The organism is Saccharothrix saharensis (genome assembly GCF_006716745.1).
Lineage (GTDB): Bacteria > Actinomycetota > Actinomycetes > Mycobacteriales > Pseudonocardiaceae > Actinosynnema > Actinosynnema saharense.
In genome coordinates this window covers 2182595-2643967 of record NZ_VFPP01000001.1, presented here as the reverse complement: position 1 = coordinate 2643967, position 461373 = coordinate 2182595, and the positions used below count along the sequence as shown (strand labels likewise).

At 72.6% G+C, this 461373-nt stretch carries 431 protein-coding genes, 6 pseudogenes and 1 riboswitch (2 of these 438 only partly in view); of the genes and pseudogenes, 261 read left to right on the top strand and 176 right to left on the bottom strand.

Annotated features, from left to right (window positions below):
* A protein-coding gene (locus FHX81_RS10780; RefSeq protein ID WP_141977462.1) for a glycoside hydrolase family 6 protein crosses the window boundary here: on the bottom strand, positions 1–342 show its start. It extends 1041 nt beyond the left edge of the window; only the first 342 of its 1383 coding nucleotides appear in the window; the start codon lies at positions 340–342; its stop codon lies off the left edge, out of view.
* A 241-nt stretch (positions 343–583) separates the two neighbouring features.
* A complete protein-coding gene (locus tag FHX81_RS10775) occupies positions 584–2026 on the bottom strand; it encodes a phosphatase PAP2 family protein (protein WP_141977460.1) in 1443 nt (480 codons plus the stop codon).
* A 1006-nt stretch (positions 2027–3032) separates the two neighbouring features.
* Here FHX81_RS10775 and FHX81_RS10770 point away from each other — a divergent pair.
* From FHX81_RS10770 to FHX81_RS10670, 21 genes are all read left to right on the top strand, one after another.
* The gene (locus FHX81_RS10770; protein WP_141977458.1) at positions 3033–3392 is read left to right on the top strand and encodes a CU044_2847 family protein; all 360 of its coding nucleotides are present in this window, start codon (positions 3033–3035) and stop codon (positions 3390–3392) included.
* Between the two features lie 76 nt (positions 3393–3468).
* Positions 3469–3948 carry a DUF2975 domain-containing protein gene (locus tag FHX81_RS10765; protein WP_141977455.1) on the top strand — a complete coding sequence of 160 codons (480 nt, stop codon included), beginning with the start codon at positions 3469–3471 and terminating at the stop codon, positions 3946–3948.
* Positions 3948–4184 (top strand): helix-turn-helix domain-containing protein, encoded by a 237-nt coding sequence (locus FHX81_RS10760; RefSeq protein WP_141977452.1) that lies wholly within the window; start codon positions 3948–3950, stop codon positions 4182–4184. The genes FHX81_RS10765 and FHX81_RS10760 overlap by 1 nt, the downstream gene beginning before the upstream one ends.
* Complete coding sequence (locus FHX81_RS10755) at positions 4181–5107, top strand: ABC transporter ATP-binding protein (RefSeq protein WP_141977450.1); 927 nt, start codon at positions 4181–4183, stop codon at positions 5105–5107. Before FHX81_RS10760 ends, FHX81_RS10755 begins: the two co-directional genes overlap by 4 nt.
* Positions 5104–5361 (top strand): hypothetical protein, encoded by a 258-nt coding sequence (locus tag FHX81_RS10750; RefSeq protein ID WP_141977448.1) that lies wholly within the window; start codon positions 5104–5106, stop codon positions 5359–5361. Before FHX81_RS10755 ends, FHX81_RS10750 begins: the two co-directional genes overlap by 4 nt.
* 26 nt (positions 5362–5387) lie before the next feature.
* Positions 5388–5873 (top strand): hypothetical protein, encoded by a 486-nt coding sequence (locus tag FHX81_RS10745; protein ID WP_141977446.1) that lies wholly within the window; start codon positions 5388–5390, stop codon positions 5871–5873.
* A gap of 488 nt (positions 5874–6361) precedes the next feature.
* Positions 6362–7189, top strand: a complete 828-nt coding sequence (locus FHX81_RS10740; RefSeq protein ID WP_141977444.1) for an isocitrate lyase/PEP mutase family protein — start codon at positions 6362–6364, stop codon at positions 7187–7189.
* Between the two features lie 134 nt (positions 7190–7323).
* Positions 7324–8547: an MFS transporter gene (locus FHX81_RS10735; RefSeq protein ID WP_170232003.1), complete on the top strand. Its 1224-nt coding sequence runs from the start codon at positions 7324–7326 to the stop codon at positions 8545–8547.
* 284 nt (positions 8548–8831) lie between these two features.
* Positions 8832–10178: an NB-ARC domain-containing protein gene (locus FHX81_RS40420; protein ID WP_211363456.1), complete on the top strand. Its 1347-nt coding sequence runs from the start codon at positions 8832–8834 to the stop codon at positions 10176–10178.
* A 186-nt stretch (positions 10179–10364) separates the two neighbouring features.
* The gene (locus FHX81_RS10725; RefSeq protein ID WP_141977439.1) at positions 10365–11642 is read left to right on the top strand and encodes a lysine N(6)-hydroxylase/L-ornithine N(5)-oxygenase family protein; all 1278 of its coding nucleotides are present in this window, start codon (positions 10365–10367) and stop codon (positions 11640–11642) included.
* Positions 11639–12010 (top strand): cupin domain-containing protein, encoded by a 372-nt coding sequence (locus tag FHX81_RS10720; protein ID WP_342787187.1) that lies wholly within the window; start codon positions 11639–11641, stop codon positions 12008–12010. Before FHX81_RS10725 ends, FHX81_RS10720 begins: the two co-directional genes overlap by 4 nt.
* Entirely contained in the window at positions 12007–13548 is a 1542-nt protein-coding gene (locus tag FHX81_RS10715; RefSeq protein ID WP_141977437.1) for a class I tRNA ligase family protein, read from the top strand. Before FHX81_RS10720 ends, FHX81_RS10715 begins: the two co-directional genes overlap by 4 nt.
* Position 13549: 1 nt before the next feature.
* A complete protein-coding gene (locus FHX81_RS10710; RefSeq protein WP_141977435.1) occupies positions 13550–14581 on the top strand; it encodes an FAD-dependent oxidoreductase in 1032 nt (343 codons plus the stop codon).
* Positions 14578–15900, top strand: a complete 1323-nt coding sequence (locus FHX81_RS10705; RefSeq protein ID WP_141977432.1) for an ATP-grasp domain-containing protein — start codon at positions 14578–14580, stop codon at positions 15898–15900. The genes FHX81_RS10710 and FHX81_RS10705 overlap by 4 nt, the downstream gene beginning before the upstream one ends.
* A complete protein-coding gene (locus FHX81_RS10700; RefSeq protein ID WP_141977430.1) occupies positions 15897–16223 on the top strand; it encodes an avidin-fold protein in 327 nt (108 codons plus the stop codon). The genes FHX81_RS10705 and FHX81_RS10700 overlap by 4 nt, the downstream gene beginning before the upstream one ends.
* 1 nt (position 16224) lies before the next feature.
* Positions 16225–17589 carry an FAD-binding oxidoreductase gene (locus FHX81_RS10695; protein ID WP_141977428.1) on the top strand — a complete coding sequence of 455 codons (1365 nt, stop codon included), beginning with the start codon at positions 16225–16227 and terminating at the stop codon, positions 17587–17589.
* A gap of 33 nt (positions 17590–17622) precedes the next feature.
* Positions 17623–18111, top strand: a complete 489-nt coding sequence (locus FHX81_RS10690; protein WP_211363455.1) for a flavin reductase family protein — start codon at positions 17623–17625, stop codon at positions 18109–18111.
* A gap of 5 nt (positions 18112–18116) precedes the next feature.
* A complete protein-coding gene (locus tag FHX81_RS10685; protein WP_141977424.1) occupies positions 18117–19268 on the top strand; it encodes an acyl-CoA dehydrogenase family protein in 1152 nt (383 codons plus the stop codon).
* Between the two features lie 31 nt (positions 19269–19299).
* Positions 19300–20550: an ATP-grasp domain-containing protein gene (locus tag FHX81_RS10680; protein ID WP_141977422.1), complete on the top strand. Its 1251-nt coding sequence runs from the start codon at positions 19300–19302 to the stop codon at positions 20548–20550.
* Between the two features lie 5 nt (positions 20551–20555).
* Entirely contained in the window at positions 20556–21050 is a 495-nt protein-coding gene (locus FHX81_RS10675; protein ID WP_211363454.1) for a methylated-DNA--[protein]-cysteine S-methyltransferase, read from the top strand.
* A 92-nt stretch (positions 21051–21142) separates the two neighbouring features.
* On the top strand, positions 21143–21532 hold the full coding sequence (locus FHX81_RS10670) for a YcxB family protein (RefSeq protein ID WP_141977418.1): 390 nt from the start codon (positions 21143–21145) through the stop codon (positions 21530–21532).
* Between the two features lie 49 nt (positions 21533–21581).
* Here FHX81_RS10670 and FHX81_RS10665 read toward each other — a convergent pair whose 3' ends face one another.
* The 9 genes from FHX81_RS10665 to FHX81_RS10625 all read right to left on the bottom strand — a co-directional run bounded on the left by FHX81_RS10665 (position 21582) and on the right by FHX81_RS10625 (position 31647).
* Positions 21582–22775, bottom strand: a complete 1194-nt coding sequence (locus FHX81_RS10665; RefSeq protein WP_425473881.1) for an IS701 family transposase — start codon at positions 22773–22775, stop codon at positions 21582–21584.
* Positions 22776–22856: 81 nt separating this feature from the next.
* Positions 22857–23165 carry an STAS domain-containing protein gene (locus tag FHX81_RS10660; RefSeq protein ID WP_141977414.1) on the bottom strand — a complete coding sequence of 103 codons (309 nt, stop codon included), beginning with the start codon at positions 23163–23165 and terminating at the stop codon, positions 22857–22859.
* Positions 23166–25229 carry a glycogen debranching protein gene (locus FHX81_RS10655; protein WP_141977412.1) on the bottom strand — a complete coding sequence of 688 codons (2064 nt, stop codon included), beginning with the start codon at positions 25227–25229 and terminating at the stop codon, positions 23166–23168.
* Positions 25226–27055, bottom strand: a complete 1830-nt coding sequence (locus FHX81_RS10650; RefSeq protein ID WP_141977410.1) for an AGE family epimerase/isomerase — start codon at positions 27053–27055, stop codon at positions 25226–25228. Before FHX81_RS10650 ends, FHX81_RS10655 begins: the two co-directional genes overlap by 4 nt.
* On the bottom strand, positions 27052–27660 hold the full coding sequence (locus FHX81_RS10645) for a DJ-1/PfpI family protein (RefSeq protein ID WP_141977408.1): 609 nt from the start codon (positions 27658–27660) through the stop codon (positions 27052–27054). The genes FHX81_RS10650 and FHX81_RS10645 overlap by 4 nt, the downstream gene beginning before the upstream one ends.
* 147 nt (positions 27661–27807) lie before the next feature.
* On the bottom strand, positions 27808–28581 hold the full coding sequence (locus FHX81_RS10640; RefSeq protein WP_141977406.1) for a hypothetical protein: 774 nt from the start codon (positions 28579–28581) through the stop codon (positions 27808–27810).
* Positions 28578–30188 (bottom strand): thiamine pyrophosphate-binding protein, encoded by a 1611-nt coding sequence (locus tag FHX81_RS10635; protein WP_141977404.1) that lies wholly within the window; start codon positions 30186–30188, stop codon positions 28578–28580. Before FHX81_RS10635 ends, FHX81_RS10640 begins: the two co-directional genes overlap by 4 nt.
* A gap of 72 nt (positions 30189–30260) precedes the next feature.
* The gene (locus FHX81_RS10630; protein ID WP_141977402.1) at positions 30261–31088 is read right to left on the bottom strand and encodes a type 1 glutamine amidotransferase domain-containing protein; all 828 of its coding nucleotides are present in this window, start codon (positions 31086–31088) and stop codon (positions 30261–30263) included.
* Positions 31089–31116: 28 nt separating this feature from the next.
* Positions 31117–31647 (bottom strand): nuclear transport factor 2 family protein, encoded by a 531-nt coding sequence (locus tag FHX81_RS10625; RefSeq protein ID WP_211363453.1) that lies wholly within the window; start codon positions 31645–31647, stop codon positions 31117–31119.
* A 281-nt stretch (positions 31648–31928) separates the two neighbouring features.
* Between FHX81_RS10625 and FHX81_RS10620 the strand changes: the two genes are divergently transcribed.
* Entirely contained in the window at positions 31929–33422 is a 1494-nt protein-coding gene (locus FHX81_RS10620) for an MFS transporter (protein ID WP_141977400.1), read from the top strand.
* A 115-nt stretch (positions 33423–33537) separates the two neighbouring features.
* On the opposite strand, the gene FHX81_RS10615 is transcribed toward FHX81_RS10620, so the two are convergent.
* Positions 33538–34368, bottom strand: a complete 831-nt coding sequence (locus FHX81_RS10615) for a helix-turn-helix transcriptional regulator (RefSeq protein ID WP_141977397.1) — start codon at positions 34366–34368, stop codon at positions 33538–33540.
* A gap of 123 nt (positions 34369–34491) precedes the next feature.
* Here FHX81_RS10615 and FHX81_RS10610 point away from each other — a divergent pair, with 123 nt between their 5' ends.
* The 9 genes from FHX81_RS10610 to glgB all read left to right on the top strand — a co-directional run bounded on the left by FHX81_RS10610 (position 34492) and on the right by glgB (position 44503).
* A complete protein-coding gene (locus FHX81_RS10610) occupies positions 34492–35385 on the top strand; it encodes a TIGR03619 family F420-dependent LLM class oxidoreductase (protein WP_141977395.1) in 894 nt (297 codons plus the stop codon).
* A gap of 117 nt (positions 35386–35502) precedes the next feature.
* Complete coding sequence (locus FHX81_RS10605; RefSeq protein WP_170232001.1) at positions 35503–35934, top strand: ester cyclase; 432 nt, start codon at positions 35503–35505, stop codon at positions 35932–35934.
* Positions 35931–36248 carry a putative quinol monooxygenase gene (locus FHX81_RS10600; RefSeq protein WP_141977391.1) on the top strand — a complete coding sequence of 106 codons (318 nt, stop codon included), beginning with the start codon at positions 35931–35933 and terminating at the stop codon, positions 36246–36248. The genes FHX81_RS10605 and FHX81_RS10600 overlap by 4 nt, the downstream gene beginning before the upstream one ends.
* 39 nt (positions 36249–36287) lie before the next feature.
* Positions 36288–37091 (top strand): SDR family NAD(P)-dependent oxidoreductase, encoded by an 804-nt coding sequence (locus tag FHX81_RS10595; RefSeq protein WP_141977389.1) that lies wholly within the window; start codon positions 36288–36290, stop codon positions 37089–37091.
* Between the two features lie 45 nt (positions 37092–37136).
* On the top strand, positions 37137–37550 hold the full coding sequence (locus FHX81_RS10590) for a VOC family protein (protein WP_141977387.1): 414 nt from the start codon (positions 37137–37139) through the stop codon (positions 37548–37550).
* Positions 37551–37738: 188 nt separating this feature from the next.
* On the top strand, positions 37739–39706 hold the full coding sequence (locus FHX81_RS10585; RefSeq protein WP_281291727.1) for a maltotransferase domain-containing protein: 1968 nt from the start codon (positions 37739–37741) through the stop codon (positions 39704–39706).
* Positions 39706–41430 carry a maltose alpha-D-glucosyltransferase gene (gene treS / locus FHX81_RS10580; RefSeq protein ID WP_141977385.1) on the top strand — a complete coding sequence of 575 codons (1725 nt, stop codon included), beginning with the start codon at positions 39706–39708 and terminating at the stop codon, positions 41428–41430. The genes FHX81_RS10585 and treS overlap by 1 nt, the downstream gene beginning before the upstream one ends.
* Positions 41427–42737 carry a maltokinase N-terminal cap-like domain-containing protein gene (locus FHX81_RS41930; protein WP_246107751.1) on the top strand — a complete coding sequence of 437 codons (1311 nt, stop codon included), beginning with the start codon at positions 41427–41429 and terminating at the stop codon, positions 42735–42737. The genes treS and FHX81_RS41930 overlap by 4 nt, the downstream gene beginning before the upstream one ends.
* Positions 42734–44503 (top strand): 1,4-alpha-glucan branching protein GlgB, encoded by a 1770-nt coding sequence (gene glgB / locus FHX81_RS10575; protein WP_246107750.1) that lies wholly within the window; start codon positions 42734–42736, stop codon positions 44501–44503. The genes FHX81_RS41930 and glgB overlap by 4 nt, the downstream gene beginning before the upstream one ends.
* 57 nt (positions 44504–44560) lie before the next feature.
* On the opposite strand, the gene FHX81_RS10570 is transcribed toward glgB, so the two are convergent.
* Positions 44561–46006 (bottom strand): MFS transporter, encoded by a 1446-nt coding sequence (locus tag FHX81_RS10570; RefSeq protein ID WP_170232000.1) that lies wholly within the window; start codon positions 46004–46006, stop codon positions 44561–44563.
* 461 nt (positions 46007–46467) lie between these two features.
* Here FHX81_RS10570 and FHX81_RS10565 point away from each other — a divergent pair, with 461 nt between their 5' ends.
* The gene (locus tag FHX81_RS10565; RefSeq protein WP_246107749.1) at positions 46468–47514 is read left to right on the top strand and encodes a sugar ABC transporter substrate-binding protein; all 1047 of its coding nucleotides are present in this window, start codon (positions 46468–46470) and stop codon (positions 47512–47514) included.
* 45 nt (positions 47515–47559) lie between these two features.
* Here the strand turns inward: FHX81_RS10565 and FHX81_RS42590 are convergent, their stop codons facing one another.
* From FHX81_RS42590 to FHX81_RS10540, 5 genes are all read right to left on the bottom strand, one after another.
* The gene (locus FHX81_RS42590) at positions 47560–48513 is read right to left on the bottom strand and encodes a glycoside hydrolase family 11 protein (RefSeq protein WP_281291726.1); all 954 of its coding nucleotides are present in this window, start codon (positions 48511–48513) and stop codon (positions 47560–47562) included.
* Between the two features lie 174 nt (positions 48514–48687).
* The gene (locus FHX81_RS10555; RefSeq protein ID WP_141977376.1) at positions 48688–50775 is read right to left on the bottom strand and encodes a CotH kinase family protein; all 2088 of its coding nucleotides are present in this window, start codon (positions 50773–50775) and stop codon (positions 48688–48690) included.
* A complete protein-coding gene (locus tag FHX81_RS10550; protein WP_141977374.1) occupies positions 50766–51602 on the bottom strand; it encodes a polyphosphate polymerase domain-containing protein in 837 nt (278 codons plus the stop codon). Before FHX81_RS10550 ends, FHX81_RS10555 begins: the two co-directional genes overlap by 10 nt.
* Positions 51599–52201: a DUF4956 domain-containing protein gene (locus FHX81_RS10545; RefSeq protein WP_141977372.1), complete on the bottom strand. Its 603-nt coding sequence runs from the start codon at positions 52199–52201 to the stop codon at positions 51599–51601. Before FHX81_RS10545 ends, FHX81_RS10550 begins: the two co-directional genes overlap by 4 nt.
* Positions 52202–52567: 366 nt before the next feature.
* Positions 52568–53134 carry a TetR/AcrR family transcriptional regulator gene (locus FHX81_RS10540; protein ID WP_141977369.1) on the bottom strand — a complete coding sequence of 189 codons (567 nt, stop codon included), beginning with the start codon at positions 53132–53134 and terminating at the stop codon, positions 52568–52570.
* Between the two features lie 78 nt (positions 53135–53212).
* Between FHX81_RS10540 and FHX81_RS10535 the strand changes: the two genes are divergently transcribed.
* The 8 genes from FHX81_RS10535 (at position 53213) to FHX81_RS10500 (ending at position 62192) form a co-directional block, all read left to right on the top strand.
* On the top strand, positions 53213–53707 hold the full coding sequence (locus FHX81_RS10535; protein WP_141977367.1) for an FBP domain-containing protein: 495 nt from the start codon (positions 53213–53215) through the stop codon (positions 53705–53707).
* A gap of 547 nt (positions 53708–54254) precedes the next feature.
* Positions 54255–55703, top strand: coding sequence for a DHA2 family efflux MFS transporter permease subunit (locus tag FHX81_RS10530; RefSeq protein WP_141977365.1), 1449 nt, complete (start codon positions 54255–54257; stop codon positions 55701–55703).
* 215 nt (positions 55704–55918) lie between these two features.
* Complete coding sequence (locus FHX81_RS10525; RefSeq protein ID WP_141977363.1) at positions 55919–57493, top strand: right-handed parallel beta-helix repeat-containing protein; 1575 nt, start codon at positions 55919–55921, stop codon at positions 57491–57493.
* A 147-nt stretch (positions 57494–57640) separates the two neighbouring features.
* The gene (locus FHX81_RS10520; RefSeq protein ID WP_170231999.1) at positions 57641–58033 is read left to right on the top strand and encodes a GntR family transcriptional regulator; all 393 of its coding nucleotides are present in this window, start codon (positions 57641–57643) and stop codon (positions 58031–58033) included.
* Positions 58030–58911 carry an ABC transporter ATP-binding protein gene (locus tag FHX81_RS10515; RefSeq protein ID WP_141977359.1) on the top strand — a complete coding sequence of 294 codons (882 nt, stop codon included), beginning with the start codon at positions 58030–58032 and terminating at the stop codon, positions 58909–58911. The genes FHX81_RS10520 and FHX81_RS10515 overlap by 4 nt, the downstream gene beginning before the upstream one ends.
* The gene (locus FHX81_RS10510; RefSeq protein ID WP_141977357.1) at positions 58908–59891 is read left to right on the top strand and encodes an ABC transporter permease subunit; all 984 of its coding nucleotides are present in this window, start codon (positions 58908–58910) and stop codon (positions 59889–59891) included. The genes FHX81_RS10515 and FHX81_RS10510 overlap by 4 nt, the downstream gene beginning before the upstream one ends.
* Before the next feature lie 22 nt (positions 59892–59913).
* Entirely contained in the window at positions 59914–61032 is a 1119-nt protein-coding gene (locus FHX81_RS10505; RefSeq protein ID WP_141977355.1) for an alpha/beta hydrolase family protein, read from the top strand.
* A 23-nt stretch (positions 61033–61055) separates the two neighbouring features.
* Complete coding sequence (locus FHX81_RS10500) at positions 61056–62192, top strand: alpha/beta hydrolase family protein (protein ID WP_141977353.1); 1137 nt, start codon at positions 61056–61058, stop codon at positions 62190–62192.
* On the opposite strand, the gene FHX81_RS10495 is transcribed toward FHX81_RS10500, so the two are convergent.
* Positions 62156–62833: a GntR family transcriptional regulator gene (locus FHX81_RS10495; protein WP_246107748.1), complete on the bottom strand. Its 678-nt coding sequence runs from the start codon at positions 62831–62833 to the stop codon at positions 62156–62158. The genes FHX81_RS10500 and FHX81_RS10495 overlap by 37 nt on opposite strands.
* Before the next feature lie 46 nt (positions 62834–62879).
* Here FHX81_RS10495 and FHX81_RS10490 point away from each other — a divergent pair, with 46 nt between their 5' ends.
* Genes FHX81_RS10490 through FHX81_RS10480 form a run of 3 tightly spaced genes read left to right on the top strand, consistent with a single transcriptional unit; the run spans position 62880 to position 64936 of the window.
* Complete coding sequence (locus tag FHX81_RS10490; protein ID WP_141977349.1) at positions 62880–63296, top strand: VOC family protein; 417 nt, start codon at positions 62880–62882, stop codon at positions 63294–63296.
* Entirely contained in the window at positions 63293–63970 is a 678-nt protein-coding gene (locus FHX81_RS10485; RefSeq protein WP_141977347.1) for an SDR family NAD(P)-dependent oxidoreductase, read from the top strand. Before FHX81_RS10490 ends, FHX81_RS10485 begins: the two co-directional genes overlap by 4 nt.
* Positions 63971–63979: 9 nt before the next feature.
* Positions 63980–64936: an LLM class flavin-dependent oxidoreductase gene (locus FHX81_RS10480; protein ID WP_246107747.1), complete on the top strand. Its 957-nt coding sequence runs from the start codon at positions 63980–63982 to the stop codon at positions 64934–64936.
* 9 nt (positions 64937–64945) lie between these two features.
* On the opposite strand, the gene FHX81_RS41925 is transcribed toward FHX81_RS10480, so the two are convergent.
* Both FHX81_RS41925 and FHX81_RS41920 read right to left on the bottom strand, forming a co-directional pair.
* Entirely contained in the window at positions 64946–65476 is a 531-nt protein-coding gene (locus FHX81_RS41925; protein WP_246107746.1) for an MmyB family transcriptional regulator, read from the bottom strand.
* Positions 65477–65576: 100 nt separating this feature from the next.
* Positions 65577–65762: pseudogene (locus FHX81_RS41920) on the bottom strand (helix-turn-helix domain-containing protein); the annotation flags it as partial.
* Positions 65763–65793: 31 nt separating this feature from the next.
* On the opposite strand from FHX81_RS41920, the gene FHX81_RS10470 reads away from it, so the two are divergent.
* Positions 65794–66816, top strand: a complete 1023-nt coding sequence (locus FHX81_RS10470; protein WP_246107745.1) for an aldo/keto reductase — start codon at positions 65794–65796, stop codon at positions 66814–66816.
* A 3-nt stretch (positions 66817–66819) separates the two neighbouring features.
* Here the strand turns inward: FHX81_RS10470 and FHX81_RS10465 are convergent, their stop codons facing one another.
* Positions 66820–67407 (bottom strand): TetR/AcrR family transcriptional regulator, encoded by a 588-nt coding sequence (locus FHX81_RS10465; protein WP_141977345.1) that lies wholly within the window; start codon positions 67405–67407, stop codon positions 66820–66822.
* A gap of 111 nt (positions 67408–67518) precedes the next feature.
* On the opposite strand from FHX81_RS10465, the gene FHX81_RS10460 reads away from it, so the two are divergent.
* The 8 genes from FHX81_RS10460 to FHX81_RS10425 all read left to right on the top strand — a co-directional run bounded on the left by FHX81_RS10460 (position 67519) and on the right by FHX81_RS10425 (position 75826).
* A complete protein-coding gene (locus tag FHX81_RS10460; RefSeq protein WP_342787186.1) occupies positions 67519–68310 on the top strand; it encodes a class I SAM-dependent methyltransferase in 792 nt (263 codons plus the stop codon).
* 653 nt (positions 68311–68963) lie between these two features.
* The gene (locus FHX81_RS10455) at positions 68964–70262 is read left to right on the top strand and encodes a sensor histidine kinase (protein ID WP_141977343.1); all 1299 of its coding nucleotides are present in this window, start codon (positions 68964–68966) and stop codon (positions 70260–70262) included.
* A complete protein-coding gene (locus FHX81_RS10450) occupies positions 70259–70930 on the top strand; it encodes a response regulator (RefSeq protein ID WP_141977341.1) in 672 nt (223 codons plus the stop codon). Before FHX81_RS10455 ends, FHX81_RS10450 begins: the two co-directional genes overlap by 4 nt.
* Positions 70931–71015: 85 nt before the next feature.
* The gene (locus FHX81_RS10445) at positions 71016–71900 is read left to right on the top strand and encodes an ABC transporter ATP-binding protein (RefSeq protein ID WP_141977339.1); all 885 of its coding nucleotides are present in this window, start codon (positions 71016–71018) and stop codon (positions 71898–71900) included.
* Positions 71900–73009: an ABC transporter permease gene (locus FHX81_RS10440; RefSeq protein WP_141977337.1), complete on the top strand. Its 1110-nt coding sequence runs from the start codon at positions 71900–71902 to the stop codon at positions 73007–73009. Before FHX81_RS10445 ends, FHX81_RS10440 begins: the two co-directional genes overlap by 1 nt.
* A gap of 132 nt (positions 73010–73141) precedes the next feature.
* Positions 73142–73648, top strand: coding sequence for a SigE family RNA polymerase sigma factor (locus tag FHX81_RS10435; RefSeq protein WP_141977335.1), 507 nt, complete (start codon positions 73142–73144; stop codon positions 73646–73648).
* A complete protein-coding gene (locus FHX81_RS10430) occupies positions 73645–74886 on the top strand; it encodes a hypothetical protein (RefSeq protein ID WP_141977333.1) in 1242 nt (413 codons plus the stop codon). The genes FHX81_RS10435 and FHX81_RS10430 overlap by 4 nt, the downstream gene beginning before the upstream one ends.
* 106 nt (positions 74887–74992) lie before the next feature.
* Entirely contained in the window at positions 74993–75826 is an 834-nt protein-coding gene (locus tag FHX81_RS10425) for an SDR family oxidoreductase (RefSeq protein WP_141977331.1), read from the top strand.
* 18 nt (positions 75827–75844) lie between these two features.
* On the opposite strand, the gene FHX81_RS10420 is transcribed toward FHX81_RS10425, so the two are convergent.
* The 12 genes from FHX81_RS10420 to FHX81_RS10365 all read right to left on the bottom strand — a co-directional run bounded on the left by FHX81_RS10420 (position 75845) and on the right by FHX81_RS10365 (position 88039).
* Complete coding sequence (locus FHX81_RS10420) at positions 75845–76396, bottom strand: GNAT family N-acetyltransferase (protein ID WP_141977329.1); 552 nt, start codon at positions 76394–76396, stop codon at positions 75845–75847.
* Complete coding sequence (locus FHX81_RS10415; RefSeq protein WP_246107744.1) at positions 76393–77865, bottom strand: ABC transporter ATP-binding protein; 1473 nt, start codon at positions 77863–77865, stop codon at positions 76393–76395. The genes FHX81_RS10420 and FHX81_RS10415 overlap by 4 nt, the downstream gene beginning before the upstream one ends.
* Positions 77862–78632 (bottom strand): ABC transporter permease, encoded by a 771-nt coding sequence (locus FHX81_RS10410; RefSeq protein ID WP_246107743.1) that lies wholly within the window; start codon positions 78630–78632, stop codon positions 77862–77864. The genes FHX81_RS10415 and FHX81_RS10410 overlap by 4 nt, the downstream gene beginning before the upstream one ends.
* A complete protein-coding gene (locus tag FHX81_RS10405; RefSeq protein WP_141977327.1) occupies positions 78629–79573 on the bottom strand; it encodes an ABC transporter permease in 945 nt (314 codons plus the stop codon). The genes FHX81_RS10410 and FHX81_RS10405 overlap by 4 nt, the downstream gene beginning before the upstream one ends.
* Entirely contained in the window at positions 79570–81105 is a 1536-nt protein-coding gene (locus FHX81_RS10400; protein WP_141977324.1) for an ABC transporter substrate-binding protein, read from the bottom strand. Before FHX81_RS10400 ends, FHX81_RS10405 begins: the two co-directional genes overlap by 4 nt.
* A 10-nt stretch (positions 81106–81115) precedes the next feature.
* Entirely contained in the window at positions 81116–81910 is a 795-nt protein-coding gene (locus FHX81_RS10395; protein ID WP_141977322.1) for a class I SAM-dependent methyltransferase, read from the bottom strand.
* Complete coding sequence (locus FHX81_RS10390) at positions 81907–83088, bottom strand: MFS transporter (RefSeq protein WP_141977320.1); 1182 nt, start codon at positions 83086–83088, stop codon at positions 81907–81909. Before FHX81_RS10390 ends, FHX81_RS10395 begins: the two co-directional genes overlap by 4 nt.
* Positions 83085–84086 (bottom strand): dipeptide epimerase, encoded by a 1002-nt coding sequence (locus tag FHX81_RS10385; protein ID WP_246107742.1) that lies wholly within the window; start codon positions 84084–84086, stop codon positions 83085–83087. Before FHX81_RS10385 ends, FHX81_RS10390 begins: the two co-directional genes overlap by 4 nt.
* Positions 84083–85156 (bottom strand): PLP-dependent cysteine synthase family protein, encoded by a 1074-nt coding sequence (locus tag FHX81_RS10380; RefSeq protein WP_425473810.1) that lies wholly within the window; start codon positions 85154–85156, stop codon positions 84083–84085. The genes FHX81_RS10385 and FHX81_RS10380 overlap by 4 nt, the downstream gene beginning before the upstream one ends.
* The gene (locus FHX81_RS10375; protein ID WP_246107741.1) at positions 85153–85995 is read right to left on the bottom strand and encodes a Rossmann-like domain-containing protein; all 843 of its coding nucleotides are present in this window, start codon (positions 85993–85995) and stop codon (positions 85153–85155) included. Before FHX81_RS10375 ends, FHX81_RS10380 begins: the two co-directional genes overlap by 4 nt.
* A gap of 112 nt (positions 85996–86107) precedes the next feature.
* Positions 86108–87364 (bottom strand): ATP-grasp domain-containing protein, encoded by a 1257-nt coding sequence (locus tag FHX81_RS10370; RefSeq protein ID WP_141977318.1) that lies wholly within the window; start codon positions 87362–87364, stop codon positions 86108–86110.
* Between the two features lie 144 nt (positions 87365–87508).
* Positions 87509–88039 carry a CGNR zinc finger domain-containing protein gene (locus FHX81_RS10365; RefSeq protein ID WP_141977316.1) on the bottom strand — a complete coding sequence of 177 codons (531 nt, stop codon included), beginning with the start codon at positions 88037–88039 and terminating at the stop codon, positions 87509–87511.
* A 39-nt stretch (positions 88040–88078) separates the two neighbouring features.
* Between FHX81_RS10365 and FHX81_RS10360 the strand changes: the two genes are divergently transcribed.
* Positions 88079–89056, top strand: coding sequence for an EamA family transporter (locus FHX81_RS10360; protein WP_141977314.1), 978 nt, complete (start codon positions 88079–88081; stop codon positions 89054–89056).
* On the opposite strand, the gene FHX81_RS10355 is transcribed toward FHX81_RS10360, so the two are convergent.
* From FHX81_RS10355 to FHX81_RS10340, 4 genes are all read right to left on the bottom strand, one after another.
* Entirely contained in the window at positions 89053–90342 is a 1290-nt protein-coding gene (locus FHX81_RS10355) for an acyl-CoA dehydrogenase family protein (protein ID WP_246107740.1), read from the bottom strand. The two genes, FHX81_RS10360 and FHX81_RS10355, sit on opposite strands and share 4 nt — an antisense overlap.
* 550 nt (positions 90343–90892) lie before the next feature.
* On the bottom strand, positions 90893–91861 hold the full coding sequence (locus tag FHX81_RS10350; protein WP_141977310.1) for a hypothetical protein: 969 nt from the start codon (positions 91859–91861) through the stop codon (positions 90893–90895).
* A gap of 175 nt (positions 91862–92036) precedes the next feature.
* A complete protein-coding gene (locus FHX81_RS10345; protein WP_141977308.1) occupies positions 92037–92408 on the bottom strand; it encodes an RNA-binding S4 domain-containing protein in 372 nt (123 codons plus the stop codon).
* A 27-nt stretch (positions 92409–92435) separates the two neighbouring features.
* Complete coding sequence (locus tag FHX81_RS10340) at positions 92436–93788, bottom strand: alpha/beta fold hydrolase (protein WP_141977306.1); 1353 nt, start codon at positions 93786–93788, stop codon at positions 92436–92438.
* Between the two features lie 90 nt (positions 93789–93878).
* Between FHX81_RS10340 and FHX81_RS10335 the strand changes: the two genes are divergently transcribed.
* The gene (locus FHX81_RS10335; RefSeq protein WP_141977304.1) at positions 93879–94940 is read left to right on the top strand and encodes a sensor histidine kinase; all 1062 of its coding nucleotides are present in this window, start codon (positions 93879–93881) and stop codon (positions 94938–94940) included.
* A complete protein-coding gene (locus tag FHX81_RS10330) occupies positions 94937–95569 on the top strand; it encodes a response regulator (protein ID WP_141977302.1) in 633 nt (210 codons plus the stop codon). The genes FHX81_RS10335 and FHX81_RS10330 overlap by 4 nt, the downstream gene beginning before the upstream one ends.
* Positions 95570–95602: 33 nt before the next feature.
* Here FHX81_RS10330 and FHX81_RS10325 read toward each other — a convergent pair whose 3' ends face one another.
* Entirely contained in the window at positions 95603–96793 is a 1191-nt protein-coding gene (locus tag FHX81_RS10325; protein WP_141977300.1) for a serine hydrolase domain-containing protein, read from the bottom strand.
* 135 nt (positions 96794–96928) lie between these two features.
* Here FHX81_RS10325 and FHX81_RS10320 point away from each other — a divergent pair, with 135 nt between their 5' ends.
* Both FHX81_RS10320 and FHX81_RS10315 read left to right on the top strand, forming a co-directional pair.
* The gene (locus tag FHX81_RS10320; RefSeq protein WP_170231998.1) at positions 96929–98035 is read left to right on the top strand and encodes a sensor histidine kinase; all 1107 of its coding nucleotides are present in this window, start codon (positions 96929–96931) and stop codon (positions 98033–98035) included.
* Complete coding sequence (locus FHX81_RS10315; RefSeq protein WP_141977298.1) at positions 98032–98715, top strand: response regulator; 684 nt, start codon at positions 98032–98034, stop codon at positions 98713–98715. The genes FHX81_RS10320 and FHX81_RS10315 overlap by 4 nt, the downstream gene beginning before the upstream one ends.
* Here the strand turns inward: FHX81_RS10315 and FHX81_RS10310 are convergent, their stop codons facing one another.
* Positions 98716–99831: a glycosyltransferase gene (locus FHX81_RS10310; protein WP_141977295.1), complete on the bottom strand. Its 1116-nt coding sequence runs from the start codon at positions 99829–99831 to the stop codon at positions 98716–98718.
* Positions 99832–99946: 115 nt separating this feature from the next.
* On the opposite strand from FHX81_RS10310, the gene FHX81_RS10305 reads away from it, so the two are divergent.
* Positions 99947–100321 carry a hypothetical protein gene (locus FHX81_RS10305; protein WP_141977293.1) on the top strand — a complete coding sequence of 125 codons (375 nt, stop codon included), beginning with the start codon at positions 99947–99949 and terminating at the stop codon, positions 100319–100321.
* Here FHX81_RS10305 and FHX81_RS10300 read toward each other — a convergent pair.
* From FHX81_RS10300 to FHX81_RS10290, 3 genes are read right to left on the bottom strand one after another with little or no spacing between them, the layout of a single operon-like run.
* Entirely contained in the window at positions 100318–101058 is a 741-nt protein-coding gene (locus FHX81_RS10300) for an ABC transporter permease subunit (RefSeq protein WP_141977291.1), read from the bottom strand. The genes FHX81_RS10305 and FHX81_RS10300 overlap by 4 nt on opposite strands.
* Positions 101055–102557 (bottom strand): ABC transporter permease subunit, encoded by a 1503-nt coding sequence (locus FHX81_RS10295; RefSeq protein ID WP_141977289.1) that lies wholly within the window; start codon positions 102555–102557, stop codon positions 101055–101057. The genes FHX81_RS10300 and FHX81_RS10295 overlap by 4 nt, the downstream gene beginning before the upstream one ends.
* Complete coding sequence (locus tag FHX81_RS10290; RefSeq protein WP_141977287.1) at positions 102554–103477, bottom strand: ABC transporter ATP-binding protein; 924 nt, start codon at positions 103475–103477, stop codon at positions 102554–102556. Before FHX81_RS10290 ends, FHX81_RS10295 begins: the two co-directional genes overlap by 4 nt.
* A 158-nt stretch (positions 103478–103635) precedes the next feature.
* Here FHX81_RS10290 and FHX81_RS10285 point away from each other — a divergent pair, with 158 nt between their 5' ends.
* A complete protein-coding gene (locus FHX81_RS10285; protein ID WP_211363452.1) occupies positions 103636–104775 on the top strand; it encodes a sensor histidine kinase in 1140 nt (379 codons plus the stop codon).
* The gene (locus tag FHX81_RS10280) at positions 104772–105437 is read left to right on the top strand and encodes a response regulator (protein ID WP_141977283.1); all 666 of its coding nucleotides are present in this window, start codon (positions 104772–104774) and stop codon (positions 105435–105437) included. The genes FHX81_RS10285 and FHX81_RS10280 overlap by 4 nt, the downstream gene beginning before the upstream one ends.
* 4 nt (positions 105438–105441) lie before the next feature.
* Here FHX81_RS10280 and FHX81_RS10275 read toward each other — a convergent pair whose 3' ends face one another.
* The 3 genes from FHX81_RS10275 to FHX81_RS10260 form a co-directional block, all read right to left on the bottom strand.
* Complete coding sequence (locus FHX81_RS10275) at positions 105442–106848, bottom strand: sensor histidine kinase (RefSeq protein ID WP_246107739.1); 1407 nt, start codon at positions 106846–106848, stop codon at positions 105442–105444.
* Positions 106845–107531 carry a response regulator transcription factor gene (locus FHX81_RS10270; protein WP_141977281.1) on the bottom strand — a complete coding sequence of 229 codons (687 nt, stop codon included), beginning with the start codon at positions 107529–107531 and terminating at the stop codon, positions 106845–106847. Before FHX81_RS10270 ends, FHX81_RS10275 begins: the two co-directional genes overlap by 4 nt.
* A gap of 576 nt (positions 107532–108107) precedes the next feature.
* Positions 108108–109148, bottom strand: coding sequence for a LacI family DNA-binding transcriptional regulator (locus tag FHX81_RS10260; RefSeq protein WP_141977279.1), 1041 nt, complete (start codon positions 109146–109148; stop codon positions 108108–108110).
* Positions 109149–109529: 381 nt separating this feature from the next.
* On the opposite strand from FHX81_RS10260, the gene FHX81_RS10255 reads away from it, so the two are divergent.
* Genes FHX81_RS10255 through arfA form a run of 4 tightly spaced genes read left to right on the top strand, consistent with a single transcriptional unit; the run spans position 109530 to position 114208 of the window.
* On the top strand, positions 109530–110840 hold the full coding sequence (locus FHX81_RS10255) for an ABC transporter substrate-binding protein (RefSeq protein ID WP_141977277.1): 1311 nt from the start codon (positions 109530–109532) through the stop codon (positions 110838–110840).
* 56 nt (positions 110841–110896) lie between these two features.
* A complete protein-coding gene (locus tag FHX81_RS10250; RefSeq protein ID WP_246107738.1) occupies positions 110897–111859 on the top strand; it encodes a carbohydrate ABC transporter permease in 963 nt (320 codons plus the stop codon).
* A complete protein-coding gene (locus FHX81_RS10245; RefSeq protein WP_141977275.1) occupies positions 111856–112695 on the top strand; it encodes a carbohydrate ABC transporter permease in 840 nt (279 codons plus the stop codon). The genes FHX81_RS10250 and FHX81_RS10245 overlap by 4 nt, the downstream gene beginning before the upstream one ends.
* 7 nt (positions 112696–112702) lie before the next feature.
* On the top strand, positions 112703–114208 hold the full coding sequence (gene arfA / locus FHX81_RS10240) for an arabinosylfuranosidase ArfA (RefSeq protein WP_141977273.1): 1506 nt from the start codon (positions 112703–112705) through the stop codon (positions 114206–114208).
* Here the strand turns inward: arfA and FHX81_RS10235 are convergent.
* Entirely contained in the window at positions 114192–116300 is a 2109-nt protein-coding gene (locus FHX81_RS10235; protein WP_141977271.1) for an MMPL family transporter, read from the bottom strand. The genes arfA and FHX81_RS10235 overlap by 17 nt on opposite strands.
* 112 nt (positions 116301–116412) lie before the next feature.
* Here FHX81_RS10235 and FHX81_RS10230 point away from each other — a divergent pair, with 112 nt between their 5' ends.
* The 5 genes from FHX81_RS10230 to FHX81_RS10210 all read left to right on the top strand — a co-directional run bounded on the left by FHX81_RS10230 (position 116413) and on the right by FHX81_RS10210 (position 120841).
* Positions 116413–117114 carry a response regulator transcription factor gene (locus FHX81_RS10230; RefSeq protein ID WP_281291724.1) on the top strand — a complete coding sequence of 234 codons (702 nt, stop codon included), beginning with the start codon at positions 116413–116415 and terminating at the stop codon, positions 117112–117114.
* The gene (locus FHX81_RS10225) at positions 117114–118508 is read left to right on the top strand and encodes a sensor histidine kinase (RefSeq protein WP_141977267.1); all 1395 of its coding nucleotides are present in this window, start codon (positions 117114–117116) and stop codon (positions 118506–118508) included. The genes FHX81_RS10230 and FHX81_RS10225 overlap by 1 nt, the downstream gene beginning before the upstream one ends.
* A gap of 76 nt (positions 118509–118584) precedes the next feature.
* Positions 118585–118980 carry a GntR family transcriptional regulator gene (locus FHX81_RS10220; RefSeq protein WP_141977265.1) on the top strand — a complete coding sequence of 132 codons (396 nt, stop codon included), beginning with the start codon at positions 118585–118587 and terminating at the stop codon, positions 118978–118980.
* Positions 118977–119867 carry an ABC transporter ATP-binding protein gene (locus FHX81_RS10215; RefSeq protein ID WP_141977263.1) on the top strand — a complete coding sequence of 297 codons (891 nt, stop codon included), beginning with the start codon at positions 118977–118979 and terminating at the stop codon, positions 119865–119867. The genes FHX81_RS10220 and FHX81_RS10215 overlap by 4 nt, the downstream gene beginning before the upstream one ends.
* Positions 119864–120841, top strand: coding sequence for an ABC transporter permease subunit (locus FHX81_RS10210; RefSeq protein ID WP_141977261.1), 978 nt, complete (start codon positions 119864–119866; stop codon positions 120839–120841). The genes FHX81_RS10215 and FHX81_RS10210 overlap by 4 nt, the downstream gene beginning before the upstream one ends.
* A gap of 99 nt (positions 120842–120940) precedes the next feature.
* Here the strand turns inward: FHX81_RS10210 and FHX81_RS10205 are convergent, their stop codons facing one another.
* The 3 genes from FHX81_RS10205 to FHX81_RS10195 all read right to left on the bottom strand — a co-directional run bounded on the left by FHX81_RS10205 (position 120941) and on the right by FHX81_RS10195 (position 124316).
* A complete protein-coding gene (locus FHX81_RS10205) occupies positions 120941–123328 on the bottom strand; it encodes an ATP-binding cassette domain-containing protein (protein ID WP_425473880.1) in 2388 nt (795 codons plus the stop codon).
* A 122-nt stretch (positions 123329–123450) separates the two neighbouring features.
* Complete coding sequence (locus FHX81_RS10200; RefSeq protein WP_141977257.1) at positions 123451–123861, bottom strand: VOC family protein; 411 nt, start codon at positions 123859–123861, stop codon at positions 123451–123453.
* 5 nt (positions 123862–123866) lie between these two features.
* Positions 123867–124316, bottom strand: coding sequence for a helix-turn-helix transcriptional regulator (locus FHX81_RS10195; protein WP_141977255.1), 450 nt, complete (start codon positions 124314–124316; stop codon positions 123867–123869).
* A 70-nt stretch (positions 124317–124386) separates the two neighbouring features.
* On the opposite strand from FHX81_RS10195, the gene FHX81_RS40415 reads away from it, so the two are divergent.
* A complete protein-coding gene (locus FHX81_RS40415) occupies positions 124387–124911 on the top strand; it encodes a hypothetical protein (RefSeq protein ID WP_170231851.1) in 525 nt (174 codons plus the stop codon).
* Between the two features lie 30 nt (positions 124912–124941).
* Here the strand turns inward: FHX81_RS40415 and FHX81_RS10190 are convergent, their stop codons facing one another.
* Positions 124942–126006, bottom strand: coding sequence for a sigma-70 family RNA polymerase sigma factor (locus tag FHX81_RS10190; protein WP_246107737.1), 1065 nt, complete (start codon positions 126004–126006; stop codon positions 124942–124944).
* 77 nt (positions 126007–126083) lie between these two features.
* On the opposite strand from FHX81_RS10190, the gene FHX81_RS10185 reads away from it, so the two are divergent.
* Complete coding sequence (locus FHX81_RS10185) at positions 126084–126914, top strand: alpha/beta fold hydrolase (RefSeq protein WP_141977251.1); 831 nt, start codon at positions 126084–126086, stop codon at positions 126912–126914.
* On the opposite strand, the gene FHX81_RS10180 is transcribed toward FHX81_RS10185, so the two are convergent.
* Both FHX81_RS10180 and FHX81_RS10175 read right to left on the bottom strand, forming a co-directional pair.
* Positions 126911–127432 carry an RICIN domain-containing protein gene (locus tag FHX81_RS10180; protein WP_170231996.1) on the bottom strand — a complete coding sequence of 174 codons (522 nt, stop codon included), beginning with the start codon at positions 127430–127432 and terminating at the stop codon, positions 126911–126913. The genes FHX81_RS10185 and FHX81_RS10180 overlap by 4 nt on opposite strands.
* A 94-nt stretch (positions 127433–127526) precedes the next feature.
* Positions 127527–128726, bottom strand: a complete 1200-nt coding sequence (locus FHX81_RS10175) for an MFS transporter (protein ID WP_141977247.1) — start codon at positions 128724–128726, stop codon at positions 127527–127529.
* A 178-nt stretch (positions 128727–128904) separates the two neighbouring features.
* Here FHX81_RS10175 and FHX81_RS10170 point away from each other — a divergent pair, with 178 nt between their 5' ends.
* The gene (locus FHX81_RS10170; protein ID WP_141977245.1) at positions 128905–129627 is read left to right on the top strand and encodes a HEAT repeat domain-containing protein; all 723 of its coding nucleotides are present in this window, start codon (positions 128905–128907) and stop codon (positions 129625–129627) included.
* 34 nt (positions 129628–129661) lie between these two features.
* Here FHX81_RS10170 and FHX81_RS10165 read toward each other — a convergent pair whose 3' ends face one another.
* The 7 genes from FHX81_RS10165 to FHX81_RS10135 form a co-directional block, all read right to left on the bottom strand.
* Positions 129662–130051: a pyridoxamine 5'-phosphate oxidase family protein gene (locus tag FHX81_RS10165; RefSeq protein ID WP_141977243.1), complete on the bottom strand. Its 390-nt coding sequence runs from the start codon at positions 130049–130051 to the stop codon at positions 129662–129664.
* A 30-nt stretch (positions 130052–130081) separates the two neighbouring features.
* Positions 130082–131503: an MFS transporter gene (locus FHX81_RS10160; RefSeq protein ID WP_141977241.1), complete on the bottom strand. Its 1422-nt coding sequence runs from the start codon at positions 131501–131503 to the stop codon at positions 130082–130084.
* Positions 131504–131576: 73 nt separating this feature from the next.
* A complete protein-coding gene (locus FHX81_RS10155) occupies positions 131577–132065 on the bottom strand; it encodes a MarR family winged helix-turn-helix transcriptional regulator (RefSeq protein ID WP_141977239.1) in 489 nt (162 codons plus the stop codon).
* Between the two features lie 51 nt (positions 132066–132116).
* Positions 132117–133460: a glycoside hydrolase family 6 protein gene (locus FHX81_RS10150; RefSeq protein ID WP_141977237.1), complete on the bottom strand. Its 1344-nt coding sequence runs from the start codon at positions 133458–133460 to the stop codon at positions 132117–132119.
* 97 nt (positions 133461–133557) lie between these two features.
* A complete protein-coding gene (locus FHX81_RS10145) occupies positions 133558–134208 on the bottom strand; it encodes a response regulator transcription factor (RefSeq protein WP_141977235.1) in 651 nt (216 codons plus the stop codon).
* Positions 134193–135353: a hypothetical protein gene (locus FHX81_RS10140; RefSeq protein ID WP_246107736.1), complete on the bottom strand. Its 1161-nt coding sequence runs from the start codon at positions 135351–135353 to the stop codon at positions 134193–134195. The genes FHX81_RS10145 and FHX81_RS10140 overlap by 16 nt, the downstream gene beginning before the upstream one ends.
* Entirely contained in the window at positions 135346–136410 is a 1065-nt protein-coding gene (locus FHX81_RS10135; protein ID WP_141977233.1) for a sensor histidine kinase, read from the bottom strand. The genes FHX81_RS10140 and FHX81_RS10135 overlap by 8 nt, the downstream gene beginning before the upstream one ends.
* 162 nt (positions 136411–136572) lie before the next feature.
* Here FHX81_RS10135 and FHX81_RS40410 point away from each other — a divergent pair, with 162 nt between their 5' ends.
* The 6 genes from FHX81_RS40410 (at position 136573) to FHX81_RS10115 (ending at position 140369) form a co-directional block, all read left to right on the top strand.
* Positions 136573–136728 carry a hypothetical protein gene (locus tag FHX81_RS40410; RefSeq protein WP_170231995.1) on the top strand — a complete coding sequence of 52 codons (156 nt, stop codon included), beginning with the start codon at positions 136573–136575 and terminating at the stop codon, positions 136726–136728.
* A 150-nt stretch (positions 136729–136878) separates the two neighbouring features.
* Positions 136879–137097 (top strand): hypothetical protein, encoded by a 219-nt coding sequence (locus FHX81_RS10130; protein WP_141977231.1) that lies wholly within the window; start codon positions 136879–136881, stop codon positions 137095–137097.
* The gene (locus FHX81_RS40405; RefSeq protein ID WP_170231994.1) at positions 137097–137249 is read left to right on the top strand and encodes a hypothetical protein; all 153 of its coding nucleotides are present in this window, start codon (positions 137097–137099) and stop codon (positions 137247–137249) included. Before FHX81_RS10130 ends, FHX81_RS40405 begins: the two co-directional genes overlap by 1 nt.
* Before the next feature lie 77 nt (positions 137250–137326).
* Entirely contained in the window at positions 137327–138733 is a 1407-nt protein-coding gene (locus FHX81_RS10125; RefSeq protein WP_141977229.1) for a serine hydrolase domain-containing protein, read from the top strand.
* A 26-nt stretch (positions 138734–138759) separates the two neighbouring features.
* Positions 138760–139716, top strand: a complete 957-nt coding sequence (locus tag FHX81_RS10120; protein WP_141977227.1) for a sensor histidine kinase — start codon at positions 138760–138762, stop codon at positions 139714–139716.
* A complete protein-coding gene (locus tag FHX81_RS10115) occupies positions 139713–140369 on the top strand; it encodes a response regulator (RefSeq protein WP_141977225.1) in 657 nt (218 codons plus the stop codon). Before FHX81_RS10120 ends, FHX81_RS10115 begins: the two co-directional genes overlap by 4 nt.
* Here the strand turns inward: FHX81_RS10115 and FHX81_RS10110 are convergent.
* On the bottom strand, positions 140339–141055 hold the full coding sequence (locus FHX81_RS10110) for a MerR family transcriptional regulator (RefSeq protein WP_246107735.1): 717 nt from the start codon (positions 141053–141055) through the stop codon (positions 140339–140341). The two genes, FHX81_RS10115 and FHX81_RS10110, sit on opposite strands and share 31 nt — an antisense overlap.
* 104 nt (positions 141056–141159) lie before the next feature.
* Between FHX81_RS10110 and FHX81_RS10105 the strand changes: the two genes are divergently transcribed.
* Both FHX81_RS10105 and FHX81_RS10100 read left to right on the top strand, forming a co-directional pair.
* Entirely contained in the window at positions 141160–142050 is an 891-nt protein-coding gene (locus FHX81_RS10105) for an ABC transporter ATP-binding protein (RefSeq protein WP_141977223.1), read from the top strand.
* Entirely contained in the window at positions 142047–142898 is an 852-nt protein-coding gene (locus tag FHX81_RS10100) for an ABC transporter permease (RefSeq protein WP_246107734.1), read from the top strand. Before FHX81_RS10105 ends, FHX81_RS10100 begins: the two co-directional genes overlap by 4 nt.
* A 22-nt stretch (positions 142899–142920) precedes the next feature.
* On the opposite strand, the gene FHX81_RS10095 is transcribed toward FHX81_RS10100, so the two are convergent.
* Positions 142921–143880 (bottom strand): hypothetical protein, encoded by a 960-nt coding sequence (locus FHX81_RS10095; protein ID WP_141977221.1) that lies wholly within the window; start codon positions 143878–143880, stop codon positions 142921–142923.
* A gap of 73 nt (positions 143881–143953) precedes the next feature.
* Entirely contained in the window at positions 143954–144589 is a 636-nt protein-coding gene (locus FHX81_RS10090) for a hypothetical protein (protein ID WP_141977219.1), read from the bottom strand.
* Positions 144590–144606: 17 nt separating this feature from the next.
* Between FHX81_RS10090 and FHX81_RS10085 the strand changes: the two genes are divergently transcribed.
* From FHX81_RS10085 to FHX81_RS10060, 5 genes are all read left to right on the top strand, one after another.
* The gene (locus tag FHX81_RS10085; protein WP_141977217.1) at positions 144607–144798 is read left to right on the top strand and encodes a hypothetical protein; all 192 of its coding nucleotides are present in this window, start codon (positions 144607–144609) and stop codon (positions 144796–144798) included.
* A 61-nt stretch (positions 144799–144859) separates the two neighbouring features.
* Positions 144860–146350: an amidase gene (locus FHX81_RS10080; protein WP_141977215.1), complete on the top strand. Its 1491-nt coding sequence runs from the start codon at positions 144860–144862 to the stop codon at positions 146348–146350.
* Positions 146351–146384: 34 nt separating this feature from the next.
* The gene (locus FHX81_RS10075; protein ID WP_141977213.1) at positions 146385–147245 is read left to right on the top strand and encodes an NAD(P)-dependent oxidoreductase; all 861 of its coding nucleotides are present in this window, start codon (positions 146385–146387) and stop codon (positions 147243–147245) included.
* 155 nt (positions 147246–147400) lie between these two features.
* Positions 147401–147922, top strand: a complete 522-nt coding sequence (locus FHX81_RS42585; protein ID WP_170231850.1) for a hypothetical protein — start codon at positions 147401–147403, stop codon at positions 147920–147922.
* A 108-nt stretch (positions 147923–148030) separates the two neighbouring features.
* The gene (locus FHX81_RS10060; RefSeq protein WP_141977209.1) at positions 148031–148387 is read left to right on the top strand and encodes a DUF6292 family protein; all 357 of its coding nucleotides are present in this window, start codon (positions 148031–148033) and stop codon (positions 148385–148387) included.
* Here the strand turns inward: FHX81_RS10060 and FHX81_RS10055 are convergent.
* Positions 148374–148934: a hypothetical protein gene (locus tag FHX81_RS10055; RefSeq protein WP_141977207.1), complete on the bottom strand. Its 561-nt coding sequence runs from the start codon at positions 148932–148934 to the stop codon at positions 148374–148376. The genes FHX81_RS10060 and FHX81_RS10055 overlap by 14 nt on opposite strands.
* A 5-nt stretch (positions 148935–148939) precedes the next feature.
* Entirely contained in the window at positions 148940–150100 is a 1161-nt protein-coding gene (locus tag FHX81_RS10050; RefSeq protein ID WP_141977205.1) for an L-histidine N(alpha)-methyltransferase, read from the bottom strand.
* 154 nt (positions 150101–150254) lie between these two features.
* Here FHX81_RS10050 and FHX81_RS10045 point away from each other — a divergent pair, with 154 nt between their 5' ends.
* On the top strand, positions 150255–153170 hold the full coding sequence (locus tag FHX81_RS10045) for an AfsR/SARP family transcriptional regulator (protein ID WP_170231993.1): 2916 nt from the start codon (positions 150255–150257) through the stop codon (positions 153168–153170).
* Positions 153171–153300: 130 nt separating this feature from the next.
* Here the strand turns inward: FHX81_RS10045 and FHX81_RS10040 are convergent, their stop codons facing one another.
* Positions 153301–153480, bottom strand: coding sequence for a hypothetical protein (locus FHX81_RS10040; RefSeq protein ID WP_141977201.1), 180 nt, complete (start codon positions 153478–153480; stop codon positions 153301–153303).
* 406 nt (positions 153481–153886) lie between these two features.
* On the opposite strand from FHX81_RS10040, the gene FHX81_RS10035 reads away from it, so the two are divergent.
* From FHX81_RS10035 to FHX81_RS10020, 4 genes are all read left to right on the top strand, one after another.
* The gene (locus tag FHX81_RS10035; RefSeq protein WP_141977199.1) at positions 153887–154894 is read left to right on the top strand and encodes a GDSL-type esterase/lipase family protein; all 1008 of its coding nucleotides are present in this window, start codon (positions 153887–153889) and stop codon (positions 154892–154894) included.
* A gap of 140 nt (positions 154895–155034) precedes the next feature.
* Positions 155035–156024, top strand: a complete 990-nt coding sequence (locus FHX81_RS10030; RefSeq protein WP_246107733.1) for an efflux RND transporter periplasmic adaptor subunit — start codon at positions 155035–155037, stop codon at positions 156022–156024.
* 29 nt (positions 156025–156053) lie between these two features.
* The gene (locus FHX81_RS10025) at positions 156054–156758 is read left to right on the top strand and encodes an ABC transporter ATP-binding protein (protein ID WP_141983857.1); all 705 of its coding nucleotides are present in this window, start codon (positions 156054–156056) and stop codon (positions 156756–156758) included.
* Positions 156755–158065, top strand: a complete 1311-nt coding sequence (locus FHX81_RS10020) for an ABC transporter permease (protein WP_246107732.1) — start codon at positions 156755–156757, stop codon at positions 158063–158065. The genes FHX81_RS10025 and FHX81_RS10020 overlap by 4 nt, the downstream gene beginning before the upstream one ends.
* Positions 158066–158069: 4 nt before the next feature.
* On the opposite strand, the gene FHX81_RS40400 is transcribed toward FHX81_RS10020, so the two are convergent.
* Complete coding sequence (locus tag FHX81_RS40400; RefSeq protein ID WP_170231992.1) at positions 158070–158597, bottom strand: DUF4232 domain-containing protein; 528 nt, start codon at positions 158595–158597, stop codon at positions 158070–158072.
* A gap of 460 nt (positions 158598–159057) precedes the next feature.
* Here FHX81_RS40400 and FHX81_RS10010 point away from each other — a divergent pair, with 460 nt between their 5' ends.
* A complete protein-coding gene (locus FHX81_RS10010) occupies positions 159058–159870 on the top strand; it encodes a nitroreductase/quinone reductase family protein (protein WP_141977195.1) in 813 nt (270 codons plus the stop codon).
* A 244-nt stretch (positions 159871–160114) separates the two neighbouring features.
* On the opposite strand, the gene FHX81_RS10005 is transcribed toward FHX81_RS10010, so the two are convergent.
* A complete protein-coding gene (locus FHX81_RS10005; protein ID WP_141977193.1) occupies positions 160115–160687 on the bottom strand; it encodes a TetR/AcrR family transcriptional regulator in 573 nt (190 codons plus the stop codon).
* Between the two features lie 206 nt (positions 160688–160893).
* On the opposite strand from FHX81_RS10005, the pseudogene FHX81_RS10000 reads away from it, so the two are divergent.
* The 12 genes and pseudogenes from FHX81_RS10000 to FHX81_RS41230 form a co-directional block, all read left to right on the top strand.
* Positions 160894–161694, top strand: a pseudogene (locus tag FHX81_RS10000) (S1 family peptidase); the annotation flags it as partial.
* A 27-nt stretch (positions 161695–161721) separates the two neighbouring features.
* Positions 161722–162060 (top strand): proprotein convertase P-domain-containing protein, encoded by a 339-nt coding sequence (locus FHX81_RS42825; RefSeq protein WP_342787262.1) that lies wholly within the window; start codon positions 161722–161724, stop codon positions 162058–162060.
* 325 nt (positions 162061–162385) lie between these two features.
* Positions 162386–165469 carry a fibronectin type III domain-containing protein gene (locus FHX81_RS09995; RefSeq protein ID WP_246107730.1) on the top strand — a complete coding sequence of 1028 codons (3084 nt, stop codon included), beginning with the start codon at positions 162386–162388 and terminating at the stop codon, positions 165467–165469.
* Between the two features lie 100 nt (positions 165470–165569).
* Positions 165570–166868, top strand: coding sequence for an FAD-dependent oxidoreductase (locus FHX81_RS09990; RefSeq protein WP_141977191.1), 1299 nt, complete (start codon positions 165570–165572; stop codon positions 166866–166868).
* 37 nt (positions 166869–166905) lie between these two features.
* Positions 166906–168438, top strand: a complete 1533-nt coding sequence (locus tag FHX81_RS09985) for a sensor histidine kinase (protein WP_141977189.1) — start codon at positions 166906–166908, stop codon at positions 168436–168438.
* Positions 168426–169067: a response regulator transcription factor gene (locus FHX81_RS09980; protein WP_141977187.1), complete on the top strand. Its 642-nt coding sequence runs from the start codon at positions 168426–168428 to the stop codon at positions 169065–169067. The genes FHX81_RS09985 and FHX81_RS09980 overlap by 13 nt, the downstream gene beginning before the upstream one ends.
* Positions 169068–169144: 77 nt before the next feature.
* On the top strand, positions 169145–170209 hold the full coding sequence (locus FHX81_RS09975) for a hypothetical protein (protein ID WP_141977185.1): 1065 nt from the start codon (positions 169145–169147) through the stop codon (positions 170207–170209).
* Positions 170206–171027: a hypothetical protein gene (locus tag FHX81_RS09970; protein WP_141977183.1), complete on the top strand. Its 822-nt coding sequence runs from the start codon at positions 170206–170208 to the stop codon at positions 171025–171027. Before FHX81_RS09975 ends, FHX81_RS09970 begins: the two co-directional genes overlap by 4 nt.
* Positions 171024–171353 (top strand): hypothetical protein, encoded by a 330-nt coding sequence (locus FHX81_RS09965; RefSeq protein WP_141977181.1) that lies wholly within the window; start codon positions 171024–171026, stop codon positions 171351–171353. The genes FHX81_RS09970 and FHX81_RS09965 overlap by 4 nt, the downstream gene beginning before the upstream one ends.
* Complete coding sequence (locus FHX81_RS09960; protein ID WP_141977179.1) at positions 171350–172441, top strand: hypothetical protein; 1092 nt, start codon at positions 171350–171352, stop codon at positions 172439–172441. The genes FHX81_RS09965 and FHX81_RS09960 overlap by 4 nt, the downstream gene beginning before the upstream one ends.
* 269 nt (positions 172442–172710) lie before the next feature.
* Positions 172711–173469, top strand: a complete 759-nt coding sequence (locus FHX81_RS09955) for a bestrophin-like domain (protein WP_141977177.1) — start codon at positions 172711–172713, stop codon at positions 173467–173469.
* The gene (locus FHX81_RS41230; RefSeq protein ID WP_211363450.1) at positions 173466–174647 is read left to right on the top strand and encodes a DUF6923 family protein; all 1182 of its coding nucleotides are present in this window, start codon (positions 173466–173468) and stop codon (positions 174645–174647) included. The genes FHX81_RS09955 and FHX81_RS41230 overlap by 4 nt, the downstream gene beginning before the upstream one ends.
* Positions 174648–174657: 10 nt before the next feature.
* Here FHX81_RS41230 and urtE read toward each other — a convergent pair whose 3' ends face one another.
* The 5 genes from urtE to urtA are packed head-to-tail and all read right to left on the bottom strand — an operon-like array spanning position 174658 to position 179258.
* A complete protein-coding gene (urtE, locus tag FHX81_RS09945; RefSeq protein ID WP_141983853.1) occupies positions 174658–175353 on the bottom strand; it encodes an urea ABC transporter ATP-binding subunit UrtE in 696 nt (231 codons plus the stop codon).
* Positions 175353–176102 (bottom strand): urea ABC transporter ATP-binding protein UrtD, encoded by a 750-nt coding sequence (urtD, locus tag FHX81_RS09940; protein WP_141977175.1) that lies wholly within the window; start codon positions 176100–176102, stop codon positions 175353–175355. The genes urtE and urtD overlap by 1 nt, the downstream gene beginning before the upstream one ends.
* Positions 176099–177139: an urea ABC transporter permease subunit UrtC gene (gene urtC / locus FHX81_RS09935; protein WP_141977173.1), complete on the bottom strand. Its 1041-nt coding sequence runs from the start codon at positions 177137–177139 to the stop codon at positions 176099–176101. The genes urtD and urtC overlap by 4 nt, the downstream gene beginning before the upstream one ends.
* Positions 177136–178011, bottom strand: a complete 876-nt coding sequence (gene urtB, locus FHX81_RS09930) for an urea ABC transporter permease subunit UrtB (RefSeq protein ID WP_141977171.1) — start codon at positions 178009–178011, stop codon at positions 177136–177138. The genes urtC and urtB overlap by 4 nt, the downstream gene beginning before the upstream one ends.
* The gene (gene urtA, locus FHX81_RS09925) at positions 178011–179258 is read right to left on the bottom strand and encodes an urea ABC transporter substrate-binding protein (RefSeq protein ID WP_211363449.1); all 1248 of its coding nucleotides are present in this window, start codon (positions 179256–179258) and stop codon (positions 178011–178013) included. Before urtA ends, urtB begins: the two co-directional genes overlap by 1 nt.
* A gap of 259 nt (positions 179259–179517) precedes the next feature.
* Here urtA and FHX81_RS09920 point away from each other — a divergent pair, with 259 nt between their 5' ends.
* From FHX81_RS09920 to FHX81_RS09910, 3 genes are read left to right on the top strand one after another with little or no spacing between them, the layout of a single operon-like run.
* A complete protein-coding gene (locus FHX81_RS09920) occupies positions 179518–180660 on the top strand; it encodes a DUF418 domain-containing protein (RefSeq protein WP_141977169.1) in 1143 nt (380 codons plus the stop codon).
* Positions 180657–181550: a LysR family transcriptional regulator gene (locus FHX81_RS09915; RefSeq protein ID WP_211363448.1), complete on the top strand. Its 894-nt coding sequence runs from the start codon at positions 180657–180659 to the stop codon at positions 181548–181550. The genes FHX81_RS09920 and FHX81_RS09915 overlap by 4 nt, the downstream gene beginning before the upstream one ends.
* Before the next feature lie 53 nt (positions 181551–181603).
* Positions 181604–182458: a maleylpyruvate isomerase N-terminal domain-containing protein gene (locus tag FHX81_RS09910; protein WP_141977167.1), complete on the top strand. Its 855-nt coding sequence runs from the start codon at positions 181604–181606 to the stop codon at positions 182456–182458.
* Positions 182459–182517: 59 nt separating this feature from the next.
* Here the strand turns inward: FHX81_RS09910 and FHX81_RS09905 are convergent, their stop codons facing one another.
* The 4 genes from FHX81_RS09905 to FHX81_RS09890 all read right to left on the bottom strand — a co-directional run bounded on the left by FHX81_RS09905 (position 182518) and on the right by FHX81_RS09890 (position 189664).
* A complete protein-coding gene (locus FHX81_RS09905) occupies positions 182518–184722 on the bottom strand; it encodes a discoidin domain-containing protein (protein ID WP_141977165.1) in 2205 nt (734 codons plus the stop codon).
* Positions 184723–184845: 123 nt separating this feature from the next.
* The gene (locus tag FHX81_RS09900; protein ID WP_141977163.1) at positions 184846–185889 is read right to left on the bottom strand and encodes a LacI family DNA-binding transcriptional regulator; all 1044 of its coding nucleotides are present in this window, start codon (positions 185887–185889) and stop codon (positions 184846–184848) included.
* Positions 185890–185893: 4 nt separating this feature from the next.
* The gene (locus FHX81_RS09895; protein ID WP_141977161.1) at positions 185894–188287 is read right to left on the bottom strand and encodes a glycoside hydrolase family 3 C-terminal domain-containing protein; all 2394 of its coding nucleotides are present in this window, start codon (positions 188285–188287) and stop codon (positions 185894–185896) included.
* Positions 188288–188437: 150 nt separating this feature from the next.
* Complete coding sequence (locus FHX81_RS09890; RefSeq protein ID WP_141977159.1) at positions 188438–189664, bottom strand: ROK family transcriptional regulator; 1227 nt, start codon at positions 189662–189664, stop codon at positions 188438–188440.
* A gap of 186 nt (positions 189665–189850) precedes the next feature.
* Between FHX81_RS09890 and FHX81_RS09885 the strand changes: the two genes are divergently transcribed.
* The 6 genes from FHX81_RS09885 to FHX81_RS09860 are packed head-to-tail and all read left to right on the top strand — an operon-like array spanning position 189851 to position 197022.
* Complete coding sequence (locus tag FHX81_RS09885; protein ID WP_141977157.1) at positions 189851–191509, top strand: ABC transporter substrate-binding protein; 1659 nt, start codon at positions 189851–189853, stop codon at positions 191507–191509.
* Complete coding sequence (locus FHX81_RS09880) at positions 191506–192600, top strand: ABC transporter ATP-binding protein (protein ID WP_141977155.1); 1095 nt, start codon at positions 191506–191508, stop codon at positions 192598–192600. The genes FHX81_RS09885 and FHX81_RS09880 overlap by 4 nt, the downstream gene beginning before the upstream one ends.
* On the top strand, positions 192597–193577 hold the full coding sequence (locus FHX81_RS09875) for an ABC transporter permease (RefSeq protein ID WP_141977153.1): 981 nt from the start codon (positions 192597–192599) through the stop codon (positions 193575–193577). Before FHX81_RS09880 ends, FHX81_RS09875 begins: the two co-directional genes overlap by 4 nt.
* Before the next feature lie 3 nt (positions 193578–193580).
* Positions 193581–194573 (top strand): ABC transporter permease, encoded by a 993-nt coding sequence (locus FHX81_RS09870; RefSeq protein WP_141977151.1) that lies wholly within the window; start codon positions 193581–193583, stop codon positions 194571–194573.
* Entirely contained in the window at positions 194570–195580 is a 1011-nt protein-coding gene (locus FHX81_RS09865; protein ID WP_141977149.1) for an ABC transporter ATP-binding protein, read from the top strand. The genes FHX81_RS09870 and FHX81_RS09865 overlap by 4 nt, the downstream gene beginning before the upstream one ends.
* 41 nt (positions 195581–195621) lie before the next feature.
* The gene (locus FHX81_RS09860) at positions 195622–197022 is read left to right on the top strand and encodes a GH1 family beta-glucosidase (protein WP_141977147.1); all 1401 of its coding nucleotides are present in this window, start codon (positions 195622–195624) and stop codon (positions 197020–197022) included.
* A 256-nt stretch (positions 197023–197278) separates the two neighbouring features.
* Here FHX81_RS09860 and FHX81_RS09855 read toward each other — a convergent pair whose 3' ends face one another.
* Positions 197279–199414, bottom strand: a complete 2136-nt coding sequence (locus FHX81_RS09855) for a discoidin domain-containing protein (RefSeq protein ID WP_141977145.1) — start codon at positions 199412–199414, stop codon at positions 197279–197281.
* 189 nt (positions 199415–199603) lie between these two features.
* Between FHX81_RS09855 and FHX81_RS09850 the strand changes: the two genes are divergently transcribed.
* Both FHX81_RS09850 and FHX81_RS09845 read left to right on the top strand, forming a co-directional pair.
* Positions 199604–200518 (top strand): DUF1996 domain-containing protein, encoded by a 915-nt coding sequence (locus FHX81_RS09850; RefSeq protein ID WP_246107729.1) that lies wholly within the window; start codon positions 199604–199606, stop codon positions 200516–200518.
* Positions 200515–201051, top strand: a complete 537-nt coding sequence (locus tag FHX81_RS09845) for a DUF305 domain-containing protein (RefSeq protein ID WP_141977140.1) — start codon at positions 200515–200517, stop codon at positions 201049–201051. The genes FHX81_RS09850 and FHX81_RS09845 overlap by 4 nt, the downstream gene beginning before the upstream one ends.
* 140 nt (positions 201052–201191) lie before the next feature.
* Here the strand turns inward: FHX81_RS09845 and FHX81_RS09840 are convergent, their stop codons facing one another.
* Positions 201192–201851: an HAD family hydrolase gene (locus tag FHX81_RS09840; protein ID WP_141977138.1), complete on the bottom strand. Its 660-nt coding sequence runs from the start codon at positions 201849–201851 to the stop codon at positions 201192–201194.
* Positions 201852–201935: 84 nt separating this feature from the next.
* Between FHX81_RS09840 and FHX81_RS09835 the strand changes: the two genes are divergently transcribed.
* From FHX81_RS09835 to FHX81_RS09820, 4 genes are all read left to right on the top strand, one after another.
* A complete protein-coding gene (locus tag FHX81_RS09835) occupies positions 201936–202688 on the top strand; it encodes a DUF427 domain-containing protein (protein WP_141977136.1) in 753 nt (250 codons plus the stop codon).
* 137 nt (positions 202689–202825) lie between these two features.
* Positions 202826–203368: a uracil-DNA glycosylase gene (locus tag FHX81_RS09830; RefSeq protein ID WP_170231990.1), complete on the top strand. Its 543-nt coding sequence runs from the start codon at positions 202826–202828 to the stop codon at positions 203366–203368.
* A gap of 106 nt (positions 203369–203474) precedes the next feature.
* Entirely contained in the window at positions 203475–203693 is a 219-nt protein-coding gene (locus FHX81_RS09825; protein WP_141977132.1) for a hypothetical protein, read from the top strand.
* Positions 203694–203734: 41 nt separating this feature from the next.
* Positions 203735–204208, top strand: a complete 474-nt coding sequence (locus FHX81_RS09820; protein WP_141977130.1) for a TspO/MBR family protein — start codon at positions 203735–203737, stop codon at positions 204206–204208.
* On the opposite strand, the gene FHX81_RS09815 is transcribed toward FHX81_RS09820, so the two are convergent.
* Positions 204195–205154, bottom strand: a complete 960-nt coding sequence (locus tag FHX81_RS09815) for a helix-turn-helix transcriptional regulator (RefSeq protein WP_141977128.1) — start codon at positions 205152–205154, stop codon at positions 204195–204197. The genes FHX81_RS09820 and FHX81_RS09815 overlap by 14 nt on opposite strands.
* A 38-nt stretch (positions 205155–205192) precedes the next feature.
* Positions 205193–206245 carry an ATP-dependent DNA ligase gene (locus tag FHX81_RS09810; RefSeq protein ID WP_211363447.1) on the bottom strand — a complete coding sequence of 351 codons (1053 nt, stop codon included), beginning with the start codon at positions 206243–206245 and terminating at the stop codon, positions 205193–205195.
* 116 nt (positions 206246–206361) lie between these two features.
* Between FHX81_RS09810 and FHX81_RS09805 the strand changes: the two genes are divergently transcribed.
* Entirely contained in the window at positions 206362–206862 is a 501-nt protein-coding gene (locus FHX81_RS09805; RefSeq protein WP_141977125.1) for a DinB family protein, read from the top strand.
* A gap of 38 nt (positions 206863–206900) precedes the next feature.
* On the opposite strand, the gene FHX81_RS09800 is transcribed toward FHX81_RS09805, so the two are convergent.
* Both FHX81_RS09800 and FHX81_RS09795 read right to left on the bottom strand, forming a co-directional pair.
* A complete protein-coding gene (locus FHX81_RS09800; protein WP_425473809.1) occupies positions 206901–207365 on the bottom strand; it encodes a cupin domain-containing protein in 465 nt (154 codons plus the stop codon).
* The gene (locus FHX81_RS09795; protein ID WP_141977123.1) at positions 207362–208885 is read right to left on the bottom strand and encodes a GGDEF domain-containing protein; all 1524 of its coding nucleotides are present in this window, start codon (positions 208883–208885) and stop codon (positions 207362–207364) included. Before FHX81_RS09795 ends, FHX81_RS09800 begins: the two co-directional genes overlap by 4 nt.
* A 180-nt stretch (positions 208886–209065) precedes the next feature.
* Between FHX81_RS09795 and ruvC the strand changes: the two are divergent.
* The 9 genes and pseudogenes from ruvC to FHX81_RS40395 form a co-directional block, all read left to right on the top strand.
* Positions 209066–209632 (top strand): annotated as a pseudogene (gene ruvC / locus FHX81_RS09790) (crossover junction endodeoxyribonuclease RuvC); the annotation flags it as partial.
* Between the two features lie 272 nt (positions 209633–209904).
* Positions 209905–210495 carry a Holliday junction branch migration protein RuvA gene (gene ruvA / locus FHX81_RS09785; RefSeq protein WP_141977121.1) on the top strand — a complete coding sequence of 197 codons (591 nt, stop codon included), beginning with the start codon at positions 209905–209907 and terminating at the stop codon, positions 210493–210495.
* Positions 210492–211544: a Holliday junction branch migration DNA helicase RuvB gene (gene ruvB / locus FHX81_RS09780; RefSeq protein ID WP_141977118.1), complete on the top strand. Its 1053-nt coding sequence runs from the start codon at positions 210492–210494 to the stop codon at positions 211542–211544. Before ruvA ends, ruvB begins: the two co-directional genes overlap by 4 nt.
* Positions 211545–211641: 97 nt before the next feature.
* On the top strand, positions 211642–212007 hold the full coding sequence (gene yajC / locus FHX81_RS09775; RefSeq protein WP_141977116.1) for a preprotein translocase subunit YajC: 366 nt from the start codon (positions 211642–211644) through the stop codon (positions 212005–212007).
* Positions 212008–212146: 139 nt separating this feature from the next.
* Positions 212147–213994 carry a protein translocase subunit SecD gene (gene secD / locus FHX81_RS09770; protein WP_141977114.1) on the top strand — a complete coding sequence of 616 codons (1848 nt, stop codon included), beginning with the start codon at positions 212147–212149 and terminating at the stop codon, positions 213992–213994.
* 1 nt (position 213995) lies between these two features.
* Positions 213996–215183, top strand: a complete 1188-nt coding sequence (gene secF, locus FHX81_RS09765; RefSeq protein ID WP_141977112.1) for a protein translocase subunit SecF — start codon at positions 213996–213998, stop codon at positions 215181–215183.
* Positions 215180–215698, top strand: a complete 519-nt coding sequence (locus tag FHX81_RS09760; RefSeq protein WP_170231989.1) for an adenine phosphoribosyltransferase — start codon at positions 215180–215182, stop codon at positions 215696–215698. The genes secF and FHX81_RS09760 overlap by 4 nt, the downstream gene beginning before the upstream one ends.
* 247 nt (positions 215699–215945) lie before the next feature.
* Positions 215946–218246 carry a RelA/SpoT family protein gene (locus tag FHX81_RS09755; protein WP_141977110.1) on the top strand — a complete coding sequence of 767 codons (2301 nt, stop codon included), beginning with the start codon at positions 215946–215948 and terminating at the stop codon, positions 218244–218246.
* Positions 218247–218560: 314 nt separating this feature from the next.
* On the top strand, positions 218561–218722 hold the full coding sequence (locus FHX81_RS40395) for a hypothetical protein (RefSeq protein WP_170231988.1): 162 nt from the start codon (positions 218561–218563) through the stop codon (positions 218720–218722).
* Between the two features lie 139 nt (positions 218723–218861).
* Here FHX81_RS40395 and FHX81_RS09750 read toward each other — a convergent pair whose 3' ends face one another.
* Positions 218862–219725: a peptidylprolyl isomerase gene (locus FHX81_RS09750; protein WP_141977108.1), complete on the bottom strand. Its 864-nt coding sequence runs from the start codon at positions 219723–219725 to the stop codon at positions 218862–218864.
* A 145-nt stretch (positions 219726–219870) separates the two neighbouring features.
* Here FHX81_RS09750 and FHX81_RS09745 point away from each other — a divergent pair, with 145 nt between their 5' ends.
* From FHX81_RS09745 to FHX81_RS09735, 3 genes are read left to right on the top strand one after another with little or no spacing between them, the layout of a single operon-like run.
* Positions 219871–220572, top strand: coding sequence for an MBL fold metallo-hydrolase (locus FHX81_RS09745; RefSeq protein WP_141977106.1), 702 nt, complete (start codon positions 219871–219873; stop codon positions 220570–220572).
* Positions 220573–220576: 4 nt separating this feature from the next.
* Positions 220577–221839: a histidine--tRNA ligase gene (hisS, locus tag FHX81_RS09740; protein WP_141977104.1), complete on the top strand. Its 1263-nt coding sequence runs from the start codon at positions 220577–220579 to the stop codon at positions 221837–221839.
* Positions 221836–222465, top strand: a complete 630-nt coding sequence (locus FHX81_RS09735; protein ID WP_141977102.1) for a hypothetical protein — start codon at positions 221836–221838, stop codon at positions 222463–222465. The genes hisS and FHX81_RS09735 overlap by 4 nt, the downstream gene beginning before the upstream one ends.
* Positions 222466–222751: 286 nt before the next feature.
* Here FHX81_RS09735 and FHX81_RS09730 read toward each other — a convergent pair whose 3' ends face one another.
* Positions 222752–223615, bottom strand: coding sequence for a spermidine synthase (locus FHX81_RS09730; RefSeq protein ID WP_211363446.1), 864 nt, complete (start codon positions 223613–223615; stop codon positions 222752–222754).
* A gap of 25 nt (positions 223616–223640) precedes the next feature.
* Positions 223641–224066 (bottom strand): hypothetical protein, encoded by a 426-nt coding sequence (locus tag FHX81_RS09725; RefSeq protein ID WP_141977100.1) that lies wholly within the window; start codon positions 224064–224066, stop codon positions 223641–223643.
* A 181-nt stretch (positions 224067–224247) separates the two neighbouring features.
* On the opposite strand from FHX81_RS09725, the gene FHX81_RS09720 reads away from it, so the two are divergent.
* On the top strand, positions 224248–224610 hold the full coding sequence (locus FHX81_RS09720; RefSeq protein WP_053717467.1) for a DUF1304 domain-containing protein: 363 nt from the start codon (positions 224248–224250) through the stop codon (positions 224608–224610).
* Here FHX81_RS09720 and FHX81_RS09715 read toward each other — a convergent pair.
* Entirely contained in the window at positions 224537–225973 is a 1437-nt protein-coding gene (locus FHX81_RS09715) for a YibE/F family protein (protein WP_246107728.1), read from the bottom strand. The genes FHX81_RS09720 and FHX81_RS09715 overlap by 74 nt on opposite strands.
* Positions 225974–226146: 173 nt before the next feature.
* On the opposite strand from FHX81_RS09715, the gene FHX81_RS09710 reads away from it, so the two are divergent.
* Positions 226147–226773, top strand: coding sequence for a nitroreductase family protein (locus tag FHX81_RS09710; protein ID WP_141983846.1), 627 nt, complete (start codon positions 226147–226149; stop codon positions 226771–226773).
* Here the strand turns inward: FHX81_RS09710 and FHX81_RS09705 are convergent.
* Together FHX81_RS09705 and pnuC are read right to left on the bottom strand one after the other, a co-directional pair.
* The gene (locus tag FHX81_RS09705) at positions 226744–227865 is read right to left on the bottom strand and encodes an AAA family ATPase (protein ID WP_141977096.1); all 1122 of its coding nucleotides are present in this window, start codon (positions 227863–227865) and stop codon (positions 226744–226746) included. The genes FHX81_RS09710 and FHX81_RS09705 overlap by 30 nt on opposite strands.
* Positions 227862–228512 (bottom strand): nicotinamide riboside transporter PnuC, encoded by a 651-nt coding sequence (gene pnuC, locus FHX81_RS09700; RefSeq protein ID WP_211363445.1) that lies wholly within the window; start codon positions 228510–228512, stop codon positions 227862–227864. The genes FHX81_RS09705 and pnuC overlap by 4 nt, the downstream gene beginning before the upstream one ends.
* Positions 228513–228558: 46 nt before the next feature.
* On the opposite strand from pnuC, the gene FHX81_RS09695 reads away from it, so the two are divergent.
* Positions 228559–230463 carry an intein-containing Rv2578c family radical SAM protein gene (locus FHX81_RS09695; RefSeq protein ID WP_211363444.1) on the top strand — a complete coding sequence of 635 codons (1905 nt, stop codon included), beginning with the start codon at positions 228559–228561 and terminating at the stop codon, positions 230461–230463.
* 60 nt (positions 230464–230523) lie between these two features.
* Here the strand turns inward: FHX81_RS09695 and FHX81_RS09690 are convergent, their stop codons facing one another.
* Entirely contained in the window at positions 230524–231900 is a 1377-nt protein-coding gene (locus FHX81_RS09690) for an FAD-binding oxidoreductase (RefSeq protein ID WP_141977090.1), read from the bottom strand.
* Positions 231901–232009: 109 nt separating this feature from the next.
* Here FHX81_RS09690 and FHX81_RS09685 point away from each other — a divergent pair, with 109 nt between their 5' ends.
* The 8 genes and pseudogenes from FHX81_RS09685 to FHX81_RS09650 all read left to right on the top strand — a co-directional run bounded on the left by FHX81_RS09685 (position 232010) and on the right by FHX81_RS09650 (position 241174).
* Positions 232010–232411: a nuclear transport factor 2 family protein gene (locus FHX81_RS09685; protein WP_141977088.1), complete on the top strand. Its 402-nt coding sequence runs from the start codon at positions 232010–232012 to the stop codon at positions 232409–232411.
* Positions 232412–232482: 71 nt separating this feature from the next.
* Positions 232483–233082, top strand: a complete 600-nt coding sequence (locus FHX81_RS09680) for a TetR/AcrR family transcriptional regulator (RefSeq protein WP_141977086.1) — start codon at positions 232483–232485, stop codon at positions 233080–233082.
* Entirely contained in the window at positions 233079–233828 is a 750-nt protein-coding gene (locus FHX81_RS09675) for a TIGR03084 family metal-binding protein (RefSeq protein WP_141977084.1), read from the top strand. Before FHX81_RS09680 ends, FHX81_RS09675 begins: the two co-directional genes overlap by 4 nt.
* Before the next feature lie 56 nt (positions 233829–233884).
* A pseudogene (locus FHX81_RS09670) lies at positions 233885–235398 on the top strand (acyclic terpene utilization AtuA family protein).
* Entirely contained in the window at positions 235395–236549 is a 1155-nt protein-coding gene (locus FHX81_RS09665; RefSeq protein ID WP_141977082.1) for an acyl-CoA dehydrogenase family protein, read from the top strand. Before FHX81_RS09670 ends, FHX81_RS09665 begins: the two are co-directional and overlap by 4 nt.
* Positions 236546–238141, top strand: coding sequence for an acyl-CoA carboxylase subunit beta (locus FHX81_RS09660; RefSeq protein ID WP_141977080.1), 1596 nt, complete (start codon positions 236546–236548; stop codon positions 238139–238141). The genes FHX81_RS09665 and FHX81_RS09660 overlap by 4 nt, the downstream gene beginning before the upstream one ends.
* A 7-nt stretch (positions 238142–238148) precedes the next feature.
* Positions 238149–240014, top strand: coding sequence for an acetyl/propionyl/methylcrotonyl-CoA carboxylase subunit alpha (locus FHX81_RS09655; protein ID WP_141977079.1), 1866 nt, complete (start codon positions 238149–238151; stop codon positions 240012–240014).
* A gap of 2 nt (positions 240015–240016) precedes the next feature.
* The gene (locus FHX81_RS09650; RefSeq protein WP_141983845.1) at positions 240017–241174 is read left to right on the top strand and encodes an acyl-CoA dehydrogenase family protein; all 1158 of its coding nucleotides are present in this window, start codon (positions 240017–240019) and stop codon (positions 241172–241174) included.
* A 1-nt stretch (position 241175) separates the two neighbouring features.
* Here the strand turns inward: FHX81_RS09650 and FHX81_RS09645 are convergent, their stop codons facing one another.
* Positions 241176–242138: a hypothetical protein gene (locus FHX81_RS09645; protein WP_141977077.1), complete on the bottom strand. Its 963-nt coding sequence runs from the start codon at positions 242136–242138 to the stop codon at positions 241176–241178.
* Positions 242139–242907: 769 nt separating this feature from the next.
* Here FHX81_RS09645 and FHX81_RS09640 point away from each other — a divergent pair.
* Both FHX81_RS09640 and FHX81_RS09635 read left to right on the top strand, forming a co-directional pair.
* Entirely contained in the window at positions 242908–244047 is a 1140-nt protein-coding gene (locus FHX81_RS09640) for a S8 family peptidase (protein ID WP_141977075.1), read from the top strand.
* Positions 244048–244077: 30 nt separating this feature from the next.
* On the top strand, positions 244078–245202 hold the full coding sequence (locus tag FHX81_RS09635) for a S8 family peptidase (protein ID WP_141977073.1): 1125 nt from the start codon (positions 244078–244080) through the stop codon (positions 245200–245202).
* A 1-nt stretch (position 245203) separates the two neighbouring features.
* On the opposite strand, the gene FHX81_RS09630 is transcribed toward FHX81_RS09635, so the two are convergent.
* Entirely contained in the window at positions 245204–245671 is a 468-nt protein-coding gene (locus FHX81_RS09630; protein WP_141977071.1) for a GNAT family N-acetyltransferase, read from the bottom strand.
* Positions 245672–245906: 235 nt separating this feature from the next.
* Here FHX81_RS09630 and FHX81_RS09625 point away from each other — a divergent pair, with 235 nt between their 5' ends.
* Positions 245907–247094 carry a S8 family peptidase gene (locus tag FHX81_RS09625; protein ID WP_141977069.1) on the top strand — a complete coding sequence of 396 codons (1188 nt, stop codon included), beginning with the start codon at positions 245907–245909 and terminating at the stop codon, positions 247092–247094.
* 179 nt (positions 247095–247273) lie between these two features.
* Here FHX81_RS09625 and FHX81_RS09620 read toward each other — a convergent pair whose 3' ends face one another.
* Genes FHX81_RS09620 through dprE1 form a run of 6 tightly spaced genes read right to left on the bottom strand, consistent with a single transcriptional unit; the run spans position 247274 to position 252445 of the window.
* Positions 247274–248182: a decaprenyl-phosphate phosphoribosyltransferase gene (locus tag FHX81_RS09620; protein WP_141977067.1), complete on the bottom strand. Its 909-nt coding sequence runs from the start codon at positions 248180–248182 to the stop codon at positions 247274–247276.
* A complete protein-coding gene (locus FHX81_RS09615) occupies positions 248179–248682 on the bottom strand; it encodes a phosphatase PAP2 family protein (protein WP_141977065.1) in 504 nt (167 codons plus the stop codon). Before FHX81_RS09615 ends, FHX81_RS09620 begins: the two co-directional genes overlap by 4 nt.
* A 49-nt stretch (positions 248683–248731) precedes the next feature.
* Positions 248732–248914, bottom strand: a complete 183-nt coding sequence (locus tag FHX81_RS41910) for a hypothetical protein (RefSeq protein WP_246107726.1) — start codon at positions 248912–248914, stop codon at positions 248732–248734.
* Positions 248911–250353, bottom strand: coding sequence for a hypothetical protein (locus tag FHX81_RS09610; protein WP_246107725.1), 1443 nt, complete (start codon positions 250351–250353; stop codon positions 248911–248913). The genes FHX81_RS41910 and FHX81_RS09610 overlap by 4 nt, the downstream gene beginning before the upstream one ends.
* Positions 250350–251105: a decaprenylphospho-beta-D-erythro-pentofuranosid-2-ulose 2-reductase gene (gene dprE2 / locus FHX81_RS09605; protein WP_141977063.1), complete on the bottom strand. Its 756-nt coding sequence runs from the start codon at positions 251103–251105 to the stop codon at positions 250350–250352. The genes FHX81_RS09610 and dprE2 overlap by 4 nt, the downstream gene beginning before the upstream one ends.
* Complete coding sequence (gene dprE1 / locus FHX81_RS09600) at positions 251102–252445, bottom strand: decaprenylphosphoryl-beta-D-ribose oxidase (protein WP_141977060.1); 1344 nt, start codon at positions 252443–252445, stop codon at positions 251102–251104. The genes dprE2 and dprE1 overlap by 4 nt, the downstream gene beginning before the upstream one ends.
* Before the next feature lie 49 nt (positions 252446–252494).
* Between dprE1 and FHX81_RS09595 the strand changes: the two genes are divergently transcribed.
* From FHX81_RS09595 to FHX81_RS09575, 5 genes are all read left to right on the top strand, one after another.
* A complete protein-coding gene (locus tag FHX81_RS09595; protein ID WP_246107724.1) occupies positions 252495–252926 on the top strand; it encodes a GtrA family protein in 432 nt (143 codons plus the stop codon).
* A 66-nt stretch (positions 252927–252992) separates the two neighbouring features.
* A complete protein-coding gene (aspS, locus tag FHX81_RS09590) occupies positions 252993–254774 on the top strand; it encodes an aspartate--tRNA ligase (RefSeq protein ID WP_141977056.1) in 1782 nt (593 codons plus the stop codon).
* 22 nt (positions 254775–254796) lie between these two features.
* Complete coding sequence (locus tag FHX81_RS09585; RefSeq protein WP_141977054.1) at positions 254797–255738, top strand: DUF389 domain-containing protein; 942 nt, start codon at positions 254797–254799, stop codon at positions 255736–255738.
* A gap of 112 nt (positions 255739–255850) precedes the next feature.
* Complete coding sequence (locus FHX81_RS09580; protein WP_141977052.1) at positions 255851–257050, top strand: hypothetical protein; 1200 nt, start codon at positions 255851–255853, stop codon at positions 257048–257050.
* 204 nt (positions 257051–257254) lie between these two features.
* A complete protein-coding gene (locus tag FHX81_RS09575) occupies positions 257255–258091 on the top strand; it encodes an SGNH/GDSL hydrolase family protein (protein WP_246107723.1) in 837 nt (278 codons plus the stop codon).
* On the opposite strand, the gene FHX81_RS09570 is transcribed toward FHX81_RS09575, so the two are convergent.
* The 5 genes from FHX81_RS09570 to FHX81_RS09550 form a co-directional block, all read right to left on the bottom strand.
* Positions 258076–259872, bottom strand: coding sequence for an ArnT family glycosyltransferase (locus tag FHX81_RS09570; protein WP_141977047.1), 1797 nt, complete (start codon positions 259870–259872; stop codon positions 258076–258078). The two genes, FHX81_RS09575 and FHX81_RS09570, sit on opposite strands and share 16 nt — an antisense overlap.
* Positions 259873–259901: 29 nt before the next feature.
* Positions 259902–261110 (bottom strand): bifunctional glycosyltransferase family 2/GtrA family protein, encoded by a 1209-nt coding sequence (locus FHX81_RS09565; RefSeq protein WP_246107722.1) that lies wholly within the window; start codon positions 261108–261110, stop codon positions 259902–259904.
* Positions 261111–261148: 38 nt separating this feature from the next.
* Entirely contained in the window at positions 261149–262939 is a 1791-nt protein-coding gene (locus FHX81_RS09560) for an ArnT family glycosyltransferase (RefSeq protein WP_141977043.1), read from the bottom strand.
* An 83-nt stretch (positions 262940–263022) separates the two neighbouring features.
* Positions 263023–264483, bottom strand: coding sequence for a sensor histidine kinase (locus tag FHX81_RS09555; RefSeq protein ID WP_141977041.1), 1461 nt, complete (start codon positions 264481–264483; stop codon positions 263023–263025).
* Positions 264461–265201: a response regulator transcription factor gene (locus FHX81_RS09550; protein ID WP_141977039.1), complete on the bottom strand. Its 741-nt coding sequence runs from the start codon at positions 265199–265201 to the stop codon at positions 264461–264463. Before FHX81_RS09550 ends, FHX81_RS09555 begins: the two co-directional genes overlap by 23 nt.
* Before the next feature lie 148 nt (positions 265202–265349).
* On the opposite strand from FHX81_RS09550, the gene FHX81_RS09545 reads away from it, so the two are divergent.
* From FHX81_RS09545 to mug, 4 genes are all read left to right on the top strand, one after another.
* Complete coding sequence (locus FHX81_RS09545) at positions 265350–265922, top strand: DUF5666 domain-containing protein (protein ID WP_141977037.1); 573 nt, start codon at positions 265350–265352, stop codon at positions 265920–265922.
* 10 nt (positions 265923–265932) lie between these two features.
* On the top strand, positions 265933–266586 hold the full coding sequence (locus FHX81_RS09540; protein WP_141977035.1) for a copper resistance CopC family protein: 654 nt from the start codon (positions 265933–265935) through the stop codon (positions 266584–266586).
* Positions 266587–266770: 184 nt separating this feature from the next.
* On the top strand, positions 266771–267205 hold the full coding sequence (locus FHX81_RS09535) for a 5'-nucleotidase C-terminal domain-containing protein (protein WP_246107721.1): 435 nt from the start codon (positions 266771–266773) through the stop codon (positions 267203–267205).
* Positions 267202–267708, top strand: coding sequence for a G/U mismatch-specific DNA glycosylase (gene mug / locus FHX81_RS09530; protein WP_246107720.1), 507 nt, complete (start codon positions 267202–267204; stop codon positions 267706–267708). Before FHX81_RS09535 ends, mug begins: the two co-directional genes overlap by 4 nt.
* A 27-nt stretch (positions 267709–267735) precedes the next feature.
* Here the strand turns inward: mug and FHX81_RS09525 are convergent, their stop codons facing one another.
* The gene (locus tag FHX81_RS09525; RefSeq protein WP_141977032.1) at positions 267736–268242 is read right to left on the bottom strand and encodes a DUF742 domain-containing protein; all 507 of its coding nucleotides are present in this window, start codon (positions 268240–268242) and stop codon (positions 267736–267738) included.
* Positions 268243–268545: 303 nt separating this feature from the next.
* On the opposite strand from FHX81_RS09525, the gene FHX81_RS09520 reads away from it, so the two are divergent.
* Positions 268546–268767: an RNA-binding S4 domain-containing protein gene (locus FHX81_RS09520; RefSeq protein ID WP_141977030.1), complete on the top strand. Its 222-nt coding sequence runs from the start codon at positions 268546–268548 to the stop codon at positions 268765–268767.
* A gap of 188 nt (positions 268768–268955) precedes the next feature.
* Positions 268956–269717, top strand: coding sequence for a hypothetical protein (locus tag FHX81_RS09515; RefSeq protein WP_141977028.1), 762 nt, complete (start codon positions 268956–268958; stop codon positions 269715–269717).
* Here FHX81_RS09515 and FHX81_RS09510 read toward each other — a convergent pair whose 3' ends face one another.
* On the bottom strand, positions 269718–270245 hold the full coding sequence (locus FHX81_RS09510; protein WP_141977026.1) for a glycine zipper family protein: 528 nt from the start codon (positions 270243–270245) through the stop codon (positions 269718–269720).
* A gap of 573 nt (positions 270246–270818) precedes the next feature.
* Here FHX81_RS09510 and FHX81_RS09505 point away from each other — a divergent pair.
* From FHX81_RS09505 to FHX81_RS09470, 8 genes are all read left to right on the top strand, one after another.
* Positions 270819–272300: a sugar transferase gene (locus FHX81_RS09505; protein WP_141977023.1), complete on the top strand. Its 1482-nt coding sequence runs from the start codon at positions 270819–270821 to the stop codon at positions 272298–272300.
* Positions 272301–272313: 13 nt separating this feature from the next.
* The gene (locus FHX81_RS09500; RefSeq protein ID WP_141977021.1) at positions 272314–273369 is read left to right on the top strand and encodes a Gfo/Idh/MocA family protein; all 1056 of its coding nucleotides are present in this window, start codon (positions 272314–272316) and stop codon (positions 273367–273369) included.
* 26 nt (positions 273370–273395) lie between these two features.
* A complete protein-coding gene (locus FHX81_RS09495; protein WP_141977019.1) occupies positions 273396–274388 on the top strand; it encodes an NAD-dependent epimerase/dehydratase family protein in 993 nt (330 codons plus the stop codon).
* The gene (locus FHX81_RS09490) at positions 274385–275542 is read left to right on the top strand and encodes a DegT/DnrJ/EryC1/StrS family aminotransferase (RefSeq protein WP_246107718.1); all 1158 of its coding nucleotides are present in this window, start codon (positions 274385–274387) and stop codon (positions 275540–275542) included. Before FHX81_RS09495 ends, FHX81_RS09490 begins: the two co-directional genes overlap by 4 nt.
* Positions 275543–275707: 165 nt before the next feature.
* Positions 275708–280558 (top strand): DUF4082 domain-containing protein, encoded by a 4851-nt coding sequence (locus FHX81_RS09485; RefSeq protein WP_141977017.1) that lies wholly within the window; start codon positions 275708–275710, stop codon positions 280556–280558.
* A complete protein-coding gene (locus FHX81_RS09480; RefSeq protein ID WP_141977015.1) occupies positions 280555–281208 on the top strand; it encodes a NeuD/PglB/VioB family sugar acetyltransferase in 654 nt (217 codons plus the stop codon). The genes FHX81_RS09485 and FHX81_RS09480 overlap by 4 nt, the downstream gene beginning before the upstream one ends.
* On the top strand, positions 281205–282299 hold the full coding sequence (locus tag FHX81_RS09475) for a DegT/DnrJ/EryC1/StrS family aminotransferase (RefSeq protein WP_141977013.1): 1095 nt from the start codon (positions 281205–281207) through the stop codon (positions 282297–282299). The genes FHX81_RS09480 and FHX81_RS09475 overlap by 4 nt, the downstream gene beginning before the upstream one ends.
* Complete coding sequence (locus FHX81_RS09470) at positions 282296–282838, top strand: acyltransferase (protein WP_141977011.1); 543 nt, start codon at positions 282296–282298, stop codon at positions 282836–282838. Before FHX81_RS09475 ends, FHX81_RS09470 begins: the two co-directional genes overlap by 4 nt.
* Before the next feature lie 109 nt (positions 282839–282947).
* Here FHX81_RS09470 and FHX81_RS09465 read toward each other — a convergent pair whose 3' ends face one another.
* Both FHX81_RS09465 and FHX81_RS41225 read right to left on the bottom strand, forming a co-directional pair.
* Positions 282948–284276, bottom strand: a complete 1329-nt coding sequence (locus tag FHX81_RS09465) for an O-antigen ligase family protein (RefSeq protein ID WP_246108239.1) — start codon at positions 284274–284276, stop codon at positions 282948–282950.
* Between the two features lie 2 nt (positions 284277–284278).
* A complete protein-coding gene (locus FHX81_RS41225; RefSeq protein ID WP_211363441.1) occupies positions 284279–285184 on the bottom strand; it encodes a hypothetical protein in 906 nt (301 codons plus the stop codon).
* Between the two features lie 93 nt (positions 285185–285277).
* On the opposite strand from FHX81_RS41225, the gene FHX81_RS09455 reads away from it, so the two are divergent.
* Positions 285278–286237: a TolB family protein gene (locus FHX81_RS09455; protein ID WP_141977007.1), complete on the top strand. Its 960-nt coding sequence runs from the start codon at positions 285278–285280 to the stop codon at positions 286235–286237.
* Between the two features lie 169 nt (positions 286238–286406).
* Entirely contained in the window at positions 286407–287492 is a 1086-nt protein-coding gene (locus tag FHX81_RS09450; protein WP_141977005.1) for an acyltransferase family protein, read from the top strand.
* Here FHX81_RS09450 and FHX81_RS09445 read toward each other — a convergent pair.
* From FHX81_RS09445 to FHX81_RS09435, 3 genes are read right to left on the bottom strand one after another with little or no spacing between them, the layout of a single operon-like run.
* On the bottom strand, positions 287470–288687 hold the full coding sequence (locus FHX81_RS09445; RefSeq protein ID WP_170231987.1) for a rhamnosyltransferase WsaF family glycosyltransferase: 1218 nt from the start codon (positions 288685–288687) through the stop codon (positions 287470–287472). The genes FHX81_RS09450 and FHX81_RS09445 overlap by 23 nt on opposite strands.
* Complete coding sequence (locus tag FHX81_RS09440; protein WP_246107717.1) at positions 288684–290153, bottom strand: lipopolysaccharide biosynthesis protein; 1470 nt, start codon at positions 290151–290153, stop codon at positions 288684–288686. Before FHX81_RS09440 ends, FHX81_RS09445 begins: the two co-directional genes overlap by 4 nt.
* The gene (locus tag FHX81_RS09435) at positions 290138–291187 is read right to left on the bottom strand and encodes a glycosyltransferase (protein WP_141977003.1); all 1050 of its coding nucleotides are present in this window, start codon (positions 291185–291187) and stop codon (positions 290138–290140) included. Before FHX81_RS09435 ends, FHX81_RS09440 begins: the two co-directional genes overlap by 16 nt.
* 93 nt (positions 291188–291280) lie before the next feature.
* Between FHX81_RS09435 and FHX81_RS09430 the strand changes: the two genes are divergently transcribed.
* The 3 genes from FHX81_RS09430 (at position 291281) to FHX81_RS09420 (ending at position 294763) form a co-directional block, all read left to right on the top strand.
* Positions 291281–292129: a glycosyltransferase gene (locus FHX81_RS09430; RefSeq protein WP_246107716.1), complete on the top strand. Its 849-nt coding sequence runs from the start codon at positions 291281–291283 to the stop codon at positions 292127–292129.
* Positions 292126–293376 (top strand): hypothetical protein, encoded by a 1251-nt coding sequence (locus tag FHX81_RS09425; RefSeq protein WP_141976999.1) that lies wholly within the window; start codon positions 292126–292128, stop codon positions 293374–293376. Before FHX81_RS09430 ends, FHX81_RS09425 begins: the two co-directional genes overlap by 4 nt.
* 67 nt (positions 293377–293443) lie before the next feature.
* The gene (locus FHX81_RS09420) at positions 293444–294763 is read left to right on the top strand and encodes a cytochrome D1 domain-containing protein (RefSeq protein ID WP_246107715.1); all 1320 of its coding nucleotides are present in this window, start codon (positions 293444–293446) and stop codon (positions 294761–294763) included.
* A 65-nt stretch (positions 294764–294828) separates the two neighbouring features.
* Here the strand turns inward: FHX81_RS09420 and FHX81_RS09415 are convergent, their stop codons facing one another.
* Positions 294829–296040, bottom strand: a complete 1212-nt coding sequence (locus FHX81_RS09415) for an MFS transporter (protein WP_141976997.1) — start codon at positions 296038–296040, stop codon at positions 294829–294831.
* Between the two features lie 86 nt (positions 296041–296126).
* Here FHX81_RS09415 and FHX81_RS09410 point away from each other — a divergent pair, with 86 nt between their 5' ends.
* From FHX81_RS09410 to FHX81_RS09400, 3 genes are all read left to right on the top strand, one after another.
* The gene (locus FHX81_RS09410) at positions 296127–296936 is read left to right on the top strand and encodes a WecB/TagA/CpsF family glycosyltransferase (RefSeq protein ID WP_141976995.1); all 810 of its coding nucleotides are present in this window, start codon (positions 296127–296129) and stop codon (positions 296934–296936) included.
* A 2-nt stretch (positions 296937–296938) separates the two neighbouring features.
* Positions 296939–298981 (top strand): glycosyltransferase, encoded by a 2043-nt coding sequence (locus FHX81_RS09405; protein WP_141976993.1) that lies wholly within the window; start codon positions 296939–296941, stop codon positions 298979–298981.
* Between the two features lie 207 nt (positions 298982–299188).
* Positions 299189–300718, top strand: a complete 1530-nt coding sequence (locus FHX81_RS09400) for a serine/threonine-protein kinase (protein ID WP_141976991.1) — start codon at positions 299189–299191, stop codon at positions 300716–300718.
* Between the two features lie 15 nt (positions 300719–300733).
* On the opposite strand, the gene FHX81_RS09395 is transcribed toward FHX81_RS09400, so the two are convergent.
* The gene (locus tag FHX81_RS09395) at positions 300734–301519 is read right to left on the bottom strand and encodes an enoyl-CoA hydratase/isomerase family protein (RefSeq protein ID WP_141976989.1); all 786 of its coding nucleotides are present in this window, start codon (positions 301517–301519) and stop codon (positions 300734–300736) included.
* A gap of 76 nt (positions 301520–301595) precedes the next feature.
* On the opposite strand from FHX81_RS09395, the gene FHX81_RS09390 reads away from it, so the two are divergent.
* Together FHX81_RS09390 and FHX81_RS09385 are read left to right on the top strand one after the other, a co-directional pair.
* Entirely contained in the window at positions 301596–302063 is a 468-nt protein-coding gene (locus FHX81_RS09390; protein WP_141976987.1) for a GNAT family N-acetyltransferase, read from the top strand.
* A gap of 98 nt (positions 302064–302161) precedes the next feature.
* Entirely contained in the window at positions 302162–302710 is a 549-nt protein-coding gene (locus tag FHX81_RS09385; RefSeq protein WP_053715935.1) for a LuxR C-terminal-related transcriptional regulator, read from the top strand.
* A 69-nt stretch (positions 302711–302779) separates the two neighbouring features.
* Here the strand turns inward: FHX81_RS09385 and FHX81_RS09380 are convergent, their stop codons facing one another.
* A complete protein-coding gene (locus FHX81_RS09380; RefSeq protein WP_141976985.1) occupies positions 302780–305587 on the bottom strand; it encodes an ATP-binding protein in 2808 nt (935 codons plus the stop codon).
* 249 nt (positions 305588–305836) lie between these two features.
* Here FHX81_RS09380 and FHX81_RS09375 point away from each other — a divergent pair, with 249 nt between their 5' ends.
* Together FHX81_RS09375 and FHX81_RS09370 are read left to right on the top strand one after the other, a co-directional pair.
* The gene (locus FHX81_RS09375; protein WP_141976982.1) at positions 305837–307057 is read left to right on the top strand and encodes an ABC transporter substrate-binding protein; all 1221 of its coding nucleotides are present in this window, start codon (positions 305837–305839) and stop codon (positions 307055–307057) included.
* A 46-nt stretch (positions 307058–307103) separates the two neighbouring features.
* Complete coding sequence (locus FHX81_RS09370) at positions 307104–307544, top strand: SRPBCC family protein (RefSeq protein ID WP_141976980.1); 441 nt, start codon at positions 307104–307106, stop codon at positions 307542–307544.
* Between the two features lie 120 nt (positions 307545–307664).
* On the opposite strand, the gene FHX81_RS09365 is transcribed toward FHX81_RS09370, so the two are convergent.
* The 5 genes from FHX81_RS09365 to FHX81_RS09345 form a co-directional block, all read right to left on the bottom strand.
* On the bottom strand, positions 307665–309290 hold the full coding sequence (locus FHX81_RS09365; RefSeq protein WP_141976978.1) for a phytoene desaturase family protein: 1626 nt from the start codon (positions 309288–309290) through the stop codon (positions 307665–307667).
* Entirely contained in the window at positions 309287–310312 is a 1026-nt protein-coding gene (locus FHX81_RS09360) for an NAD-dependent epimerase/dehydratase family protein (protein ID WP_141976976.1), read from the bottom strand. Before FHX81_RS09360 ends, FHX81_RS09365 begins: the two co-directional genes overlap by 4 nt.
* Before the next feature lie 15 nt (positions 310313–310327).
* Positions 310328–312643, bottom strand: coding sequence for a Tex family protein (locus FHX81_RS09355; protein WP_141976974.1), 2316 nt, complete (start codon positions 312641–312643; stop codon positions 310328–310330).
* Positions 312644–312743: 100 nt separating this feature from the next.
* Positions 312744–313523, bottom strand: a complete 780-nt coding sequence (locus FHX81_RS09350) for a hypothetical protein (RefSeq protein ID WP_141976972.1) — start codon at positions 313521–313523, stop codon at positions 312744–312746.
* 21 nt (positions 313524–313544) lie between these two features.
* Entirely contained in the window at positions 313545–314642 is a 1098-nt protein-coding gene (locus FHX81_RS09345) for a PA2928 family protein (protein ID WP_141976970.1), read from the bottom strand.
* Between the two features lie 120 nt (positions 314643–314762).
* On the opposite strand from FHX81_RS09345, the gene FHX81_RS09340 reads away from it, so the two are divergent.
* The 8 genes from FHX81_RS09340 to FHX81_RS09305 all read left to right on the top strand — a co-directional run bounded on the left by FHX81_RS09340 (position 314763) and on the right by FHX81_RS09305 (position 324155).
* A complete protein-coding gene (locus tag FHX81_RS09340) occupies positions 314763–316010 on the top strand; it encodes a hypothetical protein (protein WP_211363440.1) in 1248 nt (415 codons plus the stop codon).
* On the top strand, positions 316007–317014 hold the full coding sequence (locus tag FHX81_RS09335; RefSeq protein WP_141976968.1) for a hypothetical protein: 1008 nt from the start codon (positions 316007–316009) through the stop codon (positions 317012–317014). The genes FHX81_RS09340 and FHX81_RS09335 overlap by 4 nt, the downstream gene beginning before the upstream one ends.
* Positions 317011–319095: a hypothetical protein gene (locus FHX81_RS09330; RefSeq protein WP_141976966.1), complete on the top strand. Its 2085-nt coding sequence runs from the start codon at positions 317011–317013 to the stop codon at positions 319093–319095. The genes FHX81_RS09335 and FHX81_RS09330 overlap by 4 nt, the downstream gene beginning before the upstream one ends.
* Positions 319092–320294: a CHAT domain-containing protein gene (locus FHX81_RS09325; RefSeq protein WP_211363439.1), complete on the top strand. Its 1203-nt coding sequence runs from the start codon at positions 319092–319094 to the stop codon at positions 320292–320294. Before FHX81_RS09330 ends, FHX81_RS09325 begins: the two co-directional genes overlap by 4 nt.
* Before the next feature lie 26 nt (positions 320295–320320).
* Positions 320321–320785, top strand: coding sequence for a hypothetical protein (locus FHX81_RS09320; RefSeq protein ID WP_141976962.1), 465 nt, complete (start codon positions 320321–320323; stop codon positions 320783–320785).
* Between the two features lie 246 nt (positions 320786–321031).
* Positions 321032–322255: a cytochrome P450 gene (locus FHX81_RS09315; protein WP_211363438.1), complete on the top strand. Its 1224-nt coding sequence runs from the start codon at positions 321032–321034 to the stop codon at positions 322253–322255.
* Positions 322256–322263: 8 nt separating this feature from the next.
* Positions 322264–323331, top strand: a complete 1068-nt coding sequence (locus FHX81_RS09310; protein ID WP_141976960.1) for a type III polyketide synthase — start codon at positions 322264–322266, stop codon at positions 323329–323331.
* A gap of 23 nt (positions 323332–323354) precedes the next feature.
* Positions 323355–324155, top strand: a complete 801-nt coding sequence (locus FHX81_RS09305; RefSeq protein WP_141976958.1) for an LLM class flavin-dependent oxidoreductase — start codon at positions 323355–323357, stop codon at positions 324153–324155.
* On the opposite strand, the gene FHX81_RS09300 is transcribed toward FHX81_RS09305, so the two are convergent.
* Entirely contained in the window at positions 324152–324685 is a 534-nt protein-coding gene (locus FHX81_RS09300) for an AAA family ATPase (protein ID WP_141976956.1), read from the bottom strand. The genes FHX81_RS09305 and FHX81_RS09300 overlap by 4 nt on opposite strands.
* 14 nt (positions 324686–324699) lie before the next feature.
* Between FHX81_RS09300 and FHX81_RS09295 the strand changes: the two genes are divergently transcribed.
* Genes FHX81_RS09295 through FHX81_RS09285 form a run of 3 tightly spaced genes read left to right on the top strand, consistent with a single transcriptional unit; the run spans position 324700 to position 327246 of the window.
* Positions 324700–325602 carry a patatin-like phospholipase family protein gene (locus tag FHX81_RS09295; protein ID WP_246107714.1) on the top strand — a complete coding sequence of 301 codons (903 nt, stop codon included), beginning with the start codon at positions 324700–324702 and terminating at the stop codon, positions 325600–325602.
* A 5-nt stretch (positions 325603–325607) separates the two neighbouring features.
* A complete protein-coding gene (locus tag FHX81_RS09290; RefSeq protein WP_141976954.1) occupies positions 325608–326504 on the top strand; it encodes an alpha/beta fold hydrolase in 897 nt (298 codons plus the stop codon).
* 4 nt (positions 326505–326508) lie between these two features.
* Positions 326509–327246, top strand: a complete 738-nt coding sequence (locus FHX81_RS09285; protein ID WP_141976952.1) for an aminoglycoside adenylyltransferase domain-containing protein — start codon at positions 326509–326511, stop codon at positions 327244–327246.
* Here FHX81_RS09285 and FHX81_RS09280 read toward each other — a convergent pair.
* Both FHX81_RS09280 and FHX81_RS09275 read right to left on the bottom strand, forming a co-directional pair.
* Positions 327236–327409 (bottom strand): DUF397 domain-containing protein, encoded by a 174-nt coding sequence (locus FHX81_RS09280; RefSeq protein WP_141976950.1) that lies wholly within the window; start codon positions 327407–327409, stop codon positions 327236–327238. The two genes, FHX81_RS09285 and FHX81_RS09280, sit on opposite strands and share 11 nt — an antisense overlap.
* Positions 327406–328266 (bottom strand): helix-turn-helix domain-containing protein, encoded by an 861-nt coding sequence (locus FHX81_RS09275; RefSeq protein WP_246107713.1) that lies wholly within the window; start codon positions 328264–328266, stop codon positions 327406–327408. The genes FHX81_RS09280 and FHX81_RS09275 overlap by 4 nt, the downstream gene beginning before the upstream one ends.
* A gap of 86 nt (positions 328267–328352) precedes the next feature.
* On the opposite strand from FHX81_RS09275, the gene FHX81_RS09270 reads away from it, so the two are divergent.
* Positions 328353–328574, top strand: coding sequence for a hypothetical protein (locus FHX81_RS09270; RefSeq protein WP_141976946.1), 222 nt, complete (start codon positions 328353–328355; stop codon positions 328572–328574).
* On the opposite strand, the gene FHX81_RS09265 is transcribed toward FHX81_RS09270, so the two are convergent.
* Positions 328555–329943: a WS/DGAT/MGAT family O-acyltransferase gene (locus FHX81_RS09265; protein ID WP_141976944.1), complete on the bottom strand. Its 1389-nt coding sequence runs from the start codon at positions 329941–329943 to the stop codon at positions 328555–328557. The genes FHX81_RS09270 and FHX81_RS09265 overlap by 20 nt on opposite strands.
* 145 nt (positions 329944–330088) lie before the next feature.
* Between FHX81_RS09265 and FHX81_RS09260 the strand changes: the two genes are divergently transcribed.
* The 7 genes and pseudogenes from FHX81_RS09260 (at position 330089) to FHX81_RS40390 (ending at position 335831) form a co-directional block, all read left to right on the top strand.
* Positions 330089–330982, top strand: coding sequence for an esterase/lipase family protein (locus tag FHX81_RS09260; RefSeq protein WP_211363437.1), 894 nt, complete (start codon positions 330089–330091; stop codon positions 330980–330982).
* A 54-nt stretch (positions 330983–331036) separates the two neighbouring features.
* A pseudogene (locus FHX81_RS09255) lies at positions 331037–332131 on the top strand (LLM class flavin-dependent oxidoreductase); the annotation flags it as partial.
* A gap of 4 nt (positions 332132–332135) precedes the next feature.
* Positions 332136–332609: a GNAT family N-acetyltransferase gene (locus tag FHX81_RS09250; protein WP_141976940.1), complete on the top strand. Its 474-nt coding sequence runs from the start codon at positions 332136–332138 to the stop codon at positions 332607–332609.
* A 3-nt stretch (positions 332610–332612) separates the two neighbouring features.
* A complete protein-coding gene (locus FHX81_RS09245; RefSeq protein ID WP_141976938.1) occupies positions 332613–333533 on the top strand; it encodes an ABC transporter substrate-binding protein in 921 nt (306 codons plus the stop codon).
* 191 nt (positions 333534–333724) lie between these two features.
* Positions 333725–334657 carry a hypothetical protein gene (locus tag FHX81_RS09240; RefSeq protein WP_141976936.1) on the top strand — a complete coding sequence of 311 codons (933 nt, stop codon included), beginning with the start codon at positions 333725–333727 and terminating at the stop codon, positions 334655–334657.
* Positions 334658–334874: 217 nt separating this feature from the next.
* Entirely contained in the window at positions 334875–335636 is a 762-nt protein-coding gene (locus tag FHX81_RS09235; RefSeq protein WP_141976934.1) for an enoyl-CoA hydratase/isomerase family protein, read from the top strand.
* A gap of 27 nt (positions 335637–335663) precedes the next feature.
* A complete protein-coding gene (locus FHX81_RS40390) occupies positions 335664–335831 on the top strand; it encodes a hypothetical protein (protein ID WP_170231986.1) in 168 nt (55 codons plus the stop codon).
* A 12-nt stretch (positions 335832–335843) separates the two neighbouring features.
* Here FHX81_RS40390 and FHX81_RS09230 read toward each other — a convergent pair whose 3' ends face one another.
* Genes FHX81_RS09230 through FHX81_RS09220 form a run of 3 tightly spaced genes read right to left on the bottom strand, consistent with a single transcriptional unit; the run spans position 335844 to position 337173 of the window.
* A complete protein-coding gene (locus tag FHX81_RS09230; RefSeq protein WP_387492082.1) occupies positions 335844–336131 on the bottom strand; it encodes a DUF4235 domain-containing protein in 288 nt (95 codons plus the stop codon).
* The gene (locus FHX81_RS41220) at positions 336128–336724 is read right to left on the bottom strand and encodes a DUF3618 domain-containing protein (RefSeq protein WP_211363436.1); all 597 of its coding nucleotides are present in this window, start codon (positions 336722–336724) and stop codon (positions 336128–336130) included. Before FHX81_RS41220 ends, FHX81_RS09230 begins: the two co-directional genes overlap by 4 nt.
* Positions 336721–337173, bottom strand: a complete 453-nt coding sequence (locus FHX81_RS09220; RefSeq protein ID WP_141976932.1) for a phage holin family protein — start codon at positions 337171–337173, stop codon at positions 336721–336723. Before FHX81_RS09220 ends, FHX81_RS41220 begins: the two co-directional genes overlap by 4 nt.
* A gap of 83 nt (positions 337174–337256) precedes the next feature.
* Between FHX81_RS09220 and FHX81_RS09215 the strand changes: the two genes are divergently transcribed.
* The gene (locus FHX81_RS09215) at positions 337257–338186 is read left to right on the top strand and encodes a YihY/virulence factor BrkB family protein (RefSeq protein WP_141976930.1); all 930 of its coding nucleotides are present in this window, start codon (positions 337257–337259) and stop codon (positions 338184–338186) included.
* Positions 338187–338229: 43 nt separating this feature from the next.
* Here FHX81_RS09215 and trxA read toward each other — a convergent pair whose 3' ends face one another.
* Entirely contained in the window at positions 338230–338592 is a 363-nt protein-coding gene (gene trxA / locus FHX81_RS09210) for a thioredoxin (protein WP_141976928.1), read from the bottom strand.
* A 184-nt stretch (positions 338593–338776) separates the two neighbouring features.
* Here trxA and FHX81_RS09205 point away from each other — a divergent pair, with 184 nt between their 5' ends.
* Genes FHX81_RS09205 through FHX81_RS09190 form a run of 4 tightly spaced genes read left to right on the top strand, consistent with a single transcriptional unit; the run spans position 338777 to position 342934 of the window.
* Positions 338777–339658 carry an ABC transporter substrate-binding protein gene (locus tag FHX81_RS09205; protein WP_141983835.1) on the top strand — a complete coding sequence of 294 codons (882 nt, stop codon included), beginning with the start codon at positions 338777–338779 and terminating at the stop codon, positions 339656–339658.
* The gene (locus tag FHX81_RS09200) at positions 339648–340472 is read left to right on the top strand and encodes an amino acid ABC transporter permease (RefSeq protein ID WP_141976926.1); all 825 of its coding nucleotides are present in this window, start codon (positions 339648–339650) and stop codon (positions 340470–340472) included. Before FHX81_RS09205 ends, FHX81_RS09200 begins: the two co-directional genes overlap by 11 nt.
* The gene (locus FHX81_RS09195) at positions 340469–341227 is read left to right on the top strand and encodes an amino acid ABC transporter ATP-binding protein (RefSeq protein WP_141976924.1); all 759 of its coding nucleotides are present in this window, start codon (positions 340469–340471) and stop codon (positions 341225–341227) included. Before FHX81_RS09200 ends, FHX81_RS09195 begins: the two co-directional genes overlap by 4 nt.
* A 6-nt stretch (positions 341228–341233) precedes the next feature.
* On the top strand, positions 341234–342934 hold the full coding sequence (locus FHX81_RS09190; protein ID WP_141983834.1) for an aminotransferase class V-fold PLP-dependent enzyme: 1701 nt from the start codon (positions 341234–341236) through the stop codon (positions 342932–342934).
* Here FHX81_RS09190 and srmL read toward each other — a convergent pair.
* Complete coding sequence (gene srmL, locus FHX81_RS09185; protein WP_141976922.1) at positions 342910–343953, bottom strand: PheS-related mystery ligase SrmL; 1044 nt, start codon at positions 343951–343953, stop codon at positions 342910–342912. The genes FHX81_RS09190 and srmL overlap by 25 nt on opposite strands.
* A gap of 181 nt (positions 343954–344134) precedes the next feature.
* Here srmL and FHX81_RS09180 point away from each other — a divergent pair, with 181 nt between their 5' ends.
* Genes FHX81_RS09180 through cobM form a run of 3 tightly spaced genes read left to right on the top strand, consistent with a single transcriptional unit; the run spans position 344135 to position 346406 of the window.
* Positions 344135–344521: a pyridoxamine 5'-phosphate oxidase family protein gene (locus tag FHX81_RS09180; protein ID WP_141976920.1), complete on the top strand. Its 387-nt coding sequence runs from the start codon at positions 344135–344137 to the stop codon at positions 344519–344521.
* Positions 344518–345666, top strand: a complete 1149-nt coding sequence (gene cbiE / locus FHX81_RS09175) for a precorrin-6y C5,15-methyltransferase (decarboxylating) subunit CbiE (RefSeq protein WP_141976918.1) — start codon at positions 344518–344520, stop codon at positions 345664–345666. Before FHX81_RS09180 ends, cbiE begins: the two co-directional genes overlap by 4 nt.
* Positions 345663–346406: a precorrin-4 C(11)-methyltransferase gene (gene cobM / locus FHX81_RS09170; protein WP_141976916.1), complete on the top strand. Its 744-nt coding sequence runs from the start codon at positions 345663–345665 to the stop codon at positions 346404–346406. Before cbiE ends, cobM begins: the two co-directional genes overlap by 4 nt.
* A gap of 5 nt (positions 346407–346411) precedes the next feature.
* On the opposite strand, the gene FHX81_RS09165 is transcribed toward cobM, so the two are convergent.
* Positions 346412–347470 carry a cobalt-precorrin-5B (C(1))-methyltransferase gene (locus FHX81_RS09165; protein ID WP_141976914.1) on the bottom strand — a complete coding sequence of 353 codons (1059 nt, stop codon included), beginning with the start codon at positions 347468–347470 and terminating at the stop codon, positions 346412–346414.
* A 20-nt stretch (positions 347471–347490) separates the two neighbouring features.
* Here FHX81_RS09165 and FHX81_RS09160 point away from each other — a divergent pair, with 20 nt between their 5' ends.
* Complete coding sequence (locus FHX81_RS09160; RefSeq protein ID WP_211363435.1) at positions 347491–348198, top strand: cobalt-precorrin-6A reductase; 708 nt, start codon at positions 347491–347493, stop codon at positions 348196–348198.
* Here the strand turns inward: FHX81_RS09160 and cobJ are convergent.
* The 3 genes from cobJ to FHX81_RS09145 are packed head-to-tail and all read right to left on the bottom strand — an operon-like array spanning position 348173 to position 351260.
* Positions 348173–349630: a precorrin-3B C(17)-methyltransferase gene (gene cobJ, locus FHX81_RS09155; RefSeq protein ID WP_141976912.1), complete on the bottom strand. Its 1458-nt coding sequence runs from the start codon at positions 349628–349630 to the stop codon at positions 348173–348175. The genes FHX81_RS09160 and cobJ overlap by 26 nt on opposite strands.
* Entirely contained in the window at positions 349627–350253 is a 627-nt protein-coding gene (locus FHX81_RS09150) for a precorrin-8X methylmutase (RefSeq protein ID WP_141976910.1), read from the bottom strand. Before FHX81_RS09150 ends, cobJ begins: the two co-directional genes overlap by 4 nt.
* Positions 350250–351260, bottom strand: coding sequence for a hypothetical protein (locus FHX81_RS09145; RefSeq protein ID WP_141976908.1), 1011 nt, complete (start codon positions 351258–351260; stop codon positions 350250–350252). Before FHX81_RS09145 ends, FHX81_RS09150 begins: the two co-directional genes overlap by 4 nt.
* Positions 351261–351271: 11 nt before the next feature.
* Positions 351272–351399: riboswitch (cobalamin riboswitch) on the top strand.
* Positions 351400–351433: 34 nt separating this feature from the next.
* Between FHX81_RS09145 and cobN the strand changes: the two genes are divergently transcribed.
* The 7 genes from cobN to FHX81_RS09110 all read left to right on the top strand — a co-directional run bounded on the left by cobN (position 351434) and on the right by FHX81_RS09110 (position 364657).
* Positions 351434–355000: a cobaltochelatase subunit CobN gene (gene cobN / locus FHX81_RS09140; RefSeq protein ID WP_141976906.1), complete on the top strand. Its 3567-nt coding sequence runs from the start codon at positions 351434–351436 to the stop codon at positions 354998–355000.
* Between the two features lie 557 nt (positions 355001–355557).
* Positions 355558–356844 carry an ABC transporter substrate-binding protein gene (locus tag FHX81_RS09135; protein ID WP_141976904.1) on the top strand — a complete coding sequence of 429 codons (1287 nt, stop codon included), beginning with the start codon at positions 355558–355560 and terminating at the stop codon, positions 356842–356844.
* Entirely contained in the window at positions 356844–357848 is a 1005-nt protein-coding gene (locus tag FHX81_RS09130; RefSeq protein WP_141976902.1) for a carbohydrate ABC transporter permease, read from the top strand. Before FHX81_RS09135 ends, FHX81_RS09130 begins: the two co-directional genes overlap by 1 nt.
* On the top strand, positions 357848–358747 hold the full coding sequence (locus FHX81_RS09125) for a carbohydrate ABC transporter permease (protein WP_141976900.1): 900 nt from the start codon (positions 357848–357850) through the stop codon (positions 358745–358747). Before FHX81_RS09130 ends, FHX81_RS09125 begins: the two co-directional genes overlap by 1 nt.
* Positions 358748–358749: 2 nt before the next feature.
* The gene (locus FHX81_RS09120) at positions 358750–360174 is read left to right on the top strand and encodes a glycoside hydrolase family 1 protein (protein ID WP_246107710.1); all 1425 of its coding nucleotides are present in this window, start codon (positions 358750–358752) and stop codon (positions 360172–360174) included.
* Positions 360171–361202, top strand: coding sequence for a LacI family DNA-binding transcriptional regulator (locus FHX81_RS09115; protein WP_141976898.1), 1032 nt, complete (start codon positions 360171–360173; stop codon positions 361200–361202). Before FHX81_RS09120 ends, FHX81_RS09115 begins: the two co-directional genes overlap by 4 nt.
* A gap of 755 nt (positions 361203–361957) precedes the next feature.
* Positions 361958–364657 carry a cellulose binding domain-containing protein gene (locus FHX81_RS09110; protein ID WP_141976896.1) on the top strand — a complete coding sequence of 900 codons (2700 nt, stop codon included), beginning with the start codon at positions 361958–361960 and terminating at the stop codon, positions 364655–364657.
* Positions 364658–364664: 7 nt separating this feature from the next.
* Here the strand turns inward: FHX81_RS09110 and FHX81_RS09105 are convergent, their stop codons facing one another.
* The 3 genes from FHX81_RS09105 to FHX81_RS09095 form a co-directional block, all read right to left on the bottom strand.
* Positions 364665–365063, bottom strand: coding sequence for a LapA family protein (locus tag FHX81_RS09105; protein WP_425473808.1), 399 nt, complete (start codon positions 365061–365063; stop codon positions 364665–364667).
* A 36-nt stretch (positions 365064–365099) separates the two neighbouring features.
* The gene (locus FHX81_RS09100) at positions 365100–367766 is read right to left on the bottom strand and encodes an nSTAND1 domain-containing NTPase (protein ID WP_246107709.1); all 2667 of its coding nucleotides are present in this window, start codon (positions 367764–367766) and stop codon (positions 365100–365102) included.
* A 245-nt stretch (positions 367767–368011) separates the two neighbouring features.
* A complete protein-coding gene (locus FHX81_RS09095) occupies positions 368012–368248 on the bottom strand; it encodes a hypothetical protein (protein WP_141976892.1) in 237 nt (78 codons plus the stop codon).
* Positions 368249–368494: 246 nt separating this feature from the next.
* On the opposite strand from FHX81_RS09095, the gene FHX81_RS09090 reads away from it, so the two are divergent.
* On the top strand, positions 368495–369025 hold the full coding sequence (locus FHX81_RS09090; RefSeq protein ID WP_141976890.1) for an AAA family ATPase: 531 nt from the start codon (positions 368495–368497) through the stop codon (positions 369023–369025).
* A gap of 86 nt (positions 369026–369111) precedes the next feature.
* Here the strand turns inward: FHX81_RS09090 and FHX81_RS09085 are convergent, their stop codons facing one another.
* Positions 369112–370290 (bottom strand): ROK family transcriptional regulator, encoded by a 1179-nt coding sequence (locus tag FHX81_RS09085; protein ID WP_141976888.1) that lies wholly within the window; start codon positions 370288–370290, stop codon positions 369112–369114.
* A 61-nt stretch (positions 370291–370351) separates the two neighbouring features.
* On the opposite strand from FHX81_RS09085, the gene xylA reads away from it, so the two are divergent.
* Both xylA and FHX81_RS09075 read left to right on the top strand, forming a co-directional pair.
* Positions 370352–371488: a xylose isomerase gene (xylA, locus tag FHX81_RS09080; protein ID WP_211363434.1), complete on the top strand. Its 1137-nt coding sequence runs from the start codon at positions 370352–370354 to the stop codon at positions 371486–371488.
* Positions 371488–372867: a xylulokinase gene (locus FHX81_RS09075; RefSeq protein ID WP_141976884.1), complete on the top strand. Its 1380-nt coding sequence runs from the start codon at positions 371488–371490 to the stop codon at positions 372865–372867. Before xylA ends, FHX81_RS09075 begins: the two co-directional genes overlap by 1 nt.
* Positions 372868–372917: 50 nt before the next feature.
* Here the strand turns inward: FHX81_RS09075 and FHX81_RS09070 are convergent, their stop codons facing one another.
* Both FHX81_RS09070 and FHX81_RS09065 read right to left on the bottom strand, forming a co-directional pair.
* The gene (locus FHX81_RS09070) at positions 372918–373814 is read right to left on the bottom strand and encodes an aminoglycoside phosphotransferase family protein (RefSeq protein ID WP_246107708.1); all 897 of its coding nucleotides are present in this window, start codon (positions 373812–373814) and stop codon (positions 372918–372920) included.
* A 227-nt stretch (positions 373815–374041) separates the two neighbouring features.
* Positions 374042–374830 carry a ZIP family metal transporter gene (locus FHX81_RS09065; protein WP_141983830.1) on the bottom strand — a complete coding sequence of 263 codons (789 nt, stop codon included), beginning with the start codon at positions 374828–374830 and terminating at the stop codon, positions 374042–374044.
* Between FHX81_RS09065 and FHX81_RS09060 the strand changes: the two genes are divergently transcribed.
* Positions 374829–375836, top strand: coding sequence for an NAD-dependent epimerase/dehydratase family protein (locus FHX81_RS09060; protein WP_141976880.1), 1008 nt, complete (start codon positions 374829–374831; stop codon positions 375834–375836). The two genes, FHX81_RS09065 and FHX81_RS09060, sit on opposite strands and share 2 nt — an antisense overlap.
* A 6-nt stretch (positions 375837–375842) precedes the next feature.
* Here FHX81_RS09060 and FHX81_RS09055 read toward each other — a convergent pair whose 3' ends face one another.
* A complete protein-coding gene (locus FHX81_RS09055; protein WP_141976878.1) occupies positions 375843–376088 on the bottom strand; it encodes a DUF6480 family protein in 246 nt (81 codons plus the stop codon).
* Positions 376089–376164: 76 nt separating this feature from the next.
* On the opposite strand from FHX81_RS09055, the gene FHX81_RS09050 reads away from it, so the two are divergent.
* From FHX81_RS09050 to FHX81_RS09035, 4 genes are read left to right on the top strand one after another with little or no spacing between them, the layout of a single operon-like run.
* Positions 376165–376737, top strand: a complete 573-nt coding sequence (locus FHX81_RS09050; protein ID WP_141976876.1) for a nucleotidyltransferase family protein — start codon at positions 376165–376167, stop codon at positions 376735–376737.
* Positions 376734–376982 carry a BON domain-containing protein gene (locus tag FHX81_RS09045; RefSeq protein ID WP_073895388.1) on the top strand — a complete coding sequence of 83 codons (249 nt, stop codon included), beginning with the start codon at positions 376734–376736 and terminating at the stop codon, positions 376980–376982. The genes FHX81_RS09050 and FHX81_RS09045 overlap by 4 nt, the downstream gene beginning before the upstream one ends.
* Positions 376979–377707: a metallophosphoesterase family protein gene (locus FHX81_RS09040; protein ID WP_211363433.1), complete on the top strand. Its 729-nt coding sequence runs from the start codon at positions 376979–376981 to the stop codon at positions 377705–377707. The genes FHX81_RS09045 and FHX81_RS09040 overlap by 4 nt, the downstream gene beginning before the upstream one ends.
* A gap of 4 nt (positions 377708–377711) precedes the next feature.
* Positions 377712–378233: a hypothetical protein gene (locus tag FHX81_RS09035; RefSeq protein WP_141976874.1), complete on the top strand. Its 522-nt coding sequence runs from the start codon at positions 377712–377714 to the stop codon at positions 378231–378233.
* A 277-nt stretch (positions 378234–378510) separates the two neighbouring features.
* Here the strand turns inward: FHX81_RS09035 and FHX81_RS09030 are convergent, their stop codons facing one another.
* Entirely contained in the window at positions 378511–379029 is a 519-nt protein-coding gene (locus FHX81_RS09030; protein WP_141976872.1) for an SRPBCC family protein, read from the bottom strand.
* 150 nt (positions 379030–379179) lie between these two features.
* Here FHX81_RS09030 and FHX81_RS09025 point away from each other — a divergent pair, with 150 nt between their 5' ends.
* The 10 genes from FHX81_RS09025 (at position 379180) to helR (ending at position 389336) form a co-directional block, all read left to right on the top strand.
* Entirely contained in the window at positions 379180–379695 is a 516-nt protein-coding gene (locus tag FHX81_RS09025) for a D-glycero-alpha-D-manno-heptose-1,7-bisphosphate 7-phosphatase (protein WP_170231985.1), read from the top strand.
* Positions 379692–380684 (top strand): glycosyltransferase family 9 protein, encoded by a 993-nt coding sequence (locus FHX81_RS09020; RefSeq protein WP_141976870.1) that lies wholly within the window; start codon positions 379692–379694, stop codon positions 380682–380684. Before FHX81_RS09025 ends, FHX81_RS09020 begins: the two co-directional genes overlap by 4 nt.
* Positions 380681–381568: a glycosyltransferase gene (locus FHX81_RS09015; RefSeq protein WP_141976868.1), complete on the top strand. Its 888-nt coding sequence runs from the start codon at positions 380681–380683 to the stop codon at positions 381566–381568. Before FHX81_RS09020 ends, FHX81_RS09015 begins: the two co-directional genes overlap by 4 nt.
* Complete coding sequence (locus tag FHX81_RS09010; RefSeq protein ID WP_141976866.1) at positions 381565–382770, top strand: glycosyltransferase; 1206 nt, start codon at positions 381565–381567, stop codon at positions 382768–382770. The genes FHX81_RS09015 and FHX81_RS09010 overlap by 4 nt, the downstream gene beginning before the upstream one ends.
* A complete protein-coding gene (locus FHX81_RS09005; RefSeq protein ID WP_141976864.1) occupies positions 382767–383342 on the top strand; it encodes a D-sedoheptulose-7-phosphate isomerase in 576 nt (191 codons plus the stop codon). Before FHX81_RS09010 ends, FHX81_RS09005 begins: the two co-directional genes overlap by 4 nt.
* Positions 383339–384625, top strand: coding sequence for a D-glycero-beta-D-manno-heptose 1-phosphate adenylyltransferase (gene rfaE2 / locus FHX81_RS09000; protein ID WP_141976862.1), 1287 nt, complete (start codon positions 383339–383341; stop codon positions 384623–384625). The genes FHX81_RS09005 and rfaE2 overlap by 4 nt, the downstream gene beginning before the upstream one ends.
* Complete coding sequence (locus tag FHX81_RS08995; RefSeq protein ID WP_141976860.1) at positions 384625–385305, top strand: SDR family oxidoreductase; 681 nt, start codon at positions 384625–384627, stop codon at positions 385303–385305. The genes rfaE2 and FHX81_RS08995 overlap by 1 nt, the downstream gene beginning before the upstream one ends.
* Positions 385296–386474 (top strand): cytochrome P450, encoded by a 1179-nt coding sequence (locus tag FHX81_RS08990; RefSeq protein ID WP_141976858.1) that lies wholly within the window; start codon positions 385296–385298, stop codon positions 386472–386474. The genes FHX81_RS08995 and FHX81_RS08990 overlap by 10 nt, the downstream gene beginning before the upstream one ends.
* A 29-nt stretch (positions 386475–386503) precedes the next feature.
* A complete protein-coding gene (locus FHX81_RS08985; RefSeq protein WP_141976855.1) occupies positions 386504–387004 on the top strand; it encodes a DUF6328 family protein in 501 nt (166 codons plus the stop codon).
* 148 nt (positions 387005–387152) lie between these two features.
* Positions 387153–389336 (top strand): RNA polymerase recycling motor ATPase HelR, encoded by a 2184-nt coding sequence (helR, locus tag FHX81_RS08980; RefSeq protein ID WP_211363777.1) that lies wholly within the window; start codon positions 387153–387155, stop codon positions 389334–389336.
* Between the two features lie 46 nt (positions 389337–389382).
* Here helR and FHX81_RS08975 read toward each other — a convergent pair whose 3' ends face one another.
* The 3 genes from FHX81_RS08975 to FHX81_RS08965 form a co-directional block, all read right to left on the bottom strand.
* Positions 389383–390057: a DUF6766 family protein gene (locus FHX81_RS08975; RefSeq protein WP_141976853.1), complete on the bottom strand. Its 675-nt coding sequence runs from the start codon at positions 390055–390057 to the stop codon at positions 389383–389385.
* Between the two features lie 82 nt (positions 390058–390139).
* Complete coding sequence (locus FHX81_RS08970; RefSeq protein ID WP_141976851.1) at positions 390140–390508, bottom strand: hypothetical protein; 369 nt, start codon at positions 390506–390508, stop codon at positions 390140–390142.
* 17 nt (positions 390509–390525) lie between these two features.
* Positions 390526–391698: a zinc-dependent alcohol dehydrogenase gene (locus tag FHX81_RS08965; protein WP_141976849.1), complete on the bottom strand. Its 1173-nt coding sequence runs from the start codon at positions 391696–391698 to the stop codon at positions 390526–390528.
* Positions 391699–391782: 84 nt separating this feature from the next.
* Between FHX81_RS08965 and FHX81_RS08960 the strand changes: the two genes are divergently transcribed.
* Positions 391783–392604 carry an SDR family oxidoreductase gene (locus tag FHX81_RS08960; protein ID WP_141976847.1) on the top strand — a complete coding sequence of 274 codons (822 nt, stop codon included), beginning with the start codon at positions 391783–391785 and terminating at the stop codon, positions 392602–392604.
* A gap of 50 nt (positions 392605–392654) precedes the next feature.
* Here FHX81_RS08960 and FHX81_RS08955 read toward each other — a convergent pair whose 3' ends face one another.
* On the bottom strand, positions 392655–393050 hold the full coding sequence (locus FHX81_RS08955; RefSeq protein WP_141976845.1) for a ChaB family protein: 396 nt from the start codon (positions 393048–393050) through the stop codon (positions 392655–392657).
* Positions 393051–393120: 70 nt separating this feature from the next.
* Between FHX81_RS08955 and FHX81_RS08950 the strand changes: the two genes are divergently transcribed.
* Entirely contained in the window at positions 393121–394512 is a 1392-nt protein-coding gene (locus FHX81_RS08950) for an aldehyde dehydrogenase family protein (protein WP_425473879.1), read from the top strand.
* On the opposite strand, the gene FHX81_RS08945 is transcribed toward FHX81_RS08950, so the two are convergent.
* Positions 394470–395072: a response regulator transcription factor gene (locus FHX81_RS08945; RefSeq protein ID WP_141976841.1), complete on the bottom strand. Its 603-nt coding sequence runs from the start codon at positions 395070–395072 to the stop codon at positions 394470–394472. The genes FHX81_RS08950 and FHX81_RS08945 overlap by 43 nt on opposite strands.
* The gene (locus FHX81_RS08940) at positions 395069–396226 is read right to left on the bottom strand and encodes a sensor histidine kinase (RefSeq protein WP_141976839.1); all 1158 of its coding nucleotides are present in this window, start codon (positions 396224–396226) and stop codon (positions 395069–395071) included. Before FHX81_RS08940 ends, FHX81_RS08945 begins: the two co-directional genes overlap by 4 nt.
* 109 nt (positions 396227–396335) lie before the next feature.
* On the opposite strand from FHX81_RS08940, the gene FHX81_RS08935 reads away from it, so the two are divergent.
* Positions 396336–397250 carry an ABC transporter ATP-binding protein gene (locus tag FHX81_RS08935; RefSeq protein WP_141976837.1) on the top strand — a complete coding sequence of 305 codons (915 nt, stop codon included), beginning with the start codon at positions 396336–396338 and terminating at the stop codon, positions 397248–397250.
* Entirely contained in the window at positions 397247–397951 is a 705-nt protein-coding gene (locus FHX81_RS08930) for an ABC transporter permease (RefSeq protein ID WP_141976835.1), read from the top strand. Before FHX81_RS08935 ends, FHX81_RS08930 begins: the two co-directional genes overlap by 4 nt.
* Before the next feature lie 3 nt (positions 397952–397954).
* Here the strand turns inward: FHX81_RS08930 and FHX81_RS08925 are convergent, their stop codons facing one another.
* The 6 genes from FHX81_RS08925 to FHX81_RS08900 form a co-directional block, all read right to left on the bottom strand.
* Positions 397955–398428: a VOC family protein gene (locus FHX81_RS08925; RefSeq protein WP_141976833.1), complete on the bottom strand. Its 474-nt coding sequence runs from the start codon at positions 398426–398428 to the stop codon at positions 397955–397957.
* A gap of 76 nt (positions 398429–398504) precedes the next feature.
* Entirely contained in the window at positions 398505–399788 is a 1284-nt protein-coding gene (locus tag FHX81_RS08920) for a UDP-glucose dehydrogenase family protein (RefSeq protein ID WP_141976831.1), read from the bottom strand.
* On the bottom strand, positions 399746–400636 hold the full coding sequence (locus FHX81_RS08915; protein ID WP_141976829.1) for a glycosyltransferase family 9 protein: 891 nt from the start codon (positions 400634–400636) through the stop codon (positions 399746–399748). The genes FHX81_RS08920 and FHX81_RS08915 overlap by 43 nt, the downstream gene beginning before the upstream one ends.
* Positions 400633–401724 (bottom strand): glycosyltransferase family 2 protein, encoded by a 1092-nt coding sequence (locus FHX81_RS08910; RefSeq protein ID WP_141976827.1) that lies wholly within the window; start codon positions 401722–401724, stop codon positions 400633–400635. Before FHX81_RS08910 ends, FHX81_RS08915 begins: the two co-directional genes overlap by 4 nt.
* The gene (locus FHX81_RS08905) at positions 401721–403337 is read right to left on the bottom strand and encodes a carbamoyltransferase family protein (protein WP_141976825.1); all 1617 of its coding nucleotides are present in this window, start codon (positions 403335–403337) and stop codon (positions 401721–401723) included. Before FHX81_RS08905 ends, FHX81_RS08910 begins: the two co-directional genes overlap by 4 nt.
* Before the next feature lie 80 nt (positions 403338–403417).
* Complete coding sequence (locus tag FHX81_RS08900; RefSeq protein WP_141976823.1) at positions 403418–404344, bottom strand: NAD-dependent epimerase/dehydratase family protein; 927 nt, start codon at positions 404342–404344, stop codon at positions 403418–403420.
* A 57-nt stretch (positions 404345–404401) separates the two neighbouring features.
* Between FHX81_RS08900 and FHX81_RS08895 the strand changes: the two genes are divergently transcribed.
* Complete coding sequence (locus tag FHX81_RS08895) at positions 404402–405253, top strand: glycosyltransferase family 2 protein (protein ID WP_425473878.1); 852 nt, start codon at positions 404402–404404, stop codon at positions 405251–405253.
* A 6-nt stretch (positions 405254–405259) separates the two neighbouring features.
* Here FHX81_RS08895 and FHX81_RS08890 read toward each other — a convergent pair whose 3' ends face one another.
* Complete coding sequence (locus FHX81_RS08890; RefSeq protein ID WP_141976819.1) at positions 405260–405760, bottom strand: winged helix-turn-helix domain-containing protein; 501 nt, start codon at positions 405758–405760, stop codon at positions 405260–405262.
* Positions 405761–405842: 82 nt separating this feature from the next.
* Between FHX81_RS08890 and FHX81_RS08885 the strand changes: the two genes are divergently transcribed.
* The gene (locus FHX81_RS08885; RefSeq protein ID WP_141976817.1) at positions 405843–406658 is read left to right on the top strand and encodes an aldo/keto reductase; all 816 of its coding nucleotides are present in this window, start codon (positions 405843–405845) and stop codon (positions 406656–406658) included.
* A 42-nt stretch (positions 406659–406700) separates the two neighbouring features.
* On the opposite strand, the gene FHX81_RS08880 is transcribed toward FHX81_RS08885, so the two are convergent.
* Complete coding sequence (locus FHX81_RS08880) at positions 406701–407210, bottom strand: DUF2087 domain-containing protein (RefSeq protein WP_141976815.1); 510 nt, start codon at positions 407208–407210, stop codon at positions 406701–406703.
* A gap of 62 nt (positions 407211–407272) precedes the next feature.
* On the opposite strand from FHX81_RS08880, the gene FHX81_RS08875 reads away from it, so the two are divergent.
* Complete coding sequence (locus FHX81_RS08875; protein WP_246107707.1) at positions 407273–408070, top strand: hypothetical protein; 798 nt, start codon at positions 407273–407275, stop codon at positions 408068–408070.
* A gap of 396 nt (positions 408071–408466) precedes the next feature.
* Here the strand turns inward: FHX81_RS08875 and FHX81_RS08870 are convergent, their stop codons facing one another.
* The 4 genes from FHX81_RS08870 to FHX81_RS08860 form a co-directional block, all read right to left on the bottom strand.
* Positions 408467–409564, bottom strand: a complete 1098-nt coding sequence (locus tag FHX81_RS08870) for an extracellular solute-binding protein (RefSeq protein WP_170231984.1) — start codon at positions 409562–409564, stop codon at positions 408467–408469.
* A gap of 210 nt (positions 409565–409774) precedes the next feature.
* A complete protein-coding gene (locus FHX81_RS40385; RefSeq protein ID WP_170231983.1) occupies positions 409775–409927 on the bottom strand; it encodes a hypothetical protein in 153 nt (50 codons plus the stop codon).
* 436 nt (positions 409928–410363) lie between these two features.
* Positions 410364–412745: a glycoside hydrolase family 65 protein gene (locus FHX81_RS08865; protein WP_141983825.1), complete on the bottom strand. Its 2382-nt coding sequence runs from the start codon at positions 412743–412745 to the stop codon at positions 410364–410366.
* A gap of 23 nt (positions 412746–412768) precedes the next feature.
* On the bottom strand, positions 412769–413485 hold the full coding sequence (locus tag FHX81_RS08860) for an HAD family hydrolase (protein ID WP_141976811.1): 717 nt from the start codon (positions 413483–413485) through the stop codon (positions 412769–412771).
* 70 nt (positions 413486–413555) lie between these two features.
* On the opposite strand from FHX81_RS08860, the gene FHX81_RS08855 reads away from it, so the two are divergent.
* Positions 413556–414863 (top strand): NAD(P)/FAD-dependent oxidoreductase, encoded by a 1308-nt coding sequence (locus FHX81_RS08855; protein ID WP_141976809.1) that lies wholly within the window; start codon positions 413556–413558, stop codon positions 414861–414863.
* 4 nt (positions 414864–414867) lie between these two features.
* Here the strand turns inward: FHX81_RS08855 and FHX81_RS08850 are convergent, their stop codons facing one another.
* Complete coding sequence (locus FHX81_RS08850) at positions 414868–415188, bottom strand: DUF3140 domain-containing protein (protein ID WP_141976807.1); 321 nt, start codon at positions 415186–415188, stop codon at positions 414868–414870.
* 105 nt (positions 415189–415293) lie between these two features.
* Here FHX81_RS08850 and FHX81_RS08845 point away from each other — a divergent pair, with 105 nt between their 5' ends.
* On the top strand, positions 415294–415668 hold the full coding sequence (locus FHX81_RS08845) for a hypothetical protein (RefSeq protein ID WP_141976805.1): 375 nt from the start codon (positions 415294–415296) through the stop codon (positions 415666–415668).
* Positions 415665–415805 carry a hypothetical protein gene (locus FHX81_RS40380; RefSeq protein WP_170231982.1) on the top strand — a complete coding sequence of 47 codons (141 nt, stop codon included), beginning with the start codon at positions 415665–415667 and terminating at the stop codon, positions 415803–415805. Before FHX81_RS08845 ends, FHX81_RS40380 begins: the two co-directional genes overlap by 4 nt.
* A gap of 171 nt (positions 415806–415976) precedes the next feature.
* Here FHX81_RS40380 and FHX81_RS08840 read toward each other — a convergent pair whose 3' ends face one another.
* Both FHX81_RS08840 and FHX81_RS08835 read right to left on the bottom strand, forming a co-directional pair.
* Positions 415977–416594, bottom strand: coding sequence for an SRPBCC domain-containing protein (locus tag FHX81_RS08840; protein ID WP_141976803.1), 618 nt, complete (start codon positions 416592–416594; stop codon positions 415977–415979).
* Positions 416591–416935 carry an ArsR/SmtB family transcription factor gene (locus tag FHX81_RS08835; protein ID WP_141976801.1) on the bottom strand — a complete coding sequence of 115 codons (345 nt, stop codon included), beginning with the start codon at positions 416933–416935 and terminating at the stop codon, positions 416591–416593. The genes FHX81_RS08840 and FHX81_RS08835 overlap by 4 nt, the downstream gene beginning before the upstream one ends.
* A gap of 116 nt (positions 416936–417051) precedes the next feature.
* Between FHX81_RS08835 and FHX81_RS08830 the strand changes: the two genes are divergently transcribed.
* The 3 genes from FHX81_RS08830 to FHX81_RS08820 all read left to right on the top strand — a co-directional run bounded on the left by FHX81_RS08830 (position 417052) and on the right by FHX81_RS08820 (position 419718).
* Positions 417052–417699, top strand: coding sequence for a hypothetical protein (locus FHX81_RS08830; protein WP_141976799.1), 648 nt, complete (start codon positions 417052–417054; stop codon positions 417697–417699).
* A gap of 200 nt (positions 417700–417899) precedes the next feature.
* Positions 417900–418823, top strand: coding sequence for a sunset domain-containing protein (locus FHX81_RS40375; protein ID WP_170231981.1), 924 nt, complete (start codon positions 417900–417902; stop codon positions 418821–418823).
* Positions 418824–418908: 85 nt separating this feature from the next.
* Positions 418909–419718, top strand: a complete 810-nt coding sequence (locus tag FHX81_RS08820) for an ATP-binding protein (protein WP_141976797.1) — start codon at positions 418909–418911, stop codon at positions 419716–419718.
* Here the strand turns inward: FHX81_RS08820 and FHX81_RS08815 are convergent.
* The 5 genes from FHX81_RS08815 to FHX81_RS08795 form a co-directional block, all read right to left on the bottom strand.
* Complete coding sequence (locus tag FHX81_RS08815) at positions 419684–420031, bottom strand: STAS domain-containing protein (protein ID WP_141976795.1); 348 nt, start codon at positions 420029–420031, stop codon at positions 419684–419686. The two genes, FHX81_RS08820 and FHX81_RS08815, sit on opposite strands and share 35 nt — an antisense overlap.
* Before the next feature lie 82 nt (positions 420032–420113).
* Positions 420114–420659 carry a hemerythrin domain-containing protein gene (locus tag FHX81_RS08810; RefSeq protein WP_141976793.1) on the bottom strand — a complete coding sequence of 182 codons (546 nt, stop codon included), beginning with the start codon at positions 420657–420659 and terminating at the stop codon, positions 420114–420116.
* A gap of 45 nt (positions 420660–420704) precedes the next feature.
* Positions 420705–421697 carry a C40 family peptidase gene (locus tag FHX81_RS08805; RefSeq protein ID WP_141976791.1) on the bottom strand — a complete coding sequence of 331 codons (993 nt, stop codon included), beginning with the start codon at positions 421695–421697 and terminating at the stop codon, positions 420705–420707.
* A 123-nt stretch (positions 421698–421820) separates the two neighbouring features.
* On the bottom strand, positions 421821–422183 hold the full coding sequence (locus FHX81_RS08800; RefSeq protein ID WP_141976789.1) for a DUF397 domain-containing protein: 363 nt from the start codon (positions 422181–422183) through the stop codon (positions 421821–421823).
* The gene (locus FHX81_RS08795; protein WP_141976787.1) at positions 422183–423058 is read right to left on the bottom strand and encodes a helix-turn-helix domain-containing protein; all 876 of its coding nucleotides are present in this window, start codon (positions 423056–423058) and stop codon (positions 422183–422185) included. The genes FHX81_RS08800 and FHX81_RS08795 overlap by 1 nt, the downstream gene beginning before the upstream one ends.
* Positions 423059–423160: 102 nt before the next feature.
* On the opposite strand from FHX81_RS08795, the gene FHX81_RS08790 reads away from it, so the two are divergent.
* Positions 423161–423733, top strand: coding sequence for a Scr1 family TA system antitoxin-like transcriptional regulator (locus FHX81_RS08790; protein ID WP_170231980.1), 573 nt, complete (start codon positions 423161–423163; stop codon positions 423731–423733).
* On the opposite strand, the gene FHX81_RS08785 is transcribed toward FHX81_RS08790, so the two are convergent.
* The gene (locus FHX81_RS08785; protein ID WP_246107706.1) at positions 423710–424627 is read right to left on the bottom strand and encodes a PfkB family carbohydrate kinase; all 918 of its coding nucleotides are present in this window, start codon (positions 424625–424627) and stop codon (positions 423710–423712) included. The two genes, FHX81_RS08790 and FHX81_RS08785, sit on opposite strands and share 24 nt — an antisense overlap.
* A 213-nt stretch (positions 424628–424840) precedes the next feature.
* Between FHX81_RS08785 and FHX81_RS08780 the strand changes: the two genes are divergently transcribed.
* Positions 424841–426031 (top strand): lytic polysaccharide monooxygenase, encoded by a 1191-nt coding sequence (locus FHX81_RS08780; RefSeq protein WP_246107705.1) that lies wholly within the window; start codon positions 424841–424843, stop codon positions 426029–426031.
* Positions 426031–426594, top strand: a complete 564-nt coding sequence (locus FHX81_RS08775) for a hypothetical protein (protein ID WP_141976781.1) — start codon at positions 426031–426033, stop codon at positions 426592–426594. The genes FHX81_RS08780 and FHX81_RS08775 overlap by 1 nt, the downstream gene beginning before the upstream one ends.
* Before the next feature lie 10 nt (positions 426595–426604).
* Here the strand turns inward: FHX81_RS08775 and FHX81_RS08770 are convergent, their stop codons facing one another.
* From FHX81_RS08770 to FHX81_RS08750, 5 genes are all read right to left on the bottom strand, one after another.
* Positions 426605–427648, bottom strand: coding sequence for a LacI family DNA-binding transcriptional regulator (locus FHX81_RS08770; protein WP_141976779.1), 1044 nt, complete (start codon positions 427646–427648; stop codon positions 426605–426607).
* 377 nt (positions 427649–428025) lie between these two features.
* Complete coding sequence (locus FHX81_RS08765; RefSeq protein ID WP_141976777.1) at positions 428026–429054, bottom strand: endo-1,4-beta-xylanase; 1029 nt, start codon at positions 429052–429054, stop codon at positions 428026–428028.
* A gap of 27 nt (positions 429055–429081) precedes the next feature.
* A complete protein-coding gene (locus FHX81_RS41905) occupies positions 429082–429900 on the bottom strand; it encodes a carbohydrate ABC transporter permease (RefSeq protein WP_141976775.1) in 819 nt (272 codons plus the stop codon).
* Entirely contained in the window at positions 429897–430751 is an 855-nt protein-coding gene (locus FHX81_RS41900) for a carbohydrate ABC transporter permease (protein WP_141976773.1), read from the bottom strand. Before FHX81_RS41900 ends, FHX81_RS41905 begins: the two co-directional genes overlap by 4 nt.
* Positions 430751–431995, bottom strand: a complete 1245-nt coding sequence (locus tag FHX81_RS08750; protein ID WP_211363432.1) for an extracellular solute-binding protein — start codon at positions 431993–431995, stop codon at positions 430751–430753. The genes FHX81_RS41900 and FHX81_RS08750 overlap by 1 nt, the downstream gene beginning before the upstream one ends.
* Before the next feature lie 244 nt (positions 431996–432239).
* Here FHX81_RS08750 and FHX81_RS08745 point away from each other — a divergent pair, with 244 nt between their 5' ends.
* From FHX81_RS08745 to FHX81_RS08735, 3 genes are read left to right on the top strand one after another with little or no spacing between them, the layout of a single operon-like run.
* The gene (locus FHX81_RS08745) at positions 432240–433229 is read left to right on the top strand and encodes a LacI family DNA-binding transcriptional regulator (RefSeq protein ID WP_053716050.1); all 990 of its coding nucleotides are present in this window, start codon (positions 432240–432242) and stop codon (positions 433227–433229) included.
* The gene (locus FHX81_RS08740; RefSeq protein WP_141976769.1) at positions 433223–435529 is read left to right on the top strand and encodes a beta-xylosidase/alpha-l-arabinosidase; all 2307 of its coding nucleotides are present in this window, start codon (positions 433223–433225) and stop codon (positions 435527–435529) included. Before FHX81_RS08745 ends, FHX81_RS08740 begins: the two co-directional genes overlap by 7 nt.
* Before the next feature lie 34 nt (positions 435530–435563).
* On the top strand, positions 435564–438602 hold the full coding sequence (locus FHX81_RS08735; RefSeq protein ID WP_141976767.1) for a glycosyl hydrolase 115 family protein: 3039 nt from the start codon (positions 435564–435566) through the stop codon (positions 438600–438602).
* Positions 438603–438659: 57 nt separating this feature from the next.
* Here the strand turns inward: FHX81_RS08735 and FHX81_RS08730 are convergent, their stop codons facing one another.
* Entirely contained in the window at positions 438660–439628 is a 969-nt protein-coding gene (locus tag FHX81_RS08730; protein ID WP_141976765.1) for an acetylxylan esterase, read from the bottom strand.
* 104 nt (positions 439629–439732) lie between these two features.
* Here FHX81_RS08730 and FHX81_RS08725 point away from each other — a divergent pair, with 104 nt between their 5' ends.
* From FHX81_RS08725 to FHX81_RS08660, 13 genes and pseudogenes are all read left to right on the top strand, one after another.
* On the top strand, positions 439733–440752 hold the full coding sequence (locus FHX81_RS08725) for a LacI family DNA-binding transcriptional regulator (protein WP_141976763.1): 1020 nt from the start codon (positions 439733–439735) through the stop codon (positions 440750–440752).
* A gap of 520 nt (positions 440753–441272) precedes the next feature.
* Entirely contained in the window at positions 441273–442889 is a 1617-nt protein-coding gene (locus FHX81_RS08715) for a cellulase family glycosylhydrolase (protein WP_141976761.1), read from the top strand.
* A gap of 9 nt (positions 442890–442898) precedes the next feature.
* A complete protein-coding gene (locus FHX81_RS08710; protein WP_141976759.1) occupies positions 442899–443987 on the top strand; it encodes a cellulose binding domain-containing protein in 1089 nt (362 codons plus the stop codon).
* 151 nt (positions 443988–444138) lie between these two features.
* Entirely contained in the window at positions 444139–444543 is a 405-nt protein-coding gene (locus FHX81_RS08705) for a YciI family protein (protein WP_141976757.1), read from the top strand.
* Positions 444540–445766: an RNA polymerase sigma factor gene (locus FHX81_RS08700; RefSeq protein ID WP_141976755.1), complete on the top strand. Its 1227-nt coding sequence runs from the start codon at positions 444540–444542 to the stop codon at positions 445764–445766. The genes FHX81_RS08705 and FHX81_RS08700 overlap by 4 nt, the downstream gene beginning before the upstream one ends.
* Complete coding sequence (locus tag FHX81_RS08695) at positions 445763–446158, top strand: DnaJ family domain-containing protein (protein ID WP_141976753.1); 396 nt, start codon at positions 445763–445765, stop codon at positions 446156–446158. The genes FHX81_RS08700 and FHX81_RS08695 overlap by 4 nt, the downstream gene beginning before the upstream one ends.
* 81 nt (positions 446159–446239) lie before the next feature.
* Positions 446240–447265 (top strand): annotated as a pseudogene (locus FHX81_RS08690) (NsdA family TPR-like regulatory protein); the annotation flags it as partial.
* Positions 447266–447689: 424 nt separating this feature from the next.
* Positions 447690–449681, top strand: coding sequence for a pectinesterase family protein (locus tag FHX81_RS41895; protein ID WP_246107704.1), 1992 nt, complete (start codon positions 447690–447692; stop codon positions 449679–449681).
* On the top strand, positions 449678–450553 hold the full coding sequence (locus FHX81_RS08680) for a carbohydrate ABC transporter permease (RefSeq protein ID WP_141976749.1): 876 nt from the start codon (positions 449678–449680) through the stop codon (positions 450551–450553). Before FHX81_RS41895 ends, FHX81_RS08680 begins: the two co-directional genes overlap by 4 nt.
* On the top strand, positions 450550–451440 hold the full coding sequence (locus FHX81_RS08675) for a carbohydrate ABC transporter permease (protein WP_141976746.1): 891 nt from the start codon (positions 450550–450552) through the stop codon (positions 451438–451440). Before FHX81_RS08680 ends, FHX81_RS08675 begins: the two co-directional genes overlap by 4 nt.
* An 8-nt stretch (positions 451441–451448) precedes the next feature.
* The gene (locus FHX81_RS08670) at positions 451449–452735 is read left to right on the top strand and encodes an ABC transporter substrate-binding protein (RefSeq protein ID WP_141976744.1); all 1287 of its coding nucleotides are present in this window, start codon (positions 451449–451451) and stop codon (positions 452733–452735) included.
* Complete coding sequence (locus FHX81_RS08665; protein ID WP_211363431.1) at positions 452732–453883, top strand: enolase C-terminal domain-like protein; 1152 nt, start codon at positions 452732–452734, stop codon at positions 453881–453883. Before FHX81_RS08670 ends, FHX81_RS08665 begins: the two co-directional genes overlap by 4 nt.
* An 83-nt stretch (positions 453884–453966) precedes the next feature.
* A complete protein-coding gene (locus FHX81_RS08660) occupies positions 453967–454905 on the top strand; it encodes a pectate lyase family protein (RefSeq protein WP_141976740.1) in 939 nt (312 codons plus the stop codon).
* 165 nt (positions 454906–455070) lie between these two features.
* On the opposite strand, the gene FHX81_RS08655 is transcribed toward FHX81_RS08660, so the two are convergent.
* The 4 genes from FHX81_RS08655 to FHX81_RS08640 all read right to left on the bottom strand — a co-directional run.
* On the bottom strand, positions 455071–455883 hold the full coding sequence (locus tag FHX81_RS08655) for a sulfite exporter TauE/SafE family protein (RefSeq protein WP_141976738.1): 813 nt from the start codon (positions 455881–455883) through the stop codon (positions 455071–455073).
* Positions 455880–457220, bottom strand: coding sequence for an MBL fold metallo-hydrolase (locus FHX81_RS08650; RefSeq protein WP_141976736.1), 1341 nt, complete (start codon positions 457218–457220; stop codon positions 455880–455882). Before FHX81_RS08650 ends, FHX81_RS08655 begins: the two co-directional genes overlap by 4 nt.
* Positions 457221–457318: 98 nt before the next feature.
* A complete protein-coding gene (locus FHX81_RS08645; RefSeq protein ID WP_141976734.1) occupies positions 457319–458056 on the bottom strand; it encodes a GntR family transcriptional regulator in 738 nt (245 codons plus the stop codon).
* A 234-nt stretch (positions 458057–458290) separates the two neighbouring features.
* Positions 458291–461373, bottom strand: the 3' portion of a protein-coding gene (locus FHX81_RS08640; RefSeq protein WP_141976732.1) for a galactose-binding domain-containing protein. It continues 748 nt past the right edge of the window; only the last 3083 of its 3831 coding nucleotides appear in the window; its start codon lies off the right edge, out of view; the stop codon is at positions 458291–458293.

The window sequence follows — 461373 nt, the reverse complement described above, 5'->3', positions numbered from 1 at the left end:
GGTCCGCCCGGCCGCCTGGCTCAGCGCGTTGTCCAGGTGCGAGCGCAGGCCGCGGGCGCCGTTCACGCCGTTGATCGCGGCGATCCGGTCCAGCCAGACGAACGTCGGCTGGTTCGCGATGGCGGACCCGCCGTCGGCGCGCGCCTTCGCCGACCAGTCCGGGTTCACGTACACCGACGCGCCCGCGTACGGGTTGTCCACGCGCGCGGCCGCGGTCACGTCCGCGGTGGCCGGGCCCGTGCCCAGCGCCATGGCCGCGGCGAACGCGAACGCCGCCGTCGCCGCGAGTCCGCGACGCGGCCCCCGCCTCCCGCTCCGGCCTGGTGATGACTTCAGTGGCATCTTCGGCTCCCTCGTCGAGATCGATGTCCAAGCGATCTGCTGCAAGCGGCGACGGTATTCCGGGAACGTTTCCAGAAAACGGACCGTAGCAGGGGAACGAGGGTCCGTGAAGAGTTTTCACGGCCAATGGACCTCGGTAGGGGTTATTCCAGACCAGGCGGAACCCGAAGTCGAACAATCACGTTGACGCATTCGACGGTGATTCGATGTCGAATAACCGTCGAATACTCGCTGAACCGGTTCAGCGCGTCGTGTGGGAGCGCGTCGGTGCCGCGGATCGGGCGGCGCCGACGCCGAGCGTGGTCACGGCCACGGCGGTGATCCAGGGCAGGGCCAGCAGGAGGCTGCCGAGCAGGTCGGTGGGGTAGTGGACGCCCGAGTAGAGGCGTTGCCCGGCCACCACCACCGGCACGGCCAGCGCGAGCACCGCCACCGGCCACCGCCACCACTGCCCTGTCCCGCGCACGACCAGGACGGCCACCGCCGTGGCGAGCACCAGCGACGCGGCGACGTGCCCGGACGGGAAGCTGGACGTGGGCGGCAGGTCGGCGGGCAGCTTGGCCGCCGGCCGGGCGCGGTCGATGATGGCGGTGGTGAGCAGGAACAGCGTGACCTCGCCCAGCATCCCCAGCGCGACGAACAGCACCGGACGCCACGAGCGCGTCCGCGCCAGGGCCAGCACGCAGACGACCACCGCGGCCCCGATCACCGGCCCCGTACCGCTGAAGGCCTCCACCCGGTCCATCGCCACGTCCCACGCCGGGACGCGCCGTTGCGCGAACCACTCGACCACGGCGCGGTCCCAGGCCGCGGGCACGTCCGGTCCGGCGGCGGTCAGCCACGAGCCCAGCGCGAACAACACGCCGAGCAGCAGGCCCCAGACGACGAGCAGGCGGGCCGCCAGGAACCGGAAGTCGTCCGGCACGTGGACCCGCCGCCCGGACACGGGCCGCAGGTCGGCCGCGGCTTCCGGTGCCAGGCCCCGGGTCAGCGGCACCTCCGGCATGCCCTCGTCCCGACGCCACCGCCGGAACACCTCGCTGGTCAGGGCGAGCCACAGCAGGCCGAGCAGGAAGCCGCCGAGCACGTCGGTGGCGTAGTGCACGCCCAGCGCCACCCGCGTGAAGGCCACCGCCGGCACGATCACGACCACCAGCGCGGTCATCGCGCGCCGCGCCCGCCGCACGGAGGCGAACACCAGCAGCAGCACGCCGTAGGTGACGGTCGCGCCCAACGTGTGGCCGCTGGGGAAGCTCCAGCCCGACGCGGTGGCCACCTCGACGTCCACCAGCGGCCGCAACCGCTCGACCAGCTCCTTCACCACCACGCCGAGCAACCCGCCGCCGAGCGCGGTGACGACCACGTGCGCCGCCACCCACGGCCGCTTGCGCAGCAGCAACCACGCCACCGCCAGGGCGGCCACCGCGGTGAGCGTCGCGGTGTCACCGAGCCGCGTGAGCCCGCGCAGCACCGCGACCACCACGTCCGAGCCCGCGGCCCACCGCGTCAACCCGGCCGAGATCGCCCGGTCGGCCTCGCGCACCGGCGCCCACCCGGACCACACGACGGCCATGACCACCGCGAACGCCACCCCGGCGGCGGTGGCGGCGGCCCACGACACGGCACTGCGCACCGCGAACCGCTCGACGACCACGACCTGCCGCGCATCACGTGTCGCAATCACCAGGGTGGTGTGCCCAATCCGATCACCGGGCAACCCTGCCCGGCCGGCCGCACCCGCCAAGCAGGGGTGGCCGCGCAACGGCGTGGGTCCGGGTACCAGTTGGTGGTGGTGGGATCGCCCCGGCGGTTGGAGCCGGGTCTACGGCGGCGCGGTGGCCACCGGGTGGGTGGAGATCCACCACGAGCCGGGCTACCTGATCACCGTCGACGTGGTGCGGCGGCGTCGCCGGAGTCGGCGAAGTCCACGCGGCTGGGGGCTGCGACAGCTACGGCAGGCTGCAACTGGCGTTGCCCACCGCACCGGCACCGGTGTCACGTTCCGTCAACGCCGCCCGGGTGTCCACAAAGGCCCGTGCCGGCGGTCGGCGCGTCGTGACCACGAACTCCGCCGGGCACGTGGCGCAGTGGGACCTGCGGGACCGGGGAGCGGCGCGAGGCGCGGCGGCTGCCGTGGTCCGGCCGGGTCACCGACCTGTGGCTGGGGCCGTGCGGGCGTGGCGCGGTGCTGAGGGAGGAAGTGGTGGACGGGCCCGACGAGACGGTGTGGTGGTGGCGCTGCCCGCCGTCCACCCCGCCGGGCCGCCGACCCTGCGGGAGGTCACCACGCGCACCCCGGGGCGGCGGCGGTCGCGTTGGACCGGCGGGTGTTCGCGGTGACGACCTCCACATCGGACAGTGCGCCCGAGGTCGTCGTGCGGGACACCCGAACGGGTGTGGTCACCACGCGCGTCGGCGGGTTCTCCCCGGAACGGGCACGCGGCCGGGTCGGGCTCGACGGCCCGGGCGCACCCTGCTGCTCGCCTGGTCCGACGACTTCGACACCGCCGCCACCGCCGCCCGGGAGCTGGTGGGCGAGTGGCACCGTACGGCCGGAGACCGGGGAGCGGCCGGTCGTGCGGCCTCCGGGTACGGGCGAGATCATGGTCCGGCTGTGCGCGGTGCCGGCCGATCCGACACCGACGAGGCGGTCCGGAACCGGTGCCGCCGGATGCCTACCAGGGGGACGTGTGCCCGAGCTGATCAGCTTTTCCCTGCCCGACGACGACGTGGTGCTGGTCGAGGTGGAGGCCGACGGGCCGGAGATCTCGCCGGTCTCGCGCGGCGGCGACGTGATCCGGTCCGCCGCGACCTCCCTCGACGACGCGCTGCGGCACGTGCGCAAGGCCGCGTCGACCGCGTTGGCGAACTTCCGCGAGATGGACGTGCGACCGGACGAGGTGCAGGTGGAGTTCGGCGTGAAGCTCACCGCGCAGGCCGGCGCGGTGATCGCCAAGACCGGCGTGGAGGGGCACCTGAAGGTCAAGCTGACGTGGACGCGCGACCTGACGCCCGTGCGCGAGGAGGAGGTGGAAGGGTCGGCGGACTAGCCGGTCGGACAGTGGTGATGTTGTGAAACGACAACTACCGATTGACTTTCGATAGGTAACACGCGAGACTCGATGCATGGTCACAACGCATCGAGCGGTAGCCGCGCTCCGGGTGTTCCTCGTGCTGATGTTCGGCGTCCTGCTGCTGTTCCAGGTCATGTCGCTGCCGGGGCAGTTCCGGCACATGGCCCAGGAGTCGCCTGACATGGCGTACCTGCGGTGGCCGCTGACCGCCGTGACGGTGTTCTGGGTGCTGTGCGTGCAGGTGGTGATCGTGGCCATCTGGAAGCTGCTGACGCTGGTCAAGAAGGACCGCATCTTCAGCGAGGCGTCCCTGAAGTGGGTGGACGCGATCGTGTGGGCCATCGCCGCCGGGTGGGTGGTCTACCAGGTCGTCTTCCTGTTCGTCGGCTTCAACGCCGACGACCCCGGCGTGCCGCTGGTGATGTTCCTGCTGTCCATCGGCATCACCGTGGTGGGCCTGCTCATGGTGGTGATGCGCGCGTTGCTGCGCCAGGCCACCACGCTGCGCGCCGACATGGAGTCGGTGATCTGATGCCGATCATCGTGCGCATCGACGTCGAGCTGGCCAAGCGCAAGATGAGCGTCGGCGAGTTCGCCGAACGGGTCGGGCTCACGCCGTCGAACGTGGCGGTGCTGAAGAACGGCCGGGCGAAGGCGGTGCGGTTCAGCACCCTGGAGGCCATGTGCCGGGTGCTCGAGTGCCAGCCCGGCGACCTGCTCGAATGGGTGGACGACGACAACGCCCACGGCGACGAGGTGGGCACGTGATCGAGGTGCGCGGGCTGACCAGGCGCTACGGCGACGTGCTCGCGGTCGACGAGCTGAGCTTCACCGTCGAACCCGGCAAGGTCACCGGGTTCCTCGGGCCGAACGGCGCGGGCAAGTCCACCACCATGCGGGTGGTGCTGGGCCTCGACCGGCCCACGTCGGGCACGGCCCTGGTGAACGGGCGGCGGTACGCGGCGTTCGCCGAACCGCTGCGCGAGGTCGGGGCGCTGCTGGACCCCGGTGCGGTGCACCCCGGCCGCACCGGGCGCGGCCACCTGCGGGTGGCCGCCCGGGCGAACGGAATCCCCCGCCGACGGGTGGAGGAGGTGATCGAGCGGGTCGGGCTCGGCCGCGCGTCGCGCCGCCGGATCAAGGGCTACTCGCTCGGCATGCGGCAGCGCCTCGGCATCGCGACGGCGCTGATCGGCGACCCCGGCGTGCTGGTGTTCGACGAGCCGATCAACGGGCTCGACCTCGACGGCGTCCGGTGGATCCGCGGGCTGCTGCGCCAACTCGCCGACGAGGGCCGCACCGTGCTGATCTCCAGCCACCTGCTCGGGGAGGTGGAGCAGGTCGCCGACCGGTTGGTCGTCATCGGCCGCGGCCGGCTGATCGCCGACGCCACGACGGAGCGGATCATGAGCGGCCTGGGGCACGTCCAGGTGCGGGTGCGCAGTCCCCGGTCGGACGTCCTGCTCACCGGGCTGCGGGAACGCGGGTTCGAGGTGGAGCGGGTCGACGCGGGTGAGCTGCTGGTCGACGGCGGTGCCGCCGAGGAGGTCGGCGCGCTCGCCCACGCCCTGGACGTCCCGTTGCAGCACCTCTCCGAGGTGCGCCAGTCGCTCGAGGACGCCTACTTGGAGCTGACGAGCGGCAGCGTCGAGTACCAGGGCCACGAGCTCGCGACGGAGGGGGCGCGATGACGGTCCGGGAGGTCTCGGTCGGACGGGTGTTCGCCCGCGCGTGCGCCGCGGAGTGGACGCGGCTGTGGACGGTGAAGGCGACGTGGTGGTTCCTCGCCGCGGGTGCGGTGACGGTGGTCGGCATCGCCACCATCGCCGGCCTGGAGGCGGCGGCGTCCCCCGATCCGACGCCGGGGCGGTCGGCTTGGGCGGCGGCGTCCGTGACGGCGTTGCCGGGCCAGTTCGCGCTGCTGGCGCTCGCGCTGAGCGCCTGACGTCGGACTACGCGACCGGCGGGATCGTGCCGAGCCTGCAGTGGACGCCACGGCGCGCGGTGCTGTTCCTGTCCCGAGCGGTGGTGGCGGTGGTCGTGGCCACGGTGCTCGGCGTGCTGCTGTCGTCGGCGGCCGCGGTCGCGTCGTTCGTGACGGCGCGGCCGTTGTTGAGCATGGCCGGCGGCCTGGACGTGCTGCCCGACGTCGCGCTGGTCTTCGCCGCCGGGTCGGCGTTCGCGCTGGGGCTGGGTTTCGTGCTGCGCAACACCGCGGGCACGCTGGTCGCGGTGTTCCTGCTGATGCTCGTCCTGCCGCTGGTGCTGCCGAACTTCGGCAACGAGTGGCTGACCGCGCTCGCCCGGCTGCTGCCCGGCTCCGGCGCGGCGTTCCTGCTGATCGGCCAGGTGCCGGGGATGACGTGGACGTCCTCGGTGGTGACGCTGCTGTGCTGGGCCGCCGGCGCCCTGCTGCTCGGTTGGCTGCGCCTGTCCCGCGACGACGCCAACCGGTGAGGAAGGCGACCCGGGGCGCGTGACGACGCCGAGCGCGTCGGCGTCGGTCGGTGGCGAGGTTCGCGGCCACCTGCCGGACCTCGCCCGGCGCGGTTCCGCCCTGCTGCCGCGGGGAGCGGGCCGGCCGGTCGACGTCGCGCCGGTGGTAGTCGGCGGAGGCCGGGTTGGCGTCGCAGACGACGCGGACACCCGGCCTCCGCGCCGTGCTCGTCGGCCAGCCGCGGGTCGCCGCAGGTCAGGTGGACCGAGGCGTCCTCCGTCGTACCGGACCTGCGCCGGGCTCCGGTCGTCGCCCAGCTCCGCGTGGTTCCCGCCGCTCACCACGGCCGCCGTCGCGGACGTCCGGATCACGGGCGTGCGCCCACCCGGCACTGTCGGCCGCGGGCGTCAACCCGTTACAGGGCTTGGAAGTCCACCTCGACCGTCGCCTGGCGCTGTTACGATGCGCCGCCCCACCCAGTCGCGGTCATCGGAAAGGTGACATCTCCATGCACAGCAACAAGCCCAAGGCGGACTTACTGCGCGGCCTCCACGCGGACGGGGTGCTGGTGCTCCCGAACGCCTGGGACGCGGGCAGCGCCGCCATGATCGCCCGCGCCGGGGCGAAGGCCGTCGCCACCACCAGCGGCGGCGTGTCGTGGGCGCTCGGGCGGCCCGACGGGCAGAGCCTGTCCCGCGACGAGATGGTCGAGCAGGTGCGCCTGATCGCCGCCGCCGTGGACGTGCCCGTGACCGCCGACGTCGAGGGCGGCTACGGCCACGCCCCTGAGGACGTCGCGGCGACCGTCGAGGCCGTGATCGGCGCGGGCGCCGTCGGCGTGAACATCGAGGACTCCAAGGGTTTCGGGGTGCCGCTGTTCACCGCCGAGGAGCAGGCCGCGCGCCTGCGGGCGGCGCGGGAGGCGGCGCAGCGGGCCGGGCTGCCCGAACTGGTGGTCAACATCCGCACCGACGTGTTCCTCTTCCAGGTCGGCGAGCCCGAGGGTCGGCTGGACGACGTGCTGGCCCGTGCGGCGGTCTACGCCGAAGCGGGCGCCGATGTGCTGTTCGTGCCCGGCCTGGTCGACCTGGACGTGCTGAAGACGCTGGTCGAGGCCTCGCCGCTGCCGGTCAACGTGATGGCGGGCCCCGGCGCGCCGACCGTGGCCGAGTTCGAGGCCGTCGGCGTCCGGCGGGTCAGCCTCGGCACCGCGGTCACCCAGGCCGCGTACTCCGTCGCGCACCGCGCCACCGAGGAGGCCCTGACCAAGGGCACCTACACCGAGCTCGACGGCGCGCTGGACTTCGGCGCCGTCAACGGTGTGTTCGCGCGCTGACCGCGATTGATCGCCAGCTCAGATCAACCCTGTCGGACAACGGCCGACTCGGGTGGACTGGGCCCGTCGGGACGCCGCCACGGCGTCCCGACGGATGACGAGGCGTCAATTCGGACGGCGGACGGGGAATCGCAGTGACCACGAAGGAAGCGGGTGCACCGGGCGGCGTCTTCGCGAGCGTCCGCGCCACGCCCAAGCCGGTCCGCTACCTGCTCGGTGGCGTGCTGATCAACCAGCTGGGCGCGTTCGCGCAGACGTTCCTGGTGCTGTACCTGACCGTGCGCCACTTCTCCATCGGCCAGGCCGGTGTCGCGCTCACGTGCTACAGCGCGGGCGCGGTGCTCGGCACGCTGCTCGGCGGGGAACTGGTGCACCGGCTCGGGCCGCGCGCCACGATCGTCGGCGCCATGACGGCGTCGGCGGCGGTGCTGGCGGTCATGCCGACGCTCAGCACGCCGGGCCTGTTCGGCGGGCTGCTGGTCGCCATCGGCGCGGCGGGCCTGGCCACCCAGTGCTACCGGCCCGCGGCGGCCGTGCTGCTCAGCGAGCTGATGCCGGCCGAGCACCGGGTCATGGCGTTCTCCATGATGCGCATCGCGCTCAACGGCGGCGCGGCCCTCGCGCCGCTCATCGCGGCCGGCCTGATCCTGCTCGACTGGGACCTGCTGTTCTACTTCGACGCGGTGTCGGCGCTGGCCTACGCGGTCGTGGCGCGGCTGACGCTGCCCGCCACCGACGCGCCGCGCGACGACGAGGACGAAGCCGAGTCGGGCGAGCAGAAGCGGTCGGCGTACGCGGTGATGCTGCGCGACGGCCGGTACCTGGCGTTCCTCGCCTCGGTGCTGCTCGGCACGCTCATCTACGTGCAGTACGTGGTCGCGCTGCCGTTGAAGATCACCAGCGAGGGTCACCCGGCGGCGCTCTACAGCATCGTGCTCACCACGGCGTCGATCATCCTGGTCGTGTCCGAGCTGAAGATCACCTCGTACGTGAAGAACTGGGTGCCGTGGGCGGCGGGCGCGGTCGGCACGGCGGTGATGGGCCTGGGCGCGGCCGGCTACGGGCTCGGCTCGCACGCGGTCGTGATCGTGGTCAGCACGGCGGTGTTCGTGCTCGGCGTGATGATCAGCGGGCCCACGATGTTCGCGCACCCGGCGAAGTTCCCCGCCTCGGTGCGCGGCCGGTACGTCGGCACGCACCAGGCCACGTTCGGCCTCGGCTCGGCGCTCGGACCGACGCTCGGCGTGCTGGCCTGGGGCGCGTTCGGCAACGGCGTGTGGCTGCTGTGCGGTGCGCTCGGGCTCCTCGGCGGCTGGTTCGCCATGGTGGGCATGCGGGAGAACAAGACCACCGTGTGACCATCCCCGCACCGACGACCGGCCCGGCAGGCGACGCCCTGCCGGGCCGGTCGTCGTTCGGCGCGAGGCTCTTTTCCGGGCATTTTCCGGGTCGCCGATAATACGGACGCAACGCGCCGCGCACGTGTCGCGACGTTCGGTCACAAATACGTCCCCGGCTAAACGTTACGGACCCTCGGTTTGCCGTCATATTCAAATCCTATGGTCCTCCGATCGGCGGTAGCGGGGAGTCGGCCCCTTATTCATGCTTGGCCCGCACATGGAGAGAAAGGGATCCGCTGGGGATGGGTAGACCGGAAAAACCTGTCGACGTCTCGTCCGGCGCGGTCGCGACCTTCGCGAGCGAATTGAGACGACTGCGCGCTCGGGCGGGCAACCCCACGTACCGGGACATGGGCCGGGCGGCCCTGTACTCCTCGTCGGTGCTGTCCAGCGCGGCCAGCGGCCACCGGATGCCGACGTTGCAGGTGACGCTGGCGTTCGTGGCCGCGTGCGGTGGCGACCGGGAGCAGTGGCGGCGGCGGTGGCTGGAGGTCTCCAGCGGGCTGGACCCCGAGGCGGGCGGCACGTCGAGCCGCCCGGAACCGGTCGCCGCGCGCTCGTGCTTCCCGCGCCCGGCGCAGCTGCCGATGAGGCCGCGCGGTTTCGTCGGCCGGACCGGGGAACTGCGCCTGCTCGCCACCGACCCGGCCACCCCGGTGGTGATCAGCGGGCCGGCCGGCGTCGGCAAGACCGACCTGGCGCTGCACCACGCCCACCAGCTGGCCGCCGCCGCGGTGGACGGCCGGCTCTACGTCGACCTCGGGCCGCTGGAGCCGGGCGAGCGCGGTGCGCGGACCGTGCTGGAGGGGTTCCTGCGCGCGCTCGGCGTGCCCGTCGAGCACCTGCCCGACACCGTCGACCAGCAGGCGTGCCTGTACCGGTCGTTGATCGCCGAACGCCGGCTCGTCGTGCTGCTGGACAACGTCCGCGACGAGCGGCAGGTCCGGCCGCTGCTGGTGGAGAGCCCGCACAGCCGCACGATCATCGTCGGCCGGACGCCGCTGCTCGGCCTGCGCGACGTGCGCAGGCTGCGGTTGGCCGTGCCGCCGCGGGTGGAGGCCATCGCCATGCTGTCGGGCGCCGTGCCGGACCCGGTCGCGGCCGAGCCGCAGGACTGCGACCGGCTGGCCCGGCTGTGCGGCGACCTGCCGCTCGCGCTGGACATCGCCGCGCGCAGGCTCGCGGCGAGGCCGGACGTCCCGGTCAGCCGGGTGCTGGCGCGGCTGACCGAGCCGGGCGCGCTGCTGGACTGGCTGCGCGTCGGCGACCTGTCGGTCCGGGACTCCTACCAGTCCACCTACCTCGGGCTCGGCGAAGCGGCCAAGGCGGTGCTGCACCAGGTGGCGCACCAGCCCGTGGACGAGCCCGTGCTGCTCGGCGCGTTCACCGACGACGAGCCGGTGTACGAGCTGGCGGACGCGGGCCTGCTGCGCGGCGCGGGCAGACCGGGCGCGTACCGGCTCGACCCGCTGGCCCGCGCGTTCGTGCTCGACCTGCGCGGCACCGGCCACGCGGTGCGCCGCCCGGCCCGCCAGGAATTGATTGTCACGGCCGGCCGGCACTACCGATCAACCGTCCCGTCGGCTTGACTGTAGTCGTGCCGGACGCTTGACGGAATTCATCCGGGAGTTCGCGGGAATGTGTTCCCGCGAACCGGGGCTTTAATTCTTCCCCACTGGGAACCGACGAACCAACGAATCAGGCCGCGCACCGGTGTGCGCAGCCGGCACTGGCACGCGCACAGTTTCGGCCGAACACGAAGATCGGGGTGGGATGTGACAGACCAAGAGGTGGACGTGCTGGCGATCGGTGCCGGCCCGGCGAACCTGGCCCTCGCGGCGGCCATCGAGGAGTCGGGGGTGCCCGGCCTCGCCGAGAACACGCTGCTGCTGGAGCAGCACCCGGACATCAAGTGGCAGCGCAACCTGCTGCTGCCGTGGGCGCGCAGCCAGGTCTCGTTCCTCAAGGACCTGGTGACCCTGCGCAACCCGCGCAGCCGGTTCTCCTTCCTGAACTTCCTGCACACCACCGGCCGGTTGGACGAGTTCGTCAACCTGAGCACGTTCAACCCGTACCGGTGGGAGCTGTCGGAGTACATGCAGTGGGTCGCGAACTCCCTCGAGCAGGTGGGAGTCCGCTACGGCGCGCGGGGCGAGCGCATCGACCCGTGGCGCGGCGACGACGGCTCGATCCGGGGCTGGGTCGTGACGCTGGCGGGCGGCGACACCGTGCGCTCCCGCGACCTCGTCGTCGGCATCGGCCGCGACCCGCGCGTGCCGGAGGTGTTCGGCGAGCTGCCCGCGGACCGGGTCATCCACAGCACCCAGTACTGCACGCGGGTCGCGCAGCTCGACGCCGACAAGCCGCTGCGGGCCGTGGTGATCGGCGGTGCGCAGAGCGCGGCCGAGATGTTCATGGCGCTGCACCACGACCTGCCCAAGTGCGAGCCGACGATCGTGCTGCGCTCGATCGGCTTCCAGAACTACCAGACCAGCAAGTTCGTCAACGAGCTGTTCTTCCCGTCCTTCGTGGACGAGTTCTACGACTGCGCGCCGGAAGTGCGCGCGCAGATCCTCGACGAGGTGCACCTGACCAACTACGCGGGTCTCGCGCCGCCGTTCCTGGACGAGACGTACTCGATGCTCTACCAGCAGAAGATGCTGGGCAAGCCGCGCTCGACCGTCCGCTCGATGACGGAGGTCGTGCGGGCGAGGGTCGAGCACGACGAGGTGGTCCTGGACGTGCGCGACCGCAAGAGCGGCAAGGTCGAGCCGCTGCACTGCGACGTCGTGCTGCTCGGCACCGGCTACGAGCCGCGGATGCCGAAGCTGGTGCGCGACCTGGTCGCCCGCACGGGCGTCGAGGACGTCGCGGTCAGCCGCCGCTACCGGGTCGACCTGGGCGAGTCCGCCTGGGGCGCGCTGTACCTGCAGGGCGTCAACGAGGAGACGCACGGCATCGCCGACTCGCTGATCAGCGTGCTCGCGCACCGGTCCGGCGACATCGTCGGCGACCTGCTCGACCGGCGCGCGGTGGAGGTGGCGGGGGCATGATCGAGATCCGCAGGCTGGACCGGGAGAACCTGACCCGCGCCTACGGCCTGGACTCCGAGCGGTTGCTGCCGTGGGACGTGCTCAACGCGCCGTTCGAGGGCGCCTGGTGCGTCGTGCGGCCGGGCGACGTGTCCACCGCGCACTCCCACCACGAGTACGAGATCTTCATCGCGATGAAGGGCCGCGCCACGCTGGTCGTCGAGGACGAGCGGCGCGAGCTGGTCGAGGGCGACATCGCGCACCTGATCCCGGGCACGACCCACCAGGTGCTCAACGAGCACGACGCCGACTTCGAGTACTACGCGATCTGGTGGGACACCGACATGTCCGCGGCCTTCGTGGCCCGCCACGAGGAGAAGAAGCGGTGACCGGCCGCGTGGTGGTGGTGTCGCCCGCGCCCACGGCCAACGGCGACCTCCACCTCGGCCACCTGGCCGGTCCGTTCCTCGCCGCCGACGTGCACACCCGCTACGCCCGCGCGGTGGGCCGCGACGCGGTGTTCGGCACGGGCGCGCAGGACACGCCCACCTACGTCGTGACCACGGCGCACCGGCTCGGGCTCGGGCCGCGCGAGCTGGCCGAGCGGTCGGCCGCCGAGATCGAGGCGACCCTGGCGGCGGTGGGCGTCGACGTCGACGGGTTCACCGGGTTCGACAGCCGGTTCACCAAGTGGGTCGAGGGCTTCATGGAGCAGCTGCACGCCACCGGGCGCCTGCGGCTGCGGACGGTGAAGCTGCCGTACCTGTCCCGCACCGGCGAGTTCCTGGTGGACGGGTACGTGCGCGGCGGGTGCCCGCTGTGCCTGGCCGACGGGTGCGCCGGGCTGTGCGAGAGCTGCGGTCACCCGGTGGCGCCGGGCGACCTGGTCAACCCGCGCGCCACGCTGCGCCCCGAGGAGCCGGTGGAGCTGCGCGAGGCCGACGTCCTCGTGCTGCCGCTGGAGGAGTTCCGGCCGCGGCTGCGGGAGCACTTCGCCCGGCACGCCGACTCGATGCGCCCGCACATGGCGCAGCTCGTCGAGGAGCTGCTGTCCCGGCCGCTGCCCGACTTCCCGATCACGCACCCGGTCTCGTGGGGCATCCCGGCCCCGTTCGCCGAGACGCCGGGGCAGGTGATCAACCCGAACGCCGAGACGCAGGCGTGGAGCATGCACTGCGCCGCGCTGGCGGCCGAGGCGCGGGGCGTGTCGCTCGGCGCGGAGGACGAGCTGTGGAAGGCGGGCGCGGGCTCGGAGGTGGTGTACTTCCTCGGGTTCGACAACACGTTCCCGTTCGCCGTCGCGGGCCTGGCCATGCTGATGGCGCACGGCGACCGCTACGCGCTGCCCCACCGGTTCGTCACCAACGAGTTCTACGAGCTGGAGAACGAGAAGTTCTCCACCAGCCGGGGCCACGTGGTGCAGGGCCGGGACCTGGCCGGGCGGGTGCCGCGCGACCTGATCCGGTTCCACCTGGCCACGACCAGCCCGGAGCACCAGCGCACCAATTACACCCACGACGGGTTGGAGACCATCACCCGAACCCGGCTCGTGGAGCCGTGGAACGCGGTGGTGGACAAGGCGCGGCGGTGGGTCGGCCAAGGGCCGCTGCCGGTGTCGGACCGGTCCCGGTCGGTCGCGGCACGGGTGGTGGCGCGCTTCGCGGCGGCCTACGAGCTGCGCCACTTCAGCCTCAGCCGCGCGGCCGAGCTGGTGGCCGAGCAGCTGGGCCGGCTGTCGCGGTGGGAGGTCGCCGAGGCCGACGCGGGCGACTTCTGGCACGAGCTGGACGTGTTCCTGCGCTGCGCCGCGCCGATCCTGGTGGACCTGGCGGCGCAGGCGTTGCCGGACACGGACATCCCGGCCGTGCCGTCGACCACCGAGATCACGCCCCGGGCGCTGCCGAGGCTGTCGGCCGGGGTGGTCTGAGATGGGTCGGCACGTGGTCGTCGTGGGCGCGGGCGTCACCGGGCTGCTCACCGCGGTCCGGTGCGCGCGCGCCGGGCTGCGCGTCACCGTGCTCGACTCCGGCCCCGTGCCGAACCCGGCCGCCACGTCGCACGACGAGCACCGGGCGATCCGCGCGCTCGACCCGGGTGACGTGGCCGCCACCCGTGCCTCGGCGGTGCTGCACCGGCGGTGGCTGGAGCTGGAGTCGTTGCTGGGCAAGCGGTTCTACCGGCGCGTCGGCGTGGTCACCGGGTGGCCCGCCGACGCGGTGGGCGCGGCGCTGGAGGTCGCGGCGGAGGCCGGCGTGCCGGTCTCCGCGGTGGCCCCGGAGAAGTACCCGCACCTGCGCTTCCCCGCCGGGTCCGCCGGGCTGCTGGAGGTCGACGCCGGCGTGCTGCTGGCCGACCGCGTGCTCGACGCCGCCGTGCGGTGGCTGCGCGAGCAGCCGCTGGTGGTGCTGCGACCGGGGTGCGCGGTGCGGGAGGTCGACGTGGACGCGGCCGCCGTGGTGACCGCCGACGGGCTGACCGTGCGGGGCGACGCGGTGGTCGTGGCCGCCGGGCCGTGGTCGGGCGGGTTGGTGGACGTGCCGACGGTGCTGCACCGGCAGGTCACCGTCTACCTGCGGCCACCTGACGACCTGGCGCACTGGTGGGAGGGCGCGCCGAGTGCCGGTCGCATCGGGGACGACGGTCGGGCGTGGCTGTGGCCGCCCGGTGACGGGACGCAGCTCAAGATCAGTTCCGCGACCCTGTGCCGCGAGGTGGAGGCGGTGGGGGAGGACGCGGAGGCGTGGACCGGCCGGTTGGCGCTGTCGTCGGTGCTGGCCGACTGGGAGCGCTACACCGTCACCGGGAGCAGGACGTGCCACTACGCGGTCGACCCGGTGACCGGCGGTGGTGAAGTGGTCCGGATCGGACCGTCAACGTGGGCACGCGCGGCCAGCGGCGGGGACGGGTTCCGCACCGCGCCCGTCGTCGCCGAGCGGATCGCCGAGGAGGTAGGGACATGAGCGGTATCGTCGGCGGAGCCGACAATCGGACGACCGACGCCGTGCTGGTGATCGGCAGCGGGTTGAAGCTGTACCGCGAGTACCTGGTGAGTTCGATCGCGGGCCGGGCGCGGGATGCCGGGCTGGACCTGGTGCTGGTCAACAACATCCAGCCGACCTGGCAGCGGGCGTACTTCGACGAGATCTCCGTGATCAACCTGTTCGACCACGAGCTGCTGGCCGAGACCGCCCGCGAGGTCGCGTCACGGCGGCGCATCGTCGGCGTGATGTGCTGGGACGAGCCGTTCGTCATGCCGTCGGCGCACATCGCCGCCGAGTTCGGCGTGCCGGGGCTGAGCGTGTCCGGTGTGGACGGTTGCCGGGACAAGTACCACACGCGGTCCCTGCTCACCGCCGCCGGCCTGCCGCAGCCAGGCTGTGAGATGACCGCGACGGTGGAGGAGGCCCGTGCCGCCGCCGCGCGCATCGGTTACCCGGTCGTGGTGAAGCCGCGGGCGTTGGGCGCGAGCATGGGCGTGGTGCTCGCCGCCGACGAGAGCGAGCTGGACGCGGCGTTCCGGGTCGCCTCGGACGCCAGCCTGATCGGCGACGAGCCCTACCGCGGCGGCGCGATCGTGGAGGGCTACGCCGACGGCCCGGAGATCAGCGTGGACGGCGCGCTGCACAAGGGCGAGTACCAGCCGCTGTTCCTGGCCCGCAAGCAGACCGGCATGCCGCCGTACTTCGAGGAGGTCGGCCACGTCGTGGACGCGGACGACCCGCTGCTGCGCGACGAAGAGCTGATGGACACGCTGGCGCGGGCGCACCGCGTGCTCGGCGTCGAGGACGGCATCACGCACGCCGAGGTGCGGCTGACCGACCGCGGCCCGGTGATCATCGAGATCAACGGCAGGCTCGGCGGCGACCTGATCCCGTTCCTCGGCAAGACCGCCACCGGCATCGACCCCGGCGAGGTGCTGTTCGACGTCGCCACCGGCCGGCGGCCCGAGGTGGCCGCGACGAAGCGCTCGGTGGCGGGCATCCGCTTCGGCTACCCCGACCACGACTGCGTGGTGCGGTCGGTGACCGTGCCCGCCGAGGCGCCCGGCCTGGTCACCGCCGCGCCGATGGTCGACCCCGGCGCGAGCCTGCGGCTGCCCCCCGGCGGCTACATCGCGCGCCACTCGTTCGTGGTGTGCGCGGCCGACGACGCCGACACCTGCCGCGACCGGCTCGTGGCGGCGCAGGCGCTGGTCGAGCTGGACGCCGAGCGGATCGACCCGCTGCCACCCGGCGCGACCCTGGAAATGCCCACCGGACTCCTGGACGTGGACGAATGACGATCAACTACGACGGGCGGCGGTTCCGCAAGGCGGGCGGCGGCGACGGCACCGAGGCCCGCTACCACCAGGACGGCGACCTGGTGTGGGCCGACTTCACCGGCGGCAAGGTGCGCCGCGGCACGGTCACCGGCACGTGCGGCCCGGACGGCACGATCCGGCTGGCCTACACGATGGTGCTGATCACCGGCGAGGTCATCGCGGGCCACACGGTCAACGTGCCGCGCCAGGAGCCCGACGGCCGCCTGGTGCTGCGCGAGGAGTGGCAGCGCTACGGCGAGCACGCCGCGACCGGCGTCTCCTACCTCGAGGAGGTGCGCTGACGTGGGCGGATCGGTCGACTTCTCGAAGCTCGCGAACCTCGTCGACGGCTACGTGCGGCTGCCGGGCGACCCCGGCTTCGACGCCGCGAGCCGCCCGTTCAACAAGCGGTACGCCGACGTCCGCCCGTCCGCCGTGCTGTCCGTGGCCAGTGCGGACGACGTGGGCAAGGCGATCGTGTGGGCGCGCGGCAACGACGTGCCGATCGTGGCGCGGGGCGGCGGGCACAGCTACGCGGGCAACTCGGTGAACACCGGCCTGGTGCTGGACCTGCGCGGGCTGGACCAGGTGCGGGTGGACCGGTCCAGCGAGCTGGTGACGGTCGGCGGCGGCACCCGGATGTCCACCCTGTACGCCGGGCTGGAGCCGTACGACCTGGCTTTCCCGGCGGGCAACGCGGACGACGTGGCCATCGGTGGGCTGGTGCTGGGCGGCGGTGTCGCGGCCGTGTCCCGGTCGTTCGGCCTGACCTGCGACTCGCTGGTGGAGACCGACGTGGTGCTGGCCGACGGCACCACGGTCACGTGCAACGAGACCAGCAACGCCGACCTGTTCTGGGCGTGCCGGGGCGGTGGCGGCGGCAACTTCGGCGTCAACACCTCGTTCACCTTCCAGGCGCGGCCGGTGCTGGCCAGCTCCACGTGCCTGCTGCTGTGGCACCGCAAGCACGCACGGGAAGTGCTGGCGTGCATGCAGGAGATCATGGACCGCGCGCCGGACGAGTTCGCGGCCCGCATCGGCATCGCGCGCGCCGCCGACGAGGAGGCCGTCGTCTCGGTCGTCGGTTGGCACCTCGGCCCGGCCGAGGAGCTGCGCGAGATGCTGCGGCCCGCGCTGGCGGTCGCCGAGCCGTTCCGGGTCGACATCGCCGACCGGACGTACTGGGAGGCCAAGGACTACCTGCACCACAACACCGAGGGCGGCGCGTTCGCCGTGCGCACCCGGTCCACGTCCAAGCCGCTGCCGGACGCGGGCGTGGCCACGATGATCGACGCGGTGGACGCGTGGCCGGGCAGCGGCAACGCCGACGGCGCGGGGGTCGCCCTGTTCACGTGGGGCGGCGCGATCAACCGCGTGCCGGTGACCGAGACCGCGTTCCCGCACCGCGACGTGCTGTTCCTGATCTCGATGGACACCTCCTGGCACGTCGAGGACGGCCCGGCCGTGGCGCGGGCCAACCTCGACTGGCTCACCGCGCTGCACGAGCGGATGGGGGAGTTCGCCGCGGACTCGGCGTACGTCAACTTCACCGACCCCGACCTGGGCGACTGGCAGTCGGCCTACCACGGGCCGAACTACGCCCGCTTGGCCGAGGTGAAGCGCCGCTACGACCCCGACCGCGTCTTCCGCTTCCCCCAGGCGATCTAGGAGCCACCGGTGCCACCAGACCTGCGCGGAGCCATGCGGAACCTCGCGACCGGCGTGTGCATCGCGACCACCTACGTCGACCACGGCGACCGGCGGGACCACGACGCGGTGACGGTCAACTCGGTCACCTCCGTCTCCCTCGACCCGCCGTTGGTCTCCCTCTGCCTCAAGCTGGAATCCCGCTTCCTGGCCGACCTGCTGACCACGAAGAAGTGGGCGCTGTCCATCCTGGACGGCTCGGCCGCCGCCGCGGCCCGGCTCTGCTCGGGCGACCGGGCGAGCCGGGTCGGCGCCCTGTCGTCGCTGCCCGCGTCACCGGGGCGGCACACCGGCGCGCTCGTGCTGGACGCGCCGAGCTGGTTGGAGTGCGAGCTGTGGGACTCCTTCCAGCTCGGCGACCACACGATGGTCGTCGGCGAGGTGGTGGCCGCCGCGGCGGGCGACCCCCGCGTGCCCCTGCTCTACCTGCGCGGTCGCTACCGCACGTTGGACGACACCGACCCACCGAACGGCGAGGAGTGAGCACCATGACCGTGCCCGAGACCGGCGAGCAGATCCTCGCCGCCGCCCAGGAGCTGGCCCCTTGGCTGCGCGAGCGGTCCGAGGAGATCGAACGCCTGCGCCGCCTGCCCGAGGACGTCGTGGCGCGGCTGCGCGCCGCGGGCGTGTTCCGGATGGGCTTCGGCCGCGACTGGGGCGGCCCCGAGATGACCTCCGAGCAGCAGACGCGGGTGGTGGAGGAGCTGGCCTACGGCGACGCGTCCGCCGGGTGGTGCGCCATGATCGGCATGGACACCGGCCTGTACGCCCGGTTCCTGGAGCCGGCTGCGGCCAAGGAGATGTTCCCGAGCATCGACATGGTCACCGCCGGGCTGCTGTTCCCGACCGGCCGGGCGGAGATCGTGCCGGGCGGCTACCGGCTGACCGGCCGCTGGCAGTTCGGCAGCGGCATCACGCACGCCGACTGGGTCGTGTCCGGCGCGATGCTGTTCCGCGACGGCGAGCCCGACGGCGTGCCGCAGAACTCGATGCTGATGATGGTGCCGCGCGAGCAGGTCGAGGTCGTCGACACCTGGCACACCACCGGGCTGGCGGGCAGCGGCAGCTGCGACTACACGATCACCGACGTGTTCGTGCCCGCCGAGCACACCCTGCTGTTCAGCGAGGTGCACGGGCCCGCCGGCCCGCTGGCCCAGGCCGAGGTGCACATGCGCAACATGCCGGGCGTGCCGCTCGGCGTGGCCCGCGCCGCCCTCGACTTCGCCCGGGACACCGCCGCCGGCAAGGGTTGGGCGGACAACTACCGCACCCAGGTGACGCTCGCCGAGTGCGAGGCCGACTTCACCGCCACCCGCGCCGGCGTGTACGAGAGCCTGCGCCGGCAGTGGGACGTGCTGTCGGCGGGTGGCACGCTGGACGACCTCTCACCGCGCGAGCGGGCCGCGCTCCCGCTGTCCCGGCTGCACGCGTTCCGCACCGCCCGGTCGATCGTCACCAGGCTGTACGACCTGATGCAGACCGCGTCGATCTACCGACCTTCGCCGCTTGACAGGTGGCTGCGCGACACCACGACCATGTGCCAGCACATCGTGGCGCAGGACCGCATCCTGCAGACCGCGGGCGCCCACCTGCTCGGCGGCGCGCCCGCCTTCCCGCTCGCGCTCGGCATCACCCGCTAGCCCCGACCCGACCGACCTGCGAGAGGACACCATGACCGCGCGACCGGTGATCATCGTCGGCTTCCTGGCCCCGCTGCCCACCCGCACCGAGTTCGAGGACGGCTCGATGGTCCTCGTGGACGAGCCCGACGTCATCCGCAAGCGGGACATCGCGGCGAAGATGGCGGGCGCGGCCTCGCTGCGCGAGCTGGTGCCGTGGGAGTACCAGCTGCCCGGCGCGGCCGACGAGTTCTACAACACCCACCCCGACCTGGACCCGGCCTACGTGGTGCCGCTGGTGGAGTACGCCACGCCGTTCGCCGCCCGGCTCGCCGAGCGCTACGGCCTGCCCGGGGCGACCAGCGGCGCGGCCGAGCTGCTGCGCGACAAGGAGCTGCTGCGGCGCGTCACCCGGGCCGCGGGCGTCGACAACCCGGTGTCCACGGCCGTGGACACGCCGGACGAGGTGCGCGCGTTCATGGCCGCCCACCCCGGCCCGGTCGTGCTCAAGCCCGCGAACCGGCAGGCCTCGCTGGGCACGAAGGTGCTGCACGACCCGGCCGAGGTCGACCAGGCGTGGCAGGAGTGCCTGGCCGGGCAGGACGAGGGCATCCTCGTGCCCGACCGGGAGATCCCGCTGCGGATGCTGGTCGAGACGTTCGTCCGCGGCGAGGAGTACAGCGTGGAGATGCTGGTGCGCGACGGCGTGCCGCTGTTCACCAACATCACCGGCAAGACGCTGTTCCCCGGGCCGCGCCCGATCGAGCTGGGCCACCTCGTGCCCGCGGACCTGCCCGAGGACACGGCCGCGCTGCTCGCCGACCGCACCGCGGCCGTGCTGCGGGCGGTCGGGTTCGGCACCGGCGTCGTGCACTGCGAGTGGATCCTCGCCGACGGCACGCCGCACCTGGTCGAGTGCGCCGGCCGGTTCCCCGGCGACGGCATCACGTGGCTGATCGACGAGGCCTACGGGTTCCCGCTGGCCGAGCGCTACTACTCGATCATGCGCGGCGAGGAGCACCCCGCGCTGCCCGCCAGGGCCGAACGGGCGGCGTCCGTGCGCTTCCTGCGGGCCGAGCCCGGCGAGGTCGTGTCGGTCGAGGGCCTGGAGGAGGTCAAGGCCATGCCCGGCGTGCTCGCCGCGTCGGTGATGGCCGCGCCGGGCGAGGCCGTGCGGGAACTGCGCAGCTCGTGGGACCGGGCCGGGTCGGTCACGGTCGTCGCGGACACCCCGGCCGAGGCGCTGGCGCTCGCGGAGAAGGCGGCCGACGCGATCCGCATCGAGGTGCGCGCGGCAGAATGACGCGCATGCCAACCCCAGTCGCCGTGCACACGGTGATCGACAGCCCGGTCGGTGAGATCACGCTCGTCGCCCGCGACGGCGTGCTCGCCGGCCTCTACATGCACGAACACCGCCACCGGCCCGCGCTGGAGACCTTCGGCGAGCGCGACGCGGCCCCGTTCGACGAGGTCGTCGCCCAGCTCGAGGAGTACTTCGCGGGCAAGCGGACGGAGTTCGAGCTGCCGCTGTCGATGGCGGGCACCCCGTTCCAGCGGACCGTGTGGGACGCGCTCAAGGAGATCCCGCACGGTGAGACGGTGTCCTACGGCGAGCTGGCGGCCCGGATCGGCCGGCCCACCGCGTCCCGCGCGGTCGGGCTGGCCAACGGCAAGAACCCGATCAGCATCATCGTGCCGTGCCACCGGGTGGTCGGCTCGACCGGCAGCCTGACCGGGTACGGCGGTGGCATCGAGCGCAAGCGCATGCTGCTCGGCTTCGAGCGCGGCGACCTGCTCTGGTGAGGGTGGCGGGCGTTCCGCCACCCTCGTCGGCGTGGGCGGACCGGAATCCGCGCGCGGGGTTCTCGATAGACGTTCCTTATGACGAGCAGCGCATGCGGCGATCGCTCATGGTCGCCCTCGGCGTGGTGCTGATGTTCCCGAGCGGGTCCACGACCACGTCGGTCGCCGTGCTCGTCCTGGTCCTGGTCCTGGTCCACGCCCTGGCCGTGGAGCCGTTCCCGGCGTGGCAGAGCATGCGCGCGCAGAACCCGGCCGTCCGGCAGGACTGGCGGCTCACCGCCGACGGGGCGGGCTTCACCATGGAGGCCGCGGCGTACGACCAGCGGATCGCCTGGTCGACGGTCCAGCGCGTCGAGGAGGAGCCCGACGCGGGGCACCTCGTGCCGGGCAGGAACCAGGCACTGGCCGTCGCCAAGGACCTCACGACCGAAGAGCGGCGCAGGGCGTTCGTCGCCGTCCTCGGCCGGCGGGTGTCCGACTGAGCCGGGGGTGGCCCGCCGCCGGCTGCGGCGGGCCACCCCCGGTTCGGTGTCACGAAGTGGCGTTCTCCGACGACAGGTAGTCGGCGTCGTCGGTGTTCGCGCCCGTCAGCAGCGCGTACGCGTGGGCCACCGACACCATCGTCATGTGGTGGTGCCACCCCTGGTAGCTGCGGCCCTCGAAGTCGTGCAGGCCGTAGGGGTCGCGCGCCGCGTTCGCGTCCGCCCGGTCCTTCCGGGTGATCAGGTCGAACAGCTCCGGCACCGGCCGGTCCACCAGGTTGGTGATCCAGTACCGCGTCGGGGCCGTGCTGCCCAGCGGGCGCTCGGCGACCAGCCGCACCGGTGAGCCCGGCCGCCGCTCGGTGTCGACCAGCCGCGCCGACGCCGCGCGGACCTGCACGCGCCCGGCACCGTGCCCGGGCAGCCCCGGCCAGACCCGGTGCGAGGACGGGTGGTCCCGCCAACCCCGCAGGATCTCCGACGGGCTCAGCGCCCGCCGCCCGACCCGCTGGTCCGCCTGCCTGGTCGGCATCACCGCACGCAGGTGCGGCTCCGCCAAGATGCGTTCGTCGCCTTTGACGCCGATCACGTACCCCAGTCCGCGATCGGTCAGGTCGTCCAGCAGCCGGTGCGCGTTCGGCACGTCCGTGGCGTCGAACACCACGGGCGCGGTCGGCACCCGCAGCGTGATCAGCTCGTCGAGCATCCCCAGCATGTGCTCGCGCTCGCAGATCCCGCCCTCGTGCTCCGGGATTCGGGTCCGACGACGCCGCTCCGCGTCCTCGGTCCACCGCCTCGACAGCAGCAGCCGCCAGTTGACCGGCACCGCGGTCTCCCCGACGTCCAGTTGCAGGCTCAACCCCAGTTGACAGTTGACCAGGCGTCCCGCGTCACGCACGAACCGGCGCTCGACACCCACCGAGTGGTCGCCGCGCTTGTGGATGACCGCGTACCCGAGCAACCAAGCCCGCACCGGCAACCGCTCCGCGAGGTACAGCGCCAGCGCCTCGCGCACCGGCTGCCAGTCCCACGGGCTCTGGTTGACGAACTGCTGCAGCGACTGGACGGCCGAGCCGCCACCCGCCAGCTCGGCGATCTTGCTGATGGACTTGCGCCCGGCCGCGTTGACCAGGCCGGACAGGTAGATCTCGGCCCAACGCCGCTGGTCCGCGCGCGGCATGGACTGGAACATCCGGTGCGCGAAGGCTCGCACACCGCCAGCTAAATGCGTCTGCAACTCCACCAGGAACTCCCCCAAGTGTCTTGTCCTTGGCCCTGTGTCTCGCAAGCCCCGTGCTGCCACGGCGCTTCGGGCTCCAGATGACTAGCTCGCCAGAGTCGCGGTGCCTCCCAACCCGCCCAGCGCCAACGCCGCCACCACCGACAGCCGGGCGCCGACGACGATGACCTCGGCGCCCGCCGGCAGCCGCTGCTGGGCGTAGACCAGGGCGCGGACGGCGCCCGGCGACAGACCGGTCACCTCGCGCAGTTCGATGACCAGGCGGCGCACCTGCCGGCCGCCGAGCTCGTCGAGCAGGTCGCGCAGACGGGGCAGCGCCTCGTCGTCCACTTCGCCTGCCAGGTGGATGGTGGTGGACCGGCCGTGCGACCCCGCGTAGACCGACGTGCTCATCTAACCCTCCTCGTTGGACGGTGTGTGCGCCCACAGCACGGCCGCGGACCGCGCGGGGAGGCGCAGGACGTGGCCGTCGCGCAGCGTCGTCGCGGCGTCGAGCGGCCGGGCGAATCCGGTGTTGGCGAAGACGCGCCACGTGCTGTCGGCGGGTGGCTGGGGGAGTGCCACTTCCTTGTCCTCGGAACCGGAGTTCGCGGCCACGACCACAGTATCCAAACGATCCGACAATCCCCGCCCCCGCGGATTCGGATCATGCATCATCGCGATCACCAGGTGCGAGCCCGGTGACCAGTCGGGTTGCCACGGCTGTTCACCGTGCCAGCTCACCGGTGGGTAGCCGCCGTCCGGAGTGGATTCGCCGTGCGGGTGTTCGGCACGCCGCAGCACCGGGTGCTCCCGGCGGAACCGGAGGCAGGCCCGGGTGAACTCGACGAGGTCCCGGTTGCGGTCCACCAGTGACCAGTCCAGCCAGGTCACCGGGTCGTCGTGCGGGTAGGCGTTGTTGTTGCCGCCCTGCGACCGGCCGAACTCGTCGCCGGCCAGCAACATCGGCACGCCGCAGCTGGTGAGCAGCAGCAACAGCGCGTTGCGCTGCTGCCGCGCCCTGGTCGCGAGCACCTCCGGGTCGTCGGTCGGCCCTTCCGCGCCGCCGTTCCACGAGATGTTGTGGTTCTCCCCGTCGCGGCCGTCCTCGCCGTTGAGGCGGTTGTGCTTGTGGTCGTAGGACGACCAGTCGGCCAGCGTGAACCCGTCGTGGCACGTGACGAAGTTGACCGACGCGGTGGCGCCACGTCCGTTGTAGAGGTCGGGTGACCCGACGAGCCGGGTCGCGACGTCGCCGGTGGTTCCCTCGCGCCCCACCAGGAACGCCCGCAGCGCGTCGCGGTAGCGGCCGTTCCACTCCATCCATCGGCCGTAGTGCGGGAACGCGCCGACCTGGTATAGGCCCCCCGCGTCCCACGCCTCCGCGATCAGCCGGGTGCCGGCCAGCACGGGATCCGCGGCCAGCGCCGCCACGAGCGGCGGGTCGGCCAGCGGCGCGCCGTCACGGCCCCGGGTGAGCACCGAGGCGAGGTCGAAGCGGAAGCCGTCCACGTGGTACTCGTGCACCCAGTGGCGCAGGCTGCGCACGACCCAGTCCCGCACCAGCGGGTGGTTGGCGTTGAGCGTGTTGCCCGCGCCGCTGAAGTTGTGGTGCCTGCCCGCCTCGTCCAGCAGGTAGTAGGACGACTCGTCCAGGCCGCGCAGCGACAGCGTGGGCCCGCGGTGGTCCCCTTCGGAGGTGTGGTTGAACACCACGTCCAGGACCACCTCGATGCCCGCCGCGTGCAGCCGCTTCACCAGTTCCTTCAGCTCCACGTCGGGGCGTTCGCCGTGGGCGTAGTTCGCCTTGGGCGCGAAGACGCCGACCGGGCTGTAGCCCCACGTGTTGAGCAGCGGCACGCCCGTCTCCGGGTGCACGTGGACGTTGTCGGTCTCGTCGAACTCGAAGACCGGCATCAGCTCCACGCAGTTCACGCCGAGCCACCGCAGGTACGGGATCTTCTCGGCCAACCCGGCGAACGTGCCGGGTGCCGCCACACCGGAGGTGTCGGACCGGGTGAAGCCCCGCACGTGCAGCTCGTACACCACCAGGTCCTCGGTGGGCACGCGCGGCGGACGGTCGTCGCCCCAGTCGAAGTCGCCGGTGGCGATCCGGGACCGGTAGGCGGGCCGGCTGCCCCACTCGCCCGCGCCGGCCAGCAGCCGGGCGTCCGGGTCGAGCAGGACCGGACCGCGCTCGCCGGCCCGCTCGACCCGGAACCCGTAGTCGGCGTCGGCCGGGTCCAGGCCCAGCACGTGGGTGGTGAACACCTCGCCGACCCGGTGCTCCGGCGGGAACTCCAGTTCGGTCAGCACCGAACCATCGGCCCGGTCCATGAGCACCAGCCACATGCGGTCGGCCCGCGCCGCGGCGACCGCGAAGTTCACGCCCTCGGCCGTCGGGGTCGCCCCGAACGGGGTGGGGCTGCCCGGCGCGAGCCGGAGCCCGGCCAGGCGGCCCGTCGCCGTCACGGTCACCGCTCGTCCTCTCCCAGGGGTCGCAGGCGCACCTGGACCGTCCGCCGGGACGTGCCCCCCGGCAGCTTCACCGTCATCTTCTCCGCGTCGAAGTCCCGGTAAGGGCTCCCGTCGACGAGCACCCGGTCCAGCACGACCCGCCCGCGCGGCAGCGCGTCCGGCGCGACCCGCAGCACCCCGCCGGGGAACGCCGCGTCCGGGTCCGGCGAGAACCACAGGTCCAGCGGTTCGCCGTGCCAGAGCAGTCTGTTGTAGACGGTCGCGAGGTAGCACAGCTCGGCCGAGTGGTACATGCTCATGGAGTGGTTGCCCTTGAGGCGTTCCAGGCCCGCCAGGTAGGGCGATCCGGCGGCCTGCACGGCGAAGTACACCGCGCCGTCGTCGTGGTCGAGGAAGAACGCGTTGTAGAACGCCTCCGCCTCGGCCGCGTGCTTGAGGTACTCGGCGTCGCCGGTGGCACCCGCCAGGACCAGGTAGGCCAGGATCGCCTGCTCCTGCTGCCACCACGCCTTGCGGTCGTGCCAGACGAACGCGTGCCGCCCGTCGCGCGCCTGCCGCTCCAGGACGTCGTACCAGCCGCCGCGGCGCGGGTCGCGGCCCACGCCGGGCATGGTGGCGGCGAGCCGCGCGGCCGTGCGCGTGTACTCGTTCTTGGGCCGCAACGAGTTCATCCGGGTGAGGTTCCACGCGATCTTGAGGTTGTGCCCGACCACCGCGCGGTCCTGCTGCCAGCCCCACGTCTTGTCCGGCGTCCAGTCCGCGTGGAACCGCTCGCGCACGAACGGGCTCGCGTCCGGGCCCCGGTCCGGGAAGTGGGTCACGATCATGTCGAAGGTGTGCTCCAGCATCCGCAGGTAGCGCTGCTCGCCGGTGGCCAGGTACAGGTTGAACAGGTAGGCCGGGGCGTGGTCGCCGACGGAGTTCCAGTTCTTGCGGGACCTGTTGCGCCCCAGCGACTCGGCGTGCGGGCTGAGCGTGAGCGGGTCGATGTGCGAGAAGTAGCCGCCCAGGCGCGGGTCGGCGTAGTGCCGCTCGAACAGCCGGACCGTCGCCTCGATGTCGTCGCGCAGCCACGGCGTGCCGGTGAGCCGGTAGGTCTGCACCAGGCCGGCCAGCGCGTAGATCTGCTCGTAGGCCGGGATGGTGAGCTCGTCGTCGCTGAACTCCGAGGCGAACAGCTTGCGCTGCCTGCCGCCGTCGACCTCCAGGCCGTGGTACCAGTACACCAGGCGGCCGACGTCGGTCTCGTCGACGAAGCGCAGGTTGTCCCGCAGGTACTCCGAGCCGCGCTCGGCGACCTCCAGGTGCGCCTCGTCGCCGGTCAGCATGTACGCGGTGGCCATGCCGTAGACCAGGCGGGAGATCGTGTCGGTCTCCTGCACGTGCGAGTCGGTCTTGTCGCCGCCGAGCCGCAGCACCGTGCGGTAGTCGGCGAAGTCCACCGGGCCCGTGCCGAACTGCGCGCGGCGGTAGAACCTGGCCAGCGACCGGACCTGGTCGACCCACCAGTCCGGCCGGTCGAACACCGCGCGGCCCGCGTCGTCGGCGACCAGCCAGATGCGATCGGCCTGCTGGCGGCGCGGGTTCGGGTAGATCGGGCCGAAGCTGAACACCATCGCGCCGGGCTTGAGCAGCTCGTCGAGCCGGCCGGTGACGTCCCGGTAGGGCTCCCCGAGGTTGCGCACGAGCTGGGCCGCGGTCTCCGACGTGCGGTGCACGACCTCGCGGTCGCCGCCGAACGTGGTCAGCACCAGCCGGTCGCCCGACGACTCGACGACGTAGCCGCCGTAGAGGTCGGAGTAGGTGCGTTCGGGTGCCGTGGTCACGCCGCCACCAGCCTGGCGGACAGCTGGTCGATGACCGTGCGGGCGAGCAGGTGGCAGTGCTCGACGGTGCGGGTGCTGATCAGGTCGCGGTCCACCGCCACGTCGGTGTCGGAGTAGACCGCACCCATGTTGCGCACGTCGCTGACCAGGTTGTTGTGGCAGGTGACCGTGCGGCCGGCCATGACCTCCGGCGCGGCGGACATCAGCCACAGGCCGTGGCAGGAGAACACCTTCAGCAGCCGGGGGATGCGGAACGCCCGGCGCATCACCTGCACCGCGGGCGCGACGCCACCGGGCCGTTCGCTGTAGCGCAGCCGGTCCGACACCATGCCGGAGGGCACGATGAGGGCGTGCAGGCCGTTCAGCTCGTGGTAGTCCAGGGCTTCCAGGTCGCCGTCCACCTTGATCTCGCCGCCGAGCTCGCGGCCGGTGAAGGTCAGCGACTCGTTGCCCCACAGGCGGGTGTACAGCTTGACCTCGGCGCCCGCCTCGGCGAACCGCAGGCGGTAGTAGGCGATCTCCGCCTCCACGAAGTCGCTCTCCATCAGGATGCCGATGCGCAGCCCGGCGAGCGGCCCGGGGAGGACGGGGGCGTTCAGGTCCATGGGGTTCTCCATCTGCGTGGTCCGAAGTGGACTGCCGCCTCGTCGCGGCACGGGAGGTGGCGGGCGGCTGTGCCGCCGCCCGCCACCGCGTGACACACCGGGCGCCCGCGGAAGTGCCGCGTCGCCGCCGGTGGGTGGGGAGGTGGATCAGCTCGCGACGAGCTCGTCGCGGGGGTCGCGGGCATCGCCGCCACCGGGCCGCTGCCCCGCGGCGCGCGTGGGTCCTGCGGTGCCCGCCGGTGCCGCGGGTTCTGCGGTGCCCGCCGGTCCTGCGGTGCCCGCCGGCTGGGAGGTCCCGCCCGGCCGCCCGCCCTCCCCGCTCGCGACCGCCCGTGGCTGGTCCGAGCCGGTGACGGGGGCCGGGGTCGACGCCGCCGCGGTGATCGGGTCGGGCCGGGTGCCCGGCACCCACGCCGTCCCGTCGCCGGTTCCGACGACCTGCCGCAGCCGGTCGAGGCGGTCGGCGTCACCGAGCGGGGGAGGGGAGCCCGGCAGCGGTTGGGCGGCCGTGGTCACCAGGGTGCGGATGCGTGGCACGCCGTCCTGGAGCACCACCAGCCACTGCTCGGTGAGCAGGCAGCCCGTCCAGCGGCTGCGCGGGGCGGGGCGCTGCCAGCGCCGCGACTCCCACATCAGCGTCACGGTCACCTCGGCGTGCAGCGGCGACACCAGGTCGACCTCGACCGACAGCACGTCCCGCCGCTGGTCGAAGCACGAGTCGCTCAGCTCCCGGTACCACGACGCGAACTGCTCGCCGTCCCGCACCGTCGCGCCCGGCAAGCGCAGCAGCAACCCCGACCGCACCAGGCGACCCCGCAGCTCGGCCACGTCGGCGTGCCGAGCCAGCCCGCCGTGCCACTCCCGCACCAGCGACTCGACCTCGGCCCGCGCCAGCCGACCGCGGACCGCCGGGGCGCTCACTCGATCACCAGGTCGATCAGGAACGGACCGCGGTGGCTCAGCATCTCGGCCACCGCGCCGTCCACCTCGCGCAACCGGCTCACCCGGCGACCGGGCACGCCCAGCGACGCGGCCAGCTGCGTGAACCCGATGGCGGGCTTGGTCAGGTCGAACGCGCCGGGCCGCTCGTGCGGCTCGATGCCCTGCTCCCGCCAGTACTGGTCGATGTTGTGGTCGAGCAACCGGTACCGGCCGTTGTTGCAGATCACGAACTTGGCGTCGATGTCGTACCGGGCGGCCGTCCACAGCGCCTGGATCGTGTACATGCTGCCGCCGTCGCCGGTGAACGCGATCACCGGCTGGTCCGGCCGCGCCAGCTTCGCGCCCAGCGCACCGGGGATGCCGATCCCCAGCGAACCGCCGCGCGTCTGGAAGAACCGGCCCGGTTCGCGCGCCGGCAGGTGCCGACCCAGCGGCTCGCCCGCCGTCAGCGCCTCGTCGAACAGGATCAGGTCGTTCGGCGCCTGCTGCGCCAGCCGCTCGGTGAACAGCTCCAGCACGCTCGGCGGGCCCGAGGGCGCGGTGGCCCGCGCGACCGGACGGGCGGCCGGCGCGGCGGCGGCCCCGCCCTGGTGCCCCAGCTCCACGGCCAGCGCGGCGAGCGTGAGCTTCGGGTCGGCCACGACACCGATCTCCACCGGGTGGTTCTTGGCGATCTCGTAGGCGTCCAGGTCGATGTGGACGATCCGGGCGTCCCGCGAGAACGGGTTGCTCAACGTCGGGAACACCTCGGGGAACACGTACGTGCCCACGATGAGCACGCGGTCCGCGTCACCGACGATGCGCGCGCTGTCCGCGCCGAACATGTGGCCCACGTTGCCCGCGTACGACGGGTCGGCCGCGTCGATGTTCACCTCGGAGGAGTTCACCCCGTACACCCGCGCGCCCAGCAACTGCGCCACGGTGGCCAGCTCGCGCTGCGCGCCGCTGGTCGCCACCCCGTCGCCCATGAGCACCAGCGGGCGCTTGCCGCCGGACAGCACCGACGCCATCCGCGCCACCAGCGCCGGTTCCGGCAGGACCCGCGTGGACGGCACCACGGTCGGCAGCGCCGGCTCGTCGGTGACGGCGTCGAGCACGTCCGCGGGCAGCGCCACGAACACCGGGCCGCGCGGCGGCGTCATGGCGATCTTCACCGCCCGGCGCAGCACCCGCAGCACCGACTCCGGGTCGGTGACCCGGGTGGCGTACTTCGTCACCGGCTCGGCCATGGCCACCAGGTCGACGGCCATCTGCGCGTCCATCGCGTCGTAGCGCACCCCGGCGTCACCCGCGATCACGACCAGCGGCGAACCTCCCCGCTTCGCCTGGTACAGCATGCCGACCGCGTTGCCCAGGCCGACGCCCGTGTGCAACTGCACCAGACCCGGCTGCTGCGAGGCGCGGGCGTACCCGTCGGCCATCGCCACGGCCACGCTCTCCTGCAACGCCAGCACGTAGGACATGTCGGTCTGCCCCATGGCGTCGAGCAGACCCTGCTCGACGGTGCCCGGGTTGCCGAACATGTGCTTGATGCCGTCGGCCGCGAACTGCTCGAAGATCGCGACCCGTCCCGGTCGTTTGGTCATGTGCTTCGTTCCACCTTCCCCAGTGTGGTGGCGGACGCGGCGCGGACCGGCGCCGCGTCCGCCCGTGACGCCCTACCAGCCGTAGCGGCGCAGGCCGTTCTCCAGCGTCTGCACCAGCAGCTCACCGGACAGCGCGGAGTCCGGAGTGGACCGCGCGGTGACGAACGGGTAGTCCACGATCACCGACAGCTCCTTGCCCACGTTGCCGTGGAAGCCGCCGAAGGCACCGGTCGCGTCGCGCAGGATGTACTCCAGCGGGAACGGGGGCGGGCCCATGTTGAAGTCGACGCCGAGGAAGCCGGTGCCGTCCTTGTAGTCGTACTCCTTCGGGTGACCCGTGACGTGCTTGCCGTAGATGATGCTCTGGCGGGACTCCCAGTCGCGGGCGAAGGCCAGCACGGTGACGCCGTAGCACTCGGCGAGGATCGGCTTGTCCGCGGCGTGGAAGCCGAGGACGACCTCGTGCAGGCGCTCGTTGTTCACCATGTCGACCAGCGGGCCGGAGCCGCCGACGAGCACCAGCGCGTCGTAGGCCGCGACCAGGTCGTCCACCGCGGGCTGCAGGGTGCGGTGGTAGGCCTCCAGCTCGCGCAGGTGGTTGATCGAGCTGTTGTAGGGCCGCTCGGGGATGAGGTCGGCCAGGCTGAGCGGGTTGTCCAGCCGGTCGGACTCGTCCAGCGCGCGGACCGCGCGGGCCATCTCCGGCGTGGTCACCGTGCGGCCGAGCGGCGGGTCGATGTAGTCGGCGTCCATGCTCGGCGGCAGCGCGTGGGCGCGCTTGCCGGTCGGGGTGACGAAGGTGACCTGGTAGCCGCGGGCGTCGAACGCCTCCAGCGGACCGACCAGCTCCTCCCCCCAGTAGCCGTACTCGGACAGCACCACGAGAACTCGTCGGGTCACTTCTCTACTCCCTGGTTGTGAGGGTTGTTCAGAGCTCGGCGGAGCCGGGCATCGGGTGCAGGGCGTCCACCACGTACCGGCGGATGCGCAGCCGGCCCGCCTCGTCGCGCACGACCTGCCACGTCTGGTCGGCGTCGAAGCCGAGCCACTGGCTCGTCGCCGCCGGCGGGTTCCAGATTCGCGCCTGCCAATTCACGCGCACCTTCACGTCGGCCACGTCGCCGCGAATGGACGACGTCACCTCGGTGACTTCGTGCACCTCGTCGAAAAAGCGGTTGACGACCGTCCGGTACCAACCCAGGAATTCTTCGGTCGACCGGAGCGTGCCTTCCGGGAAAGTCATCTCCGGATTGGTGTCGACCAGATATCCGAGCACCTCGTCCTCGGTCGCGTGCTCGTCCAGGGCGCGGTACCAATCGCCGACGAATCGGCTGATCAGATCATTGTCGAGGGTTGCTGCCACTGATTTCTCCCGTGTGCCCGTGTCGGTGGCGGACGGACCGTGATGACCGTCACCCGCTGTGACATCTTTGGTGTCGTGATTGACGACATGAGTCAATCCGTGCCACTGGATCGGTGCAAGCCACGCGGTGCAACTGGGTGGACTTGACGGAATTGCGCGAGTCGGTTGTTTCACGCGTGGGCAACACGCAGTTTTTGTGTCCGCCGTCAATGTGCTGGTGATGAGCCCGGGACGCGCCGGTGGCCGGGGCGCGGACCGTCCGGGCCGGCGTTGCCTGGTAGTCCTGCTACTAGGAAAGACCCTGGTCTGGCTACCCGGCTTCGGGGTGAGCACAGTGGTCGCATCGGCGTAACGCCGGCGATATCAAGGAGCCGACTTTGTCTCACATTGCCGACCAGACGGCTGCAGGGCCGCCCACGGGCACCGCCGCGTCGGATGCGGCGACCACGGCCAGTGCGAACACGACCGCGGCGGGCCGGCGGCCGAATGCCGGCCTCGTTCTGCTGTTGTTGTGCCTGGCCGAGTTCATGATCGCCCTGGACTTCTCCATCACCAACGTGGCGCTGCCGGTCATCCAGGCCGAGTTGCAGTTCACCACCTCCGGCCTGCAATGGGTCATCAGCGCCTACGCCATCACCTTCGGTGGTTTCCTGATGCTCGGCGGCCGGATCTCCGACCTCTACGGGCGGCGCCGGCTGTTCATCATCGGCCTCGTGGCCTTCGCGCTGGTCTCCCTGGTGGCGGGCATCGCGCAGGACGACGTGCAGCTCGTGCTGCTGCGCGGTGCGCAGGGCCTGGCGGCGGCGGTGGTCGCGCCCGCGGCGCTGTCGCTGCTGACCACGTCGTTCCCCGAGGGTCCGGAGCGCAACCGCGCGCTGGGCGTCTACGGCGCGGTGCTGTCGTTCGGGTTCGTGTCGGGCGTGGTGCTCGGCGGCATCCTCACCGACGTGCTGAACTGGCGGTGGGTGTTCTTCGTCAACGTGCCGATCGGCCTGGGTGCGGCGCTGCTCGCGCCCAAGCTGATCAAGGAGAGCCGCGGCCTGGAGAGCAACCGCAAGCTCGACGTGCCCGGCGCGGTCACCATCACCGGATCGGTGATCAGCATGGTGTACGCGCTGTCCACGATCACCCAGGGCGGCTTCGGCTGGCTGGTCTCGCTGGTGGTGTCGATCGTGCTGTTCGCCGCGTTCCTGGTGATCGAGCAGCGCAGCCCGCACCCGCTGATCCCGCTCAAGGTCGTCGCGCAGCGCGTGCTGCTGACCGCGAACCTGATCAACGTGCTGCTGATCGGCTCGTTCGTCGGCATCGCCTACATCCTCACCCTGTACCTCCAGGGCATCGAGGGCTTCACGCCGCTGCAGACCGGCTTGACGTTCGCGGTGCTCGGCGCGACCGCGGTGGTGGCCGGCATGTCGGCGGGCAAGGTGTCCGGCAAGCTCGGCAGCACGGCCACGCTGGTCGGCGGCCTGCTGATGCAGGCGGTCGGCACGGTGGCGCTGGCGATCCTGCCCGCGACCGGCGCGATCTGGTGGATCCTCGTCGGCATGGCGGTGATCGGGTTCGGGCACGTGTCCGCGGTCGTCATCGTCAGCATCTCGGCCACGTCCGGTGTGCCGGACCACCAGCAGGGCCTCGCGGGTGGTCTGCTGAACACCTCGCAGCAGCTCGGCGCGGCGCTGGGCGCGGCGGCGTTCGCCGCGATCGCCGTCGGCGTCACCGGCGGGCTGCTCGCCGAGGGCACGCCGCTGGAGCAGGCGGACCCGGCGTCGCTGGTGGCGGGCTTCCGCTACGCGCTCATCGTGGCGGTGGTGGTGTCCGTGGTCGCGTCGGTGATCGGCGTGACGCTGACCCGCAAGCGCGCCGCCGCCTGATTGGACCGCGATGGCGTCCTGGTCCTGCCGAACCCCCGCGGGCGGACCTGGACGGGTGGTGGGTGCCGTCTCCCCCGGGCACCCACCGCCCCGCGTCCGACGGGCGGGGAGCGGATCAGCCGGAGCGGTCGAGGAGGGTTGCGATGCGGGCCGAGTCGACCGGGCCGACCGGGGTCTGGAGCACGACCGTCAGCGTCGGGTGCTCGACCAGCCGCAAGTGCAGCAGGTCGAGGTCGATGCGGCCGACCCCGGGGTGGTCGAGGCGGTTGACCTCCACGTCGAACTCGGCCACCGGGTAGGAGTCCCAGCGCTTGCCGAACTCCGGGCTCACCTCGCGCAGCCGGTTCGCGATCTCGGCGTACCGGTGGTCGCCGCTGCTGCGCCCGGCCGCCGCGCGGAACTGGCCGAGCACGCTGCCCGCCGCCGACTCCCAGTCGACCAGCAGCGACCGCACGAGCGGATCGGTGAAGATCAGCCACAGCAGGTTGCGCTCGGCCGGCTCGACCGTGCCCGGGTCCAGCCACAGCAGCGCCTGCGCCCGGTTCCACGCCAGGATGTCCAGCCGCTGGTCGAACACGTACGCGGGGTTCGGCATCAGGTTGTCCAGCACCCGCTGCACGAGCGCGGGCAGCTCGCCGTCGGGCGAGCGCGGCTCGGCCGCCCGCAGCCCGGCCAGCTCGAAGATGTGGTCGCGGTCGTCGTCGTCCAGCCGCAACGCCGTCGCCAGCGCCTCGATGACCTGCCGGGACGACGGGATGTCGCGGCCCTGCTCCAGCCACGTGTACCAGGTCAGGCCGACGCCGGACAGCTGCGCGACCTCCTCGCGGCGCAGGCCGGGGGTGCGTCGCCGACCCGCGACGGGCGCCAGGCCGACGTCCTGCGGCTTGAGCCGTTCCCGGCGGGCGCGCAGGAACGCGCCCAGCTCACGCTTTCGGTGGTCCGTCATCGGGGTTCTCCGCGGTCAGGCCCGGCCGGTGGCGCACCGGGCCGGGTGGAACGCGGCCATCGTATTCGGGCGCGGCGGCCGCACGGCCTGCTCAACGCACTCTTCCCAGCATAGGAGATCGTCGTGACGCTGTTCCGGACCGCCGACGCGCCGCCCGCGGTGGGGTTGTTCGCGTTGAACATGGCACCGACCGTGGGGCCCGCCGAACTCGCCGGGATCGCGTCGTTGGCGGAGGAACTGGGCTACGAATCGTTGTGGGTGGGGGAACACCCGGCGCTGCCCGACCCGCCCGGCACGGCCAGCCCGTTCCCGGCGGACCTGGAACTGGTCGACCCGATCGTGCACCTGTCGTACCTCGCCGGTGTGACGAGCCGGATCAAGCTGGGCACCGGCATTGTGATCCTGCCCCTACGTAATCCCGTAGTGCTGGCCAAGCAGCTCGCGTCGCTGGACGTGCTGTCCGGCGGTCGGCTGATGTTCGGCTACGGCGTGGGATACATCGAGCCGACGTTCCGGGCGGTCGGTGTGCCGTTCGAGCGCAGGCTCGCCCGCGCTCTGGAACACGTTTCCGCGATGCGTTCCCTCTGGCACGACGAGAAACCGGGGTTCCACGGCGAGTTCGTCGATTTCGACCACATCGCCGCACACCCGCGACCGGTCCAGGCGGACCTGCCCGTCATCACCGGCGGGCACGCGCCGGCCGCATTGCGCGGCGCGGTCACGCATTCGCACGGGTGGTACGGCTTCGGCCTCCCCCCGGCCACCGTCGCGTGGATGAAGGAGAGCCTCCAGCGCGAAGCCGACGTCCACGGCCGGCCGGCCGACCTCGGGCCCCTGGGAGTCACCGTCACACCGCCGCGCGGCGCCCTCCGCCCCCAGGTGGTGGGCGAGTACCGGAAGGTCGGCGCGGAGCGCCTCGTGCTCTTCCCGCCCGACGGCATCGACCTCGCCGGGCTCACCGACTACGTGCGCGCGCACGCGCCCGGGAAGATCGGTGCGACTCCGTTCACCGGGTGAGCGGATCCACGACGTCTGAGCGCAGTTGCCACAGTGGACCCGGGCTGATTGTCCACCCCGACCCCACCGGCCAGGCTGGGTGGCGGCAGGAGTCCACTCGGCACCGGAGGAGATCCCGTGACCACAACAGATCCGCTGCGGATCCAGGAGCAGCACGTGCTGGCCATCCGCACGCTCAACGACGTCGTCAACGAGCGCCGCTACGACGACATGGACGAGCTGTTCGCGCCCGGCTTCGTCGACAACAACCCGGCGTGGAGCGTCCGCGACGTCGCCGAGCTCAAGAAGCTGCTCGCCGAGGCGCACGCGGCGATGGCGTTCACCTCGCACCACGACCTGATCTACCCGGCCGGTGACGACAAGGTCGTCATCCACATCACCTTCACCGGGCGGTTCGTCAAGGACTTCCTGGGCCAGCGCGCCACCGGTGAGCCGATCACCTGGACCAGCATCGAGGTCTTCCGCTTCGAGCACGGCCGCATCGCCGAGCGCTGGGTCCAGGCCGACACCGCGGGCCTCCTGCGCCAGCTCGGGGTGCCGCTGCCGTGACCACGTCCGTGAAGGGGATCACCATGCCCGCGTTCCTGCTGCACATCACCGTCAAGCCCCAGCACCAGGGCGAGGCCCTGCGCACGCTCGCCGAGATCCAGCGGCTGTCCCTGCAGGACGAGGGCTGCGTGGACTTCACCTGGCTGCGCCACGAGGATGACGTGAACAAGTTCACGCTCTTCGAGCGCTGGGAGAGCCGGCAGCACCTCGACGACCACCTCGCCAAGATCATCCCGGTGTGGGAGGAGTTCGCGCCGTGCCTGGAGGGCGACCCCGTCTCCCAGAGCGTGCGCGCGGTCACCGAGCTGGCCTGACCGGCGACCGGTCGTGAGTCGAACCGAAGGAGAACACCGTTGAAGGACCGCACTTTCCTGGTCACCGGCGCCACGGACGGCCTCGGGCTGGACCTGGCGAAGCGGCTCGCCGCGACCGGGGCGACCGTGCTGATCCACGGCCGTGACGCGCAACGCCTGGCGAACGCGGCACGGGACGTGGGCGGTGCCGTGCGGACCTACCTGGCGGACTTCGCCGACTTCGACCAGGTGCGGGCTATGGCCGCACGTCTCGCGGACGACGGCGTGCGGCTCGACGTGCTGATCAACAACGCCGGGATGGGCGCGGGCCGCCGCGACGACCGGCGCCTGGAGAGCAAGGGGGGACACGAACTCCGGTTCGCCGTGAACCACCTCGCCCCGTTCCTGCTCACCAGGCTGCTGCTCCCGCTGCTGTCACCCGCCGCGCGGATCGTCACCGTCGCGTCGGCCGGGCAGTCCCCGATCGACTTCGACGACGTGATGCTGCACCGGGGCTACGAGCCGCTGCGCGCCTATCGGCAGAGCAAACTGGCCCAGATCGCGACCTGCTTCGAGCTGGCCGAGCGGCTCGACCCGGCGCAGGCAACCGTGAACAGCCTGCACCCGGCGTCCTTGATGGGCACCAAGATGGTCTACGAGACCTTCGGCTACACCATGAGCACCGTGGCGGAGGGCTCCGAGGCGACGCTGCGCTTCGCGCTCTCCGACGACCTCGCCGGGATCACCGGGCGCTACTACGACGGCGTCCGCGAAGCCCGTGCCCACGCGCAGTGCTACGACCCGTCCGCGCGACAGCGGCTGTGGCGGCTCAGCAGCGAGCTGGTCGGCCTGCCCGCGGACTGACGGGCGAACGGGTCGCCGACTGCCGAAACACCGAAAGGCGAACCCATGAAGTGGTCCCACGTCGCGCTCAACTGCCGCGACCTCGCCGCGACCGAGGAATTCTACACGCGCTGGTTCGGTTTCAAGCGCGCCCGGTTCTTCGACCTCGGCGACACGTCCATCGTCTTCCTGAAGTCGGGGGAGGTGTACCTGGAGCTGTTCGGCGGCGCCGCGGTGGACGCGGCCGGCGCGCCCACGCTGGTGGAGCGCGACGGCCCCGACCACGTCGGCACGGTCCGCCACCTGGCGTTCCAGGTCGACGACGTCGACGCCCTGCTCCGGCAGATGGGCGACGACGCGCAGGTCAACCTGGGTCCGATCGACTTCGACAGCTTCATCCCGGGGTGGCGCAGCGCGTGGCTGACCGACCCCGACGGGGTCGTGGTCGAGGTGAGCCAGGGCTACCGCGACGAACTGTAGGAAAAACGTACGAGACCCGGTTGCCGACGTTGTCGGCAGCCGGGTCTCGTGCATTTCTTCCGATACTACGTCGAATTTTCGCAGTGGTTACCGAATGATGGATCAAGGGGTTGAGCGGGTTCATTCTCGGATGGGTGGGCGGCGGTAACGGAATTGCCCACGGCGGAGGGATCCGAGAGGTGGACCTGATGATGGATGACGCGACGGTGGGGAGACTCGTCGTGGACGACGTCTCCCCGGCGGTGTCGTCGGGAGCGCGGCCGGCCAAGGCCGTGGTCGGGCAGCACGTGCCGGTGCGGGCGGCGGTGTGGCGCGAGGGCCACGACGCGGTCGGGGCGACGGTGCGCTGGCGCGGCCCGGACGGCGCCTGGCAGAGCACCCGGATGCGGGTGGAGGACGCGGGCGCGGACCGCTGGTCGGCGGTGATCGTGCCGGACGCGGTGGGAGAGTGGGAGTTCCGGGTCGACGCGTGGTCGGACCCGTGGTCGACCTGGCTGCACGCCATCCGCGCCAAGACCGGCGCGGGGCAGGGCGCGACCGAACTGGCCAACGACCTGGAGCTCGGCGCCCGGCTGCTGGACCGCGCGTCGTCGGCCGACGACACGAACGGCGTGCTGCTGCGCGACGCGGCGGTCCGGCTGCGCTCGGGGGCGTTGCCGCTGGCCGACCGGCTGGCCGCGGCGCTGGACGAGGCCGTGCTCACCGAGATGCACGAGCACCCGGTGCGCGACCTGGTCACGGAGGGCGTACCGCACCGGCTGTGGGTGGACCGGCCGAAGGCCGCGTTCGGCTCCTGGTACGAGTTCTTCCCCCGCTCCACGGGCGGCGTGGACGAGCGGGGCCGGCCGGTGCACGGCACGTTCCGCACCGCGACGGCCGAGCTGGACCGGGTCGCCGCAATGGGCTTCGACGTCGTGTACCTGCCGCCGATCCACCCGATCGGCGAGGTCAACCGCAAGGGCAGGGACAACACGCTGGTCGCGCTGGAGGGCGACGTCGGCTCGCCGTGGGCGATCGGCTCCGTCCACGGCGGGCATGACGCCATCCACCCGGAGCTGGGCTCGTTCGCCGACTTCGACGCGTTCGTGGCGCGGGCCGCGGAGCTGGGCATCGAGGTGGCGCTGGACCTGGCGTTGCAGTGCGCGCCCGACCACCCGTGGGTCGGTCAGCACCCGGACTGGTTCACCCGCCTGCCCGACGGCACGGTGGCGTTCGCGGAGAACCCGCCCAAGAAGTACCAGGACATCTACCCGCTGAACTTCGACGACGACCCCAAGGGCCTGTACGCGGAGGTCCTGCGCGTGGTGCACCTGTGGATCGACCACGGGGTGCGGATCTTCCGGGTCGACAACCCGCACACCAAGCCGCCGGACTTCTGGGCGTGGCTGATCGAGGAGGTGCACCGGGACCGGCCCGACGTGCTGTTCCTGGCCGAGGCGTTCACCCGGCCCGCGCGCCTGTACGGTCTGGCGCGCCTGGGCTTCACCCAGTCCTACACCTACTTCACGTGGCGCACGGACAAGGCGGAGCTGGAGGGCTTCGGCGCGGAGCTCGCCGCGCACGCGCACGAGGCCAGGCCGAACCTGTTCGTGAACACGCCCGACATCCTGCCGAAGCACCTGCAGGACAACGGCCCGGCGATGTTTGCCATCCGCGCCGCCCTGGCCGCCCTGCTGTCGCCGACGTGGGGCGTGTACTCCGGGTTCGAGCTGTACGAGAACGAGGCCGTCGCGCCCGGCAGCGAGGAGTACCGGCACTCCGAGAAGTACGAGCTGCGACCCCGCGACTTCGCGGGCGCGCGGGCCAGGGGCGACTCCCTGGAACCGTGGCTGACGCTGCTCAACCGCGTCCGCCGCGCCCACCCGGCGCTGTGGTCGCTCGACGGCCTGGCGTTCCACGCCGTCGACAACCCCGCGCTCGTCGCGTTCTCCAAGCGCGACCCCGCGACCGGCGACACCGTGCTGGCCGTGGTGACCCTCGACCCCGACCGACCGCAGGAGGGCACGTTGACCACCGACCTGGACGCCTTGGGCGTGCCGTCCGCGTTCACCGCGCACGACGAGGTGACCGGCCAGACCTGGCAGTGGGGCGCGAACAACTACGTCCGGCTCGACCCGGCCCGCGCGGTCGCGCACGTCGTGGCGGTGAGGGCCTGATGCCGCGCCGTCTGCTGCCCAGCGGCGAGTCGCCGCGCGTAGCCACGCCCATCGGCGTGGAGCCGGAGTGGTACAAGTCGGCGATCTTCTACGAGGTGCTCGTCCGCGCGTTCAGCGACAGCAACGGCGACGGCTCGGGCGACCTGCGCGGCCTGGCCGACCACCTGGACTACCTCCAGTGGCTCGGCGTGGACTGCCTGTGGCTGCCGCCGTTCTACGACTCGCCGTTGCGCGACGGCGGCTACGACATCCGCGACTTCCGGGCGCTGCTGGCCGAGTTCGGCACCGTGGAGGACTTCGTGCACCTGCTGGACGAGGCGCACAAGCGGGGCATCCGGGTGATCACCGACCTGGTGCTCAACCACACGTCCGACTCGCACCACTGGTTCCAGGAGTCGCGTCGCGATCCCGACGGGCCGTACGGCGACTTCTACGTGTGGAGCGACGACGACTCGAAGTACGCCGACGCCCGCATCATCTTCGTGGACACGGAGACGTCGAACTGGACCTACGACCCGGTGCGCGGCCAGTTCTACTGGCACCGGTTCTTCAGCCACCAGCCCGACCTGAACTACGACAACCCGGCCGTGCAGGAGGCGATGCTGGACGTCCTGCGGTTCTGGCTGGACCTGGGCATCGACGGGTTCCGGCTGGACGCGGTGCCGTACCTGTTCGAGCGCGAGGGCACCAACGGCGAGAACCTGCCGGAGACGCACGAGTTCCTGCGGCTGTGCCGCAAGGTCGTGGACGACGAGTACCCGGGCCGGGTGCTGCTGGCCGAGGCCAACCAGTGGCCCGCCGACGTGGTGGACTACTTCGGTGACCCCAGCGTGGGCGGCGACGAGTGCCACATGGCGTTCCACTTCCCGCTGATGCCGCGCATCTTCATGGCCGTGCGCCAGGAGTCGCGCGTGCCGATCTCGGAAGTCCTCGCGGCCACGCCCGAGATCCCGGCCGGCGCGCAGTGGGGCATCTTCCTGCGCAACCACGACGAGCTGACGCTGGAGATGGTCACGGACGAGGAACGTGACTACATGTACTCCCAGTACGCCAAGGACCCCCGGATGAAGGCCAACATCGGCATCCGGCGACGCCTGGCCCCGCTGCTGGACAACGACCGCAACCAGCAGGAGCTGTTCACCGCGATGCTGCTGTCGCTGCCCGGCTCGCCCGTCCTCTACTACGGCGACGAGATCGGCATGGGCGACAACATCTGGCTCGGCGACCGCGACGGCGTGCGCACGCCGATGCAGTGGACGCCCGACCGCAACGGCGGGTTCAGCGGGGGCGACCCGGGCCGGCTCTACCTGCCGGTCATCGCGGACCCGGTCTACGGCTACCAGAGCCTGAACGTCGAGGCGCAGATCGACAGCCCCGGCTCGCTGCTGCGCTGGACCAAGCGGATGATCGACGTCCGCCGCCGGCACCGGGCGTTCGGCCTGGGCGGGTTCCGCGAGCTGCCCTCGGGCAACGCGGCCGTGATGACCTACCTGCGCGAGCACTGCGCCGAGGACGGCCGGCTGGACATCGTGCTGTGCGTGAACAACCTGTCCCGCCACCCGCAGGCGGTCGAGCTGGACCTGCGGGAGTTCCAGGGGCACGAGCTGACCGAGCTGACCGGCGGCGTGGAGTTCCCGGTGATCGGCGCCGCGCCGTACCAGGTCACGCTGCCCGGCCACGGGTTCTACTGGTTCGCCATCCAGATGGAGGTGCCTTCGCGATGACCACTGCCATCACCGGTGTGCCCGGGCTGCAGGAGTGGCTGCCCCGGCAGCGGTGGTTCCCCGCCGACGACGCGGACGAGGTGACCGTGCAGCGGGTGGAGCCGTTCGCGGCCGGGCCGGTGCGCGGCGTGATCGCCGTCGTGGCGACCGCCCACGGCCGGTTCCACGTCCCCGTGGGCGTCCGCGCGGACCTGCCCGCGGGGTTGGCGGACGCCGTGATCGGCACCGCGGCCGGGGAGGTGCACTACGACGCGCTCGCCGACCCGGAGCTGGTCACGCGGCTGTACGACCTGGTGGCGCAGGCCGGGACGACGGGCGCGGTGGCGTTCCGGCCCGAGCTGGGCGTGGACCTGCCCGAACGCGCGGGCGAGGTGCGGCCGATGGGCGTGGAGCAGTCCAACACCTCGCTGGTGGTCGGCGGGCACAGCGTGCTCAAGGTGTTCCGGCGGGTGTGGCCGGGGGAGAACCCCGACCTCGCGCTGCACCGCGTGCTGCGGGACAGCCTGTACGTGCCGCGGCTGCTCGGCTCGATCACCCTGGACGGCACGGACACGCTCGGCCTGGTCGAGTCCTACGTGGACGGTGGGATCGAGGGCTGGGAGGCGGCACGCGCCGACCTGGGCCACACCCTCACCGGCACGCCCCGCGAGCTGGACCTGGTGGGCGAGCTGGGTCGGCTGGGCGTCGCCGTCGCGGCCGTGCACGCCGACCTGGGCCGGGCGCTGGGCTCCGCGCCCGCGGACCACGAGGCGCTGGCGGACCGGTTCCTGACCCGGCTGGCCGAGACGCTGGAGGTCGCACCGACGGTGCGGCCGTACGCGGCGGCGCTGCGGGCGTGCCTGGGCGACCGGGTCCGAACCGCGGCCGTCGGCGAGGTGCAGCGCGTCCACGGTGACCTGCACCTGGGCCAGGTGCTGCGCAGCAACGGCCGCTGGGTGCTGCTGGACTTCGAGGGCGAGCCGTCCGCGCCGCTCGCCGAGCGGGCCCGGCCCGACTCGCCGCTGCGGGACGTGGCCGGGATGCTGCGGTCGCTGGACTACGTGGCCGGGCACCACCGGCTGACCGCCACGTACTGGTCGGTGGAGGACGAGCGGCGCAGCCGGCACTGGGTGCACGACGCGCAGCGCGCGTTCCTGGCCGGGTACGCCAGCGAGTCCGGCGTGGACCTGGCGGCCGCGGCCACCGTGCTGCGGGCCTACCAGCTGGACAAGGCGCTGTACGAGGTGCGGTACGAGGCGGCGAACCGGCCCGACTGGCTGCCGGTGCCGCTGCGGGCCGTGCGCGAGCTGGTCGGCGGGTCGTCGTGACCGCCGTCGTCACGCCCGCGCTGGCCGACCTGGACCGCCACCTGATCGCCGAGGGGCGGCACGAGCGGCTGTGGGAGGTGTTGGGGGCGCACGTCGTCGACGACGGCGTGCGCTTCGCCCTCTGGGCTCCCGGCGCGCGTGCGGTGCGGGTGTGCGGCGAGTGGGGTGAGGCGGACCTGGTGCGCGATCCGCTGATCCCCGTGTGGCAGGCCGTGGTGCCGGAGGCCGGGGAAGGGCACCGCTACCGGTTCCGCATCCTGTGCGAGGACGACGTGTGGCGGGACAAGGCCGACCCGATGGCGTTCCGCACCACGCCGCCGCCCGCGGTCGAGTCCGTGGTGACGCGGTCGCGGCACGCGTGGTCCGACGGCGCGTGGTGGCACCGGCCGGACCGGATCAGCGTGTACGAGGTGCACCTGGGGTCCTGGCGAGCGGGACTCGGCTACCGCGAAGCCGCCGAACGGCTCGCCGACCACGTGGCCGGGCTCGGCTTCACGCACGTGGAGCTGCTGCCGCTGGCCGAGCACCCGTACGGCGGCTCCTGGGGCTACCAGGTGACCTCCTACTACGCCCCGACCGCGCGGTACGGGAGCCCGGACGACCTGCGCCACCTGGTGGACGTCCTGCACCGCCGGGGCATCGGCGTGATCCTCGACTGGGTGCCCGCGCACTTCCCGAAGGACGACTGGGCGTTGGGGCGGCTGACCGGCGTGCCGGTGTACGAGCACCCCGACCCGCGGCGCGGTGAGCACCCGGACTGGGGCACGTACGTGTTCGACTTCGGTCGGCCCGAGGTCCGCAACTTCCTGCTGGCCAACGCGTTGTACTGGCTGGAGGAGTTCCACGTGGACGGTCTGCGGGTGGACGCGGTGTCGTCCATGCTGTACCGCGACTACTCGCGCGGGCCGGGTGAGTGGGAGCCCAACGAGCACGGCGGCAACGAGAACCTGGAGGCGCTGGCGTTCCTGCGGGAGCTGACCGCGACCGCGGGGCGCCTGCACCCGGACGCGCTGCTGATCGCCGAGGAGTCCACCACCTGGCCGGGCGTCACGGCGGCCGGCGGGCTGGGTTTCGACCGCAAGTGGAACCTCGGCTGGATGCACGACACGCTGACGTACTTCCGCGACGGCGACTACGAGCGGCTGAAGCTGCCCGCGGAGTACGCGTGGAGCGAGCGGTACCTGCTGCCCCTGTCGCACGACGAGGTGGTGCACGGCAAGGGCTCGCTGATCGCCAAGACCGGCGGCGCGGCGGGGCTGCGCGTGCTGCTCGCGCACATGTGGGCGCACCCGGGCGGTCAGGTGCTGTTCATGGGCGGTGAGATCGGCCAGCCGCACGAGTGGGCCGACCACCGCGAGCTGGCGTGGGACCTGCTGGACGATCCCGTGCACGCGGGCGTGGCGCGGCTGGTCGCGGCGCTGAACCGGGTGCAGGCGGCGCATCCGGCGCTGTACCGGGCGGACGACCGGCCGGACGGGTTCGAGTGGCTGGTGGACGACGACCCGTCGCGTGCCGTCGTGGCGTTCACGCGGCGTGCGCCCGGTGCGCCCGACGTGGTCTGCGTGGCGAACTTCGGCGGGCCGCGGGCCGGTTTCCGGTTGCCGCTGCCGTCGTCCGGGGTGTGGCGGGTCCTGCTGCACACCGAGGACGTCGAGTTCGGCGGTGACGGTGCGCCGGAGGCGGTCGTGGCGGTGCCGGAGGACGGCCGGGCGGTGGCGGAACTGGCGCTGCCCGCGAGGGCGGCGGTCTGGCTCACCCGCTGCTGAGCACGCGAGAAGGCTCGTAGGACGGTCGGGTCCTACGAGCCTTTTCCCGTGCCCGGGTCAGTTCACCCGGCGGCGGTCGGCGAGGGCGGCGAACAGGCCCGCCGCGACGGCCAGGAGACCGCACAGCAGCAACGAGAACCGGTAGCCCGACAGCAGCGCCGCCGCCGGCGCGTCGGCCACGGAGACGCCCGCCGGCAGCTCACCGGCCGTGCGGCTGACCGCGATGGCGGCGAACAACGCGACGCCGAGCGCCGATCCGAGCTGCTGCGAGGTGTTGAACAGACCGCCCGCGAGCCCCTGCCGGTCGTCGGGCACGCCCGCCGTCGCGGAGATGATGATCATCACGACGGCGGTGATGTTGCCGAACCCCACCAGGGCCGTGCCGACGAGCACCGCGACCAGCCCCGCCGCGCCGGACGGCAGCGCGGCCATCGCCAGCGACCCGGCCGCCTGGGCGGCCACGCCGAGGACCATCGTGGCGCGCGAGCCGATCTTCGCCGCGATCCTCCCGGCGGTGAACCCGGCGAGCATGGCGGTCAGGCCGAGCACGGAGAACGTCAGGCCGGTGCGCAGCGGCGTGTACCGCTCGATCACCTGGAGGTACAGCGTGACGATGTAGGTGGAGCCGACGAACGCCCCGATCAGCGCCAGGTTCGTCACGTTGGCCACCACCAGCGCCCGCAGCTTGAAGATCCGCAGCGGCACCAACGGGTGCGGCGCCTTGTTCTCGATGAACACGAACGCCACCAGCAGCACGGCGGACAACGCGAACGCGCCCAACGTCGTCGCACCCAGCCAGCCGTGGGTGTGCGCCACGGACAGGCCGTAGACCAGGCTGATCAACGCCACGGTGACGGTGATCGCGCCGGGCATGTCCAGCTTGACCCGGTTCGCGGGCCGCGCCACCTCGGAGATGAACACGACCGCGGCGACACCCGTGATCACGCCGATCGGCACGTTGATGAAGAACACCCACCGCCAGTTCAGCAGGTCGGTCAGCACACCGCCCGCGATGACACCGCACACGAAACCCAGCGACAGCACCGCACCCCACACACCGAGCGCGCGGTTGCGGGCCGGACCCTCGGGGAAGGAGGTCGTCAGCAGCGCCAGCGCGGCCGGTGCCACGAACGCGGCCGCGAGCCCCTGGACGCCGCGCAACACGACCAGTTGCACGGCGTCCTGCGCGAACCCGGCGAGCAGCGAGGCGATGCCGAACACCAGCAACCCGATGATGAACAGCCGCCGCTGCCCGTGCAGGTCCGCGACCCGGCCGCCGAGCAGCAGGCACCCGCCGAACGTCAGGGCGTACGCGCTGACCACCCACTGGAGGTCGTTGACGGAGAAGCCGAGGTCGGTCTGGATCGTCGGCAGGGCGACGTTGGTGATGGAGAAGTCGAGGACGATCATGAACTGCGCGGCGCACAACAACAGCAGGACGAGCCCGCCGCGCGAGCCACCGGCGACCGGTTGCCCGGCCCGCGTTTCAGCTGTACTGGACAACGTCGAACTCCCTAGGACGGTGTGGATTGCCGATTGCGCCTCCACTGTCCTCAAGGGAGGGGAACCGATCCAGGGCAAGGCGCGTTCGGGCCGGAAATGCGCGCGGCTCTCGGGAGTTAACGTATTGGCGGGACCGGGAACGCGGTGGCGCTGACGTGGGGTGACGGCGACCGACCGGACCCGGAGGTCGTCATCGGCGACCAGGACGGTCGCCGCGCGGTGCACCAGCGGGTCGGGGTCCGCGAGCAGGTCGAGCAGCCGCGGCCGGGCCGCGTCGGCCGACCCCCGTCCGGAGAACTCCGCACGACCACCGCAGAAGTGCGGGCTGGTCCCGGCCGACGCCCGCTGTACCGCACACATCCAGGATGTCCGGTCCGGGCGGGAAGAGGGAACGCGGCGTGGGCTGAGGTTCCCGGCCCGATGGCCGCGACAGCGAACGAGCCGGACGCCGGCGTGGCCCGATGCCGCCGGTCGAGCGCGGTGGCGCGGCGGGCCACCACGCGAGCGCGGCGTCCGACGGATCGGTCGTGCAGACGGGCCGGGACGCGGTCGTCACCGTGGAGCACCACGTCCACCCCAGGGCACGACCGGCGTGGGGCGCGGTTCCGGCACTCCTGCTCGCCGGCGGTGCGGTGGTGGCCGGCGTCGCGCACGTGATCCGCGGTGGCGTGCCGACCCGGGCGGTGCCCGCCTGTTCGATGCCCCTCGTGGCAGCGGTCGTCGCCGCCCCGCTGCTCATCCAGGCGCGGCGGCGGAAGGGGCGCGCGAGGCAGGTCTTCCTCGTCACCTCGGCGTTCGAGCAGGGGTACCGGGTCGCCGGTTTCGCGCAGCGCATGCACGGCGTGCTCGACCGCAATGGCCTCGACCTCGTGCTCAAGGGTCCCGGAACGCGACTACGACGCCTCGGCGCAGGCGTACCACCTGCGTCGCATCCTCGCCGCGAAGCACGGCTACGTCGGCGGGTTCGTCGTCGCGACCGAGATGCCCAGGCCGCGGGGGACTGGCTCGTCACGCACTTGCGGCGCCAGGGCGAGCGCCGACCGCACGTGCTGATCGTGGCCGGCCAGGAGTACGGCGAGCGCCAACGGTGCTGTGCGGACGTCCTGCGGGCGGCCTTGCCCGACGTGTCGATCACGGTCGACGACCGCTGCGCTTTCCACCGGTCGCGCGCCGATGACGCGGTGCGGGCGCACGTCCGCCTGCTCGACCACCGCAAGGTCAGGCTGGACGCGATCTTCTGCACCGACGACGAGATGGCCCTGGGCGCGGTCGACGCGTTGCGGGCGGTCGGTTCGCCGTTCACCGCGGACACGGTGGTGGTCGGGGTCGACGGGATCGTCGAAGCGCGGAACCTGGTCGACGACGGCACGAGCCCGTTGCGCGCCACGGTGGTGCAGGACTCCCACCGGATCGCGGAGAGCGCGGTGCACGTGCTGGAGAGGCTGCGGGACGGACGGCGCACGGCGAAGCGCACCATCCCGCAACCGGAGCTGTACCACGTGCAGTGAGCGGCCGGCGGCACGGCGGGGGGACCGCCGTGCCGCCGGCCTTGATCAGCTCGCGGCGCAGGAGACGGAGGGCCAGGTCCAGTTGCCGTTGGCCTGGATCGTCACGCCCCAGTTGTTGCCGCTGCCGTTCGGCCTCGCGGTCAGGGTCTGGGCGTTCGGGTAGCTCGCGCTGATGTTCCAGGTCGACAGGACCTTCGCGGGCGACGGGACGTTCATCGTCACGGTCCAGTTGGTCGAGCCGCTGACCGAGACGTTGAGGTTGTACCGGTCGCCCCACTTCTCGCCCGCGGACAGGGTGGCGGTGCAGCCGCCGGTGCCCGGGTTGCCCGGGTTGCCGCCCGGGACGCCGTCCACGGTGATGTTGGAGCTGCCGCTGCTCTGGTAACCCTCGGTCGCCATGATCATGTAGTAGTGGCTGCCGAGGTTCATCCCGTTGCGGGCCCACGCGTCGAAGTGGTTGCCCGACGTGATGCTGCCGCCGGTCTTCTTCGACTGCCGGACGCTCCAGTACTGGTCGAAGGTCCGCGTCCCGTCGATCGACGGCGCATTCGTCCGCGTCGTCTTGTAGATGTCGTAAGTGCCACCGTCGGTGGTGACCGTGCCCTTGTACTGGCCGGTGGGCCGGTACGTGCCCCAGTTGTCGACGATGTAGTACTCGACGAGCGGGTTGCGGGTCCAGCCGTAAAGGGTCAGGTAGGCGTTGCCGGACGGGTTGAAGCTGCCCGAGTAGTTCACCGTCCGCCGCCCGCCGGTGGCCCAACCCTTGCCGGCGACGAAGTTGCCGGTGTTGCGCCACGACGTGCTGTAGTTGCCGCCGGACCCGAGCTCCATCGAGACGGTGCCCTGGCTGTCGGTCCAGAACGAGTAGAAGTAGCCGTTGTTGGTGCCCTCCTGGTTGGTGGTCACCGCCGCCTGGGCGTTCGACGTCACTATTGCCATGAGCAGGAAAGTGATCGCCGTGAGCGGGATCAACCTCCCGCCTCTGATCTTGACGGACATCAGCGGAATTCCTTTCAGCGGCATTGCTGAGCGACGTCGAATAGCATCGAGTCGGGTGCTCGCGCGGTCAACAGTTTGCGAAACTATCCGGTAGGGCCGCGGGCGGAATGCGAATTCACGACCGGGTGCCCGGCGCCGGGAGTGGCGCCGGGCACCCGGTCTTCGTCGGACGGGTCAGCTCGCGGTGCAGGTGAGCACCGGTGTGCCGGGCGTCCCGGTGGACGACCCGAGGAACCCGAACGTCGTGCTGAGCCCCGCGCCCACCGAGCCGTTGTGCGCGGCGTTGCGGGCGGTGACCGTCGAACCCTGGCTGGTCACGGTCGCGTTCCACGCCTGGCTGACCGCCTCACCGCCGGTGTAGGTCCACGAGACGGTCCAGTTGCTGATCGCCGACGTGCCCGCGGTGACGCGGACCTCGCCCTGGAAGCCGCCCTGCCACCGGTTGACCACCGTGTACGTCGCCGAGCACCGGGCACCGCCCGGTTGCGTGGTCGTGGTGGTGGTAGACGTCGTGGTCGTCGTGGTGGTGGAGGTCGTCGTGGACGTCGGAGTGGTCGAACCGCCCCAACCCGACGTCGAGTCCAGCCACTGGATGCGGCGCTGCATCCAGTCCCGCATCGCCTGCACCTGCCCCTGCCACGTGGGCGCGGTCGGGGTGCGGAAGAAACCGACGGTCGCCGAGCTGAGGTTCGGCCAGCGCTGGAAGTTGCGCTGCGCGGCGTTGGTCAGCGGCCGGGACAGGCCGTCGATCCGGCTCTGCAGCGCGGAATCCGACAGCGGACCGCGGCGCAGTGCCTGCCAGCGCACCTTGACCTGGTTGACGAACGCCGGGTCGCGCAGGAGCTGGGTGTGCCAGTCGTTGGCCTGCGGCTGCCGGGTTTGCAGGTACTGCCAGCCCGAGACCTGGTCGTTCTGGAAGAACCCGCCCACGCCGAACGTGAGGTCGAAGTCCCACAGCGGACCGGCGAAGATCTTGCTGTCCCGGTCCTTGTGGAAGTGGGCGCTGCGCAGGTAGGCGTCCATGCCGCGGCTGAGCTCGTTGATGATCATGTGGTCGATGAACGACGGCACGTCGAGGTACTTCTGGTACCCGGTGGCCGGGTCGGCAAAGTTCGGTGCCCGCAGCACGTCGTTGAACTCCTGGATGTGCCCGCGCAACCAGTCCCGCTGCTGCGCGTTCAACGGGTCGGGGTCGACCACTTCCAGGTAGTTCCAGCACGTGCCGGTCGGCCCGGTGCACGGCAGCGTCGGTTCCTCGGCCGCCATCCACTCGAACTTGAAGATGTAGCCGCCCTGGATCTTGGGCAGGGTGGTGTCGTCCTCGTCCAGGCCCTTGAGGTCGAGCCGGTTCTTCGAGTTCTTGATCGTCTCGACCACCATGTAGACGCCCATGTAGTCACCGGCGCCCACCGGGGTGGAGTCGGTGTTGAGGTAGAACTCCACGAACTTGTAGCGCGGCGCCTTGAGACCCATCTCGCGGCCGAGGTCGTAGATGAACGCCTCGCGGATCAGCGCCTTGTCGGTGAACGGTCCGCGCAGCACCCAGTCGGAGTCGGCGGGCATGCCCAGCACCGGGTAGTCGGCGTCGTCGTTGGTGTTGTCCCAGAACTCCAGCCGGTACGGCGTCTTCTCGAACGAGGCCGACGACTGGCCGCGCAGCTTGAACCCGGCGCGGGTGGCGACCGCGGGTGTCGCCGCCAACGACGTCGTGCCGCCCGCCTGCGGCTCGAAGATCATGGTGGCGCCGTCGAAGTACTCGCGCTGCGGCTTGCCCGCGCCGTAGGAGTCGATCGCGACCACCGGCAGGTCGTGCGCCGTCAGCGATGCCTCGCGAGCGACGTACATGGCGGTGCCGGGCCGGCCGGACGCCGCGTTGCCGACGAACGCCTGGGCCCGCACCTGCGTGGTGCGGGTGAGCTGCACCGGCGAGCCCTGGTAGAGCGTCGACTGCGCGGTGGGTAGCTGCCCGTTGGTGGTGTAGCGGATCTGGGCGCCGGCGATCGCGGTGGTCAGCGACACCGACACCTGGCCCTGGAACGTGCCGCTGGGCACGGAGAACGTGATGTCGCCGACCAGGTCGTCGGCCGCGGCCGCGGCGGCGATGGCGTCGGCGGCGGCCGTGCTGCCCGCCACGTCGGGGCGGTCGGGCTCGGCACCCGCCGACAGCGGGATGAGCAGTCCGGTGAGGAGCAGGGCGGCGACCGCGAGCCCCTTGGACCGGTGTGTTGCCGCGGCGCCGTTGCTGCGGGGGGTCACACGCACGATGTCTCCTGTTCGGGTCGGTGGGACAGGGTGGTCGGTACCGGGTCCACCGACGGCGTGGCCCCGCGGAAGTGGCGGCGCAACGTCCGCCGCCACGGCGCGTCGGGCAGGTCGAGGCGCAGCGCGGCGAGACCCGTGGCGTACTTGGAGATCCGGGCCGGGCGCACACCCCGTTGCCAGAGCATGCGGTCGACCGGTGACGCGGCAGACGCGGTCTTGGTCTCGATCACGGCCAAGCCGGACAGCCGCAACGCGGAGCCGCCGTGCCGCCAGGAGAGCGCGGTGTCGACGGTGACCCGGCTCGCGGATTCCGGCAGCAGCAACGTGGTCCGCTGGTACCCGGTGACCAGGACCGGTTCGAACGAGCCGTCGGCTTCGGGCGCGATGGACTCGCGCGCGAGCGCCGCCTCGACGAAGTGCCGCCCCGGCCGCACGGTGTCGCAGTCGGCCGGGTGGTAGGGCAGCCGGTGCTTGGTGATGCTGCCCCGCGCCCCGCTGATCTTGACCTCCAGCCAGCACTCGGCGGTGTCCAGGTAGGTGCGGGTGCGCACCTTGAACCGGCGACGCCGGCGGTAGGCCGCGGAGTGGTAGCTGACCAACCGCGGGGTGTCGAAGTAGACGGACTCGTAGCGGAACGTGCGCGCGCCGTCGATGTCGAGCACCCGCGCGTGGGGCGCGACCTGCTCCAACAGGTGCGGCAGCGCGTCGGCCGGCACGACGTACTTGCGGTCGACCCTGGTCTGCAGCGCGGCCCGCTCGACCAGCTCGGCCAGCCCGACCGGGGCCATCCGCGCCACCGCGGGCACGAACGTCGTCGTCGCGGTCATCGGCGCGCCCCGGAGTGCGCGGGCGCGGTGGGCGCGGCGGTGCGGGCGCGTCCGGTCAACGAGTACCGGACGTCGACGATCGTCGTCTCGTTCACCATGTCCAACCGCTGCACGGTGACCGAGTGCACCCTGGCGTTGAGCAGCTGTTCCAGGTGCGCCACGAGCGCGACGTGGTCGGGTATGGCCGAGTCGAGCACGAGGACCTGGTGCCGGTAGTGGCGGAACAGCTTCTTGTTGTCGCCCAGGAACATCACCACGACGATGAGCCCCATCAGGCCGCCGTTGAGCCACAGCGAGGACGTGCTCAGCGCGCCGAGCAGGCCCAGGGCCAGCGCGGAGAAGTAGTACGCGACCTCGTGCTGGTCGAGTTCCGTCGAGCGCAGGCGGATGATCGACAGCACGCCGAACAACGCCATGCCCAGCCCGATGCCCGCGCCGGTGTTGCTGGTGCTCAACGCGCTCGCGACGGCGAGCACGCCGATGTTGACGCCGAGGTAGGCGACGACCAGGTCGCGGCGGCGGTGCCGCGGGAAGTAGAGCCCGAAGACGAGCAGCACCACCGCGCAGATGTCGATCGCGAACAGGACGAGTTGTGACATCTCGTTCGTTCCTCCCACAGGTGCGTGCCGAGGGGGTCGGCTGGGCACCGCCCGCTTCTTGGCGGGGGTCTGCAGGACGGTCGCCGAAACTTTCGAATATTCAGATAAACTTTCGGGAACTGATTCGAAACGATAGGGGGCGGCGCGGTGTCACGTCAATGAACTGCCGGTGTACCAACTCGTCTCACATGATGGATAGTTGGCTGGTGGACGCCATTCGGCCGTCTTTCTTGCCGCCGTACGGCCGGATGTCCGGTCGGTACGTGCGGTAATCCGGCCATCGCGAAACGTATCGAAACTTTCGACACGACGGTGGGTCGTGGATCATCCACCGTGGAGCCTTCCCGGCTTCACCGGCGGCGGGGTTCACCCCGGCCAGTGGCCGAGCAGGTGGTGCAGGGCGTCGAGGGTCTTGGTCCAGGACGCCTCGGTGTCACGCGGGTGGTGCCCGAACCCGCCCGACGCTTCGAGGGTCGTGAAGCCGTGGAACGTGCTGTGCAGCAGGCGCACGGCGTCGGTCTCGTCCGGCTCGGGCAGGTGGTAGCCGCGCAGGATGGCCCGGGTCATCTCGGAGTGCCGGTCCGCCCGGCTGGTGGCCGCGACCTCCGGCGTCAGGTCGATCCGCATCGCGGCGTACCGGCCGGGGTGGGTCCTGGCGTAGTCGCGGTAGGCGTTGGCGAAGGCGATCAGCGCGTCCCGGCCCGCGCGACCGGCCAGCGCGGAGGCGGCCCGGTCCGCGAGCTCGCGCAACGCCAGCACGGCCACCCGCTCCCGGAGGTCCTGTGCGTTGCGCAGGTGGGAGTACAGGCTCGCGTCCTTGACGCCGAAGCGGCGGGCGAGCGCCGAGACGGTCAGGTTGTCGAAGCCGACCTCGTCCGCCAGTTCCGCCGCCGCCTGCACCAGGCGTTCGACGGTGAGCCCCGCACGCGCCATGCCGTCCCCTTTCCTAGGGGGTCTAGGCTAATGCATAACCATTTGTCCTTGGTACCTACCTGACGTAGCTTGAGCGTCATGGAACCCGTGACCGAGCGCGAGATCCGCGCGTCGTTCGTGAACTGCAGCAAGGGCGAGGCCAAGCGCCTGCCCGTGCCGGGTGACCTGGCCGACCGACCGTGGGACGACCTGGACTTCCTCGGCTGGCGGGATCCCGCCGCCCCGCAGCGCGCCTACCTCGTGGCCCCGTCGGACGACGGCCTGGTGGGCGTGGCCCTGCGCCTGGCCTCACCCGCCGCGGGCCGGCCGAGGCGCAACATGTGCTCGCTGTGCCTGACCACCCACCCGGGCGACGGCGTCACCCTGATGACGGCGCGCAAGGCGGGCCGCGGCGGCCAGCAGGGCAACTCCGTGGGCGTCTACATCTGCGCCGACCTGGCGTGCTCGCTCTACCTGCGCGGCAAGAAGGACGCCGGACCGGGCGGCCGCCTGCACGAGTCGCTCACCGTGGACGAGAAGGCCGCCCGCACCGGGGTGAAGGTCGCGGGGTTCCTCGCCGGAATAGTCGGGTGAGCAGTCCTCGCGCCCGTGGCGGCGACCGGGTCGATGGTGTGCTCGGCCGATTCCCGCGCGCCCGCGAGAACCGGCTGTTCGCTCCCGCGGTCCGCTGCGCCACGACGAGGCGTCGACCAGGGGTGGTTCCGGATCGCCCACGTCGACGACGGGCTCCGCCAGGACGGGACGGCGGAGCGATGGGGCTTCACACCGTCGGTTCACCGAGGAAGCAGCGGAGCGGTTCTTCGGCCTCTTGCGCGGCCCCGGCGCGACGGCCCTGGTCGAACGAGCCGACGCGGCATCGGCGCGTCGAGGACCTCGTGCCTCGTGACCAGGTCGACGACGCGGTCCTGCCGTGCGGTGGGGACAGGCCGCACCACCGCCACCGCCGGCTGGTCGCGGAGTGCTTCGCGCAGCGGTGGGTGACGTGGTGGTCGAGCACCCGGGCCGAGTTCGCCGACGGGAAAAGGTGAGGTGGCGTCGGCACCCGCGGAGGTAGGGTTGGAGTGTTCGGGGCGCCGTCGCCTCTTCGCCGCGCCCGTCTTTTCCTCTGGGGGATCCACGCATGACTTCCGCTGGTGTGTCCGACGCCGTGACGTCGCCGCCCGCGCTCACCCGCGCCGACCGCGCCGTGATCGGCGTGCTGCTCGTGGCCACGTTCGTGGTCATCCTGAACGAGACCATCATGGGCGTCGCACTGCCCGTGCTGCTCACCGAACTCCAGGTGACCGCCGCCGTGGGCCAGTGGCTCACCGCGGGCTTCCTGCTCACCATGTCGGTGGTCATCCCGATCACCGGCTACCTCATCCAGCGCGTGTCGACGCGCGTGCTCTACGGCGTGGCGATGGGCCTGTTCAGCGCGGGCACCCTGCTGGCCGCGCTGGCGCCGGGCTTCCCGGTGCTCATGGCCGCGCGCGTGGTGCAGGCCAGCGGCACGGCGATCATGCTGCCGCTGCTGATGACGACCGTCATGACGCTCGTGCCGCCCGCCCGCCGCGGCGCGGTGATGGGCAACATCTCGATCGTCATCTCCGTCGCGCCGGCCATCGGGCCGACGGTGTCGGGCGTGCTGCTGGACGTGTTCAGCTGGCGCGCGATGTTCTGGGTCGTGCTGCCGATCTCGGTGACGACGCTGGTGCTCGGCCTGCGCTGGGTGACCCGCATCGGCGAGGCGAGCAGCGCGCCGATCGACCCGCTGTCGGTCCTGCTGTCGGTGTTCGGCTTCGGCGGCCTGGTCTACGGCCTGTCGAGCATCGGGCACAGCGGCGGCGGGTCGTCGGCCACGCTGTGGGCGTCGCTGGCGGTGGGCGTGCTCGGCATCGTCGCGTTCGTCCTGCGCCAGGTGCGGTTGCAGCGCGACGAACGGGCCCTGCTGGACCTGCGCACGTTCGCCTTCCGGACGTTCACGCTCGCCAGTGCCCTGATGATGGTGATGATGGGCCTGCTGCTCGGCGTGGTCACGATCCTGCCGATCTACATGCAGAACGTGCTGGACCTCGACCCGCTGGCCACCGGTTTGCTGCTGCTGCCCGGCGGCCTGCTGATGGGTCTGCTGTCGCCGTTCGTCGGCCGGCTCTACGACCGGGTGGGGCCGCGCGTCCTGCTCATCGTCGGCACGGTCGCCACCAGCGGTTCGCTGTGGTTCGCCACGACGTTCGACGCCAGCACGTCCGCCACGTACGTGCTGGTGTTCCACCTCGTGCTCAGCCTGGGCTTGGCGTTCTCGTTCACGCCGCTGTTCTCCTCGGGCCTGGGCGCGCTGCCCGCTCGCCTGTACTCCCACGGCAGCGCGATCTTCAGCACGACCCAGCAGCTCGCCGCCGCGGCGGGCGTGGCGCTGCTGGTCAGCGTGATGAGCGCGCGGGCCGCCGAGCTGGCCACCGCCGGTGGGCCGGGCGTCGGCGCGGAGATGGGCGGCATGCACGCGGCGCTGGTGCTGGCGGCGATCCTGTCGCTGGTCGCGGTCGCCGGTTCTTTCGCGGTCAAGGCGGGCAAGGCGGAGTCGCCGCACTAGTCGCACCGACCGCGCTGTCGGGGGCGGGCACGGGACATTCGTCCCCGTGCCCGCCCTTTTTGTTCACGATTGTGAAACCGCGGAATTCGGCAGTCGAATCATTGCGCCTTTCCAAACGTGTGCGTTAGCGTGCCCGAGATCGCTCCCTGATCGTGTTTGTGCAGTTCAGAAGCGTGAACACGGGCTCGCTGCCGCGTCACACCGAGGGAGGAACAATGAGGTTGAAACCCTGTGCCGCCGCCGTGGTGATCGCAGTCGCGGTCCTCGGCGCACCGGGCGGGACGGCGACCGCCGCGACCACGCACCACGAAGCCGAATCCGCGCCCGCCGTGTGCGCGGGTTCCCTCGACTCGAACTGGTCCGGTTACTCCGGCACGGGGTTCTGCAACGCGGACAACGCCATCGGTGCCGGCGCGCAGTTCACCGTCGCCGCGCCGGCGGCCGGCGCCGCGACCGTGGTGATCAGGTTCGCCAACGGCGGCACGGCCGCCCGCCCCGCCGACCTCGTCGTCAACGGCGCCACCGTGCGATCGGTCTCGTTCGAAGCCACGGGCGCGTGGTCGACGTGGGTCTCGAAGACCGTCTCCCTGACCGTGCCGGCGGGTTCCGGCACGATCCGGCTGAGCCCCACCACCTCGGCCGGCCTGCCGAACGTCGACTACCTGGACTTCACCCAGGACGGCACACCGCCGCCCGCCGACGCGCTGTACGTGGCGGTCAACGGCGACGACGGCAACCCCGGCACCCCGGCCGCGCCGCTGCGCACCATCCAGCGCGGCGTCGACCTGGCCCAGCCCGGCTACACGATCCACGTGCGCGGCGGCACGTACGCGCCCACCACCAACATCCAGTTGCTCAAGAACGGCACCGCGAGCCGGCCCATCACCCTGCGCAACTACGGCAACGAGCGCGTGGTCGTCGACGGCGAGAACATGCCGCACACGCCGGGCGCGGTCGGCTCCAGCATCCCGCGCGCGGAACGCGGCGCGATCCACATCGAGGGCGACCACTGGCGGTTGATCGGCCTGGAGGTCGTGCACGGCCCTTACGGGGTGTTCGGCCTGGACGTCAACAACACCGTCTTCGACCGGCTCGTCACGCGTGACAACTACGAGTCCGGCCTGCACCTCCAAGGCGCGTCGAGCGACAACCGGATCCTCGACCTCGACGCCCACGGCAACCGCGACCCGCGCAAGAACGGTGAGAGCGCCGACGGCCTGGCCATCAAGGAGGGGTCCGGCACCGGCAACGTCGTGCGCGGCGCGCGGCTGTGGCACAACTCCGACGACGGCCTGGACTACTGGATGTTCTCCTCGCCGATCCTCACCGAGAACAGCCTGGCCTGGGGCAACGGCTTCAACCGCTGGAACCTGCCCGACTTCACCGGTGACGGCAACGGGCTGAAGCTGGGCGGCAACGGCGTCGCCGCCGACCACACCGTGCGCAACACGATGACGTGGGACAACGCGGCCGGCGGTGTCGTGGACAACAACAACCCCGGCCGCCACCGGATCGAGCGCAGCACCGCGTGGGACAACCCGAAGACCGGCTTCCAGTTCGACCGGTCGAGCAGCGCGCTCACCAAGAACCTGTCGGTCGCCAACGGCACGAACGCCTCGCTGGGCTCGACCTCCACCGGCAGCGGCAACTCGTGGAACCTCGGTGGCACGTGGTCGTTCACGAGCACGAACCCGGCCACCCTCACGGGCCCGCGCAACGCCGACGGCTCGATCCCGTCCTCGGACTTCCTGCGCCCGGGCAACGGCGCGGACGTGGGCGCCCGCTTCTGACGCACCACCGACCGAACGGCGGGGCCGGGGCGAACGCCCCGGCCCCGCCGTTCCGGTGCGGACCGCCCGACCGCCGTGAGCACGCCCGCTCGACACCAACCTCCTATCTGCCTATAGTGCTAGGTAGCTAGATAAATGGAGGTAGTCGTGATCGAGTTCCACCTGGACGGCAAGTCGGGGCTCTCGCCCTACCAGCAGCTGGTCCGGCAGGTGCGGCACGCGTTGCGGCTCGGCCTGCTGCACGAGGGTGACCAGCTGCCGAAGGTGAAGGACGTGGTGGCCGACCTCGCCATCAACCCGAACACGGTGCTCAAGGCCTACCGCGAGCTCGAGCACGACGGCCTGGTCGCGGCCCGTCCCGGCGTGGGCACGTTCGTGACCGCCACGCTCTCCGGCACGTCGCTCGCCGCGCTGGCGCCCCTGCGCCAGGACCTGCGGCGCTGGCTGGCCAAGGCCCGGCGCGCGGGCCTGGACGAGGAGAGCATCGAGGCGTTGTTCCTCACCACCTTTCGCTCCGCGTCCAGAGAGGACATAGCGTGACCGTGCTCAAGGCCCGCGGGTTGGGCAGGAAGTACCAGCGCCACTGGGCGTTGACCGGCTGCGAGCTGGACATCCCGGCCGGGCACGTCACCGGGCTGGTCGGGCCGAACGGCGCGGGCAAGTCCACGTTGCTGCGCCTCGCCGCGGGCATGCTGGAACCCTCCAGCGGGACGATCGAGGTGTGCGGCGGCGTGCCCGGCAGCGGCCCGGCCCAGTTGGCGAAGGTCGGGTTCGTCGCGCAGAACACCCCCGTCTACACGAACCTGACCGTGGCGGAGCACCTGCGCCTGGGCGCGCGGCTCAACCCCGGCTGGGACGACAAGCTGGCCCACGACCGGATCGCCCGGATCGGCCTCGACCCCGGGCTGGCCGCGGGCAGGTTGTCCGGCGGCCAGCGCGCCCAGCTCGCGCTCACGCTCGGCATCGCGAAACGGCCCGAGCTGCTGCTGCTGGACGAGCCGGTGGCCTCGCTCGACCCGCTGGCCCGGCGGGAGTTCCTGCAGGACCTGATGGAGGCCGTGGCCGAGCACGGCGTGAGCGTGGTGATGTCGTCGCACCTGGTCGCCGACCTGGAACGCGTCTGCGACCACCTCGTCGTGCTGGTGGACGCGCGGGTCCGGGTCACCGGCGAGGTCGAGGAGCTGCTGGCCACGCACCGCAGGCTGACCGGCCCGCGGCGCGACGTCGACACCCTGCCCGCGGACCAGCGCGTCGTCTCGGCGCGCCACACCGACCGCCAGAGCACCGTGCTGGTGCGCACCGACGGGCCGATCCTCGACCCGGCGTGGGACGTCGGCGAGGTCGACCTGGAAGACCTGATCCTGGCCTACATGGCGAACCCGCACGTCGGTCGCCCGTCCCTGGGGGTGGTCCGATGACCTGGCTGGCGTGGCGGCAAGTGCGCTTCCCGCTCCTGTCGGTCTACGCGGCGCTCGCGTCGGCCGCGCTGGTGCTCGTGCTCACCCGGCCCGAGGGTGGCGCCTTCGACGACGTGGAGTTCCTGTACTCGGCGAGCATGCTCGCGGTGTACGGCGTGCCCGCCGTCCTCGGCGTGTTCTGGGGCGTGCCGATGATCACCCGCGAACTGGAGACCGGCACGCACAACCTGGTGTGGAACCAGAGCATCACGCGCACCCGGTGGCTCGCGGTCAAGCTCGGTCTCGGCGTGCCGGCCGCCGCGGTCGCGGCCGGGCTGCTGGGCCTGGTCGTCACCTGGTGGGCCGGCCCCGTCGATGCGCCGGCCGGCGACGGTGCGTACGACTCGCGCATCACGCCGGTCGTGTTCGCCGTGCGCGGGATCGTGCCGTTCGGGTACGCCGCGTTCGCGTTCGTCCTCGGTGTCGCGGTCGCGATCCTGGTTCGCCGCACCGTGGTGGCGATGGCGGTGACGCTGGTGGTGTTCGCGGCCGTGCAGGTGGCGGTCCCGTTCGCGGCGCGCCCGTACCTGCTGCCGCCGACGGAGGAGACCACCCCGATCACCGCGCACACCATCGCCGGCGTCCGGGCGGAGCCGGGACCGGACGGCGACGTGCCCGAGACGCTGCGCGTGTTGGAACCCGACGGCGCGTGGGTGCTGGCCAACGAGACCCTGGACCCGAACGGCGCGGTGGTCCACCGGCTGCCCCCCTCGGTGGGCGGCTGCCTGCCGCGCGTGCCGGTCGGCGACATCGACGAGGGTGTCCTCGACCGGATGCGCGAGTGCTTCGCCCGGCTGTCCGAGCTGGGCTACCGCCAGCACCTGGCCTATCACCCGGCGAGCCGGTTCTGGCCCCTGCAGTGGCTCGAACTGGCGCTGTACCTGGCGCTGTCCGCGCTGCTGGCGTGGTTCTGCTTCCGCCGGCTGCGCCACCTGTCCTGACCTCTCACGAGAAGAGAAACCCATGCGCGGTCTCGCGGTCGTCACCGCACTGTCCCTCGCGCTGTCCGCCACACCGGCGTTCGCGGACACGACGCCCTACTTACCCGCGCCTACCGGCAACCGGCCGGTGGGCACCACCTCGCTGCACCTGGAGGACACCTCCCGACCCGACCCGTGGGTGCCCTCGACGCACCGCGAGCTGATGGTCTCGCTGTTCTACCCGGCCGCCACGGCGCGCGGCCCGAGGTCCCGGTACGTCACGCCGACCGAGTCGGCGCTCATGCTGGAGGACGCGGGCCTCACCGACCTGCCACCGGACCTGTTGAGCACGACCCGGACCAACGCCGTGGTCGACGCCCCGCCCGCGCCCGGTCGCCGGCACCGCGCACCGCTGGTCGTGCTGTCGCCCGGGTTCATCAACGGTCGCGCCACGCTCACCGCGCTGGCCGAGGACTTGGCCGGCCGCGGCTACGTCGTGGCGGTGGTGGACCACACCCACGAGAACGTCGCCACCACGTTCCCCGACGGGCGGGTCACCACCTGCGCGGCGTGCGAGGTGGACCACCTGGACGGGTTCTGGGAGAAGCTCGGCGCGGGCCGCGCGGCCGACGTGTCGTTCGTGCTCGACCAGCTGACCGGCCCGCTGCGGCACCGGCGCGGCGCGAACCTGGTGGACCCGGCGCGCATCGCCATGGCCGGGCACTCGGCGGGCGGCGCGAGCGCGATCCTGGCCATGCTCGCCGACGACCGCATCCGGGCGGGCATCGACCTCGACGGCAGCACGCACGTCCCGATCCCCGCCGAGGGGTTGTCCCGGCCGTTCCTGTTCGTGGGCAACAAGGACCTCTACGTCCCCGGCAGCCTCGGCCCGTACCGCGGGTGGGAGCGGGACTGGCCCCGGTTGACCGGCTGGAAGCGCTGGCTCGTGGTGGCGGGCACCCGGCACGCGTCGTTCACCGACCTCGGCCCGCTGGCCGACCAGCTCGGCGTCGACATCGGCACGGACATCGACGCGAACCGCGCCCTCGCCATCACCCGCACGTACACCGCCGCGTTCTTCGACCTGCACCTGCGTGGCACGCCGCAACCGCTGCTGGCCGGGCCGTCGGCGGACCACCCGGAAGTGACCTTCGTCGGCTGACGGCCGACTCGAGGAGAAGACCCATGCGCAGCAGCCTCACGTTCCTCATCGCACTGAGCCTCGTCCTGTCCGCCACACCCGCGCACGCGGCCGGGCCGGAACCGGACGCGACGCCCTCCCTGCCCGCGCCGACCGGCCGCCACCCCGTGGGCACGACCTCGCTGCACCTCACGGACACCACGCGCCCGGACCCGTGGGTGCCCGGGGTGCGCCGGGAGCTGATGGTCTCGCTGTTCTACCCGGCCGCGTCGGCGCGCGGTCCGAAGAAGCAGTACATGACGCCGACCGAGTCCCGGGCGGTGCTGGAGGACGGCGGCCTCACCACCGTGCCGCCCGACGTGCTGAGCACCGTGCGCACCAACGCCGTGGTGGACGCCCGGCCGGTCGGTCGGCGGCACGGCCTGCCGCTGGTCGTGCTGTCCCCGGGCTACAAGCGGCCCCGCGCCACGCTCACCGCGCTGGCCGAGGACCTGGCGAGCCACGGTTACGTGGTCGCGGTGGTGGACCACACCCACGAGAACGTCGCCACCACGTTCCCGGACGGGCGGGTCGCGCCCTGCGCCTCCTGCGGGCTCTTCCACGACCCGGCGTTCTGGCAGAAGCTGGGCGAAGGTCGCGCGGTGGACGTGTCGTTCGTGCTGGACCAGCTGTCCGGGCCGCTGCGCGACCACCGCGGCGCGAACCTGGTCGACGCCGCGCGGATCGCCGTGGGCGGCCACTCCGTCGGCGGGGCGAGCAGCCTGGAGGCGGCGCGCGCCGACGCCCGCATCCGGGCCGCCATCGACGTGGACGGCGTCCTGTCCACTCCGGTCCCGCCGGGCGGGATGGCGCAGCCGGTCATGCTCCTGGGTCGGCAGAACAACTTCGCGCCCGGCGCTCCGAGCGTCAAGAGCTGGGCGGACGCCTGGCCGTTGCTGACCGGGTGGAAGCGCTGGCTGGTGGTGGCGGGCATGGAGCACCCGTCGTTCACCGACATCGGCGTGATCGGGCCGCAGCTGGGCCTGGACTTCGGCGAGGTGCCCGGCGAGCGCGGCGCGGCGATCACCCGCGCCTACGTGCGGGCGTTCTTCGACCGGCACCTGCGCGGCGAGCCGCAGCCCCTGCTGGACGGCCCGTCGGCGAGTTACCCGGAGGTGTCGCGGGTCGAGCCGTCGAGTTGAGCGAGCAGCACCCGCTTCGCCGAGTGGACGTGCTCCTCGGCGAAGCGGGTGACCTCGGCGGCGTCACCGGCGTCGAGGAGGCGGACGATCTCGCGGTGCTCGTCCACCACGACCGCGCGGTAGTCGTGGTGGCCGAGCCGGATGCGGGTGAGCTGGAACAGGTGCACCTGCGACCGCACGGCGTGCCACGCCTCCAGCAGCCGCCGGTTGCCCGCGGCCCGGTAGATCGCGTCGTGGAACTCGATGTCCAGCGCCAGCAGCTCGTCGCTGGGCGCACCCGCGGCCAGCCGCCGGGCCATCCCGTCCACCAGACCGCCGAGGACGTCCAGGTCGACCCGGCCGATGGCGCCGCGGCCGGCCAGCCCCTCCAGCGCGGCCCGGACCGAGTAGACCTCCTCGGCGTCCCGCGCGGTCAGGTCGATCACCTTCGTGCCGCGGTGCCAGGCGCTGCGGACCAGCCCTTCCCGCTCCAGCACGGCCAGGCCTTCGCGCACCGAGCCGCGGCTGACGTCCAGCGACGCGGCCAGCTCGACCTCGCGCAGCGGGGAGCCGGGCGGGAAGACGCCGCCGAGGATCGCTTCCCGGATCAGGTCGGCGGCGGTGTCCGCGAGACCCCGCCGGTCGGCCTTGCGCAACTCCATGATGTCGAATGTTGACATTAGCGGGGGTGGTGGTCAAGGTGGAGGCATGAGACCCGGTTTCCACCTCGCCGTCCCCGTCGACGACCTGGCCGAGGCCCGCGCGTTCTACGGCGGCGTGCTCAACCTCGAAGAGGGGCGTTCGGCCGAGAAGTGGGTGGACTGGAACTTCTACGGCCACCAGTTCGTCACGCACGTCGTGCCCGGACCCCGGGGCGACTCCGGCCGCAACCCGGTGGACGGCCACGACGTGCCCGTGCCGCACTTCGGCCTGATCCTGCCGATCCCCGAGTTCCACGCGCTGGCCGATCGGCTGCGCGCGGCCGGGACCGAGTTCGTGATCGAGCCGTACCTGCGGTTCGCGGGCGAGCCGGGCGAGCAGTGGACCATGTTCTTCCGCGACCCGGCGGGCAACGCGCTGGAGTTCAAGGCGTTCGCCGACGAGTCGCAGGTGTTCGCCAAGTGAGCAGGGGAGTGCTGGTCACGGGTGGCAGCCGAGGCATCGGCGCGGCGATCGTCGACGCCTTCCGCGACCTCGGTGACCGGGTGGTCGGACTGTCCTCCTCGGACGTCGACCTGGCCGACCCGGAGGCGATCGAGCAGGTGGTCTCCTCGACCGCCGACGCGCTCGGCGGCATCGACGTGCTGGTCAACAACGCGGGCCTGGTCGAACTCGGCTCGGTGGACCTGCCGTACGCGCAGTGGCAGGCGTTGTGGCGGCGCACGTTCGCGGTCAACGTCTTCGGCGCGGCGGACATGTCCTACTGCGTGGCCCGGCACATGATCGCGCGCGGCACCCGCGGTCGGATCGTCAACGTCGGCTCGCGCGGCGCGTTCCGGGGCGAGCCGAACATGCCCGCGTACGGCGCGAGCAAGGCGGCGCTGCACTCCCTGGGCCAGTCGCTGGCGGTCGCCCTGGCACCGCACGGCATCGCGGTCGCGTCGGTGGCGCCCGGGTTCGTGGGCACGGACCGGGTGGCCGACATGGTGACCGACGAGGTGCGCGCGCAGAGCCCGTTCGGGCGGGTGGCGAAGCCGGACGAGATCGCCGCCGCCGTCGTCTACCTCGCCTCGCCGGCGGCCGAGTGGGCGTCCGGCGCCGTGCTCGACCTCAACGGCGCTTCGTACCTGCGGACCTAGGGAGTCGTCGTGAGTCGTGCCGGATCGATCGGGGTGATGCTGCCCCGCGACCTCGCGCCGTCCCGGGTGCTGCCGTTCGCGCGGCGCGCCGACGAGCTCGGGTTCGACGAGCTGTGGGTGGTGGAGGACCTCGGGTACCGGGGCGGGGTCGGCCAGGCCGCGGCGGTGCTGGCGGCGACCGGGCGCATCCGGGTCGGCATCGGGTTGCTGCCGGTCGGCGCGCGCAACGCCGCGTTCGCCGCGATGGAGGCCGCGACCCTGGCCCAGCTGTTCCCCGGCCGGACCGACATCGGCATCGGGCACGGCATGCCCGACTGGATGCGGTCGGTGGGCCAGTGGCCCGCCAGCCCGTTGACCCTGCTGGAGGAGTACCTGGACGCGGTGACCGCGTTGCTGCGCGGTGAGCCGGTCGAGCCGGGCGAGTACGTCCGACTGGCCGGGGTGCGCCTGGAGGCCGCGTGCGTGCCGGACACCCCGCCGCCCGTGCTGGCGGGGGTGCGCGGCCCGCGCTCGCTCGCGGTGTCGGGCCGGGTGGCGGACGGCACGATCCTGGCCGAGCCGACCACGCCGGAGTACGCGCGGGCCGCGTTGGCGCACATCGACGCCCGCCGGCCGCACCGCCTCGTCGGCTACAACGTGGCCGCCGTCCACTCCGACGCGTCGGTGGCCGTGGACGCCGTGCGAGCCGGTCTGGAGTGGATCGGCGAGCCGGACTGGGCACCGCACCTCGCCCCGCTGCCGTTCGCCGCGGAGTTCGCGGCGCTGCGTCGGGAGTGCGGCAGCCGGGAGGAGTTCGTGCGCCGACTGCCGGAGGAGTGGGTCCGGCAGCTCGCGGTGACCGGCACGGCGCCGGACGCCCGGGCCCGGCTGGCCGAGCTGTTCGCGGCCGGGGTGGACAGCGTGGTGCTGATCCCGGTCGGCCCGGACCCGTCGGCGGCGCTGGAACAACTGGCCGCGGTCCTCTGACCGGGGGCGCTAGGACGTGGCGGCGTAGGCGCGGACCTCCAGCGCCCGCGCCGTCGCCGCGTCCGCGGGCAGGTAGGCGACGAGGCGGTGGTCCTCGTCGCCCGGCACGGTCAGGCTCTCGTGGGCCAGGCGCAGCTCACCCGCCTCCGGGTGCCGCCAGCGCTCCACACCCGTCCCGCCCGGTACCGACCCGGCGGTGAAGCGGCGGCCGAAGTCCGCGCCCACGGTGATCGACAGCTCCTCGGCGAGCACCGCGGCACCACCGTCGCCCAGGTCCGCGGCGGCCCGCAGCGCGGCCGCGCGTTCGTCGGCCACGCGCTCCCACTCCGGGAACGTCGTGCGCGCCCTCGCGTCACCGAACGCGTGCCGCGCGAGGTTGGGCCGCGTGACGTCGAGCAGACCCGACGGCGCGGCCAGCCACCGGAACCCGGCGGTCAAGGCGTGCAGGTCGCCCCGCGCGTCCGCGACGAACGCCGGGGTGGGCTCCAACCGGTCCAGCAACGCCGGCACGGTCGGCCGCACCGGCCGCGGCTCGACCACCGCCGCACACGCACCACCCCCCCGCCTTCACCAAGCGGTGCAGGTGCACGCGCTCGTGCGACGACAACCGCAACGCGTCCGCCAACGCGCCGACGACCTGCGCCGAAGGATGGCGGTCGCGCCCGCGTTCCAACCGGGTCAGGTACTCGACGCTCACCCCCGCCAACGCCGCCGGCTCGGCGCGGCGCAGACCCGGCGTGCGGCGGCGCGGACCGGTCGGGAGGCCGACCCCGGCCGGCGTGATCGCTTCCCGGCGCGCCCGCAGGAACCCGCCCAACGCGTTCATGGTCGCCGAGTCCAGGCGGAGGGGGGACCCCGTGAGGGCCTCCCTCCGGCCGGGCCGCCGCCGCAGGCTGTGCGACATGACCATGAAGTACCGGCTCTTCGGCCAGACCGGGTTGCGCGTGTCGGAACCGCTGCTGGGCACCATGACCTTCGACGACCCCGCCGAGGCGAGCCGCATCGTGGACGCCTACGCGGACGCGGGCGGCAACGTGCTCGACACCGCGTCCGCCTACGGCGACGGTGAAGAACTGCTCGGCGAGATCGTGCGGCGGCGCGACCGGTTCGTCATCGGCACCAAGTACACGCTGTCGCGCGACGCCGTCGACCCGAACGCCTCGGGCAACCACCGCAAGACCCTGGTGTCCTCATTGGACCGCAGCCTGCGCCGGCTGCGCACCGATTACGTCGACGTGTACTGGGTGCACATCTGGGACCGGCACACGCCGGTCGAGGAGACCATGCGCGCGCTGGACGACGCCGTGCGCGCCGGAAAGGTGCTCTACACCGGCATCTCCGACGCGCCGGCCTGGGTCGTGGCGCGCGCGAACACCCTCGCGCAGTGGCGCGACTGGACCCCGTTCGCCGGTCTCCAGGTGCCCTGCAACCTGCTGAACCGGGACGTCGAGCGGGAACTGCTGCCGATGGCCGAGGCGTTGGGCCTGAGCGTGACGGCGTGGGCGCCGTTGGCGGCGGGCAAGCTGTCCGGGTCGTCCAGCCCGCGGCGGGTGGACCCGGCAACCCTGACCGACACCGAACGCGCGGCCGCCCGTGCCGTCCGGGAAGTGGCGGACGAGCTGGGGGTCCGGCCCGCGCAGGTGGCGCTGGCGTGGACGCGCGCCAAGTCCCGCGCCGTGCTGCCGTTGGTCGGGGTGAGCAGCGTGGACCAGCTCCACGAGAACCTCGGGGCGCTCGACGTGACGCTGCCCGACGACGCCGTGCGCCGGCTGGAGGCGGCCGTGGACTTCCGGCTCGGGTTCCCCGGCGACTTCATCGCCGAGTGCGAGCCGTCCCCGTTCGTGTTCGGCGACACGGCCACCAGGGTCGAGCCGCGCTGACGCTCAGGGCGCCAGCGCACCGGCGACGACCGCCGTGACGGCCCGGTGCACGGCCTCGCGATCCGGTCGTGCGCCGCGGTCGGCGAACAGCAGGTGCGCGGTGCCGATCAGGGTCGGTGCGAGCGCGTCGACCACGGCGTCGGGCGCGAGCCGGCCGAGGTCGCGTTCGGCTGCGAGGTAGGCGGCGATCATGATGACCGCCTCGGTCAGCACCGGGACGCCGGCGGGCCACGTCTCGCGCAGCCGGGCGCGCAGCTCGTCGCGGAACGTCACCAGGGCGACGATCGCCACGGCGACCGACCCGAACAGGGCGATCAGCGCGTCGGTGAGGTTGTCGGCGACCGAGCCGGCACCCGCGGCGTCGAGCAGGGCGGCGGCTTGGGCGTCCATCCGGTTGACGCGGTCGAGCACGAACTCGGCCAGGAACGCGTCGAAGTCCGCGAAGTGGCGGTGCAGCACACCCTTGGCAACACCGGCTTCCGCGGTGACCGCCCGGCTGGTCAACGCGCTGGGGCCGTGCCGCAGCAGGATGCGGTCGGCGGCGTCGAACAGCTGCTCTCGCACGTCACGGATGGTCACTCCCGTCGGCACGGCTCTCCTCGCCCTCCTGCTCTCGACTCTGGCTCTGCCGCTCAGGTCCCCGCCTCGTCCCGTTCGTCTCTCCGGTTGACGAGTGGGCACGTGCCCACTCATAGTGGGCACGTGCCCACTTTACCGTCCGAACCGCACCGAGCCCGCACCATGGCCGAATCGTTCGGCACCGACCCCGCCCGCTACGACCGCTCCCGCCCTTCCTACCCGGACGCCATGGTGAGCGCGATCGTCGCCGCCACCCCCGGGCCGGACGTGGTCGACGTCGGCGCGGGCACCGGCATCGCGACCCGGCTGTTCCGGGCGGCCGGGTGCCGCGTCCTCGGCGTCGAGGTCGATCCCCGGATGGCCGACTGGGCGCGGGGGTGCGGCTTGGACGTCGAGGTCGCCGCATTCGAGTCGTGGGACCCCGCCGGCCGGGTCTTCGACGCCGTGGTGTCGGGCCAGAGCTGGCACTGGGTCGACCCGGTCGCCGGTGCCGCCAAAGCGGCGGCCGTCCTGCGACCCGGCGGCCGGCTGGCCGCGTTCTGGAACGTCAGCCAACCACCACCCGACCTGGCCGAAGCCTTCGCAGAGGTCTACCGACGCGTCGCCCCGAACCCACTCGCCCCCCGCGCCTTCGCCGCGACCGGCCACTCACCGCTGACCGACAGGGCGATCGACGGCATCCGGCGTGCCGGGGGCTTCGACGAGCCGGAGGAGTGGCTGTTCGACTGGAACCGCACCTACACCCGCGACGAGTGGCTGGACCAACTGCCGACCTCCGGCGCCCACACCCTCGTGCCGCCGGAGGAGCTGGGCGGCCTGCTGGCCGACATCGGCGCGATCGTGGACGCGGCAGGCGGCAGCTTCGTGATGCGCTACACGGCCGTGGTGATCACCGCCGCCCGAACCGCCACCTGATTCCCCACCCGCCACCCCGACTCCTCCGCTGCGACACGGCCATGGCCCGGCGATGGACAGCCCTACCCGCAGCGGCCCGACCACGACCCGACCACGGCCCGGGGATGGACAGCCCGGCCCGCTACGGCCGGCGGTGCTCCGACCCCGACCGAGCCGATGCACCGCAGCCCGACAGCGGCGGCTCGACGCCGAACGGGCCAATCCGCCACAGGCCGGTGCCGGCGGCCTCACACCGGACGGGCCAACCCGCCGCAGACCGCGGCGCGGCCCGACGCCAGGCGGGCCGATCCACCGTGGGGCGGGTCGCTGCGGGACGGCGTTGGTCCGGCGATGGGCAGCCGGTCATCCGGGGGTGCCGGGGCGGGTCGGGGGCAGGGGTGGTTGCTCGGGTCTCCTCTTCGTTCCAACCGACGTTTCACAGGTCGGATAACGGCGTTTCCGAAGAAGGGTTGTGCCAGGTTCACCTGATCGTGGAGCCAGTGCTCAACGTCGAACCTGGTCAACGTACTGGCAGGTGGAGGTTGTGGCCAGTCGACGAAACGTCGAGCGCCGGCCGCGAGGAGGGGCCGACAGCCGGCGAACCGCGCCGTCACAACCGGGTCGCGGGTGGTCCGACGCCGACTGGAACGGGGAGTCGGGTTACGTTTCCCGGCATGACGGACGAACCCTCGCGCGAGCCCGACTGGGCGCAGTGGCGGCGTCCCGGGCCCGGCCCGGCCGGGTGGCGCGACGACGTCTGGCTGGCGCTCGCCGCACCGGCGGGCGCCGCGGTGGTGACCGTGCTGATCAACAGCATGGGCGCGAGCCCCTGGGACGACGGGCCGCCGTTGGCCGAGCAGCTCGCCTGGGGCGCGGCCCTGACGCTGCCCCTCGTGGCACGGCGGCGCTACCCCCTCACCGTGATGTTCGTCCTCGGCGCGCTGCTCATCGTCGTGCAGACGCGACAGGTCGCGGACAACCTTGTGCCCTCCGTCGCGTTGTTCCTGGCCATCTTCAGCGCCGGCGCGTGGGGGCAGGACCGGGCGCGGGCGCGGTGGGGGCGGGTCGCGGTGGTCGTGGCGATGTTCGGGTGGCTCGGGTTCGGGCTGGTGAAGTTCTTGCTGGAGCCCGCGCCGCCGTTCGAGGGCGCGGCCGGGCCGCTCGATCCCGTGCTCGCGACCGTCCTGTACGGCATCGGGTTCAACGTGCTGTTCTTCCTGTCCGCGTACTTCTTCGGCGACATGGCGTGGGTGTCGGCGCGGCGGCAGGCCGAGTTGGAGCACCGGGCCGAGCAGTTGCGCCGGTCCCAGGAGCAGAACACGCGGGGCGCGATCGTCGCCGAACGCGTGCGGATCGCCCGCGACCTGCACGACGTCGTGGCGCACCACGTGTCGGTCATGGGCGTGCAGGCGGGCGCGGCGCGGCGGGTGCTCGACCGCGACCCCGGCCTGGCTCGGGAGGCGTTGAAGACCGTCGAGGAGACCGCGCGGACGGCCATCGGCGAGTTGCGGGGCCTGCTCGGCGTGCTGCGGGCCGACCAGGAGACCGACCGGGAGACCGACCGGAAGCACCCGCCCACCACGGGCGAGACGTCGTCGCCGGGGCTGGACCAGTTGCCCGAGCTGGCCGAGCAGGCCCGGTCGGCCGGGCTCGACGTGGCGCACGGCGTGTACGGGGAACCGCGGCCGGTGCCGGAGGGCGTGGCGTTGTCGGTGTACCGGATCGTGCAGGAGTCGTTGACGAACGTGGTGAAGCACGCCGACGCGCGCAAGGCCGACGTGCGCGTGCGGTTCCTGGAGAACTCGCTGGAGGTCGAGGTGGCCGACGACGGCCGGGGGCGCGGCGGCACGCCGACCGGGGCGGGGTTCGGCCTGGTCGGCATGCGGGAACGGGTCGCGGTGCACGGTGGCGAGCTGGAAGCCGGACCCCGCCGTGACGCCGGGTACCGGGTCCGTGCGAGGTTCCCCGCATGACGGCTCCCCTGCGCGTGGTGCTCGCCGACGACCAGGACCTGGTCCGGGCGGGCTTCCGGGTCATCCTCGGCACGGAGGACGACATCGAGGTGGTCGGCGAGGCCCGGGACGGCGTCGAGGCCGTGGCCGTGGTCGGCCGGCTCCAGCCGGACGTGGTGCTGATGGACGTGCAGATGCCGGGTGTGGACGGGCTGGAGGCCACCCGGCGCATCCTCGGCCCGGACGGCGCGGGCCACCCGATCAAGGTGGTCATCCTGACCACGTTCGACCGCGAGGACTACCTGTTCGAGGCGTTGCGGGCGGGCGCGAGCGGTTTCCTGCTCAAGAACGCCTCGCCGGAGGACCTGGTCGACTCGGTGCGGGTCGTCGCACGGGGTGACGCGCTGCTGTCGCCCGAGGTCACCCGCCGCGTCATCGCTCGGTTCACCGCGCCTTCCCCGGCCACGCCCGCGCGCCGGCCGCCGGAGCTCACCGACCGCGAGTTCGAAGTGCTGGTCCACCTCGCCCGCGGCGCGAGCAACGCCGAGATCGCGGCCGCGCTGTACCTGGGCGAGACCACGGTGAAGACGCACGTGTCGCGCATCCTGGCCAAGCTGGACCTGCGCGACCGCACGCACGCCGTCGTGTTCGCCTACGAGCACGGGATCGTGGAGCCGGGCCGGGCGTGACGCGCGGGGTCCTCCGCGAGGAGGACCCCCGGAGTCGATCTCGGGCCGGACGTGCGGCAGGCCGCGGCGACCTAGCGTTGTGGCCATGTTGACAGTCACGTCGGTCAGCCGGAGCTTCGGCGACCACCGGGTCCTGGACGGGGTGTCGTTCGAGGTCCGGCCCGGCCGCATGACCGGGTTCCTGGGCGCGAACGGGTCCGGCAAGACCACCACCATGCGCATCGTCCTCGGCGTCCTGGCCGCGCACGGCGGCACGGTCGCCTGGCACGGCTCGCCGGTGACCGGCGCGGTGCGGCAGCGGTTCGGGTACATGCCCGAGGAGCGCGGCCTGTACCCGAAGATGGGCGTGGCCGAGCAGATCGCCTGGCTCGGCCGGCTGCACGGCCTGGACGCCGCCGCCGCGCGCCGCAACACCGAACGCCTGCTCGACCAGCTCGAACTGGGCCACCGGGCCGAGGACAAGCTCGAGGAGCTGTCGCTGGGCAACCAGCAGCGCGCGCAGGTCGCCGCCGCGCTGGTGCACGACCCCGTGATGCTGATCCTGGACGAGCCGTTCTCCGGGCTGGACCCGATCGCGGTCGAGACGGTGCTGGGCGTGCTGCGGGAGCGGGCCGCGAACGGCGTGCCCGTGCTGTTCTCCAGCCACCAGCTGTCGGTCGTGGAACGGCTGTGCGACGACGTGGTGATCATCTCCGGCGGGCGGGTCACGGCCGCCGGCGCGCGGGACGAGCTGCGCGCCCGGTACGGCACGACCCGGTTCGAGCTGGTCGTGGCGTCCGACGCGGGCTGGGTGCGGGACGTGCCGGGCGTGCGGGTGGTCGACGTCGACGGGCCGCGCGTGGTGTTCGAGCCCGACGGCGTCGCCGACGTGGACCAGGTGGTCCTGGAGGCCGCGTTGCGCCGCGGTCCGGTGCGCGGCTTCACGCCCGTGGTGCCCACGCTCGACGAGATCTTCATGGAGGCGATCTGATGACCGGCGTGACGGAGCAGGACGGCGCGGCTCGGGGTTTCGCGGCGGCCACCCGGTTGGTCGCCGAACGCGAGGTGCGGACGTTCCTGCGCGCGAAGGGTTTCTGGATCGGCCTCGCGGTGATCGTGGTGGGGTTGTTCGCGATGTCGATCCTGCCGAACGTCCTCGGCGGCGGTGAGACCAAGGTGGCCGCGGTCGGCGCGCGGGCCGCCGACGTGCTGACCGGCAGCGGTCTGGAGGTCCGCGAGGTCGCCGACGTGGCCGCGGCGGAGGCGTTGATCCGGTCGGAGGAGGTCGAGGCGGCGGTCGTGCCGGACACCGCCGGTGATTCGGCCACCGGTGTGCGCGTGGTCGCGCTGGCCGACCCGCCGACCGACGTCCTGGCCGCGCTGCGCACCGCGCCGCCGGTCGACCTGCTCGACCCGGCCGAGGTGGGGCAGGGCCAGCGGCAGTTGGCGATCATGGTGTTCGCGCTGGTGTTCCTCATCGTGGGGATGAGCGGGACGGCGATCGCGCAGAGCACGGTCACCGAGAAGCAGACCCGGATCGTGGAGATCCTGGTGTCGACGATCCCGGTGCGCGCCCTGCTCGCGGGCAAGATCGCGGGGCACTCCCTGCTGACGATCGGCCAGGTGGTGGTGATCGCGGTGGCCGCGCCGGTGGCGTTGCGGCTGGGCGGTCACCAGGAGCTGTTGGCGCTGGTCGCGCCCGCGCTGGGCTGGTTCGTGCCGTTCCTGGTGCTGGGGTTCGTGCTGCTGGCGTCGATGTGGGCGGTGGCCGGGTCGTTGGTCAGCAGGCAGGAGGACCTGGGTTCGAGCATGGGCCTGGTGATGATCCTGGTGATGGGTCCGTACTTCGGCGTGATGTTCTTCTCCGACAACGCCGCCGTGCTCACCGTGCTGTCGTTCCTGCCGTTCTCGTCGGCGATCGCGATGCCGGTGCGGCTGTTCGCCGGCGACGCGGCGGTGTGGGAGCCGCTGCTGGCGCTGGGGCTGCTGGCCGGGACGGTGGTGCTGATCGTGCTGCTGGCGAGCCGGCTGTACTCGGGGTCGCTGCTGCACACCGGCGGGAAGCTCAAGCTGGCCAAGGCCTGGGCCCGGGAGGAGTAGGCCGCTCGGTCGGGACCGAGGGGGCAGGGCCCGTGCGCTCGGGGGCGCACGGGCCCTTCGTCACGCAAAGTTACGGGCAACGGGACCCGGGCCGCCGCCGTATAGGGGGTGACCGAGTGGAGGAGGTGTCACGTGCACGATCGGGACCGCGAGTTCCGGGCGTACTTCGAGGCACGGGCGGGCGTCGTGCGGCGGACCGCGTTCTTGTTGTGCGGTGACTGGCACCGGGCCGAGGACTTGGCGCAGACCGCGCTGGCCAAGGTCTACGTGCATTGGGGGCGGCTGGACCGGGACGGGCGAGTCGACGCGTACGTGCGCAAGGTGCTGGTGCGCGCCGTGATCGACGAGTCGCGGTGGCGGGGACGGCGGCCGGAGACGGTGGTCGAGTCCTTGCCCGAGCCGGCCGAGGTGTCGACCGGGGTCGAGGAGGCCATGGACGTGCGGCGCGCGTTGGCCGCGCTGCCGCCCCGGCAGCGCGCCGCGGTCGTCCTGCGGTACTGGGAGGACCTGCCGGTCGCCGAGACGGCGGCGGCGCTGGGGTGCAGCGAGGGAACGGTGAAGAGCCAGGTGTCCAAGGGGCTGGACACCCTGCGGCGTGCGTTGGCGACCCGGCGGACCGTGCTGTGGGAGGGCGCGTGAGTGACGAGGTGCGGGACATGATCCGGTCGGCGCTGGCGGACGAGCCCGCGTCGGGCCTGGAGTTCGAGCGCGTCGTGCGGGACGGGCGCAAGCGGCGGGCCCGGCGGAGGTTCGGCGTGCTGACCGCCACCGCGACGGGGGTCGTCGCGGTGGTCGCGGTCACGGTGAGCGGCGCGTTCACGCCGACGTCGGCGCCGGCCGCGGACGCCCTCTCGACCACGCCCACGACGAGCGCGACGTCGTCCGCGGCACCGACGCCGCAGGGTTGCGCGGCATCGCGGATGACGGGTGGTTTCCCCGATCTGCCGCGTGGCTCCGCGACGCCGGAGGAGCTGGCCGAGTCCGGTCGGCTCACCGAGGCGTTCGGGCGGTTCGCGCTGCCCCTGCCGGCGGGGGTGGAGGCGACGCCGTTGCGGTTGTGCGCCATCGACGAGAGCTGGGGCGGCGACTTCCGCCTCACCGGCGACCGGGTGGCGATCGTCTACGTGCGGCCGCTCGGCGGGCAGCCGCCGGGTGAGTGCGTGCGGTTCACGCCGGAGACGCAGTGCTCGGTCCGGGCGCTGCCCGACGGCTCCACGGCGCGCCTCACGGTCGAGCCGACGGGGGACACGACCCTGGTCACCGCCGACGTGTGGCGCTCCGACGGCACGTACGTCAGCGTCATGGAGACCGGGGGCATGGGCTCGAAGAACCGGGTCTTCGACGACGACGGGCTGCTCGCCATCGCCACCGCGCCGCAGCTGCGGGTGCGGTGGACGGGTCGCCCGGTGCCGGCGGCCCCGTCGGACCGCCGTGCGGCCGAGCTCGACCGGGTGCTGGCCGGTGTCCTGCCGGCCGGCGTCGAGGTCGAGCCGACCCCGGCCGGCGAGGCGTTGGACTTCCGCGTCCGGCAGGGCGGCTACCGCGCCGTCGCCAACCTGGCCGACGCGGCGGGCCGCGGCTGGGTGATGGTGACCGTGGACGAGCCGAACGGCGGCGAGGTGGACTGCGGCGGCCGCCCGGACTGCCGGCTGGTCGGGTTGTCGAACGGCCGCCAGGGCGCGTTGGACACGCTGACCACCGGCGGCCTCACCAGGCTCTCACTGCACGCGAAGGCGGCCGACGGCAGCCGGATCGGCGTTCACACCGCCAACGGCGCCGACGACGGCACCGGGCCCGACCGCCCGACCCGGCCGAGCCCGCTCCTGACCGAGGCGGACCTCATCCGGATCGCGGAACTGCCGGACCTGCACTGGTGACGGCGGTGCGGGCGCGCTGGGGCCGGCGCGCCCGCACGCGGTCGAATGGCCGACCGCGAGCCGGGGGTGGGAGACTCGGCGCGACCAGCCGAGAGGACCACGCCGCATGCCGTCGCTCGCCGTCACCGGCGCCACCGGGAACATCGGTGGCCGCGTCGCCCGCCGCCTCGCCGACGCCGGGCACGCCCCACTGCTCCTCGTCCGGGACCCGTCGCGGGCGCCGGACCTGCCCGACGCGACCGTGGCGCGAGCCGCGTTCGCCGACCGCGACGCCGTTCGCCGCGCCCTGGAGGGCATCCCGGTCGTCCTCATGGTCTCGGCGGCCGAGTCGGTGGACCGCGTCGACCAGCACCGGGCCTTCGTCGACGCCGCGGCGGACGCCGGGGTGTCCCACCTCGTCTACACCTCGTTCGCCGGGGCCGCCGCGGACGCCACGTTCACGCTCGCGCGCGACCACCACGCCACCGAGCAGCACATCCGCGCGAGCGGAATGGCGTTCACGTTCCTGCGGGACAACCTCTACGCCGACTTCCTGCCCGGCATGGTCGGGGACGACGACGTGCTGCGCGGTCCCGCCGGCGACGGGCGGGCGGCCGTCGTGGCGCAGGACGACATCGCCGACGCCGCCACCGCCGTGCTCACCGATCCGGGGCCGCACGCGGGCCGCACGTACGACCTCACCGGGCCGCAAGCGCTGACGTTGCGCGACATCGCGGCCGTGCTGTCGGACGCCACCGGCCGCACGATCACCTACCACCCGGAGACGGTGGAGGAGGCCTACCGCTCCCGCGCGAAGTACGGCGCGCCGGACTGGCAGCTCGACGCCTGGGTCTCCACCTACACCGCCATCGCCCGCGGCGAGCTGGACGGGGTGAGCGACGCGGTGCCCGCGCTCACCGGGCGCCCGGCCACGTCGTTGGCGGACCTGCTCCGCCGGTGAGGTGGCCGGGCGCGGTGCTCAGCGCGGCAGCGGGATCTCGAAGTGGACGGTCTGGAAGGTAATCGGGTCGCCGTCACGGGCGTCGTGCACCTCCTCCGCCACGGACCGCCAGAACGGCTCGGCCCCGGCGATCCGGGTGTCGGTGTGCAGGTACAGCCGTTCGTAACCCGGCGTCGCGGCGACGAATCCGGTGGCCATCCCGACCAGCGCCCGCGCCAACCCGGCCCGGCGGTGGTCCGGCCGCACGTACACCCGGAACAACTGCGCCGTCACGCCGTCGGGGTACCGGGCGGCCAGCCAGGCGGGGTGCGGCGGGCTGGCGGGCGCGGTGGCGCGCACGCCGGTGGTGGCCACCACCTCGTCGCCCTTGACCGCGACGAACAACGCGTGCCGCTCGGGACGCAGGTAGGCGCCTTCGAGGTCGACCACGTCCCGGTGCCACTCGGGCCGGTAACCGTAGCCGAACTCCTGGTAGAACGTGTCCAGCATGACGCTGCGGGCACCGTCCAGATCGGACTCGCGCGCGCGGCGGACCTCGTACGGCCCCACTTCGCGGTGGTAGGGGGTCATGTCTTCTTCTCCTCTGTTCCTTCCATCGAGCGGCCCAGCAGGCCGATGGTGACCGGGTGGGTGGGGGAGCCCAGGACGTCGCCCGCCGGGCCGTGCTCGACGACGCGCCCCTGGTGCAGCACGGCGACGCGGTCGGCCAGCCGGGCGACGACGGCCAGGTCGTGGCTGATCAGCACCACGGTGCAGGTCAGCGCGGCGAGCTGGTCGAGCAGGCTCGCCTGGGTCAGGGTGTCCAGCCCGGCCGTGATCTCGTCGCACACCAGCACGTCGGGCCGGGCCAGCAGGGCGCGCACCAGCGCGGCGCGTTGCAGCTCGCCGCCGGACAGCGCGGCGGGCCGGCGGGTCGCGGTCGCCTCGTCCAGCCCCACGGCCGCCAGCTCCGCCAACGCCGCCGCACGCGCGTCGGTGACGCCGCCGAGCCGCACGGCGGTACGGCTGACCTGGTCGAGCACGGTGCGGTAGGCGTCGAACGACGCGCGGGGGTCCTGGAACACGTACTGCACCGCGGCCAGCTCGGACCGGGACCGGCGGCGCAACGACCGCGGCAGCGGGCGGCCGTCGAGCAGCACGTCGCCGGTGAACCCGGCGTGCAGCCCGGCGACGCACCGGGCGAGCGTGGTCTTGCCGCTCCCGGACCGGCCCACGACGGCCAGGCACTCGCCCGCGCCCACCCGCACGTCCACGTCGTGCAGCACGGTCGTGGCGCGGTGCCGCGCGGTCAGCGCCCGCGTCTCCAGCCGGGGTGCGACGGCCGGGCGCCCGTCGGGCACGGTGACCCGGGGCTGTGCCGCGACCAGCGCGGCGGTGTAGTCCGACCGCGGCCGGTCGAGCACGTCGGCCACCGGGCCCGCCTCCACGACCCGACCCGACCGCAGCACCACGACCTCGTCGGCCAACGCGCGCACCACGTCCAGGTCGTGCGTGAGCAGCACCAGCGCCACGCCCTGCGCCACGACCGACGCCAGCTCGTCCACCACCTCGGCCCGGGTGATCGGGTCCTGCCCGGTGGTCGGCTCGTCGGCGACCAGCACGGCCGGGTCGCCCACCAGGGCCTGCGCCAGCACCACCCGCTGCTGCTGACCGCCGGACAGCTCGTGCGGGTACCGGCGCAGCAGCTCCACCGGCACGCGGGCCCGGCGCAGCGCGGTCGTGATCAGCGCGTCGCGGTCGCCGGGGTGCAGCGCGGCGATCTCCCGGAACACGCCGCCGAGCCGCCGCACCGGGTTCAGCGCCGCCGACGGCTGCTGCGGCACGAACCCGACCCGGCCGGTCACGGTGACCCGCCCGCTCACCGACACGCCCGGCGCGTGCTCGCCGAGCAGCGCGAGCCCCGTGGTGGTCTTGCCGCTGCCGGACGCGCCGACCAGCGCGACCACCTGCCCGGCGGCCAACGCGAAGCTGACGCCGTCGACCAGCGCGTGCGTCCCGGCGACCGCGCGCAGGTCCTCGACGTGCACCACGGTCGTCACGTCCGCGCCTCCGCCCGCAACGCCCGGTCGAACACCAGGTTCAGCCCCACCGACAACGCGACGATCAGCAGCGCGGGCACCACCACCGCCCACGGCTGGAGGAACAGCCCCACCCGGTTGCGGTCGACCATGACGGCCCAGTCGGCGGCGTCCGGCGCGACGCCGACGCCGAGGAAGCTGGCCGACGCGACCAGGTACAGCGCGCCGGTCAGCCGCACGCCCGAGTCGGCGGCCAGCGTCCGCAGCATCGACCGTCCCGTGTAGACGACCGACGTCCGCCACCACGTCTCGCCCTGCAACCGCATCGCCTCCAGCGCCGGACGTCCGGCGATCTCCAGCGCGGCGGCCCGCGAGATCCGCGCCACGTCGGGGAAGTTGACCAGCGCCACCACGCCGACGAGCACCGGCAGCCCGGGCCCGGCGATGGCCGCCACCAGGATCAGCACCAGCAGCGACGGCACGGCCAGGAGCAGGTCCAGCGGCCGCATCAGCACCTCGTCCACGACCCGCAGGCGGGTCATCGCGGCGACCACGCCCCACGGCACGCCCGCCGAGTACGACACCACCGTGGCCAGCACCGCGACCAGCACCACGGTCTGCCCGCCCGCGAGCACCTGGTGCCACACGTCCCGGCCGACGAAGTCGGTGCCCAGCGACGAGTTCGCCACGAACGGCGCGCCGCGCGTCAGCTCGTCCGGCACGAACAGCGGCCCCAGCAGCGCCAGTGCCAGCGGCACCAGCACGAGCAGCCAGCCGACGCCCCTCACGCGATCGCCACCGATCGCGGGGCGAGCCGGAACACCAGCAGGTCGGCGACCAGGTTCACCACGACCGTGGTCACCGCGAACACCACCGCCAGCCCCTGCACCACCGGCAGGTCGCGACCCGCGACGGCGTCCACCAGGATCGTGCCCAGGCCGGGGATGACGAACACCGCCTCGACCACGATCACGCCGCCCAGCAGCCAGTCGGTGGTCCGCGCCACCTGCTGCACGGCGGGCGCCAGCGCGGTCGGCAGCGCGTGCGCGAACCGGACCCGCGTCACGCCGATGCCGAGCCGCCGCGCGTGCCGGACGTGGTCCGACGCCAGCGCGTCGATCATCCCGGCGCGGACCAGCCTGCTGATCGAGCACAGCGGCCGCGCCACCAGCACCACCAGCGGCAGCACCAGCACGGCAGGCTGCCCGAGCAGGTCCGCGCCCACCGCCGTGGGCGGCAGCCACCGCAACTGCACCCCGAACAGCGCGATCAGCACCACGGCCAGCGCGAACTCCGGGATGGAGTGCAGGCCCACGGTGACCGTCGTGACGGCCCGGTCCAGCGGCCCGCCCTCGCGCAACGCCGCCAGCACGCCCAGCAGCACCGACAACGGGATCAGCAGCACCAGGGCGAGCGCCGCCAGCACCAGCGTGGGCCCCAGCCCGTCGTGCAGGAACTCGACCACCGGCCGACCGGAGATCAGCGACACGCCGAAGTCACCGCGCGCCAACCCCGCGACCCAGTCGCCGAACCGCTCCAGCGGTGGCCGGTCCAGCCCCATCGCGACCCGGATCTGCTCGATCCGCTTCGGGTCCGGGTTGTCTCCCGCCAGCGCCACCGCCGCGTCCCCGGGCAGCGCCTGCACCAGCAGGAACACCACCGTGACGACGGCGAGCACCTGGACCAGGCCCAGGGCCAGCCGTCGGGCGGCGTACCGGCGCAGGCTCACCCCAACCACACCTTGTCGAACCGCGCCCAGTCCAGCGTGTTCGCGGGCGCGGTGGAGATGCCGCCGACGTTCGGGGCCGCGCCCACGATCCAGTCCGCGAAGCCCCACATCAGGTAGCCGCCCTCGGCGTGCAGGGAGCGCTGCATCTCCCGGTACACCTCATCGCGCCGCCCGGCGTCCACGGTGGACACGGCCCGGTCGTACAGGGCGTCGAACTCCGGCCGGGCCCACTTGGTCACGTTGGTGCCCGAACCGCTGAGCAGCCGTTGCGCGACGTGGGTCTCGATCGGCATCGCGCCGGACCGGAAGCTCGACAGCGAGCCGTTCTTGAGCGTGTCGGACCAGTAGCTGTCCTTGTTGCCGGTGACCACCTCGATGGTCAGTCCCGAGCCCTTGACCTGGTCGGCGAACACCGTCGCGGCCTCGACCATGCCCGCCGCGGCGGTGGAGGTGTCCAGCTTGACCGTCAGGCCTTCCGCGCCCGCCCGGCGGATCAGGAACTTCGCCCTGTCCAGGTCGCGGGTGCGCTGCGGGATGTCGTCGGCGTAGTGCTGGTAGCCCTTGCCGAACAGGTCGTTGCCCACCTGCCCGCTGCCCGCGAGCACCGACTCGACCAGCTGCGGCCGGTCGGCCAGCAGGAACAACGCCTCGCGCAGGTCCCGGTTGTCGAACGGCGGCCGGTCCAGCTTCATCGCGAACGCCTGCACGGCGCTGTTGGGCGCGCGGTGGATCGCCATCCGGCCGCCGGCCTCGTGGCCGCGCGCGGTGGTCGGCGTGAGGTCGTGCGCGTACTCGACCTGGCCGCCGAGCAGCGCGTTGGTCCGCGCCGACTCCTCGTTGGCGATCACGAACTCCAGCTCGTCCAGGTGCGGCGCCCCCTCCCAGTACTCGCCGTGCCGCTTGAGCAGCACCGACTTGCCGGGTTCGAACGACACGAAGCGGAACGGGCCGGAGCCGACCGGGCTGGTGAAGTCCTCGGTGCCCGCGGGCACGACGTACGCGCCGAACGCGGCCAGCACGTTCGGGAACTCCACGAACGGCCGCTGCAGCGCGAACTCCACCGTCCGCTCGTCCACCGCGCGGCTGTTCGCCAGGTCGATCACGGCGAGGCTGGACTTGGCCCGGAACGCGCGGTTCGGGTCGAGGATGCGGGCGTAGCTGGCCAGCACGTCCTCCGCGCGCACGGGCCGGCCGTCGTGGAACGTCGCCTGCCGCAGGGTGATGCGCCAGCGGGTCAGGGTGGCGTCGGGTTCCCACTTCTCGGCGAGTCTGGGCTGGGCGGAGACGTCCGGGCCGAGGTCGGCGAGCTTGTCGTACAGCGCCTTGGACCGGGCGGCCTCCACGAACAGGTTGGCCAGGTGCGGGTCCAGCACCTCCTTGGCCCCGCCGCCCGCGAACGCGGCGCGCAGCCGTCCGCCGTCGCGGGGGGCGGACGCGGCGGAGGTCGGGGTCTGCGTGCCGCAGCCGGTGAGGGCGGCGATCGAGAGGCCGGCGGTGAGGCCGAGGAAACCGCGGCGGTTGAGGGGGTGCATGGTGTTCCTTTCAGGGGCGCAGGCGCGCGACGAGGTGCAGGCGGTCTCCGGACAGGGCCTCGCTCAACCCGGCGTCGGCCGTCCACGGCTCGTCCGGTGCCCAGGGGGGTTCGGTGCGCGGCCCCGGCGAGTCGAACAGGGCGAGCACGTCGAACCCGGCGTGGTCGAGGAAGTGCCGCAGTTCCTGCGGGAACAGCAGCCGCCACGCCGAGCGCTGCACGAGCGGCTGCGCGCCGGGCCACCACCACTCGCGCCGGCGGCGCAGCAGTTGGGCCGCGTGGTCGATCCAGAGCCTGGTGTGCGAGGTGTAGGACACGCCTTCCCAGACGACCGTGCGGGTGCGGACGCCGTCGAGGAGCTCGGTGCTGCCGAGGAAGAACGCGCCGTTGCGCATCTCCGCCACCAGCAGTCCACCGGGTTCGAGGTGTGCGCGGCAGCGGTCGAGGAACGCGGTGAGGTCGGCGTTCGTGTGGCAGTACAGCAGCGCGCTGTCCAGGCACGTGATCACGTCGAAGCGGCGGCCGAGGTCGAACGTCCGCATGTCGCCGAGCACGAACCCGACCGCGGGGTGGTGCGCGCGGGCGTGCCGGACCATCCGCTCGGAGCTGTCCAGGCCGACCACGTCGTACCCGAGGCTCGCCAGGTGACCGGCGTCGCGGCCGGTGCCGCAGCCGACGTCCAGCAGGGCCCGGCCCCCGCCGAACCGCGTCACGACGTCGTGCGTGAAGCGGGCGGCGACGTGGTCCGGGTCGGGGAACTGCTGCTCGTACAGGCCGGGGTTGTCGGTCAGCAGGTTCTCGCTCATGTGGCCACCTCTCGGTTCACGGTCAGCACGCCACGCCGGTGCAGCCAGGCCACGGCCGCCGCGCAGCCGAGCCCGACCGCCACGCACAGCAGCGACGCGGCCGGGGCCGACCGGCCGAACACCCAGCCGATCGCCGCGTTCCCCAGCGCCGCGGCGAGGCCGGAGGCCAGGTAGAACACGCCGAAGTAGGTGCCGGCCAACCCGGCGCGGCCGAACGCGGGGATCAACTCGTAGACGAACGGCTGCGAGATCATCACGCCGAGCGACAGCAGCAGCGTCGCGACGAGCACCGGCGCGATGCCGCCGAGCGACCCCAGGTGGCTCACCGCCGTGGCGACGAAACCCAGCCCCATCACCGCGGTGCCGAGCGCGATGGCCCGCCCGCGCGCGAACCGTTCCAGCGCCCGGGTCACGCGCACCTGGAACAGCAGGGTCGCGGCGGTCGACACCAGGAACACCGCGGCGACCGCGAACGACGACCCGCTCAGCCGTCGCGCCTCCAGCGGCAGCACCAGGTAGAGCTGGTTCTGCAACACGAACACGCCCGTCAACGCGCCGGTGAACGCCAGGAACCGCCGGTCGGTCAGGCACTCGCGCCAGTCGTCCAGCACCGTGCCCCGGTGCGGCGCCACCGGCCGGTCGGGCAGCACCGCGGCCTGCGCGACCGTGAGCGCGGCGAAGATGCCGGCCGCGACCAGCGCCGCGAGCCGGAAGTCCCACAGCAGCAGCAGGCCGCCCAGCAGCGGCCCGGCCAGCGCGCCCGCCTGCCCGTAGGCGTTGAACAGCGCGAACGCGCCGGCCCGGTCCTCGGACTCCTCGGCGATGTAGGCGCGCACGGCCGGGTTGAACAACGCGCCCGCCAGCCCGCTGAGGACGGACGCGGCCAGCAGGACCGCCACCGACTCGCCCGCCGCGAACAGGCCGAACCCGACGGCCCGGACCGCGCAGCCCGCGATGATGACCCGGCGCGGCCCGAGCCGGTCGGACGCCGTGCCGCCGAACAGGAACAGCCCCTGCTGGCTCAACGTCCGCACGCCCAGGACCGCGCCGATGGTCGCCACGGACAGCCCCAGGTCGCCCAGGTGCGTGGCCAGGTAGGGGATGAGCAGGTAGAAGCCGGTGTTCACGCCGAACTGGTTGACCAGCAGCAGGCGCACCGACAGCGGGAAGCGCCTCATCGGGCCACCACGCCGAGCCCCGGCACGCCGGTCAGCCGCAGCGTGCCGTCCTCGCCGCCGATGCCCGTCCACGGGTCGTCGGCCAGCAGCAGGTGGCCGTCCAGGTCGACCCACCGCGCGTGACCGGTGAGGTGCACGGCGGGCGCGATGCCCAACGAGCTGGCCACCAGGCAGCCCAGCATCACGTCCAGGCCGCACGCCCGCGCGACGTCGACGACCTCGCGCGCCGCGGTGAGGCCGCCGCACTTGGCCAGCTTGACGTTCACCCCGTCGACCAGGTCCGCCAGCGCCCGCACGTCGGCGACCGTGGCGGCGTCCTCGTCCGCGATCAACGGCACCGGGCACCGCTCGCGCAGCCACGCCAGCTCGTCCCACCGACCCGGCGGGATCGGCTGCTCCAAGGCGTCGACACCGGTGAGCCGGTCGACCACCCGCACGGCCCGCTCGGCGGTCCAGCCGCCGTTGGGGTCGAGGACGAGCCGGGCGTCGGGCGCGGCGGCCCGGACCGCTTCGACCCGGGCCACGTCGTCCTCCGCGCCGACCTTGACCTTCAGCACGCGGAACCCGCGCGCGGCCAACGCGGCGGCTTCGGTGGCCGCGTCGCGCACCGAGCCGATGCCGATCGTGTACGCCGTCGGCACGTCCGTCCACTGCGGAATGCCCAGGGCCGCGTGCACCGGCACGCCCGCGCGCAGCGCTTCGAGGTCGTGCAGCGCGGCGTCCACGGCGGCGAGCACGCCCGGCGGCAGCTCGGGCAGGAGTGCCCGCAGCTCGCCCGGATCCGCGCAGGAGGCGACCACGGGCGCGAGGTCGTGCAGCAGCCCGGTGATCCGCTCCACGTCCAGCCCGTAGTACTGGCTGGTCACGACCTCGCCGTGGCCGCGGACCCCGTCGGCCTCCAGGACCACGCGCACCGCGTCCCGCCGCGCCATCACCGACCGCGAGATCCGCAGCGGCGACCGCAGGTGCAGCCCGTACACCGTCCAGTCGAGCTTCACGCCGGCACCCCGACGGCCTCGGGCGCGTGCACCGTGCGGCACCGGGCCCAGCTGGTGACCTCGACCTCGGCGGTGTCGGCGATCTCCACCGGTCGGTCCTCGGGCGTGCCCAACAGCCCCCGCGAGCGGCAGAAGTCGTCGTCGAAGATCGTGCCGAGGTAGCGGTGCGGGCCGTCGGGGAAGATCGTCACGACGGTCGCGCCCGGTTCGACGCGCGCCACCCACGACGACACCAGGGCCACCGCGCCGGTGCTCCAGCCGCCGGTGACGAAGCAGTCCCGCGCCAGCCGGCGGCACGCGTCCACCACCTCCACCGGGCCGAGCCAGTGCACCTCGTCGAACAGCTCGTAGGCGACGTTGCGCGGGTGGATGCTGCTGCCCAGCCCGCGCATGACCCGGGGGCGGGCGGGCTGGCCGAAGATGGTCGAGCCGACCGTGTCCACGCCGATGAGCCGCACGTCCGGCCAGTGCCGGCGCAGCGCCGTCACGACACCGGTGCTGTGCCCGCCCGTGCCGACGCTGCACACCAGCACGTCGGCGTGGTCGAGCTGGGCGGCCAGCTCACGGGCCAGCCCCGCGTACCCGGCGGGGTTGTCGGGGTTGTTGTACTGGTCGGGCCAGTACGCGCCGGGCAGCCCGCGCAGCAGGGCGTGCAGCCGGTCCAGCCTGGCCTGCTGCCAGCCGCCGGTCGGGTGCGGCCGGTCCACGACCTCCAGCCGCGCGCCGTGCGCCCGCAGCAACGCGCGCATCGACGGCTCCAGCTCGTGGTCGACCACCAGGACCACCGGGTGGCCCAGCGCCTGGCCCGCGAACGCCAGGCCGAGGCCGAGCGTGCCGCTGGTCGACTCCACGACGACCGCGCCGGGGCGCAGCTCGCCGCGTTCCCGCGCGGCCACCAGCATGGCGACCGCCGATCGGGCCTTCATCCCGCCCGCGCCCAGGCACTCCAGCTTCGCCCAGAACCCGCCGTGCCGGTGCGGCAGCGGCGTGTCGATGCGGGCGACCGGGGTGTTGCCGAGCAGGTCGAACAGGTGGGGGTTGCGGACGCCCACTCGGGACAGCGCGGTCACCGGGCCCGTCCGGTGGGGGAGGCTCGGTAGAGGTGCAACGTGGTCGGGCCGCCGTGCAGCCAGAAGAACGGGAACGGCTCGGCCGACACCGCCGTGACACCCGACCCGAGGAACCACGGCACGATCGCGCTCGCGGTCTGGGCGAACACCACCAGCGGCCGGTCGGCCGCGACGGACGTGCGCAGCAGCGGCTCGAAGCTGCCGTTGCCGACCGTCATGCCGGAGGCCAGCACCAGGTCACAGTCGGCGACGGCGGCGAGCGCGTCGGTCACGATCGGCTCGCCCCACTCGGTGCGCCCGCCCTTGAGGTCGCACGGCACGTAGCGCAGGCCGCGGTCGCGCAGGTGGTGCAGCAGCGAGTTCACCACCCCGACGACCAGCACCCGCTGCCCCGGCCGGGCGTCCAGCAGGTCGACCACGGCCGACGCGCGGGCCATCGACTTGGCCAGCGAGTCGCCCGCGCCGATCACGACGTGCCGCGCGGCGGAGAGGTGGTGCGGGTGCGCGTGCATCAGGTACGCGTCCAGCACGGCGGTCCGGATGGCGGGGTCGGGGTGGCCGAGCAGGTCCGCGGCGCTCTCGCCGACGCAGTCGGTCACGCTCGCGTCGTCCGCGCCGTCGGGTTCGACCGCGCACGAGCCGACCGCGTCGCCGATGCGGACGCTGATCACCGTGTTGCGGTACGCCCGCCCCCGCGACACGTGCCGCGCGCCCTGCCTCGTGGTGAAGGCGACGCTGACCTCCGCCTCGGCCGGGTCGGGCCCCATGGCTCCGGCGCGGGCGAGCGCGATGAGCTCCGTGACGCCGGACAGGGGGCGTCGGTCGGCTTGCGCGGTCACGCGCCACCTCCGGCGTGGCGGAGGTGCGGCGTGCGAGCGGGTCGGTTCGGTGGTGCGACAGGTCCCACGTGGTGCGCGTCCGGCGGGGCGGCGGGTCGGTCCGGTCGCGCGGTCACGCGACGGGCTCCGCGTAGCGCACGTCCAGCGCGCCGACGACCCGCTCGGCGCGGGTGCGCGCGTCACCGTCCGGCGACGTCACCATGACGTGCCCGAGGTAGCTGTTGTTGCTGGTCGGCTCGCCGGCGCGGTGGCCCGCGGGCTTGGCGGCCCAGTCGACCACCTCCGGGTCGGCGGCCAAGGCCTCGACGCCGTCGATCCCGGCCACCACACCGGCGCGCGGCGGCAGCAGGAACGAGATGGCGGCACTGCCCACACCCGTCTCCCGGGCGCGCAGGTCCGGCTGACGGCCCACGGCGAGGTCGGCGAACACCGAAGGCAGGTCGATCCCGGTCACCCGGCGGACCAGCTCGGTGATCCGGTTGCCCGCCGGGCGCGGGTTGACCTCGATCAGGCGGGGGCCGTCGGCGGTCAGCTTGACCTCGGTGTGCGCGACGGCGTGGTCCAGGCCCAGCGCTTCGATCGCGCTCACGGCGGTGTCCACGGCCGCGCCGCGGTCGGCATCGCTCAACGCCGCCGGGAACATGTGGCCGCTCTCCACGAACCACGGCCGCCCGGCCAGGCTCTTGTCGGTCACCCCGATCACGTAGGTCGTCCCGGCCGCCGTCACCGTCTCGACGCTCACCTCGGGGCCGACGAGCAGCTCCTCCAGCAGCACGGTCGGCACCCGCTCCTGGCCGCGCGCGTTGACCGGGAACGCTTCCAGCGCCTGGTACGCCTCGCGCAGCGCGGCCTCGTCGCGCACCTCCCGCACGTGCATCCCCGCGCACAGGTCGACCGGCTTGACCACCAGCGGGTAACCCAGCTCGGCGGCGGCCTTCGCGGTGGCGGGCCAGTCCCGGGTCAGCGCGAACCGGGGACCGGGCACGCCCGCCGCCGAGGTGGTCGTGCGCGTGAGGTCCTTGCGGTAGGCGCGTTCGACGGCCAGCGGGTCCGGTCCGGGCAGGCCGAGGTGGGCGGCGACGGCGGCGACCGTGGACAGGTAGTAGTCGCACGAGGAGATCACGCCGTCGAACGCCAGCACGCCGTGCAACCGCTCCGCGTAGGACAGCAGCGCGGGCACGTCGTTGGTCTCCGCGGTGAGCACGTTGTCCGCCGCCAGCAACGGGTGCGGGTGCGCGGGCGCGGCGCGCAGGTAGTGCCGCAGGTCCCGGGTGAGGAAGGTGAACCGGTGGCCGGACTCGTGGATCGCCCGTGGCAGCAACGAACTCATCGCGCCCACCCAGCTCTCGATCATCAACAAGTGCGCCACGCGTGCTCCTCCGAAGGGGCGTCGGACCGGGGACTGAGGGAATGGTAATCATTATCAGTCCGGCCGCGTGGCCGCCATCCGGGTGATGTGGCTCACCGGGGTCGACTGGCGCTCCCTTCGTCGGCGGTCGTCGGGTGAGGGGGTTCAGCCCTTGCGGGCGCGGTAGGCCGCGACGGCGATCCGGTTGCCGCACGCCGTGCTGCAGTAGCGGCGCGAGCGGTTGCGGGACAGGTCGAGCACGAGCCCGCCGCACGTGTCGTCCGCGCACACCGACAGGCGGCTCAGCTCGTCGGCGCGGATCACGTCGACCATCGCCATCGCGGTCTCCACCTCGATCCGGTCGGCGAGCGGCGCGGCGGGGTCGGTGGCGTGCAGGTGGTAGTCGAACCCGTCGTGCCGCACGAGTTGCGGCACCGCCCGGTGCCGGGCCAGCACGTCGTTCACCAGCGCCACGGCGGTGTCGCGGTCGCTGGTCAGCAGCCGGCGCAGCGGGGCGCGCAGCGCTCGGACGGCCGCCAGCTCGGCCTCGTCGCGGGTGTGCGAGCCGGTGTAGCCGTGCTCGGCGAAGAACGCGTCGAGCCGGTCCGGGTCGGTCATCGTGTCCGGCTCTTCGGCCGAGTTCACCAGGGCGACCGCGGCGATCAGCGACGCCGTCGTGTCATGGGTGAAAACCATGTTGACAGATTACCGACCCGGTCCATAGCGTCATGGGTCATGGCGACAATGACACATGACACGCAGGTGGGCGGGCGGGTGCGGGCCGGGTTGGGCTTCGCACTGCTGTCGGCGTCGTCCTTCGGGTTGTCCGGACCGCTGGCGCGCGGGCTGATGGACGCGGGCTGGTCGTCGGCGGCCGCGGTGGCGGCCCGGGTGCTGTTGGCCGCCGCCGTGCTGACGCCGATCGCGGCCGTCGCGCTGCGCGGCCGGTGGTCCCTGCTGCGCCGGACCGCGCCGTTGATCACGGCCTACGGGCTGGTCGCGGTCGCGGGCTGCCAGCTCGCCTTCTTCAACGCCGTGGCGCACATGGAGGTCGGGGTCGCCCTGCTGGTCGAGTACACCGCGCCGGTGGCCGTGGTCGGCTGGCTGTGGCTGCGGCACGGTCAGCGACCGACCCGGCTGACCGCGCTCGGCGGCGTGCTGGGCCTGCTCGGGTTGCTGCTGGTGCTCGACGTGGTGTCCGGTGCGCGGGTCAGCGCCGTCGGCGTGCTGTGGGCGTTGGCCGCGATGGTGGGCGCGGCGGTGTACTTCGTGCTCAACGCGCGGGACGCGGACGGGCTGCCGGGCGTGGTGCTGGCCGCGGGTGGGCTGCTGGTGGGCGGCGTCGTGCTGGTGCTCGCGGGCGCGGTCGGGATCGTCGGGTTCTCGGTGTCGGCGGAGCCGGTCGCGTTCGACGGGTTCACCGTGGCGTGGTGGCCGCCGCTGCTCGCGCTGGGCGTGGTGACGGCGGCCCTGGCGTACGTCGCCGGCATCGCCGCGACCAGGCGGCTGGGCTCGCGGCTGGCGTCGTTCGTGGCGTTGACCGAGGTCGTGATGGCGCTGGTGTTCGCGTGGCTGCTCCTCGGCGAAGCACCCGGTCCCGTCCAACTGGCCGGCGGCGCGTCGATCCTCGGCGGCGTGGTGGCGGTGAAGCTGGGTGAGCCGCGCGGTGGCCGGGCCCCCCGGTCGGCGGAGGGCCCGGCGTCGACGCGTTAGCGGGCCGCCGCGACCGCGGGTTCGCCGAGCGGCAGGTTCGCCGGCTCGCCCGCCACGAGCGTGACCCGATCGAGGGCGACGCTGCTCGCGCGCAGCTTGTCGGCCAGCCGCGCCGACCACTGGTCCTGGTAGGTGCCCAGAGCCACCTCGGCCAGTCGCAGCCGCTGGATGTCCGACGTGCCGGCGGGGGAGTAGATGTGGTTCGCGTCGCGCAGCAGGCGCTCGACCGTGCGGCCGGGGTCGAGCCCGTACGCGGCGTGGATCTCCATCGCCGTGCGTGCCGAGTCCAAAGAGGACTCGACGTTGAGCAGCTTGGCGCTGATCAGGTCCGCGTCGCACGGCGCGCCCTGGTCGAGCTGGTGCGCGGCGTAGTAGGCGGCCAGGCGCGCGGTCATGAGCTGGGACTGCATCTGCCCCAGCTTCTGCTTCACGGTGGGCAGCTCGGCCAGCGGCTTGCCGTACCGCCGGTGGGCGCGGGCGAACTCGACGGTCTGCTCCACGATCGCGCGGTGGATGCCGAGCGACACCGCGGTCAGGTTGGGGCGCCCGTACAGGACGCTGGACGAGTACGCGACGGCGAGGCCGTCCCCCTCGGCGCCCAGCAGGTTCGCCGCGGGCACCCGGCAGTCCTCGAAGACCAGCTCGCCGAAGCTGAAGCCGTGCAGGCCCATGGCGGGCCGGTGCGGCGCGAGCGAGAAGCCCGGCGCGGTCGACTCCACCAGGAACGCGGACAGCCCACCGGAACCGGGCCCGGTGCGGACCACCACCCCGTGCAGGTCGCCGACGTGGCTGTTGCCCACGAACACCTTGCGCCCGTTGAGCACGTACTCGTCGCCGACCCGTTCCGCCGTGCTGGACATGCCGAGCACGTGCCCGCCCGCGTCCGGCTCGGTCACCGCGATGGTCGGCAGGCACCGGCCGTCGCCGACCCGGGGCAACCAGTGCCGCTTCTGCTCCTCGTTGCCGAAGTGCACGATCTTCGCGACACCGAGCTGGGACGCCTGCACCATCGCGCCCATCGCGCCGCTGACGCGGGACAGCTCCTCGATGATGATGGTCTTGGCCAGGTGGCCCAGGCCCAGGCCGCCGTACTCCGGGTCGACGGTGACGCCGAGCCAGCCCTGGCGCGCGATCAGTCGGGACAGCTCGGTGTGGACGGCCTTGGACTCCTCCATGCCCGCCACCGCGGGCGCGACCTCCGCCTCGGCGAACGCGCGCACCTCGGCGCGCAACCGCTCGTGCTGCGGCGTGGTGAAGTAACCGGTCGTTCGGGACGCGAGGCTCACTGGACATTCCCCCATGGATTTTGTGCCCGCCGGTTTTTCGGCAGCGCGAACTCCCCGGTGCGTTGCGCGCCGTGCCCGATTTCGGGCTCATCACACACTCGGTCGAGTGGGTCGGCAATACCGGTGTACCAGGTCGCTTCGGGCTTCCGCCAATAGTGGTCCGAATGGCCGGTAATGCGAGTGCCCGGTGTCGTTCCCGATCGCCACGGCCGGTGATCGAGACAGTGTTACAGTTATATTACTCCAGGTCACAGCCTTAGTTGCGAAAGCGGGTGCAGGCCTGCGGAATTATCGGACGCGAGTCGGTGCTAGGCGGAATATGTTCGCCTACGATGGTTACCGTGGGTGACAGTTCGCTGTCCGATATGTCGCCTGTCGGGGGGTTCTGAATGGTTGGGCGAATGCATTGCAACGTCCGGCGGCATCATGAGGTTCGCTCATGTGGAATGGGTGTTTCGTTGTTGCGGACAAGTGGCACGAGTAGTACTCGGGTGGAATTGGCGCGGGCGGCGCGGTGCCCCGGACGCGGTGAGGTCGATCGCGGCGCGGATCATCGGGCGTGGCGGGAGAGCAGTGCGGCGCGTTCGGCTCGGACCCGGGCGACCCGCGCCGCCTGGTCGGGGTGGCCGGCCAGCACGCGTTCGGCGTGCGCGAACTCGCGCCACGCCTCCGCGTCCGCCTCGTCGGAGCCGAGGGCGGCCAAGCCGATCCCGCGCCACAACCGCAACACCCCCACCACCGGCGCGCCCGGTGCCCGGGGCTCGATCACGGCCAACTGCCGGTCCACGCAAGGCAGGGCGTCGTTCGCACCCTCCCGCGACAACGCCGCCTCGCACCACCGGTCCACCGCGTCGGCCGTCACCACCGCGGCAGGCGCGTGCCTCAGCAACAGATCGATGCTGCGCGCCAGGTGCACCTCCGCCTCCCCCGCCCGGCCGAGGTCGTCCAACGCCTGCCGCAGGACGTGGTGGCCGACCCCGGCGGCGAACCCGCCCGGCTCGATCCGCTCCGCCACCTCGACCGCCTCGCGAGCGGCACGCTCGGCGGCACGCACCTCGCCGCGCGACCGGAGCGTGCGCGACAGCTCGGTGAGCGTCCCGACCACCGCCTCACCGGTCCGGTCCGCCTGCCGTTGGATCGCCAACGCGGCGGTGAACGCCCGGAGCGCGTCGTCCACCGCCCCCGTGTCCCGCAACGCGCACGCGCGACAACAAAGCACCGTGGCGTGCAGCGCGCTGTTCGGCTCGACCAGCTCGAGAGCGTTCGCCAACGTCTCCAGCGCGCGGTGGGCGTTGCCGAGTTCCACGTCCACCCGGCCGTGACCGGCCAACGCGTGCGCGAGCAGCGTGGCGACCTCACGGTCACCGGGATCGAGGCCGTCCAGCTCGTACGCGGCTACCGCGTACAGGTCGGCGGCCTCCGGCAACCGTCCCGCCAGCACCGCCGAGTCGCCCTCCCGCAGCCGCCAGCGGGCCAGTCCGACCCGCCCGTTGCGCTCGTCCCGCTGCTTGCGCGCCACCGCACCTCCCGACCGCACCGCGGCTGTGCGGGCCGCTCACGCGAGAACGCCGTCCTTTCCTTGATCGGTTGGACTCCATCCCCCGTTAGGAGGACATCGCTCGGTTCACCCGAACGGAACAAGGGTCAGGTGGGCCATCCAGGGGTGCACGGGACCGCCACCCGGACCCGTGCGCTCAGAACTGCCCGCCGCGGAACTTGTCGAGCACCCGCCGTTCCCGCTTGGTGGGCCGGCCCGCGCCGCGTTCCCGCCGGGCGACCGGCGCGGGGGCCTCGGTCGGCGGTGGCGGCGGCGGGGTCCGGTCGAGGAAGCAGCCGACCGCGTCCGCCGCGCCGACGCGTTTCTGGATCACCCGGACGACTTCCACGATCCGGGTTGTGTCACCCACTCGTGCACGCACTTCGTCACCAGGGGACACCGACGTGGCGGGCTTGGCCGGCTTGTCGTTGACGCGCACGTGCCCGCCCCGGCACGCCGCCGCCGCGTCGGATCGGGTCTTGGTCAGCCGGACCGCCCACAGCCAGCGGTCCACACGGGTGGACTCCACGCCGTACATCATGGCCTGTCGGCGCGGTCACGGGCACGAGGCGTCGGCGGGTGGCAGCCGCCGTTCGGTGACGTACGCGCTCACGTGCTCGACCACGCACGCGTTCATCATGCCCGCGAACAGGTTGTGACCGGGCCCGTCGTGGAAGATCGTGCGGCTGCCCGGCACCTGGTCCGTCACCCGCTTCGTGGCCGCGTGGTCCTGCCAGGTGCCCGCACCCAGGAACGGCGGCAGCGCCACCGGCAGCGGCGCGGGCGGGTTGGCCGTCCGCGTCGGCCAACCCGTGCACGTCAGCGGCAGGTGCCAGGCCAGGGGGAACGACGCGCCGGTGTTCGGCGCGATCCGCCGCAGCCGCTCGACGGTGCGCGTGACCCGCGGGAAGTCCGCGTGCGGGAAGTCCAGGCACTCCTTCACACCGCCGCCGGGCAGCCCGGGGTTCGGGTCACGGCCCGCCGCGGGTGCGAAACCGGACGCGTCGCCCGCCTCGGCCGCCGCGATGGCCCGCACGACTTCCTCCCACTGCGCCGGGCGCCGGAGCTTGCCGAACGCGAGCGCCTGCAACTGCGTGCCGTCGTAGGCGGTGTTCGCGGTGAGGGCCGGGACCGGTTCGGCGTCGGCGCGGGCGACCAACGCCTGCCAGCGCCGCTCGACGTCCGCCCCGGCCCAGTCCAGGAACCGCCGGACGAACGCCTCGTTGTCCCGGGCGATGGCGTCGAGTTCCCGTTCCCAGTCACGGGTGCTGTGGTTCCCCGTGCCGTCGACGTAGACCGTGCGCACCCGGTGCGGGTACCGCCGCGCGTAGGCCTGCGCGATCACACCGCCGTACGAGGTGCCGATGAAGTTCACCCGCCGCTCGCCCAGCGCGACCCGGATGGCCTCGACGTCACGGGCGTCGCTGCCGGAGTCCATGCGGTCGAACAGCTCGGGGTCGGTGGCCCGGCACCGCTCGCCGCGCTCGCGGTTGGCCGCGACGAGCCGGTCGAACCCGGCCTGGTCGGCGGGGAAGCGGGGCGTGCGCAGCAACGACCAGTCGCACGCCAGCGCGGGGCGGCTCAGGCCGGGGTAGCCGCGCGGGTCCCACGTGACGACGTCCATCGACTCGCGGACCCGGTCGAAGACCTGCGGCCGGGACCGCAGGATCGCGATCTGATCGCCTTGCGGCCCGCCGAAGTTGACCAGCACCGAGCCCCGGCGCGGGCCGGTCGCGGGCAGGCGGGCCAGCGTCAGCGTGATGGTCCGGGACGAGGTCACGGGCACGGGCAGGTCGGCGCACTCGGCGACCGCGCCGGCACCGGGGCACGGCTGCCAGTCGAGCGCCCGGTGCGGCTGGTGGGCGTGTGGCGGCACGACGAGCAGCAGTGGGAGCAGGAGTTTGATCACCCGACCCACGCTAGGGAGTCGCGGTGGCCGGGCGCTGTTCGCGATCGTCGCTCGGGCTGTCCACCAAAGTGGATGGCTAGGGTGGCGACCATGGCGAGGACTGCGCTGCTGCTCGCGGTGGTGGTGGCCGACACCGGGTCGGCGTGGCTGAGCGGCGTGGGGGGACTGGGGGTCGTGGCCGCGGTGACGGCGGCGGTCCTGGCCCTGGCCGCGCGCCGGCCGCTCGTGGCGTTCCCGGCGGCGGTGGGGATGGCGTTGGTGACGGGCGGTTCGCTGGCGCTGCTGGCGTGCACGAGCTTCCAGACCGGACGACGCGTGGGATCCCGTCGTGAGCTGGCCTGGGTCGCCGCCGCCGCGGTCACCTACCCGGTGTTGTCGCTCGTCCTGACGCCACGGCTCGGGACCGACCCGTGGCCCACGCTGGCCCGGGTGGCGCTGCTGGTGGCGTTGCCGCTGGCCGCCGGGGTGCACTCCACCCGGCAGGCCGAGCTGGCGCGGACGGGGGAACGGCTGCGCATCGCGGTGGACATGCACGACTCGCTCGGCCGGTGGCTCAGCCTGGTGTCGGTGCAGGCCGCGGCCCTGGAGGTGGCACCGCTGCCGGCGGACCAACGCCCGGCGGCCCGCGACCTCGCCCACGCCGCCCGCACCGCCGTGGACGAGCTGCACGCCGTCGTGGCCGCCCTGCGCGACGAGCCGGGCTTGGCCGGGGTGGACGGGCTGGTGGCCGACTTCCGCCGGGCCGGTGTCGCGGTGACGGTCGAGCGGTCGGGCGAGGTCAGGCCGATCACGCGGGACGCGGGCCACGCCGCCTACCGGGTCGTGCAGGAAGGCCTGACCAACGCCGCGCGGCACGCACCCGGCCGCCCGGTCGTCGTGTCGCTGGCCTGGCAGCCCGACGCACTGCTGGTCGGCGTGACCAACCCGACCGACCCGACCGCGCCGACCGGTGCGGCGAAGCCGGCCCCACCGACCGGTGTGGCCGACGCGAGCGGCGCGGGGGTGCGGACCGCCGGTGGAACCGGGTTGACCGGGCTGGCCGAACGGGTTCGGGCGGCCGGCGGGCTGCTGCGCGTGCGCGCGGAGGCGGACGGGTTCCGGGTGGTCGCGATGCTGCCGGTCGCGGTGGACCGGGTGGGGGCCGCCGCGTGATCAAGGTGTTGATCGCCGACGACGAACCGCTGATCACCGCGGGCATCCGGGCGGTGCTGGGATCGGTGGACGACCTCGACGTGGTCGCGGTGGCCGCGGACGGGCGGGAAGCCGTGGACGCCGCCCGTCGCCACCGCGTGGACGTGGCGTTGCTCGACCTCGCCATGCCGGTGCTGGACGGCCTGGCCGCCGCAGCCGCGATGAGCGGACCCCGGGTGGTGGTGCTGACCGCGTTCGGCGACGAGGTGAACGTGCGCCGGGCGATGCGGCAGGGTGTCGACGGGTTCGTGCTGAAGAACTGCGCGCCGGACGAGCTGATCCGGGCCGTTCGGGCGGTGCACGCCGGTGAGGCGTACCTGTCGCCCGCCGTGGCGCGGCACGTGCTCGGGATGGTCGCGGTCCGCGACGGGCGTCACGAGGACGCCGCACGCCGGCTGGCCGCGCTCACACCCCGCGAGTCCGACATCGTCGCCCTGCTTGCCGAAGGGCTGTCGAACGCCGAGGTGGGCCGCCGCGTGCACCTGAGCGAGGCCACCATCAAGACGTACGTGAGCCGCGCCCTGGCCAAGCTGGGCTGCCGCAACCGGGTCGAGGCGGCCCTGCTGGTCCGGGACGCGGCCGGGCGGTAGGGCGCCACCGGGACGCCCTACCGCCGCGGAAGATCACCGCACGCCGCAGAGCGCGTGCTCGACCAGGTCCGCGGTGACCTCCCGGACCGGCTTGGGCGCGCCGGGCTCGGGCACCATCGAGTCGGTGTTGATCGACACCATCACGCTGCGCTTGCCGTCCGGCGTCACGCCGTTGCGGGTCCGGAAACCCGGGATGTCGCCGCCGTGCGACCAGTAGCCGCCGCACGAGCTGGGGATGAACATGATCCCCAGGCCGTACTCGGCGCCCGGCCAGCCGCCGTCCAGGTCGGGCGCGCGCACCGTCTTCGTCATCTCGGCGAGCTGCGCCGGCCGCAGCACCTTGCCGCCGAACAGCGCCTTGAGGAACTTGTTGCCGTCCTCGGTGGTGCTGATCATGTCACCGGCCGCCCCGCCCCACGACGGGTTGTACTGCGTCACGTCGAGCGCCCGGCCGTACCGCGGGTCGTTCGGGTCGGCCTCCAGGCCCTTCTCCGGGAACCGCTCGTAGGCCGTGGCATGGGGACGCGGCAGGAACGGCGACGTGCCGGGCAGGGTGGTGTCGCGCAGGCCCAGGGGGCGCACGATGCGGGCGCGCACCTCGTGCTGCCAGGTGTTGCCGGTGACGCGTTCGATGATCATCCCGGCCAGGATGTAGCCGGTGTTGGAGTAGCGCCACTGCTCGTTCGGCGCGAAGTCGGGCTTCTCCCGCATCGCCAGCGCCACGAGCTGCTCCGGCTGGTAGGTCCGGTACCGGACGTTCGGGAACTCCCGCTCCAGGAACAGCTCCGGCATCTTGCCGACGTAGTTGTAGAGGCCGCCGGTGTGCTGCAACAGGTTCCGCACGGTGATCTTCGAACCGTCGTTGCCGTTGCCCGCGACGACACCGGGCAGCCACTCCTCGACGGTGTCCTCGAGGGACAGCCGGCCCTCGCCGACCAGTTGCAGCACGGTCGCGGCGACGAACGTCTTGGTGTAGCTGCCGATGCGGAACTTCGCCTGCCACGGCACGGGGGTCCGCCGGTCCACGTCGCCGTAACCGCTGCGCACCCGCACGTCGCCGCGTGGTGTGTCCACTTCGACCAGCACACCCGGTGCACCCTGCACGAGCAACGCGTCGGCGTGCCGCTGGAGGGTCCTGGTGTCGGTGCGGTGCTCGGCGTGGGCCGTGCCCGCCGTGGTCAGGGTCAGCGCCGCGATCACCACGGCCGCAGGAAGTCGTTTCATGTCACCGAACCGTAGGCACGCGCGGTGCTCGCGTCGTCGCCCTGTGATGGCATCCCGTCCTACCCCCGTGGGGGTAGCGCGGAATCCGCCCGCGGGGTGGCGACGGCGGACGGGTCGCGCCACTACCTTGGGCTGGTGCTGGCGACACTCAAGCCGATCCGGTTGGACCTGCTGCTCGCGGCGGTGCTGACCACGTTGACCGTGGCGACCGCGGTGGACCAGAGCGGTGCGCACAACTGGGCGGCGCACGTGCTGGCCGCGCTCACCGTCGTGCCGATCGCCCTGCGCCAGCTCGCGCCCGTGCTCACGATGGCGGTCATGCTGGGCGCGCTGGCGGCCTACAGCCTGCTGGAGTTCGGCGGCCTGCCCAGCGGGGGCGTCGGCGTGCTGATCGGCATGTTCACCGTGGCCACCCTGCGGACCCGGCTGGTGGCCGCGGTCGTGTTCGGGGTGACGACGGTGGTCGTGGTCCTGGCGTTCCTGCGGGTCGCCGTGGGCGCGTGGTCGGAGGTGGCGCAGTCGGTGGTGGTCGTGGTCGGCGCGTGGATGCTCGGTGAGGGCACGCGGCGGTGGGCGCACCGGGCCGAGCGGCTGGCCGAGCAGGCCGCGCGGGCGGTCGCGGACGAGCGGGTGCGCATCGCGCGGGAGCTGCACGACATCGTCGCCCACCACATGTCGGTGATCTCGTTGCAGGCCGGCGTGGCGCAGTACGTGCTGGACACCGACCTGGCGACGGCGCGCCGGGCGATCACCACGGTCGGCGACACGAGCCGCGAGGCGTTGACCGAGATGCGGCGCCTGCTGGACGTGCTGCGGGTGGACCCGGACGACGACTACCGGCCGCAACCCGGCCTGTCGGCGCTGGACGGGCTGGTCGAACGGGCCCGCGGCGCGGGGCTGCCGGTCGACGTGGTGGTCACCGGCGTAACGCGCGAGCTCCAGCCGGGGCCGGACCTGTGCGCGTACCGGGTGGTGCAGGAGTCGTTGACCAACGTGCTCAAGCACGCCGGGCCGGCGCGGGCGCGGATCGACGTGGACTACGGGGAGCAGACCCTGGTGGTCAAGGTGACCGACGACGGCCGGGCGGCGCGGCCGGGCGACCCGGACCACCAGGCGCACGGCATCCGCGGCATGCGTGAGCGCGCCGAGCTGTACGGGGGCGTGCTCACCGCCGGACCGACCGCCGGCGGCGGGTTCGGCGTGGTGCTGCGGCTGCCGATGGGCGAGGTGGCGGCGAGGTGACCATCCGCGTGCTCGTGGCCGACGACCAGGCGCTCATCCGCGCGGGCCTGGTCGCCCTGTTCACCGCCGCGCCGGGCTTCGAGGTGGTGGGCGAGGCCGCCGACGGTGAGCAGGCCGTGGCGGCGGCGGCGCGGACCTCGCCCGACGTGATCCTGATGGACATCCGGATGCCCGTGCTGGACGGCATCGGGGCCACCCGCGAGATCCTCGCCGCGCACCGGGACGAGCCGCCCCGGATCATCGTGCTGACCACGTTCGACCTGCCCGAGTACGTCTACACCGCGCTGGGCGAGGGCGCGTCCGGGTTCCTGGTCAAGGACACCCCGCCGGACCGGATCATCTCCGCCGTCCGCACCATCCACGCGGGGGACATCCTGGTCGCGCCGCACATCACGCACCGGCTGATCGAGACCTACGCCCAGCACCACCGGGCCACCGCCGTCGGCGCGCCGCAGCTCGCGGCGCTGACCGCGCGGGAGACCGAGGTGCTGCGCCTGGTCGGCAACGGGCTGACCAACGGCCAGATCGCCCAACGCCTGGTGCTCAGCGAGGCGACGGTGAAGACGCACGTCAAGCGCACCATGGGCAAGCTCGGCCTGTCCAGCCGCGCGCAGGCCGTCGTGGTCGCCTACGAGACCGGCCTGATCGTGCCGACGGCCCACCGCGAGCGCGACGGGTAGTCAGGTCGCGAGTCGCTCCAGCAGCGGCACGGCCCGCGCGGGCTCGGGCAGGTCAAGCATCTCCGCCCGCAGGCGGAGGGCCGCCCGCCGGTACGCGGGGTCCGCCAGCACCTCCGCCACCGCCGTGCGCACGTCGTGCGGCGTGGCGGCGACGGGGTCCAGCTCCCGGCCCACGCCCAGCCGCACGCACTGCTCGGCGTTCTGCGGCTGGTCCGCGCCCAGCGGCAGCAGCACGGTCGGCAACCCGTGCGCCAACGCGCCGATGACGCTGCCCGACCCGCCGTGCGAGACCACCAGGTCGCAGTGCGGCAGCACGGCGTCCTGCGGCACGAAGCGCTCGACGCGCACACCGGGCCGTTGCGGGCCCAACGTCGCCGGGTCGACGTGCTTGCCGACGGTCGCGACCACGTCCACCGGCAGGTCGCCCAGCCCGGCCAGCACGCGGGAGAACAGGTCGCCCGACTCGGTGTTGAACTCCGTGCCGAGGGTGAAGTAGACGGTCGGCCGGTCGGACCGGCCCACCGGCCCGACCGGCGGCCGGACCGGGAACGCCGTGTTCGGCAGCGGGTGCGCCGGGTCGCGGAAGCTCGGCGGGAACGGCGAGATCACCAGGTGCCGGCGCAGCATCACCAGGTCGGGGTCGGGCGGCAGGCCGAGGTCGGCGCGCAGCTCGCCCAGCGCCTCACCGACCACCTCGGGCCGCACGAACGAGCCGGAGGCGATCACCTGCGCGTTGGCGTGGGGCAGACCGAGCTTCTCGGCCGCGAGCACGCTGCCGAAGTCGACTTCCTCGCACACCACCACGTCCGGTCGCCACCGCGTGAACAGGTCCAGGTACAGCGGCACCCGCCCGGCCGCGCCGCGCCGCGCGAAACCGTCCCGCAGCTCCTGGGCGTCACGCTCGCGGTCGGGCACGAGCAACGGCCCGACCTGCGCGCGCTCGGCGCCTCCCGCACCCACCGCGACCGCCGTGAACCCGGCCGCCTCGACCGCCTCGTGCCGATCCGGCGCCGCCGCGACCGCCACGGTGTGCCCGGCCGCGACCACGGCCGACGCGAGCGGCACCAGAGGCCGGAAGTGGCCGATCCCGCCGATGAAGGTGAACAGCACGCGCATCGGGCCAGCCTATAGATCACCCACCGGCCGCACGCCGTGTTCGGTCAGGTCCCGGACAGGGGGGTGATCACGCCCCGGAGACCGGATCGGGGTGCCCGGCGCTAGCATCCGCCCCGTGGACAAGATTCGGGCCGGGTGCTGGTCGGTGGTCGCGCTCGTGGTCGCGCAGACGCTCGCCACGCTGCTGTCCGGCGACCTGGCCGAGATGCGGGTCGTCGGCGTGCTCTTCAACGCCGCCGCCGCGTTCTCCACCTACCTGGTGCTGCGCCGGCCCGACCGCAACCGCTGGCCCCTGGTCGCCTGGTCGGCCGGGTTCTTCGGCTGGCACGTGACCGGCCTGCTCACCCTCGCCGGCGTGGCGACCACCGGCCTGGACGCGGTGTTCACGGTCGGGAGCGACCCGCGGCTCTCGATCCTCTACCAGGTGGTGCTGACGACCCTCGCGGGGTTCGCCGTGCACCTGCTGCTGCCCAGGCCGAAGAAGCCCTAGGCGTCACGCAGCCGCAGCAGCACGCCGCCGACCAGCAGCGCACCCGCCGCCCACAGGCCCAGCACGCCCAGCCCCGCCCACGGGCTGATCGACAGCGCGTCGAGGTTCGTGGTGGCCTGCACCGCGAGCCCCGCCGTCATCGGGCTGATCCGCTGCAACCGGCGGACCCAGTCGGGGTCGGACACCACCGCGGCCACGACCGGGAACAGGTACAGCAGGCCCAGCACCAGCCCGATGGCCGCCGCCGCGTCCCGCACCGCGGTGGCCACGCCGACGCTCAGCAGCCCGACCAGCACCAGGTAGAGCACCGAGCCGACGGCCGCGCGCACCACCACCCCGTCGACCGGCGCGTCGGCGACGTCCGCCAGGAGCACCCGCCCGACCGGCACCGCCACCAGCACCGCCACCGCGCCCGCCGCCAGCACCAGCGCGCCGACCACGGCCGCCTTCGCCGCCAGCACGGTGGACCGGCGCGGCAGCGCGGCCAGCGTCACCCGGATCATCCCCGTGCCGTACTCGCCGCCGACCGCGAGCACGGCCAGCACGGCGACCACGGCCTGCCCGAACACGACCCCGGTCAGGCTCGTCTTCACCGGGTCGCCGCACCCGGTGCCGGCGCACGCGGCCGACGCCGCGACCCCCGCCGCCGCGGTCAGCAGCACCACGGCGGCCAGCAGCCACGCCGTGCCCGCCACCGTGCGCAGCTTCGTCCACTCGACGTGCAGCGCCTCCTTCACGCGTCCCTCCGCCGCAGCACGAGGACCGCCACGCCCAGCGCGACCGCCGTGTACCCGCAGAGCACCGCGAAACCGCCCGCCGGGCTCAACGGGAAGTAGCCGTCGGCGGGCGCGTAGGCGGCCGTGACCTGGTGGTACTCCGGCAGGCTCTGCTGCACCGCGAACGCGGCCGCCGGCGTGACCCGCAGCAGCCAGTCCGACGGTCCGACCGGCAGCACGGACGCGATCGCCAGGACGTACGGCAGCACGATCGCCACGATCACCGCCGCCACCGCGCCCGCGCTGCGCCGCAGCACCGTGCCGACCGCCAGGCTGAACACCGCCGCCACCGCCAGCAGCGCCGCCGTGCCGACGAGCACCCGCAGCTCGGTCGCGGTCGGCACGGGGAACGCGTAGAACCCCTTGCCCGCCTCGACCGCCCGCACCAGCGGTGTCGCGACCAGGGCGGCGGCCAGCCCGGTGACGAACGTGACCGCGCCGATCACCACCGCCTTCGCCGCCAGCACCCGGCCGCGGCGCGGGCTCGCGGCGAGGCTGGTGCGGATCAGCCCCCGCCGGTACTCCGACGTCATGAACGTCGCCGCCACCACGATGACCGCGATCAACCCGGCGAACGCGCCCACCAGCCGGCCCTCGACGGTCCGGCCCAGGCCGCCGCGCCCGGCCACCACCGGCGCGATGTCGCCGGACCCGCGGACCGTGACGCCGTCGGAGGTCTCCTCGAACCCGGACCCGGCGCCACCGCCCCGTCCACCGAGGTCGCCGACGACGGCACCGGCCCACGTCCGGTCCGGCCACGAGCCCTGGAGGTCGATCCGGTCGAACTCGGCCGTCGCCGACGTCGGGAAGCTGGTGCCGCTCGCGCCGGCGAACGACTCGGTGATCACCTCGTGGTGCGGCGAGGACGCGAACAACCCGGCCCGCACGGTCGCCGGCAGCCCCGGCAGGCGCACCGCGCCGACCAGGTGCCAGGTCACGCCGTCCGGTGACTCGTGGCCGGTGATCGTGTCGCCCGACCGGGTCAGGCGCAGCCACGTCGGCGTCGCGCGCAGCGTGCCCGCCACGTCACCGGTGAAGTTGTGCTGCAACCGCACGCCGTGCCCGCCGGTCAGCGTCAACGCCGCGTACGGCGATCCCGGCGCGGTGCTCTCCTTGACGATGATCCCGCCCTTGGTCCACGGCCGCGTGTCCGGCTGACCGTCCAAAGAGGACACCGCCGCCAACGACGTCACGCGGGCGGTGATGCTGCCGTCACCGGTGAACGCCCGGTGCGCGAACGAGAAGTTGTCCACCACCGGCTCGCCGTCCGGCCCGAGCGGCGGCGTCGCGCCCGCGCACGGCTCGCCGCCCGGTCCACTGCACGAGAAGTTGCTCGCCGCCGCCGCGAACAACCCCATCAGCACGATCACCAGCGCCGCCGCGACCAGGCCGAGCACCCAGCCGCGCACGGTGCGCAGCTTCGTCCACTCGGCCCGCAGCGCCTGCCCGAACCCGCTCACCGCACCCCCTCGGCCGCGTGGAACTCGACCGCGTCGCGGGTCAGCTCCATGTAGGCCTCTTCGAGGGACGCGCGGTGCGCCGACACCTCCGAGAACGGCACCGCGCCCTCGCCCAGCAGCGCCACCACCCGCTCACCGGACAGCCCCGACACGGTGAGCGCGTCCGCCCCGGTGACCGCGACCGTCGCGCCCGCCCGTGCCAGCGCGGTCGTCGCCTCGGCGCGGGCGGTGGTGCGCACCGTGACCCGCGCACCGGACGCCGCCTCGATCAGCTCGGCCACCCCGACGTCGGCGATGACCTTGCCCCGCCCGACGATCACCACGTGCTCGGCGGTGTCCTGGAGCTCGCTCATCAGGTGGCTGGACACCAGCACCGCCCGGCCCTCGGCGGCCAGCGACCGCAGGAAACCGCGCACCCACCGGATGCCCTCGGGGTCCATGCCGTTGACCGGTTCGTCCAGCACGAGCACCGGCGGGTCGCCGAGCAGCGCCGCCGCGATGCCCAGCCGCTGCCGCATGCCCAGCGAGTAGCCGCCCGCCCGGCGCCGGATCGCCGACGTCAGGCCGACCCGTTCGGCGACCTCGTCCACCCGCCGCGCGCCCAGGCCCTGGGAGTGCGCCAGCCACAGCAGGTGGTTGCGGCCGGTGCGGCTCGGTTGCAGGGCCGCCGCGTCCAGCAGCGACCCGACCTGCCGCAACGGGTGCCGCAGGCTCCGGTAGGGCCGGCCGCCGACCAGCGCGTGCCCCTCGTCGACCGAGTCCAGGCCCAGGATCACCCGCATCGTGGTGGACTTCCCGGCGCCGTTCGGGCCGACGAAGCCGGTGACCCGGCCCGGTGCGACGGTGAACGTCATCCCGTCCAGGGCCACGGTCCGCCCGTACCGCTTGCGCAGCCCGGAGACTTCGATGGTTGCTTCCATGCCGGGAAGGCTAGGCAGCGGCGACCGCCGCGGTCGTCACGCCGGAGAGCCGTCCACGCCGTGGCTGACGTGGGGGAGGGGCATCCCCCTTGGGAGGGACGCCGGTGTCACCACCTGCGGTGACGCCGCCGCGCGGATCGGCGGACACAATGATCGGCGTGAGCGAAGAGGGGTGGGTGCGGCGGGTTGCCGACGACCCGCACGTGCCCGTGCCGGCCGTGGTGCTGCTGGGCGCGGGCGCGGTGGGCGAGGCCGTCGTGCGGGGCATGGCCGGTGGCGCCGACCCCCAGCTCGTCCTCGTGCTCGGGCTGCTCGCCCTGGCGACCACCGCGCCGTCCGCGTTCCTGCGCCGGACGCCCGCGGCCGTCGCCGTGTCGGCCGCGGGCGTGTTGTCGCTCGGGCTGTTCCACGACCTCACCGCGGCGGGGCTGGTCGCGCAGGTGCTCGTGCTGTACCGGCTGGGGCGGTCGGGTGGCCAGGTCCTGGCGACGTGCCTGGCCGCGCCGTACGTGCTGCTCGCGCTCGGGCGCGGCGGGGACGCCGTGACGGTGCTGGCGGCGTCACTGGCGTTGCCGGCGGCGTGGGTCGGGATCGCCCGGTGGGCGCGCGCTGAGGCGGTGGTGCACCGGGCGGCGCGCCAGGCCGTGGCCGAGAGCCTGGTGGAGCACACGGCCCGCGGCGAGCGGGCCCGGATCGCCCGCGAGCTGCACGACGTGGTGGCGCACCACATCTCGATGATCGCGGTGCAGGCGGAGACGGCGCGGCTGACCACCCCCGGCATGCCCGCCGCGGGCGCGCAGCGGCTGTCCGAGATCGGCGACACCGCGCGGGCCGGCCTGACCGAGATGCGGCGACTGCTGGGCGTGCTGCGGTCCGACGCGCCGGAAGAGGTCGCCCAACGGCGGCCCCAACCGGGGTTGGCGCAGCTCAACGACCTGCTGGACGAGGTGCGCGGCACGTCCGGCGCGGGCGTGCGGCTCATCGTCTCCGGCACGCCGTCCGGGCTGGCCCCCGGCGTCGAGCTGGCCGCGTACCGGATCGTCCAGGAAGCGCTCACCAACGTGCGGCGGCACGCGCCCGGCGCGGCCGTGGACGTGGAGCTGCACTACACCGAGGAGGCGTTGCGGGTGCGCATCAGGGACAACGGGCCCGGACCGGCCGCCGCGGCGCCCGGCGGGCACGGGCTGACCGGCATGCGGGAACGGGCGGCGGCCGTCGGCGGGCGGGTGCGCACGGGTCCGGCGGCGGTCGGTGGTTTCCTGGTCGAGGCGAGCCTCCCGGCACGGGCGGCCGGGTGAGCACCGTCCGGATCGTGGTCGCCGACGACCACCAGGTGATCCGCGCCGGGTACGCCGCGCTGCTCGACACGCAGCCCGACTTCACCGTCGTCGGCACGGCGTCCGACGGCGACGAGGCGGTGCGGGCGTGCCGCGAGCTGTCGCCCGACGTGGTGCTCATGGACGTGCGGATGCCGGGCGTGGACGGCATCGAGGCGACCCGGCGGCTGGGTGGCCCGGACGGGCCGCGGGTGCTGATCCTGACGACGTTCGACCTGGACGAGTACGTCTACGACGCGTTGCGCGCGGGCGCCGGCGGCTTCCTGCTCAAGGACGTGACGGCCGAGCGGCTGTTCGACGCGGTGCGGGTCGTCGCGGCCGGCGAGGCGTTGCTGGCGCCGACCGTCACCCGCCGCCTGATCGGCGAGTTCGCCCGCCTGCGCCCCGAACCGACCACGCCCGCACCGGCCCTGTCCACCCTCACGCCGCGTGAGACGCAGGTGTTGCGGCTGATCGCCGAGGGCCTGTCGAACACGGAGGTGGCGGCCCGGCTCGTGGTCACCGAGGAGACGGTGAAGACGCACGTGAGCCGGGTGCTGAACAAGCTCGGCCTGCGCGACCGCACCCAGGCCGTGGTCGCGGCCTACGAGTCGGGCCTGGTGGTGCCGGGCTCGCGCGGCTAGCCCGTCAGTCCGGCAGGACGGGCAGCGTCGCGGTCAGGCGAGCGCCGTCGTGCTCCGGCGCGTCGGACACGACGAGCTCGCCGCTGTGCAGTTCGGCGATCCGCCGCGCGATGGGCAGGCCGAGGCCGGTGCCGCCGGTGTCCCGGGTGCGGGCGTCGTCCAGGCGCGTGAAGCGCTCGAACACGCGCTCGCGGTCCTCCAGCGGGATGCCCGGCCCGTCGTCCACGACGTCCAGCCACGCGACGCCGCCGGTCGCGGCCAACCGGACACCCACCCGGCCGGTGGCGTGGCGCTCGGCGTTGTCCAGCAGGTTGTCGAGCAGGCGCGCCAGGAGCGCACGGCTGCCGCGCACGGGGACCGGCCCCTCGTCGACCTCGGTCACCAGGAGGTGGTCGCCGCGGCGGCGTGCGGTGTGCGAGCGCACCAGCTCGGCCAGGTCGACCACGTCGTTCGAGACCGTGCCCGGGGCGTGGTCGAGCCGGGCCAGCAGCAGCAGGTCGCCCGCCAGTTGTTGCAGCCGGTAGGTGTCCTGGAGCGCGCCGTCCACCACGGCGGGCCAGTCGGTCAGGTCCGGGTGGGCGTGGGCGATCTCCAGCTCGGCGCGCAGCGCGGCGATGGGGCCCCGCAGCTCGTGCGACGCGTCGGCGACGAACCGCCGGTTCTCCTCCACCGCGGCCTGCAACCGGTCCAGCGTGGCGTTCACCGTGCCGGCCAGGCGGGCGATCTCGTTGCGCGTGGCGGGCACGGGCACGCGCCGGGACAGGTCGTGCCCGGTGATGTCGGCGACCTCCCGCCGGATGGCCTCCACCGGCCGCAGCACCCGGCCGGTGGCGAACCACACCACGACCGCGGACAGGACGGTGAGCAGCAGGGCTCCGCCGACCAGGCCCAGCACCCGGCGGTTGAGCGCCGCCTGCGCCGCGACGAGACCGTCCCGCAGCGGCGCGGCGAGGCTCGCCACAGGTCGGCCCGGACTGGTCTCCCCGGTGTCGAGCACCTGCCGGGTGGTGATGGCGAGCGGATCGGTGAACGGCCACAGCGACAGCTCCGGCACGTACGCGACCGAGTTGTAGCGCGCCTCCAGGAACACGACCCGGTCGGCGTCGGACAGGCCCGGGACGGCGTGGTCCCCGATCGGCCGCGACGTGATCGCGACCTCGTGCTCCCCGCCCGCGCACTCCTCGCCCAGCGACGTCGTGCCGGAGGTCCGGCGGGTCGCCGCGCCGCCCGCGTCGGTGGACAGCGAGCCGGCGAGGCAGATGACGGTGAGCCTGGTCGGCGCGGTCTCGAACCGCATCGCCTGGTCCCGCAGGAACACGCCGGCCACGGCGGCGATCCCGAGCAGCGGCACGGCGATCACCGCCGTGGCCACCGCCGTCACCGCGACCCGCAACGACCGCCGCCCGCTCACGCGCGCACCTCGCCGTCACCGCGCACGCGGTACCCGACGCCGCGCACGGTCGTGATGGTGCCGCGCCCGAACGGCGCGTCGACCTTGCGCCGCAGGGCGGACACGTAGACCTCGACCAGGTTCGGGTCCGGGTCCTGCGCCGAGCCCCACACGCCCTCGATGACCTCGGCCTTGGTGACCACCCGGTCGCGGTGGCGCACCAGGAACTCCAGCACGGCGAACTCCTTGGGGGTCAACGGGATCGGCACGTCACGGCGGCGGCACACCCGCAGCGCCGGGTCCAGTTCGAGGTCTCCAGCGCGCAGCACCGCCGGCCGCGCCACGCCGCCGCGGCGGACGAGCGCGCGCAACCGGGCCACCAGGACCAGGTAGGAGAACGGCTTGGTCAGGTAGTCGTCCGCGCCCGTGTCCAGCCCCTCGGCCTCGTCCAGCTCGCCGTCCTTGGCCGTGAGCATGAGGATCGGCGTCCACACCCCGGCCGCGCGCAACCGCTCGCACACGCGGAACCCGTTGAGGGACGGCAGCATCACGTCGAGCACGACCACGTCGTAGGAGTGCCGGGTGGCCCGCCGCAGCCCGTCACCGCCGTCGTGCTCGACGTCCACCGCGAACCCCTCGGCGGTGAGGCCGCGGCGGAGCAGTTCGGCCAATCGCCGGTCGTCCTCGACCACCAGAACCCGCATGGGCACAACTATGCCGTGACGCCGTGCGGTGTCGCCTGAAGTCGGCTTCAGGTTCCTTCAGGCCGTTTTCAGGCGTGGGATCACCGGTCCGGAACGCGTCGTCCCCGGTCCGGGCCGCCGCGTACGCGGTCAGCCGGGGTGCGTCCGGGCGGGAGCCGGTGTCCCACGGCCCGCCGACCTCGGCCGATCCGAACACCGCGGACGGGCGCGACACGCTCACCTGCACCCGGTCGGTGGCGATCCGACCCGTCTCCAGGCCGTACCGCGCCGCACCGGTGACGATGCCGTTCGTCGGCGGTCAGGAAGCAGTGGAAGCGCCGGTTCGCCGCCGTGCCGATCCGCGGTCGCCCGGTGCCGGGTCGACGCCTCGGCCGGCCGGTCCTCGTCGAGCCGAGCGCCCAGAGAAGTGCCTGGAGCAACAGAACGGCACAGGATGCTGCCCGCCGTCACCGACGGGTGGCCAGCCGTTGGGAAAGCGCTTGCTTCTCCCATCCGGCGTCCTGAGCGTTGAACTCGGGGTACCTGAGCGTTCGACTCTCGGGACCTGAGCGTTCGACTCTCGGGTGAGTCGAACGGTCAGGGGTGGTTGGAGGTGGGGGTGTGGCGGCCCAGGGTGCTTCGGCGGGCGATCAGGCGGTGGCCGGCGCGGACTTCGACGCCCGGTAGCGGCTCGGTGCTGCCGATGCGCGCGAGCAGGCGTTCCACCGCCGTGGTCGCTATGGTCACCTTGTCCGGCGAGATGGTGCTGATCGTCGGGTTGGAGTAGCGGCCGTCCTCGATGTCGTCGTACCCGACGATCGCGATGTCCTCCGGCACGCGCAGCCCGCGGTCCAGCACCTCGTGCAACGCGCCGAGCGCGACCAGGTCGCTGTAGCAGAACACCGCGTCCGGCGGGTCGTCCCGGTCCAGCAGCAGCCGCATCGCGCCCGACCCGTCGGCCCGGTTGAACCGCGGCGTGCTGATGATCAACGACTCGTCCACCGGCAATCCGGCTTCGGCGTGCGCCCGCCGGTAGCCCAACGTGCGCAGCTGCGCCGCCTCGCCGGTCGGGTACGGCTGGTCGCCGATCGCCGCGATCCGCCGCCGCCCCAGGCCGATCAGGTGCGCGGTCGCCTCCCGGGACGCCGCCACGTCGTCGATCCCGACGTGGTCGAAGGTCCCGTTCGACGACCGCTCCCCGAGCACCACCAGCGGCAACGTGGGGTCGCCGTCGTCCAGGTCCTCCTGCGCGAGCCCGAGCGGGCTGAAGATCATGCCGTCGAACAGCAGCGCCCGCGCGCCGCGCCGGATCAGCTCCCGCTCGTGCGCCGGGTCGCCGTCGGTCTGGTCGATCAGCACGTTGTAACCGCGTTCCCGCGCCCTCGGGATGATCGCCTGGAGCAGCTCGGCGAAGTACGGCGTGTCCAGGTACGGCACGACCACCGCGATCTGCCCGGACCGGCCGTTGGCCAGGTTGCGGGCCAGCACGTTGGGCCGGTAGCCCAGTTCCCGGATCGCCCGCTCCACCTTCTCGCGGGTCCGCTCGGTGACCCTGGCGTAGCCGTTGACCACGTTCGAGACCGTCCGCGCGGACACGCCCGCGAGCTCGGCTACGTCACGCAGCGTGGCGTCGCGCATCGTTCTCCTCCGTCGGACCGGCGCGGCGGCCCCACCGCTACAGCGCTGCAAAGGAGTGTGCACGCAGGTCCGCGCGGCGACAAGTCCCGTCCGGAGGGCACGCGCAGCCGTCTCAAATATCGTTTCAATTAAATCCACATGAGGTCTTGCAGCGCGGCAAAACCCCGTCCATAGTGCTTTGCAGCGCAGCAAGACCGGTGCCACGGCGGCAGACCCGGCGGGGTCCCCAGGACCCGTCGGCCGTGGTGCGACACCCGGACCCGGCCTCCAGGGCGCCTGTTCGTGCCTCGCGGGGTCGCCCCTCACCTCGTCCGTCTCGTTCACGCACCGTGATCGCGGTCGCGCATGCCCGGACGCATGCCGCGACGGAAAGGCGCACTCATGCTCGGCACCACCTGGTTGGCGAAGCTCCGAGGAGGGCTCGCCGCCTGCGGCCTGCTCGCCGTGGCCGCGTGCGGCGGCGCGGGCGACGACGACGGGCCCGTGACGGTGTCCGTCTGGGCCTGGTACCCGGAGTTCAAGGGGGTGGTCGAGGCGTTCAACGCCTCGCACCCCGACATCAAGGTCGAGTGGACCAACGCCGGCACCGGAGCGGACCACTACGCCAAGCTCAAGACCGCGATCACCGCGGGCAAGGGCGCGCCGGACGTGGCGATGGTGGAGTTCCAGCAGATCCCCACCTTCGTCATCCTCGACGCGCTGGCGGACATGGGCGAGCACGGCGCCAACGAGGACGAGGGCCTCTACGCCGAGTGGGCATGGGAGCAGGCCACCGATGGTGACAAGGTCTACGCGATCCCGGTCGACGGCGGCCCGATGGCCTTCATGTACCGCAAGGACCTGTTCGACCAGCACGGCATCCCGGTGCCGGCCACGTGGGCCGAGTACGCCGAGGCGGCCGTGAAGATCAAGGCCGTCGACCCGAACGCGCACATCGCGAGCTTCGGCAGCGACGGCGGCTGGCTCAACGGCCTGATGTGGCAGTCCGGCTGCCGCCCGTACGGCTACTCGCACACCACCGCCAAGGACCAGGTGAAGATCGACCTGACCGCGCCGGAGTGCAAGCGCGTGGTCGACCTGCACGGCGACCTGGTCGACAAGGGCCTCATGGCCAAGGACCCCTTCTTCACCGCCGACGCCACCGCCGCGCTGGACTCGGGCAAGTACTGGACGTGGGCGGCGGCCGGCTGGACCCCCGGCTACCTGGCGGGCTCGTTGAAGAACACCGCGGGCAAGTGGGCGGTCGCGCCGATGCCGCAGTGGACCGCGGGCGCCGACGAGCAGGGCGACTGGGGCGGCTCCACGTTCACCGTGACCAAGCAGGCCAAGAACCCGAAGGCGGCGACCACCGTGGCGCGGGAGCTGTTCGGCAGGTCCGCGGCGGCCTGGGACATCGGCTTGGACAAGGCGTTCCTCTACCCGCTGGTCAAGGACGTCGCGGCGGACCCGGCGTTCACCGGCAAGGCCTACGACTTCTTCAACGGCCAGAAGGTCAACGAGATCTTCGTGCCGGTGTCGGAGAAGCTCGGTGACTTCCAGTTCACGCCGTTCCAGGACTTCGTCTACGGCGAGCTGAACGACCGCAGCGCCGAGGCGCTGTCGGGCAGCCGGTCGTGGGACACGGTGCTGGAGGAGACGCAGAAGAACGTGGTGGCGTACGCGGAGCAGCAGGGCTTCAAGGTCAGCCGGTAGCCCACCGGCGGCCCGCTCCGGCGGGCCGCCGCCCACGTCCAGTCAGGAGGTCCACCGTGACGCGATCCCTGCCGATCACGGCGCCCGAGGCGGACGACCCGCCGACCCCGCCGGTCGAGTCGCGCGCGCGTCGGCGGGCGCGCCGGGTCACCGCGCGTCCCGTGGCGGGGATGCTGTTCGTCCTGCCGTTCTTCCTCGTCGTCGTCACGTTCCTGGTCGTGCCGCTCGGGTACGCGTTCTGGCTCAGCCTGTCCAGCAAGAGCCTGGCGCTGGGCACGCGGTTCAGCGGCCTGGACAACTACGTGCGCGCGTTCACCGACCCGGTGCTCCTGGACGGCTTGCTGCGGGTCGTCCTCTTCGGACTCGTGCAGATCCCGATCATGCTCGGCATCGCGTTGGCGGGCGCGCTCGTGCTCGACGCGGTGACGACGAAGTTCGCCATGGCGTTCCGGCTCATCGCGTTCATGCCCTACGCCGTGCCCGCCGTCGTCGGCGCGCTCATGTGGGGCTTCCTCTACAGCCGCACGTTCGGCCCGTTCGCCGACCTGCCCACGCTCGTGGGCGGCGACCCGATCGACTTCTTCAGCGTGTCGTTGCTGCTGGTGTCGCTGGGCAACATCGTGACGTGGGCGTGGACCGGCTACAACATGATCATCCTGTACTCGGCGTTGCAGGGCGTGCCGCGGGAGGTGCACGAGGCCGCGGTGATCGACGGCGCCACGCCGGTGCAGGTCGCGCTGCGGGTCAAGGTGCCCGCGATCAAGCAGGCGATCTCGCTGGCCGCGATCTTCACCGTCATCGGCACCATGCAGTTCTTCACCGAGCCGCAGATCATGGCCCGGTTCGCGCCGCAGATCTCGGCCGGCTACACGCCGAACCTCTACGCGTACAACCAGGCGTTCGCGTACTCGGACTTCCACTACTCCGCCGCGGTCTCCTTCGCGCTCGGCTTCCTGGTGTTCGTGGTGGCCTACGCGTTCGTGTTCGTCAACAACCGCAGGCGGGGGAAGCGCGCATGAAGGTGAAGACCCGGCTCCCGCACCTGTTCATGGGCGCGGGCATCCTGTACTTCCTGGTGCCGCTGCTGTGGGTCGTCATCGCGGCCACCAAGAGCCAGCCCGACCTGCTCGACAGCCCGGCGCTGTGGTTCGCCGAGTTCAACCTCTTCGAGAACGTCGGGCTGCTGTTCCGCGAGGACGACGGCGTCTACGGCCGGTGGCTGGTCAACACCGCCCTGTACTCGGGGCTGAGCGCGGTCGGCGCGACGGCGCTCGCCGCCGCCGCGGGCTACGGCCTGGCGCGGTTCCAGTTCCTGGGCAAGCGGTTGTTCGAGACGGCGCTGCTGGGCATGATCATGGTGCCGGCCACCGCGCTGGTGCTGCCGACCTACCTGATCCTGTCGGAGGTGGAGCTGGTCGACACGATGTGGGCGGTGATCCTGCCGTCGCTGCTGAGCCCGTTCGGCGCGTACCTGATCCGGGTGTACGTGGACGAGAGCGTGCCGGTCGAACTGCTCGACGCCGCCCGCATCGACCGGGCGGGTGAGCTGCGCATCTTCTGGCAGATCGTGGTGCCGATGATGAGACCCGCCATCGTCACCGTCTTCCTGTTCACCCTGGTCGCGACCTGGAACAACTACTTCCTGCCGCTGGTGATGCTCAGCGACGCCGACCTCTACCCGCTCACCGTGGGCCTGACCACCTGGTTCAACACCGCCCAGCAGGAGGCAGGCACCCGCATGCTGTTCAACCTCGTGGTGACCGGCTCACTGCTGGCCATAGTCCCGCTCATCGTCGCCTTCGTCCTGCTGCAGCGCTTCTGGCGCAGCGGTGCGGCGGCAGGCGCCCTGAAGTAGGAGCACCGTGCTCAACGCATCCCTTGCCCTCAACCCCGACTACGTCATCGCGCCCGTGCGACGCCGGCTCTTCGGGTCGTTCGTCGAGCACATGGGCCGCTGCGTCTACACCGGCATCTACGAACCCGGGCACCCGACCGCCGACGAGGACGGGTTCCGCGGCGACGTGCTGGAGCTGACCCGTGAACTGGGGGTCGAGCTGGTCCGCTACCCCGGCGGGAACTTCGTCTCCGGTTACCGCTGGGAGGACGGCATCGGTCCGGTCTCGCAGCGGCCGGTGCGGCGCGAGCTCGCCTGGCACAGCCTGGAGACCAACGAGGTCGGCGTCGACGAGTTCGTCCGCTGGGCACGCAAGGCCGACGTCGAGGTGATGTACGCGGTCAACCTCGGCACGCGCGGTGTCGCCGAGGCGCTCGACGTGCACGAGTACATGAACCACGAAGGCGGCACGCACCTGTCGGACCTGCGCCGCGCCAACGGCTCGGAGGAGCCGCACGGCGTCAAGCTGTGGTGCCTGGGCAACGAGCTGGACGGCCCGTGGCAGCTCGGCCACAAGACCGCGCACGAGTACGGCCGGCTGGCCGCCGAGACCGCCCGCGCGCTGCGCCAGGCGGAGCCGGACCTGGAGCTGGTGGCCTGCGGCAGCTCCGGCTCGTCCATGCCGACGTTCGGCGAGTGGGAGTCCACCGTCCTGGAGCTGGCGTACGACGAGGTGGACCACATCTCGCTGCACGCCTACTACGAGGTCATCGACGGCGACGTGGACAGCTTCCTCGCCTCCGCCACGGACATGGACCACTTCATCGACAGCGTGGTGGCCACCGCGGACGCGGTCGGCGCGAAGCTGAAGAGCAGCAAGAAGATCAACCTGTCGTTCGACGAGTGGAACGTCTGGTACATGAAGCGGTTCCAGGCGGAGCGGCGCACCGAGTGGGAGGTCGCGCCGCGGGTCATCGAGGACCAGTACGACGTGACCGACGCCGTCGTGGTCGGCAACCTGCTGATCTCGTTGCTGCGCCACAGCGACCGGGTCGCGGTGGCGTGCCAGGCGCAGCTGGTCAACGTGATCGCGCCGATCCGCAGCGAGCCGGGCGGCTCGGCGTGGCGGCAGACGACCTTCCACCCCTTCGCGTTGACGTCGCGGCTGGCGCGAGGTCGGGTGCTGCGCGTGGAGACGTCCTCGCCGACCTACGAGACGAAGCGCTTCGGCGCCGTCCCGGTGGTCGACGCGGTCGCCACGCACGACGAGGAGTCCGGCGACACGGTGGTGTTCGTGGTCAACCGGCACCGCGCGGAGCCGGTCGACCTGCGCGTGGGCCTGGCCGCGTTCGGCGACGTCGAGGTGGCCGAGGCGTGGCTGGTGCACGACCCGGACGGCTCGGCGACGAACACCGAGGCCGACCCGGACCGGGTCGTGCCCCGGCCGCAGGAGGCGACCATCGCGGACGGCGAGCTGCACGCCGTCCTGCCGCCCGTGTCGTGGACCGCCGTGCGGCTCAGCCCTCGTTCGTGAGCCCGCGGGTGGGCGGCACGCGCAGCAGGCGTGCCGCCCACCCGGGCAGCCACCAGTTCCACCGGCCCATCACCGCGACCGCGGCGGGCACCAGCACCGACCTGATCAGGGTGGCGTCGAGCAGGATGCCGAGCGCGACGCCGGAGGCGAAGATCGCCACGTCGAGCTCGCCGCCCGCGGCCATCGAGGCGAACGAGCAGAACAGGATCAGCGCCGCCGCCGTGACCAGCCCGCCGGTGCGGCCGATCCCGCGCACGACCGCCTCCCGCGGGTCACCGGTCCGGTCGTGCTCCTCGCGCATCCGGGCGATGATGAACACCTCGTAGTCCATCGACAGCCCGTAGAGGAACGCGAAGATCGTCACCGGGACGAACGTGCCGATCGCGCCGTCGGGCCGGATGCCGAGCAGCGCCTCGGTGCCCCAGCCCCACTGCCACACCACCACCATCGCGCCGAGCACCGCGCCCAGCGACAGCAGGTTGAGCAGGATCGCCTTGAGCGGCAGCAGCAGCGAGCGGAACGCCCGGGCCAGCATCACGAACGTGACGGCGGCGAGCAGCGCGAGCATCCACGGGAACGCCGAGTACGTCACGTCGACGTAGTCCAGCTGCTGGGCCGCGTTCCCGCCGACGAGCACCCCGTCGGGCACCGCGGCGCGGACCTGCCGGATCAGCCGCTCACCGGCGTCCGACCCGCCTTCGGGCACGGGCAGCACGGTCACCAGCGCGGACCCGTCCACCCGCCACCGGGCGTCGTCGGGCGCGGTCACGGCGTGCACGCCCGGCAGCGCGGCGACCTCCGCCGCGACCCGCGCGGCGTCCCGACCCGGCGGCACGTACACGTCGAACGACGTGAGCACACCGGACGGCACGCCGGCCTCCCGCAGCGCCACCAGCCCGTCGTGCCCGCTGCCGGACCGCGCCAGGTCGTCGGTCACCGGCACGCTGAGGTTGAGGCCGAGGGCGATGACCGACAGGCCGACCAGCGCACCGGCGGACAGCAGCAGCGCGGGCACCCGGTGCCGCACCACGAGCCGGGCCCACGCCGTCCACCGCCGTTCCGGTCGCGGGGGCTTGGCCGACGCGCGGGCCAGCAGGACCGGCAGCACGGTGAGCGACACGAGCGCGCTCGCGAGCGTGACCACCATGCCGCCGACGCCGAGGCTGCGCAGCAACGGGACCGGCAGCACGACCATGGTCACCAGGCCGATGGCGACCGCACCGCCGCTGAACACGATCGCGTGCCCCGCGGTGGCCATCGCCCGGTGCACGGCCTCCTCGCCGTCACCGCCCCGCGCCCGCTCCTCGCGCCAGCGGGACACCAGGATCAACGCGTAGTCCACCGCGATGCCGATGCCGAACAGCGGCAGCATGATCACCGTCGTCTCGTGCACCTCGATGAACGCGCTCGCCACCAGCAGGCCGATGAACGACACGGGCACCGCGACGAACGCGGTCAGCAGCGGCACGAGCGCCAGCACCGAGCGGAACACCCACACCAGCACGGCGATCGCCCCGACGACGGTGATCACCAGCTTGAGCGGCACGTCCAGGCCGCCGGTGTCGGCGCCGGTGGCCAGCGGGTCGAGGCCGGTCACGTGCAGCACCGCGCCGGTGGGCAGGTGGGGGCGCATGGCCTCGGCGACGGCCGAGCCGAGGTCGGAGCCCTCGCCGAGCGCGCTGCCGGGCAGACCACCCTGCTCCACCCGGGGCCCGTGGACGAGGCCGAACGTGGTGCGGCCGTCGTGCCCGACGAACGCCGGGTCGCCGGTGTCGGCGTAGGACACCACCCTGGCGTCGTCGGTGATCGCGCCGAACGCCCCGGCCAGCGCCTCCCGCACGCCCGGTGACGTCACCGTCACGCCGTCCGGCAGCGTGACCACCGGCACGAACGGCCGTTCGTAGCCGCCGGTGCCGTAGGTCTGCATGATCTGCCGGTTGGCCTCGTAGGCGGGCAGGCCGGGGTAGTCGTTGCGCTCGGAGGCGTTCGGCAGCACCAGGGCGAGCGCGCCACCCCCGGCCAGCATCAGCACGAGGGTCAACGCGCCGACGAGCCGTCGGTGGCCGAGCACGAATCGGGACAGCTTCTCCATGGCCACCAGCGCACCAGCCCGATCTTCCGCCGCCGTGCGAGCGCGCTTGGAGTTCTCTGTGAAAGCGGCGGATCGCGCCGCCGGCGGTGGGTCGCCGGGTGAGACTGTCCCGGTGACACCACCCCTGCGGATCCTCGTGGTCGACGACGAGGCATACCTGGCGGAACTGGTCGCCATGGCGTTGCGCTACGAGGGCTTCGAGACGGCCACCGCGGCGAGCCGTGCGGAGGCCCGGACCCGGACGGCCGCGTTCGAGCCCGACCTGCTGGTGCTGGACGTGGTGCTGCCCGACGGTTCGGGCGTCGACTTCTGCCGCGAGCTGCGCCGGGCGGGCCACCGGGCGCCGGTCGTCTTCCTCACCGCCCGCGACGCCACCGAGGACAAGATCACCGGGCTGACCGCGGGCGGCGACGACTACGTCACCAAGCCGTTCAGCATCGAGGAGCTGGTCGTGCGGGTGCGCGCGGTGCTGCGCCGGTCCCACCCGGACACCCGGGGCGCCGAGCGCCTCGGGTTCGCCGACCTGGAGATCGACGAGGACGCGCACACCGTGCGCCGCCACGGCGAGGCGATCGACCTCACGCCGACCGAGTTCAAGCTGCTGCGCTACCTCGTGGCCAACGCGGGCCGGGTGCGGTCCAAGCGCCAGATCCTGGACCACGTGTGGGAGTACGACTTCGGCGGCAACGACTCGGTCGTCCAGACCTACATCTCCTACCTGCGCCGCAAGGTCGACGCGTTCGAGCCGCCGTTGATCCACACCGTCCCGCGCGTGGGCTACGTCGTGCGGCTGCCCGAGGCCCGGCGCGCCTGATGTCGCTGCGGACCAGGTTGGTGCTCACGGTCGTGGGCCTGCTCGCCCTGTGCCTCGCGGTGTCGGTCGGCGCGATCTTCGGCGCGTTGCAGGACTGGACCGGTGACCAGCACGACGACGTGCTCACCGCCGTGGGGCAGGACTTCCGGCGCGAGCTGCGCGCGGGCGGCGGCACGCCGTCGGACGGCGTGGTCGACCGGGTGTGGCGCTCGGCCGCCGCACGGGGTGACGTGCCGTCGTTCTTCCAGGTCCGCGGGCCGGACGGCCGGGTGCGGCAGACGACGGCGTTCGGCGCGACGCCCGCGCTGCCGGACCCGTTGACGGACGACCTGTGGCCCGCGGAGGTGACGGAGGCGAACCCGGACGGCGGGCGGTTCGCCGACGTCGGCGACTGGCTGGTGCGGACCTCGCGGGTGGCCGAACGCGGTGACGTGCTCGTGGTGGGGATGCCGGTCGCGAAGTCGGCCGAACTGCTGGACCGGGTGCGCAACGTCGCCGTGACCTCGGGGCTCGTGGCGCTGGCCGCCGTCGCGCTGCTGTCACTGCGGGCGGTGCGGCGCGCGTTGCGCCCGTTGGAGGGGATCTCGGCGACCGCGGCGGCCATCGGGTCGGGCGACCTGACCCGGCGCGTGGAAGGGGCGGGCGCCCGCACGGAGGTCGGGCGGCTGGGGGACGCGCTGAACGCGATGCTGGGCCAACTGGAGTCGGCGTTCCGGCAGCGCGAGGCGTCCGAGGACCGGTTGCGCCGGTTCGTCGCGGACGCGTCGCACGAGCTGCGCACTCCGATCGCCACCATCCGCGGCTACGCGGAGCTGTTCCGGCGCGGAGCCGCCGGCCGGCCGGAGGACTTGGGGACGGCGCTGCGGCGGATCGAGTCGGAGGCCGAGCGGATGGGCTCGCTGGTCGACGAGCTGTTGCTGCTGGCGCGCCTGGACCAGGGTCGACCCCTGATCCGTGAGCCGGTCGAGCTGACCGACCTGGCGGCCGACGCGGTCGCGGACGCGTTGACCGCTCAGCCGGCGCACCCCGTGGAGCTGGACTACGACGGGCCGGTGACGGTCACCGGTGACGCCGACCGGTTGCGGCAGGTCCTGGGCAACCTGTTGGCGAACGTCGCCCGGCACACGCCGGTCGGAACGAGGACGCGGGTACGCATCCGGGCCGAGGGCGGCTTCGCCGTGCTGGAGGTCTCCGACGACGGGCCGGGATTGTCGGACGAGGACCGTGGTCGGGTGTTCGAGCGGTTCCACCGGTCGGCCGGCGCGCGTGGTGGTGGTGCGGGGCTGGGGCTGTCGATCGTGGCCGCGGTCGCGGAGGCACACGGGGGACGGGCCGAGGTGGGGGATACGCCCGGAGGCGGGGCGACGTTCGTCGTGACGTTGCCCGTGGGATGACCCGTGCCCCGATGTCGGCAGTTGACCGGTCGTTTACTGCTTTACTATGGTACTAGAAAAGCAGTAAGGGGTATCCGTGTTCGTCTTCAGGCTCGACACCCACTCCGGCGTGCCGCCGTACCTGCAACTCGTCCACCAGGTCCGCCAAGCGGTGCTGCTGGGCTTCCTCCACCCCGGTGACCGGCTCCCGCTCATCCGCGAGGTGGTCGAGGAGCTGGCGATCAACCCGAACACCGTCGCCAAGGCGTACCGGCAGATGGAGCAGGAGAACCTGGTCACCGGTCGGCCCGGGCAGGGTACGTTCGTCAACGAGCAGCAGTCGGCCGTGATGCCGGCCTCGACGTACACCTCGCTGCGCCGCGGCCTGGCGACCTGGCTGCGCCGGGCCTACGCGGCCGGCCTCGACGAGCAGGCGGTCAACGCGCTCCTCGCGTCCGTCCACCAGCAGATCCGCAACGAGGGCGTGGCGTGAACGCGACCGGGCTCGCGCTGCGCACCGACGGTCTGGGCAAGCGGTACCGGAAGGGCTGGGCGCTGCGCGACTGCACCCTCGCCCTGCCGACGGGTGGCGTGATCGCCCTGGTCGGCCCGAACGGCGCGGGCAAGACCACGCTGCTGCGCCTCGTCGTCGGGTTGCTGGCACCGAGCACCGGCACCGTCGAAGTCCTCGGCCACGACGTCACCGCCAGCACCCCGCGAACCCTGTCCCGGATCGGGTTCCTGGCCCAGGACCACCCGCTGTACAAGCGCTTCACCGTCGCCGAGATGCTCCGCTTCGGCCGGGCCTGCAACCTGCGGTTCGACCAGGCGCTGGCCGAGCGCCGGCTGGCGAAGCTGGGCATCCCGCTCGACCGCAGGGCCGGCACGCTCTCCGGCGGGCAGCAGGCGCAGGTCGCCCTGGCCCTGGCCTTGGCGAAGCGGCCGGACCTGCTCGTCCTCGACGAACCGGTGGCCAGCCTCGACCCCCTGGCCCGGCACGAGTTCCTCCAGGTCCTCATGGGAGCGGTGGCCGAAGGCGGGGTGACCGTCCTGTTCTCCTCCCACGTCGTGCACGAGCTGGAGCGCGTCTGCGACCACCTGATCGTGCTCAACCAGGGCCGGGTCACGCTCGCCGGCGACATCGACACCCTCCTCACCGAGCACCGGCTGCTCGTCGGCCCGCGCACGGCCACCGACCTGGACCGGTCCGGCACCGTCGTGGAGGCCGTCCACAGCGACCGGCACACGACCCTGCTGGTGCGCGACGGCGCGCTCCCGACCGCGCCGAACTGGCAGGCCGAGCCGGTCGCGCTGGAGGACCTGGTGCTGGCGTACCTGCGCCGGCCGTCCGACCCGGACACGTCGGAGGGGGCGGCATGACCTGGTTGATCTGGCGCCAGCACCGGACCGAGGTCTGCGTCCTCGGCCTGCTGGTCGGCATGTTCGGCGCCGCCCTGCTCGTGCTCGGGGCGCAGGCCCACGACCTGTTCCCCGGCGGTCCCGCCCGGTGCGCGGGCGAGGCCGGTTTCACCGACGTCTGCACGGCCTCCTTCCGCAGGCTGGACGAGCAGTACGGCTTCGTCGAGAACCTCCTCGCGGCCTTCTACCTGGTCCCCGTCGTCATCGGCGCGTTCCTCGGCGCGCCACTGCTGGCACGCGAACTGGAAGAGGGCACCTGGCAGCTCGCCTGGACCCAAGCCGTGCCGCGCATGCGCTGGCTGGCGGCCAAGCTCGCCGCACTGGCCGGCGTCACCGTCGCACTCACCGGAGCCTTCACCGCCGTCCTCACCTGGTTCCGCCAACCGTTCGACGCGTGGGAAGGCCGATTCCAGTACGACGCCTTCGACCTGCAGGGACTCGTTCCCCCTGCCTACGCGCTGTTCGCGTTCGCCACGGCCACCGCCGCCGGAGCGCTCCTGCGCCGCAGCCTGCCCGCCTTCGGCGTCGCGTTCGGCGCGTTCCTCGCCACCCGCATGCCGGTGGCACTACTGGCCCGCCCCTCCTACGCCACACCGCTCACCACCACGGAACCGATCCCGGTCGCCGACCCGACGGACCGGGCGGACCACCACGCCGCGCCCACCTTCGCCGACTGGACGATCGACCACGGCTACGCCGACACCACCGGGCACAGGCTGAGCTCGACCGAGTACTACGACCTGGAAGCCGCCGCCAACCAAGCCGGCACCAACGTCAACCAGTTCCTGCGCGCACAGGGCATCCAGCAGTTCAAGGTCTACCACCCAGCCGACCGCTTCTGGACGTTCCAGTTCATCGAGGCGACCCTGTTCCTCGCCGCCGCCGCAGCCTTGATCGCCGTCGTGGTGTGGCGGGTACGCCGCCGCCTGCTCTAGCCGCCGGCACGAAACCCGCCACCCACTCGACGGCAGCCGACAACGGACCGGGTCGTCATCCTGCTGGTCCGCCCGTCCGGCGAGGACGCTCTTGATCTTTCACCCGACATACGCCGCCAAGTGCTCACCGGTCAACGTCGCCTTCTTGGTGACCAGCTCACCCGGCGTGCCCTCGAAAACGACCCGCCCACCATCATGACCCGGTCCCGGACCCAGGTCGATGATCCAATCCGCGTGCGCCATGACCGCCTGGTGGTGCTCGATCACGATGACCGACTTGCCCGCGTCGACCAACCGGTCCAGCAGCCCCAGCAACTGCTCCACATCAGCCAGGTGCAACCCCGTCGTCGGCTCGTCCAGGATGTAGACCCCGCCCTGCTCGGCCATCTGCGTGGCCAACTTCAACCGCTGCCGCTCACCACCGGACAACGTGGTCAGCGGCTGCCCCAGCGTCAGGTAACCCAACCCGACGTCGGCCAACCGGTCGAGGATCTTGTGCGCGGCGGGCGTGCGTGCCTCGCCCTCGGCGAAGAACGCCTCCGCCTCCACCACGGACATGGCGAGCACCTCCGCGATGTCCTTGCCACCCAGCGCGTACTCCAGCACCGCCGCCTGGAAACGCTTGCCCTCGCAGTCCTCGCAAGTGGACTCGACGGTCGCCATCACACCCAGCTCGGTGTAGATGACGCCCGCACCGTTGCAGGTCGGGCAAGCGCCCTCGGAGTTCGAGCTGAACAGCGCGGGCTTCACGCCGTTGGCCTTGGCGAACGCCTTCCGGATCGGCTCGAGCAGCCCGGTGTAGGTCGCCGGGTTGCTGCGTCGCGAACCCCGGATCGCACCCTGGTCGATGACCACCACGCCGTCGCGCCCGGCGACCGAGCCGTGGATCAACGAGCTCTTGCCGGACCCCGCCACGCCGGTGACGGCGCACAGCACGCCGAGCGGGATGTCCACGTCGACGTCACGCAGGTTGTGGGTGTTCGCGCCGCGCACCTCCAGCGCGCCCGACGGCGTGCGCACCGACGGCTTCACCGCCGCCCGGTCGTCCAGGTGCCGACCGGTCAGCGTGTCGGCGGCGCGCAGCTCGTCGACCGTGCCCTCGAACACCACCTCACCACCGCCCGTGCCGGCCTTGGGGCCGAGGTCCACGACGTGGTCGGCGATCGCGATCACCTCGGGCTTGTGCTCGACCACCAGCACGGTGTTGCCCTTGTCCCGCAACTGGAGCAGCAGGGCGTTCATCCGGTCGATGTCGTGCGGGTGCAGGCCGATGGTGGGCTCGTCGAACACGTACGTCACGTCGGTGAGCGACGACCCCAGGTGGCGGATCAGCTTGGTGCGCTGCGCCTCACCGCCCGACAGCGTCCCCGAGGGCCGGTCGAGCGAGAGGTAGCCGAGCCCGATGTCCACGAAGGAGTCGAGCGTCCGCCCCAGGTTCGCCAGCAGCGGCGCGACCGACGGCTCGTCGAGACCCCGGACCCACTCGGCGAGGTCGCTGATCTGCATCGCGCACACGTCCGCGATGTTGCTGCCCCTGATCTTGGACGACAGGGCTTCCTTGGCCAGCCGCGTGCCGCCGCAGTCAGGGCACGTCGTGAACGTCACCGCCCGTTCCACGAACGCGCGGATGTGCGGCTGGAGGGAGTCGACGTCCTTGGACAGGTAGGACTTCTGGATCGACGGGATCAGGCCCGAGTAGGTCAGGTTGATGCCCTCGATCTTGATCTTCGTGGGCTCCTTGTGGAGCAGGTCGTGCAGCTCCCGCTTGGTGTACTTGCGGATCGGCTTGTCCGGGTCGAAGAAGCCGCAGCCGCGGAAGATGCGGCCGTACCAGCCGTCCATGCTGTAGCCGGGGATGGTGAGCGCGCCCTCGTTGAGCGACTTGCCGTCGTCGTACAGCGCGGTGAGGTCGATGTCGTTGACCGAACCCATGCCCTCGCAGCGCGGGCACATGCCGCCGAGCCGGGTGAACGTCGCCTTCTCGGCCTTGGTCTTGCCCCCGCGCTCCACCGTGATCGCGCCGCTGGCCTTCACCGACGGCACGTTGAACGAGTACGCGTTGGGCGGGCCGATGTGCGGGCTGCCCAACCGGCTGAACAGGATGCGCAGCATCGCGTTGGTGTCGGTGACGGTGCCGACCGTGGAACGGGGGTTCGCGCCCAGCCGCTCCTGGTCGACGATGATCGCCGTGGTCAGCCCTTCGAGCACGTCGACCTCGGGGCGCGCCAGGCTCGGCATGAAACCCTGCACGAACGCGCTGTAGGTCTCGTTGATCATCCGCTGCGACTCGGCGGCGATCGTGCCGAACACCAGCGAGCTCTTGCCCGAGCCGGACACGCCGGTGAACACGGTCAGCCGGCGCTTCGGGATCTCGACGCTGACGTCCTTGAGGTTGTTCACGCGCGCGCCCTGCACGCGGATGAGGTCGTGGCTGTCGGCGAGGTGCGGCTCGGGCGACGGCGCGTTCTTCCTCGTGGCCATGCTTATCGTGTCTCCATCTGCTCGTGCGGCACGCGTTCTCGGTAGCGGTGGTGGGGCCGCCCCGCCCTCACGGGCGTCGGAGCGGGGCGGCGCCGTCCGTTGTGGACGCTGCGGACGTCGTGGACGGCTCAGCGCAGCTGCTGGATGCGGACCAGGTTGCCCGCCGGGTCGCGGAAGGCGCAGTCGCGCACGCCGTAGGGGTGCTCGGTCGGCTCCTGCACCACGTCCGCGCCCGTGGCCTGGAGCTTGTCGAACGTGGCGTCGAGGTCCTTCGCGCCGAGGTTGATGGCGGCGTAGGTGCCCTTGGCCATCATCTCGGTGATGGTGCGGCGCTCCTCGTCGGTGACGCCCGGGTCGGCCGCGGGCGGGTGCAGCACGACGGAGGTGTCGGGCTGGCCGACGGGACCGACCGTGATCCACCGCATGCCCTCGTAGCCGACGTCGTTGCGGACCTCGAAGCCGAGCGCGTCGCGGTAGAAGGCCAGCGCGGCCTCCGGGTCGTCCTGCGGGAGGAAGGTCTGGTGAATGGTGATGTCCATGGCGATCACGCTAGGTGCGGCCCGGCCGGGGGCGCTTCTCGATTCCTGACCGGTCTGGTGACCTGCTTGGCCACGCACGCCGGCATGCCCGCGGTCGCGGCCGACGGGTCCTGCCGGTAGGTGCTGGGCGGCACGCCGACCAGCTCCGTGAAGCGGGTGCTGAAGGTGCCCAGCGACGAGCAGCCGACCTCGAAGCAGACCTCCGTGACGCTGAGGTCGCCCCGGCGCAGCAGCGCCATCGCGCGTTCGATGCGCCGCGTCATCAGGTAGGAGTACGGCGACTCACCGTAAGCGAGTCGGAACTGCCGGCTGAGGTGCCCGGCCGACATGTTCACGCCCCGGGCGAGCGCTTCGACGTCCAGCGGTTGCGCGTACTCGCGGTCGATCCGGTCGCGGACGCGGCGCAACCGGGCGAGGTCGCCCAGGCGGTGAGCCTGCGCAGGTCTGCTGGTCACCTGGCCGATGGTGCCACATGGCGGGACACCGGGCAGGCGATCGACCCACTTCCCCGGCACGCTCCCGCGCGTGATCACGCGGGAGCTGCTGGTGCTCGGTGGCGGCGCCGAGGTGGGCAAGTCGAACGTCGGGTGGGAGGTCTCCCCCGTGCTCCGGGCGCGGGGGACGGCGCACTGCCCGGTGGAGGGCGACTACCTCGACCGGGTCCACCCGGCGCCCGCCGACGACCCGCACCGCACGGGCATCACCGAGCGCAACCTGGCCTCGGTGTGGGCGAACTACGCCGCCCTGGGTCAGCACCGGCTCGTCTGCACCAACACGGTCAGCGTGCGGCAGGAGCCGATGATCCGCCGCGCCACGGGTCCCGGGGCCGTCCGCTCCGCGCTCGTGCGGCTCACCGCGTCGGAGGCGACCACCCGCGAGCGCCTGGCCCGCCGCGAGATCGGCTCTCAGCTCGCGCCGCACGTCGAGCGCAGCCTCGCGATGGCCCGCCGGCTCGACGCGGACGCCCCTCCCGGGACCGTGCGCATCGCGACCGACGGCAGCTCCGTCGAGGACATCGCGCACGAGGTGGTGCCCGTCGCCGGCCGGTAGTGGTTGGTGCGTGCCGCCAACGCGTGCCGGTCAGGGCAGCGAGGCGGGCAGCCCGAACGCCGGGAAGTGGGCGGCGTCCACGAAGGACGTCACCGCGCTGATCCGCCCGTCCCGCACCGTCAGCACGTCGATCGACCACGCCAGGTGCGCTCCCGCGGCCTCGTCCCACAGGTAGCCGGCGACGGCGGGCTGACCGTTGGCGCTCGTGGCGAGGTGCCGCCACGGCGGGCACGACGTCAGCGGCACGCGCACGGCGAAGTCGGTGACCGCCTCGATGCCGCGGTACCAGTGCGGCAGCGGCGGCATCGACCACGTGACGTCCTCGGTGAGCAGCGCGACCAGGGTGTCGGCGTCGCCGCGTTCCAACGCGGTGGCGTAGTCGGCCACGACCTGCCGCAGGCGGGCGTCGCCGATCAGCCGCAGCGCCTGCTGCTGGGTGCGGTCGGGCACCTTCTCGGCGACCACCCGGCGGGCGCGGGCCAGCGCGGAGTTCACCGACGTGGCGGAGGTGTCCATCATGGCCGCGATCTCGGCCACCGAGAACCCCAGCACCTCGAACAGCAGCAACGCGGCCCGCTGGTTGCCGGGCAGGTGCTGGAGCGCCGCGACGAAGGCCAGCTCGACCGCCTCGCGCTGCGCGTAGCGCCCCGCCGGCCCACCGCTGCCCGGTCCGCCGCCCGACCCGTCGACCAGGCCCGCGTCGGGGTACGGCCCGAGCCACGCCACATCCGTCACGGGCGCGTCGTCGATCACCGCCCGCGCGCTGGCGGGCCCCAGGTCGACCGGCAGCGCCCGCCGCCCTCGGCTCCGCACCGCGTCCAGGCACGTGCGGGTGGCCACTGTGTACAGCCAGGACCGCAGTGAGCTGCGCCCCTCGAAGCGCCCCAGCCCGCGCCACGCCCGCAGCAACGCGTCCTGGAGCGCGTCGTCGGCGTCGTGCGTGGAGCCGAGCATGCGGTAGCAGTGGGCGTGCAGTTCCCGGCGTAGCGGTTCGACCAGCCGGCTGAACGCCTCGCCGTCACCCTCACGCGCCCGCGCCAGCTCGGCGTCCTCGCCGGACCCCGCGAGAGACCTCGCCGAAAAAACCTCGCCCACGAGCGACGATTCTGCCTCACCGGCGGAGTCACTACCGGCGAACGAGCACTTCACCGCCAGTCCCAGGAGCATGCACGATGACCGAGACCTCCATCACCCCCACCACCGCCACCCTGCGGGTGCCCGACGCGCTGCTGCACTACGAGCTGCGCGGCCGCGGCCCGCTCGTCGTGCTGGTCGCCGCGCCGATGGACGCCCGGTCGTTCGAGCCGCTGGCCGACCTTCTCGCCGCCGACCACACCGTGCTGACCACGGACCCGCGCGGCATCCGCCGCAGCGAGGTGGACGACCCCGACCGGGACGCGACGCCGGAGCTGCGCGCCGACGACCTGGCCCGGTTGATCCGGCACGTGGACGCGGGCCCGGCGGCCGTGCTGGGTTCCAGCGGCGGTGCGGTCAGCGTGCTGGCGCTGGCTCAGGCACACCCGGAGTTGGCGCACACCGTGATCGCGCACGAGCCGCCGCTGGACCAGCTCGTGCCCGACCGGGAGGACCTGCTGCGCCGGACCGACGAGATGATCGCCACCTACCGGTCCGGCGACGCTGTGGGCGCGTGGCGGCAGTTCATGGCCATCGCGAACATCCACATGCCCGACGAGGTCGTCGAGCACATGTTCGGCGGTGAGCGCGACCCGCGGGACGTCGCCGACGAGCGGTTCCAGTACGAGCACATGCTGCGGCCGACCGTCGAGTGGGTGCCCGACCTGGACGCGTTGCGGTCGGCGTCGAGCCGGATCGTGGTCGGCATCGGCGAGGACTCGGGCGGCGAGCTGTGCGAGCGCACGTCCATCGCGCTGGCCGAGGGGCTGGGCATCGAGCCGACCCGGTTCCCCGGCGGTCACATCGGGTTCGCCGAGGACCCGGCCCGGTTCGCGGTCCGGCTGCGCGAGGTGCTGGGCGCCGCCTAGACCTCGTCCACCTCGACCGACGTCCACCGCTGGGTGAGGTCGTCCTCGTCGCACGGCGCCTCGACCAACCGGGCGCCGGGCGCGAGGTCGACCGCGGTGATGCACGTGTCGCGCTCCACGTTCTGGAAGCGCCAGGTCTCGAAGTGCTCGTCCGCCGCGACGTAGTACCAGGTCTGCCGGTCGCCGTTGTCGCAGTTGGCCTGGATGACGGGGTTGTTCGGCACCGTGTAGGGCATCGCGAACCGCAGGCACTTGCCGGTGCCGAGGTTCTCCAGGGTCGTGATGTCGTTCTCGCCGAGCGCCCACCGCTGTTCGGGAACGCCGCTGATCCGGGCCAGCTCGGCCTGCTCCCCCTCCTCGGACGAGTCGCCCCGGATGCCCAGGGCGAGGTCGCGCGCGTGCGCGGCCACCACGTAGGAGTCGATCGACAGCCTGGGCGTCGCGATGGCCGACGGTGCGGCGGTGGCGGTCAGGAGCACCCAGGCGAGCGTGAGGGCGGTGGCGCGGAGTGGACGCACGGGGGATACCTCCGTTGAGAGCAATCGGAGGTACAGCGTGCGACGGTTCGACTACGGTGGGCAATAACACGATGTGGTGCTCCGCGGTGCTGGTTCAGGCGGGCGCGCGGCGGCGCTCGACCAGCACCGACAGGGCGGCCACCGCCAGTCCGGCCAGGCTCAGCGCCACGCCGACCCACGCCGTGGACGTGTAGCCCCAGCCCGCGCCGATCGCCAGGCCGCCCAGCCACGCGCCCGCGCCGTTGGCGATGTTCAACGCGGAGTGGTTGGACGAGGAGGCGAGCGACGGCGCGTCGGGGGAGGCGTCCATCAGCCGCACCTGCAACGCCGAGGCCAGCACCTGCGACACCAGACCGATCAGGAACACCGTGCCGAACGCCATCACCGCCGAGGTCGCGGTCAGCGCGAACGCCACGAGCACGACCGTCACCGCGATCAGCGCGCCGAACACCGTGCCCATGACCGAGCGGTCCACGAACCGGCCGCCGACCGTGGCGCCGAGCGTCATGCCGAGCCCGAACACCGCGAGCACCCACGGCACGGCGGACGCCGACAGCGCGGTGACCTCGGTGGTGATGGGGGAGATGTAGGAGTAGACGGCGAACATGCCACCGAACCCGATCATGCCGGTGAGCAGCGCGAACCACACCTGCGGGCGGCGGAACGCGCTCAGCTCGGCGGCCACGCTCGCGTCCGTCGACGCCGGGACGCGCGGCAGCCACCGGGCCACCGCCAACGCCGTCACGACCTCGATCACGGCCACCGCGAGGTAGGCCACCCGCCACCCGATCTGCTGCCCGGCGGCGGTGGCGACGGGCACGCCGACCAGGTTCGCCACGGTCAGCCCGACCATGATCCGGGCGACCGCCGTGCCCCGTCGTTCCGGCGGCACGAGCGTGGTCGCCACCACGGCCGCGATGCCGAAGAACGCGCCGTGCGGCAATCCGGCCACGAACCGCGAGGTCATCAGCAGGGCGGTGTTCGGCGCGAGGGCGGACAGCCCGTTGCCGACCGCCAACGCGATCGTGAGGCCGATCAGCAGCCCCTTGCGCGGCAACTTCGCGGCCAGCCCGGCGATGAGCGGCGCGCCGACCACCACGCCGAGCGCGTACAGGCTGATCGCGTGGCCCGCGGTGGGGATGGAGATGTCGAACGTGGCCGCCATCTGCGGCAGCAAACCCATGGTGGCGAACTCGGTCGTCCCGATGCCGAAACCACCCAGCGCCAGGGCCGCCATGGCGGCCCCGCCGTTCCTGCCCCGACGAGTCACCGCGGACTCGACCGTCGCCGTCATGCGTCGCTCCTGTCACCTGTCCCGAGTCGACGGTGACCACGCGACGTAGATTGCTTAGCCAACGTAACTACTTTACCGGCCTGCGCCGACCTCTCCGGACCGGAACCGCGTGCCTCTCCTCACAGCTCGCACGGAAGACGCTGGTGGGCGTGCTGCCCGGCACGGCAGACTCCGCGATGTGACCTCCGGGATCGACCGCCTCATCCGGCGCCTGAACGACGATTCGACCGAGGTGTGCGAGGACGCGAAGTGCGCGCTGATGTCGATGGGGCCGGAGGTGATCGCGCCGCTCGCGGCGGCCGTCGGATCGCTGGACCCGGTCGCCCAGCTGTGCGCCATCGAGGTCTTCGACCACTTCGACGACGCCGCCGCCGTACCCGCGTTGATCGGTCTGCTCGGCAGCCCGGACCACACCGTCCGAACATGGTCGATGGAGTCGGTCGCCGCGCTGGGCGCGCACGAGGCGCTGCCGGCGTTGCGAGCCGCGCACCGCGGGCTGCGCGCCGCCGGTGAGCCGCCGGACTCGGGGGAAGCCGTCGCGTTGCGCCTCGCGCTGACGAAGCTCGGAGCCCGGCAGGAGGTCCTGCCGCCCTTGACGGCCTCGTTGCGGACGACGGCAGGCGATCGAGGGCTGTCCTGGCCGTCCGAGCGGCTGGCGGACGTCGTGCACGACCTGGCCGACCACGACCAGGCGGTGCTGGGCTTCACGCTCTGGCTGGTCTTCCGCGGCCGGGGCACCCGGATCCAGCACGAGCGCCACGGCCGGCCCCTGGACGTGGACCGGCCGTGGCGGCAGGTGGTCGAGGACGCGCGGGCGACCGCGCTGGTCGAGGCCGCCTCCGTCGAGCCGCGACCGGACTTGTTCGCGACCGTGGAGTGGATCGGTCGGGGCGACGTGTGAACGCCGCCCCGACCCGACCCGCCGGTCACCTCGCTCAGCCGTCGGCCTTCGGGATGTCCAGCGCCGTGCCGTAGAGGCGGGTCGCGGGGAACGTGATGGTCAGCCGGCGGTCCGGCTCGTCCCCGTCCGACACCTCCACCAGCTCCGCGTCACCCTCCACCGCGGCGAACGACCACACGTCCGGCCCGCTCACGTGCAGCGCCACCCTCGGGTCGGCCCGGATCCGGCGGGCTTTCAACCGATCTGCCGTGGTGGACACGCGGATCACCCGTTCCTTCGCGTCCCACTGGTACAGCACGGTGGACAGGTGCGGGTGGCCGCTGCGCTTCACCGTGGCCAGCACGCCGAACCGCTGCCCGCCGATCAGGTCCACCAGCTCGGCGTCGGTCAGGGTGCGGGGCGCGGGGCCTGCGTTGACGGTCATGTCGTTTCTCCTCCGGGGGAAGTGGTCGGCTCAGGAACGCTTGCGCAGCACGATCAACGTGACCGCGAACGCGGCGGCGAGCAGCGAGGCGGCGACGGTGAACGCCACGTGGTACCCGGCGGTCAGGGCGACCGGCTCGGCCACGCCCGCGGCCAGCTCCTCCTCGGTCCGGGAGGCGGCCAGCGTCGACAGCACGGCCACGCCCACGGCCATGCCGACCTGTTGGGTGGTGTTGAACAGGCCGGACACCAGGCCCGCGTCGTCCGGCTTCGCGCCGGACATGCCCAGCGACGCCAGCGCGGGCAGCACCAGCCCGCCGCCCGCGATCAGCAGCATGACCGGCAGCAGGTCGGTGACGTAGTCGGCGTCCACCGGGACCAGGGTCAGCTTCACCATCGCGCCCGCCAGCAGGGTCAACCCGACCAGCAGCACCGCGCGTTCACCGAACCGGGTGTTCAGCCGCGCCGAGACGAACAGCGACACGCCGCCGATCGCGACCGCCGCCGGCAGCATCGCGAGGCCGGTGGCCAGCGCGCCGTAGGCCAGCACCCGCTGCATGAACAGCGCGACGATGACCTGGAACGCGAACATCGCGGACAACGTGAGGATTTGCACCAGGTTCGCGCCGGCCACGGTGCGGGACCGCAGGAGCCGCAGCGGCATCAACGGGGTCCGCGCCTTGGCCTGCCGCACGGTGAACGCCGCCAGCAGCGCGACCGACAGCGCGCCGAGCCCGAGCGTGTGCGCCGCCGTCCAGTCGTACTGCTCGACCTCGACCACCGTGTAGATGCCGAGCATGAGCCCGCTCGTCACCAGCGCCGCCCCGAGCACGTCGGCACCGGCGGACAGGCCCGCTCCCCGGTCGGTCGGCAGCACGCGGAGCGCCGGCAGCACGGTGGCCACGCCGATCGGCAGGTTGATGAAGAAGATCCAGTGCCAGCTCAGCGCGTCGGTCAGCACGCCGCCGAGCACCTGCCCGATGGACGCGCCCGCCGCGCCGGTGAAGCTGAACACGCCGATCGCCTTGGCGCGCTCGGCCGGGTCGGTGAACAGCGTGACCAGGATGCCGAGCACGACGGCCGACGCCATCGCGCTGCCCGCGCCTTGCAGGAACCGGGCCGCGATGAGCAGTCCCGGCGTGCCGGCCACGCCCGCCAGCAGCGACGCGCCGGTGAACACGGCGTTCCCGGCCAGGAACATCGCCTTGCGGCCGACCAGGTCGCCGAGCCGGCCCGCGAGCAGCAGCAGACCGCCGAACGCGATCAGGTAGGCGTTGACGGTCCAGCTCAGCCCGGCGGCGGTGAAGCCGAGGTCGGCCTGGATGGCGGGCATGGCGACGGTGACGACGCTGCCGTCGAGGATGGTCATCAGCGTCGCGGCGGACAGCACGACGAGCGCGGACCAGCGGTTCGCGCGGGGTGTGCCGAGCGGTGCGTCGAGCGTGGACGACATCGGTCTCTCCTGTTCCGGCGGGGACAGGAGGAACCGTAGCGGATAGTTTTTTTGCAGACAATCTCTCTCGGTCTTAACGCGTGCTCTCCCGGGCGCGGCGGGCCGTCTGCGGTGCCGCGACCGGAGTGGACAGGTGCCCGGTGACCAGCAGGTTCAACGCGTGCAGCAAGGCTTCCCGATCTTTCGCGGGCAGCGACTCCAGGGCTGCCCGGTGCACCCCGTCGACGATCGCCTGGCTCCGGTGGGCGAGCTGTGCGCCCTTCTCGGTGACCGCGATGATCCGGGCCCGCCGGTCGGTGCCGGACGGTCGCCGCTCGGCGAGCCCCGCCTTCTCCAGCGCGTCGACGGTCACCACCATCGTGGTCTTGTCCATGTCGCCGATCTCGGCCAGCTGGATCTGCGTGCGCTCCTCCTGCAGGGCGTGCACCAGCACGCAGTGCATGCGCGCGGTCAGGCCGATCTCGGCCAGCGCCGCCGCCATGCGCGTGCGCAGCACGTGGCCCGCGTGGTCGAGGAGGAACGACAGGTCGGATTCGGTGCGAGCTGGGGCCATGGCGGACATGGCCCCAGTCTAGCTACCGGGACATCAGTGGATTATCCGCAAGAAATCGAATTACCCGACGGGCGGGTGCGCGTTGCGCAGCAGCTCCTGGAACTGCGCCGAGTGCCACTGCCCGGCTGGCGGCGCGTTCCGCCACGCCCCGGTCGGGTCCGGGCTCGCGTCCGGGCGGCCGGTGTAGTCCGGGTCGCACTCGCGGTTGAAGTTCTCGTCCCCGATCGGCAGCGGGATGCTCGCGCCGTCGGACTCGCCCGGCGGCTTCAGCCACACGTACGCGTCGAAGTTCGGTCGCGGCGCGGCGACCGGCCGCTCGCCCAGTCCCGTGCCGGTCTGGTTGCACCAGTTGTGGATCCGTGCCCGGCGGTCGATCCGGCTCGTGTCGACGTAGGTGTCCACGGTCGTCTCGTAACCCGGCTTGGTCGGCCGGTTCGGGCCGCCCCACCCGTTGCGCGAGGTGTCCACCAGCACGCCCACCCGCGGGTCGAAGCCCGCCGCGACCGCCTCGGCCCGGAAGAACTCCGCGAAGGACAGCTCGTCCAGGAACGGGTTCCAGTCCACCCACCTCGTCTGCCGGATGTGCTGGCCGTTGATCACGGTCTTGGCGATGAACTCCTCGCGCAGCGCCGAGTAGTTGCCGGTGTTGGTGATGAACCCGTGCACGTTGGCGAGCCTGCTGCCGCCCGAGCGCGCCGCCTTCGCCAGCAGCTCCAACGTCGGCTTGCGGTTGTCGTCCCAGCCGATCCGGCCGTGGTGGCCGATGTCGAGGTAGCTGTAGACGTTCGGGATCGTGCCGAGCCTGGCCAGCGCGTACCCGATGCCCTCGGTGTAGGAACCGGCCGCCTTCACCTGCTCGCAGCTCATCGTGGCGTCCGGGCGCGGCAGCACGTGCGTGGTCAGGAACGGCAGGGAGTTGGGCTCCACCACCGCCACGATCCGCAACCGCGCGTACCTCGGGTCGGCCAGGGTCGAGGCGATCGGGTCGACGAACTCCTGCTTGTAGCGGGGCAGCTCGCCGAAACCCAGCTCCCCGTTGGTGGACAACCACCCGCAGTCGCGGCCGGGCAGGTTCCACAGGGCGAGCTGGACCAGGTTCGCGCCCTGGCGCAGGGCTTCGTCCAGGTGGGCGCGCAGCCCCATCTTCCCGTTCGCGCCCGTGACGGACGCGATCCGGTCGAGCCACACGCCGGTCGGCTGCCCGGCGACGGCCGCGCCGCCCGGTTCGGCGGCGGCCCGCGCGGACCACTCGGGGTTGACGTAGGGACGCGCGCCGACGTACGGGTTGTCCAGGCGCGGCGACCAGTGCGGCGACGTGCTCGCCCCGGCCGGGGTGACGACCGCGAGCCCGGCGGCGCACGCGACCGCCGTCAGCACGTGGCCGACGCGTAGGAGAGACCTCATGGACTGGCTACCTCCGGTGATCACAACGATGTGAGGGAGGCGGTGTGCCCCCACCGTACCGTGATCGCCCGGCGACCGGCCGTGACCGCTTCGGTCGCTACAGGTCGTCCACGCCGATCAGCCCGTCCTGGATCGCCCGCGCCACCAGCGCCGCCTTCGTCGGCGCCTCCCGACCGATCAGCGCGTACTTCACCCGGATCCGCTCCAGGTGCGAGTTCACCGTGCTCAGCGAGATGCCCAGCCGCTGCGCCACGAACTCCTTGGACTCGGACTGGAACCACTCGACCAGCACCTCGACCTCCCGCGCCGACAACGCGGGCCGGTGGTCTGACCGGTCGCCCGCCAGCGCGCCCGCCAGCGACGGCGGCGTGTAGGGCCTGCCCTCCGCCGCCGCACGGGTCGCCTGCACCAGGTGCTCCGCGCCCTCCGCCTTGGTCAGGTAGCACAAGGCGCCCAGCTCCAGGCACTGCAACGCGATGTCGTCGTCGGCTCGCATCGAGTACACGACCACCCGCCGGCCCGCCTCGACCAGCCGACGCAGGTCGCCCAGCACCGGCGTCGGCCCGCCCAGGTGCAGGTCGAGGATCACCACGTCGGCCGTCGCGCCCTCGCCCAGCCACGCCGAGCGCACGTCCTCACCGCTGGCCACGACCCGGATCGGCGGCGTGCCGGAGGACAGCCAGTAGGCGACGCCCGCGCGCACCGCCGGGTGGTCGTCCACCACCACCGCGCTCAGCTCGTCCGCCATCGGGCCTCCATCCGCGTGTGCCGACCGTACGTGCCGCATTCGACCTCGACCCGCCCCCTGGCGGTTCCCACCTCGACGCCGGCGTCCGCGACCACCGCCACCCGCACCTCGCCCCCGGTGCGCAGCAGGCTCACCCGCGCCCGTTCCCGCGCCGCCGACAACGCCTCCGCCAGCGGTCCGGTCAACTCGCGCCGCACGTCGGTCGGCACCGGCACCGGCGCGCCGCTGACCGCCAGCGACACCGCCACCCCGCGCCGTTCCGCGACGTGCACGCACGCCGTCACCTCGTGCACCAGCGGGTCGGGCACGTCGTCGTTCTCCGCGAACAGGCGGCGCAGCTGGGTGGCGGCGAGCGCGCACCGCTGCCTGGTGTCGTCGGCCCGCGGGTCCAGCACGCCGTCGGCGAGGTCCGCGAGCAGCGGCAGGGTCGCGCCGAGCTGCCCGGCGAACCCGGTGCGCAGGTCCTGGTCCCACTGCTCGGCCAGCGCGGCCCGGGTCGCGGCGCGTTCGCGCTCGGCGGCGACCTCGACGGCCTGCGCCGCGTTGCGCAGCATGAACCGGGTCATGAGCAGCGCGCCGAGCTGGAGGCTGGTCACGCTGAGCACGACCACGCCCGCGTTGCCGATCTCGCCGCGGTCCGGCGTGCCCGCGAGCAGCCACTGCCCGACGCCGAGCACGACGTGCGCGGTCAGCGCGGCGAGCAGCGCGGGGACGCGGTCCAGCAGCAACAGCAGCAGGGACCACCCGACCTGACCCCACAGCCAGTGCGTCGGCCCGAAGTGCGCGTGGGTCGGCAGCACCGCGGTGGCCACGGCGGACGCCGTCAGCATCGTCACCAGGCCGCCGACGACCACCGGCGTCGGCAGGGGCTTGCGGCGCACGACCCAGAACGCGCACACCAGCGTGACCAGGACGGACGCGGCGAGCGAGTACCGCGCGGCCAGGTGGTGCGGGTGGGCGAGCAGGCTGCCGAAGCCGAGGCTGACCTGGAGGACGGCCGTGACGCCGAGCAGGATCAGCCGCACGCCGGCGAACACGTGTCGCTGCGCCTCGCGGCTGTCGTCGGAGGTGTGGTCGCCCGCGCTGTCGCGCCAGGCGATCAACGGGGTGGCCCACGGCCGTGCCCGGGTCGCGTGCTCAGTCACCGGGCCACTCCAGCCGCACCGTCGTCCGGCCGGGCCGGGACGTCACCTCGGCCCGCCCGCCGACCGCCGCCATCCGCTCCACCACCGAGCCGCGCAGACCCCGCCGGTGGTCCGAGACCGCGCCGACGTCGAACCCGGGCCCCGCGTCCGTCACCTCCACCTCGACGCCACGCCCGGCCGCCCGCACCCGCAGCCGCGCCGCACCCGTGCCCGCGTGCCGCTCGACGTTCGTCAACGCCTCCCGCACGGCCCGCACCAGCGCCAACGCCACCGAGGCCGGCAGCAGCACGCTCTCCCACCGCGCGTCCACCTCCAGCGGACTGCGCTCCACCACCGCCCGCAACGACGAGCCGATGTCCACCGCGCTGTCCCGCGGCACCCCGGACGACCCGGTGAGCAGGTCCAGGTCGCGCCGGGCGTATCCCGCGACCTCGGCCGGATCGGCCTCCCGCCCGTTCACCGCCACCACCAGGAACGTCGCCGACGCCGTGTCGTGCAGCAGCGCCAGGTACTCGCGCTCCCGCCTGCGCCGCTCCAACGCCACCGCCTCGAGCCGCTCCATCGCCGCCCGCCGCGTCCGCAACTCGTCCACCCGCCGCGACGACCGCTGCAACAACAACAAGGCCAATCGCGCCAGCACGCACTCCACCAGCACCCGCAACACCACCGCGCCGTCCCACCACACGGCGGTCAGGTAGACGGCCAGCAGTGCCGCCGTGGTCGGCACGGTGACCTTCGGGCCCCACTCCCACTGCAACGTGATCGCGGTCGTGGTGAGCACGTTGAGCGTCCAGGCGTCCGTCGCCCCGAGCTGCTCGTGCGCCGCGCACAACGCCACCACGCGGACGATCGACAGCACGAACGCGACCTTGGGTGAGGTGAAGTCCGCCACCACCCCGATCAGCACGAGCCCGCACAGCCCCAGGCCCAGCGGCAGGGCGTCGGTGGGCACGGAGAGCAGGCCGAACACGCTGATCAGCGTCACCCCGACCCCGCGAACCGGCCCGGCGAACCGCGCGAAGGCGGTCAGGAGTTCGGTCTCGACCTGACCCGGCATGCGGCGAACCCTAGCCGCCCCGCCCACCGGCCCGCTCCGGCCGCGGTCCGGGGTGGACGGCGGGTGACGTGCCGGGAAACGCTCTCGCGCACGGGTCGGGCCGGGCGGTGGTCGGTGGAAGTCGTTCGCGCCCGGCCGTGGCGGAGCCCTGCCGCGCGGTGGGTGACCGATCTCGGTGCGCAGTCGTTCGACCGGGTGGCCGCCGACGATGACCGGGCGGTGCCGTTCTTCGCCACGTTCGGCGCGCGGCTGGTCGGTTGGGCCGCGCCGGAGGCCGGTGCGCGGGTGCTGGACCTCGGGGCGGGACGGGCGCGGTGACCGCCGCCCTCGTCAACGCGGGCTGCTCGGTGGTGGCGGGTGACGTGTCGGTCGCCATGCTGGACGGGCTCCGCGAAGCGCACCGGGTGGACCTGGCCGACGCCTCGTTCGACGCCGTGCCGTTCGCCGAAGTGGGCCGCGTGCTCCGGCGTGTTCGGCTCCTCCGTGCCCGGCCCCAGCGCCGACGGCGGGTGGTGGGCGGCGTACGGGCGCGTCGTGGACGAGTCCACCCGCCGCATCCGGGACGTCACCGAGCACGAGCCGGTGACCTGGGCGGCACGCGCCGAGCGGGCGGGGTCGCGGCACGTCGCGCGGACCGCGACCGCGGTGTCGTCCCCGGTCGACGGGCCCGAGGCGCACCGGACGTGATGTCGCACGGCAACCGCCGGCTGCACGACGCGCTGCCCCCGGCGGACCGGACGGCGTTCCGCGACCGCGTGCCGCGCAGCCTCCGCGACGACCACCCGACCGGTGGGACCACGGTGATCGCGGGCGCCGGGTTCCACCGGTTGGTCAGGTGACCCCTGTCTTTCGTCAGGGGTGGTCCCGGACCGTGGCCCGATGCCCGCGCAGGGCCGCCGTTCCTACCGTCGGCACCATGAAAGCCACGCTGATCGGCATCACGGCCCTCGCCGCGACGCTCCTGTCCCCGACCGCCCACGCCGCCCCGTCCACGATCGACGACTTCCTGGCCGAAGTCATGCACGACACCGGCATGCCGGGCGTGTCGGTGGTCGTGACGCAAGGCGACCGCCTCGTCCACGCCGCCGGGTACGGCGAGGACTCCGAGGGCGCGCCCATCACGGCCGACACGCCGATGCGGATCGCCTCGGTCAGCAAGTCGTTCACCGCGATGGCCGTGATGACCCTGGTGGAGGACGGTCGGATCGCCCTGGACGAGCCGGTGGCCGACCAACTGCCCGGCTTCACGATGGCCGACCCCCGGTTCACCGGCGTGACGGTCCGCCACCTGCTGAACCAGACGTCCGGCTTCTCCGACACCACGATCGACGTGACCGCCCTGGAGACCTCGACCTCCCTCACCGAGTACACCACCAAGCTCGCCGGCGACTCGCTCGCCGCCGACCCCGGCACGCGCCACGAGTACTGCAACGTCAACTACGACCTGGCCGCACGACTGGTCGAGGTGGCGAGCGGGCGGACGTTCGGCGAGTACCTGGAGCAGCACGTGTTCGGACCGCTGGGCATGTCGCGCAGCGCGGTGTCGGCGGACGAGGTCCGGCCGGCCGACGGCTACAACTCGGTGTTCGGCGCGTGGCTGAGCCGCGCCGAACTGCCCGGCTTCCTCGACTCCAGCGGCGGTGGCGGGGTCATCACCACGGCGGCCGACATGGGCAAGTGGTTGATCAGCCAGACCGGCCACGGTCCGCGGTTGGTGTCACCGGACGGCCTGCGCGCCATGCACAGCAAGTCCACTGTGGACGATTACGCCATGGGCTGGATCCCGGACGTCGGACCGGGCGGCGTCGAGCAGCTCGTGCACCCCGGCAACCTGTTCACCTACTCGGCCGTGCAGGCGATCGTGCCCGGCACCGGGCACGGGTTCGCGGTGCTGGCCAACAGCGCGTCGTTGCGGGACGACACCTACGACATCCTCAACGGCCTGATCGCCTTGAGCCAGGGGCGCGCCCCCGGGCCCGTCGGCGGCGGGCGGCAGGTGTTCGAGCTGGTGCTCGGCCTGATCGCGGTGGCGGCCGCCGGGGCGGGCGTGCTCGGCGTGACGAGGTCGGCCACGTGGGCACGACGTCGCGCGGGCACGCCGAGGTGGCGGGCGGCGCTGCGGTGCGTGCCGCTGCTGCTGCCGGCGGTGCTCCTGGCGGCCTACCCCGACCTGGTGTCGTTCCTGGTGAACGGCCGCACGGTGACGTGGGCGCAGCTCACGTACTTCGCCCTGCCGCTGACCATCACCGTGGTCGTCACGGCGGTCGCGGGCCTGGCGACGGTGACCGCCCGGCTGCTCCGCTCGCGCGCGACGGTCCACTGAGGATGCCGGTCGGTAATCTCCGCACCATGCGCAACGCCACGCTCCTCGCGGCCCTCGCGCTCGCGGGTCTGCTGAACGGGGTGGCCACCGACGCGCTGCCCGCGTGGCGGCAACTGCTGTACCCGGTGTTGGCCGTGCTGCTCCACCTGCACGGCAGGCACCTGCCGGTGCACCGCGGCGGCCTGGTCGTGGGTGCGGTGGCGGTGGTCGGGGTGGGCATCGCGGCGTGGCGGATCTGGGAAGGCGTCGGCGCGTTCGCGAGCCTCGGCCTGTCCGTCGTGCTGCCGTGGCTCGCCGGCCGGTTCCGGCGGCAGCAGGCCGAGCTGATCACCGTGGGGCGGGAGCGGATTGTGCAGTTGGAACGGGCGCAGGAGCTGGTCGCCGAACGCGCCCGCCTGCGGGAGCGGACCCGCATCGCGGCCGACATGCACGACTCGCTCGGCCACGAGCTGGCGTTGATCGCGCTGCGGGCGGGCGCGTTGGAGCTGACCGCCGAGACCGAGTCGACCCGCGCGGCGGCGGCCGGTCTGCGCGCCTCGGCGGTGACCGCCACCGACCGGCTGCGGCGCACGGTGGGCGTCCTGCGGGAGGGGCCCACGACGCTCGAACCGCCCGACGAGACGGTGGAGGCGTTGGTGGCACGGGCGGCGCAGGCGGGCCTGCCGGTGGTGCTGACCCGGACCGGCGACCCGGCCGAGCTGCCGTCGTTGACGGACCGGGCCGTGCACCGGGTCGTGCAGGAGGCGTTGACGAACGCCGCGCGGCACGCGCCCGGCGCGCCCGTGACCGTGGAGGTCGCCGGGATGGAGGACGTGGTGGTGACCGTGACCAACCCGGTCGACCGGGAACCCGCCGGCGACGGCGGCAGTGGGCTGGAGGGGTTGGCGGAACGGGTCCGGCTGCTCGGTGGCACGCTGCGGTCGGGCGTGGTCGACGGCCGGTTCACCGTGACGGCCCGGCTGCCCCGGGGAGGTGGGGCGTGATCCGCGTGCTGCTCGCCGACGACGAGGCGATGGTCCGCGCCGGCGTGAAGGCGATCCTGGACACCGACCCGGGCATCGACGTGGTCGCCGAGGCCGTCGACGGGCGGGAAGCGGTCGAGCTGGCCCGCGTCCACCGGCCCGACGTGGCGCTGCTCGACATCCGCATGCCCCGCCTGGACGGCCTGGCCGCCGCCGCCGAGCTCCGGCGGGCCGCACCGGACGTCGCGGTCGTGATGCTGACGACGTTCGACGAGGACGAGTACGTGGCGCGGGCGTTGGGTGAAGGGGCGAACGGCTTCCTGCTCAAGGCCGCGGACCCCCGGGAACTCCTGATCGGCGTGCGCGCGGTGGCCGACGGCGCGGCCTACCTGTCACCCAGGATCGCCCTCCGCGTGGTGGCCGACCTGCGCGGCGGTCGGCTCACCCGCCACGACGACGCCCGCCACCGGGTCGCCGCCCTCACCGGACGGGAGCGCGAGGTGCTGGCGCTGGTCGGGGAGGGGCTGTCCAACCAGGAGATCGCCCGCCGCCTGACCCTGGTCGAGGGCACGGTGAAGGCGCACGTCAGCGCGATCCTGCACCGCCTCGACGTGGCCAACCGGGTCCAGGCCGCGATCGTGGCCTACGAAGCCGGGCTGACCACGGCCAGGTAGCCGTCCAGGGCGGCGGCCGCGGTCAGCATCGCCCTGGCCCGCCGGCCCAGTTCGGCCTCCCGCGCGGTGATCGCGGCCCGCAACGCGTCCGCGCCGCCCGAGCTGCGGAACTCGTCCATGATCGGCTTGATCGCGGGCAGCGGGTAGCGGCTCTGCCGCAGCGTCGCCACCAGGCGGGCGTCGCGCAGGTCGGTCGGGCCGAACCGGCGGTGCCCGTCGGTGTCGCGCCCGGGCAGCAGCAGGCCGGCCGACTCCCACACCCGCAACGCCGACGGCCGCACACCCAGCCGCGCCGCGACCTCGCCGACCCGCAACCCGGTCCGCGGCACGGTGTCCGGCGGGTGCCCGGCCACCGCCTCCAGCGCCACCGCCTCCAACGCCTCGGCTGTCGCCCGCAGCGCCAGCCGCTGCTCGTGCGCCGCCGCGTGCAGGGCGTCGAGCCGGGCCAGTGCCGGGTCGGGCGCGCCCGCGTGGATCGAGCGCATGATGGCCTTGGCGGCGTCCCACCCGTAGCCGCGACCCAGCGCCCGGTACGTCGTCACCGCCTGCCGGTGCCGCTCGTCGAACACCCGGTACCCGGCCGCCGAGCGTTCGGCGGGTGGCAGCACGCCGTCGGCGAGGTAGTTGCGCACCTGCTGGGCCGAGATGCCCGCGGCGCGGGCCAGATCCACCGGGCGAAGCCCCACGCCGACCGCCCTCACGTTCAACGGGAATTTGAAGGTTGCGGCCGAGGTTCCCGGGGGAACTCGGCACAACCTTAAACAGGGTACTTCAACGATACGGTTGAAGCATGAAAACCAGCGACAACCAGCGGGAATCGCCGGTCGTGCACACGCGGGACCTGCGCATGCGCTACGGCTCCACCGACGTGCTGAAGGGGGTGGACCTGACCGTCGGACCGGGCGAGGTGGTCGCGCTGCTCGGGCCCAACGGCGCGGGCAAGACCACGACCATCGAGATCCTGGAGGGCTTCCGCAAGCGGTCGGGCGGGGAGGTGAGCGTGCTGGGTGTGGACCCCGACCGCGGTGACGAGGCGTGGCGGGCCCGCTTGGGCGTGGTGCTCCAGTCGTGGCGCGACCACGGCCGGTGGCGGGTGCGGGAGTTGCTGTCCTACCTCACCCTGTTCTACGAGCCCTACCGCGAGCGGGTGTTCGACCCGGACGAGCTGATCGGGCTGGTCGGCCTCACCGACCACGCCGACAAGAGGGTCGGCGCGCTGTCCGGCGGGCAGCGGCGGCGGTTGGACGTCGCGGTCGGCCTGATCGGGCACCCCGACCTGCTGTTCCTGGACGAGCCGACGGTCGGCTTCGACCCCGAGGCGCGACGGGGGTTCCACGAGGTGGTGGGCCGCCTGACCGGCACCGCCATCCTGCTCACCACCCACGACCTGACCGAGGCGGAGAAGCTGGCCGACCGCATCGTCATCCTGGTGTCCGGGCGCGTGGTCGCCGACGGCACCGCCGCCGAGCTGGCCGACCGCATCGCCGGCGAGGCCGAGGTCCGCTACCGGCTGGACGGGGTGGAGCACGTGCTGTCGACTGCCGACTCCACCTCGTACGTGCGGGAGCTGTTCGCCGAGCACGGCGAGGCGGTGGACGACCTCGAAGTGCGGCGCGCGAGCCTGGAAGAGGTGTACCTGGCGCTGGTGCGCGACTCCGAGCACGTGGCGGTGAGCGCGTGAACGGCCGTGCGGTGGCGGTCCGCGCCGGGGTGCGGCGCGGCCGGATCGAGTTCGGGCACACCATGACGAACGCGGGCGAGCTGATGGGCTGGCTGTGGCTGCCCGTGGTGGCGCTGATCGTGATGTACGCGTTCGGCGACGGCGCGATACCCGGCGTCGACTTCCCGCTCGGCGCGCAGGCCGTGCCCGGCATCCTCGCCATGAACGCCGTGTTCACCGGGTTGGTGGGGCTCGCGATGACGCTGACCATGGACCGCGAGGACGGCACGCTCCTGCGGGCGAAGGCGACGCCGAACGGGGTGCCGGCCTACGTGGTCGGCAAGGTGCTGGGCAAGGCGGCGATGGCGGTGGCCGTGGTCCTGCTCGTCCTCGTCCCCGCGATGCTGCTGTTCGACGGCCTGCGGCCGGGCCGCGTGTCCACGTGGGTGACGTTGGTGTGGGTGCTCGGGCTCGGCCTGCTCGCGGTGCTGCCGATCGGGGCGATCCTGGGCGCGGTGTTCGGCAACACCCAGAGCCTCGGGTTCGTCACCCTCCTGCTCATGGCGCTGGTGGCGGTGTCGGGCGTGTTCTACCCGATCACCGCGCTGCCGGAGTGGTCGCAGTGGGTCGGCCAGGCGTTCCCGTTGTACTGGATGGGGCTCGGCCTGAGGTCCGCGCTGCTGCCGGACGCGGTGGCGGCGGCCGAGATCGGTGGGTCGTGGCGGCACGGGGAGACGGTGCTCGTGCTGGGTGTCTGGGCGGTGGTGGGGTTCGCCCTGGCATCGGTGGTGCTGCGCCGCATGGCGCGGCGCGAGTCGGGGTCGTCGGTCGCGGCCCGGCGTGAACAGGTGGCGCAGCGCTTCGACTGACGGTCGCCGAGGGCGGTCGTGGTCAGTCGAACAACGTCGGCAGCTCGCCGCGCTGCGACGCCACCAGCACCCGACCGACCCGGACGTCCGGCGCGGCCGGCGCGAGCACCCGCACGACACCGGTCTGGTCGGCGGGTTGGTCGACGGTCGCGCCGGGCAGCGTCGCGGACCACGGCTCGGATTCGAGGTTGGTGCGCACCAGGTCCATGAGCGCGTTGGGGTTCTCGTCGGGCACGCACACCACCTCGGTCGTCCCGCCGTCGGCGGCGGTCCGCACGCCCGCGGCCACCGGCAGCCCGCTCTTCGGCTTGCTGATCACGGCGGCCGACACCTCGCCGAGGCACCGGGCCAGTTCGCCGATCATCGGGTCGGCGGCGAGCGAGTTGTCACCGGCCGGTTCGGTGACCCACTTCAACGCCTCACCGGCGGGGGCGTGCGTCACCGCGCCGGCCTGCACGCGGACCTGCTGGAACCCGGTCACGATCCCGGCCTCCGCCAGCGGCCCGTCCGGGTCGATCTCGTGGTCCGGGCCGGTGGTCCACGTGCCGGAGCCGCCCTTGCGGCCGCCGAGCGCCTGGAGCTTCGCGTCCACCGCCGCCACGTCGACGTCCATCCGCAGCACGGCGGCCCACGTCGGCGGCTGCCCGACCCGCAACGCCGTGGTGGCCGCCGCCGGGTCGAAGCCGACCAGGTCGGGCAGCACGCGGCTGTGCCCGGCGAGGTCGGAGTAGCCGTAGCCCCGGAGGCCGCCGAAGCGCTCGGCGTCCGCGGCCAGCAGCGCCCGCACGGCCGCCACGTCGCCGTACTCGACCAGCACGGACGACTCGGCGGTGGCCCGCACGTCCGCCAGCGCGCCCAGCAGCCCGGTGCCGGGAGTGGGCGGCGCGCCGTCGGCTTCGGCCGAGCACCCGGCCGACAGGGCGGCGCACCCGACCAGCAGGACGGTGACAGCGGCCAGCGGCACGCTCGAACGCTTGTTCACCACCCGAATGGTAGGGCGGTGGGCGCTTCGGCACGCGCGTTTTCGAGGAAGCCCGGAGCCGGTGGCGGCTCGGTCACGGGGAGGGGATCTCCACGGCGATCTCCTCGCCCAGCCGTGCCCCGTCCGAGAGGTCCAGTTCGTCCCCGCTCCAGAAGCGGCCCGGGTCGTACCAGTTCGCCCGCCGGCCGGACGGCAGCAACCCCATCGCCTCGTACGTCACGGCCACCACCTCCGCGCAGTAGGCCGTTTCCAGCGTGGCGTCCGACGACTTGCGCAGGTTCGGCAATCGCCCGCGCAGCCACCGGCTCGCCAACCGCGCGGTCGACGGGAACGGCGTGCCGTTCAGCCGGGCCACGGTCTTCAGCACGGCGTCGTCCTGCTCCCGGGTCGTCGGCCGGTCGAGCTGCCGCAACCACGCGCGTTGCCCGTACTTGCGCGCCCACACCAGCACCGCGTCCCGCAGGTCGTGCAGCTGCACGCCGCGGTGGTGCGTGCCGGTCCACACGTCCGGCAGCGAGCGGCCCAGTTCGGCGTGCCACATCAACGGCGGCAGGTCCTCGACCGCGACGGTCATGCCCACGTGGTTGACCGGGCTGTTCGTGGTCACGCGGATCGCGCGGTCGGCCACCGAGCTGCCGCGGAACAACCAGACGTCACCGGTTCGGGTGAGCTCGACCGCCTCGTCCAGACCGATCTTCGTTCCAGCCATCCCGGTAGCCTAGGCAGATGCGGTGGTGGAAGCTGCTCGGACTGGCCGGTGTCGCGGGTGTCGCGGCGACCGGGGTGGTGATCGCGCGGGCGGAGCGCAAGCGTCGCGCCTACACGCCGGACGAGATCCGGGCCCGGCTGCACGCCCGGGTCGGCGAAGGCACCACGTCGGGTGGAGGCGCGTCGGGGGAGTCCGGAGCGCCGAGGTAGGCCGAAGGCCCGACCAACGGAGGGTTGACCGGGAACGGTTCCCGGGACTGGGGTGACCACCATGCGATCCCTGCTCGCGGCCCTGTTGTGCGTGCTCGTCGCCGCCCCGCCGGCCAACGCCCACACCCGTCCGGTCGAGGACCTGGACGCGGCGACCATCCCGCAGCTGGTCCGCCGCCTGGACGCGGGCACCCTCACCGCCGTCGACCTCACCCGCGCCTACCTGCGGCGCATCGAGACCGTCGACCGGAAGGTGCGGTCGGTGGTCGCGGTGAACCCCGAAGCGCTCGCCCAAGCCGCGGAGAGCGACCGGCGGCGTCGGCAGGGACGCGCCAGGGGGCCGATGGACGGCATCCCGGTGCTGCTCAAGGACAACATCGACACCAGGAGCACGGGCACGACGGCCGGGTCACGCGCCCTGCGCGTACCGCCGCGCGACGACGCCGAACTGGTGCGCCGGCTGCGTGCGGCCGGTGCGGTGGTGCTGGGCAAGACGAACCTGTCGGAGTGGGCGAACTTCCGCTCCACGACGTCCACGTCCGGGTGGTCCGCGGTGGGCGGGCAGACCAACAACCCGCACGTCCTCGACCGCAACCCGTGCGGCTCGTCGTCCGGCTCGGGCGCGGCGGTGGCGGCGTCGTTGGCGCAGGTCGCGGTCGGCACGGAGACCGACGGCTCGATCGTGTGCCCGGCGGGGCAGAACGGCGTGGTCGGGCTCAAGCCGACGCTCGGCCGGGTCAGCGGCGACGGCGTCGTGCCGATCTCGTCGCGGCAGGACACGGCGGGCCCGATGGCGCGGCACGTGGTGGACGCGGCGATCCTCATGTCCGCGTTGGAGGGCAGGGGTGTCGACTACGCGGCGGGCCTCGGGTCGGCGACGTTGCGCGGCAAAAGGGTCGGCGTGTGGCGCCTCGCGGGGCGCAACGCCGAAGCGGACCGGGTGGTGCGGGAGGCGGTGGACGTGCTGCGGCGGTCCGGCGCGGTGGTGGTCGAGGTGGAGCTGCCGTACCAGGCCGAGGTGGGGGCGGTCGAGTTCCCCGCGTTGATCACGGAGTTCAAGCACGACCTGGAGCGGTACCTGAGGACGCGGCCGGGCGCGCCGAAGACGCTGGCGGAGCTGATCGCGTTCAACGAGGCCGACCCGGTCGAGTTGGGCAAGTTCGGGCAGGAGCTGTTCCTGGAGGCGGCGAAGGCACCGCCGATCACCGATCCGGGGTACGTCGAGCAGCGCCGCACCGCGACCTCGCTCGCCCGCCGGTCGATCGACGAGGTGCTGGCCGGGCACCGGCTGGACGTGATCATGGCGCCGACGAACGGGCCCGCGTGGCGGACCGAGTACGGCCGCGGTGACGCGTACGAGTTGGGGTCCTCGACGCCGGCGGCGGTGTCCGGGTACCCGAACGCGACGGTGCCGGCCGGGTTCGCCGGGTCGTTGCCGATCGGGGTCTCGTTCATGGCCGGGCACGGCGCGGACGCCCGTGTCCTCGGGATCGCGGCGGCGTTCGAGCGGGCGGCGGACGCGCGGCGGGCACCGGGGTACTCGCCTTCGTGATGCGGTCCACCGTCCTTGGTGGAATGTTGGGCCCATGCGCGTGGTGGTGCTGGGCACGGGTCTGATGGGCGCCGGGATGGCGCGGAGCCTCCTGCGGTCCAAGATGGACGTGGTGGTGTGGAACCGGAGCGCGGCCAAGGCCCGGCCGCTGGCCGACGAGGGCGCGGTGGTCGCCGAGGACCCGAAGAGCGCGGTCGTCGGCGCCGACGTCGTGATCACCATGCTGTTCGACGCGGACGCGACGGCCGGGGTGATGGCGGAGGCGTTGCCGTCGGTGCCGGCGGCGGACGGCGCGGTGTGGGTGCAGTGCGGCACGGTCGGGTTGGCCGGGATCGAGCACCTGGCGGAGCTGGCGGCCATGTACGGCGTGCCGCTCGTGGACGCGCCCGTGCTCGGTACGCGTGCGCCGGCGGAGCAGGGGACGTTGACGGTGCTCGCGGCGGGGCCGGTCGAGGTGCGGGAGGCCGTCGCGCCGGTGTTCGACGCGATCGGTGTGCGCACGGTGTGGGCGGGGGAACGGGCCGGGGACGGCCAGCGGTTGAAGTTGGCGGCCAACTCGTGGGTGCTGTCGATCACGGCGGCGACGGCGCAGGCGGTGGCGTTGACGCGGGGGTTGGGGTTGGATCCCGACGCGTTCCTGGAGGTCATCGCGGGTGGGCCGGTGGACAGCACCTATGCGCAGGCCAAGGGGAGGGCGATGATCGACGGTGAGTTCCCGCCGTCGTTCGGGGTGGACGGGGCGGTCAAGGACAGCGGGTTGATCTTGGCGGCGATGGCGGTGGCGGGGACGGATGACCGGTTGATGCGCGTGTTGGGGGAGCACTACCGGGTGGCGTCGGAGAGGGTGGGGGAAGGGGCGGACATGGCGGCGGTGGTGGCGGCGTTCGGGTCGTGATCAGGGCGGCTCGCGGTTGAGGGCGGCTCGCTGGTCCGGTCCGGCTCGATTCGACATGGGGCCTCGCGGGGATGTGGGGGGTCCGATGTGGGTGGGGTGGGTGTCGGCGGGTATCAGTGGGGCAGGTGTCGGTTGGGTGGGTGGAGGTGGCGGCGGTGGGGGCTGGTGGGGTGGTCGCGGTGGCGGCGGTGGTCGGGGTGTTGGCGGTGGGGGTTGCCGGCGGCGTCGAGCCCGATGAGATGTGGCGGGATCGGGGGTTGAGGGTGGTGGATCGGGCGACGAGGGCGGACGGGGAGTGCGTTTCGCACTCGTTCGGGCAGGTGCAGGAGTTGTTGCGGGTGGTGCCCTGTGCCGGGTTGGAGCGGATGATCTTCACCGTCACGGACGACGCCGGTAGTACGGCGGTGGTGTTCGTGGCGTGGGTGGAGTTCGGGGATCGGGAGGCGGCGCGGCGGTTCAAGGAGCTCGAGGACGTGCACGGGACGGGGGACATCACGCCGTTGACGGGGGCGTTGGTGCAGGTCGAGGACGTTCCGTTCACAGCGCACAACTACGACTCGGACGTGGTCGACGGGGTGACGGTGGTGATCGCGGAGGCGGAGAACGTGGTGGGTGGGTTCACGGCCGAGTACCTGGACGACATCGCGGGGATCGCGGTGCGGACGCCCCGGCCCTGAGAAGAAGTCGGAACGTACGGGTTTTGGAACTCCACGGTCGGGCTACCCCGGAACGCGTCGGGTAGTCGGCGCGGACCGGTGCTTCGGGGGCGGGGACGGTGGTGCGTGGTGGACTGGGAATTCGATGACGAAGGCGCGGTACGCGCGCTGTTGGCCTACGTGTCGGACGTGACGCGGGCGCTCGGGCTCAGCGGTGAGTGCTCGTTCGTGCACTCCGACGGCTCCCGGCTGGGTGCCTACCTGGCGCTGGACGGTCACCTGCCGGGGTTCGCGGACCGGGACGTGGCGCTGCTCTGGGACGAGGGTCGCGGCTGGTCGGTGGCGGTGGAGAGCGACAGCTCCGAGCCGCCGTTCGTGCTGGCGCGGTTGCGCGGGCCGGTGCGGCCGGAGCCCGCGGCGGTGGCGCGTTGGGTCGACGGGTTGCGCCTGGTGCACGACGGTCGGGAGCTGCTCACCGCGAGCTGACGTAGGCCTGCGTTTCGTCCAGCAGGGTGCGGACGCCCTGGAAGAAGCTGGTGGCGCTGTGCAGGGCGGCGTGGAACTGCTCCGCCTTCTCGTCGGACGGGCTGGTGAACACCAGCATCTCGGTCAGCTCGAGTCTCCGGTTGACCGACGCGACGGCGGTGCGCCAGCGGTGCAGCAGGTCGATCAGGTCGGCGTCGCGGTGCGGGCTGAGCGATCCCGAGGACAGCGCGGTGTCGACCGCCGACTGGACCAGGCGCGGGTAGACGCGTCGGGCGCGGGAGCCGGTGGCGTTGAAGGCCTCGCCGTCCAGGGTTTCCCGGTTGCGGGCCATCTCCAGGCGGATGGAGTCGAGCGCCTGGTTGCGCTGCTCGCGCTGCGAGGCCCAGCGCTCGGCGAAGATGCCGGTGATGCCCGCGAGCAGGGCCAGCGAGTTCACCGCCGGTTCCCAGCGCTCGCCCGGCGGGGACACGACGAGCCAGCTCACGCCCAACGCCATGGCCACCGCGAGCGCGCCGAACGTGAGCGCCGTGATCGCGACGCGGGTCATCGCGGTCAGTTCTCCCAGATGACGCGGGCCACGTCGTCATCCGGTCGCGGCGCGGGCACCGGGTCGCCGGGGGCGAGCAGCAGCAGGTCCATGCCGAACCCCTGGGCCGAGCGCGGCACGGCGAAGTCGGAGTGGGTGCCGGTGACCTTGCGCATCCCGGCCGCGCGGACGATGCCGTCCAACGCCCGGCGCGCGTACTTGCGGGTCAGGTAGAGGCGGATGGTGTCGCGGTCGGGGAACGCGACCCTGGTGCGGTCGGGCAGCATCATCAGGATGTCGTCGCCGGTCTGGTTCTGGTAGACGACCTTGACCTTCAGCGCCCGGTCGCCCTCGACGGAGCCGCGGAACTGCACGGCGTCGACGGTGATCGTCAGGTCGGTGTTGTGCAGCAGGGCGCTGGTGACGAACTCGCGGTACGCGCGGCTGCGGGAGTACTCCTCGACCGCGTCGCGGGCCAGGTCGTCGCTGAGCGCCTCGGTGGTGGCGACCTCCAGCAGGAACCGGTCCTGCGGCCGGGCCAGCGCGGTCAGGTTCGCCAGCAGCTCGTCGTCGTGGTCGAAGTTGGCCAGCGTGTTGCCCAGCAGGGAGTACAGCACCGGCTCGTCGCCGACCAGCCGGTGGACCAGGTCGCGCAGCTCGGCGAGGTTGTCGGTGATGGAGAAGTCGAGCTGCACCGGCACGACCCGGTGCCCGCGCGGGCCGACCCGGTGGGTGGCCTCCCGGGTGCCCAGCCGCAGCATCTCCGAGCTCATGTCCACCGGCAGGTAGAGCAGGTCCTGGTTGTGCTCCAGCAGGTGCTCGAGGATCAGCCGGTCCTTGTGGCCGGTGCCGACGCCGAAGCTGACGTGGTGGAAACCCTCGCCGACCCGGCCGCGCACCCGGCCCCAGCGGCGGGTGAACGAGTCCAGGCTCTGCTTCATCACCAGGTAGAACGGGTCGGCGCAGGCGTGCGCCCAGGCGATCGTCGGCCCGATGCCCCAGTAGGCGTAGCCGGAGGTGATCTGCTTGCCGTCGCCGTTGGACGACGGCTTGCCCAGCAGGTCGCCGGTCAGCGCGGCCAGCTTGTCGCGCTGGTCCTCGCCCACGAGCACCAGCGACCAGGCGAAGTCCGACTCGTCGATGGCCTTGGCCAGGTCACCGACCAGGCGCCCGTCGCTCGCCGTCACTCGGCCTCCTCCGCTGTGGTCCGCACCGGCAGCCTACCGATCACCACCGACGGTCACGCGGTTTCGGCCGCGGGCCTGTCCGGGACACGTCCGGACAGCCGGACAGGCTGTTTCCGGTGCGCCGGGATGACTAGTTTCTGCCGTCATGGGGGGCATGGTGCGGGTTGCGGTCCTGGGTCCGGTCGAGGTGGCGCACGGGGAACGGCTCGTCGCCGTGCCCGGTCCGCAGTTGCGGTGCGTGTTGGCGGTGCTGGCGTCGGAGGCCGGGCGCGTGGTGCCGGTGGCGCGGTTGGCCGAGGCGCTGTGGGACGTGCCGCCCGCCACCGCCCGCGGCACGGTGCAGGTGTACGTGTCGCGGTTGCGCAAGCTGCTGGCCGGGCCGGGCGTGGCGCTGGTCGGCACGGGCGGCGGGTACCGGCTCGACATCGACCCGGACGACGTCGACCTGCACCGGTTCCGGGAGGCGGCGGCACGGGCGCGGGCGAGCGCGGACGTGGCGGTGCGGCGTCGGCTGCTCGCGGCGGCGTTGGCGGAGTGGCGCGGCGCGCCGCTGGCCGACACGGCGGACGGTCCGCTGCGCAACCGGCTCGTGGTCGCGCTGGCGGAGGAGCGGCTGGCCGCGCTCGAGGACCGGGTGGAGGCGGACCTGGAGCTGGGCCGCCACCACGACGTGGTGGGGGAGCTGACCGCGCTGGCCGCCGAGCACCCCGGGCGGGAACGCGTGGCGGCCGCGCTGATGCTGGCCCTGCACCGGTGCGGGCGGCGGGTGGAGGCGTTGGAGGTCTACCGGCGGTTGCGCGGGCTGCTGGTCGAGCAGGCGGGCGTCGAGCCGGGCGCGGACCTGCGCCACCTGCACCAGCGGCTGCTCGACGACGCGGACACCCCGGCGGCGGTCGCCACGCCGACGCCGCGGCAACTGCCGCCGGCCGGTGACCTCGTGGCGCGGGAGGACCACCTGGCGGTGCTGGACGACCTGCTCGCCGTGCCCGCCGCCGGGCCGGTGCTGGTCGCGCTGGTCGGCATCCCCGGGGTGGGCAAGACGGCGCTCGCGCTGCGGTGGGCGCACCGGGCGGCCGACCGGTTCCCCGACGGACAGCTCTACGTCGACCTGGGCGGTCACGGCGAGGGTGAACCCGTGCCGCCGCGCGCGGTGCTGGGTGAGTTCCTGCGGGCGTTGGGCGTGCACCGCGACCACGTGCCGGAGAGCGAGGCCGAGCGGTCGGCGTTGTGCCGGTCCCTGCTGGCCGACCGGCGCGTCCTGCTCGTGCTGGACAACGCCCGGTCGGCCGAGCAGGTCCGCCCGCTGCTGCCCGGCGCGCCCGGCTGCGCCGTGCTGGTGACCAGTCGCGCCGAGCTCGCCGGCCTCGCCGCCCGCGACGGCGCGCACCCGGTCGCCGTCGCGCCGATGTCGACCGAGGAGGGCGTGTCGTTGCTGCGGGGCGTGCTCGGCCGGCGGGTGGACGGTGAGCCGGCCGCCGCGGCGCGCCTGGTCGACCTGTGCGGCGGGCTGCCGCTGGCGTTGCGGGTGGTGGCGCACCGGGCGGTGCGGCGGCCGTCGGTGAGGTTGGCGGCGCTGGCCGACCAGTTGGCCGACGAGACGCGGCGGATCGACCTATTGTCACCGCCGGACGACCCGTCCGCGGCGGTGCGGGCCGTGTTCTCCTGGTCCTACCGGGCGTTGCCGCCCGACGTGGCGTCGCTGTTCCGCCGGCTCGGCGCGTTGCCCGGCCCGGACTTCGACGCCGAGGCCGCCGCGGCGGCGGCCGGCGCGGAGGTCCACCACCGGCTCGCCGTGCTGGCCGCCGGTCACCTGGTCGAGGAGGTCGGGCTCGACCGGTACCGGCTGCACGACCTGCTGCGCGTGTACGCCGCCGAGCTGGCCGACCCGGAGGAGGGGCGCGCCGCCGCGGTCCGGGTGCTGGACTGGTACCTGGACCGGGCGGCGAAGGCGGTGGCCGCGGTCGAGACGGGCGCGGATCCACCCGACCGCGACGCCGCGGCCGGGTGGCTGGAGGCCGAACGCCGCAACCTGGTCGCGGCCACCCGCCTCGCCGCCGCGTCCGGCCTGCACGAGCACGCGTGGCGCCTGCCGGACGCGGTGTGGCGGCACTGGTTCACCCTCGGCCTGGTGGACGACTGGACCGCCGCGCACGAAGTGGGCTTGGCGTCCGCGCGGGCCCTCGGCGACGCCCGCGCGCAGGCCGCGATGCTGAACGGCCTCGGCGTCGCCCACCAGACCGCCCAACGGCACACCGACGCGTTGCACGCCTACGAGCAGGCGTCGGTGCTGTGGGAGGAGCTCGGCGACGACGCGAGCGCGGCGCGGACGTCGACCAACATCGCGATCGTGCACTACCTGACCGGCCACTACCGGGAGGCGGTCGAGCACGGCGACCGGGTGCTGGCGCTGCGGCTGCACCAGGACGACGCGTTCGGCGAGGCGGTCGCCCACACCGCGCTCGGCGGGTTCCACCTCCGGCTCGGCGACCCGGCCCGCGCGCTCGACCACGGCCAACGGGCCCTGACCGTGTTCGAGAAGCTGGCCCACCGGTTCGGCGTGGCCGCCGCCACCCTCAACCTCGGGCACGTGCACCGGCAGGCGGGCGAACCCGACCGCGCGGCCGCGCACTACCGCGACGCCCTGGTCCGGTTCCGCGAGCTCGGCGACCAGCGGCACGAGGGGGAGGCGTTGTGCGGGCTCGGGTCGGTGCACCTGGAGCGCGGCGCGTTGAGCCAGGCCCGCGACCACCTCGACGCGGCGCTCGCGGTCGGCGTCCTGGCCGGCGACCCGCCGTTGCTGGGCGAGGTGCGGTACCGGTTGGGGCTGCTGCGCCTGGCGACCGGCGAGCCGGAGTCGGCGTTGCGGCACTTCGAGCACTCCCGGCGGCTCGGCGGCCCGTACGAGCGGGCGCGCGGGCACCACGGGGTGGCCCGCGCGGAGTGCGCGCTGGGACGGCACGGTTCGGCGGCGCGGTCGTGGCGCGCGGCGGCGGAGGGGTACGAGGTGCTCGGTGTGCCGGACCGGGCGGTGCCGGGGTGCCCGGTGTGCGCGGCGGCGGTCAGTCGGTGATCCGGCCTCGCCCAGCGCCGGGCGGAGCGCGGACCCGGCGGTCACCGAGCGTTCGGTCTTCCTTGCCCCACAACGAGAACGGGGCCGCGGGCGGTTGCCCACGGCCCCGTTGGGGGACAGCTGCCGCGACTCACCGGGACATCGGTTCGAGGACGCGGCCCGACGCGATCAGGTGTTCCCAGGTGCGGCCGCGCTGGCTCGGTGGCGCTTCGCCGTCCGCCGTGCACGTCGGGTACACCAGGCCGTAGGGGACGGGTTGGTGGAAGAGGTCTCCGCTGCGGATGTCGATCAGGTCCCGCGACTGCGCCATCACGACCTCCCGTCACAACAGGTTGAGGTGCCCATGATCCTGCTCCTCGTCGAACCGGGTGGGGGAGCTTCGGATACCCGCTGAGCTGCACTGATATGCCAATTTCGTTGCGACGTAAGGGTGAACCGCGTGGTCACCGCCGGTGGCGGACCGCCGCTCGCCCGGCCGACCGGTGACCCCGCCGAGGCCGACGTGGCCCGCGCCCGCGCGCAGCACCTCGCCACCTGGACCCGACACCCGCCGCCGTTCCTCTGTGGACCGCCCGTGAGCTGCGGACAGCCGAAGGCTCGGGCAAAGCAGCCGATCGGCCGTTGTCGCCAGGTTACGCGCGCCCTACGGTCGGATCACGTCCGAACGACGGCACACCTTTTGGAGGCCTGCGGTGTCGCGGAAACAGGTTGGCGCCGTGGTCGGCGCGCTCTTGCTCACCGGCTCCACCTTCTTCGCCATCCCCATCACCGCCGCCGCCGTGGACGACCGGCCGACCGCCGTCGTCTCGCTCGGCGACAGCGCGATGTCCGGCGAGGGCGCCGGGTCCTACGAACCCGGCACCGCGGGTGAGAACGGCAACTGGTGCCACCGCTCCACCCAGGCCATGGTCCACCGCACCCGACTGGCCGACCGCACGTTCAACCTGGCCTGCTCCGGCGCGGACTCGGCGAACGTGTCGCTGGCCGACACGGTGCACTACACCGAGGGCTCGCAGGCGCGTCGGCTGATCGACATCGCCCGCCAGTACCGCGTCACCACCGTCGTGGTGCAGGTCGGCGCGAACGACGACGTCCGGTTCGCCGACACGATGGTCGACTGCGTCGCCGCGTGGGTGAACCCGTTCGGCGCGAGCTGCCGCTCCAAGCTCGAGCGCGAGTGGCCCGGCCGGCTCGCCGGCATGGCGCCCAAGGTCGAGAACGCCCTGCGCGACGTCCGCTCCGCGATGAGCCAGGCCGGCTACGCCAACTCCGCCTACAACCTGATCCTCACCTCGTACGCCTCGCCCGTGACCGAGAAGATGGACCGCTACCTGCACGGCCCGCAGGGCTGCCCCCTGCGCCTGGCCGACGCCGCCTACGGCCGCACGGTCGCCGTGCCGCAGCTGTCCGAGGCGTTGCGCGGCGTGGCCACCCGGGCGGGTGTGAAGTTCCTCGACTTCTCCCGCGCCACCGAGAACCGCGAGGCGTGCAGCAAGGGCGAGAGCTCCGCGGGCGAGTGGCAGCGCCGGCTCACCGTCGACCCGTACGCGCTGGTGACCGGCGGCCTGGACGCCATCGGCATCCACATGGCCCAGCAGTCGTTCCACCCGAACGCCGACGGCCACGGCCAGCTCGGCCGCTGCCTCACCGAGTTCGTGCAGGGCGGCGCGGGCTCGGCCCGCTGCCTCGCGGGCGCCGACGGCAACCTGCACGCCGTCGCGTAGCACCCCCTGACCACCGGGAATCGCTCCCGCCCGACCTCGGGTGGGAGCGATTCCCCGTTGGCGCGCAACCCCGGTCACCCCGCCGGCGTCATATGGGTAAATTGGCGGAACCGGATTGGGGAATCGCTTTGGGGGGACCGGTGTCCGAGAACGCCTTCGTCCGCGTGTGCGGACTGGCCGCGGCAGCGCTGACCGCCGCCGCGTGCACGTCGACCGGAGCCGAGCCGCTCAACCCGGAGCTGGCACCGCGCGGCACCGTGCAGACCACGGCCAAACCGACCCGGCAGGACCTGACCAACAAGGTCGGCCTGACCGGCAAGGTCACCATGAACCCGCTGTTCGGCATCGTCGCGCCGGTCGCGGGCGAGGTGCGCTACTGGTCCGTGCCCGAACCGACCGGCACACCGACCAAGCCGACCCGCGTCGCCACGGTCTGGCTGGACGGCAAGCCGAACAACGTCGACGTACCCGCCGGCGCCACGTTCGGCGGACGCCTGGTCGACGACCGCGCCAAGGTCACCGCCGGGATGCCGATCGCGTCGGCGAAGTACGCGGGCTACGGCATCGTCGCCGAGATCAGCGGCGACCAGGCCTACCGGATCTCCGAGGCCGCGCAGGGCGTCGTGCAGGCGCAGATCAAGAACGGCCCCGGCCCGTTCCCGTGCACCATGCTCGGCACGATCGCCGCCCTGCCCGCCGGCACCGTCCCCGCCGCGCCGCCCGAGCGGGAACCCGACACCGACGCCACCGGCGCGAACACCCCCGCCCCGCCGCCCCGGCAACCCGACAGCTCCTCCGAACCCACCGGCCTGCGCCTGGTGTGCACCGCGCCCGCCGACGTCAAGATGGTCAACGGCGCCGCCGCCACCCTCGAACTGGTCACCGCGTCCGCGCAGGGCGCGCTGGTCGTGCCGGTCGAAGCGGTCGCGGGCGGCCAGGGCCAGGGCAAGGTCGACGTCGTCGGCCCCGACGGCGCCAAGAAGACCACCGACGTCGTGCTCGGCCTCACCGACGGCAAGGTCGTGGAGATCAAGTCCGGCCTCACCGGCGACGAGACGCTCGCCGTGCCCGGACCGAACCTGCCGCCGGGCGACGCCGCGGGCCAGGTCGAACCGGGAGCCGGCAAGTGACCACGTCACCCCTGCCCGTGCCGCCGCCGATGACCGCGCCGCCGCTGCTGCACCTCACCGGCGTCACCAAGACCCTCAAGGGCCAGGACGAGCCGCGCACCATCCTCGCCGGCGTCGACCTGACCGTGCACGCCGGCGACAGCGTCGCCATCCTCGGCCGCTCCGGCTCCGGCAAGAGCACCCTGCTCAGCCTGATCGGCCTGTTCGACCGACCCGACGGCGGGCAGTACCTGCTCGGCGACCGCGACATCACCCGCATCCCCGAGCGCAAGGCCGCCGCCTTGCGCAGCGCCGAGTTCGGCTTCGTGTTCCAGCGCTTCTTCCTGCTCAAGCACCTCACCGCCGCGCAGAACGTGGCCATGGCCCTGGTCAACGGCCAGGGCTGGCTGCCGCGCCGCAAGCGCAGGGCGAAGGTGCTCGCGGCGCTCGAACGCGTCGGCATCGGACACCTCGCCAAGCACAAGCCACCCCGCCTGTCCGGCGGCGAGCAGCAACGCGTCGCCATCGCCCGCGCCCTGGTCCGCGAGCCGCGGATCCTGCTCGCCGACGAGCCCACCGGCGCGCTCGACACCGAGACCGGCAACCTGGTCGTGGAAGTGCTGCGCCAGGCCACCGACGTCGGCTGCGGCCTCGTGCTCGTCACCCACGACCACGACCACGCGGCGAAGATGGGCCGGGTGCTGCACCTGTCCGACGGCCTGCTGCGCCCGGCCGGGCAGCGGGTGGTCGCGTGATCAGGCTCTCCGGCAGGCTCCGGGCGTCGCTGATCATCGGCGGCCAGGGCATCCGGGCCCGCAAGCTGCGCACGTTCCTGTCCATGGTCAGCCTCTTCCTCGGCGTGCTGGCCGTGGTGGTCGTGCAGGCGGGCGCGGAGATCGCGAACCGGGCCATGCTCGCCGACGTCGAGCTGTCCCAGGGCAAGGACGGCACCCGCCAGATGTACCTGCCGTCGGAAGGCCGGACCACACCCGTGGTGCTGGAGGTGCTGGACGGCCGCGCCGACGCCGTGGCGGTCACCAACGCGCGGGCCATCATCGGCGAGCCCGGCGTGAAGCCGATCAACGAGGGCGGCGGCCCGATCGACCAACCCGGCTACGGCGGACCGCCCATGACGTGCGACGCCAACGGCTGCTACGCCCTCGAAGACCCCGACAGCGCCGTGCCGCAGGGCCAGGCGGTCGAACTGCAACTCGTCGGCCTCACCGGCGACATCCGGCGGTTCCGGCCGTTCCGCCCGTCGCAGGGCCAGTGGCTGGACTTCGCCGGCGCACCGTCCCTCGCGCCCCGGCTCGTGCTCAACGAACAAGCCGCCAAGGCCTTCACCCGCTACCACGTGCCCGCCGAGATGAGGGTCGACGGTGCGACGGCCAACCCGACGCCGCAGATCGTCGGCGTGGTGGACGACGGCGGCTACCAGCCCGCCGCCTACGTGCGCGCCGACGAGCTGACCAACTGGATGCCGGTCGCGAGCATGAACGACACCACCTCGGGCCGCGGCGGCCTCCAGGTGTTCATGACACCGGACGCGGTCGAGGTCGAACACGCCCTGCGGGCCAGGCTGGTCGCGGCGGGCACCCCCGAGGACCAGATCCACGTCAACACCGTGGAGACGTTGGAGCGCATGTCCACCGAGCTGGCGCTGATGCGCTGGATCTTCCTGGGCATGGCGGCGCTGGTGCTGCTGATCGGCGTCGCGGGCATCCTCAACGTCGGCCTGGCCACCGTCGGCGAGCGCGTCGAGGAGTTCGCGCTGCGCCGCGCCGTCGGCACGCCCCGCCTGCTGCTCGCCGGCATCGTGCTGGCCGAGACGCTGCTGACCGGTCTGCTGACCGCGGCGCTGGCGATCGGCGCGGGTGTGGTCGGGCTGCAGCTCGCGCTCACCCTGTTCGGCTCGCAGTTCCCGGCGCTGGAGGGCACGGCGTTCCCGTGGCAGGCGGGCGTGGCCGGGATCATCGCGGGCCTGGTGGCCGGTATCCTCGGCGGCCTCGTCCCGGCGTTGCGGGCGGCGCGCATCCCGATCGCCACGGTCATGCGCGCCTGACGCGTCAGGGCGCGGCGGTCCACGGGCGGACACCGAGCTTGCCGGTGCTGCCCAGGTCGATCGTGATCGGACCGCCGCCGCTCGGCGCGACCGGTGTGAACACCCGCGTCGGCTCCCCGGTCGCGACGGCCAGTTCCAGGTGCTCGCCGACCACCGGCGGCGCGGACGTGTCGGTGTGGGTGTTGCGCCACAACAACCCCGTCACCGCCGACCCGCCCGGCGGCACCGTCACCGGCTGCGGCTCGGCGTCGAACGCCGCCACCGCGGAGATCCCGAACGACCCCCGCCCGACCGCGATCGTCACAGGTCGGCGGTCGCCGTCCAGGACCGTGACGGACGGGTAGCCGTCCAGCCGCAACGGTTCCGTGCCGCAGTTGGTCAGCTCCAACGTCAACACCCGCAGGCCGGAAGCCGCTTCCTCACCGGTCACGGCGTACTCCACCCCGGTCGGGCAGGTGGTGGGCGTCGGAGTGGGCGGCGCGGCTGTGCACGCCGACGCGGCGAACAACAACAGGAAAAGAAGTCGGGGCACGTCACCGATCGTCGCACAATGATCGAGCTTGCCCGTCCGCGCATTCCCGGGATAAGCTCCACGACGTGACTGCCGGGTCGGCCATGGGCCACGAGCGAGAGAGTCACCCGGCCAAGGTTTGACCGCCGGGTGGGCCAGAGGCCCGCCGCACACCGGGGTTCCCCGGGTTTCCGCGCTTGTAGGCGCGACGTACCCTGAACCCCTGTTCTCCCACTTCACCGCACCTTTGCGCGTCCGCAACACCGCGTACCCGCGGTGCCCTCCGGTGCCTTCACGCTCGCCATGCCGACACCCTCCGGCGCCTGCACGGAATGCCCACCGGATCCACCGCACTTCTCATTCGAGGCACTCCCGCTCGAGCCTTCACGCAAACCGCGGGCCCATACCCGCGTCAGCAAACCCACGGCGCCTCGCACCCGTGGTGATCCGTCGTGCCCAAAACTCCAGGAGACGTCCACCAATGGATTTCAACCAGCAGGTCATCGCCGAGTTCCGCGCCAACGCGGGCCGCGTGGGCGGCCCGTTCGAGGGAGGCAGGCTGATCCTGCTGACCACCACGGGCGCCCGGACCGGCACCCGCCACACCAACCCCGTCGGCTACCTGCCCGACGGCGACCGGATCGTGGTCATCGCGTCCGCCGGCGGCTCACCCCGCAACCCCGACTGGTTCCACAACCTCGTCGCCGACCCGGTCGTCCAGGTCGAGGACGGCGTGTTCACCTACGAGGCCAAGGCCACCGTCCTGGAAGGCGACGAACGCGACCGGCTGTGGGCGCGGGCCGTCGAGTCCGACCCCGGCTGGGCCGAGTACCAGGCCAAGGCGTCCCGGCAGATCCCGGTGATCGCACTGACCCAGATCGCCGGCGGCCCACCGAACGCGTCCAGCTGGGGTGCCGCGCTCAAGCTGGTGCACGACGCGTTCCGCCGCGAACTGGCCACCATCCGCCGCGAAGTGGCCTCGTCCGAGCCGATCGTGGGCGCACAGCTGAAGGTCAACTGCCTGACCGCCTGCCAGGGTCTGCGCTTCCACCACACGTCCGAGGACAACGGCACGTTCCCGATGCTGCGCGAACGCTTCCCCGAGCTGATCCCCACCCTCGACCGCCTCGCCGAGGAGCACGAGCGCATCGCGGAGGTGCTGGCGCGGCTCCAGCGGACCGTCGAGCGCGGTGACGCGGTCACGTTGCGCGCCGACGTCGACCGGTTGATCGACGAGCTCGAAGCGCACCTGGCCTACGAGGAGGAGCAGCTGATCCCCTTCCTCGACGCCTGACGGCCTCGATGCCCGACAGCCCGCCCGCCCCGCCCACCGTCCACAGTGGTGTGATCCACAGTGGTGCGACGAGGGTGGGGCGGGGGTGCTGTGCCCGTGCCGCCCGCCGTGCCTCGCCGCCTCCTTCCCCGGCAACGTCACTGGTGCGACGTGCGACACTCGACAGACCTGACTGGTTGATCACTCATTCCTGCCGTCGGAGGAGGGGTCGCCGGTGAGCGGCCTCTCCCGCGACGGCGTCGGATCAGTAGTGGCGGATGCCCTTGGCCAGCGTCCTCGCCCACGGCGCGTCGACGTGGTCCGCGTCCACCGCCATCACCAGGTGGCACAACATGCCCTTGGCGAAGAACTCCTGCACCTGCTCCTCGCTGCCCCCGGACACGCCCCGGACGTACTCGACCGTCCGGGCGTACCCGCGCTGCACGACCTCCCGCACGGCCGGTTCCGAGATCGCCGCGCACTGGGCGTGCATCTGGACCAACAGGAGCGTGTTCTCCTCCGCGATCAGCCGTGCGTAAGCCTCGCCCATCGCGTCCAGGACCGCCTCCGGCGTGCTGCCCCTCGCCCCCGCGACCCCGTCGGCCAGGCTCTCCCTGATCCGGGCGAAGCAGTGCTCCGCCACGGCCAGGAACAACGCCTCCTTGTCCGGGAACAGTCGGTAGACGTAGGCCTGGGATATCCCGGCCGACTTCGCGACCTCGCCGGTGGTGGTGCCGTAGTAGCCGCGGGCGGCGAACGCGCCGAGGGCGGTGCGCAGGACCGTCTCCCGACGTTCCTCGGCGGTCGACAGGCGGCGTTCACCCGGTGTGGCTGGCATGGGTGTAATCAACCGCTCACACCTGGGGAAGTCAAGTCGGCGGACCCGGGTGGACCGCCGGAAGAACTCCCGTCGATCGACGGATTGTGAGCAGATCGTCCACCACGGACGATGGGTCGCCGGCTGAGGGGCCGGCAGTTCCCTGCGATCTCGACGTCCGGCCACCCTGCGAGCACGACCCCGGCCGGGCGCGGGAAGGATCAACCGTGCGCGACACACTGAGAAGGACGCTGGCCCTAGGCGTGGGCGTCGTCGCCGTCCTGGCCGCGTTCGCCGGCCAGGCCATCGCCGCTCCACCGTCCCCGGACGGCGGCACCCCGACGCCCATGGTCGTCGGCGGCACCCAGGCCGCCAAGGGCGAGTTCCCCTGGATGGTCCGCCTGTCCATGGGCTGCGGCGGCGCGATGCTGACCGAGCAACTGGTGCTGACCGCGGCGCACTGCGTCAGCCGCACCGGCAACAACACCTCCATCACCGCCACCTACGGCGTGGTGGACCTCCAGGACAGCACCCGCATCACCCGCGCGTCGACCTACGTGCACCGCTCGCCCACCTACGACACGGCCACCGGCGGTGACTGGGCGATCGTCAAGCTGGCGAGCCCGATCACCGGCGCGGCCCTGCTGCCCATCGCCACCACCGCGGCCCACAACACCGGCGTGTTCAGCGTCGCCGGGTGGGGCGCGACGCGGGAGGGCGGCGGCCAGTCCCGCTACCTGCTCAAGGCGAACGTCGACTACATCGACGACACCACGTGCAAGAACTCCGACCCGTACTACGCGGACCTGATCCCGGCCGCCGAGCTGTGCGCGGGCAAGCTCGCGGGCGGCGTCGACACGTGCCAGGGTGACTCCGGCGGCCCGATGTTCCGCCGCGACGACAACGGCGCGTGGGTCCAGGTCGGCATCGTCAGCCACGGCAACGGGTGCGCGCGGCCGGAGAACCCCGGCGTCTACACCGAGGTCAGCACGTTCGCCGCGGCCATCAAGCAGGCGGCGGCCGACCTCGGCGGCACGCCCCAGCCGCCCGGCAAGGTGTTCGAGAACCTGAACAACGTGACCATCCCGGACGCGGGCGCGGCGGTCTACAGCAACGTCACGGTCACCGGCATCGCGGGCAACGCGCCGTCCACGCTGAAGGTCGGCGTGGACATCAAGCACACCTACAGCGGTGACCTGGTGATCGACCTCGTCGCGCCGGACGGCTCCACGTACCGCCTGAAGAACTCCAGCGGCTCCAGCACGCCCAACGTGGTCACCACCTACACCGTGAACGCCTCCTCGGAGGTCGCCAACGGCACGTGGCGGCTCAAGGTGCAGGACGTCTACAGCCAGGACACCGGTTACGTCGACGCCTGGCGGCTCACCTTCTAGGAAAATCGCACACCGCACCACCCGACGACCGCGCGCCGAGCCCTCGGCGCGCGGTTTGTCATATCCATGCCAAAAACCATCGCGGCACGCGCACGCTGGTGCCAAATAAGCCTCTGAATCCTTCCTGTGTGTCGTTTGTGCAGGTGGATGGCTGTGTGGTTGTCCGAACGTGATAATTTCCGGCCGGGTTCGGGAATGAGCATTCGACAGTCTTGCGCAAGTGTTGCGCCGTGGTTAATTTCCCCGTGCAGTACGTCAGTGCACCATTTCGCCCCTGCCCCTCGTTTTGCCGGCGTGCGCGCTCGGCGCCAGGGAGGACATTTCCGTGAGACACAGCAGACCAGCCCGCGGGCTGACCGGGCTCGGCGCGATGGCCACCGCGACCGCGGTCGTGGCGGGGCTCGTGCTCGGCACGGGCACCGGTTCCGCCGCGCAGGGCGACCTCACCCAGACCTACAGCTGCCCGTTCCCCCTGATCGGCGACCAGACCGTCACGGTCGACATCACGACCACCCAGCCCGGCACGGTCGCCGCGGGCCAGTTCACCCCGAAGCTCGACATCACCGCCGTGTCCAACGCAGGCGCGACCGCCACGCAGGGCCTGCGGCTGGTCGGCGCGGAGACCATCCGCGGCACGGCCCGCGCCACCTCCGAGGTCACCGCGCCCGGTGACCAGGGCGCGCTCACCGTGCAGGTCGCCACGGACGTGCCGAACCAGCCGATCCCGGCGGTCGGTGACGACCTGGTGCTCAACGCGGTCGGCTCCGCGCCGGGCCTGCGCTTCGACCAGCCCGGCACGGCCACGGTCGAGGTGACCGACCTGGTGCTGGAGATGACGCCGCTGCGGGCCGACGGCACGCCGACCGACCTGGGCACGTTCGTCGCGGACTGCACGCCGACGCCGAACCAGGACACCGTGCTGCAGACCTACACCGTCACCGGCTCGGCCGTGACGCCGGAGACGCCGGCGGGCACGGGCGGCACGCCGCCGCTGCGCCAGGTCTACACCTGCCCGTTCCCGTTGATCGGCAACCAGAACGTCACCGTGGACATCGACACCGACCTGCCCGTCGAGATCGGCGTCGGCGAGTTCACGCCGCAGATCGACATCTCGGCCGTGTCGAACGCCGGTCCGACCGCGACCCAGGGTTTGCGGCTCGTCGGCGCGGAGACCATCCAGGGCACGGCGGTGGCGACGTCGCTGGTCCGGTCGCCGGGCAACCACCAGGCCGTGGCCGTGCCGACGACCGTGCCGAACCAGCCGATCCCGGTCAGCGGCGACCTGGTCATCAACGCCGCCGGCACCGCGCCCGCGCTGCGGTTCGACCAGCCGGGCACGGCGACGCTGTCCGTGCACGACCTCGTGCTCACCATGACCCCGAAGAAGGCCGACGGCAGCGACACCGGCCTGGGCACGTTCGTCGCGGACTGCACGCCGGTCGACCCGGCCCAGCGCACCGTGCTGCACACGTTCACCGTCACCCCGGCCCAGGACACCGAAGCGCCCGCCACCCCGGCCGGCCTGACCGCCGGTGAGACCACGCCGACCAGCGTGGCCCTGACGTGGGCGGCGGCCACCGACAACGTCGGCGTCACCGGCTACGACGTCTACGCCGGCAACACCCTCGTGACCAGCGTCGAGGGCACCTCCGCCACGGTCGGCGGCCTCGCGCCCGACACCGAGTACAGCTTCACGGTCGTGGCGAAGGACGCGGCCGGCAACCGCTCCTCGGCCAGTTCGGCGGTCACGGCCCGCACCGAGGCCGCGCCCGACACCCAGGCGCCGACCGCGCCGGGCAACCTCGTCTCCACCGGCGCGACGCCGACCAGCGTCACGCTCGAGTGGGCGGCGGCGAGCGACAACGTCGGCGTCACGCGCTACGAGGTGTTCAACGGCGGCACGCTCGCGACTACCGCGCAGGGCACCGCCGCCACCGTCGACGGCCTGAGCCCGGACACCGAGTACGCGTTCACCGTCCGGGCCGTGGACGCCGCCGGCAACGAGTCGGGCGCCAGCGACCCGCTCACCGTCCGCACGCCCGCGGCGCCCGACACCGAGGGCCCGAGCACCCCGGCCAACCCGCGTGCCACCGGCGCGTCCGCGTCGAGCATCGGCCTGGCCTGGGACGCCTCCACCGACAACGTCGGCGTGACGGGTTACGAGGTGTACAACGGCGGCACGCTCGCCACCACTGTGGAGGGCACCACGGCGACGGTGGGCGGTCTCGCGCCTGACACGGAGTACAGCTTCACCGTGGTGGCGAAGGACGCGGCCGGCAACCGCTCCTCGGCCAGTTCGGCGGTCACGGCCCGCACCGAGGCCGCCCCGGACACCGAAGGCCCCACGGCACCGGCAGGTCTCGCGGTCCACGACGTCACGCAGTCCAGCGTCACCCTGGGCTGGTCCGCCTCCACCGACAACGTCGGCGTGACGGGTTACGAGGTGTTCAACGGCGGCACGCTCGCCACCACTGTGGAGGGCACCACGGCGACGGTGGGCGGTCTCGCGCCCGACACGGAGTACAGCTTCACCGTGATTGCCAAGGACGCGGCCGGCAACCGTTCGGCGGCCGGCGCGGCGGTGACCGCCCGCACCGAGGCCACGCCCGACACCCAAGCACCGACCGCCCCGAGCGTGCTGCGCTCCACCGCCCAGACCGAGAACAGCGTCGCGCTCGCCTGGGACGCCTCGACCGACAACGTCGGCGTGACGGGCTACGAGGTGTTCAACGGCGGCACGTCCGCCGCCACCACCACCGGCACCACGGCCGCGGTCGGCGGTCTCCGACCCGACACCGAGTACACGTTCACCGTGGTGGCGAAGGACGCGGCCGGCAACACGTCCGGCGCGAGCACCGCCCTGAAGGTCCGCACCAAGGCCACCCAGGGCCCGCCGGTCATCAGGTACGGCTACGGCCTGACCGGCAACACGAAGATCAAAGCCGCCAACGGCGCGATCGCCCTCACCGGCGGCATCGACGCCGCGCTCAACCTCGCCACCGGGGCGTTCGAGGCCGACCTCACCCTCAACCCCACCTCCGGCCAGTTCCGGGTCTTCGGCTTCGTGCCGGTCAAGGCGAAGATCGAGTTCGTCCAGGCGGCCAAGACCACCGGCACGCTGGCGGGCGGCGTGCTCAGGTCGACGTCGAGCGTGACGGTGAAGCTGCCGCACGTGTCCGTGCTCGGCATCCCGGTCAGCACCAGCCCCGACTGCCGGACCAGGACCCCGGCGTCGATCCCGCTGGCGTCCGAGCCCGGGTTCGACCCGCTCGCCGGCGGCACCGCGACCGGCGTCTACACCCTGCCCGCGCTGACCGGCTGCGGCCCGCTCACCGGGCTGATCAGCGGGCTGACGTCGGGTCCGGGCAACACCATCCAGGTGTCGCTGGCGCCGCGCTCCCAGCGCTGACGCCCGACCGCGGTGGTCCCGTCCGGTTCTCCCGGGCGGGGCCACCAGGTCCGCACAGCGGAAGAAGCACCCGGCCCGCCCGCGCTGTCACAGTCGCCGGATGACGCATGCGGTGGTGTTGGGCGCGAGCATGGGCGGGCTGCTGGCGGCCCGCGCGCTGGTCGGCGTGTACGACCGGGTGACGGTGGTCGACCGCGACCCGTTGCCGGAGGACGTCGGCCACCGGCGCGGTGTGCCGCAGGCCCGGCACTTCCACACCATCCTGGTGCGCGGCCTGCGGGCGATGGAGGAGATGTTCCCCGGCCTGACGGCCGAGCTGGTCGCCGACGGCGGGATCCCGGTCGGGTTCACCGTCGACTCCCGCTTCGTGCTGGCGGGCCACCGCATGGTGCGCGTGGACACCGGCGCGTCGGACCTCCAGGCGACCCGGCCGATGCTGGAGGGCGCGATCCGCGCCCGGCTGGCGAAGCTGCCCGGCGTCCGGCTCGTGCCGGACCACGACGTGACCGGCCCGGTGTTCGAGGGCGGCCGGGTGACGGGCGTCGAGGTCTCCCGCGACGGCGTGGCCGAGGTGCTGCGCGCCGACCTCGTCGTGGACGCGATGGGCCGGACCGGGCGGGCGCGGTCGTGGTTGGCCGCCGAAGGCCTGCCCACGCCCGCGGAGGACCGCATCGACGTCAACATGGTGTACGCGAGCAGGCTCGTGCGCCCGACGACGCCGTTCCCCGACAAGCTGGTGCTCGTCGGCCCGGTGCCGGGCCGGCCGACCGGGTTCGCGTTCGCCGCGCAGGAGCACGGCCGGTGGATGGTCACCCAGGTCGGCATGGCGGGCGACCACCCGCCGACGGACGAGTCCGGTTTCCTGGCGTTCCTCAAGAGGTCCGCGCCGCCGGACGTGTACGACGCCGTCGCCGCGTCGGAACCGCTCACCGAGATCCGCGCGCACCGGTTCCCCGCCAGCCTGCGCCGCCGCTACGAGCGGTTGCGGGGCTTCCCGCCCGGGCTGCTGGTCTTCGGCGACGCGATGTGCAGCTTCAACCCGATCTACGGCCAGGGCATGACCGTGGCGGCGCTGGAGTCCGAGGCGCTGCGCCGGTGCCTGCGGGACGGTGACGGAGACCTGGCCCGGCGGTTCTTCCGCGAGGCGGCCCGGATCATCGACCCGGTGTGGCAGCTCAACGCGCTCGGTGACCTGGCGCTGCCGGAGATCCCCGGCCACCGGTCGCCGTCCACCAAGGCGCTCAACCGGTACGTGGCCCGGCTGCAACGGGTCGCCGCGCACGACCCGGTGGCCGCCACCGCGTTCATCCGCACCATCGGGCTCCTCCAGCCGCCCACGTCGATCCTGCGCCCGAACGTGCTGGCGCGCGTCGTGGTCGGCGGCCTGCGCCGCGAGTAGGCCCGGCGGCCCGGCCCGAACGGCTACCTTGGGCACCATGCTGCTGCCGTCCGCGATGCTCGCGGTGAGCGCCGTCTTCGTGACCGCCGGGGTGATCGGCCGCCGGGTGCAGCCGCGCAACCGGATCGGGCCGTTGTTCGTGCTCGTCGGCGTGGGCTGGCTGCTCGACTACACCGTGGACGACGACGGGTCGTTCCTGTTGCTGCTGGTCTGCAAGGTCTGGCCGGCCGTGCTCGGGCACGCGCTGCTGGCGTTCCCGACCGGCAGGCTGCGCACCTGGCCGCGCCGGCTGGTGGTGGCCGCCGGGTACGCCGAGACGGTGGCGCTGGGCGTGGCGTTCGAGTTCGAGCGCCAACCGTGGGCGGCGGCGGTCGTGGACGCCGAGACGCCGATGACCGCGTTCGTCGGCATCTCCATGCTGGGCCTGCAACTGCACCGCTGGCGGGTGAGCAGCATGGCGCAGCGGCGCACGCTGACCGCGATGCTCGGCGCGGCGGCGGTGGCGATCATCGCGTTCGTGGTGTGGGAACCGGTGGAACGCGCGGGCCTGCAACCGCCGCTGGTGGTGCTGATGCTGGCGTTGAGCGGCATCCCGTTCGCGTACCTGGCCGGGTTGCTGCGCCGCCGGATGGACCGCGGCGAGGTGGCCGACCTGGTGGTGCGGCTCAGCGGCGACAGCAGGCACGACGGCGTGCAGGAGGCGTTGGCGGCCACGTTGCACGACCCGGGCCTGCGGGTGGCGTACTGGGTGGCCGAGCACGAGCGGTACGTGGACGTGGACGGGCGGCCGGTCGCGCTGGACTCCGTGCACACCAGGGTGGACCGAGGTGGTGTGCCGGTCGCCGTGCTGCTGCACGACCCCGTGCTGGACCTGGAACTCGTGGACGCCGCGTGCGCCGCCGTCGGCCTCGCGCTGGAGAACGAGCGGCTCACCGCCGAGCTGCGCGCCAAGGTCCGGCAACTGGCCGAGTCGCGGGCGAAGGTGCTGCGGGCCGCCGAGGAGGGCCGTCGGCGGCTGGAGCGCGACCTGCACGACGGCGTCCAGCAGCGGCTGCTGTCCGCGGTGATGACGCTGGGGCTGGCCGAGACCGTGCCGCCGGACCGGGCGCGGGTGCTCGCCGCCGAGGCCAAGCAGGCGGTGCTGGCCACCATCGACGACGTGCGCGCGGTGTGCCACGGCATCCACCCGCCGGTGCTGGCCGAGCGGGGCCTGCACGGCGCGGTGCGCGAGCTGACCGCGCTGGCCGAGCCGCGGGTGGACCTGACGCTGGACCTGCCCGAGGCCGTGCCGCCGCTGGTGGAGACGACGGCGTACTACGTGGTGGCCGAGGCGCTGGCGAACGTCACCAAGCACGCCGAGGCGTCCCGGACCAGGGTCGCGCTCAGCGGCCGGGACGGGCGGCTGGTCGTGGAGGTCGACGACGACGGGCGCGGGGGAGCGGACCCGATGCACGGCTCGGGGCTGCGCGGCCTGAGCGAACGGGTGGAGGCCAACGGGGGGACGATGCGGGTGGTCAGCGCGGCGGAGACGGGCACGAGGCTGCGGGTGGTGCTGCCGTGCGGGTCGTGATCGCGGAGGACTCGACGTTGCTGCGCGAGGGGTTGGCGCGGCTGCTCGCCGAGGCCGGGTTCGAGGTGGCGGCGGCGGTGGAGGACGCGCCGTCGCTGGTCGCCGCGGTGGACGGGCACCGGCCGGACGTGGCCATCGTGGACATCCGGATGCCGCCGACGCACACCGACGAAGGGCTGCGGGCGGCGGTGGCGCTGCGCCGGCAGTACCCGGCGACCGGCGTCCTCGTGCTGTCGCAGTACGTGCGGGTCAGCTACGCGGCCGAACTGCTGGACGCGGGCGCGGACGGCGTCGGCTACCTGCTCAAGGACCGGGTCTCGGACCTGGCCGAGTTCACCGCCGCGATCCGGCGCGTCGGTGCGGGCGGTTCGGCGTTCGACCCGGACGTGGTGAGCAGGCTGCTGGTGCGGCGGCGCGACGACAGCGACGACCGGTTGACCGAGCGGGAACGGGCCGTGCTCGCGCTGATGGCGGAAGGGCGCACCAACCAGGCCATCGCGCAGCGGCTGTTCATCGCCGAGCGGACCGTGGAGAAGCACTGCACCAGCATCTTCACCAAGCTGGACCTGTCCGCGAGCCCCCACGACCACCGCCGCGTGCTGGCCGTCCTGCGCTACCTCAACGCCTGAGAGGTGCGGTTAACCGCACCACGCGGTAGTGGTGGCACGATTCCGGGGCGGCCGGTCGCGCGGGCACGCTGGCTGCCATGAAAACGGGGCGGGAGATAGCGGGACCGGCGGGGGACGCGGCGACGGGGCGCAGGCCGCGGGCCGGGTACCGGACGGACCTCATCACGGTGCTGCTCGGGACGTGGTTCTCGATCGGCTTGTTCCTCGACGCGTGGGCGCACTCGAACGTGCCCGAGCTGGAGTCGTTCTTCACGCCGTGGCACGCGGTGTTCTACTCGGGCTTCGCCGCGACGGGCGCGTGGATCCTGTGGGTGCTGTGGCGCAACTACCAGCAGGGGCTGCGAGGCCTGGACGCGGTGCCGGTCGGCTACGGGCCGGCGGTGCTCGCCCTGCCCGCGTTCGCGGCGGCCGGTGTCGGCGACTACCTGTGGCACACGTTCATCGGGATCGAGCAGGGCATCGACATCCTGTTCAGCCCGACGCACCTGGTGCTGATCTCGTCGATGATCGTTATCCTCACGACGCCGCTGCGCACGCTGTGGAGCGACCGGTCCGTGGTGGCTCCGACGTTCCGGCAGTTCCTGCCCGCCGGGCTGGCGCTGGCGTTCGCCACCTCTTTGGTGCTGCTGTTCGCGAGCTTCGCCGACGCGTCCGGTTACACCGGCGCGCAGGTGATCAGGGCGTTCACGTTCGACAAGGGCGAGGGCGGTTCGGGGCGGGCGTCGGACCTCGCGGCCTCGATCGTGGTCACCAACATCATCCTGGTCATGCCGCTGCTGCTGGCCGCGCGCCGGTTCCGGCTGCCGTTCGGCACCGCGACCACGTTGGCCGTCGTGGTGATGGGGCTGAGCACCGCCACCGCCGCCTACACGAACATGAGCACCGCCATCGGGTTCATCGTGTCGGGCGTGGTGATCGACGTGCTGCTGGTGAAGCTGAACCCGGCGGAGGACCGGCTCAAGGAGTACCGGATCTTCGCGATGGCCGCGTCGTTCGTCACGTGGGCGGTCTACTTCGCGTCGGCGATCATCGACCAGGGCACCACGCCGAGCGTCACCGAGATGTGGACCGGCGCGCCGGTCATGGCCGCGCTGCACGGCCTGCTGATGGCGGTGCTGCTCGTACCGACCGCCCGCCGGTGAGGGCGCTGCTGCTGACTGTCGTGCTGCTGATCGCGACCGCGGGCCCGGCGCAGGCGCACGCCGGCGGCCTCACGCCGCAGGACCACCTGAGCCGGGTCACCGGGATCGACCCGCCGCTGCCCGGTGTGACCGCGACGATGGTCAACCACGGCACGCAGCTGGAGATCCGCAACGGGGGCGGCACGCCCATCGCGGTCGGCGGTGCCGGCGATCGGGTTGGGGTCGGCGGTGCCGGCCTCACCGACCACGTGATCGCTCCGGGCGAGACGTACCGCTTCCGCGACGAGCGCACCACCGCCCCGCGGTGGGAGATCCCGCTCGGCACGTCGGTCCTCGAAGGCCGGGTGGACGTCACCCCCGGCCCGAACCCCCTGTGGTGGCTGCTGATCACGCTGGCACTCGCCGTCGGCGGCTACTTGCTCGGCCGGCGGCGGGAGCTGCTCGCCCTCGGCGTGGTCGTGGTGACGGCGGGGCACGTCTGGCACGCGGTCGGCTCGACGCTCGTGGTGACGGGCCAGTCGTTCGTGCCGCTGCTGCTCGGCGCGAGCGGCGTGGGGCTCGTCGCGTGGCCGTTGACGGTGGTCGCCGTGGTGGCCGCTGTCCGGCGCCGGCCCGCGACCGCGTTCGTGGCGGCCGTCGTCGGCGCGATGCTGGTGGTGGCGGGCATCCCGGACTTCGACAGCTTCCGCTTCTCCCAGCTGCCGTTCGCCGGTCCGGCCGACGTGGACCGGCTGCTCGTGGCCCTCACGCTCGGCGGCGGCCTCGGCCTGGCCGCCGGCGGGTTCGACTACCTGAGAAGGACTGGACCGACCACATGAAGATCGTTCACGCCCTGCTGTTCGCGCTGCTCGTGCTCGCGGGCTGCACGTCGAAGGCCGAGCCCGCCGCGCCGGCCGGACCGCTGGTGCTCCAGCTCTCCGTCGACCAGCCGTCGCCGCAGCGGGTGGAGGCCGTGCGCGGGCAGGCCGTCGAGCTCACCGTCACCAGCGAGGAACCGGTGGACGTGCACGTGCACGGCGTCGACGTGCTGGCCAAGGCGGAGAGCGGGAAACCGGCATCGCTCAAGTTCACCGTGGACCGGACCGGCACGTTCGACGTCGAGGCGCACCCCGACACGCTGCTCGTGCAACTGGTGGTGCGGTGACGGTCCTCGCCCACGGGGTCGGCGCGCGGCACGACCTGCCGCTGCCGCTGGACCTGGTGCTGCAAGGGGCGGCGGTGGCGTTGCTGGCGTCGTTCCTGGCGTTGGGCCTGCTGTGGACGAAGCCCCGGTTCACCGCCGTCGAGCCGGTGCCCGACCGCGACTGGTGGCCGGTCCGGCTGCTGGTCGCGGTCGGGCTGGTCCTGGTGCCCGCGCAGGCCTGGCCGCACCTGGTGTTCGTGCTGCTGTGGGTCGGCGTGGCGGTGTTGTCGATGCTGCTCGGCCCGGTGTGGCGGGTGCTCAACCCGCTGCGCCTGGCCGCCCGCGTCACGCTGGGCCGCGCGTACCCGGAACGACTGGGTCACTGGCCCGCCGCACTGGGCCTGCTCGCCTTCACCTGGGTGGAGCTGGTGTCGCCGGACGCGCTGCCGTGGTTCCTGGTGGCGCACGCGGTGGTGAACGTGGCGGGCGGGGTCGTGTTCGGCGGCACGTGGTTCGAGCGGGCTGACGCGTTCGAGGTGTTCTCGACCCTGCTGGGCCGGCTGTCGCCGTTGCGCGGCAACCCGTTCCGCGCGCTCGTCGCCACGCCCGTGCGGCCCGGCCTGGTCGCCGTGGTGGCGGTGCTGCTCGGCTCGACCGCGTTCGACGGCGTCGGGTCCAGCCCGGCCTGGGAACGCCTGTCCGTGCCGGACACCGTCGGCCTGGTGGCGGCGGTCGCGCTGGTCGCGGGCAGCTACCTGCTCGCGTGCCGGTCGTTCGGCGGGCAACTCGCCCACTCGATGGTGCCCATCGTCGCCGGGTACGTCGTGGCGCACTACTTCTCGCTGCTCGCCGTGGAGGGGCAGCGGGCCGTCGCACTGCTGTTCGGGGTCAGCGGGTTCACGCCGAACGACGCCCCGGCCTCACCCGTCCTGGTGGCTTCGGTGCAGGTCGGCGCGGTGCTCGCCGGGCACCTGCTGGCCGTCGTGTCCGCGCACGACCGCGCGTTGCGGCTGCTGCCGCCCAGCAGGCACCTGACGGGTCAGGTGCCGTTGCTGGTGCTCATGGTCGGCTACACCTCGGGTGGTCTCGCGCTGCTGTTCGCCGGCTGAACGGCCTATTTCCGACGTACGCGACCGTACGTGGTGACCTAAACAACTCGATCGGGCTAGGTGATTAGCTCGATAGGATGGAATTTTCCGCATTCCGGCGGCCTATCGACCGGGAGTATCGTGAAGAGCGGTGAGCAGGTCACCTGACAGACTGGCCTTTCTTGGCACCCGGATGAACGTTCTTACCACCGGATCGGGTCGATCACTAGCTTGCGGGTGAGTGAATCGGCGGATCTGTGGAATTCATTACGGGTGACGAAAGGGTGTCGATGAGCATTTACCTCACAGGTCTGCTGTGGGTCGCCGGCGCGGCGGTCGTGGCCGCCGTCATGGCCTACCTGATCCGCAAGTACGGCGAGCTGGAGGGCCGCTCGGCCAACAACGAGGCCGCGGGCCAGGTCTTCACGATAGTGGCCGGCCTGCACGCGGTGCTGCTGGCGTTCGTGCTCATCGCCCTCTTCGACGGCGTCAACCAGGCGAGTGACGCCGCCTACCGCGAGGCGGACAGCCTGGTGGCCGCCACGTGGGCCGGCGACGCGCTGTCCGGCGAGGTCGGCGGACAGGTGCGCGACCTGGCCCGGCAGTACGCCGTCACGGTCATCGACGACGAGTGGCCGGGCATGGTGTCCGGCGGGGAGTTCCAGTCCAGCGGCTGGTCGGAGCTCGACCGGCTGCGCCGGGTCGTGGCCGACGCGCCCGCGGAAGACGAGTGGCAGGTCGACCGCAAGACCGAGGCCGCGAGCCGGCTGTGGGAGGTCTACGAGGCCAGGCAGGCGCGGCTGAACGCGGCGGGCGGCGGCATCAGCTCGGTCGTGTGGTTCGTGCTGATCGCGGGCAGCGTGCTGGCCGTCGGCCTGCCGCTGCTGTTCGGCGGGCCGCGCATCCGCACGCACGTGCTGATCGTGGCGACCTTCGCCGCCACCATCACGCTGCTGCTGTACGCGACCTACCAGCTCCAGAACCCGTTCGGCGGCGGAGCCGGGGTGACCCCGGAGGCGTTCGAGGCCGCGGTGGAGCGGTTCGGATGATCGACGCGCTCGCGCAGGTCGTGTGCACCGTCATCCAGGTCGAGGCGGGGGCCCACGGCCCCTCGTCCGTCTTCCAGGTGCGGTTCCCGTCCGGCGAGACGACGTCGCTCACCACGCTCGGCGTGCGGCTCAACGCCATCGGCTTCTCCGCCGCGCAGAACCTCGTCTACGGCGTGGACCAGCAGGGCAGGCTGGTCGCCCTGGACCGGACCGGTCGGGTGGTCGGCCGGCCGTCGAGGCCGACACCCGGGCTGGCGCACGCGACGGCGGGCGTGGTGGTGGACGAGCGGCTGGTCGTGCGGGCCGGCCCGCGGCTGCTCGCGGTCGACATCCGCCCGGGCAGCCCGACGTTCGGGCGCGTCGTGGACGAGACGTGGCTGTGGCCGTGGGGCACCACGGTGGACGACTTCGACTTCAACCCCGACGACGGCCTGCTCTACGGCGTCGCCACCGACCACGGCCACGGCGTGGTGGTGACCGTCGACCCGGGCACCGGCCGGACGAAGCCGGTGCCCGGGGCCGGTCGGCTGCCCGGAGGGACCGGCTACGGCGCGGTGACGCTGTCGCCGGACGGTTCGCTCTACGCCACCAACAACAACCACCACGGCCGCAGCAGGTTGTTCCGGGTGGCGCTGGACGGCTCCGGCGTGGTCACCGAGATCTCGTCCCGCAAGGCCTTGAACACCATCGACTCGTCGGGCTGCCTGTCCACCATCCCCACGCCCACGACGACCCCCACGACCACAACCACCACTACGACCACCACCACCACCACACCGCCCACGACGACAACGACCACCGTCCCCCCGACCACCACCACGACAACAACCCGGCCACCACAACCAACCCCCACAACGACCACCACGACCGTCGCCCGGACGACGACCACCACCAACACGACCACGACGCTCCGCCCGGCCCCGGCCCCGGCCGTGCCGCCGCCGAACGTCCCGCCCCCGCCGCGGTTGACCACGCCGCCGCCGAACACCCCACCCCCGCCGCCGCCACCGCCGCCGCCCCCACCGCCGGCCGACATCGACGCGCCCGACCGGCAGGTGGAGACGTTGGCACCGACGAACAACGCGGTCCGCGACCAGCGGCGCTGGGGCCTGGCCGCGATGATCCTGATCCTGGCCGCGGGCGCGCTCGCCCGCCAGGCCGCCGCCCGGCGCCGGTGAGCGGGAACGGTCAGACGGCCAGCATCCGGCGCACCTCCTCGTCGTGCAGCTCCGCCGCGGCCCCGGCGCGCACGACCTCGCCCGCGTCCAGCACCACGAAGCTGTCGGCCAGCCGCACCGCGAAGTCCAGGTACTGCTCCACCAGCAGCACGGTCAGCCCGGCCTCGCGGTGCAACCGCTCGACCGCCGCCTCGATCTCGTCGATCACCGAGGGCTGCACGCCTTCCGTCGGCTCGTCCAGGACCAGCAACTTCGGTCGCGTGATCAACGCGCGGGCGATCGCGAGCTGCTGCCGCTGCCCACCGGACAGCAACCCGGCCGGCCGCTTGAGCAACCCCCGCAACGCCGGGAAGACGTCCAGCGCCTCGTCCACCGCCGCCGCGTCCCGGTGCGCGGTCGCCTCCAGCGTCACCTGGAGGTTCTCCCACACCGTCAACTGCGGGAACGAGACGTGGCCCTGCGGCACGTACGCCATGCCCGCGCGCACCCGCTGGTGCGTCGGCATCCGCGTGACGTCCCGCCCGTCGAACGCGATCCGGCCGGCGGTGGGCGTGATCGTGCCCATCACGGTCTTGAGCAACGTCGTCTTGCCGACGCCGTTGCGCCCCATCACGCACACCAACGACCCGGCGGGCACCTCCAACCCCACGCCGAACAGCACCCGCGCCCGCCCGTACGCCGCGTCGACACCGGACACCGACAGCATCACGTCACCGCCTTCCCCTTGGCCCGGCCCAGGTACACCTCGCGCACCCGCGGGTCGTCCTGCACCTCGGCGACCGACCCCTCCCGCAGCACGCGGCCCTGGTGCAGCACGGTGACCTTGCGCGCGTACCGGCGCAGGAACTCCATGTCGTGCTCGACCACGACCACGGTGTGCGCGGCCGCGATCCGGTGCAGCAGCTCGCCCGTCCGCTCCCGCTCCGACCGGCTCATGCCCGCCACCGGCTCGTCCAGCAGCACCAGCTTCGGCTGCTGCACCAGCAGCATCCCGATCTCCAACCACTGCCGCTGGCCGTGCGAGAGCACCCCGGCGGGCCTGTCCGCCAACGCGGTCAGGTCCGCCGCCTCCAACGCCGAAGCCACCGCGTCGGACACGCCGCGCCGCCGGCGCAGCAACGACCGCAGCGGCATCCGGAAGCTGCCCGCGAGGTCCAGGTTCTCCACCACGGTCAGCTCCTCGAACACGGTCGCGGTCTGGAACGTGCGACCCACGCCCATCCGCACGATCCGGTGCTCCCGTCGACCCACCAGCTCCTGACCGCCGAACCGGACGCTGCCCGCCGCCGGCTTGGTCAACCCGGTCACCACGTCGATCAACGTGGTCTTGCCCGCGCCGTTCGGCCCGATCAGGAACCGCAGCTCACCCTCCTCCACGGTGAGGTCCAGCCCGTCGACCGCCGCGAACCCGTCGAACACCACGCGCAGCCCGCGCACCTCCAGCAGCGCCGTCACACCGCCACCCCCGCCCGCTCGCGGGAGAACCGGGACCGCGCCGACTCGACCACGCCGGCGAGGCCCTTCGGCGCGAACACCAGCACGAGCACGAACAGCCCGCCCTGCAGGTACAGCCAGCCCTCGGCGAAGTCCTCGCTGAACAACGTCTTCGCGTAGTTGACCGCGATCGCGCCCGCGATGGCCCCGGCGAGCACGAACCGGCCGCCGACCGCCACGCCGACCAGCAGCTCCAGCGACGGCACGATCCCCAGCAGCGCGGGGGAGATGATGCCGACGACCGGCACGAACAACGCGCCCGCCAAGCCCGCCATCACCGCCGAGATGGTGAACGCGATCGTCTTCACCACGGCCGGGTCGTAGCCGAGGAACCGCACCCGGTCCTCACCGTCGCGCACCGCCACCAGCAGCCGGCCGAACCGGCTGCGCACCAGCAGCTTCGCCACCAGGAACGTCACGCCCAGCACGAGCGCCGTGACGGCGTACACGGCGCGCTGCCCGTCGGGGTCGGTGAGGTCGAGCCCGAAGAACTGGGTGAAGTTGGTCATCCCGTTGGTGCCGCCGGTCAACCCCTGCTGCCCGACGAGCAGGATCACGAACGCCGCGGCCAGCGCCTGGGACAGGATCGCGAAGTACGCGCCGCGCACCCGTTGCCGGAACACCAGCAGCCCCAGCAGGAACGCCAGCAGGCCGGGCACCAGCACCACCGCGGCCAGCGCGAACACCGGGTTGCCGAACGGCCGCCACAGCGCGGGCAGCTCCTCGACCCCGCTCCACACCATGAAGTCCGGCAACCCGGCCGACCCGGCTTCCCGCAGCTTCAGGTACATGGCCATCGCGTAGCCGCCCAGGCCGAAGAACACGCCCTGCCCCAGCGTCAGCATGCCGCCCTGACCCCAGGCCAGGGCGATGCCGACCGCCACGATCGCGAAGCACAGGTACTTCGCCAGCAACCCGAGGCGGAACGGCGAGAGCGCGAACGGCGCCACCGCCAGCAGCACGACGCACACCACGAGGGAGATCCGACCCCACGTCATACCAACGCCCTCCCCTTCAGCACGAACATGCCCTGCGGCCGGACCTGGAGGAACGCGATGATCGCCACGAACACCAGCACCTTGGCCAGGCTCGCGTCCGTCCAGAACTCCAGGTAGCTGTTGAGGAAACCGAGCGCGACGGCGGCCAGCACCGCGCCGCGCAACTGGCCCAGGCCGCCCGCGACCACGACCAGGAACGCGTCCACGATGTAGAAGGTGCCCAGGCTCGGGCCGACCGGGCCGACGAGCGTCAGCGCGACGCCCGCCACCCCGGCCAGCCCCGAGCCGAGCAGGAACGTGAACCGGTCGACCCGCCCGGTGGCGATGCCGCTGGCCGCGGCCAGTTCGCGGTTCTGCACGACGGCCCGCATCCGGCGACCGGCGGGCAGCCTGGTCAGGTACAGCCACACTCCGACCACGCACAGCGCGGCCAGCACGACGATGAACAGCCGGTTGTAGGGCAGGCGCACGCCGAGCACGTCGACGCCGCCCGTCAACCAACCCGGCGCGCTCACCTGGACGTTCGGCGCGCCGAAGACGTCGCGGGCGAGTTGCTGCAGCACCAGGCTCACGCCCCAGGTCAGCAGCAGCGTGTCCAGCGGTCGGCCGTAGAACCGCCGGACCAGCGACCACTCCAGCAGCAGTCCCATCAGCCCGGCCACCGCGAACGCGACCGGCAGCGCGATGAGGAACGACTGGGACGTGAGGCCCTGCACCACGTACGCGGTGTAGGCGCCCGCCATGATGAACTCGCCGTGCGCCATGTTGATCACGCCCATCTGGCCGAACGTGAACGTCAGGCCGAGGGCGATGAGCAGCAGCACCGCCGCGATGCTCAACCCGATGGGGAGCTGGTTGGCCAGCGCGCCCATCAGCCGAGCCCACCCGCCCAGTCGTAGGACCTGAGGTACGGGTCGGGCTTGATCGGGCCGGGGGAGGACCAGACCTCCTTGATCTGGCCGTCGGCCTGCACCAGGCCGATCCGCGCGGTCTTGGCCACGTGCTGGTTCTCGCCGTCGATGGTGGTGGTGCCCTCGGGTGCCTCGATCGTGATGCCGCCCGCGGCCTTGCGCACCGCCTCGACCTCCGTCGTGCCGGCCTTCGTCACCGCTGCCGCCCACAGGTGCACGGCGTTGTAGCCTGCCTCCATCGGGTCGGAGGTCACCTTGTCCGCGCCGTACTTCGCCTTGAACGCCTTGACGAACGCGTCGTTCGCGGGCGTGGTGGTGGTCTGGTAGTAGTTCCACGCGACCAGGTGCCCGGCGACGTTCTCCGGCCCGATGCCCTTGACCTCCTCCTCGGCGACGCTCACCGACACCACCGGCGTGGTCTGCGGCGTGATGCCGGAACCGCGCAACTGCTTGAAGAACGCCACGTTGCTGTCGCCGTTGAGGGTGTTGAACACCGCGTCCGGCTTCGCGTCGGCGATCTTGTTGACCAGCGTGCTGTACTCGGTGTGGCCCAGCGGCGTGTACTCCTCGCCCGACACCTCGATGCCCTTGGCCGCCGCGTACGCCTTGATGATCTTGTTCGCGGTGCGCGGGAACACGTAGTCGCTGCCGACCAGGAACAGCTTCCGCTTCCCCTGTGCGGCCAGGTAGTCCAGCGCCGGCACGATCTGCTGGTTCGTCGTCGCACCGGTGTAGAAGATGTACGGCGAGCTCTCCAAGCCCTCGTACTGCACGGGGTACCACAGCAGCGCCTTGTTGCGCTCGAAGACCGGCAGCATCGCCTTGCGGCTGGCCGAGGTCCAGCCGCCGAACACCGTCGCCACCTCGTCCTGCGAGATGAGCTTCTGCGCCTTCTCCGCGAACGTGGGCCAGTCGGACGCGCCGTCCTCGGTGACCGGGACGACCTTCTTGCCCAGCACGCCACCCTTGGCGTTGATCTCCTCGATGGCCAGCAGCTCCGCGTCGCGCACGGTCACCTCGCTGATGGCCATGGTGCCGCTCAACGAGTGCAGGATGCCGACCTTGATCTCGTCACCGGAGGCACCCGCGCCGCCGCCGGGCTCGTCGACGCAGGCCGTCGCGAGCAGGGCGGGCAGCAGGAGGGCGATCAGGCCGCGCTGCAAGGTCCTGGGCTGGAAGGTTCCGGGCCGGGAGGTTCTGGGACGCACCGGCAGCTCCTTTCGAGCAGGTGGAACCGAGAAGCTATGAACCGCGTGTTGCGTGCCGAGCGCGCGCGGTTACGTTCGTGTGGCCAAATCCGCACGGTATGGATTTGTGACCTGCCCACGTCACCTTGTGCGCCCGCGCTGTCATCCGTTCGGCCGCCGCCATCGTCCGAAGGTGGGACACGACCGGGCACCTTCCGCCGACGATCGCGGACCTCCTCTCGTCCTACGTTCGGTGGTGCGAGCAGTCAGGGGAGGACGCATGGGTGGACGAATCGCGGCGCTGGACGTGCTGCGAGGGGTGGCGATCCTGGGCACGTTCGGGACGAACGTGTGGGTCTTCACGAACCCGCAGGGGGTGATGGGGTTCCTGGCCGGCTTCGGGGGCGGTGCGGACGACCCGGTGACCGCGCTGCTGCAGATGGTCGCCAACGGGAAGTTCCTGGGCCTGCTGTCGATCATGTTCGGCATCGGGCTGGCGATCCAGCACCGCTCGGCCGAGCGGCGGGGGCGGCGGTGGCCCGGGTGGTACCTGTGGCGCTCGGCGCTGCTGCTGTTCGAGGGCCTGGCGCACTACGTGCTGGTCTTCGAGTTCGACGTGCTGATGTTCTACGCGGTGGTGTCCGTGCTGGTCGCCTACCTGGTGGGGTGCGGCCGTCGGGTCCAGGTCGGCTGGATGGTCGCGGCGGGCGCGGTGAACCTGGCGCTGGTCGGCCTGATCACGGTCGGGATGCTGAGCGGGAGCACGACCGTCGGCGAGCCGGGGTTCGTGCTCGCCGGGGACGGCTGGTGGGGTGGCGTGCAGGCGCGCGTCGAGCACTTCGCGCTGTTCCGCGCCGAGGGGTTCCTGGTGCTGCCGTTGAGCACCCTGCTGTTCCTGGCCGGCGCGTGGCTGTTCCGGGCGGGCGCGTTGGAGGACTCCCCGCGGGGGCGCCGGATCCAGCGGCGGCTGGTGATCTGGGGACTGTGCGTCGGCGTGCCGCTCAACGTCGCCACCACGCTCGCCGGCCGGGACTGGTTCGCCGTCGACCGGTACCTGTGCGCGCCGCTGGTCGCCCTCGGCCTGCTCGGCGCGATCACCGCGCTGGTCAACGGGATGCGTGCGGAGGCGGGCCCGCTGCGCCGCGGCGTGACCGCCGTGGGCCGGTCGGCGCTGAGCTGCTACATCGGCCAGAACGTGCTCGCGTCCGTGCTGTGCTACCAGTGGGGACTGGACCTGGCCCGCCGGTGGGGCCACCTGGGCCCCTGGTTCACCGCGGGCGTGTGGCTGCTGATCGCGGTCCTGCTCGTGGCGGGCGCGTCGTGGTGGATGAGCCGGTTCACCCGCGGCCCGGTGGAAGCGGTGTGGGACTGGGCTTACCGAGCACCCCAACGACGAGCGGAGCCCAATACGCTGTCGCCGTGAGTCCTCTCGACGTGGACACCAGGGTGCTGCGGTACTTCGTCGCGGTGGCCGACCGGTTGAGCTTCACCGCGGCGGCGCGTGCTCTCTACCTGTCGCAGCCCGCGCTGAGCAGGCAGGTCCGGCAGCTCGAGGCGGACCTGGGGGTGGAGTTGTTCGTGCGGACCGGGCGGGAGATCCGGTTGACCGCGGCGGGTGCGGAGTTGCTGCCGCTGGCGCGACGGGCCGTGGACGGCTGGCGGGACGCGGTGCGGGTGGCGCGGTCGGCGGCGGCGGCCGAGGCGAACGTGGTGCGGGTCGGGTTCGTCGCGTCGGGCGGGGGGAGCGTGGCGCGGCGGTCGCGGGCGGCGTTCGCGGCGCGACGGCCGGACGTCACGGTCGAGCCCAAGCGGTGCGACTGGGGCGGGGAACCGGACGCGGTGCGGCAGGGGCTGGTCGACGTGGCGTTCGTGTGGCTGCCGGCGGACACGGACGGGCTGCGCGCCGAGGTGGTGGCGACCGAGGCGCGGTACGTGGCCGTGGCCCGCGACCACCCGTTGACGGCACGGGAGTCGGTGACCATCGCGGACGTGCGCGACGAGCCGTTGATGTGGACGCGCAAGGCGCCGAAGGCGTGGGTCGACTGGTGGGCGGTCAACCCGCGCCCGGACGGCCGCGAACCCGTGTGGGGACCGGAGAACGACAACGTGGACGAGATGCTGGAGCACGTCGCGAGCGGTGCGGCGGTGTGCTTCGGGCCGGAGTCGATGGCCGAGTACTACGCGCACCCCGACCTGGCGTGGCGGCCGGTCACCGACATCGAGCCGCTGCGGATCGCGGTCGCGTGGGTGCCGGGGGTGTCGAACCCGGTGGTGCGGGAGTTCGTGGAGGTCGCCGTGTCGCGCGATCGGTAGCCGACGTCGTCGAAACACTGTTATCGTCCCGGTCGTCGACTGGGGGTGTCGTGGTGTCCGAGCAGTGGCCTGTCGTGCGGGACGTGCTGTCCGACGTGACCGGGCGGTTCGCCGACCTCGTCGCCACCTCCGATCCGAGCGCGCTCGCGACCCCGGACTGGACGGTGGCCGACACGGCGGCGCACGTCGTCGCCATCGCCTCGATCTACACCACGCTGCTGGCACCCGGCGGTGGCGAGGTGGCCGACCCGGCGTTGGCCGCGCGCATCCCCACCGTCACCGTGGAGACCGTCGCCGAGCTGAACGACCTGGCGCTGCGCCGCTTCACCGAACGCGACCCCGCCACGCTGGCCGCCGTGCTGCGGTCACGGGTGGCGTCGATCCTCGACGCCACCGGCGGGACCGACCCCGAGCGGACGGTGCCGTGGCTGGGCGCGTCCCGGGTGCCGGTGGCCGGCGTGCTCGCGCACCTGGTCAACGAGCTGCTGATCCACGGCTGGGACATCGCCCGCGGCATCGGCGCGCCCTGGTCCGTACCGCCGCGGGAAGCCGCGCTGTTCTTCGACCTGTTCATCGTCGGCATGGTGCGCAACGACGTGGGCGGCGTCCTCGACGGCCCCCCGCCCAGCGACCGCCGCATCGCCGTGGCCTTCCGCTCCCGCCACACGACCCCGGTCACGATCGTCCTGCACCGCGGTCGGGTCTCGGTCGGCGAGCCGGGCGACCCGGTGGACGCGCGCCTCACCTTCGACCCGGCCACGCTCAACCTCGTGCTGTTCGGCCGGGTCAGCCGGGTCCGCGCCGCCCTGACCGGCGGACTGCGCGTCACCGGCCGCCGCCCGTGGCTGCTGCCGGCCTTCCTGCGCACCGTCCGCCTGCCGACGAACGCCGTGCCGCTGTCCGGGTGAGCGCGAACCGCCCCGCCGAGGACGCGAGCCTCGGCGGGGCGGTTCGACCGCTCACCGCGTCACGGGTAGTTGACGACGTAACGCTGCTGCGTGGCCATGTTCGCCGCGCCTCCGACGCCGTTCACGACGTTGTCGATCGTCCCGACACCGCCGAGCGACACCGTCACCAGGTCGTGCAGGCGCACGCCCGAGCGGTTGGGCACCTCGAAGCCGTTGGCCGTGTGGATGCTCGGGTCGGCCTGGTTGAACGAGTACACGCCCAGGCCCCAGGCCTCGTGCGTGGTGACGTGGTCGGCCACCTTGTACCCGGCCCAGCCCGGCTGGGAGCCGTTCATCCACGCGGCCTGGTTCGGCGGGTCGTACGGCAGCTCGTTCTGGTAGAAGTACGTGCGGCCGCCGTTGCCGTTCCAGATGGTGTTGTACTGCTGGTAGTGCTCGACGAACAACCCGTACGCGGTCACGTTGTCGCCGTTGACGATGACGCCGTTGCGGCCGGTGTTGGCGGTCCAGCCGGTCGGGCCGGTGCCGTGGTCGGCGCGCCACACCCACGTGTGGTCCACGATCACGTTGTCACTGTTGATCTCCAGCGACACCGTGGCCTTGCCAGCCTGGGGACCGCCGACGCGCAGGTACACGTCGTGCATCGAGGTCGGGTTGGTCGCGTGCGAGGCCGACGAGTTCGCCGGGCCGAGCTGGAGCAGCACGGGCGAGTTCTGCACACCGGCGTCGATCAGGAACCCGGCCAGCTTCACGCCGTCCACATCGGACACCGCCATCGCGGCCCTGCCCGTGTCGGGGGACAGCGTCGCCAGGCCCAGGCCGAGCACCACGGTGTTCGGCCGCGTCACGTTGATCGTGTCGGTGAGGCGGTGCACACCCGGCGTCAGCAGGAGGTGCTTGCCCTGCGCCAGCGCCGCGTTGGTCGTCGCCACCGGCGTGCCGGGCTTGACGATGAAGAAGTCGGCCAGCGAGATCGACTGGCCGGCGGGCGCGCCCGCCTCCCAGCTCGTGCCGCGCGAGTTGTGCCGCAGCGCCGGGACGAACACCTTGTACTCGCCGTTCTCGAAGTACAGGAACGGCTTCTCGCGCACGACCGGCGTGGTGTCGACGGTGGTGTGCGACGGGTTCGGGAAGTGCTGCGCGGGCGAGCCGGGCGAGCCGACGAACACCATGTTCCACACCGAGCCGTTCCAACCGCCCGCGAGGTTGCTGTTGCGGGTCAGGAACTGCTGCTGCGAGCCGGACACGGTGACGCCGTCGATCTTGCTGTCCACGATCAGGCCGCCGGACGCCCAGCCGTCGCCGCCGTTCCACAGCTGGACCTGGCCGGACAGGTGCATGCGCCGGTACGACGCGGCCTGCGACACGGCCCACCGCTCGATCTGGCCCGCGGGCAGGTTGACGAACATGTTCTCGGCCTGCCGCCAGAAGTTCTGCGTGGCGTTGCCGAGGTTGTTCGGGTTGTCGCCCTGCTGCAACCAGTCCGCCTCGACGCGCACGTGGCCGTTGAGCCGCACGTCGTCGGGCCGCAGGCCGAGGCCGGCGACCTGGGTGTAGAAGCGGAGGTTGACGTCCGCGTCGTAGACGCCCGGCTTGTAGAGCACGGCGTACCGCTCGGAGCCGAACTGGTTGGTCTTCATCTGGGCGGAGATCTGGTCCAGCCGCGCCTGCATCGCGGCCCGGTCGTAGCCGGGGCCGTACACGAGCACGTTGGGGCCGAAGTCCGGGTTGCGCGGGTCGGTCGGCGGGATCACCACGCCGCCGGTGGTCTCGGTGTTGACTGCCAGCTCCCACAGTGAGTAGCCGTAGCCGGTGGCGCGCGCCGTGCCGTGCACCCGCAGGTAGCGGCCGGAGCCCGTGACGGTCAGGGTCTGCGCGCCGCCGGTGCCGGTGGTGGTCGAGTAGACGGTGTTCCAAGTGGACGCGTTGTCGGACAGCTGCACCTGGAACGCCCGACCGTACGCGGCTTCCCAGGTCAGCACAACGCGGCAGACCTGTTGCGTGGAGCCGAGGTCCACCTGGAGCCACTGCGGGTCGGCGAAGGCGCTGGACCAGCGGGTGCCGGTGTTGCCGTCGACGGCGGCGGCGGCAGGGGTGCCGCCGTTCTCGACGGACGAGGCGGTGGCCGGCCGGTTCAGCGCGGCGTTGGTCGTGCCGCACTCGGCGGCCTGCGCGGACTGGGTGATCACGGGGCTGAGCACCGCGGCCAGGCCGAGTGCCAGCGCGGCGGTCAGGACCCGTGACAGGGAACGGGGAGAGCTCATTGTCCTACCTGACGAGGTAAGGGGCGCGAGAAGGCCCGGAGCTGTGCCTCCGTGGCACCGGAGGCGCTGAGAGAGCGCTCTCTCGGAGCGTAACGCGGATGTCACGACCCCGTCAACGACGGTTCACGCGGACTCGCGCACCACCAGGGAGGGCTCGAAGATGACGGACTTCGGGCGCAGTCCCGGTTCCTCGACGTGGTCCAGCAGCAGCCGGGACATCCCGGCCGCCATGTCCTCCACCGGCTGCCGGACCGTGGTCAACCGCGGTCGGCACGACAGCGCGGGGCTGCTGTCGTCGAAGCCCACCACCGCCACCTCGTCCGGCACGCGCCGGCCGTGCTTCTGCAGCACCAGCAACGCGCCCTGGGCCATCAGGTCGTTCGCCGCGAACACCCCGTCGAGCGTCGGGTGCTCGGCCAGCAGCCGTTCCATCGCGGCCTCGCCGCTGCCGGAGGTGAAGCCGCCCTCGGCGATCGGGACGTACGGGAAACCGTGCCGCGCCATGGCGTCGCGGAACCCGGTCAACCGGTCTTGGGACGCGGGCACGTCCAGCGGCCCGCTGATCGTGGCGACCCGCGTGCAGCCGCGGCGCACCAGGTGGTCGGCGGCGAGCTTCGCGCCCGCCTGGTGGTCGAGGTCGACGTAGCTGATCGGCACCGGGCGGGCGGGCCGGGCGAACAGCACCGCGGGCAGCTCCGCCTGCACCAGCCGGGCGGGCAGCGGGTCCTCGGCGTGGGTGGAGACGAGCAGCGCGCCGTCCGCACTGCCCTGCCGCAGGAACGACAGCACGTCCTCGCGGGCGGCCTCGGTGTCGGCGACCATCAGCACCGGGTGCACGCCGCGCGTGCGCAGGGAACCGAGCACACCGCTGGCCACGCGACCGAAGAACGGGTCGGAGAACACGCGGGTCGCGAACGCGTCCTCGGCGCCGGGGTCGCCCGCGCCCGAGACGACCAGCGCGATCGTCCCGGCCCGCTTGGTCACCAGCGACCGCGCCGCCCGGTTGGGCGCGTACCCGGTCTGGTCGATGGCCGCGCGCACGACCTCCTGGATGCGGCGGTCGACGTTGCGGGTGCCGTTGATGACCCGGGAGACCGTCGCGCGGGACACGCCGGCGACCCGCGCCACGTCTTCCAACGTCGGCGGGGCCGTCGGCGGTCTGCTCATGCGGTCATTCTGCCACGTGTGGAGAGCGCTCTCCGAGGGTGAGGGGAGTGTCGCCCGCCGACCGCCCGACCAGGAGGGTGAACACCCCGGGCTCGGTGGCCCACCCGTCCGCCGTCCAGTGCTGGTAGGCCCGCGCCGGCACCTCCACGTCGACCTCGACCGCGTCACCCGGCCCGGCGGACGCGACGGCCCAGCCGCCCAGCCAGCGCGCGGGCCGTTCGACGGCGCTGTCCGGCCGCGTCACGTACACCTGCACGACCTCGCGCCCGGCCCGGTCGCCGGTGTTGCGCACGCGCACCCGCACGCCCGACCCGGTGGCCGTGACCTGCTCGTACGCCCAGGTCGTGTAACCGAGGCCGTGGCCGAACCAGTAGGCCGGGCGCGCGTCGGACCGGTGCCACGCGCGGTAGCCGACGTGCAGGCCCTCGTCGTACCGCAGCACGCCGCGGTCGGGCACGACGTTCGACACGGGCACGTCGTCACCGCGCGCGGCCCACGTCGTGGGGAGCCTGCCGCCCGGCTCGCGGGCGCCGAACAGCACGTCGGCCAGCCCGTGCCCGGCTTCCTGGCCCGGGAACCACGTCAGCAGCACCGCCGCCACCTCGTCGCGCCACGGCAGCTCGACCGGTCCGCCCGAGTTGACCACGACCACGGTCCGCTCGTTCACCGCGCGGACCGCCCGCACCAGCTCGTCCTGGCGCCCGGGCAGAGCCAGTGACGTGCGGTCGAAGCCCTCGCTCTCGATCTCGTCCGTGGTGCCGACCACGACCACCGCGACGTCGCTGACGCGGGCCATCCCGACGGCGCGGGCCAGCTCGTCGGCGTCGCTCAGACGGGGCGGGTCGGCGGCCAGGACGGTCGCCGTGCCGGTGTGCTCGCGCAGCTCGCGGCGTGCGACGAGGTCCACCGTCGTGCCCGCTGCCAGGTGCGCGGACGCCTGCCGGTACGGCGGGGTGAGGTGGATGACGGCCGGGTCGTCGGTGTCCAGCGGCACGTCCTCGTCCACCAGCCGCTCGCCGTCCACGTCGAGCGTGAGGCGGCCGAAGCCCGCCACGGAGAGCGTCCAGTCGCCGGTGACGTCCGCGGTCAGCCTGCCGTGCACCTCGATGGTGCGCGCGCCGTCGACCAGCGGAACCTCCAGGACGCGGCCGAGGAACCGGTGCTCGGCGGTCAGCTCCGCGCCGTCGGCGTCGAGCACGCGGACCAGCACGCCGGGCTCGCCGTGGTGCGGGTGGCGGGCGTTGGCGGTGGTCAGGGGCGCGGGTCGGTCCGCGAGCCGGACGCCGGGCGCGTGCACGACCTCGGCGACCTCCGCCAGGCCGTCCACGAAGGACACCACCGACTCGGGGTAGACGCCCGCGCTGCCGCCGCCCTGGATGCGGGCGGTGGCGGCGTTGGGGCCGAGGACGGCGACCTTCACGCCGGGGGACAGCGGAAGGGTGCCGTCGTTGCGCAGCAGCACGGTGCTCGCCGCGACGGCTTCGCGCAGCAGCTCGTGCGGCGCGGCGCCTTCGACCTCCTTCGGCTCGGGCTCCGGGGTCGAGCCGTCGAGCGCGCCGACCCTGGCGGCCAACCGGAGCAGCCGCTCGACCTTCAGGTCCAGCGCGCTCTCCGGCACCTCGCCGCTGCCGACCGCGGCGACCAGGTCGTTCCACGGGCTCTCCGGGCCGGGCATGGCCAGGTCCTGGGCGGCGTTCGCGGACGCCGCGGTGGACCGGATCGCGCCCCAGTCGGAGACCACCAGGCCGTCGAAGCCCCAGGAGCCCTTCAGCGGTTCCGCCAGCAGCGGGCTCTCCGACATGGTGGTGCCGTTCACGCCGTTGTAGGCCGACATCACCACCCACACCCCGGCGCGGACGGCCGCCTCGAATGGGGCCAGGTAGACCTCGTGGAGCGTGCGGTCGTCCACGTCGACGTCCAGGGTCATGCGCTCGGTCTCGGAGTCGTTGGCCACGTAGTGCTTCGCGGTGGCCGCGACACCCCCGCTCTGCACGCCGGTGATGTAGGCCGCGCCGATGCGCCCGGTGAGCAGGGGGTCTTCGGAGAAGCACTCGAAGTGCCGCCCGGCGAACGGCGACCGGTGCAGGTTGAGCGTGGGTGCGAGCAGCACGTCCACGCCCTTGCGCCGCGCCTCGGCCGCCAGCAGCACGCCCAGCCGGCGCACCAGGTCGACGTCCCAGGTGGCGGCCAGCGCGGTGGGGGAGGGCAGGGCCAGCGACGTGCTGCGCTCGTCCCAGCCCTGGCCGCGCACCCCGATCGGCCCGTCGGACACCACGATCGACCGCAGCCCGATGTCCGGCTCGTCGTGCGTCCGCCAGACCGTGGCGCCGGTCAGCAGCCGAACCTTGCGCGCCACGTCCACCTTGCCGACCAGCAATCCCGACTCCGGTTCGCCCACACCTGACCCCTTGCCTCGGAGAGCGCTCTCCCGCTCAGCGTCGGCCCCGGCGACCCGTGCTGTCAACCACCCGAGCGTTGAACTCACGGGACCTGAGCGTTCGACACGCGGGACCTGAGCGTTCGACACACGCGTGGGTTCAACGCCCGGTCAGGCGATGTCGGCGCGCGGTGCCTGCTTGCGGGGGTCGGCCGCGCGGTCCAGGAGGGCGGCGACGGGGAGGGTGGCGGCGCCGACGGCGACCGCGTCCGGGCCCAGCCGGCCCAGTTCGATCGAGATCTGCTCGTACGGGTGGCGCAACGCGTGCGCCCGGGTGGCCGCGACGATCCGGTCGAGCTGGTGCGCGCCCAGCGCCAGCCCGGCCCACCCGCCGAGCACGATCCGCTCCGGGTTGAACAGGTTCACCAGGTTCGCGATGCCCGCGCCCAGGAAGCCGGCGGTCTCCTCCAGCACGCGCGCGGCCGTCTTCGACCGGGGCGCGGAGTCGATCAGCGCGGCCACGGTCGACTGCTCGTCACCCGCGGGCAGCTCACGGCCCCGGGCCTTGCGGTACCGGTCGAGGATGCCCTCGGCGCCCACGTAGGCCTCCAGGCACCCCAGAGCGCCGCACCGGCACGGCCGACCGCCGTAGACGATGGTCGTGTGCCCCCACTCGCCGGCCGAGCTGGTCGCGCCCCGGTACACCCCGCCGTCGGTCACCACCGCCGCGCCGACACCGGACCCGATGAGCACTATCACCACGTGCCTGGCGCCGCGGCCGGCGCCGAACCACATCTCCGCCTGGCCCTGCGTCTTCGCGCCGTTCTCCACGTACAGCGGCCACGCCGACTCCGACGCCGAGGCGACCAGCTCCTCCAGCCGCACGCCGTCCCACCCGATGGTGGGGGCGTGCACGACCGCGGTCGTGCCCTGCTCGACCGTCCCGGGCACGCCGATGCCCACGCCGAGCACGGTGGACGCCGCGACGCCCGCCGACGCGACCACGTCCCGCACGGACGAGGCGATCAGCGAGGCGACGGCGGCGGGCGAGGACGACGACAGGGCGTGGTCGCGGGCGGCGAGCTGGGTCAGCGACAGGTCGAACAGCTCGACCTTGATCCCGGTCTCGCCGACGTCCACCCCGACGACGTGCCCGAACGCCGGGTTGGCCCGCAGCAGCACCCGCGGCCGGCCGCCGTCGGAGTCCACCGACCCGGCCTCCACCACGAGCCCGTCGTCGACCAGCTCGCCGGTCACGTTGGACACCGTCGCCGCCGACAGCCCGGACAGCCGGGACAGCTCGTGCCGGCTCAGGGGACCGTCGAAGAACAGCGTCGACAGCAGCGTCGACCGGTTCTGCCGACGCAGGTCGCGGACGGTGGTGCGCTTCGGTGCCACACCACGGACCTTAGTTTGCGACTTAAAATTAGCCTAAGTTTGTAACCTGTTCGTGATTGACGTGACTTGGCTCACCGGGGTTGAGTCTGCAACGACACGAGGACGCCTCCGGGCGTCCCAGCCGCGATGGCACGCGCGGCCCGCACTACGAGCGCTCGCCCTTCCCCCGCCCGACAAGGAGAACCCATGCGACTCAGGCGAACGTCCGCCCTCGCCGTCGCGGCTGCACTGCTGTTCTCGGCCGCCTGTTCCACCACGAACCCCGGTGCGAACAGCACGAACGAAGGCGTGCTGAACGTGGGCATGCCGAACGGCCCGCAGACCGAGAACAACAACCCGTTCCTCAACACGTCCGCGGCCAGCTCGCTGGGCTACCGCCGGCTGATCTTCGAGCCGCTGGCGATGGTCAACGAGACCAAGCCCGCGGACAAGCCCAAGCCGTGGCTGGCCACGGAGTGGGAGTGGTCGGACAACTACCACAAGTTGAGCCTGACCATCCGCGACGGCGCGACGTGGTCCGACGGCAAGCCGCTGACCGCCGAGGACGTGGCGTTCACCTTCGAGCTGCTGAAGAAGAACCCCGGCCTGAACGTCGACTCCGTGCCCTACGACGTGGTCTCGTCCTCCGGCAACAAGGTCGACGTCGGCTTCCCCAAGTCGCAGTTCGTCAACCAGAAGAAGATCCTCGAGCAGCTGATCGTGCCCAAGCACGTCTGGTCCACGATCGCCAACCCCAGCACGGACGCCGTCAAGACCCCGGTCGGCAGCGGCCCGTACACCCTCAAGTCGTTCACGCCGCAGACCGTGACGCTGACCGTGCGCGACTCGTACTGGCAGGAGCTGCCGAAGGTCAAGGAGGTCCGGTACACCTCCTACAGCGACAACAACGCGCAGACCACCGCGCTGGCGACCGGCGCGGCCGAGTGGAGCTTCGTGTTCATCCCGAACTACGAGGCCGTCTACACCTCCAAGGACCCCGAGCACTACAAGCTCTACTTCCCGCCGGTGCTCGGCATCCACGGCCTGTGGTTCAACACGAAGGTCGCGCCGTGGGACAACCCGGCCCTGCGCCGCGCGGTGAACATGGTGATCAACCGCGACGACATCTTCATGCAGGGTGAGGCGGGGTACTTCTACCCTAAGGTCGACAACATCACCGGCATCCCGACGCCCGCCGGCGACTCCTACATCGCGCCCGAGTTCCAGGGCAAGATCGTCACCGTCGACGTCGAGGCCGCGAAGAAGGAGCTGACCTCGGCCGGCTTCACCTTCGACGGCGACAAGCTCAAGGACCCGTCGGGTCAGCCCGTCACGCTGAAGATGACCGTGCCGTCCGGCTGGTCGGACTACGTGACGAACCTGGAGATCATCAAGGACAACGTGTCCAAGATCGGCATCGAGGCCACGGTCGACCTGCCGAACGCCGACGCCTGGAGCAAGGCGCTGGACACCGGTGACTTCCAGGCCGCGCTGCACTGGACCAACAACGGTCCGACGCCGTACGACATCTACGAGAACATCATGAACGGCGCGCTGTTCAAGCCGATCGGCGAGGGCGGCATCAACGGCAACTACGGCCGTTACGAGAACCCCGAGGCCACGGCGCTGCTCACCGAGTACGCCAACGCCGCCGACGACACCGCCCGCAACGCGGCGCTGCACAAGCTCCAGCAGATCTTCGTGCGGGACATGCCGGTCGCCATCACCTCCGCGGCCAACGCGGGCGGCCAGTACAGCACCAAGAACTGGGAGGGCTGGCCGGACCAGACCAACCAGTACGCGCCGCTGCAGCCCACGCTGGAGAACGCGCTCGACGTCGTCCTGCACCTGAAGCCGGCCGCATGACGACGAGCACCGCACCGTCGGCCTCCGGGACCACTGAAGTGGTCCTGGAGGCCGATGGCCTGACCAAGCACTTCCCGGTCCGCAAGCGCGGGCGAGAGCTGCTGTCGCGGGCCACGCGCTCGGTGCGCGCGGTCGAGGACGTGACGCTCCGGCTGCACCGCGGCCGGGTCACCGCGCTGGTCGGCGAGTCCGGTTCGGGCAAGTCGACGGTGGCCCGGCTGCTGGCGCAGCTCTACCCCCGGACCTCCGGGGAGATCCGGCTGCACGGCGAGCCCGTGCGGACCAAGGGCGGCAGGCGCTTCCGGGCGTACAGCAAGCGCGTGCAGATGATCTTCCAGGACCCGTTCGCGTCGCTGAACCCCGTGCACACCGTGCGCTACCACCTGACCCGCGCGTTGAAGATCCACGGCAACGCGGGCAAGACGCCGCAGGAGCTGGAGGAGGCGCTGGCCGCCCTGCTCACCCGCGTGCAGCTCACCCCGCCCGAGCGGTACGTGGACAAGTTCCCGCACGAGCTGTCCGGCGGCCAGCGGCAGCGCGTGGCCATCGCCCGCGCCCTCGGCGCGGACCCCGAGGCGCTGCTGGCCGACGAGCCGGTGTCCATGCTGGACGTCTCCATCCGGCTCGGCGTGCTGAACCTGCTGCGGGACCTCAAGGAACGCCTGCACCTGGCGATCCTCTACATCACCCACGACATCGCGTCGGCCCGCTACTTCGCCGACGAGACGTTCGTGATGTACGCCGGCCGGGTGGTCGAGGGCGGCGACAGCGAGACCGTCACCCAGCGGCCCGCCCACCCGTACACCCAACTGCTGATCGACTCGGCGCCCGACCCCGACCGGCCCGCCGTGCAGGAGAAGGACGGCGGCACGGGCGAGCCGCCGTCGCTGATCAACCCGCCCGAGGGCTGCCGCTTCAACCCGCGCTGCCCGCACGCCATGAAGGTGTGCGCGGAGAAGGTCCCGCCGCGGTTCGCCATCAGCGACGGTGAGGGGCACTTCGCCGCGTGCTGGCTCTACGGCGACGACCTGTCCGACGGCGACAAGGTCAAGCTCCGCGTCGTCGAGGTGACGCACGGGGAGGCGCCGTGAGCTACCTCCTCAAGCGGATCGCGTTCTACCTGTTCACCGCGTGGGCCGCGATCACCATCAACTTCTTCATCCCGCGCGCCATCCCCGGCGACCCGGTGCAGGCGCTGATCACCCGGTCGCGCGGCCAGATGACCAGCGACGCCGTGCAGTCGCTGTACGTGCTGTTCGGGCTGGACAAGGACGCGAGCCTGGTCGAGCAGTACTTCACCTACCTCGGTCAGCTGCTCAGCGGCGACCTCGGCCTGTCGTTCACCTACTTCCCGTCCCCGGTGTCGCAGGTCATCGGCGACGGCCTGCCCTGGACGATGGGCCTGGTCGGCATCACGACCGTGCTCGGCTTCGCGATCGGCACGGCCCTGGGCACGGGCATCGGCTGGCGGCGCGGCTCGTGGGCCGACGCGCTGATCCCGGTGACCACGTTCGTGTCGTCCATCCCGTACTTCTGGCTCGGCCTGATCGCCATCGCGCTGCTGACCGGCCCGGACAGCTTCTTCCCGGCCTCCGGCGCCTACGACAACGGCCTGGTGCCCAACCCGGACCTGGAGTTCATCGGCAGCGTGCTGCGGCACGGCATCCTGCCCGCGTTCACCATCCTGATCTCGTCCATGGCGGGCTGGATCCTGTCCATGCGCAACATGATGGTCACGGTGGCCTCCGAGGACTACGTGACCGTCGCGCACGCCAAGGGCCTGTCCGACCGGCGGGTGATGGTGTCCTACGCGGCGCGCAACGCGCTGCTGCCCAACGTCTCCGGGTTCGCGCTGTCGCTCGGCTTCATCGTCGGCGGCACGCTGCTGGTGGAGATCGTGTTCTCCTACCCGGGCCTGGGCCTGCAGCTGTTCCAGGCCGTCGGCGCCAAGGACTACCCGCTCATGCAGGGCATCTTCCTGATCATCACGCTGTCCGTGCTGCTGGCGAACTTCCTCGCCGACGTGGCCTACCTCGCGCTCGACCCGCGCACCCGACGGGAGGGCTGAGCAGTGACCGTGGTACCCACCACCGGGACGGCGACCCCGGCCGCGGCGCCGGTGAAGCGCCGCAGGCTGCGGTTCGTGGCCAACCCCAAGGCCACCACCGGCCTGGCCATCCTGGGCTTCTTCGCCCTGCTCGCGATCGTCGGGCCGTGGATCGCGCCGTACGACCCGTCGGGGCGCGGCAACGACCTCCTCCAGGGCCCGTCGGCCGCGCACTGGTTCGGCACCACCCACCTCGGCCAGGACATCTTCAGCCAGGTCGTGGTCGGCACGCGCAGCGTCATCGTGGTCGGCTTCGTCGCGGGCCTCGTGGCGACGATCCTGTCGGTCCTGGTCGGCGTCACGTCCGGCTACCTCTCCGGCGCGGGCAGCGAGGTGCTCTCCGCGCTGTCCAACGTGTTCCTGGTGCTCCCGGCGCTGCCGTTGATGATCATCATCACGTCGACGCTGCCGGAGACGAGCACGCTCACCATCGCGCTGCTCATCGGCTTCACGTCGTGGGCGTGGGGGGCGCGCGTGCTGCGGGCGCAAACGCTCTCGTTGCGCGGCCGCGACTACGTGGAGGCCGCGCGGGCGACCGGCGAGAAGACCTGGCGGATCATCCTGTTCGAGATCCTGCCCAACCTCACCGCGGTCATCGCCTCCGGTTTCGTCGGCACGGTCATCTTCGCGGTGACGCTGGAGATCACGCTGGCGTTCATCGGCGTCGGCGCGGGCGGCGACTGGAACTGGGGCACCGTCCTGTACTGGGCGCAGAGCCAGCAGGCCCTCGCCCAGGGCGCGTGGTGGTGGTTCGTGCCCGCGGGCCTGGCCATCGCGCTCCTGGGCACCGCGCTGTCGCTCGTGAACTTCGGCATCGACGAGTTCGTCAGCCCGCGGCTGCGCGGCGGTGGCAAGACCAGCGTCAAGACCGCCGACGGCCACACGGTCCGGATGCGGGTCGGCTTCACGCCGGTGCTCGCGACGAAGCCCGGGTCCGAGGGAAGGGAGACGCCGTGACCGACGCGGTGCTGGAGGTCCGCGGCCTCAACGTGGACTACGGCTTGGGCGACGACGCCGTGCGCGCCGTCCGCGACGTCGACCTCACCCTCTACCGGGGCGAAGTCCTGGGCCTGGCGGGGGAGAGCGGCAGCGGCAAGTCGACCCTGGCCTACGGCCTGACCAGGCTCCTCCCACCACCGGGCGTGATCTCGGGCGGCGAGGTGCTCTACCACCCCGACGGCGGCGACCCGGTCGACGTGCTCCGGATGGACCACGCCGCGCTGCGGCGGTTCCGCTGGGCCGAGACCGCGATCGTGTTCCAGGGCGCGATGAACTCGCTCAACCCGGTGCACCGGATCTCCACCCAGCTCACCGACGTGATCAAGGCGCACGACCCGCGCAGCAGCAGCGCGTCGCGCCTGGCACGCGCCCGTGAGCTGCTGCACCTGGTCGGCATCTCCGCCGACCGGCTGGAGAGCTACCCGCACCAGCTCTCCGGCGGCATGCGGCAGCGCGTGATGATCGGCATGGCGCTCGCGCTGGAGCCGAAGGTCGTCATCATGGACGAGCCGACCACCGCGCTGGACGTGGTGGTGCAGCGGCAGATCCTGCGCCAGCTCGTGGAGCTGCGCGAGCGGCTCGGGTTCTCGGTCGTGTTCATCACCCACGACCTGTCCCTGCTGGTCGAGTTCTCCGACCGGATCGCCATCATGTACGGAGGGCGCATCGTGGAGCAGGCAAACGCCGCCGACCTCTACCGCGACCCGCTGCACCCCTACAGCCACGGCCTGCTCAACTCGTTCCCCGCGCTGCGGGGCCCGAAGCGCGAGCTGACCGGCATCCCCGGCTCACCGCCGGACCTGCGGTCGATGCCCTCCGGCTGCTCCTTCCACCCACGTTGTCCGCACGCGATGGAGCGCTGCGGTGTGGAGGTCCCGGTCCTCGGCGTCCCGGTCGCCCGCAGCGACCGCGCCGACCGCACCGCGGCCTGCTGGCTGCACCCCGTTCACGACGACGGGCTCTGACCCCGTTCACGACAACGGGATCCGAACTCCAGAGGAGATCAATGGACACCACGGCGCCGACCGTCGGGCTCGACCCCGCGATCGACACCCTGCCCGCCTCGTTCCGCTGGGGCGTGGCGACCTCCGCGTACCAGATCGAGGGGGCGTACGAAGAAGACGGTCGCGGACCGTCCATCTGGGACACTTATTGCCGGACGCCCGGCATGGTGCACAACGGCGACAACGGTGACGTCGCGTGCGACCACTACCACCGCATGCCCGAGGACGTCGCGCTGATCGGCTCGCTCGGCGTGGACACCTACCGGTTCTCCGTCGCCTGGCCCCGCGTGCAGCCGGGGGGCAAGGGCCCGGTCAACGCGCCCGGCATGGCGTTCTACGACCGGCTGGTGGACGAGCTGCTCGGCAAGGGCATCACCCCGTGGGTCACGCTGTACCACTGGGACCTGCCGCAGGAGCTGGAGGACGCGGGCGGCTGGCCGGTGCGCGACACCGCCTACCGGTTCGCCGACTACTCGATGCTGGTGTTCGACGCGCTGTCGGACCGGGTGCGCCACTGGACCACGCTCAACGAGCCGTGGTGCTCGGCGATGCTGGGCTACTACGAGGGCCGGCAGGCGCCGGGCAGGCAGGACTTCGGGGCGGCCATCCACGCCGTGCACCACCTGCTGCTCGGCCACGGCCTGGCGACGCAGCGGATGCGCGAGGCGGCCAAGGAGCCGATGGAGTTCGGCATCACGCTGAACATGAGCCACGCCAGTCCCGCCACCGACAGCGAGGCCGACCACGACGCCGCCCGCCGGGCCGACGGCCTGTCCCGGCGGATCTACCTCGACCCGCTGGTGCGCGGCCACTACCCGGCCGACGTGGTGGCGGACCTGGCCGCGCGCGGGGTGGAGATCCCCGAGGAGCCGGGCGACCTGGAGATCATCAAGCAGCCGATCGACGTGCTGGGCGTGAACTACTACTCCAGCTCGAAGTTCACCGGCGTGGACGAGGACGGCAACACGGCCGACGCCGACGGCGTGCCGGTGTGCCGGGAGGTCCGCTACGGCCGCCCGGTGACCGCGATGGACTGGGAGATCGTGCCCGAGGGCTTCACCAACCTGCTGGTGCAGATCGGTGAGGAGTACCCGGGCGTGCCGATGGTGATCACGGAGAACGGCGCGGCGTTCGACGACGAGGCCGACGACACCGGCTTCGTGCGCGACGACGACCGCACGGCCTACCTGGAGTCGCACATCGCGGCCGTCGCCAAGGCCCGCACGGCGGGGGCGGACGTGCGCGGCTACTTCGCGTGGTCGCTCATGGACAACTTCGAGTGGTCCTACGGCTACGACAAGCGCTTCGGCCTGGTGCACGTGGACTACGACACCCAGGTCCGCACCTTGAAGAGCAGCGCGCTGTGGTACCGGGACACGATTCGCCGCGTCCGCGGCAGTTGACCGCCCGGCCGGGGGCGTGCCGGGGGATTCCTCCGGCACGCCCCGCGGCCGGGCTCCGTCACCGGAGTGGCCGCACCCGGTGACGCGACGGCCGGAGGGCCGGAGGGACGCGCTCCCCCCGGCCCTCCGGTCTTGCCGATCGCCGTCGGTGCGGCCACCACGACGTCGCCCGAGGTGGTGTGGTGTGGTCGCTTCCGGTGGTGCGAAGGCCGAAGGGCCGGGGGATGTGCTCCCACCGGCCCTCCCGCGCGTTCACTCAGCGCCGGTAGACGCCGAACTCGTAGAGCGAGTAACCCCACCCCGTGCCCCGCTGCGTGGCGTGCAGCCGCACGTACCGGCCCGTCGCCGTGACGTCGATCGAGTCGACGCCTCCGTTGCCCGTGGTGGTGCCGTGCACCGAGCGCCAGGTCGTCCCGTCGTCGGACACCTGGATCTCGTACGCCCGCCCGTACGCCCCCTCCCACACGAGCTGCACGTGCTGGAACGTCGTCACCGCGCCGAGGTCGACCCGCAGCCACTGCGGGTCGGACCAGTCGGTGGCCCAGCGCGAGCCCGCGTTGCCGTCCACCGCGTTCGACGGCGGGAACGGCGCGCCGTCGCCCACCTGCTGGTAGGACGACGCCGTGACGGGCTTGTTCAGCGCCACGTTCACCCCCGCCGGCTGCGGCGCGACCACGCGCACCGACTTCGTCTCGATGCCGATGTTGCCTCGCCCGTCCTCGGCCATCACGTACACCTTCCACACGCCGAGCCGGTCCGGCGCGGTGACGGTCAGGCGGTTGCCGTCGACCTGGACGGGTGTGAAGCCGAGACCGCCGCTGTTGTCGATGTACTTGCTGTTGAACGCCGCCGACCAGGTGATCGGGTCGCCGTTCGGGTCGCTCACCGCCACCTCGACGGCCAGCCGCGCGCCCGCCGGGACGCTGGTGGGCAGGGTCATCGCGGTGATCACCGGCGGGGTGTTGGCCGGCGTCGCGCCGCCGAACGCCCGCTGCACCGCGTAGAACGAGAGCCGCTTCTTGCCCGCCGGGGTCAGGTTGAACCACACCCCGCCGAAGTCGTACTCCGTGCCGTAGTGGAACAACGTGCCGCCGAACGACACCCCGGTGTGCCCGGTGATGCAGTTCCACGCCCGCGTGTAGCCGTCCCGCTTCTGCACGTCCGTCGGCTCGCTCGGCACCCCGTTGACGTCGTTGGGCACCTCCCACTCGCCGGCCGGGCCCGCCTCGGTGAGGATGTACGGCTTGGTGTGGCCGCCGTTGATCCAGTCCTGCCGCACCTGGCACACGTTGCCGTAGGAGTTCACCGAGTACAGGTCCAGGTCGGGCGCGTGCGCCTTGAGGTAGGCCCACGCACCGGTCCACGCGTCGGTGTTGGTGACCGGGTGGTTGGTGTCGATGGCGTGGATGGCGCGCGCGGCCTCGTTGACGTACTTGGCGTACGCGACCCGCTGGTTCTCCAGCTCCGTCCCGGAGTAGCAGTTCTGCAGGCCCAGGATGGACTCGTTGCCGACGTTCCACATGAGCACGCCGGGGTGGTCCTTGTAGGTGGTCACCCACTGCCGGATCGTGTTCAGCATGTCGGTCTTGTAGGTGGTGTCGGTGACGTAGTTGACGCAGCCGCCGGAGCCGGGGCCGCCACCGGGCTGCAACCAGAACCCGTTCATCACCCTGATGCCGTTGGCCGCGGCGGCGTCCAGCAGCGGTTTGGTGGAGCCGTCGGTGCCCCAGGTGCGCAGGGTGTTGACGCCCATGGACTTCAGCTCCGGCATGTACCGGGCCGCGTCCGCCGCCGGCGGTCCCCAGGTGAGGCCCTTCACCGTCCACGGCTGACCGTCCACCATGAGCTGCCAGTTCCCCTGGGAACCGGTGACGCGCACGCCCGTGCCGGGCTGCGGGTTGGTGCCCTGCGTGCCGAAGACCCGGAACTCCCACAACGAGTAGCCGTAGCCGTTGGCGCGCTGCGTGCCGTGCACGCGGACGTACCGACCGGAGCCCGTGACGTCGAAGCCCTGCCTGCCGCCCGTGCCGGACGTCGTGGTGTGCACGGTGGTCCAGGCGTTGCCGTCGGCGGAGACCTGGAGCTGGAACGAGGTGGCGTACGCGGCTTCCCAGTCGAGTTCGACGCGGCTGAGGGTCGAGGTGGCACCCAGGTCCACCCGCAGCCACTGGGGGTCGCTCCACGCGCTGGCCCACCGGGTGCCCGCGTTGCCGTCCACGGCCGCCGACGCGGGGGTGCCCGCGCCCTCGGTCGAGGACGCCGTGGCGGGCTTGCCCTGGGACAGCAGCACGGGCGCGGCCTGCGCGGTGCCCGGGACCGCGGCGAGGGCTATGAGGACAGCGAACCCCAGAAGTGCGGCCAACGCCGTGCTGGCGGATCGGAGGCGGTACATGGCGTCTCCTGCCGGATTGTCGGATCGAGGTGCGGGAGAGCGCTCTCTCAACCCGGCTCGAAGTGTTACGAACCGACTACGGATCTGTCAATGACCCGCCCCTTGACACGGTGGTGGCGCACCGGGCAACCTCAGTTCGGAGAGCGCTCTCCCAGCCGTCACGTCCCGCACGTCGGCAGGAGGACAAAGGTGTCCCGAAAACTCCGCGCGTCGGTCGCCCTGGCAGCGGCCGGCCTCCTCGCGTCCACCCTCGCGGTGGCCGCCCACCCGGCCCAGGCCGACGACCTGGTCACCCACCACGAGTTCCAGGCCAACTGCTCGGTCACCGTGCACCGGCCCGACGACCCGATCGTCTCGCCGGGGTTGCCGGGCGCGTCCCACATGCACACGTTCCTGGGCAACAACTCCGTCAACGCGAGCAGCACCAACGCGTCCTTGAAGAACGGGCAGACCAACTGCAAGACCCCGGACGACAAGTCGGCGTACTGGTTCCCCTCGCTCTACAACGGCGACCAACTCGTCGTGCCCGACTTCCCGCAGGTGATCTACTACAAGTCCGGCATCCTGAAGTACCAGGAGGTCCGGTCCTTCCCGGCCGGCATCCGGTTCGTGGTCGGCAGCCCCACGGCCACGCAGGACCAGTTCCGCACCGCGCCGGGCGCGGTCGAGGGCTGGGAGTGCGGCAACAGCGCGCACAACTGGGACTTCCCGTCGTACTGCCCGCCGGGCAGCCAGCTCAACATCCGCTACCAGGCGCCGAGTTGCTGGAACGGGCGCGACCTCGACTCGGCCGACCACCGGTCGCACATGGCCTACCCGGACCGCGCGACGCTGGTCTGCCCCACCACGCACCCGGTGCCCGTGCCGATGCTGGAGTTCAAGATCGCGTTCCCGGTGTCGGGTGACATGTCGCGCGTGCGGCTGTCCAGCGGGCGCGGGTACACCTGGCACTACGACTTCATGAACGCGTGGGACGGCCCCACGTTGCAGGCGCTGGTCAGCCACTGCGTCAACGGCGGCCTCCAGTGCGACCCGCGCGGGTACGACCAGTACAAGCCGCACCGGGGCGCCGCCCTCGGGCCGGACTACCGGCTGCCGCGGTGACCACGACACCGGCCACCCCGGGGCGCCTGCGGGCGCTCTGGGGTGCCACCCTGCTGGTCCTGGCCGCCTGCGCACCGGCCACGGTCCCGTCCCCGGAGCCGGCCGCGTCGCCGTTCAACGCCACCGACACCGCCTGGATCCAGCTCATGATCCCGATGAACGAGCAGCTCCTGCCCGCCCTGGACCTGGCGACGCCCGAACTGGCGCCGTTCGCGGCGGAGTTGAAGACCTCGCACGGGCGGGAGTTGGCCGCGCTCAAGCGGTTGCGCGACCGCGCGGCGCTGCCGGAGGAGAACGTGCACGCGGGCCACCAGATGCCGGGGCTGGTGTCGGAGGCGGACCTGGCGGGACTGCGCCTGGACCCGTCCGGCCTGCCCGCGAAGCTGCGCGAGCACCTGGAGCAGTCGGCGTTGCTGGCGCGCGGCGAGCAGGACAGCGGCGCGGACCGGGAGACCCGCGACCTGGCCGCGTCGATCGCCGCCGCCCGCGCCGACCAGAGCACGCGACTGGGCGCGTTCGCCTTCGCCGGGTGACGGCGGGGGAGGAGGATGGCGGGAGGCGGCGGAAGCACGGCGCGGTCCACCGCGACCCCGGCGCCGTGGTGGAGATCCCCGGTCCCCGGGTGCTGCCGGACGGGTCGGTGGTGGCCGGGTCGCGGACCGGGCCCGACCCGCTACGAGGCGCGCCCGACCAGGAAGTCGACCGCCTCCGGCAGGTCGGCCGGCCCGTCCACGGTGATCCCCGCGCCGCCCAGCTCGCGCAGCGGCCGGACGTCGATGTCGTAGCGGTCACCGACGCCCCACACCTCGCGCGCGTCCACGTCGAACCGCTCCAGCAGCACGCGGAACGCGCCGGGGTCGGGCTTCGGCCGCCCGCCCACGTCGTCCGCGCTCACCACGCCGGTGAAGCCCGCCACGCCGACGCCGATCCGGTCCAGGATGGCCTCGGCCGCACCGGCGGTGTTGTTGGTGAGCAGCGCGATGGGCACCACGGCGCGCAGCCGCTCCAGCTCGCGCACCACCCGCTCGTCGGGGCGGACGCCGTCCACGATCGACAGGTGGGCCTCGCGGTACGCGCGCCACTCGTCCACGTCGATGCCGTTGGCCAGCACGAACGAGGTGGTCGACGTGCTCGACCACTCGGTGCGCATCAGCTCGCGCAACTCGGCGACCTTGGCCTCGGCCTGCTCGGGCGGGTCGCCCCGCAGCTCGACGAACATCGCGCCGATGACGTCCAGGATCAACCCGGTGTACAGCTCGCGGGGGTAGAGCGTGCCGTCGAGGTCGAACACGACCAGCCGCGGCGCCGACCCGTTGTCGATCACTTCCACCATCGACCGAGCATAGTGATCCGTTGGGCAACACCGGAGAAACGCGGTGGCACCCGACCCGCCGGCCGCGCGCGTAGCGTCGGAACCATGAGTGCTGCGGAACGCGGACGGGTGCGGGTGGAGACCGGGACCAAGCGGGTCCGGGCCTACCTGGCGGGCGAGCTGGTCGTGGACACCACGCGGCCGGCGCTGGTGTGGGAGAAGCCGTACTACCCCACGTACTACTTCCCGGCGGAGGACGTCCGGGCGACCCTCGTGCCCACCGGCGAGGTCAAGAGGTCACCCAGTCGGGGCAACGGCGAGCTGTTCGACGTGAAGACCGGCGCGGCCACGGCGGCGGGCGCGGGCCTGCGCTACCCGGACTCGCCGCTGGAGGCGTTGCGGGACCTGGTCCGGCTGGAGTGGGACGCGATGGACGAGTGGTTCGAGGAGGACGAGCCGGTCTACGTCCACCCGCGCGACCCGTACACGAGGGTCGACGCGCTGCCCAGCAGCAGGCACGTCCGGGTGGAGGTGGGCGGCGTCGAGGTGGCGAACTCGCACCGGCCGGTGATCCTGTTCGAGACCGGCCTCCCGGCCCGCTACTACCTGCCGATGACCGACGTGCGGCTGGACCTGCTGCGGCCCACCGACCTGCGCACGAGCTGCCCGTACAAGGGCACCGCCGAGTACTGGTCGGTGGTGCTGGGCGACGAGGTGCACGAGAACGTGGTCTGGGGCTACCGCACGCCGCTGCCGGAGAGCAGGCAGGTCGCGGGTCTGGTCGCGTTCTACAACGAGAAGGTCGACACCTACGTCGACGGCGTCCTGGAGCAACGGCCGCGGACCCACGTGGGCTAGCGCCCGCGTGCCCCACCGGGGTTGCCGCCCGGACGGCGGATGGTCGGGCCTGATCAAGACGGGAACGCTAGCCAACCATGGACGTCTTCCCCTCCACCCCGAGGGCACACCGGAACCCCGTGGTCGTCGCTCGGAAGATGGCTCTGCTCAAGGCGCCCCACCTGGCGAAGTTGACGGAGTTCGCCCAGCGCATCGCCACCGAGCGCAAGGCCGACGTGCCGCTGTTCGACCCGGCGAGCGGCGGCGTGAACTCGAAGGTCCTGCTGCTGCTGGAGTCACCCGGGCCCGCGTCGTCGGGCTCGGGCTTCAACTCGCCCGACAACGACGACCCGACCGCCGCCAACGTGTTCGCCGCGATGGCGGAGGCGGGGCTGTCCCGGCGGGTGAGCCTGAGCTGGAACGTCGTGCCGTGGCACCTGAACAACCGCGAGCCGTCGCCCGCGGACCTGCGCGCGGCCGTGCCGTACCTGGTGGAGCTGCTGCGGATGCTCACCGCGCTCAAGGCGGTCGTCGTGCTGGGCAGGCCGGCGGGCACCGGCTGGACGCTGTCCGGGCGCGGCCACAAGCTGAAGGTGCTCAACGCGCCGCACCCGTCGCCGCTGCACATCAACCGCGACCGGGCGGGCCGGTGGCCGCAGCTCGTGGACGCGTGCCGGCAGGCCGCCGCGGCGGCCGGGTGAGCGTTCGGAGTCGGTACACCGGGGTGGGCCGCCCGGTCGTGTCGATTCGCGGTGGGTCCGCTTCGTCGTACGGGTAGGGAGACCCGACGCACGGACGGAGACCGCGATGGACACCACGACCATCATCACCGGGAGGGACCGGGCGGTGCTGCGCGCCGTCGCGGCGGGTCGCCGCGAGTACGCCGCGGGCACGCTGCTGGTCGACGGCCTGCGCTGCTGCGACCAGTTCGTCGGCCCGGGGCTGGCGCGGGCGGGGCTGATCGCGTCCCGGACGGGGCCCTCCCGGCTGACCGACGACGGCCGGGCACTGCTCGCCGCCGCCTGATCCGTCATGCGGGCGGCCGTCCGGCTTCCTAGGCTCGACGCATGGCTCACCTGGCGATGCGACGACCCCTGGCCGGGCTGGCGGTGTTCGCGGCGGCCGTCGCCGCGACCGCGGTCATCGGCTCCCTGTCCGCCGCGTCCTCCGCGGCCGAGTACGAGCAGCTGCGCACGCCGTCGTGGGCGCCGCCGTCCTGGTTGTTCGGCCCCGTCTGGACCGCGCTGTACGTGATGATCGCGCTGTCCGGTTGGCTGTTCTGGAAGCGGCACGGCGCGAGCCGCGAGCTGGTGCTGTTCGCCGTGCAGCTCGTCCTCAACGCGGCGTGGACGCCGCTGTTCTTCGCCGCCGGCCGGTACGGGCTGGCCCTGGTGGACATCATCGCGCTGCTGGTGTCGATCATCGCGCTGATCGTGCTGTTCGGCCGCAAGCACCGGCCCGCCGCCCTGCTCCTCGTGCCCTACCTCGCCTGGGTCGGCTTCGCGACCGCGCTGAACGCGAGCATCGTCAGCCTGAACTGATCGCCCGGCCGATCCGGTCGTGCAGCCCGCGCAGGTGCCGGACCAGCTCGGGCGGCTCGTGCACCGTGAACTCGCAGCCCAGTTGCAGCAGGTGGAACGCCAGGTACTCGACCGTGTCGCCGAGGCCGCTCACCCGGCAGGTCCGCTGGTCCACCGCCTCGACGTCCACGCCGGGCAGCCGCGCGCGCACGTCCGGGGCGGGCAGGTGGACCGTCGCCACCACGGTGTACGTCGGGGCCCGGCCGAGCATGTGCTCCTTCAGGTACGTCGCCGGGTCGTCCGCGGGCAGCGCGCGGGGTGCGAACCGCGCGCCGGTGGGGGACAGCGCCGTCATCCGGTCGACGCGGAAGAACCGCCAGTCGTCCCGCTCCGGGTCGAACGCCACCAGGTACCAGCGCCGCCCGGACGGCACCAGGTGCAGCGGCTCGACGTGCCGCCTGCTCTCCGCCCCGTCCGCCGCCGAGTACCGGAACCGCAGCCGCTCCCGGTTCGCGATGGCCGACGCCAGCACGGTCAGGTGCTCCGGGTCCACCGTGACGCCGTCCGCGCCCAGCACCACCGGCACGGTCGCCGCGCCCAACGCGCCCACCCGCCGCCGCAGCCGCGACGGCAGCACCTGCTCCAGCTTCGCCATGGCGCGCACCGACGCCTCCTCGATGCCCGCCACGGCCTGCCGCGCCGCCGTCCGCAACCCCACCGCGATCGCCACGGCCTCGTCGTCGTCCAGCAGCAACGGCGGCATGGCCGTGCCCGCGACCAGCCGGTAGCCGCCCTCGGACCCCATCGTCGCCTCGACCGGGTACCCCAGCTCCCGCAGCCGGTCGACGTCGCGGCGCACGGTGCGCCCGCTGACACCCAGCCGCCGCGCCAACTCGCTGCCCGGCCACTCGCGCGGTAGCTGGAGCAGCGACAACAGGGACAGCAGCCGGCCCGCGGTGTCGGTCACGCCGACCAGCATGCCCGACCGGTGGGACAGGTCCGGTCCTACTCGCCGAACAGCTCCCGCAGCTCCGCCGGCGCGACCTCTTCGAGCTGGGCGTACGTGCACGACTCCGGCGTGCGGTCCGGGCGGAAGCGGACCAGCCTGCTCGTGTGCCGGAACCGGCGTGCCTGGAGGTGCTCGTAGCGGACCTCGGCGACCAGCTCCGGCCGCACCGGCTCCCACGACAGCGTCTTCGTCGGGTTCCACCGGCTCTGCGCACCCGGCGTGGTCGCGTCCACCCCGGCCCAGTCCGCCCACGGGTGGTCGGCCGGCGCGTCCTCCCGGTACGGCGCCAGCTCGTCCAGCAGCTCGCGGCGGCGCGCGGCGGTGAAGCTGCTGGCCACGCCGACGTGGTGCAGCGCGCCCGCGTCGTCGTACAGGCCGAGCAGCAGCGACCCCACGCCGACGCCGTCCTTGTGCCACCGGAACCCGGCCACCACGCAGTCGGCCGTGCGCTCGTGCTTGACCTTCCACATCACCCGCTTGTCCTGCTCGTACGGCAGGTCGGTGCGCTTGGCCACCACGCCGTCGAACCCCGCGCCCTCGAACCGGGTGAACCAGTCCTCCGCCCGGTCCGGGTCGTCCGTCGCGGGCGTCAGGTACAGCCCCGGCACGTCCCGCAGCGCCCCTTCCAGCAGCCGGCGGCGTTCGCCGAACGGCGTCGCGGTCAGGTCCCGGTCGTCCAGCGCGAGCAGGTCGAACGCGACGAACCCGGCCGGCGTGTCGACGGCGAGCTTGCGCACCCGGGACGCGGCGGGGTGCAGCCGCAGTTGGAGCAGGTCGAAGCTCAGCCCCTCGGGCGTGACGATGACGATCTCGCCGTCCACCACGCAGCGCGGCGGCAGCCCGGCCCGCAGCAGTTCGACCACCTCGGGGAAGTACCTGGTCAGCGGCCGGTCGTTGCGGGACCCGAGTTCCAGCTCGGGGCCGTCGCGGAACACGACGCACCGGAACCCGTCCCACTTCGGTTCGTAGACGAGGCCGGGCTCGCGCGGCACCGAGTGCACGGCCTTGGCGAGCATCGGCCGCACGGGTGGCATCACGGGGAGGTCCACGCCGCCGAGCGTAAGTCGGGGGAGCGGATTTCACCGTGGATCGGAATTGAGGGCGTGAACTGTCCGCATCAAGCCATAACGTGGTGGCAACACCGAAACGGAAGGCAGCACCCACCATGAGCGCCACCACCACCTCCACCGAGCTCGCCGACCTGCTGTCGACCCTGGCCACGCACCGCGGGTTCCTCCGCTTCACCGTGCAGGGGCTCAGCGACGAGCAGGCCCGTCGGACGCCCACCGCGAGCGCGCTGTCGCTCGGCGGCCTCATCAAGCACGTCCGCGCCGTGGAGGAGAGCTGGATGCGCTTCGCGGTCGGCGGCGCGGAGCTGATGGAGAGCGTGGAGGCGGACTGGGAGAACGGCTTCCGCATGCTGGAGCACGAGACCCTCGCCGGGCTGCTCGCCGACTACGAGGAGACCGCCGCGAAGACCGAGCGGCTGCTCGCCGACCTGGACCTGGACACCAGCCACCCGCTGCCCGTGGCACCGTGGTTCGAGCCGGGCGCGTCGCGGTCCGTCCGCCGCGTGGTGCTGCACATCATCGCCGAGACGGCCCAGCACGCGGGCCACGCGGACATCCTCCGCGAGACCATCGACGGCCAGAAGACGATGGGCTGAAGACGGTGGGCTGAGGACGGCCGTGGTGCGCCGAGCGGTCAGCGGCGGCAGAGCCTGCGGACCAGGTCGGCGTGCGAGGGGTAGCGCGGCGCGAGGGTGTCGGCCTCACCGAACGTGACGATGTCGTCGGTGTAGGGCGGCACCACCACCGTGCCGACCAGGGACCACTCGCCGTCCGGCTCGCCGGCCTGCCACACCCCGGCGGGCACCACGACCTGCGGCCGCTGCCCGGCGGTGACGTCCGGGCCGAGCACCGGCGTGGTCACCGTGCCGTCCGGGTGCAGCAGCAGCATCCGCAGCGGCGCGCCGCGGTGGTGGGCGTAGACCTCGACGTGGTCGAGCTTGTGCACGCCGGAGAACTCGCCCTCCCGCAGCAGGTAGTAGATCGCCGACACCTCGGCCGAGCGCCACGACTGCGCGAACCACCCGCCCTCGACGGGCAGCTCCGCCATCCCCAGCTCGGCGAGCACCTCGTCGGCGCTCGACCCCGGCACCCCGTTCACGACAGCTCCGCCTCCACCGATCCGTGCACCACGACCATCCCCTTGCCCAGCCGCTTCGCCGTGTACATCGCCGCGTCCGCCGTGCCGATCAGGTCGTCGGCGGTCAACGACGGGTCGAACGCCTCGCGGTGCGAGATGCCGATCGACGCGCGGATCACGTGCGAGCCGTTCGCGGTGCGGTGCGGCTCGCCCAGCGCGCCGAGCACCCGCCGCCCGATCTCCTCCGGCGGCTGCGGGTAGCCGTCCACCAGCACCCCGAACTCGTCGCCGCCCAGCCGGGCCACCACGTCCTGCGGCCGGACGCACGCCTGCAACCGCGACGCCACGATCCGCAGCACCGCGTCACCCTCGGCGTGGCCGTAGTTGTCGTTGACGTCCTTGAACCCGTCCACGTCGATGAACAGCACCACCACCGGCGACGTCCCGGCCAGCGCCGCGTCCAGCCGTTCCCGGAACAGCGCCCGGTTCGCGATCCCCGTCAACGGGTCGTGGTAGGCCTGGTGCCGCAGCCGCTCCCGGCTGTCGCGCAACTGCTCCAGCAGCTTCACGTTGTCGATCAGCGTGAGCAGCTGGCGCGCGATGACGAGCAGCACCACGCCCAGGCCGACGTAGATCTCCACCGGGTTGAGCCGCACCCCCGTCGCCGTGCCGACCACGATGAACAGGCCCGTGACCAGCATCGGCAGGTACGGCACGAGCAGGTGCAGCAGCTCGCCCGCGCGCAGCCGGGCCGCCCCGACCCGTTCCCGCGCGGCGTTGCCCGGTGCGATCGAGCTGAGGAAGAACAACGCGGGGCACACCATGAACCCGATGTCGGCCGCCGTCGGGATGGCGGTCGCACCCTGGCTCACGAGGTAGGCGAACACCCAGCCCGACGCCGACTGCGCCAGCCCCGCCAGCGCGATGAACAGCACCGGCAACTGCCGCACCGACCGGTGCGTCCACGACGAGACCAGCAGCACGACCAGCGTCACCAGGTACGCCGCCGGGTGCGCCACCACGGTCGCGAAACCGGGGCCGGAGGTGGCCCAGGCGCGGACCATGGACTCCAGCGCCGAGACCCACGTGAGCACGAACAGCGAGCCGACCACGATCAGCCCGTCCAGCGCGACGACCAGCTTGCTGCGGTGGCCGGGCAGCTTGCCGGACCCGCCGTGCGCCAGCACGAGGACCGCGCACAGCGTGAGGGCGGGCACGAGCATGAAGCCGATCGGGGCCAACGTGGACGAGGGCAGCGAGACCCCGAGGATCACCTGGCCCCAGATCCACACGGCCAGCCCGACGACCAGGCTCGCCATCGCGGCCACCATCCACAGCCGCCAGCGCCGCGCCACGCCCTGCCGCCGCCGTGCCGCCCGCCAGTACGACACCATCGCCGCGGTCGCGGCGAGCAACTGGGCGAACTTGTCGATCGCGACCGACGCGGGCCGGTCGAACACCCCCGACACCACCAGGCAGACCGTGCCGACCACCAGGGCGCAGACGACGCAGGAGATGACGCCGAACCGCCTCAGGGTCATGGCACCCCGCTCATGCCGCCACCGGAGTCGATCAGCTGACCGAGCCACTGTAGTAACCCGGTGACGCTGTGTCGATCGGGGGGTGTCTGTTGGTCACCATGCGCGTGTCACTCGGGCCGTTGGCCGTGCCCACCCTCTAAGGTTTCGAACTGGTGTTCGCCGGCGGACGAGGGGACCAGCGTGCGCGTGTTCGGAGTCGACCCCGGCTTGACCCGGTGCGGGTTCGGGGTGGTCGACGGCGGTGCGGGTCGCACCGTGCGGCCGGTCGCCGTGGACGTCGTGCGCACACCGGCCGACGCCGACCTGGCCGTGCGGCTGCTCCAGCTCTCCGACGCCGTGGAGCAGTGGCTGGACCGGTACTCGCCGCAGGTGGTGGCCATCGAGCGGGTGTTCAGCCAGCACAACGTCCGAACCGCGATGGGGACGGCGCAGGCGGGTGGTGTCGTCGCGCTGTCGGCCGCGCGGCGGGGGTTGCCGGTGGTGTTCCACACGCCGAGCGAGGTCAAGGCGGCGGTGACCGGCTCGGGTCGTGCGGACAAGGCCCAGGTGACCGCCATGGTGACCAAGCTGCTCGGCCTGAAGACCGCGCCGAAGCCCGCCGACGCCGCCGATGCGCTCGCCCTGGCCATCTGCCACCTGTGGCGCGCGCCCATGCGGTCGCGGTTGGAGGAGGCGCAGGCTCGGGCCGCCGAGATCGCCCGGACCCACCGCGCGCGGCTGGCGCAGGCCGGCGCCAAGGCGTCGAGCAGCCCGAAGCCGGCGACCACTCCGGCGGCGGCACGGTCATCGACCCGAGCGGCGGCGCAGGCCGGGGTGAGGACGGCGGCCGGGTCGGTCGCCGACGCGAAGACCGGGTCCGAGCCGATCGCCGGCCCGGCGGGGAAGGCCGCGAGCCCCGCGGCGAGGGCCAAGGCCATGCCGGGTGAGGCCGGGTCGGGTGAGGCCGGGTCGGCTGGGGCGGCCAAGATGGGGGCCCGGTCGACGTCGGCCGGAGCAGGGAAGACCGGAGGTGGGGGTCAGTGATCTCGTCGCTGCGCGGGCAGGTGCTGTCCATCGGGCTCGACCACGTCGTAGTCGAGGTCGGCGGCGTCGGGTACGCCGTGCAGGCCACCCCCGCCACGCTGGCCACCCTGCGCCGGGGCGAGGAGACCCACCTGGCCACGTCGCTGGTGGTCCGCGAGGACTCGCTGACCCTCTTCGGCTTCGCCGACACCGAGGCGCGCGAGCTGTTCGGGCTGTTGCAGACGGTGTCCGGCATCGGCCCCCGGCTGGCCCTGGCGACCCTGGCCGTCCTCGAACCCGACAAGCTGCGCGCGGCCCTCGCCGAGGGCAACATCACCGTCCTCACCCAGGTCCCGGGCATCGGCCGCAAGGGCGCGGAACGGCTCATCATCGAGCTCCGCGACAAGGTCGGCGCGCTCGCGCCCGCACCGAGCGCCACCGGCGACACCGGCCAGGTCCGCGCGCAGGTCACCGAGGCCCTGCTCGGCCTCGGCTTCCCGGCCAAGCAGGCCGAACAGGCCGTGGACGCCGTGCTGGCCGCCGACGGCGCGCTGGGCACGTCCGAAGTCCTGCGCCGCTCCCTGGCCACCCTGGGCCGCAAGCGATGAACTACGAAGAGGACACCCTCAACCCGCTGCCCGACCCGGCCGAACGCGACCTCGAGACCACGCTCCGGCCGAAGGACCTGCACGAGTTCGTCGGCCAGCCCAAGGTCCGCGAACAGCTCGAACTGGTCCTGCGCGGCGCGATGCAGCGCGGCGCGCCGCCCGACCACGTGCTGCTGTCCGGACCGCCCGGCCTGGGCAAGACCAGCCTCGCCATGATCATCGCCGCCGAGCTGGGCGCGTCCCTGCGCATCACCTCCGGCCCCGCCCTCGAACGCGCGGGCGACCTGGCCGCGATGCTGTCGAACCTGGTCGAGGGCGACGTGCTGTTCATCGACGAGATCCACCGGATGGCCCGCCCCGCCGAGGAGATGCTGTACCTGGCGATGGAGGACTTCCGGGTCGACGTGGTCGTCGGCAAGGGCCCCGGCGCGACCAGCATCCCCCTCGACATCGCCCCGTTCACGCTGGTCGGCGCGACGACCCGGTCCGGCGCGCTCACCGGCCCGCTGCGCGACCGGTTCGGCTTCACCGGCCACATGGAGTTCTACAGCCCCGAGGAGCTGGAGCTGATCGTCCGCCGGTCGGCCCGCATCCTCGGCGTCGACCTGCGCGAGGACGGTGGCCGGGAGATCGCGGGCCGGTCCCGGGGCACGCCCCGCATCGCGAACCGCCTGCTCCGGCGGGTTCGGGACTACGCAGAGGTGCGCGCGGACGGCGCGGTGACCCTGGAGGTCGCCCGTGACGCCCTGAAGGTCTACGACGTGGACGAGCTGGGCCTGGACCGGTTGGACCGGGCGGTCCTGGGCGCGTTGGTCCGTTCGTTCGGCGGCGGCCCGGTCGGCGTCTCCACCCTGGCCGTCGCGGTGGGTGAGGAACCCACCACGGTCGAGGAGGTCTGCGAGCCCTACCTGGTGCGCGCGGGCATGCTCGCCCGCACGCCGCGCGGCCGGGTCGCCACCGCCGCGGCGTGGCTGCACCTCGGCCTCCAGCCACCGGCGAACGCGCCGGGCGAGGCCATGCGGTCCCTGTTCGACGACGCCACCGAGTGATCGGGACAACTCACCTGGCACAATCGGCGGCGGCACCCCAGAGATTCGGACGTACCGGGCGCTGATCGCGTTCGCCCGTCCGGTTGATCGGAGAATGATGGACCTGTCCTCCTTGATGTTCCCGCTGCTGCTCGTGCTGCTCGCGGTGCCGCTGTTCCTCAGCGCCCGCAAGCAGAAGCGGGCCGTCGCCGAACAGCAGGCGCTGCTGAACTCCCTGGAGCCGGGTGACCGGGTCATGACCACCTCCGGGCTGTACGCGACGGTGGCCGGCGTGAACGACGAAGACAACACGATCGACCTCGAGGTCGCCGACGGCGTGGTCACCACTTGGCTGCGCCAGGCCATCCGCGAGAAGGTGGTCGTGGACACCGAGACCGACGCGGTCGTGGACGACGTCGACGACGTCGACGCCGTGGACGAGACCGCCGACGTCGACCGCGCACAGCAGGAGACCAAGAAGTAACCAGAAGTAACCAGCGGACCTCGGGCCTGGAGCCGGCAACTGTCAACGTGCCGACTCCAGGCAGTGACGCGCAGCTCACACCATCAGGGGTACGCTCCCGCTTCGCTGACCTTGTCAACTATCAGGAGACGGACGGACCGTGGCACCTCCGGCCGGGCAAATCCGCCCCGCGAAGTACCTGGGCGCATTTGTCCTCATCGTGGTCGCGCTGTACTCCCTGGTGTTCTTCACCGGGAACGGCAAGGCGACACCCAAGCTCGGCATCGACCTGCAGGGTGGTACCCGTGTCACGCTGACCGCCCGGGCTCCTGATGGGAAAACGCCCTCCGAGGAATCGCTCAACCAGGCGCGCACGCTCATCGAGACGCGCGTCAACGGCCTGGGCGTGGCCGGTCCCGAGGTCATCCGGGACGGCACCAACCTCGTGATCACGGTGCCCGGCTCCGACAGCGAGGGCGCCAAGCGCCTCGGTCAGACGGCGAAGCTGAACTTCCGCAAGGTCATCGGCTCGCCGGTGCCCAACGCGCCGGAGCCCGCCCCGACCGAGAGCAGCGCGCCGTCCACGTCGGGCTCGGCCGCGCCGACCACGACCGGTTCGGCCGCGCCGGACGCGAGCGCGGGCAAGGAGCCGACGGAGACCGCCTCGGTCGCGCCGACGACCGCCCAGGGCCGCCCGGCCCCGGCGCTCGAGGGCCAGCCGGAGACCACCACGCCGCCCGCGGACCCGTCCGCGTCCGCGCAGCCGCCCGCCGAGGAGAAGCCGCAGGTCGACTGCCGCGCGGTGTTCCAGGGCCAGTACTCCGAGGACCCGACCAGGGCCATCGAGGAGTCCCGCACCTGCCGCCAGGACCCGCAGCTGACCACGCTGGACGCGCAGACCGTGTCCCAGGCGCTCACCGCGTTCACCTGCCCCACGGTCGACCCGCTGATCGGCAACGACGACCCGGCGCTGCCGCTGCTGACCTGCGACCAGGACCGCACCGAGAAGTACGTGCTGGCCCCCGTCACCCCGCCGACCGACGGCAGCGTGAAGGAGGACGACTTCAGCCTGTACTCGCGGCTGACCGGTGAGGACATCGACAACGCGGTGTCCGGCACCGACCCGCAGGGCGCGGGCTTCGTCGTCGACCTCACCTTCAAGGGCGAGGGCGGCGACAAGTGGGGCAAGTTCACCTCGGCGAACGTCTCGCAGCAGGTCGCCGTCGTGCTGGACAGCCAGGTCGTGTCCGCGCCGAACATCAACGAGCCCATCCTGGGCGGGTCGACGCAGATCAGCGGCAAGTTCAGCCAGGCGGAGGCCACCAGCCTCGCCAACGTGCTCAAGTACGGCTCGCTGCCGCTGTCGTTCGAGGCCTCCGAGGCCGAGACGGTGTCCGCGACGCTCGGCCTGGCCTCGCTGCAGGCCGGCCTGATCGCGGGTGGCATCGGCCTCGCGCTGGTGTTCGTGTACTGCCTGTTCTACTACCGCCTGCTGGGCGTGCTGACGATCCTGTCGCTGATCCTGTCGGCCGTGGTCGTCTACGCGGTGCTGGTGCTGCTCGGCCGCTGGATCGGGTTCACCCTCGACCTCGCCGGCATCGCCGGGTTCATCGTGGCGATCGGTATCACCGCGGACTCGTTCGTCGTGTTCTTCGAACGGTTGAAGGACGAGATGCGCGAGGGCCGGTCGTTCCGGTCCGCGGTGCCTCGGGCCTGGGTCCGCGCGCGGCGCACCATCCTGTCCGCGGACATGGTCAGCTTCCTCGCCTCGGCCATCCTGTACGTGCTGGCCGTCGGCCAGGTGAAGGGCTTCGCGTTCACCCTCGGCATGTCGACCGTGCTGGACCTGATCGTGGTCTTCCTGGTGACGCACCCGCTGGTCGCCATGGTGTCCAAGTCGAAGCGCCTGTCCAACCCGAAGCTCTCGGGTCTGGGTGGCGCCGCCCAAGCCGGTGTCGACGACCGCGCGCTGTCGGGTGCGAAGAGCACCGCTGTGAAGGAGGTCTGACGTGGCCGAGACGAAGAAGGCAGGCGTCTTCCAACGCCTCTACGTCGGCAACGGCGCGTTCGACATCGTCGGCAAGCGCAAGCGCTGGTACGTGATCTTCGGTGTCATCCTGCTGATCTGCGTCCTGTCGATCGTGTTCAAGGGCTTCAACCGGGGCATCGACTTCACCGGCGGCACGCGGGTGCAGCTGCCCGCGGTGAGCGCGTCCGGCACGATCAGCGTCGAGGCGGCCAAGGAGTCGTTCGAGAAGGCCATCGGCAAGGAGCCCGCCGCCACCCAGACCGTGGGCACGGGCGACGCGGCGACCATCCAGATCCGGTCGGAGACGCTGAACGCCGATGAGGTCGCGAAGCTGAAGACCGCGCTGAACGACGACCTGAAGCCGAACGGCGGCGAGAGCGCCATCAGCGACAGCGCCGTCTCCGCCTCCTGGGGCGGTGAGATCACCAACCAGGCGTTGATCGCGCTGCTGGTGTTCTTCGTCGCGGTGATGATCTTCCTGGCGCTGTACTTCGAGCTGTCCATGGCGATCGCCGCGCTGGTCGCGGTGCTGCACGACGTCGTGATCACGGCGGGTGTGTACTCGCTGGTCGGCTTCGAGGTCTCGCCCGCGACGGTCATCGGTCTGCTCACCATCCTCGGTTTCTCGCTGTACGACACGGTGGTCGTGTTCGACAAGGTCCGGGAGAACACCCGCGGCCTGCTCGGCCTGACCCGCCGCACCTACGGCGAGGCCGCGAACCTGGCCGTCAACCAGACCCTGATGCGGTCGATCAACACCTCGTTGATCGCGCTGCTGCCGGTGCTCGGCCTGCTGGCGATCGGCGTGGGCCTGCTCGGCGTCGGCACCCTGAAGGACCTGGCGCTGGTGCAGCTCACCGGTATCGCGATCGGCGCGCTGTCCTCGATCTACATCGCGACCCCGGTCGCGGTGGACCTGAAGATGCGCGACGCCCGCTACAAGGCGCAGGCCGCGCGGGTGCAGGCGCGTCGGGACAACCTGGCCCGCAAGGCCGCGACCGGCGAGGTCCCGGCGAGCGGCGACACCATCGTGGAGTCGACCGACGACGAGACGTTGCAGGCCGAGTTGCGCAAGGAGAAGGCCATGGCGGCCGCGGCGGGCGTGCCCACCCGGACCGGCAAGGCAGGCGACGCGCGCCGCCGCCCGACGGGCAAGAAGCACCGTTGAAGCTCGACCGCGCCCTAGGGCTGCTGCGTGAGGTCCCGGACTTCCCCCTGCCGGGGGTCGTGTTCCGGGACCTCACGCCGGTCCTCGCCGACCCGGACGCGTTGCGCGCCGTGGTCGACGCCTTGCAGGACAAGATCCACCCCGACACCCAGGTGGTGGCCGCGATCGAGTCGCGGGGATTCCTGCTGGGTGCGGCGCTCGGGTACGGCTGGCACTACGGCGTGGTGCCGTTGCGGAAGCCGGGCAAGCTGCCGGCGGTGGCCCATCGCGTGTCGTACGACCTGGAGTACGGGACGGCCACCCTGGAACTGCCCGCGGAGTCGGTGACGCCCGGTCAGCACGTGGTCGTGGTGGACGACGTGCTGGCGACCGGCGGCACGGCGGCGGCGGCGTGCGAGCTGGTGGAACGCGCGGGCGGTGTCGTGACCGGGGTGTCGGTGGTGCTGGAGATCCCGGGACTGGGCGGGCGGGAGCGGTTGGCCGGCCGTGAGGTGCACGCGCTGCTCAGCGTGTGAACCGCGCGGGCGGGGCGATCACGCACAGCGCGATTACGCACAGTGGTCGAGTCGGTCGTTGTTGCCAGTTGACGGTTTCCCGGAGCGAGCAGCGGGCCGGTTCCGGCTGGTGGAGCGCGTCGGCTGCCGACTGGTCGAGGTGAATCACAGGTGCTGCTCACCGTGTGAACCGCACCGCTCATCGGCTCGCCGGCGAGGCACGGGCCGCAACGGAGTTATCCTCGGTTCCTAGACCCGAGGAGCGTGGTTGAGCCAGGACACCGAACCCGCCCAGACGTCGCAGCCCGTGCCCGCACGGCCGCCGTCGGCGACGAGGCGCGTGCGCGCGCGGCTGGCACGTCGGATCACCGCCCAGCGCGCCGCGCCGGTCAAGCAGGTGCTCGAACCGCTGGCCGCCGTCCACCGCGACCTGCACCCGAAGGCCGACCTGGCGCTGCTCCAGCACGCCTACGACGTCGCGGAGGAGAAGCACCGCCCGCAGCGGCGCAAGTCCGGCGACCCCTACATCACCCACCCGCTCGCCGTGGCGACCATCCTGGGCGAGCTGGGCATGGACACGACCACGCTGGTCGCGGCCCTCCTGCACGACACGGTCGAGGACACCGACTACTCGCTGGACCAGTTGCGGGTCGACTTCGGCAACGAGGTCGCGCTGCTGGTCGACGGCGTGACCAAGCTCGACAAGGTCAAGCTCGGCGCGGCGGCCGAGGCCGAGACCATCCGCAAGATGGTCATCGCCATGGCCAAGGACCCCCGGGTGCTGGTCATCAAGCTGGCCGACCGGCTGCACAACATGCGCACCATGCGGTTCCTGCCGCCGGAGAAGCAGGCCCGCAAGGCCCGCGAGACGCTGGAGGTGCTGGCGCCGCTGGCGCACCGGCTGGGCATGGCGACCGTGAAGTGGGAGCTGGAGGACCTGGCGTTCGCGATCCTCCAGCCCAAGAAGTACGACGAGATCGTGCGCCTGGTCGCGAACCGCGCCCCGTCCCGCGACACCTACCTCGGCGGCGTCATCACCGAGCTGTCCCAGCAGTTGGCCGCGGCCCAGATCACCGCCAAGGTCGAGGGCAGGCCCAAGCACTACTACTCGATCCACCAGAAGATGATCGTGCGCGGTCGGGACTTCGACGACATCCACGACCTGGTCGGCGTGCGCATCCAGGTCGACGAGGTCCGCGACTGCTACGCGGCCATGGGTGTGGTGCACGCGCTGTGGCAGCCGATGCCCGGCCGGTTCAAGGACTACATCGCCCAGCCCCGCTTCGGGGTGTACCAGTCGTTGCACACGACGGTCATCGGACCGGACGGCAAGCCGCTGGAAGTGCAGATCCGCACCTACGACATGCACCGGACCGCCGAGTACGGCATCGCGGCGCACTGGCGGTACAAGGAGACGCGCGGCACGCACAGCGGCAAGGGCGTCGAGGTCGACGAGATGGCCTGGATGCGGCAGCTGCTGGACTGGCAGCGGGAAGCCGCCGACCCCGGCGAGTTCCTGGAGTCCCTGCGCTTCGACCTGGCCGCGCGGGAGATCTTCGTCTTCACGCCGAAGGGCGACGTCGTGACGTTGCCGACCGGCTCCACCCCGGTGGACTTCGCCTACGCCGTGCACACCGAGGTCGGACACCGGTGCATCGGCGCGCGGGTGAACGGTCGGCTCGTCGCGCTGGAGCGCAAGCTCGAGAACGGCGAGGTCATCGAGATCTTCACCTCGAAGGCCGAGGGTGCCGGCCCGTCGCGGGACTGGCTGTCGTTCGCGGCCTCGCCCAGGGCCAAGGCGAAGATCAAGCAGTGGTTCGCGAAGGAGCGCAAGGAAGAGGCCATCGAGGTCGGCAAGGACGCCATCGCGAAGGAAGTCCGGCGGGTCGGGCTCCCGTTGCAGCGGTTGGTCTCGGCCGATTCGATGGGGGCGCTGTCGAAGGAACTGCACTACCCCGACGTGTCGGCGTTGTACGCCGCCGTGGGGGAGGGGCACACCTCCGCCCGGCACGTCGTGCAGCGGCTGGTGGCGCAGCTCGGCGGGGTCGAGCACGCCGAGGACGAGCTGGCGGAGCGCTCGACGCCGTCCACGGTGGCGCGGCGGCGGGTCACCGGTGACGCCGGTGTCATCGTCAAGGACGCGGCGGACGTGTGGGTGAAGCTGGCGCGGTGCTGCACGCCGGTGCCCGGTGACGACATCCTGGGGTTCGTGACGCGTGGCGGCGGGGTGTCCGTGCACCGGACCGACTGCACGAACGCGGACGAGCTGCTGAGGACGCCCGAGCGGTTGCTGGACGTCGAGTGGGCCCCGTCGTCGTCCTCGGTGTTCCTGGTGGCGATCCAGGTGGAGGCGTTGGACCGGCACCGGTTGCTGTCGGACGTGACGAAGGTGCTGGCCGACGAGAAGGTCAACATCCTGTCGGCGTCGGTGACGACGTCGCGGGACCGGGTGGCCGTGTCGCGGTTCTCGTTCGAGATGGGCGATCCGAAGCACCTCGGCCACGTGCTGAAGGCCGTGCGGAGCGTGGAGGGTGTGTACGACGTGTATCGGGTGACGTCGGCGTCGTAGCGGCAGGGTGGCGAGGGCGACGATCAGAGGACTGGAAGATCACAAGATCAGGAGAGTCCTCGCCGGACGGGCAGATCAGCGGGATGACCCCTGCGTTCGTGGTGATCCCCTGTTGCGTCGTGGGTCGGGTTCCGTGGGCGCCCACAGTGGATGCGACCGGCCCACGGCGGACTACGCCACCCTTGACACGCGCGGTGGGGCTGCGCCAGGTCGGCGGGATGACACGAAGCCCCTCCTTCGAGGAAGGGCGAGGTGGGGTGGGTGGGCGCGGGTTGGGTGTTGATTTTCGATAGGTGTCGAGCGAGAATCGATAGATGACTCTCTTCGTCGCCGGGTTTCTGAGCGTCCTGGGCATCATGGCCGTACTGCTCGGAGGGGCGGACGACTCGCCTGGTCTTCAGGGCATCGGTGTGTTGCTCGTCCTGGCCGCGATCGCCTACGTCGTCCGCTCGGTCCGGGCCCGTCGGCGTCGCTAGCGCGACGTGGCCGCGTCAGCGAAACGTCATCGGGTGGTGTCACGATCGGGGGAGGTCGGTCTCACCAGCCGACGGGGAAGACGCAGGGGCCCGGCAACTCCTCTCCCGAGTTGCCGGGCCCCTGTGCGTTCGGGGTGGTTCAGGCGACCGTGACGGCCTCGAACTTGACTTCCTTGTTCGGCTTGCCGCCGCCGGGGGACGGGTCGAAGGAGCCGTCGTGGCCGGCGCGGGCGACCTCGTCGATCAGCTTCAGGCCGGCTTCGTCCAGGCTGCCGAAGACCGTGTAGTCGGGCGAGAGCTGGGCGTCGCCGTAGACGATGAAGAACTGGCTGCCGTTCGTGCCCTTCTGGGTCTCCGGGTCGGCACCCGCGTTCGCCATGGCCAGGTAGCCGCGGCCGTAGGTCAGCTCGGGCCAGGTCTCGTTGTCGAACGTGTAGCCGGGGCCGCCGGTGCCCGTGCCGGTCGGGTCGCCGCACTGGAGCATCTGCAGGCCCTCGGTGCCGATGCGGTGGCACGTGCTGCCGTCGTAGTAGCCCTGCTTCACCAGGTTGACGAAGCTGTTCACCGCGCACGGCGCGAGGGCGCGGTCCAGGGTGAGCGTCAGTTCGCCGATGTTGGCCTTGATGGTGGCGGTGGCGGTGCCGGTCGCGGGGGCGCTGCCCTCGGGGGCCTTCGTGCCCTCCTTGGACGCGGGCTCCTTCGACGGCCGGTACTCGCAGGTCGCCGGGTCCGCGATCGGGGTCGGGCGCGTCGGCAGCGCCTTCACCTCGGTCGGGATCTGGATCGGGGCGGCCGAGGTCGAGCTGGCCGCCGCGGCGTCGTCGCCGGAGTTGCTGAAGTCGGTCGTGGCGAGGAAGTACACACCGCCCGCGACCACGACGACGGTGACCGCCGTCGCGACGACTGCGATCACCCGGCGCCGCTTCGCGCGCTCCGCCCTGCGGACGAGCTGGCGTTCCAGCTTCCGCTTGGCCTGCTCGCGGCGCTGCACGTTGGTCGGCACCTGCAACCTCCCTGATCTCTGCGTCGACGGCGACGATCGGTCAGCAGTCTAGGGGGCGGGTATGTGACTGGTGTATGCCGGATAGGCTGCTTGTCGGGGTCCACCGGGATCCGTTGTCGATCCGTTGCCGTCGAGAGGTGGTCCCGTGCTGGTGATCGGGTTCCCGACCGGGGCTCTCCAGGCCAACTGCTTCGTGCTCGCCACGGGTGCGGGGGAGGCTTGCGTGGTCGTCGACCCGGGCCAGGAGGCGGCCGAGCCGATCGCGGAGGTGCTGCGCGAGCACCGGCTGTCCCCGGTCGCCGTGCTGCTCACGCACGGGCACTTCGACCACACGTTCTCCGTCGCGCCGGTCTGCGACGGCAACGACATCCCCGCGTGGATCCACCCCGACGACCGCGCGATGCTGGCCGACCCGCTCAAGGGCATCAGCGCCGAGTCACGGGCCTTCTTCGGCGGCAACCTGGAGATGCGGGAGCCGCGCGAGGTGCGCGAGCTGGCCGACGGCGCCGAGCTGGACCTGGCCGGCCTCCGGCTGACCGTCGACCACACACCGGGCCATACCGGCGGGTCGGTGATGTTCCGCGCCGGCACCGAGGAGGGCGGACGGCTCGTGCTGTCCGGCGACACCCTCTTCGCCGGCTCCATCGGACGCACCGACCTGCCGGGCGGCAACCACCGCGAGATGTTGACGTCGCTGCGCACCAAGGTTCTGACGTTGGCTGACGACACGGTGGTCCTGCCCGGCCACGGACCGACGACGACCATCGGCCGCGAGCGCGCGAGCAACCCGTTCCTGCTGGAGCTGGGCTCACCGGACGCGCCTGCCGCACCTCACCGAGGACTGTAGAACTGTGACGACGTTTGCCGCGCCCAAGGGCGTGCCCGACTACTTCCCGCCGACCTCCGCGCAGTTCCTGGCGGTGCGCGACACCCTCGTGGCCTCCGCCCGCCGCGCCGGCTACGGCTACATCGAGCTGCCCGTCTTCGAGGACACCTCGCTGTTCGCCCGCGGCGTCGGCGAGTCGACCGACGTGGTCAGCAAGGAGATGTACACCTTCACCGACCGCGGCGGCCGGTCGATCACGCTGCGCCCCGAGGGCACGGCCGGGGTGATGCGCGCCGTCATCGAGCACGGCCTGGACCGCGGCCAGTTGCCGGTCAAGCTCGCCTACGCCGGCCAGTTCTTCCGCGCCGAACAGCCCCAGGCCGGCCGCTACCGCCAGTTCCACCAGGTCGGCGTCGAGGCGATCGGTGTGGACGACCCGGCGCTGGACGCCGAGGTCATCGCCGTCGCCGACGCGGGCTTCCGCGCCCTCGGCCTGACCGGCTTCCGCCTCGAACTGACCTCCCTGGGCGACTCCACGTGCCGCCCGCAGTACCGCGAGAAGCTCCAGGCGTTCCTCGCCGGGCTCCCGCTGGACGAGGAGACCCGCCGGCGCGCCGAGCTCAACCCCCTCCGCGTGCTGGACGACAAGCGCCCCGAGGTGCGCGAACTCGTCGCCGACGCGCCCCTCATGGTGGACAACCTGTCCGCCGAGTCCCTGGCGCACTACGAGCAGGTCAAGGGCTACCTCAACGAGCTGGGCGTGAAGTTCGCGGAGAACCCCCGCATGGTCCGCGGGCTGGACTACTACACGAAGACCACGTTCGAGTTCGTGCACGACGGCCTCGGCGCGCAGTCCGGCATCGGCGGCGGCGGTCGGTACGACGGCCTGATGGAACAGCTCGGCGGCCAGCCGCTGTCCGGCGTCGGCTTCGGCCTCGGCGTCGACCGCGCCCTGCTCGCCTGCCAGGTCGAGGGCGTGACCCCGGGCGACGAGACCCGCTGCGACGTCTACGGCGTCCCGCTCGGCGAGGCCGCCAAGTCCCGCCTGGTCGCCCTGTCGGCCCCCCTGCGCGCCGCCGGCGTCCGCTTCGACCTGTCCTACGGCGGCAAGGGCCTCAAGGGCGCGATGAAGGGCGCTGACCGCTCCGGCGCCCGCTTCGCCCTGGTCCTGGGCGAGCGCGACATCGAGGCCGGCGTCGTGCAGCTGAAGGAACTCGCGTCGGGCGACCAGCGCGAAGTGCCGCTGGCGGACGTGGTGATCTCTGTGCGGGAGGCGTTGGGCCGGTGAGCGAGCGGATTGCCCTTGACCTGCTCGACCCGAAGGCGGTGCGCAAACGCGCGCGCACGGTCGCCATCGGCGCGTTGATCGTCGCCGCCGCCTTCGGCGGGTTGCTGGGCCTCCTCGCCGGCCGCACCGCCGGCCTGGTCACCGCCGCGATCTTCGCCGTGCCGCTGCTCATGCTGGCCTGGTCCGAAGCCCGCCGCCGGGTCTGGCTGGAGGGCCACGTCCTCTCGGTCCGCGCCTTCGGCACCCGCTCGGTCGACCTCCACACCGCCGACCAGCTCGACCTCCTGGTCACCGACGTCCGGGGCGCCCGCACCGTGGGCCTCTTCGTCCGCGGCGGGGGCAAGGCCATCAACCTCGCCCTGGCCATCTACGCCGGCACGGGAGGCCGCGAACAAGGCATCCTCCCCCTCCGGACACTGGCCGACGTCCTGGCCGGCCGAGGCGACGCCCCAGGCCTGGTCTTCTCCGAGCTCCTGGTCGCCCAACTCCGCGCCGAAGCCCGAGGCCTCCCGGCCGCCGACCGCCCCCTCTACAAACTGGGCTCCCTGGCCCCCACGGGCCGCCTCGCCCAAAAACTGAACCCCGACGCCATCTCCCGCTTCGTCGCCACCCTCGACCAACCCTGACCGATCGTCCACCGGCAGTCCCTTCCCGGAGGAAGGGCTTCGTGTCATCCCGCCGACCCGGCTTCGCCCTACCGCGCGTGTCAAGGGTGGCGTGGTCCGCTGTGGGCGGTCACATCCACTGTGGGCGCCCCCCTTGACGCGCGTGGTAGCCCGGAGGGAGGTCGGTGGGATGACACGGAACCCGACCCACGACGCAACAGGGGATCACCACGAACGCAGGGGTCGTCCTGCTGATCCGCCCGTCCGGCGAGGACTCTTCTGATCTTCCCAGGCGATTCCTCGCACCTCACTGATCGGGCAACCCCCACGTCCCCTTGGGGGGCGACGGCGACTGGGTGGCCGTCGCATCCGTCATCGCCGGCACCCCGCCGATGAACCGGATCAGCGAATCGTCGTGCTCCACCCGCCCCGGGAACGGATCACCCGCCGTCAACCGGGTCAACGCCGCCACCGGCAACTCCACGTGCGACCCGACCAGCACGAAGTTCCCGAACCTGCGCCCCCGGAACACCGCCGGCTCCGCCAGCACGCACACGTGCGGGAACACCGCCCGCACCGTCGCCGCCTGGGCCTTGGCGAACGCCAACTTCCCGCCATCACCGATGTTCGCCGCATAAACACCCCCGCCGCGCAACACCCGTGACGCCAACCCCACGAACTCCACCGACGTCAGGTGCGCAGGCGTCCGCGCCCCGGCGAACACATCCGTGACCACCAGGTCGAAAGCACCCTCCGGCGCCTTCTCGAGCACCGCCCGCGCGTCCCCGTTGCGGATCCGCAGCCGCCAGTTCCGGTCCCACGGCAGCACCCCGCGCACCAGATCGATCAACGCCGCGTCGATCTCGACCACCTGCTGGCTGGACCGCGGCCGCGTCGCCGCGACGTACCTCGGCAACGTGAGCGCGCCACCGCCCAGGTGCAGCGCCCGGATCGGCTCGCTGCCCGGCGCGACGAGGTCCGCCACGTGACCCAACCGACGCAGGTACTCGAACTCCAGGTGCGTCGGGTCGTCCAGGTCCACGTGCGACTGCGGGGTGCCGTTCAGGCGCAGCATCCACGCCCTCGGCACGTCGGGATCGGGGATCAACTCCGCGATGCCCGAATCAACCTCCCTGCTGATGGTCTCATCGGCTCTCCGGATCCGTCCCACCCACCGATTATCCCCGACGGACCGCTCACCGGTCGCCGACGGCCGACCCGGGAAGCGCCTGCGTCCGGCGCTTGCGCTCCGGCAGCCGGTCGACCAACCGGCCCAGCCGCTCCGCCGTGCCCTGCAACGGCCCGAGCGCGGCGGCCAGCACCCGGATCGACTCGTCGAGCTGCCCGGTGTTCCCGGCCAGCGCGGCGATCCTCGGCTCCAGCTCCGCCAACTGCCGCTGCACGGCCTCGAGCTGGTGCAACGCCTCGGGCATCTCGTTGGCCAGGAACGTGGCGAGCTGCTCCAACCGCTCCAGCGTGCTGCGCAGCTCCGCGACCTGCGGCAACGCCTGCACCAGCGGCGTGAGCTGGACCAGCGCGTCGGCGATGCGCGGCAGCGCGAGCACGCCCGACACCAGCCCGGTGACGACACGGTTGGCAAGACCCAGCACGGTCCGCAGCATGCCCGTACCGTACCGCCGGCCCCACCGGGTGGGCCGGGTGAAACGTCGCCCGGCCCACCCCGTCAGGCGACGCAGGTCGACACCGGGGACGACGCGCCGGTCAGGTCGCCGTCCGAGCGGACGGCCGCGGGGGCGGTGCTCGGGTGGTCCGGCTCGCCGCACGTCGTTACGCTGCACAGCCGTGCAGCTCGCCGCAGACGTCCTCACCGCGCTCGTCGCGGCCATCCACCTCTACATCGTCGTGCTGGAGATGTTCCTCTGGAACACCCCGCGCGGCCGTGCGACGTTCGGCACCACGCCCGAGTTCGCCGCCGAGTCGAAGGTGCTCGCCGCGAACCAGGGCCTCTACAACGGCTTCCTCGCCGCCGGCCTGATCTTCGCGCTGATCGCCCGCGGCACCACGGGGTTCGCGTTCGCCGTGTTCTTCCTGATCTGCGTGATCGTCGCGGGCCTGTACGGCGCGGCGACGGTCAGCCGTCGGATCCTGGTGGTGCAGTCCGTCCCCGCCGCGATCGCCTTGCTGCTGGTTCTCCTCGCCCGGTAGCCGGCGCGACAGGTCGCCGCCACGGCCCCTTGGCCGGGTCGTACCCGGTGCGCAGGTCACCCCGCACGTGCCGCCGCCACAACGGCTCGGCCTCCGCCGATCCACCCGGCGCGCCCGCCTCCACCGGCTCGTCCGGCCCGGCCACGTCCGGCACGGTCTCCCGCGCCGCCACGAACGCCGCCAACGCCGTCGTGATCGGTACCGCCGCCACCAGCCCGATGCTGCCCACCAACGTCCGCACGACCTCCTGCGCCACGTCCTGCGCGGTCAGGATCTCGCCCAGCGTCCGGCCCGACAGCGCGAACGCCAGCAGCAGCGGCAGCGCCGCGCCCGCGTACGCCATGACCAGCGTGTTCACCACGGACGACAGGTGGTCGCGCCCGATCCGCGACCCCGCCGCGTACAGCTCCCGGAACCCCAGCGCCGGGTTGGCCCGCCGCAACTCCCACACCGCGCTGGTCTGCGTCACGGTCACGTCGTCCAGCACGCCCAGCGCGCCGATGATCGTCCCCGCCAGCAGCAGCCCCCGCGTGTCGATGCCGTGCCCGAGCAGCGACACCAGGTTGGCCGTGTCCTGGTCCAACCCGGTCAGCTTGCCGAACGCCGAGAACAACGCACCCAGCACCCCGATCAGCGCCAGGCTCACCAACGTCCCCAGCACGGCCGTGGACGTCCGCGCCGACACCCCGTGCGTCAGGTACAGCACCACGAACATGATCAGCCCCGCGCCGACCACGGCCACGGTCAGCGGGCTCTCCCCGGCCAGGATCGCGGGCAGCACGAACAGCACCAGCACCACGAAGCTGAGCACCAGCGCGCCCAGCGCCGCCAACCCCTGCCACCGGCCCAGCAGCAGCACCGCCGCCGCGAACAGCACCGCCAGCAGCAGCAACGGCACACCCCGCTGGAAGTCGGCGAGCTGGTAGGACGTGCTGTCGTTCGGGTCGCCCCCGCCGTACGACAGCACCACCGCGTCGCCGACGGTGAACTCCGGCGTCCCCGGCTGGTCGGGCACCGGCACCCGGATCTCGCGGCCCGCCGCCGCGCCGTCGCTCATCTTCACGGTCACCAGCACGCACCCCGTGGCGCCGGGCTCCTCCGCGTCCGGACCGCACCCGCCCAGCACCACCTGCGTCACGTCACCGCGCACCGGCACCTGCGCCAGACCGGCCTCCGCGCCCGTGCGCTGCTCGTGCCCGAACGGGTACAGCAGCAACGCGCCGACCACCGTCGCCAGCACGAACGGCAGCAGCAGGACCAGCAGGAGCTTGCGCACCGGTCGGGAGGAGGGTTCGGCGGGGCCGTGCCCGTGACCGTGCCCATGACCGGGTCGATGGGCGGCGATGAGGTCCTTTGCGCGCACGCGCACATACTGCCCGTCGACCCCGCTCGTTCGCATGTCGGACAGTTCGGTGCGAATTTCGCGGTGAACCCTTCAACCGCGCCCTCACCGGTGCGACGCTTCGCCGCGTGACCACGAACTGGACACCCATCCACGGCCGGTCCTTCGAGCCGGTCCCGTACCGACCGGCCAGGATGCCGGTCGACGATTCCCTGCGCGCGGCCGCCGACCTGCGCGCCCGCATGCGGGAACGCCGCACGGTGCGCATGTTCTCCGGCGACCCCGTGCCCGAGCAGGTGGTGGTCGACGCGATCGAGGTCGCGTCCACCGCGCCCAGCGGCGCCCACCAGCAGCCCTGGACGTTCGTGCTCGTCAAGGACCCGGAGGTGCGCCGGCGCATCCGCGAGGCGGCCGAGCACGAGGAACGCGTCTCGTACGCGGGCCGGCTCGGCGACGAGTGGCTGGACGCGCTGCGCCCGCTCGGCACCGACGACGTCAAGCCGCACCTCACCGACGCGCCCGCCCTGGTCGTCGTGTTCCAGCAGCGGTACTACCTCGACCCCGACGGCACCCGCAGCAAGCACTACTACGTGGACGAGTCGGTGGGCATCGCGGTCGGCATGCTGCTGACCACGCTGCACCTGTCCGGGCTCGCCGCGCTGACCCACACGCCGTCGCCGATGAAGTTCCTCGGCGAGGTGCTGGGCCGCCCGGCCAACGAGAAGGCGTTCGCGGTCATCCCGATCGGCTACCCGGCCGACGACTGCGTGGTGCCCAACCTGGTCCGCAAGTCACTGGACCAGGTCCTCGTCACCATCTGACGGCGCCGCCGGGGCCAACGGGTCGGTGAACCGGAAGTGCGCCGCCACCGCCTCCTCGCACGCCGCCAAGGCCTGCCGCAACCGCTCCTCCGGCGACCCCGTGACGAGCCGCCACGGCACACCCCGGCGCGCCAACCCGGCCCGGAACAACCCCGTCATCCACTCCCGCAGGTGCTCACCGTCCCGCCACCCGTCCTGCTCGAACGGCACGCCGACGTGATCGGTCAGCAGGTACAGGGCGGGGCGGTGGGCGTCCGGCGCGATGTCCGGGTGCGGCGCGCCGAGGTACCGGTGGCCCCACGCGGTCGCCGCCCACGGGTCGTTGTCGCACACCAGCACCGGCCCGTCCACCGCCGCGTCCGCCAGCTCCCGCTGCCTGCGCGCCACGTCCTGGAAGTCGCCGACCGTCCACACCAGATCCCCGACCGCCGCCCCCGGGTCGAACGCCCGCGCGGCGGCCAGTTTCAGCTCGGTGTGCTCACGCCCGTACTCGGCCACCCACGGCGCGCCCAACGCCCCCGCCAGGTCCCGCGACAACGTCGTGGTGCCGGTGCTCTCCGCGCCGACCACCACCACCCGCGCGCACAACCCGACCTGCGTGGCCCGCGCCAACCGGTCCCACCGGCCACGCGGATCGGCCCGCACCGCCGTCCCGGACACGGGGAACGCGCTGCGCTCCGCGTCCACCAGCACGTGCCGCGCGCCGAGCCGCTTGGCCATCTCGTCGCCGTAGTGCTCGCTGCTGAACACCGCGTCGACCACCGCCGACGCCGGGTCCCCGTCCAGGATGGCCCGGCGCGCGAGGACCGCCCGCGCCACGCCCATGTGCAGCTCCCAGACGCGGTCGCTGTGGAAGTCCATCTCGTGGTCGTCCACGTCGCCGAGCACGACGAGGCCGGGCGTGCCCGCGTGCTCGGCGCGCAGCCACGCCACCCGGTCGGCGACCGGGATCGACTCCGCGCTCGACGCCAGCACCGTCACGGTGGTGCGCCTGCTGCGCGCCGCGGCCGTGCGGATGAGGTGGTGGTGCCCGACGTGCGGCGGGTAGAACTTGCCGAGCACCAACGCGTGGTCGAACCCGGGGCCGGTCACGCGGCCACCACCCGCTCGCGCTCGTCCTCGCGCAACGACTTCGTCCAGTTGCGCAGGCCGAGCACGCACAGCGCCATGAACCCGACGTAGAGGATCGCGGTCAGCCACAGGTCCTTGTAGGCGTACAGCGGAACGTAGATCACGTCCGCGGCGATCCACAGCCACCAGCACTCGACCTTCTTGCGGGTCTGGCCCCACGTGGCCAGCAGCGAGAGCACGGTGGTCACGGCATCCGCCCACGGCACGGTCGAGTTGCTGAACGTGGTCAGCACCCACACCAGCAGCAGGGTGCCCGCCACGCCGGACGCGAGCAGCCACACCCACTGCGCGCGCGTGGTGCGGCTGACCGGCAACGGGGTGTGCTCGACACCGCCCCGCAACCACGCCCACCAGCCGTACAGCGCGAGCACGACGTAGACGACCTGGAGGCCGGAGTCCGCGTAGAGGCCGCTGGTCGCGAACAGGACGAGGAAGGCGAGGTTGTTGAGGATGCCGATCGGCCAGTTCCACGCGTTCTGCCGGGCCACCAGCCACACGCAGAGCGCGCCGGTGACGAAACCCGCCACCTCGCCCCAGCTCGTGGTGGCGCCCGCGAACGTGAAGGCGGTGGTCCGGAAGGGCCACAGGATGATGTCCAGCACAGGCACAGGGACTCCGATTGACCGTTGTTCGAACGCGTGTTCGAATGTGGACATGCGATGGGACGGGCAGAAGGACGGGGCGGACCGGCAGCAGGCCCTGCCGGGTTTGCCGGGGCTGGTGCGCAGCGTACGAACTCCGGACTTCGCCGACGTCGTGTTCCACGAGGTGAACGCCAAGTCCGTGCTCAACAAGGTTCCCGGCGGCGGCCTGCCGTTCGGCTGGACGGTCAACCCGTACCGCGGGTGCACGCACGGCTGCACGTACTGCCTGACCGGTGACACGCCCGTGCTGCTGGCCGACGGCCGCACCAAGCCCATCGCCGACCTGGCCGTGGGGGAGGAGGTGTTCGGCACGCGCGAGGGCCGGTTCGTGGTCACCCGCGTGCGGGCGCACTGGAAGACGTCCAAGCCCGCCTACCGGCTCACGTTGGGCGACGGCACGCAGGTCGTGGCGGGCGGCGACCACCGGTTCCTCACCGACGAGGGCTGGCAGCACCTGACGCCCGGCCGGTGCGACGACTTCGAGGAGCGCCCGCACCTGGTCAAGGGCGCGCGGTTGGTCGGGACGGGCCGGTTCGCCGCGCCGCCCGCGCAGGGCGAGGAGTACCGCTCGGGCTACCTGTGGGGCGCGGTGCGCGGCGGGCTGCCCAGCCACCCGGACGTGCTGGCGCGCGTGCGCGGGTTCGCCGGCGGCCGGGTCCCGCGCGAGAACGAGCTGGTGCGGTGGCCCTCCGAGCCGGGGGAGGAGTGGTCGAAGGGCTTCCTGGCCGGTCTGTTCGACGCGCGCGGCAGCGCTACCGGCGGTGAGCTGGTGCTGTCCAGTTCGGACAGCGCGGTGTTCGACGCGGCGGTGCTGGCGTTGACGCGGCTGGGGGTGTCCCACGTGGTCGAGGTGCGCGGGGTGCGGATCGTCGGCGGGCTGGCCGAGCGGCTGCGGTTCCTGCACCTGGTGTGCCCGGTGATCCCGCGCGGCGCCGCGATCGAAGGCATGGCGGTGCCGGTGACGCCGGGGCTCGCGGTCGTGTCGGTGGAATCGCTGGGCGTGACGCGGACGTTGTACGACATCACCACCGGCACCGGCGACTTCGTGGCCAACGGCCTGGTCAGCCACAACTGCTTCGCCCGCAACACGCACACCTACCTCGACCTGGACGCGGGGCGCGACTTCGACACCCAGGTCGTGGTGAAGGTCAACGCCGTCGAGGTGCTGCGGGCGCAACTGCGGTCCAAGCGGTGGCGGCGCGAGCACGTGGCCATGGGCACGAACACCGACCCGTACCAGCGGGCCGAGGGGCGCTACCGGCTGATGCCGGGCATCATCCGGGCGCTGGCCGACTCGGGCACGCCGTTCTCGATCCTCACCAAGGGCACCGTGCTGTCGCGGGACGTCCCGCTGCTGGCCGAGGCGGCGGCGTCGGTGCCGGTGGGCATCGGCGTGTCGCTGGCGCTGCTGGACCGCGAGCTCCAGTCGGGCCTGGAACCGGGCACGCCGAGCCCGCAGGCGCGGCTGGAGCTGGTGCGCCGGGTGCGTGCGGCGGGGTTGCCGTGCGGGGTGTTCGTCGCGCCCGTGCTGCCGAAGCTGACCGACTCCGAGGAGCGGTTGGACGCGTTGCTGGCTTCGATCGCCGAGGCGGGCGCGACCGGCGTGACCGTGCTGCCGCTGCACCTGCGGCCGGGTGCGCGCGAGTGGTTCGCCCGGTGGCTGGTGCGCGAACGCCCGGACCTGGTGGACGACTACCGCGCGCTGTACTCCCGAGGGTCCTATGTGGATGCCCGCTACCGGCGTTGGCTGACCGCGCGCCTCCGGCCGCTGCTGGAGCGGCACGGCCTGGACGCGCGCGGCAAGCGGGACGCGGTCGGCGTGCCCGGCGACGACGAGGGCGTGTGGCCGGAAGGCAGCCTGCCGTCCTCGACCCCGCCCGCTCCCGTCGTCCAGGACCAGCTCACCCTCCTCTGACCCGAGAGTCGAACGCCCAGGTCCCGAGAGTCGAACGCTCAGGACCCCTGAATTCAACGCTCAGCGCACCGACCGCGGGAACCGCAGCACGCGATCCGGGTCGTACCGCCGTGCCGCGGCACGCAGCCGGGGCAGGTTGTGCCGGTACGCCGTCCACGCCCAGTCCTCCTGCTCCGGGTCCAGGTAGTTGATGTAGGTGCCGGTGCCGATCAAACCCGCCAACGCCGCCTGCGCGTCGTCCACCTCGCGCGTGACCTGCTCGACCGGCAGGTCGCCGACGGTGCCGAACACCTCGACGGAGGTCGGCGCGCCGCGGTGGGGGTAGGCCGTGTCCGCCGGCCCCACCCGGTCGATCGCGCCACCGAGCGCGCCCACGATGAGCAGCGCCCCGGCCGCGCCCCGCACCGTGCCCGCCACCGCCGCCGGGTCGTCCCACAGGCCGTCGGCGATGCGCGAGGACGCCCGGAACGCGTTGCGCGGCGGGTGGCCCTGGGTCATGATCGAGATCGCGGTCGGGTAGTCGACCTCGGCGTGCTCGAGCGGCCCGTCGACGTCCAGCCGGGCCAGCTCGGCGCGCAGCAGGGCCGCCGGCCCGATCGAGCAACCGGTGAGGTCCACCGAGCCGTCCGGCAGCACCACGCACGTGCTGGACAGGTGCTCGGGCGCCGCCGCGCTCCACGGCTGCCACGCACCGAGCACGTCCGCCGCCGACCCGGCCGGGAACCGCACCCGGAACACGGTGAACACCTCCGGCACCGGCGCGGTGGCGAACTCGAACGACGTGACCACCCCGAAGTTCCCGCCACCGCCGCCGCGCAACGCCCAGAACAGCTCCGCCTCGCGGTCCTCCGCCGCCGTGATCACCCGGCTGTCCACCGTGACCACCCGCGCCGCCCGCAACCAGTCGCACGTGAGCCCGAACGCGCGGTCCACCCACCCGAGACCGCCGCCCAGGGTGAGCCCCGCGATCCCGACCGACGGGCAGTTGCCCAGCGGCAGGCACCGGCCCGCCGCCGCCAACGCCGCGTACACGTCACCGAGCCGTGCGCCCGCGCCGACGACCGCCGTGCCGTCGGGCCTGACCTCCACCCCCGACATGGGCGCGAGGTCCACCACCAGCCCCTGGTGCGGGGTGGAGTACGCGGCGTAGCTGTGCCCACCGCCGCGTGCGGCGACCCGGATCCCGCTGCGCCGCGCCTCCTCCAGGCACCGCTGCACGTCCTCCGGCCGCACGCACCGGGCGATGGCCGCCGGTCGGTGGTGGTCGAACAGCGAGTTGAACGGCAGCCTGGCGGCGTCGTAGCCGACCTCACCGGGTAGCAGCAGCTCACCGGCCAGCTGCGCCCGCAACCGCCCCCACCTCGCCGGCCGCGCCCCCGTGCCCGCGACCACCGCCGCACCCGCCGCCAGCAACGCCGTCCGCCGCGAAACCGCCACACCGACCTCCTCGTCAGCCCTCCATCCAACAAGGCGCTGAATCGGAACAGAACCGCTGTTCGGACGCGCTCGCCCGCCCTGCCGTACGGCGTACGGTACGATGTACGGCATGCAGGCTGCACCGAGTAGTGGAGCGGGGTTCGTGCCGACCGACGACGACGTGGCGGGCGTGCTCGCGTGGTTCGAGCAGTGGGACGCCTTGGCCGTGGCCAAGGACGTCGAGGCGATGGCGGACATGGCGTTGTTCCCGGTCAACGCGGTGACCGACGGGTCGGCGCAGTCGTGGGACCGGGCGCGGTTCCTGCGCGACATGAAGGCGACGTTGGGCGACGGTGACGTGCGGATGGAGTCCGTCCGCACGCCGGTGTTCGTCAACGCGGACCTGGTGTTCGTGATCACCGACGCGACCATCACCGCCGGGGATTTCTCGCAGGTCGTGCGGTACGGCGACCTGCTGGTCAAGGTCGACGGGAAGTGGCTGTTCCAGACGATGGTCCAGGGCGGCTGGTAACCCGCCGTGCCGGCCGCGCCAACTAACAAACAGTCTTGACTGTTTGTTAGTTGGCGCGGACACTCGGCCGCATGTCCACGTCAACCGGGCAGCGCGAGGGCCGCAGCCAGGCCGATCGCAGCCGCGAGACCCGGCGCAAGCTCATGCAGGCCACCGTCGAGTGCCTGGTCGAGCGGGGCTGGGCGGGCACGACGACGACCGTGGTGGCCGAGCGCGCCGGCGTGTCGCGCGGCGCTCAACTGCACCACTTCCGCACCCGCGGCGAGCTCGTCGCCGCCGCCGTCGAGCACCTGGGCGCGGAGAGCGTGCTCGACCTCAAGGAACGCGCGCGCCAGGTCAACGGCAGCACCCTCGCGGTGGTCGAGCTGATCGCCGACTTCTACGCCAGCGACCTGTTCACCGCCGCGCTCGAACTGTGGGTCGCCGCGCGCACCGACCCCGAGCTGAAGACCGTGGTGGTGCCCCTGGAGGTCCGCCTCGGCCGAGAGACCCACCGGCTGGCCGTCGAGCTGCTCAACGCCGACGAGGCCAAGCCGGGCGTCCGCGAGACCGTGCAGCTCACCCTGGACCTGGTGCGCGGCCTCGCGCTGGCCAACCAGCTCACCGACGACGGCAAGCGGCGGAGTCGGATCATCCGGCACTGGGCGCGGATGCTGGAGGACTCGCTGTGATCGACGACATCCTGATCGACCTGCACATGGAGAGCGACGTGCTGGACGCCCTCGTCGCCCCGCTGGACGACTGGTCCGTCCCGACGCCCGCACCGGGCTGGACGATCGCCAACCAGATCAGCCACCTGACCTGGACCGACCGCATCTCCGCGCTCGCCGCGCGCGACCCGGGCGCGTTCGCCGAAGCGCTGAAGCGCGCCACGCCGGACATGGTGGACGAGGGCGCGCGCGAGCCCGTCACCCTGGAGCAGTGGCGGGAGGGCCGCGACGAGCTGGCCGAGGCGCTGCGCGCCGTGCCGCCGGGGGTGAAGGTGCCGTGGTTCGGCCCACCGATGAGCCCCGTGTCGATGGCCACCGCCCGCCTGATGGAGACCTGGGCGCACGGCCAGGACGTGGCCGACGCGCTCGGCACCACCCGTGAGCCGACCAACCGGCTCAAGCACGTCGCGCACATCGCGGTCCGCGCGTTCGGCTGGTCGTTCCTGGTCAACGGCCGGCCGGCGCCGCAGGTCCCGCTCCGGGTGGAGCTGCTCGGTCCGGAGGGCGACCTGTGGACGTGGGGCCCGGCGGACGCCGAGGACCGGATCACCGGTCCGGCCCTCGACTTCTGCCTGCTGGCCACCCAGCGGCGGCACCGCGACGACCTCGCCGTCACGGCCGTCGGCGACCACGCGCGGGCGTGGCTGCCGATCGCGCAGGCGTTCGCCGGGCCGCCCGGCCCCGGTCGGGAGAAGGAGCGGTCGTGATCCGGATCGGCAACGCGTCCGGCTTCTACGGCGACCGGTTCTCCGCCGTCCGCGAGATGCTGACCGGCGGCGAGCTCGACGTGCTCACCGGCGACTACCTGGCCGAGCTGACCATGCTCATCCTCGGCCGCGACCGGGCGAAGGACGCCTCCCTCGGCTACGCCCGCACGTTCCTGCGCCAGCTCGAGGAGAACCTGGCCGACGCCCTGGCCCGGGGCGTGAAGATCGTCTCCAACGCGGGCGGGCTGAACCCGGAGGGGTTGGCGGAGGCGATCGACCGGCTGGGGCTCGGTGCGAAGGTCGCTTACGTGACCGGCGACGACGTGCGCGACCGGTTCCCCGACGCCCTCACCGCCAACGCCTACCTGGGCGCGTGGGGCATCGCCGAGTGCCTGGACGCGGGTGCGGACGTCGTGGTCACCGGGCGGGTCACCGACGCGTCGCTCGTCGTCGGGCCGGCCGCGGCGCACTACGGCTGGGGCCGGGACGACTTCGACGCGCTGGCCGGCGCCACGGTCGCGGGCCACGTGCTGGAGTGCGGCGCGCAGGCCACCGGCGGCAACTACTCGTTCTTCACCGAGATCGACGCGGCCAGGCCGGGCTTCCCGATCGCGGAGGTCGAGGCGGACGGCTCGGCGGTGATCACCAAGCACGACGGCACCGGCGGCGCGGTCACCGTCGACACCGTCACCGCGCAACTGCTCTACGAGATCGGCGCGCCCGCCTACCCCGGCCCCGACGTGGTGAGCCACTTCGACACGATCCGCCTCGACCCGCACGAACGGGGCGTGCGGATCTCGGGCACGAAGGGCTCCCCGCCGCCCGACACGCTCAAGGTGTGCCTGAACGCGCTGGGCGGCTTCCGCAACTCCACCACGTTCGTGCTGACCGGCCTGGACGTCGAGGCCAAGGCGGACCTGGTCCGGCACCAACTGGAGACCGCGATCGGCGCCGAAGACCTGACCTGGACGGTGGCCCGGACCGACCACCCCGACGCGGACACCGAGGAAACGGCGAGCGCGCTGCTGCACGTCACGGTCAAGACGACCGACCCCGAGCGGGCCAAGGCGTTCTCGCGGGCGGGCATCGAGCTGGCGCTGGCTTCCTACCCGGGGTTCCACGTCACCGCGCCGCCCGGCGACGGCACGCCGTTCGGCGTCTACCGGGCCGCGCACGTGCCGAGGTCGTCGGTGCCGCACCGGGCCGTGCTGCCCGACGGGAAGGTGGTCGAGGTATGAGCGCCCCGTTGCGTCGAATCCCGTTGGGAACCATCGCCGGAGCGCGCTCCGGCGACAAGGGCGGTGACGCCAACCTCGGCGTGTGGGTGCGCACGGACGCGCAGTACGAGTGGCTGCGCGCCGAGCTGACCGTGGCACGGCTGAAGGAGCTGCTGCCCGAGGCGGGCGAGGTCGACCGGTACGAGCTGCCGAACCTGCGGGCGTTGAACTTCGTGCTGCACGGGCTGCTCGGCGACGGCGTCGCCTCGTCCACCCGGTTCGACCCGCAGGCCAAGGCGCTGGGCGAGTGGTTGCGCTCCCGGCACGTGGAGATCCCGGAGGCGCTGCTGTGACCGCCACGTCGGAGTTGTTCGAGACGCCGGAGCGCCGCGACCTGCGGGCGGTCGTGCGCAGGTTCACCGAGCAGGAGGTCGTGCCGCACCTGGCGGACTGGGAGCGCGCGGGCGAGCTGCCCCGCTCGCTGCACCGCACCGCGGCCGACATCGGGTTGCTGGGCCTCGGGTTCCCCGAGCCCGTCGGCGGCGCGGGCGACCTGCTCGACACCGTGGTGGCCACCGAGGAGCTGATCGGGGCCGGCGGGTCGTCCGGGCTGGTCGCCGGGCTGCTCACGCACGGCATCGCGCTGCCGCACATCGTGGACGCCGGTGACCCCGACCTGATCGACCGGTTCGTGCGGCCGACGGTGGCCGGTGAGCTGATCGGGGCGCTCGCGATCACCGAACCGGGTGGCGGTTCGGACGTGGCGGCCCTGCGCACCACGGCCCGTCGCGACGGTGACACCTACGTGGTGAACGGGACGAAGACGTTCATCACCTCGGGTGCCCGGGCGGACTTCGTGACCACGGCCGTGCGCACCGGCGGCCCGGGCTACCAGGGCATCAGCCTGCTGGTGGTCGAGAAGGGCACGCCCGGGTTCGCGGTGGACCGCAGGTTGGAGAAGATGGGCTGGCACTGCTCCGACACCGCCGAGCTGTCCTTCGTGGACGCCCGCGTGCCCGCGGCGAACCTCGTCGGGCCGGAGAACGGCGGGTTCGCGCTGATCATGCGCCAGTTCCAGGTGGAGCGGATCTCGCTGGCCGTGCAGGCCTACGCGACCGCGCAACGGTGCCTCGACCTGGCGCTGTCCCACGTGCGGCAGCGCGAGACGTTCGGCAAGCCGCTCATCGCGCGCCAGGTGGTCCGCCACCGGCTGGTGGACATGGCGCAGCGCATCGACCTCGCCCGCACCTACACCCGCGAGGTGGCGGTGCGGGTGGCGGCCGGCGAGGAGGTGGTGGCGCAGGTGTGCTTCGCGAAGAACGCGGCCGTGGAGGCGTGCTCGTTCGTCGTGGACGCGGCGGTCCAACTGCACGGCGGCGCCGGCTACCTGCGCGACACCGAGGTCGAGCGGCACTACCGGGACGCGCGCATCCTCGGCATCGGTGGCGGCGCGACCGAGGTGATGACGGAGCTGGCGGCACGGCGATTGGGGTACACGGCATGAGCGTGTTGCGCACGGCGGTGGACCGCCGGTCGCCCGACTACGCGGCCAACCGCGAGGCGTTGCTGGCGCGGATCACCGAACTGGACGCCGAGCAGGCGAAGGCGCTCGCGGGTGGCGGGCCGAAGTACACCGAGCGGCACCATAAGCGCGGCAAGCTGCTGGCGCGCGAGCGGATCGAGCTGCTGGTGGACCCCGACAGCCCGTTCCTGGAGCTGTCGCCGCTGGCCGCGTGGGGCACCGACTACCCGGTGGGCGCCAGCGTGGTGACCGGCATCGGGGTGGTCGAAGGCGTCGAGTGCGTGATCGTGGCCAACGACCCGACTGTGCGCGGCGGGGCGAGCAACCCGTGGACGTTGCGCAAGACGTTCCGGGCCAACGACATCGCGTTGCAGAACCGGCTGCCGCTGATCGGGCTGGTCGAGTCGGGCGGTGCGGACCTGCCGAGCCAGAGCGAGATCTTCATCCCGGGCGGGCGGGCGTTCCGCGACCTGACCCGGCTCTCGGCGGCCGGCATCCCGACCATCAGCACGGTGTTCGGCAACGCGACCGCGGGCGGCGCCTACGTGCCCGGGATGTCGGACTACGTGGTGATGATCAAGGAGCGCTCGAAGGTGTTCCTCGGCGGCCCGCCGCTGGTCAGGATGGCCACGGGGGAGGAGTCCGACGACGAGTCGCTGGGCGGCGCGCGGATGCACGGCACCACGTCCGGGTTGGCCGACTTCGTGGCCGAGGACGAGGTGGACGCGATCCGGCTCACCCGCCGCGTGGTGGCCCGGCTGAACCGGCGCAAGCTCGGCCCCGCGCCGAAGGCCGTCGAGCCGCCGCTGCACGACGAGGAGGACCTGCTCGGGCTGGTGCCGACGGACCTGCGCGTGCCGTTCGACCCGCGCGAGGTGATCGCCCGGATCGTGGACGGGTCGCGGTTCGACGAGTTCAAGCCCGACTACGGCACCAGCCTGGTCACCGGGTGGGCCGACCTGCACGGGTACCCGGTCGGGGTGCTGGCCAACGCGCGCGGCGTGCTGTTCAGCGAGGAGGCGCAGAAGGCCGCGCAGTTCATCCAGCTCGCCAACGCGAGCGACACGCCGTTGCTGTTCCTGCAGAACACGACCGGGTACATGGTCGGCGCGCAGTACGAGCAGGGCGGGATCATCAAGCACGGCGCGATGATGATCAACGCGGTGTCGAACAGCCGCGTGCCGCACCTGACCGTCGTGATGGGCGCGTCCTACGGCGCGGGCAACTACGGCATGTGCGGCCGGGCCTACGACCCGAGGTTCCTGTTCACCTGGCCCAACGCCAAGTCGGCCGTGATGGGGCCCAAGCAGTTGGCCGGCGTGCTGTCGATCGTGGCGCGCCAGGCCGCCGCCGCGAAGGGCCAGGACTACAACGACGAGCACGACGAGGCCATGCGCCGGATGGTGGAGGACCAGATCGAGCAGCAGTCGGTGGCCGCCTTCCTCTCCGGCCGCCTCTACGACGACGGCGTGATCGACCCGCGCGACACCCGCACCGTGCTGGGCCTGTGCCTGTCGGCGATCCACAGCGGACCGATCAAGGGCGCCGAGGCCTACGGCGTCTTCCGGATGTGAGGGCGCGATGATCCGCAGGCTGTTGATCGCCAACCGGGGTGAGATCGCGCGTCGCGTGATCCGCACGTGCCGCGAGGTCGGCATCTCGCCGGTCGCCGTGTTCTCCGACCCCGACGAGCGCTCGCCGCACGTCCGCGAAGCCGACGCGGCCGTGCGGCTGCCCGGCGCCACGCCCGCCGAGACCTACCTGCGCGGTGACGCGCTGGTGGCCGCCGCCCTCGCCGCCGGCGCGGACGCGGTGCACCCCGGCTACGGGTTCCTGTCCGAGAACGCCTCGTTCGCGCGAGCGGTGCTCGACGCCGGGCTCACCTGGGTCGGGCCGGCCCCGGAGGTCGTCGAGGCGATGGGCTCGAAGGTCGCGGCGAAGGAGCGGATGGCCGCGGCCGGCGTGCCGGTGCTGCCCGAGCTCGACCCCGAGTCGGCCGACGAGTTCCCGCTGCTGGTCAAGGCCTCGGCCGGTGGTGGTGGGCGGGGCATGAGGGTTGTCCGGTCCGCCGATGAGCTGGCCGACCAGGTGGCCGCCGCCCGGCGCGAGGCCGAGTCCGCGTTCGGCGACGGCACGGTGTTCTGCGAACCGCTGCTGGAGCACGCCCGGCACGTCGAGGTGCAGGTGCTCGCCGACGCGCACGGCACGGTGTGGGCGCTGGGCGAGCGGGAGTGCTCCATCCAGCGCCGCCACCAGAAGATCGTCGAGGAGACGCCGAGCCCGGCCGTGACGCCGCCGGTCCGGGAACGGCTGGTCGACGCCGCCACGAAGGCCGCTCGGGCCATCGGTTACGTCGGCGCGGGCACGGTGGAGTTCCTGTTCACCGACGACGGCTCGTTCCACTTCCTGGAGGTCAACACGCGCCTCCAGGTGGAGCACCCGGTCACCGAGGAGGTGTTCGGCGTCGACCTGGTCGCCTGGCAGCTCGCCATCGCCGAGGGCGCCCACCTGCCCGCCGAGCCGCCGACCCCGCACGGCCACGCCGTCGAAGCCCGCCTGTACGCCGAGGACCCGGCGCACGACTGGCGGCCCGCGAGCGGCACCCTGCACCGGTTCGCCGTGCCGGCCGGTGTGCGGGTCGACAGCGGTGTCGAGGACGGCAGCGAGGTGGGCGTGCACTACGACCCCATGCTGGCCAAGGTGATCGCGTGGGCGCCGACCCGGCACGCCGCCGTCCGCAAGCTCGCCGCCGCGCTCGACCGCGCCGAGGTGCACGGCCTGGTCACCAACCGCGACCTGCTCGTGCGCACGCTGCGGCACCCGGAGTTCGGCGCGGGCCGCACCCACACCGGTTTCCTCGACCAGCACGGCCTCACCACTCCGGAGCCGGTCGACGTGCGGCCCCACGCGCTGGCCGCCGCCCTGGCCCTGGCCGAACGGCGGCGCACCGACCTGCCGCCGGGCTGGCGCAACGTCCCGTCCCAGCCGCAGCGCACCGCGTTCGAGCACGGCGGCGACGTGGTGGAGGTCGACTACCGGCACACCCGCGCGGGCGTCCAGACGAGCCTTCCCGTGGTGGTGGTCGCGGCGTCGCCGGGCGAGGTGACGTTCGAGCGCGACGGCGTCCGCACGACGTACCCGGTCGCGGTGTACGGGCACCGGGTGGAAGTGGGCGCGGTGTCGCTCGAAGTCCGTCCCCGTTTCCCCGAACCGGAGGCCAAGGTGGCCGAGGGCGCCACGGTCGCACCCATGCCCGGCACGGTGGTGCGGGTGGCCGTCGAGCCGGGGCAGCGGGTCGAGGCGGGCGCGGAGCTGCTGGTGCTGGAAGCGATGAAGATGGAGCATCGCGTGCTGGCCACCACCGGCGGCGCGGTCGCGGAAGTGCTGGTGCGGGCAGGTCAACAGGTCGACGCGGGCGACGTGCTCGCGGTTGTGGAGGCGTCGTGACCATCAACTTCACCGAGAGCGCGGAACGACGGGCGTTGCGCCAAGCGGTCGCCGACCTCGCCGGCGGGTACGGCCACGAGTACTTCACCGCCAAGGCCAGGGCGGGGGAGAAGACCGACGAGCTGTGGGCCGAGGCGGGCCGGCTCGGCTACCTCGGCGTGGCCGTGCCCGAGGAGTACGGCGGCGGTGGCGGCGGGATCGGCGACCTGGCCGCCGTGTGCGAGGAACTGGCCAGGGCGGGCTGCCCGCTGCTGCTGACCGTCGTCTCGCCGGCCATCTGCGCCACCGTGATCGCCCGGTTCGGCACGGCCGAGCAGAAGCGGCGGTGGTTGCCCGGGTTCGCCGACGGCACCACGAAGATGGCGTTCGCCATCACCGAGTCCGACGCGGGCTCCAACTCCCACAAGCTCGCCACCGCGCTGCACCGCGAGGGTGACGAGTGGGTGCTCAAGGGCGGCAAGACGTACATCTCGGGCGTGGACGAGGTGGAGGCGGTCATGGTGGTCGCGCGTCACGTGGACGCGAGAGGCCAGCGGCTGCTCCCCTCCCTGCTGATCGTGCCGACGGACGCGCCCGGCTTCACCCACCAGCACATCCCGATGGAGGTGCTGTCGCCGGAGAAGCAGTTCACCTGCTTCTTCGACGACGTGCGCCTGCCGCTGGACGCGCTGGTCGGCACCGAGGACGCGGGACTGGCCCAGTTGTTCGCCGGGCTCAACCCGGAGCGGATCATGGCGGCGTCGTTCGCCACCGGCATGGCCCGCCGCGCACTCGACCAGGCGAGCGAGTACGCCCGCACCAGGACCGTCTGGGACACGCCGATCGGCGCGCACCAGGGCATCGCGCACCCGCTGGCCCAGTGCGCGATCCAGGTCGAGCTGGCGAGGCTGATGACCCAGAAAGCCGCGGCTCTCTACGACGCTGGGGAGGACCGGGCTGCTGGTGAGGCGGCCAACATGGCCAAGTACGCGGCGGGGGAGGCGGTGGCGGGGGCGGTGGACCAGGCCATCCAGGTCCACGGCGGCAACGGGCTGTCGTCCGAGTACGGACTGGGCGCCATGCTGGCCGCGTCCCGGCTGTCCCGCATCGCCCCGGTCAGCCGGGAAATGATCCTGAACTTCGTGGCGCAGCACACGTTGAAGTTGCCGCGCTCCTATTGAGTCAGGCCCATTCCCAGCGCAGTCCGACCACGCCGGGACCGAAGTCGAGCGCGACCGCGTACGCGTAGCCCCACGTGTCCACCGGGGTCTCGCGCACGTCGGTTGGTTCTTCACCGGTCAGACCGGTCGTGAATTGCTCACAACGCACGGGGCGGCACCGTGAGTCGTACCTGACCTCCAGGACGTACTCGCGCACGGGGTGGCGGAAGCGCCGCGAGTGCGTGTTGTCGAACGTCGGGTGGTGCGGTGCGACGTGGATCAGCTCGTACTCGACGGCGGTCCGCTCGCCCCGCCGCAGCGGTCGGTCGAGCAGCAGCTCGGCGACCATCAGGCCGTTGCGCGGGTCGGCGGACACCCGTCCCAACCGGCACGACCGCAGCGTGCCGATGACCGGCAGCGGGTCGCCGGGCAGGCGGGTGTCGTAGCCGAGCAGCACCCGGTCGACGCCGGAGCGCTCGGCGCGCAGCACCTGTCGGGAGCGCACCCGGCGGGTGCTGCCGTCCATCGCGAGCTCCACCTGGTCGCGCAGGCTCAGCCGGGTCAGGTCCTGGTCGGTGCTGGTGTCGACGTCGGCCAGCAACTCCGCGATGGTCGCGTAGTCGCTCTCGCCGACCCACCCCTCCGGGCCGGACACGCGCGTCCTGGGCCGGGCCTTGCCGCGTGGCCGCGGCGGCCCGAGCAGCGAGCTCAGCCCGCCCGAACCGACGTCGAGGATCTCCTCCAGGTGGCTGACGGCGGTGAGCGAGTCCGGTCGTTCCGGCCGCCGGCGACCGGACTGCCAGTAGCTCAGCGCGGCGATGCTGACCGCGACGCCCCGCGTGCGCAGCTTGTGCTGGATGCGTTCCAGGCTGAGCCCTTTGGCGCGGATCGCCGCACGCAATGCGTCCGCGAAGGGGTCGGCCCCCGCTTCGATCCGTCGGGGATCGCGCGTCCGCGATTCCGGTCCGACGACTGGCGTAGGCATCTTCGCTCCGTTCTCCCAAGGACAAGGCGAGCGACGTTATCGTGCGAAATCGCCGGCGCGGTACAGCCGATCGGGTTTCCCGCCATGAATTTGACCGAATCGGACGGCAAAATCCGGTCCGCTGTGGAATGTTTGAATTCTCATTAACAGCAGCGCTGTGAAGAGCCCGGTACCCTCGATCGCCGCACCGCGCTCGGTCATCCGGCCCCGTCCCGGTACGCGGACCGGGCTATGGCCTTGGGTACGTGGGGTGATGCACGGCACACCCCGGTGGGGGAGGGCTTCGACCGCGATCGCAATCCGGCGTCGGCGACCGTTCCCGGCCCGGGTTGCGCAACCCCTATGCCGAAGGTCACGTTGACCCGTGCCGCAATGACCGTAGCACCGGTGTCCGCGCTGGTCGTGGGCTCGGTCGCGGCACGCGGGGGTGACATCCGCCGGGTCGGTGGGGCGAGGATCGGGCCCAACGGTTACATACTCACCCCGGAGAACTTCTGCGCAGTGGGCGCGGACGCGCCGGCCTCTCGTTTCGACGGGGCCTCCGACCGTATTTTCTCCACAGCGTTGAATCGCTTCTCAATCACGTTGTCGGTCGCCGTCGCGACGCTTCTCCGCCGTTGTGCGGTTCCGGCCGGTCGGAACCGTCGGGCGGTCGGGCGACCGAACCGACCGCCCGATCGGACGACCACCGGCGCGGCGGAGTCGGCCACACTGGCAGTCCCGCGCGTGATCCGCGCCGGGGATCCCTTACCCCGCAGAGGAAAGCCGTATGCGCAAGCTCTTACCGGGCCTCGCCGTGGCCGCCCTGACCCCGACCTTGCTGATCGGGGCCCTGCTCCCCGCGCCCGCCCACGCCGAGGGCGTCGTCCTGCACGCGGGCTCACCCACCGCCGTGCCCGGCAGCTACATCGTCAAGCTCGAGGACCCGGCCGCGGCCGACGCCGTGACGGCCGCGCTCGACGGGCGGGTCACCCGCAGGTTCGCCGCGTTCGGCGGCTTCGCCGCCTCCCTCACCCCGAAGCAGGCTCGTCGGCTCGCCGCCGACCCCGCGGTCGCCTACGTCGAGCAGGACCAGGTCGTGCACGCGCACTCGACGCAGCCCAACGCGCCGTGGGGCCTGGACCGGATCGACCAGCCCGCCCTGCCGCTGGACACCACGTACGGCTACACCACCACGGGCGCGGGCGTCACCGCGTACGTGATCGACACCGGCATCCGCGTCACGCACGTCGAGTTCGGCGGCCGGGCCGGGCACGGCACCGACACCGTGGACAACGACTCCGTCGCCCAGGACGACAACGGGCACGGCACGCACGTCGCCGCCCTGATCGCCGGCAGCACGTACGGCGCCGCCAAGGGCGCTCGGGTCGTCGGTGTGCGCGTGCTCGACGCGCGGGGCAGCGGCACGATCGCCGGCGTCATGGCGGGCGTGGACTGGGTGCGGCTCAACGCCCGCCGCCCCGCCGTGGCGAACCTGAGCCTGGGCGGCGGCGCTTCGGTCGCCCTGGACGACGCGGTCCGGCGGCTGATCGCGTCCGGCGTCACCGCGTCCGTCACGGCGGGCAGCAGCAACGGCAACGTCGGCAACACCTCGCCCGCCCGGGTCGCCGAAGCCGTCACGTCCGGGGCCCACACGCAGACCGACGCCCGGGCCCCGTTCTCCAACTACGGCAGCGGCGTGGACCTGTACGCGCCCGGTGTCGCCATCACGTCGGCGTGGCACACGAGCGACACCGCCACCGCCACGCTCAGCGGCACGTCGATGGCGACCGGCTTCGTCAGCGGTGTCGCCGCCCGGTTCCTCCAGATCGACCCCGCCGCCACCCCGGCCCTGGTGCAGACCGAACTCACCAAGCCGGGCCCGCTGCCCTGGGGTGGCCGGCTCCTGCACTGGTCGCCCACGCGGTAGTCACGTCCCTTCCCCTGCAAAGGACCCGCCATGCGCACACTGCTGTCCGGCCTGGGCGTAGCCGCCCTGGCCGCCGTCACCCTCACCGCACCGGCGCACGCCGAAGGCGTGGTGCTGCACGCGGGCTCGGCCACCGCCGTGCCCGGCAGCTACGTCGTCAAGCTGAAGGACGTGGCCGCCGCCGACGCGGTCACCGCCCGGCTCGACGGCCGCGTCACCCGGTCGTTCCCGGCGCTGCACGGCTTCGCCGCGACGATGACCGCGAAGCAGGCCCGCCGGCTGGCCGCCGACCCGGCCGTCGACTACGTCGAGCAGGACCAGGTCGTGCGGGCGCACACCACCCAGACCAACGCGCCGTTCGGCCTCGACCGGATCGACCAGCGCGCGCTGCCCACCGACGGCAACTACAGCTACACGTCGACCGGTGCGCGCACCCGCGCGTACGTCATCGACACCGGGCTGCGCACCACCCACACCGAGATCGCCGGTCGCACGTGCGCGGGCTACGACGCGGTCGACAACGACACCGTGCCGCAGGACGACAACGGGCACGGCACGGCCGTCGCCTCCCTCATCGCGGGCCGGGTGAACGGTGTCGCGAAGCAGGCCCTGGTGTGCGGCGTCCGGGTGCTCAACGGTTCCGGCAGCGGCACGACCGCGGGCGTGATCGCGGGCATCGACTGGGTGGCGCGCAACCACGTCAAGCCGGCGTCGGCCAACCTGAGCCTGGGCGGCGGCGCGTCGACCGCGGTGGACGACGCGGTCCGCCGGCTGATCGCCGCGGGCGTCACCGCGTCGGTCACCGCGGGCGGCAGCAACGCCGACGCGGCCAACTACTCGCCCGCCCGCGTGCGGGAGGCGCTGACGTCGGGCGCGGCCACCCGAACCGACACGCGGACCACGTTCTCCAACTACGGCTCGGTGGTCGACGTCTACGCCTACGGCATGAACATCACCGTGGCGTGGCACACCGGCGACACCGCCACCAACACGCTCAGCGGCACGTCGCTGTCCACCGCGTACGTCACGGGCGTGACGCTGCGGTACCTCCAGCTCAACCCGACCGCCACGCCCGCGCAGGTGCACTCGGCGGTGGTCACCGAGGCGACACCGCTGTCGTGGGGCCGGTTGCTGTACTGGTCGCCGACCCGCTGAGCTACTGCTCCGCGAGGTGGGCCTGAGCCTGGGTCGACGGGGCGAGCACGTGGCGCATCACGAGCTCGCCGCCGTCCACCTCGCCGGTGTCGGCGAAGCCGAACGCCGCGTACAGGCCGCGCGCCACCGCGTTGCCCGGCACGACGCTCAGCACCAGGTCGGTGCGGCCCTCGGAGCGCGCCACGTCGGCGATCGCGGCCAGGCCCTTGCGGCCGAGGCCGCGGCCCTGCGCGCGCCGGTCGATCATGAAGCGCACGATGTGCAGCACCTCCGGCCGGTCGCGTTCGAGGAGGGTGAACCCGACCAGCTCCTCTCCGCTGAACAGCGCAAGGGGTTGCAACTTCGGGCGGTAGATCCAGGCGTCCGCGATCGACTTCAGGTTCGTCGCGACGAACGCCCGCTGCTCCTCGTGGACCTCCAGGCCGATGACGGCCCGGTAGTTGTCCTCGGTGACCGGTTCCAAACGCATGTCCGGACGGTAGCGCCGCCGTCACGCGCGTGCTCTCGGATTATGGGAACCCGCAGGTCAGGCGGTTTATTAACGGCGTGGGTTCAACTGGCAAATGTTCACACTTCCGAGTTAACGCATCCGTTGCCTACGTTGGTGACTGTCAGCGAGGGCAAGGTGGCCCAATGTCACCCCCGAGCCCTGCGAAGCTCCTCGGGGTGCGTTGGGGTCACCGTTGGAAAGAACGGAATCCCGCATGCGACAGTCACGACAGGTCCGGTTCCTGGCCGGGGTCGGGGCGACGGCGCTCGCCGTCACCGCGACCTCCCTGTTGGCCGCCCCGGCGCAGGCCGCCGAGGGCGAGATCCGCGCCGCCGACGCCGCCCACAAGGTCCAGAACCACTTCATCGTGAAGCTCAAGGACGGCTCCGCCGCGTCCGCCGAGAGCCTCGCGGGCCAGTACGGCGGCAAGGTCGACACCGTGTTCCGCAGCGCGCTCAACGGCTTCACCGTGTCGCTGCCCGAGGCGGCGGCGAAGCGGCTCGCGGCCAACCCGGCCGTCGAGTACGTCGAGCAGGACCAGGTCTTCACCACGCAGGCCACGCAGACCAACCCGCCCTCGTGGGGCATCAACCGGATCGACCAGCGCAACCTGCCGCTGGACTCCGCCTACAGCTACACGTCCACCGGCTCGGGCGTGAACGTCTACGTCATCGACACCGGCGTGCGGATCAGCCACAGCACCTTCGGCGGCCGGGCCCGCAACGGCTACGACGCCGTGGACAACGACAGCGTCGCCCAGGACGGCAACGGCCACGGCACGCACGTCGCCGGCACCATCGCGGGCAGCCAGTACGGCGTCGCCAAGGGCGCCACGATCTACGGCGTGCGCGTGCTCAACAACGCCGGCAGCGGCACCACGGCCGACGTCGTCGAGGGCATCGACTGGGTGACCAACAACCACATCAAGCCGGCCGTGGCCAACATGAGCCTCGGCGGCGGCGCGTCCACCACGATCGACGCGGCCGTGCGCCGGTCGATCGCGGCGGGCGTCACCTACGCCCTCGCGGCGGGCAACAGCAACGCCAACGCGTCCAACTACTCCCCGGCCCGCGTGAGCGAGGCCATCACGGTCGGCGCGACCACCAACACCGACGCCCGCGCCAGCTACTCGAACTACGGCTCGGTGCTGGACATCTTCGCGCCGGGCTCGTCGATCACCTCGGCGTGGCACACCAGCGACTCCGCCACCAACACCATCAGCGGCACCTCGATGGCGACGCCGCACGTCGCCGGCGCCGCGGCCCGCTACCTGCAGGGCAACCGCTCGGCCACCCCGGCCCAGGTCGCCAGCTACCTGGTCGGCCAGTCGACCCCGAGCAAGGTGACCAGCCCGGGCTCCGGTTCCCCGAACCGCCTGCTCTACCTGGCGCCCTCCGCCTGATCGCGCACCACGTGAGCCGGGGCCGTCCCTCTCCGAGGGGCGGCCCCGGCCGTTCGCGTGCTCCGACCTGCGCGTTAACGATCCGCTCAACGTTCGTTCAGCCGACCGACGCACACTGGCACCGCGGCGGCCCGGGGGGCAGTCCCGGTAGGTGGGCTGAGGGGGGAGGGCCGCCGCTCTCACACGTGGATCGACAACATCAGCGACGCCACCCAGCAGACGCCGATCACCTGGAGCACGTGGTCGCGCAGTGCGATCCGCTCCGGTTCACCCGCGCCGCCGCCGTCCACGTCGACCGCGTACCGCAGCACGCCCACCACGAACGGCACGATCGACAGCATCGCCCAACCGGAGTCGTAGTCGGCCCGCTCGCGCATCTCGAACGCCCACAGCGCGTAGGCGAGGATCATGATCGCGGCCGCGGTGGCCCACACGAACCGCAGGTAGCTGGCCGAGTAGCGGCGCAGCGACGCCCTGATCTCCGCACCCGTGCGCTCGTACAGCACGATCTCGGCGTACCGCTTGCCCGCCACCATGAACAGCGAGCCGAAGGCCGTGACCAGCAGGAACCACTGCGACAAGGGGATACCGGCCGCGATGCCGCCCGCGATGGCGCGCAGCAGGAAGCCCGACGCGACGATGCACAGGTCGATCACCGGCTGGTGCTTCCACGCGAGGCAGTAGCCCAACTGCGCGACGCAGTAGACGGCGATCACCACGACCAGCGGGGGACCGGAGCACAGCGCGACGCCGACGGCTCCGGCGAACAGCGCCGCCGCCGCGCCGCACGCCGCGTGCGGCGGGACCACCCCCGCCGCGACCGGTCGGTACCGCTTGGTGGGGTGGGCCCGGTCGGCGGCCACGTCGATCACGTCGTTGACGAGGTACACCGCCGAGGCGGCGAGGCAGAACGCGGCCAGCGCCAAGCCGGTGTGCAGCAGCACGGCCGGCTCGCCCAGCCGGTTCGCGGCGAACGGCGCGGCCAGCACGAGGAAGTTCTTCACCCACTGGTGCGGTCGGGTCGCGCGGACCAGCCCGGTGATCGTGCCGGCCGGCCGGGTGGCGGTCCCGCTCATCCCGGCGCTCATCCCGCCGCTCCGTCCAGCTCGCGCCGGACCAACCGGCCGAGCACCGCACCCAACGCCGCGCCCGCCGCCACGTCGGTGGGGTAGTGCACGCCGAGCACGAGGCGTGACAGGAGCATCGGCGGCACGAGCACCGGTTCCAGCCGCCGACCGGTGAGCCGCGAGAACAGGACCGCGGCGGCGGCCGTCGACACCGCGTGCGCGGACGGGAAGCTCAGCCGACTGGGCGTCCCGGCCAGCACGCGCACCGACTCGTCGTCCGGACGCTGCCGCCGGACCACCCGCTTGACCGCGATGGCGGCGGCGTGCGACCCGGCGACCCCGACCGTGGCGACCAACCACTCCCGACGCTGCCGCCGGTCCAGGGCCGCGCCGGCGAGCCCGAGCGCCAGCCAGCCGGCGCCGTGCTCGCCGAACCACGACACGCCGCGTGCCGAGGCCACCACCAGCCGGTGGCCGAGCGCTCGCTGCACCTGGCTCAGGACAGTGATCTCGGCGACCATGGCAAGCCTCCTGCGGGTGGTGACGTCGGCGGTCGGTGGCGGTCGGTGGTCATCCGGGCAGCCGGCCGGGGCGCAGGGTCGGGCCGCACCGGCCGCGCGGCGCCCGTGCCCGCTCCTGCTGGGCACGGGCCACGTGGTCGCGCACGTAGTCGCGCACCGCGATCAGCGCCCCGGCGTCGGGCACGGCGTCCCGGCGCACCCAGTCCTCGGCCACCGGGCCGGCCGAGATCACGTGGTAGTCCGCCGCGAGCCGCGGGTCCGCGACGATGCCGGTCGCCTGCGACCAGTAGCCGTGCGAGTGGATGAACGTCGGTTTGACCCGGTCGAACGCGTAGTCGCGGATCCCGGCCATGTCGTGGGCGTCCCAGAGGTCGGCGATCCGGGATTCGGCCAGCCCGGCCAGGTCGACCACCTCCAGCCGTTGAAGCCGCGCCCGAACTGATCGGCCACCGCGCACAGGGGCACCGTCGGCGCGGTGCGGAACCCCTGCGCCGCGGCGGTGAACTGGGCCGCCGTCGGCAGGAGCGCGGCGGTGAGGACCGCCGACAGCACCACGCGCCGCCGCGCCGTGCCCCGCCCCAGCACCCGCGCCGCCGCGAAGACCGAGACCAACGCGCCGAGCACCCACACGGGCGTGGCGAACCGCAGCTGCCCCATCCAGTCCTCCGCCAGCACCGCGAACGCCACCATCGACAACCCGAACGGCACGAGCAGCGCGACCAACCCCGACCGCAGCACGCACCCCCGCGCCAGCACCACCCCCACGCACACCGCCAGCACCAGGACCGCCGGCGCACCGGTGTACTGCACGAGCTCGCCGACCCGGGTGAAGCGCGCGAGGTCCGGCGGCTCCTGGCTCTTCGCCGTCGCGGGCAGCGAGAGCCACCGGCCGAACTCCACCCGCCGCCACGCCACGTAAGCGCCGAACGGCACCAGGAACGCCACCACCGACAACGCCACCGACCGCGCCGCCACCGCCGACCCCGCCCGGCGCAACGTCACCAGCACCAGCAGCGGGTACGCGCCCGCGTAGACCAGCCCGTCCGGACGCGTCAGCGCGGCCAGCGCGGCCAACGCCCCGACCAGCACCGCCACCCGCCGGGACAGCAGCCGGTCGTCCCGCACCCCCAGGAACAGCACGACCGCGAGCCAGCACGTCACCAGCGCGTAGAGCGGGTTCTCCAACCCGGAGAACGTCCAGATCACGAACGACGGGACCACCGCGAGCACCGCGCCGAACGCCAGGGTCACCAGGCCGGGCCGGCGGAACACCCGGCGCGCGGCCGTGTGACAGGCCAGCAGCACGCCGGCGCAACACAGCACCGCCACCGCCTTGGGGAACAGCACGTGATCCGGCAGGCCGAGGACCGCTCCCCGGTCGAACAGCCCGACCAGCCTGCCGAGCGCCAGCACCGCCAGCCACGCCGGGTTCGAGTACCCCTCGGTCGGGGCGGCCCCGGGTTGCAGGACCGGACCGGCGCCCTCGGTCACGCTGCGCGCGTACGCGAACGTGATCGCCGCGTCGTCCACCAGCCAGTTGCCGTACAGCGCACCGTGCGCGGTGATCAACGCCGTGCCCGCGGCCACCGGCAGGGCCGAACGCGCGCGCAGCGGACGACGTGGCCGCGTCGACCGGGCGGTGAGTCGTTCGGGCGTGGTCGTCGCGGTCATGCCGGCAACCGCCGGAACACCGCGCGCGGCAGGTGCCGCAGCGCGGACATCACCACCCGCAACGACGCGGGCGCCCACACCAGCTCGCGCCGGTCGCGCACCGCGTTCACGACCACCTCGGCCACCTGGTCGGCGGTGCTCGACAGCGGTGCCGGCCGCAGCCCGGCGGTCATCCTGGTGCGCACGAACCCCGGCCGCACCACCGTGACCGTGACGCCGTGGGGGCGCAGCGCCTCGCCCAGCCCCTGGTAGAACGCATCCATCCCGGCCTTGGTCGAGCCGTAGACGAAGTTCGACCGCCGCACCCGCTCGCCCGCCACCGACGACAGGGCGACGATCACGCCGTGCCCCTGCTCGCGCAGCCGCTCGGCGAGCCCGACGCCCACCGACACCGCGCCGGTGTAGTTGACCCCGGCCAGTTCGAGCGCCGCCTCGTGGTCCTGCCAGGCGCGCTCGGCGTCACCCAGCACGCCGAACGCCACCAGCGCCACGTCGATCCCGCCGTCGGCGAAGGCCTTGTCGAGCACGGCCGCGTGGCTGCCGACGTCCCGCGCGTCGAAGTCCACCGCGGTCACCGGCACGCCCGCCGCCGCCAGTTCCGCCACCGCCTCGTCACGGCGGCCCGAGGGCCGGGCGGCGAGCACGACGCGCGGGGTGCGCGCGCCGGTGTAGCGCCGCACCACCGCCCGCGCGATCTCGGACGTGCCGCCCAGCACGAGCAGGCTCTGCGGATTGCCCACCGCGTCGATCACAGGTTCAACCTCCTGGACATGTCGGAGACGAAGACGCCGTCCGGGTCGACCGAGGCGCGCACCGCGCGCCACTCCTCGAACCGGGGGTAGCCGCGGCGGACGGCCTCGGCCGTGGTCCGCGACTCCTTGGCCAGGTAGTGCCGCCCACCCGCGCCGAGCACCAGGTCGTCCAGCTCGTCGCACAGCCGGCCGAGACCCGGCCGCACCGGGAGGTCGACGCACAGCGTCCAGCCGGGCATGGGGAACGACAGCGGCGCGCGGTTGCCCGGCCCGAACCGCTTGAGCACGTTGAGGGCCGAGACGTGGCCGGACGCGGAGATCCGCCCGACCACCTCCCGGACCACGTCGACCGCCGCGAACGGCACGGCGAACTGGTACTGCAGGAACCCGCGCGGGCCGTAGCCGCGGTTCCACTCGCCGATCACGTCGAGCGGGTGCAGGAACTGCGTGATGTTCTGCACCCGCCCGGACCTCGTGGGCGACTTGCGGTACCAGAGCTCGCTGAAGGCACGGCCGGTCACCCGGTTGAGCAACCCGGACGGCAACCGGTCCGGCACGGTGAACAGCCGGGGCGCGTCGAACGCCAGCGGTGCGTGGCGCAGCTTCTTCGGCAGCTCGTCGAGGCGGGCGTGGTTCGCCCTGGTCAGCACGCCCCGGCCCAGGCGCGGCCCGGTGGCCGTGGCATCGAACCACGACACCGACTCGGCGTACCGGTCGTCGTCGGCGGACTGCCGCTCCAGCAGCTCGTCCAGGTCGGCCACCCGCTCGGTGTCCACCACGAAGTACGAGGTCTCCACCGGCACGACGCGCAGCGTCGCCCGCAGCACCACGCCGGTCAGGCCCATGCCGCCGACGGTCGCCCAGAACAACGCCGAACCCTCGCCGTCCGGCGTGAGCGTGCGGACCGAGCCGTCCGCGGTGAGCAGGTCGAGCGACCGCACGTGGTCGCCGAAGCTGCCCGCGACGTGGTGCCCCTTGCCGTGCACGTCGGCGGCGATCGCGCCGCCCACCGTGACCTGGCGCGTCCCCGGCAGCACCGGTGGCCACAGCCCGAGCGGCAGCAGCGCCCGCATCAGCGCGTCCAACGAGACCCCGGCCTCGACGTCGACCAGGCCTTCGTCCGCGTCGACCCGGCGAATGCGGTCGAAAGAGGTCATGTCCAGCACGACGCCCCCCGCGTTCTGCGCCGGGTCGCCGTAACTGCGGCCCAGGCCGCGCGCGATGACACCCCGTTCGCGGGACTTCTTCACGATGTCCGCGACACCTTCGAAATCGCGTGGGGAAACGAGCCGCGCGACCGTCGGCGCGGTCCGCCCCCAACCGGAGAGCCTGGCTAGCATCGGCGCGGACCAACGGACACTGGAATTCCATTCGGGAGGTGGTGGGACGGTGGCGCGAAACGGTGGCGTGACCCGTCAAGCGGTCGTGTTCGTGCTGGTGGGAGCTGTGTGCGCGCTGATCGACTACGGCAGCTACAGCGCGCTGCTCGCATCGGGGGTGTGGGTGCACGCCGCCAAGGCGGCCAGTTTCGCGCTCGGCACCACGGCGGCGTTCTTCCTCAATCGACGGTTCACGTTCGGTGTCTCCGCTGGGGGTGTGCGGCAGGTCTCGGGGTTCGCCCTGCTGTACCTCAGCACATTTCTCGTCAACGTATTGGTCAACGCGCTCGCATTGCACCTGTTGCCACCCATTCGGGTGGAATACGTGGTGGCGTGGCTGGCCGCGCAGGGCGTCGCCACAACCGTCAACTTCGCCGGCCTGCGCGTGGTGGTCTTCCACGACGGGAAACCTGGTGGCGTCGGGCAGCGGGTCGTTGGCTAGCCTTTGACGACCAGCCGCCAGTCGAGCTGACCCCAGAGATAGCGAACACCGAGGAGAGCAGTTCCCGTGATGCGCACGCACGAGGCCGGGAAGCTCCGCGCCGAGCACGCCGGGCAGTCCGTCACCCTGACCGGGTGGGTGGCCCGCAGGCGCGATCACGGTGGCGTGATCTTCATCGACTTCCGGGACGCCTCCGGCGTGGCGCAGGTCGTCTTCCGCGAGGGCGAGATGGCCGAACGGGCGCACAAGCTGCGCTCGGAGTTCGTGGTCAAGGTGGTCGGCGACGTGACCCGCCGCCCCGAGGGCAGCGAGAACCCCGACCTGCCCACCGGTGAGATCGAGGTCTACGCCAGTGAGCTCGAGGTGCTCAACGAGGCCGCGCCGCTGCCGTTCCAGCTCGACGAGCACCTGGAGGTCGGCGAGGAGGCGCGCCTGCGCCACCGCTACCTCGACCTGCGCCGCAGCGGCCCGGCCAAGGCCATGCGGCTGCGCAGCGAGGCCAACCGGATCGCCCGCGAGGTGCTGCACGCGGAGGACTTCGTGGAGGTCGAGACCCCCACGCTGACCCGCTCCACCCCCGAGGGCGCGCGCGACTTCCTGGTGCCCGCGCGCCTGCGCCCCGGCTCCTGGTACGCGCTGCCCCAGTCGCCGCAGCTGTTCAAGCAGCTGCTGATGGTCGGCGGCCTGGAGCGGTACTACCAGATCGCCCGCTGCTACCGCGACGAGGACTTCCGCGCCGACCGGCAGCCCGAGTTCACCCAGCTCGACATCGAGATGAGCTTCGTCGAGCAGGACGACGTGATCGCGCTCGGTGAGAAGATCATCTCCGCGCTGTGGCAGGGTCTGGCCGACCACGAGATCGCCCGGCCGTTCCGCCGCATCTCCTACGCCGAGGCGATGGCCAAGTACGGCACGGACAAGCCGGACCTGCGCTTCGACCTCGAGCTGACCGAGCTGACCGAGTACTTCTCCGACACGCCGTTCCGGGTGTTCCAGGCGGCGTATGTGGGCGCGGTCGTCATGCCCGGCGGCGCGTCGCAGCCCCGCCGCACGCTCGACGCGTGGCAGGAGTGGGCCAAGCAGCGCGGGGCCAAGGGCTTGGCGTACGTGCTGGTCCAGGAGGACGGCACGCTCGGCGGCCCGGTCGCCAAGAACCTGTCCGACGCCGAGCGCGACGGCCTGGCCAAGGCCGTGGGCGCCAACCCGGGCGACTGCGTGTTCTTCGGCGCGGGCGACCCCGACGGCGCGCGCGCCCTGCTCGGCGCGGCCCGCGTCGAGATCGCGCACCGGGTCGGCCTGATCGACGAGAACGCCTGGTCGTTCGTGTGGGTCGTGGACTTCCCGATGTTCGAGGCCGTGGACAAGATCGGCGACGACGTCGCGGTCGGCAGTGGCAAGTGGACCGCGCTGCACCACGCGTTCACCTCGCCGACGCCGGAGTGGATCGACCGGTTCGAGGAGGACCCGGGCAACGCGCTGGCCTACGCCTACGACATCGTCTGCAACGGCAACGAGATCGGCGGCGGGTCGATCCGTATCCACCGCGCCGACGTGCAGCAGCGGGCGTTCCAGGTCATGGGCATCACGCCCGAGGAGGCGCAGGAGAAGTTCGGCTTCCTGCTCGACGCGTTCAAGTACGGCGCGCCGCCGCACGGCGGCATCGCGTTCGGCTGGGACCGCATCGCCATGCTGCTCGGCGGGTACGACTCGATCCGCGAGGTCATCGCGTTCCCGAAGAGCGGCGGCGGCTACGACCCGCTGACCGCCGCGCCCGCACCGATCACCGCGCAGCAGCGCAAGGAGGCGGGCGTGGACTTCAAGCCCGCGCCCGAGAAGCCGGCCCAGTAGCGGACGGGCCGAGCGACCTCCCGTGCTGCACCTGCGCGCCATCTGCCCGGTCGAGCGCACCGACGCGGTGCTGGCCGCGCTGCGGGAGCACTCCGGCGTCACGCACGTCGTGGTGCTGCGCGGCGCGGCCGTCGACCCGGCCGGTGACGTGGTGGAGTGCGACGTCGCCCGGGAGGCCACCGACCCGGTGGTGGCCTCCCTGTGCGAGCTGGGCGTCGACCGGGACGGCGGCGTCACGCTGGAGCAGATCGACACCGCCCTGTCCGACGCGGCCGACCGCGCCGAGGAGGCCGCACCCGGCGACGGCGCGGACGCGGTGGTGTGGGAGGAACTGCTGGCCCGCACCGGCGAGGAGTCGCGGCTCAACGTCACGTTCCTGTCGTTCCTGACCATCGCGTGCCTGCTCACGGCGGTCGCCGTGGTCACCGACTCGCCCGTCACGCTGGTCGGCGCGATGGTCGTCGGCCCGGAGTTCGGGCCGCTGGCCGCCATCGCCGTCGGCCTGGTGCTGCGGCGCTGGGACCTGGTGCGCCGGGCCGGCCTGGCGCTGGCCGCCGGGTTCCCGGTGGCGATGGTGATCACCGCGATCGGTACCTGGCTCGGTTCGCACACCGGCCTGTTCGACCCCGACCTCGCGCTGGCCGGCCACGAGCTCGACTTCGTCTTCGAGGTCGGGCCGTTCTCGTTGATCGTGGCGCTGCTCGCCGGGTCGGCGGGGATGCTGTCGATGACGTCGGCCAAGTCCGCCGCCCTCGTCGGGGTGTTCATTTCGGTCACCACCGTGCCCGCCGCCGGCTACGCCGCGGTCGCCGCCGTTCTCGGCCAGTGGGACATATGCCTCCAGTCGATTGCACAACTGGCGGTGAACCTCGTCGGCGTCGTGATGGCGGCGGCGCTGGTCCTGGCGTTGCGCAACCGCCGCGGGCAGGTCCGTGACCTGGGACGACCGCTGGCCGGCGGTTGACCGGGACGGGATTTCCACAAAAGGTGGAGCCGGGCGGTCCGTGAGCACTACCGTCACGGTGCCCGGACGGGTTCTGTCAGGACGGTCGGCACCGGGAGTAGGGTCGGAGGGGATGAGCGTGGAGATCACCGCCGGCCCGCAGGACATCGACGACGCTGCCCCCTCCGAGCTGGACGACGCGGTGGCAGCGGCCCAGTCGGTGTTGAGCGGCAGGTTCGGCGCACCGGTTCGGCTGGCCGACCCCGAGGACCTCGGGGGTGCCGGCCGGTCCGTCGTCGCCCGCGTCCGGGTGGCCCACACCCCGTTCTCCCTGCCCCGCACGCTCGTGGTCAAGCGCTACCCGTCGCCGGTGGCCGACCGCGACCCGTTCGCGCACGAGGTGGTGAGCCACAAGCTGCTCACCGCGCTGCCGTCCGAGGAGCGCCTGACACCCGAGCTGGTCGCGCAGGACAACGCCAAGCGGCTGGTCGTGCTGGAGGACCTGGGCAAGGCGCCCCGGCTCGCGGAGAAGCTGCTCGGCTCGGACGCGCGGGCCGCCGAACGGGGGCTGCTGTCCTGGGCGCACGCCATGGGCCGGTTGCACGCGACGACCGCCGGGCGTGACGCGGACTTCGACGCGCTGATGCGCCGCCAGGGCTCGCAGTGCTGCGCCGACCCGATCGTGGTGGACGTGCACACGGCGCTGGCCGGGCTGCCCGAGCTGCTGGTTGAATCGTTGGAAGTCGACACGCCCGAGTCCGTGCGCGCGTTCGCCGAGCAGGCCGTGCGCGGGTTCGTCACGTCACGCCGGCGCGCGTTCAGCCCGTCCACGTCGTGCCCGGACAACCACCTCGTGACCAGCAAGGGCGTCCGGTTCCTCGACTTCGAGGGCGGGTGCGTGCGCGACATCGTGTTCGACGCGGCGTGCCTGCGGGTGCCGTTCCCGTCGTGCTGGTGCGCCTACGGGCTGCCCGCGGGGATGTCGGAGGCGATGGTCGCGGCGTGGCGGGCCGAGGTGTCGTCGGTGTGGCCGGACCTGGACGACGACGCGGTGTTCCTGCCCCGGCTGCTGGAGGCGCAGCTGCTGTGGGTGTGGCTGGGCACGTGGCGCGGCCTGCCGGGCCTGGACTCGGCCCTGCCGTCCGGCCACCGCCCCCTCGACTCCCCGCCGCGCGTGGTCGTGCTGACCGCCCGGTGGGTGCGGCTGCGGTCCGACGCGCTGGCCGCGGGTGCGAAGCACATCGCCGAGCACGCCGACGACGTGATCTCGGCGCTGGTGGCGCGGTACGGCAGGCGTGCCGCCGAACTGCCGCTCTACCCGGCGTTCCGGTAGGGCCCGGCTGCCGGCCCGGGTGGCCCGGCGATGCTCGCTCGGTGGCTTGGCGGCCGGTCGTGCTCGGCTGGCGGTGGCCGGGCGGGTGGCCGGGTGTCGGCGGTCGGCGGATGAGGGATCGGTGTACTGCCGCGGTACCCGGCATTCCGCCCGCGTTGGGGTGTTCGTCCTCGGTGCGTCACGTGGCTGCGCGATCGTTCCCGTGTGGCCAAGACGGTGCGCAGCCTGGTGGTCCTGGGTGATTCGACGACGGTGGGCGTGGGTGATCCCGTGCCCGGTGGGTGGCGTGGCGTCGGCGCGCTGCTCGCGGCGGCGTTGCCGCACGCGCGGTACCACAACGTGTCGTTCACGGGGGCGCGGGTGGCGTCGGTGCGGCACCGGCAGTTGCCGGCGGCACTGGCCGCGCGGCCGGACGCGGCGGTCGTGCTGGTCGGCATGAACGACACCCTGCGGTCCGACTTCGACGGGCGGCGGGTGCACGTCGACCTGGACGCGGTCGTCGGCGCGCTGGTGTCGGCGGGGGCGGCGGTCGTCACGGTGCGGTTCCACGACCACAGCCGGGTGTTCCGGTTGCCGGGCGCGTTGCGGCGGGCGTTGCGGGCGCGGATCGAGGAGTTGAACGGGATCGTCGACGCGGTCGTGCGGCGGCACGGGATCGAGTGCGTCGACCTGGACCTGATGGACGGCGCGTACTCGCCGGACACGTGGGCGGTGGACCGGCTGCACCCGTCGGAGGCGGGGCACCGGCGGCTGGCGGCGGCGTTCGCGGCGCGGTTGGCGCGAGCCGGCTGCGAGGTACCGGGCCGGGTGTCGCTCACCCGCACGGGCGGGCTCGAGGTGACGCCCTTGCACCACGTGGTGTGGTTGGTGGTGAAGGGCGTCCCGTGGCTGTGGCGTCGCGGCCGGGACCTGGTCCCGTACGCGGCCACGATCGTGTACCGCTCGTGGGCCGGTCACCCCGAGCCCGCCCGGTACGTCGCGACGGAGGCGGTGGTCGGGCCGACCACCGCCGCACCGCCCCTGCGTCAGCCGAGCTTGTAGACGGTCGCCTCACCGGTGGTCGTGGCCTCGAAGTTGGCCGCGACCCACTCGCCGATCGCGTTCTCACCCCGCATGCCGCCGCCCATGCCGCCGGTGACGAAGTAGCCGATCCGGCCGTCCGCCACGTACTGCTGGAACTCCTCCAACGTCGGCGCGGGGTCGCCGCCGCTCCAGCCGCCGATGCCGATCACCGCCTTGCCCGAGTCCAGCGACAGGTTCGCCGCGCTCTGCGCGCTCACCGTCGCCGCCGCCCACGTCCCGGTGGTGGCCTTGAGCAGTTCGACAAGCTCGTCGGACGTCGCGCCCATCGGGCCGCCCATGCCGCCGCCGTCACCCGCGTAGGACGCCGGACCGGACATCGGGATGGAGCCGGCGTGCGGGGTGGCGGCGGTGGCCACGCCGAACGCCGCCGTGGAGGCGACGGAGGTGACCACCGCCAGCGCGGCGACCCGGCGCACGCCCATCACGATCGCCGTGGCCACCAGCACGGTCAGCACGGCCACCACCCAGCGCAGCGCGGGCAGCCACTCGCCGAACCGCTGGAGCAGCGCGAAGCCCCAGAACCCGGCGGCGGCCACCATCGCCGCCAGCGTGAGGCGCACCGGCGGGTGCCGGCGGCCACGCCACATCTCCCGACCGGCGATGGCGACGAGCGCGGCGACGCCAGGCGCGGCGGCGACGGTGTAGTAGGGGTGCGTGATGCCGCTCATGAAGCTGAACACGACCCCGCTGCCCAGCACCCACAACCCCCACAGCACGAGCGCCGCGCGGGTCCGGTCGGTGCGCGGCAGTCGGCGCGTGAACCACAGTCCCGCCACCACCCCGATGAGCGCGGCGGGCAGCAGCCAGGAGATCTCGCCGCCCATGCTCGCGCCGAACAGCCGGCCGAGGCCGGTCTCGCCGCCGAAGCCAATGTTGGCGTTCCCGCCGCCCGCGACCACGCCCCGGCCGCCGCCGAAGATCCGGCCGAGGCCGTTGTAGCCCATGGCCAGCTCCCACAGCGAGTCGTTCGACGACCCGCCGATGTACGGACGCGACTCCGTCGGCCACAGCTCGACCAGCGCGATGAACCACCCGGCGGACACGGCCACCGCCACACCCGCGCCGAGCAGGTGCAGCAGCCGCTTGAGCAGCGTCGTCGGCGCGGCCAGCAGGTAGGCGGCGGCGAACGCGGGCAGCACCAGGAACGCCTGACCCATCTTGGCCAGGAACGCGAACCCGATCGCCACGCCCGCCAGCGCGAGCCACCGGCCGGAGCCCTGCTCCAACGCCCGCACGGTGCAGTACGCGCCGGCCACCATCAGCAGCACCAGCAGCGCGTCCGGCAGGTTGAACCGGAACATCAGCACCGCGACCGGTGTCACGGCGAGCGCCGCGCCCGCCATCAACCCGGCCACCGCGCCGGACGTGCGCTTCACCGTGGCGTACAACAACCACACGGCCAGCACGCCCTCGATCGCCTGCGGCGCGAGCACGGTCCAGCTGGAGAACCCGAACAGCCGGGCGGACAACCCGCTCACCCACAGCGCGGCCGGTGGCTTGTCGACCGTGATCACGCCACCGGCGTCGAGCCCGCCGAACAGCCACGCGGTCCAGCTCTGCGCGCCCGCCTGGGTGGCGGCGGCGTAGTAGCCGTTCCCCCAGCCGGACGCGGTGATGTTCCAGAGGTACAGCACCGCCGTGCCGACCAGCAGCACGACCAGCGCGGGCGTGGTCCAGTTGCGTCCCGACGGTGTCGCGTCCGCGGTGGGTGCGGGCGCGGTCGGGGTTGCGGTGGTCATGGAAGGGGTCCTTGGGGTCGACGGTGTGGTCACGAGGCGGCCTCCGCGGCACGGCGCGGCCGGAAGACCCAGTTGCGCAGCAACAGGAAGCGCAGCACGGTGGCGAGGAGGTTGGCGCCGACGACCGCGACCAGCTCGGCCGGGCCTCCCGGCGCGGCGAACACGTGCAGCAGGGCCAGCGAGCCGCTGGTCAGCGCGAGGCCGAGGGCGAACACGAGCAGGCCCTCGAACTGGTGGCGGCCCGCGCCGCGCCGACCGCGCACGCCGAAGGTGAACCGGCGGTTGGCCGCGGTGTTGGCGATCGCGGTCAGCAGCAGCGCGACCAGGTTCGCGCCCTGCGCGCCCAGCCCGCCGCGCAGCGACACGAACAGCAGCAGGTAGGCCAGCGTGCTGACCACCCCGATCGCGCCGAACCGCACCAGCTGCTTGAACAACCCGGCGGGCACGCCCGGCGTCTGCGGCTCCAGCGGTCGCCTGCCGAGCTGGGCGCGCAGCTCGCCGATCGGGATGCGCCCGGTGAGCAGGCCGCGCGCCACCCGGGCCACGCCCCTCAGGTCGGCCACGGCGGTCGAGACGATGTCCACCCGGCTGTCCGGGTCGTCCACCCAGTCCACCGGCACCTCGTGGATGCGCGCGCCGGCCCGTTCGGCGAGCACCAGCAGCTCGGTGTCGAAGAACCACCCGGTGTCCTCGACGTGCGGCAGCAGCCGCCGGGCCACGTCGGCCCGGATCGCCTTGAACCCGCACTGCGCGTCGGTGAACCGGGTGGCGAGCGCGCCACGCAGGATCAGGTTGTAGCAGCGGGAGATGAACTCGCGCTTCGGCCCGCGCACCACCCGCGCGCCGCGGGCGAGCCTGCTGCCGATCGCCAGGTCCGAGTGCCCGGAGATCAACGACGCCACCAGGGGCGCGAGCGCGGCCAGGTCGGTGGACAGGTCCACGTCCATGTACGCCAGCACGGCGGCGTCCGACGCCGTCCACACCGCCTTCAGCGCGCGCCCGCGCCCCTTCTCCGCCAGGTGCACCGCCGCCACGGCGGGCAGTTCCCGGGCCAGCTCGTCGGCGACGGCGCGCGTGCCGTCCGTGGACGCGTTGTTCGCGATGGTGATCCGGAACGGGTAGGGGAAGGTCCGCGTCAGGTCGGCGTGCAGCTTGCGCACGCAAGGCGCGAGGTCGCGTTCCTCGTTGTGGACGGGCACCACCACGTCGAGCACGGTGGTCGTCGTGAGCGTGGTCATGGGCTCACCCTCGGGCGCTTGGCTGGGCGGCTCGTGTGTCATCGCTGTGCGCCCGCTGTGAGGTCGTAGACGTCCACGCCGTCCACCTCCGCCGCGGTGAACGTCTCCGCGACCCAGTCGGCGATGCGCTGGGACGCGTCGCTGCCGGTCTCCGCGGGCATGAGCGCGCCGCCGAGGAAGTAGTGGATCCGTCCACTTCGGACCAGTTCCTGGAACTCCTCCAGCGTGGGCGCCGGGTCGGTGCCGTTGAACCCGCCGACGGCCATCACCGGCTCGCCGCTGCCGAGCTGGTAGCCGGCCGCGTTGTTCGATCCCACGGCCGCCGCCGCCCAGGTGAAGCCGTCGCTGTCCCGCAACAGCCCCACCAGCTCATCGCCCGGTGTCGGTGCGCTGAGCAGGCCGCCCATCCCGCCACCGCCGCGGAGGGTGCTCGTGGCCCCGCCAGGACCCATGAGGACCAGGCCGCCGGGTCGGTTCGTCATCGCGGGACCGGCGCTGGGAATCGCGCCCGAGTGCGGTGTCGCGGCCGTGGCCACGGCGTACGAGCCCGGTCCGAGCAGCGCGGCGACCACGGCCACCGGCACCACCACGACGGCAGGCACGGCGGCGGCGAGGAACAGCCCCACCGCGCCGATCAAGCCGAGGACGAGCACGACCGCCGCCAACGCGGTCGACCAGTCCAGCAGCAGCAGGTAGCACTGCAGCGCCGTCACGGCCAAGGCTCCCGACAACGCCGCCGCCGCCACGGGATCGTGCCGCTCGCGCCACAACGCGACCGCGCCGATCCCGACCAACGCGCCGATCGCCGGCGCCAACGCCACCGTGTAGTAGGCGTGGATGATGCCGTTCATGTAGCTGAACACCGCGGCGGTGACCAGCAGCCAGCCGCCCCACAGCGCGAGCCCGACGCGTTCGGCGGCGCGCCCGGCCCACCACCCGGCGACCAGCAGCACCAGCGCGGTCGGCAGCAGCCAGGCGATCTGACCGCCCATCTCGTCGCCGAGCAGCCTGCTCCACCCGGCCGAGCCCCAGCCGCCACCACCGACGCTGCCGATCTCCTCACCGGTCAACCGGCCGAGCCCGTTGTAGCCCAGCGCCAGCTCCAGCACGCTGTCCGCCTGCGAGCCGCCGATGTGGGGTCGTGAGCCGGCGGGCGTCAGCTCCACCGCCAGCACCCACCAGCCGCCCGCGACGACCACCGCGCCCAGCGCCGCGGCCAGGTGCCACACCTTGCGCAGCACCGGCGCGGGCGCGAACGCCAGGTAGACCACGCCGAACGCGGGCAGCACCAGGAACGCCTGGAGCATCTTGGCCAGGAACGCGGAACCCACCGCGACCCCGGCCAGCGCCAGCCACCGCACCGAGGCCTTCTCGGTGGCGCGGACCGTGCAGTGGGCGCCCGCGACCAGCAGCAGCACCATCAGCGCGTCGGGGTTGTTGAACCGGAACATCAGCACGGCCACGGGCGTCAACGCCAGCACCGCGCCCGCGACCAGCCCGGCGGCCTCACCGGACGTGCGGCGCACGGTGGCGTGCAGCAGCCAGACGCTCGCCACGCCCATCAGCGCCTGCGGAACCAGGATGCTCCAGGCGTTGACGCCGAACAGCCGGGCCGACAACCCCATGACCCAGGTCGCCGCGGGCGTCTTGTCGACGGTGATCGAGCCGGCCGGGTCGGTCGCGCCGAAGAACCACGCGTGCCAGCTCTCGGCGCCCGCCTGGGCGGCGGCGGAGTAGTAGGCGTTGGCCCAACCGGAGTCGCCCAACCGCCACAGGTACAGCGCCGCCGTCCCGGTCAGCAGCAGCAACAGGGGGAGTCTCGCTCGCATGGGGTCGAGCGTGTCGGCGGAGGCTGGGCGGTCCTTGTGCCCCGGCTGTGAGCGGGCTGTGCGCGATCAACCCTTCCGCGCGGTCAGCGCGGCAGGTGCACGGTGAACGTGGTCCGGCCGGGCGCGCTCGCCAGCCGCACGCTCCCGTTGTGCGAGGCCACCACGGCGGCCACGATCGACAGGCCGAGCCCGGTGCTGCCCGCCGCCCGCGACCGCGACGTGTCGCCCCGGCTGAACCGCTCGAACACCTCACCCTGCAACCCGGCCGGGATGCCGGGACCGTTGTCGCTCACCGACACCCGCACCCCGCCCTCCACAGTGGACAAGGTGGTGGTCACCGCGGTGCCCGGCGGGGTGTGCGTGCGGGCGTTGGACAGCAGGTTCGCCAGCACCTGGTGCAGCTTGTGCGCGTCACCGGTCACCTCCACGGCGTCGGGCGGCAGCTCCATCCGCCACTCGTGGTCCGGCCCGGCGATGCGGGCGTCGCTGACCGTGTCGACCACCAGCCGCGACAGGTCCACCGGCTCGCGGGCCAGCGGACGTCCCGCGTCCAACCGGGCCAGCAGCAGCAGGTCTTCCACCAGCGATGTCATCCGCACCGCCTCGGACTCGACGCGGCGCAGGGCGTGCCCGATCTGCGCCGGCACCTCGTCGGACGTGCGGCGGGTCAGCTCGGCGTACCCGCGGATCGCGGCCAAGGGGGTGCGCAGCTCGTGGCTCGCGTCGGCGACGAACTGCCGGACCCTCGTCTCGCTGGCGTGCCGCGCCTCCAACGCGCTGCCGACGTGGCCGAGCATCCGGTTCAGCGCGAGGCCGACCTGACCGACCTCGGTGTCGGGGTCGGCGTACTCGTCGGGCACCCGCTCGGCCAGCGCCACCTCGCCCTCGTGCAGCGGCAGCTCGGCGACCCGGCTCGCGGTCGCGGCCACCCGTTCCAGCGGGCGCAGCGTGCGGCGCACGATCAGCGCGCCGGCCAGGCTCACCGCGACCAGGCCGGCCAGCGCCACGCCGCCGAGGATCCAGCCCATTCGCCACACCGTGGCGTTGACGTCGGCCATCGGCAGCCCGGTGATCACCTTCGTGCCGGTCGGCGTGGTCGTCGCGACCATCCGGTGGTCGCCCAGCTCCTCGCCCAGCCACACCGTGCGCGGTCGGCCGTCGGAGGGCACCGCCTCGGCCAGCGCCGCGACGTCGGTGGACAGCCTGGTCCGGTCGCCGCTGCCCCGGTCCAGCCGCTCGGCGTTGGTGCCGCCGTCGGGGTGCTTGATCAGCACCAGCGTGCCCGGGCCGAACCCGGGCTGCTCCAGCGGGTCGGCCAGGCCCGGGAACGGCGGCGGCGGCACGTCCCGCCGCACCCTGGTCGTGGTGTCGACCAGCTGGTCGTCCAACCGGGCGATCAGGGTGTCCCGCAGCGCGAACCCGGTCGCCACGCCGATGATCGCGCACACGACCGCCAGCAGCACCACCTGGGCCGCCACCAGCTTGGTCCGCAGCGGCCAGCCCGCCGTCCGCGACGGGCGCTCAGGACGAGGGCTTGAGGACATAGCCCGCGCCGCGCATCGTGTGGATCATGGGGGTCCGGCCGGCGTCGATCTTCTTGCGCAGGTAGGAGATGTAGAGCTCGACGATGTTGGCCTGGCCGCCGAAGTCGTAGCTCCACACCCGGTCCAGGATCTGCGCCTTCGACAGCACCCGCCGCGGGTTGCGCATCAGGAACCGCAGCAGCTCGAACTCGGTCGCGGTGAGGTCGATCGAGGTGCCGCCGCGGCGCACCTCGCGCGTGTCCTCGTCCAGCACGAGGTCGCCGACGACCAGCTCCGCGCCCGCGCTCGCCTCGGTGACGCCGGTGCGGCGCAGCAGCCCGCGCAGCCGCAGCACGACCTCCTCCAGGCTGAACGGCTTGGTCACGTAGTCGTCACCGCCCGCGGTGAGCCCGGCGATCCGGTCCTCCACCGCGTCCTTGGCGGTGAGGAACAGCACCGGCAGGCCGGGCAGGTCCGCGCGCACCCGGCGCAGCACCTCCAGCCCGTCGAAGTCGGGCAGCATGACGTCCAGCACCACCACGTCGGGCCGGAACTCGCGCGCGGTCCGCACGGCGGACGTGCCGTCCAGCGCGGTGCGGACCTCCCAGCGCTCCATCCGCAACGCCATGGACATCAGCTCGGCCAACGTGGACTCGTCGTCCACCACGAGGACCCGCACCGGACTGCCGTCCGGGCGGCGGAGTTCAGGGGAGGTCCCCGAAGCGGACACTGGGCGCATGCTCCCATCCTGAACCCGGCGCTTGAGCCGGACCTGTGCCGATCCTGTGTACCACCTGTGAAGCGGCACGACCCGCCGTGGCGCACGCACAGCCACCGCCCAACGACCGCACAGCCGGCTCACAGGCTCGCCCGGGACCGTGGTCGCCATGACTACCGAAACCGAGCAGCACCCGACGTGGGGTGAAGAGCCGCCGCCGCAGGCCGCCGCTGCGGGAACCGGCTGGAACGGCCGCAAGAGCCTCGTCGCGGTCGCCATCGCCGTGGGCATCGCCGCCGTCGGAGGCGGTGTCATCTACGCCGCGGCCAACTCCGACGCGGCACAGGGCATGGGCGGGCCCGGCGGGTACGGCCGGCCCGGTGGCGGTCTGATGATCATGGGCGGGCCGTTCGGCGACACCCAGCACGGCGAGTTCCAGAACGGCGAGGTCACCGAGGTGGGCGACACGTCCATCACGGTGAAGAGCGCGGACGGGTTCAGCGAGACGTACCGGGTCGACGACGACACGAAGGTCAACGGCGGTCAGAACGACCTCGACGACATCGAGCGGGGTGACCTCGTGACCGTCGTCGCGACCGAGGACGCCGACGGCGAAGCCACCGCGGACAGCATCATGAAGGGCGACGTGCGGCGCGGCGGCCCGCAGCCGCGGCAGAACGGCGGGCAGCCGCCGGCGCGGCCGGACGCGAACGACCAGCAGGGAACCCCGCCGACCCGGTAGAACTACCGGTATGACCAGACTGGCGCTCTCGGCACTGCTGGCGACCCTGGCCCTGATCGGCGTGGCGACGCCGGCGTCCGCCCACACCGACCTGCTGTCCAGCGACCCGGCGAACGGCGCGTCGGTGCCGCAGCGGCCGACCCGGCTCACGTTGACGTTCACCGAACCGGTGCCCGCCGAGAGCGCCACGGTCACCCTCACCGGCCCGGACGGCGCCGCGTGGCCCACCGGCGAGATCACCGCCGACGGGGCGACGCTGACCGTGCCGCTGGCGGGGAGCGCGTCGCCCGCAGGGCCGTACACCGTGTCGTGGACGGTCGAGTCGCTGGACGGCGACTTCGTCGACGGCACGTTCGCGTTCACGCTGACCGCGCCGGCGACGCAACAGCCACCGGTCGCCACCACACCCGCCCCGCCGCCCGCCGTGACCTCGGCGGACGCCGCCCCGACCACCACCTCCCCGTCCGCCGGCTCGACGGCCACGCTCGACGCGCCGCCCACCACCGGGACGTCTGCCCCGGCCGCCACCTCCGGTGACGGCGACGACGGTGGTGTGCCGCTGTGGGTGTGGATCCTCGTCGTGGCCGTGCTGTCGGTGATCGGCATCGCGGTCGGCGTCGGCCTGAACCGGCGCGCGAAGAGGGGCGCCGAACCGGCCGAGTAGTCAACGGCCAAGGGCCACGGTCCTCCCCATGACGGGCTCCCGCTCGCACCGCCGCGCCGGCGAAGTCGGCCATGTCCGCCACGACCGCGCGTTACGAGGACACCGCCGTGCTCGACTTCGTCGACCTCGGGCTCTGCATCCACGACAACAGGCTGCTGGGCGTGCGGCTCACCGGTGCGCGCAGTTGAAGGACTACCAGGAGCGGTCCGCGGGGTACTCCAAGGCCGTGACGACACCCGGACCCCACCAGCCGGACGCGCTGACCAACGCGGCCGGCACGCCGGACCACCCGTACGACGTGGTGGCGGGCCTGGACGCGCCGCTGACCTACGACATCGACCTGGCGCGGCCGGTCGGGCAGCGGATCACCGGGCCGGCGCACGACGGCGTGCCGGTAACGGCCGAGCAGGCGTTCGCGGTGGCGGTGAACAACTACCGGCAGTCCGGCGGCGGCAACTTCCCGCACGTCGCGACCGCGCCCGTGCCGCACGACCGGCAACCGGAGATCCGGCAGCTGGTCATCGACTGGGTCCGGGCGCGCGGCGAGGTCGACCCGGCCGCGTTCCACCGCGTCGACTGGCGGCTGGTCGTGGACGGCGTGCCGGTGGTGGTCGGGTGACGTTGCCGGACGTCCTCGGGCCGGGGTTGGACGTGCTGTTCTGCGGCATCAACCCCGGTCTGCTGTCGGCCGCCAAGGGGCAGCACTTCGCCCGGCCGGGCAATCGGTTCTGGCCCGCGCTGCACCTGTCCGGCTTCACGCCGCGCCTGCTGAAGCCCGCCGAGCAGGACGAGCTGCCCCGGTACGGGCTGGGCATCACGAACCTGGTCGCCCGGCCGACCGCGCGGGCGGACGAGCTGACGGCGGAGGAGCTGCGCGCGGGCGGCGTGCGGCTGACCGGGGTGGCGCGGCGCTACCGGCCGAAGGTGGTGGCGGTCGTGGGCGTGACCGCGTACCGGGCGGCGTTCGGGCGCAAGGCGGCGGTGATCGGCCCGCAGGAGGAGGCGATCGCGTCGTCGCGCCTGTGGGTGCTGCCGAACCCGAGCGGCCTCAACGCGCACTACCAACTACCCGCCCTGGCCGAGGTCTTCGGCCGGCTGCGGTCGGAGGTCGCCCGGTCGTGACGCGCAGCAGCGGCAATCCCGCACAGCTCAGAGGTTGCGCAGGCCGACCAGCACCCGTTCCAGCAGCGTGAAGTCCGGGCCGCTCGGCTCGGCGGCGTTGTCGTGCACGGCCACCACGCCCATCGAGATCAGGTCGCCCAGCAGCACCCGCGCCACGCCGAGCGGCACCGACAGCAGCGCGGAGACCTCGGCGACCGACCTCGGGTAGTTGGCGCACAGCTCCACGATCGAGCGCTGCTCGGCGGTGCTCTCCCGCATGGCGACCGCGATGCCGTCCTCCTCCAGCGAGACCAGCGTCTCCAGCCTCAGGTCGTGGCTGGAGGACGTGCGGCCACCCGTCCACGCGTAGGGGCGGACCAGCGGACCGGAGAACTCCTCCACGTCCGGCTCGGGCGTCCGGGTGGTCGGCACGGCCGGCATGGGTGGCGGGTCGAAGCGGAGGTCCCGGTCGAACGGGGCGGTGTCCTCCAGCGGCTCGTCCTCCAGGCTGCGCCGCAGCGCCGCCGAGCCGAACCTGGCGCCCGTCGCGCCCACCTCGCCCCGTGACGACCTCCGCCGCCGGGGCGGTTTCCGCGTCTCCGTAGGCTGTTGGTCGAGACTGCGCCGCAACGCGGGGGAGCCGAAGCGGGCGCCGGTCGTGCCGACGTCCCCGCGCAGGGACCGGCGGCGTCTGCGCTCGCCGCCGGTCGGCTCCGGGTCAGAGCTGCCTGTGCTCACATTCCGGGAACCGTAGACCGAACCACGTCCGGGGGATGTCGGGCGTGTTTCGAGTGCGTGCAATCCTCGTTAACCAGCGCCAGGTGCGGCGTCGTCGGGCGGCTGGAGGATGATGGGACGATGCGCATCCGCGAGGTCGAGATCTCCGACGACATGATCAGGTTGGGCCAGTTCCTCAAGCTGGCGGGCTTGGCCGACAACGGTGCGCACGCCCGTGACCTGGTCGAATCGGAAGAGGTCACGGTGAACGGCCGGCTGGAGACGCGGCGCGGGGCCCAGCTCCACGACGGCGACGTGGTCGCCGTGGCCGGCGAGAAGGCCCGCCTTGTTACCGGACGTTAGCGTCCCGCCGGTTGTCCGCGGATCCGCGTTGTGCACGGGGTGCGGACCGGCTGGAGTCGTGAGCTCGGGATCGCGATGAGCCGGACCGGTGAGGCGCACGGCGGTTCGACCTCCTACCGGGCCGGCCGCGACGTCACCGTGCGCGCCGCTGTCACCGTGCCGGTGATGGAGTCCCTGGCCGCCGGGTCGTGGGTGTCGCCCTCGCCCCCGGGACCGCGGAGCTGGGGCTGGAGCAACGGGTCGAGCCGGCCGTGCGCCGGCTGGCCGCGCACGACGGCTGGCTGCTCGTCCTGGACGACCTGACCGGCCCCGTCGACGCGACCCAGCTCTTGGAGCGCGTGCGCACCGGCACGGTGCTGATCACGTCCCGCCAGGCGGGAGGTTGGCACGGGACGACCGTGGCCGTGGACGTGCTGCCACCCGCCGAAGCGGTCGAACTGCTGGACCGGACCGTGCGGGACCAGTGGCCGGACGCCGTCCTGGCCGATGCCGAACGCCTGTGCGCCGAACCGGGTCGGCTGCCCCTGGCCGTCGAACAGACCGCCGCCTACCCCGCCCAGTCCCGCATCACCCCGAACGCCTACCTCGACCTGCTCCGCCGCTACCCGGCCCGGGTGTTCACCGCGACCGCCGAGGGCGGAGACGCCCAACGCATCGCGGCCCGCGTCTGGCACGTGACGCTGGATCGCCTGGCCGACACCCCGCCGGCGGGCGACCTGCTGCGCCACCTGCTCGGCGATGACGACCCCGACGTGGTGCACTCCCTGGGCAGGCCGGCCGCCTACAGCATGGTCACGTTGACCGCCGACGCGATCGGTGTCCACCGGCTGGTCCAGGCGGTCGCGTTGCACGAGGCGACGTTGGCCGATGCCGAGCGGGTGCTGGGGTCCGACCACCCCACGACCCGGGTGATCCGCTCCAACCTCGAGATCACGAACGTCCGCGGCTGATCACCGCGGTGGGGAGCCCTGGCGGCGGTAGGCCCACTCCTCGTGCCAGCAGTGGGGGTAGACGCCGCGGCGGAAGTAGGTGGTCACGCCGGTGATCGGGGCGGCCGCGCGGTCGTGGTAGAGCAGCCAGTACGGCAGGACGGTGGCGACGACCCAGTTGACCACGACCAGCGGCAGGTAGAACGGGCCGAAGAGGCGTGCCTGGAGCACGTGCACGGCCTCGTGGTCGTCCACGCCCATGGCGATGCCCGCCTGCACCGGGCCGACCGTGGTGGCGAAGCCCTTGATCACGCCGTCACGCAGACCGAGCGTGCCCCGGTGCCGGCTGAACGCCGCGTCCACCCGGTTGCCGCGGGCCAGCGCCCAGGCCAGGAACGCCGCGCCGGCCAGCGTGTTCGGCAGGCTCCACGTGGCGTCCACCACAGCGAGCCCGACGCCGCGACGACCGCACGGGTACAGCCGGGTCCGCCACGCCCACACCCCGTGGAACGCGCCCAGCAGCCCGGCGATCACCCACCCGACGACCACCGGACCATTGTCGCCGGAAAAGTGGCGACGGTCACCCTCGATCGGCCAAGTCCGGCGTAAATGGCGAACCCGGTCACCCGAAGTGCCCGCGCGGTTGCGCCGAATAGCTGCTGCCCCTCTGTGAATGGGTGATGGCGGACCGCCGCGGTGCGGTCTCGTCGACCGGGCCCGAAGTCCTTTCGCACGTATTCCCGTCGAGGTTCGACGGCCGTCGAAAACTCGGTGTAACGGAAGCCGTCCCAGATTCGATGGACGTGGCCGCGCGCCTGGGTGACGGCTCACCGGACACTGTGGACCGGGCCGTCCCGACCTGTGGGCAAGGGTTTCCGGGAACGGTATCGGTGACCCGAAGTCACCTGACGACCCGTGTGGGTGGGCGTCGGGTGTCGCCCTGGGGAATGTTCGCCCGGTCGTCGTTCACTGTCCGTGTAACGCTTGCCCGGCGCGTGACGAATGACGGTTTGGCGAGGCGAGAAATCGCCCGTCGCACATTCGCAGCACACCACGCGGGTCCGTCGGGGATGCCCTGCGCACGAGCACGTCCGGAACCGGCCAACCCGGGGGAGCAGCACGATGAGCGAGCAGGTCCAGCCCACGCGACACAGACCCGTCGCGGGAGTCGGCGCCACCCATCGCACCACCAACCCCACCGTGGGCACCTGGGAGCCCGCCTACCGCTACGGCGTGATCGCCGCCGACGTCCTGTCCACGGTGCTGGTCGTCGTGCTCGCCGGGTTCGTCCTGTCCTCCCGGCACGCCTCGTTCAGCCCGCTGCCGCTGTTCGCGCTGGAAGCCGTCACCGTCGCGGTGGTCATCGGGTCGCTGTTCCTGAACCGGGTGTGGAACCCCATGGTGCTCGGCCAGGGCGCGGAGGAGTTCCGCCGGCTGGGCCGCGGCCTGTTCGGCTCCGTCGTCGCGCTCGGCCTGGGCGCGCTCGCGGCCGACCTGCCGGGTGCCCGCCTGTGGGTGTTCGTGGTGGGACCGGCCGTCGCGCTGGTCGCCTTCCCGGTCCGCTACCTGCTGCGCCGCCCGCTGCACCGCGCCCGCGGCGAGGGCCGCTGCCTGCTGCCGGTGCTGGCCGCGGGCAACCTCGACACCGTCACCGACCTGATCAGCCGCACCCGCCGCGCACCGCACCTGGGCTGGCGCGTGGACGCGGTGTGCACGGTGGACGGCCGCGCCGAGATCGGCCTCGAACTGGACGGCGTGCCGGTCGTGGGCCGGTTCGGCGAGCTGGGCGAGCAGGTCCGCCGCGGCGGCTACCGGATCGTCGCGGTCACCGCCGACGCCTACTGGACGCCGCGCCGGCTGCAACAGCTCGCCTGGGACCTGGAGGGCACCGGCACCGAGATGGTCGTCGCGCCCGCCTTGATGGACTTCGCCGGGCCGCGGCTGCACGTCACCGGTGTGCTCGGGATGCCGCTGCTGCGGGTGAGCGAACCGTCGTTCACCGGTTTCCGCCGCGTGGTCAAGACGGCCGTGGACAAGGTCGGCTCGGCCCTGCTGGTCGCGCTGCTCACCCCGGTGCTGCTGGCCGTCGCTGTGGCGATCATGGTCGACACCCGCGGGCCGGTGCTCTACAAGCAGCGCCGCGTCGGCAAGGACGGCGTGCCGTTCACCATCCTCAAGTTCCGCACCATGGTGACCGACGCCGACGCGCTGCGCGCCAAGCTGCAAGCGGTCAACGAGGGCGCGGGCGTGCTGTTCAAGATGCGCCGCGACCCCCGCGTCACCGCCGTCGGCCGGGTCCTGCGGCGCTACTCGCTGGACGAGCTGCCGCAGCTGTTCAACGTCCTCACCGGCTCGATGTCGCTGGTCGGCCCGAGGCCGCCGCTGCCCGAGGAGAGCGCGAAGTACGGCCCCGACATGCGCCGCCGGCTGCTGGTCAAGCCCGGCCTGACCGGGTTGTGGCAGGTCTCCGGGCGCAGCGACCTGTCGTGGGAGGAGTCCGTGCGGCTCGACCTCCGGTACGTGGAGGAGTGGTCGCTCGCACTGGACGCGTTGATCTTGTGGAAGACCTTCCGCGCCGTGTTCGGCGGTCAGGGGGCCTACTGAGATGAGGGACGAGATGGACCAGCCGATCGGCATCGCCGTCATCGGCGCCGGCTACTGGGGGCCGAACCTGGTGCGCAACGCCCAGGCCACCCCGGGCCTGTCGCTGCGCTACCTGTGCGACCTGGACGTCGAACGGGCCCGGCGCGTGCTGGGCGACTACTCCACCGTCCGGGTCTCCGGTTCGCTGGACGACGTGCTCGCCGATCCCGCGGTCGACGCGGTCGCCATCGCCACCCCGGCGGCCACGCACCTGCCGGTCGCGCTGGCCGCGCTGCGGGCGGGCAAGCACGTGCTGGTGGAGAAGCCGCTGGCGGCGAACTACGCCGACGGCCTGGAACTCGTGCGCGAGGCCGAAGCCCGGGGCCTCACGCTCATGCTCGACCACACCTTCGTCTACACGCCGACCGTCCAGCACCTGCGCCACCTCGTCCGCGGCGGCGAGATCGGCACCGTGCAGTACCTCGACTCGGTGCGGGTCAACCTCGGCCTGGTGCAGCCGGACGTCGACGTGTTCTGGGACCTCGCGCCGCACGACCTGTCGATCTTCGACGCGATCCTGCCCGACGGGGTGCGCGTGGCGCGGGTCGCCGCGCACGGCTCGGACCCGATCGGCGCGGGCCGCGCGTGCGTCGGCCACCTGACGCTGGAGCTGTCCGACGGCGTGCTGGCCCACGTGCACGTGAACTGGCTGTCGCCGACCAAGATCCGCACCATGATCGTCGGCGGCTCCCGCCGCACGGTCGTGTGGGACGACCTGAACGCCGTGCAGCGGCTGTCCGTGCACGACCGGGGCGCCGACCGCATCGAGGACGACGAGGACCGCCACCAGGCGATCATCTCCTACCGGCGCGGCGACACCGTCGCGCCCGCGCTGCCGGAGAAGGAGGCGCTGCGCGGGATGATGGCGGAGTTCGCCGCCGCGATCACCGAGAAGCGCGCGCCCCTCACCGACGGCTGGTCGGGCCTGCGCGTGCTCGCCACCCTCGAAGCCGCCTCGGCGAGCCTCGCCGCGGGCGGGGAGTTCGTCACCGTCGCGCGGGTCGACGCACCCGCGTTGGCCACCGCGTGACCCAGCAGATGGAAGGAACGAGCACCATGTCGGACGCGGCCCAGCCGATCACCGGCCAGCGCGCCCTCGTCACCGGAGGGGCGGGCACCATCGGCTCCGCGGTGGTGGACCAGCTGCTCGCCGCCGGTGCCGCCGAAGTCGTCGTGCTGGACAACTTCGTCCGCGGCCGCCGGCAGAACCTGGCCGACGCCGCCGCGCTCGCGGGCGACCGGCTCACCGTGGTCGAGGGCGACATCAACGACCGGGCCCTGCTGGCCGAGCTGAGCACGGGCACCGACCTGGTGTTCCACCTCGCCGCCATCCGGATCACCCAGTGCGCCGAGGAACCGCGGCTCGCGCTGGAGTGCCTGGTCGACGGCACGTTCACGGTGGTCGAGGCCGCCGCCGCGGCGGGCGTGAAGAAGGTGGTCGCCTCCTCGTCGGCGTCGGTCTACGGGCTGGCCGAGCAGTTCCCGACCACCGAGCGGCACCACCCGTACAACAACGACACGTTCTACGGCGCGGCCAAGGCGTTCAACGAGGGCATGCTGCGCAGCTTCCACGCCATGCACGGCCTGGACTACGTGGCGCTGCGCTACTTCAACGTCTACGGCCCGCGGATGGACGCGCACGGCAAGTACACCGAGGTGCTGATCCGCTGGATGGAGCGCATCGCCGACGGCAAGCCGCCGCTGATCTTCGGCGACGGCGCGCAGACCATGGACTTCGTGCACGTGCACGACATCGCCCGCGCGAACGTCCTCGCGGCCAAGGCGCCCGTGACCGACGAGGTCTACAACATCGCCAGCGCGCGCGAGACCAGCCTCAAGGAGCTGGCGCACGCCCTGCTCGAGGCGATGGACTCCGACCTTCCACTGGAGCACGGCCCGGAGCGCGCGGTCAACGGCGTCACGCGCCGGCTCGCCGACATCTCCGCCGCCGCCCGCGACCTCGGCTGGAAGCCCGACATCGAGCTGGTGGACGGCCTGCGCGGGCTGGTGGCGTGGTGGCGGTCGGCGATGGCGGAGGTGTCGCGGTGATCCCGGTCATGAAGCCGTGGCTCGGCCCGGAGGAAGCGGAGGCGGCGTCGGCCGCCGTGCTGTCCGGCTGGGTGGCGCAGGGACCGAAGGTCGCCGCGTTCGAGGACGCCTTCGCGCGCCGCGTCGCCGCCCTGCACGCCGTGGCCGTGTCGTCGTGCACGACCGCGTTGCACGTCGCGCTGCACCTGCTCGACGTGCGGGCGGGCGACGAGGTCGTGGTGCCGTCGCTGTCGTTCATCGCCACCGCCAACGCGGTGCGCTACTGCGGTGCCACGCCGGTGTTCGCCGACGTGGAGCCGGAGACCGGCAACCTGTCCGCGGCGACCGTCGAGGCGGTGCTCACCGAGCGGACCCGCGCGGTGATCCTGGTGCACCAGGCGGGCGTGCCCGCCGACGTCGACGCGATCCGCGCGCTGTGCGGTCCGCGCGGCGTCACGGTGGTGGAGGACGCCGCGTGCGCCGCCGGGGCGACCTACCGGGGCGTGCCGGTCGGCGCGGACGCCGAGATGGCCGCGTGGTCGTTCCACCCGCGCAAGCTGATCACCACCGGTGAGGGCGGGATGCTCACCACGAACCGCGCCGAGTGGGCGACCAGGGCCAAGCGCCTGCGCGAGCACGGCATGAGCGTGAGCGCGGCCGAGCGGCACAGCGGCGGCGGCGCGGTCGTGGAGAGCTACCTGGAGACCGCGTTCAACTACCGGATGACCGACATCCAGGCCGCGGTCGGGTTGGTCCAGCTGTCCAAACTGGACGCGATCGTGCGGCGCCGGCGCGAGTTGGCGGCGCGCTACCACGAGCTGCTCGCCGAGGAGCTGGGCGCCGACGTGCCGGGGCTGCGCGCGGTGCGCGACCCGGAGCACGGCACGACGAACTACCAGTCGTTCTGGGTCATGCTCCCCGACGAGGTCGCGGTGACCCGCAACGACGTGCTGGCGCGCCTGGCCGAGCGGGGCGTGTCGGCGCGGCGGGGGATCATGGCCGCGCACCTGGAGCCGGCGTACGCGGGGCACCCGCACGTCGGGCTTCCGGTCACGGAAGCGTTCACCACCAGGTCGCTGATCCTCCCGCTCTACCACGACCTCACCGCCGAGGAGCAGGTCACCGTGGTGGGCGAGCTCAAAGCGGCGCTGCGGCTGCCGCTCCCGTCGCACTGAAGAGCGCGTCGGACACAGCCTGCGTTCGGCGGTGCGGATCCTTCCGTTGTGGTGTAACGCGAAGCCGGCTTCCAGCGACGATCGGAGCAACGAGGCTCCGCTGGTCGATGCAGTGCGCACGCGATCACCACCCGTCACCACAGCTTGTGTTCGAAAGGTGCAACCATGACCGCCGACCGGAAGCGGGCCAGACCCGTTCTCGCGGTGACCCTGCTGCGCTTGGCGGTGGTGGCCGCCCTCGTGGCGTCCACCATCGCGGTCGTCGGTCTGCTGCGCGCCCCCGAGGCCGCCGCCGCGCCGTGCGACGTGCCCGTGGTCAACAAGGTGGCGTGCGAGAACACCAAGCCCGGCACCCCCGACTGGCAGGTGTCCTACCGGGACGACGGCATCCTCGGCTACACCACCGACATCAGCGCCACCCCCGGCGGCCGGGTCGACTTCAAGATGCTCACCAGCGCGTCGTCCTACTACATCGACATCTACCGCCTCGGGTACTACGGCGGCGTCGGCGCGCGGTTCCAGGAGCGGATCACGCGCAATTCGGCGCAGAACCAGCCGCCGTGCCTGCGCGGCGAGGACGGCAGCGCGTTGATCGACTGCGGCAACTGGGCCGTGTCGCTGAGCTGGAACGTGCCGCCGACCGCGGTCTCCGGCCTGTACTACGCGCGCACCCACCGCAACGACAACGGCGCGGAGAACGAGATCGTCTTCGTCGTCCGCGACGACGCCAGCACCTCGAAGATCCTCTTCCAGACCTCCGACTCGACCTGGGTGGCCTACAACCGCTACGGCGGCAACAGCCTGTACTTCGGTGACGGCCCCGGCCAGGGCGGGCAGGCGTACAAGGTCAGCTACAACCGCCCGTACACCGGCGGCGACGGCGACGACAACTTCATCTTCAACGCCGAGTACCCGATGCTGCGCTTCCTGGAGGCCAACGGGTACGACGTGAGCTACACCACCGACGCCGACTCGGCCCGGCGCGGTCACCTGATCAAGAACCACCAGGTGTTCATGGCCGTCGGCCACGACGAGTACTGGTCGGAGGAGCAGCGCGCCAACGTCGAGGCGGCCCGGGACACGGGCGTGCACCTGGCGTTCCTCACCGGCAACGAGATCTTCTGGAAGCACCGGTGGGAGAAGAGCATCAGCACCCCCGCCACCCAGCCGAACGACTGGCGCACCATCGCCTGCTACAAGGAGACCAAGGGCACCCAGAACGACGGCCTGAGTGACTGGACCGGCACCTGGCGCGACCCGCGCTACCCCGACCAGGACGGCGGGAAGCCGGAGAACGCGCTGCTGGGCAACATCTTCACCGTCAACGGCCGCCGCGAGGACTCGCTCCAGGTCCCGGCCGCCTACGGCAGGATGCGGTTGTGGCGGCACACGTCGTTGCAGGACATGGCCGCCGGCACCACCTACACGTTCCAGCCCGGCACGCTCGGCTACGAGTGGAACTCGGTCGAGGACAACGGCCACCAGCCGCCCGGCGTCGCGCAGCTGTCGCGCACCACGGTGGACATGCCCGAGGGCCCGTACGTGCTGCAGAACCACGGCGACCTCTACACCCCGGACACCAAGACCCACGCCATCACCTACTACAAGCACGCGAGCGGGGCCCTCGTGTTCGGCGCGGGCACCGTGCAGTGGGCGTGGGGCGTGGACGACGAGCACGCGTTCCTCACCAACACGCCGACCTCCGACGTGCGGATGAAGCAGGCCACGGTCAACTTCCTCGCCGACATGGGCGTGCAGGCGACCACGTTGCAGGCCGGTCTGACGCAGGCGACCAAGAGCACCGACTCCCAGGCGCCGGCGGTCGCGTTCACCAGCGTGCCGCCGATCTCGACCGTCGGCGCGCCGTACACGTTCTCCGGCACGGTGTCCGACCTCGGCGGCCAAGTCGGCGGCGTCGAGGTGTCCACCGACGGCGGCGACCGCTGGCACCCGGCGGTGTGGCAGGCCGGGCAGACGGCGTGGAGCTACACCTACACGCCGAGCAAGTCCGGGCCCGCGAGCCTGCGCGTGCGCGCGGTGGACGACTCGGCGAACCTGTCCACCCCCGTGGTGGCCACGCCCGGCGTGAACCCGCGCACCTGCCCGTGCGGCCTGTGGACCAACGCCGACACCCCCGACGTGCCCGACAGCGGTGACGCCTCGCCGCTGGAGCTGGGCGTGAAGTGGCGCGCCAACGGCGACGGCTACGTGCGCGGCGTGCGGTTCTACAAGGGGCCGGGCAACACCGGCACGCACACCGGCACCCTGTGGGACGAGAACGGCAACCAACTGGCCACCGGCACGTTCACCGGCGAGACCGCGAACGGCTGGCAGACGCTCACGTTCGCGCAACCCGTGGCGGTCACCGGCGGCGTCACGTACGTCGTGTCGTACTTCGCGCCCAACGGGCACTACTCGTACGACCTGGAGTACTTCTTCCAGCAGCCTCGCTACCTCGAACCGCTCACCGGCCCGAAGAACGGCGATGACGGCCCGAACGGCCTGTTCCGGTTCGGCGGGCCGGGCTTCCCGACCCAGTCGCACTGGGGCAGCAACTACTGGGTGGACGTGGTGTGGGCCCCGGACCCCGGCCCCGACCAGCGCGCGCCGCTGCTCGTGTCCACCACGCCGGTCGACGGCGAGGGCACGGTCGCGCTCACCCCGGTGGTCTCCGCGACCTACGACGAGGCGATCGCACCCGGTTCCGCCCAGTTCACCGTGACCGGGCCGAACGGCGCGGTGTCCGGCTCCTCCGCGCTGTCGAACGAGAACCGGACCGTGACGTTCACGCCGAGCCAGGCGCTGACCCCGAACACGGGCTACACCGTGGCACTGCGCGTGTCGGACGCGGCGGGCAACCAGACGCCGCAGTCGACGTGGACGTTCACCACCGGTGCGACCCGGCCCGCGACGTGCCCGTGCACGATCTGGGACGACTTCGCCCGACCCGCCGTGTACGCCGCGAACGACACCACGCCGATCGAGGTGGGCACCAAGGTCCGCTTCAACGGCAAGGGCGAGGTGCTGGGCGTCCGGTTCTTCAAGGGCACCGGCAACACCGGCACGCACACCGGCTCGCTGTGGTCGTCCACCGGCCTGCTCCTGGCCACCGGCACGTTCACCGACGAGACCGCGAGCGGCTGGCAGAAGCTGACGTTCGCGGCACCGGTGGTCGTGCAGGCCAACACCACCTACGTCGTGTCCTACTACGCGCCGAACGGCCGTTACTCGGTCAGCCCCGGCAACTTCACGGGCCAGGGCGCGAGCCACGCGGGCCTGCGCGCGCTCGCCGACGGCGTCGACGGGCCCAACGGCGTGTACCGCTACGGCAGCGGCGGCGGGTTCCCCACGGCGTCGTACAACGCGACGAACTACTGGGTCGACGTCGTCTACCGCAACGGCCTCAACGGCGACACCACCCCCCCGGTGACGACCAACCGGGCCCCGGCGGTCGACGCGACGAACGTCGTCGCCACCACACCGGTGACGGTGACGTTCAGCGAACCCGTCGACCCGGCCAGCGCGCAGATCTGGCTGACCGACCCGCGCGGCGTGCAGCTGACCGGTTCGGTGTCGCTGTCCGGCGACCAGCGGACCGTCACCTGGACGCCGTCGGGCAAGCTCATGCCGGCCACCCGGTACACCGCGAGCGCGCTGATCGCCGACGTCAACGGCAACCCGATGCCCGCACCGGTGACGTGGTCGTTCACCACCGCCGCGGCGGTGATCTGCCCGTGCTCGCTGTTCAGCCCGGCGACCGTGCCCACGGTCACCTCGGCCGACGACGGCGGCGCCTACGAGCTGGGAGTGCGGTTCACCCCGACCGCGGGCGGCCGCATCACCGGCGTCAAGTTCTACAAGGGCGCGGGCAACACCGGCACGCACACCGGCACGCTGTGGTCGCCGAGCGGCCAGCAGCTCGCCACCGGCACGTTCACCGGGGAGACCGCGTCCGGCTGGCAGACGCTGACCTTCACCACGCCGGTGTTCGTGTCCGCGGGCCAGACCTACACCGCCTCGTACACCACGACCACCGGCCACTACGCCGTCGACGCGGGGTACTTCGACGCGTACTCGGTGTCCAGCGGGCCGCTGAGCGCGCCGTCGGGCCTGGACGGCGGCAACGGCGTCTACCGGGCGGGCGCGGGCCACCCGACGAACTCGTACGCGGGCGGCAACTACTGGGTCGACGTCGTGTTCCTGCCCAACGACGACAACACCCCGCCGGTCGTCAACGGGCGCACGCCGCTCGACGGCGCCGGCGAGGTGGCCCGCACGTCGCCGCTGACCGCGGCGTTCGACGAGCCGGTGGACCTCAGCACGGCCCAGTTCTCGCTCGCCGACTCCGGTGGCGCGAAGATCGCGGGCACGCTGTCGCTGTCGGCCAACCAACAGCAGGTGACCTGGACGCCGGCCGCGCCGCTGGGCGGCGGGATGACCTATACGGCGAGCCTGCGCATCGCCGACGTCTACGGCAACTTGATGACCTCGCCCACCACGTGGTCGTTCACCACGACCACGGCCGGGGGCTGCCCGTGCTCGCTGTTCAGCGCGGCGACCGTGCCCACCGTGGCGGCGGCCGACGACACGGGCTCCTACGAGCTCGGCGTGCGGTTCGTGCCGTCGGTCAGCGGGTCGGTCACCGGCGTGAAGTTCTACAAGGGCGCGGGCAACACCGGCACGCACACCGGGACGCTGTGGGACGCGGCGGGCAACCCGCTGGCCACCGGCACGTTCGTCGACGAGACGGCCACCGGCTGGCAGACGCTCACGTTCTCCTCGCCGGTGCCCGTGATCGCCGGGACGACCTACGTGGCGTCCTACACCGCGCCGAACGGCCGGTACTCCGTGGACACCGGGTACTTCATGGGCAACGCCGTGACCAGCCCGCCGCTGAGCGCCCCGGCCACCGCCGAGGGCAGCCGCAACGGCGTGTACCGGTCCGGTCCCGGGTTCCCGGAGTCGTCCTACGCGGGCAGCAACTACTGGGTCGACGTCGTGTTCACCACCGGATGAGCGCACCCCGACCGCTGCTGCTGGTGGGTGGCGGCGGACTGGCCCGCGAAGTCCTCGCGGCCGTCCGCCTCCTGCCCTCGCTGTGGCGACCCGTCGGCGCGCTGGACGACGACCCGGCGCGGCACGGCGCGGACCTCGACGGGCTGCCCGTCCTCGGCGGCACGGACCTCGTGCGCTCGACGGACGCGGCGGTCGTGGTGTGCGTCGCCAACGCGCACCGGCCGCGCGGCCGGCTGAACCTGGTCGCCCGGCTCGACCTGTCGGAGGACCGGTGGGCGACGGTGGTGCACCCGGCGGCCTCGGTGGCGGTCGGCGCCGAGGTGGGGCCGGGCTCGGTCCTGCTGGCCGGTGCCGTGGTGACCGCGCCGCTGCGGCTGGGTGCGCACGTCGTGGCCATGCCGCACGTGCTGATCACCCACGACGACGAGGTCGGCGACGGCGTCACGTTCGCCGGCCGCGCGTCGCTGGGCGGGTCCGTGCGGGTGGGCCAGGCCGCGTACCTCGGGCAGGGCAGCGCGGTCCGGGAAGGCGTGACGATCGGCGCGGGGGCGGTGGTGGGCATGGGTTCGGTGGTGCTCGCCGACGTGCCCGCGGGTGAGGTCTGGGCGGGCAACCCCGCCCGGAGACTGCGAGAGGGGAGCGGTTCGTGATCGACATCCCGCTGGTGGACCTGCGCGCCCAGCACGAGCAGGTGGCCGACGAGGTAGCCGACGGCTGGGCGGAGGTGCTCAAGAACACCTCGTTCGTCGGCGGGCGGCAGGTGGGCGAGTTCGAGGCGGAGTTCGCCGCCTACCAGGAGGTGCCGCACTGCGTCGCGGTCGGCAACGGCACCGACGCGATCGAGCTGGCGCTGCGCGCGCTGGACGTCGGTCCGGGCGACGAGTGCGTGCTGCCGGCCAACACGTTCATCGCGACCGCCGGCGCGGTGGCGCGGACCGGCGCGACGCCGGTGCTGGTGGACTGCGTGGCCGAGACCGGGCTGATCGACGTGTCCCTGGTGGCGGAAGCCGTGACACCGCGCACGAAGGCGCTGCTGCCGGTGCACCTGTACGGGCAGGCCGCGCCGGTCGAGGAGCTGCGGTCGTTCGGCGTGCCGATCGTGGAGGACGCGGCGCAGGCGCAGGGCGCGCGGCGGCACGGCGTGGCCGTCGGTGGGCTCGGCGACATCGCGGCGACCAGCTTCTACCCGGGCAAGAACCTCGGCGCGTACGGCGACGGCGGCGCGGTCCTGACCACCTCGGCCGAGCTGGCCTCGGCGGTGCGGCTGCTGCGCGAGCACGGGTCGCCGCGCAAGTACGAGCACTCGGTGGTCGGCTTCAACAGCCGGCTGGACACGCTGCAGGCCGTGGTGCTGTCGGCGAAGCTGCGGCGGCTCGAGGGCTGGAACGAGCTGCGCCGCGCGGCGGCGGACCGCTACTCGGCGCTGCTCGCCGACGTGCCGGGCGTGGCGCTGCCGGTGGTGCTGGAGGGCAACGTGCCGGTGTGGCACCTGTACGTCGTGCGCGTGCCGTCCCGGGACCGCGTGCTGGCGTCGTTGCACGAGGCGGGGATCGGCGCGGGCATCCACTACCCGACGCCGGTGCACCTGACCGGTGCGTACGTGCACCTGGGGCACGCGCCGGGCGACTTCCCGGTCAGCGAGGCGGTGGCGGGGGAGATCGTGTCGCTGCCGCTGTTCCCGGAGATCACGGTGGCGCAGCAGGAGCGCGTGGTGGCGGCGCTGGCGGAGGCCGTGCGATGAGCGACGTCTTCGTGCACCCGAAGGGGCTGTGCGAGAGCTCGGACGTGGGTGACGGCACGCGCGTGTGGGCGTTCGCGCACGTGCTGCCGGGCGCCCGGATCGGCCGGGACTGCAACATCTGCGACGGCGCGTTCGTCGAGGGCCGGGCGGTGCTGGGCGACCGCGTGACGGTGAAGAACGGCACCCTGGTGTTCGACGGCGTGGTGTGCGAGGACGAGGTGTTCCTCGGCCCGAACGTCCTGTTCACCAACGACCTGCGGCCGCGTGCCGCGATCAGGCGCACCGGTGACGCCCTGCTCCCCACCGTGGTCCGGCGCGGCGCGACCCTGGGCGCGGGCACCGTGGTCGTGTGCGGCGTGGAGATCGGCGAGCACGCCTTCGCCGCCGCCGGCTCCGTGATCACCAAGGACGTCCCGGCCCACGCCTTCGTCGCCGGCAACCCCGCCACCCTCAAGGGCTGGGTCTGCACCTGCGGCCAACGCCTGGACTCCACCTCCACCTGCCCCGACTGCCACACCCACCACCCCCACCTCGCTTAACCCCTCGCGAGAGTCGAACCCCCAGGTCCCGCGTGTCGAACCCCCAGGACCCGAGAGTCCTACGTCCAGGACCCCCGAGTTCAACGCTCAGAACACGCGACCTGGGCGTTCACGCTTCCCGGGTCGCCGGATCGAGCGCCGCACGGCGACGCTCCTCCTTGGCCACCCGCAGCAACGCCCCCGTCACGCCGATCATGGTGAACACCAGACCGGTCGCCACGCCGAACCCCAGCAGGTCGAACGTCACCGAAGCGATCCCGCCCGCCACCACACCCGCCACCAGGGCACTGGCCAGGCTCCGCAACTGCTCGTCCTCGCTGATCATCCGCACCCGGATCGCCGCGAACGCCGCCGCCAGGAACATCCCGATCAACGCGAACAGCCCCAGGTAGCCGTTCTCGATCAACGTCAGCAGGAACTGGTTGTCCAGGATCGTGTACTTCGTCGGCAGGTACGTCCCGAACCCCCGACCCAGCAACGGGTTCAGGTCGATCTGCTCCCACGCCGCCTCGTAGTCCGCCGTGCGCGCCTTCACGCTCGGGTCGTCCTCGATGTTGGAGAACATGCCCCGCAACGTGCCGAACAGGCCCGGCACCACCAGGCTCGCCCCGAGGAACGACCCGCCGCCCACCACCGCCGTGGTGATCTTCCGCCGCCGCGGCAACGTCATGATCATGATCAGCGCGCCCACCGCCATGCCCAGCAACGCCGTCCGCGACAACGACGTCAGCGCGCCCAGCCCCACCAGCGCCAGGCACGCCGCCCACCGCACGTGCGGCGTGCCGTCGTCCCGCGCCTTGAACAGGTAGTGCACGCCCAGCGGCACGGCCATCGCGCACACCAGCCCGAACTCGATCGGGTGGTTCGTGGTGCCGGTCGGCCGCCGGAAGATCGACCGCGCCTCCATCGCCGAGTACCCGTTGTCCTGCACCCGCAGCCCCGGCAGCGACACGTACGACGCGAGGTCGACGCCCAGCCCGAACTGCACCAGCCCCACGAACGCGATCACCGCCGCGCACGCCAGCAGCAGCCGCAGCACCCGGTCCAGCCGCTCCTTGGTGCGCACGGCGTCGCACACGAACACCGCCACCGCGATCATGGACGTGATCCGGATGATGCTGCTGTCGGCCACGGTCAGCTCGTCGGTCGGCAGCCACCGCCGCGTCGCCACGCCGTAGGTCGCCAGCTGCGACGCCAGGTACAGCGCCACGGCCGTGCGCACGACGTTGCGCCCCTTGCCCATGCCCACGGTGTCCACCATCTGCCCGGACACCCACAGCACGCCCAGCAGCAGCGCCACCACCAACGCGGGCGGCAGGGTCATCGGCACGAACGACAGCACCAGCCGGGCCGGGATGATCAACAGCGCCAGCAGGAACAGGCTCACCAGCGTCGCGCCGTCCGCCCGCCGCCGCACGGGCAGGAACGGCTCCGCCACGGTCAAGGCTGGTCGTCGCCGGTCGGCCACGCGGGCGCGCCCGGCCGGCCGGTGCGCGGACCGGGCGCCGCGATCTTCACCGTCTGCTCGCTGGCCGTCGGCTGCGGGCGGCGGACCGGCGGACCGGGCGGACGGCGTGGCGCGCCGTTGGCGGGCGGCGGCGGTGGGGGACCGGTCGGAGCCGGAGCCGGGGCTGAAACCGGAGCCGGAGCCGGAGCGGCGGCCTCGGGCGCTTCGGTCGGAGCCGGCTTGCCCTCCCGGGCCTCACGCCGACGGCGCAGGTGGTTGAGCACGCTGTCCCCGCCGAACGTCGCCGCCGTCGTCAACAGCATCAACAGCACGAACGCCGCGCCCGCGTACCGGACCTTGCCACCGATCTGCGCCTCCGCCGCGGTCGGGTTCACGATCACCTGCGAGGTGATGAACGTCGACGCGGGCGCCTTCAACGCGGTCTGCTGCTTGTCCAGCTCCTTGGTGGCGAACTCCATCACCGTGGTCACCAGCCGCTCGGCCGCCTCCGGCGTGCTGCCGTCGGCGGTCACGAACAGGAACGGCCCGCTCATGCCGCCGCCCGCCGCGGTGAAGTTCTCGGTCGACTCCTTGTCCAGGCCCAGCGACTCCTTGCGGGTCTTCGGGTCGGCCAGGATCTGCGCCAGGATCTGCGCGGTGGTGGTGAGGCTGCCGTCGAACGCCAGCAGCGGGTTGACCTGCACCGCGTCCTCCGGCGACAGCTTCTCCGAGAACGTGCCGCCGGACGCGGGCGAGGTGAGCACCATGACCCCGGAGGACTGGTAGCGCGTCGGGATGGACAGGAACACGCCGGCGGCCACCGCGACCGCCGTGACCGCCGCCGGCAGGGCGATGTACCACCGCCTGCGCAGCGTTCGCACAGCGCCCCAGAAGTCCATCCGCTCCCCGATCCACGTTTACCCCGCGTGTGTGCGCGCACGGTGTTGTTACTCTGAAATCGGCCGACTCGCGCCTAGTCGTTACAGGTGGTGATGGACTTGGGCTACCGGCGGGTCGTGTTCGCCGTCGTGGCCATCGTACTGGTCGTGGGGGGCGCGGTGGCCTACGTGACGTCGGTCGTGCGCGACACCTCACCCGCGGCGGTGAGCCCGGTCGACGGTGACCTGATGTTCGTGGCGCTGGCCGACGGCCGCGGCCGGGTCGAGCAGGTCCGGCTGGCCGAGCCGGCGGCCCGCAGCGCGACGCCGATGACGTGCCAGCGCGTGTACCGGGCGGGCGGGACGACGGTGTGCCTGAAGCTGGCCGGGCCGGGCCCGACGTACGCCGCGGAGGTGTCGCGGGACGGCGAGGTGGTGCGGACCGTGCCGCTGCCGGGCGTGCCGAGCCGGGCCAAGGTGTCCGCCTCGGGGCGGGTGGTCACGTGGACGTCGTTCGTGACCGGTGACTCGTACGCGGTGCCCGGCGGCTTCTCCACCCGGACCGGGTTCCTGGACCTGCGCGGCGGCGAGGCCGTGGAGTCCCTGGAGGGGTTCGCGGCGGTGGTCGAGGGGCAGCCGCACACCGCGCAGGACGTGAACTACTGGGGCCTGACCGTGGCGGGCGACGACCGCACGTTCTACGCGACCCTGGCGTCCGGCGGGTACACGTGGTTGGTGAAGGGCGACCTGGTGGAGCGTCGCCTGGAGTCGTTGCGCCGTGACGCGGAGTGCCCGTCGCTGTCGCCGGACGGCACGAAGGTCGCCTACAAGAAGCGCATCGGCCGGCTGGGGCCGTGGGAGTTGGCGGTGCTGGACCTGGCGACCGGCGAGGAGCGCAGGCTGCCGGGCACGGCCGGCGTGGACGACCAGGCGACCTGGCTGGACGACGAGCGGCTCGCGTTCGCCGCCGTGCCGAAGGACGCCAAGCTCGCGTCGATCCACGTGGTGCCCGCCGACGGCTCGTCCGCGGCCGTGCCGATGATCGCCGACGCCACGTCGCCGTCCCCCGTGTGACCTCCGGCTAACGCCTTCCGCAGCGCCGCGATTTCCTGTCGTCACAGGAAATCCTGCTGCATCGGAGGCGGAAGTTGTTATTCCTTCCCGAAAACGAATACCCGACCGCAAGAATAGTATTACGCCGCACCAGCAGTACGGCCCGCTCCGCCGCTCGGACCACGTGCCGATGACGAACGCGCCGGCACCCGCCCCGACGGTCCCACCGGTGCTGCCCGCCCGGTTGCCGTCCCTGACCGGGTTGCGCTTCCTCGCCGCGTTCGTCGTCTTCGGCTTCCACCTGCACGCCGGCGGGTTGTTCGCGGGCACCGGTGCGGAAGGCGTGCTGGCGGTGCTGTTCGGCCAGGGCGCGACCGGGGTCGGGTTCTTCTTCCTGCTGTCCGGTTTCGTGCTCACCTGGTCGGCGCGGGACGGGGTCCCGGCGGCCGTCGGCCGGCGCCGGAGGGCGGCCAGGGTGCTGCCCAACCACGTGGTGGTCTGGGTGGTCGTCTTCGCGGGCCTCGCCTGGCTGGGCGGGGTGTCCGTGCTGTCCGGCGTGCTGGGGCTGTTCCTGCTCCAGGCGTGGGTGCCGGTGCAGTCGGTGTACTTCGGCGTCAACACCCCGGCCTGGTCGCTGTCGTGCGAGGCGGCGTTCTACACGGCGTTCGCGTGGCTGCTGGCACTGGTGGACCGCGTGCCGCACAAGAGGCTCTGGGCGGCGGCGGTCGGCCTCATGGCCGCCGTCATCGCCGTCCCCGCCCTGGCGCTGCCCCTGCCGGACCACCTGGAGTACTGGTTCGTCTACGTCTTCCCCGTGACGCGGGCGCTGGAGTTCGTGCTGGGCATGGTGCTCGCGCGGATCGTGCGCGCGGGCCGGTGGCCCCGGCTGGCCCCGTGGCAGGCGGGTGCGCCGGCCGTCGTCGGGTACGTCGCCTCCGGCCACCTGCCCGGCACGTTCGGCTACGTCGCGGGCACGGTCGTGCCGCTCGCGCTGCTCATCCCGGCCGTCGCCACGGCCGACCTCACCGGGTCCTGGTCACCGTGGCGCCACCGCGCGGCGGTGTTCCTCGGCGAGGTGTCCTTCGCCTTCTACCTCGTGCACCAGGTGGTGCTGCGGGCCGCGGAGGCGGTCTGGCCGCACGACGTCACCCTGGCGGCCGCGACCGGGATCTCGGCCGCCGCGCTGGGCGCCTCGCTGGTGCTGGCGTGGCTGCTGCACCGGTTCGTCGAACGGCCGGCGCAGCGACGCCTGCTCAGGCCGACAGCTCGCGCCTGAGCACCTTCTCCAGCTCGTGTCCGGCCGCGTCCCACGACCGGCCGGACACGCTCGCGGACGCGGCCCGGGCCACCGCGCCGAAGTCCGGCAGCGTCACCACGTCGGACAGCGCGCGGGCCAGGTCGTGCGGTGTCGCGGGCGCGTAGCGGACGTGGTCGTTGTCCAGCACGACCCGGTTGTGCACGGCGTCGTTGACGACCGGCAGGCAGCCCGCGGCCAGCATCTCGTGCGGGACGAGCGACACGTTCGTCATCGACAGCGTGAGACCCGCGTAGCACCGGTTGTAGATGTCGTTGAGCCGGTCGGGCGTGACCAGGCCGTGGTCGACGTGCCGCGGCCCCAGCGACCCGATCTTCTCGCCGTAGGTGTGGATCGCGACGTCGGGGTGGCGTTCGGCGAAGACCTCCAGCGCCAGCAACCCGATCTCGATCGCCCGCCGGGGCGCGAGCCGACGGGCGTAGAACACCACGCCGTCGCGCGGCACGCCGTCGAGCAGGTGGTAGCGGTCCGCGTCGCACCCGAAGTCGAACGAGTCGGCCGCCATCCCGGTCTCGGCCCGCAGCTTGTCGGCCAGGAACCGGCCGGCGGTGAAGCCGTGGAACCCCATCCGGTAGGTGTTCTCGGCCAGCGCCGACAGCCCGCCGACCGGGAAGAACCAGGGCTCGTAGTCCTGCACGAGGTAGAACCGCCTGCCCGCGCACGGGTCGTTGAACGCCGGGTAGGCCGTCATCCACGCGGTGGCGAACACGGCGTGCGCGTCGGCCATCCCGTCCAGCACGTCGTGCACCGGCCCGCGGAACCCCGGGAACGCCGACCTGACCACCGGCTCGTGGTCGGCCGCACGGCTGCCGTACACGTCGTACAGGTACAGCCGGCACGTGTGCCCCAACGACTCCAGGTGCTCGATCAGCCGGAACATCGTGGTGTGCCCGCCGGAGCCCGGTGACGGCGGCGTGCTGACCCAGTTGACCGTCAGCCGCCCGTCCGCGGGCACGGGCGGCACGACCACCGGTCGCCGCGCGCCGATGTCCGCCGCGCGCACGTCCTCCCACCGCACCGGGAACACCTCGGCCTCCGCGCCGAACCGCCGCGCCGCCCGGCCGAGCGCCCGCGCGCCGACCTGCCGCACACCCTGTTCGCGCACGATGCGCGTGACCTGGTGCGCCCGACGCCGCAACTGCTGGACGACCTTCACGCGCCACTCCTCCGCAACAGGCCCAGCACCTCGTGGCGCAGGGGGAACACCACGGCCGCGTACGCCAGCGACGCCAACGCGCCACCGACCAGCAGCCGCCACAGCGCGCCGTCGACCACCCACTGCACGCCGGACGCCACCAGGACCATCACCACACCGCCGAGCACCGGCCGGGCGACCGCCGCGCCCAGCGCCCGCGCGCGCAGCCCGTAGGGCCGGAACGCGACCAGGTACGCGGGCACGACCACCACCAGCACGACCACGCTCTGCGCCAGCGCCACGCCCCGGATGCCGTCCAGGTGCGCGCCCAGCGCCAGCAGCGGCACGAGCGCCGCCAGCCACACCAGGTGGATCACCAGGATCGCCCGCGACCGCCCGGCGCTGGCCAGGTAGTCGTAGCCCAGTTCCAACGCCACCCGCAGCGCGCCGAGCAGCACAAGCAGCGCCAACGCCTGCGCGGCCGGCGCCCACCGCTCGCCGTAGACCGTGCGCACGAGCGGGTCGGCCAACGCCGCCAGCAGCACGCACGCGGGCACGGTCACCAGCGCGAGCAGCCGCAGCGCACGGGCGAACGTCCGCGAGAACAGCTCCGGATCGTCCCTGACCTGCGAGAACGCCGCGAGCGAGACGCTGCGCACCGGCTGTGAGAACGCGCCGACCGGCCAGTTCGCGAGGTTGAACGCGAGCAGGTAGAAGCCCAGCGGCACGGTGCCCAGGACGCTGCCGACGATGATGTAGTCGACGTTGAGCACCCCGAACACCAGCAGGCTCGCGCCCGCCAGCGGCAGCCCGAACGCCAGCAGCCCGCGTGCCTGCACCGCGTCGAACCCGGGCCGGTAGCGCTTCGGCGTGTAGGCGAACATCACCACGGCGGCGACCACGTTCGTGGCGATCCGCGACCACGCCAGGCTCCACGCGCCGAAGCCCATGAGCGCCAGCACCACCACCACGGCCGTGCCGACGACGAACGCCGACGTGTCGGCGACGAACTTGTGGTCCTGCCGGAACTCGCGTTGCAGCAACGCTCCCGGCACCGCCGACGCGCCCGCGACCACCAGCGACAACGACATGAGCTGGATCACGCCGGTGGCCTGCGGCGTGTCCATCGCCGCGGCGAACCACGGCGCGCCGAGCACGCAGACCAGCGCCAGCAGCGCGCCGGACGCGATCGACAGCGTCGTCACCGTCGGCGCGAGCTCCTCGACCGGCCGTTCGGTGCGGACCAGCGCGACGCTCACGCCCATCTCGCTGACGCTCAGCACGATGTTGAGCACCACCAGCGCGACCGCGAACACGCCGAACTGCTCGGGCGCGATCAGCCGGGCCAGCAGCACGCCCACGCCGACCTGGCTGAACCGCTGCACCAGGCTGTTGACCGCGCTCCACCGGATCGCCGAGGAGACCTTGCGCCGCAGCTCCGGCCGCTCGGTCCCCGGTGGCTCCACGGCGGTCACTGGCCGCGCCACTTCCAGACCTGCTTGCCCACGAGCCCCGCGCCGCGCTTGGCCAGGTGGCTCCCGACGAACAGCTGCGTGCGGCTGCACACCCGCGGCCCCAGCGCCCGCCGCCGCCGCAACGCCCGGTACTCGGGCAGCCGCTCCACGCCGGCGAACACCCGCCGGGCGAACGCCTCCAGCTCGTCCACCGGGATCTCGGCCAGCTTGTCCCGGTCGTAGGCGCGCACGGCCCGCCACAGGGCGTCCTTGGCGATCGACCGGTTGGCCAGCGACCGCAGCCGCGGCGGCAGGTCGGGGTGCTCGGCGAAGAACCGCTCGAACACGGCCTGCCGCTGCTCCAGGTCGGCGAACAGCGACGAGAACCGCGTGCGCATCATGCTCTGCTGGTGCACGCGGTAGTAGGCGGCGGGCTTGCCGCGCACGTACCCGATGTCGGACACCGCGGCGATGCGCATCCACATCTCCAGGTCGCCCGCGTGCGGCAGGTCGGGCCGGTAGCCGCCGACCTCCTGCTGCACCGACGTGCGCACCACGGCCTCGGGCGAGGACAGCACGTTCTGCCCGGTCCGGCAGCGCGCCTCGATCCAGTCCACACCGGACCAGACCGTGCGGCCGGCCGGCGGCGCGACCACGGACGGCAGGTGGTCGTGGTCGGTGTAATAGACGACACGTCCGTAGACCATGCCGACGTTCGGGTGGGCCTCGAACACCTCGGCGGCACGGGCCAGCGCGCCCGGCGCCAGCAGGTCGTCCGCGGACAGCAGCACGGTGTAGTCGGCCTTGGCCCACTCCAGCAGGCCCTCGTTGTAGGTCGCGATGTGACCGCGGTTGACCTCGTGCCGGCGGCCCTCGACCCGCGGGTCCTGCGTCAACTCGGCCATGACCTCGGGCGTCTCGTCGCTCGACGTGTCGTCGATGATCAGCACCCGCACGTCGACGCCGGGTTGGTCGAGCACGCTCTTGACGCATGCACGCAGGAACCGCGCGTAGTTGTAGCAGGGGATGACGACGTCGACCGTTGGTCGTGCCGGTGGCTCAGTCACGACCTACACATCGTGTTCGAACGCGGATCGTTAACGGCGGCGCCCCGATACCGATGTAGGGGACATACGGGAAGGGGTTCCATGGACCACGTCGTGCTGACGCGTTTCAACCTGCCGTCCGTGGGCGCGGAGAGCGTCGTGCGGGCGCGGGAGGGGTGGCTGACCGAACGCGTCGGGCTGTTCGAGCGCTACTGCCTGCCTTCGGTGGCGGCGCAGACGTCCTCGAACTTCCGGTGGCTCATCTACTTCGACCCGGAGAGCCCGCAGTGGCTCAAGGACCGCATCGAGGCGCACGGCGACGCGTACACGCCGGTGTTCCGCACGCAGGTCAGCCGAGCCGAACTGGTCGAGGACATCTCGGCGCTGTTCCCGGTCAGGGGCGACGAGCTGATCACCACCAACCTCGACAACGACGACGGCCTGGCCGCGGACTTCGTGGCCCGGCTGCAGGCCGACCGGTCCACGGGCCGCCGCACCGCCCTCTACCTGGCCAACGGGCTGGTCAAGAGCCCGACCGGGCTGTTCGCCCACCACGACCGCGACAACGCGTTCGCGTCGATGCGGGAGAGCTGGGCCGACCCGGTGACGTGCTGGGCCGACTGGCACAACCGGCTGCACCGGCACGCCGAGGTGGTGTCGCTGGGCGGGCCGCCCGGCTGGCTCCAGGTCGTGCACGGCGGCAACGTGAGCAACCGCACGCGCGGCCGGCTGGTCTCGCCCGCGCCGTACCGGGCGCTGTTCGGCGCGGCGCTGGACGACGTGCCCGAGCCCGCCGGCGGCCTGCTGGCGCGCGACCGGTTCGTCGGCCACCCGCTGCGCACGGCCCGTGACGGCGCGCGGTACCTGGCCAAGACCGCGGCGCAGCGGCTGCTCGGCCCGGGCGGCTTCGAGAAGGCGAAGCAGGTGCTGGCCGCGCGCGGGCGGGTCCGGTCGTCGCGGTGAACCGGACCGCCGCGCTCGCGGCGCTGGCCGTCGCCCTGACCGCCTGCACGGCCGAGGCGCAACGGCCGGCCGACCCGCCACCGGTCCTCGCAGGTCCGTCCGTCGACTACTACAAGAAGTGGGCCAACGGGCCCAACCCGACCGGCGACCCGACCGTGTTCCCGATCAACGTCTGGATGCAGGACCCGTCCGGGATCGAGAACGGCGAGAAGCTCGGCCGCGCCTACCCGGGGATCGGCATCGACTTCGGCATCGGGCTGTGGGAGGACGAGTGGTGGTACCTGCGCCAGGAGGGCCTGCACGAGACAGACTGGCGCGTGTACGTGGACGGCACGCGGGTCGACGCCGTCCTGGCCGACACCGCGCACGCCCGCAACTACGTCGGCTACCTGATCGCCGACGAGCCGGACATGACCAAGGTCTACGGCGACGTGTTCCACCCCGACATGCAGCCGTCGGCCATCGTGGAGGCCGCCGACGCGGTGCGCGCCAAGGACCCGTCCCGGCCGACGTACCTCAACTTCAGCCCGTGGATGGGCACGCCCACCGGCGAGGTCGGCTACGGCTACATCGAGAAGTCGTACGAAGAGGACATGCGCACCTACTGCTCGGCCGCGGACATCGCGTCGGCCGACTACTACGGCTGGACCCACCCGGACCGCAATCACACCGTCGGCGCGTACAGCTACGGGCAGGTCATCGACACCATGCGCAAGTGGTGCGGGCCGGACAAGCCGCTGTACGGGTTCGTCGAGACCGGGCACCCGCACGACCGCGGCGAGATCATCGAACCCGACCAGCTCGAAGCGGCGGTCTGGAACACGGTCCTGCACGGCGCGACCGGCATCAACTACTTCGCGCACAGCTTCTACACCGACGGCACCGGCGAGTACTCCAGCGTGCTGACCCGTCCGGGGATCAAGGCCCGGGTGGCCGCCGTCAACGCCCGGCTGAAGTCGCTCGCGCCGGTGCTCAACGCGCCGAACCTGCCGGGCGTGACGGCCGCGAGCGACAACGGCATCCCGGTGTCCGCGCTCCACAAGCAGGTCGGCGACGCGCGGTGGGTGCTGGCGCAGACCGACGGCACCAAGGAGCACCCGCGCAGCCTCGCCGCCCGCGTCACGCTGACCGTGCCGGTGTCGTCGGGCACCGCCGAGGTGGTGGACGAGAATCGGACCGTGCCGATCGTGGACGGCCGGATCGTCGACGACTTCGGTCCGTACCAGGTTCGGGTGTACCGGTTCTGACCGGCTAACGGGGCAGCGGCCCTCGCCGATTGGAGCACTGCGGGACTCGAACCCCTGGAGGCCGATAGTGCTGCTCAGACAGATCCGCAAGGCGCCGGCGGCGTGCGGCGCGTTGGCGTTGGGAGCAGCGCTGCTGCTCGTGCCGCCCGGGACGGCGGTCGCCGAGGGACCGGTGCGCGTGCTCGGGTACGTCGCCAACAACGGCGGCGGCGTGTCGGTGCTCGACACCGCGACGAACGCCGTCACCACCACCCTCATCGACTCCACCGGCGACTCGCCCTACGGCGTCGGTGTCGCGTTCGACGGCACGCGCGGGTACGTGACCAACGTGCGTGACGACACGCTGACGGTCATCGACACGCCGACCAACACGGTGGACGCGGCCGTGCCGGTCGGCGACGGGCCCGCCGGCGTCGTGGTGTCGCCCTCCGGTGGCCACGTGTACGTGTCGAACTACCTGGCGGGCACGGTGTCGGTGGTGGACGCGGCGACGTTGACGACCACCGAGACCATCCCGGTCGGCGCGAACGCGGACGGCATCGCGATCACGCCCGACGGCAAGCGGCTCTACGTGGCGCACGACGTCGTCGGACCGGGCACGGTGTCCGTGGTCGACACGGCGACCAACACCGAGATCGCCGACATCCCGACCGGCAACACCCCGACCGCGGTGGCCGTGACGCCGGACGGCGCGAAGCTGGTCGTGGTCAACAAGTTCTCCAACAACGTGGCCGTGGTCGACACCGCCTCCAACGCCGTGGTCGGGACGGTCCCGGTGAGCTTCATCCCGCACGGTGTCGCCGTCTCGCCCGACGGCGGGCGCGCGTACGTGACCAACAGCGAGGGCCACAGCCTGTCCGTGGTGGACCTGGTCGCGCTGGCCCCGGTCGCGCGGATCCCGGTGGGCAGCAGGCCGATCAGCGTGGCGCTGACCCCGGACGGCGCGCGGGCCTACGTGACGAACTTCACCAGCGGCACGGTGTCCGTCGTGGACACGGCGTCGCTGTCGGTGGTCGGCACGGCGCCGGTCGGCGTCAACCCGGTGGGCATCGCGATCCACGCCGTGCCGCCGGCCCCGACGAAGCTCACCGCGGGCTACGCGCACCTGCACCTGCGCCTGCTCGGCTTCACCGCGCGCGGGCTGGACGCCACGCTCACCGAGTCGCACACGGGCAAGCCGGTGGCGGGCAAGCAGATCACGTTCCGCACGGTCAAGGGGCACCCGCTGTGCACCGCGACCACGAACGCCTACGGCAAGGCGCAGTGCGACGCGAACGTGCCCCTGCTGGTCGGCCTGGCCACCCTGCTCCAGGGCTACACGGCGAGCCACCCGGGCGACCCGACCCACGGCCGTTCGGTGGCGCACGGCCCGATCGGCCTGCTCTGATCAAGGTGTGGCCGACCCGCCGGCTCCCCCAGGAGGAATCGACCCCCTGGGGGAGCCGGCGGGTACTACCGCCGTCGGGCGTTGAGCCACCAGGCCACCACGACCGCCACGAGCAGCGAACCGATCGCCGCGTGCACCGCCGTGCCGAACGCGGCGAACTGGAGCAGCAGGCCGAACGCCACGGACGACACCAGCCGCGCCAGCGCCTGCCCCGTCTGCACCACGGCCAGACCGGACGCGCGCAGCGACTCCGGTACGAGCGCGCTCACCCGGGCCGACAGGACGCCGTCCGTCGCGGCGTAGAACAGGCCGTGCAGCAACAAGGCCGCGCCGACGCCGAAGTACCCGGTGCCCGGAGCCAGCAGCAGCACGTACACGGCCAGCAGCAGCACGTGCCCGCCCAGGAACACCGGCCACCGGCCGACCCGGTCCGCCAGCCGCCCCACCGGCGCGGCGGCCACGAGGAACACCAGGGCGGTGCCCAGCGGCAGCAGCGGGAGCAGGTGCAGCGGCGCGTCGGTCGCCTTCTGCACCAGGATGAACACGAACGCGTCCGACACCGTCGCCAGGCCCAGCACCGCCGTCCCGACCGCGAGCCGCCGGTAGCCGGCCTCCCGCAGCAGCGTGAAGCCCGCCCGCAGTGACGGGCGCGGCCCGGCCGACGCGGGCCGCGGGTTCTCCCGCACGAACGCCACCAGCACGATCAGCCCGACCGCGGCGAAGCACGCGCTCACCACGAACACCGGGCCCGCGACCGTGCCGATGGAGTACAGCAGCAGGAACGTCACCAGCGGCCCGAGCAGCGCGCCCACCGTGTCCATGCTCCGGTGCACCCCGAACGCCGCGCCCAACCGGTCCGGCGGGGTGGCCAACGAGATCAACGCGTCCCGCGGCGCGGTGCGCAGGCCCTTGCCCGCGCGGTCGGCCGCCATGGTCGCGCCGATGCCGAACGCCGACGCGCCGACGAGCGGGAAGATGAGCTTCGTCACCGCCGACAGCCCGTAACCGACCGCCGCGACCGCCTTGTGCCGGTGCGTGCGGTCCGAGACGTGACCGCCGACGAGCCGCAGCACGGCCGTCGCACCCGTGTACAGACCGTCCAGCAGACCGAACTGGGCGTAGCCCATGTTGAGCGTGAACAGCAGGTAGACCGGCATGAACGCGGTGACCATCTCGGCCGACACGTCGGTCAGCAGGCTCACCGCGCCGAGCGCGACCACCGTGCCCGGCACCTTGCCCCTGACCCGCTCGCCAGGCCGGACGGACGCTACGTACATGCACCCGATATCGGTCACGTGCGGTAACCGTTACCGCCATCCGGGCCCGTCGTAACGGGGACCACCCCGAACCCGATGACGCGGGTATGCCGGACATCCCGCAGCCCCGCGTCCGCGTGGGCGCCGTCGACGTGTGGTCCGTCCCCGAGTCCGGTGTCGCCGACCACGTCGCCGCAGCGTGGCGACGGGCCGAGGGCGGCGCGATCGTCACGGCCAACGTGGACATCGTGCGCGCCGCGACCCGCCGCCCCGAGCTGGCCGCCCTGATCGCCGAGTCCGAGCTCGTGGTGGCCGACGGCATGCCGGTCGTGTGGGCGGGCCGGCTCGCGGGCGTCCCGGTGCCCGAGCGCGTGACCGGCGCGTCGCTGGTGTTCACCCTCGCCGAAGCCGCCGCCCGCGAAGGCCGGTCGATCTACCTGCTCGGCGGTGAGCCGGGCGTGCCGGAGAAGGCCGCCGACGTGCTGCGCGCCCGCTACCCCGGGCTGCTCGTCGCGGGCACCGCCTCGCCGCCGTTCGGGTTCGACGCCGACGCCGACGCCACCGCCGCGACCGTGGCCGAGGTGGTGGAGGCCAAGCCGGACCTGGTCCTCGTCGGCCTCGGCTTCCCCAAGCAGGAACGCCTCATCCGCCTGCTGCGCGCGGATCTGCCGCAGGCCTGGTTCCTCGGGTGCGGTGCGGGCATCCCCATGGCCGCGGGCGAGTTCCGGCGCGCCTCGGGCGTGGTGCAGAAGATGGGCGCGGAGTGGCTGCACCGCCTCGCCCTCGAACCGCGCCGCCTGGCCAAGCGCTACCTGCGCGACGACCTGCCGTTCGCGTTCCGCCTGCTCGGGGGCGCGCTGCGCACCCGGTTCCGCCGCTCGGCCGCCGGTCGGGTCGGCCACCGGATCGGGGAGTAGAAGTGCCACTTGCCGTCGTCGTCGTGACCTACCACAGCGCCGAGGTCGTCGAAGACTGCCTGAAGTCGGTCGCGATCGCGCTGGAGTCCATTCCGGACAGCCGGGTCGTGGTGGTGGACAACGCTTCCGGTGACGACACCCTGGCGATCGTCGCCCGGGTCGCGCCGCACGCGCAGATCGTCGCCCGCTCGTCCAACGACGGCTTCGCGGCGGGCGTCAACGCCGGGTTCGCCGCCGCGCCGGACTGCGACGTGCTGGTGCTCAACCCGGACATCCGCCTGCACCGCGATGCCGTCGCCCTGCTGCGCGCCGCGCTGGCGCTGCCGGGGACCGGGATCGCCGTGCCGCGGTTGACCGGTGTGGACGGCGCGCCGCAGCTCTCGCTGCGCCGCACGCCGAGCCCGTTGCGCGCGTTGGGCGAAGCGGTCCTCGGCGGCACGCGGGCGGGGCGGCGCGAGGCGCTCGGCGAGGTGGTCGTGGAGCCCCTGCGGTACGAGACGGCGGGCACGGCGGACTGGGCGACCGGCGCGGCGTGGCTGATCTCGCGCGAGGCGCGCGAGGCGACCGGCGTGCTGGAGGAGCGGTACTTCCTGTACTCGGAGGAGACCGAGTACATGCTGCGCGCGGGCGAGCGCGGGTTCTCCGTCCGCTACGAGCCGCGGGCGCGTGCCGTGCACATCGGCGGCGAGCAGTCGACGTCACCGGTGCTGTGGTCGATGGCCACGACGAACCGCGTGCGGATGGTCCGCGAGCGCAACGGCCGGTTGGCGGCGTTCGCCATGTGGTGCGCCGTGCTGCTCAACGAGCTGCTGCGCGCCCCGCGCGGCGTGAAGCACCGCAAGGCCGTCGGCGACCTGCTGCGCTGGCGGCGGTGGCCGGCGCGTCCCGGCGCGGGCCCCGAGCCGGGCTGGGTGTGCTTCTCCGCGCAGGACTGGTGGTACCACAACCGGGCGCACTCGGACTTCCAGCTGATGCGGTCGATGGCCGGGCACCGCCGGGTGCTCGTGGTCAACAGCATCGGCATGCGGATGCCCACCCGGGGCAACAGCACGCACGTGTCCCGGCGCATCCTGCGCAAGCTGCGCAGCGTGGCCAAGTTCGTGCGCCGACCGATGCCCGAGTTCTACGTCATGTCGCCGCTGCCCCTGCCGTTCTACGGCTCGCCGCTGCTGCGCCGGGTCAACGCCGTGCTGGTCCGGGCCCAGGTCGGGCTGGTGGCCCGCGCGCTGGGCCTGCGCACGCCGGTGATCATGGTCACCATCCCCACCGCGTGGGACGTGGTCGCCCCGATGCGCCGGCACCGCCTGGTGTTCAACCGGTCGGACCGGCACTCGGACTTCCCGGAGGCCGACCGGGCGTCCATCGAGGCGCTGGAGAACCAGCTCCTGGCCCACTCCGACCACGTCGTGTACGTCAGCCAGGCGCTGATGGCCGAGGAGCTGCCGCGCACGGGCGACCGGGCGCACTTCCTCGACCACGGCGTGGACGTCGACCACTTCGTGGCGCGGCCGGAGCACGAGTGGCCGGACGACGTGCGCTCGATCCCCGGCCCGCGCATCGGCTTCTTCGGGGCGCTGGACGACTTCGTGGTGGACTTCGACCTGCTGGAGCGCGTCGCGGTCGAGCTGCCGCAGGCGTCCCTGGTGCTGATCGGGGACGCGACGCACCCGATGGAGCGCTTCGCCAAGTACCCGAACGTGCACTGGCTCGGGTTCCGCCCCTACAGCCTGATCCCGGCCTACGGCTCGGCGTTCGACGTGGCGATCATGCCGTGGCAGGACAACGACTGGATCAAGCGGTCGAACCCGATCAAGCTGAAGGAGTACCTGGCCCTGGGCCTGCCGGTGGTCAGCACCGACTTCGCCGAGCTGGCCGGCTACACCGACCGCGTCCGCGCCGCCCGCACGCACACGGAGTTCGTCGACGCCCTGCGCGCCACCCTGGCCACCGGCCCGCTCCTGCCCCCGGCCGCCCTCCGCGCCTCCGTCCACCTCCACTCCTGGCACGCCCGCACCCGAACCCTCCTCTCCCTGACCACCCCGTGAGTCGAACCTCCAGGTCCCGAGCGTCGAACCCCCAGGTCCCGAGTGTCCTACGTCCGGGACCCCTGAATTCAACGCTCAGGACCCGCCGCGCGGTCCTGAGGCGCGCTCGACTCCGCGACCCCCGCCGAGGTTGCGCGGCTGTGGTCTGCGCCGCGAACCTCGCCGTCTTGCCCGAGCGGGGTGGCCGGCGCATCTAGTGTGGGTGTCGTGCAGCCACTGCCCCCGAACGCCCCGTCGCGGATCGGCGACTACACGCTGCTCGCCGCCCTCGGCCGCGGCGCGATGGGGTCGGTCTACCTGGCGCGGTCACGCGGCGGGCGGCCGATCGCGGTCAAGGTCGCGCGCGCCGAGCTGGCCGACAACCCGCCGTTCCGCGAGCGCTTCCGCCGCGAGGTCGAGATGGCACGCGCGGTCGGCGGCTTCTGGACCGCCACCGTCGTGGACGCCGACCCCGACGCCGAACGGCCGTGGATGGCCACCGAGTACATCCCCGGCCCGAGCCTCCAGCAGGTCGTCCAGGACCACGGCCCCCTGCCGGAACGGGCCGTGCGCCGCCTCGCGGGCGGCCTGGCCGAGGCGCTGGTCGCCATCCACGGCGCGGGCCTGATCCACCGCGACCTCAAGCCGTCGAACGTGCTGCTGGCCGACGACGGCCCCCGCGTGATCGACTTCGGCATCGCCCGCGCGCTGGAGCACTCCGCGCTCACCGAAGCGGGCATCGTGTTCGGCACGCCCGGTTACTTGTCACCCGAACAGGTCATCGGCCAGCAGATCACCACGCAGAGCGACGTGTTCGCGCTCGGCTCGGTGCTGGTCTACGCCGCGACCGGCGGCGGCCCGTTCGGCGAGGGCGCCACGTCCGCGCTGGTCTACCGCGTGGTCCACCAGGAGCCCGACCTGTCCCGCGTGCCGCCGGGCCTGGTGCCGCTGATCGTGCCGTGCCTGGTCCGCGAACCGGCGAACCGGCCGACGCCCGCACGGCTGCTGGAAGCCATCGGCCCGCCGTCCAACGACCCGTCGTGGCTGCCCGAACGCGTCCGCACGATGGTCGAGCAACGGCACACCGAGCTGGGCCGGCTGCCAGCCAAGCCGCCGACGCGGGTCATGGTGGACGACCCGCCGCCCAGAACGCCGACGCTGGTCGCACCCACACCCGCACCCACCCCGTCCGCACCCACCCCGCCCGCGGCCCCGGTCCGCATCACCCCCGAACCGAAGGACGTCCGCCCCACCGGCGTCCGGTTCAAGACCTCCCGCGTCGTCGGCTCGAGCTGGGCCGGGGCGAACGCGCTGGCCGCCGTCGTCACGGCCTCCATCGCCGACCCGGCCGCAGGCGCGCCCGGCGCCGTCCGGCTGGCCGCGTTCGTCGCGTTCCTGGCCTTCGCCGTGGCCGCCATCCGGCTCCTGGTCGGCGTCGCCCGCTCACCGCTCACCCTCGACGTCGGCCCCGACGGCATCACGCTGTCCAACGGCACGGAGAACCGCCGCCTGCCGTGGTACGCCATCGCCCGGGTCAAGGTCGACGCCCACCACGCCCGGCCGTGGCTCGTGGTCTGGCTGGTCCCGGCCGCCAAGACCCCGGACACGCTGGGACGCGGCAGCTTCACCCGGCACAAGGGCGGCCTGCGCGTCTACCCGATCTCGCACGAGCGCTACCGCAAGCGCCGCGACCGGGACGTGGTCGAGCTGCGCTCCGCCCTGGCCTGGTACGGCTCCGCCGCCTACGACCCCCGCTGAGCCTCGGCCCGCGGCTCAACGACCGCTGAACGTCGCCTTGCCCGGACCGTCGGCCAGGAACGACCGCACCGCGCCGCGCAGGTCCTCGGTGTCGAACAGCTCGGCCGCGATCGAGGTGACGTGCTCGTTCGCCTCGGCCACGCCGCCGCTCTCGAAGTGCGCCAGCACGCGCTTGGTCGCCGCGTGCGCCACCGTCGGCCCGGCCGCCAGCGCCTGCGTGAACGCCAGCGCCGCGTCGTCGAACCCCTCGTCCGGCAGCACCCGGTTGACCACGCCCCACCGCTCCAGCGTGGCCGCGTCGTAGCGCTCGCCGGTCATCACGAACTCCTTGGCCCGACCCACGCCCGCCCGCGCGGCCAGCCGCTGCGTGCCGCCCATGGTCGGGGTCAATCCGACGACCTTCTCCACCAACCCGAACGTCGCCCGGCGCGCGGCCAGCACGATGTCGCACGCCACCGCGACCTCGAACGCCCACGTCAGGCACAGCCCGTGCGCGGCGAACACGGTCGGGAACGGCAGCGCGGCCACCCGGTCGGTCAGCTCCAGCATCTGGTCCAGCAGTGCCTTGGCCTGCGCGGACGTCTGCTGCGCGGCGAACAGCCCGACGTCGACGCCGCCGCTGACGACCCTGCCCTCGAAGCGGATCAGCAACGCCCGCGCGGGCCGTCGCTCCAGGTCCTCGACCGCCGCGTCGAGCAGGTCCTGCAGCTCGGCGGTGTAGAGGTTCAGCGGGGGAGCGTCGACGGTGAGCAGGGCCAGTCCCACGGCGTCCCGCTCCAGCCGGACCTGTTGCGCTGCCACGGGCCCGCACTTTACACGCGTCCGGAATGCCGAAAACCACGTGTCCGAATGGCCCAGCGGGGGCGAGAATCCGCCGATGAGTTCCTGGACCGTTCAGCCGGAGCCGGTTGACAGCCCGACCGCCGTCGCGGTGATCCGCACCTACCTGGCCGACATCGTCGCCCGCTACTACGGGCGGCCCGCCACGCCGGCGGAGGTCGACCGGGCGATCGCCGACGACCCGACCGACGACCTGGTCCGGTTCTTCGTCGGCCGGCACGGCGGGCAGGTGCGAGGGTGCGTCGGGTTTCGCCTGGTAGACCGCGAAACGGCGGAGATGAAGCGGATGTTCGTCGATCCGGCCGCCCGCGGCACCGGCGGCGGCGCGGCGCTGCTCGCCGCGGTCGAGGAGGCCGCCGTCTCATTTGGCGCTTCGGCCATTCGCCTCGACACCCGTACTGACCTGGTCGAAGCGCGGGCGTTGTACGCCAAGCACGGCTACCGTGAGGTGCCCCCGTTCAACAGCGACCGCTATGCGGAGCACTGGTTCGAAAAGCGGCTATAGGGGCCATCGGGTTCCCATATCACTGTTGTGATGTGTCTCACTTGACACTAAATGAACGCCCCAGTTGAGTATGTGGCGAAAGTCGGCCGCGGAATGAAATGGGGATCAGTCCAGTGGCTTTCGCCGTTGAGTTGACATTTCGTGATGCGCGCCAGGTGCGGAGATCCATTCATCTCGCACACCGGGAATATTGGCGTCCGTTAGCCGAGCAGGGAGTGCTCGTCGGGACCGGCCCCTGGGCCGACGGTTCCGGCGTGCTGCTCATCGTGCAGGTGCCCGACGACGCCGCCGCCCGGGACCTGGTGCGCGGTGACCCGTACGTGCGATCGCAGTCGATCGCGGAGGTGCGCATACGCCAGTGGCACGTGCTGCTGGGTGTGCCGGAAGGTGAGCGCGTGCCGGGCATCGTCCGGCCGCGCGATGGGCAGAGCGCCGAAGCGCGCTCGCGCGAGCCGTTGACGCCGCACGAGCACCGGATCGCGCTGATGATGTTGGAGGGCATGACGAACCGGCAGATCGCCGAGCACTTCTCGGTGTCGACCCGGGCCGTCGAACTCCACATCACCCGCATCTACCGCAAGCTCGACATCGGCAGGCGGGCCCAGCTCGCCGCGGCGATGCCGTGGGGCCAGCGCTCGTACCTCTAGGCGCACGTACCGGTCGGACGCAGTGACGCGAGGACCGACGGGGCCAACCCCGCCGGTCCTCGCGGCGTCTCAGGCCCGCAGCTGCGCCCGTGACGCCACGCCGAGCTTGCGCAGCACCCGCGCCACGTGCTGCTCCACCGTGCGCGGCGACAGGAACAGCACGTCGGCGATCTCCCGGTTCGTCCGCCCCTGCGCCAGCAACCGCGCCACGTCCCGCTCACGCGGCGACAACGCGTTGCCGTACCCGCGCCGACCGCGCCGTGACGGCGTCGGCACACCCGCGCCGCGCACCAGGTGCCGGCACCTCGCCGCGTCACGGCTCGCACCCAGCGCGTCGAACCGCGCCGCCACCTCGCCCAGCTCGGCCGCCGCCGCGTCGTCACCGCGCTCCAACGCCGTCCGCGCGATCCGTTCGGACAGCACCGCCGAGTAGTACCGCAGCCCCAGGTCGTCGGCTGCCCGACGCGCCTCCCGGAGCAGGGGCGCGGCGTGCTGCTGCGCCAGGAACGCCCGGCACATCCGCAACGCCACGTGCGCCAACGGCGCGTCCCGGCCGACGAGACCCGCGTCGAACTCCTCCACCAGCTTGACCGCGTCCTCGACCCGCCCGGCGGCCCGGAACGCGTCCACCGCGGCGGGCGCGAGTTCGCCCGCCCACGCCCAGACGCCCTTGCGCCGCGCCAGGTCCAGCCCCCGGTCCGCCTCGGCGCACGCCCTCGTCAGGTCGCCGCGTTCCGACCACAGCCTGGTCAACGCGGCGAAACCGCCCAGCGCGACCGGCGTGATCGAGTTCTCCACCGACCGCACGCCGCTGTCGGCCAGGTGCCGCTCGGCCGCGTCCCACTCGCCCCGTGTCAAGGCCAGGCACCCCAGCACCAGGTTGATCTCACCCGCGACCGGCAGCATCTCGCGGTACTCCTCCAGCAGCCGGGCGGCCCGGTCCGCCAACGTGCCCCAGTCGCCGCGGTACCAGTCGAGGTGGATGCGGGTGGACTGGCCGGTGCCCTCGGTGAACGGCACGCCCGCCCCGACGGTGAGCCGCAGCCCCCGGTCGAGGAAGTCGCGAGCCAGGTCGAAGTGGCCGACCAGGGCGAACGCGTCGGCCAGGTTGCAGTGCGCCCGCGCCAGATGACGCCGGACCGCCACGTCCGCCGCCGTGTCCGGCAACCGGTGCAGCTCCGCCATCACGGTGTGGTCGCCGGTGGACATCCGCGACCCGAGCTGGTTGGCCAGCAGCGCGTACCGCACCCGGTCGTCCCCGCACGACGCGATGAACGCCTCGACTTCGCGCAGCCACCGCAGGTGCTCCGCCAACGGCGTCGCGCCGACGAACGGCTGGGCGAGCACGGCCCGCGCCCGCATGGCGAGGTCCGGCCGGGCGGCCAGCTCCCCGATGGCGTGCTCGACGACCACGCGCCCGTTCCGCGGGCCGTCGAACTGGCGCATCAGTAGGAAGCCGAGGTTCAGCCGCACCTCGCCGCGCGCGGCGGTGGAGAGCCGGTGGTCGTCGAGCAGCCGTTCCAGCGTGGCGCGGGGGTCGCGCTGGTCGAGCCCACCGCGGGCGACCTGGCCGAGCTTGACGGCGAGCCGGTCGACGTCGGCGGGCGTGAGCGACGCCTCGTCCAGCAACCGCTGGTAGAGGTGGGTGGCGGTGGACGGGTCGCCGACCTCCAGCGCCCGGTCCGCGGCGGCCTCGCCGTGCCGCAGCCAGTCGTGCCGCAGCCCGGCGCGGCGGCTGTGCTCGGCCAGTTGCATGAACGGTCGGGGCGTGGCGTGGTCGAGGGCCCGCAGCGCGCGCAGGTGCAGGCGTTGCCGCTCGGGACCGGTGAGGGTGTCGTAGACGGCCTGCTGGGCGAGGGCGTGGCGGAAGCCGTAGCGGACGTCGGCGGTCTCGTGCAGCACGCCGCTGTGCAGCGCGTGGGTGAGCGCGGCGGCGGCCCGTTCCGGCGTGACGGCGGCGACGTCGGCGAGGAGCTGCTCGGCGGCGGGCACGCCCAGCACGGCGGCGGCCTCGGCGACGCGGCGGGCCGTGACGGGCAGCCGCGCCAGGCGTTCGGCCATCGCGTCCCGGAGCAGCGCCGGCGCCTCGACCTCGTCCAGCAGCCGCCAGTCCGGGTCGTGCAGTGCCCGGAGCATCTCCTCGACCACGAACGGGATGCCGGCCGTGCGCTCGTGCAGCCGGGCGGCGAACCCGGCGGGCACGGCGTCCACGTCGAGGATCGCGGCGGTCAGGTCGTGCACGCCGTCGACGTCCAGCGGGGCCAGCTCCACCAGCACGGACGCCACCCCGGCCGGCGGGCGGTAGGCGCTGCCCAGCGGCATGCCGCCGGGCGCGTCCTCGCGGCGGTAGGTGACCAGCGTGGTCAGGTTCGGCGGCGGGTCGGCCATCAGGAAGCGCAGCAGGTGGCGGCACCCGTCGTCGGCCCAGTGCAGGTCCTCGACCACCAGCAGGACCGGGCCGGGCACCGACAGCAGCTCGCGCACGGCGCGGAACAGGTGGTGCCGCTCGTGGCGCGGGTCGTCGGGTCGTTCGGGCGGGTCGGGCAGGTGGTCCGCGAGTTCCGGCACCAGCGGCCTCAGCACACCCGTCACCGGGCTCAGTGTCACTCGGTCCAGGCAGTCGCCCACGGTGCGCAACGCGTCGAGCACCGCGCCGTACGGGAACGGCTCGCGCAGCGGCTGGCAGAACCCGGTGAGCACGCGCAGCGGCCGCACCTCCGGCCGGCCGAGCAGCTCGCGCACCAGCCGGCTCTTGCCGACGCCGGCCTCGCCCGCCACCAGCGCCACCGACGGCTGGGTGGCCACCGCGCCCAGCAGCGCGGCCAGCTCCCGACCCCGGCCGACCAGGACCGGAGAGCTGGTTCGCGGTGGCGTCATGCGCACTCCAGGCACTCGCGCGGGAGATCGACCGGGCCCCTGTATTAGAACCCGAATCGTCCGGTGCGAGCACCCCCTGCCGCGCAGTGACGATATGCGGCTGATCGAGTGGCAATCACGGCGAACGAGCGCTTCCGGTGCGGCGGAAAAGGTTACCGACCGTGCGGTATGTCACATGATTAGGCGATTCGGGTGACTTCTGTCAATACTCCTTACCCGTCGGTAACGTGAGCTGTGGGAGTCCCGTTGGTGCGCAACTTCGTCGTCGGATCGACCGTGCTCGCCGTGCTGCTCGCCGGGTGCGGCGCACCGGACGAGGCACCGGTCAAGACCGGCCCCGGCGTCACCGACGACACCATCTCGCTGGGCGTGCTCACCGACATGACGGGACCGTTCTCGGCCACGTCGCTCATCCGGATCAAGGGCTACGAGCTGTTCCTGAGCGAGCTGAACGAGCGCGGCGGCATCTGCGGGCGCAGGGTCGAGCTCAGGCAGGCCGACCACGGCTACGACGTGAACCGGGCGTTGACCGCGTACTTCGACCTCGAACCGCAGGTGCTCGGGTTCATGGACGTCACCGGCGCGCCGATGACCGAGGCCATCGAGCCGGACCTGATGCAGACCCGCGCCATCGCCGCGCCCGCGTCGTGGTCGGCGAGCCTGCTCGGCAACCCGCACATGATGATCGTCGGCACGACGTACGACCTCGACGTGATCAACGGGCTGGACCACGTGAAGCGGTCCGGCGCGATCCGCGAGGGTGACACCGTCGGGCACGTCTACGTCGACAGCGACTACGGGCGCAACGCGCTGGAGGGCAGCACGTTCGCCGCCGAGCAGTGGGGCATGGAGCTGGTCGCCAAGCCCGTGCCGGAGGTCGCGGACGTGGCCGCGCAGGTCGCCGAGCTGCGTGCGGCGGGTGCGAAGGCGGTGTTCCTCAGCACGTCGCCGCAGCAGACCGCGACCGCCGTGGCCACCGCCGAGCGGCTCGGCTGGGACGTGCCGTTCCTGGTCAACGCGGCGGGCTACGACCCGTTGATCCTCGAGTCGCCCGCGGCGGCGGCCGTGGTGAAGCGGGTGCTGGTGGTGTCGCCGATCGCGCCGTTCGCGACCGACCTGCCGGGGCCGCGCGCGGTCGCGGAGGCGTTCACGCGCAAGTTCCCGGACCTGGAGCCGACCGGGTCGGTGGACCACGGGTACGTGATCGGCGTGGCGTTCGCGGCGGTGCTGGAGAAGGCGTGCGGCGAGCGCGACCTGACCCGTGACGGCGTGCTGCGGGCGTTCCAGGACACCAACCAGGTGGACACCAAGAGCCTCACCGGGTCGTTGCGGTTCTCGCTCGTGGGCCGGCCGTCGGCGACGCAGTCCTACATCGCGCGGCCGGACCCGGGGACGCCCGGCGGGCTGGCCGTGATCGCCAACCTGTTCGAGTCCGACCTCGTGAAGCTGAAGGGCACCCGGGCGAAGTAGCCCCGGCGGGTAGTTTCCGCCGGTCCGGGCGGGGAATCCGAGGCGCATGATCGAGGTGCGCTGGGCGGTGCCCACGTCGGTGGAGCGGGTGTTCGCGGTGCTGGCCGACGGCTGGTCGTACGCGGGCTGGGTGGTGGGCGCGGCGCACATCCGCGAGGTCGACCCGGGCTGGCCGGGCACCGGCACGCGGATCCACCACAGCGTCGGCGCGTGGCCGGTGGCGGTCAAGGACGTCACCAAGGTCCTGAACGTCGACCCACCCCGGATGCTCGAACTGGAAGCCCGCCTGTGGCCCCTGGGAGCCGCGCGCATCCGCTTCACCCTCGCCCCGACCGCCGACGGCTGCGAGGTCACCATGGCCGAAGAGGCCACCAAGGGCCCCCTCTCCCTCCTCCCGGCCTCGGCCCAAGCCCTCTTCCTGACCCCTCGCAACCGCGAATCCCTGCGCCGCCTCGCCGACCAAGCCACCCGCCGCGGCACCCTCTAACCCCCGCGCGTGTCGAACCTCCAGGTCCCGAGTGTCGAACGCTCAGGACCCGAGTGTCGAACGCTCAGGACCCCCGAATTCAACGCTGGGGGCGCGTCCGGGGGGACCTGAACGTAGAACTCAGGGGGCCTGGAGGTTCGACACTCGGGACCTGAGCGTTCGACTCTCGGGGTAGAGGTGGTGGTGGAGGGTGTGGAGGAGGAGGCGGTAGGCGTCGCCGCCCAGGCCGTTGCGGGTCAGGGCGGCACGGGCGGCGTTCGCGCCCGAAGCACCGTGGACGCCGCCGCCGGGGTGGGCCGAGGCGGAGGTCAGGTAGAGGCGGTCGATCGGGGTGTCGGCCCGGCCCAGGCCCGGGATCGGGCGGAACACCAGCTGCTGGTGGATGGCGGCGGTGCCCGAGTTGATCGAACCGGCCACCAGGCTGCGGTTGCGGGTCTCCAGGTCCTCCGGACCCTGCACGACGCGCGCACGGATCAGGTCGCGGAACCCCGGCGCGTGCTGCTCGATCACCTGCTCCACCCGGTCGGCACGGCGGCGCAACCGATCCGCCGACCACCGCTCACCCCGCGGCACGTGCGTGTACGCCCAAGCCGTCTCCGTGCCCTCCGGCGACCGCGTCGGGTCCGTCGTCGTCATCTGCCCCATGATCACGAACGGCAACCGCGGCACCCGGCCGCACGCGATCTCCGTGCTGGACTGGGCCAACCCGTTGAAGTCCCCTCCCAAGTGGACGGTCCCCGCACCGCGCACCTCCGCCGCCGTCCACGGCACGGGCCCGTTCAACGCCCAGTCCACCTTGATCGTCGCGTCGTCCCACTCGAACGCGTCCAGGTCCGACACCAACCGCGCCGGCAGGTGCTCCGGCCCCACCAACCCGAGGTACAACGACGGCGCGGGCACGTCCGCCAGCACCGCCTTGCGCGCCCGCACGTACCCACCCGCCGCGTCACGGACCCCCAGCGCGCGCCCACCGGCCACGACCACCCGGTCCACCGCCCGACCGCACTCCACCACGCCGCCCAACCGCCGCACCATCGCCCGCGTCAGCGCACCGGCCCCGCCCTCCGGCACCGGGTACCCGACGTCCTGCCCCAGCATCGACAGCAACCACCCGAACGCCGCACCGCCCGCCTGGTCCGGCCCCAGGTCGGTGTGCATCGCGTTGCCGGCCAACAACAACGGCGCGCCCTCACCCGAGAACCGCTCGTCCCCGAAAGCCCGCACCGACTGCACGAACGACCGCGCGAACCGCAACGCCTCACCCGCGCCCAACGCGCCCACCAGCCCGGCACCGGCCCGGACCGGCGGGAACGGCCGCATCAACGCCTCGATCAGGTCCGCCCGGACCCGTTCCCACCGCGCGAACTCGGCCCGCCACACGTCACCGTCACCCGCGCCGAACGACTCGACCGACGCCGCCGTCCGGTCCACGTCCTGCGACAGCACCGCGGCCCGGTCGTCCGGGAACACGTGCGCCAGCACCTCCGGCGCCCGCCGCCACCGCAGCCCGTGCCGCTCCAACCCCAACCCCGCGATCACCGGTGACGCCGCGCCCAGCGGGTAGAACGCGCTGAACAGGTCGTGCCGGAACCCCGGCTCGGTCAACTCCGCCGTCCGCACCGCACCGCCCGGCTCGTCGGCCGCCTCCAGCACCAGCACGTCCCACCCGGCGTCGGCCAGCAGGTTCGCCGCCACCAGCCCGTTCGGGCCCGATCCGATGACCACCGCGTCCACGACATCGCTCAACGCACATCTCCCTGGCTCTGATGCGCCGGCCGGCCGAAGCCCAACCGCCGCCACCGTCCCACGTGGCGCGGCGCGAGCGGCCCCCACGTCCCGCGCCCCTCCGCGACCGCCGCCACGAACTCCGCCAACGCCTCCCGCGGCGGGTGCCGCGGTTCCCAACCCAGCGCCCTGATCCGCGTGCAGTCCATGAGGGACGCCTGATCCGCCAACCGGAGCCAGCCGGGGTGCAGGGGTTGCACGCCCAGCCGCCACGTCGGCCACGCCACCGCGCGCAGCACCGCGAGCGGCACGGGCAGCAGGAACCCGCCCAGCACCGACGCCAGCTCACGCGCGCTCAACGGCGGATCGGCCGCCACGTTGAACGCGCCCTCCGCCCGGTGCGCCAGCACGACCCGGATCGCCCGCGCCACGTCCTCGGCGTGCACGACCTGGGCCCGCAACCCCGACCACAACGGCATCGGCAGCCACCGCCGTCCCACCAGCCCGGCGGGCAGCAACGGGCTCAGCACCCACCGGGCCAGCTCGCCGCCCGCGTCCGGCTGCACGATCGCGCACGGCCGCACCACCGCCACGCCGGGACGCCCGGCGAGCATCCGCTCCAGCTCGGCCTTCTGCGTGCTGTAGGCACTGCCGGGCACCCCGCCGCACGGCCACTCCTCGTCCACCGGCGCCGGAGAGGGCGTGTACGCGGCGACCGACGACGCCACCACGACGTGCGGCACACCGGCACGCTCCGCCGCACGCAGCACGTGCGCGCTGCCGACGAGGTTCGTCCGCCGCATGGCGGGCTCACCTGTCGTGGGCTGCACGGCCCACGCCAGGTGCACCACCGCGTCCGCACCGGCGAACGCCCTGCTCAACACCACATCGGCGGCCGGCGCACCGAGGTCGCAGCTCACCCAGCCAGGTGAATCGGGCGGCACGTGCCGGGCGATGCCGACCACCGTGTCGCCCGCGTCCGCGAGCACCCGGAGCAGGGCCGTCCCCACGTTGCCGCTGGCACCCGTGACGACGACCCTCATGGCCGCCGGGTACCCCTACTTGCCGCCGCCAAGCCCGGCACGCCGCAGCGCTTCGGCCATCGCGCCGTTCGCGGGCGGGCGCTCCTGCTGACGGGGCTTGCCGCCACCACCGCCACCGCCACGCGGCCCACGCTGATTGCCACGCGGTTCGCGCTGCTCACGCGGCTGCTTGCGGCCGGGCTCGTCCTCCAGCCGCAGTGTCAACCCGATCCGCTTGCGCGGGATGTCGACCTCCAGCACCTTCACCCGCACCACGTCACCGGACTTGACCACGTCCCGCGGGTCCTTGACGTAGGTGTTGGACAGCGCCGAGATGTGCACGAGGCCGTCCTGGTGCACGCCGACGTCCACGAACGCGCCGAACGCGGCCACGTTCGTCACCACGCCCTCCAGCACCATCCCGGGCTCGAGGTCGGAGATCTTCTCCACGCCGTCGGCGAACGTGGCCGTCTTGAACGCGGGCCGGGGGTCGCGCCCCGGCTTCTCCAGCTCGCGCAGGATGTCGGTGACGGTCGGCAGGCCGAACCGCTCGTCCACGAACTCCTGCGGGCGCAGCGACTTGAGCACCGCCGTGTTGCCGATCAGCTGCTCGCCGCCTGCCCGCTCCTGCATCCGCCGCACCACCGGGTACGCCTCGGGGTGCACGGCGGAGGCGTCCAGCGGGTCGTCGCCGTTCGGGATGCGCAGGAAGCCCGCGCACTGCTCGAACGCCTTCGGGCCCAGCCGCGCCACGTCCTTCAACGCGCGCCGCGAGCGGAACGGGCCGTTGCTGTCGCGGTGCAGCACGATGTTCTCGGCCAGGCCCGCGGTGATGCCGGAGACCCGGGTCAGCAGCGGCGCGGACGCGGTGTTCAGGTCGACGCCGACGGCGTTCACGCAGTCCTCGACCACCGCGTCCAACGAGCGCGACAGCTTCGACTCGGACAGGTCGTGCTGGTACTGGCCGACGCCGATCGACTTGGGGTCGATCTTCACCAGCTCGGCCAGCGGGTCCTGCAAGCGGCGGGCGATGGACACCGCGCCGCGCAGCGACACGTCCAGCCCGGGCAGCTCCGCCGAGGCGAACGCCGACGCGGAGTACACCGACGCGCCCGCCTCGGACACCACGGCCTTGGTCAGCTTCAGCTCGGGGTGCCGCTTGAGCAGGTCGACGGCCAGCTTGTCGGTCTCCCGCGACGCGGTGCCGTTGCCGATGGCGACCAGCTCCACGGCGTGCTTCTTCGCCAGCACGGCCAGCTTGGCGATCGACTCGTCCCACCGGTTCGCGGGCACGTGCGGGTAGATGGTGTCGGTGTCGACGACCTTGCCGGTCGCGTCGACCACGGCCACCTTCACGCCGGTGCGGAAGCCGGGGTCCAGGCCCATGGTGGCCCGGGTGCCCGCCGGCGCGGCCAGCAGCAGGTCGCGCAGGTTCGACGCGAACACCTTCACGGCCTCGTCCTCGGCGAACGCCCGCAGCCGCGACCGCAGGTCGATGCCCAGGTGCACGAGGATGCGGGTGCGCCACGCCCAGCGGACCGTGTCGGACAGCCAGCGGTCGGCGGGCCGACCCCGGTCGTCCACGCCGAACCGGGACGCGATGCGCGCCTCGTAGCCGGTGGGCTCGTCGGAGTCGGCCGGGTCGAACTGGAGGTCGAGCACCTCTTCCTTCTCGCCGCGCAGCAGCGCGAGGATGCGGTGCGAGGGCAGCTTGGTGAACGGCTCGGAGAAATCGAAGTAGTCGGAGAACTTCGCCCCGTCCTCCTCCTTGCCCTCCCGGACCTTGGACGCGAGCCGGCCCTGGGCCCACATGCGCTCGCGCAGCTCGCCGATGAGGTCGCCGTCCTCGCCGAACCGCTCGACGAGGATCGCCCGCGCGCCCTGCAGCGCGGCGGCGGCGTCGGGGATCTCCTCGGTCACGAACGCCTTCGCCACCTCCTGCGGGTCCTGCGCCGGGTCGCCCAGCAGGCCGTCGGCGAGCGGTTCGAGGCCCTGCTCGCGCGCGATCTGCGCCTTGGTCCGCCGCTTCGGCTTGTACGGCAGGTAGAGGTCTTCCAGCCGGGCCTTGGAGTCGGCGGCCAGGATCGAGGCCTCCAGCGCCTCGTCCAGCTTGCCCTGCGACCGGATGGACTCGAGCACAGCCGCCCGGCGTTCCTCCAGCTCGCGCAGGTAGCCCAGCCGCTCCTCCAGGGTGCGCAGCTGGGCGTCGTCCAGCGCGCCGGTCGCTTCCTTGCGGTAGCGGGCGATGAAGGGGACGGTGGAACCACCGTCGAGCAGGTCGACGGCGGCGCTGACCTGCCCGGCCCGCACCCCGAGCTCGTCGGCGATCCTCTGGTGAATGGCTGTGGTCACAGCGAGCCATTGTGCCCTGCCCGCCGGGGCACGTTCGGGCACCCCGACCCGGCCGGCTGGGCCGACCGGATCAACGCCGGTCCGCCCGCCGGCACCGCCGTCATGGGAAGAGCTTGGTGAGGACCGCGACGTCCGACTCGTCCTCGGGCAGGTACATCGCCTTGACCACCATCCCGCGCTGCACCTGCGGGATCGACATTGGCGGCAGCTTCTTGTCCTGCGTCACGTCGAACGTGGTGCCGTCCGGTCGGGTCACGCGCAGGGTCAGCCGCAACGCCGTCCGGCCGTCGGGCGCCTGTCCGGTCGGGAGCATGTCCAGCACGACGGCGCTGGTCTCGACGCCCTCCTCGGTGATGCGGAGCTGGTGCGGCGTCAGGATGCCCTTGGCCACGTGCACGCGGTCGAGGGCGGCTTGGAGCTCGTGCGGCGGCGCGTCCGTGGCGAGCACGGCGCGGCCGTCGGACAGGTAGCGGACCGGCAGGATCGCGCCCGGCTGCACGACGGACAGCTCCGTGATGTCGACGACCTGCCGCGCGGTGGCCGGGAACGAGCGGCCGTCCGCGGTGTCGACCTGGAGCCGGATGTCGAGCTGGGGCTGGTCGTTGACGGTCAGGCCGGTCCGCGCCACGCCCACGACCGTGCCCATGCCGATCGGCGCGCCGCGGAACTCCTGGGGCACGCCGCCGGTCAGGGCCGCGAGGCCGCCGCCGAACAGCCCGCTCATCGAGAACAGGCTGGGCACGGCGAACAGGAGGATGAACGGGCCGGCCAGCCACCCGTTCAGCCAGGCGAACACGTCGTCGCCCGCGAGGCCGCCCGCGACCCACGCCGCGGTGAGGCCGAGCCCGACGGTGAGACCGAGCCAGGGGAGTGCCTTCATGGTGTGTCGTCCTTCCGGGGGTCAGCGGTGGGCACCGAAGAAGTCGGCGAGGCCGATGCCCAGGGGCACGACCCGGCCGTCACCGCGCGCGGCGGCGAGGAGTTCGCCCGCGGCGACGGCCGTGACGCCGTCGGGGCCGACGAGGGCGCGGTCCACCCGGGAGTCGACCGCCAACGTGGCGGTGACCTGCCCGGTGGCCAGGGAGACGAGGCTGAGCGCCACGCCGGGGTCGTTCACCGAGCGCTGGTGCTCGACCAGCACGTGCCCGGTGGCGGCGGCGACGGCGGTGACGCCGTCGACCACCAGCCGCGCGCCGTGGAACGCGGTCGTGCCGACCGGTACCTCGCGGCCGTCGGCCGTGACGCGGACCAGCACGCTGCCCGGCGCGCCACCGGGCGCCTGCCGCAGCGCGACCCGTTCGACGCCGGAGTCCAGCGACGCCTCGACGCCGGTCGCGCTGGTCGGCGCGCCGGGGCCGCGCTGCACCGAGAGCCGGCCGGACCAGGCGGCGGCGGTCGCCGCGTCGACCGGCGTCGCCGCCACCTCGTCCAGCCCGATCGCCACCACCCCTCCGGTGGCGGTCATGGCCATCACCCGGCGGGCGTCCGGGTCGTAGGCGTAGGCCGTGCGCACGGCGGCGAACGCGTCGCCGAGCCCCGGCACGCCCGCCCCCTCGGCCACCACCGACCCGTCGGCCAGCGCGACCACGACCAGGCCCGAGTCGGTGGCCAGGTAGGCGTGCCGCTGCCCGGCGGCCAGCACGGACGCCTCCCAGACGAGCCGGTCGGACAACTGGGTGTCCCACAGCACGTCGCCGGTGGCCGGGTCGGTGGCCGCGAGCCGCACCTGGAACAGGTCCTGCGTCATCAGCTGGAACATGCCGCGCACGCCGTGCCGCGCGTAGGGGGCGAGCACCACGTCCCGACCGTCGACCTCGGCGAACGCGAACCCGGACTGCATCTCGACCTCGGGCTCCGGTGAGACCGCGTAGGACCCGCCGAAGAACAGCAGCGCGAACAGCGCGAGCGGCAACAGCAGCAGCGGCAGGACGCGTCGGCGAGGTGGCGGCGGGGTCTGGTAGGGCATCACCGGCGGGTACTGCGGCGGTGTCCGGTACATCGGGTCCCCCGTTCTGTCGTGGTGGCGCAAGCGTCGGGCCCGCGGGCCGCCTACCGGTCCCAGGAACGCGGCGCGCGAGTGCGCCACCAGCGGTGATCGGGTTCGACTAGGCTCGGGCCGGTGAGCACCGCCCGAGCCGTGCCGACGACGCTGCCGCGGGGCGCGCTGGTCGCGCGGGCGTGGGCCGGGCTGGGTGACGCGGTCGCGCCGCTGAGCAACGCGGCGGGCCGCCCGCTGACCCGCACGGTCAAGCTGGTCCTCGACCCGCTGGTGCTGCGTCCCGTGCTGAACCCGGAGTTCGCGGCGGGCGCGGTCGCCGCCGAGCACGCCGACGCGCTGGTGTCCCGGATCCTCGACGCGGGTCCGGTGCTGGCCGCGACCGCGAGCTGGTTCGTGGTGCTGAAGAAGGAACGCCGCCGCCGGTGGATCACCGACGGCAACCCGCAGGACCTCTACTTCCAGCGCTGCTTCGAGCTGGCGACGGCGCACGGCGGACCCGGCCCGGACGCCGCCGACATCGCCGCCGACGTGCTGGAAGAGGTCCACGGGCGCGAAGGGCCGACCGTGGCGGCACTGCGCGACCACCTCACCGATCCGGCGAACGCGGGTGAGCTGACGGAGCTGCTGGCCTCCGCGTGGGCCGCGCGCGCCCCGGTGGCGGTGACCGCGATGGCGACGTCCCCGTTCCTGGCCACCTGCGCCGTCGCGCCCGACCGGGCCCTGTTCGGCGCGCTGGTCGCGGGCCGGGCCGGCACCGCGGGCGCGGTCGGGCTGCACCGGCCGGGCGTGGCGCTGGCGCACGGGCTGACCTCGCGCGACGTGCCCGTGCGGCCCGAGCTGGGACGTGGCGCGTCGAAGGCGAACCTGCCCCGGCCGTTCGACCGGTCGATCCTGGAACGCCTGTTCGCGCCGCTGACCAACGCGGCGCAGCGGGCCGGGCTGGCCGACGTGCCGACGTTGGTGCGGCGGGAGATCGCCCGGTCCGCCGGGCCGTGGCAGCTCGCCGACGAGGAGAGCCGGCTGGTCGTGGTGCTGGGTCGGGACGCGTCCGCCGACCTCGCCGGTCCGCCGGCGGGCGAGCCGGGGTCGGCCGCTGCGCGGTTGCGGTCGAGGTGGGAGCGCGAGGCGTACGTGCACCGCGTGCTGCGCATGCCGTCGGCCGCGCCGCCGGAGGTCCGCGCGGACGTGCGCGGTGTGCGGGAGGCGTACCTGCGGCGGCTGTGGGCGCGCGTGCACGGCCGCGAGCTGCGCCACGACCCCGTGGCGTTCGACCAGGTGTGGGACGTGCTCGACGGCGTGCTGCGGTCGGTGATCCTGGACCAGCGCGACCGGCTGCGCTCGGCGCTGGAGCGGGAGGCGGTGGCATGAGGGTGACCCGCGGGTCCGAGGTCGTCGTCGGCGACTGGCCCACGTCGCCCGAGGTGGTGGCGCTGCTGGAGTGCTCGGGCGCGTTGCTGGCGTGGGACGTCCTGGTCGACGCCCCCGTGCCCGCCGCGCGGGTGCACGACGTGGACCGTGCGGCGGAGTGGCTGTGGGAGGTCTACGGGGACGCGGCGGACGCGATCCTCGGCGGTGCGGCGGAGGTGGGTGAGCCCGGTCCCGGTGACCGGCGCGTCCGTGACGCGTGCCGGCGGGTGGCGCAGCTGAACTGGGCGAGCGCGTGGTGGCCCGCGTCGGTGACGGCCGGCGTGCCCGCGTTTAACACCGCCGTGCTGCACGCGGAACTGGCCGTCGAGGTGTCCGCCGTGGAGCACCTGCTGGACGATCCGGACGCGGTGGAGCGGGCGTTGGCGGCGGTCGTTCCGCTCGACGCGTCCGACCCCGCGTTGACCGCCCTGGCCGGGCGTGTGTCCGCCCTCGCCGAGGACTACGGCGTGGTCCTGCCCGCGGCGGAGGTGCCTCGCCAGTCGGGTTTCGCCCTGGCGGCCGGAGGTCTCGACGGCGGCCGCGGCGGGATCGCCGCCTTGTCCGGTTCGTCCACTGTGGACTGGTCGTTGGTGCCGCACGGTGCGGTGGACGCCGCCGCGCCCGCCACGTGGGCCGTCGTGCGGCGGCAGGGGCGCACGGTGGTGGAGGTCTCCGTCGTGCCCGGGCCGAAGCCGGGAGCCCGGTTGGCGGCACGGTTCGGTGACGTCGAGGTGGCGTTGGACGGCGTCGACGAGGTGGGTCGGCTCACCGGGTCCACGCCGGTGTCGGCGGCGGTGCTGCTCCTGCCGCCGGACCGGCGCGAGCTGGTCGTCTACGCGCCGGACTTCGCCGAACCGGCCGCGCCGGACCCCGCCGCCGGGCCGCGCCGTGCGGCGATCATCGCCTACGCCCGAGCCCGGACCACCTCGCCGACCGCGACGCTCACCGAGCGGACGGCGCGGTGAGCGACTGGTCGGCGTCGCACGACGAGGGCGTGCGGCTCGCCGCCGACGGTGACGTGGCCGGCGCGCGTGCGGCGCTCGAAGCGGCCTTGACGGCGGCACCCCCGGCAGACCGCCCGCACGTCCTGGTGAACCTGGCGCACGTGGTCGACCTGGCCGGTGAACGGCAGCTCGCCGTGGACCTGCTGACCGAGGCGATCGAGGCGGGGGAGGGGCAGGTCTGGGTCATGGCCCTCGCCTCGCGCGCCGACCTGCTGCCCTGGCTGGACCGGTGGGACGAGGCGTGGCGGGACGTCGAGGGCGCGTTGGCCGACGCCGACGCGACGGGTGAGGTGGTGCTCCGCACCTCCCGCGTGGGCCTGCTGATGGCGGCCGGCCGGCTCGCGGAGGCCGAGGCGGAAGCCACCCGCACCGTCGACCTGGCCGCGCGGCACGCGCCGGAGTACCTGGAGAACCTGTACGCCGGCCTGGCGCTCCTGGCCGACGAGGCGGGTGACGAGCGGCGCGCGGCGATGTACCGCATGCTGGCGGACAACCCGGGCCGGCAGCCGCTCGGCCCCCGGTGGCGGCGGTTCGTGGAGCTGAACGCCGAGGGCGTGGCGCTGCTGGCGGCAGGCGACCGCGCCGCCGCCAAGTCGGCCTTCGACGCCGCCTACCTCGAAACCCTGGACGTCGACGACGTCGAAGCCGTCGTGTGCCGGGCGGGTGTCGCGGGCAACCTCGCCGGCGTCGCCGACCACCCCGACGACGTCGTGCGGTGGAGCACCGAGGCGGTCGAAGCGGCACGGGAGGCGTTGAGCCAGGTCGGCGACGCGTACGGGTCCGCCACCGTGCTGGTGAACGCGCTGGTGTCACGTGCCGCGGCACGACAGCGGCAGACGCGGCTGCCCGAAGCGCTGGCCGACCTGGACGACGCCCTCGACATCGTCACGGCCGCCGACGACGGCGAGTCGCACGAAGCCACCGTCCGCGCCCTGCGCGCCCGCGTGCTCGCCACCGGCGGCTGGTTCGCCGAAGCGGCGGACGAGGCGCGCCGAGCGCTGGACCTCGCCTACTCCGCCGCGCCCGCGCTGGCCGCGTCCGTCCACCTGACGTGGGCCGAGATCACCAGCGCGACCGGCGACCTGCCCGGCGCTTCCGAGCACCTGGCCCTGGCCCGCGAGCTGAGCGCCGCCACCGGCGACGTCCCGGGCGAGGCCACCGCCCTGCTCAGCGCCGCGCGCCTGGCCTACCTGGCCTCGGACGCCGACCGGGCCGACGCCCTGTACGACGAGGCGGACGCCCTGCTCGCCGACGACCCCGGCCGGCGGGCGGTGTGCCTGCACGGTCGGGCGGCGGTCGCGGTGCTGCGCGGCCGGCCGCGCGAGGCACTGGCGCTGGCCGACCGCGCGCTCGCGCTGCTGGGTGCGGCGACCCCGTTGCAGGAAGTGGCCGTGCACCAGGTGCGGGGTTCGGCGTTCGAGGCGGCGCGGGACTTCGCCGAGGCCGAGGCCTGCTACGCGCGGGCGGCGGAACTGTGCGAGGCGGCCGGGCTGTGGCACGTCGCGCTGGGCATGGCGTGGTGGCGGGCGGACGCCCTGGTGCGCCGGGCCGCGGCGGTCACCGGGGACGAACGCCGCCGGCTCGGCCACCGGGCGCTGGACCTGGCCCTGCCCGCCGCGCTGGCGGCGGAGGCCGTGCGGCAGCGGTTCCCGCACGGGCCGCTGCGGGAGCGCTGGGTGGCGTTGGCCTCCGCACCCGCGACCCGCACGGCGTTCCTGGCGATCCGGGCGGTGCAGGACGTGACCCTGGCCGCCGAGTACGTCGACCACGTCGCCGGCTCGGTGTCCTTGCAGGCGGAAGGCGCCGGGCACGTCGAACGCGGTGAGCTGGTGGCGCTGCCCGCGCCGCCGGTGGTCGAGGCGCACCTGCCCTACGCCGCCGCCGGCCTGGCCACCGGCGCGGACCCCGCCACCGGCTTCGACCTGCCGCCGAGGGTCCGGCTCGACCCCGCCGTGCCGACCGCCCTGGACGCCTGGATCGACGTGGCCGAACGCCGCTACGGCTTCCCCGTCCGCTCCGGCCGGGCGGTGGCGTCGTGGTGACCGTCCAGCTCAAGCTCGTGGACGCGGGCGACCTGTACGTCTCGTGGCGCTGGGAGCACGAACCGGCCGAGCCGCGCGTCGTGGCCGTGCCGCGCGACCTCGTGCACGCCACGCTGACCGAGTGGGCCGAAGCGGTGCCGTCGCCGTTGCCGGGGGAGACCGCCGACCAGGCCCTGCGCCGCGCGCTCACCCGCGGCCCGCTCGTGGACCACGACCGCGAGCGGGACCTGGCGACCAGGCTGGCGCGGGCGTTGATCCCGCACCGGCTGGCGGTGGAGCTGAACGCGTTCCTCGGCCGGGGGATCCGGCCCCACCTGCGCGTCCAACCGTCCCCGTCGACCGCCCTGGTGCCCTGGGAAGCCCTGCGGATCGACGACGGGCTGCGGGCGGTCCACGACGCCACGATCTCGGTGCTGCCACCGGCCACCGTGGGCAACGCCGCCGCACGCCGCGTCAGCCCGTTCGATCCACAAGGGACGGTCGTGGCCGTGCTGGACCCCGTCGTGCCGGGGTTCGCCGACCACTCCGGCCTGGGTTCGGTCCTCGGCCCGGCGGACCTGGCGGCGCTCGGCGGCACGCGCCGCGACGACCTCGACCGCGACCACCTCGAACGAGCCCTGGCCACCGCGTCACGCCTGCTCTACGTCGGCCACGTGACCACCGGCGAGCACGGCCTGGACGCGCGCCTGCACCTGTCCTGCACCGCCGACACCGAGGGCCGGGCCGCGCCGATCGGCGCCCACCGCCCCCTGACCGCCGCCGACATCGTGCTGGGTCACCGCGCCGGCCCGGTGCGCCCGTGGCGCATCCCCGCGCGGGTGGCCCTGGTGGCGTGCGAGAGCGGCGGCGACGTCCGGTTCGCCGAACCGTCCGGCCTGGTCACCGCCATGGTGCACGGCGGCGCGGAGCACGTCACGGCGACGAGGTGGACGTTGCCGACCGACGAGGGGCTGCGCCGACTGGTCCCCGGCTTCCCCCCGACACCGGTCCTCGCGCCGACCGTGCTGGCGGTCGACGCCGCCCACCGCGCGCCCGACCCGGTGACCGCGCTCAACGAGTGGCAACGTGCCGCCGCCACCCGGTGGGAGGACACCGGCGACCTCACCTGGTCACCGCTCGTCTGGGCGGCGTGCACCACGACCTGGGCACCGTCACCCCGCCGTGCAGTTGGGACCGGTAGGGGACCGGACGGTGCGTAACGTCCCTCGCCGAGAGGGGTGAGGACGTGTTCGGAACCAGGGACGAAGCGCTGTACACCAGGGTGCGGGAGCTGGAAGGCCGCGTCGAACGGCTGACCGGCCTGCTGGGCAAGCTGACCGACGACGAGGAGCGGTACGCGCGGCTGCACGGGCTGGCCGAGCGGACCGACGGCGCGTTGCGGTCCCTGGAGGCGCGCGCGGCGTCGGTCGGGGTCGGCCAACCGCGCTTCCAAGCCGCGCTGGACACCGTCTACCACGCGAAGACGTTCGGCTACGTGGCCGTGTTCTTCGTCGGCGGGCGGACGTCCCGGCTCCGGCTGCTCGTCGGGACCGCGAACCCGCCGGAGACCAGCGTCGGCTACGCCGACTCCAGCGCCGACCTCAACTCCTACATGGGCGTCGTCGTCCGACCCGGCGAGTACTGGATGGTCAGCAGCCCGCGGCCGGGCCGGGAGTACGGGTTCGAGTGCGTCTTCACGCCCATCTTCTGAGCTTCGGCCCGCCTCGGCCTACGTTGCGCGGCGGTGGCGCTCCGGACCTGCGCCCCATGGAGGGCGTTCGAGCGCCTGAATGAGTGGAGCCGAGCGGCCCGGAGAGTCAAGGAGCGGCCGGCCACCGGTCACGAACCGGTGGGAGAACCGCGACAACTGATGAACCGTGCCGCCGGCGGGAACGGGACAGCGCGGCGGCGTGTGTGATGGGAGGGAACCGCATCGCCGTCCACGAGGGGAACGTCCGTGGTGAACGTCCGAGCGCGTGACCGGGAGTCCGCGCCGACCTGCCCCTTCCGCCATGACGAGGCACTGGAGCCCGACCCGTTCCTGACCCGGATGCGGGTCGAGGCGCCGGTCGCCAGGGTGCGCATGCCGTACGGGGAGGGCGAGGCGTGGCTGGTGACGCGCTACGACGACGTCCGGGCGGTCACCTCCGACCGGCGGTTCAGCCGGGCCGCGCTGATCGGACGCGACTTCCCGCGCATCACGCCGGCGCCCATAGCCCAGCGCGAGGCGATCAACCTGATGGACCCGCCCGCGCTCAACCGGGTCCGCAGGCTGGTCGCCAAGGCGTTCACCACACCCCAGGTCGAGGCGCTGCGACCGTGGACGCGCCGGACCGTCCACGCCCTCCTCGACGCCATGGTCGAGCACGGCCCACCGGCCGACGTGGTCGAGCACCTGGCGGACCGGCTGCCCCTGATGACGATCTGCGAGCTGCTGGACATCCCCGAGCCGGACCGGCCGCGGGTGCGGGCGTGGGCGGCGACCATGATGTCGATGAGCCCCGCCGACCGGACCGCCGCCGCCGAGGCCAAGGCCGCCATGCGCGGCTACTTCGACCAGCTCACCGCCGCCCGCCGCCGCGACCCGGGCGACGACCTGATCAGCGCCCTGGCCACGGCCCGCGTCGGTGACGACGTGCTCGCCGACGCCGAGCTGTCCGTGCTGGCCATGCTCCTCGCCGTCACCGGCCACGACACCACGACCTACGAGATCGGCGACATCACGTTCACGCTGCTCACCCACCCCCGGCACCTGGCCCGGCTGCGCGCGGAGCCGGAGGTGGTGCCGCGGGCCGTCGAGGAGCTGCTGCGGTACATCCCGTTCCGGCAGGGCGTCGGCATCCCGCGCGTCGCCCTGGAGGACGTCGAGCTGGGCGGCGTGACGATCAAGGCGGGTGACGCGGTCCACGTGTCCTACTTGACCGGCAACCGCGACGAGCTGGCCTACGACCGCCCCGACGAGCTCGACTTCGACCGCCGCGACCCCGCGCCGCACCTGACGTTCGGCCACGGCGGGCACCACTGCCCGGGCTCGCACCTGGCCCGCATGGTGCTCCAGGAGGCCGTCGGCGGGCTGCTCGCGCGGTTCCCGACCCTGCGGTCGGCGGTCCCGGCCGCGGAGGTGCGGTGGAACACCGTCTCGATCTGGCGGTACCCGCTGGCCCTGCCGGTCACGTGGTGAGGAGAGCCGTGGCCACGCTGTGCCGGCCCGCCATCGCGGTGCCCGAACACCTCATCACCCGCGAGCAGACCCTGGAACTGGCCAGGGTGCTGCACCGCGACCACCCGCAGCTCGACCTCGCGCTGCGGCTGATCGGCAACACCGGCGTCCAGACCAGGCACATCGTCCAGCCGATCGAGGACACCCTCAAGCACCCCGGTTTCACCGTGCGCAACGCCGTCTACGAGAAGGAGGCCAAGTCCCGGGTGCCGGACGTGGTGCGGCGGGCGTTGGACCACGCCGACCTGGCCGCCGCCGACATCGACCTGATCGTGTACGTCTCGTGCACCGGGTTCATGATGCCGTCGATGACGGCCTGGCTGATCAACACGATGGGGTTCCGGTCGTCCACCCGGCAACTCCCGATCGCCCAGCTCGGCTGCGCCGCCGGCGGCGCGGCGATCAACCGCGCGCACGACTTCTGCACCGCCTACCCGCGGTCGAACGTGCTGATCGTCGCGTGCGAGTTCTGCTCGCTGCTCTACCAGCCGACGGACCGCGCCGTCGGCAACCTGCTGTCCAACGGCCTGTTCGGCGACGCGCTGGCGGCGGCCGTGATGCGGGGCGAGGGCGGCGAGGGCGTGTCGGTCGAGCGGAACAGCTCGCGGCTGGTGCCCGACACGGAGGACTGGATCGCCTACGAGGTGCGCGAGACCGGGTTCCACTTCCTGCTGGACAAGCGGGTGCCCGGCACGATGTCGGTGCTCGCGCCCGCCATGCGGGACATGGCCGAACCGCACGGCTGGGACATCGCGGGCCTCGACTTCTACATCGTGCACGCGGGCGGGCCGCGGATCCTGGACGACCTGGGCAAGCACCTGCGGCTGCCGCCGGAGACGTTCCGGTACAGCAGGACCACGCTCACCGAGCGCGGCAACGTGGCCAGCGTCGTCATCTTCGACGCCCTGGCACGGCTGTTCGCCGACGGCGGCGCGCGGCCCGGTGCGCGGGGCGTCATCGCGGGGTTCGGGCCGGGCATCACGGCGGAGATCGCGCTCGGCACGTGGACCGCGTCCCGGCTCGCCGCCGTGCCGTGACGCGGTGTGGGACGCTGCCGCGCATGCGGTGCGGGATCGTGCTGCCGTTCTTCGACGCGCCGGACGTGGCGTCGTGCGCGGCGTTGGCGGAGGAGTGCGGCTGGGACGGCGTGTTCCTGGCCGAGGCGGTGTGGGGCGTCGACGCGTGGGTGGCGTTGGCGGCGGCGGCGATGCGCACGTCGTCGGTGCGGTTGGGCACGATGCTCACGCCGCTGCCCCGGTTCAAGCCGTGGGACGTGGCGTCGAAGGCGGCGACGCTGGACCGGCTGTCGGGCGGGCGGGTGCAGCTCTCGGTCGGGCTGGGCGCCCTGCACCCGGGCTGGACCGCGTTCGAGCGCGAGACCGGTCGTGCCGAGCGGGCGCTGCTGCTCGACGAAGGCCTGGCCGTGTACGACGGCCTGATGCGCGGCCAACCGTTCTCGTTCCACGGCCGGCGCTACGACGTGCGGGAAACGGACTTCTTCCCACCCCCACCGCCCGTGCAACGGCCCCGTGTGCCGGTGTGGGTGGTGGGCGCGTTCGGCCGTCCGGTGTCGATGCGGCGTGCCGTGTCGTGGGACGGGCTGCTGCCGAACGTGATCGCGGACGGCGAGGCGCGCGGTGCCGAGACCCCGGCGGAGCTGTCGGCGATCGTGGCGGAGGCGCGGTCGCTGCGCACCTCGCTCGGGTTGCCGTGGGACGGCTTCGACGTGATCGCCGAGGGCAAGGCGACCGACGTGGCCGAGTGGGCCGACGCGGGCGCCACCTGGTGGATCGAGTCGGACTGGGAAACGACGGTCGACGCGGTCCGCGAGCGGATCACCGCCGGCCCGCCGTCGTCCTAGAGCGCCGCCAGGACCTGGTCGGCCAGCTCTTCCGGTGGGTGCCGGTCACCGGACAGCACGAGCGTGCCCGCCGGCAGGGAGGCCCGAGCGGCGACGCAGCGGTCCACGTTGCGGAGGCGGAAGGCGCGCGCTTGGGCGTCCGCCTCCGGGTTGTACGGGTCCAGCACCTGGTCGGTGATGCGGCGGCGCAGTTCGTCGGCGGGCACGTCGAGGAAGACGTGCAGCAGCGGGACGCCGGCGGAGGCCAGGTGCCCGAAGATCTCCTCCTGGTAGGACCGCTCGACCAGGGTCATCGGCGTGATCACGTGCTGCCCGTACTCGCGGTGCAGGGTGGTGGCGAACTCGGCGGTCGTCTTGCGCCACGCGGGCAGGTCCTGGAAGTCACCGGTCGGCGGCGGTGGTGCGGACATGCGGAGCAGCAGGCCGACGTGTTCCGGGTCGAACGACAGCGCGTCCGGCAGCCTGCGCCGCAGCTCCTCGGCCAGGGTCGTCTTGCCCGCGCCGAACGCGCCGTTGAGCCACACGATCATGTTCACCACACTAGGTGACTTCGTTCCGTCGCCGCGGTGGGACGATCCGGGCCGTGGACCTCGACCTGCCCCGACCCGTCGGGTTCGTGCTCGGTGGTGGCGGCAGCCTGGGCGCGGGCCAGGTCGGCATGCTGCGGGCGCTGGCCGAGCGCGGCGTGGTGCCGGAGCTCGTGGTCGGCACGTCCGTGGGCTCGGTCAACGGCTCGCTGCTCGCGCTCGACCCGGCGGGCGCGTTCGAGCGGCTGGCCGCGATCTGGCGGCACATGACCCGGGCCCGCGTGTTCCCCGGCGGACTGCTCGCCCAGGCCAGGACGTTGCGGCAGCACAAGACCCACCTGTTCCCCAACACGGGGCCGGCCGAGGTGCTGGCGTTCGGCCTCGGCGGCACGCCCGACTTCGCCGACCTCGCGCTGCCGTTCGGCGCGGTGGCGGTCGACTCGGTGACCGGCACCGCCGTGGCGCTGACCTCGGGCGACCTGGTGTCCGCGGTGCTGGCCAGCAGCGCCATCCCGGGCATCTACCCACCCGTGCGGCGAGACGGGCGGGTGCTCTACGACGGCGGCGTGCTGGCGAACGTGCCGATCCGCCAGGCGCTGGCCATGGGCGCGAAGTCGCTGGTCGTGCTGGACTGCACGTTCCCGGGACACCTGCCGACCGTGCCCGCGACGCTCGCCGAGACGCTGCTGTTCTGGGCCACGTTGAGCACCCGCAACCAGGCCGTGCTGGAAGCCGAGCCGGCCTCGGCCGACGTGCCGGTCGTCTACCTGCCCGGACCGCCCGTGCAGCCCGTGACGCCGCTCGACTTCGGGCACACCGCGGAACTGGTCGCCGCGTCCTACGACGCCTCGGCGGCGTTCCTCGCCGGCGTGCGGATCGAGGGCCCCGGTCTGTACGGCCACCCCTCCGGGACATACTGACCGGTATGACCACACTCGACCACTGGGGCGGGACGAGCCGGCACGTCGACCTGGACGGCGCACCGGTGCACTACGTCGACTTCGGCGGCGAGGGCCCGCCGATGGTGCTCGTGCACGGCCTGGGCGGCTCGCACCTCAACTGGTGCCTGCTCGCGCCGCACCTGGTCGACCGGTACCGCGTGCTGGCCGTCGACCTGGCCGGGTTCGGGCTCACCCACCCCGAGGGGCGGTCCACGACGGTGCCCGCGAACGCGCGGCTGCTGGAGCGGTTCCTGGCCGAGGTGGTCGGCGAGCCGGTGGTGCTGGTGGGCAACTCGATGGGCGGGATGATCGCGATCCTGCACGCGGCCCGCCGCCCCGAGTCGGTGACGGCGCTGGGGCTGCTGGACCCGGCCGTGCCGATGCCGTTCGGCGTCCGCCCGGACCCGCAGGTCGCGGCGGCGTTCGCGATGTACGCCGTGCCGGGGCTGGGGCAGTGGTTCCTCGCGAAGTCGCGGGCCGGGGTGTCGACGCGGCGGCAGGTCAAGCGGGTGCTGAACCTGGTGTGCGCGAACGCGAGGTCGGTGCCGGAGGAGATCGTCCTGGCGTCGATGTCGCTGCTGGAGCAGCGGGCCGAGATCCCTGGGCTGGACGAGGCGTTCCTGGCGGCGGCGCGGTCGGTCGTGTGGACCGGTGCCACCGCGCGCCGGTACTACACGGCGATGAGCAGGGTGCGCGTGCCGGTGTACCTGATGTCGGGCGACAAGGACCGCCTGGTGCCGGTCGCGTCGGCGCGTGAGGCGGCGCGGCGCAACCCGTCGTGGCGCTTCGAGGTGCTGGAGGACGTCGGTCACGTGCCGCAGTTGGAGGTGCCGGAGCTGGTCGCGTCCCGGCTGAGGGACTGGCTGGCGGAGCTGGGCTGACGGCGTGGACCCGATCCGGGAGGTCGCCGAGCTGACCCGTGCCGTGCTCGACCCCCTCGGCGTCTACCTCCACGGCTCCGCCGTGCTGGACGGCCTGAAACCGGCCAGTGACCTGGATTTCCTCGTCGTCACCCGGCGGCCGATGGAGCGCGTGCGGCGGCGGGCTCTGCTGGACGGCCTGCTGGCGCTCCCCTGCCCCCGCCCGGTCGAACTGACCGTGGTGGTCCAGTCGGAGATCCGCCCGTGGCGGTTCCCCCCGACCGCCGACTTCCAGTACGGCGAGTGGCTGCGCGCGGAGTTCGAGTCCGGCACGGTCCCGGTGCCCGAGCCGATGCCGGACCTGGCCCTGCTGGTCACGATGGCGTTGGCCGGGAACCACCCGCTGTCCGGCCCGCCACCGGCCGAGGTCCTGGACCCGGTCCCGCACGCCGACGTGGTGCGGGCGAGCCTGGCGGGAGTGCCGGGCCTGCTGGCCGACCTGGACCACGACACCCGCAACGTCGTGCTGACCCTGGCCCGCGTGTGGACCACCGTCGCGACCGGCGCGATCAGGTCGAAGGCCGCAGCCGCCGACTGGGCGTTGGCACGGCTGCCACCGGCGCACCGCGCGGTGCTGGCGCACGCCAGGGAGCTGTACCTCGAGTGCCGTTACGACGAGGAGAGCTGGCCCGACGACCTGAGGGCGCGCGTGCCCGAGCACGTGCGCCACGTCGTGGCCGAGGTTGACCGCCTCAGCGGTTGAGGAACTTGGTCCACGCGGATCGGGGGAACGACAGCACCGGCCCGGTCGGGTTCTTGGAGTCGCGGACGTCGATCGCGTCGGGCACGAACCGGACCTCGACGCAGGCCGGGTTCTCGGCGCTGCGGCTCGACTTGAACCAGTCGGTGCGGTCGGTCCGGTTCACTCCAACTCCTTGCCGATCTGCTCGATCAGACCGAGTGATCCGACCCGGTCGAGCGCGAAATCCATGGCCTGGCTGTGCGCCAAACTGTACTCGCGGATCCGCATGGGCTGGTCGATCAGATCGGTGGTCGACACGGTCTCCTGCCACACCAGGTCGGGCAGCCTGCTGCTGGCGAAACCCAGGAGGTAGAAGGTCGAGCCGCCGATGGCGTTGTGGTAGTCGGCGCTGAACGGCACGATCCGCACGTCGAGCGTGTCCGGGAGCTGGTGGATCCTGGCGACCAGGTGCTTGAGCTGCGCCACCATCACCTCCCGGCCGCCGACCACCTGCCGCAGCCCGGACTCGGTGATGACCGTGGTGAGCCGGATCGGGTCCTCGCCCTCCAGGCGCTCTTGCCGCTTCATCCTCACCTCGACGCGGCGGTGCGCCTCGGCCAGCCGGATGCTCGGCGCGCCGCCGTTCATGATGGCCATGGCGTAGTCCCGGGTCTGGAGCAGGCTGGTGATCATGCCCGCGCTGTAGGCACGGATGCTCTCGGCGCCGGCCTCGAACCCGAAGTACCGCAACACCTCGCTGTTGAACATGGCTGAATAAGGGCTCCACCAGGCGCGCTTTCCCGCCGCCTCGCGCAGTGCTTGCAGCTCCTCGACCTCGGCCTTGTCGAACTCCAGCACGGCGGCGAGTTCGGCCAGCTTGGCCGCGCTGATCTTGAGCTTCCCGTTCTCGATGCCCGAGATGTAGGACTGACTGGTGCCGATGGCCTTACCGGCCGACACGGAGGTCACGTCCAGGAGTTCGCGGCGCTCCCGCAGGCGCAGGCCCAGTTCCCAGCCGGCTACAGACGGCGACGTCGCCATGATCTATCATCCGATCGGGTAGTCATACTTACTGATATTACTAATGCTGGGCATGATCGTAACAGAAGTGCAGATCGGAGGGCGTGATGGGTCGGGCTCAGGTGCACCTGTGGGCGCAGGTGCCGGGTGATGTCTGGATCAACTACGAGGTGGAGCCGGGAGGAGGTGCGGTGGTGTTCAAGATCGGTCAGGACGTGGAGCTCTACATCGAGCCGCAGGCCCTGACCAGGATCGGCGAGGTGGCGGTGGAGGCGGCCGAGTTGGCCGGCGCGGTGGCGGCCGACCACCTCAGCTCGCGGTCGAGGTGACCAGTTCGTCGAAGCCCGCGCGGATGCCGTCGGCGAGCACCTGGACGTCCGGCACGCCGTCGAAGTCCGCGTTGATGCCGAAGGTGATCCGGTCGAGATAGGAGAAGATGCCGACACTGATGCGCAGTGTGCTCGCGATCGGCGCGTACGGGTAGATCTCGGACAGCCGCCTGCCCAGCATGAACAACGGGATGCGCGGACCGGGCACGTTCGTCGTGACCGTCTGCAACAACTGCTGCGGGAAGCGCACGGCGGTGCGCGAGCCCAGTGCCAGCAAGGTGGGGAGTGCGAAGTTCGTCAGGTTCGTGAGCACGTCGGCGCCCGCCGCCTGCCGGCTGCTCTTGAGGCCGTCCATCTGTTCCCGGATCGACGCGAGCCGCGTCAGCGGGTCCGGCTCACTGACAGGGAGGTTCACCAACACCGCACTGACGCGGTTGTTCAGCACGCCGCGCTCGGCGGAGGAGCGCATCGACACCGGCACCATGCTGCGCACCACCTGACCGTCGGCCAGGTCGTCGCGCTTGGCGAGAAGGTCGCGGAACCCTCGCGTCACCGCCGCGAGGATGACGTCGTTCACCGTGCCTCCGGTGACCCGGCGAATGGCCTTGATCTCGGCCAAGTCGGCCTTGGCCCACACCCACCGCCGGTGCGGTCCGATCGGCCCGTTCAAGGTCTTCGGCGTGCCGGCCGCGAGCCGGCGGGCGGTCGTCGGCAGGCTGCGCAGCACGGCCCGGCCGAAGTCCAGCACCTCCGTGCCGCTGCGCAACCGCTTGGCCAACGCCGGGAACTTGGCCAGGTGCGTGACCGGCGTCAGCACCGCGTCACGTACGCCGTCCACGACCAGGTCCAAGGTCGACGGGCTGGTGGCGGGCTGCCAGCGCGCCGGTTCGGGCAGGGGCGAGTCCGCGCGCCAGTCCAGCAGCACCTGCATGAGGTCACTGCCCGCGACGCCGTCGATCAGGCAGTGGTGGACCTTGGAGATGATCGCCCACCGACCGTCCTCCAAGCCCTCCACCAGCCAGACCTCCCACAAGGGCTTGGCCAGGTCGAGGCGTTGCGCGAACAGACGTCCGGCGAGGTTGCGGAGCTGGTCGTCCGCACCCGGCGACGGCACGGCGGTGTGCCGGACGTGGTACAGGACCTGGAAGTGCTCGTCGTCCACCCACACCGGACGGCCGACGTGCAACGGCAACGCCTTCACCCGCTGCCGGTACCGCGGCACGGTCCCCAACTTGGCCGCGAACAAGCGCACCACGTCCCCGTACGACGGCGCCGGTCCCTCGAACACCAGGACCGAGCCGACGTGCATGGGCACGTTCTCGTCCTCGATGAAGAAGAAGCCCGCGTCCATCGCGCTCATCCGATCCATCGACCGACCGTAGGCCCGCGTCGTCCCACTGGTCCAGGGAGGTGACCCCGCAAGGATCGAGACTCACCGGTACTGGCGGAATCAACCGCCACGAAACATCATGGTCACCTGGGGTTCGCGCTCGACGCGGAGCGGGGGAGGGGCCATGTCACCACTGCCACACGTCCCACCGGACCACCCTGACCTGCGTCGGCACCCGGCCACCGAGCCGCAGGCGGAGCTGCGGTCGCACCGGCGGTCGGAGTCGCGGTCGCGGCCGGTGGCCGAGCCGGGTTCCGCTCCGGGCTCCGCGCCAGGATCCGCTCCGGGCCTGCTCTGGTACCTGACCGAGCCGACCCGCACCGCCGTGGGCATCGGCCAGTTCGCGGCCACCCGTTCACTCCTGCGGGCGGCCCCGAGCGGCGACGGCCACACCGTCCTGGTGTTGCCGGGCCTCGGCGCGACCGACGCGTCGACCGCGACGCTGCGCAAGTTCCTCACCGGCTTGGGCTACGACGTCCACGGCTGGGGTCTCGGCCTGAACATCGGCCCGTCGGTCGGGGTGGTGCGCGGCATGCGCGAGTTGCTGCGGGAACTCGCCGTGGGTGGCAAGGTGAGCGTCGTCGGCTGGTCGCTGGGTGGCATCTTCGCCCGCGAGCTGGCCCGCGAGCACCCCGGGATGGTCCGCCAGGTGATCACGCTGGGCAGCCCGTACGCCATGACCGACCTGCGCCAGACCAGGGTCAACCCGGTGTACCAACTGCTGGCGCGGCTCTACGTCCCCGGTGCCGACATGCCGCCGCCCGAGCACACCCGGCCGCCGTTCCCCGTGCCGTCGACCTCGGTCTACTCGAAGTCCGACGGCATCGTGGCCTGGCGGACGTGCATCTCGGCCCCCGGCGCGCGCCAGCAGAACGTCGCGGTCACCTCGAGCCACCTCGGCTACGGCTACAACGCCACCGTCCTCTGGCTGATCGCCGACCGCCTGTCCCAACGCCCCCGCCACTGGCGCCCCTTCACCCCACCGCGCGGCATGGCGCGGATGTTCCCCGAGCAGTAACCGCCCGACACCACTCGCTCCCGGCATCGCCACTCGGGAAACCTCTGTCGCCGTTCCGAGACGCACCCGCGCAGCGGCCCCTCGTTCGACAAGGACTACACCCTGAGGTTGGCCCGCGCGCACGAGGACCACGGCTGGGACCGGGTCCTGTTCGCCTACGGTTCCGGCTCGCCCGATCCCGCGCAGGCCGCCGCCTACGTGGCCACCGAGCTGGACAAGTTGCAGATCCTGTTGGCGCACCGGCCGAACGTGTCCTACCCCACGTTCGCCGCGAAGACGTTCGCCACGCTGGACCGGATCAGCGACGGCAGGCTGACCGTGCACTTCATCACCGGCGGCACGGATCGCGAGCAGCAGCGCGAAGGCGACTACCTGACCAAGGACGAGCGCTACTCGCGCACCGAGGAGTACATCCGGATCGTCAAGAAGGCCTGGACGGCACGGGAACCGTTCGACCACGAGGGCGAGCACTACCGGTTCGCCGACTTCGTGAGCGACGTGTTCCCGGTGCAGCAACCCCGGCCCCGTGTGTCGTTCGGCGGGTCGTCGCCCGCCGCGTACCGGGCGGGTGGCGCGGAGGCCGACATCTTCTGCCTCTGGGGCGAACCGCTGGCGGACACGGCCGCGCAGATCGAGGCCGTGCACCAGGCCGCGCGGGACGCGGGCCGCACCGACCTGCCGCGCATCCAGGTGGCGTTCCGCCCCATCCTCGGCGCGACCGAGGAGCTGGCCTGGGAGAGGGCGTACCGGACGGTGGACGCGATCAAGGCGCGCACCGGGGGAGTGAACCCGTTGACCCGGAGGCATTCGCTGACGAACCCGGAGAACACGGGCTCGCAGCGGCTGCTCGAGATCGCCGAACGCGGTGAGCGCTTCGACCGCGCCCTGTGGACGCCGACCGCCGCCGCGACCGGTGGGGCGGGCAACTCCAACGCGCTCGTCGGCACGCCCGAGACCGTGGCCCAGGCGCTGCTCGACTACTACGACCTCGGCGTGGAGATCCTGTCCGCGCGCGGTTACGACATGGTCGACGACACGATCGACTTCGGCCGGCACGTGATCCCGATCGTGCGCGAGGAAGTCGCCAAGCGCGACCGGGAACGGGCCGCCGCCGTGCCGGAGCCGCGTGAGATCGCGGTGGACGGCTGACCGCGTGACCGGCACCCTCGTCGCCCGCCGGGTCCGCTGGGAGGACCCGGCCACCGGGCCGCTGAAAGAGGAGCTGACGCACGAGTACGTGACCCGGTACGGCGATCGGGCGCGGGCCGAGCTGACCCGGTACGACCCGACCGTCTTCGCGCCGCCGCACGGCACGCTCCTGCTGCTGTTCGAGGACGGCGCGGCGGTGGCGGGTGGCGCGTTCATGCGGCACGACGAGCGCACCGCCGAGCTCAAGCGCATCTGGACCCACTCGCGGCACCGCCGGCGCGGCCTCGCCCGGCGCGTGCTCGCCGAGCTGGAACGCGACGCCGTCGACCTCGGCTACTCCCGGCTGTACCTGACCACCGGCCCGCGGCAGCCGGAGGCTCGCGCGCTGTACCTGGCCACCGGGTACACGCCGCTGTTCGACCTGACCGCCGACCCGCTCACCATCGACCACCTGCCGTTCGAGAAGGACTTGGGATAGCCCATGCGCGCACGTTGCCTGTTGCTGCTCACCGCCGTGCTCGCGCTCGTCGTCTCCGGGTGCGCCCTGCCCGCGGACGCCGTCGACCCACCCCCGTCCGGCGTGGAGCCGACCGAGGACGTGCTGTCGGGGGTGGTCGAGGACGAGGCGATCGCCTCGTTGCTGCCACCGGCCGTGCGTGACGCGGGGGTGGTGCGGTTCGGGTCGTCGGTGGGCGGGCAGCCGCCGTCGTCCTACTACGCGGAGGACAACAAGACGGTGCTCGGCCTGGACGCCGACATGTCCGAGGCGGTCGCCCGGACGTTGGGGGTGCGGGTCGAGCGGGAGGTCGCGAGCTTCGAGACGATCCTGCCGTCGCTGGCCGGCGGGAAGTACGACGTCGGGACGGGCAACTTCGGCGTGACCGAGGCGCGGAAGAAGACGATCGACTTCGTCACCTACGTCAACGACGGCCAGGGGTTCGCGGTGCGGGCCGACGACGACCGCGTGACGCGGGTGGACGGCCTGGTGTCGTTGTGCGGGTTGAGGGTCGGCACGGGCGCGGGCACGACGTTCGAGGCGACGTTGGAGCGGGAGAAGCACGTGTGCGGTGCCGCGGGCAAGCCGGACTACGAGGTGCTGAGCTTCTCCGAGAACGCGGCCGTGTTCCTGGGGTTGCAGCAGCGGCACATCGACGTCGTGATGAGCACGATCAACGGGCTGCGGCACGCGGCGGCCAACCAGCCGAACCTGAGGTTCCTGGGCGAGTTCAAGCGGTTGGACGTCGGTTTCGCGCTGCCGAAGGGTTCGCCGCTCGCGCCCGCGTTGCAGGCGGCCGTGAACGAGCTGATCCAGGACGGCGTGTACCCGCGCATCCTGGACAAGTGGGGCACCAAGGACTCGGCGATCCCGGAGTCGTTGATCAGCCCGCCGGAGCACGGCTGAGCCGGCCGCGGGGCGGACCGGGGCACTTCGACCTCCCGGTCCGCCCTGCGGTGTCCCGAAGCGTCAGCGGTGCTCCCCGCGCACCTCAGCGTGAACGATCACCTGAATCACCCCTTGTGTTGGCCACCGCTTCACCCCAGGGTTCGGCGCGGCCCGTTGGCTCCGACGGGCAACCCTGATGGAGGTGGAGCATGTTCCCTGCACGCAAGATCGCCGCGTCCCTGTTCGCGGCGGCCGCGCTCTCGGTGTTCGTCACGACTCCCGCGCACGCCGCGACGGACGCCGAGCTGGCGTTCTACTGGGCCCCGGTGCACTACCAGGACACCGACTCGTCCGACTACGACGCCGACTACCTGTCCACAGTGGACTTCGATGGTGAGTGGAACACGGTGGACAACTGGGAGGCGCAGGACGACTCGTTGGCGCGGCTCACGGGTGCGGCGTACTACTCGGTGGTGGAGACGCCGACGCACTGGTTCCTGGTCTACAGCTTCTACCACCCGCGTGACTGGGAGGACTTCGCCGACCCGTTCGAGCAGTTCACGCACGAGAACGACATGGAGGGCCTGCTGGCGACCGTGCGCAAGGACGGCACGGCGTTCGGCCGGCTGGAGGCCGTGATCACGGTGGCGCACAGCGACTTCTACTCGTACGTGCCGGCCGGGAGCACGTTCACGTCGGGTCGGGAGAGCGTCGACGGCACGCTGCGGTTGCAGGGGAACCGGCCGACCACGCGCCAGGAGGCGAAGGGGCACGGGCTGTACGCGTGGAACGGCGCGGAGTTCCCGGGTGGTGACGGCGTGGTGTACGTGCCGAGCACGACCGGTGAGGTGCCGTCGGGCGGGAACGACCGTTCGGTGGGCTACCGGCTGGTGGACACGTTCGCCGCGGGCGGGCTGTGGGCGCAGCGGAACAGCTCGGCGACGTTCGCGAGCTGGGGCACGTTCCGGGGTGACAACGGCAAGGACAACTCGGCGAACAGCGCGTGGGGCTGGGACGACGGCAACGACGGCAGTGACATCCAGCGCGGCCTGCTCGCCACCGACCCGGCCTACGTCGTCTCCGTCTACTTCGCCAACCGGGGCGCGTTCAGCCTGACCTACCTCCGCAACTCCTACCGCTAACCCGCGAGTCGAACACCCAGGTCCCGAGTGTCGAACCCTCAGGACCCCTGAATTCAACGCTCAGGACACCGGCGCCCGGTCCTGAACGTTGAATTCGGGGGACCCGGGCGTTCGACACTCGGGACCCGAGCGTTCGACACTCGGGACCTGGGCGTTCGACTCGCGCGGTGGGGGGATGTGAGCCGGGGCACAGAGGTGGGGGTCGTAGGCTCCGGTGATGACGCTGAGGCTCGACACGGCAGGGCCGGTCGCCACGTTGACCATCGACCGCCCGGCCAAGCGCAACGCCATGAGCTACGACATGTGGTCGGCCCTGCCCGGCCTCCTGGACGAAGTGCGGCGCGACGACGACGTGCGCGTCCTCGTCGTCCGGGGCGGCGAGCACTTCTCGGCCGGCGCGGACATCAGCGAGTTCTCCACCCTCCGCAAGGGCGCGGACGGCGCGGCGAAGTACGGCGAAGCGGTCCACAACGGCGAACGCGCCATCGCCACCCTCGGCAAGCCCACCATCGCCGCCATCACCGGCTTCTGCATCGGCGGCGGCTGCGAGATCGCGCTGGCCTGCGACCTGCGGGTCGCCGCGGCCGACGCCCGGTTCGGCATCACGCCCGCCAAGCTCGGCATCGTCTACAACTTCACGTCCACCAAGCAGCTGGTCGACGTGGTCGGCCCGGCGTGGGCCAAGCAGATCCTGTTCAGCGGCGAGATCGTCGACGCGGCCACCGCCCTGCGCATCGGCCTGGTCAACGAGGTGCACCCGGCCGACGCCCTGGAGGCCAGGGTCGCGCAGCTGTCGGACACCATCGCGGCACGCGCGCAGGTCAGCGTCCGCGGCGCGAAGCACATCGTCAACCGCATCACGGACGGTCAGCACGACGAGGACGACGCCGTGCGCGCGCTGTACGACGAAGCCGTGCACAGCCCGGAGTACGCGGAAGGCGTGGCGGCGTTCCTGGAGAAGCGGTCACCGAGGTTCTGAACGCCGACGGGCGGGTACTTCGAGCACATGACCGAACACCCGCTCGAAGGCGATCCGAACGACCCGGACCAGCACATCAACCCCGACCCGCCGCACTCGCCGGGCACGCCCGAGCCGCCCGACCTCGACGTGGACCCGGAGCAGTTCCTCGACGAGGGCGAGCGGCGCGGGAAGGAGGACGAACCGCCGTCCTAGACCGTCAGGACGTCAGTCGACGTACTTGTTCGTGTCACCGGGCCACTCGCCGGTGAGCTTGTCGTAGCCGGTCGCGCCACCCCGGTCGATCGCGGCCTTCACCAGGCCGAAGATCGCACCCTGGATGGACGCCGCCAGGAGCACCTCGCCCCAGCCCCGATCCTTCTGGGTCGGGGTCGGCGCCTCCTTGGTGCCGGTGATCAGCTTCCACACCTGGCCGAACAACGCGCTGGCGGCCAGACCGCCGAGCACGCCGAACAGCATGCCCAGGGGTCGGTAGAGCAGCTTGTTCACGTTCACCGCCCCCTCCTCAGGAGCTTCCACAGCACCAGCACGACCGCCGCGACACCGGCCGCGACCGCCGCCGGGTGCTTGCGGGCCTGCTCGACGCGCTGCTGCACGGGCGGCGGCAGCGCCTCGACCGCCTGCGCGGCCTTCGTGCCGACCTGCTCGGCGACGACGCCCGCCTTCAGGCTGACCTGCTCGGCGACCTCACCGGCCTTCGTGCCGACCTGGCCCGCGACCTCGGTCGCCTTCTGCCCGACCTGCGTCGCCACGGCACCGGCCTTCTCGCCGATCACGGCGGCCTTCTCGCCGACCGCGGCACCGGCCGCGCCGGCCGCCGCGCCCGCCTTGCCGACCTGCTCGCCCGCCTTGTCCGCGGCCTGGCTGACCTTGGCGGTGGTCTTGCCCGCCGCGGCCGACACCGCCGCGTTGGCCCGCGTAGCGGTCTCCTTCACCTGTTCCACTCCTTCGTGCGCCTTGTCCTTCACCCGTCCGGGCACATCGGTCTTGTGCACCAGCGCTTCCACGGTGTCCCCGAGCTCCCGCCGGGTCTGCTCGACGTCGGCGCGCAGCTCCTCCGGATCCGTGGGGATGTCCTTGCCGCTCATCGGTGTGCCCTCTCGCTCACGGTGGCGATGTCCTGCTTGACGCCCGCTATGGCCTCTTCCGGCACCGGCGGCGTGCCGCGTTGCAACTGCTTGCGGCCGATCAGCGCGAGCACGCCCGCGACGACGAACACGGCCACCGCGACGACGAACGCCGCGATCCACGCCTCCATCACGGTGGCCAGCAGCAGCACCAGCCCCGCGAGGACCGTCATCAGGCCGAACCAGGCCAGCACGCCCGCGCCGCCGAGCAGCCCGGCGCCCGTGCCGACGCGCTTGCCCTTCGTGCGCATCTCGGCCGCGGCCAGCCGGATCTCGTCCCGCGCCAGCCTGCTCACCTGCTCGGACAGCCGGTGCACCAGTTCCGCGGTCGACGGTTCCCGCTCGGGGGCGCGGACCGTGACCCGATCGGCGACGCGGTCAGCCGCACGGGTGTCGGCGACGTGACTCATGGCCGTCTCCTCTCTCCACTCGCACCCCGACTACCCGAAAACGCGAGGGTGTACGCACGGTGTTCGGGGGAAACCCGTCGCCCATGGCGCACGCACCGGAGGCCCCGACCCAACTGCCGAAGCGCTCGTGGTGGGGCGTGCTCAAGCGGACGGTCAAGGAGTTCAACGACGACAACCTGACCGACTGGGCGGCGGCCCTCACCTACTACGCGGTGCTGTCCCTGTTCCCCGGCTTGTTGCTGCTGACCGCACTGCTGGGGCTCCTCGGGCCGGACGCCACGAAGTCCATTGTGGACAGCCTGGAGGCGCTGGGGCCGGGCGAGGCCAAGGACACCATCGCGGGTGCGATCGAGAACCTCCAGAAGTCGCAGGCCAGCGGCCTGCTCGCGATCGTCGGCCTGGTGACGGCGCTGTGGTCGGCCTCGGGGTACGTGGGCGCGTTCATGCGCGCGGCGAACTCGATCTACGACGTGGAGGAGGGCAGGCCGTTCTGGAAGGTCATCCCGCTGCGGCTGGGACTGACCGTCGGCGTGGTGGTGCTGCTGGCGCTCACCGCGCTGGGCGTCACGCTCACCGGCGGTGTGGCCGAGTGGCTGGGCGAGGTGCTCGGGCTCGGCTCGACCTTCGTCACGGTCTGGGACGTCGCGAAGTGGCCGGTGCTGTTCGTGCTCGCGAGCCTCGCGATCGGCCTGCTGTTCTGGGCCTCGCCGAACGTGCGGCAGCCCAGCTTCCTGTGGATCACGCCGGGCGGCCTGCTGACCGTGGTGGTCTGGGTCGCCGCGTCGCTGGGGTTCGCGTTCTACGTGGCGAACTTCGGGTCCTACAACAAGACCTACGGCTCACTGGCCGGTGTGATCATCTTCCTGGTGTGGCTGTGGATCTCGAACCTGGCCCTGCTGCTCGGCGCCGAGCTGGACGCGGAGCTGGAGCGGGGCAGGCGGATCGAGGCCGGGTGGCAGCCCGAGGGGCGGGACCCGGTGGCCCCGCCCCGCGACACGGCCGCGATGGACTGACGCAGCGACGGACCGCCGCCGCGCCGGACCGACCCGGCGCGGCTCAGGCCTGCTGCTCGGCGACCTGCTTGCGCACCTCGTCCATGTCGACCTTGCGCGCCTGGTCGATGAGGTCTTCCAGCGCCGCCTCGGGCAGCGCGCCCGGCTGCGCGTAGAGCACGACGCCGTCGCGCACGATCATGAGGGTCGGGATCGACCGGATCTGGAACGCGGCCGCGAGCTGCTGCTGCGCCTCGGTGTCGACCTTGCCGAAGACGATGTCGCCGTGCTTCTCGGCGGACTTCTCGTAGGTCGGCGCGAACTGGCGGCACGGTCCGCACCAGCCCGCCCAGAAGTCGACCAGGACCATCTCGGAGCCGCCGACAACCTCGTCGAAGTTCTCCGCGGTCAGCTCCACGGTGGCCATAGGTCCTCCTCGCTGTGGACATGGGGTCGCCCCCTTGTACCCGGGACCAACGACCACCACACCCGGACAATTCCCTTCAACAACTTGTGGACGCCTTCAACAGAAGGTTGTAGCTTTCGGTTCACCCGGAAGCAGGAGGTGTCCCGTGCGCAGGAAGCCCGCCAGGCTCGGCCCAGCCCTCGTCATGTCCCTGTTCGCGCTGATGGCGTGCGGTGCACCGGCCGACGGCCCGCCGGCCGGTCCCGCCGACGAGGGCCTGCCGTCCACCTCGGCGATCGTGGGTGCGGTCACCAAGGACGACGCGCTCGCCGCGACGCTGCCGACCGCCGTCGTCCAGTCGGGCAAGCTGCGGGTCGGTTCGAACATCCAGAACCCGCCGAACAACTTCTACGCCGCCGACGGCCGGACGCCCGTCGGCTCGGAGGTCGACCTGGCCAAGGCGCTCGGCGCCAAGCTCGGGTTGGCCGTCGAGCACCAGGACATGGCGTTCGGCTCGCTCATCACGAGCCTCCAGGCGGGCCGGATCGACGTGACCATGGCCGCGATGAACGACACGCCGGAGCGGCAGCAGGCCATCGACTTCGTGGACTACTTCACCTCCGGCATCACGATCATGGTGCAGAAGGGCAACCCGGCGGGCATCAAGAGCCCGGACGACCTGTGCGGCAAGTCGGTCGCGGTCAACCTCGGCTCCAGCCAGGAGACGTACGCCAAGGAGTTCCAGTGCCTGTCCGGCGACCCCATCGCGGTCACCGCCACCGACAGCGACACGCAGAACCAGAACCAGCTGCGCACCGGCCGGGTCGCCGCCATCCTCAACGACCTGCCCACCGCCGTCTACGTGGCCAGGACCGCCGGTGACGGCGAGTTCTTCGAGGTCGTCGACCTGGCCCCGATCAACGGCGGCCCGTACGGCATCGGCGTCGACAAGGACACCCCGGAGCTGACCGCGGCGTTGCAGAAGGCGCTGCAAGCGCTCATCGACGACGGCACCTACGGCGAGATCCTGCAAGCCTGGGACGTCGAGCAGGGCGCCGTCGCGAAGGCGACCGTCAATGGCCGGTAGCGGCACCGACGACCTGGTGGTCGTCCCGCTGAGGCACTGGGGCCGGTGGGTCGGCGGCGCGGTCATCCTCGCCGTCCTCGGCGCGCTGGCCTGGGCGCTGGCCGGTGCGAAGATCGACTACGCCGCCGTGCCGGGGTTCTTCACCCACGACATCATGCTGCGCGGCCTGGCCAACACCGTCGTGCTGGCGGTGGCCGCGCAGGCGGGCGCGATCGTGCTCGGCGTGCTGATCGCGCTGCTGCGCCGCTCGGCCAACCCGGTCGCCCGCTGGTTCGCCGCCGGGTACGTGTGGCTGTTCCGCGGCCTGCCCGTGCTGCTGCAGATCCTGCTGTGGTTCAACCTGGCGCTGGTCTTCGACACCATCTCGATCCCGGGCCTGTTCGAGGAGAAGACCAACGTCCTGGTGACCGCGTTCGTGGCGGCGCTGCTCGGCCTGGGCCTCAACGAGAGCGCGTACATGGCCGAGATCGTGCGCGCCGGGCTGACCAGCGTCGACCACGGCCAGGTCGAGGCGGCCAAGGCGATCGGCATGACGCCCGCGACCACGCTGCGGCGGGTGGTGCTGCCGCAGGCGATGCGGGTGATCATCCCGCCGACCGGCAACAACTTCATCAACATGCTCAAGGGCACGTCCATGGCGTCGGTCATCGGGTTCCTGGAGCTCGTCCACGCGGCCAACAACATCGCCTCGCGCAACCTCCAGATCATGGAGACGCTGCTGGCCGCCGCCGCGTGGTACATGGTCGTGGTCAGCGTGGCGAGCGTCGGGCAGCACTTCCTGGAGCGCCACTACGGCAAGGGGGTGGCCCGGTGAGCCTCGTGCGGGCGGTGGGGGTCCGGAAGTCGTTCGGTCACGCGGAGGTGCTGCGGGGCGTCGACCTGTCCGTGGACGGGGGCCGGGTCGTGTGCCTGCTGGGGCCGTCGGGCGCGGGCAAGTCGACGTTCCTGCGCTGCGTGAACCACCTGGAGACGATCGACGCGGGCCGGATCTGGGTCGACGGCCGGCCGGTCGGATTCACCCAGCGCGGCGGGAAGCTGCACGAGCTGCGCGAACGGGAGGTGGCGCGCCGGCGGCGGGACATCGGCATGGTGTTCCAGCGGTTCAACCTGTTCCCGCACCGCACGGCCGCGGAGAACGTCGCCGAAGGTCCGGTGCACGTCCTGCGCACCCCGAAGAAGGCGGCCCTGGCCGAGGCGCGGGCGCTGCTCGACCGGGTCGGGTTGGCGGACAAGGCCGGTTCCTACCCGCACCAGCTGTCCGGCGGCCAGCAGCAGCGGGTGGCCATCGCGCGGGCGCTGGCCATGCGGCCGAAGCTCATGCTGTTCGACGAGCCGACCTCGGCGCTGGACCCGGAGCTGGTCGGCGAGGTGCTGGACGTGATGGCCGACCTCGCCCGCGACGGCATGACCATGATCGTGGTCACGCACGAGATCGGGTTCGCCCGGCAGGTGGCCGACGAGGTGGTGTTCCTGGTGGACGGCGCGGTGGTCGAGGCGGGGCCGCCGGGCCAGGTGCTGGACAATCCGCGGCAGCAACGCACGCAGCAGTTCCTCGCGAAGGTGCTCTAGGTGGTCATGCGCATCCCGTCGTCCTACCTCGTCCAGTTCCACGAGCCGGAGGGGTACCTGGACTTCGCCCGCTTCGGGCCGCCGTCGTTCGCCGTGGTGGACGCCTCCACCCGGCTGGTGGAGGCGTCCGTGGTGGCCGGGCCGTCCACGGTGGACGACCTCATGCGGCAGGAGCTGCGCGCGAAGGCGGCGGTGGCCCGGCTGTGCCGCGGCGACACCGACCACGTGACGCTGCTGCCGAACACCAGCACCGGCCTGTTCCAGGCGGCGCTGGGCGTGACCGGCGAGGTGCTGGTGTCCTCGGGGGAGTTCCCGGCGAACACCTACCCGTGGGCGCGGTCGCCCTCCGCGCACGTGTCGTGGCTGCCGCCCGGCCCCGTCACGCCCGACGTCGTGCGCGCCGCGTTGACGCCGGACACGGTGGCGCTGTCGGTGAGCGCGGTGGACTTCCGGACCGGGTACCGGGCGGACCTGGCGGCGTTGCGGGAGGTGGTCGGCGACCGGTTGCTGGTCGTGGACGGCATCCAGGGCTTCGGCGTCGTGGACGAGCCGTGGGAGGTGGCCGACGTGCTGGTGGTCGGCGGCCAGAAGTGGCTGCGGGCGGGCTGGTCGACCGGGTTCATGACGTTGTCCGACCGGGCGCTGGCCCGGCTGGACCCGGTGCTGTCGGGCTGGACGGGCGCCGAGGACCCCGGCCTGTTCGACAACGGCATCCACCCCGTCGGCGAGGGCGCGGCGGGCTGGTCGATCACGAACCTGAGCCCGATCGCGTCCGGCGCGCTGGCGGCGGCGCTGGAGCTGGTCGAGGTGGCCGGCGTCGAGGCCATTCACCAGCGGATTGTTGAACGATCCGACGAACTGGCCGAGGTGATCCGGGAGGCCGGTGGCGAGGTCGTCTCCGCACCGGACCGCCGCGCGGGCATCCTCGCGTTCACCCTGCCCGACCACCCACCGTCGGTGGTCGGCGCGGCGCTGGCCGACGCGGGCGTGACGGCGACCGTGCGGCCCGAGCACGTCCGGCTCTCGCCGCACGCCTCCACCAGCCCCGACACGGTCGCCCGCTTCGCCGCCGCGCTGCGGGAGGTCCGCAAGCCGGTCGCCGTCGCCGCGCCCGCAGTGACGTCCGACGTGCTCACCGCCCTGATCCCGACGGTGAACAGCCTGGCCGCCGCGCTGGGACCTGGCACCGAGGTCGTGCTGCACGACCTCGGTGCCCTGCCCAACTCGATCATCGCCATCGCGGGCGACCTCACCGGCCGCAAGGTCGGCGGCCCGATGACCGACCTGCTGCTCGGCCTGGTTCGCCGCGGCACCACCCAGGACCTGGCGGGCTACGAGACCTACGCGCCGGACGGGCGCGTGATCCACTCGTCCACCGTGTTCCTGCGCGACGACCAAGGCGTGGCCGTCGGCTGCCTGTGCGTCAACAGCGACCCGGGCCCCGACCGCCGCCCGGAGACGGCGGTCTCGGCGGTCGAGGCGTTCCCCGGCGACGTCGACACCCTGCAACGCCTGCTGGTCGAACGCGCCGTGACCGCCGTCGGCGTGCCCGTGGAGCTGATGAAGAAGTCGCACAAGTCGCAGGTGGTGCGGGTGCTGGACGAGGCGGGCCTGTTCCTCATCCGCGACTCGGTCGACCACCTCGCGGGCGTGCTCGGCGTGACCCGGTACACGATCTACAACTACCTGAACGAGATCAGGGGCTGATCACCCTCGTGCACGGCCGCGTGGGCGGCGTCACGGGCGGCGTTGGCCTCCGCGTCGGTGAGCGTGCGGGTCGGGTGGCGCAGGACCAGGCGCAGCAGCACGTTCTTCTGCTCCGGTCGCGCGCCGAGCCGTGCCACGGCCACGGCGGGCAGGTCGGCCACCGGGGTTTCGCCGACCACCGCGACCTCCTCCACCAGGTCGCCGACGGCGGCGCGCACGACGTCGCCGATCGTGTCCCCGTCGGCGTCCGCGCCGACCGCCACCGAGATGTCCCGGGTGATCGCCGGGTGCCGGGACACCGGCCGGTACGGGGTCAGGTCCAGCATCTGGGCGGCCACGCGCGGGTCGTCGGAGGACAGCAGGCGGATGTCCGGTACGCCCTTGCGCAGCATCAGCAACCGGTCCAGGCCGACGCCCAGCGCCAGGCCGTGCACGTCGTCGGGCAGCCACGCCCGGCGCAGCACGTGGCGGGCCGCCAGGCCGCCCTCGGCGACCTCCAGCCACTCGCCGTCGACCAGCACGTCCACCTGCCGCCCCTCGGCGGTGTACGGGTGGGTCGCGGGCGTCGTCCGGTAGCGCAGGCCGGGCACGGCGGCGGTGACCACGGCGTCGATCAGCTCGTCCAGGTCGGCCCGGTGGTGGGAGATCCGCCACAGGTCGAGCTGGTGCGGCGTGCCGGAGTGCACCCGGTCCACCGCGTCACGGCGGTAGACCATCCCGACGCACGCCAGCAGCACGTCGTCCCAGCCGTCCCGCGTGCCGAGCAGCCGCAGCGCGGGCGGCACCATGGCCGTCGTGTGGCTGCGCAGCATGCGGTTCTCGCCGGTGTAGCGCGTGTAGCGGGCGTCCCGGGTGATGGCGTCGGGCGGGTAGCCCAGCGCCGTGTAGTTGTCGTCGACCGACACCTCGGGGTGGTCGCGCAGCACGCGCAGGTCACCCGGCAGGTGGGCGAGGATCTCGTCGACGAGCAGTTGCACGGCGTGCGGCCCGTAGGCGGGGTCGCTGAGGTCGCGGGGCATCGCGGTGGTCCCTTCGCGGTGGTGGACAGCGGCTGGAGGTGTCCCCCGAGCCGGCCCGCCACCGGGACCGCGTGAACTAGCGCACGCCGCAGGCCCCGGCGACCGGGTCTCCCGGCCGGGGGCGGCTGAATCGGCGCGTCACGTTTTCCACGATAGCCGGTGCGTGCCGCATGATGCACGCATGTTGTCGAGCAAGGGCGAGGACTTCCGCGCGTTCTGGACCGAGCGCCACCTGTGCACGCTGACCACGATCCGCCCGGACGGCACGCCGCACGTCGTGCCGGTCGGCGTCACGCTGGACGTGGAGACCGCCACGGCCCGGGTGATCACCTCCCGCAGGTCGCACAAGGCGCGGCAGATCCTCGCGGCCGGCGAGGCGCGCGTCGCCGTGTGCCAAGTGGACGGTCGTCGCTGGTCGACGCTGGAGGGTCGGGCCGTCGTCCGCCAGGAGCCGGAAGCGGTCCGGGACGCCGAGCGCCGCTACGCCGACCGCTACCGCACGCCCCGGCCCAACCCGGACCGCGTGGTGATCGAGATCGCCGTCACCCGCGTCCTGGGCACGGTGTGAGCGTCACGGTCATCGGCATCGGCGCCGACGGCTGGGACGGCCTGCCGCCCGCGTCCCGGCACGAGATCGAATCGTGCGAGGTGCTGATGGGCAGCGCCCGCCAGCTCGACCTGGTACCCGGCGGGTTCGACCGGGTGCCCTGGCCGTCGCCGCTGGTGCCCGCGCTGCCGGGTCTGCTGGAGCGCCACGCCGGCCGCCGGGTGGGCGTGCTGGCCAGCGGCGACCCCATGTTCCACGGCATCGGCACCACCCTGGTGCGGCTGCTGGGCGCGGAGCGGGTCCGCGTGCTGCCGCACCCGTCGTCGGTGTCGTTGGCGTGCGCCCGCCTCGGCTGGGCGCTGGACGACGTGGGCGTGGTGAGCCTGGTGGGCAAGCCCGCCGCGCTCGTCGTGCCGCACCTGCACCCGGGACGGCGCGTGCTGGTGCTCGGCGCGGACCCGCGCGAGGTCGCCGCGCTGGCACCGGACGCGCGGCTGACCGTGCTGGAGCAGCTGGGCGGGCCGGCGGAACGCGTCCACCACTCGCTCGACGACGCCGACCCGTTGCACGTGCTCGCGGTCGAGTGCGGGGCGGACGGCGCGTCGGTGACGCCGGGACGGCCGGACGACTCGTTCGAGCACGACGGGCAGCTGACCAAGCGCGAGGTGCGCGCGGTGACGTTGGCGCTGCTCGCGCCGCGTCCCGGCGAGCTGTTGTGGGACGTCGGCGCGGGCGCGGGCAGCATCGCCGTCGAGTGGTGCCGGACCCACCCGAGCTGCCGGGCCATCGCCGTGGAGCGGCACCCCGAGCGCGCCGCCCGCATCACGCGCAACGCGACCGCGCTGGGCGTGCCGGGCATCGAGGTCGTCGTCGGCTCGTCGCCGGGTGCGCTCGACCTGGAACCACCCGACGCGGTGTTCATCGGCGGCGGCCTCACCGCCGAGGGCGTCGTCGAGCGCTGCTGGGACGCGGTGCGGCCCGGCGGGCGGCTGGTGGCCAACGCCGTGACGCTGGAGTCGGAGGCCGTGCTGACCCGGTGGCACGGCAGGCTGGGCGGCGACCTCAGCCGGATCGAGGTGAGCCGGGCGACCGCGATCGGCGGGTTCACCGGCTGGCGCCCGCAGATGCCCGTGACCACCTGGCTAGTGACCAAGGAGCGTTCGTGACCGTCCACTTCATCGGCGCCGGGCCCGGCGCGCCCGACCTGCTCACCCTGCGGGCGGCGCGGCTCATCGCCGGGTCGCCGGTCTGCCTGTACGCGGGCGCGCTGGTACCGGCCGAGGTGCTGGAGCACTGCCCGCCCGACGCGCGCCTGGTCGACACCGCGAACCTGGACCTCGACGAGATCACGGCCGAGCTCGCCGCCGCGCACGCCGCCGGCCACGACGTGGCCCGCCTGCACTCCGGCGACCCGTCGGTGTTCAGCGCGATGGCCGAGCAGATGCGCCGGCTGGACGCGCTGGGCATCGCCTACGACGTGACCCCGGGCGTGCCCGCCTTCGCCGCCGCCGCCGCGTCGCTCCACCGCGAGCTGACCGTGCCGGGCGTCGGGCAGACGGTGATCCTGACCCGCACCGCGGCCCGTGCCACCCCGATGCCGCCGGGGGAGGACCTGGCGACGCTGGGCAAGGCCGGGGCCACGATCGTGCTGCACCTGGCCGTGCAGCGGATCCTGGAGGTCGTGGCCGACCTGCTGCCGAACTACGGCGCGGACTGCCCGGTCGCCGTGGTGGCCCGCGCGAGCCGCGACGACGAGCTGATCCTGCGCGGCACCCTGGCCGACATCGCCGACCAGGTGCGGGCGGCGGGCGTGCGGCGCACCGCCGTCATCGTCGTGGGCCGGGTGCTGACCGCCGAGGGCTTCCCCGACAGCCACCTGTACTCCATCACCCGCAGCCGCTCGTGACGAGGTCAGGCGCGCCCGACCACTGCTCCCGCGCGGTCGATCACGATCACGTCCACGGTGACCGGCGCGCCGCGCAGCACGTCGTCCGCCGTGGCCTTGGCCTTCGCCGCCACCAGGTCGCCCAGCGGCACGCCCGCCGCCTGGCACACCTGGAGCGCGCCGAGCGCGGTGTTCGCGTCGAGCACCGCCGCTGCCGTCGCGGGGTCGTCCACGAGGGACGCGAGGAAGCCCAGGTCGACCTGGGAACGCCCCGAGTGCAGGTCCAGGTGCCCGTCCGCCAGCTTGGACAGCTTCCCGATCCCGCCCGCGACGGTCAGCCGCGGCACGGGGTGGCGGCGCAGGTACTTCAGCACCGCGCCGGCGAAGTCGCCCATGTCCAGCAACGCGTCCTCGGGCAGCCCGTGCAGCGTCGCCGCGACCTTCTCCGACGTGCTGCCGGTGCACCCGGCCACGTGCTCGTAGCCCTGCGCCCGCGCCACGTCGATGCCGCGCCGGATGCTGTCGATCCACGCCGAGCACGAGTACGGCACCACGATCCCGGTCGTGCCCAGGATCGACAGCCCGCCCAGGATGCCCAGCCGGGGGTTCCAGGTCTTGCGCGCCAGCTCCTCGCCGTGCTCGACCGAGATCGACACGACCACGTCACCGGTGCCGCCGTGCTCGGCCGCGACCCGCGCGACGTGCTCGCGCATCATCCGCCGCGGCACCGGGTTGATGGCCGGCTCGCCCACCGGCAGCGGCAGGCCCGGCTTGGTCACCGTGCCGACCCCGGGCCCGGCCTCGAACACCACGCCGCTGCCCGGCGCGCCGTGCCGCACCTGCGCCCCGACCAGCGCGAGGTGCGTGACGTCCGGGTCGTCGCCCGCGTCCTTCACGATGGCGGCGAACGCCCGGTCCCCGCCCAGCTCCTCGCGCGCCAGGGCGAAGGTCGGCGTCTGGCCCTTCGGCAGCACGATCCCGACCGGGTCGGGGAACCCGCCGGTGAGCAACGCCGTGTACGCCGCCGTGGTCGCGGCGGTGGCGCAGGCGCCGGTGGTCCAGCCGAAGCGCAGGTTCGTGCTCACGACGACAGGATGCAACAGCCGTGAAGACCGTGCTGGTACTGGGTGGCACCGGCGAGGCCCGCGCGCTGGCCGCCGCGCTCACCGGCGTCCGCGTGATCTCGTCGCTGGCGGGCCGGGTGGCGGACCCGAAGCTGCCGGTGGGGCAGGTCCGCGTCGGCGGCTTCGGCGGTGTGGACGGCCTCGTGGCCTACCTGCGGGCCGAACGCGTGGACGCCGTCGTGGACGCCACCCACCCGTTCGCCGACCGCATCACCGCCAACGCGCTGGCCGCCACCACCGCGACCGGCACGCCGTTCCTGGTGCTGCGCCGTCCCGGCTGGCCGCCCGAGGACGGCTGGCGGTACGTGGACAGCGTCACCGAGGCCGCCGCGCTCGTCGCCGGCCGCCGGGCGTTCATCACCACCGGGCGGCAGGAGCTGGCCGCGTTCACCGCCGGCGTCGCGCGCACGGTCGACCCGCCCGACCCGCCGAACCCGCGCCTGCACCTCGTCCTGGACCGCGGACCGTACACAGTGGACGGCGAGCTGGCGCTGATGCGGGAGCACCGGGTCGAGGTGCTGGTCACCAAGGACAGCGGCGGCCCGATGACGGCGGCCAAGCTGACCGCCGCCCGTCACCTCGGCATCCCGGTCGTCGTCGTGCGCCGGCCACCGCCACCGCCCGCGCCGCTGGTGGCAACGGTGGCCGAGGCCGTCGACTGGGTCACCGCGGGTAGCGACGCGGGGTGAACACCGCGCCCCGCGCGCCGACCTTCGTCTGCGACGACCCGACCAGCAGCAGGCACCGCATGTCCACGGTGGACGAGTCCAGGTCGGCCAGCCGCACCACCCGCACGGACTCCTCCGGCCCGCCGACGTCGCGCCCGACGACCACCGGCGTGTCGGGGGAGCGGTGCCGCAGCAGCGCGTCCCGCGCCTTGTCCACCTGCCACGTGCGGCTGCGCGACGCCGGGTTGTAGATCGCCAGCACCAGGTCGGCCCGCGCCGCGGCCTCCAGCCGCTCCTCGATCACGTCCCACGGCTTGAGCCGGTCCGACAGCGACACCACGCAGTAGTCGTGCCCCAGCGGCGCGCCGACCCGGCTGGCCACCGCGTGCGCCGCGGTCATGCCCGGCAGCACGGTCACCGGCACGTCCGCGAACTGCTCCTCGTCCGCCACCTCCAGCACCGCGCTGGCCATCGCGAACACACCCGGGTCGCCCGACGACACCACCGCGACCCGCCGCCCCCGCTTGGCCAGGTCCAGCGCGAACGCGGCCCGTTCCGCCTCGACCTTGTTGTCCGACGCGTGCCGTCGCTGGCGCGGGTTCACCGGCACCCGGTCCAGGTAGGTCACGTACCCGACCAGGTCGTCCGCCTCCGCCAGCGCCCGCCGCGCCTGCGGCGTCAACCACTCCGGCCCGGCCGGGCCGAGCCCCACCACCACGACCTCGCCCAGGCCCGTCGGCCGTTGGACGGGCTTGCTCGGCAGCAACGCCAACGAGAAGTACGGCACGCCCTCGGCGTCCACTTCGGACAGCGGCGCGGTGCGCTGCGCGCCGGTCGTCGCCCGCTCCACGTACCAGGCCTCGTCGAACCGGCCCGCCCGCGCCAACGCCTCGCGCACCTGCGGGAACGTCCGACCCAGCTTCATGATCGCCACCGGGTCGCCGCCCGCCAGGTGCTCGACCAGCGCGTCCGCCGACAGCGTGCCCGGCAGCACGGTCAGCACCTCGTCCCGCTCCACCAGCGGCCGCCCGATCACCGCCGCGCCCGCGCTCACCGACGTCACGCCGGGCACGACCTCGGCCTCGTACCGGTGCGCCAGCCGCTTGTGCAGGTGCATGTAGGAGCCGTAGAAGAACGGGTCGCCGGCCGCCAGCACGACCACCGTGCGCCCCGCGTCCAGGTGCGCGGCCAACCGCGCCGCGCACTCCTCGTAGAACGCGTCGATCTCGCCCTGGTAGTCGTCGGAGTCCTCGGTCGTGACCGGGTAGACGAGCTGCTCCTCGATCTGCCCGTCCCGCAGGTAGGGGGCGGCGATCCGGCGCGCCACGCTGCGGCCGTGCCGCGCGCTGTGGAAGACGACCACGTCCGCCTCGCCGATCAGCCGCGCCGCCTTGACGGTCACCAGCTCCGGGTCGCCCGGACCCACCCCGACCCCGTACAGCCTGCCCGTCATTCTTCCTCGCTCGCGATCGCGTTGAGCGCCGCCGCGGTCATGGCGCTGCCACCCCGCCGACCGCGCACGACCAGGTACTCCAACCCCAGGGCGTTGGCCGCCAGCGCGTCCTTCGACTCCGCCGCGCCGATGAACCCGACCGGCACGCCCAGCACGGCGGCGGGTCGGGGCGCACCCGCCGCGACCAGGTCCAGCAGGTGGAACAACGCGGTCGGCGCGTTGCCGATGGCGACCACCGCGCCGTCCAGCTTGTCGCCCCACAGCTCCAGGGCCGCCGCGCTGCGGGTGTTGCCCAGCTCGGCCGCCAGTCCCGGCACGCGCGGGTCGCCCAACGCGCACACGACCTCGTTGTCCGCGGGCAGCCGACGCCGCGTCACGCCCGCCGCGACCATCTGCGCGTCGCACAGGATCGGCGCGCCGGCCAGCAGCGCGGCCCGCGCGTCGCGCACCACGTGCGGCGAGAAGTCGACGTCCGACACCAGGTCGACCATCCCGCAGGCGTGGATCATCCGCACCACCACCCGGGCCACGTCCGACGGGAACCGCGCCAGGTCTGCCTCGGCGCGGATGGTGGCGAAGGAACGGCGGTAGATCTCCGCGCCGTCCTTGACGTAGCTGGTCACCTGATCTCCTCGTAGGCGTCGCCGGTCGCGACGAACTCCACCACGTCGCCCGCCGGTCGCCCGCACCGGCGTCCGCAGCCCGACCAGTGCGCCCGGCCCGGCGCGGTCCGGGTCTCGACCCAGCGGGCCGCGTCGGCGCGCACGTCGGCCAACGACTTCGCGCACCCCGGCCGGCCGGTGCACGCGCTGACGCCGTGCCACGGCGAGTCCGGCGAGGTGAACAGGCCCGCGGTGTCGCTACCGGCGGGCAGCACGACGCTCCGCCACGGCGTCAGCCGCACAGGCACGCCGGCGAGCAGCCGGGCGTCCCAGCGCCCCAGCGGCACGCCCGCCACGACCACCGGACCGCGCACGCCGGGTGCGACGGGCGTCACACCCGGTTCGATCCGGGCGTCACCCGGAACGCCCAACGCCGCCGTGATCTTCCGCACACCGCCGTCCACTTCGGACAGCCGCCACGCCTCGCCGCGAACCTCGCCGAACACCCGCGCGGCGGTCACCACCGCCGCGACCGGGTCGGCCACGCGCAGCCCTGAATCGTGGCCTGCCAGGAACAACGCGTCACCGACGAGCCCGATGTCACCCGCCAGGCCGCTGACCGCGCCACCCACCGTGACCAGGAACCGGCCGGGCAGGGACGCCAGCTCCGGCACCCGGCACAACGCGGCGTCGATCGCGTCGACCAGCGCCTGGTTGTCCTCCAGCGGCGCGGCGATGATGTTGCGCATCCGCTCGTGCGTCATCGAGGGCAGCAGGCCGGCGTCGCGCAGCCGCGCGCCCAGCTCGTGCTCCGCCCCCGGCGCCAAGCCCCTGATCTGCAGGTTCGCCCGCGAGGTCAACTCCAGGACGCCGTCGCCCAGGTCGATCGCGGCGCCCCGGAGCACGTCGACCTGCGCCGCGCTCAACGTCCCGCCGGGCACCCGCACGCGCGCCAACCCGCCGTCGGCGGCCTGGTGCACGTCGACGGCTCCGGGGCAGGCGTCCGGGCGAACTCGCTCGCTGGGCATGGATTGGATGCTAACTGCCGTTAGGGTGACCTCCGAACGGCGAAGCAGCAGGAGGAAGCCGGTGTGAATCCGGCGCGGTCCCGCCACTGTGACCGGGGGAGCCCGGGAGTCAGGAACTCCGCTCGCCGTCCCCTACGACCGGGGCGAGGACCCCCGAGGGATGGAGCCCGCACGTGATCCTGCTGTTGTCGACCTCCGACACGGACCTGCTGTCCGCCCGCGCGAGTGGCGCCGACTACCGCCTGGCCAACCCCGCCCGCACCGCCGTGGACGACCTCCCGGCGCTGGTGGACGGCGCCGAGCTGGTCGTCGTGCGCATCCTCGGCGGTCGCCGGATGTGGGAGGAGGGGCTGGACTGGCTGCTCGCCCGCGGCCTGCCGGTCGTCGTGCTGGGCGGTGAGCAGAACCCGGACGCGCCGCTGATGGAGCTGTCGACCGTGCCCGGCGGTGTCTGCGCCGAGGCGCACGCGTACCTGGCGCACGGCGGCGCGGACAACCTCGCCCAGCTCCACCGCTTCCTGTCCGACACGGTGCTGCTCACCGGTCACGGGTTCGCGCCGCCGGAGCCGACGCCCACCTGGGGCCGGCTGGAGCGGCGGGACGAGGTCGAGGGGCCGACCATCGCGGTGCTGTACTACCGCGCCCACCACGTGGCCGGGAACACGGCGTTCGTGCACGCCCTGTGCGACGCCATCGTGGCCAAGGGCGGCCGCCCGCTGCCCATCTACTGCGCCTCGCTGCGTGCCGCGGAGGCCGAGCTGCTGGCCGAACTGGGCACAGCCGACGCCCTGGTCGTCACGGTCCTCGCGGCGGGCGGGACCAGGCCCGCCACCGCGTCCGCCGGTGGCGACGACGACGCGTGGGACGTGGGCGCCCTGGCCGCCCTCGACATCCCCGTCCTCCAGGGCCTGTGCCTGACCAGCAGCCGCGCCGCGTGGGACGAGAACGACGACGGACTGTCCCCGTTGGACACCGCCACCCAGGTCGCGATCCCCGAGTTCGACGGCCGGATCATCACGGTGCCGTTCTCGTTCAAGGAGGTCGACGAGGACGGCCTGACCGTGTATGTCGCCGACCCCGAACGCGCCGCCCGGGTCGCGGGCATCGCCGTGCGCCACGGCAGGCTGCGGCACATCCCGCCGGCCGAACGGCGCATCGCGGTGATGCTGTCGGCCTACCCGACCAAGCACTCGCGGATCGGCAACGCGGTCGGCCTGGACACGCCGGCCAGCGTCGTGCGGCTGCTGGCCGCGATGCGGGAGCGCGGCTACGACATCGGCGACGAGCTGCCGGGCGTGGCCGACCTCGACGGCGACGCGCTGATCCACGCGCTGATCGCCGCGGGCGGCCAGGACGCCGACTGGCTCACCGCCGAGCAGTTCGAGGGCAACCCCGTGCGGTTGCCGGCGGCCCGCTACCGCTCGTGGTACGCCACCCTGCCCGAGGACACCCGCCACGAGATGGAGCGGCACTGGGGCGAGGCGCCCGGCGAGCTGTTCGTGGACCGGTCGAAGGACCCCGACGGCGAGATCGTGCTCGCCGCGCTGCGCTCGGGCAACGTCGTGGTCATGGTGCAGCCGCCGCGCGGCTTCGGCGAGAACCCGATCGCGATCTACCACGACCCGGACCTGCCGCCGAGCCACCACTACCTGGCCGCCTACCGGTGGCTGGAGGACGAGTTCGGCGCCGACGCCGTGGTGCACGTGGGCAAGCACGGCAACCTGGAGTGGCTGCCCGGCAAGACCGTCGGCATGTCGGCGGGCTGCGGGCCGGACGCGGCGCTGGGCGACCTGCCGCTGGTCTACCCGTTCCTGGTCAACGACCCCGGTGAGGGCACGCAGGCGAAGCGGCGGGCGCACGCCACCCTGGTCGACCACCTCGTGCCGCCGATGGCCCGGGCCGACAGCTACGGCGACATCGCCCGGCTGGAGCAGCTGCTGGACGAGCACGGCACCATCGCCGCGATGGACCCGGCGAAGCTGCCGGCGATCCGGGCCCAGATCTGGACCCTCATCCAGGCCGCCAAGCTCGACCACGACCTGGGCATCTCCGACCGGCCGCAGGACGACGGGTTCGACGACCTGATCCTGCACGTCGACGGCTGGCTGTGCGAGGTCAAGGACGTCCAGATCCGCGACGGCCTGCACGTGCTGGGCGTCGCGCCCACCGGGGAGACCAGGGTCAACCTGGTGCTGTCGATCCTGCAGGCCAAGCAGATGTGGGCGGGCGAGGTCGCCGCGCTGCCCGGCCTGCGCGAGGCGCTGGGCCTGGCGGAGGCGGGCAACGACCGGACCGCCACCGACCGCGTCGAGGAACGGGCCCGCGCGCTCGTCCAAGCGATGGAAGACGCCAATTGGGACGTGAACGCGGCCCGGGCGCTCACCGACGACGAGGACGTGGCGCGCATCCTGGAGTTCGCCGCGCTGGAGGTCGTGCCCCGGCTCGCCCGCACCACCGACGAGCTGACCAACGTGCTGCACGCCCTCGACGGCGGCTACGTCCCGGCCGGTCCCAGCGGTTCGCCGCTGCGCGGCCTGGTGAACGTGCTGCCGACCGGCCGGAACTTCTACTCGGTCGACCCCAAGGCGGTGCCGTCCCGGCTGGCCTGGGAGACCGGTCAGGCCATGGCCGAGTCGCTGCTGGAGCGCTACCGCGCGGACACGGGGGAGTGGCCGCCGTCGGTGGGCCTGTCGGTCTGGGGAACCAGCGCGATGCGGACCGCCGGCGACGACATCGCCGAGGTGCTCGCGCTGCTGGGCGTCCGGCCCGAATGGGACGACCAGTCCCGTCGGGTGACCGGTCTGGAAGTGATCGGGCTCGACGAGTTGAACCGACCGCGAATCGACGTCACGGTCCGCGTGAGCGGCTTCTTCCGCGATGCGTTCCCGCACGTGGTGGCACTGATCGATGACGCTGTGCGACTGGTGGCGAACCTGGACGAGTCGGCGTCGGACAACTACGTCCGCGCGCACGCCCAAGCCGACCTCGCGCAGCACAACGACCCGCGTCGCGCGACAATGCGCATCTTCGGCAGCAAACCGGGCGCGTACGGCGCCGGCCTGCTCCCGTTGATCGACAGCCGGAACTGGCGGGACGACGCCGATCTCGCCGAGGTGTACGCGGTGTGGGGCGGCTACGCCTACGGCCGCGAACTCGACGGCGTCGAAGCGCGCCCGGCGATGGAGAGCGCCTACAAGCGCATCGCGGTCGCGGCGAAGAACATCGACACCCGCGAACACGACATCGCCGATTCCGACGACTACTTCCAATATCACGGCGGGATGATCGCCACCGTGCGCGCGTTGACCGGAAAAGCGCCCGCGGCATATGTCGGCGACAGCACGCGACCCGATGCCGTGCGCACCCGGACGCTGCACGAGGAAACGAACCGGATCTTCCGCGCCCGGGTGGTCAACCCGCGGTGGTTGGCCGCCATGCGCAAGCACGGGTACAAGGGCGCGTTCGAACTCGCCGCGACCGTCGACTACCTGTTCGGCTACGACGCCACCACCGGCGTGGTCGCCGACTGGATGTACGAGCAGCTCGCGGCGACCTACGTGCTGGACCCGGTGAACCGGGAGTTCCTGGAGCGGTCCAACCCGTGGGCGCTGCACGGCATCTCCGAACGGCTGCTGGAAGCGGCCAACCGGGGTATGTGGGAGCACCCGGAACCGGAGACGCTGGACGCGCTGCAAAAGGCGTACCTGGAAACCGAGGGCGACCTGGAGGACGGTCGCTGACCCGGCGCGCCCGCGCGGACGCGTCCGATAACGTCTCGGAAACGCGCCGGTAAAGAGGGGTACCCCTATATTCCGCGCGTCCGCGCGCGTGACGAAACAGCCCCGCGGACCATTGGTCCTGAATGGACGTCTCAGCACGTCCCGGAGACCGGTCGGAGGTGACTCGGCCGGCCGGTGCACACCACCCGGCCGGCCGACTCGCGCAACCCGACCGGACCACTCCGCCGCCCCCGGTTCGCGACTCGCGGTGGGGTGATGGCGGACATGTGCACACTTCCGGTGCAGACTGGTGCCGGGAGAGTGGGTTCGCGACTCGTGAATCTTTTCCGGGCCGTTCGGCTCGGAGATGAACCGAGCGTGTCCGACCGGTCTACGAACAGTGCCTGAACGGACTACGGCGCACACCGCTAGCAGAATCGGTCCAGCAGGGCAAACGTCGCAACGTCGGTAACAGCGCGGACACGGGAGCTTGACACAACTCCGTGGCGCGAACCACACTCCCCCAAAACCTGGGAGCGCTCCCAGAACGTTCACCGCCGATCAACTGAGGAGTTCTCGTGCGCTACCGTCGAGCAGGCTTGGCCAAAGTCCTGGCCTGCACCGCAGTGCTCGCTGCTGTTGCCACGGCCTGTGGCTCGGGAGGGTCCGGAGGGTCGTCCGACGGCAAGGTCGAGCTGACCATCGCGACCTTCAACGAGTTCGGGTACGAGGAGCTCCTCAAGGAGTACGAAGCCGCGAACCCGAACGTCAAGGTCACGCAGCGCAAGACCGGCCAGGCCGCGCCGCACCACCAGAACCTGTTCACCAAGCTGGGCGCGGGCTCCGGCCTCGCCGACGTCGAGGCCGTCGAAGAGGGCTTCCTGAGCCAGGTCATGGCCAAGTCGGGCCAGTTCGAGGACCTCAAGGAGATCGGCCCGAAGGACGTCCGCGAGGACCGCTGGCTGCAGTGGAAGGTCGACGCGGTCACCACCAAGGACGACAAGCTCATCGGCTACGGCACCGACATCGGCCCGCTGGCCATGTGCTACCGCAAGGACATGCTGGAGGCCGCCGGCCTGCCGTCCGACTCCGAGGGTGTCAAGGCCCTGTTCGCCACCTGGGACTCGTACTTCCAGGCCGGTGACACCTACGTGCAGAAGACCGGCAAGCCGTGGTTCGACTCGGCCGCCCAGATCTTCAACCCGATGCACAACCAGAACGAGACCGGCTACTTCGACCGCGACGACAAGCTCGTGATCGAGACCAACGACGACAAGAAGGTCTGGGACCAGGTCACCGGCGCGGTCGCGCGCGGCCAGTCGGCCAAGCTCTCCGCGTGGAGCCCGGAGTGGCAGAAGGGCTTCAAGGAGTCGGCCTTCGCCACCAAGACCTGCCCGTCCTGGATGCTGGGTGTCATCGAGGGCAACGCCGGTCCCGAGCACAAGGGCAAGTGGGCCGTCACCGCGGCGTTCCCCGGCGGCGGCGGCAACTGGGGCGGCTCGTTCCTGACCGTCCCGAAGCAGGGCAAGAACAAGGCCGAGGCCGCCAAGCTGGCCGCGTGGCTGACCGCGCCGGAGCAGCAGATCAAGGCGTTCAAGGCCAAGGGCACCTTCCCGAGCCAGACCCAGGCGCTGATCTCCCCCGAGCTGCTCAACCAGACCAGCGAGTACTTCGGCGGCGAGAAGGTCGGCCTGCTGTTCTCCGAGCAGGCGAACAAGGTCGCGGCGGCCCAGTACAAGGGCCCGAAGGACGGCGAGATCCAGGACAACGTCGTGTCCCCGGCGCTGACCTCGGTCGAGCAGGGCACCTCGCCTGAGGAGGCTTGGAACAAGGTCGTCGATGGGGCCAAGAAGGCTGCCAAGTAATGACGACCGAGCTTTCGGTTGCGCGCGGGCGGGGCTCCGAGCCCCGCCCGCCGCGGCGCGACGACAACGATGACATCGGTCCGGGCAAGCTGAGCTGGCGCTACCGGCTCACGAACCTGGACGTGAAGGTCTCGCCCTACCTCTACATCGCCCCGTTCTTCGTGCTGTTCGCCGCGGTGGGTCTGTTCCCGCTGCTCTACACGGCCTACATCTCGCTGTTCGAGTGGGAGCTGGGCGCGGACGAGCAGCCCTTCGTGGGCATCGACAACTACTCCACGCTGTTGGCCGACTCGCAGTTCTGGAACGCGATGGTCAACACGTTCAGCATCTTCGCGATCTCCACGATCCCGCAGGTCATCATCGCGGTGCTGCTGGCCGCGCTGCTCAACACCGCCCTGCGCGGGCGGACCGGCTGGCGGATGGGCGTGCTGCTGCCCTACGTGGCCAGCCTCGTCGCCCTGACCATCATCTTCGGCGACCTGTTCGGCGTGCAGTACGGCACGATCAACAACGTCGTCGAGTTCTTCGGCTTCGACCGGATCGACTGGCAGGCCGAGCGCTGGTGGAGCCACGTCGCCATCGCGACCATGGTCAACTGGCGCTGGACGGGCTACAACGCCCTGATCGTGCTGGCCGCCATGCAGGCGATCCCGCGTGACGTGTACGAGGCGGCGTGGGTCGACGGCGCGAGCAAGGCGCGCCAGTTCTTCAGCATCACGCTGCCGATGCTGCGGCCGACCCTGATCTTCGTGATCGTCACCTCGACGATCGGCGGCCTGCAGATCTTCACCGAGCCGCTGCTGTTCTCGCCCTCGGCGGGCGCCAACGGCGGTGCGACCAACCAGTACCAGACGGTCGTGCTCTACATGTACCAAGCCGGCTTCCAGAGCCAGGACCTCGGCTACGCCTCGGCGATGGCCTGGGTGCTGTTCATCGTCATCATCGCGATCGCGGGGATCAACTTCCTGCTCACCCGCCGGCTCGCGTCCAGTGGGGAGGCGTGATGGCCACCATCACCGATCGCCCGGCGCCGAGCGCCGCTCCGCCCAAGCCCGCGAAGCGCAGGCGCTCGAAGGCCGTCTCGCTGTCCGAGCGGCGTCCGGGCTTCACCGTCTACGGGATCCTGATCGCGTTCATCCTCGGGTCGGCGTTCCCGTTCTACTGGTCGTTCCTCGTGGCGAGCCACGACGACGCGACGTTCACCGCCGAGGCGCCCCTGCTGCCCGGCGGCAACTTCTTCGTCAACGCGGGTCGGGTGCTCGACACCATCCCGTTCTGGAAGGCGCTGGGCAACAGCGTCATCGTCTCCGGCACCGTCACGGTCTCCGTGGTGGTGCTCTCGACGTTGGCCGGGTTCGCGTTCGCCAAGCTGAGGTTCAAGGGCCGCGGTCCGCTGATGGTGTTCGTGGTCGCCACGCTCGCCGTGCCCACCCAGCTCGGCATCATCCCGCTCTACATGGTGATGGCGGAGTACGGCTGGTCCGGCACCCTCGGCGCGGTCATCGTCCCCAACCTGGTGACCGCGTTCGGCGTGTTCTGGATGCGCCAGTACATCGCCGACGCCGTGCCCGACGAGCTGATCGAGGCGGCCCGCATGGACGGGTGCAGCATGATCCGCACGTTCTGGCACGTGTGCCTGCCCGCGGTGCGCCCGGCCGCCGCCATGCTGGGCATCTTCACGTTCATGATGTCGTGGAACGACTTCCTCTGGCCGTTGATCGTGCTCAACGCGGACAACCCGACGATGCAGGTCGCCCTGGAGAAGTTGCAGAGCGGCTACTACGTCGACAAAACGCTCGTGCTCGCCGGGACCACGATGGCCACGGTCCCGATTCTGATCGTCTTCCTCGTACTCGGTCGGCAGATCGTCGCCGGGATCATGCAGGGTGCTGTGAAGGGGTAGCTGTGGAGTCGATTTCCTTTCCCGAGGGATTCGTGTGGGGCGCCGCGACCGCGGCGTTCCAGATCGAAGGCGCGACCACCGCGGACGGTCGCACCGCGTCCATCTGGGACACGTTCTGCAAGATCCCCGGCGCGGTCGTGGGCGGTGACACGGGTGATCCCGCGGCCGACCACTACTACCGCGTCGACGAAGACGTCCAGCTGATGGTCGACCTCGGGTTGCACGCCTACCGGTTCTCCACCGCGTGGCCCCGCATCCGGCCCGACGCCGGTCCGGTGAACCAGGCCGGCCTGGACTTCTACTCCCGGCTGGTCGACAAGCTGCTCGAGAACAACATCACCCCGTGGCTGACGCTCTACCACTGGGACCTCCCGCAGACCCTCGAGGACGAGGGCGGCTGGGCCAACCGGGACACCGCGTACCGCTTCGCGGAGTACGCCGAGTCGGTCGTCGGCGCCCTGGGTGACCGGGTGGAGAACTGGACCACGCTCAACGAGCCGTGGTGCTCGTCGCTGCTCAGCTACGCCGCCGGCGTGCACGCGCCCGGCCGCCAGGAGCCGGAGGCCGCTGTCGCGGCGGTGCACCACCTGCTGCTGGCGCACGGCCTGGCCACCGCGGCGATCCGGGACCAGGCGCCCAACGCCAAGGTCGGCATCACGCTGAACATGTACCCGATCATCCCGGCGAACCCGGACGACCCGGGCGACCTCGACGCCGCGCGCCGGCTCGACGGCCTGCAGAACCGGATCTTCCTGGACCCGCTGTTCAAGGGTGAGTACCCGGCGGACATCGTGGAGGACCTGGAGCCGTACGGCTTCTCCAAGCACATCCGCGAGAACGACCTGGAGATCATCTCCGCGCCGCTGGACCAGCTGGGCGTGAACTACTACGCCGAGCACTTCGTCAGCAACACCCCCGAGCCCGAAGCAGCGTCTTCTGATTCCGGGGTGGTGGACAACGGCCGTCGCCCGACCGGGTCACCGTGGGTCGGCGCGGAGCACGTGTCGTTCCCCAGCCGGGGCCTGCCGCGCACCGCGATGGACTGGGAGGTGCAGCCGGACGGCCTCTTCAAGGTGCTCAAGCGGGTGCACGAGGACTACCCCAGCATCCCGCTGTACGTCACCGAGAACGGCGCGGCGTACGTCGACTCGATCAACGACGACGGGTCGATCAACGACCCCGAGCGCCTCGGTTACATCGAGTCGCACCTCAGGGCGGCGCATGCGGCCATCGAGGCGGGTGTCGACCTGCGCGGTTACTTCGCGTGGTCGCTCATGGACAACTTCGAATGGGCCGAGGGTTACGCCAAGCGGTTCGGGATCGTGCATGTCGACTACGAGACCCAGGTGCGGACGCCTAAGATGAGCGCCATGTGGTACTCGCAGGTTGCCCGTGGCAACGCTCTCGCGGCGACGGTCGCTCCGTGACCGATGCCGTTGACCCACCCAAGACGCGACGACCCAACACCCGGCTGGAGGAGGTCGCTCGCGCAGCCGGGGTGTCCAAGTCGACCGTTTCCCGGGTGATCAACGGCGAGCCGTACGTCAGCTCCAGGGCGCGCGAGGCGGTGCACCAGGCCATCGGCAAGCTCGGGTACAGCCCGAACCAGGCGGCCCGCACGCTCGCGGGCAGCCGGGCCAACTGCATCGCCCTGGTCGTCTCGGAGCAGGGCAGCCGCGTGCTGGCCGACCCGTTCTTCGCCGGCGTGCTCCGCGGTGTGCACGCCGAACTCGCGGGCAAGCGGGTCCAGCTCGTCCTCATGATGAGCAAGGAGGGCGACGAGCAGGACCTGGTCAACTACCTCTGCGGCGGCCACGTGGACGGCGTGCTGGTGATCAGCCTGCACGGACAGGACCCGCTGCCCCGCACCCTGGCCGACGCGGGCCTGCCGACCGTCGTCGGCGGCAGGCCCCTCGGTGCGGGTGGCGTGCCCTATGTGGACTCGGACAACTTCAACGGCGCCATGGAGGCGGCCCGCTACCTGGTCTCGCGGGGCCGGAAGCGGATCGGCACCATCGCCGGTCCACGGGACATGGCGGTCGGTATGGACCGATTGTCCGGTTGGAAGCGCGGGTTGAGCCAGGCACGGCTCGACACCGATCTGGTCGCGTACGGCGACTTCACCCCGGAGAGCGGCGCGGTCGCCATGGCCGACCTGCTCGAACGGGCGCCGGACCTGGACGCGGTCTTCGTCGGCGCGGACATCATGGCGCTGGGCGCGTTGCAGACCCTGCACGCGCACGGCAAGAAGGTGCCCGACGACGTGGCCGTGGTCGGGTTCGACGACCTGATGATCGCCTCCACCGCGGTGCCGCCGCTGACCACGATCCGGCAGGACGTGGAGCAGCTGGGGCGCACCATGACGTGGCGGCTCATGGCGGAGCTGGCGGGCGAGGAGAACCTGCCGCCGTTCCTGCTCCTGCCGACGGCGATGGTCACTCGTTCGAGCGCCTGAGCCTCGCTCCCAGTACTGCCGCGACCCGGACCTCGGTCCGGGTCGCGGCATTTCGAAGCGATTCGACGTCCGTTTCGACCGGGTTCGACGGTCGGACGTGATCACGCAGCGCACTTCACTCGGATGGCGTAAGCCTGATCCATTGCCGCTGACCGATCCGCCTGGCTACCGTCCAATCCTGCACGTTCTGGGAGCGCTCCCAGGCCGGACGCCGCGACGGCCCCGGCGCACGGACCCCTGACTTCACCCAGCCAGGGGGGAGGCGGAAAACCACTCGCCCGCCGCCTCCTCCCACCCCGCGCAAAGGAGCGCAGCACGATGGCCCGACGCACCCCGCCCTCGCCGGCACCGGCCCCGCCGGGCCACGCCGGTGACGCGCGGGCCGCTGGTCCGGACCACGCGCGCCCCGCCACGCGCGACCACGCCGGCGTCGCCCGGGCGGTGGGGCGGAATCGTTGGGAAACCGGGCATTCCGTGCGAATCGCCGTCCCAGCGCGACTTCCGGCGCTGCCGCAGCACTCGCAGCCACAGCACCCGCTGCCGCGAACTCCGCGGGTACGGCCCGCGCAGCCGGTCTCCGCGCGGGCGGATTTCCCGAAGCCGGACTTCTCGCGCCCGGTCCGCGTCGGGCCCACGTTCCCGCCCGGCCCGGTCCGCTCGGGTCCGGTCCGCACCACCACCACGACCCGCACCGCGTCGGCCCTCACCGCCTCGGCACCCGAGCCGGTCCCGTCCCGAGCCCCGGGAGCGAAACCGTGAAGCGGCTGCTGGCCCTGACCACCGCGGCCCTGGCCGCGATCGGCGTCGTGCTGGTCACCGCCGCCGCGAGCCCCGCCGCGCCCACCTCCGCCGCCGTGCCCGCGCAGCCGCACAACTGGCGCAACGTGGAGATCGCGGGCGGCGGGTTCGTGCCCGGCATCGTGTTCAGCCCGGCCGAGAAGGACCTGATCTACGCCCGCACCGACATCGGCGGCGCGTACCGGTGGGACCAGGCGACCGGCCGGTGGATCCCGCTGCTCGACTGGGTCGGCTGGGACAGGTGGGGCTACAACGGCGTGGCGAGCATCGCCCCCGACCCCGAGAACGCCGACAAGGTCTACGCCGCCGTCGGCATGTACACCAACAGCTGGGACCCGAACAACGGCGCGATCCTGCGCTCCGCCAACCGCGGTGCCACGTGGCAGCGCACCGAGTTGCCCTTCAAGGTCGGCGGCAACATGCCGGGCCGCGGCATGGGGGAGCGGTTGTCGGTCGACCCCAACGACGGCCGGGTGCTGTACTTCGGCGCGCCCAGCGGCAAGGGCTTGTGGCGCAGCACCGACAGCGGCGTCACGTGGTCCCGGGTCGCGAGCTTCCCCAACCCCGGTGACTACATCGCCGACCCCGACGACACCAACGGCTACGCCAACGACGTCCAGGGCGTGGTCTGGGTGACCTACGACCCGCGCTCGTCGACGGCGGGCAGCCCGTCCAGGACCATCTACGTCGGCGTCGCCGACAAGGAGAACACGGTCTACCGCAGCACGGACGCGGGCGCGACCTGGTCCAGGCTCGCCGGCCAGCCGACCGGCTACATCGCGCACAAGGGCGTGCTGGACACCGAGGGCGGCTTCCTCTACCTGGCCACCAGCGACACCGGCGGCCCGTACGACGGCGGCAAGGGCGACGTCTGGAAGTACGACACCGCCACCGGCGCGTGGACGCGGATCAGCCCCGTCCCCTCCACCAGCGCGGACGACTACTTCGGCTACAGCGGCCTGACCGTCGACCGGCAGAACCCGAACACGCTGATGGTCGCCACCCAGATCTCCTGGTGGCCGGACATCATCATCTTCCGCAGCACGGACGGCGGCGCGACGTGGACGCGGGCCTGGGACTTCACCGGCTACCCGAACCGCAGCTTCCGCTACAAGATGGACATCGGCTCCTCACCGTGGCTGAGCTGGGGCGTGAACCCGCAGCCACCCGAGGTGACGCCCAAGCTGGGTTGGATGGTCGAGTCGCTGGAGATCGACCCGTTCGACCCCAACCGCATGCTGTACGGCACGGGCGCGACCGTCTACGGCACCACGGACCTGCTGAAGTGGGACGCCGGCGGCCAGATCACCATCAAGCCGACCGCCGCGGGGCTGGAGGAGACCGCGGTGCTCGACCTGATCAGCCCGCCGACCGGCGCGCCGCTGATCAGCGGCCTGGGTGACATCGGCGGCTTCCGGCACACCGACCTGGCCGAGGTGCCGGCGATGATGTTCCAGCAGCCGAACTTCACCAGCACCACGAGCCTGGACTTCGCCGAGAAGAACCCGTCGGTGATGGCCCGCGCCGGCAACGTGGACGGTTCGCCGCACGTGGCGTTCTCCACCGACGGCGGCGCGAACTGGTTCGCGGGCAGCGAGCCGGGCGGTGTCACGGGCGGTGGCACGGTCGCGGCGGCGGCGGACGGCAGCCGGTTCGTGTGGAGCCCGGCCGGCGCGGCGGTGCACCACTCGGTGGGCTTCGGCACGTCCTGGGCGCCGTCCACCGGCATCCCGGCGGGCGCGGTGGTCGAGTCGGACCGGGTGAACCCGAACAGGTTCTACGGCCTGGCGGGCGGCACGGTGTACGTCAGCACGGACGGCGGCGCGACGTTCACCGCGGGCGCGACGGCCGACGTGGGCAAGCTGCACGCCGTGCCGGGGCACGAGGGCCACCTGTGGCTGGCCGGCGACGGCGGCCTGTTCCGCTCGACCGACGGCGGTGCGACGGTGAGCGCGCTCGCCGGCGTCACGTCGGCGGTGAACATCGGCTTCGGCAAGGGCGCGCTGGAGAAGCCCTACCCGGCGCTGTACGGGGTGCTGACCATCGACGGCAAGACCGGCGTGTACCGGTCCGACGACGAGGGCGGCCACTGGGTGCGCATCAACGACGACGCGCACCAGTACGGGAACATGGGCGAGGCGATCACCGGCGACCCGCGCGTCTACGGCCGCGTCTACCTGGGCACCAACGGCCGGGGCATCCTCGTCGCGGAGCCGAGCGGCGGTACCAGCAACACCAACACGCACCCCACGGACTCGTCGCCGACCGGCACGACCACGACGACGACCACCACCACGACCACCACTGGCACGACCACGATCACGGACCAGCCGCCACCCGGCTGCTCGGTGCGCTACCAGGTCTCCAGCCAGTGGGGAGGTGGCTTCACCGGTTCGGTGAGGATCACCAACACAGGGGCCACCTCGCTCACGGGGTGGAGCCTGCGCTGGGCGTTCGCGAACGGCCAGCAGATCACCAACAGTTGGAACGGCAGGGCGTCGCAGAGCGGCGCGGCCGTGACGGTGACCAACGAGGGCTGGAACGGGACCATCGCAGCGGGTGGCTCGGTGGACTTCGGATTCCAGGCGAGCTGGCAGGGCAGCAACGTCGCGCCCACCGGCTTCCAGCTGAACGGCAGGTCCTGTTCCTCGGTCTGAGGACGACTTAGCGCAGCCCTCGTTTGGCCTGGCGGCGCAGCTGCATTATCCGGGCTGCGCCGACCAGGGCCACCAGGATCGCCCCGGCGATCGCCGCGAACAGCAGCGCCACGCCCAGCGGCAGCGTGCCCGCCGCGCCCAGGAAGTGGATCGTGGCGTCGGCGAGGTTCTGCAGGATGAACACCAGCAGCACGATCAGCACCACGATCGACGCCAGCACGGCGACCCACGTGCCGCTGATCCGCGTCGGCTTCAGCTTGGCCTGGGTGCCGGCCGTGCGCTCCGGCGCGCCCGTCACCGACGGCTCGACCGGACCCGGTCCGCGCGGGCTCACGACGGGTGGCCCGTCCGGGATCGGACTCGTCGGCAGCGCTTCGGTGCGGTCATCGTCACGCGGCGTGGTCACGCGGTGATTATCTGCCCGATCGTGCCGGCCCGCCAATCAACCGCACGGGCGGCGGTACTCCAGCGCGCCGACCGCGCCCACGTACTGCTGCCACTCCTCGCGGGTGATGTGGGTGGTCACGGCGTCGCACATCTCGCGCACGGCCGTGGCGAAGTCGAACTCCCAGGACCGCACGGTGCCGTTCGACTTCGACGTCACCACGTTGGTCGCGGTGGAGCCGAACCCCACCGCGTAGACGCCCTCGGTGAGCCCGTTGATCCGGCCCCGCTCGACCGGTCGCCGCAGGTCGGACACGTCCCACAGCGCCACCTTGTCCTGCGTGCCCACGGTCGCGAGCGCGTCACCGGACCGGTGGAAGCCCAGCGCCTGGATCGCGCCGCGGTGCGCCTTGCCGGACCACAGCTCGACCGGCTCGCCGCGGTCGGTCACGTCGTACAGCCGGACCTCGCCCTTCGCCGAGCCGAGGGCCAGCGTGCGGCGGTCGTGCGACAGGGCCGCCGCGGTGACGTCCTGGCCGGTGTCCACCTCGGTGACCGGGTCCGGCCTCTTCGGCTCGGACACGTCCCACAGCCGGACCACGCCCATGGCGTCGAAGGTCACCACGACCTCGCCGTCGGGGCTGTAGACGACACCGACGACCGGCCGCGCGTGACCGGGCAGTCGGGCGGCCTCCACCGGGTTCGCCGGGTCGGACCAGTCCCACACCGCGACCGCGGCGGTGTCGGACACGGTGACCAGCGTGCGGGCGCGCGCCGGGTCGAACGCGATCCGGTCCACCGGGAAGTCGAAGGTGCGCAGCACCTCGGCGGTCACGTCGGTGACGTCCCAGATCTTCGCCGCCCCGTCCACCAGCGTGGTGGTGAAGGCTCGGCCCTCCTCGTCGACGGCGATCGAGGTCACCGTCTCGTCGGCGGGCCCGAGCACGTGCACGGGCGTCTTCCTGTCCGGGTCGCGCTGGAGGTCGGGGTCGCTGAGCGCCTGGGCGGACGCGAAGGCCGCCCGGCCGGCCACGTTCAACTCGCTCGACGCGTGGGCGCTGAGCACCCCGTTGCGCGTCTCGTCGTTCGGGTTGAGGTCGTGCGCGGCGATGGCGAGCTGGTCGGCGAGCTGCGGGTCGCTGCTGCGCAGACCCTGGGACTGGTTGGCCACGTACCAGGCGGCCGACGACTTCCAGCCCGCCGCGGCCTCCTTCTGCGAGGTGATCGCCAGCACCACGGCGGTGCCCGCGAGCACCAGCAGCACGGCCAGCAGCGCCACGAGCTGGCGCAGCCTGCGGGTGTGCCGGTGCGCTTGCAGCCGTTCCCGGTCGCGCGCCTGGAGGCTCTCGGCCAGGAAGTCGCGTTCCTGGGCGCTGGTGCGCACGCCGTCGCGCTGCGTCCACTCCACGGCGGTGTCCAACCGGGAGCCCCGGTACAGCGCGTCCGGGTCGCGGCCCAGCGACTCCCAGGTGGCGGCGGCCTCGGTGAGCCGGCGCATGGTGCGCAGCCCCTCGCGGTCCTCGGCGAGCCAACCGCGCAGCCGCGGCCACGAGCGGATCAGCGCCTCGTGCGCGATCTCCACGCTGTCGCGGTCCAGGGTGAGCAGGCGGGCGTGCGCGAGCCGGTCGAGCACCACGTCCACGTCGACGTCGTGGTCGAGCTCGGCGCGCGGCAGCCGCCGCTTGGTGTCCTCGGTGCCGTCTCCCAGGGCGGTGAGCCGCAGGAACACCTGCCGCGCCAAAGCGCGCTGGTGGCGTTCCAGCGAGGTGTAGGTGCGTTCGGCGGTCTGGGCGATGGCGTGCTGGATGCCGCCCGCGGCCTCGTAGCCGGCCAGCGTCAGCGTGGTGCCGCGCCGGCGCCGCCAGGTCTCCAGCAACGCGTGCGACACCAGCGGCAGCACGCCCGGCTGGCCGGTGGCGTCGGCGATGAGCCGGGACACCAGCGCCGTCTCCACCGTGCACGACGCCTTCACGGCGGGCTGCATGATCACCTGGCGCAGCTCCTCCGGGCCCATCGGCCCGAGCAGCAACTGGCCGTCGGTCAACGCCTCCACCAGCGCCGGGTGCTGCGCGCAGTGCCCGTAGAAGTCGGCCCGCACGCCGATCACGACCTTGCAGCGGGCGGTGAGCAGGGCGTCGACGTACGCGGTGCGCCGGTCGGCGTCCGGCCAGAGCGTGAAGACCTCCTCGAACTGGTCCACGATCAGCAGGTCGACGTCCAGGTCCGGCTCGGCCGACTCGCTGGGCGAGGTGACCACGACCCGGCCGCCCACCCGCGGCACGAGGCCGGCGCGCAGCAGCGAGGACTTGCCCGCGCCCGACGCGCCGAACACCGCGACGAACCGGCGGTGCGCGATGCGCTGCTCCAGGTCGTCCAGCAGGTGGTCGCGGCCGAAGAACCACTCGGCGTCCTCGGTGCCGTAGGCCGCCAGCCCCGCGTACGGCGGGTGGCCCTCCTCGGGACCGGCCTCCGGGCTGGGCAGCACCTCGGCGGCGACCTGCCGCCACCGGTCCTCCCACTCGGTCACGTCGCCCTCGCAGGCGCGCACGTACGCGAGCGTCACCGCGAGCGTGGGCAGCTTGCGCCCACCCGCCGCGTCCGACAGCGTGGTCGCCGAGTAGTGGGCCCGCGCGCCCAACTGCCGGTAGCTGTGCCCGCCCGCCTTGTCCCGCAGCGACCGGAGGTCGGCGGCGAACCTGAGCAGCGGGCTGTCACCGACGTCCAACGGGCGCTCTCCACGCGGCAACCGGTCCACCCCCTGGCAGTCTCACGACGATTGTCCGCACCGACAAACGTGCCGTCCAGGCTGTCAGACGAGCGCCCGAAGCGCGTCCGCTTCGGGAGACTGCATTCGGGTGAACAGGTCCAGCGCGCTTCGCCGGCGTGTTCGCGCGTGCTCGGGGTCGAGGTGGCCGGGCAGGTGCGGGGGTGTGCGCCTCGCCGGCCAGGTGGCCGGTGCTCCGGTGCAGGTCAAGGACCTGCCGGGCGTGCACGGCTGCCCCTGGGGCGGGCGCGGTGCGGGCCCGCGCGGTGAGCGCCTTGGCAGCAGCCGTGCGCGGTGCCCAGCGCCTCGCGCAGCGCCGGCCGTTCCCGCAGCGGGTGCCGCTCGGTGAGGGCGGACAGCTCGCCGCACTGCTCCGCTTGCCGGCCCGGGGCCAGGCGGGCGTGGACTTCGTCCTCCTGCACGGTGAGCCCCAGCTCCTGCATGCCGCGCAGCCGTCCGGGCGGGTGTCGACCACGGCTCCGCCCTCGCTGTCCCGCAGCAGGCGGCGCAGGTCGGAGAGGGAGGTCCTGGGGTTCGCGCCGGCCGAGCGGGGCAGCAGAACGTCCGGTGCACAGCGTAGTGATGCCGGTACACGGAGGGGTGTACCCGGCGTGTACCGGTGGTCAGCAGGATGTGGTGCGGGGGGCGGTGACCAGGGGGCACCGCCCCCCGCCGCTAGGCTCGGCGGGGTGCCCTGCCTGATCGCCCTGAACGGCCCGCCGGGCTGCGGCAAGTCGACGATCGCGCGCCGTTACGCCGAAGACCACCCGCCCGCGTTGGCGCTGGACGTCGACCGGGTGCGCGACCTGATCGCCGGCGACCTGGGTGAAGCGGGCCGCTTGGCGCGTGACATCGCCATCGCCGCCGCCCGCGTGCACCTGACGTCCGGCCACGACGTGGTCGTGCCCCAGTTCCTGGGCCGCCCGGAGTTCCTGGACCGCCTCTCCGCCCTGGCCGCCGAGCTCGAGGTGCCCTACCACGAGGTGGTCCTGCTCGACTCCCGCGAGAACGCGATCCGCCGCTTCACCGAGCGCGGCACCGTCCAGGCCACCCCCGCCGAGCTGTCCGCGATGTACGACAACCTGCGAAGGATCATCGCCACCCGGCACCCCCACGTGATCCACTCCGTCGAGGGCGACCCAACTCACACCTACCGGAGCCTCCTCTCCTACCTGAACGGTGAGTTCGGGGGTCCTGAGCGTTCGACTCTCGAGGCCTGAGCGTTCGACACACGCGTGGGCCCTACGTTCAGCGCGTGTGTCGAACGCTCGGGTCTCGAGAGTCCTACGCTCGGGACCCCTGAGTTCTACGCTCGGGACAGGGCGGAGGTCACGTAGGGATCGGGGTCGGCGAGGATCGCGCGGACGGCGGTGGTGGCGGCGCCGCGCATGGCGGCCTCCGCGCCCAGCGACGACGCGACCACTCGAACGGGTGACCACTCGGCGCTGACCACGCGACGGTCCAGCTCCGCGTGCAACGGCTCCTGCAGCCACGGCTCCAGCCGCGCGTACGTCCCGCCCAGCACCACGGTCGGCAGGTCCAGCAGGTTCACCGCCCCGGACAGCGCCACGCCCAACCACCGCGCCGCCGAACGCACCGCCGTCGTGGCCGTGCGGTCACCCGCCGCCAGTCGCGCCAGCAGCTCGTCCACCCCCGTCACGCCCGCCGCGCGCACGATCTCGTCCTGCCCCGCCAGCCGCTCCAGGCACCCCCGCGACCCGCACGCGCACGCCGGCCCGCGCGGGTCGACCGACAGGTGCCCGAGCTCGCCGCCGAACCCGGACACGCCCTCGAACAGCGCCCCGCCCACGACGATGCCCGCGCCGATGCCGATCTCACCCGAGATGTGCAGGAAGTCCGTCGCCACGTCCCCGTGCCACAGCTCGGCCAACGCGGCCAGGTTCGCCTCGTTGCCCACCAGCACCGGCACGTCCAGTGCCACCCGGCGGGTCAGCTCGCCCCGGATGTCGACCTCGCGCCAGCCCAGGTTCGGCGCGAGCCGCAACGACCCGCCCGCCACCTCCACCAGGCCGGGCACGGCCACGCCCACCCCGCCGATCGGCACGTCCTGCCTGGTCGCCGTGCGCACCGCCGTGGCCACCTTGCCCAGCACCCGTGCCGGGCTGGAGGCGCGGTTGTCGCTGGGCCGCACCCACCGCGCCCGCACCCGGCCGGTGAGGTCGACCAGGCACGTGGCCAGGTAGTCGACCCCGATCTCCACGCCGAGCCCGTGCGGCCCGGTGGGGGACAGGTGCAGCGCCGTGCCGCGCCGGCCGGGGCCGGACCTGGCCTGCGCCTCGCCCTCGGCGACGAGCCCCGCGCCGATCATCCGGTCGACGAGGCTGGACACGGTCGCCTTGGTCAGGCCGGTGCGGGCGGCCACGGTGGCGCGCGACGACCCGGGCGCCCCGGCGATGGCGTCGAGCACCAGTGCGGAGTTGTGCCGTCGCACGGTGTGCTGGCTCGCGGGCTGTGGTCTGGACACCACTGGATCCTAGCGGCTTTGTGCGATAAGTTCAGGCATCAAACTTATTGGAGGTGCCCTCGTGGACAACTTCAGCTTCGGCCTGTGGACGGTCGGCTGGCCGGGACGCGACCCGTTCGGCGACGCGACCCGCCCCCCGCTGGACGTGCCGTTGGCGGTGCGCAAGCTCTCGGAGCTCGGTGCGTGGGGCATCACGTTCCACGACGACGACCTGTTCCCCTTCGGCTCGGACGCGGCCGAGGTCGGCAAGCGGGTCTCCGCCTTCCGGGCGGCGTTGGACGAGACCGGCATGGTGGTGCCCATGGTGACCACCAACCTGTTCACCCACCCGGTGTTCAAGGACGGCGGCTTCACCAGCAACGACCGCTCGGTGCGCCGGTTCGCGCTGCGGAAGGTGCTGCGCAACCTGGAGCTGGCGGCCGAACTCGGCGCGCGGACCATCGTCATGTGGGGCGGTCGTGAGGGCTCCGAGGTCGACGCGGGCAAGCCCGTGTCCGCCGCCCTCGACCGCTACCGCGAGGCCGTCGACACGGTCGCGCAGTACTCGGTCGACCAGGGCTACGGCTTCCGCTTCGCCTTGGAGCCCAAGCCGAACGAGCCCCGCGGCGACATCCTGCTGCCGACGATCGGCCACGCCCTGGCGTTCATCTCGACGCTGGAGCACCACGAGCTGTTCGGCGTGAACCCCGAGGTGGGCCACGAGCAGATGGCGGGCCTCAACTTCGTGCACGGCATCGGCCAGGCGCTGTGGCAGGGCAAGCTCTTCCACATCGACCTCAACGGCCAGAAGGGCCCGCGCTACGACCAGGACTTCGTGTTCGGCCAGGGCGACCTGCTGTCCGCGTTCTTCCTGGTCGACCTGCTGGAGAACGGCGGCTACGACGGCCCCCGGCACTTCGACTACAAGCCGCTGCGCACCGAGGACTTCGACGGCGTGTGGGAGAGCGCCGCGGCCAACATGCGCACCTACAAGCTCCTGCGCGAGCGGGCGGCGGCGTTCCGCGCCGACCCCGAGGTGCAGGAAGCGCTCAAGTACAGCGGCGTGTACGAGCTGGCCGAGCCCACCCTGAACGAGGGCGAGTCGATCGCCGACTTCCTCAAGGGCGAGGACTTCGACCCGTCCACCGCGGCCGAGCGCGGCTTCGGGTTCGTGCGCCTGGCGCAGCTGGCGACCGAGCACCTGCTGGGCGCGCGCTGATGGCGCTCGTCGCGGGCGTCGACTCGTCCACCCAGTCCTGCAAGGTTGTGGTCCGCGACGCGGACACCGGCGCCCTTGTTCGGCAAGGGCGCGCGACGCACCCGACGGGCACCGAAGTGCATCCCTCCGCGTGGTGGGACGCGCTGCAGACGGCCATCGCGGACGCGGGCGGCCTGGACGACGTGGCCGCCGTGTCGGTGGCCGCGCAGCAGCACGGCATGGTCACGCTCGACGAGGCCGGTGAGGTCGTCCGGCCGGCGCTGCTGTGGAACGACACCCGTTCCGCGGGAGCGGCGGCCGAGCTCACCACCGAGCTGGGCGGTCCGGACAAGTGGGCCGACGCGGTCGGCAGCGTGCTGGTCGCGTCCCTCACGGTGACCAAGCTGCGGTGGCTCGCGACGAACGAGCCGGAGTCCGCCGCCCGCACGGCGGCGGTCTGCCTCCCGCACGACTGGCTGACGTGGAAGCTGTCCGGCTCGACGTCGCTCGACGCGCTGACCACCGACCGCAGCGACGTCAGCGGCACGGGCTACTGGTCGCCGTCCACAGAGGACTACCGGCCGGACTTGCTGGAACTGGCGCTGGGCAAGGTCGTCGCGCTGCCGCGCGTGGTCGGCCCGGCGGACCTGGTCGGCGGGCGGTTCGGCGCGGGCGCGGGTGACAACGCGGCCGCGGCGCTGGGCGTGCAGGCCCAGCCCGGTGACGTGGTGGTGTCCATCGGCACGTCCGGAACGGCGTTCGCGCGCTGGCCGAACCCGGTCACCGACGGCACCGGCACCGTCAACGGGTTCGCCGACGCCGAGGGCGGCCACCTGCCGCTCGTGGCGACGCTGAACGCGTCGCGGATCCTCACGGCGACGGCGTCCGTGCTCGGGGTCGACCTGGCCGACCTGTCGGACCTCGCCCTGAGCGCGCCCGCGGGCGCCGACGGGCTGGTGTTCGTGCCGTACCTGGAGGGGGAGCGGACGCCGAACAAGCCCGACTCCACCGGCGCGCTGCACGGCATGCGACTGGACACCATGACCCCGGGGCACCTGGCGCGCGCCGCGGTCGAGGGCCTGCTGTGCAGCCTGGCGGACGCGATCGACGCGTTGCGCGCGCTGGGCATGCCGGTCGAGCGGGTGCTGCTGATCGGCGGCGGGGCCCGCATGCCCGCCGTGCGGCAGCTCGCGCCCGCGGTGTTCGGCTGCCCGGTCCTGGTGCCGTCGCCGAGCGAGTACGTGGCCGACGGCGCGGCCAGGCAGGCGGCGTGGGCGGTCGGCGGGGCGGACACCCCGCCGCTGTGGTCGGACCTGGCGTCGACCTCGGTCGAGGCGGAGCCGACCCCGTGGGTGCGGGAGCGGTACGCCGCGGCCCGCGACCTGACCGTCAACCGCTGAACCGAGCGAGAAGGGGCGCCTCCGGCCGCGGGGGCGCCCCTTCTCCCTCTTCACGGCGCGTCTTCGAGCACTTCCTCGACCACGTGCCGCTGCACGTCCGACCGTTCCGGGCCGGTCGCGCCGGCCAGCGTGATGAGGGCCTTCCAGAGCGCCCAGCCCCGCGCCCGCGTCCACGTGGCGTCGTCCAGCCCCACCGCCTCGCGGAACGCCTCCCGGCTCTCGCCGGAGAACATCGTGTAGGCGATCACCAGGTCGCACGCCGGGTCGCCGACCCCGGACGTGCCGAAGTCGATCACCGCGGTCAGCTTCCCGCTGTCGTCGACCAGCAGGTTGCCGTGCGCGATGTCGCCGTGGAACCAGACCGGCGGCCCGGACCACGCCGGCGCGCGCAGCGCGTCCTCCCACACCGCCGCCGCCCGTGCGACGTCGACCCGACCCTCCAGCACGGCCAGCGCGTGTCGCGTCCCGTCGTCGTAGTGGCCCGGCGGCGCGCCCCGGTAGAAGCTGTGCGCACCCGCCGCCGGCCCGCCGTCGGCGTCCACGCGCCGCAACGCGCGGATGAAGTCGGCGACCGACAGCGCGAACGCCACCAGGTCCCCGACGCGCTCGGGTGACGCCGTGCGCCCGTCCAGCCAGCGCCGGACCGACCAGGGGAACGGGTAGCCCTCGCCGGGCGCCCCCAGGGCCAGCGGCACGGGCACGGGTACCGGCATCGACGGCGCGAGCACCGGCAGCCACCGGTGCTCCTTCTCGACGGCGGGCGCGTACCCCTCGGCGGTCGGCAGCCGCACCGTCATGTCGTCACCCAGCCGGTACGTGCGGTTGTCCCACCCGTCCACCTCGACCGGCGTCACGGGCAGCCCGGCCCACCGCGGGAACTGGCGCGCGAGCAGCCGCTGGACCAGGCCGGCGTCGATGCCGGCGCGCCCGTCGGGGATGTCGACCACGAACCCGAGCCTGCACACCCGCGGGAGGCGCCGGCAACGCATTTTCCCGGCGGCGGGTACCCGGCGGCCGACCGGAAGCGGAGGTGCCCGTGATGAGGGCCGTGCCGTGGTCGAGGCGCTGGAGCGGCGGGACGTCGCGGTGCGGGCGTTCCGGGTGGCGGACCACGACGCCCCGCCCGGTGCCGTCCCCGATCCCGCGCCGCCGTCGTCGTCGAGCTGACCGCCGCTCAGAGGTGGGACAGGGCGAAAGCGCTCAGGAACCCCGCCACCGTCACGAGCCCGACCAGCAGGTGCGCGTCGTCGAACGCCTCGGGGATCATCGTGTCGGCCACCATCGACAGGATCGCGCCGCCCGCGAACGCCGTGATGGCGGCCAGCCACTGGGGCGCGGCGCCGGCCAGCAGGCCGTACCCGGCCATCGACGCCAGGCCGCTCACCACGGCGATGGCGATCCACAAGCCGAACACGTACCGCCGCGACCGGCCGGCCCGCCGCATGCCCGCGGCCGACGACAGGCCTTCCGGCACGTTGCTGATGAACACCGCCGCGACGGTCACCACGCTCACCCCGCCGCCGCCCAGCAGGCTCGCGCCGATCACCACCGACTCGGGGATGCCGTCCAGCAGCGCGCCGACCGCGATCGCCGTCCCCGACCCGCTCTGCTCCGACTCCGACGGCTGCAACCCGCCCGAACGCTTCCGGTGGCGTGCGCCCCGCTTGGCCAGCGCCACGTTCGCCGCCGTGTAGACCAGGGCCCCGAGGGCGGCACCCGACGCCGTGGGCAGCAGCCCGCCCAGCTCGTGCGCCTCGGCGATCAGGTCGAACGACACGGCCGACATCAGCACGCCGCTGCCGAACCCCATCACGCCGGCCACCACACCGCGCGGCACCCGCGCCAGGTAGCCGACCAGCGCCCCGACCAGCAGGGCCGATCCGGCCAGCAACCCCCACCCCGCCGCTTGGAGCACCCGACCTCCCCGTGTCGCACCCGGCTCGCGCGGGTACCCGTCCGCCATGAGGATCGTCGTCACCGGCGCCACCGGCAATCTGGGCACCGCCCTGCTGCGCCGTCTCGCCGACGAACCGGACGTCGCCGTGCACGGCATCTCCCGCCGAGCGCCCGAGGTGGCGCCGCCTTACGACAGCATCACCTGGACCCCGGTCGACATCAGCCGCGAGGGTGCCGAGGAACCGCTGGCCGAGGCGTTCCGCGACGCCGACGCCGTCGTCCACCTGGCCTGGCTCATCCAGCCGAGCCGAGACGAGCGGCTCCTCTACCGCACCAACGTCGCCGGCAGCGACCGCGTGTTCACCGCCGCCGCGAAAGCGGGCGTGCCGCACCTGGTGCACATGTCGTCCGTCGGCGCGTACTCGCCGGCCGCGAAAGACCACACCGTGGACGAGACCTGGCCGACCGACGGCCTGGTGAACTCCTACTACAGCCGGCACAAGGCCGCCGTCGAGCACCAGCTGGACCAGCTCGAACGAGAACACCCCCAGCTCACAGTCACCCGCGTCCGCCCCGGCCTGGTCCTGCAACCCGACGCCGCCGCCGAGATCAAGCGCTACTTCCTCGGCCCGCTCGTCCCGCACGCCCTGTTCCGGCTCAAGCTGCCCGTGCTGCCCCTCCCGCGCGCGATGGTGCTCCAGTTCGTGCACGCCGACGACGTGGCCGACGCCGTCGCCCGCATCCTCACCACCCGCGCGGGAGGCGCGTTCAACCTCGTCTCCGAGCCGGTCGTCACACCGCAGGTGCTCGCCGAGGTCATGGGCACGCGGCACGTGCCGCTCCCGCCGGCCGCCCTGCGCACCGCGGCCCGGCTGAGCTGGTGCCTGCGCCTGCAACCCACCTCGCCCGGCTGGGTCGACCTGGCGCTCACCACGCCGCTGCTGGACGCCACCAAGGCGTTCACCCGGCTCGGGTGGGCGCCCCGGCACAACGCGCGCGACACCCTGCGGCAGCTCCTCGACGGCCTGGCCCGCAAGGAGGGCCTGGCCCCGAGCCCGCCGCTGCGGCCCTGACCCCGGTCAGGACCCCTCGAACAGGTTCGTCCACCCCATCACCTGCGCCACCACGAACGCCAACGTCAGCAGCGTGATGAGCAGCACGGCCACCAGCGTGATGATCGGGCCGCGCCGCGACGGCATCGGCTGCGGGTGGGACAGGCCGGAGGTCTGACCGGAATCGGGCGGTGTCTCGCCGGGCGCGACCCCGCCACCGGGCTCCAGTCCGGGCGTGCGGGCCGGGTCGGGGTCGGGCGGTGTGGCAGTCATACCGAGGGGGCTACCCCGTGTGGCCGGCGCTACCCGCCGCCGTGTGAACACCCAGCCGTACGGGTAGTCACCTGGCATGAGCGGTGTCCAAGACGAGCTGCTGCGCACGTTGACCAAAGTCGCGAAGGCCTTGCGCGCGCAAGAGATCCCGTTCGCCCTGGCGGGCGGGTGCGCGGTGTACGCCAGAGGTGGCCCCGCGACCGAGCACGACGTCGACATCCTGGTGCGGGAACAAGACGCCAGTGAGGCGGTGAGCGCGCTCGTGGCCGCGGGCATGCGTGCCGCGACACCCCCCGAGGACTGGTTGCTGAAGGTCTACGACGGCGATTCGCTGGTGGACCTGCTGTTCCGGCCCAACGAGGTCCCGGTGACCGACGAAACCCTGTCCCGCGCCGAAGAGCTCCAGGTCGGCTCGGTGGTCCTGCCCGTGATGCCCGCCACCGAGGTGCTGATCGGCAAGCTGCTCGTCCTCGACGGGCACCGCTGCGACTTCAGCGAGCTGCTGCCGTTCGCCCGCGCGCTGCGCGAGCAGATCGACTGGGACCGCGTCCGCGAAGCCACCAAGCACTCGCCGTACGCCGAGGCGTTCCTCGTGCTGGTCGAACGCCTCGACCTGCTGCCCGCCCCGCTGACCAGGAGCGTCTCATGACCGCAGAGCAATACCTCGCAGCCCGGCTGCGCCAGGCGCTGGCCGAGGACCCGCGCACCACCGAACTGGGAGTGCGGGTCACCGTGCGCGGCGACCACGTGCTGCTGTCCGGTGACGTGGCCAGCCCGGAGCGCCGCGCCGAGCTGGAGGCCGTGATCCACGACGTGGCCCCGGAGCTGACCGTGCTCGACGACGTGAAGGTGGTGCCGTCCGAAGCCCCGGTCGGCCGAGAGGAGCTTCGATGATCCGCATCGCCGCGGTGGGTGACGTGCACCTGGGCGAAGACGCGCGCGGCCGGTTGCGGCCCGCGTTGGAGGAGCTGGGCGACTGCGCCGACGTGCTGCTGCTGGCCGGTGACCTGACCCGGCACGGCACGGTGTCCGAGGCGCGGGTCGTCGCCGACGAGTTCGGTGGGCTGCCGGTGCCCGTGGTCGCGGTGCTGGGCAACCACGACCACCACGACGACAAGCCGCACGAGGTGACCGCCGTGCTGCGCGACGCGGGCATCACCGTGCTGGAGGGCGAGGCCGCCACCATCGGCGTGAACGGCCACACGTTGGGCGTCGCCGGGGTGAAGGGCTTCGGCGGCGGGTTCGCGGGCAAGTGCGGGAGCGCGTTCGGCGAGCCGGAGATGAAGGCGTTCATCCGCCACACCACCGAGATCGCGGAGTCGTTGAACGGCGCCCTCGGCAGCCTCGACACGGACGTCAAGGTGGCGTTGACGCACTACGCGCCGGTGCCGGACACGTTGCGCGGCGAGCCGCCGGAGATCTACCCGTTCCTCGGCTCGTACCTGCTGGGTGAGGCGATCGACGCCAACCGCGCCCACCTGGCCGTGCACGGGCACGCGCACTTCGGCAACGAGCACGGCATGACGCCCGGTGGCGTTCGGGTGCGCAACGTCGCACAACCGGTCATCCGATCGGCATACACGGTGTACTGCGTGGAACCCGCCGTGGTGGAGGTGTAGCCGCATGGACGAGGAACCGAGGACCGAGGGCCCGTCGGTGGTGTGGGCGGGTCCGCCCGACGCGCCCGCCGTGGTCGTGCTCGACCCGGCCGGCGTCGGCAGGCACGGTGACCTGCCCGGTACGTGGCGGCCGTTGACCGAGCACCTGCAGGTGATGTGGTGCCGGCTGCCCGCGACGGACGAGCCGTGGCACGAGGTGGACGAGGTGCTGTCCGAGTTCGCCGACCGCTCCGTGCCGGTGCACCTGGTGGCGGGCGCGGCGGCGGGCTCCGGGGTCGGTGATCTGATCCGGCGGCACGAGGACCTCATCACCTCCGCCCAGACCTTCGCCGCACCCGTGCCGTTGGGGCACCCGGAGGTGGTGTTGGAGGTGCTGCGCGACCTGCTGGCGCAGGGCGTGGACGTGCACGTCGACCAGATGGGCGAGGTGGACGGCGGGCCCGAGGCGGGTTCCCTGCTGGGTGACGCGGCTTCGGCGCTGCGACGCTCGGTGGCGCAGTTGTTCGAGAGGCTGAAGGCCGGCTGACGACCGCAACGCGATGAAGGGCCCGCGGGCACATCCGCGGGCCCTTCGCCTGTCCGGGGTCGAGGGTGCGAGGGGATTTCGTCGGGACCGGGCGGTGTCGTGACCGGGTGGTACGGATACGGCTCGGGTGGGTGGGCACGCGAAGAGCCCCGCGGCCGGGGCCGCGGGGCTCTTCGCTCGACCGTGTCCGGTCAGCTGCCGTCGACAGGCGGTCGGGGGTCGGGGATCGGAGGGGCGAACCCGCTCCGTCGCCGTGGCTCCCGCACCGCCCGCGGGCTCATCGCAGCGGGTCTCCCGGACGGCCCGCGTCGGGCAGGTCGTGGCGGGTCTCACCGGCCTGCGGCGGGCGGCTCACGTCGCCCCGCCACGCGCCGGTCTCCGCGCCGCGGCCCTCGATGAACTCCTTGAACCGCTCCAGGTCGCCCTTCACCCGGTGGTCGACCAGGCCGACCGCCGCGCCGGCCTTCTCGGTCAGCGTCTGCGGGTCGTACTCCATCTGCACGTGCACCCGCGTGCGGCGGTCGTCGAGGCGGTGGAACGTCACCACACCACCCTGCGGCGGACCGTCGACCGTGTGCCAGGCGACCCGCTCGTCGGGGTGCTGCTCGGTGATCTCGGCGTCGAACTCCCGCGTCACCCCGCCGATCTTGGTGACCCAGTGGGTCCGGGTGGGAGTGACCTGGGTGATCCGCTCGACGCCCTCCATGAACTGCGGGAACGACTCGAACTGCGTCCACTGGTTGTACGCGGTCGTGACCGGGACCTCGACGTCCACGGACTTCTCGATCGTCGTCACTGCAAACAACCTCTCCTCGGGGAATCGAGTTCGACAGGTGAGTACCCACCAACACGGCTCCCACACACATGTCAATCCATCGGGTGGTGACGGGGAGTAGCGCTTTGCCGAGAAGTGTTTGCTTCACTTCTCACCGGCTAACTCTCCTCTGTGGACCACTACCCCGACGCGGTGCTCTTCGACCGCGATGGCACGCTCATCAGCGACGTGCCCTACAACGGTGATCCGGGCGAGGTTCGGCTGATGCCCGGTGCACGCGAGGTCGTGCGCCTGCTGCGCGCCCACGGCGTGCGCACGGGTGTGGTCACCAACCAGTCCGGCATCGGCCGCGGCCTGCTCACCCGCGCGCAAGTGGACGCGGTGAACGCCAGGGTCGAGGTCCTGCTCGGCCGGTTCGGCACCTGGCAGGTCTGCCCGCACCACCCGGACGACGGCTGCCCGTGCCGCAAGCCCTCGCCCACCATGGTCCTCAACGCCTGCGAGGAGCTCAACGCGCGCCCCGAGCGCACCTACTTCATCGGCGACATCGAAGCGGACGTCAAAGCGGCCCTGGCCGCGGGTGTCACGCCGATCCTCGTGCCGACCCCGGTGACCCTGCCCGACGAGGTCGACCGCGCGCCGCACACGGCGCCCGACCTCCGCGCCGCGGTGGCGATGGTCCTATGAGGACGTTGGTGGCCAGGCTCGACAACGACGGCGACGTCCTGCTCGCCGGTCCGGCGGTGCGCGCCGCCGCGCACGCGGGCGAAGTCGTGCTGTTGTGCGGCCACTCCGGCGCGCAGGCGGCCGAGTTGCTGCCCGGCGTGCAGCGGGTCGTCCGCTGGGACTGCCCGTGGATCGCCAACCCCGCACCGGACGTCCGCACACCGGACATCGAGGGAATCGTGGCCCTGCTCAGGGGCGTCCGCGCCGACGTCGCGCTGGTCCTCACCTCCTTCCACCAGAGCCCGCTGCCGCTCGCGCTGCTGCTGAAGCTCGCCGGCGTGCCGAAGGTCGTGGCACGCTCCACGGACTACCCCGGCTCGCTGCTGGACGTCCGGCTGCGCGACGACCCCGACATCCCGGAGGCCGAACGCGCGCTGGAAGTCGCCCGCGCCGCCGGGTTCGAGCTGCCGCCGGGCGACGACGGCAGGTTGGCGATCACCGACCCGCCGGAGCCGGCCGAGATCGGCCCGTACGTCGTCGTGCACCCGGGCGCGTCCGTGCCCGCCCGCGCCTGGTCGCCGGACCGGTGCGCGCAGGCCGTCACCGCGCTCGTCGAAGCCGGGCACCGCGTCCTGGTCACCGGCGGCCCGAACGAGACCGAGCTGACCCGCCACGTGGCCGGTGCGCACGGCGTCGACCTCGGCGGCCGGACCACGTTCGCCGAACTGGCCGGGCTGCTGGCCCGCGCGGACGCCGTCGTGGTCGGCAACACCGGGCCCGCGCACCTGGCCGCCGCGGTCGGCACGCCGGTCGTGTCCCTGTTCTCTCCCGTGGTGCCCGCCCGCCGGTGGGCTCCGTACGGGCCGCACGTGGTGCTGGGCGACCAGAACGCACCGTGCCGCGACTCGCGCGCACGCGAGTGCCCGGTGCCCGGCCACCCGTGCCTTGACCGGGTGACGCCCGACCAGGTCGTCACCGCCGTAGCCGAACTCGCGGGGGTGCGGACGTGAAGATCCTGCTGTGGCACGTGCACGGTTCGTGGACGAACGCGTTCGTCCGGGGCGGTCACGAGTACCTGGTCCCGGGGCCGCCCCGGGGCATCGGCCTGGCCGGGCGCGACTGGCCAGCCGCGCGCGAGGTCGACCTGTCCGGGCTGTCCGGCGCGGACGCCGACATCGCGGTGCTGCAACGGCCCGAGGAGGTCGGTCTGGTCCCGACCGGCATCCCGGTCGTGTACCTGGAGCACAACACGCCCCAGTACCCGAACCAGGCGCACCCGCTCAAGGACTGGCCGGGCACGATCGTCCACGTCACCCACTTCAACGACCTGATGTGGGACTGCGGCACCGCGCGCACGGTCGTCATAGAACACGGAGTGGTCGATCCCGGTCCCCGGTACACCGGCGAGCTGCCCCGTGCCGCCGTCGTGGTCAACGAGCCCGTGCGGCGCGGACGCGTGGTCGGCACCGACCTGCTGCCCCGCTTCGCCGAGGCCGCCCCGCTGGACGTCTACGGCATGAAGACCGAGAAGCTCGGTGAGATGGGGCGCGGCGACCACGACCTGGAGTCGCTGCACCGGGAACTGGCCCTGCGACGCCTCTACCTGCACCCCGTGCGGTGGACGTCGCTGGGGCTGTCGCTGATCGAGGCGATGCACCTGGGGATGCCCGTGGTGGCGTTGGCGTGCACGGAGGTCGTGCGCGCCGTGCCGCCGGAGGCCGGCGTGGTGTCCACCGACGTGGACGAGCTGGTGCGGGGCGTGGCCGAGCTGGTCGCGGACCCCGCGCTGGCCAGGCAGAAGGGGAAGCAGGCCAGGGAGTTCGCCCTGGCCCGGTACGGACTCGACGCCTTCCTGCGGAGTTGGGACCGGTTGTTGACAGGAGTGAGCGGATGAGGATCGCGATGGTGTCCGAGCACGCCAGCCCGTTGGCGGCTCTGGGCGGTGTCGACGCCGGCGGGCAGAACGTGCACGTCGCCGCCTTGTCGGCGGCGCTGTCGGCACTCGGGCACGACGTGGTGGTCTACACCCGTCGCGACGACCCGGGTCTGCCCGAGCGGGTGCGCACCGAGCAGGGCTACGACGTGGTGCACGTGCCGGCCGGACCGCCCCGCGCCGTGCCCAAGGACGACCTGCTGCCGCACATGGGCGAGTTCGCCCGGTTCCTGGAGCGGCAGTGGTTCGAGGACCGGCCCGACGTCGTGCACGCGCACTTCTGGATGTCCGGCCTCGCCTCGGTGCCGGCCGCCCGCAAGGTCGGCGTGCCGTTCGTGCAGACGTTCCACGCCCTGGGCACGGTCAAGCGCAGGCACCAGGGCGCGGACGACACCAGCCCGGCCGAGCGGATCGGCATCGAGCGGATGATCGGGCGTGAAGCCGACCGGATCGCCGCGACGTGCGACGACGAGGTGACCGAGCTGATGCGCATGGGCGTGCGGCGGTCGCGGATCACCGTCGTGCCGTGCGGGGTCGACCCGACGCGGTTCCGGCCCGAGGGCCCGGTCGACCGCCGCGGCTACCCGCACCGGATCGTCTCCGTCGGCCGGTTGGTGCCGCGCAAGGGCTTCCAGGACCTGATCACCGCGTTGCGGTCGCTGCCGGACACCGAGCTGGTCATCGCGGGCGGCCCGGTGGAGGTGGGGTCCGACCCGGAGGCGCGCCGGCTGGCCGCCCACGCGGAGCGCCTCGGCGTGCGGAACCGGCTGTGGCTGGCGGGGCAGGTGTCGCGGGATGCGATGCCCGAGCTGCTGCGCTCGGCCGACGTGGTGGCGTGCGTGCCCTGGTACGAGCCGTTCGGGATCGTGCCGCTGGAGGCCATGGCGTGCGGCGTGCCGGTGGTGGCCAGCGCGGTCGGTGGCCTGACCGACACGGTCGTGGACGGCGTCACGGGCGTGCTGGTGCCGCCGCGCGACCCGTCCGCCCTCTGCCGCGCCCTCCGCTCGCTGCTCGTGGACGAGGCACGTCGGGAGGCGTGCGGGCTCGCGGGCCTGGACCGGGTCGGCGTGCGCTACACGTGGAACCGGATCGCCGAGGACACCGAACGCGTCTACGAGCGGGTCACGGCGGGTCGGGCCGTGGCCGTGGGAGGCACCCGATGACCGTCGAGACCCACCTGAACGGACTGGCCCAGTCGCTGGCCGGGCTGCGCGCCCAGGCGCCGCGGCTGACCCGCTGGGGCGGTGTGCTGGCCCGCAGGCTCACCGACGGCGGTCGGCTGCTGGCGGCGGGCAACGGCGGGTCGGCCGCCGAGGCGCAGCACCTGACCGCCGAGCTCGTCGGCCGGTTCCGCGACGACCGGCGGCCGTTCTCGGCGATCGCGCTGTGCTCGGAGTCCTCCAGCGTCACCGCGATCGGCAACGACTACGGCTACGACCAGGTGTTCGCCCGGCAGGTCACCGCGCACGCCCGGCCGCAGGACGTGGTCGTGCTGCTGACCACCAGCGGGCGCAGCCCCAACCTGCTCGAGGCGGCGAAGGCGGCCCGGCAGGCGGGCGCGCACGTGTGGGCGATGACGGGTCCGACCCCGAACCCGCTGGCGGAGGCGGTGGACGAGGTGCTGGCGCTGCCCGGTGAGCCCGCGAACGTGCAGGAAGCCCAGTTGGTGGCCGTGCACGCCCTGTGCGCCGCGTTCGAAGCCGCGCTGCCGACCTCGGAACGGAGGGTCTCGTGAAGCTGGTCGTCGTCGGCGACTCGTTGCTGGACATCGACGTGGTGGGCACGGCCGACCGGTTGTGCCCGGACGCGCCCGCACCGGTGCTGGACGTCCAGGAGGAACGTGCCCGGCCCGGTGGTGCGGGTTTGGCCGCGGCCCTGGCCGCCGCCGACGGAGTGGACGTCACGCTGGTCAGCGCGGTGGCCGACGACGAGGACGGCCACCGCCTGCGCGGCGAGCTGGCCCGCGTCCCGTCCGTGCTCGGACCGTCGCCCACGCCCACCCCGGTCAAGACCCGGCTGCGGTGCGGCGACCAGTCGATCGCCCGCCTGGACCGGGGCGGCGGCTCCGGCGTGCCGCAGGCCACCGACGACATGCTCGACGCCGTGCTGGAGGCCGACTACGTCCTGGTCTCCGACTACGGTCGCGGCCTGGTCCGCGACGAACGGCTGCGCGGCGTGCTCGCCCGCCGCCCCGTCGTGTGGGACCCGCACCCGCGCGGCCCGGCCCCGGTGCCCGGTGCGCGCCTGGTCACGCCGAACGCGTCCGAGGCCAAGGCGTTCAGCGGTCACGCCGACCCGATGGACGCGCTCGACGCGTTGCGCGCCAAGTGGCGGGCACGCGCGGTCGTCGTGACGCTCGGCGCGGGTGGCGCGCTGCTGCACGGCGGCGGCACGCCGGTCGCCGTGCCCGCGCCGCGCGTCCCCGTGGTCGACCCGTGCGGTGCGGGGGACCGGTTCGCGGTGACGGTCGCCGCGCGGCTCATGGGCGGCGCGGCGATGGACGACGCGATCGCCGCCGGCGTCACGTCGGCCGCCGAGTTCCTGCGCGGCGGCGGGGCGTCGGGCTTCCGGCCGGTCGACCAACTGTCCAGTGTGGACGCAGTGCGTGCGCGTGGTGGCACGGTCGTCGCCACCGGCGGCTGCTTCGACCTGCTGCACGCCGGTCACGTCCGCACCCTGCGCGCCGCCCGGTCGCTCGGCGACTGCCTGGTGGTGTGCCTGAACTCCGACGCGTCCGTGCGCCGGCTCAAGGGACCGGACCGGCCGGTCACCAAGGAGCAGGACCGGGTCGAGGTGCTGCGCGCGTTGGGCTGCGTGGACGACGTCGTCGTGTTCGAGGACGACACGCCGGAGCGCGTGCTGGCGGCCCTGCGCCCGGACGTGTGGGTCAAGGGCGGCGACTACACCGTGGAGTCGTTGCCGGAAGCGGATCTGGTCAAGGGGTGGGGTGGGCGAACCGTCGTCGTGCCCTACCACCGGGGCCGTTCGACCACCGAGATGCTGTCGAGGAGGGGCTGATGCTCGGTCAGGTGCTGGTGACCGGAGGCGCGTCCGGCTTGGGCGCGGCCGTGGTGCACGCGGTGCACGAGTTGGGTGGGCAACCGCTGGTGCTGGACAAGGCCGCGCCGTCGTCGTCGGAGGTGGTCGACTTCGAGTCGGTCGACCTGTCCGACACCAGGGCGGCGGAACGCGCGGTGCGGGCGATCGCCGAGCGCAACGGCGGCCTGCGGGCCGTCGTCACGGCGGCGGGCACGGACGCGTGCGGCCGGCTGGACGAGGTGTCCGGCGCCGACTGGGACCGGGTGGTGATGGTGAACCTGCTCGGTACCGCGGCCGTGGTGCGGGCGGCGTTGCCCCTGCTGGACGGCGGACGCGTGGTGACCATCGCGTCCACGCTCGGCATCAAGGCGGTCAGCGACGCCACCGCGTACTGCGCCTCGAAGTTCGGCGTGGTCGGCTTCACCCGGGCGCTGGCGGCCGAGACCGCCGGCCGCGTCGGCGTCACGCTGGTCATCCCCGGCGGCATGCGCACGCGCTTCTTCGACGACCGGGCCGAGCAGTACCGGCCGCCGGACGACAGCAAGCTGAACCCGCCCGAGCGGGTCGCCGACGCGATCGTGTTCGCGCTGCGCCAGCCCGAGGGGTGCGAGGTGCGCGAGCTCGTGGTCGCGCACGCCGAGGAGGGATCGTGGCCGTAGCCTCCCGGCTCGACACCGGGAAGGCGTTCGCCCGGGTCATCCTGCCGACGCTGGCCAAGGGCGTGGTCCAGCGCCGCCGCCCGGTGACGGCGTTGGCCGGGAAGGTGCGGGTTGACGCCGCGGCGGTGGCCACGATGAAGCGGTTCCGGGAGCGGTACGGCCCGGAACCGCTGCGCCTGCGGGTGACCGGGCGCAGCATCGCGCTGCTGCTGGACCCGCTGGACGTGGCCCGGCTGCTGGCCGAGTCACCGGAGCCGTTCGCGCTGGCCACCACCGAGAAGAAAGCCGCGCTCGAGCACTTCCAGCCGCACGGCGTGCTGATCTCGACGGGCGCGGAGCGGGAGCGGCGGCGCGCGGTGAACGAGGACGTGCTGCGGCCGGACAAGGTGGACGTGCGGGCGATCGTGGCCGACGAGGCCGACCTGCTGCTGCGGCACGTCCGCGGCACCGGTCGGCTCACGTGGGACTCGTTCGCGCAGGCGTGGTGGCGGGCGGCCCGGCGGATCGTGCTCGGGTCGTTCGCCCGGGAGGACGTCGAGCTGACCGACATGTTGCAGACGTTGCGGGGCAACGCGAACTGGGCTTACCTGCACCCGCGCCGGGAGGCGTTGCGGCAGCGGTTCGAGTCGCGGTTGCGCGAGCACCTGGCGCGTGGCGAGCCGGGCAGCCTGGCGGGCCTCGGGTCGGTGGACGAGCTGCTGGGGCAGGTGCCGCACTGGCTGTTCGCGTTCGACGCGGCGGGCATCGCCACGATGCGCGCGCTGGCCATCGGCGGCGCGGGCGAAGCCGGGATCTGGGAGTCGGTGCGGCTGTGGCCCACGACACCGGTGATCCTGCGCGAGAGCACCGAACCCACCCGCTGGCACGGCACGTGGTTGCCCGAGCGCACCACGTTCATCGTGTTCGTGCCGTACTTCCACCGCGACCCGGACCGGTTGCCCTACGCCGACGCGTACGCGCCGGAGAACTGGCCCGCGCCCAGCGATCCGGGCCTGGTGCCGTTCAGCGGCGGTCCGGGCATCTGCCCCGGGCGTGACCTCGTGCTGGTCGCCGGCGGGGCCATGCTGGACGCGTTGCGCGACCACCTGGCCGTGCCGACGCTGCGGGCGCCGCTGCCCGCCACGCTGAACCACTTCGAGCTGACTTTCGTCACTCGTCGTGATGATTAAGAAATCCCCCTTTTGGGTAAGTGGTGGCGGTGAGTCAGGCTGAGGAGTCCCACCAACGACGGTTGGCCCGCAACCTCAACGAGCTGTTGCAGGAGCTGCGCGTGGCGCAGGCGGGCGTGCAGATCCTGTTCGGCTTCCTGTTGTCGATCGTCTTCACGGAGCGCTACGCGTCGGCCGATGCCTACATCCGCGCGACCCATCTGATCACCATCCTGTTCGCCGGTGGGGCCGTGGCGCTGCTCACCGCGCCCGCGCCCTGGCACCGGCTGCTCTTCCGCCGCGGCAGGCGCGAGGACGTGATCGAGATCGCCAACCGCTTCGCGATCGCCGGGCTGGTGTGCCTGGCCCTGGCCATGACCGGCACGATCCTCATGCTCGGCGAGGTGATCGTCGGTGGCTGGATCGCGATCGTGATGGGCGTGTTCGCTGCGCTGGTGTTCGGCACGCTGTGGTTCGCCTGGCCGTGGTACGAGCGCAGGCGGGACACCGTCACGGACGGTGACGAGGACGACGAGGACCGCATCGAGTGAGCGGGTTTCCCGCGACATTCGGCGGAGGAAGCGCACGGCGTTCTCCCGCCACCTTCAACTTATAGCGCACCCCCGGGCTTGCGGCAAGCCCCCGGTGATGCCGCAGAATGCCACGGCCAAGGCCAGGACCTGCGGAAACCGGGGGCACGTGTCCACTCAGGGTTATGACGGAGAACTGCGTTCCGAGCGCTGCTACGTGGCGGACCTCCACCGGAGGCTCGACGCCGAACGGGCGCGCGTGAAGGAGCGGTACGACGCGGCGCTGCTGGGCACCGGCGGCACCGCGCTGGAGCGGGACGACGAGGTGCGCGCGCTGGCCAAGGAGGTGAAGCGGCTGGCCGTGGCGGACAACGGGCTGTGCTTCGGCCGGTTGGACGCCGTGTCGGGGGAGCGCTCCTACATCGGGCGGATCGGCCTGTTCGACGAGGACGACGAGTACGAACCGGTGCTGCTCGACTGGCGTGCGCCCGCGTCGCGCCCGTTCTACGTCGCCACCGCGGCCAACCCGGAGGGCATGCGCCGTCGCCGCCAGTTCCACACCCGCCGCCGCGAGGTGCTCGACTTCACCGACGAGGTGCTCGGCCGCCCGGACGGCGCGGAGCGCGGGGACGCGGCGCTGCTCGCGGCGGTCAACGCGCCGCGCGGCGAGGGCATGCGCGACATCGTGGCGACGATCCAGGCCGAGCAGGACGAGATCATCCGGCTCGACCACCCCGGCGTGCTGGTGATCGAGGGCGGTCCGGGCACCGGGAAGACCGTGGTGGCGCTGCACCGGGTGGCTTACCTGCTCTACACGCGGCGCGAGCGGATGGAACGGCACGGTGTGCTGGTCGTCGGGCCCAACCCGGCGTTCCTGAACCACATCGGCCGCGTCCTGCCGTCGCTGGGCGAGTCCGACGTGGTCTTCATGACGCCCGGCGACCTCGTGCCCGGCCTGCGCGTCACCGCCGAGGACGCACCGGAGGCCGCGCGGCTCAAGGGCTCGCTGAAGATCCTGGACGTGCTCGCGGCGGCGGTGGCGGACCGGCAGCGGCTGCCGGAGGAGCCGCTGGTGGTCGAGCTGGGCGGCGTCCGCGGGCGGATCGACGCCGAGACCGCGCGGTGGGCCCGGGAGGAGGCGCGCACCAGCGGGCTGCCGCACAACGAGGCTCGCGCGGTGTTCGCCGAGATCGTCACCTACGTGCTCACGGAACGCGCGATCGCCCGGATCGGCAAGGACTGGCTGACCCGGTCCGACCGCGAGTCGTGGGAGCGCCTGCGGGCGGACCTGGTCAAGGAGCTCGCCGAGGACGAGGCCTTCACCGCCGCGCTGGACGAGCTGTGGCCGGTCCTGACGCCGGAATCGCTGCTGTCCGCGCTCTACGCGTCACCGGAGCGGTTGCGGGCGGCCGGTGCCGACCAGGCGCTGTGGCGCGCCGACGGCGACGCCTGGACCGTGTCGGACGTGCCGCTGCTGGACGAGCTGGTCGACCTGCTCGGTCGCGACAAGTCCGACGACCGGGCCGCCGAGCGCCGGCGGCAGGCGGAGACGCGGTACGCCGCCGAGGTGCTGGACAGCCTCGTCGGGAGGCAGGACTCGATGGACGACGAGGACCACCTGTTCGCCACCGACCTGCTCTACGCCGAGGACCTGGCCGACCGCGTGCTGGAGCGCGACACCCGCGAACTGGTGGAACGCGCTTCCGCGGACCGCGACTGGACCTACCGGCACGTCGTGGTGGACGAGGCGCAGGAGCTGTCCGAAATGGACTGGCGGGTCCTGGTGCGGCGCTGTCCCGGTCGGTCGTTCACCGTGGTCGGCGACCTCGCGCAACGCCGCTCGCCGGCCGGTGCGACGTCGTGGGGCGCGATGCTGGAGCCGTACGCGCCCGGCCGCTGGGCCTACCGGTCGTTGACGGTCAACTACCGCACCCCGGCGGAGATCATGGCCGTCGCCGCCGCGGTGCTCGCCGAGTTCGCGCCCGACGTGACGCCGCCGGAGTCGGTGCGCGCGTGCGGCGTCCAGCCGTGGTCCCGGCAGGTCGGCGGGGACGAGCTGGCCGCCGCCGTGGCGGAGTTCGTCCGGGCCGAGGCCGACCGGGAGGGCACCAGCGTGGTGATCGGGCCACCCGGCGTGCCCGGCGCGGTGCCCGCGTCGGAGACCAAGGGGCTGGAGTTCGACGCCGTGCTGGTCGTGGAACCGGAGCACATCCTGGCCGACGGCCCGCGCGGCTGGGCCGAGCTCTACGTCGCGCTCACCCGGGCCACGCAACGCCTCGGCGTCGTGCACCAGGGCCCGTTGCCGCCCGCGCTGCGCGGGTTGGTGGCGGTCGGCGCGCCCGCGACGGCGTGACGGGCTCGCGGCCGGTCCCGAGTCGGGACCGGCCGCGAACCGGCGGTCACCCGGACTCGTCGGTCGAGTCGTGCGGCGCGCCCACCGGCTTGGACTGCGACGAGCCGCGCTGGCGCAGGTAGACGCTCAGCACCACCATCGACCCGATGGCCAGGAACTCCGACTGCCAGTTCTGCAGCGAGCGGTTCCAGAAGTCGGGCGACAGCACGTAGTCCCACCAGGACACCGGGTCCTGGAACGCGTTCAACCGGTCGTTGTTGTACTTGCTGCGCCCGGCGATCGACTGGGTCAGCCAGGAGCCGACGAACAGCCCGAGCATGACCAGGCCGAGCGAGTTCGAGTACAGCTTGGTGCGCCAACCACCGGCCTTCGCCCACGGCGGCGACTGCTCCTCCAGGTGCGCGCCGAGCAGTTGGTCCTCGTCGGACTCCGCGCCCAACCGCTCGGCGGTCTTCGACTCGGTGGACCCCTTCTGCATCAACCACACCGTGGCGAAGATGAACAGGAAGAACTGGAGGTACTCGGACTGCCAGTTCTCCGCCACGTCCACCGCGAAGTCCGACGACGCCACGTACTGCCAGAAACCGATCGGGTCGCCGCCGTCGGCCAACCGGTGGTCGTTGAGGTCGGCGTTGCCCGCGAACGCCTGGCCGATCAGCGAGGCCAGGAACAGCAGTCCGAACGCCAGCCCCAACCCGTTGTCCCGCAGGAACCTCTTCACAGCCCCACCAACCCGATGACGCTGAAGCACACCAACAACGCCAGCACGCCCAGCAGGTACGCGTAGAACATGCCCCGCTGCGTCACGGCCCACCCACCTCGCACCGGTACGGCCGCTCGCCCCGCGACTCGCAGCCCGCGCCGGCCACCCGCCACCCCGACGTCACGTCCCGCAGGAACAGCACGTCGGCGGAGGTGCGGACGATCGCCGCGTCACCCCAGACCTCCACCGACCGGACCGTCCCACCCGGAACGTCCAGCGACGAGCACTCCACGTCCTCGCGGGCCTTCTCGGTGAGCAGGCCGCACGCCCGGTCGGAGTCGCCCGAGGACACCGCCGCGGTGAACTCCTCCGCCGCCCGCCGGACCAGGTCGTCCGAACCCGTGCCGCAGCCACCCAGCACCAGGACCGCCGGCAACGCCACGGCGGCACACCACCGGAAGCGGATCATCACAGGACGGTAACCCCTCACGGGCGCAGCAGCACCTTGACCGCGTTGTCCTGCTTGCGCTGGAAGATCTCGTAGGCGTGCGGCGCCTGGTCGAGCGGCATGTGGTGGGTGGCGAAGGAGTCGACGCCGAGCGGGTCGTCGTCGGTGAGCAGCGGCAGGATCTCCGGCACCCAGCGCCACACGTTGGCCTGGCCCATGCGCAACTGCACCTGCTTGTCGAACAGGGTCAGCATCGGCATCGGGTCGGCCATCCCGCCGTACACGCCGGAGATCGAGATGGTGCCGCCGCGCCGCACGATCTCGATCGCCAACCGCAGCGCGTGCAGCCGGTCCACCCCCGCATTCCGCATGAACGGCGCCGCGATGGCGTCCGGGAGCAGGCCGACGGCCTGGTGGGCGAGCTTCGCGACCGGCGCGCCGTGCGCCTCCATGCCCACCGCGTCGATCACGGCCTCCGGCCCGCGACCGCCGGTGAGCTCACGGATGTGGTCCACGAGGTGCTTGTCCCGCGCGTTCAGCACGGTCACGCCGTTGCCGCGCGCCCGCGCCATGCGCTCGGGCACCAGGTCGACCCCGATCACCGTCTCGACACCCCGGTGCTGCGCGATGCGCGTAGCCATGTCGCCGATCGGCCCGAGCCCGAGCACGACCAGGCTGTCCCGCGTGCCCGCGTACTCCACCGCCTGCCACGCCGTGGGCAGCACGTCGGACAGGTACACGAACCGGTCGTCCGCCGGGCCCTCCGGAACCTTGATCGGCAACGTGTTGCCGAACGGCACGCGCAGGTACTCGGCCTGCGCGCCGGGTACCTGGCCGTACAGCTTGGTGTAGCCGAACAGCGCCGCGCCCGAGCCCTGCTCGCGCACCTGGGTCGTCTCGCACTGCGACTGGAGGCCGCGATCGCACATGAAGCAGGTGCCGCACGAGATGTTGAACGGCACCACGACCCGGTCGCCGGGCTGGACCGCCGTGACCTCCGCCCCGACCTCCTCCACCACGCCCATCGGCTCGTGCCCGAGGATGTCGCCCTCGTCGATGAACGGACCCATCACCTCGTACAGGTGCAGGTCGGAACCGCACAGCCCGGTGGACGTGATGCGGACGATGATGTCGCTCGGCTCCTTGAGGACGGGGTCCGGCACGGTGTCCACCCGAACGTCCCGCTTGCCGTGCCAGGTGACGGCCTTCATCGGTGCTCCTCCCGCCGTTGTGGAACTGACCGGAGCGTTCCCGGCACGGCGTGTGGCAAACACCGGCCCGGGTACCCGCAGCCCATGAGCGCACCACTACCCCAGGACCGGGCGGGCGCGCCGACGCGCGCGATCGTGACCGGGTCGGACTCCGGCATCGGCAAGGCCATCGCGGTCGCCCTGGCGGGCGGCGGTGTGGACGTCGGCATCACCTACCACTCCGACGCCGACGGCGCCGAGGCCACCGCGCGGGAGGTCCGCGGGCAGGGCGTGCGGGCGGTCGTGCGGCAGCTCGACCTGACCGACCTGCCCACCGCCGCGTCCGCGGTCGACGACCTCGCGGCCGAGCTGGGCGGCGTCGACGTGCTGGTGAACTGCGCCGGCACCGGGTCCGCGCAGAAGGCCGTGGACATGGACTTCGACACGTGGCGCGGTGTGCTGTCGGTCGACCTCGACGGCGCGTTCCTGTGCGCGCAGCGCGCGGCGAAGCACATGATCGCGGCCGGTCGGGGCGGTCGGATCATCAACATCACGTCGGTGCACGAGCACCAACCCAGGGTCGGTGCGGCGCCCTACTGCGCGGCCAAGGCCGGGCTGGGCGCGTTGACCAAGGTGCTGGCGCTGGAACTGGCCGAGCACGCCATCACGGTGAACTCGGTCGCGCCCGGCGAGATCTCCACCCCGATGACGGGCCAGGAGGACGTCGACCCGCGCACCGAGCCGCGGCCGGGTGTGCCGCTGGGCCGTCCGGGGCACGCGAGCGAGGTGGCGTCGGTGGTGGCGTTCCTGGCGACGCCGGCGGCCGGCTACGTGACCGGCGCGTCGTTCGTGGTGGACGGCGGCATGACCTTGATGGGACCCCAGGCGAGCCAGCTCCTGACCGACCGCGAGTGGCTCGAACCCTGACCGCTCAGGGGGTGCGGTCCGACCGGGCCGCACCCCCCGGGCGTCGGGTGCTACGACCGGGCCTTGGCGGTCTTGCGGTTGTTCGCCTTGCCGATCGCCTCGACCAGCTCCTGCTTGGTCATGGTCGACCGGCCGGGCACGTCCAGGCGCTTGGCCAGGTCGTACAGGTGCTGCTTGCTGGCGTTGGCGTCCACGCCGCCGGCCGTCTTGCCCTGCTTCGGCGTGCTGCGCGCGGCCTGCTTGTCGGACGGGCCCTTCTGCTGCTTGGGCTCCCAGTGGTCGCCGACCTTCTCGAACGAGTGCTTCAACGCGGCGAACGCGGTCCGGTGCGAGCGCCGGCCCTCGCCGTAGGTCTGCACGGCCGAGTCGTGCGCCTTGATCCACGTCCGCTGCGCCTTCTTCGACGAGCGCGCGATCGTGCTCGGCAACTCCTCACGTCCGGGCATGGCTGTCCTCCTCGGGGCTCCGACTCGGGTTTCACCTCGGCCACGGGGGTACCCGGAGGCCATGACGGACATGCGTGTCGACGCACTCGACGTCCACAGCCCGGTCGACGGTCAGCTGATCGGCTGGCTGCCCATCGCCACGGACGAGGACGTGGCCGGCTCGGTGCTCACCGCGCGTGAAGCGCAGCCCGGTTGGGCGGCGACACCCGCCGCCGAACGGGGAGCCGCGCTCAAGGCCGCAGCGCAGGCGATCCGCGAGCACGCGACCGAGCTGGCGAACGCCGTGCACTCCGAGACCGGCCGCCCGGCCGCGTCCGCGCGCGACGGTGTGCTGGCCGGTGTGTCCACGTTGGAGCAGTACGCCGAGCTGGGACCGGTCCACCGCGGCCGGTCGTTGCAGGGGTCGCACGACGCCGCCGACTTCATGCTGCCCGAGCCGCGCGGCGTGGTCGTCGCGCTCACCCCGTGGAACGACCCGGTCGCGGTGGCGTGCGGCCTGCTCGGAGCGGCCCTGGTGACCGGCAACACCGTCGTGCACAAGCCGAGCGAGCGGTGCCCGCACACCGGTGTGCTGCTCGCGCAGCTCATGGTCGACCACTTCCCGCCGGGCGTGCTGCAGAGCCTCACCGGCGACGCCTCGGTGGGCGCGGCGCTGGCCGCGTCACCCCACGTGGACGTCGTCGCGCACGTCGGCGGCACGGCCACCGGACGCTCCATCGCGGCCACCTGCGCCCGGACCGGCGCGAAGGCGCTGCTGGAGAACGGCGGCAACGACCCGCTGCTGGTCGACGCCGACGTGGACCCGGTGTGGGCGGCCGGGCAGGCGGCGATCGGCGCGTTCACCAACGCGGGCCAGCTGTGCACGTCCGTGGAGCGGATCTTCGTGCACGAGGCGGTGGCCGGGGAGTTCCTGGCCGCGCTGTGCGAGGAGGCACGCCGCTGGAACGCCGACCCGCAGCCGCTGGTCGACCTGCGGATGCGCGGGCACGTGCACGCGCACGTCGCCGAAGCGGTGGCGGACGGCGCCCGGCTCCTGGTCGGCGGCGAGGTCCCGGACCGCGAGGGCGCCTACTACCCGGCGACCGTGCTCGACCACTGCACGCCGGACATGCGCGTGCTGCGGGAGGAGACGTTCGGCCCGGTGGCGCCCGTGCGCGTGGTGCCGTCGTTCGAGGTGGGCCTGGCGGAGGCGTGCGTGGACGAGCACGGCCTGGCCGCGACCGTGCTGACCGGGTCGATGGCGCACGCGCAGCAGGCGTGGCGGGCGCTGCCGGTGGGCACCGTGAAGGTCAACGCGGTGTTCGGCGGCGCGCCCGGCGGGGCGGCCCAGCCGCGCCGCGGTTCGGGCACCGGGTTCGGCTACGGCCCGGAGCTGCTGGACGAGATGACCACGGTCAAGGTCGTGCACCTCGGCCAGGCTCAGATCCAGCCCTCGTCCCAGGCGAGCCGGGCGGCCTCGTAGCGGGTGCGCACGCCCAGCTTGGTCATCGCCGACGACAGGTAGTTGCGCACGGTGCCCGCCGCCAGGTGGGCCTCGCGCGCGATCGTCGCCACCGTGCCGCCTCGCAGCGCGTACCGCAGCACGTCCAGCTCGCGCGCGGTCAGCGGGCACGCGCCCTCGGTGAGCGCGGCGGCGGCGATCTCGGAGTCCACGTACCGCCGGCCCGCGTGCACGTCCCGCAGGATCGAGGCGAGCTGCGCGGCCGGCGTCGTCTTGGGCACGAAGCCGCGCACGCCCGCGCTCAACGCCCGCCGCAGCACGCCGGGCCGCGCGTGCCGGGTGACGATGACCACCGCGACGCCGTCCAGCCCGCGCACCGCCTCGGCCGCCAGCACACCGTCGCGCCGGGGCATCTCCAGGTCGAACACCGCGATGTCGGGCCGGTGCGCCCGCACCGCCGCCACCGCCGCCTCGCCGTCGCTGGCCTGGGCGACCACCTCGATGTCGTCCTCCAGCGCGAGCAACGCCGCCAGCGCACCACGGATCAGGTCCTCGTCGTCGGCCAGCACCACGCGGATCACCGGCCGACCCCCGCCCTGCCGACCAGCTCGAACCCCTCCGACCGGGCCGGGCCGCCCTCGACCCGCCCGCCGACCGCGGCGAACCGCTCGCGCAGCCCGGCCAGCCCCGCGCCCACGTCGCCCGCGCCGGCGCCGGCCTTGCCCGCACCCGCGAAGTCGGCGGGCACGCCGTCGTTGCGCAGCCGCACGCACACCTGGCCGTCGACCACGTCGATCAGCAGGTCGCACCGCCGCGCCCGGCTGTGCCGCAGCACGTTCGTCGTGCCCTCCCGCACCAACGCGCCGAACAGCGGCTGCAACGGCGGCGGCACGTCCGCCGCGTCCCCCTCGACCGTCGTCTCGATGCCCGCCGCCCGCAGCACGCCCACCGCGTTGGTGATCTCGGTGCCCAGGCTCGCCCGCCGGTAGCCCTGCACCACCTCGCGGGTCTCCCGCAGCGCCGTGCGGGCCAGCTCGGCCACCTCACCCGCGTGCTGCCTGGCCAGCTCGTCGTCCCGGCCGATCAGCCGCTGCGCCAGCTCGCCCTTCAGCGCGATCGCCTGCAGGTGGTGGCCCTGGATGTCGTGCAGGTCGGCGGCGAACCGCAGCCGCTCCTCGGCCACGGCCAGGGCCTCGGCGGTCCGGCGGCTCTCCTCCTGCTTCACCGCCAGGTCCCAGATCCACAGCTGGGCGAGGTCGGCGAACACCAGCGCGAGCACCATCGCGCCCGCCAGGACCATCGCGGGCTGCGCGTCGGGACCGCCGAACAGCCCGCCCACGGCGACCGAGAGCACCGTCATCACCGCCACCAGCGGCCAACGGCCGCGCGCCGGCGTGACCGCGCCCACGTGCGCGACCACCAGCGCGGGCAGCATGGCCCAGGCCGGCAGGAACCCGTTCGCGCCGCTCGTCGCCGCCCACGCGCCCAGCGCCACGGCGAACGTCGCCGCGTGCTCCCACGGGGAACCGTCGCCGCGCCCCAGCCCGATCATCGCCCGCCGCATGTACCGGGTGTGCTGGCCGATCACCACCGCCACGGCGACCACCAGCGCCACCGACTCCAGCACGCCGTAGTCGTGGGTGAACAGGTCGAGCACCGTGCCGAGGCCGGCCACCACGCCGCCGGCCACCACGGTCCACCACGTGTAGCGGCGGAGCCTGTTCAGGGGAGTCACACCGACGAATCTACGAGTCGGGTCGCACCGCTGTCTGCTGACATCTGTCACACGGACCGGTGCGCCGCGGCACTGGGTGCGGCCCACGGCGGCGGCCAGCATGGTGGCCATGGGAGAGAAAGTGATCGACGTGGCGGACCTGAGGTGCCGCTACGGCGACTTCGAAGCCGTGCGAGGGGTGGACTTCGAGGTCCGGCGCGGTGAGCTGTTCGCGCTGCTGGGCACCAACGGCGCGGGCAAGACCACCACCATGGAGACGTTGGAGGGGCTGCGCGCCCCGTTCGGCGGCACCGTGCGGGTGCTCGGGCTGGACCCGTTCCGGGAACGGGCGGCGCTGCGGTCGCGCACCGGGATCATGCTGCAGGACAGCGGGTTCCCGGCCGACCTGACCGCGCGCGAGATGGTGGCGCTGTGGGGCGTCACGAGCGGTCGGCGGGCCACCGAGGACGTGCTGGCGCGGCTGGACCTGGCGCACCGGCGCGACGTGCGGATCAAGCAGCTCTCCGGCGGCGAGCGGCGGCGGCTGGACCTCGCGCTCGCCGTGCTGGGGCGGCCCGAGCTGCTGTTCCTGGACGAGCCGACGACCGGGCTCGACCCCGAATCGCGGCAGCGGACGTGGGAGGTCGTGCGGGGCCTGCTGGCCGAGGGCACGACCGTCGTGCTGACCACGCACTACCTGGAGGAGGCCGAGTCGCTCGCGCACCGGCTCGCGATCATGCACGAGGGGCGGGTGGCGGTGTCCGGGGCTCTGGTGGACGTGCTCGCCGCCCAGCCCGCCCGGATCGAGTTCGACCTGCCCGGCCCGCTCGACGTGGGCGCGCTGCCGATGCTGTCCGGCGACGTGGTGCACCGGCCGTCCGGCCGGGTCGAGGTACGCACGTCCGACCTGCAGGACGACCTGGCGCTGCTGCTGGCGTGGGCGGGGCGGGAGGGCCTGCGGTTGGGTCGGATCCGGGCGCACCACGCATCGCTGGAGGACGTGTTCCACAACGCCCGCACGGGCAGGGAGGTCGTGGCCGCATGATCGCCGCACTGGGCGTGGCCGAGCTGAAGCTCCTGCTGCGCAACCGGACCGCCGCCGCGCTGGCCGTGCTGATGCCGATGGCCGCCGGCCTGTACTTCGCGCTCGCGATGGACGGCGAGCAGACCGGCTGGACGATGGTCGTGACGCTGCAACTGCTGTTCTCGTTCGGGTTCACCGTGTACGTGACGGTGACGACCGCGTTGACCGCCCGCCGCCAGGACCTCTACCTCAAGCGGCTGCGGACGGGCGCGGCGTCCGACGTCGTGGTGCTGACCGGCGTCCTGCTGCCGGTGGTGCTGCTCGGGCTCGCGCAGGCGCTCGTGCTGCTGGGCATCAGCGTGGCGGCGGGCGCGCCCCTGCCTGCCCGGCCCGAGCTCCTGGTGCCCGCGCTGGTCGGCGGCGTGGCGCTGAGCTGCGCGGCGGGCGTGGCCACCAGCGGGGTGACGGGCACGGCCGAGCTGGCCCAGATCACCACCGCGCCGTTCTTCTTCGCGCTGGTCGTCGGCGGCCTGTTCGGCTCGAACGGCGAGGTGGACCCGTGGGTGTTCCTGGTGCCGGGCACGGGCCTGGGCACGCTGGTCGACGCCGCGTGGGGCGGCCCGACCGACCAGGTCGGCCCGGCCGTGCTGGCGGTGGCCCTGTGGACCGTCGCGGCCACCGCCCTGGCCACCCGCTTCTTCCGCTGGGACCCGCGCGGGTAGCGATCAGCCGGCGGGGGAGAAGTCGGCGCTCTGCACGTACGCCATGGCCGCGACGAACGCGGGGTCGGCCATCCGGGCGGGCAGCTCGTCCTGGGTCGGCTCCGCGACGCGCTGGTGCACCCACCACAGGTTGCCGAACGGGTCGCGCAGGCGGCTGACCCGGTCGCCCCAGAACAGCTCGGTCGGCTCGGTCACCACGACCGAGCCGCGCGCGACGGCCCGGCGCAGCACCTCGGCGTCGTCGGCGACGTAGAGCCGCAGGAACGCGGGGGTGGCGGGCCATCCCGGCCGGTCGAACATCATCACCACCGAGTCGCCGACGCGGACCTCGGCGTGGCCGACCACCCCGTCGGCCTCCACCCGGCCGAGCTCGACGCCGTCCAGCACGGCGACCGTGAAGTCGATCAGCTCGGCCGTGCGGCCGGCGGTGATGATCCAGGGCGTGACGGTGTGGTAGCCGTCGGGCACGACGTTCACTCGATCGTCTCCTCGTCGGTCGTGTTCGCTGCGGACCACGTTAGGGACGATGTAGGTCGGTTCAGGTCCTAGTGGGTCACCTCGGCGCTGTCGGCCGGCCCAGCGAGACCAGGTGGAAGCCGGCCTCGGCGACCTTTTCCACCGGCAGCAGGTTGCGGGTGTCCACGATCACCGGGGTGGTCATGGCCGCGGCCAGGTTCGGCCAGTCCAGCTCCGCGAACTCGGGCCACTCGGTCAGCACCACCAGCCCGTCCGCGCCTGCCGCCACCGCCTCCGCCGAGTCGAGCACCCGGACCGGGCCGCAGTCCGCCGACACGCACGGGTCGTAGCCGGTCAGCCGCGCGCCCTCCTCGGCCAGCAGCGAGGCCACCGCCAGCGCGGGCGAATCACGCAGGTCGTCCGTGCCCGCCTTGAACGTCAACCCGAGCAGCCCGAGCCGCGCGCCGCCCAGCGACCCGCCCACCGCGTCACGCACCATCGCCACCACGCGGTGCGCCTGGTGGCCGTTCGTGCCGATCGTCGCCCGCAGCAACGGGAAGTCGACGTGCGCCTCCTCCGCCGTGGACAGCAACGCCCTGGTGTCCTTGGGGAAGCACGAACCACCCCAACCCGGCCCCGGCTCCAGGAACGACGCCCCGATCCGGTCGTCCAGCCGCATGCCCTCGGTCACGTCGCCGATGTCCGCGCCGACCCGCTCGCACAGCTCGGCCAGGCTGTTGACGTACGAGAGCTTCATCGCCAGGAAGCAGTTGCTGGCGTACTTCACCAGCTCCGCGCTCGCGCTGCCGGTGACCAGCGCCGGCGCGCCCGTCCCCGCGTACAGCGCGACCACCCGGCGCGCGGCCTCCTCGGCCTCCGACCCGACCACGACCCGTTGCGGCCGGAGGAAGTCGTCCACCGCGTGCCCCTCGCGGAGGAACTCCGGGTTGGACACCACCCGCACGTCCGACCGGCCCACCAGCTCCGCCACCCGCACGGTCGTGCCGGCGGGCACCGTCGACTTGATCACCAGCACGCAGCCGGACCGCACCGCGCCCCGCGCCTCGCGCAGCACCGCGTGCACCGCGGACAGGTCGGCCGCGCCGTCCCGACCGGTCGGCGTCGGCACGCACAGGAACACGAAGTCCACGTCGGACAACGCCTCCGCGTTGCCGAGCACGAACCGCAGCCGCCCGGCCCGCAGGCCCTCCGCGACCAGCTCGCCCAGCCCCGGCTCGTGCGCGCCGATCTCGGCCCGGCCCAGCGCGGCGACCTTCACCTCGTCCACGTCCGCGCACACCACGGTGTGCCCGAGCCGCGCGAAGCACGCCGCGGTGGTCAGCCCGACATAGCCCGCGCCGATGACGCCGATCCTGGCCACGGTCCACCTCCCAGTAGCGATCGCGCGGCGTCCAGCACCTCGTCCGCGGTGATCCCGAGCAGCCCCGGATCGGGGTGGTCGGCGAACGTGTCGCCGGTCGTCCCGTGCCAGAGCGCCCGGTGCGGCCCCGACCGAGGTCCCCACTCGGCGGGGGACACCGGTCCGAACAACACCACGGACGGCGTGCGGTAGGCGGTGGCGACGTGCGCCACGCCGGTGTCGCCGCAGATGACGAGTCGTGCGCCGGCCACGAGGTCCAGCAGGCCGGCCAGGTCGCCCACGCGCGAGCGGCCCTGCGCCACCTCGCGCACCAACGGCTCCTCGGCGGGGCTCCCGGTGACCACCACGTCAGGGCCCAGCGCGCGGGCCACCGCCGCGAACCGGTCCGCGGGCCACCGCCGCGCGCCGTGGCTCGCCCCGGGGTGCACGACGACGTGGTCGTGCCGCGGCACCGGCGGCAGGTGCAGGTCGTCGGGGTCGCACGCGATGCCGAACTGCGCCAGCAACCGGCACCACCGCAGCACCTCGTGCTGGTGCGCGGGCCACGGCACGTGCACGCCGTGCGTGATCAGCCGGGCGGGGTGGGTGGCGCGCAGCAGCTCGGTGCTCCGCGGTCCGCACCCGTGCAGGTTGACCGCGAGGTCCGGCGACTCGTAGTCGATCGGCACGAGCCCCTCGGTGGGTTGCAGCCGGTCGACCGCGTCGATCCGGTCGACCGCGTCGGCCAGCCAGCCGGGCGCGGCCAGGGTGATCTCGGCGTCCGGGCAAGCGCGGCGCAACCCGCGCAGCGCAGGCACGGCCGTGAGCAGGTCGCCGAGGCCGAGCGCGCGCAGCACCAGGACCCTCACGACCGCACCACCCCGGACCCGCCGCCGGACGACTCGGCGCGCGGCACCCGGGAACGGCCCGCCGCGGGTCCGCCGCGCGTGCGCAGCCGGTCCAGCGCGTCCGCCACCGGCACGACCCGGCGGCGCTGCCGTCCCTCGACCGGCACGGCCCGGTGGCGGAACTCGCCGCGCAACCGGTGCGCGCACGCGGCGGGCGGGATGGCGATGCTCGTGACGACCATCTTCACCACCTCGTCGCGGGTGCGCGGTCCGGGCGCGATGCGCTGCGCGGCGAACCACCCGGTCAGCCCGGCCCACGTGGCACCGGCCGCCACCGCCGCCTTCCGCCACCCGAGCAGTCCGCACAGGACGGCGAGCGCGCCGGACGCCGTGGTGGCCACGTGCCAGGGCAGCCGTCCGGGTGCGCCGCCCATCCGCTCACGCCACCGGGGGCCCAGCAGGCGCCGCACCAACGCGTCGTCGGCGTTGCCGCGCTGCTGCCTCAGGCTGGCGAAGAAGTCCGCTTCCCGCACCGGGTGCGTGGTCACGCGGTCGCCGTTCACGATCCGGTACCCGTGCGCCAGCACGCGCAGCGCCAGCTCGGCGTCCTCCCGGTACGCGCGCGGGAACCGCTCGTCGAACCCGCCCGCGTGCACGAGCGCCGCCCGGCGGTAGGCCATGTCCGCGGTGATGTACCGCGCGTCCGCCAGCCCGGCCGTGCCGCGTTCCCAGTCGGTCGGCCGGCGGTCCTCCGGCAGCGGCACCACGATCCGCGCCTGCGACGCGCCCACGTCCAGCCCCAGCTTCGCCAGGTCCGACGTCACCTGCTGCTTCCAGTCGCGCGGCGGCACCACGTCGTCGTCCAGGAAGGCGACCCACTCGCAGCACGCGGCACGCCACCCGGCGTTGCGCGCGGCGGCCGGGCCGCGGCCACCGGTGCGCAGCACGCGCGCCGAGTGGGTCGGCGGCAGCGGTCCGGGCTCGGGCCGGTCGTCCACCACGATGATCTCGCGCGGCGGCGGCCCGACGCCGTGCTCCAGCGCGTCCAGCACGACCTCCAGGCTGTCCCGGCCGACGGTGGGGATCACCACCGCGTAGTCGACGCTCATGGCCGGCGCACCACGAACCGGCCGATGGCCAGCAGGTCCACCGGGGCCGACCCGAAGCACTCCAGGGCGTCACGCGGGTCGTCCACCATCGGCCGCCCGGCCGTGTTCAGGCTCGTGTTGACCACCACGGGCACGCCCGTGCGGCGGTCGAACTCCCGGATCACCCGGGCCATCAGCGGCTCGGTGCCCGGGTCGACGGTCTGCACGCGCGCGGTGCCGTCCACGTGCACGACCGCCGGGACGCGGTCACGCCACTCGGGCCGCACGTCGTGCACGAACAGCATGTACGGGCTGGGCAGCGGCCCGCGGTCGAACAGCTCGGCCGCGCGGTCGGCCAGCACCATCGGCGCGATCGGCCGGAACTGCTCGCGCCCCTTCACGTTGTTGAGCCGTTCCAGGTTCTCGGCCTTGCCGGGGTGCGCGAGCAGCGACCGGCGGCCCAGCGCCCGAGGTCCGTACTCGCTGCGACCCTGGAACCAGGCCACCACCTTGTCCTCGGCCAATGCCTCGGCCACCGCGACGGCCACGTCGTCCGGCTCCTCGTACGCCACCTTGGCGTTGCGCAGGTAGTCCTCGATCTCGGCGTCGGTCCACGATCGGCCCAGGTCCGCGCCGGGCATCGCGGCGGCCGGCTCACCGGCGTCCGCCACCACCTGGAGCGCCGCGCCGAGCGCCGTGCCCGCGTCACCGGCCGCCGGCTGCACCCACACCTCGTCGAACGGCCCCTCGGCGAAGATCCGCGTGTTCGCCACGCAGTTCAGCGCGACGCCGCCCGCCATGGTCAGCCGCTTCTGCCCGGTGCGCTCGTGCAGCCACCGGACCAGGTCCAGCAGCACCTCCTCGACGCGCACCTGCACGCTCGCCGCCAGCTCGGCGTGCTCCCGCGTCACCTCGTCGTCCGGGCCGCGGCGCTTGGCCAGCGTCGCCCAGTCCAGCGGCGTGATGTGGAACCCGCCGTCCTCGGTCGCGCGGACGTGCTCGCGCAGCAGGTCCAGGTGCTTGGGCTCGGCGTAGGAGGCCAGCGCCATCACCTTGTACTCGTCGCTGGAGCGCAGGAAGCCCAGGTGCTCGGTCAGGTCCTCGTAGAGCAGGCCGAGCGAGTGCGGCAGGTGCTGCGCGGCCAGCGTCTCCAGCCGGTGGCCCCGGTAGCTGCCCGCCAGGTGCGAGCGGCACTCACCGCGACCGTCGTTGACCAGCACGGCGCAGTCGCCGCCGAACGGCGCGGCCAGACCGGTGGACGCGGCGTGCGCCACGTGGTGCGGCACGAACCGCACGATCGCCGGGTCCAGCCCCGGCAGCGCGGTGGCCAGGAAGTACGGCGCGCGGCGCGCGTACTCGGTGCGCAGGTCCTCCCACGGCACGTCGTTCGGCTCGACCAGGTCCGGGTCGTAGGAGTAGGCGACCGCGTCCAGGTCGGCGGGGGTCAGCCCGGCGCGCTCCAGGCACCAGCGGGCGGCCTGTTCGGGCTGTTCCCACGCGGAGAACGGCACGGGCCGCTTGCCGTGCTTGCGCCGGGAGAAGCGTTCCTCCTCCGCGGCGGCCACCACCTCGCCGTCCACCACGAGGGCGGCGGCGGGGTCGTGGAAGACCGCGTTGATACCGAGCACGCGCACGGCTTTCCCCTTTCGCTCCAACTCCTGTGTGGACTGCCACCGGCGTGGGTCGCGGACCGTCGCGGACCGGTGTCGTCCGACTACCCGACGAGTTGCCGGTCAAACGACCGCCGCAGTCCCTCGTCCAACCCGATCTCCGGCTGCCAGCCCAGCACCCGCCGGGCCAGCGAGATGTCCGGTCGGCGGCGGCGCGGGTCGTCCGTCATCGCGTCGACGTGCTCGATCGCGGACGTGCCGCCGATCAGCTCGATCACCTTCCGCGCGACCTCCAGCACGGTGACCTCCTCGGGGTTGCCGAGGTTCACCGGACCCGGGTGGTCGCTCTCCGCCATCGACAGCAGGCCGCGCACCAGGTCGTCCACGTGGCACAGCGACCGGGTCTGCAAACCGTCGCCGTGCACGGTCAGCGGCTCGCCCGCGCGGGCCTGTCGCACGAAAGTGGGAATCATCCGGCCGTCGTCGGGGCGCATCCGCGCGCCGTAGGTGTTGAAGATGCGGACGATGCCGGTGTCCACGCCGTACTCGCCGCGGAACGCGCAGGTCATGGCCTCGCCGAAGCGCTTGGCCTCGTCGTAGACGCTGCGCGGGCCGACCGGGTTGACGTTGCCCCAGTAGCTCTCCCGCTGCGGGTGCTCCAACGGGTCGCCGTACACCTCGCTGGTGGAGGCGATGACGATCCGCGCGTTCTTGCGCCGAGCCAGCTCCAGCGCGTGCAGCGTGCCGAAACCACCCACCTTGAGGGTGTCGACGGGCATCCTCAGGTAGTCGACCGGCGACGCCGGGCAGGCAAGGTGCAGCACCAGGTCGACGTCGCCGAGCAGGTCGAGCGGCTTGGCCACGTCCTGGACCACCACGCCCAGCCGCGGGTCGTCCGGCAGGTTGTCCGGCGACCCGGTGCGGAAGTCGTCCACGCAGACCACCCGCGTGCCGCGCTTGAGCAGCGCTTCGCACACGTGCGAGCCGAGGAACCCGGCCCCACCCGTCACCACCGCGCGTTCGAATCCCATGACCTGGGCCTACCCCTCGATCCGAGGAGTAACCACCACTTCCCGGGGTAGTACTCGCTGGTGTCGCAGACGACCGTGGTGATAGCCACCCGTGACCGCGCGGACGACCTCGTGCGCACGCTGACCCGCCTCGCGGAGCTGCGCGTGCCGGTCGTGGTGGTCGACAACGGCTCGTCCGACGACACCGTGGCCAGGGTGCGACGCGAGTTCGGCCAGGTCGAGGTGCTGGCCCTGGGGCGCAACGAAGGCGCGCTGGCCCGCAACCACGGCGTGCGGCACGCGACCACCCCGTACGTCGCGTTCAGCGACGACGACTCGTGGTGGGCGCCCGGCGCGGTGCCGTGCGCCGAGGAGCTGTTCGCCCGGCACCCCCGGTTGGGGCTGGTCGCGGCACGCACGGTCGTGGAGCCCGACGGCCGGCTGGACCCCGTGTGCGCGGAGATGGCCCGTTCGCCGCTGGGCCGTGACGACGACCTGCCCGGACCGTCCGTCCTGGGATTCGTGTGCTGCGGCGCGATCGTGCGCCGGTCGGCGTTCCTGGGGGTGGGCGGGTTCCACCCGGTGCTGTTCTGGCCCGGTGAGGAGCGCATCTTCTCCTGGGACCTGGCCGCGTCCGGCTGGGCGTGCTGCTACGTGGACGCCGTCGTGGCGCACCACCAGCCGTCGTCGTCCCGGCCGCCGACGGCGTGGCGGCGTCGCGTCGAGATGCGCAACGACCTGCTCACCACCTGGCTGCGCCGCCCGGCCGCGGTGGTGCTCGGTGAGACGTTCGCGCTGGCCGGGCGGGCCCTGCGGGACCGGGACGCGGGCGCGGCACTGGTCGCCGCGCTCCGCAGGCTGCCCGCGGTCGTCCGCCACCGCCGCCCGCTGCCCGCCGAGGTGGAACGACGGGTGGCGCTCGTCGGCTGACGCCGGTCACCCGGCGGGGGCGTGCCGCTCCACGACGACCTCGCCCGCGTGGTCCACCCGGTACCCGACGCCGCGCACGGTGGTGATGACGGACGCCGCCTCACCCAGCTTGTGCCGGATGCGCCGCACGTGCACGTCCACCGTCCGGGTGTCCACGGTGCTCGTCGTGCCCCACACGCTCGCCATCAGGGCGGCCCGCCGGTGCACCACGCGCGGGTTGGCGCACAGGTGGTGCAGCAGGTCGAACTCGAGCCTGGTCAGCTCCACCGGCACGCCCCGGTGCAGCACCCGCCGCGAGTCGACCAGGATCCGCAGCAGGGGGTCGGCGCGCACGACCGGCAGGTCGACCACCACGTCGGCGCCCGGCAGGTCCAGCGCCGAGCGCAGCGCCGCGGCGAGCCGCCCCGCCGTGTCCGCCACCCGCGTGCCGGGGGCGGAGACGCGGATGAGCACGGTCACCTCGACGTCCGTCCCGTCGAAGCCGGTCACCTCGGGCAATGCCGTCACGGGGTGATCGGACCAGTGCGGCGTGACGCGCGTCAACGCGTTCCAGCACGTGGGAACCGTTGACAGCGGGCATCATGGGGCCATGAGGACCATCACCCTGAACAACGGCGTCACCATGCCGCAGCTCGGTTTCGGCGTCTTCCAGGTGTCCATTGAGGACACCTACGACGCGGTGACCGAGGCGTTGCGGGTCGGCTACCGCAGCATCGACACGGCCGCCGCCTACCGCAACGAGGAACCGGTCGGCCGCGCCGTGGCCGACTCGCCCGTGCCGCGCGACGACGTCTTCGTGACCACCAAGCTGTGGAACTCCGACCAGGGCTACGACGAAGCGCTGCGGGCGTTCGACGCGAGCCTGGACCGGCTCGGCCTCGACCGGGTCGACCTGTACCTGGTGCACTGGCCCGCGCCCCGACAGGACCGCTACGTCGACACCTGGCGCGCGCTGGGCAAGCTGCACGCCGACGGCCGCGTCCGGGCGATCGGCGTGTCCAACTTCCAGCCCGCGCACCTGGAGCGGATCGTCGAGGCCACCGGCGCGGTGCCCGCGGTGAACCAGGTCGAGCTGCACCCGCGGCTCCAGCAGGCCGAGCTGCGCGCCTTCCACGCCCGGCACGGCATCGTGACCGAGGCGTGGAGCCCGCTGGCGCAGGGCGCCCTGCTGTCCGACCCGGTCATCACCGGCATCGCGGCCAAGCACGGTCGCACGCCCGCCCAGGTCGTGCTGCGCTGGCACGTGCAGCTCGACAACGTGGTCATCCCCAAGTCGGTGACGCCCAGCCGGATCGCGGAGAACTTCGCGCTGTTCGACTTCGAGCTCGACGGCGAGGACATGGCGGCCATCGAGGGGTTGGACCGGGGCGAGCGCACCGGTCCCGACCCCGACGCGTTCGGCTGACGGGACGGCCGACGATCCGACCACCGAACGACCTGATCGCCGCTAGACGCTCACCGGGCCGCCGGTACGCCAGTACACGCCGTCGTCCCGGCTGAGCAGCCCTTCGTCCACGAGGTACCGGCGCACGGTCACGTGGTCGACCTCACCGCCCTCGCACCACCGCTTCAGCACCTCCACCACGTCCCGCTCGGGGTACCGTCTACCCGGCTCGAACGCGGTGCTCACCTGTTCGAGCACCGCCCGCCTGCGTCCGCGCTGCGCGGGGAGCTTCACCAGCCGCCCGTCCCGCACGAACGGGTCCTCCGGGACCCGGTTCGCCTGTTCGACCCGGGTGGCTTCCTTGAACAGTTCCTCGCGCAGTCGCAAGCCCGACCCGTCGGTCACGACGAGTCCCGCCGACCGCAGTCGGCGCAACGAGTTCTCGACCCGGCGAACGTCCAACCCGGTCGCCTCGGTGATGTCCGCCGTCGTGCGGGCGCCCAGGACCAGCGCGGCGGCCACGCGCAACCGCTCGGGCTCGGCCAGCAGTCCGATCAGTGAATCAGGGGTCACGCTTCGAGCTAACCGAAGCCGGCGGTCTGGTGCACGCCCATTTCGGGCGGACCTTAATAGCCGTGCGCACTGATCACCTCTTCCCCCTGGCGTCGGTGGAGCCGGTCTTCGGCATGCCGATCGAGAACGCCCGCAAGTTCCAGCAGGTGGCCGCCGAGCAGGACCTCGTCATCGACGTTCGGGCGACGAACCCGCACGCGGTGGCGTGGCTGCGCGAGGGCGCGCTGCCCAAGCCGGAGGCGGTGAAGGCCAAGACCATCGACGACCTGGACGTCCGGCTCGGCGCGGCCCGCCGCCACCGCGGCCTGGTCGGCTACTTCCGGCCCGAGTTACCCCGCGTCGACCTGCACGACCGGCTGCTGCGCCGGTACGACCAGCGGCGCGTCGAGTTCGAGGCGCTGCGCGACAAGATGGCCCGGTTCGAGCGGCGCGGCGAGTTCGTGGTGCGCGACGGCGTGGTGCACGGTGTCGACCGGGACGGCGGGCTGCGGCCCCTCACCGGTGACCACGACGTGTTCGACATCCACGCCTCCGGCGGTGCCTACCTGAGCAGGCGGCGGTACGACCGGGCCGTCGCCACGATGATGTCGATGGACATGGGCGTCACCCACGGCGCCCACATGTACTGGGAGCCCACCACCAAGTCCGACCTCGCGATGTTCGAGTCGATCGCCCGCGGCGGCGACCCCAAGCTGCGCTTCCACCCGGACGGCACCACGACCGCGGGCGTCTACCGCCGCTTGATCGCCGGCACCAGTGCGATCACCACGCCCGCCAGGGCGGCCCGCCCGTACGCCAGCGTCTCCCACGTGGGCAGGCCCAGGACGGCGGTGTCCTCCGCGTCGGTGATGAACAGCTGACCGTAGAGCAGCAGGAGGAGGACGCCGTAGCACCGCGCGTGCCTGTGCCGCCACGCCAGCAGCACGCCGGCCAGACCCGTGCACACGTACAGGGTGTGCACGGCCCCCTCGCCCATGGGCAGGAACGGGACGGAGGCGAAGACGATCTGCAGCAGGCCGACGAGGAGCGCGAGGAGTTGCGCCCGGCTGAACGACGGGGTCTCCGCCTCGGGCCCCGGTCGGGCCTTCTTCCCGGTACGCCGTTCGGTCACGGCAGCCTGGTTCCGCATGACACCGGGTTACCCGCGCCCGTTCGGCTCATCCTCGCCCCCCGGTGGCCTCCCCTTTTGGGTCATATCGCCCAACACCGTGCGGCGTTACGGCTAACCGGCCGGTCGCAAGCAGGTCAGCGCACGGTTAGCGCAGCAGCGGGCCGATCTCCGCCGCGGCGTCGGCAATCGCCTGATCGGGGCGGCGCTCGCCGGTCAGCACGCGGGTCGTCATCGCGGCCAGGGCGCGGGAGATGTCCGGGTACGCCGCGCCGTACGCGGTGGGTGTGCGCGCCGAACGCAGCCGGGCGGTGAAGCCCGGCACGTTGGGGTCCCACTGCCAGGCCAGCTCGTCCACGGTGTCGGTGCGGTTGGGCAGCGCGCCCAGGCCGCCGCCGAACTCGGTCGCGTTGTCCGGGTGCTCGGCCAGCCAGGTCAGCACGTCCCACGCCCGCTCGGCTCGGGCGTTGCGCCCGACCACCCACGTCTGGCCGCCGAGCAGGCCCGCCGCGCCCGCCGCCCCGTCGGGCAGCGGGGCCGCGGCCCAGTCCAGCCCGGCCTGGTTCAGCTCCGCCGCCGCGGCCGGTCCGGTGATCACCATCGCGCAGCGGCCCTCGGCGAACCGCTGCCGCGCGTCGGCGTCGGTCCAGCCCAGAGCCTCGGTCGGGACGCTCCGGTCGGTGTTCACCAGGCCGTCGAGGTGGGCGAGGGCGTCCAGGGAGGCCTGCCCGCCGATGTCGGTGACGTCGCCGCCCGCCTGCCACAGCAGCGGCAGGAACGTGGTCGTCAGGTCGTCGTCCTTCGCGCCGAAGCACAGCCCGGAACGCTCGGCCGAGGTCAGCGCCCCGGCCGCGACGCGCAGCCCGGCCCAGGTCGTCGGCGGTTCACCCAGCCCGGCCGCGGCGAAGTGGTCGCGGTTGTAGACCAGCGCGGTGGTGGTGGTGCGCAGCGGCACGCCGTGGACGCGCCCCTCGTGGGTGACGCTCTCGCGCACCGGTGGGAGGAACCGGTCCTTCAGCTTCCACCGGTCGAAGCGGTCGGTGAGGTCGGCGACGGCACCGGCCTCGGCCAGCCGGGGCACGTCGGTGGCGTCGACCGCGGCGATGTCGGGGAACACGCCGGACGCGGTCGCCTCGGCGAGCTTGGCCTGGAACTCGGCGCGGGAAAGGGAGGTGCGCTCGATCCGCACGTCGGGGTGTTCCTGGTGGTACCGGGTGAGGAGGCTGTCCGCAGCCTGGTTCGCCATGGGGGAGTGGTTCAGGTAATCCCACCAGGTCAGTGTCACCTGTTCAGGGGTCTCGGTCTGCTCTGCGTTGCAAGCACCGACGGCGAACAGGGCCATTGCGCAGAGCAGCGCTCGTGCACGCATTCCGCTCCACCCTTCGGGGTAGGCGACCTTTACGGGCTGCGCTCGTCCTACTCCGCTGCGTGAGGTGGTGTCAAGATCGGAGGTGGTTCAGACCTCCTGTCGGTGCGCGGGTCCGGGTGTCGCGGCCGCGGGCACGACCGGCCCGCCCGGTTCGTCCGGTGCGCCGGGCCGGGCCGGCTCGGGCCGGAGGTCGGCGAGGTAGGTCGCCGCCAACTCGTCGTAGATCGGTGTTGAGCTCACGTTCCGGCATCCTGTCCGGCCGCGGGCCGCAGCGCTGCCCCTCTCACTCCTGTGGGTTACCTCGCGCCGGGACACCCCCGGTTCGCTCCCGCACGATTGCGGAGACGATTCGCCCTGGTCACGAATGCTGTCGAGTGGGTGACGACGGGCCGCGCGAGGGTGCCGACCGGGTGGCGACGAGCCGCGCACGGTGCCGCCGGCGGGCGACAACGGCCCCCCGGCGCGGCGTCGGGAACCGGACGAGGGCGGGTCCGGCGCGGCGTTACAGGCAGGGCAATGACCCGGATCACGTAATCGCGCACGAAGTCGTGGGTTGAACTCCCGTAACAGGGGCAACCCTGCCTGCGATGAGGGCTTAGGCGGCCACCGCCCCCCCACTGGCCGCCTGACAAGTCCCGGCCGGGCTCCCCTCCCCCCAAGAGTCCGGCCGGGCACCTCATCCCCGATCTTCTTGCCCCGCCGTCGTTTCCCGTTCCGGGTCACCCGGAACGCCTGTGAACGGCCGGACCGGCGGCACCCTGCGCACGGGCGCGCGGTTCGCCGGCTGGCGCAGCCGGGGCGGCTCCGGCGGGTCCGGAATGGACATCGTGACCGGGTGGCCCGGCTCCACCACGACCGGCTCGCCGTGGTGGCTGGTGCGCAGCGCGTCGCCCGCCACGATCCGGTAGGTCACCGACCGCGGCTCGACCTCCACCGCGAAGCGGGTACCGCCGAACGACATGCGGAACGCCATCCCGGTCAGCCCCGGCGGCAGGCGCGGCGCGAACGACAGCTCGCCGTCGTGGTCGCGCATCCCGCCGAACCCGGCCACCACGCCGACCCACGCGCCCGCCAACGACGCCATGTGCAGTCCGTTGTGGACGTTGCCGTGCAGGTCGTGCAGGTCGGTGAACGCCGCCTCGGCCAGGTAGTCGTAGGCCAGCTGCGACGCGCCCACCTCGGCCGCCAGCACCGCCTGCGTGCCGGCCGACAGCGACGAGTCACGCACCGTCCTCGCCTCGTAGTAGGCGAAGTTGCGCGCCTTCTGCGCCGCCGTGAACGCGTCGCCGCGCACGTGCATGGCCAGCACCAGGTCGGCCTGCTTGACCACCTGCTTGCGGTAGAGGTCGAAGTAGGGCCGGTTGAGCAGCAACGGGTACTCGTCGGGGTCGGTGCCCTCGAAGTCCCACTCGGCGTGCGAGGTGAACCCCTCGTTCTGCTGGTGCACGTCGAGCAGGTCGTCGAACGGGATCAGCATCCCGTCGGCGGCCTTGCGCCAGTCCTGCACCTCGCCGGCGGTCACGTCGAGCCGCTCGGCCACGTCCGGGTGCCGTTCGCACGCGTCCGCCGCGCCGCGCAGGTTCTTCTGCGCGATGAGGTTGGTGTAGACGTTGTTGTCCACCACGGCCGAGTACTCGTCCGGCCCGGTGACCCCGTCGATGCGGAACCCGCCGTGCTGGTCGTGGTGGCCCAGCGACGTCCACAGCCGCGCCGTCTCCACCAGGACCTCCGCGCCGCACTCGCGCTCGAACGCCCGGTCGCCGGTCGCGTTCACGTACTGGAGCACGGCGTGCGCGACGTCGCCGCTGACGTGGAACGCGGCCGTGCTCGCGGGCCAGTACGCCGAGCACTCGGCCCCGCTGATCGACCGCCACGGGAACGCCGCGCCGCGCTGGCCGAGCACCTCGGCCCGCTCCCGCGCCTTGGGCAACGTCGAGTGCCGCCACCGCAACGCGTCCCGCGCCGCCTCCGGCACGGTGTAGGCCAGCACGGGCAGCACGAACATCTCGGTGTCCCAGAACGCGTGCCCGTCGTAGCCGGGCCCGGTCAGCCCCTTGCCCGGGATCGCCCGCGTCTCGCCGCGCACCGCCGCCTGCATGATGTGGAACAGCGCGAACCGCAGCGCCTGCTGCAGCTCGTCGTCGCCGTGCAGCTCGATGTCGGCGACCTCCCAGAAGTCGTCCAGGAACCGCCGCTGCTCGGCCAGCAGGCCCTCCCAGCCGGTCTGGCGCGCACCTGCCAGCGCCGCCTCCACCTGCGCCCGCAGCGCGGGCACCGACCGCTGCGCGGACCAGCCGTACCCGAGGTACTTCACCAGCCGCAGCTTCCCGCCCGCGGGCACGTCCACGGCGGCGGTGAAGCGCGCCAGGTCGCCCTCGGCGCGGATCTCGGTGCGCACGCCGTCGTCCACCACCAGCTCGTGGTCCATCGCGGCGGCCATCCGCAGCCCCGAGTTGCGCGCGTGGTGGGCCAGCACCGCCCGGTGGTCCTCGGCGTGCGCGAAGTCCGCCACCAGCGGCTCGTTCAGCGCCGCGGCCACCCGCGGGTCGTCGCCCTCGTTCTCCACCGGCTCGTTGGCCAGCAGGTCGGACTGCACGACGAGCTGCACGTCCTCGCTCGGCTCGACCTCGTAGAGGATCGCCGCGACCGCGCGCTGGGTCAGCGACACCAGCCGCTCGGTGCGCACGGTGACCCGCCGCCCGGTCGGCGACTCCCACTCCGTGCAGCGGCGCAGCGTGCCGGTGCGGAAGTCCAGCTCGCGCTGGTGCGCGTGGGCGCGGCCGTAGCGCATGTCCAGCGGCTCGTCCTCGACCAGCAGCCGGATCACCTTGCCGTCGGTGACGTTGACGACCGTCTGCCCCGCCTCCGGGTAGCCGTAGCCGGACTCGCCGTAGGGCAGCGCGTGCTCCTCGTAGAAGCCGTTGAGGTAGGTGCCGGGCAGGCCGCGGGGCTCGCCCTCGTCCAGCGTGCCGCGCATCCCGATGTGCCCGTTGGACAGCGCGAACACCGACTCCGTGCGGCGCAGCTGGTCCACGGCGAGGCCGTCCCAGCGCACCATCCAGGGGTGGACCTCCCAGCCGCTCACAGCAGCTCCGAGAGGTCTTCGACGACGACGTCCGCGCCGTGCGCGAGCAGCGCCTCCCGCTGGCCGGCCCGGTCCACGCCCACCACGTGCCCGAACCCGCCCGCGCGCCCGGCCTGCACGCCCGACAGCGCGTCCTCGAACACCGCCGCGTGCGCCGGGTTCACGCCCAGCAGCCGCGCGCCCGCCAGGAACGAGTCCGGCGCGGGCTTGCCCTTGAGCCCGTCGCGGCTGATCACCACGCCGTCGACCAGGGCCTGCACGAACGGGCTGAGGCCGGCCGCGTCGAGGACCTTGCGCGCGTTGGCCGACGACGTCACCACGCCGATGCCCAACCCCTCGTCCTCGACCGCGCGCAGGTACGGTGCCGTGCCCGCGTAGGGTGTCACGCCTTCGTGTCGGATGATCGCCTCCAGCAGGTCGTTCTTGCGGTTGCCGACGCCGTGGACGGTGTCGGCGTCGGGCGGGTCGTCGGGCGTGCCCTCGGGCAGCGTGATGCCGCGCGAGGCGAGGAACTCCCGCACCCCGTCGTAGCGGGGCCGGCCGTCCACGAACCTGAGGTAGTCCGATTCGGCGAACGGCGGCTCACCGCGCGGGCGCAGGAAGTCGTCGAACGTGCGCCGCCACGCGCGGCGGTGCAGCACGGCGGTGCTGGTCAGCACGCCGTCCAGGTCGAAGAGACAGGCGGTGATCGCGTCGGGCAGTCCCAGGGCCATGGTCGTTGTCTACCCCTTCTCGGTCCGGGGTACCCGCTGGCGGAACGCACACCGGCGGAGGGATCGGGCCATGGGCAAGCCACGCGTGCTGGTCGTGGGAACGGGCTTCGCGGGCTACCACTGCCTGCGCACGCTGGAACGCGTGCTGCCCGCCGACGCCGCCGAGCTGGTGGCGGTCAACCCGACCGACTACATGCTCTACGTGCCGCTGCTGCCCGAGGTCGCGGGCGGTTCGCTCGACCCGCGCCGGGTCGCCGTGCCGCTGCGGCCCAAGCTGCCGCGCACCCGGCTGGTGCAGGCGCACGTCACCGGGCTCGACCTGGCCGCGCGCACGTGCACCGCCGTGGACGTCGAGGGGCGTGAGCAGGTCCTGGAGTGGGACCGGTTGGTGCTCACGGCGGGCTCGGTCACCCGGCTGCTGTCCATCCCGGGCGTGGCCGAGCACGCGTTCGGGTTCAAGTCGGTCGCCGAGGCGGTGTTCCTGCGCGACCACGTGCTGCGGCAGGTCGAGCTGGCCGAGCAGGCCACCGACCCGGCGGAACGGGCGGCGCGCGCGACGTTCGTCGTGGTCGGCGCCGGGTACACGGGCACGGAGCTGGTGGCGCAGGGGCAGCAGCTGACCCGGTCGGCGTTGCGCGGTCGGCGCGGCCTGGCGGAGTCCGACGTCAAGTGGGTGCTGGTCGACATGGCCCCGCGCGTGCTGCCGGGCCTGGACGAGCGGCTCTCGGCGCCCGCGGCCCGGGTCCTGCGGGCCCGGGGCGTGGACGTGCGGCTGAAGACCAGCGTCGAGGAGGTCACCGCGGAGTGCGCGAAGCTGACCGACGGCAGCGAGATCCCGACGCGCACGCTCGTGTGGTGCGTCGGCGTGCAGCCGGACCCGTTGGTGGAGTCGGTGTCGCTGGCCACGGTGAAGGGCCGGGTCGTGGTCGACCCGACGTTGGCCGTGCCGACGCACCCGCACGTGTTCGCGGCCGGTGACGTCGCGGCCGTGCCCGACGTGTTCAACGGTGGCGAGCCGACCCCGATGACCGCGCAGCACGCGCAGCGGCAGGGCAAGCTCGCGGGCCGCAACGTCGCCGCGTCCCTGGGCCACGGCGACGTGGGCACCTACCGGCACCGCGACCTCGGGTTCGTGGTCGACCTGGCCGGCGCGCAGGCGGTGGCCAACCCGCTGCACGTGCCGCTGACCGGGCTGCCCGCGAAGGCCGTGGCGCGCGGCTACCACCTGCTGGCGATGCCGGGCAACCGGCTGCGGGTGGCCGTGGACTGGCTCACCGACCTGCTCGCCCGCCGCCAGGTCGTGCAGTTCGGGCTGGTCCCGGAGGCGGGCGTGCGGTTGGGCGACGTGGACCGGATCGGCGCGACCGACCGGGGGTGAACGCTCAGGCGGGCTTGAGCGGGTCGTGGCCGATGGACATGAGCCGGTGCCGCCAGTGCGCCTCGCCCGCCGTGGGCTCCAGGTCGTCGCGCCGCTGCTCGTGCACCCGCTCCACGACCTTGCGCATCACCTTCACGTCCTCGGTGGTCAGGTCGGTGCGCCGCTTGCGCAGCACCCGCAGCACCTCCTGACCGGTGGGCGTCCCGGCCTGGTCGGGGAGGCTTTCGCCGTCCTCGCCCGCCGAGCGGGTGCGCAGCCAGTCCTCCAGTTCGTGCGAGGTCATGTTCACCACGCGGTGGAACTCGTCCCACAAGGTGTCGGTCATGGGGGAGAGGGTTGCCGTCGAGGTGACGGGTGAAACCGGACGTCTTTGCCGAACCCGAACACTCGCCGCACGCTCTCCACACCGGCGCGGTCGATCGTGGTGGTCATGAACCCATGGACTCGCCTCGCGGTCGTCGCGACCACCGCGCTCGGCCTCACCTCGACCGGTGTGGCCGCCGCCCAGGACTACGCACCCATCACGATCGGGCCGGAGAAGGTCAAGCAGCTGTGCGAGCAGCGCGCGCCCAAGGTCGAGGAGCGCATCACCCGGCTCACCACCCGCATCAACGGCGGGGCGGACGTGCACGGTTCGACGGCGTGGCTGCGCGCGCAGGCGCAGAAGGCGCGCGACGCGGGCAACACCGCCCGTGCCGAGCGGCTGGACCGGCGGCTGGAGCGGCGTGACGGGCAGGTGGCCAAGCTCGCCGACGCGCAGCGGCGCGTGGACGAGTTCCAGGCCGCGCACTGCGGTGTGAAGTGAGGGCCGTGATCGCGGCGGTCGTGCTGCTGTTCGCGGTGGCCGGGTGCCGCGCCGACGACGCCGCGCCCGTGGACCCCGGCTTCGACGGCATCGAGTCGACGCTGGACGGCGTCGAAGCCGAGGTCTCCGAACCGTGACCAGGGGGCGGTGGCCGCCGGTCACCTCCGGTGGTGCGCCCCTGACCGCCGAAGGTGGGGCGTGGCGCGTGCGGCCGGGGAACGGCCGCTGCGAACCGGCGTCCACCGCCTCGATCAACGCCACTTCCACCGGAACCAGGCGTGCCGCCCACCCGCCCACCGTGGAACCGCTCAGCTGACGTCCGGCGTGTACTGGCCCTTCGCCATCGCGACCGCCGCGGCCAGCTCGTCCGCCGAGGCGGTGCCCGACTCGGCGACCACCGCCGCCCACGCGTCGATGGACCCGGCGTTGAACCGCTGGGTCTCCGGCGCGTTGGCGGCGGCGACCGGGTCGAAGCCCTCGTGCACCTCGCCCCCCAGGTACAGGCCCAGGCCGAGCAGCGCGCCGTCCCAGCCGGGGCCGACGTACAGCGCGCCCGCGCCGCTGCCCGCCATCGCCTTGGGCACGGTGTGCTCCAGCTCGACGGTGGTCCGCTCCTCGTCGTCCTCGGTGAGGCGCAGTTCCACGACGCTGGTCGGCGCCCCCCACGTCAGCCGCAGCAGCTTCGGCGGCGCGCAGGTCAGGACCTCGCCGCTCGCGTTGCCCTCCACCTGGAAGCCGCCACCCTCGCGCAGGTCGCCGCTGACCGGCAGGAACCAGCGCCGGAGCCGGTCCGGATCGGTCACCGCGTCCCACACGTCCGCCGCCGCCGCGTCGTACGTGCGGCGCAGCAGCACGCCGATGGTCTCGTCCGAGCCCGCGCTCACCTCGCGGTGGATGGCCTTGAGCTGGTCGGCGATGTCGATCACGGTCGTTCCTCCTTGAGTCGCCTCTCGCGCTTGCCGCGCGCGAGTTCGGTGGCCAGCGCGTCGAGGTGCCCGCTCCAGAACCGGCGGAACCGGTCGAGCCACTCGTCCACCTCACGCAGGCCTTGGTCGTCCACCGCGTAGAGGCGTCGGGTGCCTTCCGGGCGGACGCGGGCGAAGCCGTTCTCGCGCAGCACCCGCAGGTGCTGGGAGACGGCCGGCTGCGAGATGCCGAACTCCCGGCGGACCACCTCCGTGACCGCGCCGGAGGTCTGCTCGCCGTCGGCCAGCAGCTCCAGGATGCGGCGGCGGACCGGGTCGCCGAGTACGTCGAACGCGTGCACGACCAGTATCTTTCAGGCCAGGCTTATATAAGTCAAATCTAAGGCTCAAGAATTGTCGGTGGTCGGTGGCACTATCTCGAACGGATGTTCGGTACGCGTTCGAAGGGAGCCATGCGATGCGTGTTCGACTCGATCCCCGTCAGTGGCCCGGCCGTGTCATCCCCGAGACCGACGCCGAGATCGACACGGCGGTCGAGGCGCTCTGCCTGCGCGCCACCTGGCCCGACGCCCACCGCGCCGCCGTGCGCCGGGTCGTCGAGCCGTGGTTCGGCGAGGGGTGGAGCGTCGATGCCCTGCTCGCGGCGGTCGACCGCAGGCCGGACGGCACCAGGCAGGGCAGCCCGCGCCACCGCGACCAGGTAGCGCACGACTTCCTCCGTGCGCGGCTGCGGTCGTGGTGGCAGGGGGGCGCGCGGCGTGCGCGCCCCCCGGTGGCGGGCATGACGCTGGGCGCGTGGTGGCGGATCAACCGCCGCAACGCCCGGCTGACCGAGCCGCGCCCCCGGCGGCCGTTGGGCACCGCGGGCACGTTGGCCAGGGAGCAGTCGCGGGAGCGGGTGCGGGCGCGGCTGCAGGACCCGGTGGAGCGGTCGCGCGCGTTGGCGCGGCGGCGGCAGGCGGTGCTGGACAGCTTGTTGGTGCCGGGGCAGCGGGTTCCGACGTTCGACGACGCCCGGAAACTGCTGGCCGACGTGCGGCTGCCCGCGCACCCGGTGTGCAGCCGGTGCGGATGCAGGCAGGGGGTGCTGCCCAACGCCGCTTGACGCGTCCTTAGTCTGTGGTTCCCGACACGGTGAATTCGGCCGACGGGTCGTGTGCTTTCGGGTCGAGCTCGTGGTGTGGCGTCGTGACTTCGGGTGGCAACGCCCGTGACGCCCGACCTGCCGACCGAGCCGCGCGCGCCCTGTCGTGACGCGTCCGGTCGACGTCCCTGTTCCGCAAGCTGTGGCCGTAGGAGTTGGCAGTGTCCTGGTTGTTCACCATCGTCCTGTGCGTGGCGGCGTTCCTGGCGGGCGCTGCGGTCGTCTGGCTGCGCCTCAACCCCGTCGTCCGCGACCTGCGCACCCGCCTCGAAGAACCACCGACCACCACCCCCGCCACCACCTCTGCCGCCACCGCGACCGCCGCGACCGCGACCCCTGCCTCCGCTGAAGCCGCCGCCGCACCCGCCGCACCCGCCGCCGAGGCCGCCGAGACCCGCGCCGCCGAGGTTCCGGTCTCCGCTGAAGCTCCTGCCGCCGAGACGCCTGCCGCCGTCGAGACCACCGCTGTCGAGACCACCGAGGTTCCGGTCTCCGCGGGAGCCCCCGTCGCCGAGATCCCTGCCGCCGCCGAGACTCCCACCGCCAAGGTTTCCGCCGAGACCGCCGAGACCGCCGAGGTTCCGGTCTCCGCCGAGGCTCCTGCCGCCGAGACGTCTGCCGTCGCCGAGGTCTCCGCCGCCGAGGCCACTCCCGCTGAGACCGCCCCGGTTGCCGCCGCCGCCGTGGTCCCGGCCCCCGCCGCCGCGCCGGAGCCCGAGGTCGCCGCGGAGTCCGGGGTAGCCCAGGAGGCCGAAGCCGCTCCGGACCCCGTGGTCGCCGAGGCCCCCGGAGCGGTCCAGGAGGTCGAGGTCCCGGCCGCTGTCGAGGTTCCGGTCGCCGAGGCCCCTGCGGTCGTCGAGCCCGTTGCCGTCGAGCCCGTTGCCGTCGCAGCCCCCGCCGTCGTGGCGGAGGAGGAGGCGGTCGAGGTCAAGGCGAACTCGAAGTCGATGATCTTCCACACCCCCGACTCGCCGTACTACAAGCGCATGAAGGGCGACGTCACGTTCCGCTCGGTCGCCGAGGCGGAGCGCGCGGGCTACACGCAGTGGACGCCCAAGTCGAAGGTCGCCTCGGCCGCCCGCTGACGGCGGTCACCGCCGGACCGACGGTGGTTCGCGATCAGGCGAATAGCCACGCACCGCCCGGGTATCCCCCGGTCGGGGTGACCTGATGCCATCGTTAGACGGGTCGGGCGCCGGCGGAACGACCTCGCTGGCGCTCCACCGCACCGACGTGGACGGCGCGGCGGTGGTCCGCCCGACCGGGCGGCTCGACCTGACCACCTACCGGGCACTGCGGGACGGGCTGCTCGAGTGCGCGGCGGACGAGCCGACGGCCGTGATCGTGCGACTGGGTGACGGCTTCGAGTGCGCTACACCCGCGTTCCTGTCCGTCTTCGCCACGGTGCGGCTGCGCGTCGCCGACTGGCCGGGCGTGCCGGTGCTGCTGGTCGGCGAGTCGCCCGGTCAGCGCCGGGCGCTCGCCGGCGGCCTGGGCGCGATGCCGCGGTTCGAGGCGCTGGACGAAGCCCTGGCCGCCGTCGAACGCCCGACCGAACGCACCCGCGACGAGACCGCCCTGCCGAACGCGCTGATCAGCGGCTTGCTGGCCCGTACCTTCGTCCGCGCCGCGTGCGACCGCTGGCACATCACCCACCTCGTGCACGACGCGGTCACGGTGGCCACCGAGCTCGTGGAGAACGCCGTCCGGCACGGCCGCTCCGCGCCGACCCTCCGCCTCGACCTGCGCGACCGCCGGCTGGTCGTCGCGGTGCACGACGACAGCCCGGAGCAACCCCGCGAACCGAAGTCCGACCCACGACGCCACGGCGGCTGGGGCCTCACGATCGTGTCCTCGCTGAGCCGCACCTGGGGCAGCCGCCCGTGGCCGCGGGGCGGCAAGATCGTCTGGGCCGTCCTGGAGGACCGGGCCACCGCGAACCCGCTCAGCTCGCCTCGCCGACCGCCGTCACGATCGTGAAGTGGTCGATCAGGTCGGTCACCGCCAACGGCTGCAGCACGGCCTTCGTGGTCGCCACCAACCGCAGCTCCGCACCCACCGCCGCGCACTCGGCCCGCAACGCGATCAGCAGGTTGATGCCGGTCGACCCGAGGAACGTCACGCCCGACAGGTCCAGCACCAGCGCCTGACCCACCTCGCCGAGCCGGCGCCGGAGGAACTCCTCAGCCGCGGGCACCGTCGCCATGTCCAGCTCGCCGGCCACGACGACGACCGCCACGCCCCCGGACACGTCGTGCACCGTGAGCGTGACGGCGTCGGTGAAATCGTCCATGTCCACCCCTGGGTGCGGTCGGCAGGTGCGGCTGTCTGCTCAACCGCACCGAGCCTATGCCCAGGGGAGATGTGAGCGCCCGTCAGGACGCGTGCAGCTCCTTCTCCAACTGGGCCTTGCTCATCCCCGACGCACCCGACACGCCCGCGTTGCGCGCCTGGGCCAGCAGTTCGTCGCGCGTCGCCTCACCCGGCCGGTCGCCCATGTGCCGGGCCCGGCTCTCCGCGAACGCCCGCCCCAGCTCCTCGCGGCGCCGGTCGTCCAGCCGCTCGCGCATGCCGGGCAGCACCGACGACTCCTCTTCCTCGACGTGGTGCGTCACGGACTCGACCAGCTCACGCAGCACGTCGTCGAACGCGGGGGACGTCGGGTCGGTCCCGGCCAGCTTGCCCAGCAGCTGCTCGGCCTCGGCGTGCTCCTCCTGGCTGTGCTCGACCTCCTCGGTCTCGCCCGCCTCGTCCTTCGCGACCGGGTAGACCTCCGCCTCCTCGGCCCGGCTGTGCGCGGTGAGCACCGACACCAGCACGGGCACCAGCAGCGGGCGCTTCTCCGGGTGGTCCTTCAGCTCGGCGAACAGCCGCTCCACCTCGCGGTGGTCCTGCATGATCAGATCGACTACGTCGGGCATGTCGTCCTCCGTCACGTGTGGTGCCGAAGGAGTAGTACCCGGGAATCAGCCGACCACGCGCCGGATGACGTTCACCGGTCCGATGGACTCGATGTCCTGCACCTTCACCGGCACGCCCTCGGTGGACGCGTGCACGGCGCGCAGGCCGTCGATCGCCATCGCCACGTGCGTCTGGCCCGTGTAGTAGATGATCAGGTCGCCGGCCTTGACCTCGTTGCGCGACACCGACCGGCCGATGAGGGCCTGGCTGTAGGTGGTGCGGGGGATCGCGATGCCCGCCGACCGGTACGCCGCCTGCATGAGGCTGGAGCAGTCCCAGGTGTTCGGGCCGTTCGAGCCGAACACGTAGTCCTTGCCGCGCTGCGCCAGCGCGAACGCCAACGCCTGCCCGGCTTGGCCCGACGGCACGGGGATGGCGCTCATGTCGCCCGCGTTGTTCAACGCCGCGCGCTGCGCGGGGCTCAACGACCGGTAGGCCTCGCGGGCCTCGGTGATCTGCTCGTCCAGCGCGGCCTTGCGCTGGTCGATCTCGGCGATGGCCTTGTTGGCCGCGTCGGCCGCCTCACCGGCGCGGCGGGCGGCGTCGTTGGCCAGGTCGACGGCTTTGCCGAGCCCGTCCAACGCCTCCGCGTTGTCGCCCGCCAGCACGCCCAGCGCGGACATGCGGTTGAGGAAGTCCTGCTGCGAATCGGACACCAGCAGCGCCGACAGCTGGCTGAACCGCGCGCCCTCGAACGACGCCTCGGTCAGCAGGTCGACCTGGCCGCGCAGCGCGTCCTGCGCCTGCTGGGCGGTGGTGAGGTCGCGGTTGGCCTGGTCGAGCGAACCCTGGGCGTTGGACAGCGACTCCTGCGCCCGCAGGTGCTCCTCGTTGAGCGCCTCGGCCTCGTGGGAGAGATCGAGGTACTTCCGCAACGCCTCGGACGCGTCCGGGTCCGCGACGGCCGGGGGGAGGGGCAGGGTGACGCCGAGCAGCACCGAGACAGCGGTGGCCGTCAGGGCTGCGCGGACGGTGCGCTGAGCGGTTTTCGACGCCACGGTTCGCGCAATCCTCCTTGAGCCGGGTGGGGCCCGAACGGGTCGCACCCGCCCAGGTCTCGGACAGGTTACGGAACCGGTCGGTGCGAGTCCATAAGGGGTCCGGTTCCGTGACCCGCCGACTCAGGCGACGGCGGCGGAGTGGGTGAACTCGCCCGCCCGGACACCGCGCATGAACATCTCCCACTCGCCGCGCGTGTAGCGCAACGCCGTGCCGTCGTGGCGTGCGCGCAGGATCGTGCCGCCGTTGGGCTCCGGCAGGACGGCGAGCGCGCTCTCCGCGTCGACGGACCCCACCAGCAAGCGGCGGAGGAAGTCGTCCCACCGCACGGCGTCGAGCGTGATCACCGGACCGTCGCCCCGGTCCTTGGTGTCGCGCACCAGGACCACGTCGCCGTCGAAGCGGACCTCGACGCAGTCGCCCGACGCCGTGCTGAAGCTGCTCTTGAACCAACCACGCGCCGTGGCCGGGGAGGTGAAAGACATCAGTGCCGCTCCATCTCGTGGTAGACCGCGTCGATGAACCCGCGCGAGGCGCGGTCGTCGAGCGCTCGGTCGAACGTCTCCGCGAAGCTCGCCGTCGATTCGAGTATCACTTGGCGCTTGTCGATGATGACACCGCTGATCGCTGTCTCCTGGTACATCAGGTCGCCGAGCCTGTTGGAGGGAAAGGAGAGGATCTTCAACGCCGAGCCGAGCAGCGGGTGCGCTCCCGCCGTGAACGGGATGACGCGGATCCGCACGTGCTCGCCCTTGTGCTCCAGGACTTCGAGCAGGTGGGCGAGTTGTCGGCGCAGCACGGCGGGTTCGCCGACCCACTGGCGCAACGCGGCTTCGCCGAGCACGACGTCGAGCAGCAACGGGTGGTCGCCGTCCAGCCGGAGTTGGCGCGCCAGCCGGGTTTCCAGCCTCGGGCCGACGTCGACCGGCCGGATGTACGGCGTGCCGGCCCGCATCACGGCGCGCGCGTAGTCGGCGGTCTGCAACAGACCCGGGATGATGTCCGGCGCGTACTCGTAGACCTTCTCCGCGCCCGCCTCCAACCCCAGCAACCGCAGGAAGTCGTCGGAGTACAGGCGCGCGTAGTCGTACCACCACTCGCGCCGCTCGGTCCGCGCCCGCGTCGATTCCAGGTCGGCACGTTCGTCGTCGGGCAGTTCGTAGGCGTCGGCGAGGTCGGTCAACTTGGCCGCGGTGAGGCGGCGCTTGCCGGACTCGATCGCGGACAGGTTCGTGCCGCCGATGCCCGTCGTCTTGCCGACAGCCGCCGCCGTGAACCCGAGGCGTTCCCGGTGTTCCCGCAGCCTCAGGCCGAGCTCCCACGCCTGAACCGTGCTGGAGGTCGGGGCGTCGTCGCCCATGTCCTTCGTCCCGTCGTTCTGTGGTCACGGCGGCACAGAGCGTAGCGACAGTCCACTCGTTCGATGAATCGACACTTCGATAAGTATCACGATAGCTTCGGTATGACTGACGTCCCGTCGAAGGCGATCAACCTGATGGAACTCAAGCCCGCGTTGCGCAGCCGCCTGCTCGGCCTGGAACTGCGCCGGGTCCGCGAGGCCAACGGCCTGACCGTGGCCGAGCTCGCCGCCAGGACGCGGCAGTCGCCGCAACGGATCCGGGAGCTGGAGAACGGCGTCGCCGAGTCGCCGACACCCGATCCGACCATGTGGTGCGCGTGGGGCACGGAGGCGACGAGCGTGATCAACGTGCTGTGCCGGGCCGCCGAGCGGATCGACGTGCTCGCGCCGCTCGGTCTCAACCCGGTCTTCGAGCGGCTCGACCCCGACCGCTGCACGGTCTACGTGCTGGAGGGCACCGCGATCGAGCGCACTGACGTGACCGTGCGGGTGATCCCGCGCGGCGCCGGGTACTGCCCCGGCGTCGAGCACCCGTTGACCCGGTTCACGCTCGCGGACGGCCCGGCCGTCGTCTTCTACGCCTACCTGCACCGCGCGATGTTCACCGAGGAGTCCCGGCACCTGCGGTCGGCGTACGAGCTGTTCGAGCGCCTAGCCGAGCTGACGCGCGCCTAGGGTGAGCCCGGTGAGGTCCGTCCGCCCGCCGGGGTGGCGGCCCGCGCGGCCCGCGGCGGCCGTGGCCAGCCTGCCCGCCTCCTCCGGGGTGTCGCCGCGGACCAGCGCCACGGTCAGCGCGGCCACGAACGCGTCACCACCACCGGTCGGGTCCACGACCTCCTCGTCGGTCAACGGGACCACCGCCGACCCCTCGTCCCACGTCAGCACGTTCGCCTCGCCCGGCACCTCCAGCGCCACCACCGACGGGCCGCGCGCCAGCAGCTCGCGGCCCGCCCGGACGGCCGCGTCCGCGCCGGTGATCGACCGCCCGGTCAGCGCCTCCGCCTCGCCGTGGTCGGCCCGCACCACGTCGGCCGCCGCCAGCAGTTCGGCCGCGCGCCCCTCCGGCGCGCCGTCCAGCACGACCAGCCCGCTCGCGGCCCGGACCGCCGCCAGCGCGGCGTCGGCCGGTTGCTCCAGCTGCACGACCACGGCGTCCGCCCCGGCCAGCGTCGCCGACGCGGCACGCACGTCCTCGACCGTCACCAAGGTCGCCTCGGGGATGTCCTCCAGGTACCGGTACCCGCCGTCGCACACGACGTCCACGATCAGGGCCGTCCGGACGCCCTGCCGGCACACGACGGCGGCCGTGGCTACCCCGTCCGCGTCCAGGCGCTCGACCAGCAGGCGGCCCTCCCGGTCGTCCCCGACGACGCCCACCACCGCGGCCGTTGCGCCGAGCTGCCTGGTGCCGCGAGCGATGTTCGAGCCCTTCCCGCCGAGCACTTCGCGGCGTTCCAGGACGTCCGCGTGGCCACCCGATCCGGGCACGTCGGGCACCACCAACACCAGGTCACGGGCTATCTGGCCGACCACCGCGATCCGCATGTCCAGGCGGTACCCGGTGGCCACCAGTTGAAACGGATCGTTGACGTGGCGTCACCAGTAATGCGATCGTAATTCTGGGAGCGCTCCCAGTCCCTACTGGTTCACAGATCACCGTCGATCTGAAGGAGAAGGTCCTTGCGACTCAAGCGCTTTGGGGCGTTGGCGGTAGCCGCGCTCGGTGTGGTCGGTGTGACCAGCGTGTTCGTCCAGAGTGGCGTGGCGCTGGCACACGGTTCCATGACATACCCCCCGAGCCGCACGTACGCCTGCTACGAAGACGGCAGGACGAACAGCGGCGGCGGCGACCTGAACCCGGCCAACCCGGCGTGCGTCGCCGCGGTGCAGATCGGTGGCAAGCAACCGCTGTGGGACTGGTACGGCAACCTGATCAGCCAGGCGGCCGGCAAGCACCGCGAGATCATCGCCGACGGCGACCTGTGCGGTCCGACGACCAAGTACGACGCCTACAACCTGGCCCGCAGCGACTGGCCGGTGACGAGCCTGCGGGCGAACGCGTCGATCACGTTCAAGTACAACGCCTGGGCACCCCACCCGGGCCGCTGGGACCAGTACGTCACCCGCGACGGCTTCGACGTCACGCAGCCGCTGAAGTGGTCGGACCTGGAGCCCGCGCCGTTCGACAGCGTCGTCAACCCGCCGCTGGGCAGCGGCGAGTACTCGTGGAACGGCACGCTGCCCAACAAGACCGGCCGCCACATCATCTACTCGATCTGGCAGCGCAGCGACAGCCCCGAGGCGTTCTACAGCTGCTCGGACGTGAACTTCACCGGCGGCGACAGCGGCGGTGACACCCAGGCACCGACGGCTCCCGGCACGCCCGTCGCGACCGCCACGGCCAACGCCGTGTCCTTGAGCTGGTCGGCGGCGTCGGACAACCGCGGCGTCAGCGGCTACACGGTCTACCGCGAGGCGGGCGCCACCGACGTGGCGGTCGCGACGGCCTCGGGCACGACGGCCACCGTCACCGGTCTCACGGCGGACACCGCCTACCAGTTCTACGTGGTGGCGCGGGACGCGGCGGGCAACACGTCGCCGCCGTCCGCGGTCGTGTCGGTGCGGACCGCCACGGGCGGCGGCACGACGCCGGGCGCGTGCTCGGTGACCTACAGCGTGCCCAGCCAGTGGTCCGGCGGCTTCACCGCGAACGTGTCGGTGAAGAACACGGGCACCAGCGCGGTCAGCGCGTGGCAGTTGGTCTGGGACGTCCCCTCGGGTCAGGGGATCACCCAGGCGTGGTCGGCCGAGGTCGCCGTCGCGGCGGGCAAGGCCACCGCGAAGGGCGCCAGCTGGAACCAGAACATCCAGCCGGGCCAGACGGTGAGCTTCGGGTTCAACGGGACGTCGCAGGGGGCACCCGCGAACCCGGCGTCGTTCGCCCTCAACGGCGCTTCCTGCGCCGCGGCCTGATGTTGGGGCGGTGCGCGGCCCTGGTCGCGCTCCTGGTGGGGTCGGTCGCCTGCTCCTCGGCGGCGACCGACTCCGCCGGCCTGGTCGGCGCCAACGGGCTGGGGGCCAACGCCCTCGGCCCGCCCCTGGCCACCTCGGTCGAGGTCGGCCGGTGGGTCGAGGAGAAGACCGGGCAGTGCGACGAGGTGGCGCCGCGGACGATGCAGGAGTTCGCCGACTTCGTCGGGCCGCTGCGGGCGAAGCTCTACGCGCCCTACGTGGTGGAGTGGGCGACGTGCGCGGCGGGGCCGTACGAGAGGCTCGGGCTGGTGGTGTTCCAGCGCGAGAAGCTGAAGGACTTCCAGCAGGCGTGGCAGGGCGCGATGGCGAGCGGCGAGGTGTCGGACAACCCGGACTTCGGGTTCGGCAACGGCTTCGCGCTCAGCGGCACGCTGGGCCTGGAACTGCTGGGACTGCACGAACTGCGTTGCACATCGGTGGTGACCGGTGCGGACGTGGGGCACACGCTGCCCGCGGAGGCGGACGGGTGCACCTACGTCCAGAAACCGGGCCACCACCACTAGAGGCGGCTCGTCAGCGTGGCGCGGCGGTGCTCTGACGCACCACCAGCGTGGTGGCAAGCTCGATTCGGCGGTGTTCGGGCTCTTCACCACGTGCCAACGTGATGGCGAGACGGGTGCCCGCCGCGGCCATGTCCTGCAGCGGCTGCCGGACCGTGGTCAGCGGCGGGCCCACCCACTGCGCGACCGGGAGGTCGTCGAAGCCGATGACGCTGAGGTCTTCCGGGATGCGCAGGCCGGCCGCGCGTGCGGCCTCGTAGACGCCGAGGGCTTGCAGGTCCGACCCGGCGAAGACGGCCGTGGGCGGGTCCGGCAGGTCGAGCAGCGGCGCGAACTGGGCCCGGCCGGACTCGACGTGGAAGTCGCCGTAGCGGACCAGCGCCGGGTCGTAGGCCAGTCCGGCGGTCTCCAGCGCGGCGCGGTAGCCGTCCACGCGGGCGCGGCTGCACAGGACCCGCTCCGGGCCGCCGATCATGGCGATGCGGCGGTGGCCGAGTTCGATCAGGTGGCGGGTGGCGGTGAGGCCGCCGTTCCAGTTGGTGGCTCCTATAGAGGGCGTCTCCAACTGGGGTTCGCCGATGGGGTCGACCACGACGACCGGGATGTCCCGCGCGCGCAGCTTCGCCAACTGCGAGGACGTGAGGTCGGAGAAGACGGAGATCACGGCCAGGGGCTTGCGGGCGATCACGCCCTCCAGCCAGCCGTGGCCGGGCGTGAGCCTGCCCTGGGACTCCGACAGCACCAGTGCCAGGCCCTGCTCGGCGGCGACCTGCTCCGCGCCCCGGATGATCTCCAGCGCCCAGGCGCTCTCCAGCTCGTGGAACATCAGTTCCACCAGGTTGGACCGACGCGACCGCTCGTCCGCCCGGCGCTGGTAGCCGTGCCGTCGGATGATCGCCTCGACCCGTTCGCGGGTGTGCGGTGCGACGTCCGCGCGACCGTTCATCACTTTCGAAACAGTCGGAACCGAGACCCCGGCCTCTGCCGCGATGGCGGCAATGGTGATCTTGCCCGAGGCTGTGCCATCCGAGGGTGACGGGTCGGCTTTGGTCGGCATGAGCGCAGTCTACGGCAGCCCCGCCCAGTTCCGGCCGCTGGACGCGGGGGAGCGGTGGTGGGTTGTTCGTCACTCGGAGTGCGCGTAACCGGGTCGAAACAATCGATACTCAGATCGAAACTGTCGAATGTCCGGTTGCTCCCACTTGGCCGCACTTCGAGGTTACCGCAACGTATCGCCGTCCTCACGGCCAAATGAGACTTCCCCGAACGTCGAACTCGGCCTACGCGAGCGTTCGACTCACGGGACCTGAGCGTTCGACACTCGCGAGTGTCGAACCTCCAGGTCCCGAGTGTCGAACGCTCAGGACCGGTGAGTTCAACGTCGGGGAGGCTCGGGCCCGCTGGGAGAGGAGTGGCGGGCCCGAGCCGGTCGGGTCAGTCCCGGCGACGCCGGCCGCCGGACGAGAGACCGTCGCGCAACGCCCGGTGAGCGGGCTTGGGCGCGAAGTCCTCGTCGAGGATGGTGGCCGCACCATCACCCTCGAACCACCCGGGCACCCAGGAGTACCTGTCCGTGTACCCCCAGACCGTGAACGACAGGCAGCCCGGCGTCCGCAGGCACGCGTCCAGCGCCGTGCGGTACACGTTCGCCTGGGCCTGGAGCTTCACCGGGTCGGCGGGCAGCGGCATCCGCACGTCCGCCTCCGTCACCGCCGTGCGCAGGCCGAGGGCGTCGAACCGCCCCAGGTTCTCCCGCATCGTCAGCGGCGCGTGGTCCGCGGTGAGGTGGCCCTGCACGCCGACGCCGTGGATCGGCACGTCCTGTCGCACCAACTCGCGCACGAGGTCGTACATGCCATCGCTCTTGGCGTTGACCTCTTCGACCTCGTAGTCGTTGTAGAACAGCAGCGCGTCCGGGTCGGCCTCGTGCGCCCACCGGAACGCGTCCGCGATGTAGCCGGGACCGAGCGCCCGCAGCCAGACGGTGTCGCGCAGCGTCCCGTCGTCCTCGAACACCTCGTTCACCACGTCCCACTGCCAGATCCGACCCCGGAACCGCCGCACGGTCGTCTGGACGTGGTCCTTCAGCACGGCGCCCAGCTCGTCCCGCGGCACGTCCGCCAGCCACGCCGGGTTCTGGTTGTGCCAGACGAGCGTGTGCCCGCGCACGCGCTGCCCGTGGGCCTCCGCGAACGCGACCAGCGCGTCCGCCGGGCCCCACTCGTACCGACCCCGCGCGGGCTCCAGCGCGGCCCACTTCATCTCGTTCTCGGCGGTGACGGTGTCGAACTGCGCCGCCACCCACGTGCGGTACTCCGCGTCGTCCGCCAGCGCCGCCATGGCGACCGCCGTGCCGAACGCGAGGTCGTGCCGCGCGGCGAGCTGCCGCAGGGTCGGCTCCGCTGCCGCCGCGGGTGCGGCGGCAGCGGTGTCCGCGGCCGGAACGGGTGCGACGTCCCGCATGAGCCTTCCTCCAGCCGAGGGGGTGGACTACTTGCCGAAACCGGCCGTGAGGCCGCTGAGCAGGAACCGCCGCCCGATCAGGTACACCACGAAGATCGGCAGCACGGACAGCGTCACGGCCGCGAGCAGCGCGGGCACGTTCGTGCCGAACTGCCCCTGGAAGTCCCACAACCCGAGGGTGAGCACCCGCGACGACTCCGACTGGGTGAGCACCAACGGGAAGAGGAACCCGTTCCACGCGTTCAGCGCGGTGTAGACGACGACCGTCATGATCGCCGGCCGCGCCAGCGGCAGGACCAGCGACACGAGCACCCGCATCGGCCCGGCGCCGTCGATCGCCTGCGCCTCGTACAGCTCGCGCGGCACGTCACGCAGGCTGTTGACCAGCACCAGCATCGCCACCGGCAGCGCGAACGCCGCCGTCGGCAGGATGATCGCGGTCAACGTGTCGTACAGCTGCATCCGGGTGATCATCAGGTAGACCGGGATGATCGTCGCCTGCGCGGGGATCGCGAGGCCCATCAGCAGCAGGGTGAAACCGCGCTGCACGAACGGGCTGGTGTTGCGCACCACCGCGTACGCGGCGGGCACGGTCACCAGCACCACGATCGCCACCGTCGCGACGGTCACGATCACGTTGTTCAGCAGGTACTGGCCGAAGCCGCCGGTGAGCACCGTGACGTAGTTGTCCAGCGACAACGCGTCCGGCATCTCCCACACGCTCTTGCCCAGGTACTCGGCGCGCGTGCGCAGCGACACCGTGACCAGGTAGAGCAGCGGTCCGACGACGATCGCCAGCCACACCAGGGCGAACAGCCCGGCGGGCCAGTTGGGACGAGACTTCACGACCCCTCCTGCTGGCTGCTCATCTGGCGGAACCCGCTCCAGCGCATGACCGCCAGCGACAGCGCGGTGCCGAGCACGACCAGCACGACCGCGATCGTGCTCGCGTAGCCCATCTCGAACCCGCTGAAGCCGGTGATGTACATGTGCAGCGGCAGGATGCGGGTCGCGGTGCCCGGTCCGCCGTTGGTCAGGATCAGCACGGTGTCGAACGTGGTCAGCGAGCCGACCAGCATCAGCACCGACGACGTGACCACGGTGTAGCGCAGCTGCGGCAGCGTGATGTGCCGGAACTTGCTCACCCGCGAGGCGCCGTCGATCGTCGCCGCCTCGTACAGCGAGGCGGGCACCGCCCGTGCCGCGCCCTGGTAGAGCAGGGTGTGGAACGGGATGAACTGCCACGAGATCACGAGCACCACCGTGTAGAGCGCGATGTCGGGGTCGCCGAGGAACAGCGGTCCGCCGACGAACGCGCCGAAGTTCGGCTCGAGCAGCGCCTGCCACAACAACGCGATGGCGGCCGTGGACAGCAGCAGCGGCAGGAAGAAGATCGAGCTGAGCACCGCCCGGGACCGCTGCTTGCCGGCCGCCCAGACCCCGATCAGCAACGCGATCGGGGTCTGGACGAGCCACGACACGACCATCAGCACCAGGGTCCGCCACACCGAGGCGCGAGCCTCGCTGTCTTCGAGCAGCCGGGACCAGTTCTCGCCCCCGTTGAGCGCCGGCGTGCCCAGACCGTCCCAAGCGGTGAAGCTCAGGTAGATCACGAGCAGCATGGGCAACGCGGCGAACAGGGCGAAGAACGCGAACGCCGGCACGGCATACCAGGCCGAAGGCCGCTGGGACGACATCAGCGCGCGGCCACCGCGTCGACGAACTGCTGCGGCGAGACCTTGCCCAGGAAGAACTCCTGGAGCTGCGTGAGCATGAAGGTCGCGTCATCGGCGGGCAGGTCCTGGTCCCAGGACAGCTGGAAGTTCTTCGAGTCCAGCACCAGCTCGTAGATGAACGACGCGTACTCCGGGTTCGGCGACTTCTTCAGCTTCTCCTCGGCGCCCACCACCGGCGGGACGTCACCGGCCTCGACCAGGGCCTCGATGTAGGAGTCCTTGTGCAGCTCGGTGGTGACGAACTTCTTGGCCGCGTCCAGGCTCTTCGAATCCTGGGTGGCGGAGTAGAAGTTGCTCACGTTGCCGACGAGGTTGCCCGCGTCGCCCTTGCCGCCGGGGATCGACGGGAACGCGATCCAGCCCAGGTCACCGTTCTTCACGAAGTCCGGGCTCTGGTCGAGCTGGTTGGTGTACTCCCACGAACCCATGAGGTGCATGGCGGCCTTGCCCTGCGCCAGGATGGTCGACGCGCCACCGGCGTCGTAGCCGACGGAGGCGAAGTTGCTGCCGAACGCGCCGCGGTCGATGAGGTCCTTGAGCTTGGTCATGGACTCGACCACGGCCGGGTCCTTCCAGCCCTCGGGGCCCTTGTCCCGGATGTTCTTGAACACCTCGGGACCCGCCACGCGGTCGAGCACGTACTCGGCCCACATCAGCTCGGTCCACGCCTGCGTGCCGGCCAGGGCGATCGGGGTGATGCCCTTGGCCTTGAAGGTGTCGACGACCGCGAGCAGCTCGTCCCACGTCGTCGGCGGCTGGGCGCCCGCCTCGGTGAACACCTTCTTGTTGAAGAACAGCAGCACCGGCTGCATGCCGCGCATCGGCACGCCGTAGTACTTGTCGCCGAGCTTGGCACCGTTCAGCACGCTGGGGATGAACGCGTCCTTCGCGGCCTTGTTCTCCTCGAGCACCTGGGTGAGGTCGGCGACCTTGCCGGCGTCGACGTACTCCTTGAGGTTGCCACCGCCCCAGTTGAAGAACAGGTCGGGGGCCTGCGGGGAGCCGATGGCCACCCGGAGCCGCTGCTTGTACGGGTCGTTGCCGAACGTCTCCAGCGAGGCGTTGCCGCCACCCGCCTTGAACGAGTCGATCGACTTGTTCTCGATCTTGTTGAGGACCGGGTCCTCGAGCGCCCAGATCTTCAGAGCGCCGGCGTTCGACTCGCCCGGACCGGACGTGCCACACGCGGACACCACTGCTGTCACGGCGACTAGCCCCATCGCGATGAGGGGACGCACCCATGAACGGCGGGACATGCGACCGCCACCCTTCTGCCACGCTGCGGATTTGTTCGTGGCATCGAAACATTTCGAAACATCCACGACTTGCGCAGACCTTAGGCCGGTGTCCAACCGGTGTCAAGCGTCACCATTCGGCGCGTCTAGGTAGTGTTTCTGCACGTCAGGAGGTCACTCTTGTGTTTCGATCGAGTTTCGATACTATCGGCCCATGCGTCGAGCCACGTTGGCCACGATTGCTGCAGCAGCGGGGGTGTCTCTCCCGACGGTGTCCAAAGTCCTCAACGGGAAGGACGACGTCGGCGCAGAGACCCGGGCCCGCGTGCGGCAGCTCCTGGCCGAGTATGACTACGTGCCGGTCGGGTCCCGCAGGGCCTCCGGGCACCTCCTGGTGGACCTCGTGTTCACCGCCCTGGACAGCCCCTGGGCGGTGGAGATCATCCGTGGCGTCGTCGACACCGGGCTGCACGTCGTGGTGTCGTCCACCGACAAACCCCGTCAGCACACGTCGTGGGCGGCGTCGCTGGTCGAGGCCAGGCGCGCGGGAGCGCTCCTGGTCACCTCCCAGCTGACCGCCGCCGACCGCCGCGTGCTGGCCAACTCCCGCATCCCCGTCGTGGTCATCGACCCGGTCGACCTGCCGCAGCCGAACGTGCCCAGCGTCGGCGCCACCAACTGGGCGGGCGGCCTGGCCGCCACCGAACACCTCCTGCGCCTCGGCCACCGCCGGGTCGGCGTCATCGGCGGACCGGCCGGGATGCTGTGCAGCCGCGCGCGGGTCGACGGCTACCGCGCCGCGCTGGACCGCGCGGGCATCGCGTTCAACCCCGAACTGGTCAAGCACGGCGACTTCAAGCACGAGGGCGGGTTCCGCCGCGCGGCCGAGCTGCTGGCGCTGCCGGACCGGCCGACGGCGATCTTCGCCGGCAACGACGAGCAGGCTTTAGGCGTGATCGAGGCGGCCCGCGTCGTGGGCCTGTCCGTGCCGCACGACCTGAGCGTGGTCGGGTTCGACGACCTGCCGGTCGCGGTGTGGTCCTCGCCCGCCCTCACCACCGTGCGCCAGCCACTGACCGAGATGGGCCGCCACGCGGGCCGGATGCTCGCCGACCTGATCGCGGGTCGCCCCGTGGAGACCGAACGGGTGGAACTGGCCACCGAACTCGTCGTCCGATCGTCAACGAAGGAGCCGCCGTGCTGAACCCCTGGGCCGATCCCGGAAAGCCGACCGGTGAGCGGGTCGCCGCCTTGCTGGCCGAGCTGACCCTGGAGGAGAAGCTGGCCCAGCTGGTGGGCGTGTGGGTGGGCATCTCCGAGGGTGAGGAGGTCGCGCCCGCCCAGCACGAGTTCGCCGAGCCGCTGCCGCCGTGGGACGAGCTGACCAAGCCCGGCCTCGGCCAGCTGACCCGGGTGTTCGGCACGGGACCGGTCGAGCCGCTGGTCGGCGCGAAGGTGCTGGCCGAGACGCAGCGCAAGCTGGTCGCCAACACCCGCTTCGGCATCCCCGCCATGGCGCACGAGGAGTGCCTGTCCGGCTTCACCGCGTGGCAGGCCACCGTCTTCCCGACCCCGCTCGCGTGGGGCGCCTCCTTCGACCCGGAGACGGTCGAGCGGATGGCACGCGAGGTGGGTCTCGCGATGCGCGACGTCGGCGTCCACCAGGGGTTGGCGCCGGTGCTCGACGTGACGCGCGACCCGCGCTGGGGACGCACCGAGGAGACCATCGGCGAGGATCCGTACCTCGTCGGTCTCCTCGGTGCCGCCTACACCAAGGGCCTGGAGTCCAGCGGCATCGTGGCCACGCTCAAGCACTTCGCGGGCTACTCGGCCTCGCGCGGCGGGCGCAACCACGCGCCGGTGCACATGGGCCCGCGCGAGTTCGCCGACGTCGTGCTGCCGCCGTTCGAGATGGCGCTGCGCCTGGGCGGTGCCCGCTCGGTGATGAACTCCTACGCCGAGGTCGACGGCGTGCCGCCCGCCGCGGACCCCGCCCTGCTCACCGACCTGCTGCGGGGCCAGTGGGGTTTCACCGGCGTGGTGGTCGCGGACTACTTCGCGGTGTCGTTCCTGGAGACCGCGCACGCCATCGCGGGCTCGCCGGGCGATGCCGCCGCGCTGGCGCTGGCCGCCGGCATCGACGTCGAGCTGCCCAGCGTGCGCTGCTACGGCGAGCCGCTGGCCGAGCTGGTGCGCTCCGGCCGGGTGGACGAGGCGCTGGTCGACCAGGCGGTGACGCGCGTGCTCACCCAGAAGTGCGAACTCGGCCTGCTGGACGAGGGCTGGCAGCCGGACTCGCCCGCGGTGCTGCGCGGCGAGCCGGTCGACCTCGACCCGCCCGCGCTGCGCGACCTGGCCCGCACGATGGCCGAGCGCTCCGTGGTGCTGCTGGACAACGCGGGCGACGTGCTGCCGCTGCGTGACGCGGGCAAGGTCGCCGTGGTCGGCCCGTGCGCGGACGACCTGCTGGCCCTGATGGGCTGCTACGCCTTCCCGAACCACGTGGGCGTGCAGCACCCCGAGGTCGCGCTCGGCGTCGAGATGGACACGATGCTGCAGGCCGTGCGCAAGGAGTTCCCGGACGCCGCGGTGACCACCGCCAAGGGCTGCGACGTCGACGGCGACGACCGGTCGGGCCTGGAGGACGCGGTCGCGGTGGCGCGCGAGGCCGACGTGGTGCTGGCCGTGCTGGGCGACCGGGCCGGGTTGTTCGGCCGCGGCACGTCCGGCGAGGGCTGCGACGCGGAGGACCTGAACCTGCCGGGCGTGCAGGGGGAGCTGCTGGAGCGGCTGCTCGCGCTGGACGTGCCGGTGGTGCTGGTGCTGCTGACCGGCCGCCCCTACGCGCTCGGCTCCTACCGGCCGGCGGCGATCGTCCAGGCGTTCTTCCCGGGCGAAGAGGGCGCGGGCGCGGTCGCCGGCGTGCTCAGCGGACGCGTCAACCCGTCCGGCAAGCTGCCCGTGCAGGTGCCGCGCGGCCCCGGCGGCCAGCCGACCACCTACCTGCACCCGCCGCTGGGCGGTCCGGGCGGGGTCAGCTCGGTCGACCCGTCGCCCGCCTACCCGTTCGGGCACGGCCTGTCGTACACGACGTTCGAGCTGTCGGACTTCGCCGGCGGCGCGCAGTTCCCGACCGACGGCGAGGTCGAGGTGTCGTGCCTGGTGCGCAACACCGGGGACCGGGCCGGCGCCGAGGTCGTGCAGCTCTACCTGCACGACCCGGTCGCGAGCGTCACCCGCCCGGTGCGCCAGCTCGTCGGCTTCGCGCGGGTCGAGCTGGAGGCGGGCGCGGCCACCGAGGTGACGTTCCGGCTGCACGCCGACCGCACCTCGTTCACCGGTCGGGACGGCAAGCGGGTCGTGGAGACCGGTGACGTCGTGCTGCAGGTGGGCTGCTCCAGCAAGGACATCCGCTGGGAGCACGAGGTCGCCCTCACCGGCGAGCCGCGCGTGGTCGGCCACGACCGCGTGCTGGTGACCCCGGTGACCACCACCGCCCGCTGACCCTTCCGACCACCACGTCACGATGAGGTGACCCATGAGGTTGGTGCCCTTGTCGGCGCCGCCGGCGCACCCCGTGCCCGCGGCGCCGGCGGCGGCGACGCCCACCCCGACCGGCCCGTCCCGGGTCGAGGGGTACGTCGTCGACGCCCCGGGACGGGAGCGCTTCCCGTTGGCGTCCCGGGGCGAGGTCGCCGCCTTCGTGGTCAGCGACGCCGACCACCCCGGCGTCGTGCGCGTGGTCGGTGACCTGCGTGACGACGTCGAACGCGTCACCGGCGTGCGGCAGGGGATCACGTCGGCCGACGATCCGGCCGCGGTGCCGGGCGGTGACGTGGTCATCGTCGGCACGGTCGGTCGCAGCCCGCTGATCGCCGACCTGGTCGAGCGCGGCAAGCTCGACGTGTCCGGCATCGCGGGCCGGTGGGAGACCTCGCTCCAGCAGGTCGTGCACGACCCGCTGCCGGGTGTGCGGCGGGCGTTCGTCATCGCGGGCAGCGACCAGCGGGGCACCATCTTCGGGGCGTACGACGTGTCCCGCGAGATCGGCGTGTCGCCCTGGTACTGGTGGGCCGACGTCCCCCCGGCCCACCGCGCCGAGCTGCACGTGCTGCCGGGCAGGCACGGTCAGGGCACGCCCGCGGTGAAGTACCGCGGGTTCTTCGTCAACGACGAGAACCCGGCGCTGGGCACCTGGGCGCCGGGGCACTTCGGCCCCGGCCACGCGCCGGGTTTCCCCGCGGGCTTCAACCACCACTTCTACGCCAAGGTCTTCGAGACCGCGTTGCGGCTCAAGGCCAACTACGTGTGGCCCGCGGTGTGGGGGCGGGCGTTCGCCGAGGACGACCCGCTCAACCACGCGACCGCCAAGGCGTACGGCGTCGTCATGGGCACCTCGCACGAGGCGCCGATGATGCGCGGCATCGAGGAGTGGAACCGGCACGCGAGGCCCGGCGAGGGCGACCCGTACGGCGGCAACGGGGAGTGGAGCTTCCGCCGCAACCGCGCCGCCATCGAGCGCTACTGGGCCGACGGCGTGCGGCGGATGAAGGACGAGGGCTTCGAGGGCGTGGTGACCCTCGGCATGCGCGGCAACGGCGACGCGAGCCTGTCCGACGGCGACGGCATCGAGCTGATGCGGGAGATCCTGGCCTCGCAACGGGACATCCTGGCCCGCGAGGGCATGGCGGACGTCCCGCAGGTGCAGACCCTCTACAAGGAGGTCCAGCGCTACTGGGAACAGGGGCTGCGGCCGCCGGACGACGTGACCGTCGTGTTCGCCGACGACAACTGGGGCAACATGCGCAAGCTGCCCGACCCGTCGTCGCCCGGGCGCGCCGGCGGTCACGGCCTGTACTACCACTTCGACTACGTCGGCGGCGGGCGCAACTACAAGTGGGTCGACACCAGCCCGCTGGCGAACGTCCGGGACCAGCTGCACCAGTCCTACGAGTACGGCGTCGACCGGCTGTGGGTCGTCAACGCGGGCGACGTGAAAGGCAACGAGCTGCCGTTGCAGTTCTTCCTGGACTACGCCTGGGACCCGCACCGCTGGCCCGCGGAGGCGCTGGGGGAGTGGGAGGAGCGCTACGCGGCGCAGAACTTCGGCTCCCGGGCGGTCGAGATCGCCTCGGTCCTGCGCGAGTACGGCGCGCTGCAGTCCATGCGCAAGCCGGAACTGCTCAACCGCAGGGCCACCGCCGACGGGACGGCGGTCACGTACGACGACCAGGCGTCACCGTTCAGCCTGACCGACTACCGCGAGATCGACCGCGTCACCGAGCGGTGGCAGCGGTTGGCGGACGAGGCCGAACGCATCCGCGGCACGCTCCCCCGGTCCGAACAGGACGCCTACTACCAACTGGTCCTCTACCCCGTGAAGGCGACCGCGAACCTGTACGCGTTGCGGCTGGCCGAGTTCACCAACCTGCTCTACGCCGAGCAGGGGCGTGCGTCGGCCAACGCGCTGGCCGACATCACCGATGCCCGGTTCGCCGACGACCGGGCGATGTCGGAGCACTACCACACCGTGCTCGCGGGCGGGAAGTGGAACGGCTTCCAAACGCAGCCGAAGATCGGTTACGGCGACGTCGCGCGGTACGGTCCCAGCGCGTCGTGGCAGCAGCCGGAGCGCGACGACCGGGTGCTGCCGGACGAGGTGTTCCCGGCCGTGCGGCGGGTCGAGCTGCCGCACGTGGCCGAGTTGGGCGTGGCCGTCGACGGCTCGGACCGGTGGTGGCCCGCGGCGGGCGGGTCGCCGACGCTGCCCGCGTTCAGCCCGCACCAGTCGCAGCCGGGGCAGTACGTCGACGTGTTCAACCGCGGTGCGGTCCCGTTCGACTACCGGGTCACGTCCGGCGCGGCGTGGCTGGAGGTCGACCGGCCGCACGGGACGGTCCACGAGCAGGTCCGGCTGGACGTGCGGGTCGACTGGTCGCGGGCACCGAAGGGGTGCACCGAGGTGCCCGTCACCATCACCGGTGCGGGCGCGGAGGTGACCGTGCGGGCGGTGGTGGAGAACGACCTGGTCGACCCGCGGGGTTTCGTGGAGGCCAACGGGTACGTCTCCATCGAGGCCGCCCACGCGACCCGCGTCGTGGACGGCGACGGCGTGCGGTGGCGGCGGATCCCCGGCCTCGGCCGCACCGGCGACGGCGTGCAGCCGTTCCCGGTGACCGCGCCGAGCCGCGAACCCACCGGTCCGCGCCTGGAGTACGAGCTGACCGTGCGGTCCACCGGGCCGGTGACCGTGTGGGCGTACCTGTCGCCGCGCAACCCGGTGCTGCCCGGTCGCCCCGGGCTGCGGTACGGGGTGTCGTTCGACGACCAGCCGCCGCAGGTCGTCGACATCACCGCCGCCACCGGCGCGGACGACACCGCCATGAACCGCGAGTGGGAGCGCAACACCTCCGACAACGTCAACCGAACCGCCACCGGGCACCACCTCGCCGCGGGCGTGCACACGCTCAAGGTGTGGGTGGTCGACCCCACCGTGGTGGTCCAGAAGCTGGTCGTGGACACGGGAGGCCTCAGGCCCAGTTACCTGGGACCTCCGGAGAGCCGCCGAGTCCACTGACCGGGCTGGGGCGTGAGGGGGACTATGGCGGTGGTCCCCCTCACGCCCCGCCTCCACTCACAGGTGCGCGCGCAGGTGCCGCAACTTGCGTTCGTCGTGCACGCGCGGAGTGGTGTGGCCGCTGAACGGGAACACCGCCATCTCCTTCGGCGCGGTGATCTCGTTGTAGGCCGCGTACACCGTGGACGGTGGGCACACCTCGTCCATCAGGCCGACGCTGAGCAGAGACGTCGCCGTGATCCGCTTGGCCAGCAAGGCGCCGTCCACGTACCGCAGCGTGTCGAGCGCGGCCGGGATCAGGTCGACGTGCTGCGCCAGGAACTTCGCGATCTCCGCGTACGGCTCGGCGTCGGTGAGGGTGACGGCGCGCTGGAAGTCGCACAGGAACGGGACGTCCGCGTGGCAGACCTTCACCGCTTCGCCGTTGAGCGCGGCGGCGGCCAGCGCCAGCCCGCCACCCTGGCTCCCACCGGACACCGCGATCCGCGTCTCGTCCACCCCGTCGAGGGACGCGGCCACTTCGACGGCGCGTGCGGCGTCCACCATCAGGCGCGTGACGTAGTAGGTCTCGGGACTGGCGATGCCGCGCGTCATCACGCCCGGGTGCTCGGGGCCCGCGAAACCGGAGTCCGGGGTGGCGCCGAGCGTCCACCGCCCGCCCTGCCCGCGGGTGTCCATCACGAACACCGCGTAGCCGACCGACGGCAGCAGCGCGTGCTCCGAGGGCAGGCCGCGCCCGCCGCCGTAACCGATGTAGCAGACGACCGTGGGCAGCGACTCGACGCCGGACCCGGCGGGTCGGATGTACCAGCCGCGCACCCGGTCGCCGCCGTAGCCGGAGAACTCGACGTCCCAGACCGACAGCGGGCCGTACGCGTCGGCCGCGTAGGGCGTGAGCACCGGGGGGAGCGCGGCGGCGCGGGCGTCCTCCAACCGGGTCTTCCACCACAGGTCGAGGTTGTCCGGTTCGGCGGTGTCGGTCCGGTACAGCGCCAACTCCCGCTCGGAGAGGTCGAACCAGGGCACGGCGGTCCCCTTTCACATTATCCGTTAAGCGCTTAATCAGCCTACCGGGCCGGGCCGGGGGTGCGGCGGTCTAGACTTATTGATCACCGACCGAGGAGGCGCGGGTGGTAGGGAAGCGTCCGACCATCTCGGACATCGCCAAGGCCGCGGGGGTGTCCACCGGCGCGGTGTCGTACGCGCTCAACAACCGGCCGGGTGTCTCCGAGCCGACGCGCCGCCGGATCATGGACATCGCCGACCGCCTCGGCTGGGTGCCCAGCAGCGCGGCGCGGTCGTTGAGCGACGGTCGGGCGAACGCGATCGGGCTCGTCGTGGACCGGCCGGCGCGGGTGATCGGCGTGGAGCCGTACTTCATGCAGTTGATCTCCGGCATCCAGGGGGCGTTGGCGGGCGGGCCCACGTCGTTGCTGCTCCAGGTGACGGACAACTCGGCGGCCGAGCTGGCGGCGTACCGGCGGTGGTGGGGCGAGCGGCGGGTGGACGGCGTGCTGCTGGTCGACCTGGTCCAGAACGACCCGCGGGTGGAGCTGGTGCAGGAGCTGCGGCTGCCGGCGGTCGTGCTCGGGGAGCCGGTCGTGCCGGAGCTGCCGTGCGTGTGGACCGACGACGAGCCGGCCGTGGAGGAGGTGCTGGAGTACCTGGTGGCGCTCGGGCACCGGCGCATCGTCCGGGTCGCGGGTCCGACGAAGTTCGTGCACACCCAGACCCGGTCCCGCGCGTTCACCACGGCGGCGGCGCGGTTGAACCTGCCCGACGCGCGGGTCGTGCACGCGGACTACTCCGACGAGGCGGCGGCGCGCGTGACGCGGCGGGTGCTGACCAGCGGCACCGTGCCCACCGCTCTGGTGTTCGACAACGACGTGATGGCCGTGTCCGCCCTGGGCGTGGCGCACGAGCTGGGGCTGTCGGTGCCCGAGCAGTTGTCCCTCGTCGCGTGGGACGACTCGGCCCTGTGCCGCCTGGTCCGCCCGGCCCTGTCCGCGGTCCGCCGCCCGATCGCCGAACGCGGCGCCGCCGCCGTCCGCCTGCTGCTGGACGTGATCAACGGCGCCCCGCCCGACCAGGTCAAGACCTCCGACCCGGAACTGGTCCCCCGCTCGAGCACCTCCCACCCCCCTTCGTGAGTCGAACGCTCAGGTCCCGCGTGTCGAACCTTCAGGTCTCGTGAGTCGAACGCTCAGGTCCCGCGTGTCGAACGTTCAGGTCCCGCGTGTCGAACGTTCAGGACGCGCGTGTCCTACGTTCGCGTCGCGGCACGCCGTCATGCCGCAAATCCCCAGGTCGCGTGTCCTGAGCGTTGAATTCAGAGGGCCTGAACGTAGGACACGCGGGACCTGAACGTAGGACACGCGGGACCTGGAGGTTCGACTCACGGGACCTGAGGGTTCGACTCGCGGGAAGGTGGGGGTTGGCGGGAGGGTGGTGGTGGGGGAGACTGGCGGGGAGGCGTTCTGGGAGCGGTTCCAGAACGTCGGTTCAGGTGTGCCCGGCGGTCGGTGCGCGGGTGGGGGAGAGGCCGGGATTCCGGCGGATGACACCGTTGACACTTAAGCGGTTAATTGCTTTGGTGTTGGAGCCTGCCGCAGGCAGGTGCGCTGCCCTGCGCTCGCTACGTCAACGTCGACAACTACGCGAGGTACATCCATGCGCAAGCGATTCGCCTTGGTCGGCGCGGCCGTCGCCGCCTTGGTCCTGTCACTGCTGACGGTGGTGCCGGCACACGCCGCGGCCGGGTTCACCGTCAGCAACGGGCGTCTGCTCGACGCCAACGGCAACGACTTCGTGATGCGTGGCGTGAACCACGCGCACACCTGGTACACCGACCGCACCACCCAGGCCCTCAAGGACATCAAGGCCACCGGAGCCAACACGGTCCGCGTGGTGCTCAGCTCCGGCGACCGGTGGACGCTCAACTCCGCCACCGACGTCGCAGGCGTCATCAGCCAGTGCAAGGCCAACAAGCTCATCTGCGTGCTGGAGGTGCACGACACCACCGGCTACCAGGAGCAGAGCGGCGCCGTGAGCCTGGCCCGCGCCGTGGAGTACTGGAAGAGCATCCAGAGCGCCCTGGCCGGCCAGGAGAAGTACGTCATCCTCAACATCGGCAACGAGCCGTGGGGCAACTCCGGCTACACCGGCTGGACCCAGGCCACCAAGGACGCCATCACGTCGCTGCGCGCGGCGGGTTTCCAGCACACGATCATGGTGGACGCGCCGAACTGGGGCCAGGACTGGGCCTTCACCATGCGCGACAACGCCGCCTCGGTGTTCGACACCGACCCGCAGAAGAACACGGTGTTCTCCATCCACATGTACGGCGTGTTCGACACGGCCGCGGAGATCAACGACTACCTGAACCGGTTCGTCACGGCGAAGCTGCCGATCGTGGTCGGCGAGTTCGGCCACGACCACTCCGACGGCAACCCGGACGAGGACACGATCTTCGCCACCACGCAGTCGCTCAAGCTCGGCTACCTCGCGTGGTCGTGGTCGGGCAACGGCGGCGGCGTCGAGTACCTCGACATGGTCACCGGTTTCAACGCCGCCCAGCTCACGAGCTGGGGCCAGCGCGCGATCAACGGCGCGAACGGCATCAAGGCGACCTCCCGGCAGGCCAGCGTCTACGACAGCGGCACCGGCCCGGACATCACCGCGCCGTCCACGCCCGGCACCCCGACCGCGTCCGGCGTCACGGCCACCGGCGCCACGCTGTCCTGGACCGCGTCCACCGACAACGTCGGCGTCACCGGCTACGACGTCGTGCGCGTCAGCGGCACCACGGAGACCGCGGCCGCCAGCACCGCCACGGCGTCCGCGACCCTCACCGGCCTGACGGCCAACACCACCTACACGTTCGCCGTGTACGCGCGGGACGCGGCGGGCAACCGCTCGACCCGTTCCGGCACGGTCACCGTGACCACCCAGTCCGGTGGCGGTGGCGGTTCCTGCGCGGTCACCTACAAGGTCGCGGGCCAGTGGCAGGGCGGCTTCCAGGGCGACGTGAAGATCGCCAACACCGGCACGGCCGCGGTCAACGGCTGGACGCTGCGCTGGACCTGGGCCAACGGCCAGACGGTCAGCCAGTCGTGGGGCGCCACCACGTCCCAGTCCGGCGCGACGCTGAGCGCGACCAACGTGTCCTACACCGGCACCATCCCGGTGAACGGCTCGGTCAGCTTCGGCTTCATCGGGTCGTGGAACGGCACGAACTCGGCGCCCACCGGGTTCACCCTCAACGGCGCCGCCTGCACGACGGCCTAGGGGGCGGCGATGTCGAGGAAGACGGCACTGGTCGCGCTCTTAGGCGCGTTGGCCACCCTCGTCGGCGTGCTGCCGGCCGCGCCCGGCCAGGCGGTCGAGGCCGCCGCGCCGACGCGGATCATGGCGCTGGGCGACTCGATCACCGGGTCGCCGGGGTGCTGGCGGGCGCTGCTGGACCGCGACCTGCGGGCGGCCGGGCACACGAACATCGACTTCGTGGGCACCCGCGCCGGCGACGGCTGCGGGTTCGCCTACGACGGCGAGAACGAGGGCCACGGCGGCGCGCTGGTCACGGCGGTGGCCGACCAGAACCAGCTCGTCGGGTGGTTGGCCGCCACCAACCCGAACGTGGTGCTCATGCACTTCGGCACCAACGACGTGTGGAGCAACCGGTCGACCGCCACGATCCTGGCCGCCTACGGCAAGCTGGTGGACCAGATGCGGGCCAACAACCCGAGCATGAAGGTGCTCGTCGCCAAGATCATCCCGATGGCGGCGAGCGCGTGCGCGGAGTGCCCGCAGCGGGTCGTCGACCTGAACGCGGCGATCCCCGGCTGGGCGGCGGGCAAGTCCACCGCGCAGTCGCCGATCACCGTGGTCGACCAGTGGGCCGGGTTCGCGACGTCCAGCGACACCTACGACGGCGTTCACCCGAACGCGTCCGGTGATCGCAAGATCGCGAACCGGTGGATCCCGGCCGTGGTGTCCGCGCTGAACGGCACCACGCCCACCACGACCACCACAACAACAACAACAACAACCACGACGACAACCACGACGTCCGTCCCGCCGACCGAGTGCGGCGTCGTCATCAAGATCATCAGTCAGTGGCAGGGAGGTTTCTCGGCGGAGATCGAGATCCGCAACGGCCGGGCGTCGGCGACCAGGAGCTGGCGCCTCCAGTTCGACCTGAAGCCCGGTACGGCGGTGACCCAGGGGTGGAGCGGCACGTTCGGCCAGAGCGGCACCACCGTGACGGTCACCAACGCCTCCTGGAACGGCGTCATCCCGCCCGCCACCTCGATCAAGATCGGGTTCAACGGTTCGGGTGACATCACCGGCTGGGTGCCGCCGAAACCGGTCTGCTCGCTGACCTGACGGGACCTCGCGGTTGTGCCTGCCCTCAGGCGCAACCGCGAGACCGTCAGACGTGACTCAGGTCACAGTCAAACGTGTAGGGAGTGCCGCCACGGCTCCGTCCACAGGGTGAAAGCGCCAAGATGGGCGCACGAACACCTAGGAGTCCGACATGGCGAAGTTCCTGCTCCTGATGAACTACGGCCCAGCCGCCAACTGCGACGTCCCGATGGACCAGTGGGCGCGCGAGGACATCGCCGCGCACATCCGCTTCCAGCAGGACCTGGGCAAGGAGCTGGCCGAGAACGGCGAGCTGGTCGACGCCCAGGGCCTGGCCGGCCCGGAACTGGCCAAGACGGTGACGTTCACCGGGTCCGGCACGCCGGTCATCACCGACGGCCCGTTCCCCGAGTCCAAGGAGCTGCTGGCGGGCTACTGGCTGGTCGACGCCACGCTGGAGCGCGCGCTGGAGATCGCGGCGCAGGCCTCCGCCGCGCCCGGGCCGAACGGCGTGCCGATCGGCCAGCCGATCGAGGTGCGGGAGCTGATGTCCGCGCCCGCGTCGACCGACCTGTGAGCGAGACCGTCGAGGACCTGCTGCGCCGGTGCGCGCCGCAGGTCCTCGGCGTGGTCGCGCGCCGGTTCGGCGACTTCGCGCTGGCCGAGGACGCGGTGCAGGAGGCACTGCTGGCCGCCGCGCGCCACTGGCCCGTGGACGGTGTGCCGGACAACCCGCGCGGCTGGCTGGTGCAGGCCGCCGTGCGCCGGATGACCGACCTGGTCCGCAGCGAGGCCGCGCGCCGCCGCCGTGAGGACGAGGTGTTCCGCGAACCGGCGCCGGGTGACGCGGTGGACCGGGACGACACGCTGGTGGTGCTGTTCCTGTGCTGCCGCCCGGAGCTGACGCCCGCGTCCGCCATCGCGTTGACCTTGCGCGCGGTGGGCGGTCTGACCACGGCGGAGATCGCCAACGCGTTCCTGGTGCCCGAGGCGACCATGTCCCAGCGGATCACCCGGGCCAAGCAGAAGCTGCGCGGCGCGAGCTTCGCCCTGCCCGGCCCGGACGAGTTCGCGGCCCGGCTGCGGTCCGTGCTGCACGTGCTGTACCTGATCTTCAACGAGGGCTACACCAGCAGCGTCGGCGGCGCGCTGCACCGCACCGAGCTGTCCGGCGAGGCGATCCGGCTGACCAGGGCCGTGCACGCCCGCTTGCCGTCCGATCCGGAGGTGGCGGGCCTGCTGGCGCTGATGCTGCTCACCGACGCCCGCAGGCCGGCGCGCACCGGCCCGGACGGCGAACTGGTCCCGCTGGCCGAGCAGGACCGGTCGCGGTGGGACCGGGCGCTGATCGTCGAGGGCGTCGGGCTGATCATGGGAGCGCTGGAGCGCGGCGCGATCGGCGAGTACCAGTTGCAGGCCTCGATCGCGGCCATCCACGACGACGCGGCCCGCGCCGAGGACACCGACTGGCCGCAGATCCTCGGCATGTACGGGCTGCTGGAGCGGATGACCGGCAACCCCGTGGTCTCGCTGAACCGGGCCGTCGCGGTGGCCATGGTGCACGGCCCGGCCGAGGGCCTGGCCGTGATCGACACCCTGGACGACCGCCTGCCCGGCCACTACCGCCTCGACGCCGTCCGCGCCCACCTGCACGAGATGGCGGGGGACGTGCCGCGGGCCGTGGCCCACTACCGCGCGGCCGCCGCCCGCACGACCAGCGTCCCCGAGCAGCGCTACCTGATCGACAAGGCGGCCCGGCTGGCACCGCCGGTACCCTCGACAGGGGGTGGTGCGCCATGACGCAGCGCAAACCGGCCGGGGTGGGCTTCGAGACCTGGATCGAACGGCAGATCCGCGAGGCGCAGGACCGCGGCGAGTTCGACGACCTGCCCGGTGCGGGCAAGCCGCTGCAAGGGCTGCACGAGCCGCACGACGAGCTGTGGTGGGTCAAGGAGAAGCTGCGCCGCGAGGAGGGCACCGCCCTGCCACCGACGCTGCTGCTGCGCAAGGAGGCGGCCGACGCGCGCGAAGCCGCCGGGCGGGCCCGCACCGAGGCCGAGGTCAGGTCGATCCTGGCCGACATCAACGCCAGGATCGACGAGGCGATCCGCAAACCGATGTCCGGCCCGCCGCTGAACCTGATGCCGTTCGACGTGGACCACGTCGTCGCGCAGTGGCGCGCCGCTCGCTGAACTCACGCTCGCCGAACTCCCGTCCCGCGCGAGCGGACGCCGGTCCGGCCGGCCCCTGACGGCGGCTCCCGCCGAGATGCCGCCGATGTCACCCTGGGTACCCCGCAGCCACATGCCAGATGGATCCCCTCCACCGCTCTAGTGGAATTGCGAGGTGCGGCGATGGCAGAACCTCAGCACGTCCCGGCACACATCGGCGTCGGGGACGTGGAGCGCTTGGCAGCCGAGACCGAACGCCTGCGCGGGTTGGACTACCGGGAGGGCGGCGGAGCGTGCCGTGACGCGGTGATCGGCTGCGCGGCGCGGCACGACCGCTACCTGGACGCCGACGCCACGGGTGCGGTGCGCGGACGGCTGCTGGTCGCGCTGGCCGACCTGCACAACCTGGCCGCGTGGACGTGCTTCGACACCGGCCGCGAGCGCGCCGCCGCCAGGCACTGGGACCGTGCGCTGGGCCTGGCGTGCGAGGCGGGCCACCACGACCTGGAGGCCAACATCCACTACCGCGTCGGCCGGATGTGGCTGCACGGCGGCAGGCGGCGGGCGGCGTTGGAGGCGTTCGCGCACGGGTTGTCCGCGGCACGTCGCGCGGGGTCGCGGCGGGCCGCCGCGATGCTGCACGCGAACCAGGCGTGGGCGCACGCGGCGCTGGGCGACAAGGGCGAGGCGATTCGGCTGCTGAACCTCGCGCACGACGAGTTCGCCCGCGCGTCCGGCCCCGCGCCGGGCTGGGCGCGGTTCTTCGACGAGCCGGACCTGTGCGGGTTGACCGGCGTGGTGCTGACCGAGCTGGCCCGGACGGTCGACCCGGCGTGCACGGCGGCGGCGATCGGCTCGTTGCAGGCCGCCGTGGCGGGCTATCCGGACGGCATGGCGCGCAGCCGGGCGTTCAGCCTCGTGGCGCTGGCCGCGAACCACTTGGTGGACGGGGACTTCGACCAGGCGGCCGAGACGGGGACGCGGGCCCTGGCGGTCGCGGGCACGGTGACCTCGACCCGCGTCGCCGACCGGTTGCGGCCGCTGCGCCGGCTGGCCGACGGCTTCCCCGGCAACGCGCACGCGCGCGCGTTGTCCGCCCGCATCGCCGCGTTCACGCCACCGGTCTGACACCCCGCGGCACCGGTTCCTCCCTCCCCACCGCCCCCGCTCCGGCCTCGGACCGGGGGCGGTGGCGTCTGTTCCGAGCCGGCCGCGCCGTCGAATTCGAGTCGAATTCGACGGCGGGTCGAATCACCCCGTCGAACCGGGATCGAACGAAGTTACGTCGTTGACGTGTGGCGGACACTTTCGCAATACTCTGTTCGCACTTCTGGAACGTGTTCACATTTATGAACAAATTCGCCGGGGAAGGCCCCTCGTCATGCGGATACTCAGTACTGCGCTCGTGCTTTCCTGCGCCCTTGGCGTGATCGCGGCGGCACCCGCGCACGCAAGCCATGACCTGGGGAGACAGGTTCTCCAACCCGGTGACGGTTGGGCTTCGAGCGGCACCGGCACGACCGGTGGGTCGGCCGCGACCACCGAACACGTCGTGCGCACGGCGGCAGAGCTGCGGGCCGCCCTGGCGGCGCCCGCCCCGCGCCTGATCAAGGTGCGCGGCGTCATCGACGTCAGGGCTGACTGCGCAACATATGCCACGGACGGCTACACGCTCGCGGGCTACCTGGCCGCATACGACCCCGCCGTCTGGGGGCGCGACACCGAGCCGAGCGGTCCGCTGGAGGACGCCCGCGCGGCGTCGGCCCGCCGCCAGGCCGAGGCCATCGCGCTCAACGTCGGCTCGGACACCACGATCGTCGGCGACGGGCGGGGCGCGGGCATCACCGGCGCGAACGTCCGCGTCCACGGCGTGAGCAACGTGATCATCCGGAACCTCACCTTCCGCGACACCCGCGACTGCTTCCCGCAGTGGGACCCGACCGACGGCGCCACCGGCAACTGGAACTCCGCCTACGACGCGGTGTCCCTCCAGCGCGCCACCAACGTGTGGGTCGACCACAACACGTTCACCGACCAGCCGTTCCCGGACAGCGCGGCGCCGAGCCACTTCGGCCGCCCCTTCCAGCAGCACGACGGCTCACTCGACATGACCAGCGGTACCGACCTGGTCACCGCGTCGTACAACCTGTTCGAGGACCACGGCAAGACGATGCTCATCGGCTCGTCGAACACGTCGACCACCGACCCCGGCAAGCTGCGGGTCTCGGTGCACCACAACGTGTTCCGCAACGTCGAGGAGCGCCTGCCGCGCGTCCGGTTCGGCCAGGTGCACGTCTACAACAACCTGTACGAGCCCGGACCGACGTTCGTCTACGCCTGGGGCGTCGGCGTGCAGTCGAAGCTGTACGTCGAGAACAACTACGTCAAGCTCGGCAACGGCGGCGCGGTCGAGGACCTGATCTACAACTGGGGTGGCACGGCCATCACCGAGGTCGGCACGCTGGTCGACGGGAAGCCGGTCGACGTGCTGGACGCGTTCAACGCGGCCAACCCGACCGCGCAGCTCGCCGGTGACGCCGGCTGGACACCCCAGTTCACCCTGGGCCTGGAGCCGACCAAGCGGGTCAAGAACCTCAAGGCGGGCGCGCAGCAGCGCGAGCGCTACCACGTGGCCAAGGGCACGGACTTCGACACGGTGCAGGCCGCGATCGACGCCGCACCGCCGGGCACCACCATCACCCTCGGCAAGGGCGTGTACCGCGAGGTCGTCCGGGTGCCCGCGACCAAGCCGGACCTGACGCTCAAGGGCTCCACCGGCACCGCGCGCGACGTCGTCATCGACTACGACAACGCCGGCGGCACCAAGAAGCCCGACGGCACGACCCACGGCACCACCGGCTCGGCCACCGCGACCATCGAGGCGGACGGCTTCACCGCGCGCGACCTGACGTTCAGCAACTCGTTCGACCGGGCCGCGCACCCCGAGATCACCGCCACGCAGGCCGTCGCGGTGAAGGCCACGGGCGACCGCCAGTACTACGACCGGGTCCGCTTCCTCGGCCACCAGGACACCCTGTACGCCGACACGCGCGCGGTCGGCACGCGGGCGCGCCAGTACTACCGGGGCAGCGAGATCGTCGGCGACGTCGACTTCATCTTCGGCCGCGCGACCGCCGTGTTCGACCAGGTCACCATCCGCGCGCTGAACCGGGGCGGCGACCCTGGCGGCTACCTCACCGCCGCCAGCACGCGCCGCGACAACCCCCACGGCTTCCTGATCATGAACTCCACGGTCCTGAGCGACGCGCCGGCGGGCACCTACTACCTCGGCCGGCCGTGGCACCCCGGCGGCGACCCGGACGCCGTCGCGTCGGTCGTCGTCCGCGACACCAAGCTGCCCGCCGCGGTGAAGACCGCGCCGTGGACCGACATGTCCGGCTTCTCCTGGCGCGACGCCCGGTTCGCCGAGTTCCGCAACTCCGGCCCCGGCGCCGCGGCGGGTCCGGACCGGCCGCAGCTCACGCACGACCAAGCCTCGCAGCACACCCGGCGCGCCTACCTCGGCGACTGGAACCCCGCATGAGAACACGCACGTGGGCGCCCTACGCCCTGATCGCACCGACGCTGGTGCTGATGGCGGTCTTCCTGGTCTACCCGATCGGGAGCGTCGTCTACTACAGCCTCCAGCGGTACAACGTCACCCAGCCGTGGAAGAACGGCTGGGCGGGGTTGGACAACTTCAAGCAGATGCTGTTCGACGACCCGCTGTTCTGGCAGAGCCTCGCGTTCAGCGCCAAGTGGGTGTTCGTCGAGGTCGGGCTGCAACTGCTGCTCGGCCTGGTCCTGGCCCTGATCGTGAACGAGACGTTCATCGGCCGGGGCATGGCGCGGGCGCTGGTGTTCTCGCCGTGGGCGGTGTCCGGTGTGCTCACCACGGGCATCTGGATCCTGCTGCTCAACCCGTCCACCGGCATCTTCCAGCAGCTCTCCCAGTGGGGCATCGGCTCGCCGGGCACCTCGGTGCTCGGCAACCCCGACACGGTGTTCGACGCCCTCGTGGTGACCGAGCTGTGGCGCGGTGTGCCGTTCTTCGCCATCCTGCTGCTCGCCGACCTCCAGAGCATCCCGAAGGACCTCTACGAGGCGGCGTCCGTGGACGGCGCGAGCCGGTGGCGGCGCTTCACCAGCGTGACCCTGCCGCACCTCAAGGACGCGATCATCCTGTCGACGCTGCTGCGCGCGGTGTGGGAGTTCAACAACGTCGACCTCATCTACACCCTGACCGGTGGTGGTCCGGCCAACCAGACCACCACGCTGCCGCTGTACGTGGCCAGGCAGGCCGTCGACTCGCACAACTTCGGGTACGGCTCGGCGCTCACCGTGGCCGGGTTCCTGATCCTGTTGTTCTTCTCGATCGCCTACCTGCGGTTGTCGAAGTTCGGGAGTCGCGCATGACCGAGACGTTGACCCGACCGCCGGTGGACACCCCGCCACCGCCCCGGCCGACCAAGCGGCGTCGCCGGGCGGTGGCCGAGGAGCCGGGCAAGCCGTGGATGATCCACGTGCCGCTGGTGCTGTACTTGCTGTTCACGCTCATCCCGTTCTACTGGATGCTCGTGTTCGCGGTGCGGCCGAGCGGTTCGACGCAGCTCGTGCCGTGGCCGATCTCGTTGGAGCACTTCGACACGGTGTGGAACGACATCGGGTTCGGCATCTTCTTCTACAACAGCGTGGTCATGGGCCTGGGCGTGCTCGTGTTCGTGACCATCCTGTCGGTGATGGGCGGCTACGCGCTCGCGCGGTTCAAGTTCCGCGGCCAGCGGGTGTTCCTGCTGGCGATGCTGTGCAGCCAGTTCATCCCCGGCGCGATGATGCTCATCCCGCTGTTCGTGATCTTCAAGGGGTTGGGGCTGCTCAACAGCCTCACCGGCCTGATCATCGCGGAGGTCGCGTTCCAGCTGCCGCTGTCGCTGATCCTGATGAGCGGGTTCATCCGCAACATCTCGGTGGAGCTGGAGGAAGCCGCCATGGTGGACGGCTGCTCGCGCCTGCGGGCGTTCTTCGCGGTCGTCCTGCCGCAGCTCAAGCCCGCCCTGGTGGCGGTCGGGTCGTTCGCGTTCATCGGAGCTTGGAACCAGTTCCTGTTCGCGCTGATGTTCGCGACGAAGCAGGACAAGTTCACCTTGCCGGTCGGCCTGAGTTACACGTTGGGTGAGTTCAACACCGACTTCGGGGCACTCGCCGCCGGTGGCGTGGTCGCAGCCGTGCCGGTGGTCCTGGTTTTCGCCGTCGTGCAGCGGTTCCTGGTGCAGGGGCTCAGCGCCGGGGCTGTCAAGGGATAGGGAGCATCATGAGAAAACTGCTGGTCGCCGTGGCCGCCGCCGCGCTGGCGCTGTCCGCCTGCTCGTCGGAGGGAGGCGGCGGGAGCGACGGGAACGTCACCATCACGTTCTGGGACAACAACGGCGGCCCCGCGCGTGAGCCGATCTACAAGGAGCTGATCTCGCGCTTCGAGGCGGCGAACCCGACCATCAAGGTCGAGTACGTCGGCATCCCGAGCGCGTCCGTGCAGCAGAAGTACGACACCGCCATCGCCGGCGGTGAGACGCCCGACGTCGGTGGCGTCACCACCTCGTACCTCGCGCACCTGGTCGGCCAGGAGGCGCTGGCGCCGCTCGACGACCGCATCAACGGCGGCGCGCTGAAGGACAAGCTCCTGCCCTCGCTGGTGGAGACCGTTCGCCAGACCGCGCCGGACGGCAAGCTCTACATCGTTCCGTCGTCGGCCAACATGGACATCATCTGGTACCGCACGGACTGGTTCGAGGACGCGGGCCTGGAAGCGCCGAAGACCTGGGACGAGTTCATCACCACGGCCACGAAGCTGACCGACACGGCCGCGAACAAGTACGGCTACACCATCCGCGGTGGTGCCGGCTCGGTGTTCCAGCTGATCACCGAGGCGTACGCGTACTCCGGCGTGGACACCTTCTTCAAGGACGGCAAGAGCACGCTCAACGACCCGGCCAACGCCGAGCTCGTGGACAGGGTCGCCGACCTCTACAAGAAGGCCACCCCCGAGGCCGACGTCAACAACAGCTTCACCCAGATGATCGCCCAGTTCACCGGTGGTTCGGTCGCGATGATGCACCACAACCTGGGCTCCTACAGCGACGTCACCAAGGCGCTGGGCGACAAGGTCGCCGCGATGCCGCTGCCGGTCGGCCCGAGCGGCAAGCGGACCGTGGTGCCCAACCCGACCGACGGCTTCGCGGTGTTCAAGAACAGCGAGCACCAGGACGCGGCGTGGAAGTTCGCCGAGTTCCTCACCTCGGCCGAGTCCAACAGCTACTGGAACGAGAAGGTCGGCCAGATCCCGGCCAACACCGACGTGCGCGGCGCGGCGTGGATCGACCAGGCCGCCCACGTGAAGATGGCGCTCGGGGTGTTGGAGGACCCGACCACGGTGCTCGTGCCGGCGCCGGTGTACCTGCCGCAGTACTCGTCGATCACCAAGACCGACAGCGAGCCCCAGTACCAGAAGGTGCTCCTCGGCGAGCTCAGCGGCCAGCAGTTCCTGGACGAGATGGCGAACAAGCTCACCGAGGCCCAGAAGGAATGGGAGGACCGCAAGTGATCGAGCGCGTCGAGGTGTCGGTGTTCACGACCACCGCGTGGACCGCGGTGGACCCGCACGGGCACCGGCACCCGAGCGCCGAGCACGAGGTCCGCGAGGCGCTGCTGGAGATCACCGACTCGGACGGCGTCGTCGGCCGCGTCCAGGTGCACCCCGACCAGCTGCGGCCCGCCGTGCTCGACTCGATCGTCAAGCCCGTGCTGATCGGCGCGGACCCGTGGGACCGGGAAGGGCTCTGGCGCAAGATGGCCCGCAAGCAGCGCGGGTCGCACGGCCGGTTCACCGACCGGGCGCTGGGCTACGTCGACACCGCGTTGTGGGACCTGGTGGGCAAGAAGGTCGGGCAGCCGGTGTGGAAGCTGCTCGGCGGCGCGCGCGAGCGCGTCCCGGCCTACGCCAGCACCATGTGCGGTGACGAGATCCCCGGCGGGCTGAGCACGCCGGGCGACTACGCGGCGTTCGCGAAGCAGCTCGTCGAGCGCGGTTACCGGGCGATCAAGCTGCACACGTGGATGCCGCCGGTGCCGGGCGCGCCCAGCGTGCGCGCGGACATCGCGGCGTGCGAGGCGGTGCGCGAGGCGGTGGGGCCGGAGATCGCGTTGATGCTGGACGCGAACCACTGGTACTCGCGCACCGAGGCGCTGGAGCTCGGCCGGGCGCTGGAGGCGCTGGACTTCTACTGGTTCGAGGAGCCGATGGAGGAGGCGTCGATCAGCTCCTACCGGTGGTTGGCCGAGCAGCTGTCCATCCCGGTGATCGGACCGGAGGTGGCCTGGGGCAAGCACCTGACCCGTGCCGAGTGGATCACGTCCGGCGCGTGCGACATCCTGCGCGCCGGGCCCACCGACGTCGGCGGCATCTCGCCGACGATCAAGGCGCTGCACCTGGCCGAGGCGTTCAACATGGACTGCGAGATCCACGGCGACGGCTCGGCGAGCCTCGCCGTGCTCGGCGGGACCGACAACGGCCGCTGGTACGAGCGCGGCCTGCTGCACCCGCTGCACGACTTCGACCGCGTGCCGCCGCACCGACTCGCGATCGCCGACCCGCTCGACGCGGACGGGCACGTCACCCTGACCTCCTCTGCCGGTCTGGGCGACGAGTTCGACGTCGAGCACATTCGCGCCCACACCGCGGAGAGGTGGTGAGTCCGGTGTAAGCCCTCGGTCGCCGCCACGTGGCCATCCGCCGCCGGTTCCCTTTTCATCCACAGTCGTATGGAGGAAACCGCATGTCCCGCAAGATCTCCCGCGCGCTGCTCGCGACGACGGCCTTGGCCGCGTCCGTGATCATGGCGCCCTCGGCGCACGCCGCGTCGTACAACCTCCAGGGTTGGGCGACCCAGTGCGGTGGCACCACCGGTGGTGGCAGTGCCTCACCGGTGACCGTCACCAGCACCTCGGCGTTCGTCTCCGCGGTCGGCTCTTCCAGCGCCTCCGTGATCCGCGTGTCCGGCACCATCTCGCTGTCGAGCATGACGAAGGTGGCGTCCAACAAGACGATCATCGGCGTCGGCTCGGGTGCCACCATCACGGGGCACGGCCTGAACGTGTCGAACGCCTCGAACGTGATCATCCGGAACCTGAACTTCACCAACTGGGCGGACGACGCGATCAACGTCCAGTACTCGACCCGGGTCTGGATCGACCACAACAGCCTGCGCAACGGCTACGACGGTGCGATCGACATCAAGCGCGCGTCCGACTGCGTGACCGTGTCGTGGAACAAGGTCAGCTCCCACGACAAGACCATGCTGCTGGGTCACAGCGACGACAACGGCGGCGAGGACCGCGGCAAGCTGCGGGTGACGTACCACAACAACTGGTTCGACGGCACGAACCAGCGCCACCCGCGGGTCCGGTTCGGCAACCCCGTGCACGTCTACAACAACTACTACGGCGGCGTGACGTCGTACGGTGTCGCTTCCACGGAGGAAGCGGGCGTGCTCGTGGAGGGCAACTACTTCGAGAACACCCGCGACCCGTTCCACCGGGGCGAGGGCAGCTCCGACCCGGCCAACCTGGTGGCGCGCAACAACCACTTCGTCAACTCGGGTTCGGGTGACCAGGGTGGCAGCGTCAAGTCGATCCCGTACGGCTACTCCCTCGACAGCGCGAGCAGCGTGAAGTCGATCGTGCAGGGCGGTGCGGGTGTGGGCAAGGTCGGCTGACCTGGCCGGCCCGACTGGTCCGGCGGATCCGGCCGACATGGCGGATCCGGTCGGTTCGGCGGATCAGGCTGTGTGATCAGTGCGGTGAACCGACGGCCCCTGGCGCCCTCTCCCAGCCAGGGGCCGTCTCCGCGTGGTGGGTGGGTTGTGGTGCGTTGCGTGTGTTCAGGCGGTGAACGCGCGGCGTGCGGCGTCGACGGCCATGAGCACGGCGACGGTGAGCAGGACGGCGGCGAAGAGCCGTTGCAGGGTGGTGGCGCGGACCTTGGCGGCGAGCCGCTTGCCGTCCCAGGCGCCGAGCAGCGCGGCGGCGGCGAACGGGCCGATCAGCGTCCAGTTCAGCAGGGCGAGGTCGCCCAGGCGGGCGGTGAGGGCGACGGTCGCGTTCGCGGTGATGACGAGGAGGCTGGTGCCGACGGCGGCCGTCATGGGGACGGAGAGGATGCCGACGAGGGCGGGCACGGTGAGGAAGCCGCCGCCCACGCCGAGGAAGCCGGTCATCGCACCCAGGCCCGCGCCGAGGCCGGTGGTGCGGAGGACGCGGGTCCGGGTGGGGCGGGTGCGTGTGCCGGTGGTCCGGGTGCGGGCGGGGTCGGTGGAAGTCGGGTGGGCGTGGTGAGAGCGGTTGCGCAGCAGCGAGAAGGCGGCGAAGGCGGCGATCAGGGCGAAAGCGCCGGTCAGCACGGGTGCCGGGACGTGCGGGGTCAGCACGCCGGCGGCTGCGGCGGGGACCAGGCCGGCGAGGGCGAACGCCGCGCCCAGCCGCCAGCGCACCGCGCCGGACCGGGCGTGCGCGCTCAGCGCGGTCAGCGAGGTGGCGGCGACGACCAGCAGGCTCGCGGCGGTGGCGTGGTCCGGGGTGAAGCCCAGCAGGTAGATCAGCGCCGGCACGGCGAGCACGCTGCCGCCGCCGCCGAGCGCCCCCAGGGACAGCCCGACGACGGCCCCGGCGACGAGGGCGAGGATGAGCGGGGTCACGGTGATGTCGCCACGCCCGCGTGCGTGGCCTGGGTCCAGTCGCCGTCGAGGTGGACGACGTCACGACCGGCGCGGTGCAGGAGGCTCGCCGCGATGCCGGCCCGGTAGCCCGAGGCGCAGTGCACCCACACCTCGCCGGGCGGCACCTCGTCCAGTCTGGCGATCAGGTCGTGCAGCGGGATGTTGACCGAGCCGGTGACGTGGCGGTCGGCGTGCTCGTCGGTGCGCCGCACGTCCAGCACGACCGGCCGGTCGGCATGCGGCAGGTCGGACCAGGTGGCGCGGCGGTAGGCGACGACCGGGTGGTCGGGCGCGAGGCCGTCGGCGGGGTCTCCGATCGCGGCGGCGGGGCGGTCGACGCCGATGCGGGACAGGTCGCGGATCGCCGCGCGCACGTCCTCCTCGGAGCCGACGAGCGTGACCGGCTCACCCCACGGCAGCGTCCAGCCCAGGTAGGTGGTGAAGCTCTGGCCGTACTCGACGCTGACCGTGCCGGCCAGGTGCCCGGCCGCGAACGCGACTCGTGAACGCAGGTCGACGACCCACTGGCCGTCGGCGATGCGGACCCGGAGTTCCGCGGGTCGGAGGGGTTCGGGCAGCGAGAGGTCGGGCGCGCCCGGTCCGAGGCGGTTCAGCGGGGCCATGTGCGAGTAGTACGACGGGTAGGTGGTCAGGTTCGCGATCAGGTCCCGCACGAAGTGCTGCTCGTCGTCGTCGGTGAGGACGTGGTTGGAGCGGCGTTGCTCGGCGATGGTCGACCCGTCGGTGACGACGGCCGGCCCGGAGGAGCAGAAGCTGCCGAACCCGTGCGTCGGGTGGAGGGTGGCGTCGTCGCCGGCGTGGTCGGCCAGCGCGCGGGCCGAGCGGTACTGGGCGTGGGTCAGGTCGGTGGTCCGGTCCGGCGCGACCAGGTCGGTGCGGCCGACCGAGCCGAACAGCAGGTTGCCGCCGGAGAACACGGCCCGCCGACCGTCGTGCTCGACCAGGTAGGCCAGGTGGTGCTCGGTGTGACCGGGGGTGGCGACGGCGGTGACCGTCATCGAGCCCACGGAGAGCGTGTCGCCCGGGTGGACGGGGTGGCGGTCGAACGACACGTCCTCGGCGGCGGCCACGAGGTAGGTGGCGTGGTGGCGGTGGGCGAGCGCCAGGCCGCCGGTGACGTAGTCGTTGTGCACGTGGGTCTCGGCGACGTGCGTGATCCGGACGCCCAGGCGGGTGGCCAGGTCCTCGACGCGGTCGAAGTCGCGCTGGGGGTCGATGACGAGGGCCGTCTCGCCGTCGTGCACCAGGTAGCCGCGGTCGCCCAGGGCTGCCGTGCTGATCGTCTCGACGTGCATCGCGCGCCTCACCTCCGGTATTTGTCCGTACATTAGGTCGGACGGTCGGGGTGCGGCAAGGTGCTGTGACTAATGTCCGTGCATTTGGTGGGTCGGGTTCAAGGTCGGCGGGTGGTCGATTCGGTGGTCACGGCGTAGCGGTCGCCGCGCACCAGGGTGTGCCGCCACTCGACGGGGCGGCCGTCCGATCGGCCCAGGCGGTGGATGGACAGGCACGCGACGTCCGGTCCGCAGTGCAGGAGGGCGCGCTCGGCGGGGGTCGGCACGACGGCTTTGATCGTCTCGCGGCTGTGGTCGAGGCGGATGCCGGTGCGCTTGAGCAGCACGGAGTAGAGGCTGGTCCGGGTGAAGTCGGCGTCCAGGAGCGGCGCGGCCAGGTCGGCGGGCAGCCACACGCGGTCGATCGCCAGGGGCTCGTCGCCGGCCAGGCGCAGCCGTTCCAGGTGCAGGAGAGGGGTGGAACCCTCCAGCCCGAGCTGGTCCGAGATCACGCCGTCGGCGCGGACGTCGAGGACGCGGACGACGCTGCGCTGTTCGAGGCCGGCGGCTTCGACGGAGGCGAACAGGCTGTAGACGGTGTCCAGCGGCTGTTCGACGTCGGCGGCGGGGGTGACGCGGGGTTGGCGACCGCGTTCGGCGACGACCAGGCCGTCGGCGCGCAGTTGCTGGAGGGCTTGGCGGACGGTGTGGCGGCTCACGCCGTAGTCGTCGACGAGGGCCAGTTCGCCGGGGAAGCCGGTGGTGAACTCGCGGGAGTGGAGGCGGGCGATCAGGTCGTCCTGGAGTTGCCGCCAGAGGGGGGTGCCGCCGGATCGGTCGAGTGGGCGGGCGGCCATGAGGACTCCTGGGGGCGGGGGTTCGTTGAGGCAAATGTACGGACGTGGGCGTGAGTGGTCCGGTTCGGCTCGATGTGACGTGGGGCCCGTTCGGGCACTCCAGGCAGGCCGAAGCCGGCAGGCCCGGCGGGACGCTCTTCCCCGCCGGGCCTGCCGGCTCGACCAGCCTGAACCCGAACCCCTGTCACATCGAGCCCCGTGGGCCGGGTGCGGGTCCGTTGTGGGTGGGTCGGGTCAGGGGTTGACGGTGATGGTGAAGGTGGAGGTTCGGTTGCGGATGTTCTCGTTGTTGTTGCTGAACCTGAGGTTGTTGAAGGTGGCCGAGCCCACTGCGGGGCCTTGCCCTGCTTCCGGCATCTCGTTGGCCCACACGCCGATGCCGGACTTGTGCTCGAACCGGTCGCCGCTCAGGCGGGCGCCGGAGATCGAGATGTTCGTCAGGACGGTGTCCTGGATCGGGTTCTCCGGTGTCGTGCCGTTGTACTTGGTCTGGAACATGATCCCGGCGTAGGTCGGGTCGATGATGTCGACGTCGTTGACCCGGATGCCCCGGAACGGCTTGGAGGCGGAGAACATCCAGATGCCCGGGAACGTCTGGCCGCCCCAGAAGTGGCCACCGGTGCGGACCAGGGTGATGCCGCTGAACGTCGTCGGCTCGGGGCCGAAACCGTTCATCGGGTAGCCGAAGTCCAGCGAGCTGATCGTGACGCCGGAGTAGGTCAGCGTGTCGGCGATGTAGATGTTGCGGAAGGTGTTGAGGAAGCCGCCGTAGACGGCCAGGCCGGCCGCCCGCCACGTGGTCAGGGACGACAGGTTCTCGTACACGTTGTTCTTCTCGTCCGCGCCGCCGGCGTCGATCGCGGAGAACAGGGCGAAGCTGTCGTCACCGGTGGAGCGGGCCTCGATGTTGGCCACCCGGTTGTCCGTGCTGCCGTTGGTCATGTTGATGCCGTCGGCGAACATGTTGCGGATGCGGGAGTCCTTGATGGTCATGAAGTCGGTGTTCGCGCCCCAGTAGAGGCACACCATGTGCTCGGCCCAGATGTTGTCGATCGTGATGTTCGAGACGTTGGCGAAGTCGAACACCTTGCCGGGGCCGTCGATGCGGGACGTGTAGTTGCCGAAGAAGGCGAACCCGCTGAACGTCGAGCCGTTCACCGACTGCTCGGCCCGGAAACCGGCGTCGGTGTTCTCCTGCGTGCTCGGCACGACGAACTTCGTGAACCACGGGCCCGCGCCGATCACCCGGACGGGCTTGCCGTAGACCTGGAACTTCTGCGCGGTCGTGTAGGTGCCGGCCGGCAGGTAGACGCCGAGCAGGGTGCCGGTGGTGTCCATGCGGAACCGGTCCAGGGCGTTCTGCACGTCCTGGTGGCCGAACCCGGTCGGCGTGACGTACCGGGCCGGGTCGGGGTTGGCCTGCGCCACGGCGTGCTCGATGTTCACGAAGTCGATGGCGTAGTTGGTGGTGTTGGCCGCGTCCTTCTGCAGCTTGATCTTCGTCCCGGCGGGGAACGTGCCGTTGAGCACCACGCTCGCCTCGTCGTAGATGTGCCGCGGCCCGCCCGAGCCGGGGGAGTTGCCCGGTGCGGCTTCGTTGCCGTAGAGCCAGATGTGCCGCGAGGTCAGGTCGATCACCTTGTGGAACGACCCGTTGACGTAGACGTTCAGCGTGGCGTTGATGCCGCCACCGCCCGCCGAGTCCGGGATGGAGAAGCGGGTGACCAGGGTGTTGGTCGAACCGCTCGTGGTGAACTCGACCGACGCGCCGGTGCTGTTCAGCGTCACCGCGCGTCGCCCGGACGCCTCGCCGGCCAGGTCGCCGATGGTGCGGTTCGGGCCGATCTTCTGCGCGCCGCCCGCGGTGACGGCGTCCTCCGCTTCGACGTGCTCCCACGGCACGTTCGCGCCGCGGCCCACGAACAGCGACTGCGTGGTGACGTTGTTCGCCTGGCGCGCCGCGATCTCGTTCCCGTCCACCGCGATGTCGGTCTTGAGGGTGTACTTGCCGTTCGCCGCGGGCCAGGTGCCCAAGGTGATCGGCGGGGCGGACCGGCCCGGCTCGATCGCGCCGGTGTGGCTACCGGTGAACGTGCGGACCGCGGTGTTGGTGGCGGCGTTGACCAGGGTGAGCGTGACGCCGTGCGCGCCGGCGGTGGTGGCGATCGACCCCTCGTTGCGCAGGGTGACGGTGAAGGTGGTGTTCTGGCCGTTGGCCGGGTTGTTCGGCGACCAGCTCAACGCGCCGACCAGGTCCGAGCTGGGCACGGGCGTGACGACGAGGGCGGTCGGGTGCAGCAGGGCGTTGTTGGCCTCGTTCTGCTCGACGACCTTCTTCGTCTCGTCGACCTTCGCGGTGTAGGAGTAGGAGCCGGAACCGCGCGGGCCGATGTTCGCGGTGGCGGTCGCCGACGCGCCGGCCGCGAGCGCGCCGACCTGGGCCGTGCCGACCGCGTCGGAACCCAGGAAGAACGTCACGTCGGTGGCGGTCGACGCGGCGGTGCCCGCGTTGCGGACGGTGGCGGACAGGGTGATCGGGTTCGTCTCCACCGGGCTGGTCGGGCTGAACGAGGTGCCGGTGACGGTCAGGTCCGGGTTGGGCGCGGCGACGCCGAACACCTGGAACTCCGCGACCTGGCCGGCGGGCGCGCCGGTGTTGGACGTGATGCGCAGCTGCACGTCCGCGACCCGTGCCGACAGCGGGATGGTGACCGTGTTGCCCGAGGTGGGGTTGAACACGTAGTCGCGCGCGGACACGAGGCTGGTGAAGCCGGTGGCGCTCTGCTCGCGGCCCAGCACCTGGACGTTCTGCGTGCGGGTGCCCCAGGCCGACGCCGGGTTGAGCTTGAGCACGACCGAGCTGATGTCGGCGTTCGAGCCGAGCTGCGTGGTCAGCGTGCTGGGGTTGGTCGCACCCTCCCAGTACGTGGTCACGTCGTCGTCGTTGGCGTTGCCCGCCACGAAGGTGAACACGTGGGAGCTGGCCGTGATCGGCCTGCCCTTGGCCAGGTTCGCGCCGGAGCCCGGCGAGCCGGGGCGGGTGACGGAGTTGCTGGGCGGCGACTGGTTGCCCGCCGCGTCCTTGGCGATCACGTGGTAGGTGACCGCGAGGCCGTCGGGCTGGGAGTCGGTGTGGGCCAGGGCGGTGCCGGGGACGCTGGTGCGCAGCGCGCCGTTGGCGTAGACGTCGTAGCCGGTGACGCCGGTGTTGTCGGTGGACGCCGACCAGGTCAGCCGGACCTGCCCGGACTGCGGCGAGGTGTAGGCGAGGTTCGTCGGCGCCGTGGGTGCCTGCGTGTCGCCGGTGGTCGGGCCGT

Excerpts from the sequence above, each read along its gene's own strand:
- FHX81_RS10645 (WP_141977408.1), bottom strand. The coding sequence starts at position 27,660 with ATGGACCTGAACGCCCCCGTCCTCCCCGGGCCGCTCGCCGGGCTGCGC.
- FHX81_RS09805 (WP_141977125.1), top strand. The coding sequence starts at position 206,362 with ATGAGCGCCACCACCACCTCCACCGAGCTCGCCGACCTGCTGTCGACC.
- FHX81_RS09215 (WP_141976930.1), top strand. The coding sequence starts at position 337,257 with ATGGCGCACGCACCGGAGGCCCCGACCCAACTGCCGAAGCGCTCGTGG.
- FHX81_RS09880 (WP_141977155.1), top strand. The coding sequence starts at position 191,506 with ATGACGACGAGCACCGCACCGTCGGCCTCCGGGACCACTGAAGTGGTC.
- FHX81_RS10545 (WP_141977372.1), bottom strand. The coding sequence starts at position 52,201 with ATGTCACAACTCGTCCTGTTCGCGATCGACATCTGCGCGGTGGTGCTG.
- FHX81_RS09220 (WP_141976932.1), bottom strand. The coding sequence starts at position 337,173 with ATGAGTCACGTCGCCGACACCCGTGCGGCTGACCGCGTCGCCGATCGG.
- FHX81_RS09145 (WP_141976908.1), bottom strand. The coding sequence starts at position 351,260 with ATGCCCAGCGAGCGAGTTCGCCCGGACGCCTGCCCCGGAGCCGTCGAC.
- FHX81_RS08970 (WP_141976851.1), bottom strand. The coding sequence starts at position 390,508 with ATGATCCGCTTCCGGTGGTGTGCCGCCGTGGCGTTGCCGGCGGTCCTG.
- FHX81_RS10685 (WP_141977424.1), top strand. The coding sequence starts at position 18,117 with ATGACCGTGCCCGAGACCGGCGAGCAGATCCTCGCCGCCGCCCAGGAG.
- FHX81_RS09370 (WP_141976980.1), top strand. The coding sequence starts at position 307,104 with ATGATCGAGGTGCGCTGGGCGGTGCCCACGTCGGTGGAGCGGGTGTTC.
- FHX81_RS08715 (WP_141976761.1), top strand. The coding sequence starts at position 441,273 with ATGCGCAAGCGATTCGCCTTGGTCGGCGCGGCCGTCGCCGCCTTGGTC.
- FHX81_RS10760 (WP_141977452.1), top strand. The coding sequence starts at position 3,948 with ATGCCGATCATCGTGCGCATCGACGTCGAGCTGGCCAAGCGCAAGATG.
- FHX81_RS09520 (WP_141977030.1), top strand. The coding sequence starts at position 268,546 with ATGCGCATCCGCGAGGTCGAGATCTCCGACGACATGATCAGGTTGGGC.
- FHX81_RS10025 (WP_141983857.1), top strand. The coding sequence starts at position 156,054 with ATGACCGCGCCGCCGCTGCTGCACCTCACCGGCGTCACCAAGACCCTC.
- FHX81_RS10585 (WP_281291727.1), top strand. The coding sequence starts at position 37,739 with ATGATGGATGACGCGACGGTGGGGAGACTCGTCGTGGACGACGTCTCC.
- FHX81_RS08965 (WP_141976849.1), bottom strand. The coding sequence starts at position 391,698 with ATGAAGGCCGTCACCTGGCACGGCAAGCGGGACGTTCGGGTGGACACC.
- FHX81_RS08885 (WP_141976817.1), top strand. The coding sequence starts at position 405,843 with ATGAGGACCATCACCCTGAACAACGGCGTCACCATGCCGCAGCTCGGT.
- FHX81_RS09820 (WP_141977130.1), top strand. The coding sequence starts at position 203,735 with ATGGCTCACCTGGCGATGCGACGACCCCTGGCCGGGCTGGCGGTGTTC.
- FHX81_RS10535 (WP_141977367.1), top strand. The coding sequence starts at position 53,213 with ATGGAACCCGTGACCGAGCGCGAGATCCGCGCGTCGTTCGTGAACTGC.
- FHX81_RS10565 (WP_246107749.1), top strand. The coding sequence starts at position 46,468 with ATGCCGCCGGTCGAGCGCGGTGGCGCGGCGGGCCACCACGCGAGCGCG.
- FHX81_RS10590 (WP_141977387.1), top strand. The coding sequence starts at position 37,137 with ATGAAGTGGTCCCACGTCGCGCTCAACTGCCGCGACCTCGCCGCGACC.
- FHX81_RS10420 (WP_141977329.1), bottom strand. The coding sequence starts at position 76,396 with ATGACCCCCTACCACCGCGAAGTGGGGCCGTACGAGGTCCGCCGCGCG.
- FHX81_RS09470 (WP_141977011.1), top strand. The coding sequence starts at position 282,296 with ATGAGCGACGTCTTCGTGCACCCGAAGGGGCTGTGCGAGAGCTCGGAC.
- FHX81_RS09540 (WP_141977035.1), top strand. The coding sequence starts at position 265,933 with ATGACCAGACTGGCGCTCTCGGCACTGCTGGCGACCCTGGCCCTGATC.
- FHX81_RS09985 (WP_141977189.1), top strand. The coding sequence starts at position 166,906 with ATGCTGCTGCCGTCCGCGATGCTCGCGGTGAGCGCCGTCTTCGTGACC.
- FHX81_RS10495 (WP_246107748.1), bottom strand. The coding sequence starts at position 62,833 with ATGGAGTTGCGCAAGGCCGACCGGCGGGGTCTCGCGGACACCGCCGCC.
- FHX81_RS09415 (WP_141976997.1), bottom strand. The coding sequence starts at position 296,040 with ATGTACGTAGCGTCCGTCCGGCCTGGCGAGCGGGTCAGGGGCAAGGTG.
- FHX81_RS09860 (WP_141977147.1), top strand. The coding sequence starts at position 195,622 with ATGGACACCACGGCGCCGACCGTCGGGCTCGACCCCGCGATCGACACC.
- FHX81_RS08860 (WP_141976811.1), bottom strand. The coding sequence starts at position 413,485 with ATGGCCCTGGGACTGCCCGACGCGATCACCGCCTGTCTCTTCGACCTG.
- urtB (WP_141977171.1), bottom strand. The coding sequence starts at position 178,011 with ATGGGCGCGCTGGCCAACCAGCTCCCCATCGGGTTGAGCATCGCGGCG.
- FHX81_RS10055 (WP_141977207.1), bottom strand. The coding sequence starts at position 148,934 with ATGACCCGCGTCGCGATCACGGCGCTCACGTTCGGCGCGCTCGCGGTG.
- FHX81_RS09290 (WP_141976954.1), top strand. The coding sequence starts at position 325,608 with ATGACCACACTCGACCACTGGGGCGGGACGAGCCGGCACGTCGACCTG.
- FHX81_RS41230 (WP_211363450.1), top strand. The coding sequence starts at position 173,466 with ATGATCGACGCGCTCGCGCAGGTCGTGTGCACCGTCATCCAGGTCGAG.
- FHX81_RS09975 (WP_141977185.1), top strand. The coding sequence starts at position 169,145 with ATGAAAACGGGGCGGGAGATAGCGGGACCGGCGGGGGACGCGGCGACG.
- FHX81_RS09645 (WP_141977077.1), bottom strand. The coding sequence starts at position 242,138 with ATGCCTACGCCAGTCGTCGGACCGGAATCGCGGACGCGCGATCCCCGA.
- FHX81_RS10530 (WP_141977365.1), top strand. The coding sequence starts at position 54,255 with ATGACTTCCGCTGGTGTGTCCGACGCCGTGACGTCGCCGCCCGCGCTC.
- FHX81_RS09455 (WP_141977007.1), top strand. The coding sequence starts at position 285,278 with ATGGACTTGGGCTACCGGCGGGTCGTGTTCGCCGTCGTGGCCATCGTA.
- FHX81_RS09795 (WP_141977123.1), bottom strand. The coding sequence starts at position 208,885 with ATGACCCTGAGGCGGTTCGGCGTCATCTCCTGCGTCGTCTGCGCCCTG.
- FHX81_RS09495 (WP_141977019.1), top strand. The coding sequence starts at position 273,396 with ATGTCGGACGCGGCCCAGCCGATCACCGGCCAGCGCGCCCTCGTCACC.
- FHX81_RS08775 (WP_141976781.1), top strand. The coding sequence starts at position 426,031 with ATGTTGGGGCGGTGCGCGGCCCTGGTCGCGCTCCTGGTGGGGTCGGTC.
- FHX81_RS09360 (WP_141976976.1), bottom strand. The coding sequence starts at position 310,312 with ATGAGGGTCGTCGTCACGGGTGCCAGCGGCAACGTGGGGACGGCCCTG.
- treS (WP_141977385.1), top strand. The coding sequence starts at position 39,706 with ATGCCGCGCCGTCTGCTGCCCAGCGGCGAGTCGCCGCGCGTAGCCACG.
- FHX81_RS08645 (WP_141976734.1), bottom strand. The coding sequence starts at position 458,056 with ATGGCCGCCCGCCCACTCGACCGATCCGGCGGCACCCCCCTCTGGCGG.
- FHX81_RS10550 (WP_141977374.1), bottom strand. The coding sequence starts at position 51,602 with ATGACCGCGACGACGACGTTCGTGCCCGCGGTGGCGCGGATGGCCCCG.
- FHX81_RS09710 (WP_141983846.1), top strand. The coding sequence starts at position 226,147 with ATGCCGGTCGACGATTCCCTGCGCGCGGCCGCCGACCTGCGCGCCCGC.
- FHX81_RS09625 (WP_141977069.1), top strand. The coding sequence starts at position 245,907 with ATGCGACAGTCACGACAGGTCCGGTTCCTGGCCGGGGTCGGGGCGACG.
- FHX81_RS10500 (WP_141977353.1), top strand. The coding sequence starts at position 61,056 with ATGCGCAGCAGCCTCACGTTCCTCATCGCACTGAGCCTCGTCCTGTCC.
- FHX81_RS09270 (WP_141976946.1), top strand. The coding sequence starts at position 328,353 with ATGGGTCGGGCTCAGGTGCACCTGTGGGCGCAGGTGCCGGGTGATGTC.
- FHX81_RS08710 (WP_141976759.1), top strand. The coding sequence starts at position 442,899 with ATGTCGAGGAAGACGGCACTGGTCGCGCTCTTAGGCGCGTTGGCCACC.
- urtC (WP_141977173.1), bottom strand. The coding sequence starts at position 177,139 with ATGACGTGGGGTCGGATCTCCCTCGTGGTGTGCGTCGTGCTGCTGGCG.
- dprE1 (WP_141977060.1), bottom strand. The coding sequence starts at position 252,445 with ATGCTAGCCAGGCTCTCCGGTTGGGGGCGGACCGCGCCGACGGTCGCG.
- FHX81_RS09825 (WP_141977132.1), top strand. The coding sequence starts at position 203,475 with ATGGACACCACGACCATCATCACCGGGAGGGACCGGGCGGTGCTGCGC.
- FHX81_RS40390 (WP_170231986.1), top strand. The coding sequence starts at position 335,664 with ATGACCGAACACCCGCTCGAAGGCGATCCGAACGACCCGGACCAGCAC.
- FHX81_RS09045 (WP_073895388.1), top strand. The coding sequence starts at position 376,734 with ATGACCGCAGAGCAATACCTCGCAGCCCGGCTGCGCCAGGCGCTGGCC.
- FHX81_RS09480 (WP_141977015.1), top strand. The coding sequence starts at position 280,555 with ATGAGCGCACCCCGACCGCTGCTGCTGGTGGGTGGCGGCGGACTGGCC.
- FHX81_RS09695 (WP_211363444.1), top strand. The coding sequence starts at position 228,559 with ATGCGATGGGACGGGCAGAAGGACGGGGCGGACCGGCAGCAGGCCCTG.
- FHX81_RS10270 (WP_141977281.1), bottom strand. The coding sequence starts at position 107,531 with ATGCGGGTTCTGGTGGTCGAGGACGACCGGCGATTGGCCGAACTGCTC.
- FHX81_RS09630 (WP_141977071.1), bottom strand. The coding sequence starts at position 245,671 with ATGCGTTTGGAACCGGTCACCGAGGACAACTACCGGGCCGTCATCGGC.
- FHX81_RS09500 (WP_141977021.1), top strand. The coding sequence starts at position 272,314 with ATGGACCAGCCGATCGGCATCGCCGTCATCGGCGCCGGCTACTGGGGG.
- FHX81_RS10075 (WP_141977213.1), top strand. The coding sequence starts at position 146,385 with ATGCGCGTGGTGGTGCTGGGCACGGGTCTGATGGGCGCCGGGATGGCG.
- FHX81_RS09240 (WP_141976936.1), top strand. The coding sequence starts at position 333,725 with ATGTTCCCTGCACGCAAGATCGCCGCGTCCCTGTTCGCGGCGGCCGCG.
- FHX81_RS10670 (WP_141977418.1), top strand. The coding sequence starts at position 21,143 with ATGCGGCGATCGCTCATGGTCGCCCTCGGCGTGGTGCTGATGTTCCCG.
- FHX81_RS09190 (WP_141983834.1), top strand. The coding sequence starts at position 341,234 with ATGCGCATCCCGTCGTCCTACCTCGTCCAGTTCCACGAGCCGGAGGGG.
- FHX81_RS08745 (WP_053716050.1), top strand. The coding sequence starts at position 432,240 with ATGCGTCGAGCCACGTTGGCCACGATTGCTGCAGCAGCGGGGGTGTCT.
- FHX81_RS08830 (WP_141976799.1), top strand. The coding sequence starts at position 417,052 with ATGCGTGTTCGACTCGATCCCCGTCAGTGGCCCGGCCGTGTCATCCCC.
- srmL (WP_141976922.1), bottom strand. The coding sequence starts at position 343,953 with ATGCCCCGCGACCTCAGCGACCCCGCCTACGGGCCGCACGCCGTGCAA.
- FHX81_RS10635 (WP_141977404.1), bottom strand. The coding sequence starts at position 30,188 with ATGACCAAACGACCGGGACGGGTCGCGATCTTCGAGCAGTTCGCGGCC.
- FHX81_RS10175 (WP_141977247.1), bottom strand. The coding sequence starts at position 128,726 with ATGACGGCGACGGTCGAGTCCGCGGTGACTCGTCGGGGCAGGAACGGC.
- FHX81_RS10210 (WP_141977261.1), top strand. The coding sequence starts at position 119,864 with ATGACCTGGTTGATCTGGCGCCAGCACCGGACCGAGGTCTGCGTCCTC.
- FHX81_RS09905 (WP_141977165.1), bottom strand. The coding sequence starts at position 184,722 with ATGAGCTCTCCCCGTTCCCTGTCACGGGTCCTGACCGCCGCGCTGGCA.
- FHX81_RS10445 (WP_141977339.1), top strand. The coding sequence starts at position 71,016 with ATGTTGACAGTCACGTCGGTCAGCCGGAGCTTCGGCGACCACCGGGTC.
- FHX81_RS09635 (WP_141977073.1), top strand. The coding sequence starts at position 244,078 with ATGCGCACACTGCTGTCCGGCCTGGGCGTAGCCGCCCTGGCCGCCGTC.
- FHX81_RS09125 (WP_141976900.1), top strand. The coding sequence starts at position 357,848 with ATGGCCACCATCACCGATCGCCCGGCGCCGAGCGCCGCTCCGCCCAAG.
- FHX81_RS09685 (WP_141977088.1), top strand. The coding sequence starts at position 232,010 with ATGCAGGCTGCACCGAGTAGTGGAGCGGGGTTCGTGCCGACCGACGAC.
- FHX81_RS41900 (WP_141976773.1), bottom strand. The coding sequence starts at position 430,751 with ATGTCGTCCCAGCGGCCTTCGGCCTGGTATGCCGTGCCGGCGTTCGCG.
- FHX81_RS09345 (WP_141976970.1), bottom strand. The coding sequence starts at position 314,642 with ATGTACCGGACACCGCCGCAGTACCCGCCGGTGATGCCCTACCAGACC.
- FHX81_RS08780 (WP_246107705.1), top strand. The coding sequence starts at position 424,841 with ATGACATACCCCCCGAGCCGCACGTACGCCTGCTACGAAGACGGCAGG.
- FHX81_RS09065 (WP_141983830.1), bottom strand. The coding sequence starts at position 374,830 with ATGGCGGACGGGTACCCGCGCGAGCCGGGTGCGACACGGGGAGGTCGG.
- FHX81_RS41930 (WP_246107751.1), top strand. The coding sequence starts at position 41,427 with ATGACCACTGCCATCACCGGTGTGCCCGGGCTGCAGGAGTGGCTGCCC.
- FHX81_RS10085 (WP_141977217.1), top strand. The coding sequence starts at position 144,607 with ATGCGGTGGTGGAAGCTGCTCGGACTGGCCGGTGTCGCGGGTGTCGCG.
- FHX81_RS09235 (WP_141976934.1), top strand. The coding sequence starts at position 334,875 with ATGACGCTGAGGCTCGACACGGCAGGGCCGGTCGCCACGTTGACCATC.
- FHX81_RS09885 (WP_141977157.1), top strand. The coding sequence starts at position 189,851 with ATGCGACTCAGGCGAACGTCCGCCCTCGCCGTCGCGGCTGCACTGCTG.
- FHX81_RS09005 (WP_141976864.1), top strand. The coding sequence starts at position 382,767 with ATGACCGTCGAGACCCACCTGAACGGACTGGCCCAGTCGCTGGCCGGG.
- FHX81_RS40420 (WP_211363456.1), top strand. The coding sequence starts at position 8,832 with ATGGGTAGACCGGAAAAACCTGTCGACGTCTCGTCCGGCGCGGTCGCG.
- FHX81_RS09380 (WP_141976985.1), bottom strand. The coding sequence starts at position 305,587 with ATGACGCCACCGCGAACCAGCTCTCCGGTCCTGGTCGGCCGGGGTCGG.
- FHX81_RS09350 (WP_141976972.1), bottom strand. The coding sequence starts at position 313,523 with ATGAAGGCACTCCCCTGGCTCGGTCTCACCGTCGGGCTCGGCCTCACC.
- FHX81_RS08790 (WP_170231980.1), top strand. The coding sequence starts at position 423,161 with ATGACTGACGTCCCGTCGAAGGCGATCAACCTGATGGAACTCAAGCCC.
- FHX81_RS09855 (WP_141977145.1), bottom strand. The coding sequence starts at position 199,414 with ATGTACCGCCTCCGATCCGCCAGCACGGCGTTGGCCGCACTTCTGGGG.
- FHX81_RS09560 (WP_141977043.1), bottom strand. The coding sequence starts at position 262,939 with ATGCGAGCGAGACTCCCCCTGTTGCTGCTGCTGACCGGGACGGCGGCG.
- FHX81_RS09180 (WP_141976920.1), top strand. The coding sequence starts at position 344,135 with ATGTTGTCGAGCAAGGGCGAGGACTTCCGCGCGTTCTGGACCGAGCGC.
- FHX81_RS08675 (WP_141976746.1), top strand. The coding sequence starts at position 450,550 with ATGACCGAGACGTTGACCCGACCGCCGGTGGACACCCCGCCACCGCCC.
- FHX81_RS08960 (WP_141976847.1), top strand. The coding sequence starts at position 391,783 with ATGAGCGCACCACTACCCCAGGACCGGGCGGGCGCGCCGACGCGCGCG.
- FHX81_RS10105 (WP_141977223.1), top strand. The coding sequence starts at position 141,160 with ATGAAAACCAGCGACAACCAGCGGGAATCGCCGGTCGTGCACACGCGG.
- FHX81_RS10185 (WP_141977251.1), top strand. The coding sequence starts at position 126,084 with ATGACCGAGACCTCCATCACCCCCACCACCGCCACCCTGCGGGTGCCC.
- FHX81_RS09955 (WP_141977177.1), top strand. The coding sequence starts at position 172,711 with ATGAGCATTTACCTCACAGGTCTGCTGTGGGTCGCCGGCGCGGCGGTC.
- FHX81_RS10150 (WP_141977237.1), bottom strand. The coding sequence starts at position 133,460 with ATGAGGTCTCTCCTACGCGTCGGCCACGTGCTGACGGCGGTCGCGTGC.
- FHX81_RS10450 (WP_141977341.1), top strand. The coding sequence starts at position 70,259 with ATGACGGCTCCCCTGCGCGTGGTGCTCGCCGACGACCAGGACCTGGTC.
- FHX81_RS10525 (WP_141977363.1), top strand. The coding sequence starts at position 55,919 with ATGAGGTTGAAACCCTGTGCCGCCGCCGTGGTGATCGCAGTCGCGGTC.
- FHX81_RS09265 (WP_141976944.1), bottom strand. The coding sequence starts at position 329,943 with ATGGATCGGATGAGCGCGATGGACGCGGGCTTCTTCTTCATCGAGGAC.
- FHX81_RS09555 (WP_141977041.1), bottom strand. The coding sequence starts at position 264,483 with ATGTCCTCAAGCCCTCGTCCTGAGCGCCCGTCGCGGACGGCGGGCTGG.
- ruvB (WP_141977118.1), top strand. The coding sequence starts at position 210,492 with ATGAACTACGAAGAGGACACCCTCAACCCGCTGCCCGACCCGGCCGAA.
- FHX81_RS08800 (WP_141976789.1), bottom strand. The coding sequence starts at position 422,183 with ATGTCTTTCACCTCCCCGGCCACGGCGCGTGGTTGGTTCAAGAGCAGC.
- FHX81_RS08950 (WP_425473879.1), top strand. The coding sequence starts at position 393,121 with ATGCGTGTCGACGCACTCGACGTCCACAGCCCGGTCGACGGTCAGCTG.
- FHX81_RS10395 (WP_141977322.1), bottom strand. The coding sequence starts at position 81,910 with ATGAGCGAGAACCTGCTGACCGACAACCCCGGCCTGTACGAGCAGCAG.
- FHX81_RS10365 (WP_141977316.1), bottom strand. The coding sequence starts at position 88,039 with ATGGTTTTCACCCATGACACGACGGCGTCGCTGATCGCCGCGGTCGCC.
- FHX81_RS09450 (WP_141977005.1), top strand. The coding sequence starts at position 286,407 with ATGACGAACGCGCCGGCACCCGCCCCGACGGTCCCACCGGTGCTGCCC.
- FHX81_RS09300 (WP_141976956.1), bottom strand. The coding sequence starts at position 324,685 with ATGATCGTGTGGCTCAACGGCGCGTTCGGCGCGGGCAAGACGACCCTG.
- FHX81_RS10005 (WP_141977193.1), bottom strand. The coding sequence starts at position 160,687 with ATGCCAGCCACACCGGGTGAACGCCGCCTGTCGACCGCCGAGGAACGT.
- FHX81_RS08795 (WP_141976787.1), bottom strand. The coding sequence starts at position 423,058 with ATGGGCGACGACGCCCCGACCTCCAGCACGGTTCAGGCGTGGGAGCTC.
- FHX81_RS09840 (WP_141977138.1), bottom strand. The coding sequence starts at position 201,851 with ATGGTGGAAGTGATCGACAACGGGTCGGCGCCGCGGCTGGTCGTGTTC.
- FHX81_RS10080 (WP_141977215.1), top strand. The coding sequence starts at position 144,860 with ATGCGATCCCTGCTCGCGGCCCTGTTGTGCGTGCTCGTCGCCGCCCCG.
- FHX81_RS08680 (WP_141976749.1), top strand. The coding sequence starts at position 449,678 with ATGAGAACACGCACGTGGGCGCCCTACGCCCTGATCGCACCGACGCTG.
- FHX81_RS08650 (WP_141976736.1), bottom strand. The coding sequence starts at position 457,220 with ATGCACGTCGAGACGATCAGCACGGCAGCCCTGGGCGACCGCGGCTAC.
- FHX81_RS08845 (WP_141976805.1), top strand. The coding sequence starts at position 415,294 with ATGAACCCATGGACTCGCCTCGCGGTCGTCGCGACCACCGCGCTCGGC.
- FHX81_RS08865 (WP_141983825.1), bottom strand. The coding sequence starts at position 412,745 with ATGGTGCGCTGGGACGGCCTCGCCGTGGACCAGCTGCGCCGCACGGAG.
- FHX81_RS09655 (WP_141977079.1), top strand. The coding sequence starts at position 238,149 with ATGATCCGCAGGCTGTTGATCGCCAACCGGGGTGAGATCGCGCGTCGC.
- FHX81_RS08695 (WP_141976753.1), top strand. The coding sequence starts at position 445,763 with ATGACGCAGCGCAAACCGGCCGGGGTGGGCTTCGAGACCTGGATCGAA.
- FHX81_RS09550 (WP_141977039.1), bottom strand. The coding sequence starts at position 265,201 with ATGCGCCCAGTGTCCGCTTCGGGGACCTCCCCTGAACTCCGCCGCCCG.
- FHX81_RS09335 (WP_141976968.1), top strand. The coding sequence starts at position 316,007 with ATGAGGGTGACCCGCGGGTCCGAGGTCGTCGTCGGCGACTGGCCCACG.
- FHX81_RS09640 (WP_141977075.1), top strand. The coding sequence starts at position 242,908 with ATGCGCAAGCTCTTACCGGGCCTCGCCGTGGCCGCCCTGACCCCGACC.
- FHX81_RS10710 (WP_141977435.1), top strand. The coding sequence starts at position 13,550 with ATGGGTCGGCACGTGGTCGTCGTGGGCGCGGGCGTCACCGGGCTGCTC.
- FHX81_RS08870 (WP_170231984.1), bottom strand. The coding sequence starts at position 409,564 with ATGGCGAACCAGGCTGCGGACAGCCTCCTCACCCGGTACCACCAGGAA.
- FHX81_RS09580 (WP_141977052.1), top strand. The coding sequence starts at position 255,851 with ATGAGCGTGGAGATCACCGCCGGCCCGCAGGACATCGACGACGCTGCC.
- FHX81_RS10120 (WP_141977227.1), top strand. The coding sequence starts at position 138,760 with ATGCGCAACGCCACGCTCCTCGCGGCCCTCGCGCTCGCGGGTCTGCTG.
- FHX81_RS10125 (WP_141977229.1), top strand. The coding sequence starts at position 137,327 with ATGAAAGCCACGCTGATCGGCATCACGGCCCTCGCCGCGACGCTCCTG.
- FHX81_RS08705 (WP_141976757.1), top strand. The coding sequence starts at position 444,139 with ATGGCGAAGTTCCTGCTCCTGATGAACTACGGCCCAGCCGCCAACTGC.
- FHX81_RS09390 (WP_141976987.1), top strand. The coding sequence starts at position 301,596 with ATGAGTTCCTGGACCGTTCAGCCGGAGCCGGTTGACAGCCCGACCGCC.
- FHX81_RS10660 (WP_141977414.1), bottom strand. The coding sequence starts at position 23,165 with ATGAGCACGTCGGTCTACGCGGGGTCGCACGGCCGGTCCACCACCATC.
- FHX81_RS10540 (WP_141977369.1), bottom strand. The coding sequence starts at position 53,134 with ATGGCGCGTGCGGGGCTCACCGTCGAACGCCTGGTGCAGGCGGCGGCG.
- FHX81_RS40405 (WP_170231994.1), top strand. The coding sequence starts at position 137,097 with ATGTCGCACGGCAACCGCCGGCTGCACGACGCGCTGCCCCCGGCGGAC.
- FHX81_RS09260 (WP_211363437.1), top strand. The coding sequence starts at position 330,089 with ATGTCACCACTGCCACACGTCCCACCGGACCACCCTGACCTGCGTCGG.
- FHX81_RS09035 (WP_141976874.1), top strand. The coding sequence starts at position 377,712 with ATGGACGAGGAACCGAGGACCGAGGGCCCGTCGGTGGTGTGGGCGGGT.
- FHX81_RS10680 (WP_141977422.1), top strand. The coding sequence starts at position 19,300 with ATGACCGCGCGACCGGTGATCATCGTCGGCTTCCTGGCCCCGCTGCCC.
- FHX81_RS09680 (WP_141977086.1), top strand. The coding sequence starts at position 232,483 with ATGTCCACGTCAACCGGGCAGCGCGAGGGCCGCAGCCAGGCCGATCGC.
- FHX81_RS08770 (WP_141976779.1), bottom strand. The coding sequence starts at position 427,648 with ATGCCGACCAAAGCCGACCCGTCACCCTCGGATGGCACAGCCTCGGGC.
- FHX81_RS10325 (WP_141977300.1), bottom strand. The coding sequence starts at position 96,793 with ATGAAACGACTTCCTGCGGCCGTGGTGATCGCGGCGCTGACCCTGACC.
- FHX81_RS10720 (WP_342787187.1), top strand. The coding sequence starts at position 11,639 with ATGATCGAGATCCGCAGGCTGGACCGGGAGAACCTGACCCGCGCCTAC.
- FHX81_RS10455 (WP_141977343.1), top strand. The coding sequence starts at position 68,964 with ATGACGGACGAACCCTCGCGCGAGCCCGACTGGGCGCAGTGGCGGCGT.
- FHX81_RS10245 (WP_141977275.1), top strand. The coding sequence starts at position 111,856 with ATGAAGGTGAAGACCCGGCTCCCGCACCTGTTCATGGGCGCGGGCATC.
- FHX81_RS08735 (WP_141976767.1), top strand. The coding sequence starts at position 435,564 with ATGAGGTTGGTGCCCTTGTCGGCGCCGCCGGCGCACCCCGTGCCCGCG.
- FHX81_RS09965 (WP_141977181.1), top strand. The coding sequence starts at position 171,024 with ATGAAGATCGTTCACGCCCTGCTGTTCGCGCTGCTCGTGCTCGCGGGC.
- FHX81_RS10260 (WP_141977279.1), bottom strand. The coding sequence starts at position 109,148 with ATGCGCGACGCCACGCTGCGTGACGTAGCCGAGCTCGCGGGCGTGTCC.
- FHX81_RS10225 (WP_141977267.1), top strand. The coding sequence starts at position 117,114 with ATGTCGCTGCGGACCAGGTTGGTGCTCACGGTCGTGGGCCTGCTCGCC.
- FHX81_RS09620 (WP_141977067.1), bottom strand. The coding sequence starts at position 248,182 with ATGAGCGCCGGGATGAGCGGGACCGCCACCCGGCCGGCCGGCACGATC.
- FHX81_RS09725 (WP_141977100.1), bottom strand. The coding sequence starts at position 224,066 with ATGCTGCGGACCGTGCTGGGTCTTGCCAACCGTGTCGTCACCGGGCTG.
- FHX81_RS09130 (WP_141976902.1), top strand. The coding sequence starts at position 356,844 with ATGACGACCGAGCTTTCGGTTGCGCGCGGGCGGGGCTCCGAGCCCCGC.
- FHX81_RS10750 (WP_141977448.1), top strand. The coding sequence starts at position 5,104 with ATGACGGTCCGGGAGGTCTCGGTCGGACGGGTGTTCGCCCGCGCGTGC.
- FHX81_RS10490 (WP_141977349.1), top strand. The coding sequence starts at position 62,880 with ATGAGACCCGGTTTCCACCTCGCCGTCCCCGTCGACGACCTGGCCGAG.
- FHX81_RS08810 (WP_141976793.1), bottom strand. The coding sequence starts at position 420,659 with ATGCCCGACGTAGTCGATCTGATCATGCAGGACCACCGCGAGGTGGAG.
- FHX81_RS41225 (WP_211363441.1), bottom strand. The coding sequence starts at position 285,184 with ATGGACTTCTGGGGCGCTGTGCGAACGCTGCGCAGGCGGTGGTACATC.
- cobJ (WP_141976912.1), bottom strand. The coding sequence starts at position 349,630 with ATGACGGGCAGGCTGTACGGGGTCGGGGTGGGTCCGGGCGACCCGGAG.
- FHX81_RS10200 (WP_141977257.1), bottom strand. The coding sequence starts at position 123,861 with ATGGACATCACCATTCACCAGACCTTCCTCCCGCAGGACGACCCGGAG.
- FHX81_RS10290 (WP_141977287.1), bottom strand. The coding sequence starts at position 103,477 with ATGGAAGCAACCATCGAAGTCTCCGGGCTGCGCAAGCGGTACGGGCGG.
- FHX81_RS08910 (WP_141976827.1), bottom strand. The coding sequence starts at position 401,724 with ATGAGCGTCGACTACGCGGTGGTGATCCCCACCGTCGGCCGGGACAGC.
- FHX81_RS10390 (WP_141977320.1), bottom strand. The coding sequence starts at position 83,088 with ATGAGGCGCTTCCCGCTGTCGGTGCGCCTGCTGCTGGTCAACCAGTTC.
- FHX81_RS09075 (WP_141976884.1), top strand. The coding sequence starts at position 371,488 with ATGGCGCTCGTCGCGGGCGTCGACTCGTCCACCCAGTCCTGCAAGGTT.
- FHX81_RS09010 (WP_141976866.1), top strand. The coding sequence starts at position 381,565 with ATGAGGATCGCGATGGTGTCCGAGCACGCCAGCCCGTTGGCGGCTCTG.
- FHX81_RS10255 (WP_141977277.1), top strand. The coding sequence starts at position 109,530 with ATGCTCGGCACCACCTGGTTGGCGAAGCTCCGAGGAGGGCTCGCCGCC.
- FHX81_RS09920 (WP_141977169.1), top strand. The coding sequence starts at position 179,518 with ATGGGTGGACGAATCGCGGCGCTGGACGTGCTGCGAGGGGTGGCGATC.
- FHX81_RS09385 (WP_053715935.1), top strand. The coding sequence starts at position 302,162 with ATGGGGATCAGTCCAGTGGCTTTCGCCGTTGAGTTGACATTTCGTGAT.
- FHX81_RS10505 (WP_141977355.1), top strand. The coding sequence starts at position 59,914 with ATGCGCGGTCTCGCGGTCGTCACCGCACTGTCCCTCGCGCTGTCCGCC.
- FHX81_RS08900 (WP_141976823.1), bottom strand. The coding sequence starts at position 404,344 with ATGGGATTCGAACGCGCGGTGGTGACGGGTGGGGCCGGGTTCCTCGGC.
- FHX81_RS09565 (WP_246107722.1), bottom strand. The coding sequence starts at position 261,110 with ATGACCACGCTCACGACGACCACCGTGCTCGACGTGGTGGTGCCCGTC.
- FHX81_RS10700 (WP_141977430.1), top strand. The coding sequence starts at position 15,897 with ATGACGATCAACTACGACGGGCGGCGGTTCCGCAAGGCGGGCGGCGGC.
- FHX81_RS10045 (WP_170231993.1), top strand. The coding sequence starts at position 150,255 with ATGGTGCGGGTTGCGGTCCTGGGTCCGGTCGAGGTGGCGCACGGGGAA.
- FHX81_RS10675 (WP_211363454.1), top strand. The coding sequence starts at position 20,556 with ATGCCAACCCCAGTCGCCGTGCACACGGTGATCGACAGCCCGGTCGGT.
- FHX81_RS09835 (WP_141977136.1), top strand. The coding sequence starts at position 201,936 with ATGAGTGCTGCGGAACGCGGACGGGTGCGGGTGGAGACCGGGACCAAG.
- FHX81_RS10425 (WP_141977331.1), top strand. The coding sequence starts at position 74,993 with ATGCCGTCGCTCGCCGTCACCGGCGCCACCGGGAACATCGGTGGCCGC.
- FHX81_RS10010 (WP_141977195.1), top strand. The coding sequence starts at position 159,058 with ATGGATTTCAACCAGCAGGTCATCGCCGAGTTCCGCGCCAACGCGGGC.
- yajC (WP_141977116.1), top strand. The coding sequence starts at position 211,642 with ATGGACCTGTCCTCCTTGATGTTCCCGCTGCTGCTCGTGCTGCTCGCG.
- FHX81_RS08955 (WP_141976845.1), bottom strand. The coding sequence starts at position 393,050 with ATGCCCGGACGTGAGGAGTTGCCGAGCACGATCGCGCGCTCGTCGAAG.
- FHX81_RS10615 (WP_141977397.1), bottom strand. The coding sequence starts at position 34,368 with ATGACGGACCACCGAAAGCGTGAGCTGGGCGCGTTCCTGCGCGCCCGC.
- FHX81_RS10510 (WP_141977357.1), top strand. The coding sequence starts at position 58,908 with ATGACCTGGCTGGCGTGGCGGCAAGTGCGCTTCCCGCTCCTGTCGGTC.
- FHX81_RS09040 (WP_211363433.1), top strand. The coding sequence starts at position 376,979 with ATGATCCGCATCGCCGCGGTGGGTGACGTGCACCTGGGCGAAGACGCG.
- FHX81_RS10310 (WP_141977295.1), bottom strand. The coding sequence starts at position 99,831 with ATGCGCGTGCTGTTCACCTTCATCGGCGGGATCGGCCACTTCCGGCCT.
- FHX81_RS08855 (WP_141976809.1), top strand. The coding sequence starts at position 413,556 with ATGGGCAAGCCACGCGTGCTGGTCGTGGGAACGGGCTTCGCGGGCTAC.
- FHX81_RS08670 (WP_141976744.1), top strand. The coding sequence starts at position 451,449 with ATGAGAAAACTGCTGGTCGCCGTGGCCGCCGCCGCGCTGGCGCTGTCC.
- FHX81_RS09410 (WP_141976995.1), top strand. The coding sequence starts at position 296,127 with ATGCCGGACATCCCGCAGCCCCGCGTCCGCGTGGGCGCCGTCGACGTG.
- FHX81_RS09990 (WP_141977191.1), top strand. The coding sequence starts at position 165,570 with ATGACGCATGCGGTGGTGTTGGGCGCGAGCATGGGCGGGCTGCTGGCG.
- FHX81_RS09050 (WP_141976876.1), top strand. The coding sequence starts at position 376,165 with ATGAGCGGTGTCCAAGACGAGCTGCTGCGCACGTTGACCAAAGTCGCG.
- FHX81_RS10145 (WP_141977235.1), bottom strand. The coding sequence starts at position 134,208 with ATGGCGGACGAGCTGAGCGCGGTGGTGGTGGACGACCACCCGGCGGTG.
- FHX81_RS10740 (WP_141977444.1), top strand. The coding sequence starts at position 6,362 with ATGCACAGCAACAAGCCCAAGGCGGACTTACTGCGCGGCCTCCACGCG.
- FHX81_RS08815 (WP_141976795.1), bottom strand. The coding sequence starts at position 420,031 with ATGGACGATTTCACCGACGCCGTCACGCTCACGGTGCACGACGTGTCC.
- FHX81_RS09205 (WP_141983835.1), top strand. The coding sequence starts at position 338,777 with ATGTCCCTGTTCGCGCTGATGGCGTGCGGTGCACCGGCCGACGGCCCG.
- urtE (WP_141983853.1), bottom strand. The coding sequence starts at position 175,353 with ATGCTGTCGGTGTCCGGTGTCGACGCGGCGTACGGGCGGGCGCGGGTG.
- FHX81_RS09900 (WP_141977163.1), bottom strand. The coding sequence starts at position 185,889 with ATGAGCAGACCGCCGACGGCCCCGCCGACGTTGGAAGACGTGGCGCGG.
- FHX81_RS10360 (WP_141977314.1), top strand. The coding sequence starts at position 88,079 with ATGGCGACAATGACACATGACACGCAGGTGGGCGGGCGGGTGCGGGCC.
- FHX81_RS08660 (WP_141976740.1), top strand. The coding sequence starts at position 453,967 with ATGTCCCGCAAGATCTCCCGCGCGCTGCTCGCGACGACGGCCTTGGCC.
- FHX81_RS09545 (WP_141977037.1), top strand. The coding sequence starts at position 265,350 with ATGACTACCGAAACCGAGCAGCACCCGACGTGGGGTGAAGAGCCGCCG.
- FHX81_RS40395 (WP_170231988.1), top strand. The coding sequence starts at position 218,561 with ATGACTCTCTTCGTCGCCGGGTTTCTGAGCGTCCTGGGCATCATGGCC.
- FHX81_RS09830 (WP_170231990.1), top strand. The coding sequence starts at position 202,826 with ATGGCTCTGCTCAAGGCGCCCCACCTGGCGAAGTTGACGGAGTTCGCC.
- FHX81_RS09060 (WP_141976880.1), top strand. The coding sequence starts at position 374,829 with ATGAGGATCGTCGTCACCGGCGCCACCGGCAATCTGGGCACCGCCCTG.
- FHX81_RS09615 (WP_141977065.1), bottom strand. The coding sequence starts at position 248,682 with ATGGTCGCCGAGATCACTGTCCTGAGCCAGGTGCAGCGAGCGCTCGGC.
- FHX81_RS10155 (WP_141977239.1), bottom strand. The coding sequence starts at position 132,065 with ATGTCCGCCATGGCCCCAGCTCGCACCGAATCCGACCTGTCGTTCCTC.
- FHX81_RS10040 (WP_141977201.1), bottom strand. The coding sequence starts at position 153,480 with ATGGCGCAGTCGCGGGACCTGATCGACATCCGCAGCGGAGACCTCTTC.
- FHX81_RS10765 (WP_141977455.1), top strand. The coding sequence starts at position 3,469 with ATGGTCACAACGCATCGAGCGGTAGCCGCGCTCCGGGTGTTCCTCGTG.
- trxA (WP_141976928.1), bottom strand. The coding sequence starts at position 338,592 with ATGGCCACCGTGGAGCTGACCGCGGAGAACTTCGACGAGGTTGTCGGC.
- FHX81_RS10090 (WP_141977219.1), bottom strand. The coding sequence starts at position 144,589 with ATGGCTGGAACGAAGATCGGTCTGGACGAGGCGGTCGAGCTCACCCGA.
- FHX81_RS09200 (WP_141976926.1), top strand. The coding sequence starts at position 339,648 with ATGGCCGGTAGCGGCACCGACGACCTGGTGGTCGTCCCGCTGAGGCAC.
- FHX81_RS10135 (WP_141977233.1), bottom strand. The coding sequence starts at position 136,410 with ATGCCGGGTCAGGTCGAGACCGAACTCCTGACCGCCTTCGCGCGGTTC.
- FHX81_RS09245 (WP_141976938.1), top strand. The coding sequence starts at position 332,613 with ATGCGCGCACGTTGCCTGTTGCTGCTCACCGCCGTGCTCGCGCTCGTC.
- FHX81_RS09660 (WP_141977080.1), top strand. The coding sequence starts at position 236,546 with ATGAGCGTGTTGCGCACGGCGGTGGACCGCCGGTCGCCCGACTACGCG.
- FHX81_RS09305 (WP_141976958.1), top strand. The coding sequence starts at position 323,355 with ATGCGGTGCGGGATCGTGCTGCCGTTCTTCGACGCGCCGGACGTGGCG.
- FHX81_RS09055 (WP_141976878.1), bottom strand. The coding sequence starts at position 376,088 with ATGACTGCCACACCGCCCGACCCCGACCCGGCCCGCACGCCCGGACTG.
- FHX81_RS10160 (WP_141977241.1), bottom strand. The coding sequence starts at position 131,503 with ATGTCGTCCACGCTCGACGCACCGCTCGGCACACCCCGCGCGAACCGC.
- FHX81_RS42590 (WP_281291726.1), bottom strand. The coding sequence starts at position 48,513 with ATGTCCGTCAAGATCAGAGGCGGGAGGTTGATCCCGCTCACGGCGATC.
- FHX81_RS10165 (WP_141977243.1), bottom strand. The coding sequence starts at position 130,051 with ATGACCGTCAACGCAGGCCCCGCGCCCCGCACCCTGACCGACGCCGAG.
- FHX81_RS09485 (WP_141977017.1), top strand. The coding sequence starts at position 275,708 with ATGACCGCCGACCGGAAGCGGGCCAGACCCGTTCTCGCGGTGACCCTG.
- FHX81_RS08930 (WP_141976835.1), top strand. The coding sequence starts at position 397,247 with ATGATCGCCGCACTGGGCGTGGCCGAGCTGAAGCTCCTGCTGCGCAAC.
- FHX81_RS10235 (WP_141977271.1), bottom strand. The coding sequence starts at position 116,300 with ATGGAGAAGCTGTCCCGATTCGTGCTCGGCCACCGACGGCTCGTCGGC.
- FHX81_RS10440 (WP_141977337.1), top strand. The coding sequence starts at position 71,900 with ATGACCGGCGTGACGGAGCAGGACGGCGCGGCTCGGGGTTTCGCGGCG.
- FHX81_RS09095 (WP_141976892.1), bottom strand. The coding sequence starts at position 368,248 with ATGCAGGAGCTGGGGCTCACCGTGCAGGAGGACGAAGTCCACGCCCGC.
- FHX81_RS08765 (WP_141976777.1), bottom strand. The coding sequence starts at position 429,054 with ATGCGGGACGTCGCACCCGTTCCGGCCGCGGACACCGCTGCCGCCGCA.
- FHX81_RS09505 (WP_141977023.1), top strand. The coding sequence starts at position 270,819 with ATGAGCGAGCAGGTCCAGCCCACGCGACACAGACCCGTCGCGGGAGTC.
- FHX81_RS08935 (WP_141976837.1), top strand. The coding sequence starts at position 396,336 with ATGGGAGAGAAAGTGATCGACGTGGCGGACCTGAGGTGCCGCTACGGC.
- FHX81_RS09570 (WP_141977047.1), bottom strand. The coding sequence starts at position 259,872 with ATGACCACCGCAACCCCGACCGCGCCCGCACCCACCGCGGACGCGACA.
- FHX81_RS09020 (WP_141976870.1), top strand. The coding sequence starts at position 379,692 with ATGAGGACGTTGGTGGCCAGGCTCGACAACGACGGCGACGTCCTGCTC.
- FHX81_RS08820 (WP_141976797.1), top strand. The coding sequence starts at position 418,909 with ATGCCATCGTTAGACGGGTCGGGCGCCGGCGGAACGACCTCGCTGGCG.
- FHX81_RS08850 (WP_141976807.1), bottom strand. The coding sequence starts at position 415,188 with ATGACCGACACCTTGTGGGACGAGTTCCACCGCGTGGTGAACATGACC.
- FHX81_RS41220 (WP_211363436.1), bottom strand. The coding sequence starts at position 336,724 with ATGAGCGGCAAGGACATCCCCACGGATCCGGAGGAGCTGCGCGCCGAC.
- FHX81_RS09610 (WP_246107725.1), bottom strand. The coding sequence starts at position 250,353 with ATGACCGCGACGACCACGCCCGAACGACTCACCGCCCGGTCGACGCGG.
- FHX81_RS10705 (WP_141977432.1), top strand. The coding sequence starts at position 14,578 with ATGAGCGGTATCGTCGGCGGAGCCGACAATCGGACGACCGACGCCGTG.
- FHX81_RS08995 (WP_141976860.1), top strand. The coding sequence starts at position 384,625 with ATGCTCGGTCAGGTGCTGGTGACCGGAGGCGCGTCCGGCTTGGGCGCG.
- FHX81_RS10400 (WP_141977324.1), bottom strand. The coding sequence starts at position 81,105 with ATGCACCCCCTCAACCGCCGCGGTTTCCTCGGCCTCACCGCCGGCCTC.
- FHX81_RS10690 (WP_211363455.1), top strand. The coding sequence starts at position 17,623 with ATGCGGAACCTCGCGACCGGCGTGTGCATCGCGACCACCTACGTCGAC.
- FHX81_RS09275 (WP_246107713.1), bottom strand. The coding sequence starts at position 328,266 with ATGGCGACGTCGCCGTCTGTAGCCGGCTGGGAACTGGGCCTGCGCCTG.
- FHX81_RS10335 (WP_141977304.1), top strand. The coding sequence starts at position 93,879 with ATGGCGAGGACTGCGCTGCTGCTCGCGGTGGTGGTGGCCGACACCGGG.